Origin of the sequence: Actinophytocola algeriensis, assembly GCF_014203735.1 — a bacterium.
Taxonomy (GTDB): Bacteria; Actinomycetota; Actinomycetes; order Mycobacteriales; family Pseudonocardiaceae; genus Actinophytocola; species Actinophytocola algeriensis.
In genome coordinates this window covers 1-460,282 of the sequence record NZ_JACHJQ010000002.1, presented here as the reverse complement: position 1 = coordinate 460,282, position 460,282 = coordinate 1, and the positions used below count along the sequence as shown (strand labels likewise).

General features: G+C 71.5%; 405 protein-coding genes, 3 tRNA genes and 7 pseudogenes (1 of these 415 cut by a window edge). 205 read left to right on the top strand and 210 right to left on the bottom strand.

Translation table 11 applies throughout. The features are described from left to right. Positions 1 to 556, bottom strand: the 5' portion of a protein-coding gene (locus tag FHR82_RS08320; protein ID WP_184809697.1) for a GAF domain-containing protein. It extends 179 nt beyond the left edge of the window; the window shows 556 of its 735 coding nt (coding positions 1-556); it begins with the start codon at positions 554 to 556; its stop codon lies beyond the left edge, outside the window. Positions 557 to 654: 98 nt separating this feature from the next. On the opposite strand from FHR82_RS08320, the gene FHR82_RS08315 reads away from it, so the two are divergent. Beyond that, positions 655 to 1,014 (top strand): MerR family transcriptional regulator, encoded by a 360-nt coding sequence (locus FHR82_RS08315; protein ID WP_184809696.1) that lies wholly within the window; start codon positions 655 to 657, stop codon positions 1,012 to 1,014. Positions 1,015 to 1,041: 27 nt separating this feature from the next. Here the strand turns inward: FHR82_RS08315 and FHR82_RS08310 are convergent, their stop codons facing one another. The 6 genes from FHR82_RS08310 to FHR82_RS08285 all read right to left on the bottom strand — a co-directional run bounded on the left by FHR82_RS08310 (position 1,042) and on the right by FHR82_RS08285 (position 9,949). Beyond that, a complete protein-coding gene (locus tag FHR82_RS08310; protein ID WP_184809695.1) occupies positions 1,042 to 2,124 on the bottom strand; it encodes an endo-1,4-beta-xylanase in 1,083 nt (360 codons plus the stop codon). A gap of 152 nt (positions 2,125 to 2,276) precedes the next feature. Continuing rightward, complete coding sequence (locus tag FHR82_RS08305; RefSeq protein ID WP_184809694.1) at positions 2,277 to 5,135, bottom strand: carbohydrate-binding protein; 2,859 nt, start codon at positions 5,133 to 5,135, stop codon at positions 2,277 to 2,279. Positions 5,136 to 5,164: 29 nt separating this feature from the next. Continuing rightward, on the bottom strand, positions 5,165 to 6,025 hold the full coding sequence (locus FHR82_RS08300; RefSeq protein WP_184809693.1) for a carbohydrate ABC transporter permease: 861 nt from the start codon (positions 6,023 to 6,025) through the stop codon (positions 5,165 to 5,167). Then, positions 6,022 to 6,966: a carbohydrate ABC transporter permease gene (locus tag FHR82_RS08295; RefSeq protein WP_184809692.1), complete on the bottom strand. Its 945-nt coding sequence runs from the start codon at positions 6,964 to 6,966 to the stop codon at positions 6,022 to 6,024. Before FHR82_RS08295 ends, FHR82_RS08300 begins: the two co-directional genes overlap by 4 nt. Positions 6,967 to 6,970: 4 nt before the next feature. Beyond that, positions 6,971 to 8,320 (bottom strand): ABC transporter substrate-binding protein, encoded by a 1,350-nt coding sequence (locus FHR82_RS08290; protein ID WP_184809691.1) that lies wholly within the window; start codon positions 8,318 to 8,320, stop codon positions 6,971 to 6,973. Between the two features lie 21 nt (positions 8,321 to 8,341). Further along, positions 8,342 to 9,949, bottom strand: coding sequence for a glycoside hydrolase family 13 protein (locus FHR82_RS08285; RefSeq protein WP_311770962.1), 1,608 nt, complete (start codon positions 9,947 to 9,949; stop codon positions 8,342 to 8,344). 85 nt (positions 9,950 to 10,034) lie between these two features. Here FHR82_RS08285 and FHR82_RS08280 point away from each other — a divergent pair, with 85 nt between their 5' ends. Next, positions 10,035 to 11,042, top strand: a complete 1,008-nt coding sequence (locus FHR82_RS08280) for a LacI family DNA-binding transcriptional regulator (RefSeq protein WP_225943808.1) — start codon at positions 10,035 to 10,037, stop codon at positions 11,040 to 11,042. Here the strand turns inward: FHR82_RS08280 and FHR82_RS08275 are convergent. Further along, positions 10,993 to 12,081, bottom strand: a complete 1,089-nt coding sequence (locus tag FHR82_RS08275; RefSeq protein WP_184809690.1) for a VanZ family protein — start codon at positions 12,079 to 12,081, stop codon at positions 10,993 to 10,995. The two genes, FHR82_RS08280 and FHR82_RS08275, sit on opposite strands and share 50 nt — an antisense overlap. A gap of 53 nt (positions 12,082 to 12,134) precedes the next feature. On the opposite strand from FHR82_RS08275, the gene FHR82_RS08270 reads away from it, so the two are divergent. Beyond that, entirely contained in the window at positions 12,135 to 12,395 is a 261-nt protein-coding gene (locus tag FHR82_RS08270; protein ID WP_311770961.1) for an EF-hand domain-containing protein, read from the top strand. A 115-nt stretch (positions 12,396 to 12,510) separates the two neighbouring features. Here FHR82_RS08270 and FHR82_RS08265 read toward each other — a convergent pair whose 3' ends face one another. Then, positions 12,511 to 13,377 (bottom strand): alpha/beta fold hydrolase, encoded by an 867-nt coding sequence (locus FHR82_RS08265; RefSeq protein WP_184809688.1) that lies wholly within the window; start codon positions 13,375 to 13,377, stop codon positions 12,511 to 12,513. 67 nt (positions 13,378 to 13,444) lie between these two features. Here FHR82_RS08265 and FHR82_RS08260 point away from each other — a divergent pair, with 67 nt between their 5' ends. Then, complete coding sequence (locus FHR82_RS08260) at positions 13,445 to 16,420, top strand: ATP-binding protein (protein ID WP_311770960.1); 2,976 nt, start codon at positions 13,445 to 13,447, stop codon at positions 16,418 to 16,420. Here FHR82_RS08260 and FHR82_RS08255 read toward each other — a convergent pair. Beyond that, complete coding sequence (locus tag FHR82_RS08255) at positions 16,383 to 16,982, bottom strand: GDSL-type esterase/lipase family protein (RefSeq protein ID WP_225943809.1); 600 nt, start codon at positions 16,980 to 16,982, stop codon at positions 16,383 to 16,385. The genes FHR82_RS08260 and FHR82_RS08255 overlap by 38 nt on opposite strands. 121 nt (positions 16,983 to 17,103) lie before the next feature. On the opposite strand from FHR82_RS08255, the gene FHR82_RS08250 reads away from it, so the two are divergent. Next, complete coding sequence (locus FHR82_RS08250) at positions 17,104 to 19,503, top strand: alpha-L-fucosidase (RefSeq protein WP_184809686.1); 2,400 nt, start codon at positions 17,104 to 17,106, stop codon at positions 19,501 to 19,503. Between the two features lie 95 nt (positions 19,504 to 19,598). Here FHR82_RS08250 and FHR82_RS08245 read toward each other — a convergent pair whose 3' ends face one another. From FHR82_RS08245 to FHR82_RS08230, 4 genes are read right to left on the bottom strand one after another with little or no spacing between them, the layout of a single operon-like run. Beyond that, a complete protein-coding gene (locus FHR82_RS08245) occupies positions 19,599 to 22,334 on the bottom strand; it encodes an AbfB domain-containing protein (RefSeq protein ID WP_184809685.1) in 2,736 nt (911 codons plus the stop codon). 8 nt (positions 22,335 to 22,342) lie between these two features. Then, positions 22,343 to 24,232 carry a glycoside hydrolase family 76 protein gene (locus tag FHR82_RS08240; RefSeq protein ID WP_311770959.1) on the bottom strand — a complete coding sequence of 630 codons (1,890 nt, stop codon included), beginning with the start codon at positions 24,230 to 24,232 and terminating at the stop codon, positions 22,343 to 22,345. Further along, entirely contained in the window at positions 24,229 to 27,015 is a 2,787-nt protein-coding gene (locus tag FHR82_RS08235) for an RICIN domain-containing protein (RefSeq protein WP_184809683.1), read from the bottom strand. The genes FHR82_RS08240 and FHR82_RS08235 overlap by 4 nt, the downstream gene beginning before the upstream one ends. 42 nt (positions 27,016 to 27,057) lie before the next feature. Further along, on the bottom strand, positions 27,058 to 28,041 hold the full coding sequence (locus FHR82_RS08230; RefSeq protein WP_184809682.1) for a LacI family DNA-binding transcriptional regulator: 984 nt from the start codon (positions 28,039 to 28,041) through the stop codon (positions 27,058 to 27,060). Between the two features lie 103 nt (positions 28,042 to 28,144). On the opposite strand from FHR82_RS08230, the gene FHR82_RS08225 reads away from it, so the two are divergent. Continuing rightward, the gene (locus FHR82_RS08225; RefSeq protein WP_184809681.1) at positions 28,145 to 28,477 is read left to right on the top strand and encodes a DUF3140 domain-containing protein; all 333 of its coding nucleotides are present in this window, start codon (positions 28,145 to 28,147) and stop codon (positions 28,475 to 28,477) included. Between the two features lie 125 nt (positions 28,478 to 28,602). On the opposite strand, the gene FHR82_RS08220 is transcribed toward FHR82_RS08225, so the two are convergent. Continuing rightward, a complete protein-coding gene (locus FHR82_RS08220) occupies positions 28,603 to 29,496 on the bottom strand; it encodes a TIM barrel protein (protein WP_184809680.1) in 894 nt (297 codons plus the stop codon). A gap of 217 nt (positions 29,497 to 29,713) precedes the next feature. On the opposite strand from FHR82_RS08220, the gene FHR82_RS08215 reads away from it, so the two are divergent. Further along, a complete protein-coding gene (locus tag FHR82_RS08215; protein ID WP_184809679.1) occupies positions 29,714 to 31,534 on the top strand; it encodes a hypothetical protein in 1,821 nt (606 codons plus the stop codon). On the opposite strand, the gene FHR82_RS08210 is transcribed toward FHR82_RS08215, so the two are convergent. The 12 genes from FHR82_RS08210 to FHR82_RS08155 form a co-directional block, all read right to left on the bottom strand. Continuing rightward, positions 31,531 to 32,505, bottom strand: coding sequence for a hypothetical protein (locus FHR82_RS08210; RefSeq protein WP_184809678.1), 975 nt, complete (start codon positions 32,503 to 32,505; stop codon positions 31,531 to 31,533). The two genes, FHR82_RS08215 and FHR82_RS08210, sit on opposite strands and share 4 nt — an antisense overlap. A 2-nt stretch (positions 32,506 to 32,507) precedes the next feature. Then, on the bottom strand, positions 32,508 to 32,723 hold the full coding sequence (locus tag FHR82_RS08205) for a hypothetical protein (protein WP_184809677.1): 216 nt from the start codon (positions 32,721 to 32,723) through the stop codon (positions 32,508 to 32,510). A 95-nt stretch (positions 32,724 to 32,818) separates the two neighbouring features. Further along, entirely contained in the window at positions 32,819 to 33,601 is a 783-nt protein-coding gene (locus FHR82_RS08200) for an HpcH/HpaI aldolase/citrate lyase family protein (protein WP_184809676.1), read from the bottom strand. Further along, a complete protein-coding gene (locus FHR82_RS08195; RefSeq protein WP_184809675.1) occupies positions 33,598 to 34,773 on the bottom strand; it encodes a CaiB/BaiF CoA transferase family protein in 1,176 nt (391 codons plus the stop codon). Before FHR82_RS08195 ends, FHR82_RS08200 begins: the two co-directional genes overlap by 4 nt. Next, the gene (locus tag FHR82_RS08190) at positions 34,770 to 36,800 is read right to left on the bottom strand and encodes an SUMF1/EgtB/PvdO family nonheme iron enzyme (protein WP_311770958.1); all 2,031 of its coding nucleotides are present in this window, start codon (positions 36,798 to 36,800) and stop codon (positions 34,770 to 34,772) included. Before FHR82_RS08190 ends, FHR82_RS08195 begins: the two co-directional genes overlap by 4 nt. After that, positions 36,766 to 37,623 carry a ribokinase gene (locus FHR82_RS08185; protein WP_184809674.1) on the bottom strand — a complete coding sequence of 286 codons (858 nt, stop codon included), beginning with the start codon at positions 37,621 to 37,623 and terminating at the stop codon, positions 36,766 to 36,768. The genes FHR82_RS08190 and FHR82_RS08185 overlap by 35 nt, the downstream gene beginning before the upstream one ends. Next, complete coding sequence (locus tag FHR82_RS08180; protein WP_184810419.1) at positions 37,620 to 38,969, bottom strand: ADP-ribosylglycohydrolase family protein; 1,350 nt, start codon at positions 38,967 to 38,969, stop codon at positions 37,620 to 37,622. Before FHR82_RS08180 ends, FHR82_RS08185 begins: the two co-directional genes overlap by 4 nt. Further along, positions 38,969 to 40,111, bottom strand: coding sequence for an ADP-ribosylglycohydrolase family protein (locus FHR82_RS08175; protein ID WP_184809673.1), 1,143 nt, complete (start codon positions 40,109 to 40,111; stop codon positions 38,969 to 38,971). The genes FHR82_RS08180 and FHR82_RS08175 overlap by 1 nt, the downstream gene beginning before the upstream one ends. 73 nt (positions 40,112 to 40,184) lie before the next feature. Further along, complete coding sequence (locus FHR82_RS08170) at positions 40,185 to 41,480, bottom strand: ABC transporter substrate-binding protein (protein ID WP_184809672.1); 1,296 nt, start codon at positions 41,478 to 41,480, stop codon at positions 40,185 to 40,187. A 32-nt stretch (positions 41,481 to 41,512) separates the two neighbouring features. After that, positions 41,513 to 42,412, bottom strand: coding sequence for a carbohydrate ABC transporter permease (locus FHR82_RS08165; protein ID WP_184809671.1), 900 nt, complete (start codon positions 42,410 to 42,412; stop codon positions 41,513 to 41,515). Further along, on the bottom strand, positions 42,409 to 43,311 hold the full coding sequence (locus FHR82_RS08160) for a carbohydrate ABC transporter permease (RefSeq protein WP_184809670.1): 903 nt from the start codon (positions 43,309 to 43,311) through the stop codon (positions 42,409 to 42,411). The genes FHR82_RS08165 and FHR82_RS08160 overlap by 4 nt, the downstream gene beginning before the upstream one ends. Continuing rightward, entirely contained in the window at positions 43,308 to 44,303 is a 996-nt protein-coding gene (locus tag FHR82_RS08155; protein WP_184809669.1) for a LacI family DNA-binding transcriptional regulator, read from the bottom strand. Before FHR82_RS08155 ends, FHR82_RS08160 begins: the two co-directional genes overlap by 4 nt. A 152-nt stretch (positions 44,304 to 44,455) precedes the next feature. Between FHR82_RS08155 and FHR82_RS08150 the strand changes: the two genes are divergently transcribed. The 3 genes from FHR82_RS08150 to FHR82_RS08140 all read left to right on the top strand — a co-directional run bounded on the left by FHR82_RS08150 (position 44,456) and on the right by FHR82_RS08140 (position 47,921). Continuing rightward, positions 44,456 to 44,713, top strand: coding sequence for a ubiquitin carboxyl-terminal hydrolase 14 (locus FHR82_RS08150; protein WP_184809668.1), 258 nt, complete (start codon positions 44,456 to 44,458; stop codon positions 44,711 to 44,713). A gap of 12 nt (positions 44,714 to 44,725) precedes the next feature. Next, entirely contained in the window at positions 44,726 to 46,381 is a 1,656-nt protein-coding gene (locus tag FHR82_RS08145; protein WP_184809667.1) for an NAD(P)/FAD-dependent oxidoreductase, read from the top strand. A 103-nt stretch (positions 46,382 to 46,484) separates the two neighbouring features. Next, complete coding sequence (locus tag FHR82_RS08140) at positions 46,485 to 47,921, top strand: ATP-binding protein (RefSeq protein WP_184809666.1); 1,437 nt, start codon at positions 46,485 to 46,487, stop codon at positions 47,919 to 47,921. A 55-nt stretch (positions 47,922 to 47,976) separates the two neighbouring features. On the opposite strand, the gene FHR82_RS45785 is transcribed toward FHR82_RS08140, so the two are convergent. Together FHR82_RS45785 and FHR82_RS45780 are read right to left on the bottom strand one after the other, a co-directional pair. Further along, on the bottom strand, positions 47,977 to 48,276 hold the full coding sequence (locus FHR82_RS45785; protein ID WP_225944267.1) for a proprotein convertase P-domain-containing protein: 300 nt from the start codon (positions 48,274 to 48,276) through the stop codon (positions 47,977 to 47,979). Between the two features lie 66 nt (positions 48,277 to 48,342). Further along, positions 48,343 to 49,128 (bottom strand): annotated as a pseudogene (locus tag FHR82_RS45780) (S1 family peptidase); the annotation flags it as partial. 373 nt (positions 49,129 to 49,501) lie between these two features. On the opposite strand from FHR82_RS45780, the gene FHR82_RS08130 reads away from it, so the two are divergent. The 9 genes and pseudogenes from FHR82_RS08130 (at position 49,502) to FHR82_RS08090 (ending at position 62,565) form a co-directional block, all read left to right on the top strand. After that, complete coding sequence (locus tag FHR82_RS08130) at positions 49,502 to 51,043, top strand: ABC transporter substrate-binding protein (RefSeq protein ID WP_184809665.1); 1,542 nt, start codon at positions 49,502 to 49,504, stop codon at positions 51,041 to 51,043. Next, entirely contained in the window at positions 51,043 to 52,017 is a 975-nt protein-coding gene (locus FHR82_RS08125) for an ABC transporter permease (protein ID WP_184809664.1), read from the top strand. The genes FHR82_RS08130 and FHR82_RS08125 overlap by 1 nt, the downstream gene beginning before the upstream one ends. A gap of 1 nt (position 52,018) precedes the next feature. Continuing rightward, a complete protein-coding gene (locus FHR82_RS08120; protein ID WP_311770957.1) occupies positions 52,019 to 53,851 on the top strand; it encodes a dipeptide/oligopeptide/nickel ABC transporter permease/ATP-binding protein in 1,833 nt (610 codons plus the stop codon). After that, positions 53,848 to 54,555, top strand: a pseudogene (locus FHR82_RS08115) (ABC transporter ATP-binding protein); the annotation flags it as partial. The gene FHR82_RS08120 and the pseudogene FHR82_RS08115, both read left to right, overlap by 4 nt. A gap of 17 nt (positions 54,556 to 54,572) precedes the next feature. Next, positions 54,573 to 57,875, top strand: a complete 3,303-nt coding sequence (locus tag FHR82_RS08110; protein ID WP_184809662.1) for a serine hydrolase — start codon at positions 54,573 to 54,575, stop codon at positions 57,873 to 57,875. A 34-nt stretch (positions 57,876 to 57,909) separates the two neighbouring features. Then, positions 57,910 to 58,998: a M20 family metallopeptidase gene (locus FHR82_RS08105; RefSeq protein WP_184810416.1), complete on the top strand. Its 1,089-nt coding sequence runs from the start codon at positions 57,910 to 57,912 to the stop codon at positions 58,996 to 58,998. Beyond that, on the top strand, positions 58,995 to 59,852 hold the full coding sequence (locus tag FHR82_RS08100; protein WP_376706391.1) for a GNAT family N-acetyltransferase: 858 nt from the start codon (positions 58,995 to 58,997) through the stop codon (positions 59,850 to 59,852). The genes FHR82_RS08105 and FHR82_RS08100 overlap by 4 nt, the downstream gene beginning before the upstream one ends. Then, positions 59,849 to 60,961, top strand: coding sequence for an o-succinylbenzoate synthase (menC, locus tag FHR82_RS08095; RefSeq protein WP_184809661.1), 1,113 nt, complete (start codon positions 59,849 to 59,851; stop codon positions 60,959 to 60,961). The genes FHR82_RS08100 and menC overlap by 4 nt, the downstream gene beginning before the upstream one ends. A 17-nt stretch (positions 60,962 to 60,978) precedes the next feature. Next, positions 60,979 to 62,565, top strand: coding sequence for a PucR family transcriptional regulator (locus tag FHR82_RS08090; protein ID WP_184809660.1), 1,587 nt, complete (start codon positions 60,979 to 60,981; stop codon positions 62,563 to 62,565). 3 nt (positions 62,566 to 62,568) lie between these two features. On the opposite strand, the gene FHR82_RS08085 is transcribed toward FHR82_RS08090, so the two are convergent. The 3 genes from FHR82_RS08085 to FHR82_RS08075 all read right to left on the bottom strand — a co-directional run bounded on the left by FHR82_RS08085 (position 62,569) and on the right by FHR82_RS08075 (position 64,892). Next, positions 62,569 to 63,150: a D-alanyl-D-alanine carboxypeptidase family protein gene (locus FHR82_RS08085; protein WP_184809659.1), complete on the bottom strand. Its 582-nt coding sequence runs from the start codon at positions 63,148 to 63,150 to the stop codon at positions 62,569 to 62,571. A gap of 95 nt (positions 63,151 to 63,245) precedes the next feature. Further along, complete coding sequence (locus FHR82_RS08080; RefSeq protein ID WP_311770956.1) at positions 63,246 to 63,965, bottom strand: FadR/GntR family transcriptional regulator; 720 nt, start codon at positions 63,963 to 63,965, stop codon at positions 63,246 to 63,248. A gap of 21 nt (positions 63,966 to 63,986) precedes the next feature. Continuing rightward, positions 63,987 to 64,892, bottom strand: a complete 906-nt coding sequence (locus tag FHR82_RS08075; RefSeq protein ID WP_225943811.1) for a dihydrodipicolinate synthase family protein — start codon at positions 64,890 to 64,892, stop codon at positions 63,987 to 63,989. A 112-nt stretch (positions 64,893 to 65,004) separates the two neighbouring features. On the opposite strand from FHR82_RS08075, the gene FHR82_RS08070 reads away from it, so the two are divergent. Then, entirely contained in the window at positions 65,005 to 66,999 is a 1,995-nt protein-coding gene (locus tag FHR82_RS08070; protein WP_311770955.1) for a beta-galactosidase, read from the top strand. A 94-nt stretch (positions 67,000 to 67,093) separates the two neighbouring features. On the opposite strand, the gene FHR82_RS47270 is transcribed toward FHR82_RS08070, so the two are convergent. The 5 genes from FHR82_RS47270 to FHR82_RS08040 are packed head-to-tail and all read right to left on the bottom strand — an operon-like array spanning position 67,094 to position 75,545. Next, positions 67,094 to 70,039: an exo-alpha-sialidase gene (locus FHR82_RS47270; protein WP_311770954.1), complete on the bottom strand. Its 2,946-nt coding sequence runs from the start codon at positions 70,037 to 70,039 to the stop codon at positions 67,094 to 67,096. A gap of 10 nt (positions 70,040 to 70,049) precedes the next feature. Further along, a complete protein-coding gene (locus FHR82_RS08055; RefSeq protein ID WP_311770953.1) occupies positions 70,050 to 71,039 on the bottom strand; it encodes an oligopeptide/dipeptide ABC transporter ATP-binding protein in 990 nt (329 codons plus the stop codon). Next, positions 71,036 to 72,973: a dipeptide/oligopeptide/nickel ABC transporter permease/ATP-binding protein gene (locus FHR82_RS08050; RefSeq protein WP_184810410.1), complete on the bottom strand. Its 1,938-nt coding sequence runs from the start codon at positions 72,971 to 72,973 to the stop codon at positions 71,036 to 71,038. The genes FHR82_RS08055 and FHR82_RS08050 overlap by 4 nt, the downstream gene beginning before the upstream one ends. Then, positions 72,973 to 73,929: an ABC transporter permease gene (locus tag FHR82_RS08045; protein WP_311770952.1), complete on the bottom strand. Its 957-nt coding sequence runs from the start codon at positions 73,927 to 73,929 to the stop codon at positions 72,973 to 72,975. Before FHR82_RS08045 ends, FHR82_RS08050 begins: the two co-directional genes overlap by 1 nt. Then, positions 73,926 to 75,545 carry an ABC transporter substrate-binding protein gene (locus FHR82_RS08040; protein ID WP_311770951.1) on the bottom strand — a complete coding sequence of 540 codons (1,620 nt, stop codon included), beginning with the start codon at positions 75,543 to 75,545 and terminating at the stop codon, positions 73,926 to 73,928. Before FHR82_RS08040 ends, FHR82_RS08045 begins: the two co-directional genes overlap by 4 nt. A gap of 186 nt (positions 75,546 to 75,731) precedes the next feature. On the opposite strand from FHR82_RS08040, the gene FHR82_RS08035 reads away from it, so the two are divergent. Next, a complete protein-coding gene (locus tag FHR82_RS08035) occupies positions 75,732 to 76,481 on the top strand; it encodes a ZIP family metal transporter (RefSeq protein WP_184809655.1) in 750 nt (249 codons plus the stop codon). A gap of 178 nt (positions 76,482 to 76,659) precedes the next feature. Here FHR82_RS08035 and FHR82_RS08030 read toward each other — a convergent pair whose 3' ends face one another. The 4 genes from FHR82_RS08030 to FHR82_RS08015 form a co-directional block, all read right to left on the bottom strand. Beyond that, positions 76,660 to 77,886 carry a hypothetical protein gene (locus FHR82_RS08030; RefSeq protein ID WP_184809654.1) on the bottom strand — a complete coding sequence of 409 codons (1,227 nt, stop codon included), beginning with the start codon at positions 77,884 to 77,886 and terminating at the stop codon, positions 76,660 to 76,662. A gap of 2 nt (positions 77,887 to 77,888) precedes the next feature. Further along, positions 77,889 to 78,533, bottom strand: coding sequence for a DUF3558 domain-containing protein (locus tag FHR82_RS08025; protein WP_184809653.1), 645 nt, complete (start codon positions 78,531 to 78,533; stop codon positions 77,889 to 77,891). Between the two features lie 3 nt (positions 78,534 to 78,536). Then, on the bottom strand, positions 78,537 to 78,953 hold the full coding sequence (locus FHR82_RS08020; RefSeq protein WP_184809652.1) for a hypothetical protein: 417 nt from the start codon (positions 78,951 to 78,953) through the stop codon (positions 78,537 to 78,539). 67 nt (positions 78,954 to 79,020) lie between these two features. Then, the gene (locus FHR82_RS08015; protein WP_221463565.1) at positions 79,021 to 79,407 is read right to left on the bottom strand and encodes a tripartite tricarboxylate transporter permease; all 387 of its coding nucleotides are present in this window, start codon (positions 79,405 to 79,407) and stop codon (positions 79,021 to 79,023) included. On the opposite strand from FHR82_RS08015, the gene FHR82_RS08010 reads away from it, so the two are divergent. Further along, positions 79,363 to 79,761, top strand: a complete 399-nt coding sequence (locus FHR82_RS08010; RefSeq protein ID WP_184810409.1) for an FCD domain-containing protein — start codon at positions 79,363 to 79,365, stop codon at positions 79,759 to 79,761. The two genes, FHR82_RS08015 and FHR82_RS08010, sit on opposite strands and share 45 nt — an antisense overlap. Before the next feature lie 10 nt (positions 79,762 to 79,771). Here FHR82_RS08010 and FHR82_RS08005 read toward each other — a convergent pair whose 3' ends face one another. Further along, positions 79,772 to 80,050, bottom strand: a complete 279-nt coding sequence (locus FHR82_RS08005) for a hypothetical protein (protein ID WP_184809651.1) — start codon at positions 80,048 to 80,050, stop codon at positions 79,772 to 79,774. After that, the gene (locus FHR82_RS08000; protein ID WP_184809650.1) at positions 80,047 to 80,958 is read right to left on the bottom strand and encodes an SRA domain-containing endonuclease; all 912 of its coding nucleotides are present in this window, start codon (positions 80,956 to 80,958) and stop codon (positions 80,047 to 80,049) included. The genes FHR82_RS08005 and FHR82_RS08000 overlap by 4 nt, the downstream gene beginning before the upstream one ends. A gap of 147 nt (positions 80,959 to 81,105) precedes the next feature. On the opposite strand from FHR82_RS08000, the gene FHR82_RS07995 reads away from it, so the two are divergent. Both FHR82_RS07995 and FHR82_RS07990 read left to right on the top strand, forming a co-directional pair. After that, positions 81,106 to 83,319, top strand: a complete 2,214-nt coding sequence (locus FHR82_RS07995) for a DUF6351 family protein (RefSeq protein WP_184809649.1) — start codon at positions 81,106 to 81,108, stop codon at positions 83,317 to 83,319. Positions 83,320 to 83,354: 35 nt separating this feature from the next. Then, a complete protein-coding gene (locus tag FHR82_RS07990; RefSeq protein ID WP_184809648.1) occupies positions 83,355 to 83,741 on the top strand; it encodes a hypothetical protein in 387 nt (128 codons plus the stop codon). 967 nt (positions 83,742 to 84,708) lie between these two features. Here the strand turns inward: FHR82_RS07990 and FHR82_RS07985 are convergent. Then, entirely contained in the window at positions 84,709 to 85,434 is a 726-nt protein-coding gene (locus tag FHR82_RS07985) for an SDR family NAD(P)-dependent oxidoreductase (protein ID WP_184809647.1), read from the bottom strand. Then, positions 85,431 to 86,219 (bottom strand): alpha/beta fold hydrolase, encoded by a 789-nt coding sequence (locus FHR82_RS07980; protein WP_184809646.1) that lies wholly within the window; start codon positions 86,217 to 86,219, stop codon positions 85,431 to 85,433. The genes FHR82_RS07985 and FHR82_RS07980 overlap by 4 nt, the downstream gene beginning before the upstream one ends. 89 nt (positions 86,220 to 86,308) lie before the next feature. Between FHR82_RS07980 and FHR82_RS07975 the strand changes: the two genes are divergently transcribed. After that, a complete protein-coding gene (locus FHR82_RS07975) occupies positions 86,309 to 87,634 on the top strand; it encodes an aminotransferase-like domain-containing protein (RefSeq protein ID WP_311770950.1) in 1,326 nt (441 codons plus the stop codon). Here the strand turns inward: FHR82_RS07975 and FHR82_RS07970 are convergent. Next, positions 87,631 to 88,086, bottom strand: a complete 456-nt coding sequence (locus FHR82_RS07970; RefSeq protein ID WP_184809644.1) for a hypothetical protein — start codon at positions 88,084 to 88,086, stop codon at positions 87,631 to 87,633. The genes FHR82_RS07975 and FHR82_RS07970 overlap by 4 nt on opposite strands. A 155-nt stretch (positions 88,087 to 88,241) precedes the next feature. On the opposite strand from FHR82_RS07970, the gene FHR82_RS07965 reads away from it, so the two are divergent. The 5 genes from FHR82_RS07965 (at position 88,242) to FHR82_RS07945 (ending at position 94,624) form a co-directional block, all read left to right on the top strand. After that, entirely contained in the window at positions 88,242 to 90,560 is a 2,319-nt protein-coding gene (locus FHR82_RS07965; protein WP_221463564.1) for a WD40/YVTN/BNR-like repeat-containing protein, read from the top strand. Positions 90,561 to 90,631: 71 nt separating this feature from the next. Beyond that, positions 90,632 to 91,408, top strand: a complete 777-nt coding sequence (locus FHR82_RS07960; protein ID WP_221463563.1) for a carbohydrate ABC transporter permease — start codon at positions 90,632 to 90,634, stop codon at positions 91,406 to 91,408. Between the two features lie 137 nt (positions 91,409 to 91,545). Next, entirely contained in the window at positions 91,546 to 92,781 is a 1,236-nt protein-coding gene (locus tag FHR82_RS07955) for an ABC transporter substrate-binding protein (RefSeq protein WP_221463562.1), read from the top strand. Continuing rightward, positions 92,778 to 93,761 carry an ABC transporter ATP-binding protein gene (locus tag FHR82_RS07950; RefSeq protein WP_184809641.1) on the top strand — a complete coding sequence of 328 codons (984 nt, stop codon included), beginning with the start codon at positions 92,778 to 92,780 and terminating at the stop codon, positions 93,759 to 93,761. The genes FHR82_RS07955 and FHR82_RS07950 overlap by 4 nt, the downstream gene beginning before the upstream one ends. After that, a complete protein-coding gene (locus tag FHR82_RS07945; protein WP_221463561.1) occupies positions 93,758 to 94,624 on the top strand; it encodes a carbohydrate ABC transporter permease in 867 nt (288 codons plus the stop codon). The genes FHR82_RS07950 and FHR82_RS07945 overlap by 4 nt, the downstream gene beginning before the upstream one ends. A 4-nt stretch (positions 94,625 to 94,628) precedes the next feature. Here FHR82_RS07945 and FHR82_RS07940 read toward each other — a convergent pair whose 3' ends face one another. Next, on the bottom strand, positions 94,629 to 95,759 hold the full coding sequence (locus FHR82_RS07940) for an FUSC family protein (protein ID WP_184809639.1): 1,131 nt from the start codon (positions 95,757 to 95,759) through the stop codon (positions 94,629 to 94,631). 300 nt (positions 95,760 to 96,059) lie between these two features. Here FHR82_RS07940 and FHR82_RS07935 point away from each other — a divergent pair, with 300 nt between their 5' ends. Beyond that, positions 96,060 to 96,203 (top strand): hypothetical protein, encoded by a 144-nt coding sequence (locus FHR82_RS07935; RefSeq protein WP_184809638.1) that lies wholly within the window; start codon positions 96,060 to 96,062, stop codon positions 96,201 to 96,203. Here the strand turns inward: FHR82_RS07935 and FHR82_RS07930 are convergent. Together FHR82_RS07930 and FHR82_RS07925 are read right to left on the bottom strand one after the other, a co-directional pair. Further along, entirely contained in the window at positions 96,191 to 99,271 is a 3,081-nt protein-coding gene (locus FHR82_RS07930; RefSeq protein ID WP_184809637.1) for an amidohydrolase family protein, read from the bottom strand. The two genes, FHR82_RS07935 and FHR82_RS07930, sit on opposite strands and share 13 nt — an antisense overlap. Positions 99,272 to 99,594: 323 nt before the next feature. Continuing rightward, entirely contained in the window at positions 99,595 to 100,347 is a 753-nt protein-coding gene (locus tag FHR82_RS07925; protein WP_184809636.1) for a helix-turn-helix domain-containing protein, read from the bottom strand. Between the two features lie 11 nt (positions 100,348 to 100,358). Between FHR82_RS07925 and FHR82_RS07920 the strand changes: the two genes are divergently transcribed. Next, positions 100,359 to 101,381, top strand: coding sequence for a pyridoxamine 5'-phosphate oxidase family protein (locus FHR82_RS07920; RefSeq protein ID WP_184809635.1), 1,023 nt, complete (start codon positions 100,359 to 100,361; stop codon positions 101,379 to 101,381). 55 nt (positions 101,382 to 101,436) lie between these two features. Here FHR82_RS07920 and FHR82_RS07915 read toward each other — a convergent pair whose 3' ends face one another. Then, entirely contained in the window at positions 101,437 to 101,877 is a 441-nt protein-coding gene (locus tag FHR82_RS07915; protein WP_184809634.1) for a winged helix-turn-helix transcriptional regulator, read from the bottom strand. A 76-nt stretch (positions 101,878 to 101,953) separates the two neighbouring features. Here FHR82_RS07915 and FHR82_RS07910 point away from each other — a divergent pair, with 76 nt between their 5' ends. The 8 genes and pseudogenes from FHR82_RS07910 (at position 101,954) to FHR82_RS07880 (ending at position 111,834) form a co-directional block, all read left to right on the top strand. After that, positions 101,954 to 103,324 carry an MFS transporter gene (locus tag FHR82_RS07910; protein ID WP_225943814.1) on the top strand — a complete coding sequence of 457 codons (1,371 nt, stop codon included), beginning with the start codon at positions 101,954 to 101,956 and terminating at the stop codon, positions 103,322 to 103,324. A 73-nt stretch (positions 103,325 to 103,397) separates the two neighbouring features. After that, positions 103,398 to 104,240 carry an SAM-dependent methyltransferase gene (locus tag FHR82_RS07905; RefSeq protein WP_184809633.1) on the top strand — a complete coding sequence of 281 codons (843 nt, stop codon included), beginning with the start codon at positions 103,398 to 103,400 and terminating at the stop codon, positions 104,238 to 104,240. A gap of 93 nt (positions 104,241 to 104,333) precedes the next feature. Then, positions 104,334 to 105,023, top strand: a pseudogene (locus tag FHR82_RS45770) (transglycosylase domain-containing protein); the annotation flags it as partial. Between the two features lie 686 nt (positions 105,024 to 105,709). Continuing rightward, positions 105,710 to 106,384: a penicillin-binding transpeptidase domain-containing protein gene (locus FHR82_RS45765; protein ID WP_311770949.1), complete on the top strand. Its 675-nt coding sequence runs from the start codon at positions 105,710 to 105,712 to the stop codon at positions 106,382 to 106,384. Positions 106,385 to 106,631: 247 nt separating this feature from the next. Continuing rightward, positions 106,632 to 107,417 (top strand): IclR family transcriptional regulator, encoded by a 786-nt coding sequence (locus tag FHR82_RS07895; RefSeq protein WP_184809632.1) that lies wholly within the window; start codon positions 106,632 to 106,634, stop codon positions 107,415 to 107,417. Between the two features lie 27 nt (positions 107,418 to 107,444). Continuing rightward, positions 107,445 to 108,701: a BNR-4 repeat-containing protein gene (locus FHR82_RS07890; RefSeq protein WP_184809631.1), complete on the top strand. Its 1,257-nt coding sequence runs from the start codon at positions 107,445 to 107,447 to the stop codon at positions 108,699 to 108,701. A gap of 12 nt (positions 108,702 to 108,713) precedes the next feature. After that, complete coding sequence (locus FHR82_RS07885; RefSeq protein WP_184809630.1) at positions 108,714 to 109,865, top strand: glycoside hydrolase family 16 protein; 1,152 nt, start codon at positions 108,714 to 108,716, stop codon at positions 109,863 to 109,865. A gap of 67 nt (positions 109,866 to 109,932) precedes the next feature. Further along, a complete protein-coding gene (locus tag FHR82_RS07880) occupies positions 109,933 to 111,834 on the top strand; it encodes a sensor histidine kinase (protein WP_225944274.1) in 1,902 nt (633 codons plus the stop codon). On the opposite strand, the gene FHR82_RS07875 is transcribed toward FHR82_RS07880, so the two are convergent. The 3 genes from FHR82_RS07875 to FHR82_RS07865 all read right to left on the bottom strand — a co-directional run bounded on the left by FHR82_RS07875 (position 111,831) and on the right by FHR82_RS07865 (position 114,862). Beyond that, a complete protein-coding gene (locus FHR82_RS07875) occupies positions 111,831 to 112,547 on the bottom strand; it encodes an SDR family NAD(P)-dependent oxidoreductase (RefSeq protein WP_184809628.1) in 717 nt (238 codons plus the stop codon). The two genes, FHR82_RS07880 and FHR82_RS07875, sit on opposite strands and share 4 nt — an antisense overlap. Positions 112,548 to 112,797: 250 nt before the next feature. Beyond that, complete coding sequence (locus FHR82_RS07870) at positions 112,798 to 113,694, bottom strand: dihydrodipicolinate synthase family protein (protein WP_184809627.1); 897 nt, start codon at positions 113,692 to 113,694, stop codon at positions 112,798 to 112,800. Positions 113,695 to 113,707: 13 nt separating this feature from the next. Beyond that, positions 113,708 to 114,862 (bottom strand): mandelate racemase/muconate lactonizing enzyme family protein, encoded by a 1,155-nt coding sequence (locus FHR82_RS07865; RefSeq protein ID WP_184809626.1) that lies wholly within the window; start codon positions 114,860 to 114,862, stop codon positions 113,708 to 113,710. Positions 114,863 to 114,952: 90 nt separating this feature from the next. Here FHR82_RS07865 and FHR82_RS07860 point away from each other — a divergent pair, with 90 nt between their 5' ends. Genes FHR82_RS07860 through FHR82_RS07845 form a run of 4 tightly spaced genes read left to right on the top strand, consistent with a single transcriptional unit; the run spans position 114,953 to position 118,896 of the window. Next, entirely contained in the window at positions 114,953 to 115,744 is a 792-nt protein-coding gene (locus tag FHR82_RS07860; protein WP_184809625.1) for an IclR family transcriptional regulator, read from the top strand. Next, positions 115,741 to 116,664 (top strand): carbohydrate ABC transporter permease, encoded by a 924-nt coding sequence (locus tag FHR82_RS07855; protein WP_184809624.1) that lies wholly within the window; start codon positions 115,741 to 115,743, stop codon positions 116,662 to 116,664. Before FHR82_RS07860 ends, FHR82_RS07855 begins: the two co-directional genes overlap by 4 nt. Next, positions 116,661 to 117,566: a carbohydrate ABC transporter permease gene (locus FHR82_RS07850; RefSeq protein ID WP_184809623.1), complete on the top strand. Its 906-nt coding sequence runs from the start codon at positions 116,661 to 116,663 to the stop codon at positions 117,564 to 117,566. Before FHR82_RS07855 ends, FHR82_RS07850 begins: the two co-directional genes overlap by 4 nt. A 34-nt stretch (positions 117,567 to 117,600) precedes the next feature. Beyond that, a complete protein-coding gene (locus tag FHR82_RS07845; RefSeq protein ID WP_184809622.1) occupies positions 117,601 to 118,896 on the top strand; it encodes an extracellular solute-binding protein in 1,296 nt (431 codons plus the stop codon). Positions 118,897 to 119,290: 394 nt separating this feature from the next. Here FHR82_RS07845 and FHR82_RS07840 read toward each other — a convergent pair whose 3' ends face one another. Beyond that, positions 119,291 to 119,938 (bottom strand): hypothetical protein, encoded by a 648-nt coding sequence (locus FHR82_RS07840; RefSeq protein WP_184809621.1) that lies wholly within the window; start codon positions 119,936 to 119,938, stop codon positions 119,291 to 119,293. 44 nt (positions 119,939 to 119,982) lie between these two features. On the opposite strand from FHR82_RS07840, the gene FHR82_RS07835 reads away from it, so the two are divergent. Then, on the top strand, positions 119,983 to 120,690 hold the full coding sequence (locus FHR82_RS07835; protein WP_184809620.1) for a MerR family transcriptional regulator: 708 nt from the start codon (positions 119,983 to 119,985) through the stop codon (positions 120,688 to 120,690). Here FHR82_RS07835 and FHR82_RS07830 read toward each other — a convergent pair. The 3 genes from FHR82_RS07830 to FHR82_RS07820 form a co-directional block, all read right to left on the bottom strand. Then, positions 120,677 to 121,180: a DinB family protein gene (locus FHR82_RS07830; protein WP_184809619.1), complete on the bottom strand. Its 504-nt coding sequence runs from the start codon at positions 121,178 to 121,180 to the stop codon at positions 120,677 to 120,679. The two genes, FHR82_RS07835 and FHR82_RS07830, sit on opposite strands and share 14 nt — an antisense overlap. A 116-nt stretch (positions 121,181 to 121,296) precedes the next feature. Then, positions 121,297 to 124,620: a ThuA domain-containing protein gene (locus tag FHR82_RS07825; RefSeq protein ID WP_184809618.1), complete on the bottom strand. Its 3,324-nt coding sequence runs from the start codon at positions 124,618 to 124,620 to the stop codon at positions 121,297 to 121,299. A 25-nt stretch (positions 124,621 to 124,645) separates the two neighbouring features. Then, positions 124,646 to 125,764: a sugar phosphate isomerase/epimerase family protein gene (locus FHR82_RS07820; protein WP_184809617.1), complete on the bottom strand. Its 1,119-nt coding sequence runs from the start codon at positions 125,762 to 125,764 to the stop codon at positions 124,646 to 124,648. Positions 125,765 to 126,020: 256 nt separating this feature from the next. Between FHR82_RS07820 and FHR82_RS07815 the strand changes: the two genes are divergently transcribed. From FHR82_RS07815 to FHR82_RS07805, 3 genes and pseudogenes are all read left to right on the top strand, one after another. Continuing rightward, entirely contained in the window at positions 126,021 to 126,515 is a 495-nt protein-coding gene (locus tag FHR82_RS07815; RefSeq protein ID WP_184809616.1) for a nuclear transport factor 2 family protein, read from the top strand. A gap of 105 nt (positions 126,516 to 126,620) precedes the next feature. Beyond that, on the top strand, positions 126,621 to 126,773 hold the full coding sequence (locus tag FHR82_RS07810) for a hypothetical protein (protein ID WP_184809615.1): 153 nt from the start codon (positions 126,621 to 126,623) through the stop codon (positions 126,771 to 126,773). Between the two features lie 150 nt (positions 126,774 to 126,923). Further along, positions 126,924 to 129,880: pseudogene (locus FHR82_RS07805) on the top strand (3-keto-alpha-glucoside-1,2-lyase-like domain-containing protein). Positions 129,881 to 130,074: 194 nt separating this feature from the next. Here FHR82_RS07805 and FHR82_RS07800 read toward each other — a convergent pair. From FHR82_RS07800 to FHR82_RS07780, 5 genes are all read right to left on the bottom strand, one after another. Beyond that, on the bottom strand, positions 130,075 to 131,310 hold the full coding sequence (locus FHR82_RS07800; RefSeq protein WP_184809614.1) for a GNAT family N-acetyltransferase: 1,236 nt from the start codon (positions 131,308 to 131,310) through the stop codon (positions 130,075 to 130,077). Between the two features lie 51 nt (positions 131,311 to 131,361). After that, positions 131,362 to 132,576 (bottom strand): FAD-binding oxidoreductase, encoded by a 1,215-nt coding sequence (locus tag FHR82_RS07795; RefSeq protein WP_225944278.1) that lies wholly within the window; start codon positions 132,574 to 132,576, stop codon positions 131,362 to 131,364. A 153-nt stretch (positions 132,577 to 132,729) separates the two neighbouring features. Beyond that, positions 132,730 to 134,112, bottom strand: a complete 1,383-nt coding sequence (mqo, locus tag FHR82_RS07790; protein WP_184809613.1) for a malate dehydrogenase (quinone) — start codon at positions 134,110 to 134,112, stop codon at positions 132,730 to 132,732. Next, a complete protein-coding gene (locus FHR82_RS07785; protein ID WP_184809612.1) occupies positions 134,109 to 135,035 on the bottom strand; it encodes an AEC family transporter in 927 nt (308 codons plus the stop codon). The genes mqo and FHR82_RS07785 overlap by 4 nt, the downstream gene beginning before the upstream one ends. Positions 135,036 to 135,305: 270 nt before the next feature. Further along, the gene (locus FHR82_RS07780) at positions 135,306 to 136,448 is read right to left on the bottom strand and encodes an L-talarate/galactarate dehydratase (protein ID WP_221463557.1); all 1,143 of its coding nucleotides are present in this window, start codon (positions 136,446 to 136,448) and stop codon (positions 135,306 to 135,308) included. 187 nt (positions 136,449 to 136,635) lie between these two features. Here FHR82_RS07780 and FHR82_RS07775 point away from each other — a divergent pair, with 187 nt between their 5' ends. Genes FHR82_RS07775 through FHR82_RS07765 form a run of 3 tightly spaced genes read left to right on the top strand, consistent with a single transcriptional unit; the run spans position 136,636 to position 139,691 of the window. After that, a complete protein-coding gene (locus FHR82_RS07775) occupies positions 136,636 to 137,634 on the top strand; it encodes a tripartite tricarboxylate transporter substrate binding protein (protein WP_184809610.1) in 999 nt (332 codons plus the stop codon). Continuing rightward, entirely contained in the window at positions 137,631 to 138,173 is a 543-nt protein-coding gene (locus FHR82_RS07770; protein WP_221463556.1) for a tripartite tricarboxylate transporter TctB family protein, read from the top strand. Before FHR82_RS07775 ends, FHR82_RS07770 begins: the two co-directional genes overlap by 4 nt. Before the next feature lie 12 nt (positions 138,174 to 138,185). After that, positions 138,186 to 139,691 (top strand): tripartite tricarboxylate transporter permease, encoded by a 1,506-nt coding sequence (locus FHR82_RS07765; RefSeq protein ID WP_184809608.1) that lies wholly within the window; start codon positions 138,186 to 138,188, stop codon positions 139,689 to 139,691. Here the strand turns inward: FHR82_RS07765 and FHR82_RS07760 are convergent. Beyond that, positions 139,683 to 140,876 carry an NAD(P)/FAD-dependent oxidoreductase gene (locus FHR82_RS07760; protein WP_221463555.1) on the bottom strand — a complete coding sequence of 398 codons (1,194 nt, stop codon included), beginning with the start codon at positions 140,874 to 140,876 and terminating at the stop codon, positions 139,683 to 139,685. The genes FHR82_RS07765 and FHR82_RS07760 overlap by 9 nt on opposite strands. A 137-nt stretch (positions 140,877 to 141,013) precedes the next feature. On the opposite strand from FHR82_RS07760, the gene FHR82_RS07755 reads away from it, so the two are divergent. Beyond that, positions 141,014 to 142,813 carry an ABC transporter ATP-binding protein gene (locus FHR82_RS07755; protein WP_311770948.1) on the top strand — a complete coding sequence of 600 codons (1,800 nt, stop codon included), beginning with the start codon at positions 141,014 to 141,016 and terminating at the stop codon, positions 142,811 to 142,813. A gap of 65 nt (positions 142,814 to 142,878) precedes the next feature. Here FHR82_RS07755 and ligD read toward each other — a convergent pair whose 3' ends face one another. Next, entirely contained in the window at positions 142,879 to 143,889 is a 1,011-nt protein-coding gene (gene ligD / locus FHR82_RS07750) for a non-homologous end-joining DNA ligase (protein ID WP_184809607.1), read from the bottom strand. Then, positions 143,876 to 144,208, bottom strand: a complete 333-nt coding sequence (locus FHR82_RS07745) for an MmcQ/YjbR family DNA-binding protein (RefSeq protein WP_184810404.1) — start codon at positions 144,206 to 144,208, stop codon at positions 143,876 to 143,878. Before FHR82_RS07745 ends, ligD begins: the two co-directional genes overlap by 14 nt. 465 nt (positions 144,209 to 144,673) lie before the next feature. On the opposite strand from FHR82_RS07745, the gene msrA reads away from it, so the two are divergent. Beyond that, a complete protein-coding gene (gene msrA, locus FHR82_RS07740; protein WP_221463554.1) occupies positions 144,674 to 145,180 on the top strand; it encodes a peptide-methionine (S)-S-oxide reductase MsrA in 507 nt (168 codons plus the stop codon). Between the two features lie 35 nt (positions 145,181 to 145,215). Here msrA and FHR82_RS07735 read toward each other — a convergent pair whose 3' ends face one another. Continuing rightward, the gene (locus FHR82_RS07735; RefSeq protein ID WP_184809606.1) at positions 145,216 to 145,578 is read right to left on the bottom strand and encodes an Hsp15 family ribosome-associated heat shock protein; all 363 of its coding nucleotides are present in this window, start codon (positions 145,576 to 145,578) and stop codon (positions 145,216 to 145,218) included. Positions 145,579 to 145,589: 11 nt separating this feature from the next. Here FHR82_RS07735 and FHR82_RS07730 point away from each other — a divergent pair, with 11 nt between their 5' ends. From FHR82_RS07730 to FHR82_RS07710, 5 genes are all read left to right on the top strand, one after another. Further along, on the top strand, positions 145,590 to 146,843 hold the full coding sequence (locus FHR82_RS07730; protein ID WP_225943816.1) for a phytase: 1,254 nt from the start codon (positions 145,590 to 145,592) through the stop codon (positions 146,841 to 146,843). Positions 146,844 to 147,051: 208 nt separating this feature from the next. Beyond that, complete coding sequence (locus FHR82_RS07725) at positions 147,052 to 149,196, top strand: fibronectin type III domain-containing protein (RefSeq protein ID WP_184809605.1); 2,145 nt, start codon at positions 147,052 to 147,054, stop codon at positions 149,194 to 149,196. Further along, positions 149,193 to 150,173: an AAA family ATPase gene (locus FHR82_RS07720; protein ID WP_184809604.1), complete on the top strand. Its 981-nt coding sequence runs from the start codon at positions 149,193 to 149,195 to the stop codon at positions 150,171 to 150,173. The genes FHR82_RS07725 and FHR82_RS07720 overlap by 4 nt, the downstream gene beginning before the upstream one ends. Beyond that, complete coding sequence (locus tag FHR82_RS07715) at positions 150,170 to 151,294, top strand: DUF58 domain-containing protein (protein WP_184809603.1); 1,125 nt, start codon at positions 150,170 to 150,172, stop codon at positions 151,292 to 151,294. Before FHR82_RS07720 ends, FHR82_RS07715 begins: the two co-directional genes overlap by 4 nt. Next, on the top strand, positions 151,291 to 153,300 hold the full coding sequence (locus FHR82_RS07710) for a transglutaminase TgpA family protein (protein WP_184809602.1): 2,010 nt from the start codon (positions 151,291 to 151,293) through the stop codon (positions 153,298 to 153,300). Before FHR82_RS07715 ends, FHR82_RS07710 begins: the two co-directional genes overlap by 4 nt. A gap of 460 nt (positions 153,301 to 153,760) precedes the next feature. On the opposite strand, the gene FHR82_RS07705 is transcribed toward FHR82_RS07710, so the two are convergent. Further along, the gene (locus tag FHR82_RS07705) at positions 153,761 to 155,305 is read right to left on the bottom strand and encodes a serine/threonine-protein kinase (protein WP_184809601.1); all 1,545 of its coding nucleotides are present in this window, start codon (positions 155,303 to 155,305) and stop codon (positions 153,761 to 153,763) included. Positions 155,306 to 155,391: 86 nt separating this feature from the next. Here FHR82_RS07705 and FHR82_RS07700 point away from each other — a divergent pair, with 86 nt between their 5' ends. The 4 genes from FHR82_RS07700 to FHR82_RS07685 are packed head-to-tail and all read left to right on the top strand — an operon-like array spanning position 155,392 to position 159,115. Continuing rightward, complete coding sequence (locus tag FHR82_RS07700; RefSeq protein WP_184809600.1) at positions 155,392 to 156,849, top strand: DUF7782 domain-containing protein; 1,458 nt, start codon at positions 155,392 to 155,394, stop codon at positions 156,847 to 156,849. A gap of 27 nt (positions 156,850 to 156,876) precedes the next feature. Beyond that, on the top strand, positions 156,877 to 157,848 hold the full coding sequence (locus FHR82_RS07695) for a hypothetical protein (protein ID WP_184809599.1): 972 nt from the start codon (positions 156,877 to 156,879) through the stop codon (positions 157,846 to 157,848). Then, entirely contained in the window at positions 157,845 to 158,186 is a 342-nt protein-coding gene (locus tag FHR82_RS07690) for a PadR family transcriptional regulator (protein WP_184809598.1), read from the top strand. The genes FHR82_RS07695 and FHR82_RS07690 overlap by 4 nt, the downstream gene beginning before the upstream one ends. Then, positions 158,183 to 159,115, top strand: a complete 933-nt coding sequence (locus FHR82_RS07685) for a hypothetical protein (RefSeq protein ID WP_184809597.1) — start codon at positions 158,183 to 158,185, stop codon at positions 159,113 to 159,115. The genes FHR82_RS07690 and FHR82_RS07685 overlap by 4 nt, the downstream gene beginning before the upstream one ends. 140 nt (positions 159,116 to 159,255) lie before the next feature. On the opposite strand, the gene FHR82_RS07680 is transcribed toward FHR82_RS07685, so the two are convergent. Continuing rightward, on the bottom strand, positions 159,256 to 162,075 hold the full coding sequence (locus FHR82_RS07680; RefSeq protein ID WP_184809596.1) for an FAD-binding and (Fe-S)-binding domain-containing protein: 2,820 nt from the start codon (positions 162,073 to 162,075) through the stop codon (positions 159,256 to 159,258). After that, positions 162,072 to 163,163, bottom strand: a complete 1,092-nt coding sequence (locus FHR82_RS07675; protein ID WP_376706390.1) for a pyridoxal-phosphate-dependent aminotransferase family protein — start codon at positions 163,161 to 163,163, stop codon at positions 162,072 to 162,074. Before FHR82_RS07675 ends, FHR82_RS07680 begins: the two co-directional genes overlap by 4 nt. A gap of 166 nt (positions 163,164 to 163,329) precedes the next feature. On the opposite strand from FHR82_RS07675, the gene FHR82_RS07670 reads away from it, so the two are divergent. Continuing rightward, positions 163,330 to 164,667, top strand: coding sequence for an SLC13 family permease (locus FHR82_RS07670; protein ID WP_184809594.1), 1,338 nt, complete (start codon positions 163,330 to 163,332; stop codon positions 164,665 to 164,667). A 24-nt stretch (positions 164,668 to 164,691) separates the two neighbouring features. Next, complete coding sequence (locus tag FHR82_RS07665; RefSeq protein ID WP_221463553.1) at positions 164,692 to 165,459, top strand: IclR family transcriptional regulator; 768 nt, start codon at positions 164,692 to 164,694, stop codon at positions 165,457 to 165,459. A gap of 35 nt (positions 165,460 to 165,494) precedes the next feature. Here FHR82_RS07665 and FHR82_RS07660 read toward each other — a convergent pair whose 3' ends face one another. Both FHR82_RS07660 and FHR82_RS07655 read right to left on the bottom strand, forming a co-directional pair. Further along, positions 165,495 to 166,256, bottom strand: coding sequence for an enoyl-CoA hydratase/isomerase family protein (locus FHR82_RS07660; protein WP_184809593.1), 762 nt, complete (start codon positions 166,254 to 166,256; stop codon positions 165,495 to 165,497). Then, a complete protein-coding gene (locus FHR82_RS07655) occupies positions 166,253 to 167,443 on the bottom strand; it encodes a CaiB/BaiF CoA transferase family protein (RefSeq protein WP_184809592.1) in 1,191 nt (396 codons plus the stop codon). The genes FHR82_RS07660 and FHR82_RS07655 overlap by 4 nt, the downstream gene beginning before the upstream one ends. A gap of 185 nt (positions 167,444 to 167,628) precedes the next feature. On the opposite strand from FHR82_RS07655, the gene FHR82_RS07650 reads away from it, so the two are divergent. Genes FHR82_RS07650 through FHR82_RS07640 form a run of 3 tightly spaced genes read left to right on the top strand, consistent with a single transcriptional unit; the run spans position 167,629 to position 169,380 of the window. Then, on the top strand, positions 167,629 to 168,255 hold the full coding sequence (locus FHR82_RS07650; protein WP_184809591.1) for a hypothetical protein: 627 nt from the start codon (positions 167,629 to 167,631) through the stop codon (positions 168,253 to 168,255). Between the two features lie 13 nt (positions 168,256 to 168,268). Continuing rightward, positions 168,269 to 168,619, top strand: a complete 351-nt coding sequence (locus FHR82_RS07645; protein ID WP_184809590.1) for a hypothetical protein — start codon at positions 168,269 to 168,271, stop codon at positions 168,617 to 168,619. A gap of 26 nt (positions 168,620 to 168,645) precedes the next feature. Beyond that, positions 168,646 to 169,380: a hypothetical protein gene (locus FHR82_RS07640; RefSeq protein WP_184809589.1), complete on the top strand. Its 735-nt coding sequence runs from the start codon at positions 168,646 to 168,648 to the stop codon at positions 169,378 to 169,380. A gap of 105 nt (positions 169,381 to 169,485) precedes the next feature. Here FHR82_RS07640 and FHR82_RS07635 read toward each other — a convergent pair whose 3' ends face one another. Continuing rightward, complete coding sequence (locus FHR82_RS07635; RefSeq protein WP_311770946.1) at positions 169,486 to 170,370, bottom strand: LysR family transcriptional regulator; 885 nt, start codon at positions 170,368 to 170,370, stop codon at positions 169,486 to 169,488. 67 nt (positions 170,371 to 170,437) lie between these two features. On the opposite strand from FHR82_RS07635, the gene FHR82_RS07630 reads away from it, so the two are divergent. The 3 genes from FHR82_RS07630 (at position 170,438) to FHR82_RS07620 (ending at position 172,719) form a co-directional block, all read left to right on the top strand. After that, the gene (locus tag FHR82_RS07630) at positions 170,438 to 171,292 is read left to right on the top strand and encodes a TIGR03564 family F420-dependent LLM class oxidoreductase (RefSeq protein WP_184809588.1); all 855 of its coding nucleotides are present in this window, start codon (positions 170,438 to 170,440) and stop codon (positions 171,290 to 171,292) included. 231 nt (positions 171,293 to 171,523) lie between these two features. Beyond that, the gene (locus tag FHR82_RS07625; RefSeq protein ID WP_184809587.1) at positions 171,524 to 172,132 is read left to right on the top strand and encodes a ClpP family protease; all 609 of its coding nucleotides are present in this window, start codon (positions 171,524 to 171,526) and stop codon (positions 172,130 to 172,132) included. After that, positions 172,129 to 172,719: a ClpP family protease gene (locus tag FHR82_RS07620; protein ID WP_184809586.1), complete on the top strand. Its 591-nt coding sequence runs from the start codon at positions 172,129 to 172,131 to the stop codon at positions 172,717 to 172,719. Before FHR82_RS07625 ends, FHR82_RS07620 begins: the two co-directional genes overlap by 4 nt. Here the strand turns inward: FHR82_RS07620 and FHR82_RS07615 are convergent, their stop codons facing one another. Next, on the bottom strand, positions 172,720 to 173,040 hold the full coding sequence (locus FHR82_RS07615) for a helix-turn-helix domain-containing protein (protein WP_184809585.1): 321 nt from the start codon (positions 173,038 to 173,040) through the stop codon (positions 172,720 to 172,722). Between the two features lie 251 nt (positions 173,041 to 173,291). On the opposite strand from FHR82_RS07615, the gene FHR82_RS07610 reads away from it, so the two are divergent. After that, positions 173,292 to 173,597, top strand: coding sequence for a hypothetical protein (locus FHR82_RS07610; protein WP_184809584.1), 306 nt, complete (start codon positions 173,292 to 173,294; stop codon positions 173,595 to 173,597). 73 nt (positions 173,598 to 173,670) lie between these two features. Here the strand turns inward: FHR82_RS07610 and FHR82_RS07605 are convergent, their stop codons facing one another. Continuing rightward, a complete protein-coding gene (locus FHR82_RS07605) occupies positions 173,671 to 178,032 on the bottom strand; it encodes an nSTAND1 domain-containing NTPase (RefSeq protein ID WP_184809583.1) in 4,362 nt (1,453 codons plus the stop codon). A 212-nt stretch (positions 178,033 to 178,244) separates the two neighbouring features. Between FHR82_RS07605 and FHR82_RS07600 the strand changes: the two genes are divergently transcribed. The 5 genes from FHR82_RS07600 (at position 178,245) to FHR82_RS07580 (ending at position 183,968) form a co-directional block, all read left to right on the top strand. Then, positions 178,245 to 179,402, top strand: coding sequence for a serine/threonine-protein kinase (locus FHR82_RS07600; protein ID WP_184809582.1), 1,158 nt, complete (start codon positions 178,245 to 178,247; stop codon positions 179,400 to 179,402). Positions 179,403 to 179,442: 40 nt separating this feature from the next. Further along, positions 179,443 to 180,246: an FHA domain-containing protein gene (locus tag FHR82_RS07595; protein WP_184809581.1), complete on the top strand. Its 804-nt coding sequence runs from the start codon at positions 179,443 to 179,445 to the stop codon at positions 180,244 to 180,246. Beyond that, the gene (locus FHR82_RS07590; protein ID WP_184809580.1) at positions 180,246 to 181,361 is read left to right on the top strand and encodes a hypothetical protein; all 1,116 of its coding nucleotides are present in this window, start codon (positions 180,246 to 180,248) and stop codon (positions 181,359 to 181,361) included. The genes FHR82_RS07595 and FHR82_RS07590 overlap by 1 nt, the downstream gene beginning before the upstream one ends. Continuing rightward, positions 181,358 to 182,938 (top strand): VWA domain-containing protein, encoded by a 1,581-nt coding sequence (locus FHR82_RS07585; RefSeq protein ID WP_184809579.1) that lies wholly within the window; start codon positions 181,358 to 181,360, stop codon positions 182,936 to 182,938. Before FHR82_RS07590 ends, FHR82_RS07585 begins: the two co-directional genes overlap by 4 nt. A gap of 190 nt (positions 182,939 to 183,128) precedes the next feature. Next, entirely contained in the window at positions 183,129 to 183,968 is an 840-nt protein-coding gene (locus FHR82_RS07580; RefSeq protein ID WP_184809578.1) for an intermediate filament family protein, read from the top strand. Here FHR82_RS07580 and FHR82_RS47265 read toward each other — a convergent pair. Further along, positions 183,949 to 185,271 (bottom strand): protein kinase domain-containing protein, encoded by a 1,323-nt coding sequence (locus FHR82_RS47265; RefSeq protein WP_184809577.1) that lies wholly within the window; start codon positions 185,269 to 185,271, stop codon positions 183,949 to 183,951. The genes FHR82_RS07580 and FHR82_RS47265 overlap by 20 nt on opposite strands. Before the next feature lie 211 nt (positions 185,272 to 185,482). On the opposite strand from FHR82_RS47265, the gene FHR82_RS07570 reads away from it, so the two are divergent. Continuing rightward, positions 185,483 to 186,235, top strand: coding sequence for an SAM-dependent methyltransferase (locus FHR82_RS07570; RefSeq protein ID WP_184809576.1), 753 nt, complete (start codon positions 185,483 to 185,485; stop codon positions 186,233 to 186,235). Positions 186,236 to 186,285: 50 nt separating this feature from the next. Here FHR82_RS07570 and FHR82_RS07565 read toward each other — a convergent pair whose 3' ends face one another. Both FHR82_RS07565 and FHR82_RS07560 read right to left on the bottom strand, forming a co-directional pair. Next, positions 186,286 to 187,332 carry a Gfo/Idh/MocA family protein gene (locus FHR82_RS07565; RefSeq protein WP_184809575.1) on the bottom strand — a complete coding sequence of 349 codons (1,047 nt, stop codon included), beginning with the start codon at positions 187,330 to 187,332 and terminating at the stop codon, positions 186,286 to 186,288. Continuing rightward, positions 187,329 to 187,910, bottom strand: coding sequence for a TetR/AcrR family transcriptional regulator (locus FHR82_RS07560; RefSeq protein ID WP_184809574.1), 582 nt, complete (start codon positions 187,908 to 187,910; stop codon positions 187,329 to 187,331). Before FHR82_RS07560 ends, FHR82_RS07565 begins: the two co-directional genes overlap by 4 nt. A 77-nt stretch (positions 187,911 to 187,987) precedes the next feature. On the opposite strand from FHR82_RS07560, the gene FHR82_RS07555 reads away from it, so the two are divergent. Next, the gene (locus FHR82_RS07555) at positions 187,988 to 189,166 is read left to right on the top strand and encodes an FAD-dependent monooxygenase (RefSeq protein WP_184809573.1); all 1,179 of its coding nucleotides are present in this window, start codon (positions 187,988 to 187,990) and stop codon (positions 189,164 to 189,166) included. Positions 189,167 to 189,340: 174 nt separating this feature from the next. Here the strand turns inward: FHR82_RS07555 and FHR82_RS07550 are convergent, their stop codons facing one another. The 4 genes from FHR82_RS07550 to FHR82_RS45750 form a co-directional block, all read right to left on the bottom strand. Further along, complete coding sequence (locus tag FHR82_RS07550; protein ID WP_184809572.1) at positions 189,341 to 191,203, bottom strand: acyl-CoA dehydrogenase family protein; 1,863 nt, start codon at positions 191,201 to 191,203, stop codon at positions 189,341 to 189,343. A 37-nt stretch (positions 191,204 to 191,240) separates the two neighbouring features. Beyond that, entirely contained in the window at positions 191,241 to 191,825 is a 585-nt protein-coding gene (locus FHR82_RS07545; RefSeq protein WP_184809571.1) for an O-methyltransferase, read from the bottom strand. Between the two features lie 18 nt (positions 191,826 to 191,843). Next, positions 191,844 to 191,984, bottom strand: coding sequence for a hypothetical protein (locus FHR82_RS07540; RefSeq protein WP_184809570.1), 141 nt, complete (start codon positions 191,982 to 191,984; stop codon positions 191,844 to 191,846). Between the two features lie 129 nt (positions 191,985 to 192,113). Continuing rightward, positions 192,114 to 192,239, bottom strand: a complete 126-nt coding sequence (locus FHR82_RS45750) for a hypothetical protein (protein WP_260418003.1) — start codon at positions 192,237 to 192,239, stop codon at positions 192,114 to 192,116. 20 nt (positions 192,240 to 192,259) lie between these two features. Between FHR82_RS45750 and FHR82_RS07535 the strand changes: the two genes are divergently transcribed. Then, complete coding sequence (locus FHR82_RS07535) at positions 192,260 to 193,024, top strand: endo alpha-1,4 polygalactosaminidase (RefSeq protein WP_311770945.1); 765 nt, start codon at positions 192,260 to 192,262, stop codon at positions 193,022 to 193,024. Here the strand turns inward: FHR82_RS07535 and FHR82_RS07530 are convergent. Then, entirely contained in the window at positions 193,021 to 193,896 is an 876-nt protein-coding gene (locus FHR82_RS07530; protein ID WP_184809569.1) for a methyltransferase domain-containing protein, read from the bottom strand. The two genes, FHR82_RS07535 and FHR82_RS07530, sit on opposite strands and share 4 nt — an antisense overlap. 74 nt (positions 193,897 to 193,970) lie before the next feature. On the opposite strand from FHR82_RS07530, the gene FHR82_RS07525 reads away from it, so the two are divergent. Next, positions 193,971 to 194,879: an EamA family transporter gene (locus FHR82_RS07525; protein WP_184809568.1), complete on the top strand. Its 909-nt coding sequence runs from the start codon at positions 193,971 to 193,973 to the stop codon at positions 194,877 to 194,879. A 531-nt stretch (positions 194,880 to 195,410) separates the two neighbouring features. Next, entirely contained in the window at positions 195,411 to 196,490 is a 1,080-nt protein-coding gene (locus tag FHR82_RS07520; RefSeq protein ID WP_184809567.1) for a hypothetical protein, read from the top strand. A 3-nt stretch (positions 196,491 to 196,493) separates the two neighbouring features. Here the strand turns inward: FHR82_RS07520 and FHR82_RS07515 are convergent, their stop codons facing one another. Beyond that, positions 196,494 to 196,943, bottom strand: a complete 450-nt coding sequence (locus FHR82_RS07515; protein ID WP_184809566.1) for a GNAT family N-acetyltransferase — start codon at positions 196,941 to 196,943, stop codon at positions 196,494 to 196,496. 255 nt (positions 196,944 to 197,198) lie between these two features. Here FHR82_RS07515 and FHR82_RS47260 point away from each other — a divergent pair, with 255 nt between their 5' ends. After that, complete coding sequence (locus FHR82_RS47260; protein WP_184809565.1) at positions 197,199 to 198,275, top strand: GNAT family N-acetyltransferase; 1,077 nt, start codon at positions 197,199 to 197,201, stop codon at positions 198,273 to 198,275. After that, positions 198,275 to 199,351: pseudogene (locus tag FHR82_RS45740) on the top strand (MFS transporter); the annotation flags it as partial. The gene FHR82_RS47260 and the pseudogene FHR82_RS45740, both read left to right, overlap by 1 nt. A 25-nt stretch (positions 199,352 to 199,376) precedes the next feature. On the opposite strand, the gene FHR82_RS07505 reads toward FHR82_RS45740, so the two are convergent. From FHR82_RS07505 to FHR82_RS07465, 9 genes are all read right to left on the bottom strand, one after another. Then, positions 199,377 to 200,300 carry a DMT family transporter gene (locus FHR82_RS07505; protein WP_184809564.1) on the bottom strand — a complete coding sequence of 308 codons (924 nt, stop codon included), beginning with the start codon at positions 200,298 to 200,300 and terminating at the stop codon, positions 199,377 to 199,379. Between the two features lie 10 nt (positions 200,301 to 200,310). Then, positions 200,311 to 201,351 (bottom strand): M20/M25/M40 family metallo-hydrolase, encoded by a 1,041-nt coding sequence (locus tag FHR82_RS07500; protein ID WP_221463551.1) that lies wholly within the window; start codon positions 201,349 to 201,351, stop codon positions 200,311 to 200,313. Continuing rightward, complete coding sequence (locus tag FHR82_RS07495; RefSeq protein WP_184809563.1) at positions 201,335 to 202,243, bottom strand: [LysW]-aminoadipate kinase; 909 nt, start codon at positions 202,241 to 202,243, stop codon at positions 201,335 to 201,337. Before FHR82_RS07495 ends, FHR82_RS07500 begins: the two co-directional genes overlap by 17 nt. Then, the gene (gene argC, locus FHR82_RS07490) at positions 202,164 to 203,186 is read right to left on the bottom strand and encodes an N-acetyl-gamma-glutamyl-phosphate reductase (protein WP_184809562.1); all 1,023 of its coding nucleotides are present in this window, start codon (positions 203,184 to 203,186) and stop codon (positions 202,164 to 202,166) included. Before argC ends, FHR82_RS07495 begins: the two co-directional genes overlap by 80 nt. Positions 203,187 to 203,308: 122 nt before the next feature. After that, entirely contained in the window at positions 203,309 to 204,205 is an 897-nt protein-coding gene (gene lysX, locus FHR82_RS07485) for a lysine biosynthesis protein LysX (RefSeq protein WP_221463550.1), read from the bottom strand. 2 nt (positions 204,206 to 204,207) lie between these two features. After that, a complete protein-coding gene (locus FHR82_RS07480) occupies positions 204,208 to 204,387 on the bottom strand; it encodes a lysine biosynthesis protein LysW (RefSeq protein ID WP_184809561.1) in 180 nt (59 codons plus the stop codon). 15 nt (positions 204,388 to 204,402) lie between these two features. Continuing rightward, positions 204,403 to 205,374: a transketolase family protein gene (locus tag FHR82_RS07475; RefSeq protein ID WP_184809560.1), complete on the bottom strand. Its 972-nt coding sequence runs from the start codon at positions 205,372 to 205,374 to the stop codon at positions 204,403 to 204,405. Between the two features lie 40 nt (positions 205,375 to 205,414). Further along, a complete protein-coding gene (locus FHR82_RS07470) occupies positions 205,415 to 206,263 on the bottom strand; it encodes a transketolase (protein WP_184809559.1) in 849 nt (282 codons plus the stop codon). Next, positions 206,260 to 207,630 (bottom strand): DegT/DnrJ/EryC1/StrS family aminotransferase, encoded by a 1,371-nt coding sequence (locus FHR82_RS07465; RefSeq protein ID WP_184809558.1) that lies wholly within the window; start codon positions 207,628 to 207,630, stop codon positions 206,260 to 206,262. The genes FHR82_RS07470 and FHR82_RS07465 overlap by 4 nt, the downstream gene beginning before the upstream one ends. A 374-nt stretch (positions 207,631 to 208,004) precedes the next feature. Here FHR82_RS07465 and FHR82_RS07460 point away from each other — a divergent pair, with 374 nt between their 5' ends. Genes FHR82_RS07460 through FHR82_RS07450 form a run of 3 tightly spaced genes read left to right on the top strand, consistent with a single transcriptional unit; the run spans position 208,005 to position 211,397 of the window. Further along, positions 208,005 to 209,540 (top strand): tryptophan halogenase family protein, encoded by a 1,536-nt coding sequence (locus tag FHR82_RS07460; RefSeq protein WP_184809557.1) that lies wholly within the window; start codon positions 208,005 to 208,007, stop codon positions 209,538 to 209,540. 1 nt (position 209,541) lies between these two features. Next, complete coding sequence (locus tag FHR82_RS07455) at positions 209,542 to 210,054, top strand: flavin reductase family protein (protein WP_311770944.1); 513 nt, start codon at positions 209,542 to 209,544, stop codon at positions 210,052 to 210,054. Then, positions 210,051 to 211,397 (top strand): cation:proton antiporter, encoded by a 1,347-nt coding sequence (locus FHR82_RS07450; protein WP_184809556.1) that lies wholly within the window; start codon positions 210,051 to 210,053, stop codon positions 211,395 to 211,397. Before FHR82_RS07455 ends, FHR82_RS07450 begins: the two co-directional genes overlap by 4 nt. Here the strand turns inward: FHR82_RS07450 and FHR82_RS07445 are convergent. The 5 genes from FHR82_RS07445 to FHR82_RS07425 all read right to left on the bottom strand — a co-directional run bounded on the left by FHR82_RS07445 (position 211,370) and on the right by FHR82_RS07425 (position 216,487). Beyond that, complete coding sequence (locus FHR82_RS07445) at positions 211,370 to 212,497, bottom strand: S1 family peptidase (RefSeq protein WP_184809555.1); 1,128 nt, start codon at positions 212,495 to 212,497, stop codon at positions 211,370 to 211,372. The genes FHR82_RS07450 and FHR82_RS07445 overlap by 28 nt on opposite strands. Before the next feature lie 213 nt (positions 212,498 to 212,710). Continuing rightward, complete coding sequence (locus tag FHR82_RS07440; protein ID WP_184809554.1) at positions 212,711 to 213,655, bottom strand: iron-siderophore ABC transporter substrate-binding protein; 945 nt, start codon at positions 213,653 to 213,655, stop codon at positions 212,711 to 212,713. Continuing rightward, positions 213,652 to 214,473, bottom strand: a complete 822-nt coding sequence (locus FHR82_RS07435; protein ID WP_184809553.1) for an ABC transporter ATP-binding protein — start codon at positions 214,471 to 214,473, stop codon at positions 213,652 to 213,654. Before FHR82_RS07435 ends, FHR82_RS07440 begins: the two co-directional genes overlap by 4 nt. Further along, a complete protein-coding gene (locus tag FHR82_RS07430) occupies positions 214,470 to 215,489 on the bottom strand; it encodes a FecCD family ABC transporter permease (RefSeq protein WP_184809552.1) in 1,020 nt (339 codons plus the stop codon). The genes FHR82_RS07435 and FHR82_RS07430 overlap by 4 nt, the downstream gene beginning before the upstream one ends. Beyond that, positions 215,486 to 216,487 (bottom strand): FecCD family ABC transporter permease, encoded by a 1,002-nt coding sequence (locus FHR82_RS07425; protein ID WP_184809551.1) that lies wholly within the window; start codon positions 216,485 to 216,487, stop codon positions 215,486 to 215,488. Before FHR82_RS07425 ends, FHR82_RS07430 begins: the two co-directional genes overlap by 4 nt. 204 nt (positions 216,488 to 216,691) lie before the next feature. Between FHR82_RS07425 and FHR82_RS07420 the strand changes: the two genes are divergently transcribed. Then, positions 216,692 to 218,347: an NPCBM/NEW2 domain-containing protein gene (locus FHR82_RS07420; RefSeq protein WP_184809550.1), complete on the top strand. Its 1,656-nt coding sequence runs from the start codon at positions 216,692 to 216,694 to the stop codon at positions 218,345 to 218,347. Between the two features lie 30 nt (positions 218,348 to 218,377). On the opposite strand, the gene FHR82_RS07415 is transcribed toward FHR82_RS07420, so the two are convergent. The 4 genes from FHR82_RS07415 to FHR82_RS07400 form a co-directional block, all read right to left on the bottom strand. Continuing rightward, positions 218,378 to 219,961: a penicillin-binding transpeptidase domain-containing protein gene (locus FHR82_RS07415; RefSeq protein WP_311770943.1), complete on the bottom strand. Its 1,584-nt coding sequence runs from the start codon at positions 219,959 to 219,961 to the stop codon at positions 218,378 to 218,380. A 95-nt stretch (positions 219,962 to 220,056) separates the two neighbouring features. After that, the gene (locus FHR82_RS07410; protein ID WP_184809549.1) at positions 220,057 to 220,431 is read right to left on the bottom strand and encodes a hypothetical protein; all 375 of its coding nucleotides are present in this window, start codon (positions 220,429 to 220,431) and stop codon (positions 220,057 to 220,059) included. Positions 220,432 to 220,646: 215 nt separating this feature from the next. Beyond that, positions 220,647 to 220,883, bottom strand: a complete 237-nt coding sequence (locus tag FHR82_RS07405; RefSeq protein WP_184809548.1) for a hypothetical protein — start codon at positions 220,881 to 220,883, stop codon at positions 220,647 to 220,649. Continuing rightward, complete coding sequence (locus tag FHR82_RS07400) at positions 220,880 to 221,656, bottom strand: endonuclease I family protein (RefSeq protein WP_184809547.1); 777 nt, start codon at positions 221,654 to 221,656, stop codon at positions 220,880 to 220,882. Before FHR82_RS07400 ends, FHR82_RS07405 begins: the two co-directional genes overlap by 4 nt. 156 nt (positions 221,657 to 221,812) lie before the next feature. Here FHR82_RS07400 and FHR82_RS07395 point away from each other — a divergent pair, with 156 nt between their 5' ends. Next, positions 221,813 to 223,294: a S8 family peptidase gene (locus FHR82_RS07395; RefSeq protein ID WP_184809546.1), complete on the top strand. Its 1,482-nt coding sequence runs from the start codon at positions 221,813 to 221,815 to the stop codon at positions 223,292 to 223,294. On the opposite strand, the gene FHR82_RS07390 is transcribed toward FHR82_RS07395, so the two are convergent. Both FHR82_RS07390 and FHR82_RS07385 read right to left on the bottom strand, forming a co-directional pair. Then, the gene (locus FHR82_RS07390) at positions 223,291 to 224,130 is read right to left on the bottom strand and encodes an alpha/beta fold hydrolase (protein WP_184809545.1); all 840 of its coding nucleotides are present in this window, start codon (positions 224,128 to 224,130) and stop codon (positions 223,291 to 223,293) included. The two genes, FHR82_RS07395 and FHR82_RS07390, sit on opposite strands and share 4 nt — an antisense overlap. A 62-nt stretch (positions 224,131 to 224,192) precedes the next feature. Then, entirely contained in the window at positions 224,193 to 224,426 is a 234-nt protein-coding gene (locus tag FHR82_RS07385; protein ID WP_184809544.1) for a hypothetical protein, read from the bottom strand. Between the two features lie 130 nt (positions 224,427 to 224,556). Between FHR82_RS07385 and FHR82_RS07380 the strand changes: the two genes are divergently transcribed. Next, positions 224,557 to 225,612 carry an NAD-dependent epimerase/dehydratase family protein gene (locus FHR82_RS07380; protein ID WP_184809543.1) on the top strand — a complete coding sequence of 352 codons (1,056 nt, stop codon included), beginning with the start codon at positions 224,557 to 224,559 and terminating at the stop codon, positions 225,610 to 225,612. On the opposite strand, the gene FHR82_RS07375 is transcribed toward FHR82_RS07380, so the two are convergent. Continuing rightward, complete coding sequence (locus FHR82_RS07375) at positions 225,613 to 227,073, bottom strand: FAD-dependent oxidoreductase (protein WP_184809542.1); 1,461 nt, start codon at positions 227,071 to 227,073, stop codon at positions 225,613 to 225,615. Between the two features lie 4 nt (positions 227,074 to 227,077). Then, positions 227,078 to 227,956 carry an AurF N-oxygenase family protein gene (locus FHR82_RS07370; RefSeq protein ID WP_184809541.1) on the bottom strand — a complete coding sequence of 293 codons (879 nt, stop codon included), beginning with the start codon at positions 227,954 to 227,956 and terminating at the stop codon, positions 227,078 to 227,080. Positions 227,957 to 228,061: 105 nt separating this feature from the next. Here FHR82_RS07370 and FHR82_RS07365 point away from each other — a divergent pair, with 105 nt between their 5' ends. Then, positions 228,062 to 228,787 (top strand): VOC family protein, encoded by a 726-nt coding sequence (locus FHR82_RS07365; RefSeq protein ID WP_184809540.1) that lies wholly within the window; start codon positions 228,062 to 228,064, stop codon positions 228,785 to 228,787. A gap of 45 nt (positions 228,788 to 228,832) precedes the next feature. Here the strand turns inward: FHR82_RS07365 and FHR82_RS07360 are convergent, their stop codons facing one another. Beyond that, positions 228,833 to 229,495: an SDR family NAD(P)-dependent oxidoreductase gene (locus FHR82_RS07360; RefSeq protein ID WP_184809539.1), complete on the bottom strand. Its 663-nt coding sequence runs from the start codon at positions 229,493 to 229,495 to the stop codon at positions 228,833 to 228,835. Positions 229,496 to 229,569: 74 nt separating this feature from the next. Between FHR82_RS07360 and FHR82_RS07355 the strand changes: the two genes are divergently transcribed. From FHR82_RS07355 to FHR82_RS07260, 20 genes are all read left to right on the top strand, one after another. Continuing rightward, positions 229,570 to 230,352: an IclR family transcriptional regulator gene (locus FHR82_RS07355; protein WP_221463548.1), complete on the top strand. Its 783-nt coding sequence runs from the start codon at positions 229,570 to 229,572 to the stop codon at positions 230,350 to 230,352. Between the two features lie 366 nt (positions 230,353 to 230,718). Further along, positions 230,719 to 231,474, top strand: coding sequence for an ABC transporter permease (locus FHR82_RS07350; protein WP_311770942.1), 756 nt, complete (start codon positions 230,719 to 230,721; stop codon positions 231,472 to 231,474). A gap of 39 nt (positions 231,475 to 231,513) precedes the next feature. Beyond that, on the top strand, positions 231,514 to 232,563 hold the full coding sequence (locus tag FHR82_RS07345; RefSeq protein WP_184809537.1) for an ABC transporter substrate-binding protein: 1,050 nt from the start codon (positions 231,514 to 231,516) through the stop codon (positions 232,561 to 232,563). Then, complete coding sequence (locus FHR82_RS07340; protein WP_184809536.1) at positions 232,564 to 234,000, top strand: FAD-dependent oxidoreductase; 1,437 nt, start codon at positions 232,564 to 232,566, stop codon at positions 233,998 to 234,000. Further along, positions 234,000 to 234,770 (top strand): DUF4437 domain-containing protein, encoded by a 771-nt coding sequence (locus FHR82_RS07335; RefSeq protein ID WP_184809535.1) that lies wholly within the window; start codon positions 234,000 to 234,002, stop codon positions 234,768 to 234,770. The genes FHR82_RS07340 and FHR82_RS07335 overlap by 1 nt, the downstream gene beginning before the upstream one ends. Before the next feature lie 23 nt (positions 234,771 to 234,793). Next, positions 234,794 to 235,630 (top strand): ABC transporter ATP-binding protein, encoded by an 837-nt coding sequence (locus FHR82_RS07330; RefSeq protein WP_311770941.1) that lies wholly within the window; start codon positions 234,794 to 234,796, stop codon positions 235,628 to 235,630. Further along, positions 235,627 to 236,994, top strand: a complete 1,368-nt coding sequence (locus tag FHR82_RS07325) for an MmgE/PrpD family protein (protein ID WP_184809534.1) — start codon at positions 235,627 to 235,629, stop codon at positions 236,992 to 236,994. Before FHR82_RS07330 ends, FHR82_RS07325 begins: the two co-directional genes overlap by 4 nt. Positions 236,995 to 237,004: 10 nt before the next feature. Next, positions 237,005 to 237,580, top strand: coding sequence for an ureidoglycolate lyase (locus tag FHR82_RS07320; RefSeq protein WP_184809533.1), 576 nt, complete (start codon positions 237,005 to 237,007; stop codon positions 237,578 to 237,580). Further along, on the top strand, positions 237,580 to 239,928 hold the full coding sequence (locus FHR82_RS07315; protein ID WP_184809532.1) for a xanthine dehydrogenase family protein molybdopterin-binding subunit: 2,349 nt from the start codon (positions 237,580 to 237,582) through the stop codon (positions 239,926 to 239,928). The genes FHR82_RS07320 and FHR82_RS07315 overlap by 1 nt, the downstream gene beginning before the upstream one ends. Further along, entirely contained in the window at positions 239,925 to 240,701 is a 777-nt protein-coding gene (locus FHR82_RS07310; protein WP_184809531.1) for an FAD binding domain-containing protein, read from the top strand. Before FHR82_RS07315 ends, FHR82_RS07310 begins: the two co-directional genes overlap by 4 nt. After that, complete coding sequence (locus FHR82_RS07305) at positions 240,698 to 241,147, top strand: (2Fe-2S)-binding protein (RefSeq protein WP_184809530.1); 450 nt, start codon at positions 240,698 to 240,700, stop codon at positions 241,145 to 241,147. Before FHR82_RS07310 ends, FHR82_RS07305 begins: the two co-directional genes overlap by 4 nt. Continuing rightward, complete coding sequence (locus tag FHR82_RS07300) at positions 241,144 to 241,539, top strand: nuclear transport factor 2 family protein (RefSeq protein ID WP_184809529.1); 396 nt, start codon at positions 241,144 to 241,146, stop codon at positions 241,537 to 241,539. Before FHR82_RS07305 ends, FHR82_RS07300 begins: the two co-directional genes overlap by 4 nt. Continuing rightward, positions 241,536 to 243,470, top strand: a complete 1,935-nt coding sequence (locus tag FHR82_RS07295) for an oxidoreductase (protein ID WP_184809528.1) — start codon at positions 241,536 to 241,538, stop codon at positions 243,468 to 243,470. Before FHR82_RS07300 ends, FHR82_RS07295 begins: the two co-directional genes overlap by 4 nt. Before the next feature lie 17 nt (positions 243,471 to 243,487). Further along, the gene (locus FHR82_RS07290; RefSeq protein WP_184809527.1) at positions 243,488 to 243,841 is read left to right on the top strand and encodes a RedY/HapK family protein; all 354 of its coding nucleotides are present in this window, start codon (positions 243,488 to 243,490) and stop codon (positions 243,839 to 243,841) included. After that, positions 243,838 to 245,097 (top strand): MFS transporter, encoded by a 1,260-nt coding sequence (locus FHR82_RS07285; protein ID WP_184809526.1) that lies wholly within the window; start codon positions 243,838 to 243,840, stop codon positions 245,095 to 245,097. The genes FHR82_RS07290 and FHR82_RS07285 overlap by 4 nt, the downstream gene beginning before the upstream one ends. A 2-nt stretch (positions 245,098 to 245,099) precedes the next feature. Beyond that, positions 245,100 to 246,293, top strand: a complete 1,194-nt coding sequence (locus tag FHR82_RS07280; protein ID WP_184809525.1) for a CaiB/BaiF CoA transferase family protein — start codon at positions 245,100 to 245,102, stop codon at positions 246,291 to 246,293. Next, complete coding sequence (locus tag FHR82_RS07275) at positions 246,293 to 247,117, top strand: cyclase family protein (RefSeq protein WP_184809524.1); 825 nt, start codon at positions 246,293 to 246,295, stop codon at positions 247,115 to 247,117. The genes FHR82_RS07280 and FHR82_RS07275 overlap by 1 nt, the downstream gene beginning before the upstream one ends. Further along, a complete protein-coding gene (locus FHR82_RS47255) occupies positions 247,114 to 248,568 on the top strand; it encodes an MmgE/PrpD family protein (protein ID WP_311770940.1) in 1,455 nt (484 codons plus the stop codon). The genes FHR82_RS07275 and FHR82_RS47255 overlap by 4 nt, the downstream gene beginning before the upstream one ends. Further along, positions 248,561 to 250,030: a dihydroorotase gene (locus tag FHR82_RS07265; protein ID WP_184809523.1), complete on the top strand. Its 1,470-nt coding sequence runs from the start codon at positions 248,561 to 248,563 to the stop codon at positions 250,028 to 250,030. The genes FHR82_RS47255 and FHR82_RS07265 overlap by 8 nt, the downstream gene beginning before the upstream one ends. Beyond that, positions 250,027 to 250,836: an HpcH/HpaI aldolase/citrate lyase family protein gene (locus tag FHR82_RS07260; protein ID WP_184809522.1), complete on the top strand. Its 810-nt coding sequence runs from the start codon at positions 250,027 to 250,029 to the stop codon at positions 250,834 to 250,836. The genes FHR82_RS07265 and FHR82_RS07260 overlap by 4 nt, the downstream gene beginning before the upstream one ends. Here the strand turns inward: FHR82_RS07260 and FHR82_RS07255 are convergent. From FHR82_RS07255 to FHR82_RS07240, 4 genes are all read right to left on the bottom strand, one after another. Next, positions 250,813 to 252,750, bottom strand: coding sequence for a hypothetical protein (locus FHR82_RS07255; protein WP_184809521.1), 1,938 nt, complete (start codon positions 252,748 to 252,750; stop codon positions 250,813 to 250,815). The genes FHR82_RS07260 and FHR82_RS07255 overlap by 24 nt on opposite strands. Before the next feature lie 142 nt (positions 252,751 to 252,892). Then, complete coding sequence (locus FHR82_RS07250; protein ID WP_221463546.1) at positions 252,893 to 253,960, bottom strand: N-acetylmuramoyl-L-alanine amidase; 1,068 nt, start codon at positions 253,958 to 253,960, stop codon at positions 252,893 to 252,895. Further along, a complete protein-coding gene (locus tag FHR82_RS07245) occupies positions 253,957 to 254,508 on the bottom strand; it encodes a hypothetical protein (protein WP_184809520.1) in 552 nt (183 codons plus the stop codon). The genes FHR82_RS07250 and FHR82_RS07245 overlap by 4 nt, the downstream gene beginning before the upstream one ends. Positions 254,509 to 254,684: 176 nt before the next feature. Further along, complete coding sequence (locus tag FHR82_RS07240; protein ID WP_184809519.1) at positions 254,685 to 254,882, bottom strand: ferredoxin; 198 nt, start codon at positions 254,880 to 254,882, stop codon at positions 254,685 to 254,687. Positions 254,883 to 255,007: 125 nt separating this feature from the next. Here FHR82_RS07240 and FHR82_RS07235 point away from each other — a divergent pair, with 125 nt between their 5' ends. Then, a complete protein-coding gene (locus tag FHR82_RS07235) occupies positions 255,008 to 256,117 on the top strand; it encodes an NAD(P)/FAD-dependent oxidoreductase (protein ID WP_184809518.1) in 1,110 nt (369 codons plus the stop codon). Positions 256,118 to 256,198: 81 nt separating this feature from the next. Further along, complete coding sequence (locus FHR82_RS07230) at positions 256,199 to 257,161, top strand: ribose-phosphate diphosphokinase (RefSeq protein ID WP_184809517.1); 963 nt, start codon at positions 256,199 to 256,201, stop codon at positions 257,159 to 257,161. Here the strand turns inward: FHR82_RS07230 and FHR82_RS07225 are convergent. Continuing rightward, entirely contained in the window at positions 257,133 to 257,612 is a 480-nt protein-coding gene (locus FHR82_RS07225) for a hypothetical protein (protein WP_184809516.1), read from the bottom strand. The two genes, FHR82_RS07230 and FHR82_RS07225, sit on opposite strands and share 29 nt — an antisense overlap. 137 nt (positions 257,613 to 257,749) lie before the next feature. Here FHR82_RS07225 and FHR82_RS07220 point away from each other — a divergent pair, with 137 nt between their 5' ends. Together FHR82_RS07220 and FHR82_RS07215 are read left to right on the top strand one after the other, a co-directional pair. Continuing rightward, positions 257,750 to 257,917, top strand: a complete 168-nt coding sequence (locus FHR82_RS07220) for a hydrophobic protein (protein WP_184809515.1) — start codon at positions 257,750 to 257,752, stop codon at positions 257,915 to 257,917. Positions 257,918 to 258,034: 117 nt separating this feature from the next. Beyond that, on the top strand, positions 258,035 to 258,691 hold the full coding sequence (locus FHR82_RS07215) for an Rv3202a family protein (protein WP_184809514.1): 657 nt from the start codon (positions 258,035 to 258,037) through the stop codon (positions 258,689 to 258,691). On the opposite strand, the gene FHR82_RS07210 is transcribed toward FHR82_RS07215, so the two are convergent. From FHR82_RS07210 to FHR82_RS07195, 4 genes are all read right to left on the bottom strand, one after another. Then, positions 258,688 to 259,329: a DJ-1/PfpI family protein gene (locus tag FHR82_RS07210; RefSeq protein WP_311770939.1), complete on the bottom strand. Its 642-nt coding sequence runs from the start codon at positions 259,327 to 259,329 to the stop codon at positions 258,688 to 258,690. The genes FHR82_RS07215 and FHR82_RS07210 overlap by 4 nt on opposite strands. 262 nt (positions 259,330 to 259,591) lie before the next feature. Continuing rightward, positions 259,592 to 260,467, bottom strand: coding sequence for a hydroxyquinol 1,2-dioxygenase (locus FHR82_RS07205; protein WP_184809512.1), 876 nt, complete (start codon positions 260,465 to 260,467; stop codon positions 259,592 to 259,594). Then, positions 260,464 to 261,501, bottom strand: coding sequence for a maleylacetate reductase (locus tag FHR82_RS07200; protein ID WP_184809511.1), 1,038 nt, complete (start codon positions 261,499 to 261,501; stop codon positions 260,464 to 260,466). The genes FHR82_RS07205 and FHR82_RS07200 overlap by 4 nt, the downstream gene beginning before the upstream one ends. 52 nt (positions 261,502 to 261,553) lie before the next feature. After that, positions 261,554 to 262,054: a MarR family winged helix-turn-helix transcriptional regulator gene (locus tag FHR82_RS07195; protein ID WP_311770938.1), complete on the bottom strand. Its 501-nt coding sequence runs from the start codon at positions 262,052 to 262,054 to the stop codon at positions 261,554 to 261,556. 39 nt (positions 262,055 to 262,093) lie between these two features. On the opposite strand from FHR82_RS07195, the gene FHR82_RS07190 reads away from it, so the two are divergent. Beyond that, the gene (locus tag FHR82_RS07190; RefSeq protein ID WP_184809510.1) at positions 262,094 to 262,954 is read left to right on the top strand and encodes an EamA family transporter; all 861 of its coding nucleotides are present in this window, start codon (positions 262,094 to 262,096) and stop codon (positions 262,952 to 262,954) included. On the opposite strand, the gene FHR82_RS07185 is transcribed toward FHR82_RS07190, so the two are convergent. From FHR82_RS07185 to FHR82_RS07165, 5 genes are all read right to left on the bottom strand, one after another. Then, a complete protein-coding gene (locus FHR82_RS07185) occupies positions 262,939 to 263,451 on the bottom strand; it encodes a GNAT family N-acetyltransferase (RefSeq protein ID WP_184809509.1) in 513 nt (170 codons plus the stop codon). The genes FHR82_RS07190 and FHR82_RS07185 overlap by 16 nt on opposite strands. Positions 263,452 to 263,503: 52 nt before the next feature. Then, positions 263,504 to 264,505 (bottom strand): hemolysin family protein, encoded by a 1,002-nt coding sequence (locus tag FHR82_RS07180; RefSeq protein ID WP_221463545.1) that lies wholly within the window; start codon positions 264,503 to 264,505, stop codon positions 263,504 to 263,506. Between the two features lie 5 nt (positions 264,506 to 264,510). Next, positions 264,511 to 265,842, bottom strand: a complete 1,332-nt coding sequence (locus FHR82_RS07175; protein WP_184809507.1) for a hemolysin family protein — start codon at positions 265,840 to 265,842, stop codon at positions 264,511 to 264,513. Between the two features lie 138 nt (positions 265,843 to 265,980). Then, positions 265,981 to 266,571, bottom strand: coding sequence for an HAD family hydrolase (locus tag FHR82_RS07170; protein ID WP_184809506.1), 591 nt, complete (start codon positions 266,569 to 266,571; stop codon positions 265,981 to 265,983). Then, positions 266,568 to 267,143, bottom strand: coding sequence for a TetR/AcrR family transcriptional regulator (locus FHR82_RS07165; protein ID WP_184809505.1), 576 nt, complete (start codon positions 267,141 to 267,143; stop codon positions 266,568 to 266,570). Before FHR82_RS07165 ends, FHR82_RS07170 begins: the two co-directional genes overlap by 4 nt. On the opposite strand from FHR82_RS07165, the gene FHR82_RS07160 reads away from it, so the two are divergent. The 5 genes from FHR82_RS07160 to FHR82_RS07140 all read left to right on the top strand — a co-directional run bounded on the left by FHR82_RS07160 (position 267,082) and on the right by FHR82_RS07140 (position 272,112). Then, positions 267,082 to 267,657, top strand: a complete 576-nt coding sequence (locus FHR82_RS07160; protein WP_311770937.1) for a nuclear transport factor 2 family protein — start codon at positions 267,082 to 267,084, stop codon at positions 267,655 to 267,657. The genes FHR82_RS07165 and FHR82_RS07160 overlap by 62 nt on opposite strands. A 75-nt stretch (positions 267,658 to 267,732) precedes the next feature. After that, positions 267,733 to 268,113: a thioredoxin family protein gene (locus FHR82_RS07155; RefSeq protein ID WP_184809504.1), complete on the top strand. Its 381-nt coding sequence runs from the start codon at positions 267,733 to 267,735 to the stop codon at positions 268,111 to 268,113. Positions 268,114 to 268,229: 116 nt separating this feature from the next. Further along, positions 268,230 to 269,366: a hypothetical protein gene (locus FHR82_RS07150; protein ID WP_184809503.1), complete on the top strand. Its 1,137-nt coding sequence runs from the start codon at positions 268,230 to 268,232 to the stop codon at positions 269,364 to 269,366. A 176-nt stretch (positions 269,367 to 269,542) separates the two neighbouring features. After that, positions 269,543 to 270,202, top strand: a complete 660-nt coding sequence (locus tag FHR82_RS45725) for a class F sortase (protein WP_376706399.1) — start codon at positions 269,543 to 269,545, stop codon at positions 270,200 to 270,202. A gap of 116 nt (positions 270,203 to 270,318) precedes the next feature. Further along, positions 270,319 to 272,112, top strand: coding sequence for a pectate lyase-like domain-containing protein (locus FHR82_RS07140; RefSeq protein WP_221463543.1), 1,794 nt, complete (start codon positions 270,319 to 270,321; stop codon positions 272,110 to 272,112). A gap of 105 nt (positions 272,113 to 272,217) precedes the next feature. Here FHR82_RS07140 and FHR82_RS07135 read toward each other — a convergent pair whose 3' ends face one another. Next, a complete protein-coding gene (locus tag FHR82_RS07135) occupies positions 272,218 to 272,841 on the bottom strand; it encodes a TetR/AcrR family transcriptional regulator (protein ID WP_184810388.1) in 624 nt (207 codons plus the stop codon). 94 nt (positions 272,842 to 272,935) lie between these two features. Here FHR82_RS07135 and FHR82_RS07130 point away from each other — a divergent pair, with 94 nt between their 5' ends. The 4 genes from FHR82_RS07130 to FHR82_RS07115 are packed head-to-tail and all read left to right on the top strand — an operon-like array spanning position 272,936 to position 277,509. Then, positions 272,936 to 274,276, top strand: a complete 1,341-nt coding sequence (locus tag FHR82_RS07130; RefSeq protein WP_184809501.1) for a cytochrome P450 — start codon at positions 272,936 to 272,938, stop codon at positions 274,274 to 274,276. Further along, on the top strand, positions 274,276 to 275,211 hold the full coding sequence (locus FHR82_RS07125) for an alpha/beta fold hydrolase (RefSeq protein ID WP_184810387.1): 936 nt from the start codon (positions 274,276 to 274,278) through the stop codon (positions 275,209 to 275,211). Before FHR82_RS07130 ends, FHR82_RS07125 begins: the two co-directional genes overlap by 1 nt. Further along, on the top strand, positions 275,186 to 276,043 hold the full coding sequence (locus FHR82_RS07120) for an SDR family NAD(P)-dependent oxidoreductase (RefSeq protein ID WP_184809500.1): 858 nt from the start codon (positions 275,186 to 275,188) through the stop codon (positions 276,041 to 276,043). Before FHR82_RS07125 ends, FHR82_RS07120 begins: the two co-directional genes overlap by 26 nt. Next, complete coding sequence (locus FHR82_RS07115) at positions 276,040 to 277,509, top strand: flavin-containing monooxygenase (RefSeq protein WP_184809499.1); 1,470 nt, start codon at positions 276,040 to 276,042, stop codon at positions 277,507 to 277,509. Before FHR82_RS07120 ends, FHR82_RS07115 begins: the two co-directional genes overlap by 4 nt. A 94-nt stretch (positions 277,510 to 277,603) precedes the next feature. Here the strand turns inward: FHR82_RS07115 and FHR82_RS07110 are convergent, their stop codons facing one another. Further along, complete coding sequence (locus FHR82_RS07110) at positions 277,604 to 278,350, bottom strand: SDR family oxidoreductase (protein ID WP_184809498.1); 747 nt, start codon at positions 278,348 to 278,350, stop codon at positions 277,604 to 277,606. 58 nt (positions 278,351 to 278,408) lie between these two features. On the opposite strand from FHR82_RS07110, the gene FHR82_RS07105 reads away from it, so the two are divergent. Then, positions 278,409 to 278,897 (top strand): RrF2 family transcriptional regulator, encoded by a 489-nt coding sequence (locus FHR82_RS07105; RefSeq protein ID WP_184809497.1) that lies wholly within the window; start codon positions 278,409 to 278,411, stop codon positions 278,895 to 278,897. 156 nt (positions 278,898 to 279,053) lie between these two features. Here the strand turns inward: FHR82_RS07105 and FHR82_RS07100 are convergent, their stop codons facing one another. The 5 genes from FHR82_RS07100 to FHR82_RS07080 all read right to left on the bottom strand — a co-directional run bounded on the left by FHR82_RS07100 (position 279,054) and on the right by FHR82_RS07080 (position 283,737). After that, positions 279,054 to 280,424 (bottom strand): glycosyl hydrolase, encoded by a 1,371-nt coding sequence (locus FHR82_RS07100; protein ID WP_184809496.1) that lies wholly within the window; start codon positions 280,422 to 280,424, stop codon positions 279,054 to 279,056. 153 nt (positions 280,425 to 280,577) lie between these two features. Next, entirely contained in the window at positions 280,578 to 281,945 is a 1,368-nt protein-coding gene (gene pcaB, locus FHR82_RS07095) for a 3-carboxy-cis,cis-muconate cycloisomerase (protein WP_184809495.1), read from the bottom strand. A 76-nt stretch (positions 281,946 to 282,021) separates the two neighbouring features. Further along, positions 282,022 to 282,552 carry a GNAT family N-acetyltransferase gene (locus FHR82_RS07090; protein ID WP_184809494.1) on the bottom strand — a complete coding sequence of 177 codons (531 nt, stop codon included), beginning with the start codon at positions 282,550 to 282,552 and terminating at the stop codon, positions 282,022 to 282,024. Positions 282,553 to 282,673: 121 nt separating this feature from the next. Further along, the gene (locus FHR82_RS07085; RefSeq protein ID WP_184809493.1) at positions 282,674 to 283,132 is read right to left on the bottom strand and encodes a hypothetical protein; all 459 of its coding nucleotides are present in this window, start codon (positions 283,130 to 283,132) and stop codon (positions 282,674 to 282,676) included. 20 nt (positions 283,133 to 283,152) lie between these two features. Then, positions 283,153 to 283,737, bottom strand: a complete 585-nt coding sequence (locus tag FHR82_RS07080) for a TetR/AcrR family transcriptional regulator (protein WP_184809492.1) — start codon at positions 283,735 to 283,737, stop codon at positions 283,153 to 283,155. Positions 283,738 to 283,824: 87 nt separating this feature from the next. Between FHR82_RS07080 and FHR82_RS07075 the strand changes: the two genes are divergently transcribed. From FHR82_RS07075 to FHR82_RS07065, 3 genes are all read left to right on the top strand, one after another. Further along, a complete protein-coding gene (locus FHR82_RS07075) occupies positions 283,825 to 285,402 on the top strand; it encodes an MDR family MFS transporter (protein WP_184809491.1) in 1,578 nt (525 codons plus the stop codon). 10 nt (positions 285,403 to 285,412) lie between these two features. Then, positions 285,413 to 285,904, top strand: coding sequence for a universal stress protein (locus FHR82_RS07070; RefSeq protein WP_184809490.1), 492 nt, complete (start codon positions 285,413 to 285,415; stop codon positions 285,902 to 285,904). A gap of 82 nt (positions 285,905 to 285,986) precedes the next feature. Further along, positions 285,987 to 287,090 carry a glycoside hydrolase family 3 N-terminal domain-containing protein gene (locus tag FHR82_RS07065; RefSeq protein WP_184809489.1) on the top strand — a complete coding sequence of 368 codons (1,104 nt, stop codon included), beginning with the start codon at positions 285,987 to 285,989 and terminating at the stop codon, positions 287,088 to 287,090. 52 nt (positions 287,091 to 287,142) lie between these two features. On the opposite strand, the gene FHR82_RS07060 is transcribed toward FHR82_RS07065, so the two are convergent. Continuing rightward, complete coding sequence (locus FHR82_RS07060) at positions 287,143 to 289,332, bottom strand: MMPL family transporter (RefSeq protein ID WP_184809488.1); 2,190 nt, start codon at positions 289,330 to 289,332, stop codon at positions 287,143 to 287,145. A 167-nt stretch (positions 289,333 to 289,499) separates the two neighbouring features. Here FHR82_RS07060 and FHR82_RS07055 point away from each other — a divergent pair, with 167 nt between their 5' ends. Beyond that, positions 289,500 to 290,075, top strand: a complete 576-nt coding sequence (locus FHR82_RS07055; protein ID WP_184809487.1) for a TetR/AcrR family transcriptional regulator — start codon at positions 289,500 to 289,502, stop codon at positions 290,073 to 290,075. Between the two features lie 96 nt (positions 290,076 to 290,171). Here the strand turns inward: FHR82_RS07055 and FHR82_RS07050 are convergent, their stop codons facing one another. Both FHR82_RS07050 and FHR82_RS07045 read right to left on the bottom strand, forming a co-directional pair. Beyond that, positions 290,172 to 290,513, bottom strand: a complete 342-nt coding sequence (locus tag FHR82_RS07050; protein ID WP_184809486.1) for a DUF3618 domain-containing protein — start codon at positions 290,511 to 290,513, stop codon at positions 290,172 to 290,174. Beyond that, complete coding sequence (locus tag FHR82_RS07045; protein WP_184809485.1) at positions 290,510 to 290,923, bottom strand: phage holin family protein; 414 nt, start codon at positions 290,921 to 290,923, stop codon at positions 290,510 to 290,512. Before FHR82_RS07045 ends, FHR82_RS07050 begins: the two co-directional genes overlap by 4 nt. A gap of 88 nt (positions 290,924 to 291,011) precedes the next feature. Between FHR82_RS07045 and FHR82_RS07040 the strand changes: the two genes are divergently transcribed. Genes FHR82_RS07040 through FHR82_RS07030 form a run of 3 tightly spaced genes read left to right on the top strand, consistent with a single transcriptional unit; the run spans position 291,012 to position 292,863 of the window. Next, complete coding sequence (locus FHR82_RS07040; protein WP_184809484.1) at positions 291,012 to 291,602, top strand: flavodoxin family protein; 591 nt, start codon at positions 291,012 to 291,014, stop codon at positions 291,600 to 291,602. 14 nt (positions 291,603 to 291,616) lie between these two features. Next, the gene (locus FHR82_RS07035; RefSeq protein ID WP_311770935.1) at positions 291,617 to 291,886 is read left to right on the top strand and encodes a DUF4235 domain-containing protein; all 270 of its coding nucleotides are present in this window, start codon (positions 291,617 to 291,619) and stop codon (positions 291,884 to 291,886) included. Continuing rightward, positions 291,871 to 292,863 carry a DNA topoisomerase IB gene (locus tag FHR82_RS07030; RefSeq protein WP_184809483.1) on the top strand — a complete coding sequence of 331 codons (993 nt, stop codon included), beginning with the start codon at positions 291,871 to 291,873 and terminating at the stop codon, positions 292,861 to 292,863. The genes FHR82_RS07035 and FHR82_RS07030 overlap by 16 nt, the downstream gene beginning before the upstream one ends. A gap of 43 nt (positions 292,864 to 292,906) precedes the next feature. Here the strand turns inward: FHR82_RS07030 and FHR82_RS07025 are convergent, their stop codons facing one another. Genes FHR82_RS07025 through FHR82_RS07015 form a run of 3 tightly spaced genes read right to left on the bottom strand, consistent with a single transcriptional unit; the run spans position 292,907 to position 295,501 of the window. Then, positions 292,907 to 294,091, bottom strand: a complete 1,185-nt coding sequence (locus FHR82_RS07025) for a zinc-dependent alcohol dehydrogenase (RefSeq protein ID WP_184809482.1) — start codon at positions 294,089 to 294,091, stop codon at positions 292,907 to 292,909. A gap of 17 nt (positions 294,092 to 294,108) precedes the next feature. After that, entirely contained in the window at positions 294,109 to 294,963 is an 855-nt protein-coding gene (locus FHR82_RS07020; protein WP_184809481.1) for an SDR family oxidoreductase, read from the bottom strand. A 49-nt stretch (positions 294,964 to 295,012) separates the two neighbouring features. Beyond that, positions 295,013 to 295,501 (bottom strand): GNAT family N-acetyltransferase, encoded by a 489-nt coding sequence (locus FHR82_RS07015; RefSeq protein WP_184809480.1) that lies wholly within the window; start codon positions 295,499 to 295,501, stop codon positions 295,013 to 295,015. 33 nt (positions 295,502 to 295,534) lie between these two features. Between FHR82_RS07015 and FHR82_RS07010 the strand changes: the two genes are divergently transcribed. Continuing rightward, positions 295,535 to 296,638 carry a carboxylate-amine ligase gene (locus tag FHR82_RS07010; RefSeq protein WP_184809479.1) on the top strand — a complete coding sequence of 368 codons (1,104 nt, stop codon included), beginning with the start codon at positions 295,535 to 295,537 and terminating at the stop codon, positions 296,636 to 296,638. A gap of 290 nt (positions 296,639 to 296,928) precedes the next feature. Continuing rightward, positions 296,929 to 298,116, top strand: coding sequence for an NB-ARC domain-containing protein (locus tag FHR82_RS07005; RefSeq protein WP_184809478.1), 1,188 nt, complete (start codon positions 296,929 to 296,931; stop codon positions 298,114 to 298,116). On the opposite strand, the gene FHR82_RS07000 is transcribed toward FHR82_RS07005, so the two are convergent. After that, positions 298,113 to 298,475, bottom strand: coding sequence for a VOC family protein (locus FHR82_RS07000; protein ID WP_184809477.1), 363 nt, complete (start codon positions 298,473 to 298,475; stop codon positions 298,113 to 298,115). The genes FHR82_RS07005 and FHR82_RS07000 overlap by 4 nt on opposite strands. A gap of 43 nt (positions 298,476 to 298,518) precedes the next feature. Here FHR82_RS07000 and FHR82_RS06995 point away from each other — a divergent pair, with 43 nt between their 5' ends. Then, positions 298,519 to 299,346 (top strand): class I SAM-dependent methyltransferase, encoded by an 828-nt coding sequence (locus tag FHR82_RS06995; RefSeq protein ID WP_184809476.1) that lies wholly within the window; start codon positions 298,519 to 298,521, stop codon positions 299,344 to 299,346. Here FHR82_RS06995 and FHR82_RS06990 read toward each other — a convergent pair. The 3 genes from FHR82_RS06990 to FHR82_RS06980 all read right to left on the bottom strand — a co-directional run bounded on the left by FHR82_RS06990 (position 299,336) and on the right by FHR82_RS06980 (position 303,915). After that, entirely contained in the window at positions 299,336 to 300,280 is a 945-nt protein-coding gene (locus FHR82_RS06990; protein ID WP_184809475.1) for a helix-turn-helix domain-containing protein, read from the bottom strand. The two genes, FHR82_RS06995 and FHR82_RS06990, sit on opposite strands and share 11 nt — an antisense overlap. Positions 300,281 to 300,441: 161 nt before the next feature. Next, complete coding sequence (locus tag FHR82_RS06985; protein WP_184809474.1) at positions 300,442 to 302,670, bottom strand: DUF2339 domain-containing protein; 2,229 nt, start codon at positions 302,668 to 302,670, stop codon at positions 300,442 to 300,444. A 48-nt stretch (positions 302,671 to 302,718) separates the two neighbouring features. Continuing rightward, positions 302,719 to 303,915: an RNA polymerase sigma factor gene (locus FHR82_RS06980; RefSeq protein WP_184809473.1), complete on the bottom strand. Its 1,197-nt coding sequence runs from the start codon at positions 303,913 to 303,915 to the stop codon at positions 302,719 to 302,721. 95 nt (positions 303,916 to 304,010) lie between these two features. On the opposite strand from FHR82_RS06980, the gene FHR82_RS06975 reads away from it, so the two are divergent. Then, complete coding sequence (locus FHR82_RS06975; protein WP_184809472.1) at positions 304,011 to 304,376, top strand: VOC family protein; 366 nt, start codon at positions 304,011 to 304,013, stop codon at positions 304,374 to 304,376. On the opposite strand, the gene FHR82_RS06970 is transcribed toward FHR82_RS06975, so the two are convergent. Continuing rightward, positions 304,360 to 305,565 (bottom strand): MFS transporter, encoded by a 1,206-nt coding sequence (locus tag FHR82_RS06970; RefSeq protein WP_184809471.1) that lies wholly within the window; start codon positions 305,563 to 305,565, stop codon positions 304,360 to 304,362. The genes FHR82_RS06975 and FHR82_RS06970 overlap by 17 nt on opposite strands. Positions 305,566 to 305,650: 85 nt before the next feature. On the opposite strand from FHR82_RS06970, the gene FHR82_RS06965 reads away from it, so the two are divergent. Continuing rightward, entirely contained in the window at positions 305,651 to 305,980 is a 330-nt protein-coding gene (locus tag FHR82_RS06965) for a YciI family protein (RefSeq protein ID WP_184809470.1), read from the top strand. On the opposite strand, the gene FHR82_RS06960 is transcribed toward FHR82_RS06965, so the two are convergent. Both FHR82_RS06960 and FHR82_RS06955 read right to left on the bottom strand, forming a co-directional pair. Continuing rightward, the gene (locus FHR82_RS06960; RefSeq protein WP_184809469.1) at positions 305,953 to 306,324 is read right to left on the bottom strand and encodes a YciI family protein; all 372 of its coding nucleotides are present in this window, start codon (positions 306,322 to 306,324) and stop codon (positions 305,953 to 305,955) included. The genes FHR82_RS06965 and FHR82_RS06960 overlap by 28 nt on opposite strands. Continuing rightward, a complete protein-coding gene (locus tag FHR82_RS06955; protein WP_184809468.1) occupies positions 306,321 to 306,788 on the bottom strand; it encodes an NUDIX hydrolase in 468 nt (155 codons plus the stop codon). Before FHR82_RS06955 ends, FHR82_RS06960 begins: the two co-directional genes overlap by 4 nt. Before the next feature lie 211 nt (positions 306,789 to 306,999). On the opposite strand from FHR82_RS06955, the gene FHR82_RS06950 reads away from it, so the two are divergent. Beyond that, positions 307,000 to 307,569, top strand: coding sequence for a TIGR03086 family metal-binding protein (locus FHR82_RS06950; RefSeq protein WP_221463541.1), 570 nt, complete (start codon positions 307,000 to 307,002; stop codon positions 307,567 to 307,569). Between the two features lie 109 nt (positions 307,570 to 307,678). On the opposite strand, the gene soxR is transcribed toward FHR82_RS06950, so the two are convergent. Then, positions 307,679 to 308,134 (bottom strand): redox-sensitive transcriptional activator SoxR, encoded by a 456-nt coding sequence (soxR, locus tag FHR82_RS06945; protein ID WP_184809467.1) that lies wholly within the window; start codon positions 308,132 to 308,134, stop codon positions 307,679 to 307,681. A 54-nt stretch (positions 308,135 to 308,188) separates the two neighbouring features. Between soxR and FHR82_RS06940 the strand changes: the two genes are divergently transcribed. The 8 genes from FHR82_RS06940 to FHR82_RS06905 all read left to right on the top strand — a co-directional run bounded on the left by FHR82_RS06940 (position 308,189) and on the right by FHR82_RS06905 (position 315,836). Further along, positions 308,189 to 309,571 (top strand): MFS transporter, encoded by a 1,383-nt coding sequence (locus tag FHR82_RS06940; protein WP_184809466.1) that lies wholly within the window; start codon positions 308,189 to 308,191, stop codon positions 309,569 to 309,571. Positions 309,572 to 309,657: 86 nt separating this feature from the next. Beyond that, positions 309,658 to 310,071 (top strand): RidA family protein, encoded by a 414-nt coding sequence (locus FHR82_RS06935; protein WP_184809465.1) that lies wholly within the window; start codon positions 309,658 to 309,660, stop codon positions 310,069 to 310,071. 66 nt (positions 310,072 to 310,137) lie between these two features. Further along, a complete protein-coding gene (locus FHR82_RS06930; RefSeq protein ID WP_184809464.1) occupies positions 310,138 to 310,950 on the top strand; it encodes an IclR family transcriptional regulator in 813 nt (270 codons plus the stop codon). Between the two features lie 46 nt (positions 310,951 to 310,996). Continuing rightward, positions 310,997 to 312,271: a glucarate dehydratase family protein gene (locus FHR82_RS06925; protein ID WP_184809463.1), complete on the top strand. Its 1,275-nt coding sequence runs from the start codon at positions 310,997 to 310,999 to the stop codon at positions 312,269 to 312,271. Next, entirely contained in the window at positions 312,265 to 313,233 is a 969-nt protein-coding gene (locus FHR82_RS06920; RefSeq protein ID WP_221463539.1) for a 2-hydroxyacid dehydrogenase, read from the top strand. Before FHR82_RS06925 ends, FHR82_RS06920 begins: the two co-directional genes overlap by 7 nt. A gap of 82 nt (positions 313,234 to 313,315) precedes the next feature. After that, positions 313,316 to 313,612 (top strand): DUF6403 family protein, encoded by a 297-nt coding sequence (locus FHR82_RS06915; RefSeq protein ID WP_311770934.1) that lies wholly within the window; start codon positions 313,316 to 313,318, stop codon positions 313,610 to 313,612. Beyond that, positions 313,609 to 314,946 carry a hypothetical protein gene (locus FHR82_RS06910; RefSeq protein ID WP_184809461.1) on the top strand — a complete coding sequence of 446 codons (1,338 nt, stop codon included), beginning with the start codon at positions 313,609 to 313,611 and terminating at the stop codon, positions 314,944 to 314,946. The genes FHR82_RS06915 and FHR82_RS06910 overlap by 4 nt, the downstream gene beginning before the upstream one ends. Further along, positions 314,943 to 315,836, top strand: a complete 894-nt coding sequence (locus tag FHR82_RS06905) for a hypothetical protein (protein WP_184809460.1) — start codon at positions 314,943 to 314,945, stop codon at positions 315,834 to 315,836. The genes FHR82_RS06910 and FHR82_RS06905 overlap by 4 nt, the downstream gene beginning before the upstream one ends. A gap of 73 nt (positions 315,837 to 315,909) precedes the next feature. Here the strand turns inward: FHR82_RS06905 and FHR82_RS06900 are convergent, their stop codons facing one another. The 7 genes from FHR82_RS06900 to FHR82_RS06870 form a co-directional block, all read right to left on the bottom strand. Further along, positions 315,910 to 316,605 carry a sulfite exporter TauE/SafE family protein gene (locus tag FHR82_RS06900; RefSeq protein ID WP_221463538.1) on the bottom strand — a complete coding sequence of 232 codons (696 nt, stop codon included), beginning with the start codon at positions 316,603 to 316,605 and terminating at the stop codon, positions 315,910 to 315,912. 26 nt (positions 316,606 to 316,631) lie between these two features. After that, positions 316,632 to 317,591 carry an ABC transporter ATP-binding protein gene (locus tag FHR82_RS06895; protein WP_184809458.1) on the bottom strand — a complete coding sequence of 320 codons (960 nt, stop codon included), beginning with the start codon at positions 317,589 to 317,591 and terminating at the stop codon, positions 316,632 to 316,634. After that, complete coding sequence (locus FHR82_RS06890; protein ID WP_311770933.1) at positions 317,584 to 318,579, bottom strand: ABC transporter ATP-binding protein; 996 nt, start codon at positions 318,577 to 318,579, stop codon at positions 317,584 to 317,586. The genes FHR82_RS06895 and FHR82_RS06890 overlap by 8 nt, the downstream gene beginning before the upstream one ends. Beyond that, positions 318,576 to 319,523: an ABC transporter permease gene (locus FHR82_RS06885; RefSeq protein ID WP_184809457.1), complete on the bottom strand. Its 948-nt coding sequence runs from the start codon at positions 319,521 to 319,523 to the stop codon at positions 318,576 to 318,578. The genes FHR82_RS06890 and FHR82_RS06885 overlap by 4 nt, the downstream gene beginning before the upstream one ends. A 9-nt stretch (positions 319,524 to 319,532) precedes the next feature. Further along, the gene (locus tag FHR82_RS06880; RefSeq protein WP_184809456.1) at positions 319,533 to 320,462 is read right to left on the bottom strand and encodes an ABC transporter permease; all 930 of its coding nucleotides are present in this window, start codon (positions 320,460 to 320,462) and stop codon (positions 319,533 to 319,535) included. Continuing rightward, a complete protein-coding gene (locus FHR82_RS06875; RefSeq protein WP_184809455.1) occupies positions 320,459 to 322,021 on the bottom strand; it encodes an ABC transporter substrate-binding protein in 1,563 nt (520 codons plus the stop codon). The genes FHR82_RS06880 and FHR82_RS06875 overlap by 4 nt, the downstream gene beginning before the upstream one ends. 153 nt (positions 322,022 to 322,174) lie before the next feature. Then, positions 322,175 to 323,065: a LysR substrate-binding domain-containing protein gene (locus FHR82_RS06870; protein ID WP_184809454.1), complete on the bottom strand. Its 891-nt coding sequence runs from the start codon at positions 323,063 to 323,065 to the stop codon at positions 322,175 to 322,177. Positions 323,066 to 323,135: 70 nt separating this feature from the next. Here FHR82_RS06870 and kdgD point away from each other — a divergent pair, with 70 nt between their 5' ends. From kdgD to FHR82_RS06850, 4 genes are read left to right on the top strand one after another with little or no spacing between them, the layout of a single operon-like run. Next, positions 323,136 to 324,050: a 5-dehydro-4-deoxyglucarate dehydratase gene (gene kdgD, locus FHR82_RS06865; RefSeq protein ID WP_184809453.1), complete on the top strand. Its 915-nt coding sequence runs from the start codon at positions 323,136 to 323,138 to the stop codon at positions 324,048 to 324,050. Beyond that, positions 324,047 to 325,663 carry an aldehyde dehydrogenase (NADP(+)) gene (locus FHR82_RS06860; RefSeq protein WP_311770932.1) on the top strand — a complete coding sequence of 539 codons (1,617 nt, stop codon included), beginning with the start codon at positions 324,047 to 324,049 and terminating at the stop codon, positions 325,661 to 325,663. The genes kdgD and FHR82_RS06860 overlap by 4 nt, the downstream gene beginning before the upstream one ends. Further along, positions 325,660 to 326,982 carry an enolase C-terminal domain-like protein gene (locus FHR82_RS06855; RefSeq protein ID WP_311770931.1) on the top strand — a complete coding sequence of 441 codons (1,323 nt, stop codon included), beginning with the start codon at positions 325,660 to 325,662 and terminating at the stop codon, positions 326,980 to 326,982. The genes FHR82_RS06860 and FHR82_RS06855 overlap by 4 nt, the downstream gene beginning before the upstream one ends. Before the next feature lie 23 nt (positions 326,983 to 327,005). Beyond that, on the top strand, positions 327,006 to 327,908 hold the full coding sequence (locus tag FHR82_RS06850; RefSeq protein WP_184809452.1) for a 2-hydroxyacid dehydrogenase: 903 nt from the start codon (positions 327,006 to 327,008) through the stop codon (positions 327,906 to 327,908). Here the strand turns inward: FHR82_RS06850 and FHR82_RS06845 are convergent. Both FHR82_RS06845 and FHR82_RS06840 read right to left on the bottom strand, forming a co-directional pair. Then, positions 327,892 to 328,233 carry a DoxX family protein gene (locus FHR82_RS06845; protein WP_184809451.1) on the bottom strand — a complete coding sequence of 114 codons (342 nt, stop codon included), beginning with the start codon at positions 328,231 to 328,233 and terminating at the stop codon, positions 327,892 to 327,894. The genes FHR82_RS06850 and FHR82_RS06845 overlap by 17 nt on opposite strands. Further along, positions 328,230 to 328,781 (bottom strand): SDR family oxidoreductase, encoded by a 552-nt coding sequence (locus FHR82_RS06840; protein ID WP_225943817.1) that lies wholly within the window; start codon positions 328,779 to 328,781, stop codon positions 328,230 to 328,232. Before FHR82_RS06840 ends, FHR82_RS06845 begins: the two co-directional genes overlap by 4 nt. Before the next feature lie 91 nt (positions 328,782 to 328,872). On the opposite strand from FHR82_RS06840, the gene FHR82_RS06835 reads away from it, so the two are divergent. The 6 genes from FHR82_RS06835 (at position 328,873) to FHR82_RS06810 (ending at position 333,060) form a co-directional block, all read left to right on the top strand. Then, positions 328,873 to 329,211 carry a YciI family protein gene (locus FHR82_RS06835; protein ID WP_184809450.1) on the top strand — a complete coding sequence of 113 codons (339 nt, stop codon included), beginning with the start codon at positions 328,873 to 328,875 and terminating at the stop codon, positions 329,209 to 329,211. An 85-nt stretch (positions 329,212 to 329,296) separates the two neighbouring features. Beyond that, positions 329,297 to 329,629, top strand: coding sequence for a YnfA family protein (locus FHR82_RS06830; RefSeq protein WP_184809449.1), 333 nt, complete (start codon positions 329,297 to 329,299; stop codon positions 329,627 to 329,629). Continuing rightward, entirely contained in the window at positions 329,626 to 330,813 is a 1,188-nt protein-coding gene (locus FHR82_RS06825) for an RNA polymerase sigma factor (RefSeq protein WP_184809448.1), read from the top strand. The genes FHR82_RS06830 and FHR82_RS06825 overlap by 4 nt, the downstream gene beginning before the upstream one ends. A gap of 173 nt (positions 330,814 to 330,986) precedes the next feature. Further along, positions 330,987 to 331,922 (top strand): TIGR04222 domain-containing membrane protein, encoded by a 936-nt coding sequence (locus tag FHR82_RS06820; protein ID WP_184809447.1) that lies wholly within the window; start codon positions 330,987 to 330,989, stop codon positions 331,920 to 331,922. Further along, complete coding sequence (locus FHR82_RS06815; protein ID WP_225943818.1) at positions 331,901 to 332,734, top strand: MbnB/TglH/ChrH family RiPP precursor modification enzyme; 834 nt, start codon at positions 331,901 to 331,903, stop codon at positions 332,732 to 332,734. Before FHR82_RS06820 ends, FHR82_RS06815 begins: the two co-directional genes overlap by 22 nt. Continuing rightward, entirely contained in the window at positions 332,731 to 333,060 is a 330-nt protein-coding gene (locus FHR82_RS06810) for an SCO6045 C-terminal-like domain-containing protein (RefSeq protein WP_184809446.1), read from the top strand. Before FHR82_RS06815 ends, FHR82_RS06810 begins: the two co-directional genes overlap by 4 nt. Before the next feature lie 56 nt (positions 333,061 to 333,116). On the opposite strand, the gene FHR82_RS06805 is transcribed toward FHR82_RS06810, so the two are convergent. From FHR82_RS06805 to FHR82_RS06750, 12 genes are all read right to left on the bottom strand, one after another. Next, complete coding sequence (locus FHR82_RS06805; RefSeq protein ID WP_184809445.1) at positions 333,117 to 333,725, bottom strand: class I SAM-dependent methyltransferase; 609 nt, start codon at positions 333,723 to 333,725, stop codon at positions 333,117 to 333,119. Between the two features lie 59 nt (positions 333,726 to 333,784). Beyond that, complete coding sequence (locus tag FHR82_RS06800; protein ID WP_184809444.1) at positions 333,785 to 334,594, bottom strand: ATP-grasp domain-containing protein; 810 nt, start codon at positions 334,592 to 334,594, stop codon at positions 333,785 to 333,787. A 22-nt stretch (positions 334,595 to 334,616) separates the two neighbouring features. Then, positions 334,617 to 335,138 carry a DUF742 domain-containing protein gene (locus FHR82_RS06795; protein ID WP_184809443.1) on the bottom strand — a complete coding sequence of 174 codons (522 nt, stop codon included), beginning with the start codon at positions 335,136 to 335,138 and terminating at the stop codon, positions 334,617 to 334,619. Between the two features lie 21 nt (positions 335,139 to 335,159). Further along, positions 335,160 to 336,674, bottom strand: a complete 1,515-nt coding sequence (locus tag FHR82_RS06790; RefSeq protein WP_184809442.1) for an NCS2 family permease — start codon at positions 336,672 to 336,674, stop codon at positions 335,160 to 335,162. 178 nt (positions 336,675 to 336,852) lie between these two features. Continuing rightward, a complete protein-coding gene (locus tag FHR82_RS06785) occupies positions 336,853 to 337,890 on the bottom strand; it encodes a DUF2330 domain-containing protein (RefSeq protein ID WP_184809441.1) in 1,038 nt (345 codons plus the stop codon). Between the two features lie 70 nt (positions 337,891 to 337,960). Then, positions 337,961 to 338,269, bottom strand: coding sequence for a hypothetical protein (locus FHR82_RS06780; protein ID WP_184809440.1), 309 nt, complete (start codon positions 338,267 to 338,269; stop codon positions 337,961 to 337,963). A 50-nt stretch (positions 338,270 to 338,319) separates the two neighbouring features. Next, positions 338,320 to 339,504, bottom strand: a complete 1,185-nt coding sequence (locus tag FHR82_RS06775; RefSeq protein ID WP_311770930.1) for a cytochrome P450 — start codon at positions 339,502 to 339,504, stop codon at positions 338,320 to 338,322. Further along, entirely contained in the window at positions 339,501 to 340,319 is an 819-nt protein-coding gene (locus tag FHR82_RS06770; RefSeq protein WP_184809439.1) for an ABC transporter permease, read from the bottom strand. Before FHR82_RS06770 ends, FHR82_RS06775 begins: the two co-directional genes overlap by 4 nt. Continuing rightward, a complete protein-coding gene (locus FHR82_RS06765) occupies positions 340,316 to 341,287 on the bottom strand; it encodes an ATP-binding cassette domain-containing protein (RefSeq protein WP_184809438.1) in 972 nt (323 codons plus the stop codon). The genes FHR82_RS06770 and FHR82_RS06765 overlap by 4 nt, the downstream gene beginning before the upstream one ends. Before the next feature lie 17 nt (positions 341,288 to 341,304). After that, positions 341,305 to 342,150 carry a DUF4097 family beta strand repeat-containing protein gene (locus FHR82_RS06760; protein ID WP_184809437.1) on the bottom strand — a complete coding sequence of 282 codons (846 nt, stop codon included), beginning with the start codon at positions 342,148 to 342,150 and terminating at the stop codon, positions 341,305 to 341,307. Between the two features lie 54 nt (positions 342,151 to 342,204). Then, on the bottom strand, positions 342,205 to 342,759 hold the full coding sequence (locus tag FHR82_RS06755; RefSeq protein ID WP_221463534.1) for a toxin-antitoxin system HicB family antitoxin: 555 nt from the start codon (positions 342,757 to 342,759) through the stop codon (positions 342,205 to 342,207). Positions 342,760 to 342,871: 112 nt separating this feature from the next. After that, complete coding sequence (locus tag FHR82_RS06750; protein ID WP_311770929.1) at positions 342,872 to 343,600, bottom strand: GAF and ANTAR domain-containing protein; 729 nt, start codon at positions 343,598 to 343,600, stop codon at positions 342,872 to 342,874. 150 nt (positions 343,601 to 343,750) lie between these two features. On the opposite strand from FHR82_RS06750, the gene FHR82_RS06745 reads away from it, so the two are divergent. Further along, a complete protein-coding gene (locus FHR82_RS06745; RefSeq protein WP_184809435.1) occupies positions 343,751 to 344,800 on the top strand; it encodes a TIGR03617 family F420-dependent LLM class oxidoreductase in 1,050 nt (349 codons plus the stop codon). Positions 344,801 to 344,856: 56 nt separating this feature from the next. After that, entirely contained in the window at positions 344,857 to 346,089 is a 1,233-nt protein-coding gene (locus tag FHR82_RS06740) for a PP2C family protein-serine/threonine phosphatase (RefSeq protein WP_184809434.1), read from the top strand. Positions 346,090 to 346,098: 9 nt separating this feature from the next. On the opposite strand, the gene FHR82_RS06735 is transcribed toward FHR82_RS06740, so the two are convergent. Then, entirely contained in the window at positions 346,099 to 346,860 is a 762-nt protein-coding gene (locus FHR82_RS06735) for an ion transporter (protein WP_225943819.1), read from the bottom strand. Between the two features lie 148 nt (positions 346,861 to 347,008). On the opposite strand from FHR82_RS06735, the gene FHR82_RS45720 reads away from it, so the two are divergent. The 4 genes and pseudogenes from FHR82_RS45720 to FHR82_RS45715 all read left to right on the top strand — a co-directional run. After that, positions 347,009 to 347,530: an SRPBCC family protein gene (locus tag FHR82_RS45720; protein WP_311770928.1), complete on the top strand. Its 522-nt coding sequence runs from the start codon at positions 347,009 to 347,011 to the stop codon at positions 347,528 to 347,530. A gap of 328 nt (positions 347,531 to 347,858) precedes the next feature. Continuing rightward, on the top strand, positions 347,859 to 348,608 hold the full coding sequence (locus FHR82_RS06725; protein ID WP_184809432.1) for a PIG-L deacetylase family protein: 750 nt from the start codon (positions 347,859 to 347,861) through the stop codon (positions 348,606 to 348,608). Continuing rightward, complete coding sequence (locus FHR82_RS06720; protein ID WP_184809431.1) at positions 348,605 to 349,381, top strand: ATP-grasp domain-containing protein; 777 nt, start codon at positions 348,605 to 348,607, stop codon at positions 349,379 to 349,381. Before FHR82_RS06725 ends, FHR82_RS06720 begins: the two co-directional genes overlap by 4 nt. Next, a pseudogene (locus tag FHR82_RS45715) lies at positions 349,375 to 350,283 on the top strand (glycosyltransferase family 2 protein); the annotation flags it as partial. The gene FHR82_RS06720 and the pseudogene FHR82_RS45715, both read left to right, overlap by 7 nt. Before the next feature lie 125 nt (positions 350,284 to 350,408). On the opposite strand, the gene FHR82_RS06710 reads toward FHR82_RS45715, so the two are convergent. After that, positions 350,409 to 351,182, bottom strand: a complete 774-nt coding sequence (locus FHR82_RS06710) for a response regulator transcription factor (RefSeq protein ID WP_311770927.1) — start codon at positions 351,180 to 351,182, stop codon at positions 350,409 to 350,411. 131 nt (positions 351,183 to 351,313) lie between these two features. Here FHR82_RS06710 and FHR82_RS06705 point away from each other — a divergent pair, with 131 nt between their 5' ends. The 3 genes from FHR82_RS06705 to FHR82_RS45710 all read left to right on the top strand — a co-directional run bounded on the left by FHR82_RS06705 (position 351,314) and on the right by FHR82_RS45710 (position 363,724). Further along, positions 351,314 to 361,054 carry a CBM96 family carbohydrate-binding protein gene (locus FHR82_RS06705; protein WP_184809429.1) on the top strand — a complete coding sequence of 3,247 codons (9,741 nt, stop codon included), beginning with the start codon at positions 351,314 to 351,316 and terminating at the stop codon, positions 361,052 to 361,054. 12 nt (positions 361,055 to 361,066) lie between these two features. After that, positions 361,067 to 362,485, top strand: a complete 1,419-nt coding sequence (locus FHR82_RS06700; RefSeq protein WP_311770926.1) for a sensor histidine kinase — start codon at positions 361,067 to 361,069, stop codon at positions 362,483 to 362,485. Positions 362,486 to 362,686: 201 nt separating this feature from the next. Further along, positions 362,687 to 363,724: a M23 family metallopeptidase gene (locus FHR82_RS45710; protein ID WP_184809428.1), complete on the top strand. Its 1,038-nt coding sequence runs from the start codon at positions 362,687 to 362,689 to the stop codon at positions 363,722 to 363,724. A gap of 64 nt (positions 363,725 to 363,788) precedes the next feature. On the opposite strand, the gene FHR82_RS06690 is transcribed toward FHR82_RS45710, so the two are convergent. The 4 genes from FHR82_RS06690 to FHR82_RS06675 form a co-directional block, all read right to left on the bottom strand. Further along, entirely contained in the window at positions 363,789 to 365,723 is a 1,935-nt protein-coding gene (locus tag FHR82_RS06690; RefSeq protein WP_184809427.1) for a glycoside hydrolase family 18 chitinase, read from the bottom strand. Positions 365,724 to 365,853: 130 nt separating this feature from the next. Further along, positions 365,854 to 366,078: a hypothetical protein gene (locus FHR82_RS06685; RefSeq protein ID WP_184809426.1), complete on the bottom strand. Its 225-nt coding sequence runs from the start codon at positions 366,076 to 366,078 to the stop codon at positions 365,854 to 365,856. Positions 366,079 to 366,174: 96 nt separating this feature from the next. Continuing rightward, a complete protein-coding gene (locus FHR82_RS06680; protein WP_184809425.1) occupies positions 366,175 to 366,345 on the bottom strand; it encodes a hypothetical protein in 171 nt (56 codons plus the stop codon). 154 nt (positions 366,346 to 366,499) lie between these two features. Further along, complete coding sequence (locus FHR82_RS06675) at positions 366,500 to 366,868, bottom strand: hypothetical protein (protein ID WP_184809424.1); 369 nt, start codon at positions 366,866 to 366,868, stop codon at positions 366,500 to 366,502. A 110-nt stretch (positions 366,869 to 366,978) separates the two neighbouring features. Between FHR82_RS06675 and FHR82_RS06670 the strand changes: the two genes are divergently transcribed. After that, positions 366,979 to 367,587 carry a TetR/AcrR family transcriptional regulator gene (locus FHR82_RS06670; RefSeq protein WP_184809423.1) on the top strand — a complete coding sequence of 203 codons (609 nt, stop codon included), beginning with the start codon at positions 366,979 to 366,981 and terminating at the stop codon, positions 367,585 to 367,587. Then, entirely contained in the window at positions 367,584 to 368,771 is a 1,188-nt protein-coding gene (locus tag FHR82_RS06665; protein ID WP_184809422.1) for an NADH:flavin oxidoreductase, read from the top strand. The genes FHR82_RS06670 and FHR82_RS06665 overlap by 4 nt, the downstream gene beginning before the upstream one ends. Here FHR82_RS06665 and FHR82_RS06660 read toward each other — a convergent pair. After that, a complete protein-coding gene (locus FHR82_RS06660; protein WP_311770925.1) occupies positions 368,742 to 369,341 on the bottom strand; it encodes a copper resistance CopC family protein in 600 nt (199 codons plus the stop codon). The two genes, FHR82_RS06665 and FHR82_RS06660, sit on opposite strands and share 30 nt — an antisense overlap. 108 nt (positions 369,342 to 369,449) lie before the next feature. On the opposite strand from FHR82_RS06660, the gene FHR82_RS06655 reads away from it, so the two are divergent. The 7 genes from FHR82_RS06655 to FHR82_RS06625 all read left to right on the top strand — a co-directional run bounded on the left by FHR82_RS06655 (position 369,450) and on the right by FHR82_RS06625 (position 379,428). Further along, positions 369,450 to 370,841, top strand: coding sequence for a hypothetical protein (locus tag FHR82_RS06655; protein ID WP_184809420.1), 1,392 nt, complete (start codon positions 369,450 to 369,452; stop codon positions 370,839 to 370,841). Beyond that, a complete protein-coding gene (locus tag FHR82_RS06650) occupies positions 370,838 to 371,797 on the top strand; it encodes a hypothetical protein (RefSeq protein WP_184809419.1) in 960 nt (319 codons plus the stop codon). The genes FHR82_RS06655 and FHR82_RS06650 overlap by 4 nt, the downstream gene beginning before the upstream one ends. Before the next feature lie 125 nt (positions 371,798 to 371,922). After that, positions 371,923 to 372,435 carry a hypothetical protein gene (locus FHR82_RS06645; RefSeq protein ID WP_311770924.1) on the top strand — a complete coding sequence of 171 codons (513 nt, stop codon included), beginning with the start codon at positions 371,923 to 371,925 and terminating at the stop codon, positions 372,433 to 372,435. Beyond that, positions 372,435 to 373,817 carry a serine/threonine-protein kinase gene (locus FHR82_RS06640; protein ID WP_221463532.1) on the top strand — a complete coding sequence of 461 codons (1,383 nt, stop codon included), beginning with the start codon at positions 372,435 to 372,437 and terminating at the stop codon, positions 373,815 to 373,817. The genes FHR82_RS06645 and FHR82_RS06640 overlap by 1 nt, the downstream gene beginning before the upstream one ends. After that, positions 373,814 to 375,307 (top strand): VWA domain-containing protein, encoded by a 1,494-nt coding sequence (locus tag FHR82_RS06635; protein WP_184809417.1) that lies wholly within the window; start codon positions 373,814 to 373,816, stop codon positions 375,305 to 375,307. The genes FHR82_RS06640 and FHR82_RS06635 overlap by 4 nt, the downstream gene beginning before the upstream one ends. Before the next feature lie 22 nt (positions 375,308 to 375,329). Further along, on the top strand, positions 375,330 to 376,466 hold the full coding sequence (locus FHR82_RS06630) for an ATP-binding protein (protein WP_184809416.1): 1,137 nt from the start codon (positions 375,330 to 375,332) through the stop codon (positions 376,464 to 376,466). A 175-nt stretch (positions 376,467 to 376,641) separates the two neighbouring features. Beyond that, the gene (locus FHR82_RS06625; RefSeq protein WP_311770923.1) at positions 376,642 to 379,428 is read left to right on the top strand and encodes a DUF5682 family protein; all 2,787 of its coding nucleotides are present in this window, start codon (positions 376,642 to 376,644) and stop codon (positions 379,426 to 379,428) included. A gap of 310 nt (positions 379,429 to 379,738) precedes the next feature. Here FHR82_RS06625 and FHR82_RS06620 read toward each other — a convergent pair whose 3' ends face one another. The 4 genes from FHR82_RS06620 to FHR82_RS06605 form a co-directional block, all read right to left on the bottom strand. After that, positions 379,739 to 384,013: a S8 family serine peptidase gene (locus tag FHR82_RS06620; RefSeq protein ID WP_184809414.1), complete on the bottom strand. Its 4,275-nt coding sequence runs from the start codon at positions 384,011 to 384,013 to the stop codon at positions 379,739 to 379,741. Between the two features lie 108 nt (positions 384,014 to 384,121). Beyond that, positions 384,122 to 384,868 carry a TerC family protein gene (locus FHR82_RS06615; RefSeq protein ID WP_184809413.1) on the bottom strand — a complete coding sequence of 249 codons (747 nt, stop codon included), beginning with the start codon at positions 384,866 to 384,868 and terminating at the stop codon, positions 384,122 to 384,124. A 53-nt stretch (positions 384,869 to 384,921) separates the two neighbouring features. Next, positions 384,922 to 385,665 carry a class I SAM-dependent methyltransferase gene (locus tag FHR82_RS06610; RefSeq protein WP_184809412.1) on the bottom strand — a complete coding sequence of 248 codons (744 nt, stop codon included), beginning with the start codon at positions 385,663 to 385,665 and terminating at the stop codon, positions 384,922 to 384,924. Positions 385,666 to 386,177: 512 nt separating this feature from the next. Beyond that, positions 386,178 to 387,374 carry a serpin family protein gene (locus FHR82_RS06605; RefSeq protein ID WP_184809411.1) on the bottom strand — a complete coding sequence of 399 codons (1,197 nt, stop codon included), beginning with the start codon at positions 387,372 to 387,374 and terminating at the stop codon, positions 386,178 to 386,180. Positions 387,375 to 387,485: 111 nt separating this feature from the next. Between FHR82_RS06605 and FHR82_RS06600 the strand changes: the two genes are divergently transcribed. After that, positions 387,486 to 388,448: a TIGR03885 family FMN-dependent LLM class oxidoreductase gene (locus FHR82_RS06600; RefSeq protein ID WP_184809410.1), complete on the top strand. Its 963-nt coding sequence runs from the start codon at positions 387,486 to 387,488 to the stop codon at positions 388,446 to 388,448. Then, complete coding sequence (locus FHR82_RS06595; protein ID WP_184809409.1) at positions 388,445 to 390,055, top strand: alpha-amylase family protein; 1,611 nt, start codon at positions 388,445 to 388,447, stop codon at positions 390,053 to 390,055. Before FHR82_RS06600 ends, FHR82_RS06595 begins: the two co-directional genes overlap by 4 nt. Positions 390,056 to 390,205: 150 nt before the next feature. Here FHR82_RS06595 and FHR82_RS06590 read toward each other — a convergent pair whose 3' ends face one another. Together FHR82_RS06590 and FHR82_RS06585 are read right to left on the bottom strand one after the other, a co-directional pair. Then, positions 390,206 to 390,709, bottom strand: coding sequence for a DUF6292 family protein (locus FHR82_RS06590; RefSeq protein ID WP_311770922.1), 504 nt, complete (start codon positions 390,707 to 390,709; stop codon positions 390,206 to 390,208). Positions 390,710 to 390,798: 89 nt separating this feature from the next. Then, a complete protein-coding gene (locus FHR82_RS06585) occupies positions 390,799 to 392,460 on the bottom strand; it encodes a family 43 glycosylhydrolase (RefSeq protein WP_184809408.1) in 1,662 nt (553 codons plus the stop codon). 175 nt (positions 392,461 to 392,635) lie between these two features. Here FHR82_RS06585 and FHR82_RS06580 point away from each other — a divergent pair, with 175 nt between their 5' ends. Next, the gene (locus FHR82_RS06580) at positions 392,636 to 395,644 is read left to right on the top strand and encodes a 3-keto-alpha-glucoside-1,2-lyase-like domain-containing protein (protein WP_184809407.1); all 3,009 of its coding nucleotides are present in this window, start codon (positions 392,636 to 392,638) and stop codon (positions 395,642 to 395,644) included. Between the two features lie 52 nt (positions 395,645 to 395,696). Here the strand turns inward: FHR82_RS06580 and FHR82_RS06575 are convergent, their stop codons facing one another. The 3 genes from FHR82_RS06575 to FHR82_RS06565 are packed head-to-tail and all read right to left on the bottom strand — an operon-like array spanning position 395,697 to position 398,702. Continuing rightward, positions 395,697 to 396,182, bottom strand: a complete 486-nt coding sequence (locus tag FHR82_RS06575; RefSeq protein ID WP_184809406.1) for a MarR family winged helix-turn-helix transcriptional regulator — start codon at positions 396,180 to 396,182, stop codon at positions 395,697 to 395,699. Between the two features lie 28 nt (positions 396,183 to 396,210). Next, complete coding sequence (locus FHR82_RS06570; protein WP_184809405.1) at positions 396,211 to 398,235, bottom strand: xanthine dehydrogenase family protein molybdopterin-binding subunit; 2,025 nt, start codon at positions 398,233 to 398,235, stop codon at positions 396,211 to 396,213. After that, the gene (locus FHR82_RS06565) at positions 398,232 to 398,702 is read right to left on the bottom strand and encodes a (2Fe-2S)-binding protein (protein WP_184809404.1); all 471 of its coding nucleotides are present in this window, start codon (positions 398,700 to 398,702) and stop codon (positions 398,232 to 398,234) included. Before FHR82_RS06565 ends, FHR82_RS06570 begins: the two co-directional genes overlap by 4 nt. A gap of 57 nt (positions 398,703 to 398,759) precedes the next feature. On the opposite strand from FHR82_RS06565, the gene FHR82_RS06560 reads away from it, so the two are divergent. Then, positions 398,760 to 399,779 carry a hypothetical protein gene (locus tag FHR82_RS06560; protein ID WP_221463531.1) on the top strand — a complete coding sequence of 340 codons (1,020 nt, stop codon included), beginning with the start codon at positions 398,760 to 398,762 and terminating at the stop codon, positions 399,777 to 399,779. Here FHR82_RS06560 and FHR82_RS06555 read toward each other — a convergent pair. The 8 genes from FHR82_RS06555 to FHR82_RS06520 form a co-directional block, all read right to left on the bottom strand. Continuing rightward, positions 399,766 to 400,434, bottom strand: a complete 669-nt coding sequence (locus FHR82_RS06555; protein WP_311770921.1) for a pyridoxamine 5'-phosphate oxidase family protein — start codon at positions 400,432 to 400,434, stop codon at positions 399,766 to 399,768. The two genes, FHR82_RS06560 and FHR82_RS06555, sit on opposite strands and share 14 nt — an antisense overlap. Further along, positions 400,431 to 402,416 (bottom strand): FAD-dependent oxidoreductase, encoded by a 1,986-nt coding sequence (locus FHR82_RS06550; RefSeq protein WP_184809403.1) that lies wholly within the window; start codon positions 402,414 to 402,416, stop codon positions 400,431 to 400,433. Before FHR82_RS06550 ends, FHR82_RS06555 begins: the two co-directional genes overlap by 4 nt. After that, the gene (locus FHR82_RS06545) at positions 402,413 to 403,996 is read right to left on the bottom strand and encodes a methionine--tRNA ligase (RefSeq protein WP_184809402.1); all 1,584 of its coding nucleotides are present in this window, start codon (positions 403,994 to 403,996) and stop codon (positions 402,413 to 402,415) included. The genes FHR82_RS06550 and FHR82_RS06545 overlap by 4 nt, the downstream gene beginning before the upstream one ends. Continuing rightward, positions 403,993 to 404,367 (bottom strand): cupin domain-containing protein, encoded by a 375-nt coding sequence (locus tag FHR82_RS06540; RefSeq protein WP_184809401.1) that lies wholly within the window; start codon positions 404,365 to 404,367, stop codon positions 403,993 to 403,995. Before FHR82_RS06540 ends, FHR82_RS06545 begins: the two co-directional genes overlap by 4 nt. Then, complete coding sequence (locus FHR82_RS06535; protein ID WP_184809400.1) at positions 404,364 to 405,653, bottom strand: APC family permease; 1,290 nt, start codon at positions 405,651 to 405,653, stop codon at positions 404,364 to 404,366. The genes FHR82_RS06540 and FHR82_RS06535 overlap by 4 nt, the downstream gene beginning before the upstream one ends. 9 nt (positions 405,654 to 405,662) lie before the next feature. Beyond that, positions 405,663 to 406,949 (bottom strand): lysine N(6)-hydroxylase/L-ornithine N(5)-oxygenase family protein, encoded by a 1,287-nt coding sequence (locus tag FHR82_RS06530; RefSeq protein ID WP_184809399.1) that lies wholly within the window; start codon positions 406,947 to 406,949, stop codon positions 405,663 to 405,665. A gap of 292 nt (positions 406,950 to 407,241) precedes the next feature. Beyond that, entirely contained in the window at positions 407,242 to 408,027 is a 786-nt protein-coding gene (locus FHR82_RS06525; RefSeq protein WP_184809398.1) for an alpha/beta fold hydrolase, read from the bottom strand. A gap of 70 nt (positions 408,028 to 408,097) precedes the next feature. Then, positions 408,098 to 408,784, bottom strand: coding sequence for a S1 family peptidase (locus FHR82_RS06520; RefSeq protein WP_184809397.1), 687 nt, complete (start codon positions 408,782 to 408,784; stop codon positions 408,098 to 408,100). A 209-nt stretch (positions 408,785 to 408,993) separates the two neighbouring features. Here FHR82_RS06520 and FHR82_RS06515 point away from each other — a divergent pair, with 209 nt between their 5' ends. The 6 genes from FHR82_RS06515 (at position 408,994) to FHR82_RS06490 (ending at position 414,640) form a co-directional block, all read left to right on the top strand. Further along, entirely contained in the window at positions 408,994 to 410,151 is a 1,158-nt protein-coding gene (locus FHR82_RS06515; RefSeq protein WP_184809396.1) for a sensor histidine kinase, read from the top strand. Then, positions 410,144 to 411,253: a hypothetical protein gene (locus tag FHR82_RS06510; RefSeq protein ID WP_184809395.1), complete on the top strand. Its 1,110-nt coding sequence runs from the start codon at positions 410,144 to 410,146 to the stop codon at positions 411,251 to 411,253. The genes FHR82_RS06515 and FHR82_RS06510 overlap by 8 nt, the downstream gene beginning before the upstream one ends. Then, positions 411,238 to 411,885 carry a DNA-binding response regulator gene (locus FHR82_RS06505; protein ID WP_184809394.1) on the top strand — a complete coding sequence of 216 codons (648 nt, stop codon included), beginning with the start codon at positions 411,238 to 411,240 and terminating at the stop codon, positions 411,883 to 411,885. The genes FHR82_RS06510 and FHR82_RS06505 overlap by 16 nt, the downstream gene beginning before the upstream one ends. A gap of 122 nt (positions 411,886 to 412,007) precedes the next feature. Next, positions 412,008 to 412,604 (top strand): LppU/SCO3897 family protein, encoded by a 597-nt coding sequence (locus FHR82_RS06500; protein WP_184809393.1) that lies wholly within the window; start codon positions 412,008 to 412,010, stop codon positions 412,602 to 412,604. A 115-nt stretch (positions 412,605 to 412,719) separates the two neighbouring features. Beyond that, on the top strand, positions 412,720 to 413,928 hold the full coding sequence (locus tag FHR82_RS06495) for a cytochrome P450 (protein ID WP_184809392.1): 1,209 nt from the start codon (positions 412,720 to 412,722) through the stop codon (positions 413,926 to 413,928). Between the two features lie 31 nt (positions 413,929 to 413,959). Next, a complete protein-coding gene (locus tag FHR82_RS06490; protein ID WP_184809391.1) occupies positions 413,960 to 414,640 on the top strand; it encodes a DUF7822 domain-containing protein in 681 nt (226 codons plus the stop codon). Here FHR82_RS06490 and FHR82_RS06485 read toward each other — a convergent pair. Next, the gene (locus FHR82_RS06485) at positions 414,634 to 415,575 is read right to left on the bottom strand and encodes a GDSL-type esterase/lipase family protein (RefSeq protein WP_184809390.1); all 942 of its coding nucleotides are present in this window, start codon (positions 415,573 to 415,575) and stop codon (positions 414,634 to 414,636) included. The two genes, FHR82_RS06490 and FHR82_RS06485, sit on opposite strands and share 7 nt — an antisense overlap. Positions 415,576 to 415,650: 75 nt before the next feature. Here FHR82_RS06485 and FHR82_RS06480 point away from each other — a divergent pair, with 75 nt between their 5' ends. Continuing rightward, positions 415,651 to 416,592, top strand: a complete 942-nt coding sequence (locus FHR82_RS06480) for a serine hydrolase (RefSeq protein WP_184809389.1) — start codon at positions 415,651 to 415,653, stop codon at positions 416,590 to 416,592. Here FHR82_RS06480 and FHR82_RS06475 read toward each other — a convergent pair. From FHR82_RS06475 to FHR82_RS06460, 4 genes are all read right to left on the bottom strand, one after another. Then, the gene (locus FHR82_RS06475) at positions 416,585 to 417,391 is read right to left on the bottom strand and encodes a molybdopterin-binding protein (RefSeq protein WP_184809388.1); all 807 of its coding nucleotides are present in this window, start codon (positions 417,389 to 417,391) and stop codon (positions 416,585 to 416,587) included. The two genes, FHR82_RS06480 and FHR82_RS06475, sit on opposite strands and share 8 nt — an antisense overlap. A 93-nt stretch (positions 417,392 to 417,484) precedes the next feature. Beyond that, entirely contained in the window at positions 417,485 to 418,333 is an 849-nt protein-coding gene (locus tag FHR82_RS06470; protein ID WP_311770920.1) for a trypsin-like serine protease, read from the bottom strand. 130 nt (positions 418,334 to 418,463) lie between these two features. Beyond that, the gene (locus tag FHR82_RS06465) at positions 418,464 to 418,910 is read right to left on the bottom strand and encodes a hypothetical protein (RefSeq protein ID WP_184809386.1); all 447 of its coding nucleotides are present in this window, start codon (positions 418,908 to 418,910) and stop codon (positions 418,464 to 418,466) included. A gap of 70 nt (positions 418,911 to 418,980) precedes the next feature. Continuing rightward, positions 418,981 to 419,781, bottom strand: coding sequence for a hypothetical protein (locus FHR82_RS06460; protein ID WP_184809385.1), 801 nt, complete (start codon positions 419,779 to 419,781; stop codon positions 418,981 to 418,983). Between the two features lie 84 nt (positions 419,782 to 419,865). Between FHR82_RS06460 and FHR82_RS06455 the strand changes: the two genes are divergently transcribed. Both FHR82_RS06455 and FHR82_RS06450 read left to right on the top strand, forming a co-directional pair. Further along, positions 419,866 to 420,474 carry a CG0192-related protein gene (locus FHR82_RS06455; protein WP_184809384.1) on the top strand — a complete coding sequence of 203 codons (609 nt, stop codon included), beginning with the start codon at positions 419,866 to 419,868 and terminating at the stop codon, positions 420,472 to 420,474. Positions 420,475 to 420,580: 106 nt separating this feature from the next. Next, the gene (locus FHR82_RS06450) at positions 420,581 to 422,371 is read left to right on the top strand and encodes a flavin-containing monooxygenase (protein WP_184809383.1); all 1,791 of its coding nucleotides are present in this window, start codon (positions 420,581 to 420,583) and stop codon (positions 422,369 to 422,371) included. A gap of 57 nt (positions 422,372 to 422,428) precedes the next feature. Here the strand turns inward: FHR82_RS06450 and FHR82_RS06445 are convergent, their stop codons facing one another. Then, entirely contained in the window at positions 422,429 to 423,004 is a 576-nt protein-coding gene (locus tag FHR82_RS06445) for a class I SAM-dependent methyltransferase (RefSeq protein ID WP_184809382.1), read from the bottom strand. Between the two features lie 291 nt (positions 423,005 to 423,295). Here FHR82_RS06445 and FHR82_RS06440 point away from each other — a divergent pair. From FHR82_RS06440 to FHR82_RS06415, 6 genes are all read left to right on the top strand, one after another. Then, positions 423,296 to 423,368, top strand: a tRNA-Leu gene (locus tag FHR82_RS06440). A gap of 12 nt (positions 423,369 to 423,380) precedes the next feature. Beyond that, positions 423,381 to 423,463: transfer RNA gene (locus tag FHR82_RS06435), tRNA-Ser, on the top strand. A gap of 8 nt (positions 423,464 to 423,471) precedes the next feature. Continuing rightward, positions 423,472 to 423,561: transfer RNA gene (locus tag FHR82_RS06430), tRNA-Ser, on the top strand. A gap of 146 nt (positions 423,562 to 423,707) precedes the next feature. Then, positions 423,708 to 426,260, top strand: coding sequence for an alpha/beta hydrolase domain-containing protein (locus FHR82_RS06425; RefSeq protein ID WP_184809381.1), 2,553 nt, complete (start codon positions 423,708 to 423,710; stop codon positions 426,258 to 426,260). A 215-nt stretch (positions 426,261 to 426,475) separates the two neighbouring features. Then, positions 426,476 to 429,226 carry an ATP-binding protein gene (locus tag FHR82_RS06420; RefSeq protein ID WP_184809380.1) on the top strand — a complete coding sequence of 917 codons (2,751 nt, stop codon included), beginning with the start codon at positions 426,476 to 426,478 and terminating at the stop codon, positions 429,224 to 429,226. A 286-nt stretch (positions 429,227 to 429,512) separates the two neighbouring features. Continuing rightward, the gene (locus FHR82_RS06415) at positions 429,513 to 430,916 is read left to right on the top strand and encodes a dihydrolipoyl dehydrogenase family protein (RefSeq protein WP_184809379.1); all 1,404 of its coding nucleotides are present in this window, start codon (positions 429,513 to 429,515) and stop codon (positions 430,914 to 430,916) included. Positions 430,917 to 431,224: 308 nt separating this feature from the next. Here the strand turns inward: FHR82_RS06415 and mycP are convergent, their stop codons facing one another. The 5 genes and pseudogenes from mycP to FHR82_RS06390 form a co-directional block, all read right to left on the bottom strand. Further along, positions 431,225 to 432,622, bottom strand: a complete 1,398-nt coding sequence (mycP, locus tag FHR82_RS06410; protein WP_184809378.1) for a type VII secretion-associated serine protease mycosin — start codon at positions 432,620 to 432,622, stop codon at positions 431,225 to 431,227. Positions 432,623 to 432,692: 70 nt separating this feature from the next. After that, positions 432,693 to 434,405, bottom strand: coding sequence for an ABC transporter ATP-binding protein (locus tag FHR82_RS06405; RefSeq protein ID WP_184809377.1), 1,713 nt, complete (start codon positions 434,403 to 434,405; stop codon positions 432,693 to 432,695). Next, on the bottom strand, positions 434,402 to 436,120 hold the full coding sequence (locus tag FHR82_RS06400; RefSeq protein ID WP_184809376.1) for an ABC transporter ATP-binding protein: 1,719 nt from the start codon (positions 436,118 to 436,120) through the stop codon (positions 434,402 to 434,404). The genes FHR82_RS06405 and FHR82_RS06400 overlap by 4 nt, the downstream gene beginning before the upstream one ends. Then, positions 436,113 to 436,607: pseudogene (locus tag FHR82_RS06395) on the bottom strand (serine hydrolase); the annotation flags it as partial. The gene FHR82_RS06400 and the pseudogene FHR82_RS06395, both read right to left, overlap by 8 nt. Further along, complete coding sequence (locus tag FHR82_RS06390) at positions 436,606 to 437,502, bottom strand: alpha/beta hydrolase (protein WP_184809375.1); 897 nt, start codon at positions 437,500 to 437,502, stop codon at positions 436,606 to 436,608. The gene FHR82_RS06390 and the pseudogene FHR82_RS06395, both read right to left, overlap by 2 nt. Positions 437,503 to 437,596: 94 nt before the next feature. On the opposite strand from FHR82_RS06390, the gene FHR82_RS06385 reads away from it, so the two are divergent. Both FHR82_RS06385 and FHR82_RS06380 read left to right on the top strand, forming a co-directional pair. Next, entirely contained in the window at positions 437,597 to 438,631 is a 1,035-nt protein-coding gene (locus FHR82_RS06385) for a PucR family transcriptional regulator (protein ID WP_184809374.1), read from the top strand. Beyond that, the gene (locus FHR82_RS06380; protein WP_184809373.1) at positions 438,628 to 439,131 is read left to right on the top strand and encodes a hypothetical protein; all 504 of its coding nucleotides are present in this window, start codon (positions 438,628 to 438,630) and stop codon (positions 439,129 to 439,131) included. Before FHR82_RS06385 ends, FHR82_RS06380 begins: the two co-directional genes overlap by 4 nt. Before the next feature lie 282 nt (positions 439,132 to 439,413). Here FHR82_RS06380 and FHR82_RS06375 read toward each other — a convergent pair whose 3' ends face one another. Beyond that, positions 439,414 to 440,619, bottom strand: coding sequence for an amidohydrolase (locus tag FHR82_RS06375; protein WP_184809372.1), 1,206 nt, complete (start codon positions 440,617 to 440,619; stop codon positions 439,414 to 439,416). Between the two features lie 141 nt (positions 440,620 to 440,760). Here FHR82_RS06375 and FHR82_RS06370 point away from each other — a divergent pair, with 141 nt between their 5' ends. Continuing rightward, positions 440,761 to 441,663 carry an SDR family NAD(P)-dependent oxidoreductase gene (locus tag FHR82_RS06370; RefSeq protein WP_311770918.1) on the top strand — a complete coding sequence of 301 codons (903 nt, stop codon included), beginning with the start codon at positions 440,761 to 440,763 and terminating at the stop codon, positions 441,661 to 441,663. A 272-nt stretch (positions 441,664 to 441,935) separates the two neighbouring features. Here FHR82_RS06370 and FHR82_RS06365 read toward each other — a convergent pair whose 3' ends face one another. After that, complete coding sequence (locus tag FHR82_RS06365; protein WP_184809371.1) at positions 441,936 to 442,235, bottom strand: ubiquitin family protein; 300 nt, start codon at positions 442,233 to 442,235, stop codon at positions 441,936 to 441,938. Further along, on the bottom strand, positions 442,232 to 443,344 hold the full coding sequence (locus FHR82_RS06360; protein WP_184809370.1) for a WD40/YVTN/BNR-like repeat-containing protein: 1,113 nt from the start codon (positions 443,342 to 443,344) through the stop codon (positions 442,232 to 442,234). The genes FHR82_RS06365 and FHR82_RS06360 overlap by 4 nt, the downstream gene beginning before the upstream one ends. 196 nt (positions 443,345 to 443,540) lie before the next feature. Here FHR82_RS06360 and FHR82_RS06355 point away from each other — a divergent pair, with 196 nt between their 5' ends. Continuing rightward, entirely contained in the window at positions 443,541 to 443,756 is a 216-nt protein-coding gene (locus FHR82_RS06355) for a hypothetical protein (protein ID WP_184809369.1), read from the top strand. 46 nt (positions 443,757 to 443,802) lie between these two features. Here the strand turns inward: FHR82_RS06355 and FHR82_RS06350 are convergent, their stop codons facing one another. Together FHR82_RS06350 and FHR82_RS06345 are read right to left on the bottom strand one after the other, a co-directional pair. Beyond that, a complete protein-coding gene (locus FHR82_RS06350) occupies positions 443,803 to 446,199 on the bottom strand; it encodes a penicillin acylase family protein (RefSeq protein ID WP_184809368.1) in 2,397 nt (798 codons plus the stop codon). 62 nt (positions 446,200 to 446,261) lie between these two features. After that, positions 446,262 to 446,885, bottom strand: coding sequence for a class I SAM-dependent methyltransferase (locus FHR82_RS06345; protein ID WP_184809367.1), 624 nt, complete (start codon positions 446,883 to 446,885; stop codon positions 446,262 to 446,264). A 73-nt stretch (positions 446,886 to 446,958) separates the two neighbouring features. Here FHR82_RS06345 and FHR82_RS06340 point away from each other — a divergent pair, with 73 nt between their 5' ends. Then, entirely contained in the window at positions 446,959 to 447,474 is a 516-nt protein-coding gene (locus tag FHR82_RS06340; RefSeq protein ID WP_184809366.1) for an isochorismatase family protein, read from the top strand. Between the two features lie 39 nt (positions 447,475 to 447,513). Then, complete coding sequence (locus FHR82_RS06335; RefSeq protein WP_184809365.1) at positions 447,514 to 448,398, top strand: hypothetical protein; 885 nt, start codon at positions 447,514 to 447,516, stop codon at positions 448,396 to 448,398. A 2-nt stretch (positions 448,399 to 448,400) separates the two neighbouring features. Here FHR82_RS06335 and FHR82_RS06330 read toward each other — a convergent pair whose 3' ends face one another. Further along, positions 448,401 to 449,048, bottom strand: a complete 648-nt coding sequence (locus FHR82_RS06330) for a TVP38/TMEM64 family protein (protein WP_311770917.1) — start codon at positions 449,046 to 449,048, stop codon at positions 448,401 to 448,403. Positions 449,049 to 449,396: 348 nt separating this feature from the next. Then, positions 449,397 to 450,815, bottom strand: a complete 1,419-nt coding sequence (rox, locus tag FHR82_RS06325) for a rifampin monooxygenase (RefSeq protein WP_184810369.1) — start codon at positions 450,813 to 450,815, stop codon at positions 449,397 to 449,399. Between the two features lie 284 nt (positions 450,816 to 451,099). Here rox and FHR82_RS06320 point away from each other — a divergent pair, with 284 nt between their 5' ends. Continuing rightward, entirely contained in the window at positions 451,100 to 451,345 is a 246-nt protein-coding gene (locus tag FHR82_RS06320; protein WP_184809364.1) for a DUF8836 family protein, read from the top strand. Here FHR82_RS06320 and FHR82_RS06315 read toward each other — a convergent pair. Both FHR82_RS06315 and FHR82_RS06310 read right to left on the bottom strand, forming a co-directional pair. Continuing rightward, on the bottom strand, positions 451,342 to 451,896 hold the full coding sequence (locus tag FHR82_RS06315) for a DUF6882 domain-containing protein (RefSeq protein WP_184809363.1): 555 nt from the start codon (positions 451,894 to 451,896) through the stop codon (positions 451,342 to 451,344). The two genes, FHR82_RS06320 and FHR82_RS06315, sit on opposite strands and share 4 nt — an antisense overlap. A gap of 25 nt (positions 451,897 to 451,921) precedes the next feature. Then, complete coding sequence (locus FHR82_RS06310; protein ID WP_184809362.1) at positions 451,922 to 452,539, bottom strand: hypothetical protein; 618 nt, start codon at positions 452,537 to 452,539, stop codon at positions 451,922 to 451,924. A 108-nt stretch (positions 452,540 to 452,647) separates the two neighbouring features. Here FHR82_RS06310 and FHR82_RS06305 point away from each other — a divergent pair, with 108 nt between their 5' ends. The 4 genes from FHR82_RS06305 to FHR82_RS06290 are packed head-to-tail and all read left to right on the top strand — an operon-like array spanning position 452,648 to position 455,720. Beyond that, entirely contained in the window at positions 452,648 to 453,046 is a 399-nt protein-coding gene (locus tag FHR82_RS06305; protein ID WP_184809361.1) for a TOBE domain-containing protein, read from the top strand. After that, on the top strand, positions 453,047 to 453,844 hold the full coding sequence (gene modA, locus FHR82_RS06300) for a molybdate ABC transporter substrate-binding protein (protein ID WP_311770916.1): 798 nt from the start codon (positions 453,047 to 453,049) through the stop codon (positions 453,842 to 453,844). It abuts the gene before it with no gap. Beyond that, complete coding sequence (gene modB / locus FHR82_RS06295) at positions 453,841 to 454,662, top strand: molybdate ABC transporter permease subunit (RefSeq protein WP_184809360.1); 822 nt, start codon at positions 453,841 to 453,843, stop codon at positions 454,660 to 454,662. The genes modA and modB overlap by 4 nt, the downstream gene beginning before the upstream one ends. Continuing rightward, a complete protein-coding gene (locus FHR82_RS06290; RefSeq protein WP_184809359.1) occupies positions 454,659 to 455,720 on the top strand; it encodes an ABC transporter ATP-binding protein in 1,062 nt (353 codons plus the stop codon). Before modB ends, FHR82_RS06290 begins: the two co-directional genes overlap by 4 nt. A gap of 18 nt (positions 455,721 to 455,738) precedes the next feature. Here FHR82_RS06290 and FHR82_RS06285 read toward each other — a convergent pair whose 3' ends face one another. The 4 genes from FHR82_RS06285 to FHR82_RS06270 all read right to left on the bottom strand — a co-directional run bounded on the left by FHR82_RS06285 (position 455,739) and on the right by FHR82_RS06270 (position 458,722). Beyond that, a complete protein-coding gene (locus FHR82_RS06285; protein WP_184809358.1) occupies positions 455,739 to 456,248 on the bottom strand; it encodes a hypothetical protein in 510 nt (169 codons plus the stop codon). Between the two features lie 129 nt (positions 456,249 to 456,377). After that, the gene (locus tag FHR82_RS06280) at positions 456,378 to 457,331 is read right to left on the bottom strand and encodes a GNAT family N-acetyltransferase (protein ID WP_184809357.1); all 954 of its coding nucleotides are present in this window, start codon (positions 457,329 to 457,331) and stop codon (positions 456,378 to 456,380) included. Between the two features lie 260 nt (positions 457,332 to 457,591). Next, on the bottom strand, positions 457,592 to 457,882 hold the full coding sequence (locus FHR82_RS06275; RefSeq protein ID WP_184809356.1) for a cation:proton antiporter regulatory subunit: 291 nt from the start codon (positions 457,880 to 457,882) through the stop codon (positions 457,592 to 457,594). A gap of 357 nt (positions 457,883 to 458,239) precedes the next feature. Further along, a complete protein-coding gene (locus tag FHR82_RS06270; RefSeq protein WP_184809355.1) occupies positions 458,240 to 458,722 on the bottom strand; it encodes an SRPBCC family protein in 483 nt (160 codons plus the stop codon). 201 nt (positions 458,723 to 458,923) lie between these two features. On the opposite strand from FHR82_RS06270, the gene FHR82_RS06265 reads away from it, so the two are divergent. Next, the gene (locus tag FHR82_RS06265; RefSeq protein WP_184809354.1) at positions 458,924 to 459,850 is read left to right on the top strand and encodes a sulfite exporter TauE/SafE family protein; all 927 of its coding nucleotides are present in this window, start codon (positions 458,924 to 458,926) and stop codon (positions 459,848 to 459,850) included. The last annotated feature ends 432 nt before the right edge of the window (positions 459,851 to 460,282 follow it).

The following is a 460,282-nucleotide window of genomic DNA, read 5'->3' as shown; positions in this document are numbered from 1 at the left end:
CGCCCAGCACCGTGCCGTCGGTGGCGTGCAGCGGGTAGGAGGCCACGGCGCGGGTGCCGACGTCCATCATGGCTTCCAGGGTGGGGCGTCCGGTGAAGATCGGGCTGTGTGCGACGTCCTCGACCAGCGCCGGCCGTCCGGTGGACAGGGCCCTGCCGCAGGCCGACGGGGTGGTGGGCCCCACGTGGGCGAAGAAGCGCAGGAAGGCGGGGGTGAACCCGTGGTGGGCCGTGATGCGCAGGCTGTTGTCGTGCGGGTCGAGTAGCTGCAGGTCACAGGAGTCGGCGACGGTCAGGGCGGCGGCCACGACGGCCTGGGTGAGCGAGGTCGGGTCGGCGACGGTGAGGAACTCGCTGTCGAACAACACGGCGGCCGAGCTGCCGCCGCGGCGGCGTGCGCCGCGCAGAAGTGCCTGGCGGGTGGTGCGGATCTCGGTGTCGATGAGCAACTGCTGCTGCCCGGCGACCATCCGTTCGCGTTGTCGCACGGCCTCATGCCGCTTCATCGCGGCGTCCTGCCGGAGTGCGCGCAGTCGTACCAGGTCGGCGTCAGACACGACCACATGGTCGTCCTCGGCGCGCACCGGCGTCCAGCCCGCCCCGGCGACGTCCCGTAGAATCTGACATCCACGTCAGGTTCAGGGTAGGAGACGGGATGCGCATCGGGGAGCTGGCCGACCGCACCGGGGTGAGTGTGCGTTCGCTGCGGTACTACGAAGAGCAGGCGCTCCTGGTGCCGACCCGCACGTCCGGCGGCCACCGCGACTACCCCGAGATGGCGGTCGACCGGGTGATCCGCATCCAGGAGCTGTTCGCGGCGGGGCTGCACAGCAAGAAGATCGCCCAGATCCTGCCCTGCATGCGGGACGTGGACGGCGGTCCGTCCGAGCAGGCCGACGAGCAGCTGGTCGCCGAGCTGACCACCGAACGGGACCGCATCGACCGCATGATCGGTGACCTGGTTCGCTCCCGCGCCGTGCTGGCCGATGTGATCGACACGGCGGCGGGGGACTGAGAGGGCCTGCGGCGGGCGTCTCTGGAGCTACCGAGCCAGGGCCAGGATCGCCTGCAGTTCGCGGTAGGCGGGTTTCGCGGCGAAGTTCTCGTCCAGCAGGTTCGCCGCGCCTTCGCCCTCGAACCAACCAGGGACCCACGAGTACTTGTCCGTGAAGCCCCACACGGTGAACGAGTTGCACCTCCGCGCGAGCAGGCAGCCCTGCAGCAGCACGCTGTACCCCTGCGCCTGGGCCTGCAGCTTCACGTTGTCCGCCGGCATGATCATGCGGACGTCCACCTCGGTCACGGCGGTCTCCAGGCCCAGCTTCTCGAACCGGGCGAAGTTCGCCGCCACCTCCGACGCGCTGTGGAAGCCGTACTGCACGCCGTAGTGGCCCTGTGCGCCGAAGCCGTGGACCGGCACCCGTTGCGCCTTCAGCTCTTTCGCCAGCGCGAGGTACGCGTCGCTCTTCGGGCTGAGGCCCTCGACGTTGTAGTCGTTGAGGAACAGCTTCGCGCGCGGGTCGGCCTGGTGCGCCCAGCGGAACGCGTCCGCGATGTACCCCGGCCCCAGCTCGCGCAGCCAGATCGTGTCCCGCAGCTGACCGTTGTCGTCGATGACCTCGTTCGCCACGTCCCACTGGTAGATCCGGCCGCGGAAGTGGCTGACCTCGTCGATGATGTGCCTGCGCAGGATCGACCGCAGCTCGGTCGCGTCGATGTCGCCCGACTCGACGCCCTGCGTCAGCCACGCGGGCAGCTGGTTGTGCCACACCAGGGTGTGCCCGCGCACCTGCTGCCCGTTGCGCTTCGCCGCGGCCACCAGCTCGTCGGCGGCGGAGAAGTCGAGCTCACCGCGGACCGGCTCGACGACCTCCCACTTCATCGCGTTCTCGGCCGTGATCGAGTCGAACTCGGTGCCGACCCGGTCGCGGTAGGTCGCGTCCGAGGTGTACGCGGCGTGGTCGACGGCGGTGCCGATCAGGAGCTGCCTGCCTGCCAGCTCACGCAGTGGCCGGTCGGGGGAGAGGGACCCGGCCGCCGGAGCGGGTGAGCCGGCGGCCGGGAGAACGGAGTAGAGCGATGCCGCGGCGAGGAGGCCGGCCGCAGCGATACGGGACACCTTCATGGCGACGCTCCTCGACGACGGCGGCGAGTTCGAAAGTTTCGGCGAATTGTCGGTATCGCGAGAAGAAACGTTAAGGCGCGCCAACGAGTCCGTCAAGCAGGCAGGGAATTCTTGTTGCGGTGTCACCGAAACTTTCGAATTGGCGAGAGTGGTCAGAACCCGCTGTTCCCGGGCCCGCGGTTCACCGTGAAGCCCGGTGACACGGACAGCCCACCGGACGGCGCGCCGGACACCGCGGTGTACGAGAACGTCGCGTTGCCGGTCGCGTTGACCTCGATGCCGTACGTGCCGGTGCCTGTCACGGTGACGCGCTCGAACGTCGCGTTCTCGATGCGGCGCTGCCAGGTCATGAGGATGCCCGCGTACGTGCTGTCGCGGATCTCGACGTCCCGGACCGTCACCGGCGCGGTGATGTCGGCCGTGTCGGCGAACAGCCACAGCGCGCCGAGCTGGGAGTTCCAGTTCGGCTCCAGACCGCCGGTGCGGACCAGCGTGTTGCGTTGCACCAGCGTCTCCCCGGACAGCGGCACCGGGTTGAACCGGGTGCCGACCGCGATCCCGGCGGACGCGGTCAGGGTGTCGCTGATGACGTTGTCCTCGGCCCGGTTGGCGGTACCGCCGTAGATGCCGATCCCGTTGCCCAGCATGGGGATCTGCACCGTGTTGAACGTGAACGCGCCGCGGGTCACGGGTGACCCGTCGGACCACATGGCCAGTGCGTCGTCGCCGGTGTTGCGGACGGCGCTCTGCCGCACGCTCGTGTCGCGCACGTTGCCGTGGAAGTTCACGCCGTCGGCGAACGTGTTGCGGATCCGCAGGCCCAGCGCGAGCAGGCCGTCGGTGCCGTTGTCCGCCCACAGACCGACCTTGGTGTGCTCGATCCACACGTTCTGGATCAGCGAGCCGGTGCCGAAGTCACCCTCGAGCGCGGCGTGGAAGTTCGCGTCGTCGCGGTAGCGGACGTCACCGTCGATCATCAGGTCGGCGATGGTGACATCGCTGCCCGTCGCGAAGAACCCGCCCTTGCCGGACCGTCCCTTGAGGACCGAATACCACGGGCCCGCGCCGCGGACGGCCACGCCGTGGACGTCGACCCGGTCGGCCATCACGAACCGGCCCGCCGGGACCCACACGCCGGTGCCCGCCGACCGCGCCGCCGCGACCGCCGCGCGGATCGCGGCCGTGTCGTCGGTGTCGTCGTCGGGGGTCGCACCGTGCTGGGTGACGTTCACGTAGCCGGCCGGCATGGCGAGCGCCGCGCCGACGTTCTCGGTGTCGATGAGGTCGACGTCGATGTACGCGGCGGCCGGGGAGTCCTTCTGCAGCCGCAGTTTCGTGCCGGCGGGCAGCGCGTCGAGCCGGGTGCGTGCCTCGCCGAAGAACCGCTGCGCGCCGCCTTCGCCGGGGTTGTTGGTGTACGGGTAGGCGCCGTACACCCAGCTGTACACACTGGACAGCGTCAGGTCGCGGACCTTGGTGCCGCCCACGTACACGCCGATCGGTGCGGTGGTCCCCCCGCCGTCCGCGGAGTCCGGGATGGACGCACGGACCACGAGCGAGTTGGCAGGCTGGGTGAGGGTGAACTCGACGTAGCTGCCGGTGTTCTGCAGCCGCACCCCGCGGCGGCCGGACGCCTCGGCGGGCACGGTGCGGAACGTGCGGTCGGGGCCGAAGACACTGCCGTTGGTGGCGGCGTTCTCCGCCTCGTACTCGGTGTAGGGCACGGTCGCGCCGCGCGCGGCGAGCGCCTTCCCGCCCGACAGCGCGATGCGGTCGACGGACGCGGTGCCGCCGCGGCCCGGCGCCCGCGACAGGCCGATGCTGCCGAGTCCCGCGGGGAGCGTCACCGGAAGGGTGGCGTTGGCCCAGCCACTGCTCGCCGTGAGCGTGACCTGGCCGAGCCGCAACCCGTTGCCGGTGACCACGAACGCCTGGTTCTGCGTGGCGGTGTAGCGGATCGTGAGTGTCTGCCCCGTGCTCGCCGCGACACCGACGGGGATGACGAGCCGGGCTGTGTCGGAGGTGAACCCGGTGGCGTAGCCGGTGCCGGAGAACCCGGTCGTGCCGGTGGCGCGGGTCGTGCCACCCGCGAGGTGGCCGGTCTCGGCCTCGAAGCACGTGCCGCTGTCGCACGTCACGGGTGTGCTGCCGGTGACGGTGAGCCGGTCGAGGTTCACGTTGCCGGAGTCTGTTGTGTCGAACCGGTAGCCGACGCCGCTCGCACCGGACGGCAGGGTGACCGTACTGGTCGCGGTGCCCCAGGTGGCCCAGCCGCCGGTGGCGGGCAGCGCCACCTGCTGGAGGCGTTGTGCGCCGACGTAGAGCGACAGGGTCATGGTCGAGCCGGTGCCGTTGGCGTACCGCAGTGTGAGGGTCTGCGCGCCGGGCGCGGTGACGGTGAACGTGACGGCGGCGCGGCCTTTGTTGGTGTCGGTGAGGCCGCCGACGTAGCCGGTGCCGGAGTACCCGGCGTGTTCGGACTCGGCGACCGCCCCGCCCGCCAGTGCCGCGGTCTCGGCTTCGAACGTGCCGGGTTCGGCCGGCGTGCCGCCGGTCACGGTGAGCCGGTCGAGGTTGACGTTGCCGGAGTCGGCGGAGTCGAAGCGGTAGGCCACACCGGTGCTCCCCGTGGGAAGCGCGACGGTCGTGGAGGCCGTGCCCCACGACGTCCACGACCCGGTCGACGGCAGCGCCACCTGCTGGACCCGTTGTGTGCCGACGTAGAGCGACAGCGTCATGGTCGAGCCGGTGCCGTTGGCGTACCGCAGCGCGAGGGTCTGCGCGCCGGGCGCGGTGACGGTGAACGTGACGGCGGCGCGGCCCTTGTTGGTGTCGGTGAAGCCGCCGACGTAACCCGCTCCGGAGTACCCGGCGTGTTCGGACTCGGCGACCGCGCCGCCGGTCAGCGACGCCGACTCCGCCTCCAGGGTCAGCGGCGCGGCGGACGCGCCGGGTGGCACGACGCCGAGGAGGGCCACGGCGAGCGCGACCACGGACAGTGTGCGAAACATCGTTGTTCCACCTTCCGGTTTGCAGGGTTTCAGCCCTTCACCGCGCCGCTCAGCGCGTCCCCCTTCAGGAAGAGGCGCTGGAACACGAGGAACAGGGCCACCGGGATGACAGTCGAGATCGCCAGGGCGGCGAGGAACACGTCCAGTTCGACGTACTGCTGGAGCGCGGGCAGCCGCACGGACAGCGGCTGGAGGTCGGGGTCGGGCAGCACGAGCAGTGGCCAGAGGAAGTCCTTCCACGCGGCGACCACCGCGAACACCGACACCACCCCGAGTATCGGCCGGGACATCGGCAGCACCACCGACCAGAACAGCCGGTACGGCCCGGCACCGTCCACTCTGGCCGCTTCGAACACCTCGCGGGGCAGACCGTCGAAGAACCGTTGCACCAGCAGGATGTTGAACGCGTTCGCGCCCGCGGGCAGCCACACCGCCCAGAACGTGTTGACCATGCCGGCGTCCACCACGGTCAGGTACAGCGGCACCAGCAGCACGACCCCGGGCACGAACAGCGTTGCCAGCACCACACCCGTCAGCACCTTGCGGTACTTCGGCCGCAGCACCGACAGCGCGTACCCGGCGGTGGTCGCCACGAGCAGCTGCACCAGCCAGGCGCCCGCCGCGACGACGACCGTGTTCACGAAGTACTTGTCGATCTCCACCCGCGTCCACGCGGTCGCGAGGTTCGCGAAGTCGAACCCGCCCGGCCACAGGGACAGCGGCTCACGCAGCGTGTCCTGCGTCGGCGTCACGGCCGCCTTCGCGAGCCACAGCATCGGCCCGAGCCCGACGCAGAACAGCGCCACGAGCAACACACCGTGCACCACCCGGGCGGTGCGCCGCACCGACGGCCGCCGCCAGTCCGACGGAGCGAGAATCCCGCGGCTCATGAGGTGCCCCAGCCACGCGTCAGCCGGAAGTACACCGCCGAGAACACCGCGAGCACCGCCGCCAGCATCAGCGACAGCGCGGTCGCCGCGCCGTAGTCGCCGCCGAGGCTGTTGGCGAACGCGTAGTCGTAGATCAGCAGCAGGATCGTCGTCGTCGAGTTCGCCGGGCCTCCGCCGGTGAACAGGAACGGCTCCAGGAACACCTGTGCGGTCCCGATGATCTGCAGGATGAACGTGACCAGCAGGACACCGCGCAGGCGGGGGAGCGTCACGTGCCAGACCTTGCGCCACACGCCCGCGCCGTCGATCTCCGCGGCCTCGTACAGCTCCGGTGCGACGCCGGTCAGCGCGGCCAGGTAGATGATGATCGTGCCGCCCGCCGCGGCCCACGTCGCCTCGAGCACCAGCGCGGGCATCGCCAGGTCCGCGTCCTGCAGCCACGGCAGCGCGTCCACACCGACGTAGCCGAGCAACGTGTTGAACACGCCGGTCGGGCTCGCGTCGTAGAAGAACTTCCACAGCAGCACCGCCACCACCGGCGGCACGACCACCGGAAGGTACGCGAGCGCGCCGTACAGCCCTCGGAACCGCCGCACCTCGCTCATCAGCACGGCGGCCACGAGCGGGACCGGGTAGCCGAACAGCAGCGCGAGGAACGCGAACCACAGCGTGTTCTCCACGGCCGTCCACAGGAGAGGATCGGAGAGGACGGTGCGGAAGTTCTCCAGCCCCACGAAGGTCGCGTCGCTCACCAGGTTCGTCTGCTGGAACGACATCACCACGGCCTGCCCGATCGGCAGCCATGAGAACACGGTGAACACGACGAGCATCGGCAGCAGGAACACGAGCGAGGCGAGGCCGCCGCCCCGGATGCGCGGGCCGCGCCGCGGGCGTGCGCGCGGCACGTGGGCCGGAGCGGCGGGCCGGGTGTCGAGGATCATGGGGTCAGTTCCGGTCGAGCAGGGCCTGCGCGTCGGCCTGCGCCTGCTCGAGCAATGCGCCGATGTCGGCGCCCCGGTCGGTCAGCACCGACTGCACGACCGGGTCGAGCAGCCCGTAGACCTCCTGCGTGGACCGGGTCGGCTCGGTCAGCAGCGGCTGGTCGAACATGTTGTCCGTGTACGGCGTCATCTGCTCCAGCGGCACGTTCACGTACTCGGCCGTCCACCCGAGCATCTCGTCGTAGGTGGCCTTGTCGAACACCGGCAGCTGCGGCGCGCCGACCGGCGCGTCCGACTCGGCGAGGGTCTTCGCGTCGAGCACGGCCGCGTCCTGCACGGTCAGCTTCGCCATGTAGTAGAAGTCGATCCACTTCACCCCGGCCGCCTTGACCGCGTCGTCGGCGTTCGCGCTCACCACGGCCAGCGTGCCGCCGCCGAGCACACCGGCGTCCTCGTCGTCCGCGAGGGGCAGGACGGTCACGCCGTAGTCGGCGGGCTTGACCGCGTTCTGTGTGAGGAGCTGGCCGTAGTTGCCGCCACCGGACACGTACATGCCGATGCGGCCTGCCGCGAAGTCCTGGTTGATGGTGCCCCAGTCGTACAGGAAGTTCGCGCCCATGCTGTTGTCGGTCCACCGCATGTCGTGCAGGTCCTGCAGCACGGCCCGCATCTCCGGTGTGTCCAGGGTGGACTCGGCCCTGTCGCCGGAGATCTTCTCGGTGCGGCCGCCGTACGCGTAGTCCAGCGTGGTCAGTATCCACCCACCGGTGTTGTCCTTCGTCATCTGCGCGTACCCGGCCTGCCCGGTGCGCCGCGCGATCTGCCTGGCCGCCGACCGCACCTCGTCCCACGTGGACGGTGGGTCGTCCGGGTCGAGTCCGGCCTGGGTGAACAGCGTGCGGTTGTAGTGCAGCGCCTGACCGTACGCGGCGATCGGCACGGCCTGCGTCTTCCCGTCCGCCGCCTTCCCCGCGTCGGCGACGTTCGGGTTGAAGTCCTTGGCGTACGGCAGTTCCGCGACCAGGCCGGAGATGTCCGCGACCTGCTTGCGCTCGATCAGCCCGCGCCCGTCGGTGAACGGGACGGTGAACACGTCCGGCAGCGTGCCGCCCGCGAGCTGGGCGGTGAAAGTGGTCGCCTCCCAGTTGTACTCCTGCGGCCGCAGGTCGATGTCGGGGTGCGCCTTCTCGAACTGGGCGACGCGCTCGTTGTAGGCGTCGACCGCACCCTGTTCGAGGCCGGGGTCGATGGCGATCTTCACGACGGTCTTGCCGTCACCGGCGTCGTCGGAGCCGCAGGCGGTGAGGACGGTCGCGGCCGCCAGTGCGGCCGCGACGAGAATCGGGGACCTCATTGTCGCTCCCTTTGGGGATGGTCAGGAACGCAGCCAGGCTGCGGTGTCGGGTGGAAGGGCGCCGCCGGTCAGGTCACCGCTGGTGAGCAGCACCCCGGTGTGCGCAGGCAGGTCGGCCGGGGTGTCTCCGAGGTTGACGACGCACAGCACGTCACCCCGGCGGAACCCCAGCACGTCGTCCGATGTGGACAACCAGGCGAAGTCCGCGCCGCGCAGCCCCGGCTCCGCGCGGCGGATCGCGATCATGGTCCGGTACAGCGACAGCATGGACGCCGGGTCGCCGTCCTGCTCCTCGACGGAGTACCGGCCCCAGTCCTCGGGTTGTGGCAGCCACGGCTTCGGTCCGCCGAACCCGAACGACGGCCCGTCGGCCGTCCACGGCAGCGGCACGCGGCAGCCGTCGCGGCCGGGGTCGATGCCGTTCGACCGGAAGTGCATGGGGTCCTGCAGCACCTCGAGGGGCAGGTCCTCCACCTCCGGCAGCCCCAGCTCGTCGCCCTGGTAGACGTACAGCGAGCCGGGCAGCGCTCCGGTCAGCAACGCGGCCGCGCGCGCCCTTCTGGTGCCGAGCGCGAGGTCGGTGGGGATGCCGAACCGGCGCGCCTCGAACCCGAACGAGCTGTCCGCGCGGCCGTACCGGGTGGCGGCGCGGGTGACGTCGTGGTTGGACAGCACCCACGTCGCAGGCGCGCCGACCGGCCGGTGCGCGTCCAGTGTGGACACGATGGCGTCCCGCAGCTGCCCGGGGTCCCACGGCCGCATCATGAAGTCGAAGTTGAACGCGGTGTGCATCTCGTCGGGCCGCAGGTACCGGGCGAACCGCTCCGGGTCGGCGAGCCAGATCTCGCCGACCAGCACCCTCGGCTCGGCGTAGGAGTCGGCGACCGCGCGCCACGACCGGTAGATGTCGTGCAACTCGTCGCGGTCCAGGAACGGGTGCGTGCCCGGCGCGAACTCGCGGTCCGCGTCCGGGAACGCGGGGTCCTTGACCGGCATGGTCGCCGAGTCGATCCGCACCCCCGCGACACCGCGGTCGAACCAGAACCGCAGCACGTCGGTGTGTTCGCGGCGCACGTCCTGGTGGTTCCAGTTCAGGTCCGGCTGCTGCTGCGCGAACAGGTGCAGGTACCACTCGCCGGGCGTGCCGTCGGGGTTCGTGGTGCGGGTCCAGGTGCCGCCGGAGAAGCTCGACACCCAGTCCGTCGGCGGCTCGTCGCCGTTCGCGCCGCGGCCTGGGTGGAACCAGAACCGTTCCCGCTCCGGCGATCCCGGTCCGGCGGCGAGCGCGGCGCGGAACCACACGTGCCGGTCGGACACGTGGTTGGGCACGATGTCGACGATCGTGCGGATGCCGAGCGCGGCCGCGTCGGCGATCAGCAGCTCCGCCTCCTCGACGGTGCCGAACGCCGGGTCGATCGTGCGGTAGTCGGCCACGTCGTAGCCGCCGTCGGCCAGGGGCGAGGAGTACCAGGGGGTGAACCAGATGGCGTCCACGCCCAGGTCGCGCAGGTGCGGCAGCCGGGCGCGAACCCCGGCCAGGTCACCGGTCCCGTCGTCGTTCCCGTCGGCGAAGCTGCGCGGGTAGACCTGGTAGATCACCGCGTTCCGCCACCACTCGGCTGTGCTCACTGCGCTCCTCGTGCGAGTAGGTTTAGCGCTATACCTGCCGTACGGTAATGTTGACCGGGCGAAGCTGTCAACGGAGGGATGTCGGTTGGTTCGGGTCACGCTCAAGGACATCGCGAACGAGGCGGGCGTGAGCATGATGACCGTCTCGAACGTGATCAACGGCAACCGTGCGCGGGTGTCACCGGAGACGATCGAGCGGGTCAGGCGGATCGTCGCCGAGCGTGGTTACGTGCCGAGCGCGTCGGCCCGCAGCCTCGCCGCGCGGTCGTCGCGGCTGATCGGGCTGCTGGTGCCCGCCGCGGACGAGGACAGCCTCACGCTGAGCCCGCACACCGGCGCGATCCTCGGCCAGATCGAGCGAGCGCTGCGCAAACGCGGCTACCACCTGCTGCTGCGCGGCATCGCGCACCCGGACGAGGTGGGGGAGGCGTTGCAGTCGTGGAGCCTGGACGGCGCCGTGCTGCTGGGTTTCCTCGACGAGGAGGTCGACGCGCTCGACGTGACCGTGCCGGTGCTGGCGGTCGACAGCTACTCGCGGAACCGGCTCGCCACCGGGGTCCGTTCCGACGACTTCGAGGGCGGCCGCATCGCCGCCGCGCACCTGCTCGGCCTCGGCCACCGCGAGATCCTGTTCGCCGGTCCGTCCTTTTCGGACGTCGGGGTCGTGCACCAGCGCTTCGAAGGGTTCCGGCAGGCCTTCGCCGACCGTGGTCTGTCCTGGTCGGACAGTCTCATCGCGACGGTCAACACCACGCACGCGAGCGGCAGGGAGCTGGGTCTGCGGCTGCGCGCGGACTTCCCGTCGGCCACCGCGGTGTTCGCGACGGCCGACATCCTCGCGATCGGCGTCATGGCCGGGCTGGTGGAGACCGGGGTTCCGGTGCCGGGCGTGGTGTCGGTGGTCGGCTTCGACGACCTCGACCTCTCCGCGATAGTGACCCCGAAGCTGACCACGGTGGCACAGGACATCCCGACGAAGGCGGCGATGGCGGTCGACCTGCTGCTGGCCGCCGTCGAGAAGCGCGACCGCCCCGCCGAGCCGGTCACCCTGGACGTGCACCTGGTCGAACGGGAGTCGACAGCTCCTCGCTGACCGACCCGCGTGCGTCCACCACGTACAGGCCGGACACCAGTCCCGACAGCCCGCGGTGCGACCGGGGCCGCCACGCGAGGATGCCGCACGCCAGCAGCATCAGGCCGGACCACGAGCTCGCGTCACCGCCGAGTCCGGTGAGGGCGAAGTAGCCGAAGGTGCCGCCCGCGAGGGCGGGCAGGACGAGGAGCCCGGCCCGGCCGCCGTCGGCCCGCACCCGCTTCAACCGCACCGCGCGCTGACCGAGTGTCGCGCCGTTGGCCCCGAGCGCGGGCACCGCGAGCAGCAACACGGCGGGCAGCCACGGGTTGAGGATCCGGTTGTCGGTGCCGGCGATGAGCAGGGAGGCGACGGAGAACACCCCACCGAGCAACGTCACCGAGACGAGGTCGACGAGCATGCCGAGCCAGCGGCGGCCGGTGGTGACGGGCCGGGGTGCCTCGGCGGGGAGGTCGGTGCGGCCGTACATCCTGCGCAGCAGCGGGGCGAACATGAGGCCGACGGCCGTGCCGAGGGTGTTGGCGAGCAGGTCGTCCACATCGAACAGCCGGTACGGGCACGGGTAGAGGAACCAGTTGCCGGTCAGCTGGGTGCACTCGATCAGGAGGGACACGGCGAACCCGGCGGCGACCACCCGGAACGGGTTGATCCTCCGGTGCCGCAGGTAGGCCCCGAGCGGCACGAACAGGGCGATGTTGAACACGACCTGCTGCACGGCGGGGTTGGTGAGGACACCGCGCCAGCCGGGCGCGACCCGGTCCTTGGCGATGTCGGAGAGGAACCGCAGCGGGTTCAGCTGCGGGTGGGTGAAGGTGGGGTGGCGGGCGCACCAGGCGTCGTCGAGCTGCGGCACCGGGAACAGCGTGTAGGCGACGAGCGCGAGCCCGTAGACCAGGAAGGCGAACGCGAGGATCCCCGGCCCGAGCCCGACCTCGCCGCGCTTGCGGTAACTGCGGAACACGAACGGCACGAGCAGCAGCACCGCGAGGAACACACCGAGGGACACGGCCAGCACGGCAGGAAGCACCCGAGACGACACGCGATGGAAGCTAACCCTTTCCCCGGTGCCGATGTCGGCGCTCTCACCCCATCGTGTGCACTATTCTTGGCGCCCCCGACCCAGGAGGCCCCACCATGGCGACCGACGCCGAACTGACCGCCACGTTCACCGAGTTCGACGGCAACGACGACGGCCAGATCACCAGCGCCGAGTTCCGGGCCGCCATGACCGCCCGCGGCGAGGAGATCACCGACCAGGAGATCACGGAGATCTTCGCCGACGCGGACTCGGACAAGGACGGGACGATCTCCCTGCCCGAGTTCACGACCGCCTGGAACCGCGCGGGCAACTGACGAGAACCACCCACACGCGGCGGACACCACGAAGCCACCCGCGAAGCGAGCGGGCACAACACAACGCCCGGGCGCGAGCCCACACACCACCCCGAAAGACTGCCGAGCGAAGCACTCACACGAGCATCCCCCGGAGGTGCTTGATCACCTCCGCAGGAGCCTCCTCGGCCATGAAGTGGCCGCACGTCACCGTCACGTGGGTCAGGTCCGGAGCCCACGGCCGCCACACCGCCGTCGCGTCGTAACCGAGGGCCGCGCCCCAGTCCTGTTGCAGCACCGTCACCGGCATCCGCAGGACCGCGCCTGCCGCGCGGGAGGCCGCGTCGTCGGTCACGTCGACCGTGGCCGACGCCCGGTAGTCCGCCACGATCGACGGGATCGCCTCGCGGCTCGCGCGCAGGTACTCCGCGCGGACATCGGGCGGGACCGCGGACGGGTCGCGTGCCCACAGGTCGAGGAAGTACCCGAAGAACTCGTCCGGCGCGCCCGCGATCATCGTCTCCGGCAGGCCCGGCGGCTGCGCCATCAGGTACAGGTGGAACGCGACCGACGCCGACACGCCGTGCAGCACGTCCCACATGTCCAGCGTCGGCAGCACGTCGAGTGACGCGAGCCGGGTCACCGCGTCCGGGTGGTCCAGGCCTGCGCGGATGGCGACCAGCGCGCCCCGGTCGTGGCCCGCCAGCGCGAAACGGGGATGACCCAGCGCGCGTGCCACGGCCACCACGTCCGCCGCCATCGTTCGTTTCGAATACGCACCGCCCTCGTCGGCAGGCTTGTCGCTGGCGCCGTAGCCGCGCAGGTCGGGGCAGATGACCGTGTGATCGGTCGCGAGGTCGGCGGCCACGTGCCGCCACATCAGGTGGGTCTGCGGGAAGCCGTGCAGCAGCACGACCGGGTGACCCGTGCCTGCGACGGCCACGTTCAGTGAGACGCCGTCGGCGACGGGAACGCGCTGGTAGTCGAATCCTGGGAGTTGCATGCGGCGAGCATGCGAGCCGCGAATCAGCGGCCGGTCAGCAGCGGATCAGCGGGCTAGGCTGCGACCGGTGATCACGTTCCGGGTGCTCGGGCCGCTCACGGCCGAGGACGAGCGCGGCCCGGTGGACCTCAAAGGGCCCCGGCACCGCGCCGTGCTCGCGCGGCTGCTCGTCGCGCGTGGCCGGGTCGTGCCCGTGGACATGCTGGTCGCCGACCTGTGGGAGGACCCGCCCGACGGTGCGGTCGGCGCCGTGCAGACGTTCGTCGCCGCCCTGCGCAAGGCGCTCGAGCCCGGTCGGCCGCCACGGACACCCGCACGGCTGCTGATCACGTCCGGGCCCGGGTACGCGCTCCGCGCCGAGGACGTGGACGCCTGGCGGTTCGAGGACGCCGTGCACGGGTCGCCGGACGACATCGACGCCGCGCTGGCCCTGTGGCGCGGGCCCGCCTACGCCGACGTCGCCGACCAGCCGTGGGCCCGAGGGGAGATCGCCCGCCTCGACGAGCTGCGCCTGCTCGCCGTGGAGCGCCGCGCGGCCGTGCTGATCGACACCGGTCGCGCCGCGCAGGCCGTGCCGGAACTCGAAGCCCACGTCGACGCGCACCCGTGGCGGGAGGAGGCGTGGCGGCTGCTCGCCACCGGCCGCTACCGCACCGGCAGCCAGGGCGACGCGCTCGACACCCTGCGCCGCGCGCGCCTGCTGCTGGCCGACGAACTGGGCGTGGACCCCGGACCGGCGTTGCGACAGGCCGAAGCCGACATCCTCGCGCAGGCGCCGCCACCGGAGCCGGTCACGACCACGCTCGTCGGCCGGTCCGAGGAGCTGGCACGGCTCGCGGCCGCCACCGGTGAGCGGCTCGCGCTCGTCGCGGGCGAGGCGGGTGCTGGCAAGACCGCGCTCGCGGAGGCGTTCGCGGCCCACCTGTCGGCGCACGGGTGGACCGTCGCCTGGGGTACCAGCCCGGACGACGACGGGCTGCCCGCCGCGTGGCCGTGGACCACCGTCCTCGACGCACTTCCCGGTACCCCACCGGAACCCGACCCGGTTCGCGCCCGCTGGCACCGGGCCGTCGCCGCCCACCTCGGCGGGCACGCGCCGCTGCTGGTGGTCCTCGACGACCTCCACTGGGCGGACGAGGCAACCCTCGCGCTGCTGGCGTCGCTGGTCCTCGAACCCCCGCCACAACGAGTGCTGGTGCTCGCGACCTACCGGACGACCGACGTGCCGCCTCGGCTGCGGGACCTCCTCGGCCGCGTCGCCCGCGCCGAGCCCGTGCGCGTGTACCTCACCGGGCTGCCCGTGCCCGCGATCCCCGCACTGGTCCGCGCCACCACCGGCCGGGACGTCGACGCGGCCACCGCGGCCGCCATCCACCAGCGCAGCGGCGGCAACCCGTTCTTCGTCCGCGAGCTGGCACGGCTCCTCGACACCGGTGACCTGTCGGACGTGCCCGCCGGGGTGCGGGACGTGGTGCGCCACCGCGTCGCGACGCTCCCCGGCACGGTCCAGGACGTGCTGCGGCGGGCGTCGGTCCTCGGCATGGACGTCGAGCTGGAGCTGCTGCCCGGCGACGTGCTCGACGCCATCGAAACCGCCGCGCGGCGCGGTTTCCTCGTCGAGCAGGGGCCCGGCCGGTTCCGGTTCACGCACGGGCTCGTGCGGGACACGGTGTACGAGGACGTGTCGCGGTCGCGCCGGGCCCGCTGGCACGCGGCGGCAGCCGAGGCACTGGCGGAACGGCGACCCGGCGAGGTCGCCGCGCTCGCGCACCACTACCTGCTGGCGGGCAACGGATCCGCCGCCGCACGGTATGCGCGGGCCGCGGCCGAGGACGCGGAACGGCGGTTCGCCCCGCACCAGGCCGTGCGGTGGTGGCGGGTCGTGCGCGAGTTCGGGGAGCCCGACGACCACGTGACCGCCGGGCTCGCCCGCACCCTGGCCGTCACCGGCGCCCTGACCGAGGCCCGCGCGCTGCGGGCGGAGCTGCTCGGATCGGCACCCGCGCTGGTGGCGTTCGACGTGCCCGCGATCTGGACCGAACACGACGACCCCGCACTGGCGAAGGAGATCGCAGGCGCCGCGGCACGTGCGCTGGCCGACGACCCGCCGCCCGCGCTGCGCAGCCGCCTGCTCGCCACGATCGCCCTCGAACTGCGCAACACCGGCGACGAGCGGGCCCGTGCCGCGGCGCGGGAGGCGGAGGAGCTCGCGCGCGGGCTCGACGACCCCGCGGTGCTGGCGTTCGCGTTGAACGCCCGGTTCATGCAGTCGTTCGACCGGGCCGGGCTGGCGCCGCACCGGGCCGCGATCGGCGCCGAACTGGCCGCGCTGCCCGACCTGGTGCCGTTCGAGGTGCTCGGGCACCTGATCCTCGTGCAGTCTCGCGCGGCGCTGGCCGACCTGGCCGCCGCGGACCGGCACGCGGCGGCCGCCGACCGGCTCGGCGCGGAACACGGGATCCCGCTGATCGGCGTGTTCACCGACTGGTACCGGGCGCTGCGCCTGTCCATCACCGGGGCGCCGGCGGAAGCGGCGTACCGGGCGGCCGCGGCGCGCCTCGCGGGGACGGGCATGTCCGGTGTGGACAACGGCATCCTCGGCCTCGCCCTGCTGTGCGACCGGCTCCAGCGCGGCCTGCCGCCGGCGGACGGTGACATCGCGACGGACTTCGGTGCGCACGAACCGTGGTGCCGACCGCTGGTGGACGGGTCAAGGTCGCGCGGCGCGGACATCCCGCCCGCGCCACACGACCTGCTGTTCGAGGTGCGCACCTGCCTGCACGCGCTGACCGCCATCGCCGGGGGCGACCGGCCCACGATGGCGCGGTTGTACGAGGAGCTGCTGCCCGCGGCGGACGAACTGGCCGGGGCGGGCAGCGGACTGGTGACGCTGCGTCCGGTCGCGCACTACCTCGGCGACCTGGCCGCCGCACTGGGCCGCGACGCCGCACCGCACCACCGGCACGCGGAGGAGGTCGCGGCCCGCGCGGGCGCGGCGCACTGGCTCAGACGGGTTGGGCCGCGGCCAGGACGTACGGGGTGAGCTCCCGCGCGATGACCGCGTAGCCCTCCGCCGACGGGTGGAAGCGGTCGGCGGAGAACATGCGGTCGTCGGCCGCGAACCGGGAGAACACCTCCGGGCCCACGTGCGCGACGGTCGCGCCCGCGGTGGTCGCCGCGTCGGCCTGGGCGGTGGCGTACAGCCTGCTCGCCTGCGACACCATGTCGCGGAACGCCGGTGGCACGTGGCCGAGCACGCCCATGTCCGGTGCCGTCACGACGATCACGCGCGCACCCGCCGTCACGAGGCCCGCGACCGCGTCCTGCAGCAGCCGCGCGCCGACGGCCGGTGGCGTCAGGCGGGTCAGGTCGTTGGCGCCGATGACGAGCAACGCGAGGTCGGTGCCCGCCGCGACCGCCGCCCGCACCTGTGGCGCGAGGTCGGCCGAGCGGGCGCCGGGCACCGCGTGGACGCTGAGTTCGATGTCGTGCCCTGCCGCCCGCAGCGCACCGGTGAGGACGTGCCCGATGCTTTGTTCGACGCGGGTGCAGCCGACGCCCGCCGCGAGCGAGTCGCCGAGCACCCGGAACCGGAGAGTGGTCATCGACCAGATCAACGCAGATGAGCCCGTCAGTGCTCCCGTTACGGCAGTCATCTGATGTCTGATCGTCCAGATCGCGGACAGGGGATGTTCAACGGGATGATGATCTGCTTTGATCCGATGTATGACACGGAGGTCGTTGGTCGTCCTGCTAGCCCTGTTGTTCGCCGTCGCCACCGTGCAGCCGGTCGCCGCCGGTGACCGGCACGCGCCACGCGGGATCCCGGGTGCGGTCCCGCTCAGCGCGGACGCCGACCTGGCCGCGTGGCAGCGGCTGCAGTACGGCATGTTCATCCACTGGGGCATCTACTCCGAGCTGGGCGGGGTCTGGCAGGGACAGCCGGTGACCTCCGGGTACAGCGAGCAGATCCAGATGTGGGCGAACATCCCCGAGGCGGACTACCTCGACGTCGCGAGCCGGTTCGACCCCACCCGGTTCGACCCGGCGGCGATCTGCTCGCTCGCGAAGCAGGCCGGCATGCGGTACGTGGTGATCACCAGCAAGCACCACGACGGCTTCTCGATGTTCGACACCGCCACCACCGGCTACGACGTGGTCGACGCGACCGCGTACGGCAGGGACCCGCTGAAGCTGCTCGCGAACGAGTGCCGCAGGCAGGGCCTCGGCTTCGGGTTCTACTTCTCGCTCGTCGACTGGCACCAGGGCCACGAGTTCGACGGCGGCAACAACAACCCGATCCCGGCGTCGATGGAGCCGGTGATCGAGGCGCAGCTCCGCGAGCTGATGTCGAACTACGGGGAGATCTCCGAGGTGTGGTTCGACATGTCCACACCGACGGTCGCGCAAAGCACGAAGTTCGCGGGCATCGTGCGCGAACTGCAGCCGCACGCGGCGGTCAACAGCCGGATCTGGAACAACGTCGGCGACTTCCGGACGTTGGGGGACAACGAGATCCCGTCGGTGCCGCTGGACGGCACGTGGCAGACCCCGGCGTCGGTCTACCACGAGACCTGGGGGTACCGCAGCTGGCAGGAGCGTGACGACCTGCCGGGCAAGGTCCGCGACCTCGTGACCGGGCTGACGAGCGTGCGTGCCCGCGGCGGCAACTACCTGCTGAACATCGGCCCGCGCGGCGACGGCTCGGTGGTCGAGTTCGAGGCGGACGTGCTGCGCGGCATGGGTGACTGGCTGCGGCGGCACCCCGGTGCGGTGCTGGGCGCGCAGGCGACCCGGTTCGGTGGTCAGCCGTGGGGCGAGGTGACGGTCAACGGCCGCGACCTGTTCCTGCACGTGACCCACTGGCCGTCGGCGGGCGAACTGCGCCTGCCCGGCCTGGCGACGAAGGTCCGGGACGTCCGCGAGGACGGCGCGAACCGGCTGCGGTGGCACCGGTCCGGCGACGACCTCGTGGTGACCCTGCCCGCCACCCCGCACGACGAGGTGCTGCCGGTGGTGCGGGTGCGGCTCGGGGGTGAGCTGCGGATCATCCCGCCGAACACGGTGCCGGGCGGGCCGCTGGACTTCGAACAGGGCTACAGCTACGCCGACGATGGCGGCTACCCGAGCACCCACCGCACGACGGTCCGGCAGACGGCGTACGTGACCGGTCAGGGCGGCGCGTCGTACGTGGTGCTGCGCGGCTCCGCTGATCCCGCGACCCGCTACCGGGTGAGCGTGGGCGACCGCTCGAAGGTGGTGACGGGTGCCGAACTGGTGTCGACGGCGGTGGGCCCGTTCACGATGCCCGCACGGCAGGTGATCCCGGTGACGGTCACACTCGCGTCCCCGCCCCACCAGGGCGCGGACCTGTCAGCGGACCTCACCGCGGCGGTGGTGGCCCCGGCGAACACGGTGACGGGCTGGGTGGAAGCGCCCGCGCGACTGGAACTCGGTGAGCCTGCGGCGCTTCCGGTCCACGCGACGAACCTGACACCACGCCCGGTGAGCGGCCGGGTCGGAGACGTCCCGTTCACGAACCTGGCCCCGGGCGCCACATTCACGGCGACGGTGCCCTTCACCTTGCCGACCTCGCCGGGCACCCACTCACTGACCGCGCCGGTGCACTCGACGGCCCGCACGGTGAACCTCCGCACGGACATCGAGCTGGTCCTGCCGAACGTGGCGCGCGGCAAGCAGGCGACCCAGGTGAGCACGGCGTGGGGCGGTGTCCCGGAACGAGCGGTGGACGGCAACACCGCGGGCGACTACCTGCGCGACAACACGGCGTCACACACGGCGGAACCGTCGAACCAGGCGTGGTGGCAGGTCGACCTGGGGCAGGAGTACCGGTTGGCACAGCTTGAGATCTGGAACCGCGGCGACTGCTGCATGGACCGCCTGTCGAACTACTGGGTGCTGATCTCCGACGCACCACTGACGGCGAACTCCTTGCAGGAAGCACTGGCGACACCGGGTGTGACAGCACTGCACCAGACGACCACAGCAGGCCGCCCGACCGTCCTGGACCTGGACGCCGTCCAGGGCCGACACGTCCGCGTCCAACTGGAGTCGGCGACAGACCCGCTGTCGCTGACGGAGGTCGTGGTCCGCGCCCAGCCGTAAGGCTTCAGTGGAACCACGCAGGGCGGGCGGCGGGCGGTCGGTAGGGGTCCCACCGTCACGCCGGACAACCCGGCGTGACGGTGGGGATCACCGCCCTACGGTGTCCACGCGGTGCTGACCGACCACGTCACGTCCTGGTCGTACGACGTCGGGTTGTCGTAGGTGTGGGCGCCGCCGTTCGACGCGACCCACACCTCCTCCGTGTAGTGCCGCATGTTCGTGCCCAGCTCGTTCAGGGAGGCCAGGCGGACTCCGCCGGAACCGGGCTGCGCGCAGAACGTCGCGTCGCGGCGGTACAGGTCGGTGTTCTCGTTCGCGGACAGGCGGACCCGGAACGACTGGTGGCGCAGGTACGAACCCGGGAAGTTCCGCGACTCCAGCGAGTAGCACGACGGGTCCGCCAAGCCGCGGCGCACGACGAACGTCGCGTCCGACTTCGTCACCGCGTCGCTGGTCGCCGTCGCCACGTCCGTTCTGGCCACGCCGTCGCGGTGCCGCAGGTAGCGGTCCGTGAAGCCGGGCGTGGTCACCCGGAACGAGCGGGCCTGGTCGCGGGGCAGGTCGGCGCCGCTGCGCCACAGCGGGATGGTCGCCGCCCACGTGGTGTCCTGCGCGAACGACGTCGGGGTGTCCCACGGGTTCGGGCCGCCGGAACGTGCGAGGTACACCGCCTCGCCGTAGTGGCGGATGAAGGCGCCCGGGTTGTTGAACGACTCGAGCGCGGTCGCGCCCCAGCCGGACCGTGGGCAGAACGTCGCGTCGGCCGTGTAGCCCGACGTGCCGTCCGGTGCGTCGACGCGGATCCTGGACGCCGCGTTCCGCAGGTAGCGGCCCGGGAAGTTCCGCGACTCGAACGACACGCAGGTCGCGTTCGCCAGGCCCGGCCGGACCCAGTACGTCGCGTCCTGCTTGAGCGTGTCACTGCCGTTGTCCACATCGGTGCGCGCCAGGCTGTCCTGGTGGCGCAGGTACCGGTTCGTGTACCCCGGCGTCGTCACCCGCAGCGACGTCAGCTCGCCCTGGTTCACCGACGTGCCCGACGCCGCCGCCAGCACCCGCTGGTTCACGGCGAGCACCCGCGACGCCGTCATCTTCAGTATCCGCCGGTCGTACGTGTAGAACCCGTTGACCTCGTTCTCCACGTCGTACGGCTCCGTGTACACCGACCCCGACAGCCCCCGGGTCTGCACGAACCGCGCGACATCGGTCGTGATGTTCACATACCGGCTGGTCAGCGACGCCTCGTCCGGGAACAGGTCCCCGTACGCGAAACCGGCGCCCGGCTGCCACTCGTGCCCCACGACCCGGCGCCCGAGCCCGCCGTACTCACCCAGCACCGCGATCCGCGTCGCGTCCGGAGTCCTCGTCCCGCTGGACATCTGGTACGCGTGGTCGTCGATCACGTCCCCGTTCGTGGGGCTCGGGTCCGACACACAGCAGTTCGACCCCGAGTTGTGGTTGATCAGCCGCGTCGAGTCGATGCCGCGCACCAGGTTCACGATCCGGGCGTTGTCGTACTCGCCCCAGCCCTCGTTGAACGGCACCCACTGCACGATCGACGTGATGCCCTTGAGCTGGTTGACCATCCTGGTCAGCTCCGACTCGAAGTTGGCGTGCGCCGTGGCGTTCGTGTCGTTGACCGCGTCCAGCGACGGCATGTCCTGCCACACCATCAGCCCTAGCCGGTCCGCCCAGTAGAACCACCGCGCGGGCTCCACCTTGATGTGCTTGCGGACCATGTTGAACCCGAGCGCCTTCTGCCGTTCCAGGTCGAACCGCAGTGCCTCGTCGGTCGGTGCGGTGTAGATGCCGTCCGGCCAGTAGCCCTGGTCGAGCGTGCCGAGCTGGAACACGAACTTGCCGTTCAACAGCGGCCGCATCACCCCACCCACCACGGCCTTGCCGAGGGACCGCATGCCGAAGTACCCGGTCACCACGTCCGTGCCCATGGTCACGCGCAGGTCGTACAGGAACGGGTCGCTCGGCGACCACAGCCGCGCGTTCGGCACCGGGATCCGCAGGTGCCCGCCGACCGTGCCGGTCGCCGACCCGACGACCGTGCCGCCGGACAGCACCTCGGCCCGCACCTGCTGGCCCGCGCTGCCCTGCACCACCAGGTCGAGCACGCCGGCAGGCACGTCGGGGGTGGTGTCGAGGCGTGTGATGTGGTTGGCGGCCACGGGTTCCAGCCACACCGTCTGCCAGATGCCCGACGCCGCCGTGTACCAGATGCCGCTCGGGCTGCGGCGCTGTTTGCCGATCGGGAAGCGCTGGCCGTCGATCGGTGAGTGCGCGCCGACGATGATCTCGTTCGAACCGGCCCGCAGCGCGTTCGTGATGTCGAACGAGAACGCGTCATAACCGCCGGTGTGAGTGCCGACCTGGGTGCCGTTCACCCACACCCGTGTCTCCCACGTGACCGCGCCGAAGTTCAGCTTGACGCGGCGACCGTCCCACGTGGACGGCACGGTGAACGTGCGGCGGTAGAACATGTTGTCCTCGTGCCGCTGGATGCCCGACAGCGCCGACTCGATCGGGTACGGCACGAGCACGCCCTCCGGCAGCGTCTGTCCGACCGGCGGGGTGTTGATGTTCGACGCCCCCGCGAACTCCCAGACCCCGTTCAGGTTCTGCCATTCGCCACGCACCAGCTGCGGCCGCGGGTACTCCGGCAGCGCGTTCGTCGGCGACACCTGGCTCGTCCACGGCGTGGACAGCGGTGGCGTCTTGGGCACCCACACGGCGGCGTCCGCCGATGGCGCGACCGCAATGACCGTGGTGGCGGTGATCAGGAAACTCAGCGCGGCGCCGAGTAGATGTCTCAGTCTCATGGCTGCTCCTACTGGGTTGGCCGGTGGATGGTTCGGCCGGTTGTGTCGGTGGTCGCGGCCGCGCTGGAGATCGGGGGACCGGCGGCCGCCATCGGTCGTGGGCCGCGTTCCTGGGCCGGTGCCGCGGTGAGCGCGCCGAGCCCGCTCGCCTGGGTGCGCCAGTCGAGCTGGTTTCCGGTGCCACCCGCCCAGCGCTGACCGATCCGGTTGAGCGCGTCGCGGTCGGCCGACCAGATCGAGTCGGCCTGCCTGCGGGCGAAGTCGGCGTACACGGGTGCTCCCGTCACCCTCGTGAGGTCGGCGAGGTACCTGCTGAACACGCCCTTGAACTGCTTCTGGTTGTCGTCGCACGTGGACTGGCCGAGATCACACGATTCGGTGAGCACACCGTTGCGCGTCAGCCCGGTGAGCCCGGCGTCGGCGAGACGGCGGGCGGTGTCGAGCAGCGCGGTGTCGCCGGTGGCGCGCCACGCCTCGACCATGCCGCCGATCGCGAGGCCCTGGTTGTAGGTCCACACGGTCTGGCCGTTGTTGCGGCAGTCGCGGGTGAGCCCGTCGTTCACCAGGTTCGCGGAGTTGATCATCCCGCTGCCGAGGTACCAGGTCGCGGCCGTGCGCGTGCGCAGCAGCCACACCGAGTCCCCGGGCGTCCTGTTGTGGATCGACGCCGCCAGCCGCAGGTACAGGCCCGCGGTGACGGCGTTCTTGTAGGTGCGTTCCCGGTCCCACCACACCCCGCCGCCGCAGGTGCCGGTGTCCCAGTACTGGTGCACGTAGGCCGCGATCGTGGTGGCCATGCCGAGGTAGCGCTGCTCCCGCGTGCGGTCGTACGCGGCGATCCACGCGAGACCCCACCAGGCGCTGTCGTCGATCGCGCGGCTGACGAAGTCGCCCTCGATCGCGTCGCTGCTGCGCTCCCCGGCCGCGAACGTGCCCTTGTTCTGGTCGAACGTCCGCGCGATCACCCAGTCGTAGCCGCCGGTGGCCGCCATGCTGTCGATGACCGCGGTCAGCGTGGCGGCGGAGTTCCACCAGCTGCTCGGCCACCAGCCGTGGTACGGGTCGTAGGAGTACATGAGCGCGTCCGCCGCCGCCCCCGCTCTCGTGGGTGCGGGCCGGGCCCATGCCGTGCAGCTGCCGTTGGCACCGGTCACCGCCCGGCCGCAGGCGCGCACCGCCCCGCCGTACAGCCGTGCCCGCGGGTCACGCGTCGCGAACATGGTGGTGCGGGTGGCTGTGGTGCGGCCGAGCGACGACCCGTCCGGCCAGGTGGCGCCCTCGTCCCACGACCGGTCGAGCCAGACCTCGTCGCCCGGCGCCCCGGCCTCGATGGTGGCCCAGGCCATCGCGTTCTGGTCGACGTGCAGGCGGATCACTCGGCCGGACAACGATGTGGGTGGTACCGGCTGGACGTCACCGACGGCCTGACTCGCATCCGTGCGGTCGCAGCGGACGTCGCACACGGTCGGGTACACCCACTCGGTGCACGTGACCGCGTTCGCGTCACCGCACGCACGGATCAGCCCACGCCGATGGGTGCGCGGGTCGCCGACGTTGTACATCAACGTCCGGGTGCCGGTCCACGTCGCGGGTACGCTTGCCTTACCCAGCAAACCTTCCCAGGTGCGGCCGCCGTCCCATGACCGGTCGAGCCACACCGAGTCCCCAGTGAGGCCGTTGTCGATGCTTCCCCACGCCGTACCGTCCACATCGGACACATGCAGTACCAGTCTGCGCCCGTTGATGTTCCGCTCCGGCACGGGGAACGTCTCCTGCCCGGCCCGTGCCGGGTCGAGCGTGTCGCAGTGCAGGAAACACACGATCGCGACCGCCTGTGACTGGGGCGGAACGAGAAGCAGACCGCCGAGCAGTGCGGTGATGAGTACGAGTGCTCTCACAGCAACCGCCACACGTGGTCGGCGGTCCCGGTGTCACCGAACTGGACGACCTGCGCGGAGTCCGCGTGGGACATCACGTCGACCCCGAGCACCTTGCCGGAGTTGGCGTTCTGTATTCGCCACAGCCCTTCGGTGTCGGCACGCAGCCGCCACAGGTGGTCGCGGGTGCCGTTGTCGCTGAACTGCACGACGAACGCCGAGTCGGCCGTCGACATGCGGTCCACGCCGAGGACCTTGCCGGAGTGCGCGTTGCGGATCCGGAAGTAACCGTCGGCGTCGGGCAGGAACCGCCAGCGGTGGTCGGCCGTGCCCGTGTCGGCGAACTGCACCACCCGTGCGGAGTCCTGTGTGGACATTCCGTCGACCGCGAGCACCTTGGTGGAGTTCAGGTTCTGGATTCGCACGTCACCGTCGGGGATGATCCGCCACAGGTGGTCGGCGGTGCCGTTGTCGTCGAACTGCACGACGTGCGCGGAGTCGGCGGTGGACATGAGGTCGACGCCCAGCACCTTGCCCGAGTTGCGGTTGCGCAGGCGGAACCAGCCGTCGCCGTTGTCGACAAGGTCCCACACGTGGTCCGTCGTGCCGTTGTCGGCGAACTGCACCGCGTGCGCCGAGTTGGCGGTCGACATGCCGTCCACGCCGACGACCTTGCCGGAGTGCGTGCTGAGCACCTTGACCTGACCGTTGCCGAGGTCGACGAGCCGCCACAGGTGGTCGGCGGTGCCGTTGTCGGCGAACTGTGTGAGGTGCGCGGAGTCGGCCGTCGAGGAGCCGTCGATCGCGAGGACCTTGCCGCTGTTCTTGTTCTGGATGCGACATGGCGGGCCGGGTGTGCCCCAGGTGCGGGTGCCCCCGGTCCGCGGAAAGGTGGTGATGCGCAGGCGGGCTGAGCCCATCGGGATCAGCGTGACCCGCTCGACCGGTGCCGTGGTGGCGACCGGGCTGCCCTGGAGCGTGCCGATCACGTTCTGGCTGTCGGCGCGCCAGTCCGGGATCTTCTGCGCGTTGACGGTGATCCGGACCGGAGCGCCTGCCACGGTGAACGGGTCGGTGAGGTTGCCGCCCGTGGTCACCGCCGGGGCGGGATCTGTTGTCAGGCCGTAGTTCCACGCCGTCGAGGAGGTGACTTCCAGCTCCGGCCACGCCTCGGTGCCCGCGTACCGGCGCCACTGCTCGTCGAACCGCAGCGAGTACGTCAGCGGGCCGTGGTCCACCGACACCGCGCCGCCAGCCCACGTGCGGGTGCGGACGGTCATCGGCAGGGTGAGCACGACCGTGTCGCCGTTCTGCCACGTCCGGTCGACCGTGGTGAAGCCGCGCGTGGTGGTGACCGCCGTGCCGTTCACGGTGAGGCGCGGGGTCGGGCACCAGGCGGGGATCCGGAACGCGAACGGGAACGCGGCCGCGCGGTCCAGCGCGAGGCGGAACGTGACCGTGTCCGAGAACGGGTAGCCGGTGTCCTCGGTGATCGTCAGCCGCGCGCCCCCGACGGTCGTGGTCAGGGCACACGGTCCGTACAGCGCTGCCGCGAGCCCGCCGCCCGGTGTGCCCAGCCACATCTCCTCGACGAAGTACGGCCAGCCCTGGCCGTAGTTGTGCGGGCAGCAGCGGTAGTCGTGCACGGCCGGTTTGTAGGCCTGCATGGCGAAACCGTTCTGGAACTGGCGCCGCGTCTTCGCGAGGTTGTCAAGCCGGACCACGTTCGCGCTGGTCACGTAGTGGGTGACCCTGCCGAGCGGGTCGAGGCTCGCGGGCAGCGAGTTGAACGCGAGATCTTCGGTGCGGTCCGCCCACGCGGTGTCGCCGGTGAGCCGGAGCAGCAGCTCGTGGCTCGCCATGAACTCGACGATGCCGCAGGTCTCGAAGCCCTGGCGCGGGTCGCCGAACCCGGGCCGGGCGTTCTCGTCGCCGGCGAACCCGCCGCCGGGGAACTGGCCGTACGTGCGGAGGATCGTGTCGTAGTTGCGGTAGGCGGCGTCGCGGTGCGCGGCGTCGCCGGAGAGCTGCCAGTACTGGGCGGGTTCCCGGAAGCCCTGCGCGATGTTCACGTTGTGCAGGCTCGCGATCCCGCCGGTCCAGTTCGCCGACAGCCGGTGGATGCGGTGCACGAGGTCCAGCAGCGACGCGTCACCAGTCCGGTCGTGGAGCCACATGACCACGTCGATCGTGTCGCCCCACCGGGTGTTGCCCCAGCCGTCGACGAACACGCCGTCCGGTTGGCGGGCCGTGAACTGGAAGAACCGGGTGAGGAGGGCGTCGACGCGGGTGTCGCCGTGGTACTCGGCCCACGACCGGAGCGCGTGCAGCATCGGCATGTGCGGCCACAGGTCCGCGTGCCCGTTGAGGCTGTTCCGCAACCGCGACGGGCCGAAGAACCCGTCACTCGTCGCCGTCGCGAGGACGGCTTCGATCCAGCGTTCCGTGTCGGTGAGGACGCGGGCGTCGCCGGTGACGTAGCCGAGGTCGCCGTAGCCGCGCAGCCAGTACGGCAGTTCCTCCCAGCCGTCGCGGTCGGGGTGGACCCAGCCGGAGGTGTCGAACCGGAGGAAGTCGGAGATCTCCTGGTAGCGGCCGCAGAGGCCGGTCAGCTGACGGTCGAGTTGGGTGGCGAGCCAGCCGCGGGGGCGGACCGCGCCGGGTGGGAGCCGCAGGAACGCCGGTCTTCGCGGCGCGGGGGCCGCGGTGGTCTCGGTTGCCTCGGCGGAGGCATGACGGGGGAGCAGTGACACGCCCGCGGTGAGCGCACTGCCGATCAGCAACGTACGTCGTCGTACTCGCATGGTGGAGCTCCAGGGTGCAGGGGGGCCTGGTGCCGTATTCGGTTATGGGGTGGTGCTTTCCCTGACCTCCAAGGCGAACGGGATCGAGACGTCCTGGGGCGGGAAGTCCTCTTTGTCGATCGCGCGACGGTGGACGAGGTCGACGGCCGCCCTCGCGAGCGCCGCCTTGTCCGGGGCGATGGTGGTGAGCGAGGGAACGCTGTATGCGCTGTGCTCGGTGTTGTCGAATCCGGCGATCGCGATGTCGTCCGGGACGCGCAGGCCACGGTCGTGGGCGACGCGGACGGCACCGAGCGCGAGCATGTCGTTGAAGCAGAACACCGCGTCCGGGCGTTCCGGGCGGTCGAGCAGCTCGGTCATGGCCAGCGCGCCGTCGCTGTGGTGGTAGCGCAGCGCGGGCGCCACGATCTCGGTCAGCCCGGCCTCCGCGATGGCCTGCCGGTAGCCGGCGAGCCGCTGCGTCGCGGTGCCGCGGGTCGGGTGCTGGCCGATGACCGCGATCCGCGTGCGGCCGAGGTCGATGAGGTGGTGGACGGCAGTGCGGGCGGCGGTGACGTTGTCGATGCCGACGTGGTCGAGGGGGAGCGGCAGCGGGTGCTCGCCGAGCAGCACCACCGGCACGCCGGGGGTGGCGATGTCGTCGGGTACCACCGCTTGCGGGCTGACGATCGCGCCGTCGACCATGTGCGGCCCCAGATCCGTGATGACCTTGCGTTCACGGGCCCGGTCACCCTGGGTCTGCTCGATGAGCACGCTCCAGTCGTGCTCGGCGGCGGCCGCGATGATCCCGCCTGCCAGCTCACCGAAGTAGGGGATCGACAGCTCCGGGACGACGAGCGCGATGAACCCGGTGCGCCCGCGGCGCAGGTTGCGGGCACCGAGGTTGGGCCGGTAGCCGGTGGCGTTGAGCGCGTCCTCGACGCGGCGGCGGTTCTCCGGCTTCACGAACTCGTAGCCGTTGACCACGTTCGAGACCGTCTTGACCGACACCCCGGCGAGCACCGCGACGTCCTTCAAGGTGGCCATGACTAGCTTTTACAACGTTGTGCCAACGATGTAAAGACGTTTCGCGGCCGTTCACCCGGGTAGCCCCGCGAACTACGGACCCTTGACGGAGGAGGCGAGGCTCGTGGCGAACACGCCGGTAGACGAGGACCTGTGGGCCGAGTTCCACCGGGTCGTGAACATGACGTCCCGTGAACTGAGCGAATGGCTACGCGTTCGCTCGGCGGACACCGAGACCGAGGAGCTGCCCGACCAGGCGGGCTCCGAGACGGGGCAGCACGTGCTGGCCATCCTCGGCAAACGGAAGACCGACCTCAACGACGAGGACCTGCGCGTCATGCAGAGGGTCGTGGACCGGATCCACGCGGACCGCCGCGACGACCTGGAACCAACCGCGGGCGAGGCCCACTGGCGCCACCGCCTGATGACGATCGGCCACGACCCGCTGAAGGGTTAGGCCGGCGAACTCCACCGAACTCGTTCGCCGCCGCGAGTGCCGGGCGCCGTGGGGCACGGCTGTGCACGGAGCACGGGTCATGGTGCGACCGATCCTGCTCTGCCCCAACGACGCCCGGCCGCGGTTCAGTAGGCGCGCGGGATGCGGAGGCTCCGCAGGTAGTCATAGGAGACGTTCGCCGTGCGCACCGGGTCGGGCTGCTGGTCGCGTTCGATGACGAAGTCGTGGCTCCCCAGATCCCGCAGGTGCGAGAGGATGCTCACGAAGTCGACCGTGCCCTCGCCGAGGTCGGTCTCGATGCCCTCGGTCGGCGTGCCGTCCTTCAGGTGGAACAGCGGGAACCGGTCCTGGTGCCGGTCCACGTAGGCGATCGGGTCCGCGCCCGCGCGGAGGATCCAGTACAGGTCCATCTCGAACGTCACCAGCCGCGGGTCGGTCTCCGCGAGCCAGATGTCGAACAGCACCTCACCGGTGTTCTGGTCGGTCGCGAACTCGTTGTCGTGCAGGTGGGCGTACCAGCGCAGGCCGTAGCTCCGCGCGGTCTCGCCCCACTGGTTCATCTCCTCGGCCATGCGGCGGTAGCCGTCCGCTGTCTGCTGGCCGTCCATGTACGAGACTCCGACGTACTTCTGGCCGAGCGTCACCGCGCGCTCGAGCGTGACCTGCGCGAGGTCGCCGCGGAAGTCGTACGGGTTGTGGTGGCTGCCGATGACCTTCAGGCCGTTGTCGTCGACGATCTTGCGGAACTGCTCGGGTGTGCGGTTCCCGTAGTCGTAGGCGGGCTCGACCTCGGCGTATCCGGCGTCGGCGATCATCGCCAGGGTGCCTTCGGGGTCCCGGCGGAGCATGTCGCGCACCGAGTACAGCTGGAAGCCGATCTTGCCGGGTGGCACGGGGCGGCCGCGGGTTGCCGCGGCGGCGGTCCCGGGGAGCGCCAGAGCGCTCAGGCCGACCGCGGTCGCCGCTCCCGCACCCTGGAGGAACCTGCGTCGCGAGGACTTTCGTTCAGAACCAGCCATCTTTTGCACCTCATCGTCAAAAGTTCGGTGCGCCGACTGTAAGCCTTGCTAAGGACCTTTCACAAGGCCGCTGACCGCAGAATGATCATCTCTGACCGTCGCACCCTTTACGGTCCCGGGCGACGCTGGTAAGGGTGGAACCACACACCGTCCGTCCTGAATGTCCACTTAGGACGGACGCGTTGATTCTCGTGCGGCGGAAGGAAGTGATGGCCGGGTGAGTGACGGCAGGGAGTTGGTCCCGCTGCGCACGGGTTTCGACGTGGTGCTGCGCGGATACCGGCGCGGGCCGGTCCGCCAGTACGTGCGCGCGGTGGAGGAGGAGCTGCGGCTGCTCGCCGCGGACCGCGACGCCAACGCGGAACTGGCGCAGGCACTGGTGTCCGAGGTCGAGCAGTTGCGTGTCAGGAACGCGAAACTGGCGCGGCAGGTCGACGAGCTGTCCCGCACGCCGGTCGACGCGGCGGCGGTGCCCGCGCGGCTGCGGAAGATGGTCGAGCTGGCCAAGGAGGAGGCCGCCGAGGTCGTGGCGCGTTCGCGAGCCGCCGCCGAGAACACCTGGGCCACGGCGGAGGAGGCGGCCGGGCGACTGCGGGCCAGGTACGAGAGGGCGCTCGCGGACATGGACCGCACCCGTCGCGCCACGGAGGAGGAGCATCGCCAGCTGCTGCAGCAGGCGCAGGTCGACGCGGCGGTGATGACCACCGAGGCCGACCGGCGGCGCACCGAGCTGGACGACTTCGCGGCCCGGCGCAGGGAACGCGTGGAGGCCGACTTCGAGGTGGCCATGGCCCGCAGGCGCGCGGAGGCGATGCGGGAGATCGCCGAGCAGAAGGTCGCCGCCCAGGCCGAGGCCAACCGCCTGGTCCGGGAGGCGACGGCGGACGCGGAGCAGCGCGTGGCGACGTCCCGGGAGCGGGCGAGCCGCCTGATGCGCGAGGCGACGGAGGGTGCGGAAAACCGGACAGTGGCGGCGAAAGCGGAAGCAGCACGTCGCATCCGCGAGGCCACGGCGGCGGCCGCCGAGACCAGGTCGGCCGCGCGGGCGGAGTCGGAGCGGCTGGTGCGCGAGGCGACAGCTGAAGCCGAACGCCTGATCAGCGAGGCGACAGCGGAGGCAGAAGGACGGGTGGCGACCTCGCGGGAGCGGGCGAGCCGCCTGATGCGCGAGGCGACGGAGGGTGCGGAAAACCGGACAGTGGCGGCGAAAGCGGAAGCGGCACGCCGCATCCGCGAGGCGACGACGGAAGCCGAGCGCCTGATCAGCGAGGCGACAACCGACGCCGAGAGCCGCACGACGGCCGCCAAGGCGGAGGCCGCGCGCCTGGTCCGCGAGGCCACCGAGGATGCCGAGCACCGCACTGCCGTGGCGACAGCTGAGGCCGAGCGCCTGATCAGCGAGGCCACCGAGACCGCGGAGAACCGCACCACGGTCGCGAAAGCCGAGGCCGAGCGCTTGGTCCGCGAGGCCACCGAAGATGCCGAGCACCGCACCGCGGTGGCGACAGCCGAGACGGAACGCCTGGTCCGCGAAGCGACCGAGACGGCGGAGAACCGCACGGCCGTGGCGAAAGCCGAAGCGGAGAGGCTGGTCCGCGAGGCCACCGAGGAGGCCGAGAACCGCGTCAGCGCGTCCAAGGCCTACGCCGAACGGCTGGTCGGCGACGCGACCGAGGACGCGGCGCACCGGGTCGCCACGTCGCGGGAACGTGCCAGCCGCCTGATGCGGGACGCCACGCAGGGCGCCGAGCGTCGTTCCGCGGCGGCCAGGGCCGAGGCGAGCAGGCGGATCCGGGAGGCGACCGGCGAGGCCGAGCGGCTCGTGACCGCGGCCGAACAGGACGCCTGCCGGCGGATCGACGCCGCGAACCAGGAGGTGGCGCGGTTGCGCGACCTGCGGGTCCGCCTCGCGACGCAGCTGCGGAGCGCCCGCGAGGTGCTCGTCGGCGCGGCGCCGCTCCTGGCGCCCGCCGAGGCGGAGGCGCTCGAGGAGCCCGCCAGACCGACGCCGATCCCGCAGCAGCGTTCCGTCGGTTAGCGGCGGCGCTCGCAGGCGGCGGTGACGCGGAGCCGTAGCTCGCCGGACATGTGGTTCGTCAGGTCCGCCATCGTCTGCCACAGGTCGTGTTTCTCCACGGCCCGCAGCAACCGGTCGAGCACCTCCGGCGCGGACAGCGCGGGCAGCCGCAGCACGCGCCGCTGACCGTCCTCGTCCATCACGGCCACGCCCGACAGCAGGGCCGGGACCGCGTCGTCGTCGAGCGCGGTGTGCAGCAGCGCGGTCAGGGCTTCCGTGCCGGACTCGGCGGCGAAACCGGCCAGGCGGCCACGCAGCTCGTCGTCGGTCAGCCTGCCGAGCAGCGCGAGACCCGCCGACGCCAGCCCCGGTGCGCCGCTCAGCGCGTCGCGGACCACGCCGCGGAGCCGGGCCGGTGGCAGCAGCGCGACCGCACGGGTGAGCTGGGCGCCGGACTCGGCGTAGAAACCTATGCGCAGCAACGCTTCCGTCGACACCGTGGTGGCCACGTCGTGGATGACGCCCTCGCTCGCGGCGTCGAGCATCCTGCCGAGGGTGATGAACTCGCGGCGGCTGATCAGCTCCATCACCACCCCGAGCACCCGGTCCGGCCGGATCCGCTGGACGAGCGGCCCGGCGCGGCGCGGGTCGAGGTGCACGCACGCCTCGGCGAGGTACTCGACCGGCATCCGGTCGGCCAGCTCGGCCGCCCGGTCCGGGGTCATCTCCCCGGCGACCCGCGCGGCGAGCAGCGGTGGGAACGCACGCAACGCGATCCGCACGTTCACGGCCGTCGGCAACACCCGCGTGATCGCCGCGACCCGCTGGAACGCGCCCCGGTGCTCGTCGTACAGGGTGGCCACCACCCGCTCCCGCACCCGCCGGATGTCCTCGTGCGGCAACACCGCGGCGAACGCGACCCCGTCAGGCGTCGTGCCCAGCGCACGCGCCAGCTTCACCAGCTCGGCCCGCGTCGCGAGGTCGGTCCCCACGGTCACCACCCCAGCAGACGGCTGACCGTGCCCCGCACCATCGGCGGCATCTGCCGCAACGCCTCGTCGGACGCGGCGGCCAGCGCCCGCGCCTGCTGCTCCCGCGCGGCGGTGAGCACGTCGCTCAGCTCGTCGAGCGCCTCCTCCGACAAGCCCTCGACCGCACGCACGTCTGCCCCCAGCCAGTGCCTCAACACCACTCGCACGTCACTGCGCATGACAGGACTTTGTCACGCGGGACCCCGGTAAGAACATGCGGAGTGCAAGTTGTGGGCGGAGGGGATCGAAGCGCTGTCTTCCCCGTCCTGACGAGTCAGTCGCGCACCCGCGCCAGGATCGCCCTCGCCCGGCCCACCATGGCCGGGTCGACCATGTCGCCGTTCGCCAGGGTGGTCACGCCGCCATCGGCCGTCGCGGTCAGGACTTCTTCCGCCCACCGGCGTTCTTCGTGCGACGGCCGGAAGACCTCGGCGATGACCGGGAGCTGGGAGGGGTGGATGGCCACGCGGCCGTACCAGCCCAGGGCACGACCGCGTTCCGTGTCCGCGCGCAGGCCCGCCAGGTCCTTGATCGCCGGGTAGGCCGACAGCATCGGGGCGGGCAGGCCCGCCGACTTCGCCGCGTACAGCAGGCGGATCCTCGCGTGGTCGAGCACCGCGTCGTCGCGGGTGCCCAGTTCGCTCGCGAGGTCCGACTCGCCGAGGCCGAGCCGGGTCACCGCGGGGTGGGTGGCGATCCCGGACGCGTGTTCCACGCCGTACGCGCTCTCGAACAACGCGGTGACCGGGAGCCCCGGCAGTGCCGCCGCCACCTCGTCCACCTGTGATGAGGACTCGACCTTCGGCAGCCGCACCTCGAAACCCGTCAGGCCGCGCAGCGCGGCGAGGTCTTCCTCGGCGGCCACCCTGACCTGCAGCACGCAGTCCACACGCGCGGACGACAGCCACGCAGCCACCGCCGCGCGGGCCGTGGCCTTGTCGGCCGGGGGCACGGCGTCCTCCAGGTCGAGGATCACCAGGTCGGCGCCGGTCGCCACGGCCTTGTCGAAACGGTCTGGGCGGTTGCCGGGCACGTAGAGCCCCGTCAGCGGTGTCATACGACCCCCGCCTCCCGCAGGGCGGCCAGCTGTTCGCGGGTGACACCGACCTTCGCCAGCACCTCGTCGGTGTCCGCGCCGTGCCGCCTGCCCGCCCACCGGATCGCACCCGGGGTCTCCGACATCCGGAACAGCACGTTCTGCATCCGCACCGGACCCAGCTCGTCGTCGTCGACCGTCTGGACCGTGCCCAGAGCCTGGTACTGCGGGTCCGCGAGCACGCCGCGCACGTCGTACACCCGGGAGATCGCCGCCTGCGCCTTCTCGAACTCGGCGACCACCTCGTCGGTCGGCCGGGCCGCGATCCACGACGACACCGCGGCGTCCAGCTCGTCCGCGTGCTGGGCGCGCTGGTGGCCGCTCGCGAACCACGGCTCCTCGACCACGTCCGGCCGCCCGACCAGCCGCAGCACCCGTTCCGCGATGGACTGGGAGCTGGTCGACACCGCGACCCACTCGCCGTCCGCGGTCCGGTAGACGTTGCGCGGCGCGTTGTTCACCGACCGGTTGCCCGTCCTCGGCTGCACGTGACCGAGCTGGTCGTACGCGGTGATCTGCCCGCCGAGCAGCATGAGGATCGGCTCGATGATCGCCATGTCGATCACCTGGCCGACCTCGGTGCGCAGGGCCACCAGCACCGCGTACGCGGTCGCGAGCGCCGCGATGCCGTCGGCCAGGCCGAACGGCGGCAGCGTCGGCGGGCCGTCCGATTCACCGGTCAGCGCCGCGAACCCGCTCATCGCCTCGGCGAGGCTGCCGAACCCGGGACGCGCCGAGTACGGACCGAACTGGCCGAACGCCGTCACGCGTGCGATCACCAGCCGCGGGTTGGCCTCGTGCAGTTCGGCCGGGCCGACGCCCCACCGTTCGAGCGTGCCGGGGCGGAAGTTCTCGATCAGCACGTCCGCCTCGGCCGCGAGGGCCAGCAGCAGTCGTGCGCCCTCGGGCTTGCCAAGGTCGATGGTGACGGTCTTCTTGTTGCGGCCCAACGTCTTCCACCACAGGTTGACGCCGTCCTTCGCCGGGCCGTGGCCGCGGGCCGCGTCCGGCTTGCGCGGGTGCTCGACCTTGATCACGTCCGCGCCGAAGTCGCCGAGGAACGTCGCCGCGAGGGGGCCGGCGAACAGCGTCGACACGTCGAGGACGCGGATGCCGTCCAGGGGGCCGCTCACCGGATGTCCCACGCCACGCGGAAGCCGATGCTCGGCGACCGGTCCAGGCCCAGCCCCGGCAGCAGGAACTTCAGGCTGAACGACGGGTCGCGCGGGCCGCCGTCGACGTACCAGTCCGACCCGGTGCTCTCGTGGTCGCTGCCGCCCTTGAGCATCACGAACCGGGTCACGCCGTCCGTGTGCTCGCTCTCCGTCCAGTTCCAGACCAGGGGAGTGGCCCGCCGGAACCCCGGCGACCCGGCCGCGACCTGCCACTCGAACTCGGTCGGCAGCCGCCCGCCTGCCCACGCCGCGTAGGCGCGCGCGTCGGCGAGGTCGACCATCGTCGCCGGACCGTCACCGGTGCCGGGTGACCAGCGGTTCTCGCAGGCGGGCCGGTACCCGGTGGCGGCGGCGAACTCGGCGAACTCCTCGGCCGTCACCTCGAGCGCCGCCACCGCCACCTCGGCGAGCGTCACGGCCAGCAGCTCCCGGCGCGGGTCGTGCAGGCGCGGCGGCAGCGGCTTCCACTCCTCCACGTACGGCGCGCCCTGGTAGCTCCCCGTCTCGCGCCGCCGGTAGGTCATCGGCAGCGTGCGCGGGCCACCCTCGACGCGGACGGTCACCCCTCGAGGCCGTCCACTGGTCGCGGGTGGCCGCACGCGCGCCGCGGTGCGGGCCGGGAACGTCGTGTCGGCCGCGCCCGGGTCGGCCGCCGCGGCCGTGAGCAGGCCCGGCAGCCACGCCGGTTCCTGGCCCGCCAGCGCCAGCACGGCTGCCACCCCGCGCGCGGGCACCGTGACCGGCGGCGCGGACGTGCCGTGCCCGAGGCGCGCACCCGAGGTGAGGTCGAACCACGCGGTGCCGTCGGTGGTCGCGGTCAGCGCGTCGCCGGTGAAGTCGGTGTCGCCGCGGTTCACCAGCGTCCACAGCGTGAGGCCCGAAGGGTCGGCGAACCGGGATGCGTACACGCCGGCCGCGATCGCCTCGTCCGACGCGTCGGCCAGCGGGGTCCACTCGCCGTGCACGAACAGCGTCGTGAGCACCCGCTGCACGCGCAGCATCCGGCGCAGCGTCGCCTTGTCGCGCTCGTTCCAGCCCACCCAGACGCCGAACACGGTGTCCCACACGAGCATGCCGGTGCCGTTCATGAACGCCGACTGCAGCTCGTCGCTGTGGTCGCGGTTCCACCGCCGCGTCTGGTGGGTCATGTGGCGGCGTTCGAACCAGCGGGCGCGCTGCACGCCGGGCGCGGTGCTGTCGGCGAACCACTGCGCCCAGCTGAGCTGGTGGTCGACGATGCGGGCGTTCGGCAGCCGGGACTCGCCCTCGAGGACCTGCGGCGGGCGGTTGTCGAGCAGCGCGGACACCAGGCGGGAGTCGCCTTCCTTCATGGTGTCCAGGAACATCCCGTCGGTCCCCAGCTCGCTCGCCAGCAGCGCCAGCTCGGTCGCGTCGTCGTGCGGCGCGCGGCGGGTGCCGGTGTCCCACGGGTTGTAGTCGAGGAAGATCCTGATGCCGAGGGACTGGAACTCGGCGACGAGGTCACGCAGGCCGGGCACGTCGTGGTAGAAGTCGAACTGGTTGCGGTCGTCGATGCCGATGACCGGGTAGGCGTGCCACAGCACGACGCCGTCGAAACCGCCGTGGTCCCGCGTCTTCGCGAGGAACCCGGCCACGTCGAAGCGGCCGGCGGCGCGGTCGTACAGGCGCTCGTCCCACAGCCAGATCAGCGCGACGCTGTAGCAGGATCTGGTCCACGCGGTCGCGGCGCGGTCGTAGATCGCGCCGTCGTAGCGCAGGCGGGCGTGGGCCTCGGCGCGCCAGCGGGCCAGCGCGGCGCGCCAGGCCGGCCAGTCGGCGGGGTCGTCGGGCGCGGCGAAGACCTTGGCGATGTCGCCGACCTCGGGGTCGAGCGGCTCGTCGAGGGGGAGGGTCGCCGGCAGGTCGATCGGGCGCGGCACCAGCGGGTCGATCTGGTTCGTGCTCGCCTCGTCCGGGTCGGCGTGCCGGTCAGTCGTGCGGGTGGAAATCGTCGATCTCCTCACGGGTCGGGATGGCGGGCACGGCACCGGCGCGGCGCACCGACAGTGCGGCCGCGACGGACGCGAACCGGACGGCCTCGTCGAGCGGCCTGCGCTCGTCCAGTGCCGCGACGAGCGCGCCGCAGAAGGTGTCGCCCGCACCGGTGGTGTCGACGACGTCGACGGTGATGCCGGGCACCTCGGTCGTGGTGTCGCGGGTGCGGACCAGCGCGCCGTCGGCACCGAGCGTGACCACTACCGCGGGCACGACGGTCAGCAGGTGGTCGGCGCCGCCGAGCAGCGCGGCCTCGTGCTCGTTGACGACCAACAGGTCGACGTTGGCGAGCAGGTCCTCGGGGAGCCGCTGGGCGGGGGCCGCGTTGAGGACGACCCGGCCGCTCGCGATCTCCGCCGCCGCGGCCACGGTGGCGAGCGGGATCTCGAGCTGCATCAGCACGAGGTCCGCGCCCGCGATGGCGGACCGTTCCTCCGGTGCCAGGTCGGTGAGCGTCGCGTTGGCGCCCGCGTTGACCACGATCGCGTTCTCACCGGACGTGGAGACGGTGATGAGCGCGGTGCCGGTCGGCTCGTCGGAGGTGCGGACGAGCGTGCGCACCCCGGACTCGGTGAGGCTTTCCCGCAGCCGGGCGCCGTTGTCGTCGTCGCCGAACGCGCCGACGAACGTGGTGGCCGCACCCGCTCTGGCGGCGGCGGTGGCCTGGTTGTTGCCCTTGCCGCCCGAGTGCGTGGCGAAGCCGGTGGACAGGACGGTCTCACCCGGCGAGGGGATCCGTTCGACCTGGCTGACCAGGTCGACGTTGCCACTGCCCACGACGACGACGCTCATGATTTCCTCACGAGCGCCAGCGTACGACGGGCGAGCGTGTCGAACCCGATGCCGTCGAAGCCCGGCACGGTCGACGCGAGCCGGTTGCGCAGCGGCACGACCCACTCCGGCGGCAGTCCTTTCGCGCCGGTCAGCGCACCCGCGATCGACCCCGCGGTGGCGCCGGTCGAGTCGGTGTCCCAGCCGCCGGTGACCGCGGTCGTGATGGTGGTGGTGTAGTCGCCGTCGCCGCGGGCGAGCGCGTAGCCGAGCGTGGCCGCGTTGTTGAGCACGTGCACCCAGTGCAGGTCGCCGTAACGCGCGTAGACCTGGTCCAGGGCGTCCTCTGTGGACAGGTCGGCCAGCTCGGCGCCCATCCGGATCGCGGCGGCGAACCGGGACTCCGGTGGCACCACCGACAGGCCTGCCGCCAGGACTTCGGCCACCGACCCGGCGACCACCGCGGCCGAGCACGCCGCCGCCGCGAACATGGCGCCGTACACGCCGTTGCGGCCGTGCGTGAGGTGGGCGTCCGTCCACGCGAGACGTGCCGAGGTCACCGGGTCGCCCGGGTGGGTCCAGCCGTACACGTCGGTGCGGATCTGCGCGCCGATCCAGTCCCGGAACGGGTTGCCGACCCGGCCCGCGACCTCCGGCTCGTAGCCGTCGAGCAGGTTGCGGTACGCGATCCGCTCGGCCGTGAACACGCGGCCGCCCGGCAGGTTGGCGAGCCACGACTGCGCCACGTCGTCGGTGGTGAACCCGTCGCCGTGCCGTTCGAGGAGGTCCAGCGCGATGAGCGGGAAGTTGAGGTCGTCGTCCTCCGGCATCCCGTCGATGTTCTCGAGCAGGCTCGTGGGGCGGCTGCGCCGGTTCCACGGGTACCGGGACGCGAGCTCCCCGTCGAGGCCGACCTCCGTGAAGTACCGGGAGATCGGCCAGTTGCCGGTGGACTGGGCGATGGCGCGGATGCCCTCGCGGGGGATCTTCTCCACCGGCTTGCCGAGCAGGCACCCGGCCGCCCGGCCGAGCCACGCGCCGTGCACGCGGTCGGGCAGGTCCATGCCGGGCGACGCGACCGTCACCGGCCGGGCCAGGGCCAGGATCTCGTCCAGGCCGTCCGGTTCCGCGGCGCGCAGCGCGGCGGGCGCCTCTCGTTCGTCCACTTGCGACAACAGCTCGCGGGCGAGCCTGCGCAGTGCGGGGGGAGCGGGGTCCTTAGTGGCGCCGGAACCCGGCGCGTGCAGTGAGCCACCCGCCGTGGTCCACCAGTCCGCCAGGTCGTCGACGGCGATCCCGTCGGCCCTGGCCGCGGCCAGCGCGTGCGGCACCAGGTCTTCCGGCTGTGTCCACGTGAGACGGAGCATCACGCCGCTTCCCCGGCCGAGCCGAACAGCTTCGCCCGCTGCTCGAACCGGGCCTGGTCCTTGGCCCACACGTCCTTCGCGACCGCGGCCATCGTCGGGCCGGTCGCCGTGATGTCCATCCGGCTGGCCTCGCTGACCTCCGTCACCCACTCGTCCGGCACGACCGCGCGCCCGCCGAGCGCACCCGCGATCGAACCACCCATCACCGCGATCGAGTCCGAGTCGCGGCCGTAGTTCACCGCACCCAGCACGGTCTCCCGGTAGTTCCCGCCCGCGACGACGAGCATGCCCAGCGCCACCGGCAGCTCCTCGATCGACTTGGTGCGGCTGGGAATCCGCGCGTCCTTCGCGGGTGCCCGGTAGTGCGGGCCGACCGTGTCGAACGGCTCGACGGCCGCCCGGATCGCGGCGAGCGAGGTGCGCCAGTCCGACAGCGACGCGGCGGCCGACGTCACCGCCTCGATCGCGTCCCGGGTGCCGTCCTTCGCCAGCGACAGCGCGACCTCGACCACCGACGACACGGTCGCCTCCGGTCGCATCGCCTCCGCGACACAGGCCGCGTACACGCCGGCGGCCTCCCGGCCGTAGCTCGACTGGTGCGCGCCCGCCACGTCGATCGCCTCCGCGTACGCGCCGGTCGGCGAGCCCGCGTTGGCGATCCCGATCGGCGCGGCGTACATGGCGGCACCGCAGTTCACGATGTTGCCGACACCGGCCTCACGCGGGTCGATGTGCCCGTAGTGCAGGCGCGCCACCAGCCACTTCTCCGCGAGGAAGATCCGGTGGAGGAGGATCGTCTCCGTTTCCAGCTCGGGGATCCACCGCCGTTCCCCGATGAGCAGCGGCACGAGGTGGTCGGCGATCGCGTACGCGTCCAGGTGGTCGCGCACCGTGTCGTAGACCTCGACGAGCGCGGTGGTCATCAGGGTGTCGTCGGTGACGTGCCCGTCGCCCTTGTGGTACGGCGCGATCGGGCGGGCGTGCCGCCAGTCCGGGATGAACGGCGGCACGATCCCCTCGATGAAACCGTCGTACCGCTCGCGGATGGCGTCGGTCGTGTTGCCCTCCGCCGCACCGCCGAGCGCGTCGGCCACCGCGGCGCCCGCGAGGGCCCCCGTCGCCCTGTCCTCGAGCAAACCCATGACTCTCCCCTCCTTGCGTGTCCTGGAAGACGCTTCCGGGACGTGGAGTGCCCGGAAAGCGTCTTTCAGGGCATCAGCCCAGTGACTGCCAGCCGTCGGTCAGCTGCTTCTTCAGGTCGTCGACGCTGATCGAGTTCGCGAAGTACTGCTGCAGCGCGGGAGTCGCGTACTGGTCCTTCCACTGCGGGTAGTTCTTCGCCTTCTGGAACGGCGCGCCGGCCAGGTCGTCACCGGTCTTCAGGATCGGCTCCCACACCGGGGTGTCCTTCGTCTGCTCCGCCACCGCGTCACGGGCAGGCGCGGACGCCGGGATCAGCCAGTCGCCCTGCGCGAGCTTCGCCTGGTTCTCGGCGTTCATGAAGTAGTCGATGAACTTCGCGGCCTGCTCGGGTGCCTTGCTCTGCGCCGACACCGACATGGTCTGCGGGTTCGCCGCCTGCACCGGGCCCGCCGAGCCGGCGAGCGGCGGCAGGACCGTCCAGTTGAACCCGGGCTGGGCCGCCTCGGTGATCTGCTGGGCCAGGAAGTTGCCGCCGATGTACATGCCGTACTTGCCGGACAGGAAGCCGGGCAGCACGTCCGTGCCGGACTGGGTCAGCGTCACCGGGTCGAGCGACTTGTCCTGGTAGGCCATCGCGTGGATCTTCTCCGGCACCGCGACCTCACCGTCACCGACGTCGATGGTGGCCGAGCCGTCGTCCTTGGTGTCGAAGAACGTGCCGTCGAACCCGAGCGCGGTGTTCATGATCGCCGCGGTCGGCTGCTTGAGGCCCCAGCCCACCCCGAACTTGCCGCCGGTGGCGAGCTTCTTGGCCGCCGCCTGCAGGTCGTCCCAGCTGAGCTGGTCGCCGGTGGGCACCTCGATCCCGGCCGCCTTGAACGCGTCGACGTTCGCGAACGCCACATAGGTCTGCAGCAGTGTCGGCGCGGCGACGACCTTGCCGTCCGCGGTGGTCACGGTGTCCCACACGTCCTTGCTGACCGCGTCCTTGACGTCCTGGCTCAGGTACTGGCCGATGTCCGCGAGGTAGCCCTGCTCGGCGAAACCCATGATGTCGCTGGACTCGTCGTGGATGATGTCCGGCGCGGTGCCGCCCTGGAACTGGGTGACCAGCTGGTCGTGCACGTTGTCCCACGTGCCCTGCGTCAGCTTGATCTGGATGTCCGGGTTGTCCTTGTTCCAGGCGTCCACGATCTCCTTCGTCGCGGCCACCGTCGAGTCCTGGTAGGCCAGGCTCTGGAACGTGAGCGTGACCGGGCCCTCCGTGGAACCGCCCGAGTCGTCGGTGCTCTCGCCGCCGCCGAGGGCGCAGCCGGAGAGCAGCAAGGCAGCGGCGGCACCGATGCCGAGCAACGCCTTTGGCTTCATGGGGTTTCTCCTTCTTGCTTTCGACAGCGTCGTCAGCCTTTGACGGCGCCGCTCATCAGCCCCGAGGTGAGGCGGCGTTGGATGAACAGGAAGAACACGAGGCTCGGCACGGTCGCGAGCAGCGAGGCCGCCGCGAGCTGTCCGAGCTGGACCTGTCCCTCCGCGCCGACGAAGCGCGCGAGGGTCAGGGGCAGGGTCTGCAGTTCCGGGTCCTGGATGAGCACCAGGGCGAAGAAGAACTCGTTCCACGACGAGATGAACGTGAACAGGCTCGTCGCGACGAGGCCGGGCGCGAGCAGCGGCAGCACGATCGACCGCAGGACGCGGAGCTTGCCGGCGCCGTCGATCGCACCCGCCTCCTCGAGTTCCACGGGAATCGCGGCGACGTAGCCACGCAGCATCCACAGCGCGAACGGCATGCACCAGACCGTGTACACCAGCACCAGGCCGAGCGGGTTGTTCACGAGGCCGATCTGCTTGAGCACCAGGAAGACCGGGATCACGATCAGGATGAACGGGAAGACCTGGGAGAGCAGGATCCAGCCGGTCGCGAGGCCGCGCAGCTTCGTCTTGAAGCGGGCCAGTGCGTACGCGGCGGGCAGCGACAACAGCGTGACGATCACGGTCGTCAGCGCGGCCACGTAGAGGCTGTTCCCGGCCGCCTGCACCAGGTTCGCCTTCGTGACCGCGTCGGAGAAGTTGCTCCAGGTGAGGCTGTCCGGGATGAACGAGGCGTCACCGGACTGCAGCTGCCTCGGCGTCTTCAGCGAGGTCGACAGCAGGAACAGCAGCGGGAAACCCAGGAAGAGCACGTAGCCGAGCAGCGCGAGGTACTGCAGTGGCCGCGCGAACGTCCTCGTGCGACGGACGGGTGCCACCGAGGTGGTGCGGGTCTTCCTGTCCCGCTCCGGCGGGGCGAGTGTCTGCGTCATGACTCCCGGCTCCTTGCCTGGCCGCGCAGGTAGAAGAACAGGAACGCGGCGATGACGACGACCATCACGTTGCCGAGCGCGGCCGCGTACCCGAAGTTGCCGTAGCGGAACGCCTCGTTGTACGCGAACAACATGGGCAGCATCGTCTTGCCGCCCGGTCCACCCGCGGTGAGCACGAAGACCAGGGCGAACGAGTTGAAGTTCCAGATCAGGTCGAGCGAGGTGATCGCGGCGATCACCGGCCGCAGCGCGGGCAGCGTCACGTGCCAGAACCGCTGCCACGTGCTCGCGCCGTCGATCGCGGCGGCCTCGTGCAGGTCCCCGGACACGTTCTGCAGCCCGGCCAGCAGCGTGATCGTGGTCTGCGGCATCCCGGCCCACACCCCGACGACGATCACCGCGGGCAGCGCGGTCGAGAAGTCGCCGAGCCAGTTGATGTCACCCGGCAGGCCGAGGCTGCGCAGGGTTTCGTTGACCGGGCCGTACGTCGGGTTCAGCATGAGCCGCCACATGATCGCGATGACGACCGGCGGCATGGCCCACGGCACGAGCGCGAGCGTGCGGGCCAGCCAGCGCAACCGCAGGTCCGCGTTCAGCAGCAGCGCGAGGCCGAGCGAGGCGAGGAACTGGATGATCGTGACGCCGAACGCCCAGATCAGGCCGATCCGGAAGCTGGCCCAGAACAGCTCGTTGTGCAGGAGCTTCTCGTAGTTGTCGAGGCCGTTGAAGTTCGTGACCTGGTTCAGGCCGGCTTCGGCGTCGGTGAAGCCGAGCAGGATGCCCTGCACCAGCGGGTAGACGCTGATCAGGACGACCGGGACCAGCGCGGGGAGGACGAGCAGCCACGCGTCGCGCCCGTCACCGCGCTTGCGCCTGCGCCTGACCGTGGCGGCGGTCATGACGAGCCCCGCACGGTGAGCGTGGGTTCGATGACGACCTGGCGCAGTGGCGCCTCGGGGTTCTCCAGGCGGCGGAGCAGGAGTTTCGCCGCGGTGCGGGCACGTTTGGTCGCGCCGAGGTTCACGCTCGTGATGGCCGGGTTCGCGAGGTCGGCGATGTCGGTGTCGTCCATGCCGACGATCGCGATGTCGTCGGGGATCCGCAGGCCGCGCCGGGTGGCGACGTTGAGGGCGGCGATGGCGAGGAGGTCGTTGGCGCACACGATGGCGTCGGGGGTCTCCTTGTCGAGCAGGGCGGTCGCGGCCTTGAGCCCGGCCTGGTAGGTGAAGTCGCGAGCGCTGACCTGGGTGCCGTGGCCGATACCCAGGGCCGCCAGCGCGGTGACGTAGCCGTTGCGGCGAGCCGCGCCGGGGACGGTGTCGACCGGACCGTTGACGAACGCGATGCGCTCGCGGCCCTGCTCGGCCAGGTGGTTCACGGCGAGCGCCATGCCCGCGACCGAGTCGGCGCGGACGTTGTCCAGTTCGACGCCGGGCGGGACGGAACCGATGATCACGATGGGGAAGCGGCTCGCCTTCAGCTGCGCGCCCAGTTCCTCCGGTGCGCGCAGTGGGCTGAGGATCAGGCCGTCGGCGAAGCCCCTGTTCAGGCCGACCAGGAGGTCGATCTGGTCCTTGGGGTTCGCGCCGGTCGACGACAGCACGAGCCGGTACCCGGCCTTCGTCACCACGCGGGAGATCTCGTGCATCATTCCGACGTACACCGGGTTGCCGACGTCGGCGACCGCTAGCGCGATCTGCTCGGTCCTGCCGACCTTCAACGAGCGGGCGGTCGCGTCGGGTACGTAACCCAGCTCCGCGGCAGCGGCCCGCACCCGCTCGGTCACCCCTTGTGAGGCGGGCTGGCCGTTCAGCACGCGGGAGACGGACGCGATCGAGACCCCGGCCCGCTCGGCGACCAGCCAGAGCGTGGACTTCTTGGCCTCTGCCATGGGTTTCCCTCGCGTCATCGGAAGGTCTCATGTGGACTGTAAACGTTTACGAGAACGTTTACAGCGGGGACTGTACGTCCGGTTGGCGAGGGTTGGCAAGGCGGGTTCGTAACGTGCGCGTCACAAGTGGACAGGACGGGCATCATGGGGGCATGGCTGAATGCACGCACGTCACCGAGATCCGTGACGTGACCCCGTCCTCCACCGAGGGCTGCTCCGACTGCCTCGCCGAAGGCGGCCGCTGGGTGCACCTCCGCGAGTGCCTGGTCTGCGGGCGCGTCGGTTGCTGCGACTCCTCACCCGCGAAGCACGCGAGCGCGCACTACCGGGAGACCGGGCACCCGGTCATGCGGTCCTTCGAGCCCGGCGAGGACTGGCGCTGGTGCTTCGTCGACGAAGCGGCAGTGTGAGTGAATAACCCCGTGAACAAGCCGGTGTTGCTGACTGTCGACGACGATCCGGGTGTGTCGCGAGCCGTGGCCCGCGACCTGCGCCGGCGGTACGGCGAAGGGCACCGCGTCGTGCGCGCGTCCTCGGGCAAGGAGGCCCTCGACGCGCTCAAGGAGCTGAAGCTGCGCGGCGAGCAGGTGGCCGCCATGCTCGCCGACTACCGGATGCCCGAGATGAACGGCATCGAGTTCCTCGAACAGGCCATGGATCTGTTCCCGCGTGCCCGCCGCGCGCTGCTCACCGCCTACGCCGACACCGACGCGGCCATCCAGGCGATCAACCTCGTCGACGTCGACCACTACCTGCTCAAGCCGTGGGACCCGCCGGAGGAGAAGCTGTACCCGGTGGTCGACGCGCTGATCGAGACCTGGCGGGCCTCCGGCGAGGCCGCGGTCGAGGAGATCAAGATCGTGGGGCACCGCTGGTCGGCGCCCACGTTCGCCGCGCGGGACTTCCTCGCTCGCAACGCGGTGCCGTACCGGTACTACAGCATCGACGAGCCGGAAGGGCGCAGGCTGCTCGACGCGGCCGCCGCCGATCCGACCGAGATCCCCGTCGTGATCACCGCGGAAGGGCGGCCGCTGCTGGCCCCGTCCGACGCCGAGATCGCGGCGGCGGTCGGCCTCACCGTCGACCCCGCCACCGACTTCTACGACCTGATCGTCGTCGGCGGCGGGCCTGCCGGGCTGGGCTCCGCGGTGTACGGCGCGTCCGAGGGGCTCCGCACGGTGCTCGTCGAGCGGCAGGCCGCGGGCGGGCAGGCCGGGCAGAGCTCCCGCATCGAGAACTACCTCGGCTTCCCCGACGGCGTCTCCGGTACCCAGCTCACCGACCGGGCTCGCCGGCAGGCGGTGAAGTTCGGCGCGGAGATGCTGACCGCGCGGGACGTCGTCGCCCTCGAAGTGCAGGGCTCGGCTCGGGTGGTGCGGTTCGGGGACGGCAGCACCATCTCCGCCCACGCGGTGATCCTCGCGACCGGTGTGTCCTACCGGAGCCTCACCGCGCCCGGCTGCCACGAGCTGACGGGCCGCGGCGTGTTCTACGGGTCGGCCAACACCGAGGCACCGGAGTGCGCCGGGACGGACGTGTACATCGTCGGCGGCGCCAACTCGGCGGGCCAGGCGGCGGTGTTCTTCTCCCGGCACGCGCGCTCGGTCACGCTGGTGGTGCGGGGCGAGTCACTGCACACGTCCATGTCGCACTACCTGATCCAGCAACTGGAGGCCATCGAGAACGTGCACGTCCGCACGCGTACGACGGTCGGCCAGGCCTGCGGCGACGACCACCTCGAGTCGTTGCGGCTGGACCACGCCGACGGCACGACCGAGTTCGTCGACACCGGTCACCTGTTCATCTTCATCGGCGCGCGGCCGCAGACGGAGTGGCTCGACGGTGTCGTGCAGCGCGACGAACGCGGGTTCGTGTGGACCGGGCCGGACCTGCTGAACGACGGGCAGCGGCCGGCCGGGTGGACACTGGACAGGGACCCGTTCTACCTCGAGTCGAGCGTGCCGGGTGTGTTCGTGGCCGGGGACGTGCGCGCGCAGTCGGTGAAGCGGGTCGCGTCGGCCGTCGGGGAGGGCGCGATGGCGGTGACACTGGTACACCGGTACCTGGAGGAGCAGTGAGCGGAGCTTGCGGAGCGAACCGATGGCAGTGAGCGGAGCTTGCGGAGCGAACCGATGGCAGTGAGCGGAGCTTGCGGAGCGAACCGATGACCTTGACGACCACATGACCAGCATCGAACCAACCAGGCTCCGCGAGCTGTTCCTGTTCGCGGACCTCTCCGACGAGCAGCTCGCCTGGGTGGCGGCCAACAGCGATGTCGTCCCGTACCGCAAGGGTGAGGCGGTGTCGGTGGAGGGCGAGCCGGCCGAGTGCTTCTACGTGCTGCTGTCCGGGACGCTGTCCATGGTCCGGATGGTGCGCGGCGACGAGGTCGAGGTCACCCGCAGCGACCAGCCGGGCGTGTACTCGGGCGCCACCCAGTTCTACCTCGGTGACCAGGTGGACCAGAAGTACGGCGCGACGGTCCGCGCGGTCACCGACGCCGAGTTCCTCGCACTGCCCGCGACGGACTTCGCGGCGAAGTTCCGGCAGTGGTTCCCGATGGCCGTGCACCTGCTGCAGGGCATGTTCGTCGGCATCCGCAACGCCGACGAGCTGGTCGGGCAGCGTGAGCGCCTCCTCGCGCTCGGCAAGCTGACCGCCGGTCTCACCCACGAGCTGAACAACCCGGCGGCGGCCGCCGTGCGGGCGACCGAGACGCTGCGGGAGCGGTTCGCGGGCATGCGGCACAAGCTGGCCATGCTCGCCGACGGCCACTTCGACGGCATCCAGCTGCACCGGCTCACGAAGATCCAGGACAAGTTCGTCACCAGGATGGCGAGCGCGCCTGAGCTGTCGCCCATGCAGGTCGCCGACCTCGAGGACGAGCTGAGCGACTGGTTCGACGACCACGAGGTGTCCGGCGGCTGGGACCTGGCCCCGGTGTTCGTGGCGGCCGGGATCACCACGTCCGACCTGGACGAACTGTCCAATGTGGTCGATCCGGGGTTCCTGGCCCCTGCGCTGCGCTGGCTGTCGTACACGGTCGAGACCGAGAACCTGCTGATCGAGGTGAAGGAGAGCACGAAGCGGATCTCCGCGCTCGTCGGCGCCGCGAAGCAGTACTCGCAGCTCGACCGCACCCCGCACCAGGACATCGACCTGCACGAGGGCCTCGACGCGACGCTCGTCATGCTGACCGGCAAGGTCCCGGAAGGCGTGCGGATCGTGAAGGACTACGACAAGTCCCTCCCGCACGTGCCCGCGTACGCGGCGGAACTCAACCAGGTGTGGACCAACCTGATCGACAACGCGGTCGGCGCGATCACCGGCCACGGCGACGGCACCGGCACGGTCACGATCCGCACCACCCGCGACGGTGACAACGCTCTGGTGGAGGTCATCGACACCGGCCCTGGTGTGCCACCGGAACTGAAACGCCGCGTCTTCGAACCGTTCTTCACGACCAAGGGCGTCGGCCAGGGCACCGGCCTCGGCCTGGACGTCTCGTGGCGAGTGGTGGTGCACCGCCACGGCGGTGACCTGCGCGTGGTCTCCGAACCGGGCGACACCCACTTCCAGGTCCGCCTCCCGCTGCACGCCGGTCGATCGGCAGGCTGACACCAGAAAGGCGTGTCCGGTTCAACACCCCAAACACGCCTATCCTGGCATCGGATTACAGGGTGATCTTCCAGCCGTTGATGTAGCCGGTGTCGGCGCTGGCCGCGTCGCGGACGCGGAGGTTCCACGTGCCGTTGGCGGTCTCGCTCGACAGGTTCTTCGTGAACGTCTGGTTCACGTTGTCCGCGCTGCCGCCGGAGCGGTTCAGCAGGTTGTAGACCGAACCGTCCGGGGCGACCAGGTCGACGACCAGGTCACCGCGGTAGGTGTGGACGATGTTCACCTCGATGGCGGCGCTCGCCGAGGCGGCACCCGTCGCACCCGAGACCGCGATCGGGCTGTTGACGGTGCCCATGTCCGGGATGTTGTAGTTGTTCTGGTTCTCGAAGGTGCGGCCCGGCTGCGGGTTCGAGCCGCCCGGCAGACCGGCGGCAGCGGAGGCGATGGCCGCCGCGAACGTGCTCACCTGCGCGTACACACCAGGGTTCTCCGGACGGGCGCAGCCGTAGCCCCAGCTGACGATGCCGACCTGGATCCACGCGTTGTTGTTGTCGCGGCGGAACATCGGGCCACCGGAGTCGCCCTGGCAGGTGTCGACGCCGCCGGAGGACCAGTTGCCCGCGCAGATCTCCTCGTTCGGCACCAGCTCGCTGTACGCCTGCCGGCACTGGGTGTCGGAGATGAACGGCACCTGCGCCTTCAGCAGGTACCGCTGCTGGCCGCCGCCCTCGGTCGCCGCGCCCCAGCCGGCCACGGTGAACGTGCCGCTGTCGTAGGCGGTGGTGGTGGCGATCGGCAGCAGCGCCTGGTTGGTGATCGGCGAGTTCAGCTTGATCAGGGCCCAGTCACTGGCCGGGTTGTTGTAGTTGGGGGAGCGGTACACGTAGGTGGACGTGCGGGTGATGCGGTTCGGGTCCTGCAGGTCCACCGAACCGGCGGTGACGCCGATGCTGGTGGTGGGGCCCGTCGCGCCGACGCAGTGCGCGGCGGTCAGGACGACGTCGGTCTTGTACAGCGCGCCGCCGCAGCCCATCGACAGGCGCACCATGAACGGGAACTCGCCCTGGGCGGCGCGGGTCCCGCCGACCACCTGGGGCTGGACGTCGTCGTTGCCCGCGGGTGGCGCGGCCAGCGACTGACCGGCGGCCGCACCGAGGGCCGCGGCCACGCCCACGGTGAGCAAAGCGGCTCTCCGCAGGACAGACAGGGTTCTACTCACAGCATGGTTCCTTTCGACAGTCCGCGAGCAGGACGCGCACGGACAGCAGGGGTGTCGAGAAAGGCGAAGACACACGCCCGGCCACTGGGGGTGACCGAACCGATCTTCTGGGTAGATTCCACCTGGTGAGAGGCGCAGCCACAAGACTGCAAACCGGTCAACCCTCGTTCGTCCGAGTGGGACAGCGGCCCACCGCGCGAACGCCGACCCGGCCGGCAGCCCGTCCGGCGAGGACCACGCCCGCGCCCCCGCGTTGGTGGATCGGACGACTGGACCGCCCACGAGTGGTCGTCCCGCACAAAGACACGCGTGACCAGGGCGGGCAGGCTGCGCCTCCAAGGGGTCACCTCTTGGAGGCACGATGAAGAACATCCCGACGATCGTCACCGCCGGCCTGCTCGCCGTGTCCCTCGTCGCCTGTGGCGGTGGCGCCGGTGGCTCGTCCGGCGGGGGGAACCTCGTCGACGGCGGCACGTTCACGTTCGTGCTCGGCACCGACCCGGGCAACCTCGACCCGCACTTCACCTCCCTGTCGGCGACGATGCAGGTCGACCGCTTCCTGTACGACTCGCTGGTCAACGTCGACGCCAACGGGGACATGGTCGCCGGGCTCGCCGAGAAGTGGGAGGCGACCACCACCGAGGCGACCTTCACCCTCCGCAAGGACGTGACCTGCGCCGATGGCACCCCGCTGACCGCGACCCAGGTGGCCGAGAACATCAACTTCGTGGGGGACCCGAAGAACGCGTCCTCGCGGATCGGGGTGTTCGTCCCGGCCGGGGCGACGGCGACCGCCGACGACGACGCGGGCACGGTCACCGTCACGGCACCCGCGCCGGACGCGTTCCTCGACCGCAACGTCGGTGGCCTGCAGATCGTGTGCGCCAAGGGGATGGCCGACCGGTCGGTGCTGAAGCAGGGCGCGGACGGCACCGGCATGTTCACCGTCACCGAGGCCGTGGGCGGTGACCACTACACGCTGACCCGCCGCAAGGACTACGCGTGGGGTCCTGGTGAGTGGGACCCGAAGCAGCGGGGCCTGCCGGACACGGTCGTGATCAAGATCGTGGCGAACGAGACCACGACCGCGAACCTGCTGATCTCCGGCGGTGCCAACGCCGCCCAGTTCGTCGGTCCCGACCAGCGGCGCCTGACGTCGCAGCGGTTGTTCCAGCGCGACGTGCAGGCCGTCGTCGGCGAGCTGTGGTTCAACCAGAAGCCAGGGCTGCCCGGCGCCGACGAGAAGATCCGCAGGGCACTCGTGCAGGCCGCCGACCTCGACGAGCTGGCCCAGGTGATCACCAGCGGTACCGGCAAGCGCGCCACCGGGCTGGTGCCGCCGGGCTGGGGTCCGTGCGAGGGCGACATCGCGAGCAAGGCGCTGCCCGCGCACGACGCCGACGCCGCGAAGCAGGTGCTGGACGCCGCGCAGCCGAAGATCACGCTCGTCTACCCGACGACCATCGGCCCGACCATGCAGGCCGGGGCGGAGCTGCTGCAGAACATGTGGAGCGAGTTCGGTGTCGACGTCACGCTGAAGGGCGCGACCGATGCCGAGATCGGGCAGCTCATCGGCGGCCAGCTGCCGTGGGAGGCCGCGTTCGTCCCGCTCAACGTGACGCTGCCCAGCCAGACCGTGCCGTTCCTGTCGGGGCCGGTCGCGCCGGACGGCACGAACTTCTCGGGCATCGACAACGACGACTACACCGCGAAGGTCGCCGAGGCGTCGCAGATCGCGGGCGCCGACGGCTGCGACGCCTGGGCCGCCGCCGAGGAGGCGTTGTACGAGCGGGTCGACGTCGTGCCGTTCGCCAACGCCAACCGGCCGACGTACGGCAAGGGCGCCGAGTTCGAGCTGACGCAGGGCAGCGTCGACCCGTCGTCGATCCGCATGGTCGGCTGATGACAGCGGCTGTATCCGCCCCGGTCGACCACCCGTGGGGCCGGTTCGCGCTCCGCCGGTTCGGCAGGCTGCTCGTGTCGGTCTGGGTGCTCGTGACCGCCGCGTTCGGGATGATCCACCTGATCCCGGGTGACCCGGTGCGCGGCGCGCTCGGCCCGACCGCCAGCCAGGAACTGGTCGAGGCCCGGCGGGCGGCGCTCGGGCTGGACCAGCCGCTGTGGCAGCAGTACCTGGACTACCTGCGCGGCCTGTTCACCGGCGACCTCGGCGTCTCGATGAACTCCGGGATGCCGGTCGCGGACATCCTCGGCGACCGGCTGCCCGCGACCGTCGAGCTGGCGGTGCTGGCGTTCGCGCTGGCCGTGCTGGTGTCCGTGCCGCTGGGCCTGGCGTTCGCGGTGCTGACCCGAGGTGGGCGGCGCAGGCCGCTGGAGCTGGGGTTCACGTCGACGAGCGTGGTGCTGGCGGCGATCCCGGAGTTCCTGCTGGCCGTCGCCCTGGTGTGGATCTTCAGCGTGAACCTCGGGTGGGTGCCGGTCGCCGGGCGGGACGGGCCGTCGTCGTACGTGCTGCCGGTCGTGGCGCTCGCGCTCGCCCCGGCGGCGATCCTCGCGCGGATCGTGCGGGTGGAGACGCTGACCGTGCTGCGTGCCGACTACATCCGCACCGCGCGGGCGAAACGGCTGCCCAGCAGGACCGTGTACTTCCGCCACGCCTTGCCGAACGCGCTCACCGCGGCGATCACGCTCGGCGGGCTGCTGCTCGGTGCGCTCGTCGCGGGCACCGTGCTGGTGGAGAACGTGTTCGCGTGGCCGGGGCTCGGCAGCACGATCGTGTCGTCGATCCTCGCCAAGGACTACCCGGTGGTGCAGGGCGTCGTGCTGGTCTACGGCGTCGGCGTGCTGGTGGTGAACCTGGTGGTCGACGTGGCGCTCGCGCTGCTCGACCCGCGCTCGACGATCAGGGAGGGCTGACGTGGGCCGGGTGCTGCGCACACCGCTCGGAGCGGCCGCCGCGGGCACGGTGGCGGTCGTGCTGCTGCTCGCGGTGCTGGCGCCGGTGCTGTGGACCGACGCGGCGAACGCCGTCGACACCGGGCAGATCCAGCAGGGCGCGTCCGCCGACCACTGGGCGGGGACGGACAGCCTCGGGCGGGACATCTTCTTCCGCGTGCTGGTCGCGACCCGTCTCTCCGTGCAACTCGCGCTGCTGGCGACCGCACTGGGTGTCGCGGTCGGGTTGCTGCTCGGCACGGCGCCGCTGCTGCTCGGTGCGCGGGCCGGCCGGGTGATCACCGCGGCGGTGCACATCGCGGTCGCGTTCCCCGGTCTGCTGCTGGCGTTGTTCTTCGCGGTGATCTTCGGCGTCGGCACGACCGGTGGGCTCCTGGCCATCGGGTTCGCGCTCGCTCCGGGTTTCGCACGGCTGACGCACACGATGGTGGCCGGGGTCGCCGGGCTCGACTACGTGGCCGCGGCGCGGATCGCGGGCGTCGGGCGGCTGCGGGTCCTGTTCCGGCACGTGCTGCCCAACGTCGCGGAACCGCTGGTGGTGAACGCGACCGTGGCCGCGGGCAACGCGTTGCTGGCCTTCGCCGGGCTGTCGTTCCTCGGGCTCGGGGTGCAGCCGCCGGACTACGACTGGGGCCGCCTGCTCGGCGAGGGGCTCGGTGCGATCTACCTCCACCCGGAGGCCGCGCTCGCACCCGGTGTCGCCGTCGTGGTGGCGGGCCTGGCGTTCAACCTGTTCGGTGAGGCGATCGCGAAGGGTGTCGGGCTCGAACGACGCCTCGGGACGTCGACGTCCCGGTTCCGCCGCCGCCCACGGGTGGCGCCCGACCCGGACGACTCGGCGATGCTCGTCGTCGAGAACCTCAGCGTCGGGTTCCCCGGGACCACACCGGTGCGCGGAGTGAGTTTCTCCATGCGACGTGGTGATGCCGTCGGGATCGTGGGGGAGTCGGGCTCTGGCAAGAGCCTCACCGCGCTCGCCGTGTCGCGCCTGGTCGAGGAACCCGGGATCGTCGAGGCGGAGCGGCTGTCGTTCCTGGGCGCGGACCTGCGCGCCGGCGAGCACCGGCGGCTCCTCGGCACGTCGCTGGCCATGGTGTTCCAGGACCCGATGACCTCGTTCAACCCGACCATGCGGATCGGCAGACAGCTGAGTGAGGTCGCGCGCCACCACGAAGGCATGGACCGCCGCGCGGCGATGGCGCGGGCGGTGGACCGGCTCGCGGCCGTGCGCCTCTCCGACCCCGAGCGCCGCGCGCGGCAGTACCCGCACGAGTTCTCCGGCGGCATGCGGCAACGCGCCATGATCGGGATGGGGCTGATGGGCAAGCCCGCGCTGATCGTGGCGGACGAGCCGACCACCGCGCTGGACGTGACCGTGCAGCGCCAGGTGCTGGAGCTGCTCGCGTCGATCCGCGCGGCCGACGACGTCGCGATCCTGTTGATCAGCCACGACATCACGGTCGTGGAGCAGGTGTGCGACCGGGTGCTGGTCATGTACGCGGGCCGCATCGTGGAGGACCTGCCCGCGGCCGAGCTGCGCACGGGCGCGCGGCACCCGTACACGAAGGCGCTGCTGGCGGCCGTACCCGACATGACGACGGACCGGGAGCTGCCGCTGACGGTGATCCCCGGCAGACCCGCCGACCCGGCGAACCTGCCGCCGGGCTGCGCGTTCGCACCCCGCTGCCCGCTGGCGGACGCCCGGTGCGCGACGGAGGACCCGGAGCTGGTGGAGAACGCGGGCGCCAGGGTGGCGTGCTGGCACGCCGACGTGCCGGCGGAGGTGATCTCGTGAGAGAACTCAGGTTCGACGGGGTGTCCGTGCGGTTCGGGTCGCGGGGCCACCGGGTGACGGCGGTGGACGGTGTCGACCTCACGGTGCCCGCCGGGTCCGTGGTCGGGCTGGTCGGCGAGTCCGGCTCGGGCAAGTCCACGCTCGCCCGCGCCGCGGTCGGACTCGTGCCGCTGTCCGCCGGGCGGGTCACGCTCGACGGCGCACCCGTGCCCACGCGTGGCCGCCGACCGCTGCAGATGGTGTTCCAGGACCCGTACTCGTCGCTCAACCCGCGCATGACGATCGGCGCGACCATCGCCGAGGCCGTGCCGCGCGGCACCGACCGCAGGGCAGAAGTGGCGCGGCTGCTGGCACTCGTCGACCTGCCGGACCGGATGACCAGGTATCCCGCCGAGCTGTCCGGTGGGCAGCGGCAGCGCGTCGCGATCGCGCGTGCGCTCGCCGGGCGGCCAGAGGTGCTGATCGCCGACGAGATCACCTCGGCGCTCGACGTGTCCATCCAGGGCGCGGTGCTCAACCTCATCAGGGACCTGCAACGGACCCTCGACCTCACCATCCTCTTCATCTCGCACGACCTCGCCGTCGTCCGGTACGTCAGCGACACGATCGCCGTGATGTACCGGGGACGGATCGTCGAGCACGGGCCGGCCGACACCGTACTGGCCGATCCCCAGGACCCCTACACCCGCGAACTGCTCGCCTCCACCGAAGGGAGAAGCCGGTGACCTCGCACAGTCCGCGCCGCCAGCGCATCGAGGACCTGACCGCGTTCGCCGTACCGGAAGCGCCCGCGCTGTCCCCGGACGGCACGCGCACCGCCTACGTCCTGCGCACCGCGGACGCCGGGAAGGACACCAACCCGCGGGCCATCTGGCTCGCGGACACCTCCGGTGCCCGGCAGCTCACCAGGGGCGACGCGGACGACGCGCCCGCGTGGTCGCCGGACGGCCGGTCGCTCGCGTTCCTGCGTGCCACCGACGGTCCGGCACAGGTGTGGCGGCTGCCCGCCGACGGTGGTGAACCCGAGCGGCTCACGGACCTCCCGCTCGGTGCGGGCGCCCCGTACTGGAGCCCGGACGGCAGCAGGATCGCGTTCTCCGCACCCGTGGACACCGCCGAGGGGCCCAAGAACGCGCCGATCGTCACCGACCGGCTCGGCTACCAGGCCGACGGCGCCGGGTTCCTCCGCACGATCCGCAAGCACCTGCACGTCCTCGACCTCGAGACCGGCGAGACCCGCCAGGTCACCGAGGGCGACTGGCACGCGGGCGAACCGGCCTGGTCACCGGATTCCACCAGGCTCGCCTTCGGCGCGGCCACCGCACCCGACGCCGACCTGCGGGTCGCCGCGCCGCTGTACGTCCTCGACGTCACCGACCCGCGCGCCACACCGGAACTCGTGGCCCTGCCCGACGGCATCGCCGCCCGTGTCACCTGGGCCGGCGAGGAGACGTTGCTCGTGGTCGGCATGGTCGATTCGCCGGTCGGCCACGCCCGCCTGCTGAAGGTCCGAAACGGTGAGGTCACCGACCTCACCGCGTCCCTCGACCGCAACGTGATGGCGGGCGGGCCCGCGTACCCGGGCGCGGTGCCGCAGCTCGGCGGCGACGGCGTCCTGTTCTGCGTCCGCGACCGCGGCTGCACCCACCTGTACACGGTCCCGCTCGACGGCGGCACGCCCCGGCCCGTCGTCGCGGGCGCCGGCCGGATCGTCGGCGGCCTGTCCGTCGCGGGCGACACCGCCGCGATCCTGCTGACCACGCCCACCTCGTACGGCGAGATCGCCACCGTCGACCTGACGACCGGCGCCGAGACCGTCCGCACCACGCACACCGGCACCGAGGCCGAGCTGTACGTCCGCGAGGAACGCGAGTTCACGATCTCCGACGGCACCACCGTCCAGGGCTGGCTCCTCCGCGACCCCGCCACCACCGGAGCGGGCCCGCTGCTGCTCGACATCCACGGCGGCCCGCACAACGCGTGGCACGGCGGCGCCGACGACATCCACGTCTACCACCAGGAACTGGCCGCGCTCGGCTGGACCGTGCTGATGCTCAACCCCAGGGCGAGCGACGGCTACGGCGAGCAGTTCTTCACGGCCACGATCGGAGCGTGGGGCACCGTCGACGCCAAGGACTTCCTGGAGCCGCTCGACCAGCTCGTCGCCGAGGGCGTCGCCGACCCGAAGCGGCTCGCGGTCGCGGGCTACAGCTACGGCGGCTTCATGACCTGCTACCTCACCAGCCGCGACACCCGGTTCGCCGCCGCGGTCGCCGGCGGTGTCGTCGCCGACCTCGTCAGCATGGCCGGTACCTCCGACGCCGGGCACGACCTCGCCGCCTACGAGTTCGGGGTGCTGCCGCACGAGGACCGTGCCCGCTACGCGGAGATGTCGCCGATCTCGCGGGTCGAGGACGTCCGCACGCCCACGCTCGTCATCCACGGCGCCGCCGACGTGCGGTGCCCGGTCGGGCAGGCGGAGCAGTGGCACGCGGCGCTGCGCGAACAGGGCGTGCCGACCCGGCTCGTGCTCTACCCCGACGCCGCGCACCTGTTCATCCTCGACGGCCCGCCGTCGCACCGGATCGACTTCAACCGGCGCGTGCTGGAGTGGGTCGAGCAGTACGCGGGCGACGACAAGGGCCCGCGCAGGCCGAAGATCGACGCCGCGCACTGGCAGCGCAGGCTCACGACACTCGCCAGGAAGCACCACGTGCCGGGTGCCGCGCTCGGCATCCTGCGGCTCGGCCGCGAGGACGACGTCGTCGAGGCCGCGCACGGCGTCCTCAACGTCGACACCGGTGTCGAGACCACAGTGGACTCGGTGTTCCAGATCGGCTCGATCTCCAAGGTGTGGACCACGACCGTGGTCATGCAGCTCGTCGACGAGGGCCTGCTCGACCTCGACGCGCCGATCGTCGAGGTGCTGCCGGAGCTGAAGCTGTCCGACCACGCCGTGACCGAGAAGGTCACCATGCGGCACCTGCTCACGCACACGAGCGGCATCGACGGCGACGTGTTCACCGACACCGGCCGCGGTGACGACTGCCTCGAGAAGTACGTCGCGGAGCTGGCCGAGGTCGCGCAGAACCACCCGCTCGGCGCCACCTGGTCCTACTGCAACTCCGGGTTCAGCCTCGCGGGCAGGGTGATCGAGAAGCTGACCGGGAAGACGTGGGACACCGCCATGCGCGAGCGGTTGTTCACCCCGCTCGGCCTCACCCACACCGGCACGCTGCCGGAGGACGCACTGCTGCACCGCGCCGCCGTCGGGCACGTCGGCGACACCACCCCGGTGAAGGCGCCGGTGTGGGGGCTCGCGCGGTCCGCCGGACCAGCCGGGTTGATCAACGCGACGGTCCGCGACGTGCTGGCCTTCGCGCGCCTGCACCTGACCGGCGGCGTCGCCGCGGACGGCACCCGGCTGCTGAGCGAGGAGAGCGCGGCCGCGATGACCTCGCACCAGGCCGAGCTGCCCGACAAGCACACCCTCGGCGACTCGTGGGGTCTCGGGTGGATCCGCATGGGCTGGGACGGCAGGCGCGTGTTCGGCCACGACGGCAACACCATCGGCCAGTCCGCGTTCCTGCGCGTGTTCGCCGACGACGGGCTCGCGGTCACGCTGCTGGTCAACGGCGGCAACTCGCGCGACTTCTACGAGGACCTGTACCGCGAGATCTTCGCGGAGCTGGCCGACGTCGCGATGCCGAAGCCGCTCTCGCCGCCGGCCGAGCCGGTGACCACGGACCTCACGCCGCACCTCGGCCGGTACGAACGGGCGAGCGTGCTGATCGACGTGTTCACCGGGGACGACGGCCCTCGGATGCGGACCACCGCCACCGGGCCCATCGCCGAGCTGCTGCCGGAGAAGGAGCAGGAGTACGACCTGGTGCCGGTCGAGGAGAACCTGTACCTGGTGCGGGAACCGTCGATGGCCACGTGGATCCCGGTGACGTTCTACTCGCTGCCGACGGGGGAGCGGTACCTCCACTTCGGAGTGCGGGCCACCCCGAAGGTCGGCTGACGTGCTCGCCGACATCCTGGCGGACACCGAGGAGATGGTGCGCTGCGAGTCGCCGTCGTCCGACGCGGCGGCGCTCGCGCGCAGCGCGGACGTGGTGGCGCGGCTGGGCACGCGACGGCTCGGGGCCGAACCGGAACGCCTCGGCATCCACCTGCGCTGGCGGCTCGGTGCCGAGCCGTCGCGGGTGCTGCTGCTCGGCCACCACGACACGGTGTGGCCGCTGGGCTCGCTCGCCACCCATCCGTGCACGGTGGACGGGACGGTGGACGGCGGGGTGCTGCGCGGGCCGGGCTGCTTCGACATGAAAGCGGGGCTGGCACTGGCTTTCCACGTCGCGGCGGGCCGGTCCGGCGTCACCCTGCTGGTGACCGGGGACGAGGAGCTCGGCTCGCCCGGTTCCCGGGAGCTGATCGAGGAGGAGGCACGCGCGGCCGAGGTCGCGCTGGTGCTGGAGGCGTCCGCGCCCGGCGGTGCGCTCAAGACCGAACGCAAGGGCGTGTCCGTGTACGAGGTCGAGGTGACCGGCCGGGCCGCGCACGCGGGCCTCGAACCGGAACGCGGCCACAACGCGACGGTCGAGCTGGCGCACCAGGTGCTGGCGATCGCGGCACTCGCCGACGCGGAACGGGGCACGACCGTGACACCGACGTTGATGTCGGCGGGCACCGCGCGGAACACGGTGTCCGCCAAGGGATTCGTGGCCGTGGACGTCCGGGTGCGCACGGCGTCCGAACAGGACCGGGTCGACGTGGCCATGCGTGCGCTGCGGCCGGTCGTCCCCGGTACGCGGCTCGACGTGCGCGGCGGCCCGAACCGGCCGCCGCTCGCCGCGTCGGCGTCGGTGGGGCTGTTCACCCGCGCCGCGCGGATCGCGGCGGAGCTCGGGCAGCCACCACTGGCGGGTGTCGCGGTCGGCGGTGGCTCCGACGGCAACCTCACGGCCGGGGTGGGCACCCCGACACTCGACGGTCTCGGCGCGGTCGGCGGCGGCGCCCACGCCGACGACGAGCACGTGCTGGTCGGCGAACTGGTGCCGAGGGCCGCGCTGCTGTCGGCGCTGCTGGACGAACTCCTGGCCGCACCAACGAAAACCGCGCCCGCGGCTGGTTCGCCACGACCATGACGAACGCCGACGAGGTCACCAGCATGGACGCCGTGACCGATCTGACCACGGCGCCGCCCGGCATCGACGCGGCGGCCGCCGCGCGCGCCGCCAGGGTGACCGTCCGCGAGCTGACGACCATCGACGACTTCGCAGGCGTCTGCGCGTTGTTCCAGGAGATCTGGCAGCCCGACCCCGCCAGCCCGCTCGTCACCACGGAACTGCTGCGGGCGCTCACGAAGGCGGGCAACTACCTGTCGGGCGCGTTCGACGGCGACCGGCTCGTCGGCGCGTGTGTCGGGTTCTTCGGCGCGCCCGCCGACGGCACCATGCACAGCCACATCGCCGGGGTCTCCGCCTCGGCGGGCGGCCGGCACATCGGCTACGCGCTCAAGCTGCACCAGCGGGTGTGGGCGATGAACCGCGGGATCGGCGTGATCGCGTGGACGTTCGACCCGCTCGTGGCCCGCAACGCCTGGTTCAACCTCGGCAAGCTCGGCGCCACCGCCGCCGAGTACCTGCCCAACTTCTACGGCGGCATGCACGACGTGGTGAACGGCGGCGACGACACCGACCGGCTGCTCGTCCACTGGGACCTGCGCCATCCCACCGGGTTCGCGGGCATACCAGGTCACGCGGTGGTGGCGCTGGGCCGCGCCGCGGACGGCGCGCCGGCACCCGGTGTGACGGCGGGGGAGACGCTGCTGGTGGCCGTGCCGTCGGACATCACGGCCATGCGGGCCGCGGATCCCAGTCGTGCCAAGGAATGGCGGGTCGCGGTGCGGGACGTGCTCGGCGGGCTGCTCGCCGACGGGGCGCGGGTAGCCGGGTTCGACCGCGCCGGGTGGTACGTGGTCAGGTGGGAGGACCGATGAAACTCCAGGGTGTCGAGCTGCGCCGGATCCGGATGCCGCTCGTGGCGCCGTTCCGCACGTCGTTCGGTGTCGAGCACGAGCGCGACGTGCTGCTGCTGCGCGTGGTCACCGACGACGCCGAGGGCTGGGGCGAGTGCGTCGCGCTGTCCGACCCCCGGTACTCGTCGGAGTACGTGGCCGGGGCGCAGGACGTGTTGCGCCGCTACCTCATCCCGGCCCTCGCGACGGTCCCGCGCCTCGACGCACCCGCCGTCGCGCCCGCGCTCGCGCCGTTCCGCGGCCACCGGATGGCGAAGGCCGCGCTCGAGACGGCCGTGCTCGACGCCGAGCTGCGGGCGTCGGGCCGGCCGCTCGCCCGCGAGCTGGGCGCGGTCCACGACCGGGTGCCGTGCGGGGTGTCGGTCGGCATCATGGCCGACCTCGGTGAGCTGCTCGACGCCGTCGGCGGCTACCTCGACCAGGGCTACGTCCGGATCAAGCTCAAGATCCAGCCCGGCTGGGACGTCGAACCGGTGCGGGCCGTGCGGGAGCGGTTCGGCGACGACGTGCTGCTCCAGGTCGACGCCAACACCGCCTACACCCTCGCCGACGCCCGCCACCTGGCCCGGCTCGACCCGTTCGACCTCCTGCTGATCGAGCAGCCGCTCGACGAGGAGGACGTGCTCGGGCACGCGGCACTCGCGAAGCGGCTCACCACGCCCGTGTGCCTCGACGAGTCGATCACCTCGGCGAAGGCGGCGGCCGACGCGCTCACCCTGGGCGCCTGCTCGGTGGTCAACATCAAACCCGGCCGCGTCGGCGGGTACCTGGAGGCGCGGCGCATCCACGACCTCTGCGTCGCGCACGGCGTGCCCGTGTGGTGCGGCGGGATGCTCGAGACCGGGCTCGGCCGCGCCGCGAACGTGGCGCTCGCCGCGCTCCCGGGGTTCACGCTGCCCGGCGACACGTCGGCGTCCGACCGCTACTACCGCACCGACATCACCGACCCGTTCGTCCTCGACGACGGCCACCTGCCGGTGCCGGCAGGCCCCGGCCTCGGCGTGCTCCCACTGCCGGACCGGTTGTCCGAGGTCACGGCGTCGACCGAGTGGCTGCCGCGGTCAGGATGACCATAAGCTCGGCGTCGATGAACCTCAGGCCCCGCGCCAGCCTGCGCCGCGTCCTCGACGACCTGGGCTGGACGCTCCTGGAAGTCGTGCACGGCGACGTCGACCGCGTCGGCGAGCTGGGTGGCGTCGTCATCCACGACCCCGTCGACGAGCCCGCCCTGCCCCGGCACGCGCTCGTGCTGGGCGTCGGCCTCCGGGACCGCGACGAGATCGTCTCTCTGCTGGACGCACTCGGCAGGCACGATGCGGCCGGACTGGTGCTGCGGGCACCCGTGCCGGACCTCGCGGGAGTGCCTTCCGACGTGGCCGTGCTCGCGCTCACCCGAGGTGCGTCGTGGGCACAGCTCGCGGCGCTGCTGCGGTCGCTGCTGGCGGAGGGCGACGTCGGTGAGCGTGGCGGCGAGACCCTCGGCGGCATGCCGTCGGGCGACCTGTTCGCCCTGGCCAACGCGATCGCGGCGCTGCTGGACGCGCCGGTGACGATCGAGGACCGCAGCTCCCGGGTGCTCGCGTTCTCCGGCAGGCAGGACGAGGCGGACCAGTCGCGGGTCGAGACGGTGCTCGGTCGTCAGGTGCCGGAGCGGTACTCGCAGCTGCTGACCGAGCAGGGCGTGTTCCGCGAGCTGTACCGCAGCGAACGGCCGGTCTACATCGAACCGTTCCTCGAGGGACTGGTCGACCTGCCGAGAGTCGCGGTCGCCGTCCGCGCGGGCGACGAGGTCCTCGGCTCGATCTGGGCGGCCGTGCGCGGCCCGCTGGGAGAGGAGCGCACGCAGGCGCTGCTCGACGCGTCCCGGCTGGTGGCGCTGCACATGCTGCGGATCCGGGCGGGCGCGGACGTGGCCCGGCGGCTGAGGACCGACCTGCTCAGCACCGCGCTCGAAGGGGGAGCGGGCGCCCGCGAGGCGCTCGACCGGCTCGGGCTCGCCGAGCAGCCGGTGGTGGTGCTGGCACTCGCGATGGTCGACTCGTCCTCGGACGCCGGGCTGGTCGCCGAGCGGCAGCGGCTCTCCGACGCGCTCGCCATGCACCTGTCGGCGGTGCACCCGCGCTGTGCGGCCGCGCTGGTGGGCGACGTGACGTACGGCCTGGTCCCGGCGCGCGACCCGGACGCGGCGGTGCGCATCGCGGGGGACTTCCTCGACCGCGTCGGCGACCGCGGCCACGCGGTGGTCGGCATCGGCACCGTCGCACACGACACCGTGGGCCTCGCCGAGTCGCGGGCGAGCGCCGACCGGGCGCTGCGCGTGCTGCGGACCGGGGGCACGCGCCGGGTCGCGCGGCTGGAGGACGTGCACACCGAGGCGCTGGTGCTGGAGCTGCGCGACCTCGTGGCGGCTCGCGGTGACCAGCCGAGCGGCCCGGTCGCGCGCCTGTTCGCCTACGACGAGGAACACGGTACGAACCTGGTGGCCACGCTGCGGGCGTGGCTCGACGCGTTCGGGGACGTGATCGCCGCCGCGGCCGCGCTGTACGTGCACCCCAACACGTTCCGGTACCGGCTGCGCAGGCTCGCCGAGGTGGGCGGGCTCGACCTGACCGACCCGGAGGCCCGCTTCGCCGCGATGCTGCAGCTGCGGGTGGTCAGTCCCGCGCCGCGGTGACGGTCACGACGTGGCGTCCGGCAGCAGGCCGGGGCAGCCGTCCTCGGTGTACGCGGGGTCGTACTCGAAGTGCCAGTACTCGTTGTCGTACCGCCGGCACCAGCCGTAGGCCTGCCCGTTCGCCTCGACCCACTCGGCGGCCGCGTACGGCTGCACGTCCACCGCGAAACCCTTGACGTGGTTGGACTCCTCCGGAGGCAGGACGTAGTCCGCGGCCAGTTCCGGGGTGCCGAACTTCTCGACGGCCTCGTCGAACTCGGCCTGCTGTTGCGCGTTGCTGCGCTTGCCGTCGTTCACGCACACCGGCACCCCGTCGTCCTCGGCGGCGGCCCGCAGCTCGCCCCACGCGGACCGGACGTCCGCGCGCAGGCCGTCGGGTTCTTCGTCGACGTACCGCGCGTCGACGGGGCACTCCGGTCCGGTGTCCGGGCCAGGCACGTCCTCGAGCACCGGCTTCGCGGCGCCGGCGACCACGTCGACGGCGAGTGGCACCGCGACGATCGCGGCGGCGACCGACGCCAGCGCGACCAGCACGAGCGCGATGATCCGCCATCTCGGCGGTCCGTGCGAGGTCGTGTTCTGCACAGTCAGCTGTCCCTCCCCTGGAGCTCCCGGAGAGAAGACGCCTGTGCGGGGTGTCAGGTTGTCATGGCGGGCGGGTGGTCAGGGCGACACCCGCGTCATGGCGTGCGGATCTGTTCGATGCGGGCGTCGAGGTTGCGGAAGTGTTCCACCATCGCGTGCTCGGCCCGTGCCACGTCCCGCTTCCGGAGCGCGGTGACGATGGCCCGGTGGCGGCGCACGGTCTGCACCGGGTTCGGGTCGGTCACCCCGAGCCGGTGGTTGACGCGGTGGAACACGTCCCAGAACGCTCGCAGCAGCTGGGTGACGAGCGCGTTGTTGAGCGACCGGTACAGGATCTCGTGGAACTCGCGGTCCTCCTCGGCGAACGTGTCGCCCGCCTTGGCCCGGTCGTTCATCTTCCGCGTGACCTCGTCGAGCGCGGCCAGGTCCTCCTCGGGCACGGTCGCGGCGACGCGGCGGATCAGGGCGGCCTCCAGCGCCTCGCGCACCTCGAGGATCTCCTCCATCGACCGCAGGTCGCGGCCGATGTCGTGGAGGGCGCGGAAGGTCAGGCCGTCGGCGAGCGGGTCGAGCGACAGCCTGCCGACGTAGGTGCCGTAGCCGTGGCGGATCTCGACGATGTCGAGTGCCTGCAACGCCTTCAGCGCCTCGCGGATCGAGTTGCGGCTGACGCCGAGCGCCTCGACCAGCTCGGTCTCGGTCGGCAGCGGGTCGCCCGAGCTCAGGCCACGGGCGAGGATCAGCGTGGTGATCTCGTCGCGGATCGCCCTGCTCATCCTCGTGGCCAGCTTGGCCGGTGTGTGCTGCTCCGTCACGGGGACCTCCAACGTGCAACCTTAGAGCAGGCCGGCTTCTGCGAGGTGGCGCCGCACGGCCGCGCGTTCCGTGTCGTTCAACGGGATCATCGGCGCGCTGGTCGTGCCGCCGGTGATCACACCGCGCGCGACGAGCCCCTCTTTGAACGCACCCATGGCGGATGAATACCGGCCCATGCGACCGTCACCGACGTGGATGATCTCGAACAGCCTGCGCAGCCGCGCCTGCTCGGTCTTGGCCTCGGCCCAGTCGCCGCGTCGCGCCGCGTCGTACAGGCGCAGGTAGCCGTGCGGGTCGACGTTCCCGATGCCGGGCACGAGCCCGTGCGCGCCGATGAACAGCCCGAGGTCGGCGAGTGTCTCCGAACCGGAGAAACACACGAGGTCATCGGTGCTGTCCAGCACGGCCCGCAGGCCGTCGAGGTCGCCGCTGGAGTCCTTCAGCGCCGCGAACGTACCGTCCCCGGCCAGCTCCAGGACCACGTCGGCCGGCAGTTTGTGCCCCACCGACACCGGGATGTCGTAGGCCACCAGCGGGAGGTCGACCGCGGCGCGGATGGCGCGGAAGTGGCCCGGGAACTCGACCGGGTCGGTCGGCGCGTAGAACGGTGCGGTCGCGACGAGCGCGTCGGCGCCGGCCGCCTTGGCCGCCTTCGCGTGCTCGACGACGCGCGTGGTCGTCGTGTCGATGATCCCGGCGAGTACCGGCACCTGCCCGGCGGCGACCCCCGCGACCACGTCGAGCGCCCGGTACCGCGTCTCGTCGGTCAGGTAGGCGACCTCGCCGGTCGAGCCGGTCACGAACAACCCGTGCACACCCGCGTCGACGAGGAACGCGGCCAGGCGTTCCAGCGACGGCACGTCGAGTTCGCGTTCCGGGGTCAGTGGGGTGCACACGGGTGGCACCACGCCGTGGAGCTGAGTCAAAGCGTCTCCCTTGCGGACCGGAGGGGGCTCGGCATACGGTCCGAGCGACATCCTACGTCCTATGTCCTACGTCTTGATAGAAAACAGTCTGTCGAGATCAGAAAGGATCGTCGTGGAATCAGTCGTGCGGCACCGCCTCGGGCGTTTCGGGTTCGGTGCCGACTACAACCCCGAACAGTGGCCGGAGTCCGTGTGGGACGAGGACATGGCGCTCATGAAGGCCGCCGGTGTCTCGATGGTCTCCGTGGGCATCTTCGGCTGGGCGGCCACCGAGAGCGCGCCGGGCGAGTTCGACTTCTCGTGGCTGGACAAGGTCATGGACCTGTTGTCCGCCAACGGGATCGGTGCCTGCCTCGCCACCATGACCGCGTCCCCGCCGCCGTGGCTCGCGCACCGGCATCCGGAGACGCTGCCGAGACGTGCCGACGGGACGGTGCTGTGGCCGGGCGCCCGGCAGCACTACTGCCCGTCCAGCCCCGTCTACCGGGAGCACGCCGCACGGCTCGTCGAGGCGATCGCCGCCCGGTACGCAGGGCACCCCGCGCTCGCGATGTGGCACATCGGCAACGAGTACGGCTGCCACGTGCCGGAGTGCTTCTGCGACGTCTCCGCCGCGGCGTTCCGCGACTGGCTGGGGGAGCGGTACGGCGGGGCGGGCGACACCGTCGACGCGCTCAACGAGGCGTGGTCCACGACGTTCTGGTCGCAGCGCTACACCGACCTCGCGGAGGTGTGGCCGCCGCGCGCCGCGCCGACGTTCCTCAACCCCGCGCAGGTGCTGGACTACAAGCGGTTCTCCTCCCGCGCACTGCTCGAGTGCTACCTGATGGAGAAGGAGATCCTGCGCCGCCACACCCCGGACGTGCCGGTCACGACGAACTTCGTTGGCGCGTGGCACCGCGTCGACGTGACGGACTGGGCGCCGCACCTCGACATCGTGTCCTACGACTCCTACCCGGACCCGCACGACCGCGACACGGTCGTCCAGGCCGCGTTCACCTACGACCAGATGCGCGCCCTGCACGGGAAACCGTGGCTGCTGCTGGAGCAGGCGCCGAGCGCGGTGAACTGGCGCGAGCGCAACGCGCCCAAGGCGCCGGGCGAGATGCGGCTGTGGAGCTACCAGGCCGTCGCCCGCGGCGCGGACGCGGTGCTGTACTTCCAGTGGCGGCAGTCCCGCGGCGGCGCGGAGCGCTACCACTCGGCGATCGTGCCGCACGCGGGCCCCGAGAGCCGGGTGTTCCTGGAGACGTCCGAGCTGGGTGGCGAGCTGGCGCGCCTGGCGCCGGTGCTCGGGTCCCGGACGGACGCCGACGTCGCGCTGGTGACGGACTGGTCCAGCGGCTGGGCGCTGCAGGGCAAGGCGCTGCCGGCGTCGGACCTGGAGCTGGAGGAGGTCAACCTCGCGCACTACCGTCCACTGTGGAACGCCGGGGTGGCGGTGGACGTGGTGGCGCCGACCGCCGACCTGTCCGGCTACAAGCTCGTGGTCGTGCCGAACCTGTACGCGGTCGAGACCGAGGTCGCCGCGCGGCTCACCGAGTACGTGCGCGGCGGCGGACACCTGCTCATGTCGTTCTTCTCCGGCATCGTGGACGGCAGCGAACGCGTCCACCTCGGCGGTTACCCCGGTCCGTTCCGGGAGCTGCTCGGGCTGACCGTCGACGAGTTCTGGCCGCTGCGGGCCTGCGGCACGATCGCGCTCGGCTCCGGTGGCACCGGGACGCTCTGGTCGGAGTGGATCACCGCCCAGGGCGCGGAGGTGCTCGACACGTTCACCGGAAAGCTGGACGGCAAGCCCGCGATCACCCGCAACGAGTTCGGGGACGGGGTCGCCACCTACCTCGCGACCCGGCCCGACACCGCGACGCTCGCGTCGGTCGTGGCCCGCGTGCTCGGTGACGCCGGGGTGTCGCCCGTGCTGCCCGGCGCACCGGCCGGGGTCGAGGCGGTCCGGCGCGACCAGTGGCTGTTCCTGTTGAACCACAACGAGACCGAGGTGACCGTGCCGGTTCCGGCCGGCGCGACCAACACGCTCACCGGCGAGCCGCTCGCGGAGTCGGAGCGGCTCGCCGGCCGAGGGGTGCTGGTCGCGCACCTCGGCTAGGCCCGGTCCGGTGCCATGAAGCGGCCCTTCGGGACGGTGCACGTCTCGAAGGTGTCCTTCATGGCCTTCGGGCCGGTCAGCGGGTGCGTGCATCTCAGGCCAGGTCGCGCACCGGCAGCTGCCGGAACGTGATCGTCTCGTAGGAGCCGGACACGCCGGTCTCGTACAGCAGGCCGACGGTCGAGCCGCTCAGCTGGACCAGGTCGGAGTAGGCGGCGGGCGCGGGTGACACCACCAGCGTCTGCCGCCAGGTCCGGCCACCGTCCGAGCTGGCACGGATCGCGAGCGCCTTGCGGGCCGCCGCGTCGGACGGGCCGGAGAACAGCAGCAGGTCACGCCGCGTGGTCTGCAGCACGCTGCCCTGCACCTTCGGGATCGTCAGACCGGGCTGCAGCGCGTACGGCGCCGCCAGCGTCGCACCGCCGTCGGTGCTCCACGCGTCGACCCGGTTGCCCGCGTTGCCCTGGTTGCGGCTGTTGAAGTACAGCCGCCCGTCCGGCAGCTGCGCGACGGTCGTCTCGTTCGCCGCGATGCCGGTGTCGGTGCGCTCCTCGCTGAACCCGATCCGCCAGGTGCGGCCGCCGTCGTCGCTGATCAGGTCGTGACCGCCGTAGTACTTCGCCTCGGTGCCCACGTCCGGCGAACCGGCCGGGGGAGCGGCGGAATGGTTGGCGGGCACCACGAGCCGCCCGTTCCTCAGCTCGATCGCGTGGCCGGGGCCGGTGGCGTACCAGCGCCAGTGCGCCTTCTTCGCGACGTCGGTGATCTCGCGCTCCGGCGACCACGTGCGGCCGTCGTCGGTGCTCCGCTGCACCCACACCCGTCGGCTGTCTTCCGGGGACACCGTGCCGGACATGATCTCCTTCTCGGAGACCCGCCCGTTGCGGGTGGTCAGCAGCACGATCTCGCCGTCGCGCCGCACGATCGGCGCCGGGTTGCCCGCGGTCGCGTCACCGTTGTCCGACACCACGGTCATCGGTCCCCACGTGCAGCCGCCGTCGGTCGACCGCTTCTGCACCACCCGGATCGCGCCGGAGTCACCGGAGGACTCGACGCGGCCCTCCGCGAACGCGAGCACCGTGCCGTTCTTCGCCTCGACCACGGCCGGGATGCGGAACGTGTGGTAGCCCTCGGTGCCGGAGGTGAACGGCACGGACGTGCACGCCCCGTCGGTGCCCTTCAGCTTGTCGAGCGGCAACCGCAGCACCTGCCCGGCGGGGACGTCCGCGTTGGACGTGCGGATCGAGTCCAGCTCGGCCGCCGACAGGGCACGCCGGTACAGGCGCGGCTCGTCGAGCGTGCCGTCGAAGCGCTGCTGGTAGTCCTGCCGCTCACCGAGGTGGATCTGGAACGAGACCCGCTCGCTGAGCGAGCCGGCGACGGCGTTCGCGGACGCGGCCTCGGCGCCGTCGACGACCAGGCGCAGCTTGCCGTCCGCGCGCTGCAGGGCGACGTGGTGCCACTGGTTGTCGTTGTACGCCGACGTGGTGGCGATCTGCGTGGTGCCCTTCGGCGTGGTCATCAGCGCGACGAGGCGGTTGTTCGCGGGTTCGGCCCGCAGCCACAGCTGCGGTGCGGTCGAGCCCATGCCACCGAGCCACAGCAGTGCCTTCTGACCCTCGGTCGAGCCGTAGCGGAACCACGTGGTGAACGTGAGGTCGCCGTCGCCGGGCAGTTGCGCGCTGTCGTACGGGACCCGCAGGTAGTCGTCGGCACCGTCGAGGTCCATGCCGCCGCCGAACTTGCCGCCCGCGAGCGCGGGCCCGCCGACCGCGTACGCGTCGGCCCTGGACGGAGACGTGTCCGGTGTGGTCGGGCCGACCGGTTCGCGGCCGCCGAGGTGGTCCTCGGTGAAGCGGGCGAAGCGGATCTCGTCACGCGCGTCGACCGGGCCGCCCTCGTACAGCAGGCCGATCTCGGCGTTGCGCTCACGGGTCGAGCTGATCTGCACCATGTCCGAGTAGCCGGACCAGTCGGACGTGATCCGAGTGCCCTGCTCGGCGCTGTCCCAGCTGCGGCCGCCGTCCCACGACGAGCGGACCATCATCCAGCGCCGCCGGTCGGTGTCGGACGGCGACGAGAACAGTGTGCGGTCCGCGCCGGGGCGGTCGAGGTGCAGCACCGCGCCCTGCACCACCGGCGTCACCAGGTCGGGGATCGACGTCCACGGGGTGCTGAAGGTCTTCCCGCCGTCGCGGCTGATCGCGTACGACCGGTTGCCGATCGAGGTACCGCCCTGGTCGCGGGCACCCGCGTACACCGAGCCGTCGGCCAGTTCGGTGACCGTGATCTCCTGCGGCTTGTGGGTGAACGTGCCGCCGGGCGGGAACTCGGTGCGGCCCACCGCGCCGACGTGCCACGTGCGGCCGTGGTCGTCGCTGTACACGAGCGCGCCGTCGTTGGCGTGCGCCTGCGTGCCGTTGCTGACCTCACCGCTGATGCCGAACACGAGCCTGCCCGCGTGGCGGCCCTTGGTGAGCTGGATGCCGTGCACCGGGCCGGTCGCGAGCCACCAGTCCCACTCGGGCTTCTTCACCTGGTCGCTGATGTCGACCGGGCCGGACCAGGTGGCGCCGTCGTCGTCGCTGTACTGCAGGTGCGGGGTGCGCTCACACGGGGTGGCGCACGGACCGTCGTCGTCGCGGCCCGCGTTGTACGTGGTGAACAGGAAGATCCGGCCGGTGACCCGGTCGACGATCGGCACGGGGTTGCCGTGCGTGTCGCCACCGCCCTCGTTGACCAGCTGCAGCGGCGACCACGTGCGGCCGCCGTCGGTGCTGCGTTTGAGCACCATGTCGATGTCGCCGGTGTCACCGCAGTTGTCGACGCGGCCCTCGGCGAACGCGAGCAGCGTGTTCTTCCTGGACTTGACGACCGCCGGGATGCGGAAGCAGGCGTAGCCCTGCTCGTTCGCCGCCTTGAACAGCGTCTGCTGCTCGAAGGACGGCGCGGCCGCCTGCGCGGCCGGTTCGGCGGCCACGGACTGCGTCAGGCCGGCCGCGATGGCAACGGATAAGAGACCGGTCAGAAGTGCTTTCACAGCTCGTCCTCTATGACTCGGGGTGAATGCAGCGATAGGTGTGACCCGCACCGGCGGTGGCGAGCGGCGGCAGTTCTTCCGCGCACTCGTCGGTCGCCTTCCAACAGCGGGTACGGAAGTTGCAGCCACTCGGCGGGTTGGTCGCCGACGGCACCGGTCCACTCAGGACGATCGGTTCGACGGCGTGCCGGAGGCTGGGTGTGGCGGAGAAGAGCGCACGCATGTACGGGTGGTGCGTCGCGGCGGGCACGGCCGCGGCCGGTGCCTCCTCGACGATCCGCCCGAGGTACATGGTGATGATGCGGTCGCTCATCTTGCGGACCGTCTGGATGTCGTGCGACACGAACACCATCGCGAGACCGAGGCGCATCCGCAGGTCGATGAGCAGGTTGAGGATCTGCGCCCGCACGGACACGTCCAACGCCGACGTGGGTTCGTCGGCGACGAGCAGCTTCGGCCGCAACGCGAGCGCGCGGGCGATCGCGACCCGCTGCCGCTGGCCACCGGACAGCTGCCCCGGCACCGCGTCGGCGACGCTGTCGGGCAGACCCACCAGCGACATCAGCTCGTGCACCCGGTCGTTGCGTTCCTCGGGGGTGCCGTCCTGGTGCACGTCGAGCGGGTCGCGGATGACCCGCGCGACCGACAGGCGCCGGTTGAGCGCGGTCGTCGGGTCCTGGAACACCATGCCGACGTTCCGGCCGAAGTTCTGCGCCCGCTCGTCCGCGGTCATGTCCCACAGCGAGTCGCCCTCGTACCGGACGGTCCCCTGGGTCGGTTTCTGCAGGCCCACGATCACCTTGGCCAGCGTGGACTTGCCGCAGCCGGACTCGCCGACCACCCCGACGGTCTCACCCGCCTCGAGCGTGAGGTGCGCGTCGGTGAGCGCGTACACGTTGTCGTGCCCGAACAGCCGGCGCGCCCGGATCCGGTGCACGACGTGGACACCGTCCAGCTCGAGCAAGCACCCAGATATGGGCTGCTGCGTTCCCCCGCTCACGTGGACACCACCAGTTCTTCAGCCGGGAAGTGGCACGCGGTCAGGTGGACGCTCTCGCCGACCACCGGCGGCCGTTCCGTGCGGCACACCGCACGCGCGGCGGGACACCGGTCGGAGAACCGGCAGCCCGGCGCGAAGTCGGCGGGGGAGGGCACGACACCCTTGATCTGCGTCAGCCGCTCCGCGTTCTCCTCCAGCGACAGCACCGCCGACAGCAGACCGCGCGTGTAGTGGTGCCGCGGCGAGCCGACGACCTGCGCGATGGCCCCGGTCTCCGCGACCTGACCGCCGTACATGACGACCACGCGGTCGGCCACCTCGGACACCAGCGCCAGGTCGTGCGACACGAGGATCAACGCGAAACCCAGCTCCTCCTGGAGCCGCAGCAGGAGCTTCATGATCTGCGCCTGCACGGTCACGTCGAGCGCGGTGGTCGGCTCGTCGGCGACGATCAGCTTGGGATCGCGGGACAGCGCCATCGCGATCAGCACGCGCTGCCGCTGCCCGCCGGACAGCTCGTGCGGGTAGGACCGCAGCGTGCGCCCGGGGTCGAGGTTGACCAGTTCGAGCAGCTCGGCCGGGCTCCGGGTGCCGCCGCGGCGGGTGAACTGCTTGAGCTGGCCGCGGATCGTCATCGCCGGGTTCAGCGAGGACAGCGCGTCCTGGTAGATCATCGCGAGGTCGTGGCCGAGGTAGCGGCGCCGCCTGCGCGGGGTGAGCGCGAGCAGGTCGTGCCGCGCGAACCGGATCTGGCCCGTCACCCGCGCGGTGTCGGGCAGGAGGCCCATCACGGCCAGGGACGTGATGGTCTTGCCGCAGCCGGACTCGCCGATCAGCCCGAGCACCTCGCCGGACCGCACGGAGAACGACACGTCGTCCACCACGCGCGTCCCGTCGTGCCGGTCGGCGAAGGAGATCGACAGGTGTTCCACGTCGAGCACGGCGTCCCGGTCCCGCAGGTCACGGGCGTTCCCGGCGAGCCGCTCGCCCGCCTCCAGCAGACCGGCGATCGGCAGCACGGGCTCGGTCCGGTCCTCGGCAGGCGCCTCGGCGGCCTTCTTCGCGGCCCGGCCCGCCTTGGCGCGGCGCGCGGACGGCGTTGCCCACGCGTCGGAGATGCCTTCGGACAGGACGTTCAGCGCCAGCACGGTGACCAGGATCAGCAGACCGGGGAACAGGGTCGCCCACCAGCCGCCGGTCAGCACCAGCTCCTTGCCGTTCGCGAGGACCGCGCCCCACGACGGGTCCGGCGCCTGGATGCCCGCGCCGATGAACGACAGCGACGCCTCGAACACGATCGCGTCCGCCACCATCACCGTGCAGAACACCAGGATCGGCGCCGCGCAGTTCACGGCGATGTGCCGGGTGAGGATGAAGAACCGCTTGGCGCCGATGATCCGCTCGGCCGCCACGTAGTCCTCGCCGTACTGCGCCAGGACGTTCGCGCGCACCACCCGCGCCATCGACGGCATGTAGAGGAACGCGAGCGCGAGGATCAGCACGATTAGCCCGCGCCCGAACACTGCCACCAGCACCGCGGCGAGCGCGACGCCCGGGAACGCCATGACCACGTCGAGCACCCGCATGATGGCCTCGCCGACGCGCCGGCGTGATGTGGCGGCGAGCGCCCCGATCAGCGCACCCGCCACCAGCGCGATCGCGATCGCGCCGAGGCCGACGGCCAGCGACCAGCGGGCACCCCAGATGAGACGCGTGAAGATGTCGCGGCCGGACGAGTCGGTGCCGAGCCAGTGCTCACCGCTCGGCCCCTCCACCGCGCTGCCGGTGAGGTACGGGTCGTGCGTGGCGACCAGCGGCGCGAACACCGCCGCCAGCACCAGCAGCGCGAGGATCACCAGCGCGATCCACGACGTGACGCCGAGCCGCCGGAACGACGCGCCCTTGCTCAGGCGCTCGGCCAGTCCCCGGCGCATCACGAATGGCTCCGCAGGCGCGGGTTGGCGATCACGTAGAGGATGTCGACGATCAGGTTGACCAGCACGAAGCCGATCGCGATGGTGATCACGAAGCCCTGCACCTTCGAGGTGTCGCCGTCGTTGACGGCCTGGATCATGTTCTGGCCAAGGCCCGGCAGCGCGAACATCGTCTCGATGACGACCGCGCCGCCGAGCAGGTAGCCGACCCGCAGGCCCAGCACGGTCAGCGGCGTGACCAGCGCGTTCCGCAGGACGTTGCGGCCCACCACCACGACCGGCGGCAGGCCGCCACCCCGCGCGGTGCGCACGTAGTCCTTGTCGAGCTCCTCCACCATGGACGTGCGGATCACCCGCGTCAGCTGCGCGGCGACCGGCATGGCGAGCGCGATCGCGGGCAGCGTCATCGAGTTGAGCCAGCCGGAGAACGAGTCCTGCGGGCTGACGTACCCGCTGGAGGGGAACAGGCCCTGACCGACGGCCAGCCACTGCACGAGCAGCAGCGCGATCCAGAACGCGGGCGCCGCCACCCCGGCGAGCGACACGATCCGGATCAGCTGGTCGGGCCAGCGGTCGCGGAACACCGCCGACGTGATGCCGAGCAGCAGCGACACGACGATCGCGATGACCACGCCCATCAGCGTGAGCTGGAGGGTGAGCGGCAGCGCGGTCGTGATCGTGTCGCCGACGGACTGCTTGGTGATCACGCTGACGCCGAAGTCACCGTGCAGCAGGTTCCAGACGAACCGGCCATACTGGACCGGCCACGGGTCGAGCAGTCCGTTCTCCCTGCGGAACTGCTCGAGCTGCTCGTCGGTGGCGTTCGCGCCGTCGAAGGCCGCGAGGGCCGGGTCGACGGGGGAGAAGCGCATCACGATGAACACGAACAGCGTGACGCCCAACAGCAACGGCACGAGCGACAGGACGCGCCCGAGCAGCATCCGCAGGATGATCACGCTCCGGACCCCGGCTTCGCCTGGTTCAGGTTGATACCCGGGTAGCCCTGTGCGCGCACCCCCGACAGGGTCTTCGGATCCCACGCGGTGCCCAGCTGCGTGAACACCAGCGGGTACACGACGGCCTGGTCGGCCAGCATGTCCAGCACCTGCTTGGTCAGCTTGTCGCGCTCGTCCTCGTCGGTCTCCGACGCCGCCCCGTCGAGCAGTCCGATCAGCTTCTCCTGGTCGGGACCCGCCCACTTGGCGTACTTCGGCACGACACCCGCACCCGCGTAGTAGTAGCGGATCAGCAGGTCGGGGTCGTTGCCGAACTGCTCGGCGTTCTGCGTGGTGGCGACGACCTGGAAGTCGAAACCGCCGTCGAGCTTCGAGAACAGCGCCTTGGTGTCCGAGGTGTCCAAAGTGGTCGCGACACCGATGGCGTCCCAGCCCTCCTTGATCACGTTCACGCAGTCGGCGACGAGCGTGGTGTTCGTCGTGGACAGTGACACCGACAGGTTCGTGACACCCGCCTGCTGCAGCAACGCCTTCGCCTTGTCCGGGTCGTAGCCGAGGTCGTTCGCGGCCTCCTGCGACACCGGCAGCTTCGGGTTGATGAACGAGGTGCCCGCCGAGCCCTTGCCCTTGAGGCCGACCTCGATCATCTTGTCCCGGTCCACGGCGTGGTGCAGCGCCTGGCGCACCAGCTTGTTGTCGAACGGCGCGTGGGTGGTGTTGAACATCAGCCACAGGTTGTTGCCACCGTCGGCGAACTCGACCGTGCGGCCGTCCTTCGCGAGCTGGTCGGCGTTGGCCGGCGGGATGTTCTCGACGATCTGCGCGGCGGGCTTCGCACCGGAGATCTTCGCGACGCGCGGCGACGCCTCGACGATCGAGTTCCACAGCATGGACTTGTAGACCGCCGGGCGCGGGCCGTTGTAGTCCGCGAACTTCTCGAAGCGAGTGTGCGACAGCGGCGCCTGCTCGACCACCTTGTACGGGCCGGAGCCGACGACCGTGCCGGACACCGCGGCGTCCCAGCCGCCCTCGAACACGTGCTTCGGGCAGATCTTGACGGTCTGGAGTCGTTGCAGCGCATAGGGGAACGGCTGCGCCAGCACGAACTCGACGGTCTTGTCGTCGATCTTCTTCACTTCCGTGAGCCACGGCGTGAGGAAGGTGCGGACGAGCACGTTCTCCTTCGCGTCCAGCGCCCTCGCGTAGGTGAACACGACGTCGTCGGCCGTGACGGGCTTGCCGTCGTGCCACTTCGCGCCGTCGCGCAGCTCGAACTTCAGCGACGTGCCGGACACGTCGGCTGGGAGTTCCTTCGCCAGCCCCGCGTACGGCTCACGGGTGATCGGGTCACCCTCCACAAGCGACTCGTAGCTGTGCAGGATCGCCGCCATCGAGAAGGCGGACGCCGTCTGCAGCGGATCCCACGTCTGGTTGTTGCCGTAGCCGATCACCGCGGTGATCGACTCGGCCGTGTCACCGGTCGCGTTCGTGGAGGCTGGCCCACCACACGCGGCGAGGCTCGACGAAAACGCGGCCGCGACACCGGCCATGCCGGTGAAGCGCAACATGTCGCGCCGGCTGAAGGAGTGACCGGACCCGGGCGGAGTTCTGGACACCGCACCTCCTGAACGCACGTACGTCATCGGACGACATAGGACATGGGATGTCCTATGAATGGCAGAACCATAGGGCGAGGTCGCCGAGAGGTCAAGAGCCCACGTGTTATCCCCGCAACCCCGTTGCCCTCCAACGAGAAACCGCGGGACTCGCGAGGTCGCGGGGGCTGTGTGATGATCGTGGGCATGCCGGAGGTGCTGGTCGCGGGCGCGTGGGGACTGCTCGCGGGCGGTGCGCTGGTCGTCGGCGCGCTCGTCGGGTTCCTCGTGCGGGTGCCCAGGAAGGTGCTCGCCGGCGTGATGGCGTTCGGCAGCGGGGTCCTGCTGTCCGCGGTCTCGTTCGAGCTGATCGCGGAGGCGCACGAGCAGGGCGGTCTCTGGCCGACCGCGCTCGGTGCCGGGGTGGGCGCGGCCGTCTACACCGGCGCGAACGTGCTGCTGGCCCGGCGCGGGGCGCGGCACCGGAAGCGGTCCGGGGACCAGCAGCCGTCGGAGTCCGACCAGTCCGGCTCCGGCACGGCGATCGCACTGGGCGCGCTGCTCGACGGCATCCCGGAGTCGATGGTCATCGGCACCAGCCTGCTCGGCGGCGGTGCCGTGAGTGTCGTGACCGTGGTGGCGGTGTTCATCAGCAACGTGCCGGAGGGCCTGTCGAGCGCCGCGGGCATGCACAACGCGGGCCGGTCCCGCACGTACGTGTTCGGCCTGTGGACCGGCATCGCCGTGGTGAGCGCCCTGGCCGCGATGTTCGGCTACGCCGTGCTGGGCGGTGCCCCGCCGGAGCTGCTGGCGGGCATCACCGCCCTGGCCGGGGGCGCCATTCTCGCCATGATCACGGATACGATGATCCCGGAGGCCTTCGAGTACGCCCACCTGCTGATCGGCCTGATCACGGTGGCCGGTTTCCTGGCCGCGTTCGCCCTGTCCCACGCGTGAGCCCGCGCGGACTCCTGCCCGTGGCCCGAGGCATGCGCAACCGGCATCTCGTCGAGGAGCCCGCACCACCTCGAGCGTCCCCACCAGCCGGGCGCGGCGGTGGGGCTGTGCCTGTACCCGGACCGGTACCTACCGCTACGACGACGGGCCGGTCCCCGGGTGAGGGCGCGGTGGTGCGTCAGTCGTCCTCGTACTCGTCGTCGCCGATCACCTGGGGCGCGGTCAGGACGTCACTGCCGAACAGGCTTTCCCCGTCGGTCTCGATGAGGACCTTGCGCTGGTGCTCCTTGTCCTCGTCGCCCTTGCCCCTGCCTCCACCGAGCGGCGCTCCGCCCATGGCTCCCGGCGCCCCGCCACGCGCCGTGGCCGCAGCCGCGGCGGCCCGCCGCGCGGCCGCCTCCTCCGCGGCAACCGCTCCAGCGCCAGGACCGGGAAGAACTCCCTGCCGAGCACCAGGCCCGGCGTTGCCACCGGGTCCACCGCCGCCGTACCCGCCGCGCGCTCCGGGCCCACCGCCGTACCCGCTGCCGCCTCGTGCGCCGGGACCGCCACCTGGCGAACCAGTGGTGACACCGCCGACGGGAAGCGTCGGGACGAACCCGGGCTGCCCGGGTCCCGGCGTCGGCGGGGGAACCGGCGGGAAGGTGGTCGGGGGAAGTTGGCCTGGCGGGGGAGGCGTGAAGGTGCTGGGGCTGGTGTGCTGGGGCAGGGACGGATTCGGGGGCGGTCCACTGACGGTCGGTCCACTGACCGGCGCGCCACCAGGCCCACCGGGACCACCGTAGGGCCCGGACTCACTCCGGTTCCCGGGCTGCTCGCGCTCGGGAACCTCGATGTAGTCGCCGCCGGAACCGGTGGGCCGACCGTCACCGGAGACGACGCTGATGTTGCCGCCGGAGTGGTTGACGGTCGAGTACTCGGCGGGCATGTTCGTCTGGTTGTACTCGCTGGCGCCGTCGTAGCCGCGGTACACCTCCATGTTGTGGTGCGCGTCGGCCTGGTAGGCCGTGACCTCGGCGTCGTGGTCGGTGAACACCACCATCGGGTCGTTCATGTCCATCTCCGGAGGTGTCTCCGGCACGGGTGTGACGCTGTTGGCGGCCCGGTGGAACGACCCGCTCTGCCGGTCCAGCAGGTCCTCGGCGCGGCTCAACAGGACCGCACCGCGCAGCGCGGACTCGGCCAGCGGCTGGGCCGCCCCGAACGCGCCCTCGGCAGCTGCGCCCTGCCAACCGCTCCGGATCAGCTCGCCCTGCTTGCGGATCATCTGGGCACGGTCGGCCTCGAGATCCCATTCCGTGCGGGTGGCAGCTTGCCCGTCGTCGAGCGACCCGGTGCCGCGCCCGGTGGCGAAGTACTGGTAGATGTCATGTGCCGACATCGCGTGGTTGACCCATTTGCCCACGACTACGCCTCGGCTTTCATGGTCCGCAACGCCAACGCGGCGACGCGGGCCGCCATCTCGCACGGATCCTTCTGGCCAATATTGGCTCGCGAGAGCTGTGCGATCGACTCGAACACCAGGTCGTCAGCCACGCCGACAATCACATTGCAATTACCGACGTCGCGGCTGTCGGTGCCCGCTCTGCTGATTGCGGGATAACCTTCGATTTCTGGCAGTTCTTCGAAGAATTCCCATTTTCCGTCGTTGTGGGCTTGGTATTCGGAGCTGAGGCCATCCTGCTGGTCGTCAGCAAAAACAATTTGAGCGTAGCCGCGCGTGTCCGGGTTTTTCCACTCGCAACCAGTGCCCAGGGCGACATGTTCCATCGGTTCCCCGGTCGTCGGCAAGTTGAGAGATCGAGCCTGGTCTGCCGTGAGGGCCTGACAGGGATCCTGTTCGAAGCGGGTGGTGTCAAGAGGGTCATCAACCTTGGGGGCACCTGCGAACGGCAAGTCATTTTCGTTGCTTGAGCTGCCGAGAGTTGGGTTTGACTGTGCCGTCTCGGTGGTGGCAGGTCGTGGTTCGCCCTCGCTGGGGGTTGTGCACGCGGCAGCGACACATGCGAAACCTAGAATGCCCGCGACGAACAGTTGACGTCGGAGGAACATTTCTCACATCCCAGCCTGGGGGCCTGGTTGGCCGCCTGCGTTATTGATTACGGCAACATTGATGTGCTCGACGCCCAGGTAGTCGTCAAGCGCGTTCTGGAACAACTGGGCCTGTTGCAGGCAGTAGTCCCGGTTGTGCTTGAGGTAATTCGTGTAAGACTGGCCAGAACGATTGGCCGCGGTGACATGGAATGTGCTAGCCATGTCTTCGGCTGGAGACTTGATCTTTGACATCCGGTCGGCGTTGTACATTGACGTTTGGTAGCTGTCGGCCAAGTCCAGCCAGTTGTCCCTGATCTTGCTTATGTCGGCTTCCGTGTAGGCGAAGCTGCCGCCGGTTGCCGTGCCTTCTGTGGTGCCTGTGCCGAACATGCCGGACAGCTGAGAATGAATGCTGTCCTGATACGCCTGGCTGTCCATCCCTGTGTCCCCCCGTGCGACGCTCGGTAGTCGAGCATACGACAGCCGTGTTCGGCGCGCGGTGGGATCAGCGTGTTTCACTCCGGCGAGTGCGTACGTACGGCACCACCACGGACGCCACCAGCGCGATCACCACAGCGGTCCACAGCACGATGGTGATCGGGCCGGACACCAGGATCGACGGGTCGCCCTCGGACAGTGTCAGCGCGCGCCGCAGTTGTTCCTCGGCGAGTGGTCCGAGGATCAGCCCCACCACCGCGGGTGCCACCGGGATGCCGCCCTCGCGCATGAGCAGGCCGAGCAACCCGAGACCGCACAGGATCAGCAGGTCGGCGGTCGTGCCGCCGGCGGCGAACGTGCCGAGTGTCGCGAAGACCAGTACGCCGGCGTAGATGCCGTACGCGGGGATCTGCAGCAGCTTCGCCCACACCTTCGCGAGTGGCAACCGCCGCACCGCCGACCTGCTCCGCCTGGAAGGGGCCTCCTGTCCCGCGACCGAGCCCTGCCCGACCCCGACGACGCGACCCGCATCCGCACCAACCTGGAGTTCCACGCGGCGATCTGGCAGGCCACCCACAACCCCGTGCTGGTGGACCTGCTGGAGCGGCTTACCACCCACCTCGTCCACGCTCCGCACTCGACGCTGTCGGTCGGCGACCGCTGGCAGACCGCGTTGGCCGAACACGCCCGGATGCTGGAAGCGATCCGCACCCGCGACGAGCCCATGGCCCGCACCCTGGCGGGCGACCACATGAACACCGCCCGCGAGATCCGCCTGACCCTGCTACGCGAAGCGGCGACGCGCTAGATGTTGCGGGTTACCTCCCCGGATCGAACACTCGTCGGCCAGGAGTCAGCAACGAATGCCACACCGTTTCAACGCCGAAATCTGCAATGTTCGTCTGCCACGAGGTGGCAAGTCCGCGCTGCTGGAGGCCGATCAGGCAGTCGTGCACTGAACGTTCTTCCTCGTCGGAGGGCGGCTGTTCGTCGTTGTGGAAGATGTCCATCGCTATTTCCTCGGCGGACAGAGCGAAGTCGTCTTCTTCGAGACAATGTAGGACCTTGTACTGAAACGGATCGAGTTCAGCGGTCATGGTGCCGGTGTAGTGGACACTGCCGGTTCACGGCGAACGAAGACGTTCGTCTCGATCTCGAAAATACAGACGATGCCGACGCTGTTGAGCAACTGGACGAGATCGGGTCCCGGGTCAGTAGGCAGGAGCACCGCTCGTGCTCGGTGCGGGACGTACCGGCTGTAGTCGCAAAGCTGCCCAATGGCGAGCCGCACGTGGTTTCGTGAGGCAGACCCCTTGGCTTCGATTAATTCAGCTCTGCTCACGTCGAACAGGTCGGTGTAATAGGCACGCTTGCTATAGGGAAAGGAAATTTTGTTCCTGTTGGTGCTGATGTTCTCGGCAGCAAGAGACTTGGCGTAGCGTTCGACGAGGGCTGCCTCCCGTCGCTCCATCTCCGTGGGCTGCTGCGTTGGGTTGGAGGAGAAAGTCTCAGTTATGTTCTTCTCGATTGGCACATCAATAACGGTTGGAACTTCGGGTGATGTCTGTGCCATTGGTTGGCTAGTGTCAACGCGTACGAGGCGAAAAACGACGACCTTACGCAGATCATCTAGATTGTCAGGAGCCTCTTCGAAGCGGTACGGTGCTTCGTTCGAGAGTCGGAATTCGCCGAGATACCGCACCTTTGTCCGCGCCGCTTCCTCGAAGAGCCGCACGTGCTGACCTCGTTGTACGTGGTCGCGTAAGGCCATGTTGCCGCGTACGAAGACTTGATCGCCTTTCTGCCCTTCGCCTGTGTAGTAGAAGACTGCGTCGCCTTCCCATTGGTCGTAGTTGTAGCCGTAGTTCTTCCCCGAGTCCGACGTGAAGATCAGGATGTTGTCGGACTTGGCGCAAGACGCGATGCCGCCCTGTCTTGAGCCGCCGTACTCGTCGTGCACAGCTCGGCGAGCTAGCACCTCATTCACCGCAATGCCCCAGGTCACGGCTGTCACTCTATAGGGTGACCCCTGTTTGGGTGGCTAACTGAGCGTCGTGACTCGCGGCAACCGTTGACGGCGCGTTCCGGGCCTGCCTAACGTTGCTGGGCCACCCACACCTGGGAGAACGCAATGGGGCGTCGAATCACTGTCGTGGCGGCGGTTGTCGCCTGTCTTGCTGCTGGGACGGCTGTCGCTGACAGCACCCCTGACCGCCACGGCGGGCTGCGGCTCGAGACCTTGTCCGGGCCTGCGCGGTACGTCAGCGGCGGCGAGGCCCGCGTGCGGGTGGTGGTCCCGAAGTCCGTGCCGCTCGACGCCGCGACCGTCCGGGTCAACGGGACCGACGTCACCGACGACTTCGTGCCCGACGACCAGGCGCCGCACGCGCTCGAAGGGGTCGTCGACGACCTGCCGCTCGGCGCGAGCACCGTCACCGCCTCCACAAAGCGGGACCGGGCCAGCCTTCGCCTGGTCAACCACCCCGTCACCGGGCCGATGTTCTCCGGGCCGCAGCAGCCGGACTTCTTCTGCTCGACCCCCGCGCACCTCGCCGGGTTCGACCTCGCCGGGCCGTTCCTCGACGACGACTGCTCACTCGCCACGAAGGCCAGCCACTACTACCGGACCACCGGCGGCACGTGGCAGCCCTACGACCCCGCCGCGCCCCGGCCCTCGGACATGAGCACGACCCCGTCCGGCGTCGACTTCGTGATCCGCTGGGAACGTGGCACCATCAACCGGTTCGTCTACACGATCGCGGTGCTCGACCCCGGCGCGACCGGGCCCGGCACGTTGCCGCACTGGAACCGCAAGCTCATCTACTACTTCGGCGGTGGCGTCGGCGTCGGCCACTACCAGGGGTCGAACAACCAGAGCGAGTCCCGCTACGTCCACGGGCTGGGCGCCGGGTACGCGGTCGCCTGGTCCACCGGCACCAAGACCAGCACGCACTACAACCTCATCCTGGGCGGCGAGACCGCGATGATGGTCAAGTCGCGGTTCGTCACCGAGTACGGCGACCCGGTGTACACAGTCGGGCTCGGTGGTTCCGGCGGCGGCATCCAGCAGTACGTGTACGGCCAGAACCACCGCGGGTTGCTCGACGGCGCGATCCCGCAGTACTCCTACCCGGACATGGTCACCCAGACCATCCACGTCGGCGACTGTGAGCTGCTCGAACGCTGGATGGACCAGAAGGTCCTCGCCGACCCGACGTCGAAGTGGCGGCAGTGGACCAACCGTCCGCTGCTCGAAGGCCTCGCCGCCTCCGACACGGTGGCGAACCCGTACGCACAGTTCACGCCGTGGCTCGCCGCCCCGGGGTCGAGCGAGTGCATCAACGGGTGGCGCGGCCTGTCGCCGCTCGCCCTGAACCCCAAGTACGGCACCGCGCCCGGCATCACGCCGGAACAGCAGGCAGCCGTCGAGTGGACCCACTGGAACGACGTGGTCAACGTGTACGGCCGCGACCCGCTGACCGGCTACGCGCGGTCCACCTGGGACAACATCGGCGTCCAGTACGGGCTGAAAGCACTGGTGGACGGGAAGATCACGCCCGCCGAGTTCCTCGACCTGAACGCGGACGTCGGCGGCTGGAAGCAACCACAGGACGCGGTGCAGGAGGGCTGCCCGTTCGTCACGCAGGCCTGTCCGTCCGATGTGGACGTCTGGAGCCTGCGGAACGTCAACCCGCCGGACGCGAACGGGGTGCGGCCGCGCACCGAGGGCAACGTCGAGGCCATGCGTGCCGCCTACCGGTCCGGTCTCGTGTTCGACGGCGAGATCGACATCCCGGTCATCGACTGGCGGCACTACCTCGACGCCGAACTGGACATGCACAACGCGCGGCAGTCCTTCGCGTCCCGCCAGCGCATGCTCGACGCGAAGGGCAACGCGGCGAACCAGGTCGTGTGGTTCACCGACGCCCGCCCGGCGAGCGCGTTCGACCAGACCCCGATGGCGCTCGCCGTGATGGACGAGTGGCTGGGGAACCTGCGGGTCCACCCGTCGCGCGGGGTCGCGGGCAACAAGCCTGCCGAGGCCGTCGACAGCTGCTTCGCGACCGACGGCACGCTGCTGTACCGCGGCAGGGACGCGTGGCGCGGCATCCTCGACCGCGGCCCGGCCGGCCAGTGCACGCAACGGTTCCCGATCAACGGCACGTCCCGCACGGTCGCGGGCGGCCCGTTCGACGAGCAGCACTTCAAGTGCGCGCTGCAGCCGGTGGGCAAGGCCATCGACCGCGGCCTGTACGGGTCGTGGCGTCCCAACGCGGCGGAGAGGACCAGGCTGGCGCAGATCTTCCCGACCGGGGTCTGCGACTACCGCGGGCCGGACGTCGGCAGGCCGCTTTCACCGCGGTGAAAGCGGCCTGAAAGCGCGTCCGCCAGGATGCCGCGGTGGCATTTCTTCGGGTACTTCGTGTCTTCTTCGTCGTGGCCGGACTCGGCCTGGCCGCGTTGGGCCTGATCATGGGGGCTGTGTTCGGCGGGACCGGGACGACGGGCGGACACGTCGTCGCGAGGTGGTGGTGCGAGCCGGAGGGCGACCGCGTCGAATGCCAGACCAACGACGCCAACTACGCCGGACCGCGCGGCGTGATCGACGGCTTGACCTGGCTCGGCTACTCGATCGGTGGGGTCGCGCTCATCGGCGCCGCCGTCGCACTCGGCCAGTTCGACCGGCCTCGGCAGGCGACCGGGCCCGGTCCGCAGCAGCAGTACGCGGCGGCGTCCTCCGGCCCCGGCCAGCAGCCGCAGGGCGGGCGACCGCCAGGCAACTGGTGACCTGCTAGAGCTGTGTCCGCATACGTTGGCCGGGTCGGGTCACAGGCGCGTTGGCGGCATCGCTGATGCCGCGAAAGGCGCTTTCAGGGCATTGGGTGCCCTAACGCGCCTTTCGCAGCACCAGCCGTGCCGGTAACGCGCCTTTTCGCGGCAGAAACGTCGGGGAACGCGGCCGGAACAACAGCACGATCATCGCTGCTCCGAACTGGAGTGCCCCGCCACGCTTTTCAGGGCACTCAGCCTGGATCCACTGATCGTCGAGCCGTCTGTTCTTGCCTCGTGGCCGCGCCGGGCCTGGTCAGGCCCGCTGCGCGGGCAGCGGGCGCGCAGCGCCCGCACCCCATCCGCAGGAGGCCCAGAAAAGACGCTTTCGGGACAGCTGCGATGCCACGAAAGGACCCCTTCGTTGCGCTCACCGTGATGAAGGACCCCTTCGTAACGCCCGGTGTGATGAAGGGCCCCTTCGTTGTGCTCAACGTGATGAAGGGCCCCTTCATGACATCGGTCCGCGTCCTGAAAGTGCCTTTCACGGCATGGAGGCCAACCGAGCGCGGGGCGGAAGCCGGCCACAAGGGGCTCCCTGCCATCCCGTCGACCTGGCGAAGCCCGATCACACCGGATCAAGGGGGCACCAACAACCAAAACCGGCAGCAAACGCTGGAACCGCCCCCTTGAGCCAGTGTGATAGCCCGTAGGGAGGTCGACGGGATGGCAGGCAGACCCGCACCCAACGCAACCAAACAACCCCAAGCCATCCCAGAGACCTGCCCCTCTGGCGAGGAGCCCCCGGAGGGCACACCCATCCGCCGAAGACACCCCAACACCAACCAACAGCCGAAATCCATCGGTGGATCCAGGCTCAACGCCCCGAAAGCGTCCTTCAGGACAGCTCGGCAAACCTCAACACACCATTCCGCCGGCCCAGCCAACGCACCCACGGAGCCGGCAACGTCGGGTGGACACAGCACTAGCCGCGGTGCACCTGGAACGGTCCGGCTGACTGGGCGACCGGCATCAGCTCGATCGTGTTCACGTTGACGTGCGGCGGTTGTGCGGCGACCCAGTGCACGGTCCCGGCGATGTCGTCGGCCGTCAACGCCCGCATGCCGTCGTACACCGCGGCCGCCCGGTCGGTGTCGCCGCCGAACCGCACGAGGGAGAACTCGGTGCCCTCGCACATGCCCGGCTCGACGCACGTCACCCGCACGCCGGTGCCGTGCAGGTCGCTGCGCAGGTTCAGGCTGAACTGCCGCACGAACGCCTTCGTCGCGCCGTAGGTGTTGCCACCCGGGTAGGGGTAGGTGCCCGCCACCGAACCCAGGTTGATCACGTGACCTCGGCCGCGCGCCACCATGCCCGGCAGGACCGCGCGCGTGCAGTGCACGAGACCGCGGCAGTTGGTGTCGAGCATGTCGTCCCAGTCGGTGAGGTCGGCGCGTTGCGCGGGTTCGAGACCCTTCGCGAGACCCGCGTTGTTGACGAGCACGTCGATCGCGGGCAGCGCGCCGATCGTCTCCCGCACGGCGTCGGCGTCCCGCACGTCGAGCGCGACCGGCCGGATGCGCTCCCCGGCGGGAATGCGCTCGACGCGGCGCGCGGCGGCGATGACGGTCGTCCCGTCGGCCGCGAACCGGCGGGCGATCGCCGCGCCGAAGCCGCTGCTGGCGCCGGTCACCAACACGGTCGGGCTCATCGGACACGCCCCAGCAGGGCCTCGAGCGCCGCGTCGAAGTCGGCGGGGCGTTCCAGGTTCGGCAGGTGCGCGGCGCCGTCGACGACCACGAGTGTCGAGCCGGGGATGCGGTCGTGCAGGTACTCGGCGTCCGCGACCGGGGTGAACGCGTCGTCGCTGCCCACGACCACCAGCGTCGGGACCGCGATCGTCTCGAGCACGGGGGTGTAGTCAGGGCGTTCCGCCCGGCCGCGCAGGGCCGCCGCCGCGCCTTCCGGCGGTGCCGAGTGCATCATCCGCGCCACGTACTCGGCGGCCTCCGGGTTGCGGCGCGCCACCATCTTCCAGCGCACTTCCTCCGCGTACCCGGCCATGCCCTCCCGCACGAGGCGGTCCGCCATGTCGTGCCGCGCCGCGCGGCCGGCCAGGGTCTCGGCCTGCGCGAACGTGTCCGCGAGCAGCAGTCCGCGGATCCGGTCCGGGAACCGCCGCACGCACTCGAGCACGATCTGCCCGCCCATCGACAGCCCGCCGAGCACGAACTGCGCGACGCCGAGGTGGTCGGCCAGCGCGGCGATGTCCGCCGCGAACGTCGACAGCGGCGTCACCCCCGGCACGACGGTCGACTCGCCATAACCCCGCAGGTCGGCGGCGAGCACGCGCCAGCCGAGGGCGCGGGCGTGGTCGACCTGTGGTCGCCACATGGAGCGGTCGAAGGGGTGGCCGTGCACGAGGACGAGCACGTTCTCGCCGGTGCCCTCGTCGTCGTAGCCGATGGTGATGCCGTTGACGGCAGCGTGACTCATGTGTGTGTTCCTCCCTTGCCGTACCGAGGCTATTCGGTGCACTATGTCGGTGCAATGGAAACAATGCTCTCGGTGCAATGTGGGGAAGTGTGGACGACTACCGCCTGATCGCCGACCAGGTCGCCGACGACATCGCCGCGGGCCGGCTGCGTGCGGGGGAGCAGCTCCCGCCGCAGCGCAGGTTCGCGCGCCACCACGGCATCGCCGCGTCGACGGCCGCCCGCGTGTACGGCGAGCTGGTTCGCCGCGGCCTCGCGGTGGGGGAGGTGGGCCGGGGCACGTTCGTGCGCGCGGCGGCCCCCGGCCCGGAACCGGCACTGGCCGAACCGGCGACGGCACGGGTCGACCTGGAGCTGAACTTCCCGGTGCTGCCGGACCAGGCGGAGCTGCTGTCGGCGAGCCTGGCGCGGCTGCTGCGCCCGGACGTGCTGGCGGACACCCTGCGGCCGTCCACAGTGGATGGCACGCCGGTCGCGCGCGCGGCGGCCGCGAGGTTGCTGGCGCGCACCGGCTGGGCACCGGAGCCGGACCGGATCCTGTTCGCGGGCAACGGAAGGCAGGCCATCGCGGCCGCGATCGCCGCGCTGGTGCCGGTGGGCGGCAGGCTCGGTGTCGAGGCCATGACGTACCCGGTGGTGAAGGCGGTGGCCGCCAGGCTGGGCGTCACCCTGGTCCCGCTGGAGCTGGACGAGCACGGCCTGCTGCCGTCGGGGGTGCGGGAGGCGCAGGTCCGCGCGGTGTACCTCCAGCCGACACTGCACAACCCACTGGGCACCACGATGCCCTCGGAGCGGCGCGCCGAGCTGGCGGCGGTGCTGGCAGCACGTGACCTCCCGGCGATCGAGGACGGCATCTACACCTTCCTGCGCGACGAACTGCCCCCGCTGGCCGCGTACGCGCCGGACCACGTGACGCTGGTGGACAGCATGTCGAAGCGGATCGCCCCGGGCCTGAGCCTGGGCTACCTGGTCCCGCCCCCGGCGACCGCCGACGCGGTGGCGGGCGCGATCCGCTCGGGCGGCTGGGCGGCGACGGGGTTCGCGCTGGCCGCGGCCACCCAGTGCACGGCCGACGGCACGGCGGAGACCATCGCGACCGCGAAACGCGCCGACGCGGCGTCCCGCCAGCGCCTGGTGGCCGACCGGCTCGCGGGCTTCACCGTCCACGCCGACCCGGGCGCGTTCCACTGCTGGTGGGAGCTGCCGGACTCGTGGCGCGCGGAGATGTTCGTCGCCGCCGCGGCACGGCACGGCATCGCGGTCACCCCGGCGGCGGCGTTCGCGGTGGGCCGGAGCCGGGCGCCCAACGCGGTCCGCCTGGCGCTGTCCGCCCCGCCACCCGAGGTGCTCGCGTCCACGTTGGACACCCTGGCGAAGCTCGCAGGCAAGCGCCCGGAAGACACCACGGTGGATTAGCTGGGCTGGGCGGGGCCAGTCGTCGTGGGCACCATGCTCGGGTCGACGAGGACGAGGTCGATGGTCCACTGGCCTTCGCAGTCGCCGCGCCGGACGAGTGCCTGCCCCGCGGCGTACGTCCCCGCGGTGAAGAAGACCTCGGCCTCGAAGCCCTCGTTGTCCATCCCAGCAGGACGGTAGCCCGCGGCCGTCACCGCGTCCTGGATCAGCACCGTGACCTCGTCGAGTGGCTTCGCCGTGACGGCCTGGACGGTGATGTGGCCGTCCGTGCTCACGACGTGCGTGACCGTGCCGATCCGCTCGAACGACAGCCCCTCGGGCATGAGCTCGGTCTCGGCCGCGGGTGCGGCAGCCGGTTCCGGGCACGCCGCGGCGTCGCCCCCGCCCGAGCAACCCACCGTGACGAGCAGCGACGCCGCCACCACGGACAGTGCGAGCCCACGTCCGATCATGGCGCAACTCTAGGCAGGACTGGGAAACAGGGAAAACAGCGGCCGTTCGGAGGCAGACGAATCGGACTTCCGCAGTGTTACCGTGACCCGGGGCACGGCTCACCCGAACCGGGAGGAAACGCGTGGCAATGCGCAAAAAGAGACCTGTCCCCGTTGTGGCCGCGACACTCGTGGTCCTCCTGGGCGCCAGTGCCGCTTCCGGCACCGAACCGGAGCGCGACGCCGCGGCGACACCCGCGGGGCAGGCGACCGCCAACCCGTTGGGTGCCGAGGAGTGGATGTACCTCCAGCGCGCCAACCCGGACGGCTCCATCCCGGACGCCGCCGTCGCCGAGGCGATCGCGCAGTCCGACCAGATGGGCACGGCGGCCATGGGCTCGCCGAGCACCGACCAGGTGTGGGCCGAACTGGGCCCGAGCAACATCGGCGGCCGCATCCGCGACGTCGCCGCCGACCCGACGACCAGGAACGTCGTCTACATCGCCACCGGCACCGGTGGGCTCTGGCGCAGCGATGACGCCGGCGCCACGTTCGAGTCCGCTTGGGACGACCAGCTGCCCCAGTCGATGGGCGCGGTCGCGGTGGACTCGCGGGGCGTGGTCTGGGCAGGCACCGGCGAGCCCGACCACGGTGGCGGCTCCGCCTACTACGGCAGGGGCGTCTACAAGTCTTCCGATGATGGCGCGACGTGGACCAACATGGGTCTGGTCACCGGCGACACCATCGGCCAGGTCGTGATCGACCCGCGTGACGACGACCGGGTGTTCGTCGCCGTCATGGGCGCGCTGCACGACACCGAGCCGACCCGCGGCCTGTTCATGACCGAGAACGGCGGCGACACCTGGACCCGCGTCCTCGTCCCGGGCAGCACCGCCACCGGCGCGATCGACGTGACCATCAACAAGAACAACCCGGACATCATGCTCGCCACCACGTGGGACAAGATCCGGGACGAGAAGTCACGCATCTACGGCAAGAACTCGTACCTGTACCGCTCCACCGACGGCGGCCGCACGTGGGCGAACATCCACATGGCGCCGCTCCCGCAGAGCGTCGACATCGAGGGGCAGCCGGTCACGGCGACCTACGTCGGCCGCATGGGCGTCGACTTCAGCGACAGCGACCCCAACCGCGCCTACCTCATCTCCAGCACCGCGGGCGGCAACTTCAACGGGTTCTTCACGAGCACCGACGCGGGCGCCACCTGGACCCCGGTCGGCCCCACCAGCGGCGGCACCCTGCAGAGCATCAGCGGCGGGTTCGCCTGGTGGTTCGGCCGCGTGTACGTCGACCCGGTGGACCCGATGCACGTGTTCGCCGCGGGCGTCAGCCTCGCGGAGAGCCGCGACGGCGGCCTCACGTGGGTCACCTCGCAGACCCCGCACGCCGACCAGCACGGCCTCGAGTGGGACCCCTTCACGCCGGGCAAGGTGTACCTGGGCAACGACGGCGGCTTCTACTGGTCGAACCAGAACGGCGCCGCGCGGGGGCTGTGGGCCAAGACACCGCACCTCGCCGTGACGCAGTTCTACGCCATGGACGTGTCGGTCCAGGACGGTGCGCGGGTCAACGCGGGCTCCCAGGACAACGGCTCGCTGAAGTCGTGGGCGAATGACAACACGGTCAACGGCGACTGGTTCGGCTTCGTCGGCGGCGACGGGATGATGAACCGCATCGACCCGACGAACGACCGCAAGTACTACGGCTGCTCGCAGAACGGTGGCTGCCGCGGCTTCGTCGACGGCGCGGGCTTCTCGATGACGATCCCCGGTGCGCGCAAGAACTGGGTGGCGCCGCTCGAGTTCGCGGCCGACCCGCGGATCATGTTCGGTGGCAGCGAGTTCGTGAACCGGATCAACACCGATCCCGGTCAGCGCGTGTGGCAGCGGATCAGCCCGGACCTCACCGAGGGCACCGAGCCCCGCGCACCCGGTTTCGGGACCGTCACGGCGATCGGCACCAGCCCGGCCGACCCGGACCTGGTGTACGCGGGCACCGACAGCGGCCTGGTGTGGGTCAGCCGCAACGCGATGGCCGCGCCCGAGGAGGTGACCTGGGAGAAGCTGGAGAGCCCGGTCTTCCCCGGCCGCTGGGTCACCCGCATCACCGTCGATCCCGACAACGCGAAGGTGGCGTGGGCGACCTTCTCCGGCTGGCGTTCCGGTGACCCGTACCCGCACCTCGTCATGACCACCGACGGTGGCAGCACCTGGAAGGACATCGCGGGCAAGCGCATCCCGCAGGCGCCGATCAACGACGTCATCCGCCACCCGGAGAAGCGGAACTGGCTGTTCATCGCCACCGACGTCGGCGTCTTCCGCACCACCAACCTCGGGAAGACGTGGATCAAGGTGGGGGCGAACCTGCCGCTGGTGCCGGTCAACGACATCGACCTGCCCGACGGCAGCGACACGCTCTACGCCGCGACCTACGGGCGCAGCATCTGGACGACCTCGCTCGCCGACGCGGGCTGACGGGCGCTCCGCTGGCCCGGCACGACACCACCCGACCACCCCGACGGACCACCACCTGGTGGACCGTCGGGGTGATCGTGCTGTCCGCCGTCTTCCTCGCGCCGCTCGCGGTCATGGTGCTGGGTTCGCTGCAGCGCCCGCTGCAGCCGCCGCCCAACGGGCTCGACCTGTGGCCCGATCCGGTCGAGTGGACGAACTTCGCGACGGTGCCGCGGTTCATGCCGCTCGGCAGGCTGCTGCTGAACTCGCTGCTGCTCGTCGTCGTCGCGGTTCCGGTCACCGTGGTCGTGACGTCGATGGCCGGGCTCGCGATCGTCACCGCCCGCGGCGTGCTGCGCCGGTGGCTCCTCGGCGTGTCGGTGCTCATGCTGCTCGTGCCCGCCGCCGCGCTGTGGGTGCCGAGGGTCGTGCTGCTGCGCGGTGCCGGCCTCGCGGACACGCCGTTCACGGTCGCCCTGCTCGCGCTCGCCGGCACGACACCGTTCTACGTGCTGCTGTTCGCACTGGCCTACTCCCGCATACCCTCGGCACTGCTCGAGGCCGCCACGCTGGAGGGCCTGAGCCCGTTCGCCGTGTGGCGGCGGATCGCACTGCCGCTGGTCCGGCCGGCGGCGGTCGCGGTCGCGGCACTGTCCGGGCTGTACTACTGGTCCACGTTCATGGATCCGCTGACCCTCGTGTCGTCGCCGGGCAACTGGCCGGTGGCGCTGGGGTTGCGGAACCTCAGTGAGATGGAGGCCGCGCTGTACCCGATCTACCTCGCCGCCGCGGTGCTCGTGACAGCGCCCGCGCTGCTCGCGTTCGGCATCGCCCAACGGTCGTTCTTCTCCTCGGTGGAGCGATCATGAGACACACAGTGCCCGATGGTTCGCGTCGCTCCTCCACTAGCACGCTGTCTTCCCTCCTCGCGTGCTCGGCGCTCGTCCCTCGCGCCTGCGCGCGCTCGTCAGTCCGGACAGCGCACGCTCCGTCGCTCCTGCTCACATTGCTCGCGATCCCCGTGCTCCTCGTGCTGAGCGCCTGCTCCGACGGCGCAGGCGCGGATGAGGGGAGCCCGACCGCGCCGATCACCGTGCAGGTCGGGGCCGACCCGGAGGAGGCCGCCGTCTACCGCAGCCTCGTGTCCGCCTACGAGGAGGCCGGTGGCGGCGAGGTCGAACTCGTCCCGGTGAGCCGCGACGACCACCTCACCCGGCTCTCCACCGCGTTCGCGTCCGGCGACGCGCCGGACGTCTTCCTGATCAACTACCGCGAGTACGCGCCGTTCGTGCAGCGCGGCGCCGTGCGGCCGATCGGCCCGCTGCTCGCGGACGCGGGCGTCGACACGGCCGACTACTACGAGGAGCCGTTGCGGGCGTTCACCTACGACGGTGCGCTGCAGTGCATGCCGCAGAACATCTCCTCGCTCGTCGTCTACTGGAACCGCGCGCTGTTCACGCAGGCGGGCGTGCCGGCCCCGAAGGCGGACTGGTCGTGGGCCGACTTCGTGGCGACGGCCGGGGCCCTGACGCGGGACGGGGTGAAGGGGGTCGGCATCGACCCGTCGATCGTCCGCATGGCCCCGTTGGTCTGGAGCAACGGCGGCACCATCGTCGACGACGACGCGGCCCCGACCCGCACCACCCTCCACGAGCCCGGCGCTCGCGCCGCACTGCAGTCCGTTGTGGACCTCATCGGCAGCGGCGCGACCCCGGACAAGGAGCAGCTCGCCGCGCAGGGACTGCCCGAGCAGTTCATGACGGGGAAGGTCGCGATGTTCCTCAGCTCGCGGGTGGAAGTCCCGGCGTTGCGGGAGCAGCGCGGCCTGGACTTCGACGTCGCGGGCCTGCCGGTCATGGGTGAGCCGGTGTCGGTGCTGCACTCCGACGCCTACTGCGTGGCGAGTGGGTCGGAGAACGCCGCCGCCGCGGCGAAGTTCGTCGCCTACGCCGTCGGGCAGCAGGGGCAGACGCTCACCGCGCTCGGCGGTCGCACGGTGCCGTCGCTGCGTTCCGTGGCGACGTCGCCCGCGTTCCTCAGTCCGGCCCGCGCGCCCGCGTCGTCGCAGGTGTTCCTCGACGCCATCCCGCACCTGCGGCACACGCCGGTGACGCCGTCGTGGCCGGAGGTCGAGGACGTGATCGGCACCCAGCTGGAACGGGCCTTCGAGGACGGCGTGCCGCTCGACGAGGTCCTCGCGGAGATCCGGAAGCAGGCCGATCCGTTGCTGCAGAGCCGATGAGTGTTGTCGTCGAGGGCGCGCGGAAGGAGTTCCGGGCTCGTCGCGGGGCCCGGGTGATGGCCCTCGACGGGGTGGACCTCGAGGCGAAGCCCGGTGAGCTGCTCGTCATCGTCGGGCCGTCCGGGTCCGGGAAGTCGACGCTGCTGCGGGTGATCGCCGGACTGGAGCCGCTCGACGCAGGCCGTGTCCTGATCGACGACCGCGACGTCACCGGCGTGCCCGCCGGGCGGCGGGACGTGGCCCTCGTGTTCCAGGAGGCCGCGTTGTTCCCGCACCTGGGGGTCGCCGCGAACATCGGGATCGGGGAACGGGCCAGGGGAACGCGGCGGCGCGATGTCGAGTCCCGCGTCCGCGAGGTGGCGCGCGTGCTCGACATCGAGCCGCTCCTGACCCGGATGCCGACCGAGCTGAGCGGTGGGGAGCGGCAGCGGGTGGCGCTCGCGCGCGCCATGATCCGGTCGCCCCGGGTGTGCCTGCTCGACGAGCCGCTCGCGTCGGTCGACACCGAGCTGCGGCTGCGGATGCGCGGCGAGATCCGTGCGGTGCAACGGTCCCTCGGCGTGCCGATGGTGCACGTGACCCACGACCAGGTCGAGGCGATGGCGATGGGGGACCGGGTGGCGGTCATGGCGCAGGGCCGGGTGCTGCAGTGCGACATCCCGGCCGAGGTCTACGCCCGGCCAGCGACGACGGCCGTGGCGCGGACCTTCGGCCCGCTGCCGATGAACCTGCTGCCCGCCGTCGACGGGGTGGTCACCGGGGTGCGGCCGGAACGGGTGCGGGTGAACCGTTCCGGGGCGGGCCGCGCCGGAACGGTGGCGGCGGTCGAACCCGCCGGTGAGGAGTGCCTGGTCCGGGTGGACGACGTGCTCGCGCGAGTGCCGATGGCCGACGCCCCGCACCCGGGGGAACAGGTCGTGGTCACGTGGCGGCCCGAGGACGAGCACCACTTCGACGCCGAGACGGGTGCGCGCCGGTGAGGAGGTGGCCGCTCGCGGCGCCCTACCTCGCGGGGTCGGCGCTGCTGGTCCTCGTCCCGCTGGGGTTGGCGGCCGCGTTGGCGTTCACCGACTACTTCGGTTTCCGGGCCCCGGAGTTCACCGGCGCCGACAACCTCACGCGCCTGGCGGCGGACGGCACGTTCTGGGACGCCGTCGGCATCAGCGCGTTCGTCGCCGCGGTGGTCGTGCCGCTGCGGCTGCTGCTCGCGGTCGGCGCCGCACTGCTGCTGGCCCGGCGCCGCGGCGCGCGGACGGCGGTCGGCCGGGCCGCGGCGTACCTGCCGTCGGTCATCCCGGACGCGGCGTGGGCGCTGCTGTGGCTGTGGATCCTCAACCCGTTGTACGGCCCGTTGCCCGCACTGCTCGGCGTGCTCGGTGTCCCCGACCCGGGTTTCCTGACGACGCCGTGGGGAGCACGGCTCGGCCTGGTACTCGTCATGACGTTCCAGGTGGGCGAGGCGTTCGTCGTCGCCCTGGCCGCCCGGCTCGCGATCCCAGCCCGCCTCCACGAGGCGATCGAGGTCGAGGGCGGCTCCCCGTGGTTCGCGATGACGCGGGTGACGCTGCCGCTGATGGCGCCGATCGTCCTCGTCCTCGCGGTGCGGGACATGGTCGTCGTGGTCCAGAACGCGTTCGTGCCCACCCTGCTGGTGACCGACGGCGGCCCGGCCAACGCGACCCTCACCGCGCCCCTGCTGATCTACCGCCGCGCGTTCGAGTACGGCGAGCTGGGCTACGCGAGCACGTTGTCGGTGACGTTGCTCGTGCTCACCGGTATCGCGGCCGCCCTGCCGCTGTGGCTCGCCGCCCGCCTCGCCGCGCACCAGCGAGCCCGCACCTGACGGCTCACGCCCGGCGGCGTCGTCTCCTCATCATGCGGCGCACGGCTTGCCGCTGCCGGTCGGTCAGCGGGGGAGGGCGCCAGGTCTCCTCCGGTTGCCGGGCAGCGGCCTCGACCTCCACCCGCAGGCGGTCCACCGCGGCCATCAAGGCGCCGTGTTGTTGCCAGGCGGCCTCGTCGGCGTGCGGGTCGACCATCAGCAGCGTGCTCAGGCGGTTGCGCTTGCGTTCCAGGTCCGCGAGTGCCACCTCGCCTCCCTCGGTGGCCGTCGTGACCGCGGCCGCGGCGGCGCCCAGGAAGTCGGCGAGCGCGGTCCGGACCTCGGTGGGGTAGGCGTCGGCCTGCTCCTCCTCGGGCACGAAGTACGTGCGGTCCAGCAGGGCCCGGCACACCTCGCGCAGCGAGAGCTGGAACCGTTCGAGACCGGTCAGTGCGGTGCGCAGCCGGGGCTGTTCCCGTCTGGTCGAGGCGGCGCGTGGATTGAGCCGGGCGCCTGCCTCCGCGCGGCCGAGGACCCGGTCGGCGCGGGCCACGTCGGCGTTGAGGGTCCGCGCTTCGGTCAGCCAGTGGTCCGCGTCCTGGCGGGACCAGCTCGCGCGGAGCCCGCCGGCGAGGTCGCGGCTGAACCCGGCGATCCGCTCGGACAGCTCACGCACCGCGTCCCCGGCGGGCCGCAGGTACAACGGCGGCGCGATCGCGAGGTTGACGAGAATCCCCACGGCGGCACCGACGAGCGTCTCGTACACGCGGCTGTCGGCGACGTCCCGGTCCCCGCCGACGGCGAGCACGAGCATCGCGCTGATCGGCATCTCCAGCAGCTGCGGCCCCAGTCGCAACAACCGCCCCACGACCAGCGACACGGCCACGACGCCACCGAGACTCCACCAGCTCAGCCCGACCACCGCCGCCACGCCGACGGCCACCAGCACACCGGCGAGCACGCTCGCCACCCGCTGCAGGCTCTCGCGGACCGTGTCGTACATGGTCACCTGGATGACCAGCAGCGCGGTCAGCGGCGCGAGCACCGGTGCGTCGCTCGTACCGATCCAGTCGGCCACCACGAACGACAACACCGCCGCGAGGGTCGTCTTCGCCGTCCGCAGCCCGGGCACACGCCGGACCCGCACACGCACCACCGCCCGAGCCTACGACGGGGCCGCCCACCCCACCCACCGAGCGAAACCGGACCCGCGCGGGACATAACGGGCAGGCACCGGCCGTCGACCTTCCCCGCATGGCATTCCGCACGCGCCTGCCGTCGGCCCGTCGCTCCACGGTTGCGGTGCGCATGTCGCGCCGCGCGGGGTGATCGTCGGCGGTGGGTACCGCGCCGACGGTCCCGGGCGACTCGGCGTCTGGCTTTCCCACGATCAGCGGACTTCGGCATCCGGGCCGCACGGCCGGTGCCGGGCCGCCCGTCCATCGTGGACGGCGCGATGCGGACCGGGTTCAGCGAGGCGTGGCGGACCGAACGCGGGATCGCGTTGCACGGCAACGACGCCGCGCGTGAGGAGGCCGTCGAGGACCTTCTCGAGCGGCGCGACCGCGCCCTCGCCAAGCTCCCGGTTCAGCAGCAGTAGCGGTGTGCCCACTCCGGTTCGTGCCACCAGAACGTGTCGTCGTGGCGGTGGACGGCCGGAGGTGCGGTCGTCACCTGTGCGGGGACCGGTGCGGGCGTGGCGAACGGGGTCAGCAGCTCGTCCACCGTGTGCAGCTTGCCGCCCTTCATCACCATCCGCACGGCCGCCGCGGCGCGGATGTCCGTCAGCGGATCACCCGACACGAACGACAGGTCCGCCTGCGCGCCCCTGCGGATCTCGCCCAGGTCGCCTGCCTGGCCCAGCCACCGGGCCGGGTTGCGGGTAGCCGTGGTCAGGGCCTCGTACGGGGTGAAGCCGAACCTGACCTTCGCGCGCAGGTTGGCGTGCAGGGACACCGCCGGGTTGTCCAGTGGCGCGTCGGTGCCCGCGATCACGAAGCCGCCGCCGCGGTGGATGCGGAGGACCATGTCCACGTTCGCGGCCAGCAGCGCCAGGGTCGTCGCGTTCGCCGGCGTCTGGGCCGCGTCCGCCTTCGCCACGTACTGGGCGTACTCCCAGGACGGGAACAGCGTCCTGGTGCGGGGGTCCTCGACCAGCGCGCGGTCGTTGTCGTAGATGGCCGACGAGTTGAACAGGGTCGGGGTGATCGACATGCCGGACCGCACGAACAGCCGCACCGCGTCCTCGTACGCCCGGCCAAGCCGCGACACGGTGTGTGAGTAGCCGAGCCGGTTCGTCGCGCCCGTGTGTTCCATGCCGTCCATGCCGATGCGCTCGGCCGGGTACAGGTAGTGCGACGACAGCGGCATCCCCGCGCGGTGCGCCGCCGCGATCACCCGGCGCTGGGCGGACACCGGCAGGCGCACGTAGGTCTTCACCATGTCGTAGCCCAGCGCCCGCGCGCGCTCCAGCTCGAGCGCCAGCTGTGCCACCGACCGGGTCGGGCGCATGAAGTTGTAGTACACGCGCGACCCGTCGACGGCCTCGCCGGTGCCGAAGTAGCGCGGGCCCACCCGGTCTCCCGACTCCAGGGCCTCCCGGGTTTCCGTGTACTGGTAAGCGGGATCGCCAGGAGACCGGGTGGTCGTGATGCCGTACGACAGCCACAGCCTGCCCTGCCGGTCGCCCCACTGCCTGCCGCGCAGGTGCCAGTGCACGTGCGCGTCGATCAGGCCCGGCATCACCGTCAGCTCCGACGCGTCCACCGTAGGCGGTGCTGCCGGGCGGGAACCAGCTGGCAGCACCGCCTCGACCTTGCCGTCCGCCAGCACGATGTCGACCGACCGGCGCAGGCGCGGCGAGCTGCCGTCCCACAGCGCACCCGCGCGCACCACGTCGTGCCGCCGCACGCGCGCCGGGCGGTACCGCAGCGACAGCGGGATCTCCCGGACACCCCTGCCGGACACCCCGACCGACCGCAGCGCCCCGTTGTGCAGGTACAGCAACCGGTCCGGGCCCAGCCACGACAGCGAGTCCGTCACCTCGTGGGTCACCTGTCGCGCGGTGCCCGTGAAGCGGCCGCGCGCGTCGACCGGCACCACCCACGCGCACGACTCGACCACGAACGCCAGGTGCCGCCCGTCCGGCGACCACACCGGACCGTCGTCGCCGCGGGTCGCGATCGACGCGTGCGGCATCGGTTCGGTGTACGTGAGCGTGCCCGTGCCGAGGTCGACCGTCAGCACCTGGCTCGTGCCCTCGCGGAACCGCCGCGAGTACGGCTTCACCGCCGCCAGCGCGAGGGTCCGGCCGTCCGGTGACCACGTAGGCCTGCCCGGCATGAACAACGTCGGTGTCACCTGTGCCGCCGCGCCCGACGCCAGGTCCACCACCCACACCACGCCGTCCTGGTCGCAGTACGCGATCCGGCCGCCGTCGGGGGAGAACCGCGGCGCGGTCTGCGCGCCCGCGAGGCCGGTGACCCGCCGCTCCTCGCCGGTCGCGAGGTCACGCAGCCACAGGTCCGCGTCACCCGCACGGTCCGACGCGTACACGATCGAGCGACCGTCGGGTGCGAAGTCGGGGTCGGACGCGAAGTAACCGTCGGACACCAGCCGTTCCGGCACCGGGTCGCCGATCCTCAGCAGCCACAACGCGTTCAGCGCGCGGAACGCCACCTGCCGCCCGTCCGGTGACGCGACCGGCGAGGCGATGCCGAGCACCCGCTGCTCCCGCGTCGAGTCCAGGTCGCGGACCTTCCGGTGGTAGTCCGGCCGGGGGACGACCGGCACCGCCGCGGTGAACGCCACGACCGTCGTGACACCGTCGAGCGTGCGGCGCTTGAGGTGGCCGTCCGCGGTGTGCAGCAGCTCGGTCGGCGACAGCCACGACGGCGCGAACCCGAACACGTCCTCGCCCTGCTCGCTGACCACGCGGTCGCCGACGACCAGTTCGGCGGTCGCGCCCGCGATCCGGACGTAGGCGAGCGTGCCGCCGGGGGAGAACGACGGGCCGTACAGCGACGCCCCGGCCGGCGCGGTGACCACGCGGGACGTCGTGCCGGTGGCCAGGTCGAGCACGTCGATGGCCGTGCTGTCGACGGTGTACGCGAGGCGGCGCCCGTCCGGCGACCACGCGGGCATCGCCTCCTCCGCCGCGGTGTCGGTGCGTGCGGTGACCGCACCCGTCGCCACGTCGAGCGTGTACACGCCGTAGCTCCCGCCGAGGTCCGACGAGAACGCGATCGTGGCGCCGTCCGGCGAGAACTTCGGCTCGCGGTGGTCGTAGGGGCCGCTCGTCAGCCTGCGGAGACCGCCGCCGTCGGGCCGCACCGTGTACAGGTGGTAGTTGCCGTCGCGGTACGCCTGGAACACCAGCGTCCGCCCGTCCGGTGACCAGGCGGGCTGGGTCGCGTCGGTGTCGTCTCCGGTCAGCCGGGTGGCCGTGCCGCCGCCGACCGGCACCGTCCAGATCGCGGTCACCAGGTCGAACGCGACGTGTTCGCCGTCCGGCGACACCTGTGCGGAGATGTTGGTGCCCTGGCCGAGCCCGACCGCACCACCCTGTTCCGCCGCCGATGTCGCCGTCGCGGCGCTGCCGTGCAGGACCGTGGCGCCGGCGATCACACCGGCGCCACGGAGTACGTCCCTGCGCGTCACCTCGTGCATGTGCCCTCCCCGAAGAGCTGCTGCTGGTACGCAACCGGGATTCTTCACTGGTTGGCGATCAACTGCCAGGTCTGCGCGCCGGGAACGTGGTGCCGGTGTTGCGCGGCTGCGGGTAGCGGTTGCCGGACTCGAACTGGTGTCGAACGAGACGAACGTGGCGGCCGCGGCCGTGCTGACCACCGCCCCGGCCACTCGCCTTTCGGGTGTCCACACCGGACTGTTGCGCCGCGGTCTTCGGCGCCGCGGGCACCCGGCCCGCGCTCTCGCCGGTGATCGTGCGGCGGGGACGTGTCGACCGTGACCGAACCGCTCGCGGCGTTCTGTCATCCCGTCCGGTACACGCCGGGGTGGTGACCGGTGACGCGGTGGAAGGTCTCGGCGAAGGCGCCGGGTTTGCGGTAGCCAACCGCGCGGGCCGTGGCGCCGACCGAGGCACCGCCCGCGAGGTGGGTCAGCGCCGCCCGGATCCGGACGAGGGTCCGCCACCGCGCGAACGTCATGCCGGTCTCGGCCGCGAACAGGCGGGTGACGGTCCGGACGCCGGTGTTGGTGGCATGTGCCCACGCCGTGAGGTCCCGCTGGTCGGCCGGGTCGGCGAGGAGCGCGTCGGCGATGGCCCTGATCCGGTCGTCGGTCGGCAGTGGCACGTGGAACGTCGTGCTGGGCACGGGATCGAGCAGGCTGAGGAGCAGCGGGACGGCGAGCGGGTCCGGGTGCCGGTCGAGGTGTATGACCAGTTCCCGGATCAGCGGTGTGACCAGGAGGCCGGTCGGTTCCGGCCACGTGCGGGAGGGCTCGTCCCTGGCGACGATGACGGCGTAGCCGCGGCCGGGGCGGCGCACCTCGGTCGTGTGGGGGAGGCGGGCGGGGATCCAGAGCGCGTGGGTCGGCGGCACGAGCCAGTCGCGGGTGCCGGTGCGCACGGACACCGTTGCCGTGGCCGACCAGGCGATCAGGTGGTCGGGGTGCGTGTGCTGCCCGGTGGCGAGGCCGGGTTCGAGGTCCGTCTCGATCGAGATCAGCGGGTTGGCCGGTTCGCGGTCATCGTTGGCCACCTGCCGCGTTCTGGTCGGCATACGTTGACCCTATGCGCAAGGTGACGACGGTGGCGGCCGTCGAGGCGATGATCGGCACCCCGCCCGCGATGGTCCTGCGGAAGGCGACCGGCGCGTTCGACGACGGCTGCCGTGCCGTGCTGGCGCACGCGTCCGTCGCCGGGTTCGGGTTCCGCGACCGGGACGGCGTGCCGCACACCACGGTCGTCGGCGGGGCGCCGGGTTTCGCCACCGTGGCGACACCGACCCGGCTGTCGTTCGACCTGCCGAACCTCTCGCCACTGCCGTCCGGTGGTGCGTCGCTGGTGTTCTTCCTGCCGGGGATCGGCGAGTCGTTGCGCGTCAGCGGCTCGGCCGACGTTTCCGGTGCCCGCGTCACGCTCGACCTCCACGAGACGTGGGTGCACTGCGGGCGGTGCGTCCTGCGGTCCGGCCTGTGGCGCGCGGCGCACGGCTCGCGCGGTGAGTCCGGTGGGACGCTCACCGGGTTCCTGGCCGCGTCGCCGTTCGTCCTGGTGTCGTCGTGGGACGGCGACGGCCGTGGCACCACGAGTCCCCGGGGCGACCAGGCCGGGTTCGTGCGCGTCCTCGACGAGCACACCCTGGCGATCCCGGACCGCAGGGGCAACAAGCGCGCCGACACGTTTCGCAACCTCATGACGTGCGACGAGGTCTCGCTCGCGGCACTGGTCCCCGGCCGCGCCGACGTCCTCCACGTGGGCGGCACGGCGTACGTCAGCGACGACCCCGCGCTCCTGTCGACCATGGCCCTCAAGGGAAAGCCACCGCACGCGGCACTGGTCATCCACGTCGACCGGGCCGAGGTGCGAGCGAACGAGGCGGTGGCGACGTCGCGGATGTGGGACCGGTCCGCACACGTCGATCCCGCGCGGGCACCGGACCTGATGGCGGTCGGGGCGCGGCACCTCGCGGGCAACGAGGCGACCGCGTCCGTGACCCGGCTGGTGGCCAGGGGGCTCGCGGGAGCACCGGGACTGGCACGCCGCGCGATCGACGCGGGCTACCGGAAGGAACTGCGGGACGAGGGGTACTGATCGGCGCCGCCGGTTCCTTTGGCTGGGTCTGCGCGACCCGGACCACCGGCTGACGTCACTGCCCCAGCAGTTCGCGTTCCTTCGCGGTGCGTTCGTCGTAGGCGGCGCGGGCGGCGGCGATGGCCGTCTGGTGCTCCTCGGTCCACGTGACCAGCGCCTTGATCGTCTCGTGGAGCGTGCAGCCCATGTCGGTCAGCTCGTAGTCCACGCGGGGCGGCACCACCGGGTAGGCCTTGCGCTTGACCAGGCCGTCGCGCTCCAGCTGGCGCAGGGTCACCGTCAGCATGCGCTGGCTGATGCCCTCGACCTCCTTGCGCAGCTCGGAGAACCGCAGCGACCGACGCTCCAGCAGCGCGATCACGAGCAGCGACCACTTGTCCGCGATGCGGTCGAGGATCTGCCGCACCTCGCAGTCCGCGCGGGAGTGCCACTGCCAGACGTCGAAGTCCTCCGTTCCCTCGCAGTAACCAGGTTCTTGCGAAGTGCCTTCTTCCACAGTTCCCAATAGTGACCCAGGATGAGGTTCATAACAAGAGAGAACCGAGTTCTGTTTGGTAACCAAGGAGTGGTGAATGGAGAAGATGAGCGGCCGCGCACGGGCCGTCTTGTTCGTGCTGTGCGGCTCGATCTTCCTGGAGGGCGTCGACGTCTCCATGCTGGGCATGGCCCTGCCCGCGATCCGGGCCGACCTGGGCATGTCGACCGCCGCGCTGCAGTGGGTGGTGTCCGCCTACGTGCTGGGCTACGGCGGGTTCATGCTGCTGGGCGGGCGTGCCGCCGACCTGCTCGGCCGCCGCCGGATGTTCGTGTTCTGGCTCGCGGTGTTCCTCGCCTTCTCGGGGCTGGGCGGGTTCGCCACCGACGGCTGGGTGCTGATCCTCGCCCGGTTCGTCACCGGTTTCGCCGCCGCGTTCATGACGCCGGCTGGCCTGTCGTTGATCACCACGACCTTCCCGGAGGGACCGCAGCGCAACCAGGCGCTGCTCTGGTATGCGGGCACCGCGGCGGGCGGGTTCTCGCTCGGCCTCGTCGTCGGCGGCCTGCTCACCGCGCTCGGGTGGCGGTGGGTGTTCTTCGCACCCGTGTTGCTGGCGGCGCTCATCCTGGTCATGGCGATCCGGCTGGTGCCTGCCGACGTGCCGGTGGCCGGGCCGCGCCGGTTCGACGTCGCCGGTGCGCTCAGCCTGACCACCGGCATGGTGGTGCTCGTGTACACGGTGGTGCGCGTGCCGGAGGTGCCCGTGCGCGCCAGTGCGGTGACCGGGGCGCTGAGCGTGCTGCTGCTGGTCACGTTCGTGCTGGTCGAGCGGCGGTCGTCCGCTCCACTGGTGCGGCTGGGCATCCTGCGCCACACGGCGCTGGTCCGGGCCAACGTCGCCACCGTGCTGTTCGCAGGCGCGTTCGTCAGCTTCCAGTTCATCACCGTGCTGTACCTGCAGGAGGTGCGTGGCTGGTCGGCCATCGAGACCGGGCTGGCGCTGCTGGTGGTGGCGATCGACGCGGTACTCGCGCCCACGGTGACGCCGAAGCTCGTCGAGCGGTGGGGCAACCCGCCGGTGATCGTGGCGGGTGTGGCCGCCGCGGTGGTCGGCTACGCGTTGTTCCTGTCGATCCCGGCCGACGCGTCCTACTGGTCGGCGATGTTCCCGACGATGGTGTTGCTGGGGCTGGCTTTCACGCTGGTCTACGGCCCGCTGACGATCATCGCGACGGACGGTGTCGCCGACGCGGAACAGGGGCTCGCGAGCGGGCTGTGGAACACCTCGTTCCAGTTCGGCGCCGCGATCGGCCTCGCGGTGGCGACGTCGCTGTCGGTCGCCGCGCACGGCCTGCCCGGTCTCCACGACGCGTTCGTCGTGCCGGTGGCCGCGGCGGCGCTCGCGTTGGTGGTGACGGCGACCGGGTTGCGCAGGCGGCCCGCCGCGGTCCCGGCGCCGGTGTGATCTTGGAGGACCCGGCGGTCGTAAGCTGCCTGCTGGGTCCTCCCACCACCGCACACGGAACGGAGCAGGTTCCATGAGCCCCAAGCCGCCCACGAACGTCCGGGACGTCGACCTCGAGAAGCCCAACGCCGCTCGGATGTACGACTACTACCTCGGCGGGTCGCACAACTTCGAGTCCGACCGTGAGCTCGCCGCGCAGGTCGAGCAGGTGGCGCCGTTCGTCAAGGACATCGCGCGGATCAACCGCGCGTGGCTGCGGCGGGTGGTGGACCACCTGATGGCGCAGGGGATCCGCCAGTTCCTCGACCTCGGGTCCGGCATCCCGACCGCGGGCAACGTGCACGAGCAGGCGCAGCGGCAGGACCCGGCGACGCGGGTCGTGTACGTCGACTACGAGGCCGTCGCCGTGCACCACAGCTTCGAACTGCTGAAGGACAACGAGAACGCGACCGTGGTGTGGGCCGACGTCCGCAACCCGAGGACGGTGCTCGAGCACGAGGAGACGCGGCGGCTGATCGACTTCACCCAGCCGGTCGGCCTGCTGTGCGCCGGGCTGCTGCTGTTCATCGGCGACGAGTACGGCCCGGAGGGGCTGGTCGCCGCCTACCGGGACGCGTGCCCGGCGGGCAGCTACATCGCGATCTCGACGATGAGCCAGGACGAGGCCGACCCGGAGACCCGCGAGCGGCTCGCCGGCCTGCTGAAGCTGTACGAGATGGCCGACGAGCGGATCTACCCGCGCGACAAGGAGACCATCGCGTCCTGGTTCGCGGGCACGGACCTGGTCGACCCCGGTCTCGTGCTGTTGCACCAGTGGCGTCCGGACCGCGCGGCGGACGGCAGCCTCGCCTGGCCGCGGCACGAGGAGTCGCCTGCCCGGTTGCTGGGTTACGGCGCCGTCGGCCGCCGCGCCTGATACACCGGGTTCTTTCAGCCCTGTCACACGATTCCCTCAGGTTCGCGGACCACCATCTCCTTGTCGGGAGTTCGGGGAACGGGGGAGGGGCGGATGCGGCGGGGAGTGCTGCGGCTGGCCGGGGGGATCGTGCTGGCCGGAGTGCTCCTCGCCGCGTTGCTGTCGCCGGTGGTGCTCGGCGGCGGGTTCGTGGCGGGGAAGGTGGCCGCGTCGGCCGCGCAGATCTCACCCGCGTCGCTCGCCGGGCAGACCCCCCTGGTCACGACCGTGACCGACCGGAACGGCACCCTGATCGCGACGATCTTCGACCAGTACCGGCTGCCGCTGCCGGCCGAGCAGGTGCCGGACACGTTGAAGGCCGCCATCGTGTCCGTCGAGGACCGCCACTTCTACACCGAGCACGGCATCGACCCGGCCGCCGTGGTCCGCGCGCTGCTCAACGACGTCGGCGGCGGGCCCACCGAGGGTGGGTCGACCATCACCCAGCAGCTGGTCAAAAACTACCTGATCGACGTCGTCGACCGGAACGATCCCGCCGCGCAGCAGGCGGACCGTGCCGACACGATCACCAGGAAGCTCCGGGAGGCGCGCTCGGCCGTCGAGCTGGACCGTACGACCGCCAAGCCCGACATTCTCGCCTCCTACCTCAACGTCGTCGAGTTCACCGGCCGGGTGTACGGGGCCGCGGCCGCCGCCCAGGCCTACTTCGGGGTGCCCGTCCCGAACCTGAACCTGCAGCAGGCCGCGCTGCTTGCCGGGATGGTCAACAATCCCACGTTGTTCGATCCCTATGGTCATCCGGATGCCGCTCTGAAGCGGCGCGACCAGGTGCTCGACGCGATGGTCGCCACCGGCTCGATCGACGAGTCCACCGGGGCGGCGGCCAAGAAGACCCCGCTCGGGGTGTTGCCCGACGGGCCGGACGTGCCTTCGAGCACGTGTGCCGGTGCCGCACCCGATGCCGGGTTCCTGTGTCAGTACGCGCTGAGTTACCTGGCGGCTTCCGGGTTGTCGGCGGACCGGATCGCCACCGGCGGCTACACGATTCGCACCACTCTTGATCCTGTGGTCAGTGCTGCCGCCAAGGACGCGGTGGTGGCGAACGTGCCCACCGCGCAGGACGGGGTCGCGAACACCTTCGCCGTGATCACGCCGGGGTCGGACCGGCATGAGGTGCTCGCGATGGTCGCCAACCGGAACCTCGGCACCGACGCTCGTGCCGGTGAGACGTCGGGGAACATCGTGGCCGACGTCAGTGATCCGTTCGGTGCCGGTTCGGTGTTCAAGATCTTCACCGCTGCCGCCGCCCTGTCGTCCGGGGACGCCCGGCTGGACACGTTGCTGCCGAACCCGGCTTCGTCCTGTTTCGCGTTGTCCGGTGGGCGTTGCCACACCGTGCACAACGATGGGCACTACCCGGATCCGATCACGCTCGCCGACGGCTCGCCACCTCGCCGAACACCGCTTTCGTGGGGCTGGAGACGAAGGTCGGGCTGCCTGCCGTGCTGGACATGGCGAAACGGCTGGGGTTGCGGTCGACGCTCGCGTCCGATGACGCGGGCGGCGCTCCTTCCCCGTCGTCGGACGATCCGCAACGGAACCAGCCGCAGTCGGAGTACTTCCGGGACAAGCCGTCGTTCACGTTGGGCAACAGCCCGGTGAGCCCGCTCGAACTGGCGAACGTGTCGGCGACGCTGCTGAGCGGGGGGACGTGGTGCCCGCCGGATCCGGTGTTCTCGGTGACGGACCGGTTCGGGCACGCGGTGCCGGTGTCTTCGCAGGCGTGTTCGCAGGTCGTGCCAAGCGGTCTCGCCGACACGTTGATGACCGGACTGGCCAAGGACACGATCGACGGCACCTCCGCGGCGCCCGCGCGTGCCGCGGGGTGGTCCCGGCCGGGAATCGGAAAGACCGGGACGACGCAGACCAGCGAGTCGGTCGCGTTCGTCGGTGGCGTGGACGGTTACGCGGTGTCGTCGCTGGTGTTCGCGGACGGTGCCGAGCCGGGGGAGTTGTGCCCAGGGCCGCCGGTCCACCTGGGCGACTGTGGCCATGGTGCCTTCGGTGGCACCGTTGCCGCGCCTCCGTACTTCGCTGCCATGTCCTCGGTTCTCGGTGGTCCTGCCGAACAGCCGGTGCCCTGACCAGCACAAGGCCGCCCGATCATGCCAAGCCACCGAAGATGCCAACCCGCAAGGCCATCCCGGAGACCTGCTCCGGCGAGGAGCCCCCGGAGGCAAAGCCCGTCCGGCGAGGACAAACCACACCATGCAGAACGTCCGGCGAGGACAACCCAACCCAACCCGGCCTTGGCCCGTTTGGCGGTAGTTCGGCTCCAGAACTGACTCTATCTTCGGTTCATATTGCAACCTGACTTGCAGAATGGTGCTCATGGCTGCCGATACTGGGAACAACCAGTCCGTGGAGCGGGCCGCGTCGTTGTTGCGGGCTCTTGCCGATGCCGGGCATACGCGGGTGCGGGCCTCGGACCTTGCCTCGGCTGCCGGGCTTGGTCTGTCCACCGCGACCCGGTTGCTCGCCACGCTCGAGTCGCTCGCCTTCGTGGAGCGGGACCCCGTCAGCTCGCTCTACCGCCTCGGGCCGCTCGCCTTGCGGGTCGGGGGTGCGGCGGCGAACCAGCAACCAGTCCACCGTGAGGCCCGGCAGGTCGTCCAGAACCTCGCCGCCCGGCTCGGGCTCGGGGTGAACGTGGCCCGTCGGCACGGGGACCGGCTGGTCTACCTCGTCAACGCCGAGGGGGAGCTGGCACCGCGGTCGTTCACGCTCCTCGGCCAGACCAATCCGCTGCACGCGACCGGGCTTGGCAAGTGTCTGCTGCTGGGCTGCACGGTCGACGAGCGGCGCGACCTGCTCGGTGAGCTGACCGCGTTCACCGCCAGGACCGTCACCAGCCTTTCCGTCCTGGAAGCGGAGCTCGAGGACGTTCGCGCCCGCGGCTACGCCATGGAGGTCGAGGAGCTGGCGCTCGGACGTGCCTGCGTCGCCGCGCCTGTCCGGGACCGGGACGGGGCCGTGGTCGCCGCGATCTCCGTTTCCGGGTCGCTGTCCGCGCTCGACCTGGCCAACCGCCGGGACGAGCTGGCCCAGGTGGTGATCGAGACCGCCGACACCGTCAGCACCGCGCTCGGCTACACCGCCACCGCACTGATGAACTGAATCTCCGCGCCGGACAAAGGAGTCCTGATGAGGCGTGTCGTTCTCGCCTGCCTTGCGCTGCTGCTGGTCCTCCCGGCCACCGCCGCCGCCGCCGAGCAGGTGCCCTACCGCGTAGACGCCTCCAACCAAGCCGGGTGGTGGCGGCCGCTGGACGAGCTGAACGGCTCGGTGTACGTCGCCTACAACGCGTGGGGTGGGCCTGGCGCCACCAATGGCGGTGCCAGTGACACCCACACCGTCTACATCGGACGCAAGGCGGCCGACGGCACGTGGACCCGCGGCTGTCTCAAGGCTGCCGACGGGTCCTGTTCGGTGTATCCGGACGACATCGGGCACAAGCAACCCTCGATCGCGGTCGACGGGGACGGGTTCATCCACGCGTTCGTGTCCATGCACAGCAACAACTGGATCTACTACCGCTCCGCCGCCCCCGGCGACGTCACCTCGATGGTCAACCGGTCCGCCGACATGCCGGACCAAGGTGGTCAGTACACCTACCCGAACCTCACCCGGGTCGACGGCGGTGACGTCTACCTCGTGATTCGTGCCTATCCCGAGGGCCGGTTGTACCGGTGGGACAACTCGGCCGACACCTGGACGCGGGTCGCGGTGTTCGCCCGGTCGGCGGGTCATGTCGCCTACCCGGACGACGTCGCCGGGGACGGGGACGGCAACCTGCACATCTCGTGGGAGTGGGCGTACGGCGGCACGAACGCCTTGCGGCACCTCGGGTCCTACCTGCGGTACGACATCTCGTCCGGGCAGTTCCACAACGCCGCGGGTGCCGTGGTCACCGCACCCGCCAGTGTCACCAGCCCGGTCGTGTACCAGCCGCTCGAGGGCGCGGAGGACTCGACCGACCGCGACGACGCCACCAGGCCGCCCGGGGTGCAGAGTGCGAAGCTGGCGCTGTCCGGCGGGAAACCCGTTGTCGCCTACCGCTACCGGACCGTCCACGGTGGACGTTGGCAGGTCCGGGTCGCCGAGTGGACCGGTGCCGCGTGGCAGCGGAAGACGGTCTACTCGGGTGCCTACGACACCCACGCCGCGATCGACGTCACCGCGTGGGGCACCGGACTGCGGGTGTACTACGCGAAGAAGGCCACCGCCAGTGGTGACCAGGCGTTCGCCGCCCGCCCGTCCGGGAGTGCGTGGGCCGAGACGGCCCTGCTGCCGGGGGTGAACGTGCAGCGCCTCGCGGTGATCCGGCGCGGAGACACCGACCACCTGTACCTCACAGCGCCCACCGACCACCAGCTCCACGTCCGCACGTCCCCCTGGTAACCGGAGGTTCCCATGCGCAGGAGCGCCCTGCTCACCGCTCTCGCACTGACCGCGGCCGCGGTCACCGCCGTCCCCGCCGCCGCCGATCCGCCCTCGTCCGGGTACACGCTCGTCTTCAGCGACGAGTTCAACGGCAGTGCCGTGGACACGTCGCGGTGGAACTACCGCACCGACGTCAAGGCCGGCAGCGCCCAGCGGCCGGACAACGTTTCCGTCGGTGGCGGTCTGATGTCCATCGACCTGAAGGCGGAATCGCCGCCGTTGCAGGGGAAGGACTGGAGTGGCGGCGGGCTCGTCAGCAAGAAGGCGTTGCGGTACGGCTACTACGAGACCCGCGCGAAGATGCCCGTGGCCGGTGGCTGGCACACGTCGTTCTGGATGCAGGCGGGCAACGGCAGCACGACCTTCCCCGCCGAGCAGCGGACCGAGATCGACGTGCTCGAGCAGGACTCGGTCAACCAGCGGACCGTGCACCACGGTGTGATCACGTGGAAGGGCAGCGGCGTGCGCGGCCCGTACGCCCCCGGCATCACCTACGACTCCGGCCTCGACGTCAAACAGTGGCACACCTACGGAGCCGACTGGTCGGAGACCTCCGTCAAGTTCTACATCGACGGCCAGCTGCGCCACACCGTGTCCTACACGCCGGACCAGTGGACGCACGACTACCTCAACATCTGGCTGACCAGCATCGCCTACCCGCAGACGGCCAACGGCGAGGGCGTCGCGCAGTTCGACTACGTGCGGTACTGGCAGAAGGACTACTACCTCGACAACGAGGGCCCGGCGGCGTACGGGTACAGCGAGTCCGGCGGCTGGCACGACTCCACCGTCGACGGCTGGAACTACACGTCGCCGACCCGCTACGCCACCTGCCACACCGCGGGCAACACCGCGACGTGGCGGCCGAAGCTGGGTGGCGCGGGCAGCTTCCAGGTGTACGTGTGGAAGATCGCCCATTCCGGGAGCGACCCGAACGCGCGGTACGACGTCGGCCACAGTGCTGGCACGGCCACGAAGCGGGTCGACGGCACGGCCGGGGCGAGTGGCTGGGTGTCGCTGGGCACGTACTCGTTCGCGGCCGGGGAGAGCGGGTATGTCAAGCTCACGTCCAGTGGCGTCGGCTGCGCGCGGGCGGACGCGGCGAAGTTCGTGCGGGCCTGAGTGGGCAGGGGCTCCTGTTCGGGAGCCCCTCCCGCCGCGTCAACCGGTAGCCTTCCGTTTGGTGAGGATGGTCGGAACCGACGGATACGACACGCGCCGCCAGGTGCGTGGCGCACGTGCCGTCGTGCTCGGCTTCCTCGGCACGCTCCTCGTGGGCCGCGCCGTCGACGCGGTCGGCCACGGCGACTCCTGGTACGTGCTGTTCGTGGTGGCCCTGTTCGTCCTGCCCACCTGGTTCGCGAGCGGGGTCGCGCGCGAGCCGTGGTACCGGCTGCGCTGGTGGCTGCTCGGCGCGCAGGCCGTGCTGACCTACCTCCCGTTCGCGTTGTTCGGCAACGGGTGGGTCGGCGGGATCTCCGGGCTGCTGGCCGGGCTGGTGCTGCTCACGGTGCCCGCACCCGCGTCGTGGGTGGTGTTCGGCGCGCTCGCGGTGGTCGAGGAGGTCGTCTGGCTCGGGTTCGTCGGCCCGCCGTACACGCCCGCGGTGCACGCGGGGCTGTGGCTCCTGATCGCGTTCGCGGACAACGGGCTCGCCCTGTTCGGCCTGACGTGGCTCGCGGAGCTGGTGCGCCAGGTCGCGTCGACCCGCGACGAGCTGGCGGCCGCCGCCGTCACCCGGCAGCGGCTGGCGGTGGCCGAGCGGCTGCGGTCCATGATCGGGGAACGGGTCCGGACCGTCACCGACCGGGCGACCGCCGCACGGGAGGCGCTGCCCGACCGCCGCGACATAGCCCGCGCGGAGATCGAGGCCGCCGGGGTCACCGCCCGCGAGATGCTCGCCGAGGCGCGGGGGATCGCGGCGGAGTCGGACGAGCGGATCGGTGCCCGGCAGGAGACCGACGTGGTGCTCGCGCCGCGCCTGGCGACGGGCGTGCTGCTGGCGGTGTTGGTGCTGTTCGCCGCGCAGAACGCGGCCAACGTGGCGCTGCCGGGTGAGTCGGGCTACCCGGTGGGCACGCTCGTGCTCGCGGTGCTCACCGGCGGCGCCGTCACCGGGTTGCAGCTGCGGCACTCCGGCATCGGCCGCGAGGAACACCCGCCAGCGTGGCGGTGGACGTTCGCCGCGCAGGCGGTGCTCACCTACGTGCAGTACCCGTTGCTCGGCCCCGCCGGGCTGGCGTTTGCGGGGTTCCTCGCCGGGTCCGCGCTGCTGCTGTTCCCGGACCGGACGCGGTGGGTGTGGTTCGGCGCGATCGTCGCCAGCATGCCCGCGCTGATCCTGCTGGTGCCCGGCGGCTCGCCGCCAGAGGAGCTGCCGCGGTGGACCGGGTACGCCACCGCCACCGCGGTCGCGTTCGGGCTGTTGGTGTACGGGCTCGCGTGGCTCACCCGCCTGGCCGTGCGGATGGCGGCGCTGCGGGAAGAACTGGCGGAGCTGGCCGCGGTGCGGGAACGGCTCCGGCTGGCCCGCGACACCCACGACCTGCTCGGTCTCGGCCTGTCGGCGATGGCGCTGAAGACGGACCTGGTCATGGCGCTGATCGGCCGCGACGACGCACAGGCCCGGTGCGAGCTGGACGACCTGCTGTGGCTGTGCGCCAAGGCGGGCGACGACGCGCGACTGGTCGCGACGGAGGACCTGCGGCTGTCGTTCACGAGCGAGCTGGGCCTCGCGTTCGACATCCTGACGTCCTCGGGCATCGCGGTGCGGCTGCCCGAGCGCCTGCCGTCCGCCCCGAAGGACGTCGACGGGGTGCTGGCGATGGTCGTCCGCGAGGCGGTCACGAACATCCTGCGGCACAGCGCGGCACTGCACTGCACGATCACCCTCGTCGTCGTCGACGGCACGCTCCGGCTGCGCATCGGCAACGACGGCGTCCTCGAAGAGGCGCACGGGGGCGGCAGCGGCCTCGCGAACCTGCGCACCCGGGTCGGGGTGGCCGACGGCCGGTTCACGGCCCGCCGCGCCGGCCGTGAGTTCGAGGTGGTGGCGGAGCTGCCGTACCAGTCCGCCAAGGACGCGCTCTAGAGCCAGCGGGCTCGTAGGTCGGGGCGGAGCCAGGCGGCGGGGGACGCGATGGACAGGCCCCCGTCGACCGGCAGGACCGCCCCGGTGACGAACCCGGCGCCCGCGAGGAACACGACGGCGGCGGCGACCTCGTCGGGGCGGCCGACGCGACGCAGCGGGTACCCCTCGGCGACGGCGGGCAGGTGGGCGTTGCCGATCATGCCCGGGGCCACCGCGTTGACCCGCACGCCCGCCGGACCGTACTCGAGCGCGAGCTGGCGGACGAGGCCCTCGACGCCGGCCTTGGCCGCCGCGTAGCCGGGCAGACCGGGCGCGGCGAGCGTGGCGTTGACCGACGACACGGCGACGATCGAGCCGCCGGCCGGCAGCCGCCTCAGGGCGGCGCGGGCCACGAAGAACGCGGAGTCGAGGGTGGCCCCGACGGCGGCGCGCCACTGCTCGTCGGTGGTGTCGGCCGCGGCGGCGACGGGCTGGGCGGCGGCCGCGAGCACCACGACGTCCAGCCGGCCGAGCAGGTGGTGGGCCGATTCGACGGCGACCGTCGCGGCGGCCGGGTCGGCGCAGTCAGCGGCGATGGTCTCGGCGAACGCGGGGTCCTCGTGCCGCGCGAGCGACACCCCGACCACCCGGTCCCCGCGCACGGTGAACGCCCGCCCGATCGCGAGCCCGATGTCCGAGCTGCTGCCGACGACGAGGACGCCGAGCCCGGTCATCGCGCACCATCCAGCTGGGCGGGGCGGCCTCCGGCCCCCGGACTCCAGCGTAGGCCGGGGCACCGACAATCCGGCGCACGCCATCCACAACCCCGCCGCCGCGCGCTCGGGCGCGGCCCTCGGCCCCCCGAGATCCAGCGTAGTCGCGGGCACCGACAATCCCGGTGCCCGCGGACCGGTTGTCCACAGGGGCCCGGAATCGTCGGTGTCGTCTGGGAGGATGGAAACCGGGGGCCGGAGGCCAGGCCGCTCATCGGGCCACCCCTGGCGCCGGTGGCAGCTCCAGGTCCGCCAGTACCGTGTCCAGCTCCGCCAGCGTCGCACGCGACGGCGTTCCGGCGGGGGAGCGCACCGTCGCGTGCGCGATGATCCCCCGTCGCACCAGCACTTCCTTGTGGATCGACCACGCGATGCCCTGCTGCAGCCCGGCGAGGACCAGCGGCAGCAGGCGGGTGAACGCGGCACGCGCAGAAGGGCTGCGCCAGTCCGCCAGCACCGGCGCGAGCAGGTCGGGGAACTCGCACGCCGGCATCGTGCCGACGGCGCCGCCCGCGTACTCCGCCAGGCAGAACTGTGCGTTCTGGCCGCCCAGCACGGCGAACTCCGGGTCACCCACCGCATCAACCACCGCCGCGACCTTCGGGGCGGCCGGCGGCGACTCCACCTTCACCGACGTCACGCCAGGCAGCTTCGCCAGCTCGACGATCAGCGGCACCGGCATCGCGACACCGGTGGCGCCGGGCGCGTCCTGCACCATCACCTCGGGGCCCGCCGCCGCCACCGACGCGTAGAACTCCACCAGCTGCGCCCGCCCCGGCTTCACCATGAACGGGGGCAGCACCATCACCGCCGACACACCGTCGAACGCGGCCACCTGTTCCAGCGCGGTGACCGTCGACGTGGCGGCCACCCCCGCGACGACCGGCACCGCGCCGGCCACGACATCGGTCACCGACCGCAGGACCACGTCGCGTTCAGCCGCGGTCAGGGCGAAGTTCTCGCTCGCCATGCCGAACACCGCCACACCGTCCACTCCGGACGCGAGCTGGAACTCGGTGAGCCTGCGCAGGCTCGGCAGGTCGAGCGACCCGTCGGGCAGGAACGGCGTGGCGAGGATCGGGACGAGACCGTGCACGGTGTGCGGCACTGGGTGGGACTCCTTAACCGGCTAGCGCGGCCACCGCGTCGGCGTCGACCTCGACGCCGAGTCCGGGGCCCTGGGGGAGGGACATGGTGTGCGCGCCGACAGGCAGCGGCGCGCGGAGGATCCGGTTGCCGACCTCGTACGACGTCGGCTGGTACTCGAACGACGGCAGGTCCTCGACCGCCGCCGACACCGCGAGGCCAGCGGCGAGTGCGACGCCGAGACCCACGGAGTGGTGCGGTGCGACCGGCACGTGCCGCGCCGCGCACACCTCGTTGATGGCCATCGCCTCGGTGATGCCGGTGCGGGCCACGTCCGGCTGCGCGATCCGCAACGCCCGCCGCGTGACCCAGTCGTCGAACTCGTACCGGGTCCGCAGCGCCTCGCCCACCGCGACCGGCACGGCCGACCGGGCGACCAGCTCCGCGTGCCCGGCCACGTCCTCCGGCGCCAGCGGCGCCTCCAGGAACCACACGTCACGCGACGCGAGCCCGGCCGCCAGCCGCAACGCGTCGGTCACCGAGTACGCCCAGTGCGCGTCCACCGCGATCCGCAGCTCCGGTGCCGCCGCGCGCACCGCGTCCACTGTGGCCAGATCGGCCGTGACCCCGTTGCCGAGGTGGAGTTTCACCCGCCGCGCGCCACGCGCGGCCCACTCCTGTGCCAGCGCGGCGCGTTCGGCGTCGGTCGGCTTCGGCAGGCCCGACACGTACACCGGGATCTCCTCGCGGAAGGCGCCGCCGAGGAGGTCCGCCACGCGGCGGCCGGTGACGCGGCCCGCGAGGTCCCACAGCGCGATGTCCACCGCCGCGAGCGCGTCGGCCTGATGTCCCACGAGGTGACCGCGTTCGCGCATGAGGTCGCGCAGCCGCGACCACGCCGGGCGCGGGGCGACCGCCGACATCCCGCGCAGCACGGGGGCGAGCAGCAGGTCCACGATCGCCGCGGGCACCTCGGGGGCGACCGGCGCCAGGGCCTCACCCCAGCCGGTGGTGCCGTCCTCGGCGGTGACGCGGACCAGCAGCGTCTCGTAACGGTCCGAGTAGATGCTCCGCCAGGGTGGCCGGACCTGGTAGCCCGCCTCCGGGGAGGAACCGTCCGCGAGCGCGCCCAGGTACGCACTGTCAGCCCGCAGTTTCAGGATGTAGGTATCGACACCCACTATCTGCATCTCGATCCCAACATGTGCTTGACGATGGCCAACATGTGCGCAAGAGTCGCACATGTTGCGAGATGGTTTCAAGTAAAGGGAGCGCGCAGAGTGGCCGCCGAAGCAGGCACCAACCAGAGCGTCGAACGCGCCGCCACCGTGCTGGGCGCGTTCCTGGAGGGGCGCGCGGAGCTGCGGGTGTCCGACGTCGCCAAGCACTCCGGTCTCGGCCAGTCGACCGCGTCCCGCCTCCTGGCGACGCTGGAGCAGATCTCCTACGTCGAGCGGGACCCGGTGAGCGGGCTCTACCGGCTCGGGCCCGCGCTGATCACGCTCGCGGGTGTCGCGGTCAACCAGCACCCCGTGCACCGGGAGGCCCGGCAGCGCGCGCAGGACCTGGCGCACACGCTCGGTCTCGGCGCGAACGTGGCGGAACGCCGCGGCGACACCATGTTCTACCTGTGCAACTTCGAGGGACGGCTCGCGCCGAAGTCGTTCGTCCTCATGGGACAGCGCAACCCCTTGCACGCCACGGGAATCGGCAAGTGCCTGCTGCTGGGCGTGCCCGACCGCAAAGCGCTGCTCGGCGACGACCTGCACCGCTACACCCCGAACACCCCGGGTACGCACGACGAGCTGGACCGGATCGTCGAGCAGGTGCGCACGCAGGGCTACGCCACCGAGGTGGAGGAGCTGGCGCTGGGCAGGGCCTGCATCGCGGCGCCGATCCTGGACCGCGCGGGCAGCGTCGTCGCGGGCATCTCCATCTCCGGTCCGCTGTCCGCGATGGACCTGGAGCGCCGCGAGGAGGAGCTGGCCCGCCGCGTGATCGAGGTGGCGGACTCCATCAGCACCGGCCTCGGCTACCTCGGCCCGGTCCACGCCCCAGCGAGCCGGTCGTGACCACCGCGACGAGGCCCGCCCCGCCAAGGAAACAGGGCACGCCCGCGCAAGGGCTGTCCGGTGGCGCGTTCGCGATCCTGCTGGTACTGCCCGGCCTCGCGCTCCTCGTCGCGGTCGTCCTCTACCCGCTGATCTCCTCGCTGGTCACGGCGTTCTTCGAGCAGAGCCTCGTCGAACCTGGCCGCCGGTTCGTCGGGCTGGAGAACATCAGGGCGGTCCTCGACTCCGACTTCCTCCCGCTGCTGCGCCAGACACTCGTGTTCACGGTCGGCACCACGCTCGTGCCGTTCGTGATCGGGTTCGCGCTCGCGCTCGCGCTCAACACCCGCATCAGGGGCCGCGGGTTCCTGCGTGGCGCGTTCCTGCTGCCGTGGCTCGTGCCCGCCGTGGTCACCTCCTTCCTCTGGATGTGGATCTTCAACGCGAACTACGGCGTCGCCAACGGCGTGCTCGAGGCGCTGGGGATCGTCGACGAGCCGGAGGCGTGGCTCTCCAGCCCCGGCACCGCGATGGCGGCGGTGATCATCGCGAAGACGTGGGCCAGCTTCCCGTGGATGATGGTCATGCTGCTCGCCGGCCTGCAGACCGTGCCGCCCGAACTGCACGAGGCCGCCCAGGTCGACGGCGCGGGCACGATCCGCCGGTTCCGGTCGGTCACCGTGCCGCACCTGCGCGGGATCATCGGCCTGGTCCTGCTGCTGGAGCTGATCTGGAACTTCCAGCACTTCGACACGATCTACGTGATGACCGGCGGCGGCCCCGCCGGGACCACGGAGACGTTCGCCGTCGCCGTGTACGACACGTTCTACAAAGGACACGACCTCGGCAGGGCCGGTGCGATCGGTCTGCTGTGGATGGTGCTGCTGCTCGTGCTCGTCGTCGGCTACCTCCGCGTGGTGGACCGGGAGGAGAAGGCGTGACGACCACATTGGACACCCCGGTGCTCGCCGGGGAGGAGCGCGAGGCGCGACCGCGCCGCCGCTCACCGCTGGACCGCGAACGGCCCGCCGTGCGGGTCGCCGCCTGGGTGACGATCATCGTGTTCGGCGGGTTCGCGCTGCTGCCGGTGTACTGGATGCTGGCGACCGCGCTCACGCCGGACGGCAAGGTGTTCGCCTACCCGCCCGCGCTGTTCCCTGCCGACGTCACCTTCGAGCACTTCGCGTCGCTCGCCGGGAACTCGCAGCTGTTCGACTACCTCGTCAACAGCGCGATCGTCTCCGGCGTCACCGCCGTGCTGTCGGTGATCGTGTCGGCGTACATGGCGTACTCGTTCTCCAAGTACCGCTACCGCGGCCGCCGGTCGCTGATGTACCTCGTGCTGTCGTCGCAGATGTTCCCGCAGGCGCTGCTGCTCGTGACCCTGTACGCGGTGTTCGACGCGTACGACCTGCTCAACACGTACACGGCGCTGGTGCTGTCCTTCACGACGTTCACGCTGCCGCTGTGCGTGTGGATGCTGAAGGGCTTCTTCGACACCATCCCCGACTCGCTGATCGAGGCCGCCCGCATCGACGGCGCCTCCCAGCTGCGGATCATCCACTCGGTGATCGTGCCGCTGTCCGTGCCGGGTCTGGTGGCCGCCGGGCTGTTCGCGTTCGTCCGCGGCTGGAACGACTTCATCTTCGCACTCACCCTCGCGGGCCCGGACAAGCAGACGCTGCCACCCGGTCTCGCCAACACCTACCTCGGCGAGGCGCAGACGGCGTGGCCGGAGCTGATGGCGGCCTCCCTCGTCGTCTCACTGCCCGTCGTGATCGCGTTCATCGCCCTGCAGCGCTTCCTGGTCGGCGGCATCACCGCGGGCGCCGTGAAGGGCTGACCCCACACCTTTCTCTTCACCCCGGAGGTCACTGATGACTACCGCCTACAGCCGTCGCCGCATGCTCCAGTTCCTCGGCGCGGCCGGGCTCGGCGCGGCGGGGCTCGCCGCGTGCGCGCCGGCGCCGAAGGAGACCGAACCGCTCGCCGCCGACGACCCGAAGGCCAACGAGAAGACGTTCTCGTTCGCGTCGTGGACGTTGAACGAGGAGGCGGGCAAGCCGGTCGTGCAGGGTTTGCTCGACACGATCACCACGAAGGACGGCCTGACCGTCAACCCGGTGTCCTACCCGTACAACGAGTACCTCAACCAGCTGACGCTGCAGGTGCGCGGCGACAAGCTGGTCGGTGCCGCGCAGCTCGACATCGCGTGGCTCGGTGCGCTCGCGGCGCTGGGCAAGCTGCGCGACCTCGGCGACGCGGCCAAGGACGGCGGGTACACCAGCACCGCGCTCGAGTCCGGTCAGTACGAGGGCAAGCAGCTCGGCCTGCCGTGGACGACCGGTGCGATCGGCCTCGTGACCAACAAGGAGCTGCTGTCGCGCGCCGGGATCACCGAGTTCCCGGAGACGATCGAGGACTTCGAGGCCGCGCTGGTCGAGCTGAAGGGGCTCGGCGGCGGCGTGGTGCCCTACGCCGCGTCGACGAAGGTGGCGCAGCTCAAGGACATCCTGTTCTGGATGAAGACCTTCGGCTGCACCCTGCTCGACGGCGACAGGGTGACGATCGGCGACGACGCGTCGGTCGAGGCGGTCACCTGGTACAAGAAGCTGTACGACCAGAAGCTGATCGCCCCGGACGTGGACCGGTTCGACGCCCGTGCGCTGTTCGGCCAAGGCCGCGCCGCGATCTACGACGACGCGATCGTCGGCAAGGGCGCGGTCATCAAGGACTCGCCGGACAAGCAGCTCGCCGACAAGCTCGACCCGGTCGCCCGCCCGGTGCTGAAGTCCGGTGACGACCCGCAGGCGCAGCTGTGGGGGCACGTGATCGTGGTGGTCGAGGGGGAGGCCGCGAACACGGCCACGTCGTTCGCGCGGTGGCTGACCTCCGACCAGGCCGCCACCGACGAGTTCTTCGCGAAGCTGGCGCTGCCGCCGACCACCGAGAAGGGCCTGGCGTCCGACGCGGTGGCGAACGACCCGTTCACGAAGGCGTTCAGCGAGCGGATCACGAAGACCGCGTCGCAGAACCCGTTCTGGCGGTTCCCCGAGTACGCGCAGATGGAGACGGTGATCGCGGAGCAGGTGCAGGCCGTGCTGATCGGCAGCTCGTCACCCGCCGACGCGATGACGACAGCGGGCGAGCAGGTACAGGCGCTGGTCAAGTAGGCGAGGACGCGGAGCGGCACCCGCCTGCCGCTGATCGGTGTCACCGCTTGTTGGCGATCGTCGCCAGCTCCGTGGGGAAGTCGGGTTCGAGGACACCGTTGTACCTGAGCGCTCGTGCTATCCCCTTGCGGAATTCCTTGTGTCGCGGTCGAGGACGTTTACTTCTTGGCGCTCCATGAACCTTTAGTCCGCCCCGGAGCACCCGGTGCCGATCAACGCGACGATCGTCCACGCGAGGACTCTGCTCCATCGTCGCGGGCGGGCCCTTTCGCCCGGGCACGGGTCTGATCCAGCCGCCACGTGAACCGGAGGTGTTGCCCTACCAGCCGTACGGCCGGTGACGCGACATCACCGCACGCGGACCGGACAGCAGGCGGACCACCGTCGAATCCCGCTAACCGCGCACCTCGGATCGTGCGCGCAGGTCGCGCAGGGCCAGCACGCCGTACCAGACCATGACCGGCAGGTGGAGGGCGTAGCCGAGTTGCTCCTGTGCCGCCGAGGGGCCGTCGACCCCGGTGGTCCATGGCAGCACGACGGCGGCGAGACCGGACAGTGCCACGACCACCCCGGCGCGCCGCAGGCCTGCCGTCATGGGGAGCTGGAGCACGGCGGTCGCGGTCGCTGCCACCCAGAGCAGGCCTGCCAGGTTGACCGACCACTTGGCCGTGAGCAGGACCGCGCCGGCCACCGCGATCACCGTGGGATCGTCCGCGTCGGCGGCGAGCTGGGTCACCGCCAGGTTGCCCGCGTCGTGGAGCAGCCCGGCCAGACCGGCGCAGGCGAGCAGTCCCGCGGGCAGCAGCGCGCGGGCGGCCATGGTCAGCGCGCCCGCGGTGAGGGCCAGCCAGCCGGTCACGTCGAGTCCCAGCTCGACGAGGTGCAGTCCCGGCCGGGCAGCGACCGCGGCCAACGCGGCGGCCGGCTCGGCCGGATTCAGGGTCATTCCCGATGGCACGACGATGACAGCACCGGCGATCATGGCGGTCAGCGCGGTCAGCAGCAGCGCACCCGTGAACCGGGTGTCGTGGTGGGTGGACATGGCGCCGACCGTAGGAACCTGACGCAGGGAGAGGGTCAACCACGATGTGGCGCATCGGTCAGCTGGCCGGGATGGCCGGGGTTTCCGACCGCACCCTGCGCCACTACGACAAGATCGGGTTGCTCAGGCCTGCCGCTGTCGACCCGGCCACCGGTTACCGGTGGTACGGCGTGGCGGAGCTGACCAGGCTGGCACGCATCCGCGGACTCCAGCGCCTCGGCCTGCCGCTGCGCCGGATCGCCGACCTCGTGGACGCGCCCGATACGCAGGTGCGGCAGGCCCTCGCCGACACGGTGGTCCACCTCCGCCAGGACATCGCGGCCATGACCGCGGCCGTGGCCGCCGCCGAGGACCACCTCGCGACCGCGACCTCGATCCTGCCCCAGCAGACCAGGGCGGGTGCCCGCCGCCTGCGCGTCGACTACCTGCGGGTCGCCGACCCCGCGGAACTCGGCGCCCGGTGCTCGGCGGGGGCGACCCTGTTGACGTGGCTGGACGCGCCGCCCTCGGGTGACTTCGTCGCCGCACTGGCGACCGGGTACGGGGCCGAGAGCCTCACGTTGCCCGCACGCGACGTGGTGCGTGCGGTCGTCCCGCCCGCTGGCGACGTGGTCCGCGCGGGCCACGACCTGTTCGACTGGCTGCGGCGCCACGAACTCGCCATCACGGGACCGACCCTGGAGGAACGCCTCACCGACGGCGACGGCGTCAGCGCCACCGTGCTGGAGATCCCGGTGGCTAGGCGCCGGTGACGCCGTCGATGCCCTCGCGGAGGAAGTCGGCGTGGCCGTTGTGGCGGGCGTACTCGTGGATGAGGTGCAGCATCACCAGCCGGAGCGAGACGTCCGCCTCCCAGCGCGGGTTGTACGCGATGACGTCGAGCGACGCGGCCTCCCGCTCGATGCGGCGCGAATGCGCGACCTCCGTCTCCCACACGGCGAACGCCTCCGCCCGCGTGGAGTCCGACGCGGCGTACGCGACCTGGTAGTCACCCTCGGCCGACCACACCAGCGGCAGGTCCTCGCCGTTGATCACCCTGCGGAACCAGGTGCGCTCGACCTCGGCCATGTGCCGCACCAGCCCCAGCAGGGTCAAAGTGGACGGTGGCATGGACCGCTTCCGCAGGTCCTCATCGGACAGACCGTCGCACTTCATCGCCAGGGTGGCGCGGTGGAAGTCGAGGAACACGCGCAGGGTCTCGCGTTCGTCGCCGGTCAGCGGTGGTTCAGGACGTTCGATCACGTGTGGACATGGTAGTGCCCCGTCCACGCGGGGTGGGCACGGTTTTCGTACCCACCCCACGCGGACGGGGCACTGCGGGGGCCGGTGCGCGCACCGGCCCCCGCATCAACCCCTGGTCAGCCCGCCGGGGTGAACTCCACCCAGTTCAGGTTGACCAACCCTGTGGCGGGTCCGTTGGGGACGGAGCGGAACACGAGGTAGAGCGCGTGCCCACCCGCCGGTTGCGACACCGGCACGGTCTGGCTCGCCCACGCGTTGTTCCCGCTCGTCGCGGTCAGCGTCGCCGTCGTGACCAGCGGTCCGGTCGGCGAGTCGAGCCGCAGCTCCACCGCCGCCCTCGGCTGGCCTGCCGTCGCGGCCGAACCACCCGAGTACCGGAACGTCACCGCTGTCGCGTCGCCCAGGTTGATCGGGTCGAACGCGATCAGGTCACCGTTGTCGACGGAGCCGAGCTGCTGCCCACCACCGGTGTCGGAGGTGTTCGCGATCTCGACGCCCTGCCGCACCTGGGCGAACTCCGCCTGCTGGCGCGGTGTCTGGATGACCACCTGGCCGATCGTGGTCAGCGGTGGCTGGCCACCGCCGCCGAGGTCGGCGTACTCGGCGCTGATCCCGCCGTACAGGTAGCCACCGGCGTGGTCGGCACCGTCCGCGGGGGACGGCAGCACACCGGTGCAGCCGGTGGTCGAGCCCGCACCGTGGCCGTGGCTGTCGTGCCCGAGCACGAACGTCACGGTCACCCGCGAGCAGTCGATCGTGCCGTCCTCCGGGTCGGTGACCGTCACCTCGAACGGGACGTCGTCGCCCCAGTCGAAGAACGATCCCGCCACCGGCGACGTCACCGTGACCGTCGGTGCGGTATTGCCGACCGTGATGACGCGGGTCAGCACCGCGGTCTTGCCGCTCGAGTCCGTCACCGTCAGCTTCGCGGTGTAGGTCCCGTTGGCCGTGTACGTGTGGGACGTGACCGGGTCCGCGGAGTCCACGGTCCCATCGCCTGTGAAGTCCCACGCGTACGAGATGGACTCACCCGGGTCCGGGTCGTGGCTGCCCGTGCTGTCGAACGACACGGTCAGCGGTGCCTGGCCCGAGGTCGGCGTGGCGTTCAGGACCGCGACCGGCGACCGCGTGCCCTTCACGTACCGGATCACCGACAGCTGCGCGTCCGGGTTGGGGCGGAAGAACCCGTCGCCGTACTCCAGCACGTACAGGCTGCCGTCCGGTCCGAACTCCATCTCCATCGGGTTGTCGAACACGAACCCGGGCAGGAACTGCTCCACCCCGGTCAGGTTGCCCTTGCCGTCGGTCCGCATCATGAACAGCTTGTCCCGCGTGAACTCCCCGAACACCACCGAGTTCTGGTAGTACTCCGGGAACTTCGTCTCCGAAGTGGACGCACTGTCGTAGGAGTAGATCGGGCCGCCGTGCGGGCCGACACCACCGGTGCCGATGACCGGCCACTTGAAGTCGCACGCCGTCGGCGGGTTGTCCAGATAGGACCCGGCACACGGCGTCCGCGCCTCGTAGGTGTACCAGAACTGCGCCTGCTGCACCGCGGGCAGCACGCGCTTGCCCGTGTTGTGCCGCGAGTCGTTCACCGGTGCGCCGCAGTTGAACGCCGACCCCGGCGTACGGGTGTCGAAGTCGTAGTCGAAGTACGGCAGGCTCGGCGAGACGCACAGGGGCCAGCCCCAGTTGCCCGCCTTGTTCGTGCTGAACCAGCGGCCCGTGCCCTCCGGTCCCCGCGCGGGGTTGGAGGTGCGCGAGTCGGGGGAGTAGTCCGCGACGTACACCCGGCCGGACGGGTCGACGTCGAACCGGAACGGGTTGCGCAGGCCCATCAGGAAGATCTCCGGACGGGTCTTGTCGTCGTAGTCCTCCGCCTCGGGGAACAGGTTGCCCTTCGGGTTCGTGTACGTCCCGTTGGCCTTCACCTTGATCCGCAGCAGCTTGCCGCGCAGGTCGTTGGTGTTGGCCGACGAACGACGCGCGTCCAGCCCCGGTGCCGCGTTCGGACCGTCGTGGATCGGCGTGTAGCCGTCCGACCCGCCCGCGTTGGTGTCGTCACCGGTGATCAGGTACAGGTTGCCCTTGCCGTCGAACTTGACCTTGCCCGCGACGTGGCAGCAGATGCCGCGGTCGGCGGGCACGCGCAGGATCTGCTGCTCGGTGGCCAGGTCGAGGTGCGGTGTCGGCGACTCGACGAACTTGACGCGCGACAGCTGGTTGTAGCCCTTGAACTTGTCCCACACGGTCGGGTCCGTGCTCGACAGCGGCGCGTCACCCTCGTTGACACCTGGCGTCGACGGGTCGTCGACCGGCGTGTTCAGCTTGGGTGAGTAGTAGATGTAGACCCACTTGTTGGTCGCGAAGTCCGGGTCGATCGACAGGGTCTGCAGACCGTCCTCGTCGTGGCTGTAGACCGGGACGGTCGTGATGACCGGGCTGGCGCCGCTTTCCGGGTCGTAGAGCCGGATCTCGCCGCCGCGGGTGTTGTGCAGCACCCGCCCGTCCGGCAGGACGGCCAGCGACATCGGCTCGCCTGGCTCGTCGTTGAGCGTGACCTTCTCGTAGTTGCCGAGCACGGTCGCGCCACAGTCGCCCTCGACGACGCCCGCCGCCCACTCGATGCCGCCCAGCAGGTGCTTGCGCACGTTGTTGTCGCGGTAGGACTCGATCGAGTGGCCGAGGCCGGTGTACCAGCTCCGCCCGCCGACGTGGTCCTGGCACCAGGCGACCGGGTGGTCGAAGCCCATGGCACCGCCGGTGAACGACTTCTCGTCGGCCGTGGCGAGCACGTGCTGCTTGCCACGCACGTTGGCCGCGAAGTTGTACCACTCCTCGGTCAGCGTCAGCGTCCTGCTCACCGTCTCGGTCGACGGGTGCGCCCGGTCGGCAACGGCCACGTTGCCGCGGCCGGTGCTCGCCACGCCGGCCACCTTGGTGCCGACGAGGTTCTGGTAGAACGCCCAGTCCGGCTCGGTCTCGGCGGCCGCGTGCACGCCGACGTAACCGCCGCCTGCCCGGATGTAGCCCTCGAACGCGCTCTCCTGCGCGGAGTTCAGCACGTTGCCGGTGGTGTTGAGGAAGACGACCGCCCGGAACTTCGCCAGGTTCGCCGCGGTGAACGCCCCCGCGTCCTGCGTCGAGGTGACCTGGAAACCGTTGGCCTTGGCCAGCTGCTTGATGGTCGCGACGCCGTCCCTGATCGAGGGGCGGCGCTCGCCGTCGGTCTTCGTGAACACCAGGACCTTGTAGTTCTCCGGTGCCCTGGCTTCGGATCGGAGCGCGGCCGGGCCGTTCTCCGCGCCGGTCGAGGTGGGGACGTCCCCGGTCGCGGGCTCCGCCGCGACCGGGGTGGTGCCGGGCACGCTCAGTGCCGCGGCGGAGATGAAGCCGATCGCACCGGCGAGCCACCGGCGTCTTCGGGAAGCTGCCATGATTCCCTCCACGCGTTACTCGGGGTCAGCGCTTGTAGATCGTCAGCTCGGACATGTTGGTGTAGCTCACCGAGGCGAAGTCGATGGACTGTCCTGGGTTCGCGGCACCGCCCGGCGCGGAGTCCTGCTCCCAGTTGGCGTGGTGGAAGTCCTGCTCGCCGATGGTCTGGAAGAACTGCTGGAAGTTGATGTCGCCGGTGCCGAGCGGGACCATGTCGTACCCGTTGCCGACGGCCGGGTTCTTGTTGCCGTCCTTGGCGTGGAACAGCGGGAACCGGGTGGTGCGCGGCGCGACGGTCAGGATCGGGTCGAACAGGTCGGTCTGCTGGTTGCCACGGCGGTCGGTGTAGGTGTGGTGCTTGAACCGGGCGACGTAGGCCCAGAACACGTCCATCTCGAAGAACACGTAGCGCGGGTCGGTCTTCTCGAAGAAGTACTCGAGGCGGCGCGTGCCAGAGGAACGGGTCGGCTTGCCGTTCGCGTCGAGCGGGCCCGCGTCCAGCAGGAAGCCGTACGCGGCGTCGTGGTTGTGGGTGTACAGGCGCAGGCCCCGCTTGCGGGCCGCGCGGCCCAGGTCGTTCCAGGTGTCAGCGGCCGCGTCCCAGTCGGCCGTGTACACGCTGTTCGTCGGGTCGCTGCCGGTGCCGATGTTCTTCATGCCCAGCTCTTCGGCGATGTCCATCTGCTGCTCGAAGGTGGCCGGGTTGATCGACGTGTGCGTGCCGTTCGCGACGAGCCCGTTGTCGTCGAGGATCTTGCGGATCTCACGCGGCGTGATCTGGCGGCCGAGGATCGAGGTGTGCTGGTTGTAGCCGGCGAACTCGATCTCCTTGTAGCCGATCTCGGCGAGGCGGGCGAGGACGCGCTCGAAGCCGTACGGGATCCCGCTGTCGTCGGGGGCAGCGGAGATCCGGTCGCGGACGCTGTAGAGGATGATGCCCCGGTTGCGGCTGGGGATCAGCGGCTCGACGCGTAACCCTTTGCCGTGTCTGTTCTTGCGGCCGTTGTCGTCGGCGAGGGCGGGGGTGCCGGTCGCGAGGACCGGGAGTCCGGCCGCGCCCAGTACCGCGGCGGCGCCTGCCGACGCCTTGAACACGTCACGGCGGGTGAACCGGGACGTACGTCTGCCGTGCTGGTCGTTCATGGAGAGATGACCTTTCTGCGGACAGGGCTCAGCCATGGCGGAGGAGGGGAAGGGGCGCTGAGCCCGTGCGAAACTGACGTCCTGTGGAGGCCGGCCGTGAGCTGCTTGTGACAGCTGTGTGAAGACTTCGGCGTGAAGTATCGCACGCTTTCTGCGAATACGTGCATACTTTCGTTGATCAACAACAAAAGTGGCTGTCATGATCAAATGAGAACACGTTCTTGTGTTGCCCAGCGGTCCGGCGGAAGCTTGAGGCATGGACCTAGTCGCGCTCGAAGAGATCAAACGTCTCAAGCACCGCTACCTCCGCTGCGTGGACACCAAGGACTGGGACGGCCTCGCGGACACTCTGGCCGTCGACGCCACGGCGGACTACGGCACGCCCGTCTACGGCAGCCCGCTCCACTTCGACGGGCGGGACGCGCTGGTCGCGTTCCTCCGCGACAAGCTGGGCGAGGGCATGACCACCACGCATTTCGCCACGCAGCCGGAGATCGACATCGACGGCGCCGAGGCGGTCGGCAGGTGGGCGTTCCAGGACACGGTCATCGTCGAGGCCCACCGCCTGGTGATCACCGGCGCCGCGTACTACGAGGACCGCTACCGCCGTGCCGACGGCGGCCGCTGGCGCATCACCCACACCGGCTACGAGCGCATCTACGAGGCCATGTCGTCACTCGACGACCTGCCGAGCTTCCGCCTGACGGCGAACCGCTGGGCGGTGGAACAGGTTGCAAGCCGAGAAGGTTGACGGTTGAACATCTGTGGCGGCGGGTAGTCGATCAGCCACGTCCTGTGCCAGTTTCGCGGCTGTCCGGCGTGGTAGCCCGAGTTGGCGACCCACGAAGGAGCGACGATGCCGAACCCCGAGCTGGACGAGGTGGCCCGCAAGATCAAGGAAGCGAAGGAGCTGGCCCGCGAGGTGAAACAACCCGAGACGGAACGCGACGAGATGGTCCCGCCGGAGCCCGCGCACAAGGACAACGAGGGCGGCTTCACGCCGTCCTGAGCCCGGAGTTTGGCTACCCATCGGACTATTGCGTCCGTTTGACGTAACTTTGCATGTCTTCGACCGACTTTTGTTGACCGTCGACAAAAGTGGTCCTACGGTTCGTAACGCGGCTGTGACCCCCTGCATCCAGCCAACTCGGGAGAAGACATGCGCCGAATACTCGGTGGACTTTGTGCTGCCCTCACAAGTCTCGGAGTCCTGCCCGTCATAGCCGCCTCGGCGGCCGCCGTGCCGCCCCAGGAACCCGGTGTGACACTGCGGGTCTACGACCTGCAGACAGAGCTGACCAGGCTCTGCACGCTGAAAGCCGGGCAGACGCCCAACGTCGACAAGCTGATGCCCACGATCAACTGGAGTGGCAACGAGTTCGGGATCGGCGACTTCTTCCAGTCCGAGGTCACCGGCAACATCAACATCGCCACGGCGGGCACGCACGCCTTCCGGCTCACGAGCGACGACGGCTCCCGGCTGCGGATCGACGGCACGACCGTCGTCAACCACGACGGACTGCACTCGCCGACCCCCGCCGAGGGCTCGGTCAACCTCACCCCCGGCTACCACGCGCTGCGCATCGACCACTTCGACAACGCGGGCGGCCAGCAGGTCACCCTCGAATGGCGGCCGCCCGGCGCGTCGGCGTTCACGGTCGTGCCGAACAGCGTCCTGTCGACCGACGCCGGTGTCGTCCGGGTGACCGCGCCCGGCCGCAAGGAGTGCGAGGGCGGCGCCGACTCACCGGGCGACGGCATCCCGCTCACCGGCGTGCACCCCGGCTACACCCTGACCAACTTGCGCCCCAACGGCTTCGAGCCGCAGGTCAGCGCCATGGACTGGCTGCCGGACGGCCGGCTCGCCATCGCGACCTGGGGTGGCTCGGACAACGAGCTCGGCGAGGTCCACCTCCTGTCCGGCGTCACCGGCAACACCGACCCGTCACGCGTCACGACCCAACGCATCGCGTCCGGGCTCAAGGAGCCCATGGGCATCAAGTACGTCGACGGCAAGCTGTACGTGTCGGAGAAGGACGGCCTCACCGAGCTGAACGACACCAACGGTGACGGCGTCACCGACAACTACCGCACGGTCGCGACCTGGCCGTTCGGCGGGAACTTCCACGAGTTCGCGTTCGGCCTGCTGTACAAGGACGGCTTCTTCTACCTGAACCTGTCCGTCTCCATCAACTACGGCGGCGCCACCACCGACCCGCAGCCCGCACCCAACCGCGGCACGACCATCAAGGTGAACAAGGCGACCGGTGCGGTGTCCTATGTGGCCGGTGGGCTGCGCACCCCGCACGGCATCGGCTGGGGACCCGACGGCGACATCTTCGTCACCGACAACCAGGGTGGCTGGCTGCCGTCGTCGAAACTGCTGCACATCAAGCAGGACCGGTTCTTCAACCACTACATGAACCCGGACGGCCCCTTCGACTCGAGGCCCGTGACGCAGCCCGTGCTGTGGTTGCCGCAGAACGAGATCGCGAACTCCCCGGTCAACCCCGTCCAGCTCACCGCGGGCCCGTTCGCCGGGCAGATGGTGTTCGGGGACGTCACCTACGGCGGCCTGCAGCGCGCGTACCTCGAGAAGGTCAACGGTGAGTACCAGGGCGCCGTCTTCCGCATGACGCAAGGACTCGAGGCGGGCGTGAGCCGCATCAGCCTCGGACCCGACGGCGCCATCTACACCGGCGGCATCGGCGCGGGCGGCAACTGGGGCCAGCCGGGCAAGCTGTCCCACGGCCTGCAGAAGCTCACCCCGAACGGCACGAACGCCTTCGACATCCTCGCCATGCGCGCGATCGACGGCGGTTTCGAGCTGGAGTACACGCAACCGCTGTCCACCGCGACGGTGCAGGACCTGGCGGCGAAGTACCAGGTGCAGCAGTGGCGGTACGTGCCGACCGCGGACTACGGCGGCCCGAAGGTCGACCAGCAGACCCTGTCCGTCACCTCGGCGACCCCGTCCGCGGACCGCAGGAAGGTGACGCTGAAGCTCGCCGGCCTGCAGGCGGGTCGCGTCGTGCACGTCCGGTCGCCGCGGCCGTTCGCGCCGAGTCCGGTGCGACGCTGTGGAGCACCGAGGCCTGGTACACGCTCAACGCGCTCGTCGGCACGACCGGTCAGGCCAGGGACTACGAGGCCGAGACCGCGGGCCTGTCCGGCGGCGCGGGGGTCAACACCGACCACACCGGTTACTCGGGCACCGGGTTCGTCGACGGGTACTGGACCCAGGGCGCCACCACGTCGTTCACCGTGACCGCCGCGTCGGCGGGCACGCACAACCTCGGGCTGCGGTACTCCAACGGCCCGAACCCGTTCGCGGGCACCAAGACCGTGAGCCTGTACGTCAACGGCACCAAGGTGAAACAGGTGTCGCTGGCGAGCACGGGCAACTGGGACACGTGGGCGACGCACACCGAGGCGGTGCCGCTCAACGCGGGCAACAACACGGTGGTGTACAAGTACGACTCCGGTGACAGCGGCAACGTCAACCTCGACAAGCTGACGGTCACGTCGGGCAGCCGGGTCGTGCTGTTCGACGGCACGAACCTGAACGCGTGGGAGGCCCGCTCCGGCGGCGCGGCGACCTGGCCGGTGTCCGGCGGCTCGATGGAGTCGCTGGGTGGCGACATCCGCACCCGCCAGAAGTTCGGCGACTTCCGGCTGCACGTCGAGTGGTACGAGCCGGTGTACCCGCCCGAGGTGACCGGGCAGGCCCGCGGCAACAGCGGCGTGTTCCTGCAGGAACGGTACGAGGTGCAGGTGCTGGAGTCGTTCGGCAAGCCCGCGGCGATCAACGAGGCGGGCTCGGTCTACAACAAGCGCGCGCCGAGCACCAACGCCGCCACCGCGTCGGGCACGTGGCAGACCTACGACATCACGTTCCGCGCGGCCCGGTTCGACAGCGCGGGCAACAAGACCGCGAACGCGCGGGTCACGGTCGTGTGGAACGGCGTGACGGTCCACAACGACGTGGAGATCGACGGCGGCACCGGCGACAACCTCCCGGAGGACGCGTCACCGCAGTCGATCCGTCTGCAGGACCACGGCGACGCGGGTGCGAACCCACGCTTCCGCAACATCTGGATCGAGCCGCTGGCGTGAACCACCGGTGCGTGGAGTGATCAGGAATTCACACTTCGCATGACTGCCGGACCGGTGTAACGACACCGGGGGCCGGTGCGATGAGGTGAGTGACCCTGCGGTGCTGGCGGACCCCCGACCTGGCAGCACCGCAGGGTTTTCCTTTGCTCCGACCCGGGAGCCCGGAGCGGCCCGCGGTGGGCAGCACAAGGCCCTCACCGCGCGGGCAACGTCAGATGTGCGACGCCGGCCTCCACCCGGTCCAACTCCGCCCCAGCGCGCCGAAGCACCGCCGACATCGCCCCGTTCCCCTGCTCGGCCACGGCGACCACCGCCCGGCCACCAGGCACGGCCGCCAGCAACCGGCGCAACAGCATCGAGCCGATCCCGTGTCCTTGCCAAGCGTCCTCGACCAGCAACGCCATCTCCGAATCCGGCCCGTCGTGCATCAGGTTCCCCATCGCCACCACGTCTCCGCCCGGGTCGACGACCACCAGCGTCCGCCCGTGCCGCCGGTTCACCAACCGCGTGAGATCGGCGGCGGACGTGCGGGTGCCGCTGAGGTACCGCAGCCGCCGGGACCGCCGGGAACACCGGAAGTGCATCGCCAGCAAGGCGGGTACATCCGCCACCGACGCCTGCCGCACGGTCAGCTCCTCGCCCGACGCCAGCAACACCGCCGAATGCTGCGCCCGCAACCACCGCGCGAACTCGCCGTCCAGTTCGAGCAACGCACGCACCCGCGCGTACTCGGCCGGTGTGAACCCGGCGCCGGACCGCGACACCGTCAGCACCCCGCCCTCCGGATCAGCCAGCCGCATCGTCGTGCCCTCGGCACCGTCGGTCGGTGAGCCGGAAGGCTCCCACCGCAGCTCGCACTCACCGAGCAGCGTGCGGACAGATCGGGCGAGGTCGATCCCGTCGGTGACGTCCGTGGTGATCATCGAAAGGATGCGGGTCGGGATGTCGACCAGGTCGTGGGCGTCGGCCGCGGTGACAGTGACGTCCCGCCCGCCACCGTGCCGCACCGCCGCCGCGATCGCCTCCGCCGGTGCCCGGGACTCGACCAGGAACTCGTCGACCACGCCGTCCGTCACCGGGTGGACCTGCACGGACAGGATGTTCACCGCCCGGCTCGCGAGCCCCGCCGCGAGACCCGCGAGGCTGCCCGGGGTGTCCCGCACCGTCGCGCGCACTCGCCACATCGCCGCCGGTGGTATGTCCTCCTCCACGACCGAGGGGGGCGCCGGTGCCGGTGGCCGGGGGCGGTGCCGTATCCGGTGGTGCACCACAGCGCACACCATCAGCACCACCGCCAGCACGGCGAGGATGACCACACCGCTGGAGACGTGCGCGACCGAGTTGGCGAACAGGTCCGCCGCCGCGACCGCGAGGAAGAGGGCGGCGAGTTCGACGAGCTCACGGGTCCACGAGCTGGATCTGGCACTCATGCCTCCAGGCTCGCCGTGCCTCTTTGCCTCGGCGGGGCGTGGCCGTGACGGTTACGTGACGACCTTGCCGGGATTCATCAGCCCCGCCGGGTCGAGCAGCCGCTTGACCTGCCCCATCAGGTCCAGCTCGACAGTCGGCTTGTAGTCGCGGATCGTCTCGGTTTTGGACTGACCGAGGCCGTGCTCCGCGCTGATGCTGCCGCCGAAGCTCGCCGTCGCGTCGTACACGATCCGCGCCAGCTCGTCGGCTCGTGCGGCGAACGCGGCGTCGCCGGAGCCGGGCGGTTTGCTGAGGTTGTAGTGCAGGTTGCCGTCGCCGACGTGCCCGTAGGTGACGAGCCGGATGCCGGGCACGGCCTTCCTGAGTGCCGCGCCGGTGTGCTCGACGAACGCCGGGAGGTCGCTGATCGGCACGGTCACGTCGTGCTTGAGGCTCGGCCCCTCGTGGTTCTGCGCCTCGGAGATCCCTTCCCGCAACCCCCGCAGCGCGGCGGCCTGCGCGGGCCCGGCGGCGAGCACGGCGTCGGTCACGCCGGTCATCGCGGCGGCGAGGACGCTGTCGAGATCGGAGTCCGGGAGCGTGTCGGTGAGCTCGACGAGCGCGTACCACGGGTGTGGCTCGCGGAAGGGGTCGCGGTTCCCGTTGCGCAGCACGAACTCGACGGCCTGGCGCGACATCAGCTCGAACGTGGTGAGGCGGTCCCCGGCGAGGGCGCGGACCTGACCGATGAGGTCGACCGCCGCCCGCGGCGAGGGCAGCGCGACCCACGCGGTGGCGCGGGCGCGGATGCCGGGGAAGAGCGTGAGCACGGCGGCGGTGATCACGCCGAGCGTGCCTTCCGCGCCGATGAACAGGTGTTTCAGGTCGTAGCCGGTGTTGTCCTTGCGGAGTGCGCGGAGCCCGTCCCAGACGCGGCCGTCCGGCAGCACGATCTCGAGGCCGAGCGTGAGGTCGCGCATGGTGCCGTAACGCAGGACGGCCGTGCCACCGGCGTTGGTGGCGAGGTTGCCACCGATGGTGCAGCTGCCTTCCGCACCGAGGGACAGCGGGAACAGCAGGCCCGCGCCGCGCGCCGCGGCCTGGACGTCCGCGAGGACCACCCCGGCCTCGACGGTGATCGTGTGGTTGGCGGGGTCGAGGGCGCGGATGCGCCGCAGGCGGGTGAGCGACAGGACCACCTGCGTGCCGGAGTCGTCGGGCACGGCGCCGCCGCACAGGCCGGTGTTGCCACCCTGGGGACCACGGCGACACCGTCGTCGTGGCAGAGCTTGACGACCGCCGCGACCTCGTCCGTGGACGCGGGCCGGACGACCGCGGCGGCCCGGCCCCGGTAGGCGCCACGCCAGTCCGTGAGGTACCCGGCCATGAGGCCGGGCTCGGTGAGCAGGCCGGACTCGCCCACAACGGCTCGAAGCCGCTCAAGGAAGGTCATCGGATTTTCCTGTCAGCCCCAGGGTTTTCCTGGCTTCGGTCAGGTCGTCGTCGGCCAGGTCTCGCAGCCTCGGCCGCCATGCCGGGAAGCACCTCGCCAGGATGTCGATCATCGTCGCGGGGGCCGACGACGCGCCCGGCGACGAGCCGAGCAGGCCCGCCAGTGTGCCGTCCGCCGACACGACCGGTTCCGTGCCGAAGCCCGCGATCGTGCCCCGGCCGTTCGTCCTGCGCAGCACCTGCACCCGCTGGCCCGCCGTGATCAGCTCCCAGTCCTCGTCGCGGGCGGCCGGGACGAACGTGCGCAGTACGGCGAGCCTGCCCGGCATCGTCTGGGTCAGCTGCCGCACCAGGTACGCGACCAGTCCCCGGTTGTCCCGCGCCGCCGCCAGCAGTGCCGGGACGTTGTCGCGGTGCACAGAACGCAACAGGTCCGTTCGCCTGCCGTGGGCCAGGAACCTCGGTGAGAACGCGGCGAACGGGCCGAACAGCAGGTGCCCGGTCCCGTCGACGACCCGCGAGTCCAGGTGTGGCACCGAGATCGACGGCGCACCCGGCTCCGCGTGCCCGTACAGCTTCGCGTGGTGTGCCGCCACGAGGTCCGGCCGTGACGTGCGGAGGAACTGCCCGCTGATGGGGAACGCACCCAGCCCCCGCACCTCCGGCACACCCGCCGACCGCAGCAGCGGCAGCGTCGCCCCGCCCGCGCCGACGAACACGAACCGCGCCCGCGAAGCCGTGCCATCGGACAGGTGCACCTGCCAGTGGTCACCGGCCCGTCGCAGCGCCACCACCTCGGTTCCGTACCGCACATCCGCGTCCGCCAGCAGACCTCGGGTCAGGCGGCCGAAGTCGACGTCCGTGCCCTGCGGGGACCTCGTCACCGCGACCGTGTCCGTGCGGCCCGCCGACACCAGCGGCAACCACTCCGCGAGGCGCGCACGGTCCGCCGTGTACTCCAGGTCCGCGAACAACGGGTGGTCCCGCAGCGCCGCGTACCTCGCCCGCAGGTACGCGACCCCGTCGACGCCGCGGCCGAAACCCATGTGTGGCACCGGCCGGATGAAGTCCGGGGCCAGCCGCCCCTGGGACACCAGCCGCGCCCAGAACACCAGCGACGTCGCGAACTGCTCGCCGATCCGCACCGCGGCGGTCACGTCGATCGTGCCGTCCGCACGCCGCGGCGTGTAGTTGAACTCGCACAGCCCCGCGTGGCCGGTGCCCGCGTTGTGCCACGCGTGCGAGCTCTCCATACCCGCGCCCGGCAGGCGTTCCACCACCGTCACGTGCCATTCCGGCGCCAGCTCGCGGATGAGCGCGGCCAGCGTCGCGCTCATGATCCCGGCCCCGACCAGCACTACGTCCGTCATGACGCCCCCAGCAGCACGGCCACCCCGACCAGGACCGGCGCCGACAGCACGGTGGACAGCAGCACCACGTCCCGCGCCAGGCGGGTGCCCCGGTCGTAGGCGGTCGCGTACACGAACACGTTCTGCGCGGTGGGCAGTGCCGACGTGATCACCACCGCCAGCAGCGCCGTCCCCTCCACGCCCGCCACCCACCGCCCGAGGACGTACGCCAGCACGGGCTGCGCGACCGTCTTCAGCGCGACCGCGAGCCACACCCGGCTCGCGCCGTCGCCGGACGCGGGGCGGGGCGCGCCGTGCAGGCTCATGCCGTACGCCAGCAGCGCGGCGGGCACCGCGAGCGCGGCGAGCAGTTCGATCGGTTGCAGCACGAGGGAAGGCAGCCGCACACCCAGTGCCGCCACCAGCAGGCCCAGCGCGCAGCCGAGCACCACCGGCGTCCGCAGCGGCTGGGTCAGCAGCCGGACCCTGGACGGTGACTCCGCCCGCGAACCCGCCAGCACGGTCAGTCCGACGGGCGCCAGCACGAGCACCTGGAACAGCAGCACCGGCGCGACGTACGACGCGTCGCCGAGCACGTACACCGCGATGGGTACGCCCAGGTTGCCCGCGTTCACATATGAAGACGCGAGGCCGCCGGTGGCCAGCTCCGCGGGCCGTGCCCGCCACCGCCACCGCGCCACCACGGCGTACAGCAGCGCGCACAGCACGGCGCTGCCCGCGGTCGCCACGAGCGCGGGGGAGACCAGCACACCGGGGTCGGCACCGGCCAGCGTGAGCAGCAGCAAGGCGGGGGTGGCGACGAAGTACGAGAGGCGCGACAGCACCTCCGACGCGCCGTCACCGAGCACCCGCACCCGCCCGGCGACCCAGCCGACCGCGATGACGAGGACGAGCGCCCCGAAGCCGACGAGTACCGTGTTCACTGGGTCGCCGCACTCCTCCGCTGAGACACCATCTTCCCTCCTGCGCGCGGCGGCCCCTGGGCTCGTTCCTCGCGCAGGAACCGCCGTGCTCGTCAGTCCAGACGGCGCCCGCTCCGTCGTTCCGCTCCCGTGTTCAATGGGTCGCTGCACTCCTCCGCTGAGACACCGTCTTCCCTCCTGCGCGCGGCGGCCCCTGGGCTCGTTCCTCGCGCAGGAACCGCCGTGCTCGTCAGTCCAGACGGCGCCCGCTCCGTCGTTCCGCTCCCGCGTTCACGCCTTGACGGTCACCGAGTCGACCGTCCACTCGCGAGCCTGCGCGGACAGTGTGATGCCGAGCCCCGGCCTGCCGGACAGGTGCATCCGCCCGCCGCCGATCTCCAGGCGCTCGTTGAACAGCGGGTACAGCCAGTCGAAGTGCTCCACCCACGGCTCGGCCGGGTACGCGGCCGCCAGGTGGACGTGGATCTCCATCGCGAAGTGCGGCGCCAGGCCGACACCGGCGTGCTCGGCGAGCGTCGCGAGCTTCAGGAACTGGGTGATGCCACCGATGCGCGGCGCGTCCGGCTGCAGGATGTCGACCGCGCGGTGGCGGAGCAGCTCGTGGTGCTCGGCCACGCTGGTCAGCATCTCGCCGGTCGCGACCGCCGTCGTGAGCGAGCGGGCCAGTTCGGCGTGCCCTTCCGCGTCGTACGCGTCGAGCGGTTCCTCGATCCACACCAGGTCGAACTCCTCGAGGGCCTTGCTCACCCGCATGGCCGTCGGCCGGTCCCACTGCTGGTTCGCGTCCACCATCAGCGGCACGTCCGGGCCGATGTGCTCGCGGACCGCGGCGACGCGGCGCAGGTCCTCACGCCAGTCCGGCTGCCCGACCTTGATCTTGATGCCGCCGACGCCGGCCGCCAGCGTGCGCGTCGCGTTGTCCTTGACCTGCTCGATCGTCTCGTGCAGGAACCCGCCGGAGGTGTTGTAGCAGCGCACCGAGTCGCGGTGCGCGCCGAGCAGCTTCGCGAGCGGCAGGCCGGCGCGCCTGGCCTTGAGGTCCCACAGCGCCACGTCGATCGCCGCGATGGCCTGCGTGGCGGCACCGCTGCGACCCACCGACGCACCCGCCCACACGAGCTTGGTCCACAGCCTGCCGATGTCGCTCGGGTCCTCGCCGACCAGGTCCGGCGCGACCTCGCGAGCGTGGGCGAACTGGGCGGGGCCGCCGGCACGCTTCGAGTAGCTGAACCCGACGCCGTGGTGGCCCTCCTCCGTGGTGATCTCGGCGAACAGGAACGCGACCTCGGTCATCGGGCGCTGCCTGCCGGTCAGCACCTTCGCGTCGCTGATGCCGGTCGGCAGTGGCAGCGTCACCGACGAGAGCGTCACCGAGGAGATCCGGTCGAGAACGGCGGCAGGGACGGAGGTCATGAGAACCATGCAATAACGTCGCGCGATGCCTGTCCAAGGTTAGTTGCGCATTGCTCCATACCTGAACGGCATCGATGCGCGAAAGGTATCAAACCATGCTTCAAGGGTTTTGGACACGCATCGATACCGAAAATTACGCTCCCCGAATCCAAGGGCACGGCTGCCGGACTTCTCGAAGGAGAGAAACATGAAGACCAACGTCGCCAGGCTGGCGGTGGCAGGCGCCGGACTGGCCCTCGCGCTCACCGGCTGCGGCAGCAACCTCGGCGGCGGTTCGGGTGACGGGTCCGGCTTCCCGGGCGGCGACCCGGTGACCATCTACGTCGGCCAGGACCCGGGCGGCAGCACCGACCTCATCGCGCGTGCGCTCGCCGACACCGTGTCCGACGACCTCGGCGTCGCCGTCACCGTCGAGAACAAGCCAGGCGCGAACGGCGCGCTCGCCGCGAAGGAGCTGGCGGGCAAGGAGCCGAACGGCCACACGCTCATGGTCTACAACGGCAGCCTCGCGTACATCACGCCACTCGCCGTACCGGCGGACGAGGCGCTCGACATCGCCGACTACGAGATCGTCACCGGCATCTCCCAGGACGACTACGTGCTGGTCAGCGCTCCGTCGTCGGGCCTGAAGACGGTCGAGGACCTGAAGAAGGCCGGCAAGGCGATCAAGTACGGGACCACCGGGGTCGGCACCGGCAGCCAGCTGTCGCAGGCGCTGCTGTTCGCGCAGACCGGCATCGAGGCCACGGCGGTGCCGTTCGACGGCGGCTCCCCGACGCTGACCGCGGTGCTGGGCGGGCAGGTGGACGTGGGCGCGATCCAGCTCGGTGAGGCGGTCGAGCAGATCGAGGCCGGTGAGCTGACGCCGATCGTGACGTTCGCCGAGAAGCGCCCGTCGTACCTGCCCGACACCCCGACCGCGGTCGAGGAGGGCTACGACGTGCCGGTGCAGCAGTCCCGCGCCGTGTTCGCGCCGAAGGGCACCCCGAAGGAGGTCCTCGACACGCTGCGCGGCTCGTTCCAGAAGGCGTTCGGCACCGACGCGTACAAGAAGTTCAACGAGGACAACCAGTTGACGCCGAACGAGGTCGACGGCACCGAGCTGCGCGGCCAGTGGACCGACAGCCTCGACAACTACAAGTCGGTGGTGGAGGAGCACGGCATCGACCTGGGCGCCGGGCAGTGACCGACCGGGACACCCCGGAGGAGCGGGTGCCCGAGCACGGGCACCCGCTCGCCGACGCGGTCCACGACGTCGAGGCGCTCGAGCACGAGAACCGGCCGCCCGCGGCGGGCCCGCTCGGCAACGCCGTCACCGCGGTCGTCGTGATCGCCATCGGCGTCGCGGCCGTCCTCGGGTCGGTCGCGCTCGGGGCCGGGACCGCGCGGGAGCCGGGGCCGGGCACCTGGCCGCTGCTGGTGAGCGCGGTGCTCACCGTCCTCGGGGTGGTCCTGCTCGCTCTCGCACGCCAGGTGCACGACGCCGAGAAGTTCACCGGGACCACGTGGCTCGTGGTGGCGGCGCTCGCGTCGATGGTCGTGTTCGTCGCCGTCATCGAGGTCGCCGGGTTCGAGATCCCCGCCGCGCTGCTGTGCCTCGTGTGGCTGCGCTTCCTCGGCCGGGAGAGCTGGCGCACCTCGATCATCACCTCGCTCGGGGTGGTGGCCGGGTTCTACCTCGTCTTCGTGGCCGCGCTGGCCGTGCCGATCCCGCACCTGTTCTAGGAGCACCCGACAGTGGACCTCTCCCCGGTGATCGACGGCTTCGGTGTCGTCCTGGAACCGACGAACCTGCTGTACTGCCTCATCGGCGTGGTCATCGGCATGCTGATCGGCGTGCTGCCCGGCCTCGGCCCGGCGGCCACGATCGCGATCCTGCTGCCCGTGACGTTCGGCATCGAGCCGGTGACCGCGATCATCATGCTGGCGGGCATCTTCTACGGCGCCCAGTACGGCGGCACGATCACGTCCGTCCTCCTGCGACTGCCCGGTGAGGCGTCGTCGGTGGTCACCGTGTTCGACGGGCACGAGCTGGCGCGCCAGGGCAAGGCCGGTACCGCGCTGGGCATCGCCGCCATCGGCTCGTTCGTCGGCGGCACCGTGTCGATCATCGCGCTGTCACTGCTCGCGCCGCTGGTGGCCGGGTTCGCGCTGGACTTCGGGCCGCCCGAGTACACCGCGCTCGCACTGCTGGGCATCCTGCTCGTCTCGACGGTCAGCAGCGGGCACCGGATCAAGGCGCTCGTCGCCGCGTCCGTCGGCCTGCTGCTCGCGACGGTCGGCCGGGACGGGTTCACCTCGGCGGAGCGGTTCACGTTCGACAACCTGTCGCTGGCCGACGGCATCGACTTCGTGCCGATCGCGATGGGCCTGTTCGGGCTCGGCGAGATCCTCTACAACCTGGAGGAGCGGCACCGCGCGACGCAGGCACCCGCGAAGGTCGCGAACGCGTGGCCGTCGCGCAAGGACCTGCGGCAGTCGTCCGGCGCCATCGGCCGCGGCTCGCTGATCGGGTTCGTCCTCGGCATCCTGCCCGGCGGCGGCGCCGTGCTGTCCTCGCTCGCCGCCTACGCGCTGGAGAAGCGCCGCGCCAAGGACCCGTCGCGGTTCGGCAAGGGCGCGGTCGAGGGCGTCGCCGCGCCGGAGACCGCGAACAACGCGGCGGCCACGTCCTCGTTCATCCCGCTGCTGACGCTCGGCATCCCGGCCAACGCGACGATGGCGGTGATCTTCGGCGCGCTGCTCATCCAGGGCGTGAGCCCCGGCCCGCAGCTCGTGTCGCAGGAGCCGGAGCTGTTCTGGGGCGTCGTCAACTCCATGTACATCGGCAACATCCTGCTGCTGATCATGAGCATTCCGCTGGTGGGGCTGTTCGTGCGGATCCTGCGGGTGCGGGCCACGGTGCTGGCGCCGATCACCGTGCTGATCACGCTCATCGGCGTGTACACGGTCAACAACGACGTGTTCGACATCGTGCTGGTGATCGTGTTCGGCGCGATCGGCTACCTGATGAAGAAGCTCGGGTTCGACCCCGGCCCGCTGGTGCTGGCGTTCGTGCTCGGCTCACTGCTGGAGGACTCGCTGCGTCGGTCGCTGCTGATCTTCGACGGGGACGCGACCGGGTTCTTCACCCGGCCGATCTCGGGCACGCTGCTGGCCGCGTTCGTGCTCGTCGCGGTGCTGCCGCTGGTGCGGCGCGCGCTGCGCAGGCGCGAAGAGGAGCACGTCGACTCGTCAGCGTGACAGGAGCTGCTTGAGCGGCAGCGACTCGTCGCGCAGCTCGTCGGCCGTCACCGTGTGCGGTGCGAGCAGTGCGCGGCGGACGGCCAGCACGTCACCGGGCCGCCCGAGCGAGATCACGCCGTCGAGCCGGCCGTCGGTGAGGGAGAACGCCGAGAACACGCCCTCCTCGACGGAGCCGCGCAGCACCAGGTCGTCCAGGTCGCGGGCGTGGCCGACGGACTGGAGCTTGTGCTCGTAGTGGTCGGACCAGAACCAGTGCGGGTCGGTGTGCGGCTTCTGCTCGCCGGTGATGTTCGCGGCGACCGTCTGGCCCTGCCGCAGCGCGTTGTCGTGGTGCTCGACCCGGACCCGCCTGCCGTGGTGGAGCTGGGCGGCGACGTCGCCGAGCGCCCACACGCCGGGTGCGGAGGTGCGGCCGTACTCGTCGACGTGGATGCCGTTGCCGGTCTCGATCCCCGCGTGCCGCGCGAGGTCGTCGTTGGGCAGCGCGCCGACGCCGACGACCACGAGGTCCGCGTCCACGCGGTGCCCGAGGTTCGACTCGAGGACCAGCCGGCCGCCGGACGGAGTGCACGTCTCCACGTACTCGCCGGTCCGCACCTCGACACCGCGGGCCCGGTGGATGTCCAGCACGGCGGCGCCGATCTTCACGCCGAGCACGCGGGCGAGTGGCGTGGGTTCCGGTTCGAAGATCGTGACCTGCTTGCCGAGCCCGACCGAGGACGCCGCGACCTCGCAGCCGACGAACCCGGCGCCGAGCACGACGACCCGCTCGGCCGCGACGAGGTCGGCGCGCAGCGCACGGGCGTCGGCGGCGGTGCGCAGGTAGTGGATCCGCGCGCCATCGAAACCCGCCAGCCTGCGCGCCCGCATCCCGGTGGCCAGCACGAGCGTGTCATAGCGAAGGTCGTCACCGTCGGTGAGCCGGACCGTGCGCGTGGTGGTGTCGATCGAGGTGGCGCGCGTGCCCAGTCGCAGCCCGACGCCGTTGTCCCGGTACCACTCCGGTTTGCGGGCCGGGACGACGTCACCGCCCGCGAGCACGTCCTTCGACAGCGGCGGCCGCTCGTACGGCGCGTCCGGCTCGTCGGCCACGAGCACGATCTCGCCGTCGTACCCGCGTCTGCGCAGCGCGGCCGCGGTCGCCGCGGCCGCGACCCCGCCACCGACGAGCACACACCTCATGACACGTCTCCCATCTCCTGCCCGACAGCGTGACCGACAGCGCTGGACTCCCGCACGATATTCGGTCGCCGCGCGCCGGGGCGGTCGGGCAGCATGGTTCATCGGCGTGTTTCCGGGGGATCGTGGGAAGGGGCGCCGTGTCCAAGCGCAAAACCGCGGTGTTGCTCGCGCTGCGTCACTACCGGCGGGAACTGGGCCGCAACAAACGGCTCTCCGTTCCCGCGCTGTTGCTGCCCGCGCTGGGGAACACCTGCATCCTGTACGTGGCGCCGCTGGTCGTGGCCGACCTCGCGGGGAAGATCGCGTCCGGCGTGCCGGTGTCCGTCGGCACCGTCCTGCCGTCCGTATTCGCGTTCGCGGGTGCGCTGCTGCTCACCGAGGTGTTCTGGCGCGTCGGCATCCACTGTCTCAACAGGACTGACGGGCGGGGCATCGAGAACCTGTACGTGCTCGGCATGAACGAGCTCCTCGCGAAGGACGCCGCGTTCTTCCACGACAACTTCGCCGGTTCGCTCACCAAACGGGTGCTGAGCTTCGCGACGCGGTTCGAGGAGTTCGTCGACACGATGGCGTTCTCGGTCGTCGCGACGCTGGTGCCGCTCGGGTTCGCGTCGTTCGTGCTGTGGCGGTACGACCCGGTGCTCGTGTTCGTGCTGGTGCTGCTGATCGTGCTGACCGGGTGCGTGATCGCGCCGCTGGTGCGGCGCAGGCAGGCGCTGGTGGACAAGCGGGAGGCCGCGATCGCCCGCGTCGCCGGGCACGTGGCCGACAGCCTCACGAACATGGCGACCGTGCGTGCGTTCGCCGCCGAGGACCGGGAAGCGGCGGAGCACCGCAGCCGCGTCGCCGAGCAGCGCCGCCTCGCGATCCGGTCGTGGGACTACGCGAACCTGCGGATCGACACGGTCGTCGCGCCGCTGTCCGTGCTGACCAACGTGGCGGGGCTGGTGCTCGCGATCAGCCTCGGCGGCGGCCGGCTCGGGGTCGAGGCGCTGGTCGTCACCTTCGCGTACTTCACCAGTGCCACCCGCATCATGTTCGAGTTCAACCAGATCTACCGCAGGCTCGAGAGCTCACTGACGGAGGCCGCGCAGTTCACCGAGCTGCTGCTGGAACCGCCGACGGTGCTCGACCCGCCGTCCCCGGAACCGCTGCGCACCGGCCCGGCCGACATCCGGTTCTCCGACGTCCGGTTCGCCCACGCAGGCGCGCCGGTGCTGTTCGACGGGCTGGACCTGGAGGTGCCTTCCGGTGCGAAGGTCGGTCTGGTCGGCCGTTCGGGTGGCGGGAAGAGCACGCTGACGCAGTTGTTGCTGCGGATGATGGACATCCAGGGCGGCACCATCCGCATCGGTGGGCAGGACATCTCGCGGCTGCGGCAGGCCGACCTGCGGAGCCTGATCGCCTACGTGCCCCAGGAACCGGCGATGTTCCACCGGACCCTGCACGAGAACATCGCGTTCGCCCGGCCGTCCGCCACGGAGCAGGAGATCCTGTCCGCGGCACGCGCGGCGCACGTCACGGAGTTCGCGGAGACACTGCCCTCGGGGTTCGAGACCCTCGTCGGCGAGCGGGGCGTCAAGCTGTCGGGTGGCCAGCGCCAGCGCGTGGCCCTGGCCCGCGCCATCCTGCGGGACGCGCCGATCCTGCTGCTCGACGAGGCGACCAGTGCGCTGGACTCGGAGAGCGAGGTGCTGATCCAGCAGGCGTTGTGGCAGATCATGGAGGACCGGACCGCGCTGGTGGTCGCGCACCGGCTGAGCACGGTCGCCCGCATGGACCAGCTCATCGTCATGGACCGCGGCCGGATTCTCGAGCAGGGGAGCCATGAGGAGCTGTTGCGGGCGGAGGGTGTCTACGCCCGGCTGTGGCAGCACCAGTCCGGCGGCTTCCTGGACGCGGACGACGACGCGCCACTGTCGGCGAACCGGGTCTGATCGGGGTTCGGTGCCTCGGTGTGCTTGTCCTCGCCGGAGGGGGGTGGGGTGGGCTTGCGCCCGTGTCACTCCTCTTTGCGTGCGCGGCTCGGGGCGACGCGGGGTGGCTCGTTCGGCATCTTCGGGTATACCGGTGGCCAGGGGGCGTCCATCAATCCCGAGGCCATGTCGCGTTCCGACATGGCCAGCAGTGGCTCCAGCGACTGGGGGACCATCGCCGCCCACGGGTCGCCCTGTTCCGCCACCCTGGCCGGGACCGTCGCCATGGTGAGTGAGCGTGGCTCGATCGTCTCCAGTTCGTGCCACTCGAACGGGGTCGACACCTGTCCGTGCGGGTTGGCGCGTACCGACCACGCGCCGAACACCGTCTTGTGCGGGGCGTTCTGGTTGAAGTCGATGAACACGCGGGCGCCGCGTTCTTCCTTCCACCACGCGGCGGTCAGCAGGTCCGGCCGCAGCCGTTCCAGCTCACGCGCCATCGCGACCGCCGCCGCCCGCACCTGGTAGCCGTCCCAGCGGGGCTCCAGCCGGACGTACAGGTGCAGGCCTCGGTTGCCGGTGGTCTTCGGGAAACACGCGATGCCCAGCGAGCCGAGCAGCGTCCTGATCTCCGCCGCCGCCTCGCGGATCATCGGGAACGTGACGCCGGGGCTCGGGTCCAGGTCGATGCGCAGCTCGTCGGCGTGGTCGGGGTCGGCCGCGGTGCTGGGCCACACGTGGAACCCGAGGCAGCCCATGTTCACCGCCCACAGCACGTGCGCCAGGTCCACCGCGACGAGCGCGTCCGACACCGTGCCGTTCGGCGTCGACACCTTCGTGGTCGTCAGCCACGGGTCGGCCTTCGTCGGCGTCACCCGCTTCTGGAAGAACGACGAACCCGTCACCCCGTTCGGGAACCGCTGCAGCATCACCGGGCGCCCACCCATGGCCGCCATCAGCGGCTCCGCCACCGCCAGGTAGTACCGGGCCAGGTCCAGCTTCGTGTCACCGCGCTCCGGGAAGAACACCTTGCCCGGGCTGGTGATCCGCACCTCGTGGCCCGCGACATCGAGGACCTCGACGTCACCGCCTGCCACGGGACACCCGCTTCAGAGGGTTGGCCTCGACCAGGTCCTCCGGCGCCGACAGCCGCCACGCCTCGTAGACCAGCTCGGACAGCTCGTCGGCCTCGACGCCCTGCAGGTACACCACGACCCAGCCGAACCCGCCCGCGGTGAACTGCACCTCGAACACGTCCGGCCGCTCGGCTACGAGGGCCTCCTGTTCGGACAGCGTCTGCTTCAACCCGGTCGTCTTCGTGCGCGGCCAGTAGTAGCCGAACCGTTTGCCGCGCACGCTGAAGGACGTGTAGTCGCGCCCCTCGGCGCGCTCGACCTCCGCGAGCCGGTCGATCATCCGCAGGAACTGACTGTCTGGAACTGCCACGCGGCCATTCTGGCGCACCCCACCGACAGAATCCGCTACCCGGCGATCGCGAGCCCGATCCGCGCCAGCCGCGCCTCGGTGAGCGGCCGGGGTCGGGCGGCCCGCGTCGGTCTTGTACGTCCAGCCCTCCCGCGCCCCCGGCCGGGCCGGTATCAGGTGGTCCTCGGCCAGCCCGGGAACCTTCGCGTCCTGGGCCGTCTCCCGCACGGCCGCGTCGCCGTGTGTCGAGGAAAAGCCTGGTCAGGACTGTGTGCAGTCCCGCTCCGGCTCGGCCACATGTCTCCTCCCGTGCCCGGTGATCGGGTCCATGACCCGGCCGGGCGCCGCCGGGTTGCACGAGCGGCGAGAATGACTGTGAGGTGACCCACCTCCGGGTAAGGACGACCAGGTCGTCCGCGCTGAGAGGGGTAGGGCCAGAGAAAGGGAAGGTGACTGATGACGACCGAACGCGCCATTCTCGCCGGCGGTTGCTTCTGGGGCATGGAGGACCTGTTCCGGCAGCAGCCCGGGGTGGTCTCCACCCGCGTCGGCTACACCGGCGGCGAGGTCCTCAACCCGACCTACCGCGACCACCGGGGCCACGCCGAGGCCATCGAGGTGGTCTACGACCCGGCGGCGACGAACTACCGGGCGCTGCTGGAGTTCTTCTTCCAGATCCACGACCCGACCACCAAGAACCGCCAGGGCAACGACATCGGCGACAGCTACCGGTCCGCGATCTTCTACCTCGACGACGAGCAGAAGGGTGCGGCCGAGGCGACGATCGCGCAGGTCGACGCGTCCGGCAAGTGGCCTGCCAAGGTCGTCACCGAGGTGACCGCGGCGGACACCTTCTGGGACGCCGAGGAGGAGCACCAGGATTACCTGGTCAAGCACCCCGGCGGCTACACCTGCCACTACGTGCGCCCGGACTGGACGATCCCGGCCGACACACAGGCGTGAGTCACGGGGCTGTGGCGCTCACGGGCGCCACAGCCTCACTCGTTGTTGCGGAACTTGTCGAGCACCCGCCGGTCCCGTTTCGTCGGCCGGCCCGCGCCCCGGTCGCGCCGCGCGACCGGCATGAGCGCCTCCGGCGGCGGCTTGGGCGTGCGGTCGATGAAGCACATCGCCGCCTCGGGGGCCCCCACCCGCTTCTGGATCACCCTCGTGACCTCGACGACCTTCGTCAGGCCGTGGGCCCGCAGGCGCACCTCGTCCCCGGCTGACACGCTGGTCGCGGCCTTGGCCGGGCGGTCGTTGACCCGCACGTGCCCGCCGCGGCACGCGGCCGCCGCGTCCGAGCGGGTCTTGGTCATCCGGACCGCCCACAGCCAGCGGTCCACTCGGGTGGACTCCACAGTCGTACATCATGACCGACGAGGTTCACCGCTCGTACACCTCGGGTGACGAGACTGCTCACATGTCACGGTTCCCGATCCTCGGCGCCTGCGTACTGGCGGCGCTCCTGGCAGTCCCGTCCACCGCCGCGGCGAGCCCCGTCGACCGCCTCGACGCCCGGGCGGAGACCGCCCCGAACTACGACGACGAGGCGGGTGGCGACGCCGACGCCGACGACCCCGCCATCTGGGTGAACCCGGACCGGCCCGCCGAGAGCGTCGTGGTCGGCACCCTCAAGAACGGTGGCCTCACCGCCGTCGACCTGCGTGGCCGCGAGCTGCAGCACCTCGACACCGCGCCCGGTGGCCGCTTCAACAACGTCGACGTCGTCGGCCGGTACGCGATCGTCAGCGACCGCGGCCTCGACCGCCTCCGGGTGTACCGGATCGATCCCGGTGCCGGGCAGGTGCTCACCGAGGTGACCGTGCCGAACCCGCCGCTCGCGTTCAGCACCGACGAGGCCGAGGTGGCCGAGCAGCACACGGCGTACGGCCTCGCGACGTGGGCCGGCCCCGAGGGCGGTGCCCCGTGGGTGGTGGCGAGCAGGCGCAACGAGACACGGCTGGGCCTGTTCCGCCTCGCCGTCACCCCGGACGGCGTGACCTACCACCGGAAGGCCGTCCTCGACCTCCCGGCCGAGTTCGCCGTCGGTGGCGGCACGTGGACCCCGTGCCTCGAGCCGGGGGAGCGGCCGCAGGTCGAGGGCATGGTCGTGGACCGCACGGACGACGTGCTCTACGCGGCCCAGGAAGATGTCGGCATCTGGCGCATCCCGTTGTCCCGCAAGGGCTTCGGCAAACCGGTCCTGGTCGACCGGGTCCGCGAGTACGGCCGGCCCGCGGTGTACGACGAGGAGACGGAGGAGTGCACGCCGACCGCGCCGCCGCCCCCGGAGGCGGGCACCCACCTGAGCGCGGACGCGGAAGGCCTCACGATCGCGTACGGCCACCGCCGCACCCTGCTGGCCTCCAGCCAGGGCGACAGCACCTTCGCGAGGTACGACATCACCCGCGACGGACTCCGGTACAGGAGCGGTTTCGCGGTCGCCGACGGGCGGGTGGACAGCGTCGAGCACAGCGACGGCGCCGCCGTCAGCACCACACCGCTGGGCCGCGCCTACCCGAACGGCCTGCTCGTCCTCCACGACGGCGAGAACACCCCGGACGATGGCCGCACCAACACGAACTTCAAACTCCTCGACGCGGGGCCTGCCATCGGCCGTTGACCCGGATGGCGCCTACCGCGCCGCGCGGCGACATCCCCGCCAATCCCTGCGTGCGAGTGCTCCGAAGACGAAGCGGCACCGAGACATCGGTTCCGATGGTCCTTGACGGACCGACTCGGTAGCATCTCGCGCGCGCAGGTCGGGGAGACTTGGGGAAATGGCCGTGCTTCAGGGGATTGCCCGGCGTTTGTTCGGCACGCGAGGGCGCGTGCGTGACTCGGCCAGTTTCGGGGCCGCGTCGCTCGGGGTGCTGCTCATCGCCGGTGCCGTGCTCGGGACCGGGGTGGCGCGGACGGCGGTCGACGTCTCGGACGGGCTGACCTGGCTGCCGGACGACCCGAGGGGTGAGGTCGTCCAGGTGAACCCCGCCTCCGGGCGACCTGAGGTGCGGCTGCAGGTCAGCGGTGGTGACGCACAGCTGGAGATCACGCAGAAGGACGGCGTGCTCGTCGTGCTCGACCGGCGGAGCGGGCAGATCACCGTGATCGACCTCGCGACGTTGCTCGCCAGCGGGCGGCGGCAGGCGCCGCCGGGTGCCACCAGCAAGGTGCTCGTCTCCGAGGGCCGGGTGTACGTGGTCGACCGCGCCGCCGGCACGATCACCAACGCCGATCCCGTGACGCTCGTGGACGTCGGCAAGCCCTGGCGGGCCGGGCTTCCGCTCGCCGACGTGGTGGTCGACGACGAGGGCACCGTGTGGGCCGTCGACCACGACGGGCACCTCCACGCGCTCGAGTGGTCCGACGACGACCAGGCGTTCGACGAGAAGTCCGACGACGTCGTGCGTGGCGCGGGCCCGGCGACCGTCCTCGTCCCGCACAGCAGGGGTGTCACGCTGTTCGGGCTCGACGGCGGCGTGGTCCGCCAGGTCGGCACCGGGCAGGACGTGGCCGGGGCGACGTCGCGGCTGCCGAGGGAAGTGCTTGCCGCGCAAAGCAGTCCGGCCGGGCTCGTGCCTGCGTCCGTGCCGGGGCAGGGGATCGTGGTGCTGGTGGCGGGGGACCGGGTCGTGCGGGTCGACGTCGCCGCGCTCGGGTGTGCGCGGCCGGGGCGGCCGGTCGTGTTCCGCGACCGCGTCTACGTGCCGTGCCTCGGGGCGGGCAAGGTGCTCGTGCTGGACCGGTCCGGCAGCCGCGCCGCGCAGGACATCGCCACTCCCGGCGGAATGGACCCACAGCTGGTGTTCGACGACGGCCGCCTGTTCATCAGCGCGCCGGGCGCCGAGCGCGGCGTGATCGTCGACTCCGACGGGTCCACCAGGCCGGTCACCATCCGCAGCCCGGAGCTGCCCGTCGTCAACCCGGACCGGCCGCCGATGCCGGAGGTGCCCACCCCGCCGCGCCCGAGCCCGCGGCCGGAAGAGCCGACACGGCCCGGTGGCCGCGGGGACCAGCCGAGGCCACCCGGAGCGCCAGGACCCGGCACCACCACCGGACCGTCCCAGCCCGGCGGTGGGAACCGCGGTGCGCCCGGCGCGCCACCCGGGATCACCGCGATGCTCGGCAGCCGCTCCGACACCGAGCTGACCACCACCGTCAGCTGGGGCGTGCCCACCGAGAACGGCGGCCCCATCACCTCGTACACGGTCGTCGTGAGCGGCGACTTCACCGGCGGCAGCCAGACCACGCAGACCACGGAGACGAGCGCGCGGCTCACGGTCCCGTGCGCGGACAGCACGTTCTGCGACAACGGCAGGCTCGACATCACCGTCACCGCGACCAACCGGGCGGGGCGCGGCACCGCGGGCACCGGCTCCTGGAACGTGCCGCCGCGGCAGTCGCAGCCCACGACCCAGCCCCCGGCGCCGACCACCACGAACCCGACGCCCACGAACCCCACGACCACGAACCCGGCGCCGACCACCACGAACCCGCCCGCGCCGCCACCTCCGCCGGATCCGCCACCTCCGCCGTCCATGCCCGCCGCGGGCGCGGTGATCATCGGCACGGTCACGGCGCCGAACGGGCAGCAGGACTACACCCGTCTCGTCGCGCTGAGCCCGCCCGGCGACTGGGCGAGCCACAACGGGAGCTGCCAGCTCGTCAACACGACCCAGGGCTACTCGGTGGCGATCGCCTGCTCGGCGACCTCCGCCCAGATCGGGGTCGAGGAAGGCAGCAACCGGCTCGTGGTCCGGGCGCACGCGAGCGACGGCAGCCAGTCGGTGGACTCGGCGGCGAAGACGGTGCGGGGGCCGAGGGAACCCACGTGCGGCAAGTACGCCTGCTTCGGTACCGGCAAGATCGTCGAACTGTCGCCGGTGGCGAAGCCGATCGACTTCGGGCAGGCGGGTGCTGGGCTCGGCCTGCTGGTCATCGCGGTTTTCTTGTACACAAGGAGGAACGAGTCATGACCGCGGTCACCGGGCAGGGCGTCGGCGAGCACGAGATCACCGCGTTCCAGGTGCTGCACACCCAGGTGGGGGACGCGGTGGAGACCGCGGTCCGCGGCAAGCGCGACGTGATCGACCTCGTGCTGGTCGCGTTGTTCGCCGGCGGGCACGTGCTCCTCGAGGACGTGCCGGGCACCGGGAAGACCACGCTCGCCCGCGCGGTCGCCGGTGCGCTCGGCGGGCTGTCGCGGCGCGTGCAGTTCACCCCCGACCTGCTGCCGTCGGACGTCACCGGCACCTCGGTGTACGACCCGCGCACCGGCCAGGTCAGCTTCCGGCCGGGCCCGGTGTTCGCGAACGTCGTGCTGGCGGACGAGATCAACCGGGCCGCCGCGAAGACCCAGTCCGCGCTGCTGGAGGTGATGGAGGAGCGCACGGTCACCGTCGACGGCGTCGCCAACGCCGTGCCGGAGCCGTTCCTGGTGGTGGCCACGCAGAACCCCATCGACCTCGACGGCACCTACCGCCTGCCGGAGGCACAGCTCGACCGGTTCATGGTGCGCACGTCGATCGGCTACCCGGAACCCGCGCACGAGCTGGACGTGTTGCGGCCCGGCAGCACCGCGGGCCGGGTGGCGCAGGTGCCGACCGTGACCAGCCCGCAGGCCGTCACCGGCTACGGCAGGCTGCTCGCCGGGCTGCACGTGGCCGAGCCGATCCTGGGCTACATCGGCGAACTGGGCACCGCGACCCGTGCGGACCCCGCGCTGCGGCTCGGTGCCAGCACACGTGGGCTCCGGGCCATGGTGCGGTGCGCGCAGGTGTACGCGGCCGCACAGGGCAGGCATTTCGTGGTGCCGAGCGACATCCAGCGGCTCGCCGCGCCCGTGCTCGCGCACCGGTTGGTGCTCACCAGGGAGGCGCTGCTGGCAGGCACCACGACAGCGGACGTGCTGGCGGCGGCCGTGGAGCGCGTCCCGGTGCCGCGGCCGTCATGATCCGGCTGACGTGGCGTGGCACCGGGGCGCTCGTGCTCGGTGCCGTGCTGGCCGGGCTCGGCCTGTCGTGGCGGTACCCGGGGGTGGCGGGGCTCGGGCTCGCGCTGGTGGCGCTGGTCGCCGCCGGGGTCGCGAGCGTCGTGGTGCCCGTGCCGGTGCGGGCGGCGCGGGCCGTACGGCCGAGGACGGTGCACCGGCTCGGCACGTGCACCGGGACGCTCGAGCTGACCAGCACGGCGAGGCGGCTGCCGGTGCGGCTGGACGCGGTCGAGTCCGTCGGCGGCGAACCGGTGCCGGTGGCCGTGCCCCTGCTGGGAGCCGGGGTGAGCACGACGGTCGAGTACCCGATCCCGACCGTGCGCCGCGGGGTGCTGCCGGTCGGGCCACTCGAACTGCGCAGGCACGGGCTGGCCGGGCTCGCGGGCTCACGTGCCCTGCTGGGAGAGGCGGTCGAGGTCCGGGTGGTGCCGAGGGTGCTGCCGGTGCGCGGGCTGCCGTCCGGGGTGCGGCGCGGTCAGGTCGGCGCGGACGAACGGGTGGAGCGGGGCGGCACCGACCTGGTGGGGCTGCGGGAGTACGTGCCGGGCGACGACCTGCGCAGGCTGCACTGGGCGACCAGCGCGCGGACCGGCACGCTGATGGTGCGCGAGGACGCCGACCCGGCACGGCCGCACCTGGCCGTCCTGCTCGACGACCGGGTCGGCAGCCACCCGGACACCGACGGGTTCGAGGACGCCGTGGACGTGGCGGCGTCGCTGCTCAGCACCGCGGTCGGGGCCGGGCACCCGGCGCGGTTGCTCTCGGCGTCCGGGGCCATCGCTCTCGAGGTGGCCGGCGACACCGACCACGTGCTGGCCGCGTTGGCGGATGCCGGGCTGGTGGACGGCGGTGCTGCGTCGGTGCCGGTGCGGGAGCTCGACGTGGTGGCGGTGATCTCGGGTCCCGGGGCGGAGCAGGCGCCGCTGCTGCTGGCGGCGGGGCGGGCGTCGGCCGGGGTGGTGCTGGTCGTGGACGGGGCGGCGCAGGAGCCGACGACGACGGCGGCCGGGACGGTGCTCGTGCTGACCGGGCCCCGCGCGGAGGACGTGCTTTCCCTGTGGGACGCGGTGGTGGCGCGATGACCGTGCGCGTCGGGTGGTCGGCCGCGGTGCTCGTCGCCGGGGCGGTGCAGCTCGCCGCGGGATGGGCCGGGGCCCTCGCGGTCCTCGTGTTCGTCGCCGCGGTGGCGGTCACCTACGCCATCGTGCTCGGTGCGGGGGTGCTGCGGGTGCCTGCCGGGATCACCGTGCTCGTCGTGCTGACCGTCTCCGTCGTCGGGGCCCACTACGTCGCGCCGGCGGCCGGGCCGCTCGACGCCGTGCTCGACTCCGTGCCCCGGCTGCTCACCGCACCCCGGCCCGCGCCGGCCACACCGGAGCTGCTCGTGCCCGGTGTCCTGCTGGTCGTGGCGGTCGCCCTCGTGAGCGCCCTGACCGTGGCCGCTCGCGCGCTCGTCGTGCCCGCGGCCGGCGGGGCCGTCCTGTACGTCGCCGCCGCGCTCCTCACCGCGGGCCAGGCCGACCCGCACGGGTTCGGCGCGCTCGCGTTGCTCGCCGTGATCGCGGTCGGGTGGGTCGTGGTCGACCGGCCCGCCGCGCTCTCCGCCGCGCTCGTGGTCGGGCTGGCCGCTTTCGCCGTGGTGGCAACGCTTCTGCCTGCTCGCGCCCCGTTCGAACCCCGGACGCTCGTCACGCCGCCCGTGACCGACCTGCCGGTGGCGAGCCCGCTGCCGCAGCTCGCGTCCTGGGCCGCGCGCGGCGACACCGAACTGTTCCGCGTGCGTGGTCCCGCGACACCGACCCGGCTCGTCGCGCTCGCCGACTACACCGGCGCCACCTGGCGCGCGTCCTCGCTGTACAGCCCGCTCGGCACGGTCGCCCCACCGCGCCTGCCCGACGGGGCCCGGCGCACCGAGACCCAGGTCGAGGTGACCATCGGCGACCTCGCCGTGCCGTGGCTGCCGACGACCGGCAGACCGGCCACGACCAGCGTGAGCGCGGCCGTCGTCGACCCCGACTCCGGGTCGATGGTCCTGCCTTCCTGGCCGCGCAAGGGTTTCACCTACACCGTCAGTTCCACAGTGGACGCACCGGAGGACGCCGACCTGCTCGCGGCAGGCGTGCCCGACGCGGCCGCCGCACGCCGGTACCTCGCGCTGCCCGGCCTGCCGTACTCGCTCGCCGAGTACGCGCGGCGCACGGTCGCCGACGCCCGCACCCCGTTCGAGAAGGCGGTCGCGATCGAGGAGGTCGTGCGCGCGGGCCGGACCCCGGAGGCCGACGCGCCGGTCGGGTCGTCGTACGCGCGGCTGGAGACGTTCCTGTTCGGCGCACCGGGTTCGCCGGGTGCGGGGGAGGGCACGGCGGAGCAGTTCGCGTCCGCGTACGCGGTGCTGGCCCGCGCGGTCGGGTTGCCGACCCGGCTCGTGGTCGGCTTCCGGCCGGTGCCGCCCGGCGCGGGCGGGGTGGCGGTGGTGCGCGCGAGCGACGCGACCGCCTGGCCGGAGGTGTACTTCGCGGGCTGGGGCTGGGTGCCGTTCGACCCGGTGTCGGGCACGGACGACGGGCCCGGCTCCGCGTCGCGGCGTGCGGTGATCAACCGGCTGGCCACCCCGACCCCGACCCCGTCGACACCGGACACGACCGGGCCGCCGCTGCCGGCGCCGCCCACGCCGGAACCCGCCGCCGCGGCCGCGGGTTCCGCCGCCAGGCCGTGGTACCTGCTCGTGGCCGGGGTGCCGGTGCTCGTCGTCGCGGTCCTGGGGATGTTGCGGGCCGGGCGGCGGCTGCGACTGCGGCGGGCCGGGGCGACCGGTGCGTGGGCGTACGTGCTGGACTCGCTGTTGCTGGCGGGACGGTCACCCGCGCGGCACCGGCCGGCCCCGGAGATCGCGGCGGACCTGGCCATCCCGGGTGCGGTCGGGGTGGCGGCACTGGCCGACCGGGCCGCGTTCGCGCCTTCGCCTGTGCCGTCGGGAGGGACGGCTTGGCCGTTGGCGCGGCAGGTTCGGGCTGAGTTGCGGCGTCGGGTTCCCTGGTATCGCAGGGTGTTCTGGGCGGTGGATCCGCGGGTGTTGTGGCGTCGGTAGTGCTTGTGGCCACACGTTGGTCTGGTCGTTGTGCTCGCCGGACGTTCTGCATGGTGTGGTTTGTCCTCGCCGGACGGGCTTTGCCTCCGGCGGCTCCTCGCCGGAGGGGCAGGTCTCCGGGATGGCCTTGCGGGTTGGCATCTTCGGGAGTGGTGTGGGCTTGCGTCCGGCTTCTCTTCTCTCGTTTGTGAGTGTGCGCCCGCACCTCCATCCCGCCGATGGCCCGAAGGACCCCTTTGTAACGCTCGATGCGATGAAGGACCCCTTCGTTGCGCTCAACGTGATGAAGGCGTCCTTCGTAAGGGTCGGTGCGATGAAGGACCCCTTCGTGACATCGGGCACGTCCCGAAACACCTTCAGGGCACGAAAAGCCAACCGGGCGGGACGCGCGTCCGCCGAGGACATCCCCACAGCCACCCCACCACCAGCCAGCAGCCGAGAACAGGCGGTGGATGGAGCGTTAGCGGTTTGTGCAGAGTCGGTCCGATGCGCCTCGGTCGTCGGCAGGGTTGTCCAGGCCGATGGCCAGGACCACGAAGCAGTACCGCTCCGCCGCCGGGTCCAGGCTCTCTACCCGGTAGGTCGTGGCGCCGGCGGGTAGTTGGGTGATCGCCTGCCCCTGCTCGGCGGTGGCGTCCACGACGACGAACTCCGCGTTGCCGTCCGTTGGGTCGGTCCACGTGAGTGTCACGCTCTCGCCCTGGTCGTCGAGGGGTCGCAGGGTCGGCGCGAAGGCCGGGTTTCCACCGGTGGCAGGAGGAGTGGTGGTCGACGTCGTGGTGGTCGTCGACGTCGGCGAGGTGGTGGCCGGTGGCTGCGCGGTCTGCCCATCGGGTCCATTGAGGACGGTCGCGACCACACCGACGGCGATCCCGGCGAGGACGGCGGCCAATCCGAAGACCAGGCCCTTCCTGCTTTTCCGTTGCGGTGCGGGCTCTTCCGGGGGTGGCGGCGTGAACTTGGGCGGTGGCGGTGGTGGTTGCGGCGCGTCCGGCAGCCTAACGGTCAGTCCGGCCAGTGCGCTGCCCGGGCCCGCCTCCGTGAGGTCGCGTTCGGTCGGGTCCGGGATGTCCGGTGGGATCTCCGGCAGCGGTGCCGCCGGCCGAGGGCCGAAGTCGGCGATCGGCACCGACGGGGTCCAACCTCGGGTGTCGACCGCCGCCAGTGCCGTGCGCAGTGCCGCGGCGTCCGGGTAGCGGTCCTCGCGGCGTTTACCCAGGCACCGCATGAGGATCGCGGTCAGCTCCGGTGGGACGTCGGGACGTGACAGCGGTCTCGGGTCGGTCGACCGCACGCGTGCCAGGTACGACAGCACCGTGTCGTCGTCGGTGGCGAACGGTGGTGCGCCGTCGAGCAGCGTGTACAGCGTCGAGCCGAGCGACCACAGGTCGTCGGCGGGGGAGGGTTCCGCGCCGTCGAGCATCTGCGGTGCCGCGTGCCGGTAGCTCACCAGCTGCAGCGACGACGTGTTCGCGGCGTCGGCCATCCTGGCGATGCCGAAGTCGGCCAGCACGTACGAGGTCGGCAGCACGAGGATGTTCTGCGGCTTCACGTCGCGGTGCAGGAACCCCTGCGCGTGGGCGAAGGCCAGCGCGTCGGCGACCGCGGTGCCGGCCGCCACCACCTCGTCGACCCGCAGCGGGCCGCGTTCCCGCAGCCGGTCGTGGAGCGACCCGAGGTCGTGGTACTCCATCACGATGCACGGCCGCCCGTCCGGCGTCGTGCCCGTGTTGATCACCGTGACGATGTGCGGGTGCTGGCGGCCGAGCCGCACGGTGATCTCCAGCTCCCGCCGGAACCGCGCGAGCCGCGCCGGGTCCTCGACGGTCAGCACCTTGACCGCGACGAACCGGTCGAGGCCGTCCTGCCGCGCGCGATAAACGGTGCCCTCACCGCCCTCCGCGACGAGCCGGAAGTCGCTGTAGCCGGGCAGGCGCGGCCCGGGCAGCGTCGAGTCGCCGGTTTTCGGCGCCCAGGCACGGAGTTCGGCGTCCGGGTCGGTCACCGCACCAGTCTAGGGATCCCCAATGCCCTGAAAAGACGCTTTCGGCCCCGATCGCGGGCTCGGGCGGGGCGTGACAGCATCCGTTCGTGCTTCCTGACCTTTCCGCTGACCTGTGTTCCCGGTTGCGTGACGCCTTCCTGACCGCTGGTTACACCCCGGACGGTGTCGTCGGCGCGCTGGGTGGGCAGGCCCACGCCGCGCTCAGCCGTGGCGAGCCCGAACCCGCGCGGCGGGCCAGCCGTGACGCCGGGGACCTCGGCACCCTCATCCGCCTGTTCCTGCTCGGTGACGCAGAAGGGGAAAGCGCCATCCGGTCCGCGTTCGGGTCCGTGGACCTCGCCGACGCCGTCGCGAACGAGGTGCTGACCGCGGACGGGCGGGCCGGGCTGGACATCCGGCCGTACGGGGAGAGCTGGTGGGTGGTCGCCGATCTCGACGCCGACCACCGGGGCGGCACGGTGCCGGAGGACCACGTGCTGGGAGTCGGGCACGCGTCGATCAACCTCGCCCGCGCCACCGCGCGCCGTCCCGTCGGTACATTGCTCGACGTGGGCACCGGCTGCGGTGTCCAGGCACTGCACGCGAGCACCCACGCCGAGCGGATCACCGCGACCGACCTGTCGCCGAGGGCGCTCGCTGTCGCGCGGGGCACGTTCCGGCTCAACGAGCTGGACGTCGAGCTGGTCGAGGGGCCGTGGTTCGACCCGGTGGCAGGCAGGCGGTTCGACCAGATCGTGTGCAACCCGCCGTTCGTCGTCGGGCCCGCGCGCGTCGACTACACCTACCGCGACTCCGGGCTCGCCGGTGATGACGCCAGCGCGCTCGTCGTCCGCCGCCTGCCCGCGCTGCTCGCCGAGGGTGGGGTCGGGCAGCTGCTCGCGTCATGGTTGCACCGCGACGGCGAGGACTGGGCGGAGCGGGTCGCGTCGTGGCTGCCGCCGGGCGTCGACGCGTGGTTCGTGCAGCGGGACGTGGCCGATCCGGCCCTGTACGTCGGCACCTGGCTGCGGGACGCGGGCATCGACCCGCGTTCGCCGGAGGGGCGTGCGAAGGCGGGCGCCTGGCTGGACTGGTTCGCGGGCAACGACGTCGACGGCGTCGGTTTCGGGTACGTGACGCTGCGTCGTACGGACGCCGCCGACGTCGAGGTCGTGTGCGAGGACCTGCGGCACGCCTACGACGACCCGCTGGGACCCGAGGCGTCCCGGTGGCTGGACAACGTGGCGTGGCTGCGCGCCAACGACGACCGGCTCGCGCAGACCCGGTTCACCGTGCCGCCGACCGTGGTGCTGGAGGAGGTCTCGGCGCCGGACGACGAGGGCTGGGCGCCGCTCGTGCGCAGGCTCCACCGCACCGACGGTCCCGGCTGGCAGCACGAGGTCGATGAGCCAACAGCGAAGCTGCTCGCGGGCTGCCGGGGCGCGCTGCCGCTCGAGGACCTGCTGGCCCTGCTGGAGATCGTGTACGACGGCATCGACACCGACGCCGCACTTCCGATCGTCCGCGACCTCGTGCGGCACGGCATGCTGGCGCCCTTGCCATAGTCAATTGATCGGTATATAAAACTGATCATGCCAAACAGAGATCTCGCTGACCGGTACCGGCGGTTGCTGGCCTGGTACCCGAGGGACCACCGCGAGCGGCACGGCGAGGAGATGCTCGGCGTGCTGTTGGCCGGTGCGGAGGACCGGACCCGGCCCAGCCGCAAGGAGACCGCCGACCTGCTGCTGGGTGCGCTGCGGCTGCACCTGCGGCGGACGGTGGGCATGGACGGCGGGATCGACCACCGGGACGTGCTCGCGATCGTGAGCCTGCTCGGCCCGGTCGTGCTGCTGGCCGGTGCCGCCCCGATGGTGGACCGGGTGCTGTTCAAGCTGCGTGCGGGCATCGGGTTGTCACGGTGGGACCTCGTCGAGAACCCGGCCGGCCCGGCGTGGGCGATCTGGTGCGTGGTGGCGGTGTTGTGCGCGTTCCGGATGCGGCGCGCCGCCGCCGTCGGCGCGTGGCTCGGCACCGCGGGCTTCGTGGTCGCCGCGGTGTACGCGATGGGATGGTTCTGGGCGTCGGTGGTCTTCTACGCCGCCTGGCTGCTGTTGGGGGCCGTGGTCGCCGTCGCGCTGACCTGGTCGCCCGGCCCGGCCCGTGGCTGGGAACTGGTCGGTGGCAGGCGGTTCGCGGTGCTGGTCGCGGCGGTCGCGGTGAGCGCCGTGCTGGTCGTCACGTCGCTCGGGCAGTACGGCCTGCTGTTCTTCCCGTTGGAACTAGTGACGTTCGTCCAGGGGAACGGAGGACTGGCGCGGTGGTTCCTCGGGCTGGCCGCGCTGGTCGCCGGTGCCCTGGTGGCGGCGGGCGCGCGGACGCGGGAGGGTCGCCGCGCGGCGCTGGTGCTGTCGGTGCCCGCCCTGGTGAGCGTGCTCATGCTCATGGTGCCCATGTATTCGCGCCTCATGCTGCAGATGGCGGTCTGCTACGGCGTGCCGGTCGTGGTGCTCCTGGCTCTGGGCGGGCTGCCCCGCCGCGTTCGGACGGGCCGGCAGGCATGAGCGCGACCACACCGCTGCGGGAGCCGACCTTCCTGATCCTCACCGCGCTGGCTGCCAGACCTCAGCACGGCTACGGCATCCTGCGTGACGTCGAGGAGATCTCCCAAGGTCGCGTCTCGCTGCAGGCAGGGACCTTGTACGCCGCGCTGGACCGGCTCAGTTCGGACGGGTGGGTGGACGTCGACCGCGAGGAGGTCGTGGACGGCAGGCTCCGGCGCTACTACCGGCTGACCGAACCCGGTGCCGCCAGGCTGGCCGCCGAGGTGGAGAAGCTGTCCGCACACACCCGTGCGGCGCGGCAGCGTCTCCGCGCGCGGCTCACGGGAGGAACAGCGTGAACGAACGGCACTACCGGAAGCTCCTCGCGTGGTACCCGCGTGATCACCGCGAGCGGCATGAGGACGAGATGCTCGGCGTCCTCCTCGCAGGCTCGGGTCCCAGCGGCAAGGAAACCGTCGACCTGCTGCGGGGTGCGCTGCGTCTGCACCTGCGCCGGATGGTGGGCATGGACGGCGGGATCGACCACCGCGACGTGCTCGCGATCGTCAGTCTGCTCGGCCCCATCGTGATGCTGGCGGGTGCCGCCACCGTGCTGGACAGGCTCGTGGCCGGGAGCTCGGTCTGGCGGCTGTCCACGGCGATCCTCGAGTTCCCCGGCGCGCCGGTGTGGGCGATCTGGGGCGTGGTGGCGGTGCTGAGCCTGTTCCGGAAGCGGCGCGCCGCCGCGGTCGGCGCGTGGCTCGGCACGCCGGCGTTCCTGGCGGCCGCCGTGCTCGGGTACCCGCTGTTCTGGGACAGCGTGGTCGTCACCACGGGCTGGATGTTGCTCGGCGTGCTGGTCGCCGTCGCACTGACCTGGTCGCCCGGGCCCGCTCGCGGGTGGGAGCTGGTCGGTGGCAGGCGGATCGTCGTGCTCGTCGCGGCGGTCGGGACGAGTGTTGTGCTGGTCATGAAGTCGCTCGGCACGTACGGCGTGCTGTTCCACCCGATGGACATCACGACGGCGCAGCACGGGCCGGTCAGGATGACGCTCTGGGCTCTGGCCCTGGCGGTGCTCGCCACCGGTGTCGTGGTGGCCGGAGGTGCGCGCACCCGGGAAGGCAGACGGGCGGCACTGGTGCTTTCCGTGCCCGTCGTGGTGAGCCTGCTCATGCTCGTGCTGCCCAGCAACGCGAACCTCCTGGTCGCGACGGCGGTCTGTACGGCCGTGCCGTTGGTGGCGCTCCTGGGGTCCGGGAGCCTGCCGCGCCGGATCCGCCTCGGCTAGCCGACCGCGTGCGGGTGCGCGTCGATGGTCACCGCGCAGTCGCGTTTCACGTGTCGCACGGCGCAGGCCTGGCCGTCGACGTGAAACGGCTGCTGACCACCGTCACGTACGGCAAGCTGGTTCGGGGACCCACGCCGCGGCTACCGCCTGACCGCGGCCAGCACCAGCTCGACGGGGTGATGGGCGCGGCGGGCGGTGCCGTGGCCGATCTGCTGGCGGCACGAGACGCCGGTCGCCGCGATCACCGTGTCCTCCGGTTCCGCGCGGACGGCCGGGAAGAGCCGGTCCTCGCCGACGGCCATCGACGTCTCGTAGTGCTCGGCCTCGAAGCCGAACGAGCCCGCCATGCCGCAGCAGCCCGCGTCCACCTCCTCGACCACCGCGCCCGGGATGCGGCGCAGCAACGCGAGTGTCGCGGCCGTTCCGACGTCCGCCTTGAGGTGGCAGTGCCCGTGGTACAGGATCTTCCTGCCCGCAGGCCACGCGTCCGCCGACAGCTCCAGGTCGCCTGCGTCGATGGCCTCGGTGATCAGCTCCTCCACCTGCCGCACCCGGTCCGCCACCGCACGCGCCCCCGGATCGGACGGCAGCAGCGACAGCGTCTCGTCCCGCAGTGACAGCACGCACGACGGTTCACAGCCCACGATCGTCCCCTCGCCCGCCAGCCCGGCGACCAGCGCGCTCGCCTTCTTCCGCGCGTCGTCGAGGAGGCCCTTCGACAGGCTCGACCGGCCGCAGCACCCGTCGGACAGCCGCACGCGACAGCCCGCCAGCTCCAGCAGCTCGATGGCGGCGCGGCCGACCCCGGGTTCGGTGTAGGTGGTGAACGAGTCCGCGAGGAACGTCACCTCGCGCTTGCCTTCCGCGGCGGGCCGCTTGCGGAACCACCGCACGAGGTTCACGCGTTCGAACCTCGGCAGCGGTCGTTTCGCCGTGATGCCCAGCCGCTTCTCCATCAGGCCGCGCACGAGACCCGTCCGGTTCGACAGCGGCGCGGTCGCCGAGCCGAGCCGGTTCAGGAACCGGATGCCGCCGAACACCCGCGACCGCAGCGGTGTGCCGTGGGTGTCGTGGCGGTGGCGCAGGGCCTCGCTCTTCAGCTTCGCCATGTCCACGCCGAGCGGGCACTCGCTCTTGCACGCCTTGCACATCAGGCACAGGTCGAGCACCTCGTGCAGTCGGTCGTCGCCGAGCGCCGCCTTCGGGTCGGCCTGGGACAGCGCGTGCACGAGCGCGTTCGCGCGGCCGCGGGTGGAGTCCTCCTCGGCACGGGTCGCCATGTACGACGGGCACATCACGCCCGCGTCGGTCTTGCGGCACAGCCCGATGTTCATGCACCGGTCGGCCGCGCCGCGCATGCCGCCGACCACCTCGAAGTCCAGGTGCGTGCGGAACGGGACCGCCTGCGGCAGCGCCGGGTCGCGCAGGTGCTCTGTCATCGACGGCGCGTCGACGATCTTGCCCGGGTTCAGCACGTTCGCCGGGTCGAACAGGCCCTTCACGCGGCGCATCGCCTCGTACAGGTCGTCGCCGAACAGCTCGCGGTTGAACTCGCTGCGGGCCAGGCCGTCGCCGTGCTCGCTGGAGTTCACCCCGCCGTAGGAGCGGACGAGGTCCTTGATCTCCTCGGCGACCGACCGCATGGTCGCGACGCCGTCGGGGTCGGTGAGGTCGACGAACGGGCGGATGTGCAGGCAGCCCACCGAACAGTGGCCGTAGAACCCGGCCTTCAGCCCGTGCCGGTCGAGCACCTCGGCGAAGCGCGCCGTGTACTCGGGCAGGTGCTTCGGGTCGACGGCGGTGTCCTCGACGAACGCGAGCGGCCGCCGCGCGCCGACACTCGCCGCCATCAGCAGCCCGAGCCCGGACTTGCGGACCTTCAGCAGCGACGACTGCTGCGCCGGGGTGATCGCCTCCAGGGTGTGGTAGCCGTGGTTGTGCTTGCGCCACAACGAGGTCAGGTGTGCGAGGCGGCCGGTGAGCTCGTGCTCGTCGTCGCCGGTGAAGCTGACGAACAGCAGCGCCTCCGGGTCGCCTTCCAGGATGGTGCCGAGCGCGGCGTACTCGATCTTCTGGCGGGACAGGTCGAGGATCGTGCGGTCCATCAGCTCGACCGCGGCCGGGTCGCACGCGAGCGCGTCCTCGGTGGCGGCGATCGCGGCCTGTGTGGACGTGAAGTGCCCGACCGCGATGACGGTCCGCTTCGGTTTCGGCACGAGGCCGACGACCGCGCTCGTGACGACGACGAGCGTGCCCTCCGAGCCGACGACGAACTTCGCGAGGTCGAAGTCGGCGGCGAGCCGGTCGAGCCGGTAGCCGCCCGCGCGGCGCCAGAACCGCGGGTAGCCGGTGGCGATCGCGTGCTCGTGCTCGGTGAGGAGCTTCGGCAGTTCCCGGTGCAGCGCCCCGGCCAGCCCGTCGCCGGCCGTCGTGCCGGGCGCGAAGTGGGCGGTGGAGGCGTCGGACAGCACGACGTCCAGCTCGCGGACGTGGTCGATGGTCATGCCGTAGCGCACCGACCCGCTGCCCGCCGAATTGTTGCCGATCATCCCGCCGACCGTGGCGCGGTTGCTGGTGGAGGTGTCCGGCCCGAACATCAGCCCGTGCTTCGCCGCCGCCCGGTTCAGCTGGTCCTGCACCACCCCCGGCTGTACGTGGGCGACACCCGCCTCCGGGTCGAGCGAAAGGATGCGGCTCATGTGCCGGGACAGGTCGAGCACGATGCCCGGTCCGACGGTCTGCCCGGCGAGGCTCGTGCCCGCACCGCGCGCGGTGACCGGCACCGCGTGGTCGCGGGCGGCGGCGACCACGGCGGCCACGTCGTCGGCGTCGCGCGGGAACACCACCGCCTGCGGGGTGATCGAGTACATGCTGGCGTCGCGGGCGTAGAGCTGCCGGGTGTAGTCGTCGGCCATGACCTCGCCGCCGACGTCGCGCCGCAGCTGCCCGATGATGCTCATGCCGATTCCAGGACGTGCAGCGCGGCGGTGATCCCGGCCGGGTCGACGGACAGGCCCGCGATGGTCAGTCCCATCTGGACGCCGGAGAGCGTGCCCGCGAGGGACACGTCGTTGAAGTGGCCGAGGTGCCCGATGCGGAACACGCGGCCCGCGAGCCTGCCGAGCCCGGTGCCGAGCGACATGTTGAACCGGTCGAGGATCAGCGCGCGGATCTTGTCGGCGTCATGGCCGTCGGGCACGAGCACCGCGGTGAGCACGGGGGAGTGCTCGCGGTCGTCGAGGCACAGCACCTCGAGGCCCCAGCCCCGGACGGCCGCGCGGGTGGCCTTCGCGTGCCGCAGGTGCCGGGCGAACACGTTGTCCAGGCCCTCTTCGTTCAGGAGCGCGAGGCTTTCCTTCAGGCCGTACAACAGGTTCGTCGGCGGGGTGTAGGGGAAGTAGCCGCGTTCGTTCGCGGCGAGGATCGGCCGCCAGTCCCAGTAGGACTTCGCGAACCCGCCGCCCGCACGCAGCGCCTTCTCGCTCACCGCGTTGAAGCCCAGCCCGGGTGGCAGCAGCAAACCCTTCTGGGAACAGGAAACCGTGACGTCGACGCCCCACTCGTCGTGCCGGTAGTCGACCGAACCGAGCGAGGACACGGTGTCCACGAGCAGCAGCGCCGAGTGCTCCGCCTCGTCGATCGCGGCCCGGATCTCCGGGATGCGGCTCGTCACGCCGGTCGAGGTCTCGTTGTGCACCACGCACACGGCCTTGATCGACGGGTCCTGCCTCAGCTTCTCCGTGACGGCCGCGGGGTCGACGCCGTGCCGCCAGTCGCCCGGCACGAAGTCCACGTCCAGGCCGAGGTTGGTCGCCACCTCCCGCCACAGCGTCGCGAAGTGCCCGGTCTCGAACGCGAGGACGCGGTCACCCGGGCTGAGCGTGTTGACCAGCGCAGCCTCCCACGCACCCGTGCCCGACGACGGGTAGACCACCACCGGGCCGGTCGTGCCGAACACCGGTTTCAGTGCTGCGAGCACGTCGAGCGCGAGGGTCGCGAAATCGGGTCCCCGGTGGTCGATCGTGGGGGCGGAAATAGCGCGCAGCACTCGGTCCGGCACATTTGTCGGACCGGGAATTTGCAGGAAATGCCGTCCGGCCGGGTATGGCATCGCCAACTCCTGTCGGTTCTCGTGATCTATTGACTGTCCTTGTGAGTCACGCCATATTGGTCATGTCCCCGCCCGAGTCGACGTCGCCTCGTTGGGAGTCGAAATGTCGATGCAGATAATTTCGATCGTCGGACTTGTTCTCATTGTTCTGCTCGCCACCCTGCGTTCCGTGAACATGGGTGCCATTGCTTTTCTCGGTGCGTTCCTGCTCGGCACCCTCGTTTTCGACGTGAGCGAGGACGACCTGTTCGCCGGGTTCCCCGGTGACCTGTTCGTGGTGCTGGTCGGCGTGACGCTGCTGTTCGCCATCGCCAAGGGCAACGGCACGGTCGACTGGCTCGTCCACGTCGGCGTGCAGGCCGTGCGCGGCAGGATCGCGTTCATCCCGTGGGTGATGTTCGTGGTCACGAGCGTGCTCACGACTGTCGGCGCGGTCGTGCCGGGCGCGGTCGCGATCATGGCGCCCATCGGCCTGAGCTTCGCCGCCCGCCACCGCATCAACCCGATGCTGATGGGCCTGCTCATCATCAACGGCGCCAGCGCGGGCGGCTTCTCGCCGATCGCGGTGTTCGGCGTGATCACCAACGGGGTGGTCGAACGCAGCGGCCTGCCCGGCAACCCCGGTCTGCTGTGGGTCAGCTCGTTCCTGTTCAACGCATTGCTGAGCGTCGCGGTGTTCTTCATGTTCGGCGGCCGCGAGCTGCTGAGCCGCCGGGCCGACGGCGAGGAGCAGGCGAACGACACCGTCGACCAGGACACCGAGCCGGAGCCCACCTCCGGCGGCGCGCCCGCCGGCAGGACCACGGTGGCCACGAAGACCGAGCCCGACCAGGCCGTCGCCGGACTCAACGCGCAGCGGATCGTCACGCTGGCCGGTCTGCTGGTGCTCGTCGTCGGCGCGCTGGTCTTCGACATCGACGTGGGCCTGCTCGCGCTGTCCATCGCCACGGTCATCTGCGTCCTGTTCCCGGACGACTGCAAGGGGAGCGTCGGTGAGGTGGCGTGGCCGACCGTGCTGCTGATCTGCGGCGTCGTGACCTACGTCGGCATCATGCAGACGATCGGCACGATCGACATGCTCGGGGAGAGCGTCGCGGGCATCGGTGTGCCGCTGCTGGCCGCGTTCGTGATCTGCCTCATCGGCGGTGCGGTGTCGGCGTTCGCGTCCACCACCGGCATCCTCGGCGCACTGATCCCGCTCGCCGTGCCGTTCCTGCTCGGCGGTGAGATCGGCGCGGTCGGGATGATCATCGCGCTGGCGATCTCGTCGTCGGTCGTCGACTCGTCGCCGTTCTCCACCAGCGGCGCGCTGGTGGTCGCGAGCGGTGGCCCGGAGGTGCGGGACCGGGTGTTCCGAGGGCTGATGCGGTGGGGTCTGTCCATGATCGTCGTGGCGCCGGCACTCGCCTGGACGATCTTCGTGCTGCCGGGCTGGCTGTGAACCCGTCTTGCATAGACTGCCGGAATGAGTGAGGGGATGCGGACCGTGCTCGCGGCCTTCCGGGTGCTCGAGGAGGTCGCGTTCACGCAACCCGCCGGGGTGGGTGAGCTGGCGCGCAAGCTGCGGATGCCGAAGACGACGGTGCAGCGCGCGCTCCAGACACTGTGGACAGCGGGCTGGATCTGCCCCGACGGTACGGAGAAGACGCGCTGGGTGCTCACGACGCGGGCGCTCCACATCGGACAGCACGCCGTCGCGGACCTCTCCGTCCGCGACGCCGCGCTGCCGATCATGCGGGAGCTGCGCAAGGAGACGGGCGAGACCGCGCACCTGATGGTCCTCGAGGGCGAGCGGGCGGTGCTGATCGAGAAGGTGGAGACCGACCACCCCATCCGGGCGGTGATCACACTCGGCAGCGCCGTCCCCCTCCACGGCTCGTCGAACGGGAAGGCGATGCTCGCGCACCGCACCCAGGAGGAGGTCCGGACCCTCCTCGGCGAGAAACTCGTCCGCCACACCGACGCGACGATCGTCGAGTGGGACACCTTCTTCGCGGAGCTGACCGCGGTGCGTGAGCGTGGCTACGCGACCAACGTCGGGGAGTGGCGGACGGACATCTCGGCGGTCGCGTCGCCGATCTTCGACCACGAGGGCGTCGTGTCGGCCAGCCTGTCGATCTCCGCGCCGGGCAGCCGCATGCCTGCCGGGCTGCGGGAGCGCTACGGCGCGCTGATCACGGAGGCGGCGCAGCGGGTCAGCGCCACGCTCGGCTACCGGCGCCCACCGGCCTGATGCCCTGAAAGGCGCTTTCAGGGCATGCGGCGCGGTCACCGGCCTTGCCACTGTGGTGGCCGCTTGTCGAGGAACGCCGTCACGCCCTCGCGGAAGTCCTCGCTGCCGTAACACAGCGACACGAGGTCCTCGCCAGGTGGCAGGGCCTGGTCGCGCAGCCGCCGCAAGGCCACTTTGCTCGCCCGCATCGTGAGCGGGGCGTGCGACACCAGCCGCTCGCACAAGTCGGCCAGGTGGGCGTCCACGTCGTCGGCCAGCTCGGACGCCAGCCCGATCCGCACGGCCTCCGCTCCGTCGACGAACCCCGCCGTGTAGATGAGGTGCGTCGCCCTGGCCGCGCCGATGAGGTGTACGAGCCTGGCGTACGTCGGCATCGAGACGCAGTTGCCCAGTGTCCTCGCGATCGGCAGGCCGAACCGGGCGGACGGGGTGGCGACGCGCAGGTCGCACGCCGCCGCGATGCTGAGCCCGCCGCCGGTCGCGTAGCCCTCCACGACCGCGATCGTCGGCACCGTCACCTGTTCCAGCCGGGCCAGCACCGCCTCGATCTCGCGTTCGTACTCGAGGCCGTCCGACGCGGTGCGGAAGTCGCGGAAGTGGGCGATGTCCGTGCCGGACACGAAAGCCTTGCCGCCCGCGCCGCGCACCACCGCCACCCGCACGTCGCCGGAGGCGTCGACGCGGTCGCAGAAGTCGGCCAGGGCCCGGTACATCGCCATCGTCATGGCGTTGCGGGCTTCCGGGCGGTTCACCGTCGCGGTGGCGACCGGTCCGTCGACGGTGACCTCGATCGTCATGCCACGGCTCCTTCTTCCCGCAGCGCGGCGATCTCGTCGGCCGTGTAGCCGGCGCCGCGCAGGATCTCGGCGGTGTGCTCGCCAAGCGCCGGTGGCACGCGGCGGATCGTGCCCGCGGTCTCGCTGAGCTTGACCGGGATGCCGAGCGCGCGGACCGTGCCCTCCACCGGGTGGTCCATCTCCACGACCATCTCGCGCGCCAGCGTGTGCGGATCCGCGCACGACTGCGCGTAGTCCCGGATCGGACCGGCGGGCACCCCGGCGTCCAGCAGCCGCCGCACCCACTCCTCGGTGTCCGCTGTGGACAGTGAGTCCGCCAGTTCCGCCGCCAGCTCGGCGCGGTGGGCGACCCGGTCGCCGTTGGTGGCGAACCTCGGGTCGGCGAGCAGGTCCGGCCGGTCGAGCACGGCACACAGCCGCATCCAGAGCCGTTGGTTGTTGGCGCCGATCGTGAGGTGGCCGTCGCGGGTCGGGAACGCCTCGTACGGCGCGTTCACGCGGTGCGCGGACCCGAGCCGGGAAGGGGGTTCACCCGTGGCCCACAGCTCGGCGGTCTCCCACACGGACATGGCGAGCGCCGCGTCGTAGAGCGACGTGTCGATGGCCTGGCCCCGGCCGGTGACCATGCGGGACATCAGGGCCGAGAGGACGCCGACCGTGCACAGCAGCCCGGCGGACAGGTCGGCGACCGGCACCCCGGACTTCGTCGGCGGCCCGCCCGCGTCGCCGGTCACGCTCATGATCCCCGACATCGCCTGCGCGATCAGGTCGTAGCCGGGCCGGGCCGCGTACGGGCCGGTCTGCCCGAACCCGGAGATCGACGCGTACACGAGCCGTTCGTTGATCGCCCGCAGCGCCGGGTAGTCGATGCCGAGCCGGGCCGCGACGCCGGGCCGGAAGCTCTCCACCACCACGTCGGCGCCGCGGACCAGCCGGTGGAACGCGGCCAGCCCGCTCGCGCGGCGCAGGTCGATGGCGATGCTGCGCTTGTTCCGGTTGACGGCGAGGAACGCGGCGCTCTCCCCGTTCGGCAGGCGCTGCCCGGTGGCCTCCCGCGTGGCGTCGCCGCGACCGATCGGCTCGACCTTGATCACGTCCGCGCCGAGGTCGCCGAGGAGCTGGCAGCAGAAAGGCCCGGCCATCACCTGGGTGAGGTCGACGACCGTCAGGTTCGCCAGTGCCGTCATCGCCACCCCTGCCGAAGTGTGCCGTGTAGCGGAACGAACGTCGCACAGTGGAACACCGACCATACGATCACCGCCGGGAACGGGTCAAGGCGAGCGCCGCGATGTGCGCGCCCTGTGCCGTTTGACCAGGCGATCTCCTCGATCCGCTGTTAGCCTCCGGCCGTTGTCGATCACAAGGGAGACCCATGTCGGGGGACTCGTTCGTGCTCGCTGACCTGGACGTGCTGGGGGACGACGAAACCCTCCGCGAACAGGCGGACGCGGCGCTGGACGCGGCAGGCGGCGGTGAGCCGTCGGACACCTACCAGGCCGACGAGCCCACGCGGTCGGTCTCGGTGACGGTCGACTACCGCGGCCTGCTCGTGGACGTCCGGCTCGCCGAGCGGTGGGCCGACCGGCTCGACCCGGCCCGGTTCGCGGAGACGCTGTACGGCGTGTACACGGCCGCCATGCACAAGGCGCTGGTCATCGAGATGTCCGCCAGGGACGACGAGCGGACCGCGCGGCGCGCCGGACAGGCGCCGCCGCCCGAACTGTCCATCGAGGAACAGTTGGCGCGGGTCAACCTGACCCTCGCGGACAACGAGGCCCGGCTGCTCGCGGCGCGGCGGGCCGAGTCGCTGCCAGGAGGCGAGGACGCGGACGAGACCGAGTGGCGCAGCGAGCACGGTTACGTGACGTTGCACGTGCGTGGCGGCATGGCCACCGGCCTCACCGCGAACGCCGACGTCCTCGGCTACGCCAACGCCGGCGTGCTCCGCGGGGACGTGCTGGAGGTCTTCACCGACGCCGGCCTGGCCGTCGAGGGCTGAGAGGGGAGAGGCAATGCCCGGTTTCAAGGTCATCACGAAGGCCGTCCGCGACGAGGCACCCAAGTGGGACGGCCTCGCGCTGGACATGGAGGCGGTCGTCCGCGAGATCAGGGACGCGACGCTCGGCATGTCCGCGTTCTTCGTCGGCGACCCGGCGCTGCTGCCCATCCGCACGCTCGACGCGACGGCGCACGCCAAGGCCTACGAGGTCTACCGGTCCTTCATGGAGGGTGTGCTCGACAGCGCCGCCACGGAGTTCACGCAGATCGCCGACGCGGTCCAGAAGATCGCGGCGACCTACGAGGAAGCGGAGAACACCGGCGAGTACAACATGCGGGCGGTCTACGGGGAGATGGAGAAGTGACGCTCAAACCGCTCCCGGGAGGGGGCGTGGACTACGGGTTCGTCGAGCCGTTCGAGACCGGCATGCGGCAGATGGGCGAGGCCGTAGGCGGCGTCTGCGAGAACTTCAACGGGGTGGTGCGGTACATCTACGACCACCGGTTCCAGTTCGCCCCGGTGCTCCTCGTGCTCAAGAAACAACTGGACACGATGAAGAAGGGCATCGACCAGCTGGTCGGGCTCGTGAAGTACGCGGTCGAGCACCACGTGCCGGTGCTGTCGCTGATCGTCCAGAGCTTCCGCTGGATCACCCAGGTGCAGACGCCCGTGTCCGACATGTCGTCGAAGGTGTCGGAGCCCGCCAACCCGGACCTCGCCTACTGGGACGGTGCCGGTGCCGGCGAGTACCGGCGGCGGATGGGGGTGCAGAAGGACGCCGTCGTCGACGTGGCGTCCCGGGCGGCGTTCATCAGCGAGTGGCTGATGAAGATCGCGACGGCCAACGTGAAGTTCGTCGTGGAGCTCGCGAAGACCGCGGTCGACGTCCTCAGCAAGTTCCTGGTGGTCACCGTCAAGGGGGCGACCGTCGTCGGCATCGCGTTCGCGCTCGACAACCTCGCGGACGCCGTGGGCGAGGCCCTCGCCGAGGGCGTCAAGCTCCTCGTGGGGCTCGGTGAGGAGTTCATGGCGGTGGTCGCCAACATCCGGGACATCGTGGGCCAGGTCGGTGACCACAACAAGCTGCCGGGCGGGAAGTGGCCGCAGGCGGTGTACGAGCGCTAGTACGGACCCGTGCGCGGCCCCGGCCCGTCCTAAACGCGCCTTTCACGGCAACCCGGCAAACGTTGCGGCACCCGTGGGGTGCGCTGTGTTCGTCTCGCCGGGACCTCAGCGGAACGCGGCGACCGTGGTGTGCGTGCAGTGCTCCGGGAGGTCGTCGACCGGGGTGATCACGTTGCCGGTCACCGACAGCGGTGGGTCGAGGGGGATCGCGCGGACGCGGGTGGAGGCGGCGCCCGCCAGCTGGTCCGCGGGCAGGAGGGTCCAGCTCGCCGGGTCGGCGCCGACCTCGACGATCGTGGCCTCGACCGTGCCGGCCGGTCTGCCCAGCGGTGGGCGCACACCCATCTCCCGCAGTGCCGCGGTGATCGCGTCGTGCAGTGGTGGGTCGGTGCGGGGCGACGGCACACGCAGCACGTCACCGGCCAGTTCGTGCGGGGACACCGTGTCGCGGGTGGCGAGCGGGTGCCGCGTGGACACCACCGCGTGCAGCGGCTCCGACCACGCGGGCACCACCCGTACCCCGGGCGCCGTCACCGGGCCTCGGGCCAGCGCCAGGTCCAGTTCCCCCTGCCGCACCGCGGTGAGCCGGGCGGTCACGGGCAGGTCGACGAGGACCACGTCGAGCCGCGGGTTGTGTGCGCGCAACGCGTCGATGCCGCGTTCGAGCCTGCCGGTGAGGCCGGGCGCGGTGCCGATCCGCACGGTGCCGGGCAGCCGGTGCGCGACCGCGCGGACCTTCTCCGCCGCGGCGAGCGCGTCCCGGGCGGCGTCGAGCACCCGGCGGCCCGCCTCGGTGAGCCGGACCGTCCTCGGGGTCCGGTCCAGCAGCCGCACCCCCAGCTCCCGTTCGAGCCGCGCCACCTGCTGGCTCACCGCGGGCTGCACGATGCCGAGCCGCTCGGCCGCGCGCCCGAAGTGCAGCTCCTCGGCGACCGTCACGAAGTACCGCAGCGCACGCAGCTCCACCCCGCCGATGCTACGTGCGATCACGTTCGATGATCGCTGCGCGGGCCAGGTGGTGCTGGTTCGGCGCGCCCGTCCGCGCTGGACTGGCGGCATGCGGATCGGAACACACATCAACGCCGCCGGCCAGATCGGCGACGTGCTGAAGGACGCGGCGGACGCCAGAGGGCTCGACAGCGTCTGGACCAACCAGCTGCCCGGCGGGTGGGACCCGCTGACCGCGCTCGCCGGGATGGGCGACGGTCCCGCCGAGCTGGGCACCGCGGTCGTGCCGACCTACCCGCGCCACCCGGTGGCGCTCGCGACCGAAGCGGTCACCGTGCAGGCACTCACCGGCGGACGGCTCACCCTCGGCATCGGCCCGAGCCACGAGGCCGTGATCACCGGCTGGTTCGGTCTCCCGTACCCGGCGCCCGCGCGGCACACCCGCGAGTACCTGGAGGTCCTGCGCCCGCTCATGGCGGGCGAGCACGTGACCTACCGGGGCGAGTTCTTCACCGTCGACACCAAGCTGGAGGTGTCCGTGCCACCGCCGCCGGTGCTGGTGGGCGCGCTCGGACCCAAGATGCTGGCGGTGGCCAGGGACCACGCCGACGGCACGGTCGCGATCTGGGTCCGGCCGGAGAAGGTCGCCGACTACCTGGTGCCCAGGATGGGAGACGCACGGATCGCGGTGATGCCGATGGTGGTGGTCACCAACGACCCCGACGGGGCGCGGGACCAGGTCGCGGCGAGGTACGGCGCGGCGGCCGAGCTGCCGGCGTACCGCGCGATGCTCGACCGCGGCGGCCTCGCCGGCCCCGCGGAGGCGCTGGTGACCGGCGACGAGGAAACGGTGCTGCGCGAACTGCGCCGCTACCGCGAGGCGGGTGCCACCGATCTGATCGTCCACCCGGTCGGTACGCGGGAGGAGCGGGCCCGGACCCTCGACGTGGTGGTGCGGGTCTAATGCTGTGTCCACCAACGTTCACCCGGCCAACCAATGTGGACACAGCATTAGCCGCACGTACGCCCCGGAGACCTTGTGCGACGCGGCCACCTCACGCCGGAACCTGTCCTCCTCCGCCAGCGCCGCCCTGATCTGCTTGACCGCCGGGGAGTCTACGACGCTGCCGTGAGCGGATCTGCCCACAGCAGCGTCGGCGGCGGAACGTTCCCCGGTGGCGGCATTGTCGGGGACATGACGAACGACGACAGGCCGCCGATGTTCGACCACCGGTTGCGGGAACGGTTCCTGAGCCAGCGCGTGCTGGTGCTCGACGGCGTGCTCGACGACGACAACGGAACGGTCCTCGCGACGCAGATGCTGTCGCTCGCGAGTGAGGACCCCAAGAAGGACATCGCGCTGTGGATCCACTCGCCCGGCGGCTCGGTGCCGTCGATGCTGGCGATCCGCGACGTGATGCGGCTCGTGCCGTGTGACGTGGCGACGCTCGCGCTCGGGCTGGCGTGCAGCGCGGGGCAGTTCCTGCTGTCCGCGGGCACGCCGGGCAAGCGGTACGCCCTGCCGCACGCCAGGATCCTGATGCACCAGGGTTCCGCGGGCATCGGCGGCTCCGCGGTCGAGGTGGAGGTGCAGGCCGACGACCTGCGCCACACCCGCGACACGGTCCTCGCCCTCATCGCGGAGGACACCGGTCAGCCGGTCGACCGCATCTTCGCCGACTCGCTCCACGACCGCTGGTTCACCACCGCGCAGGCACTGGAGTACGGCTTCATCGACCACGTCGTCGGGAACCTGACGCAGGTCGTGCCGGTACGCACACACGAACTGGGGTTGTCAGCATGAGCACCTACACCATTCCGAACGTGATCACCCGCGTCCCGGGCGGCGAGCGGATCATGGACGTCTACTCGCACCTGCTGTCGTCACGGATCGTCTACCTCGGCACGCCCATCGACGCGGGCGTGGCCAACGCGCTGATCGCGCAGCTGCTGCACCTGGAGGCGGACAACCCGGAACAGCAGATCGACCTGTACATCAACTCCGAGGGCGGCGACCCTTCCGCCGCGCTCGCGCTGTACGACACCATGACCTACATCAAGGCGCCGGTGGCCACCACGTGTGTCGGCCAGGCGGTGTCGGCCGCGGCGGTGCTGCTGGCGGCGGGGGAGCCCGGGCGTCGTGCCGTGCTGCCACACACGCGGGTGGTCCTGCACCAGCCCGCCGCTCAGGGCCGCGGCACCATCCCCGACCTGATCCTGCAGGCCGACGAGGTGGTGCGGGTCCGCAACCAGCTGGAGGAGATCCTGTCCGCGCACACCGGTCGCAGCGTCACGGACCTGCGCCACGACACGGACCGGGACCGCGTGTTCGACGCCGTCGACGCGGTGGGGTACGGGTTGGCTGATCAGGTGCTCGACCAGCGGCCGTGATCAGGCCGCGAGGAGGACCGGACCGGCGGGCCGGGTGCGGGCTCGTCGTACGTCGCTCGCTATGCAGATGAGGAGGTCGGGCAGGTCGAGGCCCAGTGCGCCGGTCACCGCCGCGATCATCTCGCTGGACGGTTCCTTGCGACCGCGTTCGATCTCGGACAGGTACTGGGGCGAGATGCCCGCCTTCTCGGCTACGTCGACCAGGCGTTCGCCTTGTTCCTCGCGGGTGGTGCGCAGACGGGGACCCAGAACGTCCCGCCACAGTGGGTCGGGTTCCCGTTCCTGCTCGTGTTTGCGCGGGAAGCGCAGGATGTCCGCCATAGGACCATCCTGACATCCGTGGTGGCGAGTGGCGTGCTGGTTACGCTGCGGGCAGAACGGCCGCCGCGGTCGATCCTGGCTGTGGGCGGGCGACGCGGTGCTGCTCGCAAGTCTGGATCCCCACCTGTCGAGATGATCATTGTGGACAGTCCGTTCATGACAACTTGTTGACAGAATCGCTGGTTCAGCCGTAACAAGGCCGGAAACGGGCCGATCATCCTCACGTCCAACTCGGATGGGGGCGACGAAACGTGGTCGGAAGGCGAGAACCGGCGAGCATCAGCTACGAGCGGAAGCGGGGCTACGACCCGGTTCTGGAACCACTCAACGCACCGCGGCCGCCGGGTGCGAGCCCGTACATCGTGGTGTGCGGCATGGGTTCGAAGATCGTGTTCATCCGGTGGTACGGGCGCGGTGTGGAGGAGGTGCGGCACAGTTTCCGGCTCTGGTTGGGGGAAACCTGGCAGACGCTGGCCACCGACTTCACCGGTGTCGGCGTGCCGAACGGGATGGACTTCAAACCGGGCCGTGTCGACTGGTTCAACATCGCGCCATGACCTGGCGGTGGTCTATGGGGCTCGCGCCCTCCACGCGCGTGCCTTTGCGGCTCTGGCCTTGTCGCACCGCTCGTCAGCACTGCGGCACGTAGGGGACGTCCGCGGTGAACTGGTGCCACTCGTCCTCGTCGAGTGGGGTGAGGCGGGCGCACACGTCGGCCAGCGCCGCGTCCGGGTCGATGTCCCACGTCGCGATCAGGCCGCTGCCGCCCGTGCCGACCAGTGTGCCGTCCGCGAGGTACCGGATCCCTTGCATGTCACCGGGTTCGCGCAGTGCCGACTGCACGGTCTGGTCCGCGACGTCCCAGATCAGGGGGATGCCGTCCCAGCCCGCGGACGCCAGGCGGGTGCCGTCGGCGGAGAACGACAGCGTGACCGCGCGCTTGGTGTGCTCGGTCAGTGACGGGCCGGACTGCTCGTGGGTGTTCAGGTCCCACATGCGGACCGTGTTGTCCCACCCGGACGAGGCGAGCAGGTGCCCGTGCGGCTGGAACGCGATGCCCTGCACCGCGTCGATGTGCCCGGTCAGCGGTGCACCGTCCTGCTCGCCGGACTCGGTGTCGTACAACGTGATCACCCCGTCCAGCGTGCCGGCGGCGACTTGGTCGCCGCCGGGGCTGAACGCGATGCTCCACACCGTCTGGTCGTCGTCCTCGTGGCTCCACAGCTCGCGCCGGTCGCCATCCTCGCCGAGGCCGACCAGCTCCAGTGCGCCGCCCTCGCCGCCCGGCTCGTCCGTGCTCACCGCGAGTGTGTCGCCGTCGGGGGAGAAGGCTGCCGCGGTCACCTTCAGGCCGTCGAACCTCCGCACCTCGTCGCCGCCGACCGTCCACACCACGAGTCCTTCCGGGCACGGTACGGCGAGCCGTTCGCCGTCGCGGGAGAACGTGGGCGGACCGACCGGGCCGCGGGCGCACCTCAGCGGCGGGCCCGCGGCCTCGTGGGTCGCCACGTCCCACGTGGTCACCGTGGTCTCGTCGTCGGCGAACGCGACGAGGTCGCCGTCGGCGCTGATGTCGCTGAACGCGGTCCGCCCGGCCGCCGCGGGCAGCACGGGCTGCCACAGCATGATGTTCCCGTCGCCGCTCGCCACCGCCAGCACCCGGTCGTCCGGGCTGAACGCGACACCGAACGTGTCGTCCTCGCTGCCCTGCATGGGTTCGCCGATCTGCTGGCCCGTCCTGAGGTACCAGAGGCGCACCGTGCGGTCCGCGCTCGTCGACGCCAGCACCTGGCCGTCCATCCCGAACGCGAGGTCCTGGATCGTGTTGGTGTGGCCGGTGAGTGGGTCGCCGACCCGTTCCCCGGTCGCGATGTCCCAGCGGCCGATGGTGGTCCCGTTCCGGCACGAGACGACGTCGTGGTCCGGGTCGTACGCGACGAACAGGCACGGGCCCGCGGTGGGGATGGTGCGCACGAGCGCCTGCGTGACCACGTCCCACATCCGGATCGACGCGTCCGGGCTGCCGGTGACGATCTGCTCGCCGTCCTCGGTGAACTGGACGCTGGTCACGATGTCCTCGTGGCCCATGAGCGGGTCGCCGAGCTGCCGCCCGCTCGCCGCGTCGAACAGCTGTGGCGTGCCGTTGGTCGTCACGACCGCCCTGCCATCGGGGCTGAACCCGACCGCGACCACCGGCGCGCCGTGCCCGATCTTCCGCCGCACGTCGCCGGTCTCCGCGTCGAGCAGGTACAGGTTCTCGTCGGTGCTGCCGACCGCGAGCCGCCGCCCGTCCGGCGAGAACTCGACGGCGTTGACCGCCTGGTCGGTCCGGAACAGCACGCGGCCCTTCCGCGTGGCCAGGTCCCACACGCGGACCGTCCCGTCGACCCCGCCGCTGACGAGCGTCGTCCCGTGCGGGTCGAACGCCACCGACACCACGGCTCCCTCGTGCCCGGACAGCACGGTGTCGAGCCGCTGGTTCTGCGTCGCGAGCAACGCCTCCCGCGCCTGCCGCGTCGGCGCGCGGCGCCAGGCGGCCGCGGCGAGCAGCTGCGACTGCCTCGGCCAGGTGTCGGCCGCCTGCTCGGCGAGCGTGGCGAGCCGCCGGGACTCGGCCTCGCTCAGCCGGTCGTCGGCCACCCGCGTCTGGTAGTAGGCGACGAGACCCGCCGCGAGCGAGGCGACGAGGAGCACGGCCAGCGCGGCGATCACGGTCCGCAGCCTGCGGGTGCCGCGCCGCTGTTCCCGTTCGCTCGCGCGCAGGAACTCCTGCTGCGGCGGGGTGAGCGGGTGGTGGCCGGCCCACTCGACCGCCGCGGCGAGCCGGGTGCCCCGGTACAGGTCACCGCGGTCGCGGCCGCTCTCCGCCCAGTTCGTGGCCGACTCGTCGAGTCGCTGGCGCAGCAGCAGGTCCTGCCGTTCCGCGTCGACCCACGCCCGCAGCCGCGGCCACGCGGTGAGCAGCGCGTCGTGGGAGAGCCGCACCCCGTCGTCGTCGACGCTGACCAGGCGGGCGTCGACGAGACTCGCGACCGCGCGCTCGTCCAGCTCACCGCGCGCGGCGGTGCGGCGGGACAGGCCTGCGTCGGGCAGCACCCGCACCAGCCGCAGCAACGTCGCGCGCAGCACGTCCTGGTGGTGGGGGTGCAGCAGCCCGTACAGCTGGTCGGCGGTCACCGCGACGGCGCGGTCGACGCCGCCGGTCGCCTGGTAACCGCGCAGCGTCAGCACGTTGCCCCACCGGTTCTGCCACGTCGCGCGCAGCGCGTGCGCGAGCCGCGGCAGCGCGCCCTGCGCGAACCCGGAGCCGTCACGGGCACCGACGTCACTGATCAGCCGGTCGACGAGCCCGTCCTCCAGCACCAGCCCGGCGCGCGTCGCGGGCAGCGTGATCACCTGACGCAACGCGGCGGCGCCCAGCGGGCCGACGACGAACGGGCTGTCCAACCCCGGCCGCAACGGTTCCAGCGCGATGCAGTCCGGCACGTAGTCGGCGCGCACCGCGATCAGCACCAGCGCGGGCCACGCGCTGGCCAGGGCGGTCGCGAACGCCACCCGCTCCGGCCCGCTCGCCCCGTCGGTGAACAGCTGCTCGAACTGGTCGACGACGATCACCAGCCGTCCGCCTGCCCGCGCCGTCCGCTCGGCCGCGGCGCGGACCTGCTGCCCGAACAGCGCCGGGCCGTGGCGGATCGTGGCGGCGATGGTGCCGGGGTCGACCTGGATCACGCCCGCGAGCCGCGCGGCGAGCGTGTCGACGGGCCGGTCGCCCGGCGTGAGCACGACCCGAGGCCACCGGTCCGCGCCGGTCTCCGCCGCGGCCTTGTCCAGCGCGGGCAGCAGACCGGCGACCAGCAGGGACGACTTGCCGCTGCCCGACGCGCCGACCACGACCAGCGGTCCGCCGGTGCCGAGCTTCCCGGACAGGCGGACGAGCAGGTCGCTGGTCTCGGCGTCGCGGCCGTAGAACCAGGCGGCGTCGGCGGCGCCGAAGCTGCGCAGCCCGGGGTAGGGGCTGACGTCGGCCGCGTTGTCGGGCCGCGTCACCACGCCGCCCCGTTCGGCGGCCGCCGAGACGATCGCCCGCATGATCACCTGCTGGCCCGGCAGCGCGGGATCGCCCTGGGGGAGGGCGACGGCCGGGGTGGTGCGGTCTCCTTCGTGGAGCGTGGACCGGGCGAGCGCCGCCTGCGCGGCGGCCATCAGCTGTCCCGCGGTCGCGTGCCGGCGCCGGGGGTCCTTGTCCATGCCGGTGGCGACGACGAGGTCCAGCGCGGGCGGGACCGCTGGCTGGTGCGCCGACGGCGCGGCGGGCACGGTGTTGAGCTGCGCGGCGAGCTTCGCGGCCGGGTCGATCGCGGGGAACGGGACGTGCCCGGTGAGGCACTCGTAGAGGACGCAGGCGAGCGAGTACACGTCGGCGGCGCCGGTGACGTCGAGCCCGCGCAGCTGCTCCGGCGCGATGTAGTCCAGCGAGCCGACGTAGCCGCCGGTCACCGTCATCCTGGTGGCCTCGGGGTCCAGCGGCCGCGCGATGCCGAAGTCGGTGAGGTACGCCGTGTCGTCCGGCCCGACGAGGATGTTGGAGGGCTTCACGTCGCGGTGCACGACCCCGGCCGCGTGCGCGGTGTCCAGCGCCTGCGCGACCTGGGTGAGCAGCGCGAGGACGCGGGACGGGGCCATGGGCGCGCCCGCGAGCACCCGCTTGAGGTCCGCGCCGTCGACGAGCCGCATCGCCACGTAGAGCTGGGAGTCGCCGTGCTCGGTGTCCGTGCCGGTGTCGAGGATCTCGACGATGTGCGGGTCGTGCAGTCCCGCGGCGACCTTCGCCTCGCGCCGCAGCCGGTCGGCGTGCTCCCGCCCCGCCGCGGCGGGCAGGACCTTGATCGCGACGGCCTGGTCGCCGACGGTGTCGACCGCCCGGTAGACCTCACCCATCCCACCCCGGCCGAGCAACCCTTCGAGCCGGTATCGCCCACCGAGCAGCGTCACGGGCGGAACAGTACTTGCCGTGCCGTGGCGTCCGTGGGCGAACCGTCGGATTCGACCACCGCAGCACACCGGAACGTTCCGCCCGCCGGTGGGCGCGTGCATTTCACCGATGGTGAAGAATTGTCATCAAAATGCCCGGGCCGGTCCGCGCGCGTGGTCGCACACGTACGATTTCGGCGTCCCCAATGCCGGTGTTCGCGATGAGGTGATCGGTGACCGACGTGGTTGGTCCGTACGAGTTGGCCCAGCTGATCGGGCGTGGCGGAATGGGGGAGGTGTGGCTCGCCCACGACACCCGCAACGACCGCGAGGTCGCGATCAAACTGCTGGCCAAGCAGGCGCTGACCGACCCGGAGCTGCAGGAACGGTTCCGGCGGGAATGCAAGCTCGCCGGTCAGATCCGGCATTCGCACATCCTGCCGGTGTGGGACTTCTCGGTCGAGGGGCGGCCTTACATCGTGATGCCGTTCATCGAGGACGGCACCGACCTCGCGACAATTCTTAAAAATGGTCGAATAGAACCTGAACGGGCGGTGAACATTGTCCGGCAGGTGGCGTCGGCGTTGGACGCGGCGCACCGAAAGGGCCTGCGGCACCGCGACGTGAAACCGTCGAACATCATGGTCGAGCCGGACGGTGACGACGAGCAGGTCCTGTTGTTCGACTGGGGCATCGCGCACCCCGTCGACACCAGCGGTGCGCCGCCCGTGACCAGGCTCGACCAGCTCGTCGGCACCCCGGCCTACATCGCGCCGGAACGGCTCGGCGACCGCGTCACCCCGGACCACCGCGCGGACGTGTACTCCCTCGCCGTGGTGCTGTTCGAGTGCCTGGCGGGGGTCAAGCCGTTCGACGGTGAGGACATGGCGATCCTGACCGCCCAGGTGCTGCGCGACCCGCCGCCGCTGCCGGACCACCTGCCCGTCGCGTTGCGCGACGTGGTGGCGAAGGGGCTCGCGAAGGACCCGGAGAAGCGCTGGCAGTCCGCCGGGGAGATGGCGGCCGCGGCCCGTGCCGCGCTCGCACCGCCGTTCACGCCGCCGTCGGGCTCCGCGAGCGTCGTCGCCGCCCTGTGGCCCGCGCAGAATCCGGTGCGGTCCGCCGCTCCCGTGCCGGTGGCCACGCAGCCGGGTGGCGTCGTGCCCGCCAACGGGCCGCGGATCGCCACGGCCGGGCTTGGTGGCGCGGTCGTCGCACTCGGGCTCCTCGTCGGCGGGGTCGTCGACGCGAGCCTGTTCTGGCTGCTGCTGCCGCTCCTCGCCGCGGGTGGCGGTCTCGTCGGGTTCGGGCTGTGGGGGCCAAGGCGCGAGCCGGTGCGGCCGGGCGACCCGACGCTGGATCCGGGAGGGTTCCCGAAGCCGGGGCCGTAGCGTCGGGGACACGAAGACGTTGACACACAAGAAGGTCGGCATGACAGAAGGTATGTATCCACTGGGTCGTCTCACACCCAGCCTGGTGCGGGCCGAGCCGCTGTTCGCCGGTGCGGCGGCACCGGTCGGCACGCTGTTCGTCCTCGGGGACGCGGGCGGTTACGCGGCGGCCGCCGTGGCTGGGCGGTCGCTGGTCGTCGGGCGGAACGCGCCGGACGTGCACGTCGCGATCGGCGGCGAGGACGGCTACGTCAGCAGGGAACACGCGCTGCTGCGCTGCGTCCAGCACGGCACCGGCACGCGGTGGGTGGTGCGCAACGGCGGCAAGCTGCCGATCCGGATGCCGGACACGGCACCGCTCCTGCGTGCGCACGAGGCGCCGCTGCCCATCGGTTACACCCCGCTCTACATCCAGGGCTCGCAGCTGCACGTGGTGGAGGTGCTGGTCTCGGACGGGCACCGGCACCGGGGCGCGGTCCGGCCCGACACGAGCACCGGCAACCTGCGCCTGCCGCTCACCCGCCGCGAGTGGCTGGTGCTCGTCGCGATGTTCTCCGCCGTGCTCGACCGCGAGGACCAGGCGCTCCCGTTGTCCTGGAACGAGACCGGGAAGCTGCTCAACAAGGTGCCCGGCCAGTCCGGGTGGAACGACAGGAAAGCGGAGGCCGTCGTCGACGGGGTGCGGCACCGGCTGACCGCGGCGGGCATCGAACGGCTGACCCGCGAGACCGCGCCGGCCGAGGCGTTGAAGGCGAACCTGCAGCGGGTGCTGGTCGACACCGGCACGCTGCTGCCCGAGGACCTGCGCGTCCTCGACACCGGTATCGAAGACGTGGACGGGTGATGGCGAGTTCGCGTGCCGGCTGGACCGGTACCCGGATCGTGGCGCTGGCCGCCGGCGTCGTGTTGATCATCGTCGCGGCGGTCGTCGTGACCCGCCACGGTGGGAGTGCCGCGGACGGCTGCGTGTCCGCGGTCCCGGTCCGCGGCGTGATCGGGTCGGAGAAGGAACCGTTCTTCGACGACGACCGGGTCACCGCGCGGCTCGCGTGCCTCGGCTACGAGGTCGACGTCGACTCCCGCGGCTCCCGGGAGATGCTCGACAGCCTGTCGCAACCGGGCAACGGCTACGCGTTCGCGTTCCCGTCCAGCACCCCGACCGCCCAGAAGATCCAGCAGACACTGGAGATCGACGAGCGGCTGCCGCTGTTCTCCACCCCCATGGCGGTCGCGACGTTCCGCCCGATCGTCGCCGTGCTCACCCGCGCGGGCGTGATCCGCAAGGCGTCCGACGGCACCGACGTGCTCGACATCGCCGCGCTGCTGGACCTCGCGCGACGCGGTGTCACCTGGGACCGGCTGGAGGGCAACGTCGAGTACCCGGCACGCAAGACCGTGCTGCTGTCGACCACCGACCCGCAGGACTCCAACTCGGCGATCATGTACCTGTCGATCGCCTCGCAGGTCGCGAACGGCGGCGCGATCGTCACCACGTCCGAGCAGGCGCGGCAGGTGCTGCCCGACCTGTGCAGGTTGATCTTCGACCAGGGCGACAAGCCGGAGACCAGCCAGGTCCTGTTCGACAACTACGTCGTCGACGGCATGGGCCGCACGCCGCTGGCGCTGGTGTACGAGGCGCAGTACGACACGACCGCGCCACCGCCGCAGCTCGGCGCGGACAACGTGCTGGTCTACCCGAGGCCGACCGTCTACTCGCGGCACACGCTGATCCCGGTCACCGAGGAGGGCCGCGGGGTCGGCCAGGCGCTGCGTGACGACCCGGACCTGGTGCGCCTGGCCGAGGAGCACGGGTTCCGCCCGGAGAAGCCGAGCGGGCAGCCGGTGACGAAGCGGCCGCGTCCGGTGGACGTGGTCGAGTCGCCGTCGTTCGAGGTGCTGGAGACGATGCTGTCCGCGCTCGCGCCGACGGCACAGAACGCCGCGAGGTGCGCGCAGTGAGAAAGTTCCTGGTCGCCGTGCTGGCAGCCGTGTCGCTGGCGGGCTGCACCAGCGCACCGGAGTCCTCGTCCGGGCCCGCGGTGACGTTGCGGGTGCTCGCCGGGTCGGAGCTGCGGGACATGGCACCGCTGCTCGCCGAGGCGGCGGAGGAGACCGGTGTGACGGTCGAGATGACCTACCTCGGCACGCTCGAGGGCGCGGAGACCGTCGCGAGCGGCGCCGCCGACGGCCGGTACGACGCCGTGTGGTTCTCCTCCACCCGGTACCTGCAGACCATCCCGGAGGCGAAGAAGCGCCTCGCGAACACCACCCGGATCATGGGCTCACCCGTGGTGCTCGGCGTGCGCGAGCCTGCCGCGCGGCGGCTCGGCTGGGACGCGAAGGCACCCACCTGGTCGGAGATCGCGGCCGCGGCCGAGCGCGGCGAGTTCACCTACGGCATGACCGACCCGGCCGCGTCGAACACCGGTTTCTCCGCACTGGTGGCGGTCGCCGCCGCGCTCGACGGCTCGGGCCGCGCGCTCGACGCCGCCGCCGTCGACCGGATCGCACCCCGCCTCGCCGGGTTCTTCTCCGGGCAGCGGCTGACCGCCGGGTCGTCGGACTGGCTCTCCGGTTCGTTCGTGCGGCGCGCCACCGGGGAGGACCCGGGCGGCCCGCTCGACGGGCTGGTCAACTACGAGTCCACGCTGCGGTCCCTCAACCGCGACCGGCAGCTGCCGGAACCGCTGACGATCGTGTACCCGGCGGACGGTGTGATCAGCGCCGACTACCCGTTCACGCTGCTCGCGGGCGCGTCCGACGAGGTCCGCGACGGGTACGGCCGGCTCGTGGACCACCTGCGCGCGGAGTCGACGCAGAACGCGATCGTGGCGGAGACCGAACGCAGGGCGGTGGTGCCGAACGTCGGGCTGCCGGACGGCGCGCCGAGCGGGCTGGTGGAGCTGCCGTTCCCGGACACGCGCACGGCGATCGACGCGTTGCTGGTGGCGTACTTCGACCGGCTGCGCACCCCAGCGCGGACCGTGTACGTGCTCGACGTGTCGGGGTCGATGGCGGGGGAGCGGCTGGCCGCGCTGAAGACCGCGCTGACCGGCCTGACCGGCGTGGACACGACCCTGTCCGGGCGGTACTGCCGGTTCCGCAGCCGCGAGGAGGTGATCCTGCTGCCGTTCGCGAGCGTGGCGGGGGAGCCGACGACGTTCACGGTGTCGGCGGAGTCGCCGCAGTCGTCCCGCGACGCGATCCGCACGGCGATCGACGGGCTGCGCGCCGAGGGCGAGACGGCCGTGTACGACTCGCTCGTCAAGGCGTACGGCCTGTTCGCCGACGCGGGCGAGCGGTTCCCGAGCATCGTGCTGATGACCGACGGGGAGAGCAACGCGGGGCGCGCGCTCGGCGACTTCACGTCGTTCCTCGCGACCGCGCCGCACCCGGTGCGGGTGTTCCCGATCCTGTTCGGCGAGGCCGCGGAGCAGGAGATGCGCCAGGTGGCCTCGTCGACCGGCGGTGAGCTGTGGGACGCGCGGGACGGTGACCTGGGCCGGGCGTTCTGCCAGATCCGCGGCTACCAGTAGAGTCCGTTCTGTGGATCTTTGTGCTGAGGTCTGCGCCTGCTCGACAGTTGTCTCAGGGAAACGTGACGGTGCTCAGCCACCAACCGCCTGCGGTCCTCGGGTGTCGCTGGGTCGGGACCAACACTTTTAAGTGCGGGGAGGCGGGCCAGCCCCCTGGTCGATCATGGGGCCGGGTCGCTACCGTTGCTCCATGGCGGGACGGGTCTGGTCGTGGCTCCTCGATTTCGCACCGGTGCAGGAGGCGGTGCGTGGTCAGGTGCGAGCCGCTGTCGAACGCGTCATGGACGACACCGAGGAAGCCCAGTCCCGCCAGCGCAAACGCCACCGCGACGCACTCGGCCGCGGTGAGCGCGAGCTGACGGAGCTGCGGACCAAGGTCGCCGAACTGATGGCGGCCAACACCGACCTGCTGGGCAGCAACACGTCGCTGCGTGGCGAGGTCGCGGAGCTGACGGAGGCTGCGGAGCGGGAGGTCGCCGAACGCGAGGAGTTCGCGCACCGGCTCCTGCGCGAACAGGAGACCGCCGTCGAACGAGAGTGGCAGGGCGCGGTCACCGACGTGTTCTGCTGCCAGTCCTGCTGGGCGTTCTGGTTCCTGTCCACCTCGCCCGACCGGACCAGCTGCACGGTCCGTGGCCCGTTCGGCAGGCACGACGCCGCGTGCGGGGTGTGCTCGGAGCCGCTGGTGGCGTTGCCCGCCGCGAAGAGCGTGGTGCTGCGCAAGGGCGCGGAGGACCGGGTCAGCAGGCCGGTGCTCGACGACGAGCCGCACTCGGACATCGCGGTGGCGAACGCGGAGCTGGCGGCGGTGGCCGAGGGGCTGGGGCGGCTGCCGAAGGTCCCGAGCCGCACCGCCGCGTGGATCGCGACCGACCTCAGGGGGTTGCCGGACCTGCCCGCGAAGGTCCTCGGCGACATCGCGAGCCGCACCACGATGCCGGTGCCGATCGACGGGATCGTGGCGGGCCTCCGCGCGTTCGTCGAGGTCGGTGTGCCGAAGAAGTCCTCGGTCACGGCTCCTGGCAGCTGACCGGCGGCACCCGTGGGTCGTCCCCGGAGCCGTTGAAACCGAACTCCGTCGACCCGCCTGCCGGCACGGTGACGTTCCACGACTCGTTGGTGACGGTCACGTCGTCGCCGTCGCGGGCGAGCCTGCCCGCCCACAGGCCGCCGATGTCCTCCCCGTCCGGCAGGGTCCAGCGCACCTGCCAGCCGGTCAGCGTGCGCTCGCCGTCGTTGCGGACGACCACCCGCACCTGGTGGCCACCCGGCCACGAGTTGGTGATCTCGTACGCGGCGACACAACCCTCCGGCACGGTGGTGGTGGTCGTCGTCGGCGTGGTGGTGCTCCCGGCCGCACCGGGTGTGTCGTCGTCACCGAGCACCAGCCCCAGCGCGATCCCCGCGGCCACCAGCGCGACGGCCGTGACCCCGACGACCGCGTTCCGCCGCGACACCCGGCGCGGTGGTGAGGACGGCAGCAGCAGTGTCGGGTTGCGCGGTGGCGGGACGGGCACCGCCCCGCCCTGGGCGGCGGCCGCGAGCGCCTCGTGCGCGACCCGCATCGTCGGCCGTTCGGCGGGATCGCGGCGCAACAGCCACAGCAACAGGTCCGTGAGCGGCCCGGCCCTGCGCGGTGGCACCAGCGGATCGCGGGCCACCTTGTGCAGCAGGGCGATCGCGTTGTCCTCCAACCCGAACGGCGGCGTGCCCTCGATCGCCGCGTACAGGGTGGCGCCGAGGGAGTAGACGTCCGAGCGGGTGTCGGCCTCCGCGCCGCCCGCGATCTCCGGCGCCAGGTAGGCGGGGGTGCCCGCGAGGATCCCGGTCGCGGTCACCGCGGCGAGACCCGCGGCCCTGGACACCCCGAAGTCGGTGATCTTCGCGGTGCCGTCGGTCGTCAGCAACACGTTGTCCGGCTTGACGTCCCGGTGCACCACCCCGTTCGCGTGTGCCGCCGCGAGAGCCGCCGCGACCTGCGCGCCGATCGCCGCCACCTGCGCGGGCGGCAGGCCACCCCGCGTGGCCGTGACCTCGGCGAGGCTCGCGGACTTCAGGTACTCCATGACGAGGCACGGCCGCCCGCCGTAGGTGATGACGTCGTGCACCGCGATCGCGTTCGGATGCCGCAACCGGGCGGCGATCCGGCCTTCCCGCATGGCCCGCTTGGTGACGTCGCCGCCGCCCTCGTCCGTGCCTTCCGGCCGCAGCTCCTTGATCGCGACGTCCCGGTCGAGCCGCTCGTCCCGGGCCAGCCACACGATCCCCATCGCCCCACGCCCGACAAGCGAAACGACGCGGTAGCGCCCGGCGACCACCTCACCCGGTTCCACCGCGCCACGCTAGCGCGCCACGGGTTTCCGCGACACTGGTCAGTCCGGTGCCCGAACTCCCCCCGACCGTCCACCAGCGGGTAGCCGTCCTGGTTCGGATCGTCACATTCGGGACCTGAGTTTCGCATGACCGGGGTGGCGGCGGGAACCCTCCCACCCCCTGTCTCCGACTATGAGGCTGGGACCGCCTGCGCTGGGGAACGGGAGTGGCATGCATTGGTACGAGGACGAGGATCTGTGGATCGACTTCGCGTCGGTGATGTTTCCGGAGCTGACCGGGCACGCCACCGACGAGTCGGTCGCCGCGTCCCCGTTGTTGCAGGTCCGGCCCGGGATGCGGGTGCTGGACATCGCGTGCGGGCCCGCCGTCTACGTGGTGGCGCTCGCGCGGCGGGGGGCCGAGGTGACGGGGGTGGACCTGAGCCCCGCGATGCTCGCCAGAGCGCGGGCCGAGTGTGACCGCGCCGGGGTGACCGCGTGGTTCGTGCGGGCCGACATGCGAGAACACGTCGAGCCCGGTGCCTACGACCTGGTGTTGTCCACGCACACCTCGTTCGGCTACTTCACCGGGCCCGGGGACAACTTGACGGTGCTGCGCAACGCCCACGCGAGCCTCACCCCGGGCGGCACCCTGCTCGTCGACGTGCTCGGCAAGGAGGTCGTCGCCGGGCGGGTGGGCAGGCGCGGGGCGATCGACATCGCCGAGGACTCCGGCGGTGGCACGGTCTTCACGCGTGACACGATCCTCGACGACTGGACCCGCCTGCGCACCGACTGGACCCTCGTCCGCGGCTCGTCGGCCCGGCACGCGTCGATCGTCTGGTCGCTCTACAGCGCCGCCGAGCTGCGGTCGCTGTTCGAGATCGCAGGGTTCGTCGACGTCGAGTGCTTCGGCGGGTTCGACGGCTCGCCCTACGACAACCACTCGCGACGGCTCGTCGTGCGCGGGGTGCGGGGAGACTGACCTCTCACACGCGCGGCCGTGCGAGTGCTGGTGGTGCGCCCGGGGAGCGCTCAGTGCCAGGGCTCGGCCGCGACCCTGGCGACCGCGTCGTTGTCGGCCGCCTCCTCGACGGCGAGCGCGATGCGGTGGTCCTGGAGCCCGTCGGCGAGCGGGTAGGGCGGCGGGCCGTAGCCGGTGGCCCACGCGGCGGTGTCGGTGAGGAGGGTCGCGATCGCGATCTCCTCGTCGTTCCACCGCTGTCCCTGGTACGGGTTGCGGTAGAGCACGTCGGCACCGCACGTGATGTGGTCGGTGTCGAAGCCGTCGAGGTCCAGGTCGTACCCGGTCTGGCGGCGCACCAGCGGGGTGCGGACGATCGTGCGGTCGGCCGCGAGGCGGACCACGTCGTCGTCCCGCAGCTCACCGGTGGTGCCGCGAGCCAGCATCCGGCGGTTCACAACCTGGTTGTGCCACTGGTTGTCCGTGAAGTCGTAGACGCCGAACCCGCCGCCGGAGAACGTGATCGTCGCGATCGTGGTCGTCGCCTGCCGGACCTCGGCCGGATCGGCCCACCCGTCGCGGGACAGCGGATCGACCAGAGGCGCGGTCGTCCGCACGGCCCGCACCTCCGCGGGCCCGCACCCGACACCGAGCAGCGTCCTGATCAACGAGACGGCGTGGTACTGGTGCGTCGACGACACGTCGGCCCGCGTCGGTGTCCCGATGGCCCCCGACCGCACGAGCGCGAGCCGCGCCGCGTGGGCCGGCATCCGCGTGTACTGCTCGGCGACCTGCACCAGCCCGCTCGCGCCGACGGCCGTCCACAGTGCGCGCAGCCGGTCGAGGTCGGGCGCGGGTGGGGTCTCCGCGAGCACCCGCACACCCCGCTCGACCAGCGACACCACGAGCGACGGCGTCACCTCCCACGGCACCGCCGTGACCACGAAGTGCGGCCTGCTCACGGCGAGGCACTCGTCGAGCGACAGGTACACGGGCACCGGCAGCTCCTTGGGTGCCCGCGACACCACCCCGACGCAGTCGACCCCGTCCAGCGCGGCGGCCAGCCGCCAGAAGTACTCCGCCCGCCACCCGGAACCGACGATCGCGAACCTGGTCATGAGGTGAGCCTGCCGGACAGGGACAGCAGCGCGTCAGTCAGGTTCTCGGCCGTCGGGGCGTTCTCGGGGTCGAGGATCCACTGCACGAGCACCCCCGACATCAGTGCGAGCTGCAGTGAGCCGATGGAACGGACATCCTTCTCGTCCAGTTCGGACTCCGGCACCCCGACCAGGCCGGCCGCGAGACCGCTGCGGCCCTCGCGGAGCGCGGCGACCATCAGCTCGCGGACCTTCGGGTTGTGCTCGGCCTCGACCGCGGCCTCGACCGACGCGAGCCACAGCCGCCGGTGGGCGCCGTAGGACTCGATCGCCTTGCGCCAGAACGCCTCGTAGCGTTCCCGGGGGGTGGCGTCCGGGTCCAGGCTCGCCAGCACGGCGCCCGCCATCTCGCCGCCCCACTCGTCCATGGCCTGCACGAACGCCGCGGTGAGCAGTGCCTCCCGGGAGCCGAAGTGGTACCCGATGGCGGCGTGGTTGACGCCGGCGGCCGCGGCGATGTCGCGAACCGTGGTGCGTGCCCAGCCCTTCTCCTTCAGGCACTCCAGTGCCCCTGCGAGGAGGTCCTCCCGGTTTCCCATGCGCGTGAGCATAGCCAACCACCTGGTTTATCCACTTGGATTGACCAAGTGGATAAACCTGTCGTACCGTTCCCGGCATGACCAGATCGGTTCTCATCTCCGGCGCGGGCATCGCAGGCCCGTCGCTCGCGTCCTGGCTCGGCAGGCTCGGCGACCACGTCACGGTCGTCGAGCAGGCGGCGGGGCCCCGCACCAGCGGTTCGGCCGTCGACTTCCGCGGTGACCAGCTCGCCCTGCTCACGCGCATGGGTGTGCTGGAGAAGATCCGCGCCCGGCAGACCGGCATGGGCGACCAGGTGATCGTCGACGCGGCGGGGCGGCGGCGGTCGGCGTACCCGGCGGCGGTGTTCAGCGGCGAGGTGGAGATCGACCGCGCGGACCTCGCCGAGATCCTCCACGACCACAGCGCCCCGTACGCCGAGTACGTGTTCGGCGACCGCATCACCGGGCTGGCCCAGCACGCGGACGGCGTGGACGTGACGTTCGCCCGTGGCGCGGCCCGCCGGTACGACCTGGTGGTCGGCGCGGACGGCCTGCACTCCGGCGTGCGCACGCTGACCTTCGGCGACGGGTTCCGCCACCACCTCGGCTACTACGCGGCCGCGTTCGCGGTGCCGAACACGTTCGGCCTCGACCACTCCGGCGTGATCCACAACGCGCCGGGCCGATGCGTCGGCGTGGCGAGCGCCCGGGACACGAGCCAGGCCATCGTGACGCTGATGTTCGCCGCGCCGGAGGAGGCTTACGGGCGCGGGGACGTCGACGCGCAGAAGTCGTTGCTGGCGAAGCACTTCGCGGACGTCGGCTGGCGCACCCCCGAGCTGCTGGCGGCGCTGCGCGACGCGGAGGACCTGTACTTCGCGCCACTGAGCCAGATCCACCTCGACCGCTGGTCGTCGGGCCGGGTGGTCCTGCTCGGCGACGCCGCGTGGTGCGCGGGCCCGGGCGGCAACGGCACCGGCCACGCGATGCTCGGCGCGTACACCCTGGCGGGCGAGCTGGCGTCGGCGGACCACGAGACGGCGTTCGCCCGCTACGAGGAGATCATGCGCCCGCCGGTGGAGAAGTCCCAGAAGTTCGCCGCGGGCGCGGGGAAGTTCCTCGTGCCGCCGACGGAGGGCAGGATCCGCCGTCGCAACGCCACCTACCGCCTGCTGTCCTCCCGGCCCATGACCGGCGTGCTGAGCTGGCTGAGCAGCCGTACCGCGAAAACCGGCGAGCCGACCGACTACCCGCTGCCCGCCGTCACGGGATGAGTCCCGGGCGTGGCCCGGTGTCATGAAGGGGCCCTTCATCGCACCGGGCGTGACGAAGGGGTCCTTCATCACGGTGAGCGCAACGAAGGGGCCCTTCGTCACACCGGGTGTTACGAAGGGCCCCTTCATCGCTGCTGTCTCGACGGCGTCCTTCAGGACACGTGCACAGCCAAGCTATCCGAGCGAGGTCACCACATACTGCTCCGGAATGGCGAACGCATCCACCAACGTCCGAGCATGCGGCCGCAACTCCTTGCACAGAGCGCCAACCTCGGCCACCACCTTCTTGGCGACCGGCGGCGTCAACCGCCCGTGCTCCAGGAACCACCCACGATCAGCCTCGATGTTCGACAGCACATGGAGATCGCAAACCCGCTCCAGCAACGCCCTCGCGGACGAGTCCGCACACCGCTCGATCGCCGACACGAACGCTTCCAGCACAAGCCGGTCGATGTGCACCCGCCCGGCGAGCAACACGTGGTCCTGCGCGTCGTTGAAGACATCGAACGGGTCGCGGTCCGAAGAAGCCGCGGCCCGCAGCCGTCGCGCGAGACCGGCGAGTACGTGCTGTTCCCGGTCGGCGAACAGATCCCGCTGCCACTGCCGGTCGAACAGCGAGGGACTGCCGAGTTTCGGGGCGGGCCACCGTTCCAGCACGGCCCCCATCAACTGCTCGGCCACCAGCCGCGCCGTGGCGAGCGGGCTGAGGTCGGCGAAGTTGTCGCGGTAGTCGGTCAGCAGCCCCTTCGCCACCAGCTGCAGCAACACCGTGTTGTCACCCTCGAACGTGGTGAACACGTCCGTGTCCGCCTTCAGCCCTGGCAGCAGGTTCTCCGCGAGGTACCCGGCGCCACCGCACGCCTCCCGCACGGCCTGGATCGTGGCCGTCGCATGCCACGTCGCGACCGCCTTGATCCCCGCCGCACGTGACTCGAGCACGCGTTGCGCGCGTTCGTCCGGCGAGGACGACGTGTGCACCTCGTGCAGCATCGTGACCAGTTCTTCCTGCGCGAAGTGCAGGGCGTACGTCGTCGCGAGCGCGGGCAGCAGCTTGCGCTGGTGGGCCAGGTAGTCGAGCAGCACGATCTCCTCGTCACCGCCCGGCCGGGCGAACTGGCGCCGGGTCTCCGCGCGGCGGACCCCGATCGTCAGCGCCCGTTGCGTCGCACTGCCCGCGCTGCCCGCCACGCTGACCCGGCCACGCACCAGCGCACCGAGCATCGTGAAGAACCTGCGGCCGTCCGACTCGATCGGGCTCGAGTACGTCCCGTCCGGAGCGACGTCCGCGTACCGGTTCAGCAGCGCCTCCCTCGGCACCCGCACCCCGCTGAACCACAGCCGCCCGTTGTCGACGCCGTTCAGCCCGGCCTTCGGGCCGCAGTCCTCGATCCGCACCCCGGGCATCGGCCTGCCTGCCTCGTCGCGGATCGGCACCAGGAACGCGTGCACACCATAGGACCGGTCGCCGATGACCAGCTGCGCGAACACCACGGCCATCCGCCCGTCCCGGGCCGCGTTCCCGATGTAGTCCTTGCGGGCGTCGTCGTCCGGGGTGTCGAGCACGAACTCGCCGTCGCGGAACGTGGCCGTGGTGCGCAGGTGCTGGACGTCCGAGCCGTGCCCGGACTCCGTCATCGCGAAGCAGCCCGGCACGTCGAGCGACATGATGCCGGGCAGGTAGCGCTCGTGGTGGCGGCGCGTGCCGAGCATCTGCACCGCGCCGCCGAACAGTCCCCATTGGACACCGGCCTTGACCATCAGCGACAGGTCGCCGTAGCCGAGCAGCTGGAACGACACCACCGAGCCACCGACGTCGCCCGCACCGCCGTACTCGCGGTCGAACCCGAGCTTCGGGTGCCCGGCGGCGACCAGCTCGCGCAGCTGCTCGAACACCTGGGCGCGGTGCGTCTCGCGGTCGAGGTCGTAGGAGTCGGCGAGCTTCGTCGCGGTCATCCGGTCCCGCAGCCTGCCGCGCAGCTCGGCCCACCGTCCATCGAGGACGGCCGTGAGCGCGCCAGCGTCCACCTGTGAGGTCATGGCTCATCAATACCCCAGCACGGCACCGACCACACTTTCAACGCTTGAGCGCCACCAGCTCACCCTTGCCGACGGTGATCGTGGTGACGGTCAGCGCGGGGTCGGCGCGGAGCAGCTCCTCGACCGGCGCGATCTCGTCCGGGTGGGACAGCGCGTTGTCCGCCACCAGCACACCGCCGGCCCGCAGCACCCGTACCGGGTGCGGCCACCACGCCGGGTACTCGGTGCGCTCCGCGTCGAGGAACAGCAGGTCCACCGAGCCGTCGGGCAGCGCGGCCAGCGCCTCGCCGCCGTCCGCGACGCGGAAGTCGACCAGGTCGGTCAGCCCCGCCGCCGACGTGGTGCGGCGGGCGTCGTCCTGCGCGGCCGGGTCCGTGTCGTAGGTGGTCACGGTTCCGCCGGTGGTGCGGGCGGCGTCGGCGAGCCACAGCGTCGACACACCGCGCGAGGTGCCGATCTCCACGATCGAGCGGGCGCCGACGGACTGCGCGAGGAACCACAGGAAGCGGCCCGCGTCCGGTTCGAGGACCCGCCAGCGGTCGAGGCGGTTCGCCAGACCCGCGTCGTGCCGCTCGGCCTGCTCGGTCAGCCGTTCGATGACCGTCGTGACGACCTCGTCCATGCCTCCGATCGTGGCACGTCACCCGGCCAGCACGGTTATGGCGGCGGTCACGTACACGCAGCCGCCGAGCACGACGGCCACTCCGGCCACCCCCGGGATCACCGCGGACCACCGGCGGCTGTGGCGGCCGAACGTGTCCGCGCCCTTGACGGTCTGCACGGCGACGGCAGCAGCCCACCTGACACCGCGAGCGCCACCAGCCAGAACACCGCGCCGCGGTGAACAGCGCGCGGTCGGGGGTGGCCGTGTCGGCCGTCGGCACCGTCCGGTACGCCTCGTTCAGATCCGTCAGCGCGCCGAGCCGGATGTCCACTTCGGACACCGCCGTTCGACGAGACCGCCCAGCGCCTCCCGCACCTGTTCCGCGGACAACCCGGTGTCGGTCGCCAGCTCCACGAGATCCCAGCCGGACACTGGCCGGTAGGGTGACCCAGGTGGTCCGCGCACTGCTCGTCCTCGCGCTGCTCGCCGCCTGTGCCCCGGCGGAGGACCCGATCCCGCTGCCGCCGCCGCACGCCCCGTGGGACTACCAGATCGGGGGCGCCTACCCACCGACTGACGGTGTCGAGGTGGTGGTCCGCGACCACGGCGCCGAGCCGGTCCCCGGGCTCTACAACGTCTGCTACGTCAACGCGTTCCAGGCCCAGCCGGGTGCGGAGCAGGAGTGGGGTGACCTGCTGCTCCGCGACGCCGACGGCGAGATCGTGTACGACGAGGACTGGGGCGAGGCGCTGCTCGACACCAGCACCGGCCGCGACGACATCGCCGCCAGGGTGAACGCCTGGATCGACGAGTGCGCGGACAAGGGCTTCCAGGCCGTCGAACCGGACAACTACGACTCGTTCACCCGCGCCCCGGACGGCCTCCTGAGTGCCGAGGACAACCAGGCGCTGATCCGCCTGCTGTCCGCGCACGCCCACTCCCTCGGCCTGGCGATCGCGCAGAAGAACACCGCCGAGCTGGCCGAGCGGCGCACGGCGAACGGCCTCGACTTCGCGGTTGTCGAGGAGTGCGGCTACCACGACAGCGAATGCGGTACCTACACCGAGGCGTTCGGCGACCACGTCGTGGTCGTCGAGTACGCACAGGAGGGTAGGGACCGGGCCTGTGCCGGGTGGGGGGACGAGCTGAGCATCGTGCTCCGCGACGTCGACGTGTCCACCCCGGACGACGACGGGTACGTGTACGGAACCTGCTAGGCGTCGCCCTTGGCGGTCAGCAGGAACGCGGGCGAGGACCAGTAGTCGTACAGCGGCTCGATCATCACCTCGGTGTAGCCGCACGCGGTGAGCTGTGCCGCCCACGCCGTCGCGGGCTGCTCCCACGTGTTGCGGGTCGCGCCCGGGGTGAGCTGGCCGGTCAGCACCGGCATCAGGAACCCCTGCGCCACCAGGTCGCGGTCGGTGCCGTACTCGGCGAGGCCCTGCTCGTACGTGTCCGCCAGGAACGTCAGGTGTGCCGTGCTCCCCACGGGATGGTCCGGCACGTCGAACTCCGCGATCGCCAGGCGGGACACGTGCCCGCGCAACGCCGTCAGCACCCGCGAGCGCTCGTCGGGTGGCAGCGTGTGCAGCGCGAAGGTCGACTCGGCGAGGTCGAACCGGCCGGCCATGGCCGAGACGAACGACGCGGCGTCGGTGTTGTGCGCCGTGGCACCGGCGAGCCGGGCGACCGCGTCGTCGAGCAGCGCCCGCGACGGTTCCACCAGCGTCACCGCCACGTCCCGGCCCTCGGCCGCGGGCACGACCGCCCTGCCGTCGCCGCAGCCGATGTCGACCAGCGAGGCGACGTCGTGCCGGTCGTACTGCTCGGCGAGTGCCGAGGAGACCGCCTCGTACAGCCCGACGTTGCCACCGCCGCGGATGAATGCCGTGAACGCGGCGGGCTGGTCGTACACGTGCCCGTCGGCGGCGGTGTCGGTGGCGGCGGTGTCGTTGCCGGTGGCGGCCAGGTGGGTGCGCAGGGCGGCGTTCAGCAGCGGCCGCGTCACCCCGCCATCGAGTGCCGTCCGCGCGCCGGTCACGTCCCCGTTCGTCAGCGCACGCAGCGCCGCGACTTCATTCCCCGCCATGGGGAAACCCTACCGGGTCCCACGATCTGGAAAGCCCGGCGACGACTGTCGGTGGTCTCCCGGAGGATGCGGCCATGACCACGATGCATGTCGACCGGGTGGGGCCCGACCCGATCCCGCGCGACGGGTTGGTCGCGCTCGCCGGGCGGGCGATCGGGGCGGTGCCGCCGCCGGCGCAGGTGCTGGCCGGGATCCTCAGCGTGCAGGTCGGCGCGGCGCTCGCCAAGCAGCTGTTCGGCGCGGTCGGCAGCGCGGGGACCGTCGCGCTGCGGCTGTTCTTCGCCGCGGTGGTGCTGCTCGTGGTCTGGCGGCCGTCGTTCCGGCTCGGCAGGACCGCGTGGCAGGTGGTCATCGGGTACGGGCTGGTGCTCGGCGCCATGAACCTGTGCTTCTACCTGGCGATCGCGAAGATCCCGCTCGGCATCGCCGTCACCATCGAGTTCCTCGGACCGCTCGCCGTGGCGCTCGCCGGGTCCCGCCGCTGGCTCGACGGCCTGTGGGCGCTGCTCGCCGCGGGCGGGGTGGTGCTGCTGACCGAGGGCCGTGGCGACCTCCACCTGGCCGGCATCCTGTTCGCGCTGGGCGCGGCCGTCTGCTGGGCGAGCTACATCCTGCTCAGCGCGGCGCTCGGCAAGCGGACCGACGACGGCGGCGGTCTCGCGCTCGCCATGGCGCTCGCCGCGATCGTCGTCGCGCCGGTCGGCATCGTCGACAGCGGCACCGCGCTGCTCGAGCCGTGGGTGCTGATCGTCGGGCTCGGCGTCGCGTTGCTGTCGTCGGTCATCCCGTACTCGCTGGAACTCGAGGCGCTGCGCAAGATCCCGCCACGCGTGTTCGGGGTCCTGATGAGCCTGGAACCCGGGGTCGCCGCGCTCGTGGGACTCGTCGTGCTCGGCGAGATCCTCGGCCCGGTCCAGTGGGTGGCGGTGCTCCTCGTCGTCGCGGCCTCCGCGGGCGCGACCAGGACGGCGCGGGACACGTAGTACCTGGCGCGCGGGTTCGGCACCCGGCCCGCCGCGGTATGACGCCGGGCGGCACCTTTGTGCACGCTGCGTGTCAGTGCGCCCGATCCGGTGAAGAATGGTGGCCGGGACAGGCCCCTCCGCAACAAGTCACCCGCCCCGGCCGTTACCGACGAGCCTGGACCACCAGACACTCGCCCCGGTCCGGGAAGTAGACCGCACCGCCGACGCCCCGCACAGCCCACCGGACCACTCCGGACGGCCGCCACCTGCCCCGATGCCAACGACATCCACTGTGATCCGCAGGGCCACGGCCTGGTGGCGGTGTCGGCGCCCGAACGGTTCCGGATGTCCCGCCCGGACGTTCCCGGACGGGGTTGCCCGGCATTCACCCGGCCGACCAGCCCGGCCCGGTTCCGGTTGCGGGGGTCCGGTGGCTGCGATTGGGTCTGCGCAGCACGCCACCGCGTTCGGCTCCGTGACGGCCGCAACCCCAGAGCCCGCGGGCGGCGCTTCTCCTCAGCAGCCTGGACCAGCCCGGAAGGAAACGACGTGTCGCACCACCCGAACCCCCTCCCCGCGACCAGAGCCGAACTCGTCGGTCTGGACCAGCCGACGCAGGCGTACCTCCGCCAGCTGGCCCAGGTGGTCGACCAGCCCGCACCGCCGGAACTGATGGCGCGCCGCCGCCGCGCATTACACGCGATGGTCGAGTTCATGCTGCCCGACTCCCGGCCGATCCTCGGCGTCAAGCGCCCGGCCACCGAGGCGGAGTACATGGCACTGGTCAGGGCCATGGCCGCCAGGGCGGGCATGTCGTTCAACGCGATCGCGAAGGCGACGGAGGACACCGAGGGCGTCGACGGCGTGCCGAAGAGCACCGTGCACGACGTCCTGTCCAGGGACCGCCTCCCACGGCGCGAGGGTCAGCTGCGGGCGTTGCTCGCGGTGCTCATCACGGCGAACCACGGGAACGACGGCGACCTGGAGGCCCTGCTCGAGCTGCGGGCGCGGCTGCTGTCCGCACGCATCGACCGGACCGGGCCCGGCGGTGACGGCGAACCGGCCGGCCGACCCGGCGCGAACGGCGTCCGGACACCGTCCATGGGGTTCCAGGTCGACATCGTCGACTTCGGCAGGCGGCGGGAACACGCGCAGGAGGACCTCGAACGGCGGCTGCGCACACTGGTACGGGACGTCCTGGGCCGTACCGGGCTCGACTGCGCGGGGCTGACCTGCCTCGGTGACGGGGCGCGGGTCGTCCTGTCACCGCACACCGATCCCACCGACGCCCTCGCGGCGGTGCTGACCACCACGTCGAGCGCGCTGACCGACGACAACCACCGGTTCCGCGACCGCATGCGCCTGCGGATGGCGCTCGACTTCGGACTCGCGCGCCGCACCGAGCACGGGCTCGTCGGCAACCTCCTCATCGACCTGAGGCGGCTCATCGACAGCCCCGTGATCCGCGATGCGGTGACCGGCCACCCGCGCTGGGACCTCGTCGCCCTGGTCTCCAACCGGCTCCACGACCTCGTGAAGCCCGAGCAGCTGGTGTTCGAGTGCGTCAAGGTCGAGAGCAAGGAGTACTTCTCGTCCGGGTGGTTGTGGCTGCCCGGCGACGTCGGGTGACCGTCAACCCCGCTCGCCGGTGCCGTGGCGGCCGAACATCTCCATGTTGCGGCCCTTGCGTTCCATGTACGTGCCATCCGGTTCGGCGAACCCGAACGGCCGGTACAGGGCGTGGGCGTCGAGGGTGTGCAGCATCCACCGGAAGTACGGGCCCGGTCCCTCCTCGATCATGGCGTGCACGAGTGCCTTGCCGACGCCGTGCCCGCGCGCCTCCTCGACCACGAACACGTCGGCGAGGTAGGCCTGCGCCTCCCCGTCGGACACCGCACGTGCGTACCCGACCATCGCGCCGTCCTCGGCGCGGTAGGCGGCCACGACCCGCCACGCGCCCGCCAGCTGCCGTTCCACCTTCGCCCGGTCGCGGAACTGCCCCCAGTACGCCTTCGTGGACAGGAACTCCCACAGGACGTCCAGGTCGACCCGGTCCCGGTTGTCGTCGATCTCGTACTCCACGCCCTAGTCCGCCTCCCCGGATTTGACAGTGTTGGTCCCGACCCAGCGTCACCCTCGGACAACAGGCGGTTGGTGGCTGGGTGCCGTCACGTTCCCCTGAGGTATCTGCTGATCTGGCACAGACTTCCACAAAGATCCAAAAGGACACGCTCTAGATCGGCGGTGGGGGTGCGCTCAAGCGTGATACGGGATCGCGGTTACCGGCCGCCGATACGTTCGTGACCGTTGTCAGCTCGGCGCGAGCGGGGGTGCGGTGTGACGGTCACCGACACGGGACGGATCGATACGGCGTACGACTGGACGGTGTCCGACCGGGTGCCCGACGAGGTGGCGGCCAGTTGCCTGTACGACTCGGCGGCCTGGCTGCGCGGGTGGGAGCGGATCGGCATCGAGCAGCGCACCCGGCACGCGTACGTGCGCGCGGGCAGCGGTGCCGCCACTGACGTGCTGCCGCTGTACGAGACCACGATGTCCCCGTTCTGGCACGGCTACGAGCTGCAGTGCGAACTCTCCGGCCGGTTCGGCAACCCGATCGTCTTCGCGGGCTCGCCGTACTCGATGTACGGCAAGCGCGGCCCGATCGCCGCGCCGCTGGTCCAGGGCGCGTACGCGACCGCGATGGACTGGATCCACGGCGGCGCCGCCGACGTGCTCGTCGTGCCGAACGTGACGACCGAGGGCGTCGACAGCTGGCTGGCCGCGGCCGGCCCGCCCACCGGCACGGTCCACTTGGAACGGACGTACGCGATCGACGTCGACGGCACGTTCACCGACCACATGTACCGCATCGACAACAAGATCCGCCGCGACGTCGAGCGGCGGCTGCGGCGCGGCGAGGAGCGCGGCCTGCGGGTGCGGATGGTCGAAGGCGACGAGGCGCACGCGCTCGTGCCCGCCGCGTTCCCGCTGACCGTCGACACGAGCGACAAGAACTCCTGGCCCGCGCTGTTCGACGAGGCGGCGCTGCACGGCATGCTCGACATCCCGGGCGCACTGCTGTCGGCGGCGACGGTCGGCGACCGGCTGGTCGGCGTGTTCTTCGGGTTCCGCCGTGGCGACGAGGTCACGTTCATGTGCGGTGGCGTGGACTACAAGAGCCTCCGCGAGTACAGCACGTACATCGCGCTGATGTACCGGTCGACGCAGTGGGCGTACGAGAACGGCATGCGGCGCATCGAGTGGGGCCGCGACAACTACCGGTTCAAGGAACGGCACGGTCTCGCCCCCACCGAGCTGTGGGCGCTGGTGTACGCGCCGTCCGGGGGACCGGAACTGGCGTTGGCCCTGCGCGGCATGCACGCGGTGCTGCACGCCTACATCGAGGGCGCGTGATGGGCGCCGGCCGGCGCAGGGCGCTGCTGTTGCTGGTGGCGGTCATCAGCGTCAACGCGTCCTACACGGTGCTGATCCCGTTCGTGCCCGACCTCGAGGAGCGGGTCGGCGCGGGGCCGGGGACCATCGCGCTGGTGTTCGCGCTGTTCGCCGCGGCGAAGGCGCTGTTCCAGCCGCTCGGCGGCTGGTGGGTGGACCGGTGGCGCCCGCGCGCGGTGGCGTGCGTGGCACTCAACATCGCCGCGGCCGGCATCGTGCTGACGGCGTTCGCGGACGACGCGGTGACCCTGCTCGTCGGCCGGTTCGTGTGGGGCATCGGCGAAGGCCTCGTGACGCCGGCCCTCTACGCGGGGATGTCGGCGCTGTGCAAGCGGTACGACATCGCCGCGGGCCGCATGATGGGCAACTTCGGCTCCGCCGCGGTGGCGGGTTTCCTGCTGGGACCGCTGGTCGCGGGAGTGGCGGCGCCGTTCGGGTTGGCGGCGTTGTTCGTCGCGGGCGCGGTGCTGACGTCACTGACCGCCTTCGGGCTGCTGTACGCGATCCCGGACACGGTCGTGGAACCGGCCGCGCCCGCCGACGCCGGCGGCCGGAACCGGTGGTGGGCGTGGGTGCTGGTGCTGGGGGTGCTGGACCTGTTCACGCACCTCGTGTACACCTCGCTCGAGCCACTGCTGCCGCTGTACCTGAGCGGTGCGGCGGAAGGCTCGGCCCGCGGTGCGATCTCGGTGGTGTTCGTGGTGGGCCTCGCGACGTCGGCGGTCAGCATGTGGGCGCTGGGGCGCTACACCGAACGGTTCGGGCTGGTGCCGATGATCGGTACCGGGCTCGCCATCCTCGGCGTCGGCCTGGCGGCGATGGCGGTGAGCGCGTCGGTGGTCCCGGTCGCGGCGGCGTTCGTGGTGGTGATGGTCGGCTACGCGATCCTGTTCCTCACGGCCCGGCGGGGGATCGTGGAGCTGAAGTCCGCCGCCGACAGCCAGGGGACGGCGTTCGGGTTGTTCGGTCTCGTGTCGGATGTGGGCAACGTGCTGGGGCCGGTGGCGGGCGTGGTGCTGTACGAGCTGACCGGCCGGACGTCGTTCATCCTCCTTGGCGCGCTCAGCGGGTTGCTGGTGGTCGTGCTGGCTTCGCAGGCTCCTCGCTGGCGGCGCCACTTCCCGATCGCAGCTGCGACAGCAGCAGCCCCACCAGCACGATCAGGCCACCGAGCAGAGTCGTCAGCGTCAGAGGTTCGTCCAGCAGCGTGACGCCGCCCGCCACGCTCACCACCGGGTACAGGTTCAGCAGCAACCCCGCCCTCGGCCCCGGCACCCGCGACAGCCCGAAGTTCCACAGCAGCATCCCCACGAGGTTGGGGCCAAGGCCGTACAGGAACAGCACCAGCCACCCCGTCGCGTCCAGGGACGTCGACAACATCCCCGGCGCACAGATCACCAGCAGGGGCACGGTGCCGATCCACATCGTCACCGCGCTCACCCGCAGCGCGCCGTACCGCCGCACGAGCGGGCCCACCGCCACCGAGTACGCGCCCCACATGAACGCGCCGAGCAGCACCAGAGCCGCGCCGCCGAACATCGAGGCCGACACCGCGAGGCCGTTGCCCACGCTCAAGGTCACCACCCCGGCGAACGCCACCGCCAGGCCCCACGCCAGTGGCGCCGTCAGCCGGTGTTTCAGCACCACGACCGACAGCAGCGCGATCCACAGCGGCTCCGTCGACAGCAGGATCCCGGCGAACCCGGCGTGGACGTCGCGGATGCCGAGGGTCATCGGCACGTTGTAGCCGACCACGCCGACGATTCCGCACGCCGCGAGCAGCCACCACGACCGGCGGTGCCACTCCGCGGTCCCGAGCCGCAGCCAGGGCAGCACCGGCAGGTACGCCAGGGAACAGAGCGCGAACCGGATGCCGAGCACCCCGAGCGGGTCGGCGTTGAGCACGAGGTAGCGGGTCGCGACCGGTGCCAGGCCCCACAGGACGACCGCCACCAGGATGGCGGCGAACGCTACGCGGGACGGCACCGGGCCAACACTACCGCCGCAGTTCGCCCGCCAGGTGGTTCAGCGCGTCGCGCAGCACCTCGATGGCCGTGCGGTACTCGGTCAGGGAAATGTGCTCGTCGTCCGTGTGGTCCAGTGCCGAGTCGCCGGGCCCGTACACCGCCATCGGCACCTGCCAGCGCGGTTCGACGATGTTCAGGTCCGCCGTGCCGGTCTTCAGCTTGAGCGTCGGCCGGGCGCCCCTGGCGCGGATACCCGCGCACAGCGCGCGGACGGCGGCGCCGCGGTGGTCGACCCGCACCCCCGGCGTGCGGTCGTCGATCTTCAGCACGCCGTCGCGGGTGACCCCGGTCAGGTACTCCTCGAACGCGGGCAGGTCGAACCCGGGTGGGGTGCGCACCGAGATCACCAGCTGGGCGGACGTGATGTCACCGGACAGCTCGTTGAGTGTCGCGATAGGACGGTCGAACGCCTTCTCGCTCGTCGTGACCGACGTGCAGTACGCCACCACGTCCTGCCAGAACGCGACCGCCGCCTCGCTCGCCTTCTCCTCCGGGCTCGCGGTGTGCACCGACGGCCGGGACACGCTGTAGCGCAGCATGATCCGGCCCTTGTAACCGATGCCGACCCCGGCCCAGCCGTTCGGTTCGCCCACGAACCCGGCCGCCGGGCGGAAGCACTCGGCGAGGTGCGTGGCGCCGCGCCCGTACGTCTCCTCCTCGACCACCCCGGCCACGACGTACTGCACGCCCTCGACGTCCGCCGACGCCGCCGCGCAGATCATCGTCGCCAGTGGACCCTTCGCGTCGACGGTGCCGCGGCCGTACAGCAGGTCGCCGTCGCGGCGGGGCGCCGGGCCGCCCGGCACGGTGTCCATGTGCCCGGTCAGCAGGACCATCGGCGCGTCCCGGTCACCTCGGCGGCCGATCGCGTTCCCCGCCTCGTCGAGGTGCGTCTCGAACCCCCACTCCCGCATCTCCTCGACGAGGAACCGCGCGAGCGCGTCCTCGTTCCCGGAGACCGACGGGATGCCGGCCATCCGTGTCAGCAGGTCCTCAGCTCGCCTCGACACAGTGCTCCTTCACGAACCTGGTCCCGGCGCCCGCACACGCGGTCAGCACGGGGGAGTCCACCCGCCCGTCGGCGAGGACGACATGCCGGACGCCGTCGCGGCACGCCTGCGCCGCGGCACGCACCTTGACCTTCATCCGCCCGTCGGCCACCGCGAGGTGGTCGTCGAGCGCGTCGACCGGCACCTCGGGCACCAGGCTCGCCGGGTCGTGCCGGTCGGCCAGCAGGCCGGGCACGTCCGACAGCACGACCAGCCAGTCGGCCGACAGCGCCACCGCGAGCGCGGCGGCGAACCGGTCGGCGTCCACGTTCAGCGTCCCGCCGCCTGCGCCGAGCGCGGGCGGCGAGACCACCGGTGTGAACCCGCCGCCGAGCAACGTCACGAGGACCGCCGGGTCGACGGACGAGATCCGGCCTGCCAGGTCGTCCCGCACCACCACCTCGACACCGTCGACGGTGGCACGCGCGGGTTTGTTGCGCACCGCCGTGACCAGCCCACCGTCCACACCGGACAGCCCGACCGCGCGGACCCCCAGGCCGGTCAACGCCGCAACCAGGTCGGGCTTGACCCGGCCGAGGATGCCGAGCCGCAGCACGTCCAGCGCGGCCGCGTCGGTGTACCGGCTACGGCGGCCACCGCGCCCGGTGAGATAGCGGGGCGGGCGGCCCAGCTCGGCGCCGACCCGGTCGGCGGCCGCGCCGCCGCCGTGCACGACCACGACCTCGGCACCGCCGCCGACCAGCGTGTGGAGGTCGCCGCACGCCGAGGTGATGTCCGCGTCGAGTGAGCCACCGAGCTTGACGACGTACCGGTCAGACCGGGTGGAGCCCGATGAAGTCGAGCCCGCTGGTCTCGTCCCACCCGGCCGCGATGTTGAGGCACTGGACGGCATTCCCCGCACCCCCCTTGACGAGGTTGTCGATCGCGGCCACCACGACGAGGTGCTCGCCGCCCTCGTCGAGCGAGAGGCCGATGTCGCAGAAGTTCGTGCCGGACAACAGCTTCGGCTCCGGCATCCGGTGCAGCGCGGACCGCTCCCGCACCAGCCGCACGAACGGCTCGTGCCGGTAGGCGTCGCGGTAGACCGCCCAGACGTCCCGCTCGGTCGTGGGGTTCCGCAGCATGACGTGGCAGACGACCTGCACGCCGCGCACGGCCTCGACCGCGGTCACCGACATGTACACCGGCACCCCGCACGCCTGGATGATCTCCGCCATGTGCCGGTGGCCGTGCGGTTTCGCCATCCGCAGCACACCGCTGCGCTCGGGGTGGTGGCTGCCCTCGTCGGGCACCCGGCCCCCGCCGGACGAACCGGTGCGCGCGTCGACCAGCGTCGTGCCCGCGACCAGCCCGGCCGCGGCGAGCGGGTGCAGTGCGAGGATCGCCGCGTTCGCCATGCAGCCCGCGACCGCGATGTGCGTCGCGTCGCGCAGGTCGTCGCGGTGCAGCTCCGGGATGCCGGTGCGGAACCGCGCGAGCCACTCCTGGTCGGGCACGCCGCCGGGGTAGTAGCGCTCGCGCAGGTCGGTGCTGTGGATGCGGTGGTCGGCGGACAGGTCGACGATCCGGGGTGCGAGCGCGGACCACCGGTCGATCTCCTTCATCGCGGCGCCGTGCGGCACGGCGAGGAACACGACGTCGGTCTCGCCGACCTCGTCGTCCTGGGTGAAGGTGAGGTTGGTGCGGCCGCGCAGGTTCGGGTGCGCGGTTCGCAGTGGACGGCCCGCGTACCTGGTCGACGTGACGTACGCCAGCTCCACCTCGGGATGGCCCAGCAGGAGGCGCACCAGCTCACCGCCGATGTACCCGCTGCCCCCGACGACAGTCGCCCTCATCTCGCCGCCCCCTCGCAGGCTCCGTGGCGGCGCTGTGTTCGATGATTCGCTTCGCAAGCTCCGCTCATCTCGCCGCCCCCTCGCAAGCTCCGCTCATCTCGCTGCCCCCTCGCAAGCTCCGCTCATGCCGCTGCCTCCACCAGGTCGGTCGGGCTGTTGCGGTCGACGTGGTCGACGACCAGGTCGGCGATGTCCACCTCGGCCACCGCCGCGAGGCCGTGGAACTCCATGGTGTGGTTGACCTCCGTCACCAGCAGCTCGCCGCCGGCGCGTTCGAGCAGGTCCACGGCGAGGATGCCGCCACCCACCGCCGCCGCGGCACGCAGCGCGAGCGACCGCAGCTCGTCGGTCACCGCGCACACGGCGGTGGTCGCACCGCGCGCGGTGTTCGTGATCCAGTGGTCGGAGCGCCGGTAGACCGCGGCGACGACCTCGTCGCCGATGACGATCACGCGGAGGTCGCGGTCGGGCTTGTCGACGTACTCCTGGACGTAGTAGACGTTGTGGATCGGGGACCTGAGCGACTGCTTGTGCTCGATCAGGGTCTCGGCGGCGTCCCGGTCGTTCACCTTGGACAGCAGCCGCCCCCACGACCCGACCGCGGGCTTCAGCACCGCCGGGTAACCCACCCGCTCGATCGCCTCGATCGCCGCGTCCGGGGTCACCGCCAGCACCGTCTCGGGGTGCGGGAGACCCGCGCGCACGAGTGCCAGCGAGGTCAGGATCTTGTCGCCGCAGACGTCCACCACCCCGCTCGGGTTGAACACGCGGTGGCCGGTCGCCTCGAAGATCCGGGTGGCGTAGACGCTGCGGGTGTGCGACATGATCCGGTTCAGCACACCCCGGTAGCGCACGGCGCCGGGCGCGCCCAGCCGGTGGACCAGCGTCCGGTCGTCCACCTGGACGTACGGGAGCCCGCGCCGCTCGAGGGCGGCGAAGATCAGCCGCTCCTCGAGCCGCGTGCGGGTCGTCAGGACCGCGAGGGAACCTCGGTGGTTCGCTCCGCGAGCGCCGCTCACGCCTACTCCCCGAAGTCTTCCTCGATGTCGGGCGCCAGCGCGTACTCGACCGGGTCGACGCCGATGACCTCGAGCTCGGCCTGGCAGCCCGGGCACTCGACGATCGACGTCACCCGCACGTCGTCCGCTGACGGCACGGCTTCCGTGCAGTCGGGACAGGTGCTCACCGCGGCGGTTGTCATTGCCTTCTCCCTTTGTCAATCCCAGATGGACGTGCACAGTGGACTGATCGACAGTGCGGCGGCCACCACGTGTGCCGTGGACACCCCGGCCGCCGCGAGCTGCTCGGTGTGGGTGCCGGGGCGGGCGCAGAAGCTGTCCGCGATGCCGACCCTGCGCACCGGCACCGGACGGTGCTCGGCGAGCACCTCGGCGACCGCACCACCCACACCACCGAGCACCGAGTGGTCCTCGACGGTCACGATGCCCGCGGTCTGCTCCGCGGCCGCCACGAGCGCGGCCACGTCGAGCGGCTTGATCGTGTGCAGGTTCAGCACCCGCGCGCCGACGCCCCCCGCGGCGAGGTCGTCGGCCGCCTCCAGCGCGAACCGCACCGGCAGCGCACCGGCGGCGACGATCGTCACGTCGTCGCCCGCCCGCAGCTCCACGGCCTTCCCGATGGTGAGGTCGGTGCCGACGGCGTCATCGCCCGCGTACACGGGTTCGATGGGATTGCGGCCGAGGCGCAGGTACACCGGCCCTGGCAGGTAGGCCGCGGCGGTGACCAGGCGGACGGTCTCGTACGCGTCCGCCGGTGTCAGCACGGTCATGTTCGGCAGCGTCCGCATGGCCGCGAGGTCGGACTGCGCGTGGTGCGTCGGCCCGTAGTGCGCGGCGGAGAACCCGGCGTGCGTGGCGACGATCCGCACCGGCAGGCCGTGGTAGGCGATGTCGAGCTTCACCTGTTCCAGCGCACGCGCGGACGCGAACGCCGCCATCGTGTTGGCGAACGGCAGGATCCCGGTGCTCGCCAGCGCGGCCGCGATCGACATCAGGTTGGCTTCCGCGATGCCGACGTCGACGTACTGGTCGGGCAGTTCGGCCTGGAACTGCTTCTCCAGGCCGCCCATGTCCGAGTCCAGGCACCAGATCCGGGTGTCCGCGCGGGCGAGGTCGACCAGCGCCGCGCGGTAGGCGGCGCGGTCGGACTCCGGCAGGGCCGTGGTCACGCCGCCCCCTCGCCGGTCGCCGACCGCCGGCAAGCTCCGCTCATGCGGCCGCTCGCAACGCCGTGACGGCCCGCTCGTACGCCTCGGGGCCGAGCTTCGCGAAGTGGCTCTGCTTGCGGTGCTGCAGGTGCCGCACGCCGCGGCCCTTCACGGTGTCCGCGATGAGCACGGCCGGACCGCCCGCCGAGGGCGGGGTGCGCAGCGCGGGCACGAGCTGCGCGAAGTCATGACCGTCCACCTCGGACGTCTGCCAGCCGAACGCGCGCCACTTGTCGGCCAGCGGTTCGAGCCGCAGCCGGTCCTCCGTGGACCCGCTGATCTGCAGCCGGTTCCGGTCGACGATCGCGGTGAGGTTGTCCAGCTCGTGGTGGGCGGCGGCCATCGCGGCCTCCCACACCGAGCCTTCCTGCAGCTCGCCGTCGCCCATGAGCACGAACACCCGCTTGTCGCGGCCCGCGCGTTTGGCGGCCAGTGCGAGCCCGGCGCCGAGGGCGAGCCCGTGCCCGAGCGAGCCGGTGGCGAACTCGACACCAGGTACCGCGGGCGTGGGGTGCGCCATCAGCCTGCCGCCGGCGCGGCCGTAGGTGCCGAGCTCCTCGACGGGGAAGAACCCGCACTCGGCGAGCGTCGCGTACAGGGCGGCCGACGCGTGCCCCTTGCTGAGGATGAAGTGGTCGCGGTCCGGCCAGCCCGGCTCGTCCGGCCGCACCCGCAGCACCTCGCGGTACAGCGCGACGAGGATGTCCACAGCGGACAGTGAGCCGCCGACGTGTGTGCCGACCGCGCCCGCGCCCATCGCGAGGATGTGTTCCCGCACGGCGAGCGCGGTCCGGTGTAAGCCGACCAGGTCGCCGACCGGCGACGGCTCGGCGAGTGCCTCGACGCTCATGCCGCCTTCGCCTCCGTGTTCGCTTCGGGGAGCCGCGGCCCGTTCGGCACGGAGTGCCACGGTGGCTCGTACGGCATGGCCCGCGCGAACTTGCCGACACGGTCCAGGTTGTCCCAGACCCGCTCGAACGCGGTGGCGTACTCGGCGAGCGCCGGCCCGGCTTCCGGGTTGAGGTGCATCCGGCGCAGGCACAGCGAGTCCTCGATCACCTGGCAGGTCACCGGGTAGTCGGCGAGGTCGTAGCGCTGCGGGTTCGTGCCCGGCAGCGACCAGGGAAGCCCGTTGCCGTAGGCGTTCTGGTCCTGGAACACGGGCTGCCCTGGGAGCGGGATGATCTGGTAGTGCGTGAGCGGCACCCCTTCGGCGAGCAGCGCACGGCGCAGAGCGGCGCGGAACCGGCCGGGGGAGACCCCGTCGAGCCCGGCGGCCCGGGGGTCGAACCGGAAGCGCAGCATGTGCCACATGTGGGTGCGGTCGTCGGGCACGGTCGGCACGACGATGCCGGGCAGCTGCGCCAGCCGGTCGACGAAGACGGGCGTGTTGGCGTCCCGCTTGTGCTGGTAGTCCCAGAACCGCGCCAGTTGTGAGCGCGTGAACGCGGCCAGCACCGACGAGAGCTTGAGGTTGGAACCCCGGGTGGCGGACACGTACAGGCGTTCCTCAGTGGACAGATCCTCGCCGAGGATGCGCAGACTGCGGATCCGCTCGGCGACGTCCTCGCGGTCGGTGACGACCAGGCCGCCCTCGCCGCAGGTGGGGATGCTCTTCTCCACGTTGAGGCTGAAGACCGCCGCGTCACCGATCGAGCCACAGGTACGGCCGCGGTAGGTGCCGCCCTGGGCCTGGACGGCGTCCTCGACGACAAGCAGGTCGTACTTCTTCGCCAGCGCGAGGATCTCGTCCATCTCGGCGGGCAACCCGCCGAGGTGCACCGGCACGATCGCGCGGGTCCGGTTGGTGATCTTCTCCTCGATCCTGGTCACGTCGATGTTGAACGTGACGGGGTCGATGTCCACGAACACCGGTACCGCCAACGAGTACAGCGGTGCCATCGCCGTGGCGACATAGCTGAGCGCCGGAACGATCACCTCGTCCCCAGGGCCCAGTCCCAAAGCCGCGAGTGCCAGTTCGAGCGCGACAGTGCCACTGTTCACGGAGACGGCGTGGCGCGTGTCGCAGAACTCGGCCCATTCCCGCTCCAGACCGTGGATCTCGGCCTCGTTCTTCGCGCCCACGGTGAACTTCCGGCTGTCGAGCACCCGCCCGACCGCCTCCCGATCGGCGTCGGTCACCACCGGCCACTCGAGCCTGCGGTACGCAGCCCGCACCGCGGGCTTTCCGCCGAACATCGCCAGATCCGCCTTCATGACACTCCTCACCACGAGCCTCACGTCCAGTCAAAGGTAGGAATCCGGACTCTCATTGCGGTTTCCCTCCACTCGTGCGGGAGGGTTCCTGACGATCTCGGGATTCGAGCGTGGTGCGAGTGGTGGGTTGCCGGGCCGCGGATGGTCGATCCGGATTTGCCGGTGGCGCCGGCTCTCGTTCCGGATGTTCGGTGTGGACGTATACCGCGCCGCGTGAAAACGATCATTGTGCCCGCCGGAAGTGCTGGTCAGGATACGTGCGGTAATCCGATCGCTACGCGCCGTACGACAAACAGCCTATTTACACCCTGGATATCCTCGGAGCGTTGTTCAATGACTACACAGTGTGCACTTGATGGCGAGGAGAGCCCTGCATGATCCGATCCGTTGTGATCGTCGGCGGAGGTACGGCCGGGTGGATGACGGCCAGCTACCTCAAAGCCGCCTTCGCGGACCGAATCGACGTGACCTTGATCGAGTCGGTGCGGGTGTCCCGCATCGGGGTCGGCGAGGCGACGTTCAGCACCCTGCGACACTTCTTCGACTACCTCGGCCTCGACGAGCGGGAATGGCTTCCGCGCTGTGCTGGCGGGTACAAACTCGGTATCCGGTTCGAGAACTGGAGCACTCCGGGGTCGTACTTCTACCACCCGTTCGAACGGTTACGCACCGTGGACGGCTTCAGCCTCGCCGACTGGTGGCTCGCCGGGGACCGGGCAGAGCCGTTCGACCAGGCCTGCTACCTCACCCACGCGTTGTGCGAGGCCAAACGCGCGCCCCGCATGCTCGACGGCGGGCTGTTCGCCGCGGAACTGGACGGCTCGCTCGGGCGGTCCACGCTCGCCGAGCAGCGTTCGCAGTTCCCGTACGCGTACCACTTCGACGCCGACGAGGTCGCCCGTTACCTCTCCGAGTACGGCACGGCCCGCGGCGTGAAGCACGTCCGCGCCGACGTGGAAGCCGTCGCGCAGGACGAGAAGGGCTGGATCACCCACGTCCGCACCGCGGAGCACGGCGACCTCACCGGTGACCTGTTCATCGACTGCACCGGGTTCCGCGGCCTGCTGATCAACCAGGCCATGGGCGGGGAGTTCCAGTCCTTCGCCGACGTGCTGCCCAACAACCGGGCCGTCGCGTTGCGGGTGCCGCGCGAGGACGCGACCGAGATGAGCCCGTACACGACCGCCACCGCCATGAGCGCCGGGTGGATGTGGACGATCCCGCTGTTCCGCCGCAACGGCAACGGGTACGTGTACTCAGACGCGTTCGCCACCCCCGAGGAGGCCGAGCGGGAGCTGCGGGCGGCGATCGCGCCGGACCGGGACGACCTCGAGGCCAACCACATCCGGATGCGGATCGGGCGCAACAAGGAGACGTGGATCGGCAACTGCGTCGCGATCGGGTTGTCGGCGGCGTTCGTCGAACCGCTGGAGTCGACCGGGATCTTCTTCATCCAGAACGCGATCGAGCAGCTGGTCAAGCACTTCCCCGACGAGAACTGGGAGCCGCGGCTGCGGCAGGACTACAACAACCGCATGGCGCACATGGTCGACGGCGTCAAGGAGTTCCTGGTCCTGCACTACAAGTCCGCGCAGCGCGAGGACACCCCGTACTGGAAGGAAGCGAAGATCCGCACCATGCCGGACGCCCTGGCGGAGCGGATCGAGCTGGCCACGTCGCACCTGCTCGACGAACAGACCGTCTACCCGTACTTCCACGGGTTCGAGACGTACTCGTGGAACACGATGAACCTCGGGCTCGGCGTGGTGCCGCCAGGGGCGCGGCCCGCACTGCGGCACATGGATCCCGCCCGGGCACACGCGGAGTTCGCGCGTGTCAAGGAGGAGGGCCGCCGGCTCGTCGCCGCGCTCCCCAGCTGCTACGAGTACCTAGCCAGCATCAACGACTGACGTGCCGGACGGGTCGGCGCCGGACGAGTTCCGGTCGTTCATGAGCACGTTCTGCACGGGTGTCACCGTCATCACGGCGGTCGGTCGCGACGGCAGGCCGCACGGGTTGACATGCACGTCACTCACCAGCGTCACGGTCACCCCGCCGACGCTGATGGTGTGCCTCGACGTGCGCAGCGGCACCCTCGCCGCGGTCCGCGACAGCGGGCGGTTCGCGGTGAACCTGTTGCACGACGGCGGTCGCCGGGCGGCGGAGGTCTTCTCCTCCGCCGCACCGGACCGCTTCGAGCGAATTCCCTGGCAGTTCGGCAAAGCAGGCCAGTTGTGGTTGATGGAGGACGCGTTCGCGGTGGCGGAGTGCCGGGTCGCGGAGGCCGTCGCCGTGGGTGACCACGTGGCGGTCTTCGGCGAGGTGATCAACACCGAACAGCGCGCGGAAACCCCGCTGCTGTACGGGATGCGGCGGTTCGCGAGCTGGGCCGATCCCGGCGTGGCGACGGAGAAGGTGCCATGACGACACAGGCAGGCCGCCAGACGTGGCCTGGTGTGGTCGGCGGGCTCGTCGTGCTGGTCGGTGCCGGTCTGCTGTGGGGACCGGCGCTGTTCGACGGCCATCCCGGTGACCCGGTCGCCCGGTTCCTGTTCTCCGTCGCCGTGATCCTGTTGGTGTGCCACGTGTTCGGCGCGGTGCTCAAGCGGTTCGGGCAGCCGCCCGTGCTCGGGGAGGTGATCGGCGGGCTCGTGCTCGGCCCGTCCGTGCTCGGTCTGCTGTGGCCCGCCTCGCAGGGCTGGCTGTTCCCCGAACCGGTGCTCACCGCGCTGAACTACGCGGCACAGCTCGGTCTGATCGTGTTCATGTTCCTGCTCGGCTGTGAACTGCGCACCGACCGGCTCGGCAGCAGGCGGGTGGTCGGCGCGACCGTGCTCGGCGGCATGGGACTGCCGTTCGTCTCGGGCGCGGGGGTCGCGCTGGCGGCACCCGCGCTCGGCGGGGGCGGGACCGGGTTCGTGCTGTTCTTCGGGCTCGCGCTGTCGATCACCGCGTTGCCCGTGCTGGCACGGATCCTCGTCGACCTCGGCATCGCGGACACCCGGCTCGGGGTGACCGCGTTGTCGTCGGCGGCCGTGGGTGACGGGGTGGCGTGGTTCGCGCTGACCGTCATCCTCGCGGGCACCGGCCTGTCCGGCACCGGCAGCGTCGCGACGACCGCGGGGCTCGCCGCGGCGCTGGTGGTGGTGACCGTCCTGTGTGTCCGGCCCGCGCTGCGGGCGCTGGTGGACCGGGTCGCGTCGGCGCAGCTGCTGCTCGGCACGCTCGTCGTCGGCGCGATCGGGTACGCCGGGGTGACGCAGCTGATCGGGCTGCACCCGGTGATCGGGGCGTTCCTGTTCGGTGTGGCCGTGCCTCGGCACACGCCCGCGGTGACGCGGATCGGCGAGCAGCTGCAGGGGTTCGCGATCGCGATCCTGCTGCCGCTGTTCTTCGCGGGAGTCGGGCTGAGCACGTCGGTCGGCCTGCTCGGCGAGTCCGGGGGCAACTGGCTGCTGTTCGTGCTCGTGCTGGCGGTCGCGACGGTGACCAAGTTCGCGGGCGCGGGCGGTGCCGCGCGACTCGCCGGTCTCCCGGTACGGGACTCGCTCCGGCTCGGCACGCTGATGAACTGCCGGGGCGTGACCGAGCTCGTCGTGGCGACGATCGGGCTGCAGTACGGGTTCGTGAACGAGCTGGGCTTCACGATCCTCGTGCTGGTCGCGGTGATCACGACCGCGGCGACGGGACCGCTGATGAGAGCCGTCACCGCGCGCGGCGGTGACGGCTCTCCCGAGGATCAGGCGGTGACCAGCGAGAGGCCGTAGACGCCGAGGATCTCGTTGACGGGCTGGAACCAGGTCTGGCCTCCGGTGGAGCAGTTGCCCCAGCCGCCGGAGGTCACGCCCTGGGCCTGCTCACCGGTGATGAACGAGCCACCGGAGTCGCCGGGCTGGGCGCACACGCTGGTCTTCGTCATCTGGTGCACCGCGCCCTGCGCGTAGTTCACGGTCTCGTTCTTCGCGAGGACCGTGCCGCAGTGCCAGTGGGTCGTCGACCCGGACCGGCAGATCGACGAGCCGACCGGCGCCTCGGCGGAGCCGCGCACGAGCCGGTCCGCGACCGTGCCCCAGCCGAGCACGACCGGCGCGTTCCACCAGCCGCCGCCGGTGCGGATGAACGCGTAGTCGTTGCCGGGGAAGGACGAACCGGCGAACGTGCCCATCCACGAGCCGTCCCAGCCCACGACCGAGCTGTTCACGCCGCCGCAGTGGCCGGCGCTGACGAACCCGCCGTGCACGGAGAACCCGATCGAGCAGCGGGTGTTCCCGTTGATGTAGTACGGGTCGCCGCCGACCGTCCCGGCCGCGAACGTGGTGGGTGCCGCCGAGACCTCCTCGACGACCACCGGGCTCAGCCTGCGCGCGGCGGCGAGGAAGCCCTGGACGTCACCGCCCTTCTTCACGGTCACGACGAGCCCGCCGCTGCGCGGGTCGACCCGCCAGGCGGCCACGTCGGCAGGCGCCTTGAGCGTGTCGAGCCTGGCCTTGGCGGCGTCGAGCGCGGCGAGCGACTGTCCGACCTGGACGACGTCCGCGCCGGACGCGCGGACCGCGTCGTGCACCGCCCGGTCCGAAGTGGATACGGCGACGGTGAGCTTCCCGGTCTTCGCGTCGAACCAGGACCCGCCGAACGCGGCGCCCGCCGCCTTCTTCGCGACCGGGTCGACGGCCATGGCGGCCGACTCCTGGCGCAGGCGGGTCGTGACCTGGTCGGCGGTGAGCCCGAGGTCCCGCTGCATGGCGGCGACGAACCCGTCCTCCTGTGGCGCCGCCTGCGGGCTCGCGGTGGAGGTGGTCCCTCCGGCGAGGACGGTGCCCAGCACGAGGAGCGCGCCCGCGAGGGACGCGCACAGTTTTCTGTTCATGTGGTGTGCTCTCGTTTCTCAGCAGGGTCGAGAGAGGTGTGAGAGCGCTCTCATGGAACACGGTCGTATGTCAGGTGCCTCTTCGTCAAGGTCTAGACCACAACCGGATTTCGTTCACCCGTCGAACAACTGTGTCCACCACGTTCGCCGGGCCCTCGCGGATGCCCTGAAAGGCGCGCGTGGGCGGGGCGCGAGCCCCACACCACCCCGAGGCTAGACCGCGTCGGCGAACAGCGGGACCGTGTTCTCGATCGCGTACAGCGTGCCGAGGACCGAACCGCTGGAGAACGCGTTGATCATGTTCAGGTCCTCGAGGACCACCAGGTGCCCGGCCTTCGCGGACGGCAGCTGGTTGAGCACCCGGTCGGCCTTGATCGCCGACGCGTCCGAGCCGATCGGGAACACCACGGTCAGGTCCGCGTCGAGCAGTTCGACCTGCTCACGCGACAGGTCGATGTAGAACGACCCGGACGCCAGCTCCTGGATCCGCGGTTTGAGCGTGAACCCGATGCTCTCCATGAAGTCCGCACGCGCGTCGCCGCGTACGTACGCGCCGTACTTCTCGCTGAAGTAGGCCCCGACCGCGACCGACTTGCCCGCGAACTCCGGGTGCTGTTCCCGCACGTCGGCGAAGGAGTCCTCGACCTGCTTGACCAGCTTGTCGCCCTCGGCCTCCTTGCCGAGCGCGGTCGAGACCAGCTCCAGCTGCTGGCGCCAGGTCGTGCCGTAGGCCACCACGCCGGCGGGCGGCGCCACGGTCGGCGCGATCTTCGACAGCTCGTCGAACCTCTCCTTGCTGTTGTCCGACCGCGTGTCCAGGATGACGTCCGGCTTCAGCTCGAAGATCTGCTCGTAGTCCAGCTCCTGCGTGCCGAGCAGCACCGGCGGCTCGTCGTAGCGGCCCTCCGCCCACGGGCCGACACCCTCGCCGCCGAACGCGAGCCAGTCGCTCGCCGCGACCGGCCGCACCCCGAGCGCCAGTGCGGTCTCCGCGTCGGACCAGCCGAGCGCGACCACCCGCTTCGGGTCGGCGGGCACGGTCACGTCGCCGAACATGGTCTTGACGGTCGCGCCGCGTGGCTCCTCGGTCTCCTCGACCTGCCCGCACGCCGAGACGAGCAGGGCGGCGGCGAGGACGGTGGCGATCAGCTTTCTCAAGCGGAGTTCTCCATTCGGTGTCGGCTCTCCGGCACGACCATCGGGGTGCCGGAGAGTGGGTCGGGGATGATGCGGCTGCGCATGCCGAAGACGCGCTCGATGACGTCGGTGGTGACGACGTCGGCCGGGGCGCCCTCGGCGAGGATCGCGCCGTCGCGCATCGCGATGAGGTGGTCGGCGTAGCGGCAGGCCAGGTTCAGGTCGTGCAGTACCACGACGATCGTGGTGCCCGAGGTGACGTTGAGGTCGACGAGCAGGTCGAGCACCTCGACCTGGTGGGCCACGTCGAGGTAGGTGGTCGGCTCGTCGAGCAGCAGCAGGTCCGTGCGCTGCGCGAGCGCCATCGCGATCCACACCCGCTGCCGCTGCCCGCCGGACAGCTCGGCGACCGGGCGCGCGGCGAGCTCGATCGTGTCGGTGGCGGTGAGCGCCTCGTTGACCGCCGCGTCGTCCTGCGCTGTCCACCGGCGGAACCAGCCCTGGTGCGGGTAGCGGCCGCGGCCGACGAGGTCGGCGACCGTGATGCCCTCCGGCGCGGCCGGCGACTGCGGCAGGATGCCGAGCACCGTCGCGACCTCGCGGCCGGGGATGGTCGAGATGTCGCGGCCGTCCAGCTCGACCGTGCCGCCCACGGGGGCGAGCAGGCGCGCGAGTCCACGCAGGAGTGTGGACTTCCCGCAGGCGTTGGGCCCGACGATCATCGTCATCTTCCCGGGCGGGACCGCGACCGACAGGCCGTGGACGACCTCGCGCCGGTCGTAGGCCAGGCGCAGATCGGTCGCGGTCAGGGTGTGCTCAGCGAGGGTGTGCTCGGTCATCCGCCGTGCCCTCCACGGTTCATCCTGGCGAGCAGGAACAGCAGGTACGGGGCGCCGATGGCGCCGGTCAGCACACCGACGGGGACCTGGGGAAGGCCGGGTGCGTGCTGTGCGGCGAAGTCGGCGGCGGCGACGATCACCGCACCGGTCAGCGCCGAGGGCAGCAGTGCTGGCCCGCCGTCGCGTGCGAGCCGCCTGCCGATGGGTGCGGAGAGCAGTGCGACGAACGCGATCGGCCCGGCCGCGGCGGTCGCGGTGCCCGCGAGGGCGACCGCGCACACCAGCAGTGCCAGCCGGGTGCGCCGCACCTCGACGCCGAGGCCGCTCGCGGTGTCGTCGCCGAACGCGAGCAGGTCCAGCGCCCGCGCGGAGATCGCGGTGGCCGGCACGAGGATCGTGAGCGCGATGGCCAGCGGCACGAGCTCGTCGAGGCCGCTCTCGTTGAGGCTGCCGGTGAGCCACACGAGGGCGTCCTGCGCGCTGGTGACCTGGGAGCGGGTCATGAAGTAGCTGGTGACGCTGAGGAGGATCGCGGCGAGCCCGATCCCGACGAGCACGAGCCGGTAGCCGGTGACCCCGTCGCGCCAGGCCAGCACGTACATGAGGGCGGCGGTGAGGAGCGCGCCGAGCAGTGCGGCGAGCGCGACCGGCGGTCCCGCGGCGCCGAACACGACGATCGCGGTGACGGCCGAGGCACCCGCGCCCGCGCTGATGCCGATCACGTCCGGGCTTGCGAGGGGATTGCCGAGCAGGCTCTGCAGGACCGCGCCGGACAGCCCGAACGCGGCGCCGACGAGGAGTGCGGTCATGGCGCGGGGGAGGCGCCGCTCGAGGACGATGTAGTCGGTGGCGCGGCTGCCCTGACCGGCCAGTGTGGACAGGACGTCCGGCAGCGACACGACGGCCGTGCCGACGCTGAGCGCGAGCAGCAGCAGGGCGGCGGCGAGGACGGCGAGCACCAGGGTGGTGAGACGCGCTCTTCTGCGCACCCCGGCGACGACGGCGTGCGCGGTCACCGGCGCCGCACCAGTGCGATGAACACGGGCCCGCCGAGCACGGCCGTGACGATCCCGACCTGCACCTCACCTGGCCACGCGACGACCCGGCCGATGATGTCGGCGGCGAGCACGAGGATCGGTCCGAAGAGGAGCGCGCAGGGGAGGGCGAGCCGGTGGTCGGTGCCGGCGACCATGCGCGCGACCGGTGGCACCGCGAGCCCGACGAAACCGATCGGCCCGGCCGCGGCGGTCGCCGCCCCGCACAGCAGCACGACGGTGACCCCGGCGACCGCACGGGCGACGGCGGTGTTCTGCCCGAGCCCGGTGGCGACGTCGTCGCCGAGGACGAGGGTGTTGAGCAGCCGTCCCGACAGGAGCGCGAGCACGATGCCGATCACCAGGAAGGGCGTGACCTGTGCGAGGACGTCGGCGCCTCGGCCGGACAGCGAGCCGACCTGCCAGAGGCGGAACCGCTCGAACGTGTCGGTGTCGGTGAGCAGGACGGTCGTGGTGAGCGAGACGAACGCGGCGTTGGCGGCGGCTCCGGACAGCGCGATCTTGACCGGTGTGGCGCCTTCGCGGCCGAGTGCGCCAACGCCGTAGACGAGCACGGTGGCGACCAGTGCTCCCGCGAACGCGAACCAGACGTACCCGGTGAGGGAGGTGATCCCGAAGAACGTGATCCCGACGACGACGAGGAAGGACGCGCCCGCGTTGATCCCCAGCACCCCGGGCTCGGCGAGCGGGTTCCGCGCGACGGCCTGCATGACGGTGCCCGCGAGGCCCAGCGCGGCGCCGACGAGGACGGCGAGGACGGTCCGGGGAAGCCGCTCGTCGTGCACGAAGATGTGGTCGGTGCTGGTGGGGTCGAAGTGCAGGAGCGCGTCGAGGACGGTGGCGGCGGGGATCCCTTTGGACCCGATGAGGAGACTGGCCGCGACGAGCCCGAGCAGGACGAGGAGCGCGGCCGTGAGCGCGCCGGTCACCCGGACACGTGGCGCCCGCAGTGTGGTCACGACCCACCTCCTCTCCCTGAACTTAGGAGAGGCTAACAACACTTGATCGAGCCACTGAGCTGGCTCCCGGGCGCACTTCGCACACCGGGGGAGTGGTTCAACCAAATTCGCACGTTCTGTTGTCGAGTATTGACCGTACGTGTGCGGTCGTTCGACGATGATGGTGCCGAGGGCACTGGGGTACGCGAGGATCGGGGCTGCGCAATGACGCGTCGGGCCGGGTTGGGTGTGGTTGTCGTCCTGTTGCTGGCGACCGTGGTCGGGGCTTCCGCGGGGCCGACCGCGCCGAGGGCGGTGGCGGTGGAGAACGGGCTCGCGCGGACACCCGCCATGGGGTTCAACAACTGGAACGCCACCCACTGCCGTGCGGAGTTCAACGAGCAGATGGTGCGCGCGATCGCCGACATCTTCGTCGCACGGGGGCTCCGGGACGCCGGGTACCAGTACGTGAACCTCGACGACTGCTGGGCGCTGCCGCAACGCGACGCGGCAGGCAACCTCGTGCCGGATCCGGTGCGCTTCCCCAACGGCATCAAGGCCGTCGCCGACTACGTGCACGCCAAGGGCCTCAAGTTCGGCATCTACACGAGTGCGGGCACCAGGACCTGCAGTGACATCGGCTTTCCCGGTGCCATCAACCACGAACAGCAGGACGCGAACCTGTTCGCCTCCTGGGGTGTCGACTACCTCAAGTACGACAACTGCGGCGACCACCTCGGGCAGTCCGCGCAGGAGCGGTACACCAGGATGCGCGACGCGCTCCGCGCCACCGGCAGGCCGATCCTGTTCTCCATCTGCGAATGGGGCCAGAACGCACCGTGGGACTGGGCGCAGCCCGTCGGCAACAGCTGGCGCACCACCGGCGACATCTCCGACAACTGGGGCAGCATGCTCGGCATCTTCAAGGCCAACGTCGGTCTCGCGCACCACGCGCAGCGCGGCGCCTGGAACGACCCGGACATGCTCGAGGTCGGCAACGGCGGCATGACCGCCACCGAGTACCGCAGCCACTTCTCCTTGTGGGCCATGATGAACGCGCCCCTGCTGATCGGCTCGGACCTGCGCGGCGTCGACCAGGCGACGTTCGACATCCTCACCAACCGCGACGTGATCGCGCTGAACCAGGACGGGCTCGGCGTGCAGGGGGAGGAGATCTCGAACGCGAACGGCCTGCACGTGCTGACCAAGCCGCTCGACGACGGGGACGTCGCGGTCGCGCTGTTCAACGAGACCGGTGCCACCGCGACGATCGGCACGACCGCCGCCGCGGCCGGGCTCGGCAACGCGACGTCCTACCAGCTCAAGGACCTGTGGACGAAGGCGGTCACCACGAGCACGGGGACGATCAGCGCGTCGGTGCCCGCGCACGCGACCGTCGTGTACCGGGTCAGCCGTGCCGGCACGTTCGCGGCGCCGCCCGTCGGCACCACGCAGGTGTCCGCGCTGCCCGCGAGCCTGTCCGCCAGTGCGTGGGGCCCGGTGGAACGCGACCGCAGCAACGGCGAACGCGCCGCTGGTGACGGCCGCACGCTGACGATCGGCGGCACCACCTACGCCCGCGGCCTCGGCGTGCACGCCCGCAGCGAGGTGCGGTACTACCTCGGCGGCCGCTGCACGAGCTTCCAGGCCTGGGCAGGCGTCGACGACGAGACCGGCGCGGAAGGCAGCGTGACCCTCGAAGTGTGGGGCGGCGGCTCGATGCTCGCGACCACCGGCGTGGTCCGCGGCACCGACGCGCCGAAACGCGTCACCGCGAACGTCACCGGGCTGCGGTACGTCCACCTGGCAGCACTGCCCACAGTGGACGGACCGCGCTACGACCACGCCGACTGGGCCGACGCGACGATCACCTGTTCCTAGTGTTCTGAGCCGGACTTTCGACCCAGGACACTAGCCGAGGCCGGTCAGGAAGTTCCTCGTCACCGCGACCGCGGTCGACGAGGACTGGCCGTCCTGGACGAGGACGGCGAAGGCGAGGTCGTCGCGGTAGCCGGTGAACCAGCCGTGTGCGCTGCCGGAGGTCTCCGCGGTGCCGGTCTTCCCGTGCACCTGGCCCAGTCCCGCGAGTTCCGTCGCCGTCCCGGAGGTCACCACCGACCGCATCATCGTGCGCAGCGACCGGATCACCCCGGACGGCGGCGCCTCGTAGCCCGCCGTCACCTCGGTCGGCAGCGTCGCCCACAGGCGTGGTGTGACGGCCCGCCCCGCGGCCACGGTCGCGCTCATCACCGCCATGCCGAACGGGCTCACCTGCACCTGGCCCTGGCCGATGCTGTTCTCCACCTGCTGCACGCCGTTCACCGCGACCGGGACGCCGCCGATCTCCGTGTCGACGCCCGGGATCACGAAGTCGGCGCCGAGACCGAGCTGGTTCGCCGCGTTCGGGAGCGCGTCCAGTGGCAGGTCCGCCGCGGTCGTCGCGAAGCTCGTGTTGCACGACCGCGCGAACGCCGTCCGCAGCGGCACCTCGCCCAGGTCGAACGAGTCCGCGTTGCGCACGGTGCGCTGCCCGATGGTCGCGGAGCCGGGGCACGGCACGACCGTGTCCACATCGGCCGCGCCCGCCTCGATCAGCGCGGTCGCCGTGGCGATCTTGAACGTCGAGCCTGGCGCGAAGAGGCCGTGCAGCGCGACCGGACCGCTGTCCACCGAACCGTTCTGGGCCACCGCGAGGAGGTCACCCGTCGACGGCTGGATCGCCACCAGCATCGTCGGCAGGTCCTGGGCGTCCACCGCCGCCTGTGCCGCCTGATGCACCGGTCTGCTCACCGTCGACGTGAGTGCCGCCGCCTTGGCGCCGTGCACCACCTCGACGTCCTTGCCGGCCGCGTCGGTCAGCGCGACGTACCAGGCGCCTTTCGCCGCGACCTCTCCCATGCGTGGCAGCAGCACGGGCGCGGCAGGCGGTGCGGCCGCCGTCGTCCCGGTCGCGGTCCACGTCAGCAGCGGCGCGCCGTCGCGGTCGAGCACCGCGGGCTGTCCGGCCTGGTCGTGGACCGCCAGGCTGTGCCCGGCGGTGAGTTTCGGGTGCACCAGCGCGGGATCCCAGTGCACGCGCCACCCGTCGCCCTCGACGAGCCGCAGCGCGCTCTCGTAGGTCCACGTGTGGCCGGTGCCCAGCTCCCACGTCAGCGTGAACCGCTGGTTCGCGGTGTCGGTGAGCGTGTCCCTGCTCGCGGTCACGGACGTCGGGGCGAGCGACTTCAGCACCGCGGCCAGGTGGGTGTCGGCGGCGGCCGGGTCGTCGGTCAGCGCGGCGGCGGCGGTGGTCCGGCCCGAGGTGAAGGCGTCCAGGAACGCGCTGGTCACCTCGAGCGCGGACGGTGGCGGGTCCTCGGCCTCGGCGACCGGCGCGGCGTCGGTGCCGTCAGTGTTGTCCGTGTTGTCGGCGGGTAGCAGTTGCAGCACACCCAGCGCGGTGATCACGACGACCAGCACGGCACCGGCCACGAACACGATTTTCTGACGTGACACGAATCCCCCAGGAGTCGCCCCGACCCGTCACCGAGGGTACCGCGCGATGTCCGATTCCTGTCGGTGGTTCGTGCGGGACACGACGGCCTGACCGGTCACCGCCTGCCGCGGCGCAGCGCGGAGTGCACTCGGACCCGGCGTTCCCGCTGGTCGCTGCCGGAGCCGCCGCCGGCTTCGGGGTCGGGCAGGGACAGCAGCTCGTCGATCACCTCGTAGGCCGTGCCCCTGGTGTGCCACAGCACGGTCCGCGCCAGCATGATGTTCGGCTCGCTGTCGGGCAGCCGGGTCGCGGTGGCCTCGTCCTCGCCGTACAGCTCGAGGATGTCGATCACGCCGTGGTGGACGCGGACGCCGACGAGCGCGTCGATCGAGCCGTCGTCGGCGTGGTCGGTCGCGAACTCGTAGTCCAGCGCACGCATCGCCTCGAGCCGGACGCCGATGTCGTTCGGTGCGCCTGCCGGTCCGCCCATCGCAGTCTGCCCCCACGGAGAAACGGTCGCGGCGGGCGGGAGGCGGGGGCTCGGCCTTTCCCGTCGCTGTGAAAAGACACCGTACCGGATGTGCGAACTGTATACACCATGATGTGGTGCTTCTGTTGTGGAAAATTCTCCGGAAGTTTCGGTGCCCAAGAACCCGTTGACGGTGGTGCGACGCCGGGACTGGAATCCTTGACGGGTCAACGAATTCACGGGGTGTGATGGCCGCGGAGTTCCACCTGCTCGGTGCGGTCGAGGTGCTGCTCGACGGGCGGCCGGTCGACATTCTGTTGGCACTGCGGTGAGGTCCCGGCACCACCACGCGCGAAACCATGCCTCGGCGTGCTCGACGCGTCGGACGAGGACTGGGCGCCGGTGTTCCAGCCGCCGTGCGACTCGACCGGACAGGGCCAGGTCTTCGAGCTGGTGCCGAAGGCCTCACTCACCAGATCGCGTCGGCCCACTCCGGGTGGTCGACGAACGGGTTGCGGTTGTTCTGGTACTGGGAGTGGATCAGGTCGTTCCGTGCCTGTTCCGAGGCGTCCGGCGGGTCCTGCGTGTTCCACTCCAGCAGCACGGACAGCCTGCCCATGAACGGCGCCGAGTCGTTGCCGACCGAGTCGTTCGGCTCCAGGTCGGCGAAGCCGTCGTCGCCGTCGTAGCGGACGGCCATGTAGAGGATGCCGCGGGCGATGTCGCCCTTCACGGTGTCGCGGGGTTCGAACGAGTCCTCGTCGACGAGGCTGTCCGGCGCGCCGTCCACCGGCGAGCCGCCGTTGTCGAAGTCGAGGTTGCCGCGGATGGAGTTCACGCCCACCTCGGACGGGCGCAGGTGGTGCAGGTCGGTGCCGGGACCGGGGGACGTGCCGAAGTCGCCGTGGCTCTGCGCCCACGTGTGCTCGCGGTTCCACTGGTCGGCGTCGCCGCCGTTGGCGTTCTCCGGCATGGACGCACCGCTGTAGACCATGATCACGCCGGCCGCGTCGGCCGGGTCCTCGTCGGTGACCTTCAGCGCGTCCCACACCTCGTCGTAGGTCAGGTGCGTGCCGTTCCCGATGATCTCGTGCAGTGCCGCGTGCAGCTCCGCACCCGTCTTGCCCTCGGCCGCGTCGTAGTAGCCGGGCGGGATGTCCGCGGAAGCGCTGGGGACCAGGAAGACGGCGGCGCCGAGCGCGACGCCGACGGACGTGAGCAGGGCTGTCCGACGTAAGGCAGGCATGTGTTGCTCCAAGGGGGACCGGGGCACCTGTTGAAGAAACCCTGACATGCCGAGTGGTTGGTTTGACACCAACGAACGTCGGTGATCGTATTTGTGCGTCACCTGTTTGAGGGTCACTCGTTAGTGGAGTGACTGTTGCCGCAGGTTGGAGGGCTGATGATCCGTCGTACTTGGCGTGCGTCCGCACGCGTGCTGGGCGCGGCCGCCGCCGCGGTACTCCTCATTCCGTTGGGAGCACCCGCTTCCGCGGCGCCGCCCGTGCTCGCGCCGCTGTCGGCGTCACTCTCCGCGACGCTGGACGCCGCCGCGGCCGCGCTGCCGATGACGGTCCTCGTCCACGGCACCGACCTCGCGTCGGCGAAGGCCGCGGCCGGGCAGGCCGGGCTCACCGAGATCACGAGCTTCCGGCGGATCGGGGTCGTCGCCGCCGCGGGCACCGCGGCCCAGGTCCGGGCGGTCCGCGCGCTGCCGGGCGTGACCTACGTCGAGGCCAACGACCCGATCACGTTCTTCGCGAGTTCCGGCACCACGGCGACCCGCAGCCGTGTCGCGCAGCAGACGCTCGTCGGCGCGAACGGCGCGAAGCTCGACGGTACCGGCGTGTCCGTCGCGGTGATCGACAGCGGCATCGACCCGGCGCACCCCGCCTTCAAGGGCGCCGACGGCAAGACCCGCGTGGTCCGCAGCCTCAAGGGCGTGTGCCTCACCGAGGCGACCACGAACTGCCTGATCGACGTGCCCACGTCCGTCGACACCGACCTGCTCGCGGTCGGCGGGCACGGCACGCACGTCAACGGGATCGCCGCGGGTACCCCCTACACGCTGGGCAACGGCACCACCGTCGGCGGTTCCGCGCCGGGCGCGAAGATCGTCTCGCTGTCGGTCGGCGCGGCGCTGCTGATCGTCGGCGCCGACGCCGCGCTGAACTGGGTGCTCGAGAACCACGCCGCGCCGTGCGGCGCCGGGGTGCCCGCCTCGACCTGCCCGCCGATCAAGGTGATCAACAACTCGTACGGGCCGTCCGGCGGCGGCGAGTTCGACCCGAACTCGGCCACCGTGAAGATCCAGCGTCAGCTGGCCGCGGAGGGCGTGGTCACGGTGTGGGCCAACGGGAACGACGGCGGCGACGGGTCCGAGAACCTGTCCAACCCGGCGGGCACCGACCCGACGCCGGGCGTCCTGTCGGTCGCCTCGTACAACGATCTCGGCACCGGTACCCGGGACGGCGCCGTGTCCGAGTTCTCCTCGCGGGGCGCCGCCGCTGACCAGGCCACGTGGCCGGACATCTCCGCGCCTGGCGAGAACATCCTGTCCGCGTGCAGGCTGTACCTGCCGATCTGCGCGACCGGCCTGCAGCCGGTGAACGGGCCCGGTGCGCTGGACCTGGGCACCTACAACGTCATCAGCGGCACCTCGATGGCGGCACCGCAGATCACGGGCATCGTGGCGCAGCTGTTCCAGGCCGCGCCCGGCGCGAGCCCTGGGCAGATCGAGGACACGCTGAAGTCCACGGCGTACCGCTTCGCGGCCGGTGCGCCGTACCAGCAGGCCGGGCCGTACCTGTCGAGCTATGACAAGGGCACCGGTCTGGTGGACGTGGTCGCGGCCGCCACCGCGCTGGGCGCCGGTCCCGCCTAACGCAGGAACTCAGCCACGGTGGGCACGAACCAGGCCGGGTCGTCCAGCCACGGGAAGTGCCCACCGCGGGGCTGCACGACCAGTCGTGCGGACTGGAACAGCGTGACGAACTCGGCGGCGCACTTCGGCGGGAGCCCGACGTCGTACTCGCCGACGACCATCAGCACGGGTGCGGTCAGGCTGCTGAGCTCGGCGCGGGTGGCGTCGGGGTCGAGCGCGTTCGCCGAGTAGTACACCGCCGCCGCGTCCGCGTTGATCTGCTCGGCCTCACGGGCGGCGAACGCCTGCCGGCCCGCGTCCCAGACACCGTGCGAGAACGGGACGATCGCGGTCCAGTTCGCGCCGGAGAAGTCGCCGGTCCAGATCCGTTCGAACGCGGCGAAGGCGTCGGCGAACCAGCGTTCGCCACGGCGCAGCTCCGCGACCTCGCGGCGGGCCGCGTCGGTGATCTCGATGCCGACCGGTCTCGGGCTGGGGCTGACCAGCACAAGTCTTCGGACGCGGTCCGGGTGGCGGGTGGCGTACCGCAGCGCGAGCGTGCCGCCCGCGGAATGCCCGAGCAGGTCGATCCGATCGAGTCCGAGGTGGGTCCGAAGCACCTCGACGTCCTCGATCTGCCGGTCGCACCGGTACGTTTCCTGGTCGGCCGGAATCGCCGAGTCGCCGGTGCCGCGCAGGTCGAGGCGGATGACGTTGGTGTGGGCGGACAGGCCGCCAAGGTCCCCCAGATAGACCGATGCCTGCATGGGGCCGCCCGGCAGGCAGATCAGCGGGGCTCCCGAGCCTGCGCTGTGGCAGGCGAGCCGTGTGCCGTCATTGGCAGAGAAGGTGGCCACGGCGCAAGATCTTAGGGAAGGCCCGGTCGGCACGCCGTCCGACCGGGGCCTTGTGTCGCGGGTCAGGATGAGAGCCTCCTGCCGAGCATCGCCTTGCCCTGCTCGGCGCCCTTGCGGCTTTCGGCCTGGGCGCGGCGGAAGAACTCGGCCAGCTCGTCGTCGCCTTCGCGTTCCGCGTCCTGGATGTAGGTCTCCAGGCGGAGGGTGTTGCTCAGGCACGCCTCCACGAACCAGATGATGTTGTAGTCCTTGTCCTGCGTACCGGTCACGTTTCCGGTCTCTGCAGTGGTGGACATCGCTCCTCCTTCGAGACTCGTCGGTGGTCTCCTCGGGATGGCTACCCACTTTTCCGCCGGTGATGCTGCGTTTCGCCGTCGGTGCGCCGGGTAGCCACCCGGTCCGACGAGCTACAGACAAGGTGCCGTCATGAAAATCGTGGTGACGGGTGCCAGCGGCAACGTGGGCACCGCCGTGGTCCGGGCGCTGAGCGCGGACGAACGGGTCGAGACGATCACCGGAATCGCGCGCCGTGCGCCGGAATGGGACGTGCCGAAACTGCGGTGGGTCACCACCGACCTCGGTGCGGACGACCCGGACGCACTCGATGGGGTGATTTCCGGCGCGGACGCGGTGATCCACCTGGCGTGGCTGTTCCAGCCCGCGCGCGACCCGCTCGTCACCTGGCGCACCAACGTGCTCGGCAGCCTCCGGGTGTTCGAGTCCGTCGCCCGCAACGCGGTGCCCGCGCTGGTGCACGCGTCGTCGGTGGGTGCCTACTCGCCGGGCCCGAAGGACCGCCGGGTCGACGAGAGCTGGCCAGCGCACGGGTGGCCGGACGCGGCCTACACCAGGGAGAAGGCGTACCTGGAGCGGGCGCTGGACGCGTTCGAGGCCCGGCACCCCCAGGTGCGGGTGGTGCGGATGCGCCCGGCGTTCCTGTTCCAGCGCGCGTCCGCGAGCCAGCAGCGCAGGCTGTTCGCGGGGCCGCTGCTGCCGAACAAGCTGGTGCGGCCGGGGCTGATCCCGGTCGTGCCCGACCTGCCGGGCCTGCGGATGCAGGCACTGCACACCGACGACGCCGCGGAGGCGTATCGGCTCGCGGTCCTCGGCGACGCGCGGGGCGCGTTCAACCTCGCGGCGGACCCGGTGGTGGACGCCGGTCTGCTGGCCGAACTGCTGGGCGCACGGGTGGTGCGGCTGCCCACGTGGCCGGTCCGTGCCGCGGTGGTCGCGGCGTGGCGGCTGCACCTGTCGCCCGCCGCGCCCGGGCTGTTCGACGCGGTGCTGCACATGCCGTTGATGGACTCGACCCGCGCGCACAGCGAGCTGGGCTGGACGCCGCGGCACGACGCCGCCGACGTGCTGGCCGAGTTCCTGGCCGGGCTGCGCGACGGTGCGGGACTGCCGACACCGCCGCTGGCACCCGAGATCCCGGGGGGCCGGGTCGGCGAGCTGCGGACGGGCGTGGGCAGCAGGCCCTGATCAGCGCCGGAGGAACCGGCGCCCGCGCCCCCGGGTGGGGTTGAGCAGGCCCGCCGCCGCGTCCGCGAGCAGTGCGCCCACGGTCTCCTCGGCGCACGCCCTGTTCGCGCCGATGCCGCCGGACGGGCCGCGCTTCACCCAGCCCACCACGTACGTTCCCGGCCGCACCCGTCCGCCGGTGTTCGGGATCGTGCCGCTGTCGTCGTCGAACGGCAGCCCGGACAGCGGTGTGGCGCGGTGGCCGATCGCGCGGACGACCCGACCCGTGGTGATCTCCACGCCGTCGGTCAACCGCAGTCCCCGCACCTCGCCGTCGCCGATGACGGCCGCCGGGGTGGCGTGGAACCGGAGCACGATGCGCCGGCGTCCGTGCGGTGGCGCGGCGGACCAGTCGACGGTCTCCCGCCGCACGTCCCGCAGCAGCGCGGCCTTCCCGTCCTCCGCCGCGCCCGCCCGCGGGTCGTGCGCGTCGACGACCAGGTCCACGGCGTCCTGCCCGGTCAGCGCGAGCAGTTCCGGCCGCGTGTACGCCGCGTCCCCGGGCCCCCTGCGCCCGAGGAGCACGACCTCGCGGACCTTGCTCGACCGCAGCGCCGCGAGCGCGTGCGGCGCGATCGACGTGCCCGCCAGTGTGGCCGGGTCCGCGGTCAGGATCCGCGCCACGTCGAGCGCGACGTTCCCGTTGCCCACCACCACGACCCGCTCCGCGGACAGGTCCACCGCGTCCGCCAGCACGTCGGGGTGGCCGTTGTACCAGCCGACGACGGTCGTCGCGGCGATGCTGCCCGCGAGGTCCTCACCCGGGATGCCCATGTCGCGCGCGACCGCCGCCCCGACCGCGTAGATCACCGCGTCGTGCCGCCGCGCCAGCTCGTCGGCCGTGACATCCCGGCCGACCTCGACGCCCAGCCGGAGCCGCAGGCGCGGATGGCTGTGGAACCGGGCGAACACCTCGCCGATCCGTTTCGTGGCCGGGTGGTCGGGCGCGACGCCGAACCGGATGAGGCCGCCCGCGACCGGTAGCCGGTCGACGAGCGTCACGGAGGCGTTGGTGTGCGACAGGAGGTCCTGGACCGCGTACATCCCGGCGGGTCCGGTGCCGACCACCGCGACGTCCAGCGGTGCGAGGTCGCTCGGGATGAGGCGGTGGAACGAGGGCGGGCCCCACGCGTGGAAGTTCGGCGAGGCGTCCATGTCGGGCAGCGCCTTGCCTTCGTAGTACTCGGCATTGATGTCCACATAGGACTTCAAGGGCTCGGTCAGCGCGTCGACCGGGAAGATCGCGTCCACCGGGCACGCGTCCGCGCAGGCGCCGCAGTCGATGCAGGTGCGCGGGTCGACGTAGAGCATGTCGGTCGTGCCGAAGTCCGGCTCGTCCGGCGTGGGGTGGATGCAGTTGACCGGGCACACGGCGACGCACGACGCGTCGGTGCAACAGGTCTGCGTGATCGCGAACGCCATGACGTCAGATCAGGTTGGCGCGCTGGTAGAAGTGCATGGCGGACCGGGTGAGCAGACCGCAGGAGTCGAGGAACTCCATCAGGCCGGCGCAGCTGGAGCGCAGCATGGACTTGTGGTGCTCGTTGGCCTTCGCCTCCCGCAGCGCCCGCTTCTCGTCGAGGCCAGCGTTCGCGTACACCTTGTCGTTCCACATGCTGGTGACGATGTGGTACGCGGCGATCGACACCACCAGCGCGTTGACCTGCTTGCGCAGCCTGCCCGCGCCACGCAGCCGCTCCCTGGTCTCCTCGCGGGCGAACTTCATGTGCCGCGACTCCTCGACCACGTGGATGTTGTTGATGGTGCGGACGAAGGGCGCCACGCGTTCGTCGCGCATCCAGTCGCGCTGCATGACGTCGAGGACCTCCTCGGCGACGAGGATCGCCGCGTAGGCCGCCTCGCCGAACGCGATGGCCTTGAACGCGCGGCCGAGTTCGATGACGTGCCGCTTCGGCCGGTAGGCGGGTGCCCCCAGCTTCGCGGCGCCCCGCGCGAACATGATCGAGTGCCTGCACTCGTCGGCGATCTCGGTCAGCGCCCACTGGAACGCGGGGTCCGTGGGGTCCTTGGCGTAGAAGTCCCGCAGCACCATCTGCTGCAGGATCATCTCGAACCAGATCCCGGTGCTGGCGACGGACGCGGCCTCCTGGCGGGTGAGCGCCCGTTGCTGCTCGGGGGTCATCTCGGCCCAGTAGGCGGTGCCGTAGAGGGTGCTCCACTCCGGGCTGGCGCCGTGGTGGGCGGTGTCGAGCGGGGTCTCCCAGTCGACCTCGCGCACGGGGTCGTACGACAACGTCTCGGCCGAGTCCAGCAGCCGCTGTGCCACACTCTGGTGCGTAGTCATGTTACCTCCGTTTACTGTTACCAACAGTAACACGAACTTGCGGGCGCGCGCGACGGTCGCTGACGTCGAATGTCTCGTTGTCGGTGCCTGGAGGATGATGTCCGCATGGCTGTAACAGGACGTTTGGAGCTGGCGGCGTTCGACGCGCCGGACATCAAGAAGCTCGCGGAGTTCTACACCGCTCTCACCGGGTGGCAGGTCGTGCGCGACGTGGATGGCTGGATCACCATCCGCGCCGAGGACGGGCAGGAGATCGCGCTCCAGGAGGCGCCGGACCACGTGCCGCCGCGGTGGCCCGACCCGGCCGCGCCCCAGCAGATGCACCTGGACCTGTTCGTCGAGGACAACGAGGCCGCGGCGGTGCGGGCGGAGTCGCTTGGCGCCACCCGGCTCGCCACCGGGTCCGACGACGGCGCGCACTGGATCACGCTCGCCGATCCCGCCGGGCACCCTTTCGACCTCTGTCGCAAGAAGGGGATCGGGCCGGGGATCGTGCTGTTCGCGGTGAACATCGACGCGCCGGACGCCGCGGGGCTGGCCCGGTTCTACAGCGCGTTGATGGGCATGGAGGTCGTGTACGAGGGGTCGGAGGGGGCCATGATCTCCGGTGGCGGGAAGAGCGTGATGTTCCAGCAGGTCGCCGAGTTCACGCCGCCTCGGTGGCCGGACCCGGCCGCGCCGCAGCAGGCTCACCTGGACATCCAGGTCGAGGACCTGGACGCCGGGGAGGCCCGGGCCATCGAGCTGGGGGCCACTCGGCTGCCCAATCCGGAGGAGCGCTTCCGGGTGTTCGCCGATCCCGCGGGGCATCCGTTCTGCCTGACCACCTGAGGCGGCTTCTCGTCCCTCAGGCCGCCTCCTCGTGGGAGTGCGGGGTCAGCCCATCCACAGGCCGCCGTTCACGTCGATCACCGTGCCGGTGATCGACGCGGCGGCGGGGGAGCAGAGCCAGCCGACCGTGCCCGCTATCTCCGCCGGACTGGTGACGTGGCCCAGGGGCACCGACGCGATCAGGGCTGCCATCTCGTCGGTGGTCAGGCGGTCCAGCATCGGGGTGGTGACCGGGCCCGGGGCCAGGCAGTTGGCCCGCACGCCCCGGCCTGCCTGGTGCTTCGCCAGGTGGCGGGTCAGGCCGATGATGCCTGCCTTCGCCACCGCGTAGGCCGGGCCCGACAGCTCGTTGCCGCCGTGGCGGCCGTTGACCGAGCTGAACAGGACCACCGAACCACCAGCCCGCATCCTGGGCAGGGCCTGGCTCGTGACCACGGCCGCCGAGGTGAGGTTGTCGGTCAGCACGCGGTTCCACTCCGCGAGATCCAGGTCCTCGATGCCGCCCTTGCCCACGGAGCCCGCCGCGTGCACGACCACGTCCACCGACGGGACGTCCGCCAGCAGCGACGCGACCGAGGCCGGGTCCGCGGCGTCGTGGCCCAGGGAGCGGTCCAGCACCACGACCTCGTCGCCCCGGTCCCGGAACCAGTCGGCGCACGCCCGGCCGATGCCGCCCGCGCCGCCTGTCACCAGTGTTGTCGTAGCCATGGGCGCATTGTGACCGCTCGCGGGTACAGGCGGGTCGTGTCATGGCTCACGGTGATCACCTAGAATCCCGCACCATGACGGCGGACATCGAGGACGGTGAGACCAGCAGTGGGATCACCCGTGCTCTCAAGGTGATCTTCGCCGTCGCCGAGTCGGCCGAGCCCGATGTCGGGGTTTCCGAGCTCGCCCGCACCCTCGGGTACAGCAAGACCGTCGTGCACCGGGTGGTGCGGACGCTGGTCGCCAGCGGGTTCTTCCTCGTCGACGAGCGCACCCGTCGATACCGGCTCGGGCCCGGCGCCGTGAGTGTCGGCCTGGCCGCGCTCGCGCGCATGGAGGTGCCCAGCGTCGCGCAGCCGCACATGGAGCGGCTCGTCGCGGCCACCTCCGAGACCGCGACCCTGTCGGCCAGGTACGGGGACCAGCGGATGTACCTCACGCAGGTGCTGTCGCCCCAGGAAATCCGCATGGCCGTGCCGCTGGGGCAGCTGTTCCCCCTGCACGTCGGCGGGTCGTCCAAGGCCATCCTCGCCTCGCTCGCGCCCGACGAGCTGACCGGCTACCTCGACCGCGCGCTCACCGGCACCATGTCGGTCACCAGCCGCGAGGAGCTCGAGGACCAGCTGCGCCGCATCCGCCGTCGCGGGTACGCGGTCAGCCGCGGGGAACGGCAGGTCGACGCCGGGTCGGTCGCGGCCCCGGTGTTCGACGCGACCGGGCGTGTGTACGGAGCGTTGTCGATCTGTGGCCCGGTCGGGCGGATCAGCGACGACAAGATCGAGGAGTACGGCGCGCTCATCACCGAGGCCGCCGCCGCCGTCTCGGCCGGTCTGGGATACCGGCGCGCGGGCGCCTGATCTTTTACCCGCAAGGAATACGCGTTACCCCGGCGTTTCAGCCGCAGCTCACGAGTCCGGTGAGGACACTTCCGACGGTCTGATGAGGACTGTCCCGGTGACACTGCGCGTCCGCGTCCGTGCACACTGTCCGTAACGCTTGAGTTCATCCGGAATTTGACCGCGCGATGCCTTGACCGTCGTTCGAACGCCTGCCTAGCATACCGGCATCCGTTACGGCGTTCCGCTAAGCGTTACGCGCGGCCCGTCCAAAGGATCCGTGGAGGACACCGCATGGTCAGTGCGACGCAGGCCCCAGCTCGACCCGAGTCCCCGTCCGCCCCGCGCGCGCCGCGCAAGGAGAGCGGTCCCCGATGGTTGTTGTGGGTGACGACGCCACTGATCTTCGCGGCGATCATCGGGCTCTGGAAGCTGTACACGGTCGTCTCCGGCGTCAGCGAGCTGATCATGCCGCCACCCGAGCAGGTGTGGACGGCGCTGATCGAGCTGCTCGGCGACGAGATGATCTACGAGGCCACGTACATCACGTTCTACGAGACGATCGTCGGTTTCGGCATCGCCGTCGTCGTCGGGGTCGCGCTGGGCATCGCGCTCGGCAAGATGCGGTCATTGGAACGGGTGCTGTCGCCGTTCCTCGTGGCGACGCAGGTGGTGCCGAAGGTCGCGATCGTGCCGCTGCTGTTGCTGTGGTTCGGTTTCGGCCTCTCGTCCAAGATCTTCATGGCCGCGATCATCAGCTTCTTCGTGATGATGCAGAACACGATTCTCGGCATCCGCTCCATCGAGGCGGGCCACCGCGACCTCATGCGCGTCATCCAGGCGCCGTGGTGGAAGCGCGTGATCTCGCTCGACATCCCGTCCTCGCTGCCCGCCGTGCTCACCGGCATCGAGCTGGGCATCGTCTTCGCGATCACCGGCGCGATCGTCGGTGAGTACCTGGGTGGCGACGAGGGCCTCGGCGCGCTCGCCACGGTGATGCTCGCGGCGCTGCGCACCGACCAGCTGTTCGCCGTCGTGATCATCATGACCGTCCTCGGCTTCCTGCTCTACGCCGTGGTGGCGGGCATCCGCCGGTTCGCGATCCCCTGGCACGAGTCGTCGGGGCGTGCCACCAGCCTCTAGTCCCTTGTGGACCCAGCAGACCCAGGAGTGTCCGGCATCATGGATCGACGTTCTTTCCTGCGCAACAGCGGCCTTTTCGCGATCACCACCGCCGCGGGCAGCACCTTCGTGATGGCGTGCGCGCCGTCCACGGGCAACGACTCGGCGAACCAGGCCGCGGCAGGCCCGAACGCGAAGGACGCCACGTTCATCACCCCGTTCCAGCACATCATCAACTACGCCGACATCTACGTCGCGATCCAGGAGGGCTACTTCGCCGAGGAGGGCCTGAACGTCGACGTCGTCGGCGGCAGCGGCACGGCCAGCTCCGTGTCGCAGGTCTCGGCGAACCAGGGCCTGGTCGGCAAGGCCGCGGCGATCAACACCTGCCCGCTCATCGCCGACACCGGCGCCACGATCATCACGGTCGCGCAGGGCGACCAGAAGAGCCAGTACAGCGTCGCGTCCACACCGGACAACCCGCTGACGCACCCGGAACAGTGGCAGGGCAAGACGATCGGCGTCATCTCCAAGGGCGGGTCGACCGAACTGCTGCTCGACGCGATGTCCGTCGCGGTCGGGCTGGACCCGAACAAGGTCAAGAAGGTCGTCACGGGCGCCGACGTCGGCTCGTTGGAGTTCCTCAACCGCGGCGAGGTCGACGGCTTCATCACCTACATCGGCTCCGAGTCGGCGTTCAAGCAGCGCGAGATCGAGCTGAACTACCTCAACACCGACGAGTTCGCGAAGATGCCGGGCGACTCCTACTTCGTGAAGACCGCGGACGTGGAGAAGGAGGCCGAGGCGATCACCGGCTTCCTCCGCGCGTCCCGCAAGGGCTACCAGTTCGTGGAGAAGCCGGAGAACCTGGAGAAGGTGCTCTCCGCCGTCGGCGCGTTCAACAAGGTCGAGGTGCAGGACGAGGAGCTGGCGAAGCTCAAGGTCGACGCTCAGCCGGTGATCTGCAGGTCGGCGGCAGGCGAGTACCTCACCATCGACATGCCTGCGTGGGAGTCGGCGGTCGAGCTGATGCGCAAGTCCGGGATCATGAAGGACACGTCGCGTCCGATCGAGGACTTCGTCACCACCCAGTTCGTGGAGCAGATCTGAGTGGGTGACGACATCGACGCCGCGAAGGCCGACCTGCTGATCGTCGGCGCGGGCACCGCGGGACTGCCCGCGGCGATCGAGGCCGCCCGGCACGGGTTGCGGGTGACCGTCGTCGAGCAGGCCGACCAGGTCGGCGGCACGCTGTGGCGCTCGTGGGCGCAGCTGTCCGCGGGTGGCACCGCGCTGCAGCGCGAACGCGGCATCCACGACAGCCCCGACCTGCACTTCGACGACGTGATGCGGATCAGCAAGAACACCGCGGACCCGGAGCTGGTGCGGCTCGCGGTCGACCACGCGCCGGAGACCGTGGACTGGCTGATGTCCGCCGGGTTCGACATGGACCCGGCGGCGCCCGCGATCCTCTACTTCCACGAGCCGTACACGCTGCCCCGCACCTACTGGGGCACGCGCGGCGGGAACTCCGTGCTGGAGGTCCTGATCCCGCGGTTCGAGCGGGTGTGTGCCGAGGGCTCGGTGACGTTGCTGCTCAACACGACGGTTACCGCGCTGCGCGCCGACGGTCCGAACCGGGTGGCGGGCGTGACCGTGTTCGGGCCGGACGGGGTGCGTGCCGACCTCGACGCGGACCACGTGCTGCTGACCAGCGGCGGCTACTCGGGCAACGCTGAACTGTTCCCGCAGCTCACCGGCGGTGCGCCACTGGTGGGACCGGGCGCGCCGACGTCGACCGGCACCGGCCTGCTCGCCGCGCTCGACCTCGGCGCCACCACCCGCGGCGGCGACCTGTTCCTGCCCACCTACGGCGGTGTCCTGCTGCCCGACAGTCCGTCGAGGACAGTCCCGCTCGACGACTACCCGCAGCTCACGCCGCAGTCGCGGCTGCCGTGGGAGATCCACGTCAACGAGCGGGGGGAGCGGTTCGTCGCCGAGGACACCGACAGTGTCGACGTCCGGGAGAGGGCCTTGCTCGACCAGCCCGGCCTGCGGTTCTGGGTGGTCTACGACGACGCGGTGCGGCAGAAGGCACCCGCGCTGTTCCCGAGCTGGGCCGAGGAGGACCTGTCGGAGGCGTTCGCGACGCACCCGTCGTTCGCCACCGCCGACACGATCGAGGAACTGGGCGAGCTGGCCGGGGTGGACCCGGCGGGGCTCACCCGCTCGGTCGAGGAGTACAACGCCGCGGTCGCGTCCGGTGTGGACCAGCTGGGACGCGAGCACCTGCCGCTGCCCATCGAGCGCGCCCCGTACTACGCGGTCCGCAACCACGGGTCGACGTTGAAGAGCCCGGCGGGGCTGGTCGTCGACAAGGACCTGCGCGTCGTCGGCGGGTCGGGTCCCGTGGAGAACCTGTACGCGGCGGGGGAGGTGCTCGGCGGCAGCACGCTGTCGGGCAAGTCGTTCGTGAGCGGGATGAGCGTGACGCCCGCGTTGTCGTTCGGGCGGCTCATCGGCCGCCGTGCAGCTGGGAGTGCGTGATGTGGAACCGGTCCGATGTGGACTTCATCGACAGCGCGGACGTGCCGTGGGAACGGCCGGCCGAGGGTGAGTTCGGGTTCCTCGGCGGCGGCCGCAAGCGGGTGCTGAGCCGGGACCTCGGCGACGGCGCCGAGACGGCCGTGCAGCGGGTCGTCGACCCGCAGCGCGGGGTGCTCGCCGCCGAGCTGGACGCGTACGTGCTCGCCGGGGGCGGGGTGCTGAACGGCGAGACGATCGAGGTCAACGACTACGTGCACATCGCGGCGGGCGCCGAGCTGGACCTGGTGCCGGGTGTGCGCGGGCTGGTCCTGTACTGCGGGTTCTGGACGACCCCGGTGTTCGGACCCGGTGAGGGGGACCCGGGCGCCATCTCCGTCACCCACACCGAACGTCTCCAGTGGACACCGGCGACGTGGAGTGGTGAGGTCGAGCTGCGGCCCGGCGCCATGCTCAAGACACTGCGGAAGGACGACCGCGCCTACATCTACCTGGCCGCGATGATGCCGGGCTGGCGGTCGGAGTCCGAGGAGTCGCACCCGGTCTACGAGGAGTCCTACAAGATCTACGGCGACGTCCTCATGGGTGCCCGCGGCGTGATGCGGGAGGGCTCGTACTTCTTCCGCTCGCCGGGCATCTTCCACGGGCCGCTCTACTCCCGCGGCGGGACGATGTCGTTCATCCGGTCCGACGCGGCCACCACCACCGAGTACCGGGACCCCGCGCCGGGCGGCGCGTGGGACGAGCTGGCGAGGCAGGCGTATGTCGACTGAGCGAAGCTTGCGGAGCGAACATCGTGACTGACAGCACCATCCGGGAGAGTGCGATGAGCGAGAACGTGATCGCGGGCGACGCGATCTCCGTGCGTGGCGTCGGCAAGACCTACGCCGCGAGCGCCGGCCCCGTGCAGGCGCTGCTGCCCACCGACCTGGAGGTGCGGCCGGGCGAGTTCGTCGTGTTGCTCGGCCCGTCCGGGTGCGGCAAGACGACGCTCCTGCGGATGCTCGCCGGGCTCATCTCGCCCACCGAGGGCACTATCGAGATCGGCGGCAAGCCGCTGTTCACCGGCCGCGACGCGAAGCCGGCCCGGGACGCGCTCGGCTCGCTCGGGTTCGTGTTCCAGGCACCGAACCTGATGCCGTGGCGGAAGGTGTGGCGCAACATCGCGCTTCCGCTGGAGGCCAAGGGGATCGGCCGTGCCGAGCGGAAGCGGCGCGCGGAGGAGCTGGCCGGGCTCGTGGGCCTGGAGGACTTCCTCGACCACTACCCGAAGCAGCTCTCCGGCGGCATGCAGCAGCGCGTCGCGATCGCCCGTGCGCTCATCCACCGCCCGTCGATCCTGCTGATGGACGAGCCGTTCGGCGCGCTCGACGCGATGACCCGCGACTCGATGAACCTGCTGCTGCAGCGGCTGTGGCAGGAGACCGGCAAGACGATCGTGCTGGTCACCCACTCGATCTCCGAGGCCGTGTTCCTCGCCGACCGGGTCGTGCTGCTGTCCCAGCGGCCGGGCCGCGTGCAGGACATCGTCGAGGTCGACTTCGCACGGCCGCGTGACCTGTCGGTGGCAGCCGATGCGCGGTTCGGCGAGATGACCGGTCAACTGCGCAAGCAGCTCGGCGGGCACGCGTGACAGCCGTTCCCGGCACGAGGGCGATGGCCGCGTTCGCGGCCCGGCTGTCCTACGCGGACCTGCCGGACGCCGTGGTCGCGAAGGCGGGCGCGTTGCTCACCGACTTCGTCGGCGCCGCGGTCGGCGGGGCCCGCACCCCGGAGGTCGCGGTGATCACCGATCTCGTGCGGGCCCGTGGTGGGAGGCCCGCCGCCACCGTGATCGGCGCGGGGTTCTCCGCGCCCGCGCCGGACGCGGCCTACTGCAACGGTGCGGCCGCCGACGTGTTCGAGCACCAGGACGGCTACCGCTTCGGCGGCTTCCACCCGTCCCACACGCTGCCCGCGCTGCTCGCGGTCGCCGAGGAGACCGGCGCCGACCTGCGTGACCTGCTGACCGCCGCGGTCGTCGCCTACGAGGTGTCCGACCGGATCGGCCGCGCCGCCCACCCGAGGGCGACCCAGGCGGGCTGGTTCCCGTTCGCGGCGACGTTCGGCGCCGCCGCGGGATGCGCGAAGCTGCTGGGGCTCGGGGAGGACGGGATCGCCGACGCGATCGGCGCGGCCGCGTTCTTCGCACCGGCCGTCCTCATCGAGTCGATCTTCGCCGGACCGTCGGCGAAGCCCGCGTTCGCCGGTCAGCTCGCGCGGGCCGGGGTCGAGGGCGCGCAGCACGCCGCGGCCGGGCTGACCGGGTGGCGCGAGGTGGTCGAGCACCCCCGCGGCCTGGTCGCCGTGCTCGGCGGCGAACCGGTCACCGACACGACCGACGACCTCGGCGCCGAGTGGACGATCCTCGACGTGCACCAGAAGCGGTTCGCCGGCTGCAGGCACACGCACGGCGCCGCGCAGGCAGCCGTGGAGCTGGCGGTCGAGCACGACCTCGACCCGGCCGCGATCACCGACGTGGACGTGGAGATCTACGACATCGCGCTCCTGCTCGTCGACCGCCCGGTCGGGACCGATCCGTCCACAGTGGCCTGCACGTTGAGCCTGCCGTACGTGGTGGGCGCGGCCGTGGCCGACCGGGACGTGGGCGGTGCCCAGTACTCGCAGGACCGCCGGACCGACCCGGCCGTGCTCCGCGTCGCCGATCTGGTGCGGCTGCGGCCGGCCGCCGACCTGGAGGCGAAGTACCCCGAGTACACCGCCACCCGCGTCACCATCACCACCGCCGACGGCACGGAGCACACGCGGACCGTGGACGTCCCCGCCGGTGACAGCCGTGCCCCGCTCACCCGCGACCAGCTGCTCGCCAAGTTCGACGGCTACGTCGGCTCCGCGTTCGGCGAGCGCATCGCGAAGCAGACCGCGGACCTGCTGCTCGCCCCACCCGAGGCCACGCCCGTGCGTGCCGTGACCGTGCCGCTGGCCACCCGCCCGTGAGGAGAACCCGATGACCGACACCGAGATCGACGTGCACACCATCACTCCCGAGCCGGTCACGGCCGAGGCGTTCGCCCCGTTCGGCGAGGTCGTGTCGCTCGACGACACCCCGAAGCTGCCGATCGACCTGTACAACGGCCGGAACGCCATCCACGGCCCGGTCGTGCTGCAGGCCGACGAGCGGCCCGAGTTCATCCTGTTCCGGGTCGGCTACCGCGGCGGCGACATCCGGTACATGGAACGCCACCACGGCATGACGCAGACGTTCATCCCGCTGAACGGCGACCCGTTCGTCTCCGTCGTGGCACCGCCGGACGCACCACTCGTGGACGACTTCCCCGCGTTCTCAGCGATTCGCGCGTTCCTCGTGCCCGGCGACGTGATCCTCAACATCCACCGCGGCACCTGGCACGAACCGCCGTTCCCCACCAAGGACGGCCAGAAGTTCTTCATCACCAGCACACCCGGCGTCACCGGCGGCCTCCAGTCCGCTGTGGACGGCAACGGTGAGGTGCACAAGCTCGACGTGGACAAGCGCAACCCCGTGTACCGCACCGGGAAGCGCCTGCGGGTGGCGATGCCCTGATGGCGGCGCTGCCTGCCAGGGTCGGTATCGGTTCGTCCCCGCGCAAGCGGGACGGCGCCGCGTTGCTGACCGGCCGCGCGCTGTTCCTCGACGACCACCGTCCCGAGGGGCTCCTGCACGCGGTCGTGGTCCGGAGCGAGGTCGCGCACGGGCGGATCCGGGCCATCGACACGGCCGCCGCGGCGGCCGCGCCCGGGGTCGCGCTGGTCCTGACCGGCGCGGAGGCCGCGAAGCACGCGGGCCCGGTGCCGTACTTCATCGACCCCGCGGCGCGCGGCGGCAACCGGACCGACATCCGGTGCCTGCAGGTCGACAAGGTCGTCCACGTCGGGCAGCCGGTCGCGGCCGTGGTCGCCGCGTCCCGGCACGAGGCGCAGGCCGCCGCCGACCTGGTGCGGATCACCTACGACGTGCTGCCGCACGTGCTCGACGCGCGGGCCGCGATGGCGCAGGACGCGCCCCGGCTGTACGAGGACTGGCCGGGCAACGTCGTGGCGCACAACCGGTACGGCTCCGGCGACCCGGACGCCGCGCTCGCCGCCGCCGACGTGGTCGTCGAAGGCGAGCTGCGGATCGCCCGCACCACCACCGCGCCGATCGAGCCACGCGGCTACCTCGCGTCGTGGCAGGGCGACCGGCTCACCGTGCACGCGTCGTGCCAGAACCCGCACCAGCTGCGGTGGATGCTGTCCGTCAGCCTCGGCGTCGACGAGTCCCGCATCCGGATCGTGACCGCGAAGGTCGGCGGCTCGTTCGGGCTGAAGATGCAGGGCCACCCCGAGGAGACCCTCGTCGCGCTGCTGTCGCTGCTCGCGGACGCACCGGTGAAGTGGGTGGAGGACCGGCGCGAGACGCTCATGGCCGGTGCCCGCGAGCAGGTGCACCGGTTCCGGGTGGGCGCCACCTCGGACGGCCGGATCACCGGGCTGGTCAACGAGATCGTCGCCGACATCGGCGCGCTGACCGCGCAGGCGGGCTGGGCGATGCCGAACATGTCGGCCACCACGCAGCCGTCCGGGTACGCGGTCCAGGACGTGCGGGTCGAGCTGGACATCGTGTGCACGAACAAGCCGCCGTGCAACGCCGCGCGCGGGTTCGGCAAGGACGCCGCGCACTTCGTCATGGAGCGTGCGGTCGACCTGGTGGCCCGTGAGCTGGGCATGGACCCGGCGGAGGTGCGGCGGCGCAACTTCGTGCGGGAGTTCCCGTACCGCACGGCCACCGGCCTCAACATCGACAGCGGCGACTTCGACGGCCTGCTGGACAAGACGCTCGACGCGGTGGACTACGCCGGGATCCGGCGCGGGCAGGCGGAGTCGCGGGAGCGCGGCCGGTACCTCGGCGTCGGGCTCGGGTTCGAGCTGACGCCCGAGTCGTCGGACAGCCCCGGCACGTTCGTGTCCGGGTTCGACACCACGACGGTCCGGATGAGCGTGACCGGCATGGTCACCGTGCTCACCGGCGTCACCTCGCCCGGCGGCGGCAACGACACCGGCATCGCGCAGATCGTCGCCACCGAGCTCGGCGTGCCGATCGAGTGGGTCGAGCTGGTGCAGGGCGACACCGACCGCTGCCCCAACGGTTTCGGCAACTTCAGCGGCCGCAGCATGGTCGTCGGCGGCGGCTCGGCGACGCTCGCCGCGCGGGACGTGCGCGCCAAGCTCCTCGCGGTGGCTGCGCGGCTGTTCGAGACGTCCGAAGTGGACATCCGGGACGGCATCGCGTCCGGCGGCGGCAGGGAGCTGCCGGTGCCGGAAGTGGCGCGGGCACTCCTGACCCGCGCGTTCGCGATCGGCGACATCGAGCCGGTGCTGGAGTCCACCCGCGCCTACAAGCCGGGCAACATCAACCACGTGCCGGACGAGCTGGGCCGCATCCAGCCGTACCCGACGTACTCGTCGAGCCTGCACGCGGCCGTGGTCGAGGTCGACGCGGAGACCGGCAAGGTCACGCTCGCCGACTACGTGATGACCCACGACTGCGGCACCATGATCAACCCGGCGCTGGTCGAGGGCCAGGCGCGCGGCGCGGTCACGATGGGGCTGGGCAGCGCGCTGTCCGAGCAGCTGGTGTTCGCGGCCGACGGCAGCCTGGCGTCGAACCGGTTCAAGTCCTACCTGCTGCCGAGGGCCGGGGACATCCCGTTGCTGCGGATGATCCACCAGGTCACGCCGAGCCCCTTCGCCATGCACGGCAACAAGGGCGCCGGTGAGGCCGGGGTCGGCGGCGCGCAGGCGGCCGTGGCCAACGCGGTCGAGGACGCGCTGGCGCCGTTCGGTGTCACCGTCCGCGGGGTGCCGCTGTCGCCGCCGAACGTGCTGGCCCTGATCGACGAGGCACGCCCATGAGGTACACCAGACCCGCCGATGTGGACGGTGTGACCGCGGCGCTCGCGGACGGCGACGCGGTCGTGGTCGGCGGCGGCACCATGGTCGTGCCGGAGATGACGCACGGCCGGGTGCGGCCCTCGGCGGTCGTCGACCTGGCGAAGGCCGGTCTCGCGGGCATCGCCAGGGACGGCGACGGGTGGGTCATCGGTGCGATGACCACCTACACCGAGCTGGCACGCTCGAACGTGCCGTTGCTCGCGACCGCGGCCCGCGGCATCACCGGCGGCCCGCAGATCCGCAACCGGGGCACCGTGGGCGGGTCGGCGAGCTATGCGAACCCGTCGTCGGACGTGCCTGCCGTCCTGGTGGCGCTGGGTGCCCGGATGCGGCTCGCGCGGCGCGGGGGAGCGAGGGAGGTCCCGGCCGCCGAGTTCTTCGCCGGCGCGTTCCGGACCGCACGCGAACCCGACGAGGTGCTCACGGCGATCACCGTGCCCGACACCGCCGCGGCACCCGGGTACGTGAAGTTCAAGCTCGTCGAGGGCAGCTGGCCCATCGTCACCGCCGCCGCACTCGCGGGGCCCACGATCCGCGTCGTGCTGGGCGGCGCGGCGGCCGCGCCGGTGGTCGTGGAACTCGAGCGGGCGTCATGGCGCGCGCGGCTGCGGTCCGAAGTGGACCGGCTGCTCACCGAGCCGTGGGACGACGTGCTCGCCCCCGGCCACTACCGGGCCCGCATCGCACCCGTGATCGCGGCCCGTGCGGTGGCCGGCGCACTGGAGGAAGCATGAAGCTGACCGTCAACGGCGTGGAGCACGAGATCGACGTCGACCCCCGGACGTTGCTGGTGCACGCCATCCGCGAGCAGGTCGGTCTCACCGGCACCCACGTCGGCTGCCTCACGGGCGACTGCGGCGCGTGCACGGTCGTGGTCGACGGGCAGACCACCAAGTCGTGCTCGGTGCTCGCGCTGTCCGCCGAGGGGTCGGCCGTCGAGACCATCGAGTCGCTGGCCGACGGCGACGACCTGCACCCCGTGCAACAGGCGTTCTGGGACGAGTTCGGCTTCCAGTGCGGGTTCTGCCTGCCCGGCATGCTCCTCACGGCGAAGGAACTGGTCGAGTCCACCCCGGACCCCACCGACGACGACATCCTCCGCGCGATCGACGGAAACCTGTGCCGCTGCACCGGGTACAACACGATCGTCGCGGCCGTCCGGAAGGCGGCGCGGTCATGAGGTTCGTCGACGACTACCTCGCGGCGATGGAAGAAGGCCGCCGGGACGACGCCGCCCGCCACCTCGCGCCGGACGCCGAGCTGGTCTTCCCCGGCGGGAAGCGCTACCGGAACCTGGACGAGCTGGCGGCCGGGTCGGCGGGTCGCTACCGGTCGGTCGGCAAGCACCGCGACCGCTACGAGACGGCCGAGAACGGCACGCTGGTCTACTCGATCGGCAGGCTTCACGGCGAGAACAACCACGGCGTGCGGTTCGACCACGTGCGCTACGTCGACCGGTTCCGCCTGCGGGACGGGCTGATCGTCGAGCAGTGGGTGTGGAACGACCTCGCCGAGACCGGTGTCCTCGACGCCCGCACCACCGACGACCTGGAGCCGGAGTGGCGGCCATGACCGGCTACCCCCGGGTGTTCTCCCCGGTCGACATCGGTGGCGTCGCGCTGCGGAACCGGGTGTTCGTGTCCGCGCACACCACCAACTTCGGCGTCGATTTCCTGCCGACGGAACGACACGTCGCCTACCACCGGGAGCGGGCGCGCGGCGGCGCCGGACTGATCATCACCGAACCGCTGCGGGTCCACCCGACGAGCCTCGGTCGTGCCGGTGGTCTCGCCGCCGATCCGGCCGCGCTGCCGATGCTCACGAAGATCACCGAGGCCGTCCTCGGTGAAGGCGCCGCGGTCTTCAGCCAGATCACCCATGCCGGCAGGCACAGCGAGAACGTCTTCCGCCGCGCCGCCGCCTGGGGGCCGACCAGCCACCGCTGGGCCGCGGGCGGGCACGTCCCGCACGCCATGTCCCGCCGCGAGATGGTCCAGGTGCGCGACGCCTACGTGCGCGCGGCACACCTGGTTGCCGCGGCCGGGTTCCAGGGTGTCGAGATCCACTTCGGACACGGGCACCTGTTGCACCAGTTCATCTCCCCGGCGAGCAACGACCGCGCGGACGCGTACGGCGGCAGCGAGGAGAACCGGCTCCGCTACCCGCTCGAGGTCCTCGACGCCGTGCTGGACGCGGTGGGCCACGACCTGGTCGTCGGGGTCCGCATGTCGGCCGACGAGCTGGTCGCGGGCGGCCAGGACCTCGACGCGGGCAGGCGGATCGCGCACCTCCTCGACACCACCCGGCCCATCGGGTTCCTCAACGTCTCCCTCGCCTCCTACACCGTCCCGTCGATCGGGCACCACGTCGCCGACATGAGCGAGGGCCACACGCCCTACCTCGAGCAGACCCTCACCGTGGCCAAGGAGTGCACCCGTACGCCGGTGCTCGCCGCGTGCCGGTTCGCCGACCTCGCCGACGCCGAACGCGGCCTGGCCACCGGGTTGCTCGCCGCTGTCGCGATGACCCGTGCGCACATCGCCGATCCGTTCCTGCTCGCCAAGGCCGCGGCAGGCGAGGAACACCGGATCCGGCCGTGTGTGTCCTGCAACTTCTGCATCGGCGAGATCGCCGGGCACCGGCCGATGACCTGCATGATGAACCCGCGCACCGGGCGGGAGGCGGAGTGGCCGGAACAGCCGGGCACGTCGCCGGAACCCGGGCGGGTACTGGTCGTCGGCGGTGGCCCGGCGGGGATGGAGACCGCGCGCCTGGCCGCGGAACGCGGGCACTCCGTGCAGGTGTGGGAGATCGGGCCCGAGCCGGGCGGTCAACTGCGGATCGGTCGTCGCGGTGTGGGTCGCGGGGACCTCGACCGGCTTCGGGCCCACCTACAGCACCGCCTCGCCGAACTGGCGGTGCCGGTGCGGACGAGCACACCGGCCACCGTGGCGGACGTGCTCGCCGAGGGGCCGGACGCGGTCGTGCTCGCGACCGGCGCCCGCCACACGGCACGCGAGGTGCCCGGCTGGGGGCCCGCGCTCACCGCCGCGGACGTCCTGCGGGGGCGGTACGGCCGGACCGTCGTCGTGCTCGACGACGACGGTGGCTGGACCGCCGCGTCCGTCGCCGAGACCGCCGCCCGCGGCGGTGCCACCGTGCACCTGGTCACCGCGGCGGGCACCGCGCTGCCGGGTGTCACCGAGTACAGCCGGATGACCGCCGTGGAACGGCTGCGCGGCCTGGGTGTCCAGCTGTGGACCACCGCCGACGCCACGTTCACCCGTGACACCGCGACCATCACCAGCGCGCTCGTCGACGCCACCACGACCGTGCCGGACGTGACCGACGTGGTCGCGCTCGACCCGCCCGCCGCCCGCGACGACCTGGCGGCACCGCTCGCCGACGCCGGGCTCACCGTGCACGTCATCGGTGACGCGGTCGCCCCGAGAACCCTGCTGGAAGCGATGACCGAGGCGCACGTCCTCGGCCGCTCGCTGTAGAGGAGAGGATCGAAACCATGGCCCGCAAGCTCGTCCTGCTGACCTACAACATCAAGCCCGGCGTCCCGCTGGAGGAGTACGCCGAGTACACGCGGTCCGTCGACTACCCGATCTTCCGCCGCAACCCCGGCATCCAGAACTACGCCAACTACGTGGTGCGGCAGAACGCGCGCGGCGAGGAGTGGTTCCGCCACTTCGACCTCATGTTCGTCGACGACCTGGACGCCTTCCACGCGGGCGGCAAGCTCCACCACGGCGACCCCGCGGTGCTCGAGCACGCGGCGGGCTGGCGCGAGAAGTGGGGCCAGGACCCGGAGACCGGTTGGCGGACGGACGTGAACATCACCTATGCCGACGAGATCTGGGGTTGATCCCAGCCCGGCGCGCGGTCACGCTCGCCGTCCTGATCGGCGCGGGCTACATGTTCCCGCTCTACCTGGTCGGTGCGGTCGGCGTGGCGGTGCGGGCGGATCTCGGGCTCTCGGCCACCCAGCTCGGTGCGGTCGTCTCCGTGTTCTTCGGGGTCGGTGCGGTGCTGCTGCCGGTCGGCGGCCGGATCGTGGACCGCATCGGCCCGCGCACCGCCGCCCGCCTCGCCGTCGTGGGTGCGGCGTCCTGCCTGCTCGCGGTCGCGGTGTTCGGCGGGACCTACCCCGGGTTGCTGGCGGCCATGGCGGTCGGCGGGATCGGGTCGACGGTCGCGGCGCCGGTCGGCGGGATGCTCATCGCGCGGGTCGTGCGGGCCGGCCGGCGGCCGCTGGCGTTCGCGCTGGAACGGTCGTCCATCCCGGCGGCCACGCTGATCGCCGGACTGAGCGTGCCGACGCTGGCGGCGGTCGTGCACTGGCGGGTCGTGTTCGGGATCGGCAGTGCGCTCGTCGCGGCGGTGCTCCTGCTGCCGGTGCCCGGCATGTCCCGGGTGGACGGACCGAGGACGCAGGCGCCACTGCGGCCGGTCACGCCGCTGCTGCTCGTCACCGGGATGTTCTTCCTGGGGTCGGCGGCGGCGACCGCGCTGTCCACGTTCTTCGTCGGCCACGGGGTCGACGTCGGGATGTCCGCCGGCACCGCGGGGATCGCGCTCGCGGTCACGAGCGCGGCGACCATCGGAGTCCGGGTGGTGCTCGGCCTCCTCGGGGCCCGGGTGCCCGGCCGGGCCACGTCGGCGGCGCTGCTCCTGGCCGGTGCGGCCGGGTTCGTGCTGCTGGTCGTGCCGTCGGTGCCCGCGGCGTGGGCCGGTGCGCTCCTCGCGGGTGCCGCTGGCTGGGGCTGGACGGGGGTGCTCGGGCTCGCGGTCGTGCAGTCCCACCCGGACGCACCCGGCGCGTCGACGGCGCTCGTCCAGGCGGGTGGCTGTGCGGGCGGGATCGCGGGGCCGTTGCTGGTGGGTGCGCTCACCGAGCACCGGGGCTACGGCGCGGGATGGCTTGCCATGGCGGGGTTCGCGGCGGTCGCGGGTGTGGTCGCGGCCGTCAACGGCGGCATCTGGCGATGGGTCTCACAGAAAGCGCCGGTGGGAGAGGTTGACCCTCCCGCCGATGACGACTTAACCTCTGAGCGGACCGGCGTTACACATAGCGGAACGACGATGCCAGCAATGAGACACGATCACCAAGACAGGGGGTAACCATGGACGGACCGCTCACGGGCGTCCGGGTGCTGGACGTCTCGACGATCCTCGCCGGCCCGCTGTGCTGCCGGATCCTCGGCGACCACGGGGCGGACGTGGTCAAGATCGAGCACCCCGAGGCCGGTGACGGCATGCGCGGCCACGGCGAGGCCAAGGACGGGATCCCGTTGTGGTGGAAGGAGATCTCCCGCAACAAGCGCACCGTCGGCCTGAAGCTGTCCACTCCCGGGGGTGCGGACCTGCTGCTGCGCCTCGCGAAGACCGCCGACGTGCTCGTCGAGAACTTCCGCCCCGGCACCCTCGAGCGCTGGGGCGTCGGCCCGGAGCAGCTGCACGCGGTCAACCCGGCGCTGGTGATCGTGCGGATCACCGGCTTCGGCCAGACCGGCCCGTACGCGTCCCGCGCCGGGTTCGGCACGCTCGCCGAGGCCATGAGCGGCTTCGCGCACCTCACCGGCGAGGCAGGCGGTCCGCCGACGCTGCCCGCGTTCGGGCTCGCCGACAGCATCTGCGGCATCGCCGCGTCGTCGGCGGCGACCATGGCGCTGTACGCCCGTGAGCGCAACGGCGGCCGCGGCGAGGTGATCGACATGAACCTGCTCGAACCGATCATGGACGCGGTCGGGCCCGGCCCGACGGTCTACGACCAGCTGGGCGTCGTGGGGGAGCGGCACGGCAACCGGTCCACCAACAACGCCCCCCGCAACACCTACCGCACCAAGGACAACCGCTGGGTGGCCGTGTCGACGAGCGCGCAGCGGATCGCCGAGCGCGTACTGGAGCTGGTCGGCCACCCCGAGGTGATCGCCGAACCGTGGTTCGCCACCGGCCTCGGCCGCGCCGGGCACGCCGACCTGCTCGACGAGTACGTGGGCGGCTGGATCGCCGAGCGCACCGAGGCGGAGGTGACCGCCGCGTTCGAGGAGGCCGGGGCCGCGATCGCGCCGATCTACAGCGCGCGTGACCTCGTCGAGAACGAGCACGTGCGGTCGACCGGGATGCTGACCACCGCGCAGGACGAGGACTTCGGACCGCTGCTGATGCACAACGTGATGTGGCGGGCCGAGCGCGCGCCCGGCCGGATCCGGTTCACCGGCCGGCCGCTGGGCCACGACACCGACGACGTACTGGGGGAGCTGGGAGTGGACGCGGACGAGCTGGCGCGGCTGCGCGCGGAGAAGGTGGTGGCGTGATGACCACCCAGGCTCTGCTCACCGCCGTCGAGAACGGCCTCACGGTGCACGACCTCGGTCGCGAGCTGCGGGTCGGGATGCCGCAGTCGCCCAACCACCCGGCGTTCTGGCACGCGCTGCCGCGCCGCCACGGCGACATGGTCCGCGCCGACGGCGGGTCCGCGGCCAACGACATGATCACCATGGGCACGCACGTCGGCACCCACATCGACGCGTTCGCCCACGTCTCGCACAACGGCAGGCTCGTCGACGGCTCCGACGCGTTCGAGGCCGGGCGCGGCGGCAGGTTCGTCGAGCTGGGCGCGCACACGATCAAGCCCATGGTCCGCCGGGGCGTGCTGCTCGACGTGCCTGCCGCGCTCGGCATCCCGGTCGGGTGCGAGGCGGGTTACGAGATCACGCCTGCCGACCTGGAGGCCGCCGAGAAGCAGCAGGGCGCCGAGGTCCGCGCGGGTGACGTCGTGCTCGTGCGCAGCGGCTGGGGCCGGTTGTTCGACGACCCGGACCCTTCGGTGTACCAGGGGAAGTCGACCGGGGTGCCGGGGGTGGGCGAGGCGGGGGCGACCTGGCTCGCCGACAAGCGGGCACACGCCGTCGGCGCGGACACCATCGCGTTCGAGCGTCTTGCCCCCGGGGCGGGGCACGCGAGCCTGCCCGCGCACCGGGTGCTGCTCGTCGAACGCGGCGTCTACATCATCGAGGCCCTCAACCTGGAGGGCGTGGCGGCCGAGGGCGTGCACGAGTTCCTGTTCGTGTTGTCCCCGCTGCCACTGTTCGGCGCCACCGGCTCACCGGTCCGGCCCCTCGCGGTGGTGGGCGCGTGACCGCCGCGGAGATCACCGTGGACACCGCCACCCTCGCCGAACGGCTCGCGTCGTTCGCCGCGCGGACCTACGCGGACGGGCCACCGGCCGACGTCGTCACGAGCGTGCGGCACCGCGTGCTGGACGTGCTCGGGCTCTGCGTCGCCGCGCAGGGACTGCCGACCAGCCAGGCGATCGTCGCGCACGTCGCGGAGCAGGGCGGCCGGCAGCAGGCGAGCGCCGTGGGGCTCGCCGAGCCGGTCCCGGCCGCGAGCGCCGCGTTCGTCAACGGCGTGCTGGCGCATTCCCTCGACTACGACGACACGCACCTGCCGTCGGTGCTGCACCCGAGCGCCTGCGTCATCCCCGCGGCGCTCGCCGCGGCGGAAGCGGCGGGTGCGACCGGGCGGGACACGGTCGCGGCGATCGCCGTCGGGCTCGAGATCGCGGTCCGGCTCGGCATGGCGGGCTACGACCGGGACCTCGGCAACTCCGTCTACTTCGAACACGGCCAGCACGCCACGTCCATCTGCGGTGCGATGGGTGCGGCCGCCGCCGCGGCACTGCTGTCCGGACTCGGTGAGTCCGGTGTTCTTCACGCGCTCGGCGTCACCGCGTCGTTCGCGTCCGGGGTCATCGAGGCCAACCGCACCGGTGGCACCGTCAAGCGGCTGCACTGCGGGTGGGCCGCCCAGTCCGCGGTCACCGCGGCCGGGCTGGTGCGGCGCGGGTTCACCGGCCCGCCGACCGTCCTCGAGGGCCGGTTCGGCTTCTTCCAGGCGTTCCTGCGCGACCAGACCGACCTCGACCAGGTCGTGGGCGGGCTCGGTGCGGACTGGTCGGTGCCCGGCATCTTCTTCAAGCCCTACCCGGCCAATCACTTCACCCACACCGCCATCGACGCGGGCACACAGCTGCGTGCGGAGGGGGTGCCCGTCGACGACCTCACCGAGATCCAGCTGCGCGTGCCGACCGCCGTGATCCGCACGATCGGCCAGCCGATCGAGACCAAACGCGCGCCGGAGACCGGGTACCAGGCCCAGTTCAGCGGCCCCTACGCCGTGGTCACCGGACTGCTCGGCGGGTCGGGGCTGGGTGCCGGGCTCGCCGACTTCACCGACGCGCTCGCCGCCGACCCGCGGCGCCGCGCCCTGATGGCGAAGGTCAGCGTGGTGGGCGACGCGCGCTGCGACGCCATCTTCCCCAACCAGTTCCCCGCGATCGTCACCGTGCGCACGGCCGACGGTCGCGAATGGACGGCCGAGGTCCTCGCCAACCGCGGTGGACCCCAGCGGCCGCTGTCCGAGGCGGAGCTGGCCGCCAAGTTCACCGACAACGTCGCCCGCCGTCTCGCTCCCGCCACCGCGGCGACCGTCCGGGAGCTGGCGCTGACCCTCGACTCGGTCGCCGACCTCGGCGCCCTCCTGCACCCCCTCACCCGCCTCGAGTCACCTGGAGACGACCATGACTGAACCGCTCGACCTGCTCGTCACCAACGTCAGGGTGGTCCACCACGACCGCCCGGAGCCGGAGCGCGCCGACATCGGTGTCGTGGACGGGAAGATCGTGCGCGTGGCGCCCGGCATCGACCCGGCAGGCGCCAGGTCCGTCGTGGACGGTGGCGGCAAGCTCGCGTTCCCCGGTGTCGTGGACGCCCACCAGCACTGGGGCATCTACAACCCGCTGCCGGTCGACGCCGCGACCGAGAGCCGCGCGTGCGCGCAGGGCGGCGTGACGAGCGCGCTGAACTACATGCGCACCGGCCAGTACTACCTCAACAAGGGCGGCACGTACGCCGACGTGTTCCCCGAGGTGCTCTCGCTGTCCGAGGGCAAGGCCTATGTGGACTACGCCTACCACCTCGCGCCGATGATGCGCGAGCACATCGACGAGATCCCCGCGCTGGTCCGCGACCACGGTGTCACGTCGTTCAAGGTGTTTATGTTCTACGGCAGCCACGGCCTGCACGGCCGGTCCGCCGACCAGAACTCGTTCCTGATGATCCCCGAGGGTGAGCGGTACGACTACGCGCACTTCGAGTTCGTCATGCGCGGCATCCAGGCCGCCCGCGAGCAGTTCCCCGAGCTGGCCGACGAGATCTCGCTGTCGCTGCACTGCGAGACCGCGGAGATCATGACCGCGTACACCAGGCTCGTCGAGGAGGAGGGCACGCTCACCGGCCTCGCCGCCTACAGTGCGTCCCGCCCGCAGCACTCCGAGGGCCTGGCCGTGTCCATCGCGTCCTACCTGGCGCACGAGACGGGCCTGCCCACCATCAACCTGCTGCACCTGTCGTCGGCGAAGGCCATGGACGCGGCGCTGCGGATGGCGACCGCGTTCCCGCACATCCGGTTCCGCCGCGAGGTCACGATCGGGCACCTGCTCGCCGACATCGACACCGCGTCCGGTCTCGGCGCCAAGGTCAACCCGCCGATCCGCCCGCGCGAGGACGTCGAGGCGCTGTGGGGCCACCTCCTCGCGGGCGACGTCGACTGGGTCGTGTCCGACCACGCGTGCTGCCGCGACGAGCAGAAGTTCGGCGACCCGCGCGACAACGTGTTCCTCGCCAAGTCCGGCTTCGGCGGCACCGAGTACCTGCTGCCCGGCCTCGTCTCCGAGGGCACCAAGCGCGGCCTGCCGCTCGGTGAGATCGCGCGGCTGATCTCCTGGAACCCGGCGACCCGCTTCGGGCTGCGCACCAAGGGCGCGCTCGGCGTCGGCTTCGACGCGGACATCGCGCTGGTCGACCCGGGCGTCGACTGGACCGTCCGCGCGGCGGACTCCGAGTCCACACAGGAGTACACGCCGTTCGAGGGCTTCGCGATGACCGCCGCGGTCACCGACACGTTCCTCCGAGGGCACCGGGTGCTGGAGTCCGGCAAGGTCGTCGGCGAGCCGGTCGGCCGGTACCTCAAGCGGCCGACCGGCGCATGACGCCACGCAGCTACCTGTACGTCCCCGCCGACCAGCCGCGCCTGCTCGCCGGCGCGGCCGGTCGCGGCGCCGACGCGTTGATCGTCGACCTGGAGGACGCCGTCGCCGTGCCGCACAAGGGGTCGGCACGGACGGCGGCGGCCGGGTACCTCGACACCGGCACGGCGTGGGTGCGGATCAACGCCGACGCCGTGGCCGAGGACCTGGCCGCGGTCGCCGACCGTCCCGGCCTGGCCGGGCTGGTGGTCCCGAAGGCGGAGCCCGCGCTGCTGTCCGAAGTGGACCGGCTGCTAGAGTCGCGGGACGTGCCGGTGCTGGCACTACTCGAGACCGCGCGGGGCCTGCGGGACCTGCACGCGGTCGCGGGGTCGCCCCGTGTGGTCCGCCTCGGGCTGGGGGAGGCGGACCTCACGGGGGAGTTGCACCTGCGGCCCGGTCCGGACCGGGTGGAGCTGTGGCCGATCCGGTCGGCGGTCGTGGTCGCGTCCGCCGCGGCGGGTCTGCTGCCACCCGTTGGCCCGGTCCACACCGAGGTCCGGGACCTGTCCGCCTTGGAGCGCACCACGGAACTCCTGCTGCGTCAGGGTTTCCGGGCCCGTACCGCGATCACGCCGACACAGGTGGCCACGATCAACGCGGTCTTCACGCCGTCGCCCGAGGAGGTCGAGCGGGCCCGTGCGACCGTGGCGCTGCTGTCCGGCTCGACGGGTGTCGCCGTGGACGCCGACGGCCGGATGGTGGACGAGGCCGTGGTCCGGTCCGCCCGTGAGGTCCTCGCCCGGTCAGACCGTCTCCAGGAACAGTGACGGACCGGCATCGGTGCGCGAGGTGTCGACGCCGTTGCCGCTGAAGTCGGTGTCCTCGTTGCCCGCCCAGTCCGCGATCGGCTCGCCGTCCCGCGAGAGGTGCAGGTACCGCGCGCCGTCCCACCCGAACTGGTAGATCCTGCTCCGGTCGGCGTAGTACGGCGTCGGCTCGCCGCCCTCGGTGAGCTGCTTCGTCATCGTGTTGCGGAAGACGACGTTCTGCGGGCCGGTCGCGCCGGACCACTTCACCGCCTTCTGCCCGGCACCCCACCACAGCGGGTACCACGTCGACTCGTCTCCGGTGTCGCCGCCTTCGCCGCCGCAGTTCGCGGTGCAGTTGCCCGGCGCGTGCTCGAACGGCACGGTGACCGTGTTGTTCTCGATCAGGTTCCGCCGCTCCCACCCGCCGTGCAGGTTCACGTCGGCGTCGGTGTCGTTGCCCGTGAACACGTTGCCCGACGCGGACCACTGGAACGTGAAGTGCCGCAGGCCGCGCAGCGCGTTGCCGGCGTACACCGAGTCCCACACCCGCGACCCGCGCAGGTAACCGTTGCCGCCCTTGCCCTTGTTCCACGCACCGACGAACCGGTTGCCCTCGATCTGGAGGTTCTTCGCCTCCTCGGTGACCACCGGGTGCGAGCCGGTCATGTATGTCGTGACGCCGCGGACCCAGCCGTCGACGGCCCACTTGAACACGATGCCGTGCATCTCGTCGGCGGGGGAGAGGTTGCCGTACTCGTGCTCGGCCTCCTCGGGCTCGTGGCCGTCGACGACCTGCGTCAGGAACAGGTTCTCGATGCCCACCCCCAGCACCGGGTCGACGAGCGGCGCGGCCTTGGAGTCATAGGTCTTGCCGTCGATCTCCTCGGAGCCGTCGGCGACCGAGTCGACCGGCACGTCGAACTCGAGCGGCTTGTCGAGCGTGATGGTCTCGTTCTCCTCGTCCACCGCGGTGACCGCGAAGATCTGCTGTCGCATGTGGATGTTCTGCAGGTCGTGCTCGGTGGGCAGCGCGTGCTGCTCGTCGTAGAACCGCGTCGTGTTGGCGGCGCGGATGTTGACGTACCCGCCGACCGCGAACGCCTTGGGGCGCTTGGCGAGGTGGATCGTCGTGTCGCCGGTGCGGGCGGGTGCCGCGAGTTTCACGCCGGCCTTCCAGTGCACGTTCACCGTGCCCTCGAACAGGTCCCGGCGGTTGGCCGGCGCGGAGTCGTGGTCCTCCTGGTAGTCCTCGTGGACCGCGCGGGACTGGACGCGGAACAGGCCGCGCCCTGGCCACAGCCAGCCGCCTTTGCCGCTCTCGTGGGACATGCGGTCCTCGTCCCAGTCGCTGCCGTCACCGAGGGAGTCGTAGCGGGTGTTCTCGTCGGCGCGGAGGATCAGCCGGGTGCCGGTGCCCGGGTCGTCACCCGCGCCCCGCAGGACGAGGTGGTCGGCGTCGACGGAGATCTGGTGCGACACGTCCAACTCGCCGGCCGGCAGCGTGACGAGGGACAGCGAGTCGTAGTCCGCGCCGGGGGAGCACTCGGCCTTGACGTGGTCGATCGCCCGCTGGATGCCGTCCGTGTCGTCGGTCCGGTCGTCCGGGCGGACACCGTACTCCCCGGCCAGTTCCTCCGGGGTGAGCACACAGCCGTCGTCGTCGGTGATCTCGCCGTCGCCCGGAAGTGGCTTCCCTTCCCGGTAGCCGGCGTGCGACCAGTCCGGCAACCCCGGCAGCGGTGCGCGCCGGTTGCCCTCGCCCAGGTCGAGCCGGGGTGGGAGGGCCGGCAGGTCATCGGGCAGGTCGACCGGTCCGACGACCATCGGGCGCGGGCTCGCCTCCGTCTCGTCCTGACCCTGCCACCAGATGATCGCGCCACCCACGAGCGCCCCGACCACGACGATGACGACACCGATGACGACCTTGCGCACCCCAGTCATGGTTGCTCGGACGACGGGCCATCGGCCGGGGTTCCGCCCGGCGGGCTGTCCTGCCGGGCGGGCCGCCTCGCCGGTTCGCCAGGTCGGCGCTTCGGGACCTGTCGCCGCTCGAAGGGCGCCTTCAGGACCTTGGTCAGGCGGTCACCAGGCTCATGTAGTAGTCCCAGTCCCAGTTGGGACCCGGGTCGGTGTGGTCGTTGCCGGGAACCTCGCTGTGGCCGACGATCACGTCGCGGGTCTTGGCGAGGCCGTACGTGTCGCACAGCCACGTCGTGACCGCGGCCGACGACCGGTACATGGCGTCGGTGAACCATGCCGGGTCGTCGACGAAGCCCTCGTGTTCGATGCCCAGGGAGCTGGGGTTCGCCGAGCGGGCGTGCCACGCGGTGTCGGCGTCGGCGACCATCTGGGTCACCTCGCCGTCCGCCGACCGGAGCACGTAGTGGGCGCTGACCTGTGCGTCCGGGTTCTGGAACCAGCTGATCGTGCCCGCGTACGAACCTTGCGTCACGTGGACGACCGTCGAGATCGACGCTGTGCGGCCCGGCGCGTAGTTCGCGGTGCTCGCCGGGTTCCAGATCGCGCCCGGGTAGTCCGGCGCCGCCGTCGTGCTCGTCGTCGCGAGGGTGCCTCGTTCCGGGGTGACCGACCTCGGGGCCACGGTGATTCGTTCACCGGTTGGTGCGACCGCCGACACGCCGGATTCGAGCAGGTCGTACACGGCGTCCGCGTACAGGCGCTTGGTCTGCGGCACGAACGCGCCGCCGTAGGCCGCCACCACCGGGTACCAGGCGTCGAGCCTGTCGCGGTCGGCCGTGCCGAGGCCGTGCTCGTCGGCCAGTGCGCGCCGCGCCGCCGCGCCGCCGCGGATGTTCGTCGTCACGTCGTTCTTCAGTGCGTTCGTCGACGCGCCGGTGACGGACGCCGCCTGTTCCAGTGTGTGGCGCGACGGGTTGCTCACCAGGTGCATGAGGCCGTAACCGTTGTCCTGGCTGGGTTTTCCGCCGTGCATGTCCAGCCGGGACTCGGCGTGCCCCACCGCGACGACCAGGTCGCGCGGCACGTCGAACTCCTGCGCGGCCGCGGCGAACGCGGCCGTCGCGGCCAGCCGATCCGCGGTCGCGGGCAGGCTGAACAGCGCGGTGGCGACCGCGCCCGCGAGTGCCGCGGTGGCGAGCCGGCGGGTCGTGGCGTTCCTCACCGGACCTCCTCCGCCCGGACCTCGGCGAGCATCTCCAGTGCTTTGCCTTCCGACTGGTCGTAGCGCTCCGGGCAGCACGACCGCTGCACGCTCTGCGCGAGCAGGCCCGCGGTGTAGTCCGGGTAGAGCGGCTCGTTGTGGATCGCCTGGGTGAAGAACTGCGTCGCCGCGTAGGTGACGTCCATGATCTGCTCCGGTGTGCCCCAGCCCTGGCTGGGCCGCTGCTGGAAGACGCCGAGCGAGTCCTGGTCACCGCACGGGAGGTTGTTCATGTGCGACTCGACCCAGCCTGCCTCGAAACCGGCCAGCATCACCTTGTCCGACGCGCCCAAGCTGACGCCGACGTCGTGGACGGTGGTGGTGACCGCGATGTCGCGGTCGGACGGGATCGAGTCGCAGTCCGCCGGGGCGACCGACAACGGGACGTGGTCGCCGGGTGCGGCAGCCGGGCTGGCGGACGCGACGCCGCCCAACGCGGTCATGGCGAGCGTGCAGGCGAGAGTGACGCCCGTCCTGCGCAGCAAGGCGCGCGTGTTCGTGACTGTCATACGTGGTGCCCCCGAGTTCGTGACGTACCTGGCAGGGTCGAACACGGACAGTGTCCGAATTGTTGCCAAGCGACCACTACCGACGAATGTCGGTGTGAAATTCACAGAACTAGTTTGGACGCACCAGTACGACAGAGCCGCCCGGCCGCCTCGTCGGCGTGACCGGGCGGCGCTGCTCAGCCCTCTTCGATCGAGATGGCCTGGCTGGGGCAGAGATCGACGGCTTCCCGGACGTTCTCGAGGGTGTCGCCCTCGGCCGTCTCGGTCAGGAGCACGACAGTGCCGTCCTCGTCGCTCTGGTCGAACACGGACGGCTCGGTGAGCGCGCACTGTCCGGCGCCCACACAGCGCGCGGTGTCCGTGACGATTCGCATGACTCCGTACCTCCAGTAACTCCCGGGAACAACGCCGACCCTATTCGGTGTGACTCGACTCCCACTCTCCCGGTGTCACGAATCCTCCGCGATTTCTGTCCACCTGGAGACGAAAGGGGAACGAGATGACTACTCGGATCGTGGTTCTCGGCGCCGGCTACTCGGGTCAGATGGCGGCCCGGCTGGTCGCGCGGGCGAAAGACGTGTCGGTGACGCTGGTGAACGAGCGGGACCGGTTCGTCGAGCGGGTGCGGCTCCACCAGCTCGCCGCCGGGGAGGACCTGCGGGCACACCCGCTCGCCGAGCTGCTGGCCGGGACCGGGGTGCGGCTGGTGGTCGACCGGGCCACCGCCATCGACCCCGATGGCAAGTCGGTCGTACTGGCCGGTGGGGACCGGCTGCCGTACGACACGCTCGTGTACGCGCTCGGCAGCCGCATGGACCTCACCGCGGTGCCCGGGGTCGCGGAGCACGCGCACACGGTGGCCGTCGCGGAGGAGGCCGAGCGGCTCCGGGCCCGGTTGACCGACGGTGACGTGGTCACGGTCGTCGGCGGCGGACTCACCGGCATCGAGGCCGCCACCGAGCTCGCCGAGCAGCGCCCGGCACTGAAGGTGCGCCTGGTGGCGGACGGCGCGCTGGGCGGTGCGCTGTCGGAGAAGGGGCGCGGGCACCTGCGCCGCGTGTTCACCCGGCTGGGCATCGAGGTGCGGGACGAGGCGCGGGTCGCCGAGGTGCGCGCCGACGGCGTGGTGCTGGCCGGGGGCGAGCACGTGCGGTCGGACGTGGTCGTGTGGACGACCGGCTTCACCGTGCCGTCGCTCGCCGCCGACGCGGGGTTCGCGGTCGACGGCCACGGCAGGATGGTCGTCGACGAGACCCTCCGGTCGACGTCCCACCCGGACACCTACGGCGTCGGTGACGCGGCGGCCGTGCGCATGCCGGGCGGGCAGGAACTGCGCATGGCGTGCGCCACCGGGCTGCCCGCCGCGCAGCAGGCGGTCCGCGCGCTGCTGGCCCGCCGCGACGGCAAGGACCCGAAGCCGTTCCGGTTCCGCTACGTGAACCAGTGCATCAGCCTCGGCCGCCGCGACGCGCTCGTGCAGTTCGTCGACAGGTACGACCGGCCGAAGGAGTCCGTCCTCACCGGACGCCTCGCCGCGCGGTACAAGGAGACCATCGTCCGCAGTGCCTACCAGGCGCAGCGCCACCCCTCCATCCCGACGAGCCTCTGACGGGCGTCCGGGGCCCGGTCCGGGCGTGCCAGTAGGCTTGGCGCGCCTGACCAGGCCAGACGGATGAAGGGGAGCGGGCACTTGCGGGAGATCGCGGTCTTCGGAGGCAGTGCCCATCCCGAGCTGGCGGCGGAGATCTGCGACCACCTCGAGGTGCCGCTGCGGCCGGTGCGGGTGAAGCGGTTCGCCAACGACTGCCTCGAGGTGCAGCTGCAGGCGAACTGCCGCGAGCGCGACGTGTTCCTGATCCAGCCGCTCGTCACGCCGGTGCAGGAGAACCTCGTCGAGCTGCTGCTGATGCTGGACGCGGCCCGTGGCGCGTCGGCGGCCCGCACGACCGTCGTCCTGCCGCACTACGCGTACGCGCGATCGGACAAGAAGGACGCACCGCGCATCTCGATCGGCGGCAGGCTCGTGGCCGACCTGCTCGTCGCGGCCGGTGCGAGCCGGGTGCTCGCGATGACGCTGCACTCGCCGCAGGTGCACGGGTTCTTCAGCGTGCCGGTCGACCACCTGCACGCGCTGCGGGAACTCGCGACCTACTTCCGCCGCTACGACCTGTCGAACACCATCGTCGTCTCACCGGATCTGGGGAACGCCAAGGAAGCGTCGCACTTCGCGCGGTTGCTCGGCGTGCCGGTCGCCGCGGGCGCGAAGCAGCGGTTCACCGACGACCGCGTGGAGATCACGTCGATCATCGGTGACGTGGCCGGCCGGGACGTGATCGTGCTCGACGACGAGATCGCCAGGGGCAGCACGGTGGTCGAGCTGCTGTCGAAGCTGCGTGAGCACGGCGTGGCGTCGATCCGGGTCGCGTGCACCCATGGCCTGTTCGCGTCGGGAGCGCTCGGCCGCATCGGCGGTCAGGCAGACGTCACCGAGATCGTCTGCACCAACACGGTGCCGATCGCCGAGCGCTCCGACAAGTTGACGGTGCTGTCCGTGGCGCCCGCCCTGGCCGAGGCCATGCGGCGGATACACAACGGTGAGTCCGTCAGCGCGTTGTTCGACGCGCCTAGTGCGGGTACTGCTGCTGCCGGTTGACGACCGCGGTCGCGCTTTCCCCGGTGTAGGCGGGGCTTTCAGTGGGCTCCGGCACGTGCGTGCCCTGTGCGCGCAGCGCCGCCTCGTTCGCCTTGCGCCGTGCGTCCCGCTCGGCGCTGGTGTATTCCTCGTACTCCTCGCGGTCCCGGATCCGCCCCAGGGCGGACACCGCGATCCAGTGGGCGATCCCGAGCACGATCAGGATGATCCCCAGTCGCACCACGATTCCCTGCGCGTCGTAGTCGCCGACGTCGATCACCGAGATCAACGCGAGCACTCCCAGCGTGCCGAGGTGGAACAGCACCGACACGAGCTTCGTCAGTGACTCGGCGGGGGCGTTGGGCGTGGCCTGTTGCAGGAACCGACGGCCATTGCGGTAGATGATCTGTCCGTCGATCAGGACCAGCACGGTGCCGATGACGAGGAACGCCACATAGCTGCTGGTGTCCATGGCTTGCACCTCTCGTTCCGGTGTACGGAATGCGAGTACCCAGCGTCGCGGACCGGAAACCGGCTGAATGGCCCGTTTACCAGGCGATCGGCCGGGTAGCTCCAGAGGCGGGGCAACAACACGGAAAGGCGCGTTCCATGCTTCCACTGATTCTGGTGCTGTTATTGGTTCTCGTGCTGTTCGGGTTCGGGTTCGCGGTCAAGGCGCTGTGGATCGTCGCGGGCGTGTTGCTCGTTCTGTGGCTGCTGGGCTTCGTCCTCCGCCGTCCGGTCGGCGGGGGCACTGGACGCTGGTACCGCTGGTAGCGGTCCGGTGTACTGCCGTGGCGGCCGGGGTCCCCCGGCCGCCACCGGCATGTTTGGGCGCGGTTCCACCCGGGCATTCCCCGTCCGGCACCACGCCGAGCACCGAGGGAGAGATCGATGCGCAGCGAGGACCCAGAAGCGCAGGCCACCGCCCACCAGCTGGTGCACTGCGTACTTGACGCCGACCAGATCGGGCTGACCGAGACACTGGAGACGGTGGCCGCCCACCCGGCGGCCGACCTGCGCGGCTACGTGCGCGAGATCGTCGCCGAGCTGATCAACGTGGCGACGACGGCGGTGCGGGAGAGCGCGGGGCCGCTGCGGGACCGCGCCGCGTTCGCGATCGACCTGCGCGACGACGGGAACGACCAGGTCGGCATCGACGACCTGGAACCGCCGGTGCGCGCGACCATCCGGGCCATGCTCGCCGACCTGAACGACAGCCCGGAGGACGCGTCGTTCCAGCTGGACCTCGCCGTGCGCGGGGTCGGGGAGAGCACGGGGCTGGAGACGGGGCTCGACACTGTCCGCCGCGCGCTGACGATGACGATCGGACTGCTCCACTGGAGCGAGCAGACAGAGCCATTGGAGGCCGTCATGTACCCGGAGCCCACGGCGGACGAAGCCGACCTGCTGGAACAGCAACTCGCCGTCACCGACGACCAGGACACCGACGAGGACACCGCCGGCGTGGAGCCGGTCGGCGAGGCCAACCCCGCCGACGTGCAGGAACAGCACCGGGCGGTCCCCGACAACGACGACGAGTCCCGCTAACGCCACACGACGCCGCGGCGCTCGTGCTCGAGGACGCCCTCGACGCCGGTCGCCATGTCCGGCCCGAACTCCCGCTCCACCAACCACAACGCCTGGTCGATGCCGGAGGTGACTCCGCCCGCGGTGACCACCGTGCCCGCGTCGACGACACGGGCCTTCTTGATGATGCCGCCTTCCGACTCCAGGCGTTCCTTCGCGAGCGTGTGCGTGGTGCAGGGCCGGTCCCTGGTGAGCCCGGCCGCCGACATCAGCATCACGCCGACGCACACGCCGGCGATGATCCGCCTGCCGTCGTGCGCGTCCGCGATCGCCCTGGGCAGCACACCGCGCGCGATCTCGACGTGCGTACCCGGCGCCGCCGGATCCCGCCACCCACCACCGGGTACGACGACGAGGTCCGCGTCCTGCGCGCGCCACCGGTGCTCGACGACCATCTTCGCGCCGCGGTTCATGGTGATCACCCTCGGCTCGTCGACGGTCACGTACTTCACGTCGATCTTCGCGTCGAAGTACACCCGCGCGATGTCGAACACCTCGGCGGGCCCGATCGAGTCGACCTCCTCGACGCCGTCGTACATGAGGATCCGCACCCGTAAGGTGCCCGGCCTGCTGTGTGCGGCCGCCTGCGCGGCGGCCACGGTAGACGGTCCAACAAGCCCGGCCACCGCGACAGCGGTAGCGGCCCCCATCGTGGAACGAAGCAGATCGCGGCGGTTCATTTCCTTACCTCGCAGGGGATTTCGGCGACTGGACCGAATTCCACACTAACCAGCGAAGTGGTGACCACCGCTCGAACGTGGAAACCACACGGGTGATTGGTGAGGAATTCCCACGGAAGTCAGGAGCTTCAGGGGTTCAGCCGCCCATTTGGTGGTGCCGCTGGTGTTTCCCGCCGCACGGTCAGGCGAGTGGTGCCAGCACGATGTCGAACCGGACCCTCGACCACGTGCGGCCGCCGACGTCGCGGCCGTCCGGGGTCGGGGTGCCCGCCGCCTCCCGGGTGAAGTCCTTCACCAGTGACGGCGTGACGCCGAACACCGAGTCCCGGTCGAGGTACTCGTCGCCACGGACGAAGATGTGGGTCACCAGGGTTCGTCTGCCGTCCGCGCGGACCATGAAGTGCAGGTGGGCCGCCCGCATCGGGGAGCGGCCCGCCGCCGCCAGGAGGCTGCCGACCGGGCCGTCGTGGGGGATCGGGTACGGGGTCGGGGTCAGGGCCCAGAAGCGGTAGCCACCGGCGGCATCCGTGCGCAGGTGGCCTCGGGCCGCCACCCGGTCGTCGTCGTACTGGACGTCGTAGTAGCCGTCCTCGTCCGCCTCCCACACCTCGATCAGCGCGTCCGGCACCGGGTTGCCGTCGGTGTCGGTGACCGTGCCCGCCACCCAGCACGGCTCGCCCGGTCCGCCGCCCGCCAGGTCGCCGCCCAGCTCGATCTTCGGGGAGCCCGCCACGAAGAACGGCCCGAACACCGTGGCCTCGGTGGCGTTCGCGTGGGCCTCGTCGTTGATCGCGACCGTCTGCATCGAGGCGCCCAGTACGTCCGACAGCAGGATGAACTCCTGGCGCCGGTCGTCGGTGAGGTGACCCGTCTCGGTGAGGAACGTGATCGCCGACCGCCACTCGTCCTCGGTCAGCCGGACCTCGCGCAGGAACGCGTGCAGGTGCCTCGTGAGTGCCTGCAGCACGGTGCGCAGCCGGGGGTCGGCCGCGTCGTCGAACGACGCGACCACCTCGTTGGTCAGCCGTTGTTCGCGGTCGTCCTGTGCCCCGCTCATCGGCCCTCCCAGGCGGCGTGCAGTAGCGCGGTCATGTCCTCGGCCGTCACCGGCCGTGGGTTGCCCGGCGGGACCGCGGGCAGGATCGCCTCGACCGCCGACGGGAGGTCGGACTCGTCGAAACCGAGTTCCCGCAAGGCTTTCGGTGCCTCCAGCGAGTCCAGCAGGATCGGGAGAGAACCACCCAGCGCGTCGGTGATCCGGCGGTACACCGCCGGTGCCGCGGGGCCGTTGAACTCCAGCACGTGTGGCAGCACCACCGCGTGGGTCTGTGCGTGCGGGAGCCCGAACATCCCGCCCAGGACGTGGCAGATCTTGTGGTGCAGTCCGGCACCGGCGGACGCGAACGCCACCGCGGCCAGGTACGCCGCGTACAGCGTGTGCTCGCGGCCTTCGCGCCCGCCCGGGTCCGCGACGACCATCGGCAGGCCGGTCCGCAGCGCGCGGATGCCCTCGACGGCGAGTGCCTGGTCGACCGGGTCCGTGCGCGGTGCCCACATCGAGTCGACGCAGTGTGCGAGCGCGTTCACCCCGGACGCCACGCTCAGCGGTACCGGCAGCGACGTGGTCAGCTCGGCGTCGTAGACGATCGCCCTCGGCAGTACGCGCGGGTCGGTGCCGGTCGTCTTGCGTGCGTCCTCGGTCAGGCCCCACATGTCGGTGGCCTCCGACCCGGCGTACGTGGTCGGGACCGCCACCACCGGCAGCCCGCTGGTCAGCGCCACCGCCTTCGCGAGCCCGGTCGCCGACCCGCCGCCGATGCTGACGAGCGCGTCGGCGCCGTGGCCGGCGGCCGCCTGCCGGGCTCGGTCCGCGACCTCGACGGGCACGTGCATGGCGACGTCGTCGTGGAGCAGCGCGACCGGCAACCCCTCGGTGATCCGGTCGGCCGCCGCCTTCGCGGACGCGGTGGTGATCACCATGACCCGCGCCGCGCCGAGCAGTGCGACCTCCTCCGCCAGCGCGGTGGCCGCCTCGCCGGAGCCGAACCGCACCCGCTGGGGGCGGGTCTCGTGGACGAACCGGATGCTCATCGGCCCAGTATCGCCGTGCCGGTCGTGCACGCGACCACGACGGCCTCGTGGTTCAGTCGTGGGGCGTCTCGAACCGGGCCAGCCACGTGGTCAGCAGGGCTTCGAGCGCCGCCGCGTCCTCGGGGGCCAGCTCGTCGAGGAGCCTGCGCTCGTTGTGCATGTGCTCGGTGAACGCCGCGTCGATCAGCTCCCGGCCGGCGGCGGTCAGCGCGACGACCCGGCCGCGGCCGTCGGCGGTGCTGCGCCTGCGGGTGACCAGTCCGTCGCGTTCGAGCCGGTCGATCCGCTTGGTCATCGCACCGGTCGTGACCATCGTGAACTGGGCCAGCTCGCCGGGCGCCCGCTCGTACGGCGGCCCGGCGCGGCGCAGCGTCGCGAGCACGTCGAAGTCGCCCTCGCCGAGGCCGAACCGCCGGTACACCACCAGGAGCTGCTCGGTGAGGTGACCGGCGAGCCGGTGCAGGCGGCCGATCACGCCCTGCGGGCCGACGTCGAGGTCGGGGCGTTCGCGGGCCCATTCGGCCTGGATGCGGGCGACGTGGTCGGGCGGCACGGGGTCACTATACCTTCCCGGGAAGATATAGTGGCTTCCATGGAAGCTACTTTGCGGTGGGCGCTGGTCACCGCCATCGCGCCGGTCGCCTGGGGCTCCAACTACTACGTCACGCACGAGTTCCTGCCCGCGGACTCGCCGCTGTACGGCGGACTGCTGCGGGCGCTGCCCGCCGGGCTCGTGCTGCTCGCGGTCCGCGGGCGGCTGCCCCGCGGCGCGTGGTGGTGGCGCGCGCCGGTGCTCGGCACGCTGAACGTGGGCGCGTTCTTCGTGCTGATCTACGTGGCCGCGCAGCTGCTGCCGACGAGCGTCGCGGCGACGGTCATGGCGACCTCACCGGTCGTGATGATGCTGTTCGCGTGGCTGCTGCTGGCGTCCCCGCCGAGGTCCCGGCACCTCCTCGGCGCGGCGGTCGGCATCGCGGGTGTCGTGCTGATGTTGTTCACCGGCGCGGTCGCGGCCGACGCACGCGGCGTGCTGGCGTCGGTCGCGGCGATGGTCATGTCGTCGTGCGGGTACGTGCTGACGAAGAAGTGGGGCGACGGCGTCGACGTGCTGTCGCTGACGTCGTGGCAGCTCGTCGCGGGCGGGCTCGTGCTGCTGCCGGTCGCGGTGCTGGTGGAGGGCTCGCCGCCGGTGCTCGACGGTCCGGCGGTGCTGGGGTTCGGCTACGTGGCGGTGGTCGCCACCGCCCTCGCCTTCGCGGCGTGGTTCGCGGGACTGCGCCACCTCGACGCGGGCACGGTCGGTCTCGTCGGGCTGCTCAACCCGGTGACCGGCGTGCTGCTCGGCACCGCGGTCGCCGGGGAGGTGCTGAGCCTGCGGCAGGTGTGCGGGCTGCTGCTGGTACTGGTGGGCATCGCACTGGGCAGGCCGGTGCGGGCTCAGGCCAGGGTGTAGAGCCAGTCGAGGCCGTCCTGACCGTGTTCGTCGAGGTGTTCCGCGCGGGTCAGCCCGGCGCGGACCGCCACCCGCTGCGACGCGGTGTTCGCGGGCCGGACCCGCGCCACGACGGTCTCGCCGAGCGGGGCCGCCCACCGCACGACCTCGGTGGCCGCCTCGCTCGCGATGCCGTCGCCCCAGCAGGCCGGGTCGAAGCGGTAGAACAGGTTGAGGACGGGCTCGCCGTGCAGCGCCATGCGCTTGAGGCCGCAGAACCCGAGCACCGGGAGCGTGCCGCGCCTGCGGACGACCCAGTAGCCGAACCCGAAGCGCCGCCAGTGGTCCTGCCACCGGCCGACCAGCTCCTCGGCCTCGGCCGGTGTCGTCAGCGCGTCGGCCGGGTTGTGGGCACAGGCGCGCGGGTCGGAATGCACGGCGAGCACAGCTGCCGCGTCGCCGCTTTCCGGGCGCCGCAAGGACAACCGGGTGGTCACCAGTTCGTCGGGGGTGGTCATCGCAGCGTCGTGAGCGCGACCGGCGCCATCGCTTCACCCTCCTCGTCGGCGGTCAGGTGGTCGGCAGCAGGAGCTGGTCGAGCAGGTCCTGCAACGTGACCAGCCCGATCAGCTCCCCGTCCTCCTCGACCAGTGCGAGGTGGTTGCGGGACTCGCGCATGGTGCTGAGCGCCGCGTAGATCGGGGTGTCGGCGGTCAGGGTCCTGACCGGGCGCATGAGGTCCGCCGCGGTGGTGCTTTCCTGCCGGGTCACGGCATCCCGGACGTGGACCACGCCCAGCGGGCGCCCGTGTGCGCGCACGACGAGCCGGAGGTGTCCGGTCTCGTGCGCCACGCGGGCGATGTCGGCGGGGCCCGCGTCCGGGGAGACCTCGGCCAGCTCGGTGATCGGCCGCCGGATCGTCCTCAGTGGACGGACGTTGACCTCCAGTGCCGCCGCGAGGCGTTCGTGGCGGGCCGGGTCCAGCACACCCGCTCGCGCGGAGTGGTCGAGCAGCTGGCGCAGGTCGTCCGGGCCGCGGCCCTCGGACATCTCGTCCACCGCCTCCACCCCGAAGCGGTGCAGGCACCAGTTCGCGGCGCCGTTGAGAGCCACCAGGATCGGGCGGGTCAGCCACATGAACCCGCGCATGGGGATCGCGAGCAGTGTCGCCGACCGTTCCGGGTGCGCGATGGCCCACGACTTGGGCGCCATCTCGCCGACCACCAGGTGCACGAAGGTGACCACGATCAGCGAGAGCACGAACGCGAGCACGTCCGCCGTCACCTCGGGCAGGCCCCACCCGGTGATCAGCGGCGTCATCATGTGGTGCACGGCGGGTTTGGTGATCGCGCCGAGCGCCAGCGTGCACAGCGTGATGCCGAGTTGCGACCCGGCCAGCAGCAGCGACAGGTCACGGGCACTGGCGAGCGCGGCCCGTGCGGCGTAGCTCTTCTCCGCCGCCTCCTCGAGGCGGTGGCGCCGGGCGGCGACGAGCGCGAACTCGATCGCGACGAAGAACGCGCTCAGCGCGACGATCCCCGCCGAGACGGCCAGGGCGACCCAGGTGCTCATACCACTCATCGGCCTGCCTCCACGAGCGTGATCGACACCGTGTGCGGCACGCGGCGCGTGATCTGCTCGACGGTGACCGTGATCGTGGGCCGCGCGGTGCCCGCCGGTTTCGGCAGGGTGATCTCGACGGTGTCACCCGGGTCGGGAAGTCGTTGCAGCTCCGACATGACCAGACCGGCGAGCGTCTCGTAGTCGCCCTCCGGGAGGTCGTGGCCGATCAGGCGTTCCACCTCGTCGAGGTGGGTGGCCCCGGGCAGCGTCCAGGTCCCGTCGTGGAGGACGGGCGGGTGCGTGCCCTCGGTGTCGTGTTCGTCGGCGATCTCCCCGACCAGTTCCTCCGCGATGTCCTCGACCGTGATCACCCCGGCGAGGCCGCCGTACTCGTCGACCACGCACGCGAACTGGTCGTCCGTGTCCCGCAGCCGGGCGAGGACCGCGGGCAGTGGCAGTGACTCCGGCACCATGACCGCGGGCCGGGCCACGTCGCGGACCGGGGTGGCGCGGTCGGTGTGCGCGAGCAGGTCGCGCAGGCTCGCGATGCCGACCACGTCGTCCACGTCCGTACCGAGCACCGGGAGCCGCGAGTGGGACGCGGCCATCACCTCGATCGCCTCCGACACCGGCGCACCACCTCTGACCGTGGTGACCGACGGGCGGGGGATCATCGCGTGCTCCGCGGTCCGCTCGTGCAGGTCCAGCGTGCGGTCGAGCAGCGTGGACAGCTCAGCCGGCAGGTCGCCGCTGTCGCGGGAGGCGGCGACGATGTGCTCGAGGTCGCGTGCGGTCGCGGCGTGCTCGACGTCGTGCACCGGCTCGATCCGCACCGCCTTGAGCAGCAGGTTCGACGCGTGGTCGAACAGCCGGATGAGCCACCCGAACACCGAGAGGTACAGCGCGGTCGACCACGCGAGCCGCCGCGCCACCGGTTCTGGCCGGGCGATCGCGAGGTTCTTCGGGAACAGCTCGCCGAACACCATCTGCACGACGGTGGAGAACAACAGGGCGAACACCGTGCCCATGGCGACGCCGACCGCGGTCGGCACCCCGGCGCCCCCCAGCAGTTCGCCGATGCCCGCGCCGATCAGTGGCTCGGCGACGTAACCGACGAGCAGGCCGGTCACGGTGATGCCGAGCTGGGCGCCGGACAGCATGAAGGAGGTGCGACGGGTGATGCCCAGGGCGCGTTCCGCGCCCGCGTCACCCGTGGCGGCCTTGGCCTTGAGCCGCGCGCGGTCCACGGCCATGTAGCCGAACTCCTGCGCGACGAAGTAGCCGGTGAGGACAGTGAGGGCGAACACGACGGCCATGCCGGCGAGGATCGTGAGCACGGTGATCATCGCGGTGACTCACCGGCGGGCGGGCTCGTCATGGTGCGGCGTCCGGTGTGGACGCCGGTACTTCGGGACGGGTCCATGGTCCTCTCGTGCTCGTCGGCGCGGTCAACCGGAGAACGGTGACACGGGCACAGGAGTTCCTCAACTCGGAAATTTCTTCCGCACCAGCGGCCGGACGTCCACAACGGACAGCCCGGCGGCACTGGCGGCCGCGAGCCCGATCGCGGTGTCCTCGTAGGCCACGCAGCGGACGGGGTCGAGGCCGAGCAGCGCCGCGGCGCGCAGGTAGCAGTCGGGGGCGGGTTTGCCGCGGGCCACGTCGTCGCGGGTGACGATCGCGTCGAACACGCCTGCCAGCCCGATCGCGGCGACCACGGCCGCGGCGACGGGTCCGGTGCTGCCTGTCGCCAGTGCCAGCGGCACCCGCCCGTGCGCCCGCCGGAGGATGCCGACGACCGGAGCTATCGGCCGGACGTCACCCGCCATGGCGATGAGTTGCCGGTCGCACTCGGCGACGAGGTCGGCGTCGGTGATCGTGTCGTCCAGGTCGCCGTTCCCGCGCATGGTCCGGACGCGGTCCGCGAACGCCATCCCGTTCAACGCCATGGCGTCACCGGTGGGCGTGATGCCGAACGCCGCGATCGTCCCGTCGAGCGCGGCCCGGCCGATCACGGCGGTGTCGGCGAGTGTGCCGTCGAGGTCGAAGACCAGTCCGTCCGGATCGTGGGTCATCGCGGGGCGAGGCCGTCGAAGACGATGGCGAGCATGCGGGCGCGGACTTCCGCGTCGACGTGTGGTTGTGAGGCGGCGCGGGAGGTGGCGACCAGCAGGGCGTAGACCTCGGGCAGTTCGGCGTCGTCGCGGACGGCGCCCGCCTCCTGGGCGCGCCGCAGCAGGGCGCCGAAGGCGCGCCGCAGCCCGAGGGACGCCGTGGCGGCGTCGCCGTCCGTGTCGCCGGTGAGGTCGTGCAGTGCCTCGCCGATGGCGATCTTGGTCGCCGCGTCGGCGACCAGGTGGCTGAAGAAGTCGAAGAAGGCCGCGCCCGCGTCCGCGCTGCCGAGCAGCCCTTCCGCGTGCTCGCGCAGCCGGTCGAACCGCCGCACCAGAACCGCTTCGACCAGTGCCGCCTTGGTGGGGAAGTGGCGGAACACCGTGGCGATGCCGACCTCCGCCAGCCGCGCCACCTCCTCGGTCGACGCCGACCGGCCGCCCTTGCCGAAGACCTCCTCGGCGACGTCGAGGATGCGTCCGCGGTTGTGCCGCGCGTCGACGCGCTGGGGGCGCCCGCTCGCTGAGGTGCTCATCGCTCCGTTGACATCCGAAGTCATGACTCCATATATTCGGAGTCCGGACTTCGGATCCTACAGGAGGTCCCGGTGGGTAGCAGCCCGCGAGACGTCATCCTCGCACTCGTGCACGGTGTCGCCGACGGGCGCGCTGGGAGGAACTGCCCGGCCTGTACGCGGAACAGACCGACGTCGTGCACCGTTCGACCCGCTCCGCGGTCCCGCCCTGCGCAGCCGCGACGAGGTGCGCGCGCACTTCCGGCCGACCGGCGAGGGGCCGCGGCTGGACCGCACTGTCGAGGACATCACCGTCCACGAGACCACCGATCCCGAGGTGATCGTCGCCGAGTTCTCCTACCTGGGAACGGTCGTCGAGACGGGGGAGTCGTTCACGCAGCCCGCCATCTTCGTGCTCCACGTGCGCGACGGGGAGATCGTCCGCTCCCGCGACTACTTCGACCACGTCACCGGCGCCGCGATCCGCGGCAGGCTCGACGACCTGGTGGCGGCGGTCAACGCCCGCAGGCCCTGAACTCCGCCCCCGACCCGGCCGGTGGGAATGAACGGATGCCGCCGCGCGCTGCACTGACAACACGAAGGAGGAACTGTGGCGACGATCGAACTGACGAAGGACAACTTCGGCGAGGCCGTGAGCGGGCCGGGGACTTTGCTCGTGGACTTCTGGGCCGCCTGGTGCGGGCCGTGCCGCCAGTTCGCGCCGGTGTTCGAGGACGCCGCCGAGAACAACCCCGACCTCACGTTCGGCAAGGTCGACACCGAGGCCCAGGTCGAGCTGGCACAGGCGTTCGGCATCTCGTCGATCCCCACGCTGATGGTGGTCCGCGAGGGTGTCGTCGTGTACGCCCAGCCCGGTGCGTTGCCCGCGCCCGCGCTCGCCGACCTGATCGGCAAGGTGCGCGAACTCGACATGGACGAGGTGCGCGCGAAGGTCGCCGCGGCCGAAAAGGGCACCGAGGGCACCGCCTGACGCCCGTTTCCGTCGCTCTGCGTGATGCGAGCGGGCGGGCGTTGGTATGGCCAGGTGATCGCGGCCCCTCTGGTGGCGGATTGTCGGCGTAGGGGTCGGTCCAGAAAGCTTTCCACGTGCCTGTGCTCATCGGGAAGCAGCCATCGTCCGTCCGCCGGATCACCGTGGGGCTGGCGGTCGCCGCCGTGGTCGCAGGCGTTTCCCTCGCCGGCGCGCCGACCGCGGCCGCGGCGGTGCAGCGGGGGGTCGGCCACGAGACCACACCCGCTCAGCCGTACCAGGGCAACCCCGACCCGGCCGACTGGCTCGGGTCCTATGTGGTCGGTGGGAAACAGGTGTGGTGCGTGCAGTTCGCGCACCTCGCACCGGACAGCGACGAGCAGTACCAGCCCGGTGCGACGCTGAAGACCAAGTGGGGAACGGACCTCCCGCCCAACGTCGCGTCGGACATCTCGTACCTGTTGCTGCGCTACGCGGGCACCGACAGCGCGGACGAGGCGGCCGCGCTCGCGCACCTGCTGCACACCTGGACCGCGGGCCCGCAGAACCCGGCGCAGCTCGACCCGGCCAACGACTTCCGGCACATCGCCTACGACGCGCCGTTCCACCTGTCGAAGCTCCCCTCGGGCGCGCAGGCGGCGGTGCAGGCGCTGCAGGCCGACGCCGCCGTGAACCGCGGCCCGTGGACGGCCACGGTCGCCGCGCCAGACGGCGCGCAGACGATCGGCGTCGCCGCCGACTGGACGATCACGATCACCAACGCGGGTGGCACCCGCGTCCCGGACGTGCCGGTGACGATCGCGGCCGCCGACGCCACGTTCACCGACGCCGACGGCAAGCAGGTGTCGAGCGGGACGGTGACCACCACCGAGGATCCGCTCACCCTGTCGGTCACCCCGACCGGCGCGGCCCCCGGCATCGACATCACGCTGGCCGGCCCGGCCGAGGTGCCGGTGGTCCAGCAGGCGATCGAGGTCGACACGCAGCGCATCGTCAGCACCGGCGGTGAGAAGGAGCTGACCGCGTCGGCGGAGACCACCGCGAGCCCCCCGCCGACGACCACCACGACCACCCCGCAGCTGCCGAGCACCATCCCGGCCGGTGACACCCCGGGCGGGCCGGTCGCCAACGCGGCGGTCACCCAGCAGATGACGAGCGGCGGCTGGATCGCACTGATCGCGGTGATCATCGCGGCGACGCTGTTGACCGTCCACCTGGCCCGCCGCCGCGCAACGGGCGACCACCGGGGCTGACCGTGGCAGGGCATCGCGGCGACCACCCACCGGATCCCGCGTCACTGGACGCGGCGAGCCGTGCGGTCCTGCGTGCCGACCACCTCTGGCAGGGCACGCCTCCCGAGACGAAACCGGCCTGGGCCGACGAAGGTGCTGCCGCCTGGGACCACTGGACCCGGGAGAAGGCGCGCCCGGTGGCCATCCCGGTGGCCGTGGTCGCGGTGGTCGTCGCCGCCGTGGCGGCTGCTCTCACCACCGCGCCGGGGCCCGTCACCGGGACGCCCGTCGCCGTCGCCGCGGAACGGCCCGTGCGCAAGGTGTTCGTGCCGGCCGCGCCACCGGCCGCCATGCCGGCCGAGCCGTCGGCGAAGGCGCCGCCGCCGCCTCCCGCGCCGGAACCGCCCCCGCCACCACAAGCCCAGGCGCCCGGCACCGTCCGGCTCGCACGGGGTGGTACCGCCACGCTGGTCCGCAAGGAGGTCGTCGGCGGGGTGCTGCCGGTGCCCGACGGCGTCCGCGAGGCCACCTGGTGGGGTGCCCCGTTCGACGGCGCGCAGGGCGCCACCGTGCTCGCCGGTCACGTGAACTGGAAGGGCGCCACCGGCCCGTTCTCCGAGCTGTGGGAGGCCCGGCTCGGTGACCAGGTCACCGTCGTCGGCGCGGACGGTGCCACCTTCCGCTACCGGGTCCGCCAGCTGGTCACCGTCCACAAGGACGAGCTGCCCGGCCGCGCGCAGGAACTGTTCGGGCAGGACGGTGCGCACCGGCTCGTGCTCGTCACCTGCGGCGGCCGCTGGGTCGGCGGCCACGACGGTTACGAGGAGAACCGGGTCGTCGTCGCCGAACCGTTCTAGCGCTCGGGGCTTCCGCCGAGGCGCTTCATGGAGTACAACGTGAGAGCGCTTCCACGGCTAGCAGGAAGAAAAGTATGAACAGACAAAGATGTCAGGCAGTCACCCTTGTACTGGCGATGACCGCCATGCTCACCGGCACGGCGGGCGCGTCCCCTTCGGAAGGCGGGCACGGGCACGGACCGGGGGGCCTCGGCCCGAACGTCACGGTCTTCGACCCGAGCACGCCGGTCGAGCAGATCCAGGCGGTCCTCGACGCGACACACGCCGCGCAGGTCGACGCCGAGATGGGCACCGCCCGGCAGGCGTTCCTCTTCAAGCCGGGCACCTACGGCACCGCCGAGAAACCGCTGCAGATCAAGGTCGGGTACTACACCGAGATCGCGGGTCTGGGCGCGTCACCGACCGACGTCGTGATCAACGGCAAGGTCGAGGTCTACAACCGGTGCCTCGCCGACGGCGGCACGGGCAACTGCCTCGCGCTGGTCAACTTCTGGCGCACGCTGTCGAACCTGACCATCGACATCGACGCGGCCGGGCAGGACGGCTGCCGCGCGTCCGCGAACTTCTGGGCCGTGTCACAGGCCGTGTCGTTGCGGCGCATGAACATCACCGGCGGCGGCCTGTCGCTGATGGACTACTGCACCGCGGGCCCGCAGTACGCGTCCGGCGGCTTCATCGCCGACTCCCGCCTCCCCGCCACCACCAACGGCTCCCAGCAGCAGTGGCTCACCCGCGACAGCGAGGTCGAGAGCTGGTCCAACGCGGTGTGGAACCAGGTCTTCTCCGGGGTCGTCGGTGCCCCGGCGGACGACACGTTCCCGGCGCCGCCGTACACCACGCTCGACACCACGCCGCTGAGCAGGGAGAAGCCGTACCTGTACGTCGACTCGCGCGGCCGCTACCAGGTCCGCGTCCCGTCGGCGAAGCAGAACACGCGCGGCGTCTCGTGGGCGAACGGCATCACGCCGGGCCGCACCCTGCCGCTGACGGACTTCTTCGTCGCCACGCCCGCCGACTCCGAGCGCGAGATCAACTCCCAGCTCGCCCGGGGCAAGCACCTGCTGCTGACGCCGGGTGTGTACGACATCGACCGCACCATCGAGGTCAAGCGTCCCGACACGGTCGTCCTCGGGCTCGGTCACGCCACGCTCACCGCCGTCGGCGGGGTGGTCCCGATCGAGGTCGCCGACGTGCCGGGCGCGATCATCGCCGGGGTCACGATCGACGCCGGGCTGAAGGAGTCGCCGGCCCTGTTGCGGGTGGGCAAGAAGCACGGCCACGGCCACAGCACACCGCGCAACCCGGCCACGTTGTCCGACGTGTACTTCCGCGTCGGCGGCCCGCACGTCGGCAAGACCCACATCGCGCTGGAGGTCAACAGCGACAACGTGCTCATCGACCACGCGTGGGTCTGGCGCGGTGACCACGGCGTCGAGGGCTTCACCGACACCGAGCGGTGGCGGACCAACACCGGCCGGTACGGCGGCGTGATCAACGGCGACCACGTGACCGCGACCGGCCTGTTCGTCGAGCACTTCCAGCGGTACAACACCGTCTGGAACGGCGAGCACGGCACCACGGTCCTGTACCAGAACGAGCTGCCCTACGACCCGCCGACGCAGGCGGACTGGATGAACGGTGACGTCGAGGGCTACGCCGGGTACAAGGTCGGCGACCGGGTGCGCAACCACACCCTGTACGGCGGGGGCGTGTACGTGTTCAACCAGAACAACCCTGCCATCCACACGGAGAACGGTTTCGAGGTCCCGCGGCGGCCGGGCGTGCGGCTGCACCACATCATGACCGTGAACCTGAACGCGGGCACGATCGACCACGTGGTCAACGGCGTCGGAGAGGCGGCGGACACGACGAAGGTCGGCGTGCCGGTCTACGTCACCGAGTACCCGTAGCACCGTGCGCGCCACCAAGGGCGCCGTTCCGCGTGTACCGCTTCGCCACGGCGGGCCCGGCCTCCGCGCCGGGCCCGCCGTGCGCGGGTCCGATGGGGACGCGGACTAACTCTCCGCCGGTGGCGGGCCCAGCAGGGCGATCGACGCGCGGACGGCGACCTCGGTGAGGTCGCTGACCCGGCCGCCGTTCTCGACGGTCGTCGCGATCAGTTCCCGCAAACCGCCCAGGAGCATGAGTGCCAGCTGTTCCGACACCGGTTCGGTGCGGACCGCGTGCCACTGCTCGGTGTCGCACAGGGTCTGGATCATCGTGACGAACGCGGACATCACGTCCCGTTGCAGGTCGCGGGCCGCGGCGCCGAGGGACGGGACGTCGCGGATCCAGCTCAGCGTGATCGCGGGCTGGGACTCGGCGCACGCGATCCACGCCACGACCGCCTGCCGCACCTGCACCGCCCACCGTGCCCGCTGGTCCACCGCGGCCGAGATCCGGCGGATCATCTCGGTGTTGGCGTCGGTCAGCAGCGCGACGAAGCACGCTTCCTTGCTGTCGAAGTGCTCGTAGAACGTGCGGCGGGACGTGCGTGCCCCGCGCACGATGTCGGCGACCGTGGTGTTGCGGTAGCCGTCGGCCTCGATCGCCGCCGCGAGCCCGTCGAGCAGCCGCTGCCGGAACCCGCCTGGTTCGGCGTACGCGGCGGCCCCGGTCGGGCTCTGCTGGGTCGTCACCGGTGTCACGCTACTGCCTCCTTGGCTTGTGCTCGATGGTACGCGGGCGTACCGTCGGCTTGGTACGGTCGCGTACCACAGCGAGGGGACGACGATGACGCAGGCCTTGCCGCCCGGCCCGGCCAAACCACGCTTCGTGCAGGGCGCCTACGCGCTGGCGATGCCGATGCGCGGGCTGCCCAGGCTGCGGGCGCGCTACGGGAACGCGTTCACGGTCAACGTGCCGATCTTCGGCCGTGCCGTGGTGATCAGCGATCCCGCCGAGATCAAGCAGCTGTTCCAGACCGACACCGCGCTCGCGGACAACATCGAGCCGAACCTCGGGCGCGTGCTCGGGTCCCGGTCGCTGTTCGCGCTGCGCGGGGAGGAGCACAAGCGGCAGCGCAAGCTGCTCGTGCCGCCCTTCCACGGGCGCAGGCTGCTCGCCTACGAGCGGATCGTCGAGGACGAGACGGTCCGCGAGATGGCCTCGTGGCCGCTCGGCAGGCCGTTCCCGGTGCTCCCGTCCGCCATGCGGATCACCCTGAACGCGATCCTGCGCGCGGTCTTCGGCGCCGAGGGCAAGGAGTTCGACGAGCTGCGCGAGCTGCTGCCGAAGATGGTGACACTCGGGTCCCGGCTCGCCGCCGCGCCGATCCCGCGATTCGGCGGCAAGGTCGGCCCGTGGGCCCGGTTCTTCGCGATGCGCCGCGAGTACGACCTGGCCATCGACCGGCTCGTCGCGAAGACGCGGCGGACGGGTGACCTCGACCAGCGCGACGACGTGCTGGCGATGATGCTGCAGAGCCGCTACGACGACGGCACCGAGATGAGCGGGCAGGACATCGCCGACCAGCTGCTGACCCTGCTCGCCGCCGGGCACGAGACGACCGCGACGACGCTCGCGTGGGCGGTGGAGCGGCTGCGCCGCCACCCCGACGTGCTGGCCGGTCTGGTCGACGAGGTCGACGCGGGCGGGAAACGGCTGCGCGAAGCCACGATCATCGAGGTGCAGCGCACCCGGCCGGTGATCGACATGGTGGGCAGGACGGTCCGGGCCGAGTCCCTGGAACTCGGCCGCTGGCGGGTGCCGAAGGGGTACTCGATCCTCGTCAGCATCGGGCTGATCCACGACGACGACGCGGTCTTCCCGGACGCGGCGCGGTTCGACCCGGCACGGTTCACCGGCTCGCGGCCGGACCTGTACGAGTGGATCCCGTTCGGCGGCGGCACCCGGCGCTGCCTCGGCGCGGCGTTCGCGAACATGGAGATGAGCGTCGTGGTGCGCACGATGCTGCGAGACATGACGCTCGAACCGACGACGGAGCCCGCGGAGCGCTGGCACTCGCGAGGGATCGCCAACGCGCCGGGCAAAGGCGGGCTCGCGGTCGTGCACCGCAGGACCGCTCCGTCGCCGGAGTCCGAGGAAACCACGTCGACGGGAGCGCATACGTGATGGGGGAAGCCTGCGGAGCGAACCACCAGGACGAGCAGGTCGTCGCTGTCGGGCGAGGGATTTCCCTCGCCTACGAGGAGATCGGGGCCGAGGACGGGGAGCCGCTCCTGCTGGTCGCCGGGCTGGGGCAGCAGCTGCACAGCTGGCCGGACGCGTTCTGCGAGGTACTGGCCGAGCGCGGCTACCGCGTGGTGCGGTTCGACAACCGCGACGTCGGCCGGTCCACGCACGAGGACTTCCGGCCCGCGAAGTTCGCGTCGATGCTCGTTGGCCGGTTCCCCGTCGGGCAGTACGACCTCGTCGACCTGGCCGAGGACACGGTCGGGCTGCTCGACGCGCTCGGCATCGAGAGCACACACGTCGTCGGCGTGTCGATGGGCGGCATGATCGCGCAGACCGTCGCGGCACGGCACCCGGACCGCGTGCGGACCCTGACGTCGATCATGTCGACGACCGGCGCGCGCCGGATCGGGCGCCCGGCACTGTCGACGCTGCGCCTGATGGGTGCCGCGCCGCCGAAGACCCGCGAGGCGGCGATCCAGCGCGCGCTCATGATGTTCCGGCACATCGGCTCGCACGGGTTCCCCATGGACGAGGAGTGGGTGAGTGCGCGGGCAGGCCGCGGCTGGGACCGCGACCCGTCGTCCGCGGGGACCGGGCGGCAGCTCGGCGCGATCATGAAGTCCGGCGACCGCACCCCGTCGCTGCGGTCGGTGGCCGCGCCGACGCTCGTGATCCACGGCGACCGGGACCGGATGGTCCACCCGACCGGCGGCGCGGCCACGGTCCGAGCGATCACCGGCGCCCGGCTGGAGACCATCACCGGCATGGGCCACGACCTGCCGAAGGCCGCGTGGCCCAGGCTGCTCGACCTCATCGACGACCACGCACGCGTGACGAGGAGCGCCGATGCCCGCGACACCACAGCGTCCTAGGCTCACCGGCCGTCCCGTCATGATCACCGGCGCCGCGTCCGGCATCGGCCGCGCGCTCGCCGTCCGCCTCGCGCGGGCCGGGTCGCCGGTCGCGATCGCCGACAACGACGAGGCCGGGCTGAAGGACACCGCCGCGTCGCTGTCCGGGCGGGTGCTGACCCGCGTGCTCGACGTGCGGGACGCGGCCGACCAGCTGCGGTTCGCCGACGAGGTGCGGGACTGGCTGCCCGCGCCGCTCGCAGGCGTGTTCAACAACGCCGGGGTCGCGGTGACCTCGTCGGTCCTCGACGCCGACGTCGAGGACGACCAGTGGCTGCACGACATCAACTTCCACGGTGTCGTCAACGGCACGCGGGCGTTCCTGCCGATCCTCGTCGAGCAGGGCTCCGGTGCCATCGTGAACACGTCCAGCGTGTTCGGGCTCGCCGGGATGCCGTTCCAGAGCGCGTACTGCGCGGCGAAGTTCGCCGTCCGCGGCTTCACCGAGTCGCTGCGGCACGAGCTGCGCGGCACCGGCGTGCGCGCGGTCACCGTGCACCCGGGCGGGATCACCACGAACATCGCCCGCAACGCCCGGGTCCGCAGGGACCCCGAGGGGCGCGGCCGGACCAAGGAGCAGATGGCCGCGCAGTTCGAGGCGATCACCATGACCTCGCCCGACAAGGCGGCCGCGGTCATCCACTCCGGCGTGGAGAAGGGGAAGGCGCGGATCCTCGTCGGCCCCGACGCCTACGTGTTCGACGCGCTGACGCGGATCACGCCGACGCACTACTACTCGGTGCTCGCGCGCGTGCAGTCGCGGTTGCGGGCCAGGGCGGCGGAGAAGGCATGAGCACGCCTGACGTGGACGTGCTGATCGTCGGTGCCGGGCTGTCCGGCATCGGCGCCGCGCACCACCTGCGGACCGCGTTCCCCGGCCGGACCTACACGATCCTCGAGGCCCGCGACGCGATCGGCGGCACGTGGGACCTGTTCCGGTACCCGGGTGTCCGGTCCGACTCGGACATGCACACGCTGGGCTACCGGTTCAGGCCGTGGACGCAGCCGAAGGCCATCGCGGACGGTCCGTCGATCCTCGCGTACGTGCGGGACACCGCGGCGGACGCGGGCATCGACCGCCACGTCCGCTTCGGCCACCGCGTGGTGCGCGCCTCGTGGTCCACAGCGGACGCACAGTGGACGGTCGAGGCGCGGCACGACGGCTCGCCGGTGACCCTGACGGCTCGGTTCCTGTACGTGTGCAGCGGCTACTACGACTACGACGGCGGCCACACGCCGGACTTCCCCGGTGTGGAACGGTTCCGTGGCACGGTCGTGCACCCGCAGCGGTGGCCGGCGGACCTCGACCACGCCGGGAAGAACGTGGTCGTGGTCGGCAGCGGCGCGACCGCGGTGACGCTCGTGCCCGCGATGGCCGAGGACGCGGCGCACGTGACGATGCTGCAGCGGTCGCCGAGCTACATCATGACGCTGCCGTCGGAGGACCGGCTGGCGAACACGGCGAAGCGGGTGCTCGGCGTGCGGCGCGGCTATTTTCTCGCCCGCTGGAAGAACGTGCTGGTGGGGACGTTCATCTACCAGCTGTCGCGGCGCCGCCCCCGGGTGGTGCGGAACCTGATCCGCAAGCTGGCGATCAGGCAGCTGCCACCGGGGTACGACGTGGACACGCACTTCAAGCCGAGGTACCAGCCGTGGGACCAACGGCTGTGCCTGGTGCCGGACGGCGATCTGTTCGCGGCGATCCGCTCGGGCCGCGCGTCGGTGGTGACGGACCGGATCGCGGAGTTCACCGAGTCGGGCCTGCGGCTCGAGTCCGGGGCCACGGTGCCCGCGGACGTCGTCGTGACCGCGACCGGGTTGCGGCTGCTGGCGTTCGGCGGCATGGAGCTGATCGTCGACGGCCGCGCGGTCGAGCTGCCGAAGACCATGGCGTACAAGGGAATGATGCTGTCGGACGTGCCGAACTTCGCGTTCACCATCGGGTACACGAACGCGTCGTGGACGTTGAAGGCCGACCTCGTCAGCGAGTACGTGGTGCGGTTGCTGCGGCACATGGACGACGGCGGGTACGACGTGGCGGTGCCCGTCAACGACGACCCGGCGGTGACCGAACGCCCGCTGCTCGACTTCGACGCGGGCTATGTGCTGCGGTCCATCGACGAGTTCCCCAGGGCCGGGTCCCGGGCGCCGTGGCAGCTCGGCATGAGCTATGCGCACGACGTCGTGAACCTGCGCCACGGCAAGATGAACGACGGCGCGATGCGGTTCACGCGGCGTACCGTGCCCGCGGTGCGGTGAAGGGCCGGGCGCGCCCGGCGCGGTCCTGGCTCTGAAGACCACGCCGGGCGTGCGTGACGCGACCGGCCGGTGCTGACCTCGATGGGGTGATGCGTCAGCCGGCCTCCTTCGCGAGCCACTCGTCGAAGGTGGTGGGCGCGAGGCGCGCGTTCTCGCCGGGCAGCAGCACGTCGCCTGCCATCTGCGTCCCGAACACCCCGGACCAGGTCGGCACGAGCTTCACCGTGCGACCGCGTGCCTGGTGGGTGCGGCGGGCCATGTCGACGAGGTCCTGCGGCTCGGGCCCCGCGACGTCCGCGTACCGCCCGTGCGGTTCGCCGGCCGCCAGCTCCGCGAGCACGTCGGCGACGTCGTCGGGTGCGATCGGCTGCACGAGCAGGGGAGCGATGGAGGCGACGCCGTCCTGTTCGGTCCAGCTCGCGACCATCTCGGCGAAGTCGTGGAACTGCGTGGCCGGGACGATCGTCCACGGCACCGGGCCCTCGGCGATGAGGCGCTCCTGCTCGCGTTTCCCGGCGTAGTGCGCGTTGCCCTCGACGCCGTCGATGCCGACGATCGAGAGCAGGACGTGGTGCCGCACCCCCGCGCGTGCCTCCGCCGCGAGCAGGTTCGCGGTGGCCGTGCCGAGGTAGGTCACGGTGCCGTCCCGGTCACCGGCAGGCGCGTTCGTGGCGTCGACGACGGCCTCGACCCCGGCGAGCGCGTCGTCGAGGCCCGCGCCGGTGAGCAGGTCGACGCCGAGCGAACGGCTGATCCGCACGACCTCGTGCCCGCGTCCCTCGAGGACGGCGACGGTACGTGCCCCGATGTTCCCGGTCGCGCCCGCGACTGCGATCCGCATGGTTCCTCCTGTATTTCGGACTAAGTAGATCCGTAATATCTACGATAGTATCGCGGTCGTGAAGCTGCCGGTGAGCACGGAGTGGGTTCTGCACTGCGCCACGACGCTGGCGCAGCTGGAGCCGGGCGCCACCGCGTCGGCGGCCCAGCTGGCGGAGTACTACGACCTGCCCGCGCCCTACCTGGCGAAACAGCTGCAGGCGTTGGTCCGGGCCGGCGTGCTGGCGGCGGCGACGGGTCCGCGAGGCGGCTTCCGTCTCGCCCGCCCGGCCGCGGAGATCACACTGCTGGCGGTCGTCGAGGCGGTCGACGGCGGCACGAACCCCTACGAGTGCCGCGAGATCCGGCAGCGCGGCGCGGGTGCGCTGCCGCGGGAGGAGTGCCGGAACACGTGTGTCCTCGCGCGCAAGATGGTCGACGCCCACGAGGCGTGGCGCCGCTCCCTGGCCGAGGACACCCTGGCCGACATCATCGCGAGCCTGCCACCGGACGTCCCCGCCAGGACCCGCGCCCGCATGGCCACAACCTCGCGTGGCCCGCGCTCCTGACCCGCGAGGCGACGAACGGGTTGGATTCGCGCGACATGGCGCGCACCATGTCCGAGGTGCTCGGCCGTCCGGTCGGTCCAGCAGGCCCCCGACGCCGCGTTCCGGGCCACGCTCCTCGGCAACGTCTCGGCAGGCCCGGCAACCTTGGTGGACGTGCTAGCGGACCTCCATCTCCCACAGGGAGTAGCCGTACGGGGTGCCGCGTTGCCAGGCGTACATCTTGACGTAGCGGGCCGTGCGCGAGCCGAGCGTGATCACGTCGGTGCCGCCGTTGCCCGCGTAGTCGTTGTGGACGGTGGTCCACGTCGTCCCGTCGGTGGACACCTGGATCTGGTACATCGCCGCGTAGGCCGCCTCCCAGCGCAGCGTCACGCCGGTGACCGTGCGGTTCGCGCCGAGGTCGACGTACAGCCACTGCTGGTCGGCGTACGTGCTGCTCCAGCGCGTACCGGTGTCGCCGTCGACGGCGTTCGCCGCGTTCAGCGTCGTGCTTTCCTGGCTGGACGCGTACACCGGGCGGTTGCGGGCCAGGTTGTCGCCACCGCCACCGCCGAGGTCCAGCTCGCCGCGGTTGAGTACCCGGCCGTCCCAGTAGGTGCGTTGTACCGACGCGTTGTCGTTGTACGCGGGGTCGACCAGCCATTCGGCCCACGTCATGAACCACGCCCACCTCGGTTGTGCCGCGAGGACGTCCGGGGACGGCACCCGGCCCACCTCGGCCAGCGCGATGGGCTTGCCGCCCGCCACGTTCAGCATCGCGTCGTAGTCGCTCTGGCTCGGGGTCTGCTTGACCCACACGTCGAGGCTCGCGACGTCCACATAGGACGCACCGGGCCAGTAGCCGCCGATGCCGCCCATGTCGACGTCCTTGACGTTCCACACCCAGATCAGGTTCGACAACCCCTGTCCGGCGAGGTGTTCGTGGGTGAGCTGGTAGAGCTGCCTGGTCTGCGCGCCGCGCCCGCCCCACCACGACCAGCCCTCGTTCATCTCGTGCAGTGGCCGCCACAGCACCTCGACGCCCGCGTCACGCAGCCGCCGCAGGTGGGGGACCACCTCGTTGAGCCGGTTCTTCCACGCCTGGTTGAGCGACGAGCCGTCCCGCAGCAGTTCGCTCCACTGGCCGTCGTTCAGCGAGCCGAGGATGCCACCGGAGTCCCAGCCGCACGTGCTGCCGACGGTCGGCGGGCACACGTGCCACGTCAGCGCGACCAGCGAACCCGCCTGCCACTGCCGGATCGCCTCGTCGACCATCGTGCCGCGGTGGTTCACGTCGTCGGACGAGAACAGGAAGTCCCCGCCCCACAGTCCCGGCGTCTCCCCGGTGATGTCGCGGACCGTCCTGGTCCACTTGGCCGGGTCGGAGTTGGGTTCACGGTTGTGCTGACCGGAGATCGTGGACCGGCCGGAGATCTCGCCGAGCAACGCCATGACCTCGCTGCCCGGTGGCGCGGCGGCGGCGGGCGCGGCGAGGGGGATCAGGAGTGCGGCGGCGATGGGCGCGACGAAGCGCAGGATTCGAGACATGACAACGGTGTCCTTCCCGGACCGCGGGCAGGGGTGGCGGTCGTCCACCAGGGTGGTTCAACCAATCGGTCGTCGTCAAGCATCGACTGATCCGGTTAAGTATTTGGATAGGGGAGTATCGCCTGGTGGTTGCGCTGATGATCATAGTGTGACTTAACTGGTTAAGCGACGCGACAGCACACAGTCGATCAGCTCGTCCGCCGCGCCGAGGTAGTTCTCCGGCGCCAGCAGCTCCGGTAGCCGGTCACCCAGCGACGCCAGTTCCGGCGCGTTCCGCAGCAGGTCGTCGAACCGGCCCGCACCCGCGGCCGCCTGTCCGGCGATCCGGCCGAGCAGCGCCTTCGCGGTCGCCTTCCCGAGTACCGGTGCGAGCGCGACGTTCAGCCGTTCCGCCACGATCGTGCCGCCGCCCGACGACAGGTTCGCCGCCATCCGCTCCGGCACCACCCGCAGCCCGGACACCAGCTCGGCCGCCGTGTGCGCGGCGCCGCCCGCGAGCCGCAGCGCCTCCCGCAGCGGCTGCCACTCCGCCTGCCACCCGCCCGCCGACCGCTCGTCCTCCGACAGCATCGCCTGCCCCAGCATCTGCGCGTACCCGGGTGCCTGGCGCGCCGCCGACACGAGCAGCGTCGCCAGCACCGGGTTGCGCTTCTGCGGCATCGCCGAGGACAGCCCGCTCTTCTCACCGGCGGGCTCGACCACCTCGCCGACCTCGGTGCGCGTCGCGCCCAGCACGTCCACCGCGACCTTGCCCAGCGCACCGGTCACCGCGACCACGACCCACCCGAGGTCCACGATCGGCATGCGCTGCGTGTGCCACGGCGCCGCGGGCGCCCGCAACCCCAGCTCCGCCGCCACACCCTCGGTCAGCTTGGCGGCGTGGCCCTCGGCGGGCACCCCGGCGGCGCGCGCGTACTCGAGGTACGCGGCGAGCGTGCCCGCCGCGCCACCGAGCTGCACCGGCAAGGTGGGCAGGACCTGCCGCAGCCGGTCCCGCGCGTCGAGCACGAGCGTCAGCCAGCCGGCCGCCTTCAGCCCGAACGTGGTCGGCACGGCCTGCTGGGTGAGGGTGCGGCCGGCCATCGGCGTGTGCCGGTGCTCGTCGGCGAGACCGGCGAGCGCGTCGGCAACGCGGATCAGGTCGGCGTCGGTGGCACGCAGCGCGCGGGCGGCGAGCAGCATGGCCGCCGAGTCGAACACGTCCTGGCTGGTGCTGCCGCGGTGCACGTACTCGGCCGCCTCGGGGTCGGCCACCGCGGCCGTCAGCTCCCGCACCAGTTCCACCACCGGGTTCGCCGACCCGCGCGCCCGCACGGCCAGGTCCGCGACGTCGATGGCGGCGCGCGCGGCCGCCTCGATGGGCTCCACCGCCGAGGACGGGATCACGCCGAGGCGGGCCTGCGTGCGGGCCAGGGCGACCTCGAACTCGAGCATCGCGGAGACCCACGCCTCGTCGGCGAGGAGCGTGTCCATCCCGGTGCCCGGCCACACCGGGCTGAGCAGTCCTGTGTCCGCGTTCATCCGTCCACCTTCCCCAGTCGCACGACGGGACGCACGGCGAGGCACACCCACGCGATCGCGTCGACCGGTACGTGCGCTACCAGACGTCGCCGTCGCGCCAGTCGCACGTGATGGGGTGGCCGAGGTCGACCGGGGTCACCGGGAGGACGTAGACACCGCCGTCGTCGTCCGCGGTGCGCTCGGTGCCGTCGGGGGTGAGGGCCGACGTCGGGCCCTGCCAGCGCTGCCAGCCGCGGGCCTCGTAGAACGGGATGCCGAGCTCGCTGGAGCTGAGCGCGCCCAGGTCGTAGGCGGCGCGGATGACCCGTTCCACCGGTGCCATCACCGCGGCCCCGAGACCGAGGCGGCGGTGGCCCGCGTGGACCGCGACGCCCTCGACGTACCCCGTGCGCAGGGCGCGGCCCTGGTACAGGAACCGCCGCTGCACCACCGCGGCGTGCCCGACGAGCACGTCGCCGGACCACGCGAGGGCGTGCACGCCACCGATGGTGTGGTCCCAGTCCTCGTCGGAGTAGTCGCCGTCGAACGCGGCGACCAGCAGGTCCCGGACCGCCGCGAGGTCGGCGGCGGAGAGGTCGGCGGTGTGGGCCACGCGCACGTCAGTCATCAAGGCTTGCCCGCCTCCCCGCATGTCACAGTGTTGGTCGCGTCCCAGCGTATGGTGCGAAGTGCGCGTGGTTGGTGGCTCGCGCTGCGGTGTTCGAGTGGGAGGTCGGCGGGCAGCTCCACTACAGGGTCTCGCAGCGGTGGGCCAGTGCGGCGCGGGTGGCCGCCCACCGTTCGGACTCGGCGATCTCCTTGGTGGCGTGGAAGTCCATGGGGCGCAACGGGATGCCGAGCGTGTCGCGCTTGTAGTGGGCGATGTGGCAGGAGTACAGCGTGAAGCGGTCGTGTTCCTCGGTGTCGTGCACGCGCAGCTTCGTGTAGTGCGCGGCGATGCCGTCGGCGGCGATGAGGGTCGCCATGCCGGTGCGGGCCAGGTTCGCGCGCGCGTTCCTGCTGGCGACCGCGACGAGCAGCGCGTCGCGGGCGGGGGTGGCGAGCAGCTCCGCCGTGCACAGCAGCATCACGTGCGGGAAGCCCTCCTCGTCGAGGGTGACGAACGGGAAGGCCTGCTCGTCCCGGTCCGGCCGGGGCCAGGTCTCCAGCAGCAGGGCGAGTTCCGACGGCACACTGATCCGGTCCACACTGGAAACTGTAGCGAAGATCATCGCGGTTGGAAGCGGCCGAGCAGCCGGTCGACGAGGTCGGGGAGCGGCTGTCCGCCGGAGGACTCCAGCCACAGCACGCCACCGGTCCGCACGGCGGCGAGGAACGTCGCCGCCATGAGTCTCGCCAGCTCGTCGTCCAGGCCGTGCCCGCGGGTGATCAGGACCGCCGCGAGATCGCGTTCGAGGGCGAACTGGTCGCTGGCCTGCCGTGCGAGCAGCGACGGGTGCCGCCGCAGCAGCCGCAGCTGCGCCACCCACTCGGGGTCCGGGATCTGGCGGGCGCGGTACAGCTCCGACGCGGCCGCGCGCAGTGCCTGCCACGGCGGCTCCTCGGCAGGCCTGCCCTCGACCAGCGCCACCAGCGCCCTGGTCCGCTCGCGGTCCGCGTGCAGGACCGCGTCCTCCTTGTTCGCGAAGTAGTTGGAGAAGGTCCGGCGGGACACGCCGACCTCGTCCGCGATGTCCTCGACCGTCACCCCGTCGAGTCCGCGCTCCATCGCGAGGCGCAGCGCCGCTTCGTGCAGCGACAGCCGGGTCGCCGCCTTCTTGCGGGTGCGGAGCGTGGTCTCCAGGGCCTCCATGGCGCCAGCCTAGCGACGGAATAAACTTCCCATTGTGCAAGTTTGCACAGTGAGCAAGAATTAACCCACAGGCTTGAAGGGGGCGTCATGACGGCCGAGGCGACAGAGGCGGACACACGGGAGCAGATGGGGCACCGGCAGGTGCTCGAGTCGCTGTCCGGCCTGCTGCTCGCGCTGTTCGTGGCCATGATCAGCTCGACGGTCGTGTCGACCGCCCTGCCGCTGATCATCGGTTCGCTGAACGGCACTCAGACGCAGTACACCTGGGTGGTCACGGCCACCCTGCTCACGGCGACGGCCACGACCCCCATCTGGGGCAAGCTCGCTGACCTGTTCAACAAGAAGACGCTGGTCCAGGTCGCGATCGTGATCTTCGTGGCCGGGTCGATGATCAGCGGGTTCAGCCAGGACACCGGGCAGCTGATCGCCGCCCGCGCGTTCCAGGGCATCGGCATCGGCGGCCTGCAGGCACTGGTCCAGGTCGTGATCGCCGCGATCATCCCGCCGCGTGAGCGCGGCCGGTACAACGGCTACCTCGGCGCCGTCATGGCGGTCGCCACCGTCGGTGGCCCGCTGCTCGGCGGCCTGATCGTGGACGTCTCGTGGCTGGGCTGGCGCTGGTGCTTCTTCGTCGGCGTGCCGATCGCGGCGCTCGCGTTCGTCGTGCTGCAGCGCACGCTGAAGCTGGAGACCGTCCGCCGCGAGAACGTGCAGGTCGACTACCTCGGCGCGGGCCTGATCGCCGCGGGTGTGAGCATCCTGCTGATCTGGGTCTCGTTCGTCGGCAACGCGTTCGACTGGCTGTCGTGGCAGACCGGGGCCATGGCCGGGGCCGGGGTCGTGCTCCTCGCGCTCGCCGTCCTGGTGGAGACGAGGGTCCGCGAACCCGTCGTGCCGATCAAGATCGTCGTCCAGCGCACCCCGGCGCTCGCGATCATCGCGAGTCTCGCGGTCGGCATGGCCATGTTCGGCGGCGCGGTGTTCCTCGGCCAGTACTTCCAGGTCGGCCGCGGGTACTCGCCGACGGAGGCCGGTCTGCTGACCATCCCGATGATGGCCGGTGTCCTCGTGTCCTCGACGATCTCCGGGCGGATGATCAGCCGCTCCGGCGCGGTCAAGCCCTACATCGTGGCCGGTGCGATCATCCTGGTGGCCGGGTTCCTCGGCCTGGGCACCGTCGACCACGACTCGTCGCTGTGGATCGTCGGCATCGCGATGGCGGTGGTCGGCATCGGTGTCGGCATGACCATGCAGAACCTGGTGCTGGCCGTGCAGAACAGCGTCCCGTTGCGGGACCTGGGCGCGGCGAGCGCGTCGGTCACGTTCTTCCGGTCGCTCGGCGGCACCATCGGTGTCTCGGTGCTGGGCGCGGTGCTCGCGAACCGGGTCACGGCCGACCTGGCCACCGCACTGCACGTGCCGGAGGGGCAGGCGTCGACCGGCGGTGTCAGCGCGCTGAACCTGAAGGCGCTGCCGCCGGAGATCCAGACGGTCGTGCACACCGTGTACGGCGACGCGACGGCGCACATCTTCCTGATCTCGGCGGCGGTGGCCGTCATCGGCGTGATCGCGGCGCTGCTGCTGAAGCCCATCACGCTGCGCTCGACGATCGACCTGGAGAAGAAGGACGACGACACCGTGGTGTCGGACTCCGTCGTGGGATAGGTGAGTGACGATGAGCGGCAGCGCGGCCGAGCTCAACGCCTTCGAGTCCACTGTGGAACGGTTCGGCCCGCGCCGGGATCCCTCGGCGCGGGCCATCCTGGTGGGGGTCGACGGCTCCGACACCGCCATGCGGGCGGCGGCCTTCGCCTTCGGCATGGCGCGGCGTCAGGGTGGCCGCCTGATCGTCGCCTTCGTCGCGAGCCACTCGGCGCTGGCGGCACTGGGCCCGGCGGTGGCGGCGGCGGTCGAGCACGACGCGATCGTGAAGCTGTACGCCGAGCTGCGTGAGCAGATGCGGTCGGCGGCCGAGGAGCTGGCGGTGCCGGTCACCTTCCTGAAGACCTTCGGCGACCCGTACACCACGCTCCGCGACGCCGCGGACCGCTGCCAGGTCGACACGGTGGTGGTCGGCGCGTCGCAGAAGGCCGGCCACCGCTTCGCGGGCTCGGTCGCGACGAAGCTCATCCGGGCTGGTCACTGGCCGGTGCTGGTCGTTCCCTGACAACTGGCAATGTCGGAAACTTTCCACTTCTTGCCACATAGGGTTATCGTTGACCTACCCACTGTGCAGGGAGGTCGGGCTCATGCGGCGTCGGCGGTTGCTCGCGGTTCTCCTGGGTGTGGTCGTCGGCGCGAGCACGGTGGGTGGGCCCGCGCAGGCCTCCGGTGACCACCTCTCGCTGGCCTTCGCGCGGCAGGCCGCCGGGCAGCGGGTCATCTACTCCTATCCGGGCCTGACCCCGCCGGAGTCGCTCATCGCCCGCATTCGCGCCGGTGAGGCCGCCGGGGTGATCTTCTTCGGCGAGAACGTCTCCAGCCTCACGCAGATCCGCGGCGTGGTGCAGCAGCTGCGGGCCGCCGCGGCGCAGAGTCCCAACCCGAACGCACTGTTGCTGATGACAGACCAGGAGGGCGGCCTGATCCGCCGTCTGCCCGGCGCACCCGCCCTGTCCCACAAGGACGTCGGGCTCTCGGCCGACCCCGCCGCCGCGGCGACCGCCGCGGGGCGGGGCGCGGGGGAGAACCTCGCTGGTGTCGGCATGAACGTCAACCTCGCGCCCGTGCTCGACGTGTTCCACGCGCCCGGCGACCTGATGGACCAGTACGAGCGGTCGTTCAGCAGCACCGCGTCCGTCGTCGGGGACCTCGGCGCGGCGTACCTCACCGCGCAGCAGGCCGAGGGCGTCGCCGCGACCGTGAAGCACTTCCCCGGGCTGGGCAAGGCGAACGCGGGCGACAACACCGACAGCAAGCCGGTGACCCTGTCCGTGCCGCTGACGACGCTGCGGAACGTGGACGAGGCGCCGTACTCCGACGCGATCGCCGCGGGCGCCAAGCTCGTGATGCTCTCCTGGGCCGTCTACACCGCACTCGACCCGAACCGCCCCGCCGGGCTCTCGCCGACCGTCATCGGCCAGGAACTGCGGTCCCGCAACGGTTTCCCGGGGGTCACGATCACCGACGCGCTCGAGGCGGGTGCCCTGTCGGGCTACGGCTCGACCGGCAACCGCGCCGTGCTCGCCGCGCGGGCCGGCAACGACCTGATCCTCGCCTCGGCCAGGGACGTGAACCAGGGCGACCAAGCCGTAGACGCCCTGGCCGGCGCGCTGGCCGACGGCACGCTCGACAGCGGTGCCTTCGGTCAGGCGCTGGCCAGGGTCAACGCGTTGCGCGCGAGTCTCGCCTAGCATTCGTTCGCTGGGTCGCCGCGCGTGCCTTGCACGGCCACGCCCCTACGGGCTAGACCGAGACGGGGATCCGGTCGCGGCGCTCGTCGGAGTCGCCGCCGGACTCGTTGCCGTATTCCAGGAGCTTCGCGCCCTCGACGTCGACGTCCGGCAGGATCTTGTCCAGCCAGCGCGGCAGCCACCACGCCGCCTTGCCGAACATCGCCATCAGCGCGGGCACGATCGTCATGCGGACGACGAACGCGTCCACCGCGACGCCGACCGCGAGCGCGAAGCCGATCGACTGGATCAGCGAGTCCTCGGCGAACACGAAGCCGGCGAACACGCTCGTCATGATCAGCGCGGCCGCGACCACGACCCGGGCGCCGTGCGAGAACCCGGTCGCCACGGCCTCCCGTGCCTCCGTGCCGTGGACGTAGTCCTCACGCATCCGGGTCACCAGGAACACCTGGTAGTCCATCGCGAGTCCGAAGAGGACACCGATCAGCAGGATCGGCAGCATGCTCATGATCGGCCCGGTCGACTCGACGCCGAGCAGGTCGGTGAGCCAGCCCCACTGGAACACCGCGACCACCGCGCCGAACGTCGCCGCCACCGACACGAGGAACCCCAGCGTCGCCTTCAGCGGCACGATGATCGACCGGAACACCAGCATCAGCAACAGGAACGCGAGGCCGACGATCAGCGCCAGGTAGGGGAGCATCGCGTCCGCGAGCTTCTCCGACACGTCGATGTTCGCCGCCGTCTGGCCGGTCACCGCGATGTCCGCGCCCGTGCTGTCGTGCACCCGCGCACCGGCCGCGCGGATGTCGGCGACCAGGTCCTCGGTGGCCACGTCGCTCGGGCCGGTCTTCGGGATGACCTGCATGATCGTCGTGTCGCCCTTGGTCTGGGGCGGCATCGGCAGTGCGCCGAGGTCGGTGATCCGCTGCGCGGTCGCCGTGATCGCGCCCTGCGGGTCGTCCGCGCCCTGGGTGTCGACCACGACCATCAGCGGGCCGTTGGCGCCCGGGCCGAAGCCCTCGGTGACGAGGTCGTAGGCCGCGCGCTGCGTGCTCCCCGGCGCCGCGGTGGCGTCGTTGGGCAGGCCGAGCTGCATGTCCGCGGCCGGGATCGCGACCACGACCACCCCGGCCAGCGCCACCACCAGCGTCGCCACCCGGTGCCGGCCGACGAACCGGGCCCAGCGCTCGCCCATGCCGGTCCGGCCGGGCTTGGGGCCACCCCGCAGGCCACGCAGGCGGCCCTGGATCTTCTCGCCTGCGAACCCGAGCACGGCGGGCAGCAGGGTCACCGCGATGAGCACGGCGATCACCACGGTGAGCGCGGCCGCGACACCCATCTCGCCGAGGAACGGGATGCCCACGACGGTCAGGCCCGCGAGCGCGACGATGACCGTGAGGCCCGCGAAGACGACGGCGGAGCCCGCGGTGCCGACCGCCCGGCCCGCGGCCTGTTCGTGGTCGGCGCCGCCCGCGAGTTCGCCGCGGTAGCGGGAGACGATGAACAACGCGTAGTCGATGCCGACGGCGAGGCCGATCATCAGCGCGAGGATCGGGGTGTTGGCGTTCAGCTCGGTGAAGCCGGTGACGACCAGCAGGCCGCTCATGCCGACACCCACACCGATCAGCGCGGTCAGCAGCGGCAGCCCGGCCGCCAGCAGCGAACCGAAGGTGATCACGAGGACCACGGCCGCGACCGCGACGCCGAGGATCTCCGTCGCGCCGGTCTCCGGCGACCCCCTGGTCGCGTCGCCGCCGACCTCGGCCGCGAGGCTCGAGGAGTGCGCGGCCGCCATGAGCGCCTCACGGTCGCCCTCGGTCAGCTCGAAGGCCTGCTTGCTGTAGCTGACCTGCACGAGCGCGAGGTCACCCTCGCGGGAGAACGCCTTGGTCTGGAACGGGTCGGTGGCGCCGACGACCTCCGGCGCGCCGTTCAGGGCCGCGACGACCTTCTGCAGCTCGGCCTGGGCGGACGGCGAACCGGCGAAGTCCTCGCCCTCGGGGGCCTGCAGCACGACGCGTGCGGTGCCGCCGCCCACGTTCGCCTCGGGGAAGGCCTTCTTGAGGTGGTCGATGGCCTGCTGGGACTCGGTGCCCGGGATCGAGACCGCGTTGGACATCGTCCCGGAGAACCCGAGCGCGCCGATGCCGACGGCGATGAGCAGCGCCGCCCAGATGCCCGTGACCAGCCACCTGCGGCGGAAAGAAGCCCGCCCCAGTCGGTACAGGAATGTCGCCACCTTGGAACTCCCCATGTGCTTCGCGCCTGTGTGTAGGGTCGAAGCTAGCCGATCGACAAGTGCGATCCAAGCCGTTCGGCAAGTATGTGACTTGTCGAACAGCAAGTGCGCAACTTGCCGGATGGCAAGCTGAGGAGGTACCGTCGAACTCTCAGCGAGGAGGGGTGATGACGGCCACGAAGGGCGACACCCGCACCCGGTTGCTCGACACCGCGCTCGGGTTGTTCACCGTCCACGGCGTGGAGGGCACGTCGTTGCAGATGATCGCCGACGCGCTCGGCGTCACCAAGGCCGCGGTGTACTACCACTTCAAGACGAAAGACGAGATCACCGAGGCGGTCGCGGAGCCCGCGCTGCGCGAACTGTCCGCGATCCTCGACCACGCCGCGACGCTCAAGCGGCACAGCGCGCAGGTCGACTACGTGATCGACGGACTCGTGGACCTGATCGTCCGCAACCGGATGCTCGTCGCGGTGTTCTGCAGCGACCCCGGGATCGCGCGTGCGGTCGAGCGTTCGCTGCACGGCGAGGAGAACGTGATGACGCGGCTGCCCGCCATGCTGGTGCCACCGGACGCGGACGAGGGCGCCGTGGTCGCGGCGCACGTCGCGCTGGCCGGGGTCGCGCTCGCGGGCGGTTCCCCGGCGCTCATGGCGATGGACGACGAGCGACTGCGCCGCCACCTCGGTGACGCGGTGCGCCGCCTGCTCGGCAGGCCACGGCGCCGCGAGAACCTGTCGTAACGCCCGGCACCCCCGCAGCCGTCGTCGGGCACTGTCCTCATAGGACTGACGGGTAGCTGTGCGTACCGCGCGTCGCGTCCGCGGTGCGCACGCCGCTCAGCCGTGGCGGCGCTTCAGCAAGATCCGCAGCACCACCAACAGGGCCACCAGGCCCGCGATCGGGATGTAGGGCCTGCGGGTCGCGCCGTCGACGACCGGGCGCACCTTGGTCGCCACCGGGTCCGGGAGCTTGTCGACGAGCTCGTCGCCCTTCACCCGCAACTCTTCGGCCTTCTCGTGCGCCACTCGCTGCGCGCGGCCCTTCACGTCGGCCTTGTCGCCGAGCGCGCTGACCGTCTCCGCCAGCTCCTGGCGCGTCAGCTCCGCGTCCTGGCGCAGGTCGTCGTCGGTCGGTGCCTCGCCGGGCATCGTCATGCGGCCGTTGTCCTTGGTGCTCATTGCTTTCGTGCCTCCTTGACCGCGTGGATGTCTTCCTTCGCGTTGTCGATCGCGGGCGACGGCATCGGCGCGCTCTGCTTGAGCTGCTTGCGCGCCATGAGCACCGCGACCCCGGCGATCGCGAACAGCACGGCGGCGACGATGAGCGCGGCGGCCCACGCGGGCAGTGCCAGTGCGAGCAGGAGCACGCACGCGGCCACCAGCACCGCGCCGCCGTAGAACGCGAACAACCCGCCCGCGCCGGCGAACGCCGCACCGACACCCGCGTGCTTGGCCTTGCTCTTCATCTCACGCACGGCGAGCGTGACCTCGGTCCGCGCGAGCCTGCCCACCTGGTCGGTCAGGTCGCGCACCAGCTCGGCCGTGGACTTCTCGGTGTGGTCCGTCCGTACCTCTGGTATGGCAGCCATGTTCTCCTCCTCTTGCCGCCCGGTTACCCGACGTGCCCGAGCAGGAAACACACGGTTCGGCGCCGTCAGCGCGGGGTATCCGGGCGCCATGCGAGCACTGATACTGAACTGCACGCTCAAGAAGTCACCCGCGGACTCGAACACGCAGAAGCTGGCCGACGTGGTGGGTGCCGAACTGGGAAAGCACGGTGTCGAGGTCGAGAGCGTCCGCGTCGCCGACCTCCGCGTCGAGCCGGGCGTGGAGACCGACATGGGTGACGACTGGACGGCGGTCCACGAGAAACTGCTGGCGGCCGAGATCCTGGTGGTCGCGTCGCCGACGTGGCTCGGCAGGCCGTCGTCGGTGGCGCAGCGGGTGCTCGAGCGGATGGACGCGATGATCTCCGAGACCGGCGACGACGACCGGCCCGTCGCGTACGACCGCGTCGCGGGTGTCGTCGTCACCGGCAACGAGGACGGCGCGCACCACGTGATCAGCGAGATCACCGGCGCGCTGAACGACATCGGCTACACCATCCCCGGCCAGGCGTGGACGTACTGGAACATGGGCCCGGGACCAGGCCCCGACTACTCCGACACCGACCACGGCCACGAGTGGTCGGAGAAGACCGCGGCCACGATGGCGTCGAACCTGCTCGCGGTCGCTACCGCACTCGCCAAGCAGCCCATCCCAGCGTGACCGCAGGAGGAACAGTGAACGTCAACAAGATCATCTACAAGCCGATCGGCATGCTCATCGGTGTCCTCGGCGGTGTGCTGGCCACGACCGCGTTCAACAAGGTGTGGGGCGCGCTCGGGCCCGGCGACGAGGCACCCGACGCGACCGACAAGAAGGCGACCTGGAACCAGGTGCTGCTCGCGGCCACCATCCAGGGCGCGATCTTCGGCGTCGTGAAGGCGGCCATCGACCGTGCCGGCGCGACGGGCTACCGCAAGGTCACCGGTGAATGGCCGGACGACTGAGGCGCAGCGACCCCGCGAGACCGGGGCTGCGCAGGCAGCGGGCCGGGCGGGGCTGGCGCTACTTCGACGCCGACGGCACACCCCTGCGCGACCGGGACGAGGTGTCGCGCGTCAACGGTCTCGCCATCCCGCCCGCGTGGCAGGAGGTGTGGATCTGCCCTTTCCCGAACGGGCACCTCCAGGCCGTCGGCACTGACGCGGCCGGGCGGCGGCAGTACCTCTACCACGACCAGTGGCGCGAGGAACGCGACGAGGAGAAGCACGAACGCGTGCTGCGCCTCGCCGCGGTTCTGCCCCGGTTCCGCTCCACAGTGGACGACGACCTGTGCACCGGCGGCCTGACCGAGAAACGCGTGCTGGCCGGCGCTCTGCGCATGCTGGACCGCGGCGTCTTCCGCACCGGCGGCGACGAGTACGCGGAGGAGAGCAGGGGAGTGGCGACGCTGCTGCGCGGCGACGTCCACGTCCACGGCGGCGAGATCCACTTCTGCTACATCGCGAAGGGTGGCGCCGAACGCAAGCTGCGCATCCGTGACGACCGGCTGGCACGGCTGATCACCGCGCTGCGCAGGGGCCGGTCCGACGAGGACCGGCTCCTGCACCACCGCACCGGCGAGGTGCACGCCGAGGACATCAACCGCCGCTTCCAGGAGCTGACGAAGCCGGACTTCACGGCCAAGGACCTCCGCACCTGGCACGCGACGGTCCTGGCGGCGGTGCTGATCGCGGGCCACGAGCCGCCCACGTCGGAGACGGGCAGGCGCCGCACGGAGAAGGCGGTCATGCGGGAGGTCGCCGAGCAGCTGGGCAACACACCGGCGGTGGCTCGGCGGTCCTATGTAGACCCGAGGGTGCTGGCCGCGTGGGCGGACGGCAGGACGGTCGAGCGGGCGCTGCGCAAGGCCGACGGCGTCCCGATCGCGGAGGCCCGCCCGGCCATCGAACGCGCACTGGTCCGGATCCTCAAGCAGTACTGAGCCCGCCCCGGCTGCTCACCGGGGCGGGCTCCTGGTACGTCCGTCAGGGCTTCAGCAGCACCTTGATGGCGCCGTCCTGCTTCTGCTGGAAGATCTCGTAGCCGTGTGGCGCGTCGGCCAGCGGCAGGGTGTGCGTCGCCAGGTCTTCTGTGCCCAGCGGGTCGGCGTCGTCGATCACCAGCGGCATGATCTCGTCGATCCACCGGCGGACGTTGGCCTGGCCCATGCGCAGCTGGATCTGCTTGTCGAACAGTTCCATCATCGGCATCGGGTCGACCATGCCGCCGTACACGCCGGACAGCGAGATCGTGCCGCCGCGGCGGACCGTGTCGATCGACGCGAGCAGCGCGCCCATCCGGTCGATGCCCGCCTTCTCGGTCATCTTCGCCGCCATCTGCTTCGGCAGCAGCGTCGTCAGCTGCTGCGCCACCTTGCCGACCGGCGAGCCGTGCGCCTCCATGCCGACCGCGTCGATCACCGAGTCCGGCCCGCGCCCGGCGGTGAGGTCCCGCAGCGCGGCCGCGGTGTCGCCCGGCTCGTTCAGGTCCACCGTGAGCACGCCGTACTTCGCCGCCAGCGCGAGGCGTTCCGGCACCAGGTCGACGCCGATCACCTGGCCGGCGCCGAGGTGCCGCGCGATCCGGCACGACATCTGGCCGATCGGGCCGAGCCCGAACACGACGACGCTGCCGCCGTCGGGGATGCCCGCGTACTTCACCGCCTGCCACGCCGTCGGCACCACGTCCGACAGGTACACGAACCGCTCGTCCGGCGGCCCCTCCGGCACCTTGACCGGCCCGTAGTGCGCCTGCGGCACCCGCAGGTACTCGGCCTGCCCGCCCGGCACCTGCCCGTACAGCTTGGTGTACCCGAACAACGCGGCACCCTTGCCCTTGTCGCGGACCTGTGTGGTCTCGCACTGCGACTGCAGGCCCTGATCGCACATGAAGCAGTGTCCACACGACACGTTGAACGGCACGACGACCCGGTCGCCGGGCTTGATGTGCGTGACCTCGCGGCCGACCTCCTCGACGATGCCCATCGGCTCGTGGCCGAGGATGTCGCCGGGGTCGATGAACGACCCGAGCACCTCGTACAGGTGCAGGTCCGACCCGCAGAGGCCGCTCGTGGTCACCTTGATGATCGCGTCGGTCGGCTCGCGGATCTCCGGATCCGGCACGGTCTCCACCCGCACGTCCCGTTTCCCTTGCCAGGTAACGGCTTTCATGTCCGCTCCTTCACGTGTCAGCCCGGGTGGGTCTCGCCGCCGAGAGCGGCCAGGACCTCACCGGAGTAGTACGAGGACAGCTTCTCCGCGGCGAAGAACACGTACGAGGGGGCCAGCTCGTCCGGCTGCGCGACCCGCCCGTACGGGGTCTGCTCACCGAAGCTCTCGACCTTCTCCTCGGGCAGCGTGGCCGGGATCAGCGGTGTCCACACCGGACCCGGCGCGACGCAGTTGACCCGGATCCGCCGGTCCACCAGCGCCTGCGCCATCGCCATGGTCCACGCGTGCACGGCACCCTTGGTGGCCGAGTAGTCGATGAGCCCCTTGTTGCCGCGCATGCCGTTCACCGAACCGGTGTTGATGATGACGCTGCCGTCGCCGAGGTGCGGCAGCGCGGCCGCGGTGACCCGGAAGTAGCTGTGGATGTTCACGTCGAACGTCCGCTTCCACTGCTCGTCGGTGATGTCCTCCGGTGACTCGACCTGCTCCTGCGTCGCCACGTTGTTGACGAGGATGTCGAGCCCGCCCAGCGCGGACACCGCCTGCTCGACCACCTTCGCGCAGTGGCCGCGGTCGGCGAGGTCACCCGGGATCAGCTCACAGCGCCTGCCTTCGGCCTGCACGAGGTCGGCGGTGTGCTTCGCGTCGTCGTGCTCGGAGAGGTAGGCGATCGCGACGTCCGCGCCCTCCTTGGCGAACGCGACCGCGACGGCCCGGCCGATGCCGGAGTCGCCGCCGGTGATCAGCGCGCGCTTGCGCTTGAGCAGGTCACGGCCGACGTAGGAGGACATCGAGTCCTGCGGCTCCGGCGCCATGTCGCCCGTGGTCCCGGGCCGTGTTTGCTGTTGTGGTGGCTGGTTCTGCTCGGCCATCGGTGCTCCCCACGCTCGGTTGCGGTGGGGTTACCCGGGCGATGTGGGCTCAACCGTCGCGGCGCATGGCCACCCTCGGCCAGGAGTCGAGCCCGCGCGCCACCTCGTGGTCGCGGATCGCGCGGAGGCCGGGCGTGAGGTCGGTCACGACCACGAACCCGAGGCGGGCGTAGTACGGCGCGTTCCACGGCACGTCCGCGAACGTCGTCAGCGTGAGCCCGGCGAGCCCGCGTGCCGCCGCCCACGCGCCGACGTGGTCGACGAGCGCCCGGCCGATCCCGCGCCGCGAATGTCCTGGGTGGACGGAAACCTGCTCGATGTGCGCGTACCCGTCGACCTCGTCGGCGAGCACGTACGCGACGGGCGGATCGCCCCACACCCATGCCCGGCCGGCCCGCTGGTAGGCGGTCAGCTCGTCGATGGTGGGTGGCTCGTCCTCGGCGATCGCGGCCATGCCGACGTCCCGGAAGGGGGTGCCTGCCGCGCGTTCGATGTCGCGAAGAACGGGCAGGTCGGTCAGACTGGCCTCGCGGATCACGGGCAGGAGCGTAACGGTCGGCGGGAGGTCGGGATGGGATTTCCGTCGCCCGGGCTCACGGTGAGCGTCGGCGAGGAGCTGTTGCTGGCCGACCCGGCCACCGGCCACACGGTGCCCGCCGCATCAGAGGTCTGCCACGGCGCGCGTGTCCTGCGGCCGGCCGCCGAGGACGCGACGGTGCAGGCCCAGTGGTCGGACACGCAGGTGGAGGCGCACACCGGCGACTGTTCCGGCCTCGACGAGCTGGCAGCCAGGCTCACCCACACCCGCGCACTGCTCACCACCGCCGCCCGCGCGGCGGACGTGTGGCTGGTGCCGAGCGGGACGTCGGCACTGGGCGGCCCGATCGCCCCGCGTTCGCGGTTCGCGGCGGTGGCCGCCACCTATGCCGGTGTGGTCGCGGACCACCACGGTTGCGGCTGCCAGGTGCGGGTCGGGGTGCCGGACCCGGAGACCGCGGTGGCGGTCGTGAACCACCTGCGCCCGTGGCTGCCCACGTTGCTGGCACTGTCGGTGAACTCCCCGTTCACGGGCGGCGCGGACACCGGCCACGCGAGCTGGCGGGTGGTCCAGCGGTCGCGTCTGCCCGCGTCCGGGATGCCGCCGCACTTCGCGTCGGTGCGCGCGTACGAGGCACGCGTGTCCCGGCTGGCCGAACAGGGCGTACTGGTCGACGACGCGTCCCCGCTGTGGCTGGCCCGCCCGGCCCCGCGACTGTCCGGTGTGGAGCTACGCGTGGCGGACACCGGCATCGACGTGGAAGCCACCCTGTTACAGGCGGCCCTGACGGCAGCCCTGGTCCGGACGGCGCTGACGGACCTGGAATCCGGCCGGGAAGCCCCGGTGATCGGCGAACAGGTGGGCGCCGCGGCGCTGTGGTCCGCGGCCCGGCACGGCATGTCGGGCCCCGGTATCCACCCGGTGCTGGAACGCCAGGCCCCGGCGACGGTCCTCGTCACCGAGCTGCTGGCCGCGGTCCGCCCGGCACTGGAAGCCCTGGAAGCGACCCAGCTCGTCCGCGACGGCGTACGCCGGTTGCTGCGCGTCGGCACCGGCGCCGCCCGCCAACGCGCGGCAGGCGGCCCGTACGAGGCGGTCCGCGTGCTTGCGACAAACACCATCCCCGGCGCAGATTGACTGTCGAACGTCGGCAGCACATTTCCCTCTGCCGCGCGCACGGTTGGGCCACGACGAGCGAAATGCATTGAATAAATGGACAGGAGCAGGCCCGCCGATGCCGCGGCCCGGGTGATCTTCAGACCACGCTACTATCCGCGCCCACAGGTTCGGTCGTGGTTGGAGGCCAGATGACGTCGTCTGGAACAAGTCGTTCGGATGACAGGGATCGGACTCGCGGGGTGTTGCCACGGATATGGGGGGACGTGCCTCCGAGAAACCCGAACTTCGTTGGACGCGAGGATCTGCTCGTGCAGTTGCACCGGCGGCTGGCGGACGCGACGTCGCAACTGCCCGAGGTGCTGGTCGGAATGGGCGGTGTCGGTAAAACCCAAATCGCGGTCGAGTACGCCCACCGCTACGCGCATGAATACGATCTCGTCTGGTGGATTCCGGCGGGGAAATCGAATATCCGGGACAGGTTCGTGGCTTTGGCCGAGCGCCTGGATATCGCGGACGGCGACGACGAGGCCGCCGTGCCCGCCGTGGTGCGAGAACTGAGCGACGGGGCGCGGGGCGGGCGGTGGCTCCTGGTGTTCGACAACGCGGGCCACCCCGGTGGGACGCGGCGGTTCCTGCCCACCGGCGGCGGGCACGTGGTGGTGACGTCGTGGAGTGCCGAGTGGGAGTACGTCGCCAGGACCACGACCATCACCCGGGCCCCGGTGCCGGACCGGAGACACCGTGCCGACAGGAACCACCATGCCGACAGGAACCACCATGCCGACAGGAACCACCACACCGGCGGGAAACACCATGCCGACAAGGACCACCATCCCGACGGCACCTACGTGATCTGCGTGTTCGACCTCGAGAAGTTCGGGGCCGACAACCGCACACAGCAGAACCGCATGGCCATCCGGCGGGGCATGCACACGGTCGTCGAGACAGCGTTCACGCGGGCCAGGATCCCGTGGCAGGCTTCCTACCGCAGGGACACGGGCGACGGAATCCTCATCGCCGTCCCCGCGGCGGGCGCGAACAAGAGCGCCTTCGTCGGCGAGCTGCTGACCGCGCTCACCGAGCTGCTCGACGAGCACAACGAGACACACCCGGACGAGGTGATCAGGCTGCGACTGGCGTTGCACGTGGGCGAGATCGCGTTCGACAGTGTCGGTCCCGACGGCCCCGGCTTCATCCACGTCACGCGCCTGATCGAGGCGGCGCCGTTGAAGTCGGCGCTGGCGCAGTCCGCCAAACCGCTGGCGGTCATCACCTCGGCCTACGTGCACCACGAGGTGGTCAAACAGCACGACGAGCACGCGCCGGACGAGTACCGCCAGGTCACCGTCCAGGTCAAGGAGACAACGGGGTACGGCTGGATCCGCGTCCCCGGCGACCAGCTCCCGACCGGGCCGCGGCGGTCGGCGTTGCGGCGGGCCGGTCGGTACCTCCGTGCCGCCATCCGGGGGTCGTCCACCACGTCGTCCGGCGGCTAGCCGCGCTCCGGTGGCAGGACGCAGAACTCGTTGCCCTCCGGGTCCTGCAGGACGACCCACGGCACGGCCGGGTCGTCGGCGACCACCCTGCCGCCCAGTGCCACCAGCCGAGCCACTTCGTCGTACTGCGCCCCGGCGGCCCGCACGTCCAGGTGCACCCGGTTCTTCGCCCGCTTCGGCTCGGTCACCGGGTAGAACAACAACATGGGCACGCCGTCGGCCGACGCCTCCACGTACCGCGCGCCGTGGGCGTCGTGCCAGCGGTCGGTGATCTCGTAGTCGAGGACGGCGCACCAGAACGCCGCCAGGGTCTCCGTGTCGCGGCAGTCGAACACGGTCGCGATGATCCGGCTCGCCATACCTCCACGTTAACCGCTGGCCACGGGTTCTACCGTGATGACCATGAGTGCGATCGACGTCGGCAGCGTGGTGGCGGCCATGGCCACCGGGGTGACCGAACCCACCACCCAGCTCGTGCAGACGCGGTTCCGGGCCGAACTGGCGAACACGTGGGACCTGCGGCCCGGTGACCGGGTGCTGGAGGTGGGCTGCGGGCAGGGCGACATGACCGCCGTCCTCGCCGACGCGGTGGGGGAGCGCGGCCACGTGACGGCGGTCGACCTCGCGGGCCCGGACTACGGGGCGCCGGTCTCGCTCGGTGCGTCGGCCGCGTTCCTCGGCGGGACGCCGCTCGGCCCGCGGATCGACTTCCGGTTCGATTTCGACGTGCTCGCCGAGACCTTCCCCGACGACTCGTTCGACCACGTCGTCCTGTCGCAGTGCTCCTGGTACTTCGCCTCGCTGGACCAGCTGCGCGCCACGCTCGCCCGGGTGCGGCCGTGGGCGCGGCGGCTGTGCTTCGCCGAGTGGGACCTCGAACCGACCACCCACGGCCAGCTCGCACACCTGCTCGCCGTGCAGGTCCAGGGCATGATCGAGGCCACCGGCGAGCGCGGCGAGGGCAACGTCCGCACCCCGTTCTCGCGCGACGCGCTGCTGAGGATCCTCGCCGAGACCGGTTGGCACGCCGGCGAGCCGGCGGCCGTCGACACGACCGGTGTGCACGACGCCGCCTGGGAGATCGCCATCTGCCGCGAGATCGTCGGTGAGCGCCTGCACACCGTGCCCGAACCCGTGCGTGACCTGATCGCGAGCCATGTCGACGTGCTCGACTCGGTCGCGGGCCAGGTCGAGCCGCTGCCCGTGTACTCGGTGACCGCTACTCGGTGAGCAGGCCGTGCCGCTCGGCCAGCACCCCGGCGTGGAACCGGGTGCGCGCGCCCAGCTGGTCGAGCAGCTCCGCCACCCGCCGGGTCACCGTACGAGGGCTGACCCCCAGCTGACGGGCGATCGTCTCGTCCTTCGCGCCTGCCGCCAGCAGCGTCAGCAGCCCGAGGTCGGCAGGCTCGCCCGCCTCCTGGACCGGCACGAGCGGCGCGGCCTGCTCCCACAGCAGGTCGAACAGCACCACCAGCGCGTCCAGCAGCGCGCACTTCCGCACCACGAGCGCGCTCTCGACCATGTCCTCCAGCACGAGCGGCAGCAGCGCGACCTCCCGGTCCGCGATCGCGAGCTTCATCGGCAGCTTCGGGTGCACCCGCGACAGCTCACCGCTCTCGACCGCCCTGCGCGCGGCGGCCAGCGCCCCCGGCAGCTCGAGCGACTCCGGCGCGTACAGCCCGCGGACACCGACGTCCTCGTGCAGCCGGGTGGTCACCTCCTCCTCCGACGGCGTGGCCCGCGCGGCGTAGGGCGGCCGGTCGATCACCAGCAGCTCCCGCTCGCAGCCGCGCACGAGCTGGGTGAACCGGTCGGCGACCGCCCGCTGGCCGACGAGGATCTCCAGCAGCTCGTCCGGCTGGCGCGCCACGTTCATCTCCGCGGCCAGTGCCCGCGCGTTCGCCTGCACCGTGGTCAGCTCCCGCTGCCGCCGCGCCACCAGCAGGTCGATCGCGGTGTCCGGGCGGGCCGCGAGCAGCCGCACCGGCCTGCCCGGCAGCCGGGTCACCAGGCCCAGCTCCTCCAGCTCCGCCACCGCCTTGCGGATCATCCGCTCCGAGCGGTCCACCGACCGCGCCAGTTCCGCGGCGGTGCGACCGGGGTCGGTGAGCAGTGCGCGGTAGACGGACTCGGCGAACGCGGTGATCCCCAACGCTTCCAGCATGGCGATCATCGTGGCCAGTCCCGGCCATGGCGGCAATACGCCAGCGTTGAATCGTTCCGCTGATCGTCCGGATGGCGTCGGCATGGCCCATGCCCTGCCGAGACGTCTCCCTTCTCGTCTGACGCGGTGTTGCACGATCGCGCGCGGCCTCGGTCCGGCGGTCAGCGTGTCGGGTTCCTGGCCGCCACCAGCTTGGCGTACCGGGCACCCGCCGCGAGCAGCACCAGGCCGGCGACCAGGAACGCGGCCACGCGGGCCATGCCGTCCAAAGAGGACAGGTCGAAGAGGACCAGCTTGGCCAGCGCGGCCACCACCAGCGACAGGCCCGCGACCCGCGTCGGCACCGAGTCGATGCCGCGTAGCAGCAGGACCAGGGCACCGACCGTCCACGACACGGTGACCAACACGTGCCCCAGCAGGAACCCGTCGCGGTCCGGCGACACGAGCAGGCCGACGGCCAGCAGTGCCGCGGTGGACCCGTACAGCGCGATCAGTCCGGCGGGGATCCAGCCGTGCGGGGCGTGCTCCTCGGCGGAGAACACCCCGAGCCGGAAAGCCGCCCAGCACAACACGATCGCGGCCGCGGCGAGCACGACACCGGTCAGTCCCAGGGTGACGGCGTCACCCGTGCCGAGCAGCCATCGCGGCGGCCGGGCGACGACGTCGGGCCGGGCGGAGTACGACAGCGCGAGCACGAACCCGATGAACCCGAACAGGGCCGAGGGCACCAGCGCCGCGGCGAGCCGGATCCGCACCGCGAGGACCGCGACGATCGTCGCCTCGGCGAGGAACGCGATGGCACGGGCGTCGTCGTCGAAGGCGGTCGCCGTGGCCTGGAGGAACGCGAGCGCGCCGATGCCGCCCGCCGTCAGCGCGAAGGCGCGCGGGAGGGCCGTGCGCCGGCCCAGCACCCAGACCCCGACGAGGAGCGTGCCGACCACCGCGGGCAGGATCGCCGCGCCGAGCCGGGGGAGCAGCAGCGGGGCGAGCATGCCCGGCACCGGCCCGACGCAGAGCATGACGAGCGCGAAGTCGTCGCCGGGCCTGCGCAGCGCGGTGGCGGTCGCGAGGAGGATGACGATCCCGCTGGTCACGCCCGCCAGCACGGCGGTGGTGGTCGCGTCGCCGCCGAGCTGCTCCGCGATGCCGATGTTGATCACGCACGCGACGACCGGCGGCAGCCCCGCGGCCAGCAGGAGCCCGGCCCACCGCTTGGCCAGCTGGACGGGGGTCGTGCCGAGCAGGAGCACGAGCAGGAAGCTCAGCAGCAACGTGTCGAACCCGCCGGTGATGATCGGCGCCGAGACGGCACAGCACACGACGACGAACACGGCGAAGAGCTGCGATCCCCACAACCCCGCGACGGCGACCCCACCGGCGGTCACCGCGAGCCCGACGACCAGGCCGCCCCAGGCCGGGAGGAAGTGGTAGAGCGAGGCGGCGGCGACGACGTCGAGGTAGAGGACGGCGACCCCGGTCGCGGCGAGGGCGTACGCGCCGGTGCGGGCGGCCGGGCTGCGGTGCAGCACGGCACCGATCCCGGCGAGCACGAGCCCGAGCCCCGCGCCGAGGAGCACCCGGGGCAGCGGCCCGAGGTAACCGCGCTGGATGGCGAGGACGAGGAGGAGGACCACGCCGGCGAGGGTGACCACGCCGCCTATCCAGGCGAGGATGCGGCTGCCCGCACCGTCCTGGCTGAGACGCTCCCACAGGGTGGGGCCGGGCGGCGGCTGCGGCGGCCGGTACCAGTAGCCCTGCGGGGGAGGCGGACCTGCGTGACCGGCGCCGAACGGACCGGCGCCGTACGGGCCGGGAGCGGGCATGCCGGGACCGGCCGCGGCGGGGCCGTGGCCTCCTGGCCACGCCGCCGAGGGACCGGGCGCGGACGATCCGGGGGCAGGCGCGCCGTGCGGCGCCGTGCCGGGAGCTGACGGGCCCGCGGTCGGCGAGGCGGGCGCCGGACTGCCGGGTGCTGCGACGCCGGGTGCGGACCTGCCCGTGGCCGGCGAGCCGGGTGCCGAGGGGCCTGCGGTCGGGGTGGCCGACGGCGACGTGCGGGGCGCTGTGGCACCGGGTGCCGAGGAGGCCGCCGCTGGAGCCGCCGGACCCGCGGACGCGGAGCCGGGCGTGGCGGAGGCCGGGCCTGAGGTGCCGGGTTCCGGTGAGCCGGACGCCGGTGCCGGAGCGCTGGTGCCCTGGGGGCTGGGCGTCGCGGGGCCGGTCGTCGGAGTGTCGGGCACAGGAGAGCCGCTGGGTGTCGACGCGGTGCGGGCGCCCGGAGGAACTGCCTGCAGGGCGTGCAGTTCCGTGCCGATGTCGCCGAGACGGACGCCCAGTTCCTGCAGCGCGTCGGCTAATCGGGGGAGCGACTCCGAAATGTGGTCAACCATGCACCTCAGTACAGCAACGACCGCCCGTTCCCGGATCCGTACGACTACTCAGCCCGACGTCACGATGCGGTCACCGCGTTCCTGGAGGTACCGGCGTTCCGGGCCGCTCTCCGTCGCCGCGGCGGCCTTGTGGTACTGCTCCGCGGCCGCCTCGTGGTCGCCTGCCAGGTCCAGCAGGTGGGCGCGCACCGCCGTGACCCGGTGGTGGTCTGCCAGTGCCGGATCCCCTACCGCCACTTCCAGCTCTGCCAGACCCGCGGCCGGGCCGTGCACCATCGCGTGCGCCACCACCCTGTTCAGCGTGACCATCGGGCTCGGGGACACCGTGGTCAGCAGCTCGTACAGGCCCAGGATCTCCTGCCAGTCCGTCTCCGCCGCCTTCTCCGCGCTGTCGTGCACCGCCGCGATCGCTGCCTGCAGCTGGTACGGGCCGATCGGGGCCTTCTCCAGTGTCGACGTGATCAGCGCGTCGCCTTCGGCTATCCGGGCCGCGTCCCACCGGGTCCGGTCCTGCTCCGCCAGGGGGACCAGTGCGCCGTCGGGCGTGGTGCGGGCCGGGCGGCGGGCGTCGGTCAGGAGCATCAGGGCCAGCAGGCCTGCCACCTCGCCGTCGTCGGGCAGCTGGCCGTGCAGTTGGCGGGTCAGGCGTATTGCTTCCGTGGTCAGCTCGACCCGGTTCAGTGCGTCGCCTGACGTCGCCGTGTAACCCTCGTTGAAGATCAGGTACAGGACCTGCAGGACCGCGTCCACCGCCGTGGGTGGCTGGGCCAGGTCCGCGTCCTTGATGGTCTTCTTCGCCCTGCTGATGCGCTGGCCGATCGTGGCCTCCGGCACCAGGAACGCCCGCGCGATCTCCGCCGTGGTGAGGCCGCCGACCGCACGCAGTGTCAGCGCGATCTGCGACGCCTGCGTGAGCGACGGGTGGCAGCACAGGAAGAACAGCGCGAGCGTGTCGTCGACACCCGTCACCGGCTCCGGGTCGGGTGGGGTGAGCGCGGCGACGGTCTCCTCACGCCTGCGCCTGGCCGTCTCGTTGCGCCACAGCTCGGTCCTGCGGCGGCTCGCCACGGTGACCAGCCACCCGCGCGGGTTGTCCGGCAGACCATCCCGCGGCCAGTTCGTGACGGCCGCGATGAGCGCCTCCTGCACCGCGTCCTCGCAGGTGTCGAAGCCGCCGTACCGGCGCACGAGCGTGGCGAGGACCTGCGGGGCCAGCTCCCGAAGCAGTGGTTCGATCTCGGTCATCGCCGACATCCTCTCACCGGCGATGTCGAAATCCCCGATTCGGCATCTACCACCTGGTGACAGCGCCGACAGCGCCGATTGAGAGGAACAGGGACATGTTCGCCGAATCGAAGGCCTTCAGCGGGTTCTCCAGCGATGACATCCCCGCGACCAGGCGGTTCTACGAGGAGACGCTCGGCATCCTGGTGTCCGAGGAGCACGGCATGCTCACGCTGCACCTGGCTGGCGGCCGGGACACGCTCGTCTACCCGAAACCGAACCACGTGCCCGCCGAGTACACGACGCTCAACTTCCCCGTCGCCGACATCGAGGCCGCGGTCCGTGAGCTGGCCGGGAAGGGCGTCGTGTTCGACAAGGGCCCGGACATCGACGACCTGGGGATCCACCGCGGCCAGGGGCCGCTGATCGCCTGGTTCAAGGACCCGGCGGGCAACGTCCTGTCGGTCATCCAGGAGAGCTGACCAGCGCTGTCCTCGGCAGCCGCCGCTCCAGCACGAGCATGGCGGCGGCGCCGAGGAGCGCCAGCACGGCCAGCCCCGCGAACGGCAGCGGTGTGCCCATCGTGAACAGCACCGAGAAGAACCCGGGCGCGATGACCGTGGCGAACGCGAACGAGTACTGGAACACCGCGAGGTAGCGGCCGCGCAGGTCGGCGGGGGCGGCCTCGGACGCGAGCGTCATGGACACCGGTGCGTGCACCAGCTCCGCCACCGTGAAGCACAGCGTGACCACCACGAGGTACGGCACCAGCGCCGACAAGGGCAGCGCGGGTGCGAGTGCGCACGCCGCCGCCCACACCGCCCACAACACCCCGGCCAGCACCATCACGCGGGTGCGCAGCATCGGCCGCAGCACCCGGACCGCGGTGGTCTGCCCGAGCGCGAGCAGGATCGTGTTGGCCCCGAGCAGGGGCCCGACCAGCCACGCGGGCGCGGACAGCCCGTCCACCAGGTACACCGGCAGCGCCAGCCCGAAGAACATGGCGCACATCGCGAAGATCGTGTTCACGCCGATGAGCCCCAGGTAGGGCCGGTCGGCGAGCAGCACCCGGTAGCCACCCACCGCGCGTTCGGCAGGCCGCTCGTGGGCGACGCGCACCAGCAGGACCAGCAGCCCGGCGAGCAGGAACGTGACCGCGTTGCCGATCGCCATGAGCCGGAACACGGTCTCCGTCCCGATGGCCAGCAGCAGCCCGGACAGGAGCCCGCCCGCGCCGAGCCCGGCGGTCTGCGCCATGCCGACCAGCGCGAACCAGCGCTCCGGGCGCCTCCCGCCACCGGACTGCTCCGCGAGGTCGGCCACCAGCGCGAACACCGACGACCAGAACGCCCGCTGGCCCGCGGTGGCCACGACCGCCGTGAGCAGCAGCGCCACCGGACCGGTGACCGCGAGGTAGCCCGCGAACGCGGCGGCCTGGACGAAGTGGGCCGCGACGACCACCGGCTTCGGGCCGAACCGGTCGACGAGGTGGCCGACCAGCACCGGCACCGGCAGGCTCAGAGCGGCGGCGACACTGAGCAGCACACCGACCGTCGCCAGGTCGATCTTCGGGACCCGGGCGAAGTACAGCAGTGACAGGGGCACGAACATGCCCGTGCCCAGGGCGTCGACGGTCAGCGCCGTGAAGAACGGGACGGTGCGCGCGGACATCTTCTTCCCCCGGGGTCTCGCAGCGAACTGGAGTATTCCCGGAGGTCCCGGCGAGCCCGGCGCGGGGTGGTGCACTATCTATGGTGTGAGTCCCGAAGATCCGGAGCGGTTATACGTCGCGTTGGGCCACAACCGGGGTGACTTCCGGTGGGACGCCCCTGCCAACCGCGTACTGATCGGTGAACATCTGCTGTGGTGTCTTGACCAGCGGGAACGGGGCTGGGTGCTGCCCGGCAGAGTGCCCGCGGACAACCTGACCATCTTCGCCACGACGTCGCGCGCCGAACTGGAACGGGCGCTGGACCTCGACCCGCTCGTTGTCGCCGGGGTGCGCCGCTACGCGGTGTCCGGCTGTCACGCGGAGATGCAGGAGTGGACGCCGCAGCCTCAGGATTCCAACTGGCTCATGTCGTAGACCGGGCGCACCTCGACCGCACCGAACTGGGCGTCGGGGACCCGGGCGGCGATCGCGACCGCCTCGTCGACGCTGTCGACGTCGACGATGTAGAACCCGGCCAGGTGCTCCTTGACCTCGGCGAACGGCCCGTCCGACGTGATGGTCCGCCCGTCGCGGACCGACACCCGCTTGGCGGTGTCGACCGGCTGCAGGCCCTCGCTGCCCGCGAGCACGCCCTCGGCGGCGAGCGCGTCGTTGAGGGCGAGGTGCGAGTGGCCGAAGTTGGCCCGCTGCTCCTCGGACAGTTGCTCCCACGCGGCCCGCGACGCCGGGTTGCTGTGGATCAGGATCAGGTACTTCACGCGTTGCTCCCGAGATGTTCGACCAGGGCGTCCAGCACTGGCACCTGCCCCTTGACCAGCTTCTCCCGCGCGACCGCCACCGGGACCCACGCGGCGCGGTCGACCTCAGGGAACTCCTGCACCCGCCCGGACCCGCGCGGCCACTCCAGCTCGAACGTGTTGCTGCGGAACCCGGCGAGGTCGAAGTCGCCCTCGACGGCGAACGTGGTGACCGACTTGCCACCGGACTGCTTGACGGTGCCGAGTGCGACCGGCTCCCCACCGGGCGGCGGCGACCCCATCTCCTCGGCGAACTCCCGGCGCGCGGCCGCGAGCGGCTCCTCGTCGGTGTACTCGCCCTTGGGGATCGACCAGGCGCCCGCGTCCTTGCGGGCCCAGAACGGGCCGCCCATGTGCGCGATCAGCACCTCGAGCCCGTCACTGCCGTGGCGGAACAGGAGGAGCGCGGCGCTGGTCTTGGGCATGGCGGCAGCCTAGGCCCTGGCACCGACAAAACCAGTCCAGCGCGCCCGGCGGCGGAGACCGTCGCGGCAGGCTCGGGGAGCGGCCGGGCATCGCGGGTGTGCGCTGGGCCCGACGGGCACGGTGATCAAGCGCGCGCTGCGGACCCGGCATGCGGGTATGTTCGCCTGAGACGACGGTTCGCGGCTGCTTCGTGTGACGGAGGTTCATCGGGTGCTGGAACTGCACGGCCGCGCGATGCGGCACAGCGTGGTGGTCGTGTCCCAGATCCACGACGACCAGTGGACGCTGCCGACCCCGTGCGCGGGTTGGACGCTCCGCGACCTGCTGGGCCACATGACCACGGAGAACCACGGCTTCGCGGCCGCAGCCAGGGGCGACCGCCCTGCCTGGGAACCCCACACCTTCGGCGACGACCCACGTCGGGACTACGCGGAGTCCGCGGACGCGGTGGTGGCCGCCTTCGCGGCGGCGGCACCGGAGTTCTGGCTGCCGAACATCAGCTCCGCGGTCCGCTTCCCCGCCCGGCAGGCCATCGGGTTCCACCTGCTGGACTACGTGGTGCACTCGTGGGACGTGGCCGCGTCGCTGGGACGGACGGTCGCACTGGAGGACGACCTCGTGGCCGCCGCGCAGGAGGTCGCGGACCGCGACGTCCCCGACAACGAACGGCGCCACCGCCCCGACGCGGGCTTCCAGCCCCCGTTCAAACTGTCCGGGGACATGACTCCGCTGGCCCACCTGCTTGCCTTCCTGGGCCGCGACCCGGAGTGGCGCCCGTAGCAAGTGCTGTGTCACCAACGTTCGCAGGGCCCTTCGGTGATGTGCCGGGCTCAGCGCCCCGAAAGCGCCCACCTTTCGGAACACCACCAGGACGCCAACGCATCCGGACCTAGTCGAGGTTCACGCCGATGCGACGTGGGCCGGACCCCTGCTCGGCGAGTTCGTCCTCGGGGTTGAGAAGCCTGCACCGGTTGAGGGACAGGCAGCCGCAGCCGATGCAGCCTGTCAGTTCCTCCTGCAGCTGTTCGATTTCCCGCTTCTTCCGCTCCAGCTGCGCCTCCCAGCGCCGGGACACGCGCCGCCAGTCGCGGGCCAGCGGCCGCGTGTCCGCGGGCAGGGTGGCGAACACCTCCTGCACGTCCGCGAGCGCGATCCCCAGTCGTTTCGCCACCAGGATGAGCGAGATCCGCCGGAGCATGTGCCGCGAGTAGCGCCGCTGGTTGCCGCCGGTGCGCGTGGACGTGATGAGGCCGAGCTGCTCGTAGTAGTGCAGCGCGGAGGTGGCCACGCCGGTGCGGCGGGACACCTCCCCGATGGCCAGCAGGTCCTCCGGTTCCTTGGCCACCAACGCCTCCCGCCACTTGACCTCAAGTTCCCTTGAGATCTTACGGTCTCAGCCATGACAACCGTCGAGAGCGCCGGGACGTGGCGCGAGCTGCTCACCCCGGGGCAGTACCTGGGCACCGCGGCCGTGCTGGCCGGTGGCGTCGCGCTGCACGCCACGAACATCTTCCTGACCACCAGCCTGTTGCCCACCGCGATCGAGGACATCGGCGGCGAGCGGCTCTACGCCTGGAACATGACGGTCTTCACGATCATGTCGGTGATCTCGTCGATGCTCGTCAGCAGGCTGCTGGCGGCACGCGGCCCGGTCGGCGCGTACCTCGTCGGGCTGGCGCCGTTCGTCGTCGGCACGATCGTGTGCGCGGTGAGCCCGTCGATGGCGGTGCTGCTGGTCGGCCGTGCCGTGCAGGGCATCGGTGGTGGCATCCTCGCCGGGCTCGGCTACGCCGTCGTGCAGTCGGCGCTCCCGGAACGCCTGTGGGCCAAGGCGACCGCGCTGATCTCCGCGATGTGGGGCCTCGGCACGCTGGCGGGCCCGGCGATCGGCGGGGTGTTCGCCCAGCTCGGCGTGTGGCGGCTCGCGTTCGTCGTGCTCGCGGTGCTCGGCGTGCTGGTCGCCGTGGCCGCGCCCGCCGTCCTGCCCCGCGGCGAACGGGCGGCGAGCCGCGAGCCGGTGCCCGTTACCTCGCTGGTCCTGCTCACGCTGGCGACCGTGCTGATCAGCGTGGCCGCCCTGTTCGAGGACGTGACGCACACCCTGCTCACCTGCGCTGTCGCGGCGGTGCTCGTAGTCGGCTTCGTCTCGTGGGAACGCAGGACGACGGCGGGTGTGCTGCCCCGCACCACCTACCTGGCCGGGTCGCCGCTGAAGTGGATCTACCTGAGCATCGTCATCCTCACGACGGGCATGGCGTCGGAGGCGTTCACCCCGCTGTTCGGGCACCGGCTCGCGGGCGTGGTGCCGCTGGTCGCCGCGTTCCTCGGCGCCGCGGTGTCGCTGGGCTGGTCGGTCAGCACGATGTTCGCCGCCGGTGCCGCCGCGCCGCGCACCGTCCACCGCCTGCTGGTCGCCGGGCCCGCGCTCCTCGCGACCGGACTCGCCGTCACCGGGCTGTTCCAGTGGTACGGCGCCGGTCCGGTCACCGTCGTCGTGTGGTTCGCGGGGCTGATCCTCGCGGGTACCGGCATCGGGATCGCCTTCCCGCACCTGCTGGTCGCCGCGATGAGCAGCTCACCGGACAAGGCCGAGGCGGGCAAGGCGGCGGCGGGTGCCAACACGGTCGAGCTGATCGCGGTGTCGTTCAGCTCCGCGATCGGCGGTGTACTCGTCAACCTCGGCGCACCGGACATGGCGCACTCGGCGCGTTACCTGCTGTTCGGGTTCGCGGCCGTCGCACTCGCCGGCTGCCTCACCGCGAGGCGGATTCGGCTGGGATGATCCGCCGTGACAACGAGACGGAGGACATCGCGACCGGGGTGGCTGGGTGCGAAGGCAGTCGCCGTTCTCATGAGAGGGTCGGACCCATGAGTGATCCACAACATCCGTACAGCGACGCGGTCGTCGCGAACGGGCTGGTGTTCGTGTCGGGTTCCCTGCCACTGGACGCGGACGGAGCCGTCGTGCCCGGCGGCCGCGCCGCGATGGACGCGGCGATGGAACAGCTGAAACAGCGCATGGCGACCGTCGGCGTCGGGCTCGCGGACGTCGTGAAGCTGACCTACTTCGTCACCGACATGGCCCTGCGCGACCTCGCGAACGAACAGTTCATCGAGCTGTGGGCCGAGCCCCGGCCCGCCCGCACGGTGGTCGGCGTCGCGGAACTGCCGCGCGGTGTCGTGGTGGAGATCGACGCGGTCGCGAAGGTGTCCGATGATCGCTCCGCAAGCTCCGCGATTGTGTCCGATGATCGCTCCGCAAGCTCCGCGATTGTGCCGTGAGTCCGGTTCCGCCAGTCACCAAGTAGCGTGAACCTCCACGTTTCGAGGTTTCCGCTGGGAGGATCGATGGCTGCACCGGACGAGACCGGCGAGCGGGCCGGCGGCGTGCGGGAGGTCAAGTCCGCGGCACGCACGCTGGAGCTGCTTGAGCTGCTGGCCGCCCGCCGCAACCGGCCCGCCCGGCTGCGTGAGCTGAGCGAGGCGCTCGGCATGCCGCGCAGCAGCTGCTACGCGGTCCTCCGCACGCTGACCAAGTACGGCTGGGTCCGCACCGACGCGTCCGGCACGCTGTACGGGATCGGCATCCGCGCCCTGCTCGCGGGCACGACCTACCTCGACACCGACCCGTACGTGCGGATCGCGAAGTCGGCGCTGGACCGGCTTGGCGAGCAGCTCGACGAGACCTTCCACCTCGGCAGGCTGTCCGGGGTGGACGTGGTGTACCTGGTGACCCGCGAGTCCGGCCAGTACCTGCGCGCGCACAGCCGGGTCGGGCGGCGGCTGCCCGCGTACTCGACCGCGCTGGGCAAGGCGCTGCTCGCCGAGCTCGGTCCCGAGCTGGAGGAGCACCTTCCCGCCGAGCTGGCACCGTTGACCGCGCACACGATCACTGATCGTGCCGTGCTCGTCACGGATCTCGCCAAGGCCCGCTCGGAGGGGCACTCGGTGGACCGGGAGGAGAACACGGCCGGGGTCCAGTGCTTCGCCGTGCCGCTCCGGTACGCCGAGCCCGCCGGTGACGCCATCAGTTGTTCCGTACCGCTGGCCCGGCTCACCCCTGCCCGGGAGAACGACATCGTCACCGCGCTCAAGCGGGCCCGGGACCAGATCGAGCAGGAGGCCATGTCGGTCGAGCTGGGCCCGATGCCGTTCGGGTGATCTCATCTACACTTGTGACGACTGTCTACGGATGTAGACTTCTCGCGTGGCGCACTTGATTCAGGACGTTCGCATCACGCCGGTCGCGTTTCGGGATCCGCCCCTGCTCAACACGGTCGGGGTGCACGAGCCCTTCGCGCTGCGGGCCATCGTCGAGGTCGTGACCGACTCCGGCTTGTACGGGCTCGGCGAGAGCTACGGCGACGCCAAGCACCTCACCCGGCTGCGGACCGCCGCGGCCGAGCTGACCGGGGTCGACGTCTGGCACACGCAGGAGATCGCGCGGCGGGTCCGCGGCAGCCTCGCCCGTGGTCAGGACAGCGGGGCCGGTGGGCACGGCATGTCCGGCATGGTCACCGGCAGCAGCACCGCCGACCGCGTGCTCTCGCCGTTCGAGGTGGCCTGCCTCGACATCCAGGGCAAGGCGATCGGACGGCCCGTCAGCGACCTGCTCGGTGGTGCGGTCCGCGACCGCGTCGACTACAGCGCCTACCTCTTCTACAAGTGGGCAGGCCACCCCGGTGCCGAGCCGGACGAACACGGCGCGGCGCTCGACCCCGACGGGCTCGTCACCCAGGCCCGGCGGATGGTCGACGAGTACGGGTTCACCGCGATCAAGCTCAAGGGCGGCGTGTTCCCGCCCGATGAGGAGATCGCCGCGGTCCAGGCGCTGGCCAAGGAGTTCCCGGACCACCCGCTGCGGCTCGACCCGAACGGCGCGTGGAGTGTGGCCACGTCGATCACGGTCGCCGAGGAGCTCGACGGCGTCCTCGAGTACCTGGAGGACCCGACCACCGGCATCGCGGGCATGGCCCGCGTCGCCCGCGAGTCGCCGATGCCGCTCGCCACCAACATGGCCGTGGTCGCGTTCGAGCACCTGCGGCCCGCGGTGGAGGAGGACGCCGTGCAGGTGATCCTCTCCGACCACCACTTCTGGGGCGGCCTGCGCCGGTCGCAGTCGCTCGCGAACACGTGCGACACGTTCGGCCTGTCGCTGTCGATGCACTCCAACTCGCACCTGGGCATCAGCCTCGCCGCCATGACCCATCTCGCGGCGGCGACCCCGAACCTCACCTACGCGTGCGACACGCACTGGCCGTGGAAGGCCGCGGCGGACGACGTGATCGTCCCCGGCGCGCTGCGGTTCGAGGGCGGCGCCGTGCCCGTGCCGACCGGACCGGGACTGGGCGTCGAACTCGACCGCGACGCGCTCGCGCGGCTTCACGAGCAGTTCCTCGCGTGCGGCATCACCGAACGCGACGACACCGGTTACTACCGCCGCACCCACCCCGACTTCGACCCGACGGCGCCGCGGTGGTGAACGCGGGGCACGTCCTGGTCACCGACCCGCTCATCGCGGGCTACCTCGGCGAACCGGACTGGGAGGTGCTGGTCCGCCGCCCGGATGACGAGGTGGTCGCGCGGCTGCCGGACGTCGACGTGCTCGTCGCCTCGCGGGTCACCGCCGAGATGGCGTCGGCGGCGAAGAGCCTGCGCCTGCTGCACGTGCCGGGCGCGGGGGTCGACCGCGTTGCGCTGGACGCGCTCGCCCCCGGCGTGACCGTGTGCAACACCTTCCACCACGGGCGGTCGATCGCCGAGCACGTCGTGATGGTGTCGCTGATGCTGTCGCGGCGGGTGCTGCTGACCGACCGGATGCTGCGCCAGGGCGCGTGGGTGTCGGTCGCCGTCGACCCGGACGTGCGGATGGGCACCACCCTCGCCGGCCGCACCGTCGGCGTGGTCGGGCTGGGAGAGATCGGCCAGGAGGTCGTGCGCGGGCTGACCGCCCTCGGCATGCGCGCGCAGGCCGTCCGCCGCAACCCCGTGGCACCGGACGGGCTTCCCCTCGACCGCGTCGCCGGCCTGTCCGGACTGGACGAACTGCTGTCCACATCGGACATCGTGGTGCTGACCGTGCCGCTGACCGACGAGACCCGCGGCATGATCGACGCCCGCCGCCTCGCGCTGATGGGCCGCGACGCCGTGCTGGTGAACGTGGCCCGCGGCCCCCTCGTCGACGAGGACGCCCTGTTCGACGCGCTCGCCGCGGGACGGATCGGCGGCGCCGCGCTGGACGTGTGGTGGGGCCACCCCAAGGACGGGCCGGGCGTCAAGGGCTACACGCGGCCGTTCGAGGTGCTCGACAACGTGGTGATGACCCCGCACAACTCGGGCCACACCGACGAGACGTTCCGCGGCCGGGCCGGGGACATCACGGCGAACGTGACGCGCCTGTGGCGCGGGCAACCGCTCGTGAACGTGGTCCGCGCCGGGCGTTGACGTTCACCGCGACCGTCCAGACCGGATCGGACTCGCGAGGCGGGTCGCCGACCCCTGATCACCGTCAGGCACAATCGCGGGTGTGATCTGGGTGTGGGTGGTCGGCATCGTGCTGCTGGTGGTGGCCGGGTTCGCCGCCGCGTACCTGCCAAGGGCGCGAGCGCGGGCACTGCGGCAGCGCACCGCGTGGTCCGCCGCGCGGGCCGCCATCGCGAGCGCGGCCATCAGCCGTGACGCGGTGCCCGACGACGTGCCCGAGGCCGGGGACCTGTTCGCTCGTGCGGAACTCCTCGTCGCGAACGGTGGCGGGGTGGCCGCGGCCGAGGAGGCGGCGGACTGCGCAGAACGGGCCGACCGGTTGTGGCGGGAGGCCCGATGACACGCGTGGTCGCACAGCTGCACCGGTTGCGGTGGGCGTTCCTCGCCACCGCCGTGGTGCTGCTCGTCGTGTTCTTGTTGGCGCAGCGGCAGACCGTCGACGTCAGCTACGCCCAGTCACCGTCCGGAGAGGACAGCGTCACCGAGGGGTCGGCGGGGGAGCTGACCGACACCGACCTGCCGTCGGTCGCCGAGATGACCGCCATGCTCGACGAGGACCCGGTGGTGCGGCTGCCCGGCTCGATCGCCGACTGGGACGAGCAACTGGTCACCGAGGCCATCGGGGACGCCGACATCCGCGTCCTCGTCACCCCGCCGGGGCTCACCGAGAAGCAGCAGGACCAGCTCCGCGAGGTCGAGAACGCCACGATCCTGGTCGTCGGCACCGAGATCACCGGCACGATGTACGGCGTCAGTGCCGACGACGTCGCGGGCTGGCGCGCACAGTTCGCCACCGGTGACGTCACCAGCCTCCTGCTCACCCTCGTCGCCAGCGAGAAGGACGAGGACTCCCCGCCGGACATCGACCTGTTCCGCTGGCGCGCGCCGACCGCCGCCGAGCTGGCCCCCGTGGTCGCCGACCTGCGCGCCGACCGCCTGCACGTCGCGGACGGCGCCACCCTCGAGTCCATGCCGGACCGGGCCGCCACCGCGTTCCCCGACCAGGAGCCGCTGTTCGCGGTGTTCCCGCAGCAGCCGTTCGGCCTGCCGGTGCCGGAGTACGGTGCCGCGCTCGCCGAGGAGTTCCCGGACACGCCGATCGTCGTCATGTACGGCAACTGGGCGGAGTACCACGGACCCGACGCGGAGTCGTTCTCCGACGTCGTCGCCGCCGGTGTGTACAGCCGGTTCGGTGACCGGATCGCCGGTTACGCCTACCCGCAGGCCAACGTGCTCGGCGTGTACCTCGACCAGGTCACCGACGTCCGGTACGCCGGGCTGTTCGACCGGCCTCTGCCGTACCAGCCGTTCGACCCGCTGCGGGTGGCGCTCCCGGTGCTGCCGTGGCTGTTCGCGCTGTGCGTGCTCGTGTTCCTTGGCCTGTCGGTGCGGTCGGTGCTCGGTCCTGGCGGCGGCCCGCCGCGCCGCGCACCCGCGCGGCTCGCCGGTCTCACCACACTCGCCATCGAGATGTCGGGGCTGTCCCGCGACCCGGCGCTCGTCCGGGCGCTCTCGAAACTGGAGGCCGTACGCCGCGCACTGGCCGAGGATCTGTCGCAACGCCTCGTCCGGCGCCTGCTCGACGAGGCGGAGTCCGAACTGGACACCGCGGCACGGGAACTCGGCCGCGCCGACTACCGCCCGGCCAACTACCTCGCGGGCGGTATCGCATGAAGAAGCTCCTCGGCACCCCGTTCGGTCTGGCCCTGGTCGCGTTGCTCGTGCTCGCGGGCTGGGCGTCGTGGACGGCGGGGATCTTCGACGGTCCGATCGCGAAGGAGGTGCGGTCGTCGTCGGTGTACGTCGCGCCCGGCCTCGACATCGACACGGCGGCGGCCGAGAAGATCATCGGCAACCGCAGACTAGTCGTCGTGTTCCTCGAGCGCGGCGCGGACCTGTCGGAGGGCTGCGACGACACCAGCGGCGCCGCGGACGGCACCCTCGTGCTGCTGATCAGCCCGGGAGACGGGGAGTTCGAGCACTACGGGTGCGCGCACTTCCCAGGTGACGACGACGAGAACTTCGGCAAGGCGTTCGTCGCGGAGACCCGCATCGCCGCGGGAGCGGACCAGTTCACCGACCGGCCCCTCGAGGCGCTGAAGGTGATCGCGGTCAACTACGACAGCCTGGTGAAGGCCGGCATCGTGCCGGACGGGGCACGCACGATCAGCCCGTCGCTGCCGAGGTACCTGGTCGCGGTGGCGGCCCTCGCGGCTGTCATCGGCGGCGCGGTGACGATGTGGGTGGTCGGCCGCCGGGCGGGCCGACTCGCGGCCGGGCACCGCGCGGAACGGGACACCGCGTCCGACGCCCGGAGTTCCCTGAACGCGCAGGCGGCCGTGCTGGCCAAGCAGATCATCGACCTCGACCGCCGGTATCCGCGCGGGAGCACGACATTCCGCCGGAGTTACCAGCAGTTGGCTGCGGACTACGCCGAACTGGCCGCGGATCTCACTGACGGTGAGGTGGAGCCGGAGCTGCGGCCCAAGGTGGACGCGCTGTCCCGGCGGGCGCAGGAGCTTGCCGCTGACTCGCCGAAGTCTCGCCGTGGCAAGAAGCGCTAGTGCTTTGGCATCTTCGGTTCTTTGGCAGGCAGCCTTGGGTGTGGGGTGGGGCCACGCCCCCGCGGCCTGGCACTCAACTTCCCGGAAGCAGCTGCTGCACCAGCAGGATTGTGGCGCCCGCCAGTGCCAGGGCCATGGCGGCCAGCCGGGTTCGGCGTACGTCCAGTCGTTTGCCGATCGGGCGGGCGAGTAGTACGCCGACGGCCGCCGCCGGGGCCAGGAACAGTGCGTACCGGAGGTTGTGCAGGTCGACCGACCCGGAGATCGTCAGCGCGGCCAGGCTCAGGGCCGAGCCGACCAGGAAGAACGCGCCCATCGTGCTGCGCAGTCTCGGTCCGGCGAACTGGGCCCACACCATCGCCATCGGCGGGCCGCCGATCGACGTGGCGGTGCCCATCATCCCCGACATGGCGCCCGCTACGACGACTGCTTTGCGGGTGGGGCGGGGGCGGAAGCCCCACACGGTCGCGACCACACCGAAGACCACCATCGCGACCACCAGGTACGCCAACGGTTCCGCTGGCAGGAACACCACCAGCGCCGCACCGGCCAGTGTGCCCGGCACCCGGCCGACGAGTGCCCAGCCGGTGCCACGCAGGTCGAGGTGTGCGCCGTCCTGTACCAGCACCGCGGACGTGATTCCCACCGCCAGCACCAGGTTCACGACCGGCACGAGCGACGGTTCCACGATCGCCAGTACCGGGGCGGCGATCAGCCCGAGCCCGAACCCGATCGCCACCTGTAGCAGCGCACCGATGAGCACGACCACGCAAAGAAGAACGAACCCCCACACGCTCACAGCGGATGGTGGCACAGCCCGGTGTGGCGGCTGTCGCGTGCCACCACCGGGGGTGGCGTGGCGCACTCGTCGGTCGCCTTCCAGCAGCGGGTGCGGAACCGGCAGCCGGACGGCGGGTCCAGCGGGGACGGGATCTCGCCGCGCAGCAGGATCGGGTCGCCCCGGTCCGGGGTGAGGGTGGGCGCGGCCGACATCAGGGCCGCGGTGTACGGGTGCACCGGGCGGTCGAAGACCTCCTCCGTCGGGCCCTCCTCCACGACCTTGCCCAGGTACATCACGGAAACCCGGTCCGCGACGTGCCGGACCACCGACAGGTCGTGCGAGATGAAGAGGTACGACACCCCCAGCTCGCGCTGCAGTTCGGCCAGCAGGTTCAGCACCTGCGCCTGCACCGACAGGTCCAGCGCGGACACCGGCTCGTCGCACACGATCAGGTCCGGGTTCAGCGCCAGCGCCCTCGCGATGCCGATGCGCTGCCGCTGCCCGCCGGAGAACTCACCCGGATAGCGGTCGGCGTCGCCCGCCCGCAGGCCGACGAGTTCGAGCAGCTCGCGGACACGGGCGCGCCGGTCGGCCGGAGCCGCGTCGCGGTGGGTGCGCCACGGTTCGCCGATGATGTCCGCCGCCGTCATGCGTTCGTTGAGCGACGCGTACGGGTCCTGGAACACCATCTGCACACGCCGCCGCCACGCGAGCAACTCCTTGCCCCGCAAGGCGAACGGGTTCACGTCACCGAAGCGGACCGTGCCGTCGTCCGGACGCGCCAGCATGAGCAGCACCCGTGCGAGGGTGGACTTGCCGCAGCCCGACTCGCCGACGAGGCCGACGGTCTCGCCGCGGCCGATGCGGAGGTCGACCCCGTCGAGTGCGGTCAGGTGCTTGCGACCGACCCGGAACGTCTTGCGCAGCCCGGTCGCCTCGAGCACCGGCGGGGCGGTGACGTTGACCTCAAGCACGGCTCAGCTCCTCGGTGAAGTGGCAGGCGGTGGCGCGGCCGTCGCCGGACGGTTCGAGCCGGGGCCGCTCGTCGGCGCAGCGGGCGGTCGCCAGCGGACAGCGGGCCTGGAACACACAGCCCGACGGGATGGCCGACAGCTCGGGTGGGCTGCCCGGCACGGCAGGCAGCGCGGCGCCCTTCACGGCGTGCTCGGGGACAGAGTCCAGCAGCCCCTTGGTGTACGGGTGGCGCGGGTGGTCGAACACCTCGCGCACCGGCCCGGTCTCCACGACGTTGCCCGCATACATGACGGCGACGTCGTCCGCCTGCTCCGCGACCAGCGCGAGGTCGTGGGTGATCAGGACGACCGCCATGTCGCGTTCGGACTGGAGGTCGGAGAGCAGCCGCATGATCTGTGCCTGCACGGTGACGTCGAGCGCGGTGGTCGGCTCGTCTGCCAGCAGGACGTCCGGGCCGAGCGCGACGGCCATGGCGATCAGGAGCCGCTGCCGCATGCCGCCGGAGAACTGGTGCGGGTAGGCGCGGTAGCGGGCCTTGGGTTCGGGGATGCCGACGCGTGCCATCAGTTCGACGGCCTCGGCCTTCGCGGCGCGACGGGACAGTCCCTTGTGGATGCGGAACGGTTCGGCGAGCTGCCTGCCGACCGGCTGCACGGGGTTGAGCGCGGTGAGGGCGTCCTGGAACACGATCGACAGGACCGGCCCGGCGAGCTCGCGGCGGCCTGCGTGGTCGAGGGTGAGGACGTCGGTGCCGCCGATGTGCACGGCGCCGCCCGTCACCTCGGCGATCGGATCGAGGAGGCCGACGATCGACTGCGCGGTCAGTGACTTGCCGCAGCCGGACTCGCCGAGCAGCGCCAGCGTCCGTCCCTTGCGGACGGCGAAGGAGACGTCGTCCACGGCGCGCAGGACGCCGCCGGGCGTGTGGAGGTCGACCCGCAGGCCTTCGACCGACAGTGCGGTCGCCGACATCGATGGTTCGCTCACGCCGTCACCCCCGCCACCGCGCCACGACGCCGTTTGGCCGCGGTGAGCCGCCAGCGTTGCGCCGGGTCGCCCGCGAGACGGGCCCAGGCGGCGAGGATCGTGGCGGACACGGTGGTGAGGACGATCGCGACACCAGGCAGGACGGCGATCCACCACGCGGTCTGCAGGTACTGGCGGCCTTGCGCGACCATCAGGCCCCAGCTCACGTCCGGTGGCTGGATGCCGATGCCGAGGAAGGACAGCGACGACTCCGACAGCATCACGAAGCAGAAGTCCAGCGTGGCGACGGTCAGCAGGGTCGGCAGGACGATCGGCAGGAGGTGGCGGTAGATCGTCGGCCAGCTCTTCGTGCCGAACGTGCGGGCCGCGTCGACGAACAGCCGGGTCCGCAGCTCGGCCGACTCGGCACGCGCGGTCCGCAGGTAGATCGGGATGCGGGCGAACGCGAGGATGAGCACGATGTTGGCGGCCGACGGCGCGAACACGTACAGCACGACGACGGCGAGCAGCAGCGACGGGAACGACAGGATCACGTCGGCGACCCGCATGGCGAGGCTTTCGCGCCAGCCACCGTGGTAGCCGGCCCACATGCCGATCGCGGACCCGATCACCAGCGAGCACAACACCGCGGGCACCGCGACCGACAGGGTCGTGCCCGCGGCCTCGACGAGCCGGGCCAGGACGCTGCGCCCGAGCACGTCGGTGCCGAGCAACCCGAAGAACCCGTGGTCGAACGACGGCGGCTGGAGGGAGGCCCGCAGGTCCTGCCGCACGGCCCGGTCCCCGATCAGCCACGGCCCGAGGACCGCGGTGAGCACCACGAGCCCGAGCACGACGGCGGCGACGGCCGCGAACCTGTCCTTGCCGAGCAGCTGCCACCAGGTGTGGCGCCTGCGCTTGACGGCGGGCTCGGCCGCCGCCTCCTTCTTCACTGTTGCGGTCATCCGTGGCTCCTATGCCGCGACCGGTTGGCGGACGCGCGCGTCGATCAGCGCGTAGCAGATGTCGATCACGATGTTGAGTACGAAGATCGTCACGGCGGTCAGGAGGACCGCTGCCTGGAGCACGGCGAAGTCGCGCTGCAGGATCGAGTCGATCATGAGTTTACCGATGCCCGGCCAGCCGAAGATGGTCTCGACGACGACCGCGCCGTTGACGAGGCCGATCGTGAGGTCCCCCGCGACGGTCAGCGCGGGCATGGTCGCGTTGCGCAGCGCGTGCCCGAAGACGACACGTTTCTCGCTGGCGCCCTTGCTGCGCGCGACCTTCACGTACGGCGCGGACAGCGCACCGACCATCGCGCCGCGCACGACCTGCACGAGCACGCCGAACGGGCGGATCAGCAGGGTCGCGATCGGGAGGACCCACACCTCGGCGCCACCGTCCACACCGGACGTTGGCAGCAGGTCGAGGCTGACGCCGAACACCAGCACGCCCATGATCGCGAACCAGAAGTCCGGGATGCTGGCGGCGGTCATCGACAGGAAGCTCGCGACCCGGTCGGCGAGCGAGTTGGGGCGGTAGGCGGCGAGCGAACCGATGAGCACCGCGCCGACGATCGCGATGAGCATGGTGACCGCGGCGAGCTGCAGGGTGGCGGGGAACGCGGTCAGCACCATCTCGCCCGCGGGCTGGCCGGTGCGCAGCGACTCGCCGAAGTCGAGCCGCACGACCTGGCCGAGGTAGTCCCACAGCTGGGCGAGGATCGACTGGTCGAACCCGTGCGCGGCGGCGAACTCGGCGCGTTGCTCCTCGGTGGCGGACAGCGGCAGGTAGAGGTTGACCGGGTCGCCGGTGAGGCGGGCGAGGACGAACACGCCGAGCACGACGAACACCAGTGGGATGGCGCTGGAGACGATGCGCCTGCGAAGGAAGGTGATCATCGGGCGTCTCCGTCCGCCGGGCGGATCTCGGCGAGCCGCAGCTCGTCGCCGGTCGCGGGGTTGGGTTCGTAGTGGACGGACGGCGACATGCCCATCAGGCCCTGCATGTGGGCCAGGTAGGCGTACTGGGCGACCTCGGCGTTCTGGTGGGCGAAGATGTCGGCGAACGCCTGCTGCCGCGCGTCACCGGACAGCTGGTCGGCGTCGGTGATCATGTCGTCGAGCGCGTCGGTGCCGAAGTAGGACTGCGGGCCGTCCGACAGCAGGTACTGGCTGGTGGTGAACCCGGCGTCACCGGCCTGGTTGCCGTGCATGATCAGCAGTGCGACCGGGCCGACGTCCCGAGGGAACGGGCGCAGCTGGTAGACGAGGTGGGCCGCGGTGTCGGTCATGAGGATCTTGACGTTGAGGCCGATCTGCCCGAGCGAGTACTGGAGCACCTCGGCGGTCTCGGCGACGCGGGGGAACTGGCCGTTGCGGGCGACGAGCGTGATCTCCCGGTCGACCGGGGCGCCGTCGTCCTTGGCCTCCCGCACCAGCTGCCGCGCCCCGTCGAGGTCGGCGGGTGCGGGTTTCAGCGCGTCGTTGTAGCCGACGACACCGTCGGGGATGAGCTGCGCGGCGGGCTCGGCGTTGCCGTCGAACAACACGTCGACGACGGCCTGCCGGTCGATGGCGAGACCGATGGCCTTGCGGACGCGGATGTCGTCCAGCGGCGCCTGCGTGCCGTCGAGGCGCAGCGCGGTGGTCTCGTTGTTCGGGTAGGCGACCGAGTTCTCTGGTGTCGCGTCCTCGGGGTCGAGGCCGGTGGACATGTCCGCCTCGCCCTTGGCGATCATGGCCGCGCGGACGCTGGACTCCGACCGCCACACGTACCGCACCCTCGGGTACGCGGGGGCGTCACCCCAGTAGGTGTCGTTGCGCGTCAACGTGATCGACACGCCGGTCTGCCAGTCGGCGATGGCGTAGGGGCCGGTGCCGACGGGCTCGCGGACCTTCGCCCCGGTGTCGGTGGTGCGGGGCACCATCTCCACGAAGGACAGTCGCAGGGGGAGGATCGGGTCGGGCTTCTCCGTGGTGACGGTGAGTTTCGCCGGACTGTCGACGTGCAGGCCGAGTGGCGAGTCGTCGAAGACGTAACCGTCCACATTGCACATGAGGTCGGAGTTCACGGCCCGGTCGATGGTGAACGCGGCGTCCTCGGCGGTGAACGGCTGCCCGTCCTGGAACGTGACACCGCTTCGGATGTCGAAGGTCCAGGTGGTGGGCGAGGTCTGGCGCCAGCCGGTGGACAGCAGCGGCTCCAGGGCACCGGTCGCCGGGTCGCGCTCGATCAACGGCTCGGTGATGTTGGAGCGGACGACCATGCCGGTGCCGGTCAGCGAGGACTCGCACGGCTCCAGGGTCGGCGGTTCCTGTGCGAGCACGATGCGCAGGGTGTCGCCACCGGCGCCCGCGTCGCCCGCCTCGCTGTTGGCGACCGTGCAGGCGCTGGTGGCGAGGAGGACCGCGGCGGCCAGTACGAGCCCGCGGCGGTGTGGTGGTGCGGAAGACGGCATCGTCTCTCCGGATCATTGGCGAACAGGGTCACGGAGCCGAACCGCGGCGGCGTCGATCGTCCGCTCCGCAAGCTCCGCGAATGATTGTGTCTAGAGATGCGTGTTCGGTCTTCATCTGTAGACGGAGACCGTAAGCGTGCCCTCCGGAAGGCGTCAAGGGGCGGGCTCGGTGAGCCGCAGCAGTGACTCCAGTGCCGGGTTGTTGTGCGCCGAGCGCCAGACGCAGTGGGTCTCGACGATGTCCGGGCGCAGTCCGGCGATCTCCGTAAAGGCCAGGTTGGGCAGCCGCAGCCGGGCCGCCGACCTGGGCACGAGCCCCACGCCGACCCCCGCGTCGACGAGCGCGAGCAGGCTGTGGACCTGCCCGACCTGCTGCACGTAGCGCGGCTCGACACCAGCGCCGTGGAAACAGCTGATCACGAGTTCCTGCAGGTAGCGGGCGGTGACGGGGGCGTAGTTGACGACGTCGTGGCGGCCGATGTCCACCAGCGACGGCGGTCGGCCCAGCTCGGCGAGTGCGTGGCCGCGCGGGCAGGCGAGGATCAGGCTCTCGGTGTGCACGCGGCGGACCCGCAACACCTCCGACGCCGGGACGCCGCGGGCGAGGCCGACGTGGATGTCGCCCGCGAGCAGCGCGTCGACCTGGTCGCGGGACACCATCTCGGTGAGCGTGAGCTCGACCGACGGCAGGTGCTGGGCGATCGTGCGGATCCACGTGCCCAGCACGGTCAGCGCGGAGATCGCGGTGAAGCCGATCCGCAGCGTGCCCGCGGTGCCGCGGGCGGCGTTGCGTGCGGTGATCGGCGCGGCCGCCGCGAGCGAGAGCAGGCGCCTCGCCTCGGGCAGGAACGCCTCGCCTGCCGGTGTGAGCAGCACCGCGCGCGGCGTCCTGACCAGCAGTTCCACCTCGAGCGCGCGCTCGAGCTTCTGCACCTGGCGCGACAGCGGCGGCTGGGTGATGCGCAGGCGGGCGGCGGCGCGGCCGAAGTTGCCCTCCTCGGCCACGGCGACGAACCCACGAAGCTGCTCGAGCGTGAACGACATGCCAGAAAGGTATCGCAAGATGCGCTCTTGGACTTAGACAGGTATCGCATCGGGTCATACGCTAGGAAGCATGACCCTCAGTCCGGAAACCCTGCGCGACACACTCGGCACCGGGTTGCTGTCGTTCCCCGTCACGCACGCTACGCCCGCCCTCGCGTTCGACGAGGACGCGTACCGCGAGCACGTGGCGTGGCAGTCGTCCTACCCGGCGGCCGGCCTGTTCGCCGCGGGTGGCACCGGCGAGTTCTTCTCACTCACCCTGGACGAGGTGCCCCGCGTGGTCCGGGCCGCGGTCGCCGCCGCGGGCGACACCCCCGTGCTCGCGCCCGCCGGGTACGGCACCGCGCAGGCCGTCGAGATGGCTCGCGACGCCGAGGCCGCAGGCGCGTCCGGGCTGCTCCTGCTGCCGCCCTACCTCACCGAGGCGCCGCAGGAAGGGCTGTTCGAGCACGTCAAGGCGGTGTGCGCGGCGACGTCGCTCGGCGTGATCGTCTACCACCGCGCCAACGGCCAGCTCACCTACGACACCACCGCGCGCCTGGCCGACGCGTGCCCGAACCTGATCGGGTTCAAGGACGGTGTCGGCAACGTGGACCTGATGACGAAGGTCTACGCGCGGCTGGGGGAGCGGCTGCTGTCCATCGGCGGTCTGCCCACCGCGGAGACCTACGCGCTGCCGTACCTGGAGATGGGGGTCACCACCTACTCGTCGGCCATCTACAACTTCGCGCCGCAGTGGGCGCTGGACTTCTACGCGGCCGTGCGGGCCCGCGACGCGGCGGCCGTGTACCGCAAGCTGGACGAGTTCGTGCTGCCCTACATCGAGATTCGCGACCGGCGTGCCGGGTATGCCGTGTCGATCGTGAAGGCAGGCCTGCGAGCGGTCGGCCGCGACGCCGGCCCGGTGCGACCCCCCTTGTCCGACCTGACGGCCGACGAGTTCGATGAGCTGAAGACTCTCGTGGAGAAGGTGGAACTGTCGTGAGCGGAGTTTACGGAGCGAACCATCAGGGCAGTGCCGCGACACTGGCTCTGACCGGTTCGATGCTGATCGGCGCCGCCGACGTGCGGGGGAGCGCCGGTGAGGTCCGGGGCGTCAACCCGGCGACCGGCGAGCAGCTCGAACCCGCATACGGGCTCGGCGACCAGTCGGCCGTGGACCGCGCGGTTTCCCTTGCCTGGCAGGCGTTCCCGGTCTACCGGGCGACCTCGCTGGCGGCCCGCTCGGCGTTCCTGACCACGGTCGCCGACAACATCGACGCACTCGGCGACACCCTCGTCGCCCGCGTGGTCGCCGAGACCGGCATCCCCGACCCGCGCGTGCGGGGCGAGCTCGCCCGCACCACCAACCAGCTGCGGTTGTTCGCGTCCGTCGTGGCCGACGGCCGGTGGCTCGGCGCCCGCCTCGACACGCCCGACCCCGACCGCGCCCCGCTGCCCAAGCCCGACCTGCGCCAGCGGAAGATCCCGCTCGGCCCGGTCGCGGTGTTCTCGGCCTCCAACTTCCCGCTCGCGTTCTCGGTCGCCGGTGGCGACACCGCGTCCGCGCTCGCCGCGGGCGCGCCGGTGGTCGTGAAGGCCCACAGCGCGCACCCCGGTACGTCCGAGCTGGTCGGCCGCGCGATCCGGGCCGCGGTCGCCGAGCACGGGCTGCCCGAGGGCACGTTCTCGCTGCTGTTCGGCGACGGCCGCAACCTCGGTACCGCGCTGGTCAAGCACCCCAGGATCGCGGCCGTCGGGTTCACCGGCTCGCGGTCCGGCGGGCTCGCGCTCGTGGCCGCCGCCGCGTCCCGGCCCGTGCCGATCCCGGTGTACGCCGAGATGTCGTCGGTGAACCCGGTGATCCTGCTGCCCGGCGTGCTCGCCGAACAGGGCGCCGAACTGGGCACCGCGTTCGTCACCTCGCTGACCACGTCCGCTGGCCAGCTGTGCACCAACCCCGGTCTCGTGTTCGCGCTCGGCGACGCGGACGCGTTCGTCGCCGCCGCCGGCGCGGCCATCGGGGCCGCACCGGGTGCGGCCATGCTCAACGCGAACATCCAGCAGTCCTATGTGGAGGGCACGGACCGGCTGGCGGGCGCCGGCAACGTCACCGAGGTCGCCGCGGGCGGCGTCGACGCCACGATCGGTGCCTGCGGGCAGGCGCGGCTGTTCGCCACCGACGGCGACACGTTCCTCGCCAACCACGCGCTGCAGGAGGAGGTGTTCGGGGCCGCGTCGCTGGTCGTGCGGGTGGCCGACGTCGCGCAGCTGGAGCAGATCCTCGACACCCTCGAGGGGCAGCTGACCGCGACCGTGCACGCCGCGGCAGCCGACCAGGACACCGCGGCCGCGCTGCTGCCGCGCCTGGAGCTGATCGCGGGCCGCGTGCTGTTCGGCGGCTGGCCCACCGGCGTCGAGGTCGGGCACGCGGTCGTCCACGGTGGACCGTTCCCGGCCACGTCCACCCCCGCCACCACCTCCGTCGGCACGCTCGCCATCGAAAGGTGGCTGCGGCCGGTGGCCTACCAGAACGTCCCGGACGCCCTGCTCCCGGACGAGCTGCGTGCGGCCAACCCGCTCGGCGTGCCGCGGCTGCGGGACGGGGCCGCCGAGTGACACCGCCGGTCGTCAGCGGCTACCGGGTCGTCCCGGTCGCGGGCCGGGACAGCATGCTGCTCAACCTGAGCGGCGCGCACGGCCCGTACTTCACCAGGAACCTCCTGATCCTCACCGACTCCGACGGCAGGACCGGCGTCGGTGAGGTGCCCGGCGGCCCCGCGATCACCGACACGCTCACCGACGCCCGCGACCTCGTCGTCGGGGCACGCCTCGGTGACCACAACGCGGTCCTGGCCGCGGTGCTGGACCGGTTCGGGACGCGGGACTCGGGCGGGCGCGGGCCGCAGACGTTCGACCTGCGGGTCACCGTGCACGTCCGCACCGCCATCGAGGCCGCGCTGCTCGACCTGCTCGGCCAGTACCTCGAGGTGCCGGTGGCCGCGCTGCTGGGCGAGGGGCAGCAGCGCGACCGCGTGCGCGCCCTGGGCTACCTGTTCTTCGTCGGCGACCGCGCGAAGACCGACCTCGGGTACCGCGCCGAGGAGGGTGACGACTGGTTCGGTGTCCGGGACCGGGAGGCACTCGACCCGGCCGGGATCGTCGCGCAGGCCGAGGCCGCGCAGGCCCGCTACGGGTTCACCGACTTCAAGCTGAAGGGCGGCGTCCTGCCCGGCGCGGCGGAGGTCGAGGTGATGCGGGCGCTGGCCGCCCGTTTCCCCGACGCCGACCTGACGCTGGACCCGAACGGTGGCTGGCTGCTGGCCGACGCCGTCACGCACGGCCGCGCGTTGCGTGACGTGCTCGCCTACGCCGAGGACCCGTGCGGCGCCGAGGACGGCTACTCCGGGCGGGAGACCCTCGCCGAGTTCCGCCGCGTCACCGGCCTGCGCACCGCGACCAACATGGTGGCCACCGACTGGCGGCAGCTCGGCCACGCCGTGCGGCAGTCCGCTGTGGACATCCCGCTCGCCGACCCGCACTTCTGGACGATGCAGGGCTCGGTGCGGGTGGCGCAGCTGTGCGAGGCGTGGGGCCTGACGTGGGGTTCGCACTCGAACAACCACTTCGACGTGTCGCTCGCGATGTTCACCCACGTCGCGGCCGCCGCCCCCGGTGACATCACGGCCATCGACACGCACTGGATCTGGCAGGACGGGCAGCGGCTCACCACCGCGCCGATCCCGTTGAGAGACGGGCACCTGGCGGTGCCCGCCGCGCCGGGCCTCGGCGTGACGCTCGACCTGGAAGAGGTCGAGGCCGCGCACGAGCTGTACCACAAGGAGGCGCTCGGCGCCCGGGACGACGCCGTCGCCATGCGGTACCTCGTGCCGGGGTGGCGGTTCGACCCGAAACGACCCGCGTTGGAGACCACGTGACCACGGGAACGGAGCCAAGCGGCGTGACCCGTCCGGTATGGCAGGCATGTCCGCTGCTGCCCTCGCTGGAGGAGCGCCTGCGGACGAACCACAAGATCGTGGACGAGCCGTCCGACGACGTGGTCGCCGCGATCACCTCGTCCCGGTTCGGGGTGACCAACGAGCAGATCGACGCGCTGCCGTCGCTGCGCGCGATCGTCCACTTCGGAGTCGGCTACGAGACCACGGACGTGCCGTACGCGCGCTCCCGCGGCATCGTCGTCAGCAACACACCCGACGTGCTGACCGACTGCGTGGCCGACCTGGCGGTCGGCGGCATGATCGACGTGCTGCGCAGGCTCACCGCGGCGGACCGGTTCGTCCGCCGCGGCGACTGGCGGCGCGGGCAGTTCCCGTTGGCCACCAAGGTGACCGGCCGCCGCGTGGGCATCCTCGGACTGGGCCGCATCGGCCGCGCGATCGCGCACCGGCTGGCCGCGTTCGACGCGCGGCTGAGCTACCACTCCCGCCACCAGGTGCCTGGCCTGCCGTACACCTACCACGACTCCCCGGCAGCACTGGCCGAGGCGGTCGAGGTGCTGGTGGTGGCGACGTCGGGTGGCCCGGCGACCGCCGGTCTCGTCTCCTCGGACGTGCTGGCCGCGCTCGGCCCGGCGGGTTACCTCGTGAACATCGCGCGGGGCAGTGTCGTCGACGAGCCCGCGCTGGTGGCCGCGCTGACGACCGGCGGCATCGCCGGCGCCGCGCTGGACGTGTTCGCGGACGAGCCGAACGTGCCGGAACCGTTGCTGGGGCTGGACAACGTGGTGCTGCTGCCGCACATCGCGAGCGCCACCGTGGAGACCCGCGAGGCGATGGGCGACCTGGCGTTCCGGAACCTGCACCAGTTCCTCACCGACGGCACACTGCTCACACCGGTGCCGTAGCCACCACCGCCACCGCGAGGGCGAGGAAGCCGAGTGGCAGCCCGATCATGCGGTCACCCGCCCGCAGGTGCGTGCCGATCGCCAGGAGGAAGAACAGCACGAGGCCGGCCGCGGCCGCCACCGCGAGCCACGGCACGGCCAGCCCAGCGAGCAACCCGGCGACGGCGAGCGCCTTGGGCACGCCCAGCCAGGGCAGGATCCGCGTCGGCACCCCGACCCGTGTCATGCCGCCCCGGATCCGCTCCAGGCGGAGGAAGTCGGCGACCGCGGAAAAGGCGTTGGCCGCAATGGCGACCAACACGAGCCCGATGTGGACGACGGTCATCGGACGTACTCGGCGTGGTCGGCGACCCACTCGGCGAACGAGCGCGCCGGGCGGCCCAGCACATTCTCGACGTCCCCGCTCACGTGGGCGGGCCTGCCGTTCTCCCGTTCGTACCGTGCCATCAGCGCGGCGACGAACTCCGGGCGGTGACCGTGCTCGACCATGCCCGCCGCCGCGACCGCGCTCACCCACTCGAGACCGCTGCCGATCGCGGCCGCCTCGACCTCCGTGTCGCGGTCGCCGTTGGCACGGGACGGCTGCTCGTCGAGCGGGTCGTCGACGTTGACGGCCGACAGCACGACGACCCGCCGCACCCCCGCCGCCTTCGCGCGGACCAGCAGGTCCGCGGCGCCGAGTCCCACCGCGCGCGGGTGCAGGAACACCGCGGTGACACCGGTGACGTCGGGCTCGGCCACCGCGCCGGGCAGACGGGACGGGTCGCGGGTGACGGGACGCACCGCGTGGCCGTCCAGCTCCGCCAGCAGTGGGCGGCCGACAGTGCCGGTCGCGCCGGTGATCAGGTACACGAGGCCTCCATACGAGATCAAGAATGTATGGAAACCATAGTACATTGGGTGTCGATGTGCGGAGGGCGCGTTCGTGTGGGTGGTGACCGGCTGTCTGCGGAAGGATCAGGCCATGAAGCAGTACCTGCTGAGCATCTACCAGCCCGACGGCACCCCGGAGCCAGAAGCTCTCGAGCCCGTCATGCGGAACCTGGACGCGCTCAACAAGGAGATGCGGGCCGCGGGTGTGTGGGTGTTCGCGGCCGGGCTGCACCCGCCGGAGACCGCGACCGTCCTGCGCGCCACCGGCGAGGAGGTGCTCGTGACCGACGGGCCGTTCATCGAGGCCAAGGAGTTCCTCGGCGGGTTCACGGTCATCCGGGCCGAGGACCTCGACGCCGCGATGGAGTGGGGACGCAAGCTCGCGGCGGTGCTGTCGCCGTTGGCGATCGAGGTGCGTCCGTTCCAGTGAGCGGAGCTTGCGTAGCGACCATGTCAGTGAGCGGAGCTTGCGTAGCGACCATGTCAGTGAGCGGAGCTTGTGTGGTGAACCAGAGGTGACCGTTGCCAAGTCGCTCGTGTTGTTCGTGCTGGCGGCGCTCGCCGAGATCGGCGGTGCGTGGCTGGTCTGGCAGGGCTGGCGCGAGGACCGCGGACTGTGGTGGATCGCCGCCGGGGTCGTCGCGCTCGGCGCGTACGGGTTCGTCGCCACGTTCCAGCCGGACCCGCACTTCGGGCGGATCCTCGCCGCGTACGGCGGGGTGTTCGTCGCCGGGTCGCTCGCGTGGGGCGTCGTCGTCGACAAGTTCCAGCCCGATCGGTGGGACTACGTCGGCGCCGCACTGTGCCTGGCCGGGGTGGCCGTGATCATGTACGCGCCACGCCGGTGAACCTCGACGGCGTCTTCCGGCGCGAGTACGGGCGGGCGGTGTCCGTGCTCGTCCGGTCCCTTGGTGACATCGGGCTCGCGGAAGAGGTCGTGCAGGACGCGTTCGTCGAAGCGGTCCGCCGCTGGCCGGCGGACGGGGTGCCGCCGAGCCCGGCCGGCTGGCTCATCACGACCGCCCGCAACCGCGCGATCGACCGCCTGCGCCGCGAGGCCACCCGCGAGGAACGGCACCGGCAGGCCCTGGAACTGCTGGCAGCCGAGCGCGGAGACGAGGAAGGTGAGGAGGGCGTGGTGCGCGACGACCGGCTGCGCCTGATCTTCACCTGCTGCCACCCGTCGCTGGCCATGGGTGTGCGGGTGGCGCTGACCCTGCGGCTCCTTGGCGGTCTGACGACCGAGGAGGTCGCCCGCGCGTTCCTCGTGCCAGAACCGACCATGGCGCAGCGGCTGGTCCGCGCCAAGAACAAGATCCGCGACGCGGGCATCCCGTACCGCGTCCCGTACGAGGCCGACCTCCCCGCCCGCCTCGGCGGTGTGCTCGCGGTCCTCTACCTGATCTTCAACGAGGGGTACTCCACGGTCGACCGCCCCGAGCTGTCAGCGGAGGCGATCCGGCTCGGTCGCGTGCTGGCCGCGCTGATGCCCGACGAACCGGAGGTCACCGGCCTGCTCGCGCTCATGCTGCTCAGCGAGTCGCGCCGCCCCGCCCGGGTCACGGACGACGGAGAGCTGGTGCTGCTGCCCGACCAGGACCGCGGCCGCTGGGACCGCGGCATGGTCGAGGAGGGGCACGCACTGGTGCGGCAGTGCCTGCGCCGCGGCAGGCCGGGGCCCTACCAGATCCAGGCCGCGATCAACGCCGTGCACAGCGACGCCCCGACGACCGGGGAGACCGACTGGGCACAGGTCGTCGCGCTGTACGACCAGTTGATGGTCGTGGCCCCGACGCCGGTCGTGGCGCTGAACCGCGCGGTCGCCGTGGCCGAGCTGCGCGGTCCGGCGGAGGCACTCGACCTCGTCGACGCGCTGGCGCTCGACCGCTACCACCTCCACCACTCCGTGCGCGGCAACCTCCTGCGCCGCCTCGGCAGGCCCGACGAGGCCGCCGCCGCGTACGAGACCGCGTTGCGGATGGCCACCACCGACGCCGACCGCACCGTAGTCCGCAGGCTCCTCGACGGCTGAGAGCGCGCATCCCGCCAACCCGGCGCCGAGGACCCGCGCTTCGACCTCGTGCGCCAGCTGCACCGCACGGCGCTGCCGGACAGATGACAGGATGGTCACGGCCGCCCCGTAACCCGTTGCCCGCCGGCCCGCGTCGACGATGATCCATCGACGACCGTGGGGAGGGGTGGCGCATGCATCCGTGGGGACTTTCCGGGCCGGAGTTCCTCTGGCTCTACACCGCCGGGCTGGTGGCCGGGCTCGTCGTGGCGATCGGTGCGCGCATGAAGGTGCGCAGGCCGCGGCTCGCCGAGCCGCCCGGGCACCTCGACGTGACCGAGCTGGGTTTCCTCGGCGGGGGCCCGGTCAACGCGGTCCAGGTCGCCGTCGCGCGGCTGGCCGAGGCGGGGCTCGTCCGGGTGAACCGCAGCGGCCAGGTGTCGGCCACGTCCGGGGCCCTGTCGACCGGGCATCCACTGGACGACGCCGTGCTGGCGCAGGTCACGAAGCCGCGCATGGTGGCCGCGATCGTCCGGCGGGCGCCGGTGGAGAAGCAGGTCACGGCGATCGGCGAGTCGCTGGTCCGGCGCGGCCTGCTGGTCGCGCCCTCGGCCGCGATCCGGGCGCGGCGGCTCGGGCCGCTCCTGCTGTACGTGGTGTTCGTGGCAGGGATCGTGCGCTGGATCAACGGCGCCGGGAACTACCTGCCCGTCGGCTACCTCACGTTCCTGCTGGCCGCGACGCTCATCGCGGTGTTCTTCCTCGGGTCCAGGAACCTGACCAAACCCAAGGCCCGCACCGTGCACGGCGACCGGGTGGTGGCCGAGGTGCGGCGGCGGGGGAGTGGCGCGGGCCAGCTGGAGCGGGCCGCGGTGTCCGGTCCACGCGTGATCGAGGACAAGGACCTGTCGCACGCGCTCGCCCTGGCCGTCCCGGTCGCGCTCATCCCGGTCGCGTGGAGCTATGCCACCTCCGGCTCGTTCTCCACCCACGTGCCCGCGACCAGCTCTTCCGGCTCGTCCGGTGGTGGCGGCGGGCACTCGTGCGGGTCCTCGTCGTCGTCCTCGTGCGGCAGCGGCGGCTCGTCCTGCGGTGGTGGTGGCGGCGGATGCGGCGGCGGCTCGGGATGACCGGCGCGCCCCGCCTCGGTGTCGGCATCGGCTGGCGGCCCGAGATCGACCTGACCGTCGAAGCGCTGCCCGGCGTCGACTTCGTGGAGGTGCTGGCGGAGAACATCCATGCTGGACCGCTGCCCGAGTCGTTGACGGTGCTGCGGGCACGCGGTGTCCCGGTGGTCGCGCACGCGGTGTCGCTGTCCCTCGGCGGTGCGGAACCGGTCGACGCCGCCCGGGTCCAGCACCTGGCCGCGGTCGCGGCGGCGGTCGGCGCGCCGCTGGTCAGCGAGCACGTCGCGTTCACCCGCGCCGGCGGGCTCGACTCCGGGCACCTGCTCCCCGTGCCGCGCACCCGCGACGCGCTGAACGTCCTGGTGGACAACGTGCGGCGGGCCCAGGCCGACCTGCCGGTGCCCCTCGCGCTGGAGAACATCGCGGCGGTGTTCGACTGGCCGGACAACGAGCTGACCGAGGGCCAGTTCCTCGCCGAGCTGGTCGACCGCACCGGCTGCCTGCTGCTCGTCGACGTGGCCAACCTGTACGCCAACGCCGTCAACATCGGCACGGCCCCCGCGGTGTTCCTCGACGAACTGCCGCTGGAACGACTGGCCTACGTGCACGTCGCGGGCGGTGTCACCCACGACGGCGTCTACCACGACACGCACGCGCACGCGGTGCCGTCGGAGGTGCTGGCGGTGCTGGCCGAGCTGTGCGCCCGCGTCGACCCACCGGGCGTGCTGCTGGAACGCGACGACGACTACCCCGCCGACGCCGACCTCGCCGCCGAACTGGCCGCGATCCGCGCCGTGGCCGTGCGCGGGCGATGACCGCCAGGGACGTCCTCGCCGCGCGGCAGCTGGCCCTGGTCCGCGCGCTGCTTGCCGGCGGCCCGGTACCCGATGGCTTCGACGCCAACCGGGTCGGCGTCGAGGCGGCCGCACTCCGCTCGAAACGCCGCTCGATCGCGTCCCACCTGCGGCCCGACCTGGCCGACCTGCTCGAGGACCGGTTCGGCCCGCTGTTCGACACGTGGGCGCGCGACCACCCGAAGCCCGTCGAGCTGTCCTTCCGCGCCGACCTGGACCGCTTCGAGACGTGGCTGTACGACGAGGGCCACCTCGAACGCCCGCGCAGGCGCTGGTTCAGGCGTTGACCCGGCCACCCCACGTCCACTGTGGAATGGCCGGCCGCGCCAGGGGTACGCGGCGCTCAGCTCGCCGGGCGCAGGATCGCGACGAGGAAGTCCGCGTCCTCGGCGTAGGGCTGGAGGTCCCACGTGGACAGCAGCAGACCGGGCACGAGACCGGAAGCCTTGGCGTCGGCCAGGAACTCGTCGAACGGGTACCCGCGCCCCGCGCCGAACCCGATCACGGCCCGGCCGTCGTCGGCGAGGTGCGTGCGGAACCGGGTCAGCACCTCCCGGCGGGTGCCGGGCGCGAGGAACGTCATCACGTTGCCCGCGCAGACGAGCGCGTCGAACGGTTCGGTGACGCCGCTCGCGGGCAGGTCCAGCTCGGCCAGGTCACCGACCAGCCAGCGCGGCCCGGGGTGGTCCTGTTCGGCGGCCTCGATGAGCACCGGGTCGACGTCGACGCCGACGACCTCGTGGCCCGCCTCGGCCAGCGCACCACCAACGCGACCCGGCCCGCACCCCGCGTCGAGGATCCGTGCGCGGCGCGGCACCATCGCGTCCACCAGCCGCGCCTCACCGGCGAGATCGTCACCGGCACGTGCCATCGACCGGAACCGCTCGACGTACCACGAGGAGTGCCCGGGGTTGTCTGCGACCTTCTGCAGCCAGAGATTCTGTTCGACCATGACCGTGATTATGTAAGGACGGTGGACGTGACCGTCGTCCTGTACGGCTGCGCCGGTGATCAGCGCGCCATGCGCAGCAGCGACGCGGTGAGTGCCGCCACGAACGCGTCGCGGGTGGCGGGTGGCACCCGGTCCAGGGAGAGGAACGGGTTGAGGTCCTCCAGCTCCACCAGCAGCAGGTCCCCGTCCTCGGTGCGGCACGCGTCGACGCGCTGGATGCCGTGGTCGACGTCGTTCCAGTCGACGAACCGCTGCGCGAACGCGAGGTCGGCGGCGGTCGCCGCGTAGGGCACGAGGCCCCACCTGCTGCCGGGGTCCGGCGCGTGCAGGGCGTACTGGAAGTCGCGGTCGACGAAGTAGAACGAGACCTCGTAGCGGAAGCGGATCCGCGGCTGGACCAGCTGGTCGGTGACCGCGCCCAGCTCGGAACGGGACACGAACCGCAGCCCGACCGAGTCGGCCCCGAACTTCGGCTTCACCACGTACTCGTCCGCGGCGGGCAGCCTGCCGACGTCTTCGGCCCGGTCGACCGTCGGGATCACCGGGTACCCGGCCGAGGTGAGGTCCAGCAGGTACTGCTTGCCGGCCATGTCGGCCTTGCCGGTGAGCTGCGTGAACACCCGGGTGCCCGCGTCGAGCGCCTGCCGCCGGAACGCCGCGTACTGCTCGGCGTAGTGCAGCACCGGGCCGGTGTTGCGCACGAGCACGAGGTCGAACCCGCGCATCACGGCGGCCGCGTCCAGGGGGTGGCACATGGCGACGTCGAAGTCCGCCCGCAACCGGCCCGCGAGGTCGATGTCCTCGTCCCGGTACGTCCGCCCGGCGGCGGCATACCCGAGATCGGTGACGAGCAGCAGACGTGGTCTCACCCGCGCACTCTAACCAGTGGTTTCAGAGGCGGTGGAGGCCTTCCAGGACGCGGCGCATCAGGTCGACGGTCGGCGCGCCCGCCGTCTCCGGGCCCGACGTGGCGAGGAAGCCCGTCTCGATCAGGTCCGAGATGATGACGCGGGCCGCGCCGATCGGCAGCGACCGGTAGCCGGCCACCTCGGCGACCGACACCGGCCTGCGGCACAGTTCGGCGACCGCGTAGTGGTCCGGGGGCAGGTTGCCGGGCACGTCCGCGACGGTCAGGGACAGCAGGGTCTCCAGCTCGAGACCGGCGACCGACCTGGTTCGGCCGCCGGTGCGGGCGTAGGGGCGGACGATCTGACCGTCGAACTCGACGCCCTCCATCGAGTCGATGAAGTGGCGGACCGCGTCGTCGCGCGCGGACGGGATGCGTTCGACCGGGGCCGTGTCCTCCTCCGGCTCGACGGGCGGCGGCTCCGCCACCGGCTCCCCGGGCGAAGGTTCCGGTGTGTTGGCTGGTTCGTCGTCGGAGCGCGAACCGTACATCCCGAAGAGGTCCATGCCGTCCGCCTGTGCGGGTCGTCAGTCGATGCCCAGTGCCACGCGGATCGGGTGTGCTGCGAAGTACAGCGCGAACAGGGCGGCCACCCCCCACAGTAGCGGGTGCACCTCCCGTGCCCGGCCCTGGAAGGTCCGCAGGATCACGTACGTGATCATCCCGGCGCCGAGGCCGACCGCGATCGAGAACGAGAACGGCATCAGGACGGCCGTGAGGAGGCACGGGATGACGATGGCGACGTCGGAGAAGTCGATGCGGCGGATCTGCGCCATCATCGCCAGGCCGACGATCACCAGTGCCGGGGTCGCCGCCTCGAACGGCACGATCGACACCAGTGGCGCGATGAACATGGCCACCAGGAACAGGCCGCCGGTGATGATGTTCGCGAAGCCTGTTCGCGCGCCTTCCCCGATGCCGGCGGCCGACTCGATGTAGGTCGTGTTCGACGACGTGGACGCCGCGCCACCGCTCGCCGCCGCGAGGGAGTCGACCAGCAGGACGCGGCCGACGCCCGGCACCTGGCCGTCCTTGTCGAGCAGCTTCGCCTCGGCGGACAGGCCGACCACGGTGCCCATGGTGTCGAAGAAGTCCGACAGCATGAGGGTGAACACGATCATCAGCGCGGCGAGCACACCGACGCGGGCGAAGCCGCCGAACGGGTCGACGTCACCGATGAGCGACAGGTCCGGCACCGCCACGATGTCGGACGGCAGCGTGGGCACGTTCAGCTGCCAGCCGGTCGGCACCGGCTTGCCGTCCACCAGCGACGGGCCCGGCTTGAACAGTGCCTCCACGATGATGGCGAGGACCGTGCTCGTCGCCATGCCGATGATGATCGCGCCGCGCACCTTCCGCATCACGAGGACCGCGGTCAGGATCAGGCCGACCAGGAACACGACGATGGGCCAGCCGGCCAGCGTGCCGCCGACGCCCAGGTTCACCGGCACGGTGGTGCCCGCCTCGTCGGGGATGCGGCGGATGAACCCGGAGTCCACGAGCCCGATGAACGCGATGAACAACCCGATGCCGACGCTCATCGCCGTCTTGAGGTCCGACGGTATGGCGTGCAGTACCGCGATCCGGACCTTCGTGATCACGAGCAGCGTGATGACCACGCCCTCGATGAGCACCAGGCCCATCGCCTCCTGCCACGACATCTGCGACGCCACCGACACCGCGAGGAACGAGTTGAGGCCAAGACCGACCGCGATCGCGAACGGGTACCTGCCGACGATGCCCATGAGGATCGTCAGCAGCCCGGCCGCCAGCGAGGTGACACTGCCGACCATCGCGATGCTCTCCGGCACGCTGCCCGCGCCGCCGAGCAGGTTCCCGTCCGCGTCGGCGACCGTGCCGATGATCAACGGGTTGAGCACGACGATGTAGGACATCGCGAAGAACGTGGCGAAACCACCGCGGACCTCGCGGCCGAATGTCGATTCGCGCTCGGAAATACCGAAGTACTTGTCGATCGCGCCGGGGGCTCTGCGACCGGGGGACGTGTCGCTCGGAACCCGGGGAATGCGATCCGTGACCATGTTTCGGTTGTCCTTCTGGCAGGCGCGATGCGCGATCATGTGGCGGTGTGCCGCGCCCACGGTAACGACATGTCACCGCCGGTCAATAGGCCTTTCGGAGGTATCTGCACGCGGTGCGTCGCGACCTGTCCGGTGAAACGATTCACCGCGCGTTCCCATTCGCGCAGTCCACTGTAGACTAGGCGCGTCCGTCTACTCGGGACCGTCGACGCCGGAGTGCGACGATCGCGACGCCCACCACCGCGAGCAGCACGATGATGGCCAGTACCACCTCGCGCCACGACGATCTGACGTACTCGGTCACCACCACGACCGCGCGGTACGGCTCATCGGTGGTGGCGGTGGTGATCCGGACATCGCTCTCGATCAGGTCCGGTGCGAACTCACCGTCGTAGCGGGTGAGGAAACGCGGCCCTGGCAACATTTCCGAGAGTGTCGGGTGCTCGGGGCCCGGCTCGACCCGGCCCGCGAACGTCAGCTCCGGCGCGGCGCCCGCCGGGGCCGGGTTGCTGATGTCGACGCGGTGGTCGGCGAGGACGTACAGGCGCAGCGGCTGGACGTCCTCGGCGGTCGCGGACAGGCGCATCGGGTAGACCGGGGTGTCGGTCTCGAACGACACCCGCATCGGCGGCAGCCCCTCCTCGAGGTTCCCGGACGCGGGCGCCAGCCGCACCGCGACGACGAGCCAGCCTTCCGCGAGGTACGGGGTGAGCGCCCCGGACAGGTCCTGGGGCATCGTGAAACCGTTGTCCCCCAACCAGTCCGTCACCGCGGTGGCGTCGGTGCCCGCGAGCTGGGCGACGTCGAACGGGCCGACCTCGACGTGGTCGACGACGGTGGCGCCGCTCCCACCCGGCGCCGCACCCCCCGATCCGTCGCCGTCGACCTCGACCTCCCGCACCTCGATGTCCGGCTTGCTGATCTCGTCGAGCTCGGCGAACAGGTCCGCGTCGGCCACCTCGAACCGTGCCCTGGACGGCACCGGCATCAGGAACGCCGCCTCGTCCGCGGCGGACCGCGCCAGCACCGACAGCGTGATCGACTCCGTCCGCCCGGTCAGGTCGACCAGCGCGGTCTCCTGCTGCGCGGACAGCTTGTCGTTGGCGACGAACGCGCCACACGCACACGCACCGGACTCCGCCGGGCTGACCGTCACCAGCGTCGCGGCCAGCACCGCCACCACCGCGGCCCTGGCCGCACCACCACCGATCGACATGGCGGTCGGACGCGGCCCCCGCTCCCGGGGTTCCCGGCAGCGGCTCGGGGCGCGTGGAGTCCGCCGCCGATCAGGCGTGTTCGACGTGGGCGCGGACCAGGGTGCCGGTCTCGTCGGTCCACCCCTTGCTCGCCGCGTAGGCGACCATGCCCGCCAGGTCCCGCTCCCAGTCCGCGCCCACGTTCCCGGCGGCGTACCGGCGGATCGCGTCGACCGGCACGAACACGTGGCCGTCGGGCCGCAGCTCACCCAGTCCGGCGTCCCGCACCCGCGCCGCCAGCTCGTCGCCGTCGAGGCCGGGTGGGCTCACCACGTGGAACGCCGTCACGTTCGACGGGTCCACCAGTTCGGCCGAGTCATGCGTGATCCGGAAGTACACACCGCCATGGTGACGGCAGTGGTACCTCCGGATCAACCGGGAGCGTGCGGTCACCATGCGACCGGTAGCGCGTGCACGCCGTACAGGTTCGAGTCGGTGCGCAGTGGCACGTCCGCCGGGTCGGCGGCCAGGCGGAGGGTGGGGAACCGCTCGAACAACGCGGGGAACGCGACCCGCATCTCCACGCGCGCGAGCTGCTGGCCGAGGCACTGGTGGATGCCGTAGCCCAGCGCCACGTGCCCGGTCGAGCGGCGGGACAGGTCGAGCGTGTCCGGCTCCGGGTAGCGCGCCGGGTCGCGGTTCGCCGCCTGCAGGGAGATCGTGACCGACTCGCCCGCCCGCACCACCTCGCCGCCGAGCTCGACGTCGGCGAGCGCGGCGCGGACGCCGGTGTGCGCGATCGTCAGGTACCGCAACAGTTCCTCGACCGCCTGCTCCGGGGTGCACCACCCGGACCGCAGGTCGGCGAGCTGCTCGGGGTCGGTCAGCAGCGCGAACGTGCCGAGCGCCAGCATGTTCGAGGTGGTGTCCAGGCCCGCGCCCAGCAGGAAGCTGCCGAGCCCCGCCAGTTCCACGTCGTCGAGGTCGCTCGTCGTGAGGTCACTCAGCAGGTCGTCGGTCGGCGCCTTCCGCTTCGCGAGCACCAGGTCGTGGAGGTAGGAGTACAGCGCGTCCATCGCGGCACCCCGCGCGTCCATCGACGCGCTCGTCGAGGTCAGCAGCAGCGTCTGTTCCTGGAAGAACTCGTGGTCGGCGTAGGGCACGCCGAGCAGCTCGCAGATCATCAGCGCGGGCACCGGCTGCGTGAACGCGGGCACGAGATCGGTCGGCGGGCCCTGCCGCGCCATGTCGTCCAGCAGTTCCGCGCACACCTGACCGACCCGGTCGGTGAGCAGGCCCATCCTGCGGACCGTGAACTTCCCGGCGAGCAGCTGCCGGAACCGGGTGTGCTCCGGTGCGTCGATGCCGGTCATGTCGCCGGGCGACGCGGGCGGGAGCTCCGCCGGACCGCCGGGCACCGGCAGGTGCATCAGCTCGTAGCGTGCGCTGAACCGGCTGTCCGCGAGCACCGCGCGGACCGTCTCGTGGCTCGTCGCGAGCCAGCCGACGTGCCCGTCCGGGTAGACCATCCTGGCCAGCGGCCGCGTCTCCCGCAGCCTCGCCAGCTCGTGCGGCGGGTCGAACGGGCAACCCGCCTGCCGTGTGGTCGGCAGCCCCTCGATCGGCGCGTTCACCGGTCCCGCTCCTTCTGAAACAGCGACTTGGCCCAGAAGTAGCCGATCGCCGTGATCAGCACGCACCAGCCGACCGTGAGGAACCCGCTGTCGCCGATGCCGGTGCCGAGCAACAGCCCGCGGATGGTCTCGATGATCGGGGTGAACGGCTGGTACTCGGCGAACCAGCGCAGCCACGCCGGCATCGACTCGGCGGGCACGAACCCGCTGCCGACGAAGGGAAGCAGCGTGAAGACCATCGGTGTGTTGCTCGCCGTCTCCACGCTCTTCGCCTTCAGCCCGAGCGCCACCGCGAACCAGGTGAGGGCGAGGGTGACGAGCAGCAGCACGCCGACCAGCGCCAGCCACTCGCCCACGTCGGCGGTGGGGGAGAAGCCGATGAGCAGTGCGACGCCGAGCACCACGGCGAGCGCGAACGCCGTCTGGATGATCGTGCCGAGGACGTGCCCGGTCAGCATCGAGGCCCGGCTGATCGCCATGGTGCGGAAGCGGGCGATGATGCCCTCGGTCATGTCGGTGGCCACCGAGATGGCGGTGCCGAGGATGGCGCTGGTGATGGTGATCAGCAGGATCGCGGGCGTGACGTAGCCGACGTACTCCGCGCGGCCACCCGCGCCGCCGGGACCCAGCCCGTTGCCGAGGGTGCCGCCGAAGATGTAGACGAACAGCAGCAGGAGCAGGATCGGCTGGCCGACCAGCATGATCGTCAGTGACGGGTAGCGCTGCATGTGCCGCAGGTTGCGGCGCAGCATCGTCGTCGAGTCCCGCACCGCGTAGGACATGCTGGATGCCGCAGTGGTCGTCGCGGTGGTCATCGCACGAGCTCCTTGGTGGCGCCGGTCCGGTGACCGGTCAGGCTGAGGAAGACGTCGTCGAGGTCGGGGGTGTGCACGGTGAGGCTGTCGACCGCGACGGACTCTGCGTCCAGGCGGTCCAGCACCTCGCGCAGCGCGGTGACGGTGCCGTCGGTCGGCACGCGCAGCGCCAGGTTCTCGTCGTCGTTGTGTTCGTCCGAAGTGGACAGTCGCAGCGCGACTCCCGCGCGCTGCACGGAAACGGCGTCCGGGAACCGCAGCCGCAGGTGCCCGCCGGGCACGCGGCGCTTCAGCTCGTCCGGGGTGCCCTGCGCGACGAGCCGCCCCTCGTCGAGCACGGCGATCCGGTCGGCGAGCTGGTCGGCCTCCTCCAGGTACTGCGTGGTGAGGAAGATCGTCACGCCGCTCGCGACCAGGTCGCGGATGATGTCCCACATGGTGCGGCGGCTGCGTGGGTCCAGCCCCGTCGTCGGTTCGTCGAGGAAGATCACCTTGGGGTCGCCGACCAGCGTCATGGCCAGGTCGAGCTTGCGGCGCATGCCACCCGAGAAGGTGCTGGGCACCAACTTCGCGGCGTCGGTCAGGTCGAACCGCTCGAGCAGTTCGGCGGCCCGCCTGCGCCCCGCGCGACGCGGCAGGTGGTTCAGGTCCGCCATGAGGAACAGGTTCTCCTCGCCGGTGAGGAGGCTGTCGACGGCGGAGAACTGACCGGTGAGGCCGATCGCCGAACGGATGCCGTCCGGGTCGGTCGCGAGGTCGTGCCCCGCGACCGACGCGGTGCCCGCGTCCGGACCGATCAACGTGGACAGGATGTTGACGGTGGTGGTCTTGCCCGCGCCGTTGGGGCCGAGCAACGAGAAGACGGTGCCGGCCGGGACGTTCAGGTCGATGCCTGCCAGCACCACCTTGTCGCCGTAGGACTTGCGCAGTCCGGTCGCCGAGATGGCCGGGATGGCCGCGTTGGTCATGTCTGTTCCCCAGGGTGTCAGGAGCGGTGGATGGTGATGTCGCCGAAGGAGGTGCTGGCGCGCGCCTCGACCGTGTCGGTGGCGGTGCCGGGCGTGGTGGCCGCGTCCATCTCGTTGGTCACGCGGCCGAAACGGGTCTTCACGTCGAGCCAGGCAGCGCTGCCGTCGTGGATGCCGATCTCGATGTCGCCCATGGCGGTCTCGAGGGTGAGCGCGCCGCGGACGGCGTCGAGCACGCGGACCGAGCCGTTGGCGGTCTTGGCCTCGACCGCGTCCTCGGCCCGGTCGACGGTGATGTCGCCGTTGGCCGAGCGGACGCGCACCGGCCCGCCGGCCGAGCCGATCGTGGTGGCGCCGTTGGAGTTCTTGACCACGCCGGTGCCGGTGATCCCGTCGATGTGCAGCCGCCCGGAGCTGGTGCTGATCTCGGCGTTGCCGGTGACGTGGCCGACGGCGACGTTGCCGGTGGCGGTGTGCAGGTGCAGCTCGCCGGTCTCGTCGAGCTGGAGGTGCCCGGTGGCCGACTTGTAGCGGGTCTTGCCGAGCCTGCCGGTGGCGTGGAAGTCGCCGAGGCCGGTGCTGCCGAGCACCTCGGAGCCTTCCGGCAGCTCGACCAGCACGTCGATCGACCGCGTCTTCCTGCTGATGTCGAGTGGCGACATCCTCGGTCCCTTGACCGTCAGCGTGCCGTTCGAGAACTCGACACGGGTCTGTTCCGCGGCCTTGATGTCCGAGGCGTCGGTGGCGTCGGTCGGCCGGACCTCGACGGTGGTGTCGGTGCGGGCGCTCGCGACCACGCGGACGTTGCCGACGACCGGTTCGAGGTTCGCGACGATGGGCGCCGGCGTGTCGTAAGAAGGCATGGGTGTCCCCTCAGAGGTGGTGTGTCGGGTGTTTGTGCTGGTGGCGGGCTTGGGTCAGCTGACCCAGCCGGTGTAGTGCTGGGAGGCGCGGCGGGCGCCCGCCTGCCGCGCCTGCTCGGGCCGGGCAGGCTGGGTCAGCGCGGTGGTCGCGGCGCGGACGAGCCATGCGTTGACCGACCGCCCCTCCGCCGCCGCGGCCGCCTCGACGCGGGCCTTCAGCTGCTCGGACAGCCGGAGGTTGATCCGCACCATGGCGCTGTCCGTGCTGTCTGCGCTGTTCTCGTCGGGGACCGCCGGGACAGTGGGGTCCACGGGTTCGGGAGCCGGGGCGGCGTGGTCGGGTCCCGGGCCCGAGGAGGTCTCGACGGTGTGCGGGGTGACGGCGAACGCCGCGTCGCCTGCCCGGAGCCGGACCTCGACCGACCCGGGCGCGAGCTCCCGGGTGATCTCGTCCGCGGCGGCCGACAAGGCGTCCAGCAGCGTGAGGCGAATCGACGACGCCAGTGGTGCGGTCAGCCGCTCGGCGAGTGCGCGGGCGTCGTCCCCGCCCGCCTCGGCGGCGATGGCCAGCTCCCGGCGAACGTTGTCCACGAAGGGCGTCAAATCCATGATGCCATCATGGCACGCGAGTGGTGCCATGGCAAGTAATAACTGGTGCCAAGTGGTGCCACTCTGCTTTGAAACAGGCTTAATGCTCAGTCGACGATGGCACCAAACTGGCTCAGATAGTTGACGCGGTGGGATCGGTCGCGCTGTCGACCACCGTCGTCGCGATGTCCTGGAGGCGCTGGCTCGTGTTGCGCGCGTGGTTGCGCAGCACGGTGAACGCGTCGGCGACGGGGATGTGCAGCCGTTCGGCCAGCACCCCTTTCGCCTGCTCGATGAGCACCCGGCTGTCGAGCGCGGTCTGCAGCTGCTGGATCACGGTCTCGCTGTGGTGGATGGCCCGCTGCGCCAGGATGCCGGTGGTCGCCGTCCTCGCGAGGGCCTGTGCCAGCGCGAGCCGTTCCTCGTCGAGCGCGCCCGGCGCCGAGGTGAACAGGCTCAGCCCGCCGATCACCTCTCCGCGCAGCCGCATCGGCACCGCGTGCACCGCGCTGTACCCGGCGGCCACCGCCGCGGCGGCGAACCGCGGCCACGGTGCGTTGCGCAGGTCGGGGCAGTGCACGGCCGCGCCGGCCAGGGACGCGTCCCTGGCCGGGCCCTTGCGGTACCGCAGCTCGAGCGGTCGCACGAACCGGTCCGACGCGCCGGTCACGTCCGAGGCGCCGTTCCGGTCGACGAGCAGCACACCGGCAGCGGTCACGTCGAGCAGCTCAACGCATCGGGCGGCGACCATGTCCAGGAACTCCACGACGTCGAACTCGTCCGCGAGCGTGTCGGTGAGCGCGGCGAACGCGTCGGCGAGCGCGGTGAGCGCGCCCGGTGTGCGCTGGTCGAGTGCGGTCACGACACTGCCTCCTGTACTCGCTGTCGTAGTGGTTTCCAGGGTGAGGCGTTCCGGGGCGGGACGTCAGGGTCTTTCGGCACTGCTCGATGCGGAACCGGTCACACCGGGACCCACTACAGTCAGTGCGAGCTGTCCGGAGGGAGGGACGTCATGCTGGTGGACGGCAACATCGGCGGGGTGGTCGACGGGACAGCGGGCGGCGACCTCCAGGAGATCGAGGCCCAGGTGGCGCAGGCGCTGCGGATCGGTCTCGACGGGGTGTGGACCACCGAGACGAGCCGGGACCCGTTCCTCCCCCTGCTGCTCGCGGCGCGGCGGGCGCCGGAGCTGACCGTTGGCACGGCCGTCGCGGTCGCGTTCGCCCGCAACCCGATGACGCTCGCCGTCACCGCCAACGACCTGCACGCGATGAGCGGCGGGCGGTTCGTGCTCGGGCTCGGCTCCCAGGTGTCCGCTCACATCACGCGCCGGTTCAGCATGCCGTGGTCGGCGCCGGCCGCACGGATGCGGGAGTTCGTGCTCGCGCTGCGGGCGATCTGGGCGTCGTGGCAGACCGGTGACCGGCTGCACTTCACCGGTGAGTTCTACTCCCACACCCTGATGCCGCCGCTGTTCCGGCCCGGCCCCAACCCGCACGGCCCGCCGCCCGTGGTGCTCGCCGCGGTCGGCCCGAGGATGACCCGCGTCGCGGCCGAGGTCGCCGACGGTCTGCTGGTGCACAGCCTCACCTCGGAGCGCTACCTCCGCGAGGTCACGTTGCCGCCGCTCGCCGGGCGCGGACCGGGGTTCACCGTCTGCCACCCGGGGCTCGTCGCCACCGGGGCAGGCGAGCAGGAGTTCGTGACCGCGGTCGCCGAGGTGCGCAAGCAGGTCGCCTTCTACGCCGCGACCCCCGCCTACCGCGCGGTGCTGGACCTGCACGGCTGGGGCGACCTGCACACCGAGCTGCACCGGTTGTCGCGGCGCGGTGACTGGGGCACCATGACCGGTCTCGTCGACGACACCGTCCTCGGCACGTTCGCGGTCGTCGGCGAACCCGCGGCGGCGGGTGCCGAGATCGCTCGCCGGTACTCGGGCCTCGTCGACCGGTTCACCATGTACACGCCGTACCCGCTGGCCGAGCAGACCCGCGCGGCCGTGGTGTCGGCGGTGCGTGCCGGGGTGGGAGCGCAGGCGGGCGCTGGGTGTTTCACGGGATGATCAGGGCGTTATCTTTGGCGTGATGTGAGCGGGTGGAAACGGCTCGAGGTTGGCTGATGGACGATGACAGCACGGCTGACGACACAGCCGACACGGTGACCGACAGACGGCTCCGTGTGCTGGAGACCGTCACCGACAGCTCGCTGATGGAGTACGACCTCGACAAGTTGCTCGAAGTGCTCCTCGTGCGCGTGCACGACCTGTTCCACGTTGACACCGCCACCGTCCTGCTGGTCGACGCCAGCGGTGAGCGGCTGGTCGCCAGCGCGAGCGCCGGGCTGAACGAAGAGGTCTTCCAGGGCGTGCGGGTGCCGATCGGCAGCGGGTTCGCCGGCCGCGTGGCACGGCTGCGGCAGCCGGTGCAGATCGAACAGATCGACCCGTCGACCGTCGTCAACCCGATACTGTGGGAGCGGGGGCTGCGGGTCCTGCTGGGGGTGCCGATGCTGGCGCAGGGCGAGCTGGTCGGCGTGATGCACGTCGGCAGCATCGCGCCGCGCCGGTTCACCGACGAGGACATCGAACTGCTGCAGCTGGTCGCCGACCGCGTCGCGCTCGCGGCCTACCTGTACCGCTCGCGCGCCGAGCGAACCGCCGCGGCGGTGCTGGCCGACAGCCTCCTGCCCACCCGGCTGCCCACGACCGAGGGCTGGGAGCTGGCCGCCCGGTACGTGCCGGGCGCCGACGTCGGCGTCGGCGGTGACTGGTACGACGTGTTCCCGCTGCCCGGCGACCGCATCGGGATCGTCATCGGCGACGTGGTCGGCAACGGCCTGCCCGCCGCGATCGTGATGGGCAGGCTGCGCAGCGCGCTGCGCGCCTACGCGCTGGAGTTCGACGACCCGGCCGAGGTGCTGGGCAAGCTCGACCGCAAGGCCAGCCACTTCGAGCGCACCACGATGGCGACCGTCGGCTACGCGGTCGTCGACACGGCAGCCGCGCGGATGGACCTGTCGCTGGCCGGGCACCTGCCGCCGATCATCGCGGTACCGGGGGAGGCGGCCAGGTTCCTCGACGCGCCGGTCGGCCTGCCCGTCGGCTACGGCATGGCCGTGTCCGGCAGGCCCGGCGTCACCATCGACCTCCCGCCCGGCGCGCTCGTCACCTTCTACACCGACGGGCTGGTGGAGCGGCGCGGCGAGGACATCGACGAACGCCTGGAACAGCTCCGCGCCGCCGTGCACCCCGACGAGCCGGAGGCGGTCTGCGCCCGCGTCATGGCCGAGATGGTGGGTGGCCAGCCCGCGAACGACGACATCGCGCTCATCGTCGTCCACCACACCACCTGACCGGCGGGGTCACCCGCGCCGCTGCTCGTCCCGCTCCACCGCCGTGCGGATCTGGTCGAGGTTCTCGCGCAGGCTGTCGGAGATCATCTCGTCGGTGCGCGGGTCGGCCAGCATCTCCAGGACGACCCGGATCGACGTGTCGGTGATCGCGCCGACGATCTCGTCGTGGAACGGGAGGCGCGCGAGGCGCCCGGCCGCCGGGTCCGCCTTGATCTTGTCGAGCACCATCTGCCGCAGCTCTGCCTGGTTGTCCGACAGGGCGCGGCCGATGTTCTGCGCGTAGCGGCCGGTCTGCAGCACGGCGGCCACCTCGCTCAGGACGGCGACCGTGACCGGCTTCTTGATCACGTCGATCACCGTGCCGAGGAACCGGTTCACCAGGCGCTGGGTCACCGCGTCGCCGATGGTCCGGTCCACGGCGCGGCCGAGCCGGGCGATCAGCACGATCACCCGGACCAACCGGAACGCCCGCAGCGCCGGGTGGGAGACCGGGATCATGCCGAGCACCTCGAACCAGTTCCGGACGAGGAACCGCCACCCCCAGCCCGCCATGCGCCAGCGCCACACGAACTCGACGAGGAACACCGCGCAGATCCCGACGTCGACCTTGAACAGCAAGAGCTCGGTCTCCCGGGGCGGGTTGGCCACCCACACCCAGATGAGCAGGCCGACCGACACGACCGCGAGCAGCACCATGAACCAGTCGATCGCGCGCACGCGGTGGATCCGGCTGGGCACGTCCGCGAGCTGGCCGTGCATCTGTGCGTACATCGTGCCGGCACCTCCCGTCGGCGCCCATCCTGAACCACCGGGGCGTGGGCCGCACGGTCGCGCGCGACTGAGCCGGTCCTGGATCGTCCTTGACGCTCCTGCTCGGCGCTGGTGGGGTCGACGGAGGGGCACTACTGGGAGGTGCGGTGTGGCGATAACGAGCGTGACGAGCGCGACGAGCGTGCGGGACAAGCGGGCCTATACCGAACCGCTGGCGACCGGCGAGGTGTCGATCGACGCCACACCGGAGGCGGTCTACCAGCTCGTCAGCGATCCCGTGCGGATGGCCGGGTTCGCCGAGGAGTTCTACAAGGCCCGCTGGATCCGCGGCGCCACCGGACCCGCCGTCGGCAACTGGTTCGCGGGCACCAACCGCAACGGGTGGCGCCGCTGGGTGACCCACGCGGAGATCACCGAGGCAGAGCCGGGACGCCGGTTCGTCTACCGGGTGCGCACCCAGTTCCGCATGCCGATCTCCCGCTGGGAGTACGACATCACGCCCGATGGCGCCGGCTGCCGCCTTTCTGTGAAGAACTGGCTGCGGGCGCCCGTCTGGTTCGTGCCGATCGCGATCGTCATCACCGGCCAGCCGGACCGCCCTGGCACGAACCGCGCCAACATCGAGACCACGTTGCTGCGCGTCAAGGAACACCTCGAGTCGCGAGACTGATTCGAGAGCTGCGTCGGCCAACGTTTGCCGGGTCCTTCGGCCCCCGCCGATGCCGTGAAAGGCGCTTTCAGGACACCACCACAAAGGCGCGAAAGCGCGAAAGGTGCGCTCGGGTGCGCAAGCCCCACAGACCGACCTTTGCCAGAGAACCGAAGATGCCAACCGGGTAGCCATCCCGGAGACCTGCCTCTCCGGCCAGGAGACCTGGATTCGCGGTGTGTTGCCCTCGCCGGTCTTCGCAGTCAAGGCGCTCCCGAGATCTGGCGGATAAAGGTTTGCTCATCTGCCGCTCAGCGGTGGCTCATCTGGCGGCGTCACCTTTGCCGGTATGACGATCAGTGTCGTTGCCTTCGGTGTCGTTGCCTGTGTTGTCCTCGGTGTGGTGGTGGTCGTACTGGCGTTGCGGCCGTGGGTGTTGCCGCGGCGGGTCGTGCCGGTGCGGTCGAGACGGGTGCTGGCGATCGGGGCGCACCCCGATGACGTGGAGCTCGGGTGCGGTGGCGCGCTCGCGAAGTTCGTGGACGCCGGGCACGAGGTGCGTGCGCTCGTGCTGTCCAACGGTGAGCGGGGTGGTGCCGGCGCCACCCGGGTGTCCGAAGTGGACGCAGCCGGGCGGCGGATCGGGATCGCCGGGGTGACGGTGTTGTCCTTTCCGGACACCGACCTGCCCGCGCACGCCGATGCGCTCGTCGCCGCCATCGAGCGGGTGATGGAGCGGTTCAACCCCGACATCATCCTGACCCACTCCGGCAACGACCAGCACCAGGACCACCGGGCCGTGCACCTGGCGACGCTGCGCGCCGGCCGCCGGCACACCTCGATCCTCTGCTACGAGAGCCCGTCCGCGACCGCGGACTTCCGGCCCAGCGTGTTCGTCGACGTCCAGGACTACCTCGAGGTCAAGGTGCGGGCCGTCGCCGCGCACCGCGACCAGGCGGGCAAGCCGTACATGAGCGGCGAGCGGCTGCGCGGGCTCGCGGTCTTCCGCGGCGCGCAGGCGAAGGTGCGGCACGCGGAGGGGTACGAGCCGGTGCGCATGCTCGACGACTCGCTCGACCACAGCGCGGGGCAGCGGTGAGGGTGCTCGTCACCGGGGTCGGCGGACCCGCCGGTGACAGCGTGCTGCGCCAGCTGCGGCACCGGGGGATCGAGACCGTCGGTGCCGACCTCGTGCCATCCGGTCCGCAGGTCGAGCCCGTGCCGCCGGGGCATGCCCCCGGCTTTCCCGCCGCGCTCACCGAGCTCGCCCGGCGCCATCTCGTGGACCTCGCCATCCCCACCGTGTCCGAGGAGCTCGTGCCCCTCGCCGCGCTCGGCGACCCGCGGATCGTCGTCGGGCCCGCCGAGGCGGTGGCGATCGCCGACGACAAGTGGCTCACCTTCCTGCTGCTGCGCGAGGTCGGGGTGGCGGTGCCGTGGTCGTGTCTCGCAGGCGACCCCGTGCCGGGCGGCACGCCGCTGCTCAGCAAGCCCCGCGTCGGGCGGGGCGGGCGGGGCGTGGTGCTCCACGAGGACGACGTGCCCGCCCGCGACCGCGGCCGGATCGTGCAGGAGCTGTTGTCCGACGAGGAGTACGTGGTCAACCTGTACCTCACCGACGACCCTGGCCGGGACGTCGTCGACGTGTTGGAGAAGGACGTCCGATGCGTGCGCCCGGCACACGCACCCGACGTCGCCGCGCTCGCCTGGTCCGCGGCGGCCGCCATCGGGTTGCGCGGGCCGGTGGACGTCGACGTGCGGCGGGGGTCCGACGGGCGGCCGGCCGTGCTCGACGTCAACGCCCGCTTCGGTGCGCACAGCGCGCGGACGCCCGCGGTGCTCGACGCGTTGCTCGCGGAGCACCGGTGCTGACGCTGCTCGTCGTGCTCAGCGCGCCCGCGTTGGTGATCGGGCTCGTCGAGCTGGCCTACTACCCGCTCGCCCTGGTGTTCGCCGCACGCAGGCGGCCACCACCGCGGTGGGCCTCGGTGTCGATCGTGGTGCCCGCCTACAACGAGGAGCGCGTGCTCGCCAACTGCGTCGACTCGATCCTCGCCACCGGCTACCCGTGGCTGGAGGTGGTGCTCGTCGACGACGGGTCGACCGACCGCACCCTCGACGTGATGCGGCGCTACGCCCGGCTGCCGAACGTCATCGTGGTGTCGAAGACCAACGCGGGCAAGGGCGCCGCGCTCAACACCGGGCTGAGCCTCGTGACCGGTGACGTCGTGCTGTTCGTCGACGCCGACGGGATGTTCACCCGCGACACGATCGCCGAGCTGCTGCGCGGGTTCACCGACGACCGCGTCGGCGCGGTGTGCGGCAACGACGAACCGGTGAACCTCGACCGCCTCCAGACCAGGTTGCTGGCACTGCTCACCCACGGCACCGCGTTCGTGCGGCGCGCGCTCGCGGCGATCGGCTGCCTCACCATCGTGTCCGGCAACATCGGCGCGTTCCGCCGCGACGTGCTCGCCCGCGTCGGCGGGTTCGCCGAGGGGATGCTGGGGGAGGACCTCGAGCTGACGTGGCGGGTGCACCGGGCGGGCTACCGGGTCGCGTTCGTGCCGACCGCGAAGGTGTACGCCGAGGTGCCCTCGACCGTGCGGCAGCTGTGGCGGCAGCGGGTGCGGTGGACCCGCGGGCACGTGCAGACCCTGCGGATGCACCGGAACATGTTGTGGCGCGGGAAGGTCGGGTGGTACCTGCCGTTCAACGCGTTCGCGATGCTCGTCGCGCCGGTGCTGCAGCTCCTCGTGCTCGCGATCGCGGCGACCGGGGTCGCCGGGGTGCCGGACGGGGTGTGGGGCGCGGTGGCCGCGGTCGGCCTCGCCGGTGCGGTGGTGTGGGTGTGCTTCGGGGTGCTCCTCGACCGCGCGGGCCGGGACCTCCGGTTCCTCTACGTGCTGCCGGTGCTCCCGTTCTTCTCCGTGCTCATGGGGTTCGTGACCGTCGCGGCACTCGTGGCCGAGGCCCGGGGCGCGCCCAAGGACTGGAACAAGCTCGCCCGCTCGGGGGTCGTGAGCCGGTAGCCCGCGCCGCGCACGGTCTGGATGCGGCGGCTGCCGATCTTCGACCGCAGCGCGGCGACGTACACGTTCAGCACGTTGCTCGACTGGTCGAACAGCGGTCCCCACACCCGGGACACGAGGTACTCGCGCGTCAGCACCGCACCCGGCTGCTTGAGGAACACCGCGAGCAGCGCGAACTCCCGCGCGGTCAGCTCGACGTGCGTGTCGTCCACGGTCACCTTGCGGGACAACAGGTCCAGCCGCAGGTTGCCGACGGTGAGCACGCTCGACGCCGGGTCGTGCCCCCGGCGCAGCCGCGCCCGGATGCGGGCCAGCAGCACCTCGAACCGGAACGGCTTGAGGATGTAGTCGTCGGCGCCGCCGTCCAGGCAGGCCACCACGTCCCGCTCCGCGGACGCGTCGGCCATCACGATCACCGGCAACGTCCGCCGCCTGGCCCGCAGGTCGCGCAGCACCGTGAAGCCGTCCTCGCCGCGCAGGACCAGGTCCAGCAGTACCAGGTCGAACCCGCCACCGGACGCCAGCGCCAGCCCCGACGAGGCGTCGTGGGTCACCGTCGCGGTGTAGCCGGCCGACCGAAGGCCGCGCTCGACGAACCTGCTCACCGTCTGTTCGTCGTCCACCACCAGGATGCTGCTCACCGGTCCTGCCTTTCCCGCCGCCACTGGCCCCAATCGATATTCGGTTCTGGCAGGTCATCCGCGACGCGGATAAGGAAACCCTCATCTTCGGCTTAGCTCGCGGTGACCGGCGGCACCGAAGCTTGGGCACCATGACCGGGACTCTGTCCGGAACGTGGGCCGGGATGCCCCCACGGTGGCGACGGCGGCTGTTCGTGGCCGCGATCGCGTTGGTGCTGGCCGCACCGCTGCTCACCATGACCGAGGCACGTGCCTCGACGACCTTCACGGTGAGCACGACGGCCGACCAGCCCGACGCCAACATCGGCAACGGCGTCTGCGCCACCGCGGCGGGCCTGTGCTCGCTGCGCGCGGCGGTGCAGGAGGCCAACAGCAGCACGGCGGCGGACACGGTCCTCGTGCCCGCCGCGAACTACGCCATCACCATCCCGCCGTCCGGCGCGAACGGCGCGGAGAGCGGCGACCTCGACATCACCCGGCCGCTGACCGTCAACGGCACCGGCGCGACGGTCGACGCGAACGGGCTCGACCGGCTCGTGGAGCTGACCGAGACGGCCGGCGCGGTGACGCTCCGCGGTCTCACGCTGCGCGAGGGCGAGGACGCCGAGCAGGGCGGGGCCCTGCTGAACGGTTCGCTCGGCACGGTCCGGCTGGAGAACGCGAAGGTCCTCGACAGCACCGCGGGCGCGTTCGGCGGCGGCATCTCGAGCCTCCACGGCCGCCTCGACCTGGTCGGCGTGACCGTCTCCGGCAACGCGACCACCGGCGAGGGCGGCGGCATCTCCGTGCGGGCCGGCGCGCTGACCATCACCGGCACATCCGCGGCACCCTCGCTGATCAGCGACAACTCCGCCCGCGAGGGAGGCGGGGTCCACCACGCCGGCGAGCCGAGCGAGGTCGGGCTGCCGGGCAGCGTGGTGCTGACCGGTGCCACCGTGTCGGGCAACAGCGCCGAGCTCATGGGTGGTGGCCTGTCCGTCACCGGTGAGAACGCGCTCGCGCTCACCGACACCACGGTCGCGGAGAACAGCTCCGACGACGGCGCGGGCCTCGCGGTCACCGGGCAGGCGAGCCTCGCGATCACGCGTGGCGAGCTGACCGCCAACACCGGCACCGGCAACGGCGCGGGCGCCTACACGGCGACCGAGCGGAACACCAGGTTCACCAACACGTCGATCTCCGGCAACACCACCGGTGACCCGGTCGCGGGCGAGGGGAGCGGCGCGGGCCTGTACACCTCCGGCACCGGCTCGGTCACCATGACCGAGGGCGAGGTCACCGGCAACGAGGCCGTCGCGCACGGCGGCGGGTACGCGGTCGAGAACGGCGGCCCGGTCACCGTCGAGGGCACCGACTTCGACGGCAACACGGCCGGGCTCGGCGGCGGCGGTCTCGTCAACGAGGGCGGCACCGTGACGCTCGACGGTGTCACGTTCACCGCGAACGTCGCGTCCGGCGGCGACGGTGGCGCGATCGAGAGCGAGGGCAGCGGCGACTTCACACTCGTCGACGCCGCGGTCCACGGCAACACCGCGCAGAACGGCGGCGGGTTCGCGAACCTCGCCGACGGGACGAGCACGATCCTGTCGTCGACGTTCTGGGACAACCGGGCCCTCGTCGGCGGGGCGGTCGAGGAGGCGGGTCTCGGCGGCGGGGTCTACAGCCTCGGCGACTCCACCGCGAACTACGAGAACGTGACGATCACCGGCAACTTCGCACAGACCCGCGGCGGCGGCTTCTACGTCGACGCGGACGCACCCGTGCGCGTGGCCAGCTCCACCATCTCCGGGAACAGCTCGCCGATGGCGTCCGGTGTCGGCACCGAGGTGAGCGTGCCGCCGATCCCGCCGGAGCCCAGCCAGGGCGTGCTCCTGCGGAACACGATCGTGGCGGGCAACCTGCTGAGCCCCGAGTGCAACTTCGCCGTCGGCTCCGAGGGCGGCAACCTGGACAGTGGCGACTCGTGCTACTTCCGCGGTCCCCGGGACCGCACCGGGGTGGGCGCACCGCGCATCGACGCGGTGGCCGACAACGGTGGCGCCACGATGACGCAGGCACTGCAGGACGACAGCTTCGCGGTCGACGGCGGCGTGTCGCCGTGCCCGACGGCCGACCAGCGCGGGATCTCCCGGCCCCAGAACGGGACCTGCGACATGGGTGCCTACGAGCACACCGGTCCGTTCGGCCCGGCCGACACCATCCCGCCGGACACCTCGATCGGCGACCCGCCCGCCGCGGTGGGCGAGATGGCGACGTTCACGTTCGCGGGCACGGACAACCTCACGGTGGCGTCCGAGCTGCTGTACGAGTGCCGGATCATCAACTTCGACCCGGCCGACCCACCGGACCCGCCCGACCCGACCGAGCCACCGGACCCCGAGCTGGCGTTCCTCGGCTGCCCGAACCCGTACCAGGCCATGGACATCGAGCCCGGCCAGAACTGGCTCGAGGTGCGGGCGATCGACCGCAAGGGCAACGTGGACCCGACCCCGGCCGTGCACGAGTTCACCGCCGGGGTGGACACGACGCCACCGACGGTGACGTTCACGCTGACCCCGCCGAACCCGTCCAGCGGGCGGACCGCGGTGTTCGGGTTCGCCGCCACCGACGACCTCACCCCGGCCGTGCTGCTGGAGGTCGAGTGCCGTCTCGACTCGACCGACGAGCTGGCGTGGGTGGAGTGCGCGAGCCCGCACAGCGTCTCGGACCTCACGACCGGCACGCACACGTTCGAGGTGCGCGCGATCGACGAGGGCGACAACATCTCGCCGGTCGCCTCGTACACGTGGACGGTGTCGTCGCCGACGAACTGCACCGACGCCAACGTGATCCTGACCGCCAACACGGACTCGTATGTGGACGAGAGCCTCACGCAGGAGAACTTCGGCGCGGCCGAGGAGCTCGTGGTGCGGTCCTCGGCACCGGGCCAGGACGCCAGAACGCTCCTGAACTTCCCGGTCCCGGCCGACATCCCGGCCAACTGCGAGCTGGCCTCGGCGCGGCTGCGGCTCACCGGCGACGGTGACACGGGCCGGACACTGCAGGTGCTGCCGCTCACCGAACCCTGGCAGGAGAACCAGGTGACGTGGCAGAACCAGCCCGCGGTGGGCGCGTCGGTCGCGACCACCCAGTCCGGCGCGGGCCTTCGCCAGTGGGACGTGACGGCCGCGATCGCCGCGGGTGTCCCGTACGGCTTCCAGATCCGCGACGTGACCGAGGAGGACGAGACCGGCGCCGAGTCGTCGTTCGCGTCCCGGCACATGGAGCAGGACCCGACGCAGCCGGCCACCCTGCCGCAGCTGGTGCTGCGTTTCGACGGCCCGGGTGAGCCAGTCCCGCCGGCCCCGCCCGCGCCGGTGCCGACCGCGGTCACCTGCGGTCAGGTGATCACGACCAGCATCCGGCTCACGAACGACCTGACCGACTGCCCGGTCGACGGCCTGGTGATCGGCGCGCCGAACGTCACCGTCGACCTGGACGGGCACACCATCGACGGCCCCGGCTACTTCGAGGGCGAGCCCGGCTCGCCGATCGAGCTGCCGGAGATCGGTGGCCCGGCGGGGGTCCGCAACCCGGGCTTCAGCAACGTGCACATCACAGGCGGCACGGTGAAGAGCTTCATGTTCGGCGTGCACCTGATGGCGGGCAGCCGGTTCGGCTCGCTGGAGAACCTGGTGATCTCGCGGAACGCGACCGCCGGTGTCGAGCTGGTGAACGCGGACAACGGGCGCAACGGCAACGTCATCCGCGGCAACCAGTTCGTCGACAACGAGGCCGGGTTGACGCTCTACCAGGGCTCGGAGCACTCGCTGATCGAGAACAACCACTTCCAGGGCAACCTGGGCGTGGCGATCTGGGCGCAGGAGGCCAGCGGGCACCGGATCCTGACCAACACGGTCACCGGCATCACCGCCGACCCGGCGATCAACAGCGACGGCGGGTTCCTGCTGCTCGCCTCGCCGGACAACGAGATCCGCGGCAACACCATCGCCGACACCGGCGACGGCGGCCTGGTGATCGAGGAGGGCTCGCACCGCAACGTGGTGCGGGACAACACCTTCACGGCCACCGGCGACGGCGGTGTGGTCGCGCACGGCGCCGACTTCCTGGAGGTCGTGAACAACACCGCGCACCAGGTGTCCGACGCCGGCATCGGGATCGGTGACGCGCACGGCGGGCTCGTCGCGGGCAACGACGTCCGGTTCAACCCGGGCGGCGTCGAGCTGGACGGCGTGACCGACCTGGTCGTCGAGGACAACGACGCGAGCTACTCCGGTGGCGACGGCATCCACGTCCTCGGTGACTCGCTGGGCAACACCATCCGGGACAACACGGTCAACCAGGGCTCAGGGTCCGGCATCTCGATCGAGGTCGACGGGCTCGACATCCTGAACAACCCGGTCGGCAACCTGTTGTCCGGCAACACGACCCACGGCAACCAGGCCGACGGCATCTCCGTGACCGGCGAGGGCCACACCCTCACCGGCAACGCCGCCAACAACAACCTCGCGTGGGGCATCCAGGCCACCGGCACCGGGGTGGTCGGCACGGTCGACGGCGGCGGCAACACCGCGAACGGCAACGCCGAACCACCGCAGTGCGAGGGCGTGGTGTGCGCGTTCGGCACCCCGGTCGTCACCCCGGGCGCAGACCTGGTGCCGCCGGACACGCAGCTCCTGACCATGCCCGCGAACCCGTCCAGCAACATGGCGACCGCGCGGTTCACGTTCACCGGCACCGACAACATCGCACCCGCGACCGCGCTGCGGTACGAGTGCAGGCTCGACCCGCCACCGGACCCGGCGCCGCCCGCCGAGCCGGAGAACTGGGTCGAGTGCCACACCCCGGCCTCGTACCCGTTCCTCACCACGGGGTCGCACACCTTCCAGGTGCGGGCGGTCGACCCGTTCGACAACGCGGACCCGACCCCGGCCACGTTCACGTGGAACGTCGTCGCGGCGCCGCCGGGACCGGACTCGTCGCCGCCACGCACGACGATCTCGGCGGCGCCGACCGATCCGAGCAGTGAGACATCCGCGGTGTTCGCCTTCCGCGGCACGGACAACGCCACCCCGGGCCCGTACCTCGTGTACGAGTGCAGGCTCGACGGCGGACCGTTCACCACGTGCGCGTCCGGGGTGTCCTACCCGGTCGGGCTGGGCGCCCACACGTTCGAGGTGCGGGCCATCGACCTGGCGGGCAACGCCGACCCGTCGCCGGCGGTGCACACGTGGACGGTGATCCCGCCGCCGGTCGACGAGACCGCGCCGGACACGGTCATCGCGTCCGGACCGGACCCGAGAACGGTGTCGACGGAGGCCGAGTTCGTGTTCGCGGCCGACGAGACCGGCACGACGTTCCAGTGTTCGCTCGACAGTGGACCGTTCACCGCCTGCACCACACCGCACACGTACCCGGGCCTGTCCGTCGGGCCGCACACGTTCGCGGTCCGTGCGGTCGACGCGGCGGGCAACGCCGACGCGAGCCCCGCGCTGTACGCGTGGACCGTCGGCTCGGCGCCGGTCCCGATGACCGTCAACTGTGGACAGGTGATCACCCAGAGCGTCCGGGTCACCGAGGACCTCCTCGACTGCCCGGCCGACGGGTTGGTCATCGGCGCGAACGCGATCACGCTCGACCTCGGCGGCGTCACCATCGACGGCATCGGGCAGGGCACCGGCATCCGCAACGACGGGTTCGACTCGGTGACCATCACCAACGGGACGGTGCAGCAGTTCGACACCGGCGTCGCGCTCAACGCGGGCACCGCGCGCGGCATCGTGTCCGGTGTCACCGCACAGCTCAACCAGGAGGCGGGGGTGCTGCTGTCCGACGCGGACAACGGTTCGACCGGCTCCACCGTGCGGTCGAACATGGTGTCGGGCAACGCGTACGGCATCCGGCTCGCCGACGGCACGGCCGGTGCGATGGTCATCGACAACACCGTCGGGTCCACCGCGGAGAACGCGGTCGAGCTGCTGGGTGTTTCGGGTAACCGGTTGGAGCGCAACACGATCGCCACCACCAGCGGCATGGCGATCTTCCTGAACGGCGCTGGCAACAACGTCGTCACCGGCAACACGATTTCTGGCACCTCGAAGCAGGCGATCTCGTTGCAGGCCGGGTCTTCCGGTAACCGGGTCGAGGGCAACGCGCTGTCGGAGAGCGAGGTCGGCATCGAGGTGCTGGCGTCGAGCGGGAACCAGGTGCTCGGCAACGAGGCCAGCGGCATGAACGGTCCCGGTGTCGGGCTCGACAACGCGGACGGCAACCAGGTGCAGTCCAACGACCTGCGGGCCAACAAGGACGGCATCGAGACCTACATGTCGTCGGGCAACACCATCGAGGGCAACAACACGTCCGGCAACGACAGTGCGGGCATCGCCATCGGGGACGGGTCGTTCGACAACACGGTCTCCGCGAACGTGGTGTCGCAGAACAACTCCGAGGGCATCGCGGTCGAGGCCGACGCCTCAGCCGCGACCGGCAACCGGTTCCTGCAGAACACCGTCAACGTCAACGGCGGCGACGGCATGTCGGTCAACAAGGCCGGCCACACCGTCACCGCCAACGTCGCCAACAACAACGAAGGGTGGGGCATCTACGCCGAGATCGGCAACACCGACGGCGGCGGCAACCGCGCCACCGGCAACGTCGAGCTGGAGCAGTGCCACAACGTGGTCTGCGACGGCAGCCCGCCGATGGCACCCGAGGTCAACCCGCCCGATACGGCGCTGGTGAGCCAGCCGCCGAACCCGAGCGGCAGCACCACGGCCAGCTTCACCTTCACCGGCACCGACGACAACACCCCGCTGTACGAGCTGGACTTCCAGTGCAGCCTCGACGGCGCGCCGTTCGCCGACTGCGAGAACCCGCAGACCTACAGCGGTCTCGCGCCGGGCACGCACACCTTCCAGGTGCGTGCGGTGGACCTCGCCGGCAAGGAGGACCCGTCCCCGGCGACCCACACGTGGAACGTGGTGCTGCCGCCGGTCGGCATCCCGCCGGACACGTCGGTCACCTCGGGTCCGCCCGCCCAGACACCGCTCGAGGAGGCGGTGATCCAGTTCGGGTCGAACGAGCCGGACACCACGTTCCAGTGCTCGCTCGACGGGGCGCCGTTCACCGCGTGCACCTCGCCGGTCGTGCTGGAGGAGGTCCAGTTCGGCACGCACACCTTCCAGGTGCGGGCCGTGGACCCGGACGGCAACGTCGACCCGACGCCCGCGGTGTTCACCTGGACGCGGACCGGTCCGCCGGTCGTGACGGTCACGTCCGCACCGGACGAGATCACCACGAGCCGCCGCGCCGAGTTCACGTTCACCGCCAACGAGCCGGTCACCCGGTTCGAGTGCTCGCTCGACCTCGCGCCGTACGTGACGTGCACGTCGCCGGTCGAGTACACCGGTCTCGCGATCGGTGAGCACAGCCTGCGGGTGCGGGCCGTCGACCTCGACGGGCTGACGTCGGGGCCGGACGAGCTGGCCGAGTACGAGTGGACGGTCGAGCCCGGCATCGACACCGTGCCGCCGAACACCGCGTTCACCACGACACCGGCGTCGCCGAGCGCGGACTCGACGTTCTCCTTCACCGGCACGGACGACGTGACCGCACCGGACGGGCTGATCTTCGAGTGCCGCATCGACTCCAACGAGGAAGCGGACTTCGCCGAGTGCACCAGCCCGTGGCCGTACCCGAACCCGGACTTCCCGACGCCGCTGTCGGTGGGGTCGCACTTCGTGGACGTCCGCGCGGTCGACATGGAGGACAACATCGACCCGACTCCGGTCCGGCACACGTGGACGTTCACCGGTGACACGGTGGCACCGGCCACGACCGTGCTGACCGGTCCGCCCGCCCAGACCGCGGCGACCCTGGCGACGTTCACCTTCTCGGCGAACGACCCGTACGCGACGTTCGAGTGCGCTCTCGACGGCGCCGCGTTCGAGCCGTGCGAGTCGCCGCACGAGGAGTCGGTCGAACCGGGTGCGCACACCCTTCAGGTGCGGGCGACCGACCTCGCCGGGAACACGGGCGCGGCGGTGTCGCGGAGCTGGACGGTGGTCGACGCGCCGGTCGTGACGCTCACGGCCACCCCCGCGTCGTCCACGTCGGACCCGGCGGCGACGTTCTCGTTCACGTCGTCGGAACCCGCGTCGGTGTTCGCGTGCTCGGTCGACGGGGCGGCGTTCACCCCGTGCACCTCGCCGGTGTCGCTGACCGGGTTCGCCGTCGGCATGCACCACTTCGCGGTGCGCGCCACCGCACTCGGCGCTGTTGGTGAAACAGTGCAGTACCAGTGGACGGTCATCCCACCGCCGGACACGACACCGCCGCAGACCACGCTGGTGGCGGCGACGGCACAGGGCACGACCGCGTCGTTCTCGTTCCTGGCGAGCGAGACCGGTGCGACGTTCACCTGTTCGCTCGACGGGGCGCCGTTCGCGGCGTGCGCCTCGCCGGTCGAGCTGACCGGGCTGGCCGCGGGGAACCACGAGTTCCGCATCCTCGCGACCGACGCGGCGGGCAACGCCGACCCGACACCCGAGGTCCACACGTGGGCCGCCGGTGCCACGGAACCGCCGCCGACCTGCCCGACCGCACCGGTGACGCTCGGCTCCGGCCGGGACAGCTGGGTGCTGTCGAGCGCGGTGACCAGCAACCACGGCGCGGACTCGGTGCTCAAGGTGGCGAGCAAGCAGGGTGACAACGCCCGCGCGCTGGTCCGCTTCGAGCTGCCGTCCCTCCCGGAAGGGTGCGTGGTGACCGACGCGCAGCTGCGGTTGTACGCGGGCTCTTCGGCGAGCGGGCGGACGCTGCAGGCGCTGCGGGTGACCGCGCCGTGGACGGAGAACGGGGTCACGTGGTCGAACCAGCCCGCCACCGGCGGTGCCGCGGCGACCACGGCGTCGGGCTCCGGCTGGCGGCAGTGGTCGGTGGCCGCGCAGGTCAACGCCATGTACGCGAGCGGAAACCACGGGTTCCTGGTCCGGGACGCGGCCGAGAGCGGTGGTGGCGCCGAGCAGTCCATGCACGGCAGGGAGAAGGCGCCGGACAACCCGCCGCGGCTGGTGCTGACCATCGGTCCCGCGAGCGGTGGGGGCGGTGACACCGAACCACCACAGACGGTGATCGACACGGCTCCCACCGGGTCGACGACCGCGACCTCGGCGGCGTTCACGTTCTCGTCGTCCGAGCCGGGCAGCGCGTTCACCTGCTCGCTCGACGGGGCCGCGTTCACCCCGTGCACGTCCCCGGCGACGCGGACCGGGCTCGCGCTCGGTGCGCACGAGTTCCGGGTGGCCGCCACCGACGCGGCGGGCAACACCGACCCGACACCCGCGGTGCACACGTGGACCGTCACGGGTGGGTGCGCGGCCGGTGGCACGGTCACGGTCGGGGCGAACGCGGACTCGTGGGTGCTCCAGAGTTCCGCGTCGAGCAACTACGGGCAGGACAGCGTGGTGAAGCTCGACAGCAAGTCCGGCAACAACGCGCGGGTGCTCGTCCGGTTCGCGTTGCCGCAGGTCCCGGCGGGATGCACGGTCACAGCCGCGAAGCTGGAAATGTACGCTTCGTCCGACAAATCCGGACGGACGCTGCAGGCGCTCCAGGTCACCTCGGCCTGGACCGAGGGCAACGTGCGCTGGAACAACCAGCCGGGCACCGGGGGCCCGGCGGCGACCGTCGCGTCCGGGTCGGGGTGGCGCCAGTGGTCGGTGGCGCAGCAGGTGTCCGCGATGTACGCGGGCACGAACCACGGCTTCCTCATCAGGGACGCCGCGGAGAACGGCGGCGGTCACGAGCAGGGCTTCAACAGCCGGGAGAAGGGCTCTGACAACCCGCCGCGGCTGGTGGTGACATTCGGATGAGGTGACCTTTTGGTGACGGATGCCGTGCGGGCCCGCCGGGTCGTGCCCGCACGGGTCCGCATCATGGGCTGGATGCTGCTGCTCATGGCGATCGTCCTGGTCACGGTGACACTCGTGACCAGGACGTTCCTGATGCAGCGGATCGACGCGGACGTGACGTCGGCACTCGAGCAGGAGGCGGGCGAGCTGAGCCGCGTCGCGCGGGGCGGGGTGGACCGGGCGACGCAGCAGCCGTTCCGCGACGTCCGTGAGCTGCTGTTCAACCACCTCCAGCGCCAGCACCCGGACGACGACGAGGTGATCGTCGGCTGGGTGGCGCCCGGCGAGGTCCTCGCACAGGACCGCAGCGAGCCGTTCCGGCTCGCCACCAGGCCCGACGTGCTCGACCCGATCCTCGCGTCGGACGCGCCGAGCGGTGCGGCCGACACCGACGCCGGCGAGCTGCGGTGGATCAAGGTCGAGGTGACCGGGCCGGTGGGGGACCGGGGCGCGTTCGTCGTCGGCTACCTCGTGGACCGCGACCGGGCCGAGATCGACGACACCATCCAGACGCTCGTGGTGGTCAGTGCCGCGGGTCTCGTGGTCGCGGCGCTCGTCGCGTGGCTCGTCGCGGGCCGGATCCTCGCGCCGGTGCGGCTCGTGCGACGGGCCGCGGCGGAGATCACCGAACGCGACCTCACCCAGCGCATCCCGATCGCGGGCCGCGACGACATCGCCGCGCTCGCGTCGCAGTTCAACTCGATGCTGGACCGGCTGGAGCAGGCGTTCGGCACGCAGCGCCGGTTCGTCGACGACGCGAGCCACGAGCTGCGCACCCCGATCACGATCGTGCGCGGCCATCTGGAGCTGATGGGCGACGACCCCGCGGAGCGGGCCGCGGTGGTGCGGCTGTGCACCGACGAGCTGGACCGCATGGGCCGGATCGTGGCGGACCTGCTGATGCTCGCGAAGGCGGAACGCCCGGACTTCGTGCGGCCGGAGCCGGTCGAGGTGGCGGAACTGACCGGCGACCTGTACGCGAAGTGCCGTGCGCTGGGCGACCGCGACTGGCGCCTGGCGTCGATCGGCGAGTGCACGGCCCGGCTCGACCCGCAACGTGTCACACAAGCAGTCGTGCAGCTGGCGCAGAACGCGGTCCAGCACACGACGGCGGGCGACGAGATCCAGGTCGGCTCGTCCTGCCACGACGGCCAGGTGACGTTCTGGATCACCGACCACGGCGCCGGCGTGCCGGAGCCCGACCGCGAGACGATCTTCGGCCGCTTCGCCCGCGGCTCGACCGGCGGCGCGGCAGGTCATCGCGCCGGCGCGGGTCTGGGGCTCGCGATCGTGCACGCCATCGCCGAGGCCCACGGCGGCACCGTCCGGCTGACCTCGCCGGAGGGCGGGGGAGCGACGTTCTCCCTGGACCTGCCGGGCGCCGCGCCCTGAACTTGTCAACGGCCGGATGCATTACGTGTCGTCTCCGTTACCGGAATGTTGTGATTCATCTCAACATGCCTGGCTCCCCGCGGGAAGCTGCGGGCATAGTGGCGGCGCCCCCGCCCCCGGGTGCGCACGGTGTTCCCCCGCACCGCGCGGCCCTGTACCCCTGGAGTGCCTATGGGTCCGCGTCGAGTACTGACGCGAGCCATGTTCACGACGCTGGTCGCCCTGTTGACCGCCGCCACCGTGCTGACGGGTCCGTCCGCGGTGGCCGCGCAGCCCGAGTCCGTCGAGGAGCAGATCGCCGCGGCCGACGCCGAGCTCACGGCCGCGCAGAAGCAGCTGGCCGACAAGTTCCAGCAGTTCACGGCCGCGGAGACGAAGCTCAACCAGCTGAACGCGGCCGTGGCGAAGGCGCAGGACAAGGTGACGACGACCCGCGCGGAGGCCGACGCCGCCACCACACGTGAGCGTGACCAGCGGGTCGAGTTCGACAAGTTCGCCTCGGCGAGCTACCGCCACGGCAGCGACCCCTTCTCCGTGCGTGCCTACGTCGGTGCGCGCGACCCGTCGGACCTGCTGGACCGCGCGTCGATGATCACCATGCTCGCGGGCAAGAACAACGACGTCCTGTCCGCCACACAGGCGGCTGTCGCGGCCAAGTCCGAGGCCGACCGCGCGGCGCAGTCCGCGCTCACCGACGTGACGCGGCAGCGCGACGCCGCGAACACCGCGAAGGTGACCGCCGAGAAGGCGTACAACGGGGCGGTCGCCGCGCAGGACGCGGCCAAGGCCGAGGTCGAGCAGCTGGCGAACCGCAGGGCCGGGCTCGCGTCGCAGAGCAACGTGATCGACGCGACCGGTGGTGTCGCGCTGCCCGCGCAGGGCAGGCTGACCTCCACCTACGGCGCCCGCTGGGGCACCATCCACTACGGCATCGACATCGCCAACAGCATCGGCACGCCGATCTACTCCGCCATGGCGGGCGAGGTGATCGACTCCGGTCCGGCGAGCGGTTTCGGGCTGTGGGTGCGCGTCCAGCACGCCGGCGGTGTCGTCACGGTGTACGGCCACATCAACGAGTCACTGGTGAACGTCGGGCAGCAGGTCGCCGCGGGCGAGCAGATCGCGACGATCGGCAACCGCGGCCAGTCGACCGGCCCGCACCTGCACTTCGAGGTGCACCAGGACGGCAGCAAGATCGACCCGCTGCCGTGGCTGCGTTCCCGCGGCGTCAACATCTGACCCGAAGACGGAGACCGCCCCCGCACAGCCCACGGTGCGGGGGCGGTCTGTCATCTGTCCGGTCTCAGCCGATGCCCTGGTGCACGGCGGTCATCAGCTCACCGTTCGCCGTGTCGCCGTCCATCGACCAGATCATGGCGCCGCCCAGGCCGTTGGCGTTGATCCAGGCCGTCTTGCGGGCGATCTCCACCGGGTCGTCGTAGGTCCAGAACGTGCTGCCGTTGAACAGCCACGCGTGCCCGGACTGCGCGTCCCGGTGGAGGGTGTACCCGCTGCCGAGCAACGGTTTGATCAGCTTGTAGTCGTTGATCCCCGCCTCGTACCGGCCCGGCGCTGGACCGGACGCGGTCTGGTGCAGGCCGTTGTTCGCGCTGCCCACACCCGTCCAGCCGCGGCTGTAGAACGGGATGCCGAGCACGAGCTTGCCTGCCGGTGCGCCACCGTTCCGCCACGCGTTGACCGCGATCTCGATGCTGTACGGCTTGGGGCCGGGGTCACCGGCAGGCAGCCGGATCGCGGACTGGTTGTTGGTGACGGGCTCCCAGCCGCCGTGCAGGTCGTAGCCCTGCACCGTGCCGAAGTCGAGGTGGTCGAAGATCCGGTTCACCTCGAAGCCCGCGGTCACCTTGTCCGGGTCGGCGGGCAGGAACGCGGTCAGCTCGTAGTGCTTGCCGGTCGTGGTGCCGTACGCGTCGAGCTGGCGGCGCCACTCCGCCAGGAGCAGCGTGAAGTTCTGCTTGTCCTCGGGCCGGATCACGTTGCCGGTGTTGCCTTCGCTGCCCGGCCACTCCCAGTCGAGGTCGATGCCGTCGAACACGCCGGCCGCCGAACCAGGACCGCCCTGCGGCTCACCGCCGAGCTGCGGCAGGTTGCCCTTGATCCACATGTCGAGGCAGGACGACACGTGCGCCTGCCGGGACGCGGCGGTCTGCGCGGCGTTGGAGAAGTACTTCGACCAGGTCCACCCGCCGAGGGAGAGGTTGACCTTCAGGTGCGGGTACTTCGCCTTGAGCTGCTTGAGCTGGTTGAGGTTGCCCGCGAGGGGCTGGTTGTAGACGTCGGCCTGGCCGTTCACGGTCAGGTCCGCGGTGAGCCGGCGCTGGTAGTCGGCCCACGCGTCGCCCTGGCCGAGCTGGTTGACCTGGAAGCAGCGGCCGGAGGAGTCGATGTTGCCGAACGCGTAGTTGATGTGCGTCAGCTTCGCGGCGGAGCCGGACGTGTCGAGGTTCTTCACGTAGTAGGCGCGGTCGTAGACGCCCCACTGGGTGAAGTAGCCGACCTTGCGTTTCCCGCCGGGGCCGGGACCGCCCTGTTCGTCGGTGGTCGCGGAGACGGACGCGCTGAGCGCGGAGACGTTGCCTGCCGCGTCGCGTGCGCGCACGCGGAAGGTGTAGGCGGTGTCGGGCTGCAGGCCGCCGACGGTGAACGAGGTCGACGGGGTGGTGCCCGACGGGGTGGTCTGGCCGTTGACGAGGACCTCGTACGCGGTGACGCCGACGTTGTCGCTCGCCGCGCTCCAGCTCAGCGGGACCGAGGTGCTGGTGGGGTCGCCCGCGGTGAGGCCGCCGGGCACGGAAGGCGCCACCGTGTCGGGCTGGCCTGAGGAGCCGTCGCAGGGGCTGTCGTTCACCGTGCAGTTGAGCGGTGCGCCGGGACCTGCGCCGTTGAAGCCGAACGCGGTCGTGGCGCCCGCCGGCACGCTGCCGTTGTAGTGCCGGTTGACGAACCGGTAGTGGTCGCCGGTGCGGGTCATGTCCGCTTCCCACGCGGACCCGATGCTGGTGCCGGCAGGCAGGTCGAACTCCACGGTCCAGCCGGACAGTGCGCTCGTGCCCGCCTTGACCACGACCTGGCCGGTGAACCCGGTGCCCCAGTCGGAGACCTTGGCGAACGTGGCGGTGGGGTTGGTCGCGGCCTGCGCGGGGCCCGCGCTCAGGCCGGTCAACGCGACGGTGATGGCGAACAGCAGAGCGCCGAAACGCCTCGGTCTGGATGACATCGGACTCCTCCGGTCGGGTAGCAGGGGTGTGGTCGAAGCCCACCTGAACAATGTGGTCTAGACCACAGAAATAGCAAGGTCTAGACCACCGTTGTCACCCGAATGGAACGCGGGGGAGTGCCGGTGCCGGTCAGTCGGCCGGCAGGCAGTCGTCGCAGGGCGCGAGGCGGTACGCGGGCACGAGATGGGTGCCCGAGCCGGCCATCGCCACCCAGGCCGAGCCGGGGCGCAGGTCGGGGGCGCGCGCGACGACCTCACCGTGCTGGCCGTGGTACCGGCCGCCGGTCACGCACACGTGAAGACCGTCCGGAAGACCGGGCGCGCGCGGCACGAGGCCGCCGTCCGCTGCGAACATTCCCCAACCCCATTGCGACCCGACCAGAATTGTGTCGAGTATCAGTGCCCCGCGCCAGTCCGGACAAGAGGCGAAGGGCCCTGCCGCCGCACGGGGTCAGCCGCCGGACACCACCAGGTACGTGAAGCCCAGGATGGTGCCGGGGCCCATCAGGACACACAGCGCGTACACGCCGTACAGCGGCTTGTCCTTCACGACCATCGCGGCGAGCGCGCCGATCACGGCGGCGATCACGGAGAAGAACAGCACCAGCACGACAACAGACATGTCTCGATCCTCGGGAGGTCATGGCCGTGCCAGGGCAGCTGTCGGCGCCGCGGTCGCGGAAGGACGCGCGGTCGAGGCTGTGCCCGGCACGGTGGAAGTGGTTACGGGTCAACGGCGCGCGCCATGGGGCGCGCGGCGGGTGCGGGGACTCAGGTCACGCGCGCGGAGGTGCCCGGCTCGACCGCGACGTCGTGGTCGGGCCCGCCATCCCGGCGGCGCCGGACTCACGTGCGGACAGTCGTCCGCGTGAGCCGTGCTCGCCCGGGTTCTGCGGGCACACGGCCGACCAGGTGTCCGGCGGCGCCGTGGCGTGCGTGTGACGTGCCGCTCCCGAGAGCCGCAGCCAGTCGCGCAGCTCGTCCTGGATGGACGGCGCGGTCTTCACGGTGCCGGTGAGCACCGGCTGTCGCGGTGCCGGGTAGCCGTTGGCGGCGGCGGGCGCCACGGCGGCGCCCAGGCCGAGCACCGCCAGCAGCACGACGAGCAGGAGCCGGGACCGGCCCGTCCTCGCCCCTGTGCGCACCCGCTCGGCTCCCGTCCTCGGCAAAGTTCCGGCCAGCTTACGTGACCGTCGTTCAAGCACTGATTCAATCAGTGCTTGAATCGGTGCGGCCGGTGTGTTGTGCTGGGGTGGTGCCGAAAACACCGTCGACCACAGCGGAGGCCGGGACGGCCCGGGAGCGGTTGCTCGCGGCCGCGGAGCGGGCGCTGCTGGAGTCCGGCTACGAGCGGTTGTCGCTGCGGTCGGTGAACGTGGCGGCCGGGATGAACCCCGCCGCCGTGCACTACCACTTCGGCTCGAAGGACGCGCTGGTCGCGGCGCTGCTGGAGGACCGGCTCGGTCCGTTGTGGCAGGACGCGCTCGCCGACCTCTCCGCCCGCGCGGAAGACGGTGTGCCCCCGTCGGTTGCCGACCTGGTGGACGTGGTGATCACGCCGCTGGTCGAGCTCGCCGCCGACCCGCTCGGCAGGCTGCGGCTGCACCTGCTCGCCCGGTTCGTGCTGGGGCGGCGGCGAGGTCTGCCAGCGGCGTTCACCGCGCGGTGGTTCGGGCTCGAACCGTGGGCGCGGCTGCTGCGCGCGACGCGCCAGGACCTGACCGAACGGGAGGCGGCGCGCCGGTGGGCACTGGCGTTCGCGCTCGTGCTCCAGCACTTCGGTGACCCGCTCGCCGACGCGCCCGGCGAGCCGGCGCCACCCGGCACGCTGCGCACCTTCGTCATGGCGGGACTCGACGCGTGACCGCCGAGGTGTTCGCCCCGGCACGGCTCGGTCCGGTCACGCTGCCCAACCGGATCGTCAAGGCGGCCACGTTCGAAGGGCGGACCCCGCACGCCCTGGTCACTCCCGAGCTGATCGACTTCCACCGGCGGCACGCGGCCGGTGGCGTGGGGATGACGACCGTCGCGTACCTCGCCGTCAGCCCGGAGGGACGCACCCACCGGCGGCAGATCTGGCTGCGTCCCGAGGCCGTGCCCGGCCTGCGGCGGCTGACGGACGCCGTCCACGCCGAGGGCGCCGCGGTCGCCGCCCAGATCGGGCACGCGGGCCCGGTCGCGAACGCGGCGCCGAACCGGTCGCCGGCGATCGCGCCGGGGAAGGCGTTCTCCCCGTTGGGTTTCCGGATGACGAAGGCCGCGACCGAGGCGGACCTCGAGCGGATCGTCACCGCGCACGCGGACGCCGCCCGGCTCGCCGTCGAGTCCGGGTTCGACGCCGTCGAGGTCCACTGTGGACACAACTATCTGGTGAGCGCGTTCCTCAGCCCCCGGCTCAACGAGCGCGGCGACCGCCACGGCGGCAGCCTCGCGAACCGCGCCCGGCTCGCGCTCGACGTCACCCGCGCGGTGCGGGACGCGGTCGGCGACCGCGTGGCGATCACCGCCAAACTCAACATGAGCGACGGCGTGCGTGACGGACTGGGGCTCGAGGAGAGCCTGCTGGTCGCCGCGTGGCTCGAACGCGACGGCACCGTCGACGCGCTCGAGCTGACCGCGGGCAGCTCACTGCTGAACCCCATGTACCTGTTCACCGGCGACGCACCGGTCCGCGAGTTCGCCGCGGCGTTCCCACCGCCACTGCGGTGGGGCCTGCGGCTCGGCGGACGGGCCTTCCTCCGCCAGTACCCGTTCCGCGAGGCGTACCTCCTGCCGGAGGCCCGCCGGTTCCTCGCGGAGCTGCGGCTGCCGCTGATCCTGCTCGGCGGCATCACCCGCCGCGAGACCATGGCGGCCGCGGTGACCGAAGGGTTCGCGTTCGTGGCCATGGCCCGCGCTCTGCTGCGCGAACCGGACCTGCCACGCAGGCTCCGGTCCACACCGGACACCCGCTCGCTGTGCACCCATTGCAACAAGTGCCTGCCGACGATCTACCGCGGCACGCACTGCGTGCTGGACTCAGGCTTTCTTGTTCCGCACCAGCCGTAGCACCACGACGGCACCGACGGCGAGCACGACGACCGCGCCGAGCACCCACACCCACCCCGGCATCCCGCCGTCGTCCGTGGACCCGTCCGCGGCGGGTGCCACCGGCGTCGTGGGCGGCGCGGCCTCGATGGTGGGCGGCGCGGTCGTGGTGGTCGTCGTCGTGGTTGTCGTCGTGGTTGTCGTGGTGGGTGGTGGCGCCACGGCGGCGGTGAGTGTGAACGTGACGGCGCCCCGGACGGTGTCACCGTCCTTGGAGACCATCTCGTAGATCACGGAGTAGGTCCCGGCCGGCCCGCTCGCCCGCACCGGCGCGGTCACCACGGCCCCGTCCGCCACGGGGGCGCCGACGGTCCACGCCGCGCCACCGGGCCCGGTGACCGCCACCGGGGTGGCGCCGAGCGTGACGGGCTCGTTGAAGGTCAGCCGGACCTGCTGGGGTGGCGTCGCCAGGGCCGCGCCCTGCGCCGGGTCGCTGCCGATCAGCTCGGCGTGCGCGACCGCCGGTGTCGCGGTGGCCACGACCGCGAGGCCGCTGAGCAGGAACACCGCCACGAGTCGTCGAAGCGTCACGGGGACCATCCTGCACCACCGGCCCCTCGGACGGGAGAAAGATCACGTTCTGGGGCATATCGGCGGGAGGTGTCCCACCACCGCTGTCCGGTTTGGAATGCTGCGCGCGTGCGCGTGACCCTCGTCTTCCTGCTCGTGGTCCTCGGGATGGCCGCCGCGCCCGCGGCCGCACAGCCCGCCGGGCCCGTCGACCCGGAGCCGATCCTCGCCGCGCTGGCCGACGGGGAACAGGTCATCCGCGCGCCGGGGACCATCGCCCGGTTCGACGAGGCACGCGTGCGCGAGGAGCTGGGCGGGGCCGTCCGCCTCGTCCTGCTGCCCGAGGTGGACTACGACCTGTACCCGAGGAAGGGCGACGACAACCAGTACGGCGAGATCGTCACACGCCCGATCCAGGCTTGGGCGCTCGACCGGGAGGTGCCGGTCGTGGTCGTCACCGGCCTGGACGTCACGATGTACGCCGCGCTGTCGGTCCGCAAGCACCGGCTCCCGGCCGACTTCGACGAGCTGCGCACCACGACCGCGAACCAGGACATCACCGAGCGCCTGATCGTGTTCGCCCGGCTCGGGAGAGGGCTGCCGCCGGAGGCCGCCGAGGACGTCGAGATCACCCACCCGGCGCCCGTGCCCGCGGCACCGGACCGGGTCGCTGAGCTGGTCGCCGCGCTGCGGGAGCACCCGGTCTACAACGCGCCCGGCCGGACCGAGCTCATCGAGGACTGGGTCGTGGAGATCTCGCGGAGCGAGAACGACCTCGGCATCCGCGTCGCCGCGTTCCCGTTCCTCGAGCCGGGGCAGCCGGTGGTCGACTACGCCACCCCGCTCGGCTCGGCGTTCCCCGACGACGTGGTGCTGGTGCTGCACGGCCAGTGGCTCGACATCGTCGCCCCGGACCAGGACAAGGCGCTCGCCGCCCGGGCGTTCGCCTACGGGGACGCCGACCTTTCGCTGTTGTCCGGCGGCAGCGGCCACTCCCTGCTGCGGGACACCGTCAAACGGCTGGACCTGCTGCTCGCCGAGACCTCGTGGGGCTTCCCGCAGCCGCCGCCCCAGCCGAGGTCCGTGCCGTTCGACGTCCAGCGCGCGGTCTCCGCGCTCGCCCCGTGGGTGCTCGTCGGTTCGGCGGTCGTGATCGGTGGCGCCGGGGTGCTCCGCCACCGCCGGCGGGCGGCCGACGCGGAGCTGGAGCTGCGGACCGAGACGGCGTCGGCGATGGCGGTGATCGGCGACCTCGGTGCCCGGGTGCTGTCGGCCGAGGAGAGCGGCGACCCGGCCGATCCGACCGTGGTCGAGCGGCACGCCACCGCCCGGCTGCTCTACGACCAGGCGCACACCTCGGTGGCGATGGCGGAGGTCCGCCGGGTCGCGGAGGAAGGGCTCGCGCTGCTGACCGAGCCGGCTCCCGAGGATCGGGCGGAACCCAAGCCGCACAAGAAGAAACGGAAGAAGAAGCCGGGTGCGGAGTCCGCACCGAAAGCGGTCTGGAAGAAGGCCCGATGAGCGCCGGGGCGAAGAAGTGGCTGGGCCTCCCGCGCTGGCTGTACGCGGCCCTGGCGCTGGGCGCGGTGGTCGGCGTGCTCGTGTTCGTCGTGTCCGAGCCGCCCACCCCGGTGTCGGCCCAGGCGCGGAAGGTGGTCGAGGGCCTGCGCACCACGTCGGTGTACGAGGAGCCGGGCGGGCCGGGGATCGTCGACGCGCAGCGGTCCCGCCAGCTGATCGGTGACCGGGCGATCGTGCTGGTGCTGCTGGCCCGGCCGTTGCTGGACGACCCCACCTACCGGACCGACCCGCGGGCGGAGCGGTGCGCGGAGATCGCCGACCTGGTCGCCACGTCGGTGGTGATCCTGTACGCGTTCGACGACGACGACGAGTACGACGCCGAGTACTGCGTCGGCCCGGAGTTCGCCAACGACGACAACCCGGTCGACCCGGAGGACTACGTGACCGGCGTGGTCGGCGGCGTCAACCTCGGCACCCACTTCCGGGTCACCGACACCGACAAGTTCGCCGAGGTCGAGGAGTACGTCTACACCTTCGACCACTACACGATGCGGGACAGCCCGAACGGGGTGCCGCGCCGGGGCGTGGTCGTGCCCCCGCCGCCCACCCCGGACGCGCCGCAGGCGTGGCAGGTGGTCCTCGCGCTCGTCGGCATCCTCGCGGGCACGGTCGCGCTGTTCATGCTGCTGCGCGCGGCCGGCTGGCTCGCGGGCAGGCGGCGGACGCGGGCGGCCGCGACGCGGACCAGGGTGGCGGAGGTCGGCACGCGGCTCAACCGGCTCGCCGACACCGTCCTGCACCCGGAGGCGCCGCGCAACGCGCGCGCCGCCCGTCGCCAGGCGGACCTCGCCGAGCGGTACGTGCTGTTGCTGCGCGACGTCGAGGCGGCCGGGACCGATGCCGAGCTGACCGAGGTCGAACGGGCGCTGACGGAGCTGGAGGAGGCGGCCCGCTGAGGCCCTTCCGACGCTGTTGATCAGGTACTTCCCGGGATCGCCCGAAATTGTCGGTGGTCGCCGATAGGTTCTTCTCGTGCTCCACGCAGGGGCACGAAGTCCATGCGGCGCAAGGGAGATGGTGCGTGTCCGACGGTAGAGGGCCCGATTGGGAGAGGTCCAGCACGGCGCGGGTGTTGCCACCCGCTCGGCCGCGCAAGCTCGCGAAGGTTCCGTTCGTCGAGCTCGCCGACGGCCGCCTGCAGGGCGTGGTGTCGAGCGGCTCGGACATCGGGCGGGTCTATGTCTCCTCGGTCGAGGCGGGCAGCCACACGTTCGCCTGCAGCACCAACAACAACCGGCCCTGTGGCGGTGCGCGGGGCATGTTCTGCAACCACATCCTGGCCATGGTCAACGAGGCGGTGCTGCAGTACGGCGGTGAGCGGGTCGCCCGCTACCTGAAGGTGGAGCCCGACGAGCCGACCGGGCAGGCGATCGCGCGGGACATGATGAGCACGCGGCCATCCCAGGGCGACAGCGCCGCCGCCGCGACGGTCTTCAGCCAGTTCCTGCGCCACCTCGCCTATCTGGAGCTGCCGCCGACCACCGCGCCGCTGCCCGAGATGCAGTGGTTCCCGCCGACCAGGGCGGTGGTGTGATGCGGGCCGACCTGCTCGACGAGGCGATCCCGGGGCTCGACGAGGCCATGGCGGCGGTCGACGCCGGGGACCAGGCACTCGTCGCCGGGCTGCTGCGCCCGCAACCGGCCCAGGTCGCGGCCCTGACCGAACTCGCCGACGCGGTCGCGGCCACACCGCTGGCCGGCCGTGTCGCGGAAGCCGTGGAGAAGGTCGCGGCCGGCGCCGCGAGCGAGGACCACTTCGTCGCCATCGCCGCCGCCCGCACCGCGCTGCTCGGCTCCGTCCACGACGCGCTGACCGCCCGCGTCGAGGAGGCCACTGGCAGGTCCGGTGATGCCGGGATCGCCTCGGCTGCCAGGGAAGCGCGGTCGCCGAACGTCCTCGCCGCGGCCCGTTCCTGGCTGTCCGACCTGGCGCGTGCCGGGTGGCGGGGCATCGACCACGACCTCGTCTCCGGGGCCGGGCAGGTGATCTCCGCGATGCTCCCGGACCCGGCCCTGCGGCGGCTTGCCGCACTCCTCGACGGGTTCGCCGCCGAGCTGGCCGCGTCCTGTCCTGGTGCCGCGCTCGACCGCGTCCCCGCCCGCCGCTGGGGTGACCTGTGGTCGCGCGCGATGATGCTGACGCTGTCCGCCGGCGCGGTCCCGGCGGGAACGGCGACCGGCCGCGTCCTTCCGCTCGGCGTGGACCTGCACGAGCACGCGACCGCCGCGCAGGCGCAGGTGCACGCGGTGTTCGAGCCCTCGGACGGCGGCCCGCCACGGCTCGTGCGGGCCAGCGTGTCGGTGCCGAAGCCGGACACCGTGCTCGGCGCGGGGATCTGGCAGCTGCTTCGCCCGCACCTGTCGCTCCTCGCGGCCGTCGGCGACGGCCGCTCGATGGACCTCGACGGCATGCCGGTCACCGAGGAGGGTGACCTGGTCTGGGACGACGAGCACGCCCGTCCCGGCGCGGCCGCCGACGCGTTCGCCACGGCCCGCGTCGCGCTGGCCACCGCGACCGCACCGGTGCCCGCGCCACTGGACCGGCATCCGGCGCGCATCGCCGTGCCGGTCTTCCTGGAGGGCTACACCGTGGACAAGGACGGCGACGCGCTCACGTTCACGGTCGCGGGGCACCGGCTGCCGGTCGACACCGACCGCGTCCCCTCGGCGGGACCGCTCACCCCGGAGGCGGTCGCCGCGTCCGGTGCGTGCATTGGACTGCTCCGCTGGGACGACGGGACGTTCACCGTCCAGCCGCTCGCCGTCGAGACCACGATCAAGAAGAAGGCGGTCGCGGTCCACGCGGGAGCGTGGGCGGGTGGCACGACCGACAAGAACGGCGTCAAGGCGGAGAAGGCCGCCACCGACGCGGTGACCGTGCTGCGGGAGCGGGCGGGGAGGTTGCTGCGCAAGTGAGCACCCACGACAACCGCCGCCAGGTCCTGTACTGGCGGCTCCTCGCGCGGCTCTTCGACCACGAGGAGCAGGCGAGCCTGGAGTCGGCGAGCGTCGCCGTCGTCGACGACCTCGGCCTGCCGCCCGCGTTGCTGGACCCGCACGCGTCCGTCGACGCGATCGTCCAGCGCCACCCCGAGCTGGCCGCCGAGTTCGACGGCCTGATGGTGCCCGAGGCCAGCGCGCAGCGAGACGGCACTGCGCAGCGAGACGGCACTGCGGAGCGGGACGGCACTGTGGAGCGGGACGGCACTGTGGAGCGGGACGGCACTGTGGAGCGGGACGGCACTGTGGAGCGGGACGGCACCGCGGAGCGGGACGGCACTGCGGAGCGAGACGGGGCCGCCGAGGTGCGGCGCGCGGCACTGGTGTCGAAGGTGCTGCTGAACGTCTTCGCCACCGGGGCCGGCAACGTCACCGCGGGACAGCTGTCCCAGTGGCAGGCGGACGCTGGCTGGCTGGAGCGGGCACTCGGCTGCCGGCCGGGGGATCTGCGGGGCCGGTCCGGGCGGGGCACGAGCGGCGGCGCGCCGATGCCGGACCTCAGCACGCTGATGCCGGGCATCGGCCCGGAGCTGGCCGACCTCGAGGCCGACCTCGTCAACCGCATGCAGCTGCGTGAGGTGCTCGCCGATCCCACGCTGGCCGCGCAGCTCACCCCGAGCATGTCGCTGATCGAACAGTTGCTGCGGGACAAGAACAACCTGTCCGGGGTGGCGCTGGCCAACGCCAAGTCGCTGATCCGCCGGTTCGTCGACGAGGTCGCCGAGGTGCTGCGCACCCAGGTGGAGAAGGCGTCGGTCGGCGCGGTGGACCGGAGCGTGCCGCCCAAACGGGTCTACCGCAACCTCGACCTCGACCGCACGATCTGGAAGAACCTCGTCAACTGGAGTCCCGACGAGGAGCGGCTGTACGTCGACCGCCTGTACTACAAGCAGACCGCGCGCAAGACGACCCCGCAGCGGCTGATCGCGGTCGTCGACCAGTCCGGGTCCATGGTGGACTCGATGGTCAACTGCGCGATCCTCGCGTCGATCTTCGCCGGGCTGCCGAAGGTGGACGTGCACCTGATCGCCTACGACACCCAGGCCCTGGACCTCACGCCGTGGGTCCACGACCCGTTCGAGACGTTGCTGCGCACCAACCTCGGTGGCGGCAACGACGGCATGGTCGCGATGGGGCTGACACAGCCGAAGATCGCCGAGCCGCGCAACACCGTCGTCGTGTGGATCTCGGACTTCTACGAGACGCGGGTCGAGCAGCTGTTCGAGTCCATGGCGGCGATCCACCGCTCCGGCGCGAAGTTCATCCCCGTCGGCTCGGTCACCAGCGGTGGCCGCGGTGCCGTCAACCCGTGGTTCCGGGAGCGTTTCAAGGACCTCGGCACACCAGTGATCTCCGGCCACATCGGCAAGCTCGTGCACGAGCTCAAGACTTTCCTTACTTCCTGATCCCCAGAAAGGCCTGTCCTACATGTCCGACCTGTTGCGCGCCCCCGCCGAACTCAAGTACGCCGACGAGCTGGACTGGCTCGAGTCGGTCGACGACAACCCCAAGCCGTTCGCCTGGCGGCTGTCCCCGAAGATGGTCCGCCTGTTCGTCCTGGGCGCCGAGCGCGCCGACGGCCTGGACCGGGAGATCGCACAGAAGTGGTTCGGGGACCGGAGTTTCGTCGAGCGCGCCATCGTCACGCTCGCTTCGGACCGCGGTCTGCTGCTGATCGGTGACCCCGGCACCGGCAAGAGCTGGCTGGCCGAGCTGCTGTCCGCCGCGATCTCCCGCAACTCGACGCTCGTCGTGCAGGGCACGGCGGGCACCACCGAGGACCACATCAAGTACTCGTGGAACGTGTCCATGGTCATCGCGAAGGGACAGTCGCGGGAGTCGATGATCCCGTCGCCGATCATGACCGCGATGGAGCAGGGTTCCATCGGCCGCTTCGAGGAACTGACCCGCTCCACCAGCGACGTGCAGGACGCGCTGATCTCGATCCTGTCGGAGAAGTACATCTCCGTGCCGGAGCTGGGCGGTGACAGGAACAGCGACGGGAACAGCGACAACATCGTGTTCGCCAAGCCCGGGTTCTCGATCATCGCGACCGCCAACAGCCGCGACCGGGGCGTCAACGACCTGTCATCGGCGCTGAAGCGGCGCTTCAACTTCGTGCGGATCCCGGTGGTGACGAACAAGAAGAGCGAGGCGGAGATCGTCCGCTTCCGCACCGAGGAACTGCTGCGCCGCCACCAGATCGAGCTGGACGTGCCGCCGACGCTGCTCGACGTGCTGCTGCGCAGCTTCGCGGACCTGCGTGCCTCGGCGGCCGCGGCGGGCAGCGACGACGAGAAGCTGGAGTCCGCGCTGTCCACCGCCGAGCAGATCGGGGTGCTGGAGGACGCGATCCTGCACAGCAACTTCTTCGGACAGCAGGCGCTGACCGCCCGCACCCTCGCGTCGTCGCTCGTCGGGTCGCTGTCCCGGCGCGCGCCGGAGGACCTCGCGATCCTCAACAAGTACCTGCACGGCGTGGTCGAGCCGCGCAGCAAGGACGAGGGCGGCGACTGGCCGGAGTTCCTCGAGGGCGGCCGCGACACGATCGCCACCCTGTCGTGAGCGGAGCTCGCGGAGCGAACCGTCGACGCTCAGCACGGCACCGCACCCGCGGTTGGGCGTGCGAATGGGACTTTCGCACGGGTTCAGGGAGCTTTCGTACCGGTTCGGGGAGCAGGATGGGCGGTTCGTTCGTTGCCATATGGAGAGCGTCGGGCGGGGCAGGCGAGGTGTCGTCGTGAGTGAGTTCGAGGCACTGCGCACGCAGCTCTCCGAAGCCGCGGCCACGTTCGCCGACGGGCCCGGTGCGCTGGAAGGCATCCTGCTCGGCATCGTCGACGACGTCGACCGCGCCGTGGCCGAACCCCTGGAGATCTTCCCGGTCTGCCACCACTCGCCCGCGTCGGCCGTCGCGATGGCGCGGCGGCTGCGGGAGAAGCAGCCGAAGGTGATCTACCTGGAGCTGTGCGAGGACATGGCGCCGCTGCTGACGGAGCTGCGCAACTGCAGGCTCCCCGTGGCGGTGCAGGCGTTCGCCACCGACGTCGACGGCTTCCCCGCCGAGTGGGCGCCGCTGTCGGTGGTCGCGCCGATCACCGAGGCGTCGGCCGAGTACCAGGCGATCTCCTACGCGCTGGACACACCCGGCGTGGAGCTGGTCCTCGTGGACCGGTCCTCCGACCACGTCTTCCAGTGGGACAACCGGGGAACCGAGGCGCAGCAGACGGACCCGGACTCAGCCCCGCCCGATGAGGAGGCGGCACTGCACGGCGACGCGGTCGGCGTGGAGATCGGCGACCTGCGGCCGCGGTTCGCCGAGCTGGAGGAACACCTGCTGCACCACGGCAGGGTGCGGCACTGGTCGGAGTGGTGGCACCAGTACGTCGAGCTGCCGCTCGGCGACAGCGACCACGACACCTACCGGCAGGTGATGCTGTTGATCGGCAGCCTGTTCCGGCGTCTCGCGCCCGGTGACCCGCACCGGGTGCGGGTGGACGAGGACCGCGAGCGGTACATGTGGACACGCATGCGGGAGCACCTGGACGCGACCGGCACCGACGTCGCCGACTGCCTCTACGTGTGCGGCGCGTTCCACGCGTCGAGCCGGGTAGCGGAGTTCGGCGTCAACGGCACCGCGGGCACCGGCACGTTCGAGATCAGCCCGCGCACCGCGAGCAAGTGGCAGCACGGCCTGATCCCGTCCAGCCACGCGGCGATCGAGGCACAGTTCGGCCTGGCCGCCGGCTCGGTGTCGATCGCGGCGACGGAGTGGGCGAAGAACCTGAAGCGCACCAAGGTGCAGCCGTTCCGGCTCGCCGGGCAGGCCGGTGGCGCCAAGAAGAAGAAAGCCGCCGCGCTTCCCGCTCCCGCACCGGAGATCGCCCCGTCGGACCACCTGACGGGGTTCCTCCAGCGGCCGCCCGTGCTCGACCGCCTCGACGAGGCCGAGCTGCTGGGCTGGTCGGTGGAGGTCGTGCGCGCCGCGCGCCGCAACGGCTACCTCTCCTCGACCGCCGACGCCATCGCGGTGTTCGAGACGTCGATCCTGCTGGCGGGCATGCGGGACCGGGCCAAGCCCACCCCGTACGACTTCCAGGACGCGGCCGTCACGTGCATCGAGAAGGACACCGTGCCGGGCCGCCGGGACGTGCGCCGCATCGTCGAGATCATGATGGGCGGCGACCGGATCGGCCAGGTCGGCTACGACGCGCTGCCGCCGCTGGCCCGCGACGTGTACGACCGGCTCGCGCCGCTGGAGCTCAACCTCCAGCAGCGCGGCGTGCGGCGGGCACTGCTCGACATCGCGTCCAACCCGGACCTCGAGCCGTGTTCGGACCTGCTGTGGATGTTGCGGTACCTGATGCCGTACGGCGCGGCGCGGCCGATCATGGGGGAGCGGCGCCTCGGCGAACGCCCCATCCAGGAGTCGTGGGACCTCGCGATCGGCACGCACCAGCGTGCGCTCATCGAGCTGGGCTACGAGGGCGTCAGCATCGAACAGGTCCTCGAGCAACGCCTGCGGCGCGGCGCGTACGGCCCGAGGGCGACCGCGGCGAGCGTGCTGGCGGCCGTCGAGGACGCGACGCTGTACCTGCGCAGCCACCGCCTCGCCGGCGAGCTGGGCACCCGCGCGCTCGAGGTGCTGGCGACCGAGCGCAGTGCCGACGGCGCACCGGAGGTGCTGCGGCGGGTGCGGCGGCTGCTGGCGTTCTACCGGACCAGCGAACCGGTGCTGCCCGCGTGGATCGAGTCGTTCGTCAAGACCGGCTACGCGCACTACTGCACGCTGCTGCCGACGGCGTTCACCGACGAGGACGCGAGCGTCGACCAGGTGGCCGCGATGCTGGGCTTCCTGTTCAGCATGGAAGGGCTGGCGCTGTCGCTGGGCTGCGACCGCACCCAGCTGGAACTGGCGGTCGCGCAGTCGCACCCGGAGGACCCGGCGAAGGTGGCGTTGCTGTGGGCCGCGCAGGTGCAGCTCGGCACCCTGTCGCGGGCGGAGCTGCGGACGCGGTGCGACGAGCTGCTCGGCAACCCGCTGGTGCTGCCCGCCTACCCTCGGTACCTCAGCGGTTTCGTGCACGCGCTGGAACCCGCGCCGGGGCTGGCCGACTTCGTGGTGGAGGCGGTGTCGAACGCGTTCGCGCGCCTGCCGGACCCGGTGCTGCTGCCGTGGCTGCCGACCCTGATCACCACCCTGAAGGCCGGCGGCGCGGACCTGGCGCCGCTGCTGATCCGCGAGGCCGGGCGGATCTTCCCGAGCAGGCTGGCGGCGCTGGACGAGTGGGTGCCGCCGTGGCTGGCGGAGGAAGCGGTGCCGGTGGTGCGGCGTGCGCGGCAGAGCCGCGGTCTCCCGCTGCTGGCGGCCCACCCCGCGACGTGCGACGCGGTCGCGGACCTCCTGGGCTGCGACGGCACCTGGGAGACGGGCGACGGCGGGCCACCGGAAACGCCGGGCAGCGCTCTGCTCGGTCAGTACCCGGACACCGCGCTGGCACTGGAGGAACTGCTGACCTACCCCTGACCCGGGGCGACGCGGCGCAGTCCATGATCGGTCGCGGCCAGTACCCCCACGGCCGGGTGTGCGGCGAGCGCGTGCACCCGGCCGGTGGTGTGGTCGTGCCCGGTGACCGCGCCGGTTTCGGCTTCCAGCCACAGGATTCGGAGTCCAGGCCGACCGCCAGCCGGCGCCACCGCGCGTTTCCACCACGACCGGTCGATCGCGGTCTACACCGGGCTCGGCCTGCGCGACGCGGAACTGGTCAGGGCCGAGCTGGCGGCACTGGGCTGAGTCCGGTCCCGCGGCGACCGGCGCCGCGGGACCGGACCGTGCCCTACCGGACGCCTACCGGTTCGGCCACCAGCAGTTCGTCGGCGTTGGTGACGGAGACACCGGTGCCGGAGAACGTGTCGGTGACCGTGTACGTGCCTGCCGTGCGCAGCAGCAACGACATCCGCCAGGTCTGCTCGGACCCGGCGGCGACCGCCGCGTCGGCGACGACGGTGCCGGTGAGTGCGCCGCCGTCACGGGTGAGCGTCACCCGCTGCCACGTGCTCCCGACCCGCAGGCGCAGCACCACGTCCTTCGGTGCCAGTGTGTGGCCGGCGGCGATCCGCACCGTCCACGCCATCGGCCCGGAGTCGGCGGTGCCGCTGTTGACCGCGCGGACGTCGTACTGGGTGTGCGTACCCGGCACGAACGAGCCACGCGTGTCCGTCACGGCCACCTCGGCGACCGGCTCCGACCCGACCCGCAGCGACGCCTCGCCGGTGAGGTCACCGGAGTAGCCGCCGGTGTCCACGTCCAGCGCCAGCCGGTACGCCCCGTCCGGGGTGCCCGGCGCGAGCGTGAACGTGAACGGCCGCGCGTCCCAGTCGACCGCGCCCGCGCGCACCGGGGTGCCGTCGGGTGCGAACAACCGCAGGACCGGCTTGAGCTCGTTCGGCACCGCGGCCCGCACCAGGCCCTCGACGTCCTCGAGCGCCGCCCGTTCCGGCAGCGTCAGGAACGGCCGCACGTCCGAGGCCATGATCGTCGCGAACGGCACGCCGTGCGCGTCGGTCACCGACCAGTCCACGGTGGCCTGGCCGTCCGCGCCGGCGACGACGTCACCGACGGAGACCTGCGCGGGGCCGCCGAAGGAGAACGACACGTCGTACGGGTCGACCCAGTCGAGCCCGCCGACCACGGTGCTCGGCAGGAACCAGTCCTGCTCGAGGTGCGCCACCGAGTGCACGGTGACCGCCTCGTACCGGTCCAGCGTCGCCACCAGGGTGCCCGGTTCGTAGCGGTACCCGTGCGGCGCGGTGCCTTCCGGCCGCAGGAACACCGATCCGGTGTGCCGTGCGTCGGCGGCGTCCAGTGCGATGTTCGCGCGCACCGCGAAGTTCTCGCCGACCGACGCCCGTGCGCCGGACGCGAGCACCCGTGGTGCGAACGAGACCGTGTCGTCGTCGATCACGGTGATCTCGCGGTGCAGCAGGTAGGCGTCGCCGCCACCCTCGGGGGTCGGCCTGCGCACCACGACGGTGTACCGGCCGACCGGGTCCGGGATCTCGAACGACAGCCTGCCCGCCGCGTCGGTCGTCCCGAGCGGACGGACCGCGCCACCGGCGATCAGCTCGACCGTGGCCCCGCCGAGCCCGCCGACCGCGGCGGCCCCCGGTGCGTCCACTGTGGACGCGACGAGGTCGACGCGGGGTGCGCGCACCCGGAACGAGCCGGTCAGGTACTCGACCCGGACCGCGAACGTGCCGAGCCTGTCGGGGTCGACGGTCCACGTGACCGTCTTCGACTGCCCGGCCGACAGCTGCACCGGGGTGGTCGCCTCGACCGCGCCGCCGACCTCCAGCTCGGCGTTGTACGTGCCCGCGGTCTTGCCGACGTTCTTGACCTGCGCGGTCACCGTGACGTTCTCACTCGCCTTCACGACGCCGGGCGACACCCGCAGATCGGACAGCGCGTAGTACGCCTGGTTCGGATCCGGCGCGGGGGAGGCCCACGTGACCGAGTTCAGGAACAGGTCCGTCGCTTCGGGTGTCCAGTCCGCCGGGCCGCGGGTCGCCGACACGCCGTGCAGCGACAGCAGCACGTGCCGGTTGTTCGCCCGCTGGTCGACGCCGATGCCGCCGCCCAGCACACCGTCCGCGGTGCGGCCGAAGCCCGCGATGGTCTGCCTGCCCTCACCTTCGTAGCCGGTGAACCAGGCCGCCCACTTCGGGTTGGAGCTGACGTCGATCGGGATCCGGTCACCGACCGCGTAGCCCGCGAGCAGCGGGTGTTCCGCGGTGACCTCGTAGAACGACTCGGCGGAGCCGCTGCCGCCGGTGTTGGACCCGGTCGAGACCGGCTGTCCGGTGTGGCGGGACAGCTGCCGGATGCCGTTGCCGGTGGTGTAGGCGTGGTCGGTGAAGATCACGCCCGCGCCGCTGGCGTCGGTGGCGTCCAGGAAGGCCTCGAACCGCTGTTGGTTGTAGTTCGACAACGTGCCGTAGCCGAGCACCACCGTGGCGTGCCGCGCGGCCTGGTCGAGCTGGTCCCAGCCGTAGATCGCGGTGTCGATGCCACGCGGGGCGAACACGACGTCCCGGTACTCCGCGGCGCGGGTCGCGGAACTGTCCACGATGGCCACCGACCGCGGCGGCACGCCGAACGTGAAGTCCGCCGTGGTCGCCTGGCCCGCGGTGACCGTCACCTCGGTCTGGGCGGGTGCCCGGAACACCGGGTGCGTGGCCGCGACCCGGTAGGTGCCCGCCGGGATCCCGGCGATCGTGTAGCCGCCGTCGGTGCCGGTGGTAGCCGACAGGTCCGTCGGCACGCCGAGCACCTTCACCGTGGCACCGGGCAGCCCGGCGCCGGACGCGTCCAGCACCGCCTTGCCGGTGACCTGCCCGCTCGGGAGCGCGGTGAGCGCGACGTCCACCGTGGCGAAGGAGTCCGCCGCGACCGTGGTGTCCACTGTGGCGGAGTCGTAGCCGAACGCCTCGGTGGTGATGGTGTAGTCACCCGGCTCGAGCCGGGTGGTGAACCTGCCGTCCGCGCCGGTGGTCACCCTGCGGCCGCCCGGTTCGATCGTGGCGGTCGCGCCGGAGACGGGCGCGCCCGTCGCGGCGTCGGTGACCGTGCCCTCCACACCGGAGTCCAGCGCGACGAACCGCGCCGCCTCGTAGGCGTTGATCCGGCCCCGGCCGAACCGGGTGTCGGGCGGGGCGGTGGCGTACCGGTCGTCCCAGAACGCCGTGTCCGCGAGGACGTCCAGCACCTCGGTCACCGGCAGGTCACCGGCCGCCGACAGCATCAGCGCGACGGTGCCCGCGGTGTGCGGGGTGGCCATCGAGGTGCCGGACAGGGTCCGGTAGCCGCCGCCGGGCGAGGCCGAGTACACGTCGACGCCGGGTGCGGAGATGTCGGGCTTGACCCAGCTCTCCGGCCAGTCGGCGGGCGGGTCGGCCCACTGGTTCTTGCGGACGACACCGCCGCAGGAGAACGACGCGACGTTGTCGGAGCCGTCGGTGGCGCCGACGGCGACTGACTCGAACACGTTGCCGGGGCTGGCCGTGCCGATCGAGCCGCAGTTGTTGCCGATGGCGAAGGCGGGGAACGAGCCGAGCGCGCGGATCGCCCGCGTCGGCTGGATCATCTCCTGGTGGAAACCGTTGCCGCCCAGGGACATGCTCACGATGTCCGCGGGACGCCCGGCCGGTGCGCCGGTCGCGTCGGTCGGCGCGACGGCCCACTGCATGCCCGCGGCGACCTGGGCGAACGAGCCACCGCCGCCGGGGATCACGAGACCGTGCATCATCTCGGCGCCAGGTGCGACACCGATCGCGGTGCCGGAGGTCGCGCCGCCGTGGATGGTGCCTGCCACGTGGGTGCCGTGGTAGGCGGAGTCGTGCGGCGCGGAGGTGACGAGACCGCCGGACGCGTTGAACTCCATCCAGCCACCGGGGTGGTCGGGGTCGGCCGGGTTGTCGGTGACCATCTTGCCCGCGAGGTCGGGGTGCGTGATGTCCACGCCGGTGTCGAGGGTGGCGATGCGGACGCCGCTGCCGTCGACGCCGAGTTCCTGCCAGGCCCGGGCGGCCTCGATCTTCTGCAGGCCCCAGGTGAGTTCGGCGGCCGGGGTGACGTCCGCGGTGCTCGGGGCCGGTTCGGGAGCGGTGAGCTCGAAGTTCGGGATGAGGCGCGCGATGCCGGGAACGGCCGCGAGCGAGGTCAGCGTGTCGGTGTCGGCGGGGAACTCGACCAGCAGCATGTTGGTGAGCCAGAAGCGGTTCACCACGGTGGCGGTCTCACCGATGGCGGCGGTGACATCGGCCTGTGTCTCGGCGGCGTGGTCGCGCAGGGTCGTGAGGACCTCGTCGCGGTCGCCGGACAGCTCGGCGTTGGGGAGCATCACGAGCGCCTGTACGGGCTCGCCTGCTGACGCGGCCCGGACCTCGGCGACCAGTTCAGGTGCGACCTGGGCGGGCGTGCTCTCGGACGGTGGGTGGAACGGGCTGAGTGCGGCGAACAGGCCGACCGCGGTGGCGACGGCCAGCCACGGTCTCGCCTGGCCTCTCAGCCGGTCTCTGCGCCGGTCTCTCCGACGGAGGGGGAAGTGGGGCATGTACGCCTCCTCGAGTGCGAGATTTTCGCTACTACGAGAATGGTTGAAAATGACCCACGGTCAATGCGCCGCATGGGTACAGCCCCAGGGCCGAATGCCGCGTCCCGATCAGTCCTTTTTGACGTAGGTGGGGTGCAGGTGGACCGGTTCCTTGGCCCGCTTGGCCTTGGCGCGGAGGTTGAGGAACTCGACGAAGATCGAGAACGCGATGGGCCCGTAGACGTACCCCTTGGGAATGTGCTGGTCGAAGCCCTCTGCGATCAGGCTGCCGCCGATCAGCAGGAGGAACGACAGCGCGAGCATCTTCACCGTGGGGTGCCGGTTGACGAACTCGCTGATCGGCTTCGCCGAGACCAGCATGATCACCATCGCGACCACGACGGCGGCGATCATGATCGTGAGCTCCTCGACCATGCCGATCGCGGTGATCACCGAGTCCAGTGAGAACACGATGTCGAGCACGAGGATCTGCGCGATGACACCGGCGAACGAGGCGGCCTTGCGCTCGCTGCCGTGCTCGGCGCCCTCGAGTTGCTCGTGGATCTCGTAGGTCGCCTTGCCGAGCAGGAACAACCCGCCGAGCAGGAGGATCAGGTCGCGGCCGGAGATTTCCTGGCCGAACATCGAGAACAGCGGCGCGGTCAGCCCGATCACCCACGACAGCGACGCGAGCAGCGCCAGCCGCGTGATCAGCGCCAGCGACAGGCCGACGACCCGCGCGCGCTGCTGCTGGTGCTCTGGCAGCCGCCCGGCGAGGATCGAGATGAACACGATGTTGTCGATGCCGAGTACGACTTCGAGCAGCAGCAGCGTGCCGAAGGCGACCCACAGTTCCGGACTTGTCAGCCAATCCACGCGATCACCCTATATGACCCAATTGGGACAAAGTGGCCGGTTCGGTGAACTCGCTACGGGCGTGTGCCGCAGACCGCCCATGCGCGGGCGGTGAGCTGGATGTCGCGCTCGGGAACGCGGGCGCGGAGCAGGTCCCGGATCCGGTCCCGGACCTCTCGGGGCTGCGCGGCGAGGTAGGCGGGTGCCGCGCCCTGACCGCCGAGGAACGGTCGCCAGTAGTCATCGAAGTCGGTGAACGTGGTCGGGATCTCGATACCGTCGACGACCACGTCGGTCAGACCAGCCGCCCGCCAGAGCGCGGCGAGCGGCTCTGGCGCGCACAGCGGGAAGCGGGGGCCTTCGTCGGGTGCGTCCGGGTCGGCCTCCCGTGCCGCGTCCCAGAACAGGCGCATCATCGCCATGCCGTCGGCGTAGTCCCAGACGTAGGCGGCCACGGTCGCCCCTGGCACGGTGACCCGGGTCTGCTCGGCGAGCGCCAGGGCGGGGTCGGGCACGAAGTTCAGCGCCAGCCCGGAGACCACGACGTCGAACCGCCCGCCCGCGAACGGCAGGGCCCGCGCGTCGCCGACGACCACGTCCCGCAGTCCCGCGACGAACCCCCGGGACGGGTCGACACCGGTGACCGTCGCGCCCGCGGCCGCTGCGGCCGCGGTGAGCGCGCCGGTGCCGCAGCCGACGTCGAGCCACCGCGACCCGGCGGGCACACCGAGCCACGGCACGAACCGCTCGGCCACCCGCCTGCTCCACCGCCCGACGTAGGCCTCGTACTCGTCGCCGGCCGCCCACACGTCCCGCATGGGTTCAAACTAGTGCTGTTTACGTTGGCCGGGGTTGGTTCGTCTTCTGGTGGTCGTGGTCGGGGGTCTTTCTCCACGGTGTGGTTTGTCCTCACCGGACGTTCTGCCTGACGCGGGGTGTCCTCGCCGGACGGGCCTCCTCGCCGGAGGGGCAGGTCGACGGGATGGCAGGCAGCCTCGGGGGTGGTGTGGGCTCGCGCCCCCGGGCGCCTGCCCACCCTCGCGACGTCCTTTGTGCTGTGAAAGGCGCTTTCACGGCGTTGGCCATGCCGTGAAAGGCGCTTTCAGGGCACTCAACGCCCTCAACGCGCCTTTCACAGCACCGGCGATGCCCCGAACGCGCCTTTCACGGCAAACCAGCTCACCCGGCATGCCCGATCACCGTCGGCGCGGCATCACCGCCTCCCGCACCGGCGCCTCCGCCCGAAGCCGCTGGTACAGCGTGTACGGGTCCTCCGCCCTGGCACGGACGGCCTCTGGGCCGTCGGTGTCGCTGAGGTTTCAGACCGCGTTCAGGCGGTCGGGTCGGCGATCCGGCCGAGGAACAGGGGTGCTCCGGTCGCGGTGTCGGTGATGACGAACAGGAACGGGCGGTCGACGGTGACGGTGTGCACGACCGGCGCCGAGACGGCGTGCGCGTCGACGCCCGTGGCGGCCGCCGCCTCGGTGCCCTTCTCGTCGATCCGCACGAACGTCTTGTGCTGCACGGAGTCGATGCGGAGCTGGGCGTCGTCGGTGATGCCGCCGAAGTCGGCCGCGTCGGAGAACGCCAGCGGCATGCCCGCCGCCGTCAGCGTCTCGGTGAGGTCCATGGCCGACCGGGTCGTGAACCGGGGCAGGGCGAGTGCCACCGGCGCGGGCCGCACCTCGCCGAGGATGGCGTCGATGCCCTTGCCGCGCAACGCGTCGACCGTTCCGGGCACGATCACCGTGAACGCCATCCCGCCGCCCTTGTACGGCAGCGTCACCACCTGGTAGCCCGGCCCCTCCGCGTACCCGAGGTCCACCTCGTCCGCCGGGTCGTTGTGCATCATCGGCACCGTGACCGTCGTGCCGTCGGCGCGGGTGAAGGGCTGGTCCGTGGTCCCCTCGGCGGGGAACTCCCGAGCCCAGCCCGCTTTCAGGTACAGCGCGTTGGTCAGCACGAGCCTGCTGTCCTCGGTGATCGCGTTGTCCGGGAACAGGTCGGTGATCTTGCCCGCGGTCTGGTCGGCGACCGTCCGGTTGATCTCGCGGCGGGCCTCGCCGGGGTCGGCGCGGAAGTCCGCCGTGCGCATCGACGTGCCGAACCGGTCGCGCAGCGTGTCGCGGTAACCGGGCTTGAGCTCGAGTCCCTGTTGCGCCCACGCCGTGTTGGACACCTTCAGGTCCGTCTGGTCGAAGGCGGGCAGCTGAGCCCTGGCGCCGTCCGGCAGGTGCAGGACCTTCGCCATCTGTGCGGCGGTCTCACCCGCCGCGCCCGCGCCGATCATCTGCAGCGCGAGGGAGGCGCTCACCGGCGACACCACCAGGTTCGGCCGGTCCGCCAGGGTCGGCGCGGTGAGCAGGTCGAGCCCGAACGCGTCGATGGCCGACACCTGCGCGGCCGTGTCGGCGGGCACCGTCCTGGCGACCGGCACCGGCGGTGGTGGCGGCCCGGCGGCCTCCGGTTCCGCGCCGCACGCCGTGAGCAGGAGGACCAGTCCGAGTGCCGCCAGCCGTCTCGTCATGCCGGACAGACGGTACCGCTCACCGGTTCGGTTGCCCGGTGCCGAGGTTTGGTCCGGCCCGACGGGGGAATGCTCGGAACCGACCCCCGGTTGGCGAGCGAAGGACCCGTGATGCCCGTAGTTGGTTGGCACGCCTCGCACGAACAGATCTCCCCGAGCAGGTTGCTCGCGGACGCCCAGCACGCGCAGGACGTGGGGTTCGACGCCGTCTGGTCCTCTGACCACTTCTCGCCGTGGAGCGTGCGGCAGGGCGAGTCGGGGTTCGCGTTCTCCTGGCTCGGCGCGGCGATGGCGAAGACGACGGTCCCGTTCGGCGTCGTCAACGCGCCCGGCCAGCGCTACCACCCGGCGATCGTCGCGCAGGCCATGGCGACGCTCGCCGAGATGTTCCCCGGCAGGCTGTCCGTCGCGCTCGGCACGGGAGAGTTCTCCAACGAGCACATCACCGGCGAGCGGTGGCCGGACAAGGCGGCACGCAACACCCGTCTGCTGGAGTGCGTCGAGGTGATCCGCGCGCTGCTCGCGGGGGACGAGGTCACCCACCACGGCCAGGTGCACGTCGACCGGGCGCGCCTGTGGACGCTGCCGGACCGGCCACCGCGACTGCTCGCGACCGCGGTCAGCGCGGCCACCGCGGGCTGGGCGGGGGAGTGGGCGGAAGGCCTGATCACCATCTGGCAGCCGGAGGAGGCGTTGCGCAGGGTGATCGACGCGTTCCGGGAGAACGGCGGCGACGGCAAACCGCTGGCCCTGCAGGTGCACGTCAGCTGGGCGCCGGACGAGACCGAGGCGCTGCGGATCGCGCACGAACAGTGGCGCACCAACGTGTTCGAGGCACCGCTGTGCTGGGACATCGCCACCCCGGAGGAGTTCGACCTGGCCGCGAAGCACGTGCGGCCGGAGGACATGCACGGCGGCGTGCTGATCTCGAACGATCCCAAGCGGTTCGGCGAATGGCTCCACGACATCGCCGACCTCGGCTTCGACGAGATCTACCTGCACCACGTCGGGCAGGAACAGCGGGCCTTCCTTGACTGCTTCGGCGAGCACGTCCTCCCGGGGGTGCGCGCATGACCGGCAAGCGGACCGCCACCAGCGACCTGTGGTGGAAGAACGCCGTCATCTACTGCCTCGACGTGCAGACGTTCCTCGACACCGACGGCGACGGCTGCGGCGACCTCATCGGCCTCACCGAGCGCATCGACTACCTGGCGGGCCTCGGCGTCACGTGCCTGTGGCTGATGCCGTGCTTCCCGTCGCCGGAACGCGACGACGGGTACGACATCAGCGACTTCTACGCGGTGGACGAAAAACTCGGCAACCTGGGCGACTTCGCGGAGCTGGTGCGCACGGCCCACGACCGGGGCATCCGGGTGATCGTGGACCTGGTGGTCAACCACACCTCGCACCGGCACAAGTGGTTCCAGTCCGCCCGCAAGGGCCGCGACGCCGCGTTCCACGACTACTACGTCTGGGCGGACGAGAAGCCAGAGGACGAGGAGCAGCTCGTGTTCCCCGGTGAGGAGAAGTCGAACTGGGCGTGGGACGAGGACGCCGGGCGCTGGTACTTCCACCGCTTCTACGCCGAGCAGCCGGATCTCAACACGGCCAATCCGGCCGTGCGGGACGAGATCGCGAAGATCGGCGGGTTCTGGCTGGCGCTCGGGGTGACGGGGTACCGCGTCGACGCCGTGCCGTTCCTGCTGGAGGAGGTCAGCGGTCCGGAAGGAGAGCACAAGGACCCGCACTCACTGGTGCGGGAGCTGAGCGCGTACCTGACCCGCAGGCGGGGCGACGCGGTGTTGCTGGGGGAGGTCAACCTGCCCTATGACAAGGCGGTCGAGTTCTTCGGCACCGCGGGCGACGAGCTCAACATGATGTTCAACTTCCCCGTCAACCAGGCCATGTACCTGTCGCTGGCGCGGCAGGACACCGCACCGCTCGCCGCCGCCCTGTCATCGATGCCGGAGATTCCCACCGAGTGCCAGTGGGCGAACTTCGTGCGCAACCACGACGAGTTGACCCTCGACCAGCTGTCCGATGACGAGCGCGCGGAGGTGTTCGAGGCGTTCGGCCCGGAGGAGTCGATGCAGGTCTACGGCAGGGGACTGCGGCGGCGCCTGCCGTCGATGCTCTCGCACGACGAGGACCGGATCCGGTTGGTGTACTCGTTGATGTTCTCCTTGCCGGGGACGCCGACGCTCTTCTACGGCGAGGAGATCGGCATGTCGGAGAATCTCGACATCGAGGGCAGGCTGAGTGGCCGCTCGCCGATGCAGTGGTCGTCGGAACCGCATGCCGGGTTCTCTCCGGCTCCCGACGGGGCCCAGTTGTGCCGCCCCTTGCCGGCGGACCACTCGGCGAACGTGGCCGACCAGCGGCGGGACCCGCATTCGTTGCTGAACTGGATGGAACGCCTGATCCGGCAACGCAGGGAGTGCCCGGAGTTCGGATGGGGTGAACTGTCGGTGTTGCATGCCGAAGGCCCGCTGCTGGCACACCGCTGCGACTGGGACGGCACTTCCGTCCTGGCCGTGCACAACCTGGGCGACAAGAACGCCACCCTGACGTTGAAGGTGGACTGCGAGAAGCTGGTGGACCTGCTGGGCACCGACGACCGCGATCCCAACAAGAAGCTGACGCTGAAACCCTTCGAGTACCGCTGGTTCCGCGTCCACTGACCACAGCCGACGACCACGAGCCCGGTGTGGCGCACCCCCGCACAGCCTGCGGGGGTGCGGTCGTGGGTGGACCAGTGCGTGGCCGCCTCGCGGTGCATCGACGTGGACTGCGAACCACCTCGAGGAACACTGACCAGCGAACCCCGGACGTCAGGCGATGGCGAGGGTCTCGCCGTCGGAGCCGGGCGTGCGGGAGCCGACGGGCAGGGAGAGCGCGTCGCCGATGTAGGCGGACAGCCGGTGCCGCAACGTGTCGGCACCCGTGAGGACGGGACGTTCGCCGAGGACGGTGTCGTCCTCGCCGAGGAAGAGGTCCCGTGCCCACTCCGCCACGGTTTCCGGCGGTGGTAACAGATCCCGGCCCAGGGCGGCCACGACCGGCAGCTCCTCGCCGCTCTGGGTCTCGACCGCGGCCGACCAGCCGTGGTCTTCGTCCCACAGCAGGGCCACGTCGTGGTCGGGGAAGCGGCGCAGCCGTTCGTCGAGCGGGATGTAGGCGGACGCGGGCCCGTCGACCTGGACGTACGAGGATTCCCCGCGCAGTCCCAGCGCGCGGCAGACCGACCGGACGTAGCCGTGCAGTCCGAGCAGGACGGTGTCGTCGAAGTCGAAGTGCATCATGTCGCCGCCGTTCTCCGGTCCTGGTCTGGGCACCGCGCCGACTGCTTGACGCAGCGATCAGGTACCCGGAGCGGCCGGCCCGTAAACGCGTGACCCGGTGATCAGCGGGTGTGGCGCGCACCTCACCCGCTGATCACCGGGACCGTGACGGCCACCGGTGACCTGTGGTGCCCCCGGAGGTTGGCGACGTCCCGGTACGAACCGTCGGCGCGCTGGCGCTGGTAGGTGATCGTCAGCCGGGCCACGCCGGGGCGCGAGGTCGTGACCGTCACCTGGTTCCCCGTCACCGCCACGGTTCCCGCGTCCGCTGGCCACAACGTGGCACGCACCCGGTTCAGCGGGTTCGCCAGGTCGAACTCCGCGCCGGGGGCGCTCCGCACGTGCGCGGTCGTGGTGACCGGCTCGCCGGGCGAGGTCCGCAGCACGCGGTCGTCCGTGCTCGGCCTGAGCGGGCCGACCCCGGACGGCAGCGGCTCGTCCGATGTGGACGCGTGGATCGCCAGGCGCCCACGACCGATGTCCATGGCGGAGGTGTAGAGCGCCCGCGCCGAGGTGGTGGACGGGCGGCCGTGGTGCACGTAGTACAGCCCGGTGCCGTCCGGTGAGCCGATGACGCTCCCGTGGCCGGTCGAGTACAGGCTCTGCGCGGGGTCCTGCGACAGGACCGGGTTCGCGGGGTCCTTGCGCCACGGGCCCAGCGGGCTGCGCGACGTCGCGTAGCCGACGCCGTAGTACTCGTTCTCGAAGTTGTTCGCCGAGTAGGTCAGGTAGTAGAGCGGCTTGCCCTGCGCGTCGACGGTCCGCAGCGTCGTGGAGCCCTCGGCCCAGCGGCGGTCCTTCTTCGCGCCACCGCTGTTCGCGTAGTCGTCGACGTGCGCGTTCTCCCACTCCTGCTTGTCGGACCCGTAGTCGAGGATCGGGACGAAGCCGTCCTTGCGGGTGCCCGCGGGGTCGTCCGGCGCGAGGTTCGCGTCGCGGTAGGCGGGTGCGATCGCCGGCATGGTGCGGCCCGCCGGGTCGTGCCACCAGTCGCCGGTCAGCTCGACGGCGTAGATGTTGGACTCCTCGATGTACTTGCCGAGGTCGGCGTCCCACACCCAGTTCCGGTAGGCGTTGCGGGAGTAGTACAGGTAGATCCGGCCGTCGGCGTCGAAGAACACGTTGGGGTCGATGAACGGGAGGTAGGTGCCGAGCGGCGCCGTCTGCCCCTCCGCCAGCGTCGCGGGCGGCTTCTTCTGCGTGGCGTCCATGATCAGGTTGACGTCGTGGTACGCCGGGTCGTAGGGGAAGTAGTCGATCGGCGCCTCGGCGATGTCGCGGAACGGGCCTGCCGGGGAGCGCGACACCGCGACGCCGACCTTGCTCGCCTCCTCGAAGTCCGGGTACCGGAAGTGCTCGGCGACGCCGCGGTTCATCCGCCCGGCGTAGAAGAAGAAGTACAGCCCGGTCTCCGGGTTGTGGTAGGTCTCCGGCGCCCAGAACCAGTCGTGCGCCCAGTCGCCGTCCTGCCCGGCCCGCAGCGCGCCGCCGGGCAGGTGCTCCCACGTCGCGAGGTCGGGGGAGCGGTAGATCCCGAAGTGGTACCCGGGGTCGGCGCCCTCGGTGGAGTACGCGTAGTAGTACCCGCTCGCCTCGTCGAAGAGCACGAACGGATCGGCGCCGGGCGTCGAGGCGTCGTTGTGGTAGGTCGCGTCGGTCGTCCGGCCGGGGTGTGCGGCGGCCGGGACGGGGACGAACGCGAGCAGCAGGGCGGCTACGGAAACGAGCAGGGCGTTCCTTCGCATGTCCCCATCTTGCCGTTGACAGTCAAGTAGTTGCGCTCCGTAGTTCTTTCGTCAAGTTGAAACGAAAGAATGTTGAGAGTCTGCAAAAGAGGCTTCCACTTTTGCAGATTTGACGGAAAGATCCTCGATGGTCACACGACCGGGTCCGGCTCGGGTGGATCTTCAAGGAGGAAGAATGCTCTTACCATCGCGGCGTCGCCGCAAGAGAGGCCTGGCCGGTCTTCTCTGCGTCAGCGTCCTCGGGTCGCTCGCGGCGCTGACGGCGCCTGCCGCCGCGGCCCAGCCCGCGGAGCTACCGCCCCAGGAGCCCGGCGTCACGCTGCGCACGTACGACGTGCAGGTGCCGTTGAGCGAGATCTGCACCCTGAAGCCCGGCCAGACCCCCAACGTCGACAAGCTGATGCCGACGATCGACTGGACCACCGGCGCCGACTTCGGGTTCGAGAGCAACTTCGTCACCCACGCGCTGGGCAACATCGAGATCGCCGAGGCCGGCGACTACACGTTCCGCCTGACGAGCGACGACGGTTCGCGCCTGTACATCGACGACCAGCTCGTCGTCGACCACGACGGCCTCCACGGCGAGGAACCCAAGGACGGCTCGGTGTCGCTCACCGCGGGCCACCACTCGCTGCGCGTCGAGTACTTCGAGGCGGGCGGCGAGCAGGTGCTCCGGCTGGCCTGGCAGCCGCCGGGAGCCGCCGACTTCGCCGTCGTGCCCGGCTCCGTCCTGTCCACCGACGCCGACGTGGTGCGCGTGACCGCGCCAGGGCGCAAGGAGTGCGAGGGCTCGTACGACACCCCGGGGGACGGCCTTCCGCTGAACTCGGTGAACCCGAACTACACGCTGACCGACCTGCGCCCCGAGGGGTTCGAGCCGCAGGTGTCCGCGATGGACTGGACCCGCGACGGCAGGCTGGTCATCGCCACGTGGGGCGGCAGCCTCAACACCCTCGGCGAGGTCTACATCCTCGACGGCGTCACCGGGCAGACCGACCCGTCGAAGGTCACCTACAAGAAGGTCGCGAGCGGGCTCCGCGAGCCGATGGGGCTCAAGGTCGTCGACGGGATGATCTACGTCTCGCAGAAGCACGAGCTGACGGAGCTGCGCGACACCAACGGCGACGACGTCATCGACCAGCAGCGGACCGTCGCCACCTGGCCGTTCGGGGAGAACTTCCACGAGTTCGCGTTCGGCCTGCTGTACAAGGACGGCAACTTCTACCTGAACCTGTCGGTCGCGATCAACTACGGCGGCGCGACGACCGACCCGCAGCCGGCGAACAACCGCGGTACCAGCATCGTGGTGAACCGGAAGACCGGGAAGGTCACCTACGTGGCTGGTGGTCTGCGCACCCCGCACGGCATCGGCTGGGGGCCGCACAACGAGGTCTTCGTGACCGACAACCAGGGCGGCTGGCTGCCCGCGTCGAAGCTGGTGCACGTCAAGCAGAACCGCTTCTTCAACCACTACACCAACCCCGACGGCCCGTTCGACGCGAACCCGGTCACCAAGCCGGTGTTGTGGTTGCCGCAGAACGAGATCGCGAACTCGCCGAGCACGCCGGTGACGCTGAAGTCCGGCCCGTTCGCCGGCCAGCTGGTGATCGCGGACGTCACGTACGGCGGTCTCCAGCGCGCGTACCTCGAGAATGTCAACGGCGAGTACCAGGGTGCGGTGTTCCGGCACACGCAGGGCCTGGAGTCCGGCCTGACCGAGACCACGATCGGCCCCGACGGCGCGTTCTACGTCGCCGGGCTCGGCGCGGGCGGCAACTGGGGCCAGGAGGGCAAGCTGTCCTACGGTCTGCAGAAGCTGACCCCCAACGGCACCAACACGTTCGACATGAAGTCGATGAGCGCCACCCGGGACGGCTTCAAGATCACCTACACGCAGCCGCTGTCGGCCGACACGGTCGCGAAGATCGCCGAGGACGCCGGGGCGGCCTACCAGGTGCGGCAGTGGCGCTACGCGGCGACCGAGCAGTACGGCGGCCCGAAGGTCGACGAGGAGACGCTGACCGTCACGTCGGCACAGGTGTCACGCGACAAGAAGACCGTGACCGTGAAGGTGGCGGGCCTCAAGGGTGACCGGGTCGTGCACCTGCGCTCGCCGCGCCCGTTCGCCGCGGTGAGCGGTGAGGAGCTGTGGAGCACGGAGGCGTGGTACACGCTCAACGCGATTCCGGGACGCCATGAGAAGCAGGTGTTCTACGAGGCGGAGGAGGGTTACCGCGAGGGTGGTGCCGGGGTCAACATCGACCACCGCGGCTACTCCGGCATCGGCTTCACCGACCGTTTCGGCAACCTGGGCGCGTCCACGACGATGCATGTCACGGTCGATGACCAGGACGAGTACGAGGTCGGGTTGCGCTACTCCAACGGCCCGAACCCGTTCTCCGGCGACAAGTCCGTGAGCCTGTACGTCAACGGCAAGAAGGTGAGGCAGACCGTCCTGCCCACGACCGTCACGTGGGAGGACTGGGCCACCAAGACGGAAACGGTGTCGCTCCGCCGCGGCCTGAACACGGTCCAGTACAAGGTGGACGACGGCGACACCGGCCACGTCAACCTGGACCTGATCTCGGTCCGCGAACCGGGTGAGCGCATCAGGCTCTTCGACGGGAAGAACACCGACGAGTGGCGCCACACCGACGGCCGCCTGGCGAGCTGGCCGCTGGTCGGCGACGGTGCGATGCAGGTCAATGGCGGCGACCTGCGCACGAAGCAGGCGTTCGGTGACTTCCGGTTGCACGTGGAGTTCAAGGTGCCGCAGCTGCCGCCGGACGTGACCGGCCAGGACCGCGGCAACAGCGGGGTCTACCTGCAGGAGCGCTACGAACTGCAGATCCTCGACTCCTACGGCGACACCACCCTGGCCGACAACGAAGCGGGTGCCATCTACACGAAGAAGGCCCCGGACGTGAACGCGGCCAGGCCGCCGGAAACGTGGCAGAACTACGACATCTGGTTCCGCGCCGCCCGCTATGACGCGGCGGGGGCCAAGGTCGAGGACGCCAGGGTGACGGTGGTGTGGAACGGGAAGGTCGTGCACCGGGACTTCGCCATCCCGGGCGTGACGGGCGGCAGCATCGCCGAGGGCCCGTCCACGGGTGCGATCCGCCTGCAGGACCACGGAAACGCCGTGCAGTTCAGGAACATCTGGATCGAACCGCTCAAGTGACGGGGTGCGGGGCCCGGCGCAGGCCGGGCCCCGCTTCGTCAGGCGGGCGCGCTCATCGTGCTCCGTCCGGACTGTCCTGGTCGGCGGCCACCGCGATCAGGTTGATCAGCTGGCGGCGGAAGTGGTCGTAGTCCTCCACCGCGCCGAGCAGCTGTTCCGACTTCCGTTCCTCCAGGCGGGCCTCGGCCAGTGCGCCGGTGCCCGCCGGGGTGATCGCGACCAGGGTGCGCCTGCGGTCGCGGTCGTCCGGGGTGCGTTCGACGTGGCCGGTGCGGGCCAGGCGTTCGATGGTGCGGCTCATCGTCTGGTCGGTCACCCGGCACAGGTGCGCCAGCTGCCGCTGCGCGAGCGGGCCCGCGGCGAGGTGGTGCAGTGCGATGAGCCCCGCGTGGCTGAGGTCGCGCTCGGTGAGGAACCGGTCGAACCGGCCCTCGACGACCCGGGCGGCCACCGACAGCAGCCGCCCGGTCGGCCACGAGTCCACATCGGAGCGCACCTGGTCCGCGCTCCGGGCGACCTCGTGTTCGTCTCCCAACATGGGCTCATCGTCCCAGGTGGAGTACCGGTCAGCCGACCGGCGCCCCGTACGGCATGCCGGTGACCGGGTCGCCACCCTCCGCCAGCGCCGACGCGATGGCCGCCGCCGCGGGTGGGTAGGCCAGCTCGCCCAGCCCGCCGATCGGCGCCGTCGACGGCACGAGCCGCACGTCGATGTCGGGGCAGTCGCCGATGCGGGCCCACGGGTAGTCGCGGAACGACGACTGCACGACGGCCCCGTCGCGGACGGTGATCTGCGCACCCAGCACAGTGGACAGCGCGTCCAGCACCCCGCCTTCGACCTGCGCGACCACACCGGACGGGTGCACGGCCACCCCCACGTCGACCGCCGCGTGCACCCGGACCACCCGGCGCGTGCCGGGGTCCGCGTCGGCGATCACCGCGATCGCCGACCCGTAGTCGAGGTGGCACGCCACCCCGCGGGACGAGGAACCCGCACGGCCCGCCCGTTCGGCCGCCACGTCGAGCACCCGCCGCAGGCGCGAGTCCTCGGGGAGCAGCCGCCGCCGCACGTCCACCTGGTCGTGCCCGCCGCGCCGGGCCACCTCGCCGAGGAAGCACTCCTCCGCGTACCCGAACTGCCCGGCGTACACCGCGCGCCAGAACCCGGTCCGCAGGGGAGCGGGCCGCAGCGTGACCGACACGTCGCCGGGCACCGCGTACGGGAAGTGGTTGCCGGACAGGCGCACGATCGCCGGGTTGTCGAAGGCGGGGTTGACGGTCAACGGCCACGTCGCCACCTGGTGGGACCGGCCCACCGGGAGCCCGTCCGCGTCGAGCGTCGCGCTGAGCCGGTGCACCGACATCGGCCGGTACGAGTCGTGGCGGGTGTCGTCGTCGCGGGTCCACCGCACGGTCACCGGCCTGCCCGCCGCCCGCGCGCACGCCACGGCCTCCAGCACGGGATCGGTCTCGATGCGACGGCCGAACGCCCCGCCTGCGAGGGTCGCCGTCACCCGCACCGCGCTCTCCGGCAGGCCCAGCTGCCGGGCCACCTGCGTGCGCACCCGGCCGGGGTCCTGTGTGGGCGCCCACACCTCGGCACCGGTCGCGGTGACGTGCGCGGTCGCGTTCATCGGCTCCATCGGCGCGTGCGCCAGCAGTGGCAGCCGATACACGCGCCGGACGTCCGCGGCAGGCGCGGCGGGCAGCGCGGACTCCAGCCCGGCGAGCCACTCCCGGCTGTCCGCGGCCGGGGTGCCACCCGTCCAGCCGACCCGCAGCGCGTCCCGGCCACGCAGTGCCGCCGCCGTCGACGACGCGATGACCGCGACCCCGCCCTGGCCCGCGGCGGGCGGGTCGAGGCGCACCACCGCGACCACCCCGGGCACGGCCAGCGCGGCGGCGTCGGCCGCGGACGAGACGAGCGCGCCGAGCCACGGCGGCCGGGCCACCACCGCCACGAGGCTGCCGGACGGCGGGGCGTCGATGCCGTACCTGGCGCGGCCGGTGACGATGTCGCGTGCGTCGGCCCGGCCCGCCCGCGTGCGCCCGATGAGCCGCCAGCGCTCCGGTGGCGTCAGCGTGACCGGCACGGTCGCCGGGTCCAGCGCGGCGGCCTCGGACACGAGCACGCGGTACGGCAACGCCTTGCGGCGCGGGTGTTCGACGCGTCCGGCACGCGCCACGCACTCCTCGGGCGGCACTCCCCAGCGCGCCGCCGCCGCGGCGACCAGCAGGCACCGCGCCGTCGCCGCCGCGGTGCGCAGCGGCTCCGCGAGCTGCCGCGAGGACGACGAGTTCGCCACGGCCTGCGACCCGTACGTCGCGGTGTCGCCGGGCGCCTGTTCCAGCGCCACGTCGGCGACCTCGACGGCCAGCTCCTCGGCCACCAGCACGGCGGCCATCGTGCGCACGCCCTGACCGGCGTCGGGTTTGGGGACGGTGGCGACGACCCGGCCCCGCCGGTCGACGCGCACGAACACCGTCGGCGCCAGTGCGCCCGCCGCCGAGGTGGCGCCCGAGGTACCGGGCACGGACACCGACACGACCAGCACGCCCGCGGTGCCGAGGAACGCCCGTCGCGTGATCACCGCTCACCCCGTGCCAGCTCGGCGGCGCGCCGCACCGCGGCCCGGATCCGCGGGTAGGTGCCGCACCGGCACACGTTGTCCCGCAACGCCTCCTCGATCTGCGCGTCGTCCGGGTCGGGGTGCTCGGCGAGGAGGGCGACCGCCGACATGATCTGCCCCGGCTGGCAGTAGCCGCACTGCGCGACGTCCAGCTCCACCCAGGCCCGCTGCACGGCGTGGTCACCGCGCGGCGACAGCCCTTCGATCGTCGTGATCCGCGTGCGCTCGGACTCCTCGACCGTGCGCACGCACGGCCGCTCCGCCGCGCCGTCGACCAGCGACACGCACGCGCCGCAGGCGCCGACACCGCAGCCGTACTTCGTGCCGGTCAGCCCGAGCTCGTCCCGCAGCGCCCACAGCAACGGTGTGTCCCCGGGGACGTCCACCACCCGCTGTCTTCCGTTGACGTGCAACCGGTACCGGCCCATGACCGTCCCCTTCCGCCGTTTTGTTCAGCTTACTGACGGTTTGTCATAATGCTCAGCATGCTGAGCAAATTGTCGGTTCGCAGCGAGCGTGCGCTGGTGCTGGGCGTGGTCGCGGTGATGCTGCTGACCGGGGCCGTGTGGCTGCTCGGACAGCGGCTGCACGTCGTGCTCCTGCCGGACCAGGGCGCGGCCTGGTACTACTGGCAGCTCCCCGAGCCGACCGTGTGGACGCGGCTGTCGGCCTGGCTCGGCTACGCCGCGCACCAGGTCGTGTCGTGGGGCCTCATCCACTACGCGCAGACCCGCGTCCGCCGGTACACGCGCGGCCTCAAGCACGTGAACGTCCTGGCGCTGGCCGCGAACGCCGGCTTCATCGCGCTGCACGCGCTGCAGACGCACGTGTTCTACGACGGCCTCGCCCAGGACGTGTCGATCTTCAGCTCGCAGGGTTCGGTGGTGCTCCTGCTCGTCGTCGTCCTGCTGATGGAGAACCGCAGGCGCGGGCTGTTCGCGGGCCACCGGGCACCGATCCCCGCCACGGTCGGCGACATCGCCCGCCGCTACCACGGCTACCTGTTCAGCTGGGCGGTCATCTACACGTTCTGGTACCACCCGATGGAAGCCACCAGCGGCCACCTCATCGGCTTCTTCTACGTGTTCCTGCTGCTCCTGCAGAGCAGTCTGATGTTCACCACCGCCCACACGAACCGCTGGTGGACCGTCAGCCTCGAGCTGCTCGTCGCCGTGCACGGCACGCTCGTCGCGGTCATGAACTCGGGCCCGGGCGGGGCGTGGCCGATGTTCCTGTTCGGCTTCCTCACCGTCTTCGTGGTGACGCAGATGCACGGCCTCGGCCTGAGCGCCAGGACGCGGTGGGCGCTGTTCGGTGTGTTCGCCGCCGCGGTGGCGGTCGTCTACTCGTGGCGCGGCCTCGACCGGATCGACGAGGTCGTCCGCATCCCGCTGATCGAGTACCTGGTGCTCGCCGTCGTGGTGCTGCTGATCTGGCTCGGTGCCCTGGCGACCAGGAGGCCGCGCGGATCCACCCCGGCCCGCGAGCGGACTAGTCCTTCGTGACCATGGACCGGATGTGTTCCGGCACCGGCATTCCCGGGTCGGGCAGGGCGGGGTCGGGGACCGGTTCGCCGCGCACGGAGCGGACCGGCACGACCCCGGCCCAGCGGCCCTCTTCCGCGTCGGGGGAGTCGCCGTCGTCGGGTGGGCCGACGCGGACCTTCACCGACGCCTCCGCGAGCGACATGGCGAGCAGGGTGGTCGCCGCCAGCTCCTTGCGGGACGGCAGCCGCGCGTAGCCCCACTGTCCTTTCGCGACCTGCTCGCTCAGGCACCGCAGCCCGTCGAGCTTCTCGTCCGGGTCGGTGACCACCCGGGGCACGCCGAAGACCATGGCACTGCGGTAGTTGATGCCGTGCTCGAACACCGACCGCGCGAGGACGATCCCGTCGAGGTGGGACACGGTCACGCAGACCTCGGTGCCGGGCGAGTCCCGCAGGCTGGGGCTCGCGACCGAACCGTGGAAGTAGATGGTGTCCCCGGTGGCGCCGTAGATCGTCGGCACCACCATCGGGTGGCCGTCGAGGACCACGCCGAGGTGGCAGAGGAACCCCGCCGCCAGGATCTCGTCCAGCACCGCGCGGTCCGGTGTGCCGCGCTTGCGCATGCGGCCCAGCCGGGTGCGCCCGGTCGACGCGAGGTCGGGAAGAGCGGTCACGTCAACATCCCCCGGATCGTGGCCGCGACCCGTGCCGCGGTCGCGGGCGCGGCCTTCACGCCGCCGCCGGAGAATACCCCGGCCGCGACGACCGGCAGGTCGGCGCACACCGCGCCGTGCAGCGGGCCGCCGTCGCCGTACAGGTCGGCGCCGAACCGGCCGCCGAGGTAGTCCGCCGACGCGAGCCAGGGCCAGCGGGTGGCGGCACCGGAGCGGATGTAGTCCACCTGCTCGGTGGTGAGCGCGTCGCCGCCGCTGGCGGGTACGTCCCACTCGTCGACCGGGCGGCCGGTGAGGAACGAGTCACCGTCGAGGTTCGGGCGGCCCCACATCCCGGTGACCAGGTCGGAGACGGTCGGCAGGACCCGCCCGCCCCGGTCGAACCAGCCGTACCGGATGCGCTTGACCCTGGCCTGCGGCCCGATCGCCGCGCCGGCGCGGTCGCGGAGGTCGGGGATGCTCGACCCGGTGGCCACGACGACCGTCCTGGCGTCCACCGCGCCCCACCCGGTCTCGGCGACCACGCCTGCCGGGCCGGGCCGCACGCCGTGGACGCGGCCGTACCAGGCGAGCACACCGCGGCGCACCGCGTCGGCGCGGAACGCGTTGGCCGTGGCGATGGTGGTCGTGTAGCCGCCGCCCGGCTCCCACACCGCGGCCGCGACGTCGTCCACCGCGAAGTCCGGCCAGCGCCGCCTGATCTCCGCCGCGTCGATCAGGTGCGCCGCGACCCCGCCGTCCCGCAGGTGCGCCACCCCGCGTTCCGCCTCGGCGAGGTCGCCGGGACCCAGCAGCACCAGCGAACCCGTGCGGCGGAACCCGAACGGCCCGCTCTCCGGTCGCTGCCACAACAGGCGGAAGCTGCGGATCGTCAGCTCGCGCACCGCCTCGTCGGGTTCGTAGGCGCGGATGAGCCCACCGGAGTTGCGGGTGGCCGACGACGCGTCCGGGCCGAGCCCGATGAGCGCGACCCGGCGCCCCGGTTCGGCCAGGGCCGCCGCGGTGGCGCAGCCGACGATGCCGGTGCCGACGACGAGGGTGTCGAGCTCCGGTGTCCCGTTCGCCGGGGCACCGGCCAGCTCGTGCGCGCCGCGCAGGGCGTCGACGCCGACCAGCTCCCAGCCCCGCGCACCGGGTGCGGGCTCGCCGGTTTCGGTGAGGGGGACGCCGGAGTGGACGCACACGAGGTCCAGCAGGCCAGGGCCCGCCCGGTGGGGGTCGGCGATCAGCGCGCCGGTGAGCGCGGCGAACGCCTCCTCGACACATGCCACGGCACCGCCGGTCAGCCGCACGACGTGCGCGTCCGGGTCGTCGCCGAGCAACTCGGCGAACTCGGGTACCCCGCAGTCGTCCGGGAACAGCAGCCTGCCCGCGTAACCCGCGGCACGCAACGAGAGCCCGGTCTTGGCAGCGCCGTGGTGCGTGCCGCACACGACCACCGGCCCCGCGCAGTCCGCCGGGTCGGTGGTCGTGCTGACCGGCACCGCTCCTCCGGTCAGGCCCAGCAGTTCTGCCGACAGGTGGCTCCCGTTCGCGCTGCCGTCGTCGGTGACCCACAGCCGCGGCGCGCCCATCCGGTGCGCTTCCGCGGTCAGGGCGAGCAGCTGGCCGCGGTCCTCGGCGCACCAGCGCAGCGCGCCGCCCCGGCCGTCGGACAGCAGGCCCGTGCCGGTGGACAGCGGGAGCAGCAACGGGATCCCGGCCGCGCGGTAGATCGGCAGCGCCGCCGCCACGCCGAGGCTGTTGAAGTGCCCGATGACGGCCCGGTAGCCGCCGTCGGCCGCGATCCTGGCCGCCACCCGGCGCGCGACGTCGGCGTCGCCGACGTCGTCGACCGGCTCCCACACGAAGCCGGGGAGCCGGTAGCGCCGGATGGCGTGGAGCAACAGGTCGCCCCACGCCGACCGCGGCCCGCTGAACGGCCCCACCACGGCGATCCGGATGTCGGACCGCAACCCGATGGCGCCACCGGAAGGACTCATGCGCAGAACACCGGTCCGGTGACGGGGGCGAGCGGGGTGCCCGCCGCCGGGGCGACCGCCGAGGCCGCCGACACGGGCCTGCCGGCAGGCACCCCGAGCAGCGCGGCGAGCCGAGCGCTGCCGTCGGGCACCACCGGCGCCGCCCAGGCCGCGAGCGCCGACGCGACGGCGAGCTGCGCGACGAGCGCCGCGCGGTACGCGGGTGCCCCGTCCGGCCGGTCCTGTTCGTGGCCGTGCACGTGGCCGAAGTCGTCGCCGAGCGCCGCCACCTCGTCGAGCAACGCCACCGCCCGGCGGGTGTCGAACCCGGCGACGCCGTAGGCCTCACGCAGCTCGTCCGCGATCCGGGCGAGCCTGCCGTGCAGCAGGTCCCAGCCGGGGCCGGACGGGATCTCGATGGGCACGACCCCGCCGCACTCGGCCGCCACCTCGCCGGACAACCGCGAGAGCCACGCGTTCCAGCGGCCCAGCGCGGCACGGCTCGCGTCGAGGTCGGCCAGGCTGAAGCTGGTCTGCCTGCCGTTGGGACGGTCGGCGAGCACGTGGTAGCGCAACAGGTCCGCGCCGGTCTCGGCGAGCGCCTCGTGCGCCCAGATGGCGTGACGCCTGCTGGTGGAGAACTTCTGTCCGTCGAGCCGGTAGAACTCGTTGACCACGAACGCGGCCGGCAGCGGGATCGCCGGGTCGTACGCGGCGAACACGGCCGGGAACAGCACGGCGTGGAAGTAGCCGTTGTCGAACCCGAAGAACTGCACCGGACCGCTGTCGGGGGTGGCGCCGTCGGCGTCGTGCTCCAGCAGGTAGCCGGGCGCCATCTCGAGCCACACGTAGATCCGCTGGTCGGTGAAACCCCGCACCGGCACCGGCACGCCCCACTCGCCGGGGTGGCTGACCGCGATCTCCGGCAGGCCCTCGTCGAGCATGCGCTCGCACAGCACCCGCAGGTGCGGCGGCATGGTGACGTTGTCCCAGAACCAGATGAGCAGGTCCGCGAACGGTTCGAGCGGCAGGAAGAGCCGTTCGCAGTCCCGGAGCTCGGCCGGTTCGCCGCACAGCACGCAGTGCGGGTCGGTGAGGTCGCCGCACGTGTTGGGCCGCCCGCACGGCTCGCACGCGTTGCCGCCGGAACCCGCGCCGCAGTGCGGGCAGCCGCCGGAGACGTACGCCTCGTACAGCCACAGCTCGCAGCCGGTGCAGTAGGGGAGCGGCAGGGTGCGGGCCACCAGGTGACCGCCGTCGTGCAGGCGGGAGAAGAAGTCCTGCACGTACGCGGTGTAGCCGGTGTCCCGGCGCGGGTGCACCACCCGGTCGAAGTCCACCCCGGCCGCGGCCCAGGTATCCACGATGGACTGTCCATAGTGGTCGGCGACCTCGGTGCCCTTGCGGCCGCCGTCCTTGGCGCCGCGCACCGGCACGTAGGTCTGGTGGTCGTCGAGACCGGTCGTGTACCGGACCTCGACGCCGTCGGCGGCGAGGAACCGGCGCAGCACGTCACCGGCGATGTAGGGGCCCGCCATGTGCCCGACGTGCAGGTCGCCGTTGGGTGTCGGCGGGGTCGCGGTGATCCACGTCCGGCTCATGACTCCTCCGGTTCGTGCTGTGGTTCGTGCTGTGATTCGTGCAGAGGCCAGTACAGCGACACCCACACCAGCGGGGTGTCGCCCGGGTTGTGCACCACGTGCTCGTGGTTGCCGGGGAGCACGACCAGCTCACGCGGGCCGATGTCGGTGGTCTCCCCGGCGAGGTCGACCACGCCGGTGCCGGAGAGGACCAGCATCACCTCGTCCTGCGCGTGCAGGTCCGGGTCGGACTTCGCGCCCGCGTCGAGGAAGCACGCCATCACGCCCATCGGCGGCTCCGCGCCCTGCCCGGCCCAGGGGATCAGGCGCTGGCAGGCCATGCCGAACTCGGGTTCGGCCGCGGTCTCGTCGACCAGGAACTTCTGGATCATGATTTGTCTCCGATCGCCTGGTGGGGCACGGCTTCGTCCACCGCGGCCGACCGGCGCACGGCGACCAGCCACATGAGGACCACGAGCACCACGACCGCCGGCAGTGCCGAGGTGGTGCTCGGCAGGAAGCTGGCCACGAGCACGAGCGTCGCGATCGAGCTGACCCGCAGCGCGCGGGTCGGGCGGTCGCGCAACGCGGCCACCGCCACCGGCACGTACAGCACCAGGAACGTGGCGCTGGTGAACAACAGCATCGGGGTCTCGTCGAGACCGAACGCCGCCATCACCGCGACGACGGCCGTGTACCCGACGCCGAGGGTGAGCAACGCGCGGACGGGTGCGCCGCTGCCTTCCCGGGCGGTGGCGAGGGATTTCGGGAGCAGGCCGCGGCGGGAGGCCGACGCCAGCACCCGGGACGCGCCGAACACCCAGGCGTTGGTCGCGACGATCAGCACGGCCAGCGCCAGCAGGTCGGCCAGGATCATCGACACCCGGCCGAAGTCCTCACCCAGCAGCGCGGGCAGCACGATCGTCTCCTCGATGGCCGGCACCGTCAGGTAGGCCGCTGTGGTGACCAGGTAGACCAGGCCGACCACGGGCACGGCCACGGCGATGGCCGTGCGGAACGCCTTGCGCGGCTTGCGCACGTCGCCCGCCACCATCAGCACGTTCTCCCAGCCGAGGAACGCGAAGAACGCCACCACCGCGGCACCGCCCAGCGCGCTCCAGCCGTGCGGCGCGACCGGTGCCAGCCGCTGCGCCGACATCGACGGCACCGCGTAGGCGATCGCGGCGGCCAGGCAGGCGAGCAGCGCGTAGAACGCGATCCGCTGGATGCGGACCCCGGCCTTGACGCCCAGCAGGTTGAACGCCACCGACAGCAGCATGAAACCCGCGCCGAAGGGCAGTACCCAGCCCTCACCGACACCGAGCAGGTGCACCAGGTAGCGGCCCGACGTGACCCCCATGATCGGGTTGCCGATGACGTACACCGCCACCAGCGTCAGCAGCGCGGTGTCCCCGAAGCGGCGGCCGAGCGCGGTGCCGATCAGCGTGCACAGGCCGCCGGTGCCCGGCCGCAGTGTCGCCATGGCGGCGAACATGTGGGCCATGGCGAACGAGCCGACCGCGAGCACGCCCCACGCCAGCAGCGACGCCGGCCCGGCGAGCTGCGCGGTGATGCCGGGGATCACGAGGATGCCCGCGCCGATGAGGCTGGTCAGGTAGAGCACGATCAGGTCGCGGGTGCCCATCGAGGGCGCGGCCCGCACGGCGAGATCGGTCACGACGGCCTCCTACGCGGCGAGCAGGGTCGGGACGGCGGCGCGCCGGTGCAGCACCGAGGACAGGATCTCCCCGCCCCGGACGGCCACGTTGGACAGCAGCGAGGACGTGATCCCGTGCGAGTGCTCGGTCCCGCCCTGGAGGTACAGTCCACAGTGGACGGCGGCGTCGGTGCGCATGCGGTAGTCCCGCGCCACCACCGGCAGTCCCCGCTCGTCGCGCACGCAGTGCCGGTCCAGGTCGCCGAGCAGCGGGCGGATGTCGGCGGGCTCGTAGCCGGTCGCGAACACGACCGCGTCCGCGGTCAGCACCCTCGGCGTCCCGTCCAGCAGCGACCGCACCCGGACCGCCACGTGTCCCGCGGTCTCCGCGACGCCGGTGACCGCGGTGGCGCCCAGCATCCGCAGTCGCGGCCTGCCGGTCACCTTCTCCTGGTACTCCTTGCGGTACAGCTCCTCGATCAGCTCCAGGTCGACCACCGCGTAGTTGGTGTTGCGGTGGTAGTCCATGAGCCGGGCCTTGACGTCGTCCTCCGCGTGGAAGAACTCGCCGACGGCGCCGGGGTCGAAGATCCGGTTGGCGAACGGGCTGTCGTCGGCGGGGCTGTAGCCGTAGCGGGTGAACACCGAGCACACCTCCGCGTCCGGGAAGGTGCTGTGCAGGTAGTCGGTGCACTCCGCGGCGCTCTGACCCGCGCCGACCACGACCAGCCGCCGGGGGTCCGCGAGGTCCGGCGCGCGGTGCAGCAGCTCGCTGCTGTGCCAGACCCGCCCGGACCGCTCGACGCCGGCGGGCAGCACGGGGCTGAGCCCGACGCCGAACACCACGTTGCGGGCGCGGACGGTCCCGTCCCGGGTGTCGACCTCGAGGTGGTTCCCGGCCGACCGCACGGCGACGACCTCCTGGCCGTACCGCACGGCGTGCCGCATCTTCTCGGCCGCCCACGTCAGGTAGTCGTGGAACTCGACCCGGGTGGGGAACAGGGTCTTGTGGTTGATGAAGTCGACCAGCCTGCCCCTGTGGTGCAGGTAGGACACGAACCCGAAGGCGCTCGCGGGGTTGCGCATGGTGGCGAGGTCCTTGAGGAACGACACCTGCATGACCGTGCCGTCGATCAGCATCCCGCGGTGCCACCGGAACTCCGGCTGGCGCTCCAGGAAGACCGCGTCGACCCGGTCCGAGGACCGGGCCGCGGCGTTGTGCTCCTCCACCGCGATCGCCAGTGCGAGGTTGGCGGGCCCGAACCCGATCCCCACGACGTCATGGACCGGGTCCTGTCCGCGCTCACGTGTGGACAAGGCGACCACCTCCGACGACTCGGTCCCGACCGAAACGGCCAGGTCCAGCGGCCCCACATTTCCAGCGGGGACGCGGTGATCGCATCTCCCGGGTTGCGGGCGCACCGCGTCCCGGGAGGGGAGTCGATGGAGGAGTCGGTGATCGTGCGAGTGTGGGTCCAGTGCCCTGAGTCGGACGGGCGTCCTGCCGGACGTTCTTCGTCGACGGGTTTGTCCTGCCGGAGGGGCCTCCCCGCCTCCGGCAGGAGCCCCCGGAGGGAAACACCCGGCGCCACACGCCAACCCTGACGATTCAATCCCGGTGGCTCGTCGTCGTACCGGCCCGTTCGGCGAGGAAACCGGTCAGTGCGGCCAGGAAGTCCGGCTCGCGGACCGCGCCGAGGTGGTCGCCGGGTACGACGCGCAGGACCGCGCCCGGGATCGCGTCGGCGAGGACCTCCGGGCGGGTGGCCAGGTGGTCGTCGCGGCCCGCGAGGACCAGTACCGGGACCGTGATGGCCCGCAGCGGGATCGGGGCGGCGTGCAGTGCGGTGGCCTGTGCGGCGAGCGCGACCCGGTCCCCGCCGACCGCGTCGGCGAACGCGCGGAAGCCCGCCGCGGCCGGGGACATCGTCGCCGGGTCGTCGGCCAGCAGCGCCTCGGCCATGGCCGCCCTGCCGATCACGCGCGTGTCGACCCCGCCCAGTTCGACGACGGCCGACCCGACGCCCGCGGCGACCACGCCGCGGACCCGGCTGTCCCTGGTCGCGACGATCAGCGAGACGATCGCCCCCATCGAGTAGCCCACCAGGTCGTAGCCCGCGGGTTCGGCGAGCAGGTCGGCCAGCGCGATGACGTCGTCGGCCATCCGCGCCTCGCCGTAGTGCGCCGGGTCGTGCGGCTTCTCCGACTCGCCGTGCCCGCGCGCGTCGATCGCCACCACCCGCCTGCCCGCGGCGACGAGCGCGTCGACGATGCCGGGCAGCACCCAGTTGGTCCTGCTGTTCGCGATGAACCCGTGGTGCAGCACGACGAGGCGCCCGTCGCCCCAGCTCGTGTAGGACAACGTGATCCCGTCGCTGGCTTCGAAGGTCGGCATGTCCCGGCACACTAGCTGCCGGTGGCCTCCCGCGGATCGGTGATCACGCCGGTCCGGGGCGTGACCCGCGTCAGCCGGTGTACAGCGTCAGGCCGTAGGCCGCCAACGGTTCCGCGATCGGCTGGACCCACGTCGTGCCGCCGGACGTGCAGTTGCCGGACCCACCCGCGACCAGGCCGACCGCGCGGACCGTGGTGCCCGCGCCGGGATTGGTGACCACCGGCGCGCCCGACGCGCCCGGATCGAGGCACACGGCGATGCGGATCAGCCCGGACACGCAGCCCTGCGGGTAGCACACCGTCTGGTTGTGCGCCGTGACCGAACCGCACCGCCAGCCGCTGGCCGGGCTCGAGTAGCAGACCGACGAACCGACCGGCGGCGTGGTCGTGCCGGTGATCGTGACGTCGGCACCCGCGGCGTAGCGGTCCACCAGCGGGGTGGACAGCGCGTCGGCCGACGCGACGTGGATGAGGCCGAAGTCGTTGCCGGGGAACGACGAACCGGCGGCCGGGCCGATGTAGCCGCCGACGCCGTACCAGCTCCCACCTGCGCTGACGCAGTGGCCCGCGGTCAGGACATACCGCGTGGCGCCCGCGTGGACGTTGAACCCGAGCGTGCACCGGGCGCTGCCGCTGTGGATGAGCTGTCCGCCGATGAGGTACCAGGGCGCCGCCGGTGCCGCGGACACGGGCACGGTGATGCTGAACGCCAGGCAGACCGCCACCACGACGGCCCCCAGCCAGGACCTGTGTGTCATGTACGCACGGTAAGCAGATGTGCGCACCGCGGCCTATCGACCGTTCGTGGAAAACAGTTGCCTGTCGGGCACCCGTCCCGTTCGGGCACCGCAGCCGGGCGTCACTCCATGTGACCACCGTCTCGTGTCCGCACTGGACGGTGGCCGCCGCGTTGATCAGCGGTTTCCACCCGACCTGCCTTTGGTACTTTCTGCGGGTGCCCGGTTCCGTGACTGAGCGACCTGTGCGGTCGGTCGCCGACGGTCACGGTCGTCAGGCCGGGCCGTGTGAACGGCACCTCCTGGACGCGGTCGCGCGCTGCGCGCCACTGCTGCGTGCCGCGGTGATCGGTCTGTGCGGCGTGTTCGGGTTGACCGGGCATCCCCCGGCCGAACTGCCCCTGGCGATCACGATCCTCGTCGCGGCGACCGGCCTGGCGTGCGCGCAGAGCCGGTGGCACGCCGTCGCCCCGGTGGCGTTCATGACCGCGCACGCGGTGCTCTCCGTCGTGGTCGGGCTCAGCCAGGTCTTCTTCGGCGAGCAGCCGGTCGGCGGCTGGCTGTACGCCACGGTCTCGATCATGTCGGTGACCTGCTACGTCGACTGGCCGGAACGTCCGGTGGCCGGGCACGTGCTCGCGGCGGTCGCGATCGGCGCCCACAGCGCGGGGTACTTCCTCGCCGCCGGCTCCGTTTCCGCGGTGTCCGTCTGGTCGTTGCTGGTGCAGGCCATGCTGTCCTGGGCGGGGCTGCTGCTGGTGCGGCACGCGGCGCGGCTGTGCGACCGGCTGGTCCGGCGGGCCGAGCAGCGCCGGATCGCCGCCGCGGCGGCGCGGGCACAGCGCACCGCCGACCGCGCCTACCTCGCGATGCTGCACGACACCGCGAGCACCACCCTGCTCATGGTGTCCACCTGCACGACCGGCGACGGCGGCTGGCTGCGGGCCGCCGCCCGCCGCGACCTCGAGGTGCTGACCGCGCACAGGCCGGTCACCGGCCAGGACAGTGCTTCGGTCGACCTCGCGGACCTGCTCACGTCGCTCACCACGTACCCGGGGCTCACCGTCCGCGCCGACGTCGACGGCCCGCTCACCGTCCCGCCGAAGCAGGCGTACGCGATCTACCACGGCGTGCGGGAGGCGTTGAGCAACGTCCACCGGCACGCCGGCGACCCCAGCCCGGCGCTCACCGGCCACGACCGCGACGGGCGGGTGGTGGTCCGGCTGTCCGACCGCGGCCGGGGGTTCGACCCGGGTGCGGTGCCCGCGCACCGCCGAGGGCTGGCGGAGTCGATCCGCGCCAGGATGACCGCCGCGGGCGGTGCCGCCGAGGTGCGGTCCGCACCGGGTCGCGGTACGACGGTCGAGTGGACGTGGTCGCGTGACTGACCTCGCACCCGGCAGGCCGGCCTCCGTCATCGAGCGGCGGCTGGTGGCGATGACGACCGTCGTGCTGCTCGCCGTCGCGCTCACCGTCCAGGTCGGACTCAACGGGCACGTACTCGTTGTGCCGGAAGCGGGTTCGCGCACCGAGCTGATCGTGTACGGCGTCCTCGCGGTGCTCGGCGGGGTGTGCGCGGTCGCCCTGTTCGTGCGTGGTCGGATCCCCGGGCCACTGCGGTGGGCGGGCGTCGCGGTGCTGCTCTGCTGCTCGCTCGTGATGTCCGGGCTCCTGCCGCCGCACCCGATGCCCGTGCCGAACCACTGGTCGATCGGCCTGATCGGCTGGTACGGGCTCGTGCTGCTGTACGACCTCGCCATCGGCTGGGTGGTCGCGTTCCTCCTCGCGCACGTCGCCACGCTCGGCGTCTCGATGGCGGCGAACGGGGCGACGGCGGTCTACGTGGCGGACATGGGCGTCACCTTCGTGTCCGTGGCGGGTTTCCAGCTGGGGGTGGCGCTGTCCGCGCGGCTGCTGCGACGGATCGCCGACGACGCGTTCCGGACCTCGCGCGCGGCGGAGGAGCTGCGCGTCCGCGAGGAGGAGGCGGCTGCCGAGGCACGCAACCACGAGCGGCGCTACGCCGACCTGAGCACCACCACCATCCCGCTGCTCGCGGGTCTCGCCGACGGCGTGCTCGACCCCGGGGCGGAGGCCGTGCGCCGCCGGTGTGCCGTCGAGGCGGCCAGGATGCGCAGGCTGCTCATCGAAGGCGACGGCGTGGCCGACCCGCTGGTGCACGAGCTGGGTGCGATCATCGACGTCGCCGAGCGGCACGGCGCGTCGGTGCAGCTGTCCGTGAGCGGCACACCGGGGGAGCTGCCGGAGGACGTGCGGCGCGAGCTGCTCGCGCCGATCTCGGAGGCACTAGTGACGACGCGGTCACCCGCCCGGGTCACGGTGCTGCACGGGCCGGACCAGGTACGGGTGAGCGCCCGGTGCGCGGCACCGGAACTGCCCATCACCCAGCCAGGCATGGGCGGGGTGTCCCTCGTCGAGTTCGTGACCGACGGACAGGTGTGGTTGGAGACGGCATGGCGATCACGGTGACAGTGGTGGACGACCACCCGGCGATCCTCTCCGGTGTGCGGGTCTGGTACGGGGAGGCCGACCAGCCGATCCGGGTGGTCGCCGCGGGCACGACGGTCGACGTGGCGTGGACCTCGCCCGGTGACGAGGCCGACGTCGTCGTCCTCGACCTGAACGTCGGCGACGAGCGGGCGCCCTACCAGCGCGCGGTGCGCAGGCTCGTCGACGCGGGCCGCAAGGTCATCGTGTACACGATGCAGGACAGCGAGGAGGTCGCGTTGACGTGCCTCGACCTCGGGGTCAGCGCGTTCCTCACCAAGTCGGAAGGCCACGAGCACCTGGTGGCCGCGACGATCGCCGCCGCGGAGAACCGCCCGTACCTCCCGCCCACCCTCGCAGGGGCCATCGCCGGGGACCGCGGACCGGCGCATCCCCGGCTGTCGGACCGGGAGCGCGAGGTGCTCACGCAGTGGTTCCAGTGCGAGTCCAAGCAGCTCGTCGCTGACCGGATGAACATCACGCCGAGGACCGTCGGCACCTACCTGGACCGGGTACGGGTGAAGTACGCCAACGCGGGCCGCCCCGCACCGACGAAGGCGGCCCTGCTGGCGCGGGCGATCCAGGACGGCTTGGTCGGTCTGCACGACCTGTAGGGCTCACCGCCGAGTTTCGGTGCATGAGGGGTGTTCGCACGACACCACCGCGTGGCCGATCTTCCTAGCATGTGGCGCAGTCGTTGAACTCTGAGACCAAGCAGGATACGAGCCACATCGAAATGACAACCCCCACTGTGCCACCCGCGGGCAACGCCCACGTCACACCGCCTGCGCACGACCAGGACACCGATCCCTCGGCGAAGACGATGAAGATCATCATCTTCGGCGTGCTGATCGCGATCTTCGGTGGCGTCGCCGCCTTCATCGTCGTGAAGGTGCTCAACCCGCCCGCACCCGAGTACTCGGCGGGTGACTGCATCCAGGTCGTCGAGGGCGGCCGGTTCGACGCCGAGGTCGAGAAGGTCGACTGCGGCGAGCAGGCCGCGCTCTACGAGGTGGGCGTGTACCTGGACGACACGGACGGGCCGTGCCCGGCCGACTCCTACTCCGAGTACCAGCAGACCGGCGGGAAGCAGCAGGAGTACAAGCTCTGCCTCATGCTCAACGCCACCGAAGGCGACTGCCTGTCGGTCCCCATGATCTCCGCGGGCGAGGAGAAGAAGGTCGCCTGTGACAGCGACGAGGCCAACGTGAAGATCACCAGGGTGGTCGACGGCACGGCCGACGAGAACGCCTGCGGCGCCGAGGCCGCGGAGGACGCGAGGGTCTATCCGCAGCCGAAGCGGACCGTGTGCATAGGCCCGGTCGGGGCCTGAGTGCGTGGCCGGTGCGGGACTTCCCGCGCCGGCCACACCTTTCCGCGTGCACGCGAAAGCCCTTGTCCGGCCGCTGATCATCTGATCACCCGGTTTTCGGGAACACTGGTGGGTTATGGGGAACCAGTCCGCCACTTTGCCGTCCTACGACCTGCTCGGCGCGCCCGACCCGCTCGAGTACCTGCTGGAGATCAGCGCCGAGGCCCCGGTGAGCCGGCTACCGGCGCTCGGCGCGTACCTCGTCACCGGCTACGACCACGTCCTGGCCGCCATGAAGAACCCCGCGCTGCGGGCCGCGAACGCGACGCAGGGCTTCGAGCGGCTCAGCGCCGCCGACCAGGAAGCGTTGCGGCCGCTGCGGATGTCCATCGACATGTGGATGGGGCACACCACCGCCGAAGGCCACCACCGGTTCCAGCAACTGCTCAAGCGCTACTTCACCCCCGCGACCGTCAACGGGCTGCGGCCGAGGGTGCGGGAGCTGACCGGTGAGCTGCTCGACGCCGCGCACAGCACGGGCGGTGGCATGGATGTCGTTCGGGAGCTGGCGTATCCCTTGCCCGCCAACATCATCGCGGACATGTTCGGGATGCCGGCCGAAGACCGGGAGCGGTTGCGGGTGTGGTCGCGGCAGATCGGGGTCGTGTTCCGCAACGCGGGCGCCGCGCAGCTGGCCGTGAGCCAGGACAGCGTCCTCGAGATGCAGGACTACCTCCGGGGCATCCTCGCCGACCGCCGCACACACCCGCGGGACGACCTGATCAGCATGTTCGCCGCCGCCGAGCGGGACGGCGTGGTGACCGAGGACGAGATCGTCGCCAACTGCGTGCTGTTGTTGTTCGCCGGCCACGAGACCACCGCGAACCTCATCGCGGGTGGGCTGAACCTGTTGCTGGACAACCAGGACCAGCTCGCGCTGCTGCTGGACCGGCCGGAGCTGACCCGGTCGGCGATCGAGGAGATGCTGCGCCACGGCGGCCCGGTCATCACCGTCGTCCGCGAGGTGATCGACCCGACGACGATCGCGGGGCACGACATGGCGCCCGGCGGGCACCTCTTCCTCGCGGTGTACTCGGCCAACCACGACCCCGCGGTGTTCCCCGACCCGCTGCGCTTCGACATCACGCGCAAGAACAACCGGCACGTCGCGTTCGGCATGGGCGCGTACTACTGCCTGGGGGCCGCGCTGGCGCGGGTCGAGTCGGACGAGTGCTTCCGGCTCCTGCTGGCCAGGTACCCGGGAATCCGGCGCGCGGGTGAACCGGAGGTGACGCCGGTCCGTCCGGTCGGCCACCAGCTGACGGCACTGCCGGTGGCCTTCTGACCCCCGGCCGGCCGCACCGTAGGATCCGACCATGGCGAACCGCTCGTACCTCTACAGCCTCGACAACCGGCCGGAGTCCTATGAGGATCGGCCGGACACGATCTCCGGGCTGTCGGAATGGCCCTATGCCATCCCGTTCTCCTACCTGGTGCTCCTGTCCGGCGATCCCCGGTTGTGCGCGTCCCTGATCTCCGACGGGTTCGACGACGACCCGGCGGAGCGGAGGACCAAGCTGTACGCGATCAGCGGTGAGTTCGACGCGGGCTACGCCAGGCTGACGAAGTTCGCCGCCGCCGCGCGGGCCGCCAGTGACTCGGCCGACCTGCGCGCGGGGCTCGACGAGGCGGAGAAGTTCCTCGACGCGCACCGCGACCGGTACCTCCTGCTCGAGACCATCGAGCTCGACACCATGATCGAGAGTGACGAGGACGCGCTGCGGACGGCCATCGAGGGGCACCTCGATCGCTGCCGGGAGGCGGGCGCGGCCATCGACGCGCTGCCCGACGACGTCACGGAGGCCGGTGCGGTGCTGGCGAAGGCGGCGGCTCAGCAGTCCGGGGCACCTCTGGGCGCCTTCCACGGTCTCGTGCTCGGTGACGACTTCGACAACACGCGCGACGACAAGACGGACAACCCGGTCGGCCTCAGCTGGTGGACGGACGTCCTCTACTTCGCGCTGTGGAACCGGGAGGAGTTCGCGGCGAATCAGTAGTTCGCCGCGCTGAGGACGGCGGCGGCGATGGCCTCGTGCCCGGCCGGGGTGGGGTGGACGTCGGTGTGCTCGCAGAAGTACGTCAGCGCGCACACCTTCGCCACCGGCGCCGGAACCGGACCGTACGCGGGGTCCTCCGTCGTCTCCGTCAACGGTTCGTAGGCGCCGGTCGCCGCCGTGACGTCGGCGAACGTCGCGTCGACCTTCTCGTACTCGGCCTCGAGGACCGGGTTGAAGAAGTCGCGGAACAGCGGCACCGACTGGCGTGCCAGGTTCTGCCCGTCGGGGAACGCGGCGGACACCCACGCGCCGAGGAACACGTCGGGGTAGGTGAGGCCGACGATCGGGGCGTCCCCCGCCGCTTCCCGCAGCACGGGCAGGATGGCGGCCAGGTTCGCCTGGATCTCCGCCACGGCCTCGGAGGTGCAGGTCAGCACGTCCCGCGCGGTCGCGCACGGCGTGAGGTCGTTGCCGCCGATCACGACCGTCACCAGGCCGACCCGGCCCTCGTTCTCGCGCAGCGCCGCCACCGCGGCGTCGAGTTGCGTCCGGCCCCCGGGGTCGGGCGCGCCGGGCGCCCGGTTGAACTCCGCACAGCCCGGCTCGTCGCGCAGGCTCGCCGACGTCGCGCCGCTGCACCCGACGTTGACCAGCCGCATGCCGGTCCGCTCGGCGACGAGGTGGGCGAAGCCGTCACGGGTGGCGCCTGCTGGCGCGCCGTCGTCGGCGGGCCGGTAGCCGGTCGCGTACGAGTCGCCGACCGACACGTACACACCGTCGGCGGGAGCGGTCCTGCCTGTCGTGGCGGGCGCTGTCGGCACAGACGACGCGGACGGCGCTGTCGGAGCCGGAGGCGCGGCCTGTTCGCCGGTGCACGCGGTCAGGGCCACCAGCAGCGCGACGATCGGTGCGGACCGCAGGACTCGCGCCAACACAGGGCCCCTTTCATGCCGTTTCCCGAAATTTCACAGTACCGCCGGAAACAGACCGCTGTGGACTTAGAGTGAGGCATGTCCAGACCGAGAACCCGCTGGTTGCTCTGGACCGCACTGGTGGCGGTCGTGGTGACAGCGGGTGTGCTGGTCACGTGGTCGGTCACGACCTCCGCCGCGAAGCAGGGCTCGCGCCCTCCGCAGGCGACCGCCGAGGCCCGTACCCAGCCGCCGACGGTGGCGAGCCTGGTCGAGCCGACCGAACCCGCCGCCGCGCCGGTCCCCGTCGTGCCGCCGAAAGCGCTGGTCGCGGCGGCCGAGGGGGCGGCGACCGAGGGGATGACCCTCGGGGTGGCGGTGGTGGACGTGACCACCGGTGAGCTCGTGGCGGGCAGCGACGGGGAGCGGCAGTTCATGGCCGCGTCGCTGACCAAGCTGATCCTCGCGGTGGACGTGCTCGACCGGCACCGCGCCGAGGGCAGGCCCCTCGACGCCGAGGACCTCGACCTGGTCGGCCGCGCGCTGTCGAGCAGCGACGACAACGCCATGAACGCGCTGTGGGGCAGGCACGACGGGGCGGGCGGCATCGGCAGGGTCGCGGACCGGCTCGGCCTCACCGCGAGCCTCCCGTCCGGGGCGGCCGACATGTGGGGCGACGCGGAGGTGACCGCGGCCGACATGGCCGGGATCTACCGGTACGTCCTGCGGGACATGGCACCGCGGGACGCCGCCGTGATCGTCGGCGCGCTGTCGGCGGCGACCCCGGTCGCCACCGACGGGTTCGCGCAGGACTACGGGTTGCTGCACCAGGGCGCGTCGCCGAGGCACTACGCCAAACAGGCCTGGGTCGAGTACGCCCCGGCGGGATACCTGCTGCACAGCACGGGCGTCGCGTACGACGCGCGCACCGGGCACGCGTACGCGATCGCGCTGCTGTCGATCCAGCCCTACACCAGCGAACAGGAGGCCAGGGACCGGTTGTCCTCGGTCGCGGCGGCGGCGATGGCGGCCCTCACGTGACGGTGACCGGGTGGTCGACCACGGCACCGAACAGGTAGCCCTGCGTGTTGTAGGGCGCGACCGCGGGCTGGGTCGCGCCGGTGGTGTCCGTGGCGCGGGCCCGCGGCGGGTACGAGCCAGGGCCCGCCGGGCGCCACGGCACGGACCAGCGTTGCCAGCCACGGCCGTTGCCGTGTGGCGTCGCGCGCCGCCAGGCACGTCCGCCGTCGGCGCTGACCTCGACCTTGCGGATGCCGCCCGCGCCGGACCAGGAGCGGCCGTGCAGCTGGTGCACGCGCCCGGCGGCGAGCGTGCCCTGGCACGGCAACTCGAAGGCGCTCTTGGTGTTCTGCTCGCCGACCAGCTCGCCCTCGGCCGGGTAGTCCGGCCCGAAGAACCGGTAGAACCGCGTGTTCCACGGTGAGAAGAGCGGGGTGCCGGACACCTCGGTGCTGCCGAGCCACTTGATCGAGGAGGGGTTGTCCGCCGTGGGAGTGCCGCGCAGGCCGGTGCCGAACAGCCGCAGCCGCCAGGTGTCGGCGGACAACCGCGGTGTCCCGGTGTGGTTGCGCACGAAGAAGCGGTCGGCGGGCACCAGGTTCCCGATGTCCGCCAGGGCTTCCCACCGCGTCTCGGCGTTGGTGCCGTGGACGATGAACGTGTCCTCGGGCAACGGTTTCACGATCGGCCCGGTGTCCGCGACGGCCGTGCCGGGTGTCCACAGTGGAACGGACGCGGCCGTCAGCGCGGTCAGCGACAGGAAAGCCCGTCGGCCCAGCCGTACGCGGTCGTAGGTGGCTTCGTCGGTGAGGTCCGCCATTCCGTTGCCCCCTTCGCTGTCCCGGTACTGAGCATGCCGGTACCGGAACAGCTCGGGGGGCGCCTTCCCATGTCCTGGGAAGTGCTTGCTTTCCTACGGCAGGGCGACGAACGGCGCGAGGAACGAGCGCGCCGTCGGGGTGTCGGTCCGGTAGACGACGTTCGTGGCGTAGCAGGGCGCGTCACCGGTGATCGTGGTCGCCACGAGCACGAGCTTGCCGCCCAGCACGGCGAAGTTCGGGCCGCCGGAGTCGCCGTAGCAGGCGCCGCCGTTGCCCTGCGGTGCGGTCATCGCGAGCCGCAGCCAGGTCTTGTTCAGCGCGTTGAACGACTCCGGCGCCTTCATCCGCGCGCCGCCACCCGGATGCGTGTGACCGCCGGGACCCCGCTGCGCCTCCTGCGTGCCGTAGCCGGCGACGACGAACGCCGTGATGTCGAGCGTCCGCGGGCCGAGCCGGTCGAGCAGCCCCGCGGTGGGCAGCGTCGCCGGGGTGAACGTCCAGCGGGCGGCCATCGCGGCGGCGGGCACCTCGACCACCGCGATGTCGTGCGAGTCCGCCGAGTTGCCCGGGTAGCCCGCCTCGGTGTGCGCCACGCCCTCGACACCGACCGACCGTGCGACCGCCACCGGGTCGCCGGGGTGCTCCGCCGCACCCTTGTCGAGTCCGGCCTGCACGTCCTGGTCGAGCGAGACGTAGAACCGCACGTTCGCCGGCCACGTGAAGGGCGCGGTGCAGTGCGCGGCGGTCAGGAACGTGTTCGAGTCGATCATCGTGCCGGAGCACACCCAGTCGACCCGGTCCGGCGTGGCCGGGTTGTCGTCGTCGTCCCAGGTGGCCACGAGCGCACCGACCTCGGTCCGCTCCGGGGCGGGTGTCGCGTTGTAGGAGTTGATCGCGAGCGCGGGGCCGGCCCCGGCCACGACGAGTGCGACGGCCGCCACGGATGATCCGACAGCCGCTGTCAACCTTGTTCTCATGTAGGTCCTTCTCTCACCTGGCCCCCCAGGCGCCGCCGCTACATTCAACACCACCGGCGGGCGGTCGCGGGGCCGATGACCTCCCGCGGATCCCCTAGGCGTGCTCCCTGGTGTCCCTGCCGGACAGCAGGCGACCCGCGACGACGAACCCGGCGACGCCGAGGACGGCGAGCCCGAGCCCGCCGACCAGCCGCGGCGTCTCGACCTCCGAGCACGCCGCCGCGCCGCCCGGGCTGTCCGCCTCGTTGTCGCCCGAGGTGAACACCAGGCCGCAGTTCAGCCGGACGCTGGTGACCACCCCGTCCTCCCCGCCGCTGCCCGCGACCGGGTCCTCCTCGCCGAACAGGTCGGCGGGCAGGACCATCACCTGGTCGCTGGTGCCCCGGCCCCACGCGTACTTGACGTCGACGCCGTACGGTTCGCCACCGTCGTCGACGTAGTACAACGCGATCCGCGGCACCAGCAGGAGCCACAACGCGAAACCAAGCGCGACGACGGACGCGAGCCGCACCCACGGACGAGGACGTCGAAACGGGTTCATGGTGGGAAAGTAAGCCCGCGGTGTCGGGACCGGTCCCTGCTGGCCGGAAGACGCCACGACGGAAGCCGGGTCAGGCCAGGCGGATCCGGAAGATCGCGACGCGGGCGTCGTGGCCGTCGACGCGCATGTCGATCGACCTGGTGTTGAGGAGTTCCAGCCGAACCGTGCCGTCACCCGGCATCCAGTTGATCCGGTCGATGCCGGCGGTGAAGACCTGCTTCTCCGCGTCCCAGCCGGTGGCCTTCCGGTAGTCGGGGTTGTTGGTGTCCGCGGTCCAGATCACGAGGCGGCCCTGCCGGTGGTGGGCGAGCACCCGCTCCTTGTGGATGCTCTTGAGCAGGTCCCACTCGTCGCGCAGGTTCGGGTTCCGGGCACCGTTGTAGGCGTTCGCGATGTAGTGGGTGTTGATCATCGTGAACCGCAGGGCGGTGTGGCTCTCGTGCCGGACGGTGACCTCGGTGATCCAGCGTGGTGGCGTGACGCCCTCGATGCCGCCGTGCACGAAGGTGGCCTGCGAGTCCACTACCACCCACGGCCGCGGGATCGAGATCGGCACCCGGAACGCGGTGTCGTGTCGCAGGAACGCGTTCTGGTAGAGGCTCCCGAAGTGCTTGTCGATCATCGCGGGCTCGCCGGTGTCGCCCTCGTTGATCTCCTGCCAGCCCACCAGTGGACGTGTCGCGTCACCGTTGCGGACGTCGCGGATCGCATCCTCCCGGGCGGTGAGGTTGTCGCGGCCGATGTTGGCGGTGATGACGGGCAGCCGGAACCATTCCGAGGCCGCCGAGGCGGTGCCCGCGCCCGCCAGGGTGCCGAGCACGGCTCCACCACCGAGGACGAGGGCCTTGCGCCTGCTGAACTCGAAGGACACGTGTCTCCCTTTCTCCGACGATCCCCCCGGTGAGACAAATTCTGTCAGGGCGTCACAGCGGTGGTGGGCTTCTAGGATGTCCGCATGGCACTGATCCACCGCGCGACGCTGCGGCCGTCGAAGCTCGAACTGCTCACCGGCTGGCTGCCGGGCCGCCCCTGGTACGACGCGCCGGCCGGTGACCTGGAGCGCGTGGCCGGCTACCGGTTCGACGACCCGGCGGGCGCGGTCGGGATCGAGACGATGCTGGTCCGCGTCGGTGACGGGCAGGTCCACCAGGTGCCGCTCACGTACCGCGAAGCGCCGCTGGCCGGCGGGGACGCCTGGCTGCTCGGCACCACCGAGCATTCGGTGCTGGGCAAGCGGTGGATCTACGACGGGACCGGCGACCCGGTGTACGCCGCGGTGCTGGCGGCCGCCATCCTCGGCCACACCGGTCAGGCCGAGGAACTGGTGGAGGGGGTCGAGCGCCGCGCGCCGAGCATGGCCATCGCCAGCACCGCCCCCGGGGACGCGGTGGTACCGGCGGTCGGCGAGGTCGTGCGGACCGACGGCGACGACCCGGCGGTGATCGTGACCGACACCGTCACGCTGACCGTCGCCCGCCGCCTCGGCGCCGAACTCGGCGGCGCCGTCCTGACCGGCACCTGGCCGGGCCAGGAGACGCCGGTGGCACTGGCCTCGGCCCGGTAGTCCCCTGCCCGGCCGGGCCACACCGGCCGGCGACAGCCGCATTCGGTTGGTACGTCAGGATGAGACCGGTTCCCTGCCCGCCGGGTGACTGCCATAGTGCGAGGTTGTGCACCTCTCGAGCGACCTGGATTTCGATCCCGACGTCCTGCGCGAGAAGTACCGCGCCGAGCGGGACCGCCGCATCCGGCCTGACGGGCTCGGGCAGTACCGCCCCGCGGACGGCCGGTTCGGATACTTCGCCTACGACCCGTACACCGAACGGCGCGCCAGGGAGCCGCTGGACGACCACGTCGAGGTGGTGGTCGTGGGCGGCGGGTTCGGCGGCCTGGTCGCCGCCGCCCGGCTGCGGATGACCGGGGTCGAGGACATCCGGGTGATCGAGCGCGGCGGCGACTTCGGCGGCACCTGGTACTGGAACCGCTACCCGGGCATCCACTGCGACATCGAGTCCTATGTGTACCTCCCGCTGCTGGACGAGGTCGGCTACGTCCCCGCGTGGAAGTACGCGCCGGGCGAGGAGATCCGGCGGCACGCGCGGGCGATCGCGCGGACGTTCGACCTCTACCGGGACGTCTGCTTCCAGACCGTGGTCACGGAGCTGCGCTGGTCGGACGACGCCGCCGAATGGGTCGTGCGCACCGATCGCGGTGACCGGATCCGCGCCCGGTACGTGGTCATCTCCGGTGGCACGCTCGACCGGCCGAAACTGCCCGGCATCCCCGGTGTCGACACCTTCGCCGGCCACACCTTCCACACCAGCCGCTGGGACTACGCCTACACCGGCGGCGACGCCGACGGCGGGCTCACCGGCCTGGCGGACAAGCGGGTCGCGCTCGTCGGCACCGGCGCCAGCGGGATCCAGGTGGCGCCCCACCTGGGCCGCGACGCCGCGCACCTGTACGTCTTCCAGCGCACACCCTCCACAGTGGACTTCCGGGGCAACCGGCCGACGGACCGGGAGTGGGCCGCGTCGCTCGCCCCTGGCTGGGCGCGCAGGCGGCGGGAGAACTTCCTCACCGTCGTGCACGGCGGGGTCGCCGACGAGGACCTGGTCGCCGACGCGTGGACCGGCAGCGCCCGGCTCTTCCAGAAGCTCATCCCCACCGACAACTACGCGGGCCTGGCACCCGAGGAGCGGGAGCGGGACGAGGAGATCGCCGACTTCCGGAAGATGAACGCGCTCCGGGCCCGTGTCGACGCGGTCGTCGAGGACCCGGCGACCGCGGAGCTGCTGAAACCGTGGTACCGCTACCTGTGCAAGCGGCCCACGTTCTCCGACCACTACCTGCAGACCTTCAACCGCCCCAACGTCACGCTCGTCGACACCGCGGACCACGGCGGGATCGAACGCGTCACCGAGCACGCGGTCGTCGTGGGGGAGCGGGAGTACCCGGTCGACTGCATCATCTTCGCCACCGGGTTCCAGGTCGGCCTCTCCGACGTGTTCACCGGCAGGCTGCCCGTGTACGGGCGGGGTGGGGCCGGGCTGCTCGAATCGTGGTCGACCGGCCCCCGCACGCTGCACGGCTGCTACAGCAACGGGTTTCCGAACCTCTTCCAGCTCGGCCCGCTGCACAACGCCCCGTCCGTGAACTTCACGCACGTTCTCGACGAGCAGGCCGGCCACGTCGCCGAGGCGCGCAGGCGCGGTGTCACCGTGGTCGAACCGACCGCCGAGGCCGAACGGGCCTGGGTCAGGACGATCGACGAGAAGGCCGTCGACCGCTTCGCGTTCCAGTCCGAGTGCACGCCCGGCTACTACAACAACGAAGGCATGCCGTTGCCCATCAACATCCAGTTCGGTGCCGGGCCGGTCGCGTACCACGAACTGCTCCGCCACTGGCGCGCGTCCGGCGGCATGGACGACGTGATGGCCCCGGGAACGAGCGTGGAATGAGTGCCCTCGCCGGGTCCGACGGCGGCGCGTTCGGGCCGGACGGAGCGGTGCTGAGACTCAGCTGACCAGCAGGTAGCGCTCGTCGTCGACGGTTCGTCCCCACAGCGCGGGGTCCGTCAACGGCGTGACGATCGCGTCCTGGCGGTGGCGGCGGACCAGGGCCTCGCACTCCGCGGCCGGCAGTCCGGCGCCGGTGCACCAGTGTCCTTCGACGAGCACCAGCCTGCCGCCGGGGGCGAGCAGGGCGGTCCAGCGGGCGAGGGCGCCGTCGGGGTCGGGCAGGGCCCACAGGACGTGCCGGGCCAGCACCACGTCACAGCTCGCCGCCGGGTACGGCGGGGCCGACGCGTCACCTTGCCGGAACTCGGCGGGCAGACCCTCGGCTTTCCGGGTGGCGATCGCGAGCATCGCGGCCGACTGGTCCAGGCCCCGCACGTGGTGTCCTCCGGCGGCCAGCAGCACGGACAACGAGCCTGTGCCACAGCCGAGGTCTGCCACCCGTGCCGGAGCTGCCGGCATCAGCGGGAGCAGCAGCCGGGCCCACGCGGCGCGGACGGCTGGGTCGCGCAGCCCGTGGTCGGGCTCCTCGTCGAAGGTGGCCGCGTAGGCGTCCCATTCGGTATCTTCGGTCATGGCGCCGATTATGCCCGACATCTATGTCCGTAATCCGTTGACAGGGCAGCGGTTGACAGGTGAATATATGACCCGTACGAGGAATTCCGGAGGAGGTGTCCATGGTGGGCAGGTGGAGTCGAGAGCTTCTCTCGCGCTCGTCCCGTGGCAGCCGGCTTCTGGGCTCGTCACTGCTTCTGAGCTGCGGAGGCTCCCCACCATGACGTGAACACTCGTCATATCGAGGGAGCCGCCCATCGGATTGCCGATTCGGGCGGCTTTCTTTTTCGCGTGCTCGGAAATGTATTTCACGCCCTTGTAGCCCAACGGAAGAGGCACCGGACTCAGAATCCGGTCAGTCCAGGTTCGAATCCTGGTAAGGGCACGCGGCGCAGGAGGGCTGGCCGAGTGGCAAGGCACCGGATTGCTGATCCGAGGTCCGGGGTGACCCGGCGCGCGTTCGATCCGCGCGGTACCGCGTCCGCACGGGAGGATTGGCCGAGCCAGGTAAGGCAGCCGTCTCGAAAACGGTGGTCGGCGTGAAGAGCGTCGCGCAGGTTCGAATCCCGCATCCTCCGCACCGAGCGTCGTGCACCGGCCCGGCGTCTCGGCCTGCCGGTATGTGCGGATCGTCGAACCCGTGTTGGTTGCCCGGCCTCTGGCACGGACGGTGGTGGGCCCGTTACGTTCGCGGTGCCCTTCCCCCACCGCCGCGGGAGCTGCCATGTCGATCGCCACGTGGGGTCGTGCCGGGTTGGTCGCCGTCGTACTCGGCCTCCTCGTCCCGACCACCCTGCCCGCGTCCGCCGAACCCGCCGAACCAGCGGCGGGAGTCGTCGGGCCGCTGCCCGGCACCGTGCCGGGTGACCGCCTGGCAGAACGGATCGAGGACACCTACCCGTTCTTCTCCACCCCCGTCGACCTGGCCGCCAGGGGCTACGTGGAAGAGGAGTTCCACCTCTCCGGCCGCGCGGACGGCTGGGCAACCGACGGGACACCGGTCGCCACCGACGTGGCGTACACGACGCGGGTCGTGGTCCGGCGACCCGTCCGCGCCGGCGACTTCAGCGGTACCGCGCTCGTCGAGTGGCAGAACGTCACGGCCGGGTACGACCTCGACGCGCTGTGGAACGCGGAGGCGACCATCCGGGCCGGGCACGCGTGGGTCGGGGTGTCGGCGCAGCGCGTCGGCGTCGACCAGCTCCGCGCGTGGAGCCCGGCCCGCTACGGCGGTCTCGACGTGACCGGTGGCGGCCGGTACGTGACCGACGAGCTGTCCTACGACATCTTCACGCAGGCGGGCCGCGCCGTGGAGAACGGTGCCGTCATGGGCAGGCTGCGGCCAAGGACGGTGCTGGCGATCGGTGCCTCCCAGTCCGCGGGCCGGATGACCGTGCTGTACGACCGGGTGCTGCCGCAGATGCGGCCGGTCTTCGACGGGTACGCCTTCGTGGTCGGCACCGCTCCCACGCGGGTGGGCAAGGAACCCGTCTTCCAGCTGCTGTCCGAGACCGACGTGCGCTCCGCGCAGCGCCCGGCGGACACCGACCGGTTCCGCCGCTGGGAGGTCGCGGGCACGGCGCACTCGGGCCACGAGGGGCAGGTCTACCGAGCGCCGATCTCGGAACGCGACCTCGGCGGGGCGCCCCAGTACACCTGCGACCGGCCGCCGTTCAGCCGCGTACCCATGCACCACGTCACCGCGGCCGCGTACGAGCACCTGCGGACATGGGTCGAGCGGGGGACACCGCCGCCGACCGCCCCGCCGCTCGCGTTCGAGGCCGACGGCGTCACCAAGACGCGGGACGACCTCGGCCTGGCCGTGGGCGGGATCCGCCTGTCACAGGTGGTGGCACCGACCGCGCTGAACACCGGCGACAACAGCGGCGAGTCGTTCTGCCGCCTGTTCGGCACCCACGTGCCGTTCGACGGCCCGACGCTGGCACGCCTGTACCCGAACCACGGCGCCTACGTCAGCCGGGTCATCGCCGCCGACGCGAAGGCCGTCCGCGCCGGGTACCTGCTGCCCGCGGACGCGAAGCGGAACCACGACGAGCCCCCGCCGGTGATCTTCGTGCACGGGCAGCAGGGCTCGGCGCACCAGTGGCAGTCGAACGCGAAACGGTTCTCCGCCAACGGGTACGCCGACGGCCTGCTGTACGCCTACGAGTACGACACCAGCGTCGCGACCAACGACCAGGCCGTCGCGGGCCTGGACGCGTTCATCGCCGACGTCAGGACCAGGACCGGTGCGTCCACAGTGGACATCGTCGCACACTCCCGCGGCACCACGGTGATGCACGCCTACCTGGCCACCCCGGCGCGTGCGGCGCTGGTGCGCAGGTACGTCAACGTCGACGGCCGCTCCAGCGCCACCCTGCCCGGCGGTGTGCCGACGCTCGCGCTGTGGGGCAGCCTGCAGCCCGGCGGCAGCATCGGCGGCGCGACGAACGTGCGCCTGCCGCACCTGGGGCACACCGAGACGGCCACGTCGGCCGAGAGTTTCACCCACGTGCACCAGTTCCTGCGCGACCGGCCACCGATCACGACGGAGGTGACCCCGCAACCACCGGGCCACGTCGCGATCGCGGGCCGTGCCGTGTTGTTCCCGCAGAACAGTGGCGTCGCGGGCCGCCTGCAGGTGTGGGAGGTCGACGACCGCACGGGTGCGCGCCGCGACCGCGCCCACGACGTCAACACCCGCGCGGACGGCTCGTTCGGGCCGCTGAAGGTCAACGGCCGCAAGCACTACGAGATCGTGCTGCTGCGGGAAGGCCAGCAGACGTACCACTTCTACTTCGAGCCGTTCGAACGCTCCGACCACTTCCTGCGCCTGCAGGTCTCCGGACCGGGCGGCATCGCCGACTACGTGGACAAGTGCCCCACCCATACGGCCCTGACCGTCCTGCGCGGCCGCGAGTGGTGGTCGGACCAGCCCGACAACGACCGCCTGGAACTGGACGGCGTGAACGTCCTCGACCCGGCCGTCGCACCCCGGGCCCGCCAGGTCCTGGCGACGTTCGCCTTCGACGACGGCTGCGACCGCACCTCCACACTGGGCAGCGCGCTGCCCCCGTTCAACGCGCTGCCGTTCCTGACCGCCGTCGACTCCTACCTGCCGACCCAGCCACCCACGTCGATCCGGGTGACGGAGGTAGCCCGCGGCAGCGGCGGCACGACCCGCACGGTCGCGGTGCCCAACTGGCCCTCGGACGAGCACTCGGTAACCGTGCAGTTCAAGGACTACCTGGACCGCAAGTTCGGCGACGGTCACTAGTGGCTCGAACGCGTCGCTTCGCGGGTCACCAAGGGGTGTGGAAGACGCGGGGGCGCGAGCCCACACCTACCTCCGAGACCATGAAACCCGTGATGCGACCGCCCTTTCCTCCGATTGACCCAGACTTTGCGGCCGGATGCACCGCCACCGCACCCGTTCGGCGCCCGTAAACTGGGCCGCGGCGGGGAGTCCTAGGACTTCCGGGGGCGATTGTGGTGGGGGACAAGGAAACGTCGAGAGTTCTGCCGCTGGTGGGCAGGCAGGACTGTGTCGAGATCCTCGCCGGTGTGGTGCACCGGGTGCGGCAGGGCCGGTTCGCGGTCGTGGAGGTGTCGGGGGAGCCCGGCATCGGCAAGAGCAGGGTGCTGGCGGAGGCCGTCAGGCTGGCGCGGGACGCCGGGCTGGTGGTGCACGTCGGCCGCGCGACCCAGTTCGAGCGCGAAGTTCCGCTGGCGACCTTCCGGGACTCGTTCCGGCAGGTGCGGATCGGCGGGAGTGACGTCGACCGGTTCGGTGTCTACTCGGCGGTGCGCAGGCACCTCGAGTGTGTGGCCGGCGGTGCCGCGCTGGTGCTCGACGACCTGCAGTGGGCGGACCAGGCGTCGGTGGAGCTCGTGGAGTTCCTGATCCGGCACCCACCGGAGGCGCCGGTGCTCGTGGTCGTCGCGTTCCGCGGTTCGCGGCCTCCGGTGCGCGTCGTGGACGCGATCACCAGGGCCGGGGAGGGCGCCACGCGCCTGCACCTCGACCCGCTGACCGCGGCGGACGTCCGGGAGCTGCTGCCCTCGGTCGGCGCTGACCGTCGCGACCTGCTGATGCGGGCCTGCCGAGGCAACCCCCTGTACCTGCAGGCACTGATCCGGCTCACCGACGCGCGCCTCGCCGACCTGGTCCGGGAGAGCGACGGCGACGAGCCCGTGTCGGTCGACGAGTTCACGCGGCGCATCCTGCGCACCATCATCGTCGACGTCGCCGCGCTGGACGAGCAGGTGCAGCGGGTCGCGTACGCGGCGGCGGTCGTCGGCGACCACGCGGCGATCGGCCTGGTGGCGCACGTCGCGGACCTGCCGGAGTCCACTGTGGTCAAAGCGCTGGACCAGCTGTGCTGGGCCGGGCTGGGGGACATGGACGGCGCCTGGTTCTGCTACCCGCACCCGCTGATCCGGGCGGCCGCGCACGAACTGGCCGGCCCGGCGTGGCGGTCGCAGGCACACGCCCGCGCCGCGCGGTACCTGCGGGAGCACGACGGCCCGCTGCACCTCGTCGCGCACCACGTGGCGCGGTCGGCCCAGTACGGCGACGACCTCGCCGCGTCGACGCTGGTGCAGGCGGGGCGGTCGGTGGTGTGCCAGGCGCCGGGCACCGCGGTCCGCTGGCTCGGCACCGCGCTGCGCGTGCTGTCGACGACCGGTCCGATGCGGGAGCAGCGGCCGATGGTCATGCTGCAGTACGCGCGGGCGCTTGGCCTGTCCGGCGATCTCAGCCGCAGCTGGGAGGTGCTGCAGGAACTGCTGTGCGACGGCAGCCCGGTCCGCGCGGAGGCGGCCGCGTTCGGCATGGTGATCGCCCGCTTCCTCGGCGACCTGGACACCGCGTCGGCGCTGGTCCACGCCGAACTGCCGCGGGCACAACAGGATCCGGCCGCGGAGGGCAAGCTGCGGGTCCAGCTCGCGGCGCTCGCCGCGTTGGGCGAGCAGGCCGCCGAGGCGATGGACCACGCGCGCCGGGCCGTCGACCTGCTGGGCGGGCGGCGGCCCGCGCTGGCGTCGGCGGCGCGGTCACTGGAGGCGTGGGGGGCGGTGTACGCCGGGCACATCGCGCGGGCGCGAACCGCCGCCCGGGACGCGGCGCGCCTGCTGAACACCGTCAGCGACGTCACGCTGCGCCCGCACGTCGAGCTGCTGGGCCCGTTGGCGTGGGCGGAGATGCGGCTCGGCGACCTCACCGCCGCCACCGAGCACCTCGAGCGGGCGCACGCGGTGGTCGAGCAGGCGCGGCACAGCAGCGCGCTGCCGTACCTGATGGTCGTGCACGCCGCGCTGGAGACCAGGCTGGGGCGCGTGGACTCCGCGTTGCGGCTGGCCGAGCAGGCCGGGCTGCTGGCCGATCAGATGGGCAGCCTGGAGATGCGCGCCATGGCGGACGCGGTGCGGATCCGGCCGCTGCTGTGGACCTCGGGCCCGGCCGCCGCCCTCGCCGCGGCGGACGTGCTGGCCAGTGGCGCTCGCCCCCGGTCGCGAACCTGGTGGCGGATCGGGCAGCTCAACCTGGCCATCGCCCACACCGTCGCCGCGGACGTGCGGCCGGGCCTGACGTTCCTGACCGACCCGGACGTGGCGTGGCCTGCCGACCCGACGACGGAGGTGATCCGCCAGGTGGCGATCGCCAAGGCCCTGGCGAGGACGGACGCGGTAGCGGAGGCCTGGCGAGCCGCGGCGACGGCCGAAGCCGTGGCGGCGGCCGCCTGCCTCGACTACGAACGCGGGCTTTCCTGGTACGCCAAGGCGTTCGTGGCGGCACGCGCTGGCAGCCTCGACCAGGCGACCACCCTGGCCACGCAGGCCGCGACGGTGTTCGCCGCGACGAAGGCACCGGTGGAGGAAGCGCAAGCCCACCACCTGGCGGGCGTGACCCATGCCCGCCGAGGCGACCACGGCCGCGCCGAGGAGTCGTTCACCCGCGCCACCACCGGCCACCTGGCGTGCGGCGCCCACTGGCTGGCGTCCACAGTGGACCTGGACCGGCAGCGGTACGCGCGGGCGACCGGCGAGACGCCGGCGGGGGTCCTGACCCGCCGGGAACGCGAGATAGCCGACCTGGTGGTAACCGGCCTGTCGAACCAGGAGATCGCGACCCGCCTGTTCCTGAGCCGCCGGACCGTCGAGTCCCACCTGTCCCACATCTTCCCGAAGCTGAACGTCCGCACCCGGTCGGCACTCGTGCACCGCCTCGGCAAGCCCGCGTAGCCCCGGCTGCTCTGTTCGGGTGAAAGGGAGTCCGCCTTTCGTTATGGCGGCGCGCCGTGCGGCGACCTAACTTCGTGCAAGCTCCCACTGATCGTGTTCGGTCTCGTCGTGTTGCTGCTCAACGAGATCCACCGCCGGAGCGCCTACCTGATCCCGATCACCGCCGACCTCCGCATCGACGTGCGCGCGGGGTGATCGCGACACGCGGGCCCTGCCGGCTCGCACGTCCGGCCTCGTGCGGGTTCAATCGACGGCGACCACGCTCGCGGCGATCAGGAGTGCACACATGGACAGGGCCGAGTACGACGTGATCGTCCTGGGGGCCGGGGCGGTCGGGGAGAACGTGGCCGATCGCGCCGTGCAGGGCGGGCTGTCCGCCGTGCTCGTGGAGAGCGAGCTGGTCGGCGGCGAGTGCTCGTACTGGGCGTGCATGCCGTCCAAGGCCCTGCTGCGCCCCGGGCACGTGCTCCGGGCCGCGCGCCAGGTCCAGGGCGCAGCGCAGGCGGCCACCGGTGATCTCGACGTCGCCGCGGTGCTGAAACGCCGGGACTCCTTCACCAGCGACTGGTCCGACGACGGGCAGGTCGGCTGGGTCGAGAGCGCGGGCATCGGGCTCGTCCGAGGGCACGGGCGGATCACCGGCGAGAAGGAGGTCACCGTCGGGGAGACCGTGTTGACCGCGCGGCACGCGGTGGTCGTCGCCACCGGTAGTGACGCGCTCGTGCCCGACATCCCCGGCCTGCGGGACGCGCGGCCGTGGACCAGCAGGGAGGCGACGAGCGCGAAGGCGGCGCCCGCGAGCCTCGCCATCATCGGCGGGGGAGTGGTCGCCACCGAGATGGCCACCGCCTACGCGTCGTTCGGCACCGCCGTCACGCTGGTCTCCCGCAGCGCGCTGCTCGGCGGCATGGAGCCGTTCGCGGGGGAGGCGGTCGCGAAGGCACTGCGGGAGCTGGGCGCCACCGTGCTGCTGGACACGTCGCCGACGTCGGTGCGCCGCGACGGGGACGACGTCGTGATCGAGACCTCCGCTGGCACGACGGTCACCGCCGCCGAGGTGCTCGTCGCCACCGGCAGGACGCCGCGCACCGGTGACATCGGCCTCGACACCGTCGGGCTGGCATCGGGCCGCTGGCTCGAGGTCGACGACACGATGCGCGTCCCCGGCGTCGACTGGCTCTACGCGGTCGGCGACGTGAACCACCGCGCGCTCCTCACCCACCAGGGCAAGTACCAGGCGCGCGCGGCGGGCGACGTGATCGCGGCCCGCGCGCAGGGCAGGCCGGTCGCCGACGGCGCGTGGGGCACGCACGTCGCGACCGCCGACCACGAGGCCGTGCCGCAGGTGACGTTCACCGACCCCGAGGTCGCGTCGGTCGGGCTGACGGCCGCCGCGGCCGAGGCCAAGGGCTACGAGATCCGGGTCGTCGACTACGAGATCGGCAACGTGGCGGGCGCGAGCGTCCACGCCGACGGGTACGCGGGCACCGCGCGCATGGTGGTCGACGAGAAGCGCCGCGTGGTGCTCGGGGTGACGTTCGTGGGCCAGGACGTGAGCGAACTGCTGCAGGCCGCGACGGTCGCGGTCGTCGGCGAGGTCCCCATCGACCGGCTGTGGCACGCGGTACCCGCCTACCCGACGATCAACGAGATCTGGCTGCGGCTGCTCGAGACGTACGGTCGCCCGTAGCAGAGCCGGGACGCGTCAGCGACGTGGTGCCCAGACCGCGACCTCGGCGATGGCGTCGAGCACCGCGTCGTCGACGTGACCGTGGACGGGCTCGGTCTCGGCGCAGACCCATGCGCCGCGGGTGTCGCCGCGACGAGCGGCGTTGCGCGCGTCCGCCTTCTTGGCACCCAGGTCCCGCGCCAGAGGGGAGGACCGCCGCCCGAACAGCTCATCTTCTCCGAATCTTTTAACAGTTATTAGCTATAGAGATGTCCAATATTTTTCTCAGAACACCGGTGGGTCACCAAACCCGGCACGGAAGAAGCGAGTCAGCCCGAGCGGCGGTTGCGGCGCACGGTGTGCACCACGAACAGGGTCAGCAACAACAGGCCCCCACCACCAGCCGTGCCGATGATCGCGACCTGGGCCGGACCCCAGTCGCGTTCGTACGGTGGGGGCATCTCGAACGGCACCGCCACGGCCTCGTCCGGTGGGAGGTTCGATTCGGCGGGGATGAAGGCGGTCAGCGCGGCGATCGGGTCGATCATGCCGTGGCCGACGACGTTGTCGCGGCCGTCGGTCGCGGCCGGGTGGGCGGCCGTCGCTGTGATGCGGTGCATGACCTGGCGTGCGTCGAGGTCCTCGAAGCGGTCGCGGACCAGGGCGGCGAGGCCCGCGACGTACGGGGCGGCGAAGCTCGTGCCCTGGATCGGCGCTTCCTTGCGGTCCTTGTCGAACGTCCGGTTCACGAGTTGGTTCGGGTTGGCCGGGTCGAGTGACACGATGTCGGTGCCCGGCGCGGCGACGGACACCCACGGGCCCTGGATGGAGAACTCGGCCGGCTCGCCCGACTCGGTCATGGCGGCGACCGACAGCACGTGGTCGGTGAACCAGGGTGGGAACACGATCTGGGTGGGTTTGCGCGGGTCGGGGCCGTTCTGCGTGGTGCAGTTGCCCTCGCCGACGTTGCCTGCCGACGCGACCACGACGATGTCCCGTTCCTCCACGGCGTACCGGAGCGCCGCCTGCAGCTGACGTTCCTCGTCGCGGATGGGGCCGAGGCTCACGGGGCGGCAGTTGTTCACCGACATGTTGATCACGGTGACGCCGTCGGTCGTGGCGGCGCGGATGATCGCCTTGGTGAGGGTCGTCAGGCTGCCTGCGGGCTGGGGCTCGTTCGTGTCGGGGTTGGTGAACGAGAAGTTGGAGCTGGTCTGCCGGATGCTGACGATCCGCGCGGCCGGCGCGATGCCCTGGAACCCGATCGCCTCGTCTGGCGGGTCGGCGGCGATGATGCCCGCGACCGCCGTGCCGTGGCCGTCGCAGTCGTCGAGGCCGTCGCCGCCGCGGGCCACGTAGTCGCCGCCCGCTTCGAGGCGGCCGCCGAAGTAGGTGTGGTCGGACACGCCGGTGTCGATCACCGCGACCTTCTGGTCCACACCGGTCGCGAACGTCGCGAGTTCGCGGAACCGCAGCCGGTCCTGCCCCCACGGTTTGTGCTCGATCGCCTTCACGGCAGGCAGGGAGCTGATGCAGGGGGTTTCCTGCACGTAGTCCCGGTCGGGCTGCCCGTCGTCGCCCGGCACCTCGAACCCGTCGGGCAGCGGCGGCGGGACCGCCATCTCCTCTTCCTCGGGCGGCGGCTGCGCCCCGGCCACGCCGGGCACGAACGCCGACGCGGCGATGGCACATGCGAACACCGCGACCCAGCGACCGGCCGAAACCACGCGTGCTCCCCCCAGGAGTCATCGACGAGCGGCCAACTATACGGGGCGCGGCCCCCCGGCTGTCCGTCGTTCAGTCAGCGGCCGGGGTCATGGACAGGTGCCAGTAGTCGGCGTAGCGGCCGCCGTGGCGCAGCAGCTCCTCGTGGGTGCCCTGTTCCGTCACGCGGCCGTTGTCGAGGAAGACGATGTGGTCGGCGCGCCGGACCGTGCGCAGCCGGTGGGCCACCATCACCACCGTGCGGCCCGCCATCAGGCGTTCGATGCCCGCGTGGACCGCCGCCTCGTTCACCGGGTCCAGCGCGGAGGTGACCTCGTCGAGCAGCACGACGGGAGCGTCTTTCAGCAGGGCGCGCGCGATCGAGACGCGCTGGCGTTCACCGCCCGACAGCAGCGCGCCGCCTTCGCCGACGTGTGCGGCCCAGCCACCGGGGAGTCGGTCGATCACCTCGTCCAGCCGGGCCGCGGTCACCGCGGCCCGGACTTCGGCGTCGGTGGCGCCGGCGCGGCCGAGGCGGACGTTCTCCTCGATCGTGCCGTCGAAGAGGTGGACGGCCTGGAACACGAAGGCGATGCGGGACATCAGCACCTCGCTGGCCACGGCGCGGACGTCCACGCCGCCGACCCGCACGGCGCCCGCGTCGACGTCGTAGAACCGGGCCAGCAGTTGCAGGAGCGTGCTCTTGCCGGCACCGGACGGGCCGACGACGGCGAGCCGCCGTCCTTCGGGGACCGACACCGACACGTCGTCGATGACCGTGTGGTCGCCGTGCCGGAAGACAACCGAGTCGAACTCCAGGTCGTGGCGGTCCGGTTCGACCGGGTCCGGCGGCTCCGGCAGTGGCGGGGTGTGCAGCACCGCGTCGAGCCGGACCAGTTCGGCGCGGGCGCCGCGGAGTTTGCCGCTGATGTCCGACAGCGACAGCAACGGGTCGGCGCTGCGGGCGGCCAGCACCAGGATGGTCAGTACCTCGGGGACGCCGATGTGCCCACCGAGTGCGAGGTAGGCGCCCAGGACCAGCAGGACGGTGAACACGGCCTGCACCGCGAGCGCCAGTGCCACCACGCCGGGCAGTGCCGACAGGACGGTGCGGCGGGACGCGCGCTGGAGTTCGGTGAGCGAGTCGTCGAGCAGCCGGAACCGTTCGGTCGTCCGGCCACCGGCCCGCAGCACCGGCTGGGCCTGGAGGTACTCGATGACGCGCCCGGCGGCCTCGTGCCTGCGTTCCGCGCGTTCCGCGTCGTGGACGGCCATCGCGCGGCCCGTCCACACCTGAATCGCCGCGACGACCGGTGCGGCGGCGAGCGCGGCCAGCCCGAGCTGCCAGTTGAAGGCGAGCATGACGGCGACGATCGTCAGGGGAGTGACGCAGGCGGAGATGAACGGGGCGAGCAGGTGCGCGATCACGCCCATCGCCTGCAGGACGCCGTTGCTGGCCAGGACGGACAGCTGCCCGACGCGGTCGGCGCTGTACCAGCCGATGGGCAGGCGGGCGAGGTGGTCGCCGAGCCGGTGGTACATGGCGCGCAGCAGGGTGGTCCCGGCGCGGAAGCCGGACAGGTCGCTGACGTAGCGCAGCACGGCGTAGATGGCGACCGCGGCGCCGAAGCCGGCGAGCGGGAGCCAGACGTCGCCGGGTTCGCTCCCGAACAGCGCCCGCAGCACGGGAACCAGCAGTGCGTAGGACAGGCCTTCGGCGATCGCGGTCGTCGTCATCAGGGCCACGGTGCGGCGCACCGGCGGGGCGTGCTCGGGCCCCAGCACCTTGAGCAGCAGGCGGATCACCGGACCTCCTCTTCTCTTGTCTGCCAGAACGCGGCGAACTTTCCTTGCTGTGCCAGCAGTTCCGTCGGTGTGCCGCGTTCGGCGACCGTGCCGTTCTCGAGCAGTACGACGGTGTCGGCGTCGGCGACGGTCTCGAGGCGGTGGGCGATGACGAGGATCGTCCGGTCGCCGTCGAGCGTCGCGAGGGCCTGGCGCACGGCGTGTTCTGTTTGTGGGTCGGCGAAGGCGGTGGCCTCGTCGAGGACGAGGACGGGGGTGTCGGCGAGCAGGGCGCGGGCGATCGCGATCCGCTGCGCCTCACCCCCGGAGAGCCCGGTGTCCTCGCCGATCACGGTGTCGTAGCCGCGGGGCAGTTCGAGGATCCGGTCGTGGATGTTCGCGAGCCGGGCGGCGCGCACGACGTCGTCGTGGCCGGCGTGCGGGACCGCCAGCGCGATGTTGTCGGCGACGGACGCGCGCAGCAGGCGGACGTCCTGGAACACGAACGAGACCAGCCGGTAGAGCGCCTGGCTGCCGAGGTCGCGCAGGTCGACGCCGCCGAGGACGACCGAGCCGTGTGCGGGGTCGAAGAACCGCGGCAACAGCTGGACCAGGGTGGACTTCCCGCTGCCCGACGGGCCGACGACGGCGGTGACCGTTCCCGGTTCGAGGACGAGGTCGATGCCGCGCAGCACCTCGTGCCCGGTGACGTAGCCGAACCGGACGTCACGCAGTTCCACGCGGTGGCCCTGGGGTGCGACGGGGTGCGCGGGTTCGGGCAGCGGTCGCACGGTGAGCACGTCGCGGATCCGGCCGACCGCGCGCCGGGCGGTCTGGGTGTCGTCGAAGCCGTGGCCCAGTGCCGCGACCGGTGCGGTCAGGCCGAGCCCGAGGAGCAGGAAGGGCAGCAGGTCGGCGGGTGCCATGCCGCCGTTGGTGATCAGCGCCGCACCGCCGGTCAGCACGGCGAGCAGCACGAAGGGTGGTGACAGGGCCACCTGCATGCCAGCGCCGAGCGGCGCGAGGCCGCGCACCATCCGGAAGAAGCTGGTGGTGAAGTCCGCCACCGCCGCGAGGAAGCGGCGGCTCGCCCGCTCACTCCCGCCGAACGCCTTGACCACCGCGATGCCGTGCACGAACTCCACGACGGAGTCCGCGATCCGCCCCATGGCGGCGTCGAACTCCTTCTGCTCGCGCAGCCGGGCTGGCGTCATCATCAGCGGGACCAGCGCCACGGCCAGCGCCACCGGGATGAGGGTGATCAGCGTGAGCCGCCAGTCGACGGTGAACAGGTAGACCAGCGACACCAGCGGGACGACGAACGCGGCGACGAGCTCGCCGGGGGTGTGGGCGATGAACGGGTGTACGGCGCTCACGTCCTCGCCCGCGACCTTCGCCAGCTCACCGGTGCGGCGGCGGGAGAACCAGCCGATCGGTGCCCGCCCCAGCGCCTCGGCCAGCCGCCTGCGGAACGACAGCTGCACCCGGTCGTCGAGGAGGTGCCCGATCCCGGAGGACGCGGCCGTGCACACGAGCCGGACGAACAGGCCCGCCGCGCCCGCGGTCACGACGAACCAGACGTGGCCGTGGTCGACCGGGCCGGACGCGAGCAGTGCCCGGCCCAGCTCGACCACGGCGAGGAGCGGCGCCAACCCCGCGACGGCGCCGATCACCTGCAGGACGACGACGGTGGTGAAGCTCCTCAGGTGCGGGCGCAGGAGCGCGGTGTCAGACATCGCCGCTCATCGCCTGCTGGTACAGCGCGGTGAGCGCGTCGTCGATGGGGCTCGGCCTGGCCCACCGGATGAGGTTCACGGCGACCGTCATCCGCCGGGTGCCGTGGACCATGGACGTCGTGCCGGCGCCCCAGATCGTGCCGTCGTTGCCCCAGCGGACGCCGAGTCCCGGGAGGTGGAACGGGTGCAGCCCGAGGCCGTAGTCGATCCGTTGCCCGTTCTGGGCGATGACCGGGACGGTGCGCCGCATCTGCTCCAGTGTCGACTCGTCGACGATCTCGCCGTCGAACAGCATGCCGAAGAACCGGTTGAGGTCCGCGGTGGTCGACACGAGCGAAGCGGTGGGCCCGACCCAGGACATGTCGTACACGCTGTAGTCGCCTGGTGGGTCGATCAGGCCGAACAGCGCCTCGTACATCCTCGGGTGCGGGCCCTCGCGGTGGACGGCGTCCAGTGCGGCTTGCAGTGTCCCGGTCATCGCCGTGTCACCCGGCCGCGCCGCGGCGCAGGGCGGCGGCGAGTTCGGAGATCTGCCGGTGGGAGATCTCGGCGGACAGGATGGCCTGCGACCCGTGGAAGGTGCCCGCCCACTGGTGCAGTTCGACCGACACCCCGGCCTGCAGCAGGCGCACCGCGTAGGCGATGTCCTCGTCGCGGTTGGGGCAGAGCTCGGCGCTGCCGACGTAGGCGGGTGGCAGCCCGGACAGGTCGCGGGCCCGTGCCGGGGCCGCGTACTCCGACGCGGGCGCGCCGCCCAGGTAGTGGGTCCACGCCGAGGTGACCTTGTCGCGGGTCATCCAGGGCGTGTCGGTGAAGGTCCGCGCCGACCACGTCTCCTGCCGGTCGTCCAGGCCGGGCTGGTTCAGCAGCTGGAAACAGATCCTCGGCCCCTTCTCGTCGCGTGCCCGCAGCGCGATCCCGGCCGCGATGCCGCCGCCCGCGCTGTGCCCGCCGACCGCGATCCGGTCCGGGGCGATGCCCAGTTCGGCCGCGTGCTCCGCCGCCCAGGTCAGGACCGCGTAGGCGTCGTCGAAGGCGGCAGGGAACGGGTTCTCGGGGGCCAGGCGGTAGCCGACCGAGATCACGACCACGCCCGAGAAGTCGGCGAGTCGCGCGGCCCACGGGTGCTCGGTGTCCAGGTTGCCCATGACGAAGCCGCCGCCGTGCAGCCAGATGACGGCACCCGGCGCGTCGTGCGGGCGGTAGATCCGCACCGGCACGTCCACCTCGCCCGGCACCGTGCGGTCCTCGACCGTCATGCCCGAGGTGTCCGGGGCGGGCACCGCGACGGCCAGCTCGGCGAACTTCTCGCGGGAGGTGACCGGGTCGACCAGGTCGGCCTTGGGGAACAGCGGGATGAACGCTTCGAGTTCGGGATCCATGACGACCATCCTCGCGTCGGCCGCGGCCGAGGTCGTCCGACATCCGTCGCGCATCGGGCCGGGTTCGCGCACCGGTCGTCGCTATCCTGCGGGTATGGAGGCACTGGCCGAGCGGTTGTCGCAGCTGGACTCGCACATCGAGGGCGCGCTCCGGGTCGTGATGTTCTACGACACGCTCATGCGCAGGCGCGTGGATCTGCCGGTGCTCGTCCGCGCGTCGGCGGGCCTGGCCGAGTGCGTCGCGGGGATCCGGTTGCACGGCACGGGCCGGGTGATCCGCTTCGCGCCGGACGGCAGGGAAGCGGCCGAGCCGGCGGCGGCCGCGTCCACCACGGCCCCGATCACCCTCGACGACGAGGAGATCGGCACGGTCTGGCTCGAACGTGCCCGCGACGCCGGTCCCCTCGACGAGGTGGTGCTGGACCGCCTCGCGATCGCGGCCGCGGCGGTCGTCGAACGCTACGGCCCGGCCCGCACCACCATGGCCGACCCGGCGCTCGTCGAGCTGGTGATCAGCGGTGACAGCGACGAGGCAGCGCGGAACCGGGCGCTGCGCCTGCTGGGTTTCGCGGCCGACCTGCCGATCCGCGTCGCCGCCGTCCGCTCGGCTGTTCCGCTCGACCAGGTCGGCGGCCTGATCTGCCCGGGCCGCCCGGTGAAGGCCGCGCCGCTCGCCGAGGTGGGCGTCATCCTCGCCACCACCATGGACACGGCCCGGTTCCCCGACGGCGTGTGCGCGGGCGTCGGCGCCGCGACGCGCCCCGACCGGTCCTGGCAGGAGGCCCGGACCGCGCTGCGCTTCACCACCACCCGGGAGCCGGTCGTCCACTACGACCGGCTGGGTGCGCTGGCGCTGCTCGCGCGGGTACCGGAGGAGGCCGTCCGCGACAACGCCGACGTGGCCGCGATCGGCAGGCTGGCGGGCAACCCGGACGACCTGGCCACCCTGGACGCCTACTGCGCGACCGGTTCCCTGCGCCGCGCCGCCGACCTCCTGCACCTGCACCACACCAGCGTCGCCCGCCGCCTCGACCTGATCGGCCAGGGCCTCGGCATCGAGCTCACCGTCCCCACCGGCCTGACCAGGGCCCGGCTCGCGCTCACCGCGTGGCGGCTGCTGGACGCGTGAGTCAGCCGGCCACGGTTTCGCACGGAAAGGAAACCCATGGCGTTCGTCCGGCGATGTACGGCGACATGACAGAACCACCGGACCGGTTCGCCCTGTTGCGAGAACGGCACGCGGAACTCCTGCGCGCCATGAAGGAGAGCGGCTTCGACCTCGACCCGCCCCCGCTGCGGAACCGAAACGGATTCTTCAACTCCCTGCTGCACGGCGAACGCGAAGAACTCGAACGGACGCGCCTGCGATGGCAGGAATACAAGCGCGCCAAGAAGCTGGCCGACGACATCGACGCCCAGTTCGGCGCCGCCATCCGGCAGGAGGTGGTTCGCGAGCCCGGCTATCGGGCGCTGGAAGTCAAGGTCGCGCAGGAGAAGCGTGCCAAGCGTGCGTGCAAACGCCTGATCGAGTCGATTCGTGCCGCACAGCGGCAGGTCGGCCAGGCACACCAGCGGACGCCGGACGCGGCCACCCGTTCCGTGGTGAGACGGGACATGGCGAACGTGTAGAGGCGGCTCGACAACGTGCAACGGTGCGCCCAGGAGCTGAGGCAGAACCTGTCGGACGGAGGCTCGTTCCAGCCCGGCGAACTGGCCAGTCTCCAGCTCGGCGTTTCCCGGGGCGACAGCCACGAGAAGAGGCGCACGCACTACTCGGATCTCGGAGTCTTGCTCAGCTCCCTCAAGAGAACCGCGGATGCTCTTCTCACCGAGACCTCGCGGCGGAAGAAGGACGCCGAGGCACGACAGCGCCAATACGTGCGGGACGGGCAGATCCGGTACAACCGGCCGTCAGGTGGCCAGGGGTAGCCAGGCTTTGGCGGCCGCGGTCAACGCGGCTGTGCCCAGGTCGAGGGTCGGGTCGATGACCGGGGCGAACAGCGGGGAGTGGTTGGCGGGCAACGCCGCGACCCGCGCGCGGATGTCGTCGATCGAGGTCGCGCCATCGAACTCGGCCGGATCGGCGCCGCCAAGGAGCCAGTAGACCAGTGGGGCACCCGACTCGGTGGCGAGGACGCCCACGTCCTCGCTGCCCGTGACCGGGCCGGGGTCCACGACGATCGGCACCGCGGCGGCAAGGGCCTGGCGGGTGCGTTCGGCTGCTTCCGGGTCGTTCACCGCGGCCGGAAATCCCGTCTCCGCGGTGATCTCCGGGGGTTTCGGGGCGCCTGCCGCGGTTGCCTCGGCGTGCACGATGCGATCCACTGCCGCGAGGGTGCGTTCGCGGACCTTCGGGTCGTAGGTGCGGATGCTGAGCAGCAACTCGGCGTCGTCCGGGATGATGTTCGCGACCGTGCCCGCGTGGATCGCGCCCACCGTGACCACGACCGTGTCCGTGGCGGCGATCTCGCGGGACGCGATGGTCTGCAGCCGCGTGACGACCTGGGCGGCCATCACCACCGGGTCCACCGCGGCCTCCGGGCGCGACCCGTGGCCGCCGCGGCCGTGCAGGGTGATCCGGAGCGAGTCGGCCGCCGCGAACGCCGGGCCCGCGCGCAGACCCAGCACACCGGCGGGGATCGGGGCCACGTGCTGACCCAGCACCACATCGGGCCTGCCGAAGCGCTCGAACAGGCCGTCCGCCACCATCGCCGTCGCGCCGCCGCCGATCTCCTCCGCGGGCTGGCACACCGCCAGCACCGTGCCCGACCACGCCGTGCGGTCCGCCGACAGCGCCCGCGCCGCCCCGATCAGGCACGTCACGTGCACGTCGTGCCCGCATGCGTGCGCCACCGGCGTGTCGTCCACGACGACCGTGCTCGCGTAGGGCAGGCCCGTCTTCTCCTTGACCGGCAACGCGTCCATGTCCGCCCGCAGCAGCGCCGTCGGCCCGTCGCCGTTGCGCAGCACGCCGACCACACCAGTGCCCCCGACCCCCTCGGTCACCTCGAACCCCGCGGCCCGCAGCTCCCGCGCCGCGACGCCGGCGGTGCGCGTCTCCGCGAACCCGAGCTCGGGGTGCTGGTGCAGGTCGCGGTACAGGTCGGCCAAGTCCATGGCGACCACTATCGAGATCCGCGCGGAGATCGGCAACACGGTCACCGCTCGAGCAGCGCGGCGACGTCCGCTGTTCTTGACCGCGGGCCGATCGCACACCATGCTGTCAGCATCTACGTAGACGTTGATGAAGGGCTGGTCGTGCGTCTCCTCGAAGACCGGGCGGTGATCGTGACGGGGGCTGGGCGTGGGCTCGGCCGGGCCTACGCGCTGGACCTGGCCGCGGCCGGGGCGTCAGTGGTCGTCAACGACGTCGACGCGACCGAGGCGCGAGCGGTCGTCGACGAGGTCGGTGCCGCGGGTGGGAGCGCGGTCGCCAGCGGGCACGACGTCAGCGACCCCGACGCCGTCGACGCGCTCGTCGCCACCTGCGTCACCGCCTTCGGCAGGCTCGACGGGCTGGTCAACAACGCGGGCATCTACCACGAGGCGCGGCCGTGGGACGAGCGGCCGGACACCATGCACCGGGCGGTGCTGGTCAACGTGCTCGGCGCGCTGCAGTGTCAGGCCGCGGCCAGTGCCGTCATGCGGGACGGCGGCGGCGGAGCGATCGTCAACGCCTCGTCCGGTGGCATGTTCGGGTTCCCGAGCGTCTCGACCTACGCCGCGACCAAAGGGGCGCTCGCCGCACTCACCTACAGTTCGGCCCTCGACCTGGAAGCAGCGGGCATCCGGGTCAACGCGATCTCCCCGATGGCGCTGACCCGCATGACCGAGAACGCGCTCGGCCGCGACCTCGCGCCGTCCACACAGGACGCGCCGCCGCTCGCCGGGATCGACGGCAAGCTGCCGGAAGCGGTGGCGCCGCTCGTCACGTTCCTGCTCAGCGATCTGGCCGACGGCATCACCGGTCAGTTCCTCCGCTTCGACGGACATCGGGTGTCCGTGGTGACGACCGACCCGTTCGCCGATCATCCGCACGCCAGTGCTGACCGCTGGACGCCGCAAGCCATGGCGGCCGCGTTTCTCGGGCCGCTCGGTCCGCATCTGCAGCCTTACGGTGTTGAGCGGCGCCTGCCGCCGCGGCTGCGCGTTCGTCCGTAGACGAGCCGTCGGATCTGCCTGGCCTTCGCGTTGGGCACGGGGTGCGTTGTCCTCGCCGGACGGGTGTCCTTGCCGGACGGGCTTTGCCTCCGGCGGCTCCTCGCCGGAGGGGCAGGTCTCTGGGATGGCAGGCAGTCTTTTGGGGGTGGTGTGGGCTCGCGCCCTTCCCGCCTTCCCGCCTTCCCGCCGTCTCTCCGTCTCTCCGTCTCTCCGTCTCTCCGTCTCTCCGTCTCTCCCTCCCCTTCTCTCCCCGGGGCAGTGGTTGCGCGTTGTCAGCCTCCCGCCATGGACCCCACCACCAGGAAGGGTTCCGAGCCGTCCGCCACGGGTTTGGGTAGTGGTTTGCCCGGTGGGTCGTGGGACAGGTCCTCCTCGCATGCGAAGTAGCGGACGTAGGCGCGGCGGCGGCCCGTGGTCGCGTCGCGGATGGTGCCTCGCAGTACGGGATAGCGGGCCTCCAAGGCTGCTAGCACCGCGTCCGTCGTCACCTCCTCGGCGAGGTCGAGGCGCACCTCGCCCTCGACACCCGCGAGCTTGCGCAGGTGTGTGGGCAGCTTGACGCGGACACTCACAAGGTCTGCACCTCCACCGACAGCACCGAAGGCAGGTGGCTCACGATCGGCGACCACGTGTCGCCGCCGTCGGGGGAGCAGTAGACCTGGCCGCCGGTGGTGCCGAAGTAGATGCCGCAGTCGTCCAGCGAATCCACGGCCATGGCGTCTCGCAGCACGTTCAGGTAGCAGTTCTCCTGCGGCAGCCCCGCCGTCAGCGGTTCCCACTCGTCGCCGCCGGACCGGGACCGGTACACGCGCAGGCGGCCCTCCGGCGGGTAGTGCTCGGAGTCGCTGGTGATCGGGACGACGTAGATCGTGTCCGGCTCGTGGGCGTGCACCGCGATCGGGAACCCGAAGTCGGTCGGCAGGTTGCCGCTGATCTCCCGCCAGTTGTCCCCGGCGTCGTCGGACCGCATGACGTCCCAGTGCTTCTGCATGAACAGCGTGTCCGGCCGCGACGGGTGCATGGCGAGCCGGTGCACGCAGTGGCCCACCTCCGCGTCCGGGTCGGGGATGCCGTCGGACACCAGGCCGCGGTTGATCGCGGTCCACGACTTGCCGCTGTCCTCGGTGCGGAACGCCCCGGCCGCCGAGATCGCGATGAACAGCCGCTGCGCGTCGTCCGGGTGCTGCATGATCGTGTGGAGGCACAACCCGCCCGCGCCAGGGCCCCATGACGGGCCGGTGCCGTGCTCGCGAAGGCCGGGCAGCTCGTGCCAGCTCGCGCCGCCGTCGGCGGTGCGGAACAACCCGGCGTCCTCGATGCCCGCGTACACCACGTCGGCGTCGAACAACGACGGCTCGAGGTGCCACACGCGTTTGAACACCCACGGCACCTGCGTGCCGTCGTAGTACTGGTGCGTACCGGGATCACCGTCGTAGGCGAACTCCTTGCCGACCGGCTCCCACGACTTCCCGCCGTCGTCCGAACGCTGGATGAGCTGACCGAACCACGCCGTGGACGGCGCCGCGTACAACCGGTCAGGGGTCACGGGCGAGGCCGCGACGTGGTAGACCTCCCAGCCGCCGAAGTGCGGCCCGGACACCTCCCAGTCCGTGCGGGCACCGTCCGAGGTCAGCACGAAAGCACCCTTGCGGGTGCCGACGAGCACGCGAACGCCGGTCATCACTTACCTCCCAGATGTCACGTCACCGTTGACACGGGCGAGTGTGGCACTGGGCACCGACAAAACCGAGCCGTCGACGCGGAGAGACACGATCGGGGGACTCTCGGTGGCCGGACTGGCGCCGACATTGGTGTGAATCACTTGGCGCGGACTGATCGTCTCCCGGGTTGGCAACCGCGGACAGAAGGAGCGACCGATGAGACAGGCCTCGGCCGCGGAGTCGTGCCAGGGACTGGACACCGCGCTGCGGAACAACCTCACCTTCATCGCGCGGCAGCGGGCGGCGCCCGACGCCCAGTCCGCGGCCCGCATCGAGAACCGCCATGCCGTGGTGGACCTCGCCGCCTTCGAACAGGTCCGCGAACCGGGCAGGTTCCTGATCCGCCGCGCCGTCGTCGAACGCGTCGGCTGATGCGCGGACCGGCGGCACGCCCTGCAGGCGCACCGCCGGTCAGGTGTCAGCGCAACCGCACCACCTTCAGCGCGGGGGACGACAGGATGTCGCCCTCGCAGAAGCGGGAGCGGACCCACTTCCCGGCCGAGAACAGCTTCGTCTGGTCGGCGAAGTGCGGCGACTTCGGGTTGCTCGACTGGGAGTAGGTGAGCAGCGTCGTCGCGTCCGGGCAGCGGCCGCCGGTGAACGACACGGTCTGGATGTGGCTCGAACCGTGCACCACCTCGACGTCGCCGGCGGCCGGGTCCCACGCCGGGATGATCATGTTGAGCACCCCGTGTGCGTTGTGGCCGCCGTGGATGGGGATCCGTTCGCCGTTGCGGACGACGTAGTGGTTCTCGCCGAGCGGGGCGTCCGGGGCGATGCCCGCCGCCCGCAGCTCGGCGATCGCGTCGCCGAGTGCCACCGCCACGGCCGGGTTCGCCGTGTCGAGGGTGTTCGGGGTCGCGACCGGGTCGGCCGGGTCGAACGGGACCCGCCACAGGTCCGGTGCTTCCAGGGCGTCCGCGGCCCGCAGCCAGAACTGTTCGAACAGCAGCGCGCCACGGCTGCCCGTCCGCATCGTCCTGTCCCATTCGGACAGCGCGGTGCAGGCGTCGCCGACGGGGACCGTGCCGCCGCCGGACGTCGGTGCCTGGCCGCCGGGCAGCGCGGCGCACAGCTCGGCCACCGCGCTCGCCTCCCGCTCACCGACGAAGCTGCGGTCGGCGAACAACAGGTCCTGCATGGACCGCCGCGTGAACGACCCCAGCCGCTCCTCGACCGCCGTGATGCCCATGCGGGTCCGAGGGGCGCGCTCGGTGCCGATGTCGCCGATGATCCGCGGGTAACCGGTGATCGGCTGGTGCGGGTTGGCCAGCCAGGCGCTGTCGTTGGAGTTCGCCACGTAGTCGCTCCGCGTGAGCACCGGCATCCTGCTGGGCCCGAAGGTGCCCGGCACGAGCGCGTCCCGGTCGCGGCCCCACGCGCAGTCACCGCGCGCACCGTCGAGCACCGAGATGCCGGACCTCGGGAAGATCGCCTTGCCGAGCGTGGTGTTGCAGCGCGCGGCCAGCTCGTCGGTCACGTGCGGGACCACCTGGATGTCGGCGAACAGCGCGCGACCGGACTGGTCGGTGGCGATCGTGTTGACCCACGGCACACCCTGCGTGCGCGACAGCACGTGCACGACGTCCTTGGTGCTGCGGGTGCGTGCCAGGTCGAACCACGTGTTGAGGCCACGCATGTTGCCCTGGTTGGCGTCGCGGATCGTGTAGGCGGTGGCCGTCGTCCAGTCCAGGGGCAGCCCGAACACCGGCGACAGCACGGGTCCGTACCGCGTCGAGTACAGCGTGCGCTCCACGGTCCCGGTCGACCCGTCCTCCTGGCGCACCTCGACGCGCACCCGCCTGCTCGTCATGCGTTCCGCCTTGCCGTCGACCAGGTAGGTCGTCGGGTCGCCCGGCGCGAGGCGCACCTCGTACAGGCCGAACGTGGTGGGGGTGGCGACGGTGTGGCTCCACGCCACGTCCTTGTTGAAGCCGATCTGGATCATCGGGATGCCCAGCAGGCTGCCGCCGCTCACGTCGAGCTTGCCGGGCACGGTCAGCTGCGACTGCCAGAACCGGCGGCCGCCGTGCCACGGGTAGTGCGGGTTGCCGAGCAGCAGCCCGCGCCCGTTCGCGGTGCCGTCCTTGCCGACCGCGATCGCGTTGCTGCCCATGTCGGCGCGGTCGCCGAGCGCGGCACGCACCCGCTCGGCCGCGTCCGGCGGCACCGGCGCGGGCGTGCTCGGCGCGGTGGGCGGTGCCGCCGCGGCGATGCTGTCGATTACCTGGCCCTGGCCCGCGATCGTGGACAGCGCGTGGAAGTGCCGGTACACCTGCGACTCGCGGATCGGGCGCACCCACGCGGCGCCGCGGCACGCCGGATCCGAGATGCGGGACACCCCGGTGTCCCGCAGCCAGCGGTTGTACCCGGCGACGTACCCGCGGACGAGCTCCCGGACCTCCTCGCGCGGACCGTCCTGCGCGGCGACCGCGCGCTCCACCACCCGGGAGTCGTTGACCTGCTGGAAGTACAGGTCGCTCGCCAGGCTGTCGCGCGCCGCCCCGAACGCGGTGTTCGCCGGCGCGTCCGGGCCGAGGTACTTCGCGCGCTGGGCGTCGACGGTCAGGTACGTGTCCGCGAGCACGCAGACGTTGTCCTGCGCGGCGGCGAACCCGTAGCCGTAGCCCAGCCCGGCGAAGTCCTTGGCCTTGATGTGCGGGATGCCGTACTCCGTGTACCGGATGTCGGCGGCGAGCCCGCGCCCCTCTCGTAGCTCGGTGCCAGCCGGCGCACCGGCGGCCATTCCGGAAACCATGGTCAGAACCGTCGCGGCCGCTGTGAGCACCGCGACGGTGTGAATGCCCCTTCGCATGGCCACTTTCCTACCCCACGAGGCAGGGCGGCGAATCAGGGAAGACCCTGACACCGGTGTCCTCACACGGGTTTGCGGGCCACCAGCCGTTCGATGATGCCGAGCTTGAAACGGTCGCCGCGCTCGATGTCGAGGCCGCGGGCGGCGACGAGACGGGCCGGGCGGCGCCGGAAGTGCTCGCCGGCCAACGGGACCGACACCACGTCCATGACGCGCTGGACGACACGGGCGAACACGTTGGCGCTCTCGACGTGGTCGACGAGGATGAGCGCACCGCCCGGCCGCAGCACCCGGACCATCTCGTCGATCGCCTTCTCGTGGTCGGGGATCGCGCACAACCCGAGGGTGCACACCACGGTGTCGAACGAGGCGTCGGCGAACGGGAGGGCGTGCGCGTCGGCCTGCCGGAGCGTGACCGGGTGGCCGAGGTCGGCGGCGCGGCGGCGGGCACCGGCCAGCATGCCGTCGCTGAGGTCGACGCCGGTGACCCGCGCGCCGTCCGGGTAGTGGGGGAGGTTGAGCCCGGTGCCGACGGCCACCTCGAGCACGTCGCCCTCGGCCTGCTCACACGCCCAGCGCCGCGACTCGCCGAGGAACCGGCGGTCCATCGCGGCCATCGTCCTGTCGTAACCGGCGGACTGCTTGTCCCAGTAGCGGTGCCAGCGGTCGGTTCGGTCTCGGGCCATGCCGCAGTGGACCACACGGGGGTGGCGCCCGCATCGGGGTGATTCCCTGAGCGGCCGGCCCTAGGGTCGGGGGATGGCCGACACCGCACTGCTCATCATCGACCTGCAGCCCGCGCTGCTGACCGGTGCCCACGACCTCGACGCGTGCCTGTCCCGGGTCGCGGACCTCGCCGACCGCGCCAGGGCAGCCGGGGTGCCGGTCGTCTACCTGCGGCAGCGGCTCGGCGCGCCCGCCGACGTGCACCCCGCGGTGGCGCCCCGGCCAGGCGATGTGGTGCTGGACAAGGACAGCGCGGACGGGTTCCTCGGTTCCGGGCTCGGCGAGGTGCTGGCCGAGATGGGCGTGCGCCGCCTGGCCGTCACCGGCTACGCCACGGAGTACTGCGTCGACTCCACCAGCCGCAGCGCGCTGTCCCACGGCTACGACCTGGTGCTGGTGGCCGACGGCCACTCCACACCGGACCGTCCGGACGGTGTCGTGCCGACCGCCGCGCAGATCATCGACCACCACAACACGACGTTCGGCGTCATCCAGTACGCCGGGCGTTCGATCGCGGTGACCCCGGCCGCCGAGGTCGGCTTCGGCTGACCGCTGGCGCGGGGCGGGTGATCGCGGTACAACCGGTGTATGGCCGTGCGCGCCGAGCGACCGGACCCCCACACAGCGGTGATGCGTGAGCTGCTGGTGCGCTACCTCGACGCCTGGACACCGGCCGTGCTGCGGTCCCACCGCCGCGCCACCTACGTCGAGACGGTCCCCGACGACTTCGCCACGTCCGCGCTGCGCGTGTTCGGCGAGTTCGCCGACCGGCTCACCGGCCACCAGCTCGACGTCGTGATCCTGGGGTCGCTCACCACCGCCCTGACGGAGCTGGGCGCGGCGCCTGGACTGTCACTGCGGTCGGTCGCGGACCCGGCAGACCTGACGGTGACCGGCCCCGTGCTGGCGCACCTCGATGTCGGTGCCGGCGCGCTCGACGAGCCCACCGCGTGGCGCCTGGTCGCGTCGCTCGGGCCGGGCAAGGCACGGGAGGTGCTGCTCGCCCTGCCACCGGCCGCGGCCGACGAGGTGACCGAGTACCGGACCCGGCTGCGTGCTGCGGGCCTGCCGTACGCGGTCACGGTGGAACTGGCCGACGACGACCGCCGGGTGCGGCTCCTGCTGTTCGCGACGAGCAGCGACAAGCACCTGGCGACGTTCAAGAACGAGCTGTGGGCCGCGGACGAGTTCGCAGGCATCCGCTACCGCGATCCGCGCGACGCGGAGCACTCGCTGGTCGACATCTCGCTCACCCCGCAGCTGCTGCCGCTGCGCCGCGCGCTGCTCGACGAGCTGGCCAGGCGGGGCACCTGCACGGTCGCGGACCTGCAACACCACACCCTGCACGAGACGATCTACCGCCCGGCCGACACCGTCGGCGTCCTGACCTCCGCCGCGTCCTCGGGCGCCATCACCCGCGAGCCGGCGAAAGGCCGCCTGTCCCCGCGCACGGTCGTGTCCCGCAGGCCGTGACGTCACTCCGCCAGTGCGGGCTCGAGCCGGTGCCTGCGGATCGCGAACCACAGACCGGCCGCGCCCGCCAGCGCACACACCGCGTACACGGCCAGCAAAGCGGGCGGCGTGGTGCCGGTCAGCGTGTCGCCGAGGGCCACTGCCGCGGCCGTGCCAGGGACGCTGCCCGCGATGGTGCCCGCCAGGTACGGGCGCGGCCGCACCGACGACAGGCCGCACGCGTAGTTGGTCGGCAGGAACGGGATCGCGGGGATCAGCCGCAGTGACGCGACCGCCAGCCAGCCGCCGCCGGTGAGCCGCCGGTCCACCGCCTGGACGGGTGTCCTCGTCAGGTGCCGGGCCACCAGCCGCCTGCCCAGCGACCGGGCCAGCGCGAAGCTCAGCAGTGCGCTGACGGCCGTCGCGGTCAGCGCGACCGCCACGCCCACCACCGGACCCAGCAGCAGGCCCGAGGCGAGGGAGAACACCGTGCGCGGGATCGGGACGAGCGTGGCCACCACGTAGGCCAGGAACATCAGCGCCCACGCCGCCGCCCCCGCGCCCGCCGCCCACGTCCGCAGCTGGGCCGGATCCGGCACGGGCAGCACGAAAGCCGCGACCACCAAAGCCGCGACCAGGCCAACGGCCAGGAGAACACCCACTCGCGGCACAGCACCGAGTCTAGTGCTGTGTCCACTTGCGTTGGCTGGGGTGGGTTCGTGGTCGTTCTCGCCGGACGTTCTGCCCGACGGGGTTGTTGTTCTCGCCGGATGGGTGTCCTCGCCGGGTGGGTTTTGCCTCCGGCGGCTCCTCGCCGGAGGGGCAGGTCTCTGGGATGGCAGGCAGCCTCGGGTGTGGTGTGGGGCTCGCACCCCCTTCGCGCCTGCGCGCCTTCACGGTGTCCGTTGTGCTGTGAAAGGCGCTTTCGCGGCGTTGGTCATGTTGTGAAAGGCGCGTTCAGGGCGCTCAACGCCCTCAACGCGCCATTGACAACACCGGCGATGTCCTGAACGCGCCTTTCACGGCAAACCGAACCAGCGGGAGAGGTGGTCGTCCAGGTCCTGCTGGTGCTCGCCGATCCAGGCGACGTGGCCGTCGGGGCGGAGCAGGACGGCCGGAACATCCAGTGCCGCGGTGGGATCCGCGATGAGGTCGACTCGATCGGACCAGCCCTCCACGGTCAGGCGTTCGGTGCGGTCGAGTACCAGGCCGCGGCCCCGGTGTAGCCGGTCGTAGAGGTGGCCCTGTTTCAGGCCGATGTCGCGCAGGCGGCGGCCGAGCAGGTCGGGGCCGGCACCGAAGTCGTAGCGGATGCCGATCGCGGTGATCTTCTCGATCAGGTGCCGGTTCACCTCGTCGAAGTCCATCAGTTCGGTGAGCAGCCTGCGCACGGCCTGCGGGCCCGGTTCGGTGGACAGCAGTTCCGTCTGGGCGCGGGTGTTGTCCAGCACGTCCTCGGCGACCGGATGACGTTCGGCCTGGTAGGTGTCCAGCAGTGGTTCCGGCGCCCAGCCGCGGACCTGTGCGGCCAGTTTCCAGCCGAGGTTGAACGCGTCCTGAACGCCCAGGTTGAGGCCCTGTCCGCCGATGGGTGGATGGATGTGCGCCGCATCGCCGGCCAGCAGCACCCGCCCGACCCGGTACCGTTCGGCCAGCCGGGTGGCATCGCCGAAGCGGGACAACCAGCGCGGGGAGTGCACCCCGAAATCGGTTCCGGTGATGACGCGCAGCTGTTGTCTGAAATCCTCGATGGTGGGCGGTTCCGCGCGGTCGCTGACACCCGCGGCGGGAACCAGGACGCTGTAGACCTCTTCGCCGAAGGGCCGGAGCCAGAACCGCTGATGGGTCTCGCGGACCTCGGCGACCTTGGCGGCGATCTCCTCCCTCGGCACACCCACTTCCATCTCGCCCATCAGCGTCTCGGTCCGTGCCGGCTCGCCGGGGAAGCCGACGCCGAGCAGTTTGCGCACCGTGCTGCGTGCGCCGTCACAGCCGACGAGATAGCGTGAACGCAGCTGTTCGCCGTCGGCCAGCTCGACGGTCACCCCATCGTCGTCCTGCTCGAAACCGGCCACCGCGCAGCCACGCCGGACCTGTGCACCCAGCCGGACCGCGTGTTCTTCGAGGAGGCGGACGATGACCGGCTGCGGGATGCCCAGCAGATAGGTGTGCGCGGAATCCAGGCCCTCGGGCACGGGTTTGTCGATGGCGGCGAAGAATCCGCCCGCCGGACGTTTTCTTCCGTGTTCGAGAATGCGATCCAGCAGTCCGCGCATTGCCATCAGCTCGATACTGCGAATGTGCAGACCGACGATGCGGACGAACGACACGGGCTCGGTTTCCTTCTCCAGAACGAGAACCCGCACATCGTGTAGCCGCAGTTCGGCGGCCAGCAGCGCTCCGGTCGGCCCGCACCCGGCAATGATCACATCGAACATGAACCACCCATTTCGCCCAATTCCGCCCCGGTCCTGGCGTCGGCCGCCGATTGTGCGGCACCCCGGGTCCTGCCGCAAGCGATATACGTTGGCACGGGAGGGACGTTTGCCCGGTGGATTTCGAGGGGCGTTCAGCGAAACCGCGAATGTGGCCCGCGGCGGCGTCTGCTCGGCAGCACAGATCCACGCCAACCGCCTGGCCTGGGCGACACCGTGACCTGACTGCGAACCACGAGTTCGGCTGAGACGTTGATATCGAACACGAGTGCGATACAATCGAGGGTATGAAGGGTGACCGGGTCGAGATTGTGGTCGATGCGGGCGACACGACCCGCATCTACGAGGTCGTGGCGACCCGCGCCGGGCGGCGGGTGGAGATCAGCACCGGCCGCGGGGTGGTCGAGGTCGTGGAGGTCACCCGGACCGGTGTCCCGGTCCGCACCGCGCGGTTCATGGCCGGCCGGGTCCTCGCACTGGTCGAACACCCGGCGGCCCCCGTCTCGGGTGCTGCGGATCCCGTTGCGGGCTAAGGAGTTTCGTCGGTGCCATCGGCCACGCTGATGGCGAACGTCGACGTCGAGCCGTCCGCGGCGGTCAGGGTCACCGGCCCGAACGTGATCACGGGGAACGACGCGCTCCCGGTGCCGCGGTAGAAGCCCGTCGCGCGGGTGATCCGCACGGCGAGCGCGGCGAGACTGGCGGCGGTCTCGTCGTCTGCGGTGGCCTTCGGCTGGGCGAGCACGTCGACGCCGTGTTCGACGCCCCAGTCGCGGACGACGGCGGAGTCGCGGCTCATGTCCGGCAGGATGGTCTTGTTGGCCCACGCCCACAGCCAGCTCGCCGCGGTGGGGTTGTAGCTGCCGAGGATCTGCGCGGGCGCGGTCGCGACCTTGTCCGGGAACGTCCACGAGATGGTGCCCGTGCACTGGTCGAGACCCCACCGGTCGGCCGAGCCGAGCCCCCACGACCGGTGCGCCTCGGCCAGCTGCTCGATCATGCCCTCACCCTGGAAGAGCAGGCCCGCCAGCACATCCCGGTCGGCGTCCGCGTCGTTCGCCTTGTCCCGCCCGAAGAATCCCATGCGGCGGAGTCTCCCAGACGACCACTCACCGATGTCCGGAACGCGCGGATCGCAGGCCGAGCGCGGACCTGACCCAGGCGGCCCGGTCGACGCGCAGCGGGTGGTCGATGGGCGTGACGGCCAGCGCCGCGCGGCCGAGTGCGATGGCCTCGTCGAGATCGGCGGGCTGCCCGGTGTGCTGGAACCGTCGCAACAGCGCCGTTCCCAGGTCGTGCGCGCTGTCGGCGGAATCGGCCCGCTGCTCCAGCTTCTCCTGCCGGAACAACGAGATCGCGCGTTCGAGGTGGTCGAGCCTGCCGCTCTGCTCGTACTCGCGCAACAGCGCGAGGCCGCGGTCGTGCGGGCCAGGGAGCCCGAAGAGCTCCCGCACCTCCGGCGGCACCAGCCGGGGGTCGACCTCGTGCAGTTTCGTGTACAGGACCGTCGCCATCCGCAGGTCCGTGTCCGCGTGCTCGCGTGGCAGCGCCTCGTAGCGGCACAGGTGCAGCGCGGCCACGCGTGAGAGGCTGCCCGCGTCCGGCTCGCCCGCGCCCACCAGTTCCGTGACGAGCGCGAGCGCGTGCTCGTCGAGGACGCCGGAGGAGTCCCCGTTCAGGTGGCGGGAGACGCGGGCGTCGAGCTCCGCGAGGAGCCGCTCCTTCATGGCTGGACAGCGTAAGGCCCAGTATGGCCCACGAACAGATGTGCCGGATCCGCAGCAGCCGCCGAGTCGTTGCTTGCCCTCCGCGTATGCGTGGTTAGACTCCACGGCATGCCGAAGTTGCGGATCAGCGAGGCGGCGAGTCTGCTGGGCGTCAGCGACGACACCGTCCGCCGGTGGATCGAACTCGGACGGCTGCCGGTCGTGCAGGGGGACAACAACCGCAAGGCCATCGAGGGGCACGAGCTCGCCGCGTTCCTGCTGCGGCAGGTCGACACCCCCGACACGGGTGTCACCGTCGCCAGGTCCGCTCGCAACCAGATGAAGGGGATCGTCACGCGGGTGGTCAAGGACGGGGTGATGGCCCAGGTCGAGATGCAGGCCGGGACGTTCCGGATCGTCTCGCTGATGAGCCGGGAAGCGGCCGACGAGCTCGGCCTCGAGGTGGGCAGCGTGGCCGTCGCCTCGATCAAGTCCACCCACGTCGTGGTCGAGATCCCGGAGGGGTGAGTGATCCGCTTCCCGCGCGTCGCGGGCCTGCTCGCGGCCGCTGCCCTCGCACTGGCCGGGTGCGGGTCCGGTGACACGTCCTCCGACGCCGGGAGCGCGGGTACCGCTGGGTCGCCGACGATCTCCGGGGACATCACCGTGTTCGCCGCCGCGTCGCTGACGGAATCGTTCACGCGGCTCGGCGCGGACTTCGAGGCCGCGCACCCCGGGGTCGAGGTCACGTTCAACTTCGCGGGCAGCTCCGCGCTGGCCCAGCAGATCAACGAGGGCGCGCCGGCCGACGTGTTCGCCTCGGCCGCGCCGAAGAACATGGACCAGGTCACCGACGAGGGTTCGGTCACCGCGAGCCCGGTCACCTTCGTCACGAACACGCTGGAGATCGCCGTCCCCGATGGCAACCCGGCGAAGATCACCGGTCTCGCGGACTTCGCCAAGGCAGACCTGAAGATCGCGCTGTGCGCCGAGCAGGTGCCCTGCGGTGCCGCGTCGGCGATGGTGTTCGAGGCGGCCGGGATCACCGCCGCGCCCGACACCCTCGAGCAGGACGTGAAGGCCGTGCTGTCCAAGGTGTCGCTGGGCGAGGTCGACGCCGCGCTGGTGTACAAGACCGACGTGCTGGCCGCCGGTGACAACGTCGAGGGCATCGAGTTCCCCGAGGCCGGCGAGGCCGTCAACCCCTACCCGATCGCCGTGTGCGCCAACGCGCCCAACCCGGACGACGCCCAGGCATTCGTCGACCACGTCCTGTCCGCCAAGGGCACGGCCGTGCTCACCGAGGCCGGCTTCGGGGCCCCGTGACCACCCGCTCCGCAGGCAGGCGCAGAGCCCGTCGACGCGGGCGGCTCCCGCTCGTCCTGGCCGTGCCCGCGCTGATCGGACTGGCGTTCCTGGTCGTCCCGCTCGCCGGGCTGCTGGTGCGCGCGCCGTGGTCCACCCTCGCCGACCAGCTGTTCAGCGAAGAGGTCGGCCAGGCGCTGCTGTTGTCGGTGGTCTGCGCCAGCCTCGCCACGCTCGTCTGCCTCGTCCTCGGCGTACCGCTCGCGTGGCTCCTGGCCCGCGGTGACCTGCCCGGCCGGGGTGTGCTGCGTGCGCTGGTGACCGTGCCGCTCGTGCTGCCACCCGTGGTCGGCGGTGTGGCGCTGCTGCTGGTGCTGGGCCGGCGGGGGATCATCGGCCAGCACCTCGACGCCTGGTTCGGCATCTCGCTGCCGTTCACCACCGCCGGTGTCGTCATCGCCGAGGCGTTCGTGGCGATGCCGTTCCTCGTGATCGCCGTCGAGGGCGCCCTGCGTGGTGCCGACCCGCGTTACGAGGAGGCCGCCGCCACGCTCGGCGCGTCCCGCTGGCTGACCTTCCGCCGCGTCACGCTGCCCGCCATCGCGCCCGGCGTGGTGGCGGGCACGGTGCTGTGCTGGGCCCGCGCGCTCGGCGAGTTCGGCGCCACCATCACGTTCGCGGGCAACTTCCCCGGCAAGACCACCACCATGCCGCTCGCGGTCTACCTGGCGCTGGAGACCGACCCAGGCGCCGCCATCGTCCTGTCCATCGTCCTGCTGCTCCTGTCCGTCACCGTCCTGGTCTCCTTGCGGGACAGGTGGATCTCGAGCCCGGCATGACCTTGTACGCGGATCTCGTGGTGGCCCGCGACACCGGCTTCCGGCTCGCCGCCCACCTCACCATCGAGCCCGGCCAGGTGGTCGCACTGCTCGGGCCCAACGGCGCGGGCAAGACCACCGCCCTGCGCGCGCTCGCCGGTCTGGTGCCCTTGACCGACGGCACCGTGCGGCTCGACGACGACAGCTGGGACGCGCCACCCGGTGTGTTCGTCCCGACCGAACACCGGCCGGTCGGCGTCGTCTTCCAGGACTACCTGCTGTTCAACCACATGACCGCGCTCGACAACGTCGCGTTCGGACTCCGCGCCCGCGGCACCGACCGCGCCACGGCCCGGACGGCGGCACGGCAGTGGCTGGACAAGGTCGGTCTCGGCGACCACGCCCTCACCAAGCCCCGCGCACTGTCCGGCGGGCAGGCCCAGCGCGTCGCACTCGCGCGGGCGCTCGCCACCGACCCGCGCCTGCTGCTGCTCGACGAGCCGCTCGCCGCGCTCGACGCCAGCACCCGCGTGCACATCCGCGCCGAGCTGGGCCGCCACCTCGCCGACTACCCCGGCCACACGCTGCTGGTCACCCACGACCCGCTCGACGCGATGGTCCTCGCCGACCACCTGGTGATCATCGAGCACGGCGAGATCGTCCAGCAGGGCCCGCCGGCGCAGGTCGCCCGGCAGCCCCGCACGGACTACGTCGCCCAGCTCGTCGGCCTCAACCTGTACCGGGGCACCGCCCGGGACAACGTCGTCACGCTCGACGACGCGTCCGGCGGCGGCGAGCTGACCGTGGCCGAACCCGCCACCGGCCAGGTCCACGTGGCGTTCCCGCCGACCGCGGTCAGCCTGCACCCGCGGCCGCCGGCAGGCGGTCCCCGCAACAGCTGGCCGGTCACGGTCGTCCACGTCGAACAGCACGCACACACGGTCCGGGTCCGCCTCGACGGCATGCCGCCGGTCCTCGCGGACGTCACCCCCGCCACCGTCGCCGAGCTCCACCTCAGTCCCGGCACCCCGTTGTGGGCGGGGGTGAAGGCCACCGAGACCACCACGTACCCCAGCTGACGCCCCCGCCTCGCCGGGTCAGGAGACCTGAGTGCCGGCCAGCACTGGAACCGTCGACGCGTCCTTCGGGCGGCAACCCACGGCGCCCGGCGCGTGGAAGGTGATGTGGCCCGGCTTGTACGTCACCGTGCCCGCGGTGTCGAACGTGAGCTGCGTGCTCCCGGTCACCCACCACAGTTCGCCCTCGTCGAAGGGCGGGTTCGTCATCGGGCCCATCCCGTGCGAGCTGGTCACGGCACCGCCGAGGACGAGCGAGTGGTAGACGCGGTAGTCACCGGCGTCCGCGTCGACCGCCAGCGGCACGTGGCTCTGGATTTTCACGGTCACGGTCACCGGCACGCCGCGCGTGGCAGTGGCCGGGGCGGTGATCGTGATGTCGAAGGTTTTCGGGCCCCCGACCATCATGCCCGCGCAGTCGTAGTGGACGGCCATCGTGGCCGCGGCGGCGGGTGCGGGGGCCACCACCATGCTCGCGGCGGCCACGACGGTGGTAAGGCCGACAGTGATTCTTCTGGCCAACCCTTTCACGGCACTCCTCACAGACATGAGCGTGCTGGGTAGAACGTCGTTGCCCACACACAAGCAAACCCCAGTGTGATCAAATATGTACTGAGGGGTACCGCCCGACAACTCCCGCCATGCTCCCGCTGACGGCTGTCAGTGCCACGTCATGTTGATCGACCGTTCGAAGTTGACGTATCCGGCGCGCAGGAAGGCGTTCGCCATCGGGATGTTGCCGAGATCCGTGGCGGCCCGGATGCGCGGGACGTCCTGGGCGTGCAGGACACGGGTGCCCTCGCCGAGGATGTCGTCGATGTAGCCGTTGCCGCGGTGGCGGGGGAGCACGGCGAGGTACCCGATGATGGGGTTGTAGTCGTTGCGGGCCGGGGTGACGAACCCGACCGGGTCGCCATCCGGCAGTGTCGCGACGCGCCACCATTCGCGCGGGGTGCGGTAGTGCGCGAGCTCGTCCTCGAAGTGGCGGACCGCCGCGTCGCGGGCGGACATGCGGGTGAGGTCATCCCTGCTGTGCGCGTCGAGCGTCCCGTCGAGGACGGCCGTCATCAGGGAGAGGATCTCCTCGGTGTCGCGGACCGGCCGGAACACGAGGCGTCCCGTCGGATCGGGCACCGGGGCGCCGGGCCGCCACCCGAACCGCAGCCGCTCGACGAACAGCGTGGCACCAGTGCGTTCGACGACCCGCATCCGGTCCTCGACGCCACGCCGGGTGGTCGGGTCGTCCCGCCAGTCGGACGGGATCATCCGGATGTACTCGGGTGGCGTGGCACCGTCGGGGACCACCTGGGCCAGCGCGGTCCGCAGCAGGTTCTCGCCGACGTCCACCCGGCCGTCGGCGGTGTCGGCGGTGTCGGCGGTGTCGTCGATGTCGAGGATGTCCAGCAGGAACGGTGCGTCGTCCCCGCTCTGCGCCCACCAGGCGGCCCTGGCGAGCAGCCGGTCGCCGAGGAGGGCGACCCACATCCATTCGGGCTTGCGCCGCCCGGCGTCGAGGTCGTCGGCCAACTCGTCGTTGATGCCGTAGGGGATGCGGTTGAAGAGATCGAGCTCGTCGCGCCCGGCGATCGGGCGCACGGTCAGGTTCTGTTCCACGGTAAGGCACGCTCCGGTTGACGGCGCCTGTCCCGCTCCGGGGTCAGACGCGGTGCGCGCCCCGGGAGGTGACAAGCGCGGTGATCATGGCAGTCATGGCTTATCCCTCCTCTCCGTGTCGTGGCCCCGTCGACGGGGCCCGCAAGGTCTATCGGATCGCCGTCCGCCGCGCCAACTCCTTTTCGCGACTACCCGTTCGGCCTCGACAACGAGTTCCCGGCACGCCGACGACGTGACGTGCCCGATGCCGGACCGAACACTCACGTTTCCCGAGGTGTCCGCCGCCACTGGCCCTCGGTGGCTCCGGCGATCTTGCGCTCGAGCTCCGCCAGCCGGTCGGCTGTCGGCTTGCTGTGCAGGAGATCCGCGAGCAGGTCGGCCTCGTCCTGCGCCAGCGCGATCGTCTGTGCCGGCGCGTCGGGGTCCTCCGCACCGAACACGAACAGGCTGCGCCTCTCAGTCTCGACCAGAACGCCGAGCCGTTGGCCGCCGCGCGTGGTCAGGTGGTGCACTGCGCCGGCGCCGTGCACGGTCGCGCGGGTGATGTCCATGTCGCGGTACCTCCTGCCCGGACGGTGGGCGGATCCTCCGATCGCCTCACTGGCACCGACATTGTCGGTCGACCAGGCACTCGACGGCTATCGGGTCCGCCACCCATTTCCGCTCGGTGCGCCATGTAGTCGGCGCGGTTCCACTGCGGGCAGGTGGTGGATGACGGGACGCCGGTTCAGTCCTGTGTGGAGCGTCAGCCGGGTGAGCGTCACGTAGATCTGCCCCGGCGTTCATCGGTCCTTGGCCAGCATGGCCAGCACGACGTCCTGCACCCCCCCGGTCACCTCCGCGTCGACCGGGTATCTATGGCGGTGCCGAATCCGGGACTGTCCGGTGCTCGTCCGTCGTGGGCCCGCCTACGGCTGCGAACTCGGGTCCGGCGGCGCGAAGAAGTCGCGGACGGCGTCGATCTGAGCCGCCATCATGCCCAGCACCGCCTCGACCACCTCTGGCTGTGTGTCGTCGGCGACCTGGACGTCGCGCGTCCACTCCAGGAAGGAGCGGTGGGGATCGTTGGTCACTTCTCGCACGTGGTACGTGGCGACGTAGTCCACGACGCAGAGCACCGGCGCGACGGACCGGTAGGTGACCGACCGCTGGACCTCGTCGCGCCCGGCGACCTGCTGCTGGAAGAGGTCACGATCGGGCCCGACCGTGAAGTTGTACCTGGAGGGCACCCGGTCGAGCGAGCCGCCCTCGACCCACTCCGCGGACCCCAGTCCGCCACTGAAGATGATCTTCACCATCTTCAGCACGTCGCGGAGCTCGGCCCAGACGGCGTCCGGGCCCGCGTCGAGCACCGTCGAGTGGTGCACCTTGTACCTCTGCTTGGAAGCCACCTGATCTCCTTGCCCGAAAGAGAAGCCGTCATTGCAGGCTAGGTATCGCGGTCGACGTTCCGGAAGATCCCATCGTGCGCACTTCCCCGCGGGCGTCAAGGCTCGGTTTCCGGCTGTCCCGGGATCTGGAGCTGGTTGGCCGCTGACGGCCCGGTTCCGGATGATTTCAGGGGATTCGAACCGACGGAACGGACGGGCGCGATGCGACAACTGGTCCTGCTGGCCCTGGTGGGCCTGGGAGCCCAACTCGTCGACGGCAGCCTGGGCATGGCCTACGGCGTGACGTCCACGACCCTGCTGCTGGCGATCGGCGCCAACCCCGCGGCCGCGTCCGCGACGGTGCACCTGGCCGAGATCGGCACCACCCTCGTCTCCGGGATTTCCCACTGGCGCTTCGGCAACGTCGACTGGAAGGTCGTCGCGAAGATCGGCATTCCCGGCGCGGTCGGCGCTTTCGCCGGTGCCACGTTCCTGTCGAGCCTCTCCACCGAGACCGCGGCGCCCGTGATGTCGTTGCTGCTGCTCGCACTCGGGGTCTACATCCTGGTCCGGTTCACCACGTTCGGGCTGCCCCGGCACAACCTCGGCAAGCCGCTGCGCAAGCGGTTCCTCGCCCCGCTCGGCCTGGTCGCGGGTTTCGTGGACTCCACCGGTGGTGGCGGCTGGGGTCCGGTCGGCACGCCCGCCATCCTCGCCAGCGGCCGCCTGGAGCCCCGCAAGACCATCGGTTCCATCGACACCAGCGAGTTCCTCGTCGCCGTCGCCGCGAGCCTCGGGTTCCTCTTCGGTATCGGCTCGGCGGGCATCGACTTCGGCTGGGTCCTCGCACTCCTGATCGGCGGGGTGATCGCCGCGCCGATCGCGGCCTGGCTGGTGCGGCACGTCCCGCCCCGCGTGCTCGGCTCCGCGGTCGGTGGCCTCATCATCCTCACCAACGCGCGCACCCTGCTGCGCAGCGACTGGATCGACGCGGGCGACGGCGTGCGGTGGGCCGTCTACGCGGTGATCTACGCGGTGTGGGCGGCCGCGCTCGGGTACTCGATCCGCCAGTACCGCGCCAACCGCGACGAAGAGCGGCGGATCATCGCGGAGGCGGAGAAGGGCGAGAGCGAGGCGGCCGCCACCTGAGCACGCGGGCAGGCGGCGGGGGTCGGTTCCGTCACTTCTTGGTTGGTAGATGCTCTACAGTGGACGTCCATTGTGGAGCGCGTCGACTTACCGTTGGTCGGTGTGGGTTCGTCTTCTGGTGGTCGTTGTCGGAGGTTCTTCCTGTGGGGTGCTTTGTCCTCGCCGGATGGGCGTCCTCGCTGGGTGGTTTGCCTCCGGCGGCTCCTCGCCGGAGGGGCAGGTCTCTGGGATGGCAGGCAGCCTCGGGGGTGGTGTGGGGCTTGCGCCCCCCGGCGCCCCGGCGTCTTCCGCACCTTCGCGACGTCCCGTAGTGCTGTGAAAGGCGCTTTCACGGCACCGGCGATGTCCTGAACGCGCCTAATCAGTGGTGGGAGTGGGTTATCCGGCACACTCCTGGTGGTAGCCGGCCGGTGGGTGAGCACTTTTCGCGCT

Bases quoted from the DNA above. Each gene is read 5' to 3' on its own strand.
- FHR82_RS08315 (WP_184809696.1), top strand. From the start codon at position 655: ATGCGCATCGGGGAGCTGGCCGACCGCACCGGGGTGAGTGTGCGTTCG.
- FHR82_RS08310 (WP_184809695.1), bottom strand. From the start codon at position 2,124: ATGAAGGTGTCCCGTATCGCTGCGGCCGGCCTCCTCGCCGCGGCATCG.
- FHR82_RS08305 (WP_184809694.1), bottom strand. From the start codon at position 5,135: ATGTTTCGCACACTGTCCGTGGTCGCGCTCGCCGTGGCCCTCCTCGGC.
- FHR82_RS08300 (WP_184809693.1), bottom strand. From the start codon at position 6,025: ATGAGCCGCGGGATTCTCGCTCCGTCGGACTGGCGGCGGCCGTCGGTG.
- FHR82_RS08295 (WP_184809692.1), bottom strand. From the start codon at position 6,966: ATGATCCTCGACACCCGGCCCGCCGCTCCGGCCCACGTGCCGCGCGCA.
- FHR82_RS08290 (WP_184809691.1), bottom strand. From the start codon at position 8,320: ATGAGGTCCCCGATTCTCGTCGCGGCCGCACTGGCGGCCGCGACCGTC.
- FHR82_RS08265 (WP_184809688.1), bottom strand. From the start codon at position 13,377: ATGCAACTCCCAGGATTCGACTACCAGCGCGTTCCCGTCGCCGACGGC.
- FHR82_RS08255 (WP_225943809.1), bottom strand. From the start codon at position 16,982: ATGACCACTCTCCGGTTCCGGGTGCTCGGCGACTCGCTCGCGGCGGGC.
- FHR82_RS08250 (WP_184809686.1), top strand. From the start codon at position 17,104: ATGACACGGAGGTCGTTGGTCGTCCTGCTAGCCCTGTTGTTCGCCGTC.
- FHR82_RS08245 (WP_184809685.1), bottom strand. From the start codon at position 22,334: ATGAGACTGAGACATCTACTCGGCGCCGCGCTGAGTTTCCTGATCACC.
- FHR82_RS08235 (WP_184809683.1), bottom strand. From the start codon at position 27,015: ATGCGAGTACGACGACGTACGTTGCTGATCGGCAGTGCGCTCACCGCG.
- FHR82_RS08230 (WP_184809682.1), bottom strand. From the start codon at position 28,041: ATGGCCACCTTGAAGGACGTCGCGGTGCTCGCCGGGGTGTCGGTCAAG.
- FHR82_RS08220 (WP_184809680.1), bottom strand. From the start codon at position 29,496: ATGGCTGGTTCTGAACGAAAGTCCTCGCGACGCAGGTTCCTCCAGGGT.
- FHR82_RS08205 (WP_184809677.1), bottom strand. From the start codon at position 32,723: ATGCGCAGTGACGTGCGAGTGGTGTTGAGGCACTGGCTGGGGGCAGAC.
- FHR82_RS08200 (WP_184809676.1), bottom strand. From the start codon at position 33,601: ATGACACCGCTGACGGGGCTCTACGTGCCCGGCAACCGCCCAGACCGT.
- FHR82_RS08185 (WP_184809674.1), bottom strand. From the start codon at position 37,623: ATGAGCGTCGTCGTCGTGGGCAGTGGCAACGTCGACCTGGTCAGCCAG.
- FHR82_RS08180 (WP_184810419.1), bottom strand. From the start codon at position 38,969: ATGCTCCGTCTCACGTGGACACAGCCGGAAGACCTGGTGCCGCACGCG.
- FHR82_RS08175 (WP_184809673.1), bottom strand. From the start codon at position 40,111: ATGGGTTTGCTCGAGGACAGGGCGACGGGGGCCCTCGCGGGCGCCGCG.
- FHR82_RS08170 (WP_184809672.1), bottom strand. From the start codon at position 41,480: ATGAAGCCAAAGGCGTTGCTCGGCATCGGTGCCGCCGCTGCCTTGCTG.
- FHR82_RS08165 (WP_184809671.1), bottom strand. From the start codon at position 42,412: ATGACGCAGACACTCGCCCCGCCGGAGCGGGACAGGAAGACCCGCACC.
- FHR82_RS08160 (WP_184809670.1), bottom strand. From the start codon at position 43,311: ATGACCGCCGCCACGGTCAGGCGCAGGCGCAAGCGCGGTGACGGGCGC.
- FHR82_RS08155 (WP_184809669.1), bottom strand. From the start codon at position 44,303: ATGGCAGAGGCCAAGAAGTCCACGCTCTGGCTGGTCGCCGAGCGGGCC.
- FHR82_RS08150 (WP_184809668.1), top strand. From the start codon at position 44,456: ATGGCTGAATGCACGCACGTCACCGAGATCCGTGACGTGACCCCGTCC.
- FHR82_RS08140 (WP_184809666.1), top strand. From the start codon at position 46,485: ATGACCAGCATCGAACCAACCAGGCTCCGCGAGCTGTTCCTGTTCGCG.
- FHR82_RS45785 (WP_225944267.1), bottom strand. From the start codon at position 48,276: ATGGGCACCGTCAACAGCCCGATCGCGGTCTCGGGTGCGACGGGTGCC.
- FHR82_RS08130 (WP_184809665.1), top strand. From the start codon at position 49,502: ATGAAGAACATCCCGACGATCGTCACCGCCGGCCTGCTCGCCGTGTCC.
- FHR82_RS08125 (WP_184809664.1), top strand. From the start codon at position 51,043: ATGACAGCGGCTGTATCCGCCCCGGTCGACCACCCGTGGGGCCGGTTC.
- FHR82_RS08105 (WP_184810416.1), top strand. From the start codon at position 57,910: ATGGTGCGCTGCGAGTCGCCGTCGTCCGACGCGGCGGCGCTCGCGCGC.
- FHR82_RS08100 (WP_376706391.1), top strand. From the start codon at position 58,995: ATGACGAACGCCGACGAGGTCACCAGCATGGACGCCGTGACCGATCTG.
- menC (WP_184809661.1), top strand. From the start codon at position 59,849: ATGAAACTCCAGGGTGTCGAGCTGCGCCGGATCCGGATGCCGCTCGTG.
- FHR82_RS08090 (WP_184809660.1), top strand. From the start codon at position 60,979: ATGAACCTCAGGCCCCGCGCCAGCCTGCGCCGCGTCCTCGACGACCTG.
- FHR82_RS08050 (WP_184810410.1), bottom strand. From the start codon at position 72,973: ATGCGCCGGGGACTGGCCGAGCGCCTGAGCAAGGGCGCGTCGTTCCGG.
- FHR82_RS08035 (WP_184809655.1), top strand. From the start codon at position 75,732: ATGCCGGAGGTGCTGGTCGCGGGCGCGTGGGGACTGCTCGCGGGCGGT.
- FHR82_RS08025 (WP_184809653.1), bottom strand. From the start codon at position 78,533: ATGTTCCTCCGACGTCAACTGTTCGTCGCGGGCATTCTAGGTTTCGCA.
- FHR82_RS08020 (WP_184809652.1), bottom strand. From the start codon at position 78,953: ATGGACAGCCAGGCGTATCAGGACAGCATTCATTCTCAGCTGTCCGGC.
- FHR82_RS08005 (WP_184809651.1), bottom strand. From the start codon at position 80,050: ATGACCGCTGAACTCGATCCGTTTCAGTACAAGGTCCTACATTGTCTC.
- FHR82_RS07985 (WP_184809647.1), bottom strand. From the start codon at position 85,434: ATGAGCCCGACCGTGTTGGTGACCGGCGCCAGCAGCGGCTTCGGCGCG.
- FHR82_RS07980 (WP_184809646.1), bottom strand. From the start codon at position 86,219: ATGAGTCACGCTGCCGTCAACGGCATCACCATCGGCTACGACGACGAG.
- FHR82_RS07970 (WP_184809644.1), bottom strand. From the start codon at position 88,086: ATGATCGGACGTGGGCTCGCACTGTCCGTGGTGGCGGCGTCGCTGCTC.
- FHR82_RS07950 (WP_184809641.1), top strand. From the start codon at position 92,778: ATGAGTGTTGTCGTCGAGGGCGCGCGGAAGGAGTTCCGGGCTCGTCGC.
- FHR82_RS07935 (WP_184809638.1), top strand. From the start codon at position 96,060: ATGCGGACCGGGTTCAGCGAGGCGTGGCGGACCGAACGCGGGATCGCG.
- FHR82_RS07930 (WP_184809637.1), bottom strand. From the start codon at position 99,271: ATGCACGAGGTGACGCGCAGGGACGTACTCCGTGGCGCCGGTGTGATC.
- FHR82_RS07925 (WP_184809636.1), bottom strand. From the start codon at position 100,347: ATGCCGACCAGAACGCGGCAGGTGGCCAACGATGACCGCGAACCGGCC.
- FHR82_RS07920 (WP_184809635.1), top strand. From the start codon at position 100,359: ATGCGCAAGGTGACGACGGTGGCGGCCGTCGAGGCGATGATCGGCACC.
- FHR82_RS07910 (WP_225943814.1), top strand. From the start codon at position 101,954: ATGGAGAAGATGAGCGGCCGCGCACGGGCCGTCTTGTTCGTGCTGTGC.
- FHR82_RS07905 (WP_184809633.1), top strand. From the start codon at position 103,398: ATGAGCCCCAAGCCGCCCACGAACGTCCGGGACGTCGACCTCGAGAAG.
- FHR82_RS07895 (WP_184809632.1), top strand. From the start codon at position 106,632: ATGGCTGCCGATACTGGGAACAACCAGTCCGTGGAGCGGGCCGCGTCG.
- FHR82_RS07890 (WP_184809631.1), top strand. From the start codon at position 107,445: ATGAGGCGTGTCGTTCTCGCCTGCCTTGCGCTGCTGCTGGTCCTCCCG.
- FHR82_RS07885 (WP_184809630.1), top strand. From the start codon at position 108,714: ATGCGCAGGAGCGCCCTGCTCACCGCTCTCGCACTGACCGCGGCCGCG.
- FHR82_RS07880 (WP_225944274.1), top strand. From the start codon at position 109,933: ATGGTCGGAACCGACGGATACGACACGCGCCGCCAGGTGCGTGGCGCA.
- FHR82_RS07875 (WP_184809628.1), bottom strand. From the start codon at position 112,547: ATGACCGGGCTCGGCGTCCTCGTCGTCGGCAGCAGCTCGGACATCGGG.
- FHR82_RS07865 (WP_184809626.1), bottom strand. From the start codon at position 114,862: ATGCAGATAGTGGGTGTCGATACCTACATCCTGAAACTGCGGGCTGAC.
- FHR82_RS07845 (WP_184809622.1), top strand. From the start codon at position 117,601: ATGACTACCGCCTACAGCCGTCGCCGCATGCTCCAGTTCCTCGGCGCG.
- FHR82_RS07840 (WP_184809621.1), bottom strand. From the start codon at position 119,938: ATGTCCACCCACCACGACACCCGGTTCACGGGTGCGCTGCTGCTGACC.
- FHR82_RS07835 (WP_184809620.1), top strand. From the start codon at position 119,983: ATGTGGCGCATCGGTCAGCTGGCCGGGATGGCCGGGGTTTCCGACCGC.
- FHR82_RS07825 (WP_184809618.1), bottom strand. From the start codon at position 124,620: ATGGCAGCTTCCCGAAGACGCCGGTGGCTCGCCGGTGCGATCGGCTTC.
- FHR82_RS07820 (WP_184809617.1), bottom strand. From the start codon at position 125,764: ATGAACGACCAGCACGGCAGACGTACGTCCCGGTTCACCCGCCGTGAC.
- FHR82_RS07815 (WP_184809616.1), top strand. From the start codon at position 126,021: ATGGACCTAGTCGCGCTCGAAGAGATCAAACGTCTCAAGCACCGCTAC.
- FHR82_RS07810 (WP_184809615.1), top strand. From the start codon at position 126,621: ATGCCGAACCCCGAGCTGGACGAGGTGGCCCGCAAGATCAAGGAAGCG.
- FHR82_RS07800 (WP_184809614.1), bottom strand. From the start codon at position 131,310: ATGAGTGCCAGATCCAGCTCGTGGACCCGTGAGCTCGTCGAACTCGCC.
- mqo (WP_184809613.1), bottom strand. From the start codon at position 134,112: ATGACGGACGTAGTGCTGGTCGGGGCCGGGATCATGAGCGCGACGCTG.
- FHR82_RS07780 (WP_221463557.1), bottom strand. From the start codon at position 136,448: ATGACCTCCGTCCCTGCCGCCGTTCTCGACCGGATCTCCTCGGTGACG.
- FHR82_RS07775 (WP_184809610.1), top strand. From the start codon at position 136,636: ATGAAGACCAACGTCGCCAGGCTGGCGGTGGCAGGCGCCGGACTGGCC.
- FHR82_RS07760 (WP_221463555.1), bottom strand. From the start codon at position 140,876: ATGAGGTGTGTGCTCGTCGGTGGCGGGGTCGCGGCCGCGGCGACCGCG.
- FHR82_RS07745 (WP_184810404.1), bottom strand. From the start codon at position 144,208: ATGATCGACCGGCTCGCGGAGGTCGAGCGCGCCGAGGGGCGCGACTAC.
- msrA (WP_221463554.1), top strand. From the start codon at position 144,674: ATGACGACCGAACGCGCCATTCTCGCCGGCGGTTGCTTCTGGGGCATG.
- FHR82_RS07730 (WP_225943816.1), top strand. From the start codon at position 145,590: ATGACCGACGAGGTTCACCGCTCGTACACCTCGGGTGACGAGACTGCT.
- FHR82_RS07720 (WP_184809604.1), top strand. From the start codon at position 149,193: ATGACCGCGGTCACCGGGCAGGGCGTCGGCGAGCACGAGATCACCGCG.
- FHR82_RS07715 (WP_184809603.1), top strand. From the start codon at position 150,170: ATGATCCGGCTGACGTGGCGTGGCACCGGGGCGCTCGTGCTCGGTGCC.
- FHR82_RS07710 (WP_184809602.1), top strand. From the start codon at position 151,291: ATGACCGTGCGCGTCGGGTGGTCGGCCGCGGTGCTCGTCGCCGGGGCG.
- FHR82_RS07695 (WP_184809599.1), top strand. From the start codon at position 156,877: ATGCCAAACAGAGATCTCGCTGACCGGTACCGGCGGTTGCTGGCCTGG.
- FHR82_RS07690 (WP_184809598.1), top strand. From the start codon at position 157,845: ATGAGCGCGACCACACCGCTGCGGGAGCCGACCTTCCTGATCCTCACC.
- FHR82_RS07680 (WP_184809596.1), bottom strand. From the start codon at position 162,075: ATGAGCATCATCGGGCAGCTGCGGCGCGACGTCGGCGGCGAGGTCATG.
- FHR82_RS07670 (WP_184809594.1), top strand. From the start codon at position 163,330: ATGTCGATGCAGATAATTTCGATCGTCGGACTTGTTCTCATTGTTCTG.
- FHR82_RS07665 (WP_221463553.1), top strand. From the start codon at position 164,692: ATGAGTGAGGGGATGCGGACCGTGCTCGCGGCCTTCCGGGTGCTCGAG.
- FHR82_RS07660 (WP_184809593.1), bottom strand. From the start codon at position 166,256: ATGACGATCGAGGTCACCGTCGACGGACCGGTCGCCACCGCGACGGTG.
- FHR82_RS07655 (WP_184809592.1), bottom strand. From the start codon at position 167,443: ATGACGGCACTGGCGAACCTGACGGTCGTCGACCTCACCCAGGTGATG.
- FHR82_RS07650 (WP_184809591.1), top strand. From the start codon at position 167,629: ATGTCGGGGGACTCGTTCGTGCTCGCTGACCTGGACGTGCTGGGGGAC.
- FHR82_RS07645 (WP_184809590.1), top strand. From the start codon at position 168,269: ATGCCCGGTTTCAAGGTCATCACGAAGGCCGTCCGCGACGAGGCACCC.
- FHR82_RS07630 (WP_184809588.1), top strand. From the start codon at position 170,438: ATGCGGATCGGAACACACATCAACGCCGCCGGCCAGATCGGCGACGTG.
- FHR82_RS07625 (WP_184809587.1), top strand. From the start codon at position 171,524: ATGACGAACGACGACAGGCCGCCGATGTTCGACCACCGGTTGCGGGAA.
- FHR82_RS07620 (WP_184809586.1), top strand. From the start codon at position 172,129: ATGAGCACCTACACCATTCCGAACGTGATCACCCGCGTCCCGGGCGGC.
- FHR82_RS07615 (WP_184809585.1), bottom strand. From the start codon at position 173,040: ATGGCGGACATCCTGCGCTTCCCGCGCAAACACGAGCAGGAACGGGAA.
- FHR82_RS07595 (WP_184809581.1), top strand. From the start codon at position 179,443: ATGACAGAAGGTATGTATCCACTGGGTCGTCTCACACCCAGCCTGGTG.
- FHR82_RS07590 (WP_184809580.1), top strand. From the start codon at position 180,246: ATGGCGAGTTCGCGTGCCGGCTGGACCGGTACCCGGATCGTGGCGCTG.
- FHR82_RS07580 (WP_184809578.1), top strand. From the start codon at position 183,129: ATGGCGGGACGGGTCTGGTCGTGGCTCCTCGATTTCGCACCGGTGCAG.
- FHR82_RS07570 (WP_184809576.1), top strand. From the start codon at position 185,483: ATGCATTGGTACGAGGACGAGGATCTGTGGATCGACTTCGCGTCGGTG.
- FHR82_RS07565 (WP_184809575.1), bottom strand. From the start codon at position 187,332: ATGACCAGGTTCGCGATCGTCGGTTCCGGGTGGCGGGCGGAGTACTTC.
- FHR82_RS07560 (WP_184809574.1), bottom strand. From the start codon at position 187,910: ATGGGAAACCGGGAGGACCTCCTCGCAGGGGCACTGGAGTGCCTGAAG.
- FHR82_RS07555 (WP_184809573.1), top strand. From the start codon at position 187,988: ATGACCAGATCGGTTCTCATCTCCGGCGCGGGCATCGCAGGCCCGTCG.
- FHR82_RS07550 (WP_184809572.1), bottom strand. From the start codon at position 191,203: ATGACCTCACAGGTGGACGCTGGCGCGCTCACGGCCGTCCTCGATGGA.
- FHR82_RS07545 (WP_184809571.1), bottom strand. From the start codon at position 191,825: ATGGACGAGGTCGTCACGACGGTCATCGAACGGCTGACCGAGCAGGCC.
- FHR82_RS07530 (WP_184809569.1), bottom strand. From the start codon at position 193,896: ATGGCGGGGAATGAAGTCGCGGCGCTGCGTGCGCTGACGAACGGGGAC.
- FHR82_RS07525 (WP_184809568.1), top strand. From the start codon at position 193,971: ATGACCACGATGCATGTCGACCGGGTGGGGCCCGACCCGATCCCGCGC.
- FHR82_RS07495 (WP_184809563.1), bottom strand. From the start codon at position 202,243: ATGCCGTCCAGTGCCTCAACATCGCGGCCGGGTGGGACGAGACCAGCG.
- argC (WP_184809562.1), bottom strand. From the start codon at position 203,186: ATGAGGGCGACTGTCGTCGGGGGCAGCGGGTACATCGGCGGTGAGCTG.
- FHR82_RS07480 (WP_184809561.1), bottom strand. From the start codon at position 204,387: ATGACAACCGCCGCGGTGAGCACCTGTCCCGACTGCACGGAAGCCGTG.
- FHR82_RS07470 (WP_184809559.1), bottom strand. From the start codon at position 206,263: ATGAGCGTCGAGGCACTCGCCGAGCCGTCGCCGGTCGGCGACCTGGTC.
- FHR82_RS07465 (WP_184809558.1), bottom strand. From the start codon at position 207,630: ATGAAGGCGGATCTGGCGATGTTCGGCGGAAAGCCCGCGGTGCGGGCT.
- FHR82_RS07460 (WP_184809557.1), top strand. From the start codon at position 208,005: ATGATCCGATCCGTTGTGATCGTCGGCGGAGGTACGGCCGGGTGGATG.
- FHR82_RS07450 (WP_184809556.1), top strand. From the start codon at position 210,051: ATGACGACACAGGCAGGCCGCCAGACGTGGCCTGGTGTGGTCGGCGGG.
- FHR82_RS07445 (WP_184809555.1), bottom strand. From the start codon at position 212,497: ATGAACAGAAAACTGTGCGCGTCCCTCGCGGGCGCGCTCCTCGTGCTG.
- FHR82_RS07435 (WP_184809553.1), bottom strand. From the start codon at position 214,473: ATGACCGAGCACACCCTCGCTGAGCACACCCTGACCGCGACCGATCTG.
- FHR82_RS07420 (WP_184809550.1), top strand. From the start codon at position 216,692: ATGACGCGTCGGGCCGGGTTGGGTGTGGTTGTCGTCCTGTTGCTGGCG.
- FHR82_RS07410 (WP_184809549.1), bottom strand. From the start codon at position 220,431: ATGGGCGGACCGGCAGGCGCACCGAACGACATCGGCGTCCGGCTCGAG.
- FHR82_RS07400 (WP_184809547.1), bottom strand. From the start codon at position 221,656: ATGCCTGCCTTACGTCGGACAGCCCTGCTCACGTCCGTCGGCGTCGCG.
- FHR82_RS07395 (WP_184809546.1), top strand. From the start codon at position 221,813: ATGATCCGTCGTACTTGGCGTGCGTCCGCACGCGTGCTGGGCGCGGCC.
- FHR82_RS07385 (WP_184809544.1), bottom strand. From the start codon at position 224,426: ATGTCCACCACTGCAGAGACCGGAAACGTGACCGGTACGCAGGACAAG.
- FHR82_RS07380 (WP_184809543.1), top strand. From the start codon at position 224,557: ATGAAAATCGTGGTGACGGGTGCCAGCGGCAACGTGGGCACCGCCGTG.
- FHR82_RS07375 (WP_184809542.1), bottom strand. From the start codon at position 227,073: ATGGCGTTCGCGATCACGCAGACCTGTTGCACCGACGCGTCGTGCGTC.
- FHR82_RS07370 (WP_184809541.1), bottom strand. From the start codon at position 227,956: ATGACTACGCACCAGAGTGTGGCACAGCGGCTGCTGGACTCGGCCGAG.
- FHR82_RS07365 (WP_184809540.1), top strand. From the start codon at position 228,062: ATGGCTGTAACAGGACGTTTGGAGCTGGCGGCGTTCGACGCGCCGGAC.
- FHR82_RS07360 (WP_184809539.1), bottom strand. From the start codon at position 229,495: ATGGCTACGACAACACTGGTGACAGGCGGCGCGGGCGGCATCGGCCGG.
- FHR82_RS07355 (WP_221463548.1), top strand. From the start codon at position 229,570: ATGACGGCGGACATCGAGGACGGTGAGACCAGCAGTGGGATCACCCGT.
- FHR82_RS07345 (WP_184809537.1), top strand. From the start codon at position 231,514: ATGGATCGACGTTCTTTCCTGCGCAACAGCGGCCTTTTCGCGATCACC.
- FHR82_RS07335 (WP_184809535.1), top strand. From the start codon at position 234,000: ATGTGGAACCGGTCCGATGTGGACTTCATCGACAGCGCGGACGTGCCG.
- FHR82_RS07320 (WP_184809533.1), top strand. From the start codon at position 237,005: ATGACCGACACCGAGATCGACGTGCACACCATCACTCCCGAGCCGGTC.
- FHR82_RS07315 (WP_184809532.1), top strand. From the start codon at position 237,580: ATGGCGGCGCTGCCTGCCAGGGTCGGTATCGGTTCGTCCCCGCGCAAG.
- FHR82_RS07310 (WP_184809531.1), top strand. From the start codon at position 239,925: ATGAGGTACACCAGACCCGCCGATGTGGACGGTGTGACCGCGGCGCTC.
- FHR82_RS07305 (WP_184809530.1), top strand. From the start codon at position 240,698: ATGAAGCTGACCGTCAACGGCGTGGAGCACGAGATCGACGTCGACCCC.
- FHR82_RS07300 (WP_184809529.1), top strand. From the start codon at position 241,144: ATGAGGTTCGTCGACGACTACCTCGCGGCGATGGAAGAAGGCCGCCGG.
- FHR82_RS07295 (WP_184809528.1), top strand. From the start codon at position 241,536: ATGACCGGCTACCCCCGGGTGTTCTCCCCGGTCGACATCGGTGGCGTC.
- FHR82_RS07290 (WP_184809527.1), top strand. From the start codon at position 243,488: ATGGCCCGCAAGCTCGTCCTGCTGACCTACAACATCAAGCCCGGCGTC.
- FHR82_RS07280 (WP_184809525.1), top strand. From the start codon at position 245,100: ATGGACGGACCGCTCACGGGCGTCCGGGTGCTGGACGTCTCGACGATC.
- FHR82_RS07275 (WP_184809524.1), top strand. From the start codon at position 246,293: ATGACCACCCAGGCTCTGCTCACCGCCGTCGAGAACGGCCTCACGGTG.
- FHR82_RS07265 (WP_184809523.1), top strand. From the start codon at position 248,561: ATGACTGAACCGCTCGACCTGCTCGTCACCAACGTCAGGGTGGTCCAC.
- FHR82_RS07260 (WP_184809522.1), top strand. From the start codon at position 250,027: ATGACGCCACGCAGCTACCTGTACGTCCCCGCCGACCAGCCGCGCCTG.
- FHR82_RS07245 (WP_184809520.1), bottom strand. From the start codon at position 254,508: ATGACAGTCACGAACACGCGCGCCTTGCTGCGCAGGACGGGCGTCACT.
- FHR82_RS07240 (WP_184809519.1), bottom strand. From the start codon at position 254,882: ATGCGAATCGTCACGGACACCGCGCGCTGTGTGGGCGCCGGACAGTGC.
- FHR82_RS07235 (WP_184809518.1), top strand. From the start codon at position 255,008: ATGACTACTCGGATCGTGGTTCTCGGCGCCGGCTACTCGGGTCAGATG.
- FHR82_RS07225 (WP_184809516.1), bottom strand. From the start codon at position 257,612: ATGGACACCAGCAGCTATGTGGCGTTCCTCGTCATCGGCACCGTGCTG.
- FHR82_RS07220 (WP_184809515.1), top strand. From the start codon at position 257,750: ATGCTTCCACTGATTCTGGTGCTGTTATTGGTTCTCGTGCTGTTCGGG.
- FHR82_RS07215 (WP_184809514.1), top strand. From the start codon at position 258,035: ATGCGCAGCGAGGACCCAGAAGCGCAGGCCACCGCCCACCAGCTGGTG.
- FHR82_RS07205 (WP_184809512.1), bottom strand. From the start codon at position 260,467: ATGAGCGGGGCACAGGACGACCGCGAACAACGGCTGACCAACGAGGTG.
- FHR82_RS07200 (WP_184809511.1), bottom strand. From the start codon at position 261,501: ATGAGCATCCGGTTCGTCCACGAGACCCGCCCCCAGCGGGTGCGGTTC.
- FHR82_RS07190 (WP_184809510.1), top strand. From the start codon at position 262,094: ATGGAAGCTACTTTGCGGTGGGCGCTGGTCACCGCCATCGCGCCGGTC.
- FHR82_RS07185 (WP_184809509.1), bottom strand. From the start codon at position 263,451: ATGACCACCCCCGACGAACTGGTGACCACCCGGTTGTCCTTGCGGCGC.
- FHR82_RS07180 (WP_221463545.1), bottom strand. From the start codon at position 264,505: ATGAGCACCTGGGTCGCCCTGGCCGTCTCGGCGGGGATCGTCGCGCTG.
- FHR82_RS07175 (WP_184809507.1), bottom strand. From the start codon at position 265,842: ATGATCACCGTGCTCACGATCCTCGCCGGCATGGCCGTCGTGTTCGCC.
- FHR82_RS07170 (WP_184809506.1), bottom strand. From the start codon at position 266,571: ATGACCCACGATCCGGACGGACTGGTCTTCGACCTCGACGGCACACTC.
- FHR82_RS07160 (WP_311770937.1), top strand. From the start codon at position 267,082: ATGCGTCCGCGGTTGTGCCGCGCGTCGACGCGCTGGGGGCGCCCGCTC.
- FHR82_RS07165 (WP_184809505.1), bottom strand. From the start codon at position 267,143: ATGAGCACCTCAGCGAGCGGGCGCCCCCAGCGCGTCGACGCGCGGCAC.
- FHR82_RS07140 (WP_221463543.1), top strand. From the start codon at position 270,319: ATGACCGCCATGCTCACCGGCACGGCGGGCGCGTCCCCTTCGGAAGGC.
- FHR82_RS07130 (WP_184809501.1), top strand. From the start codon at position 272,936: ATGACGCAGGCCTTGCCGCCCGGCCCGGCCAAACCACGCTTCGTGCAG.
- FHR82_RS07125 (WP_184810387.1), top strand. From the start codon at position 274,276: ATGGGGGAAGCCTGCGGAGCGAACCACCAGGACGAGCAGGTCGTCGCT.
- FHR82_RS07120 (WP_184809500.1), top strand. From the start codon at position 275,186: ATGCCCGCGACACCACAGCGTCCTAGGCTCACCGGCCGTCCCGTCATG.
- FHR82_RS07115 (WP_184809499.1), top strand. From the start codon at position 276,040: ATGAGCACGCCTGACGTGGACGTGCTGATCGTCGGTGCCGGGCTGTCC.
- FHR82_RS07110 (WP_184809498.1), bottom strand. From the start codon at position 278,350: ATGCGGATCGCAGTCGCGGGCGCGACCGGGAACATCGGGGCACGTACC.
- FHR82_RS07100 (WP_184809496.1), bottom strand. From the start codon at position 280,424: ATGTCTCGAATCCTGCGCTTCGTCGCGCCCATCGCCGCCGCACTCCTG.
- pcaB (WP_184809495.1), bottom strand. From the start codon at position 281,945: ATGAACGCGGACACAGGACTGCTCAGCCCGGTGTGGCCGGGCACCGGG.
- FHR82_RS07090 (WP_184809494.1), bottom strand. From the start codon at position 282,552: ATGACTGACGTGCGCGTGGCCCACACCGCCGACCTCTCCGCCGCCGAC.
- FHR82_RS07080 (WP_184809492.1), bottom strand. From the start codon at position 283,737: ATGGAGGCCCTGGAGACCACGCTCCGCACCCGCAAGAAGGCGGCGACC.
- FHR82_RS07075 (WP_184809491.1), top strand. From the start codon at position 283,825: ATGACGGCCGAGGCGACAGAGGCGGACACACGGGAGCAGATGGGGCAC.
- FHR82_RS07070 (WP_184809490.1), top strand. From the start codon at position 285,413: ATGAGCGGCAGCGCGGCCGAGCTCAACGCCTTCGAGTCCACTGTGGAA.
- FHR82_RS07065 (WP_184809489.1), top strand. From the start codon at position 285,987: ATGCGGCGTCGGCGGTTGCTCGCGGTTCTCCTGGGTGTGGTCGTCGGC.
- FHR82_RS07055 (WP_184809487.1), top strand. From the start codon at position 289,500: ATGACGGCCACGAAGGGCGACACCCGCACCCGGTTGCTCGACACCGCG.
- FHR82_RS07050 (WP_184809486.1), bottom strand. From the start codon at position 290,513: ATGAGCACCAAGGACAACGGCCGCATGACGATGCCCGGCGAGGCACCG.
- FHR82_RS07045 (WP_184809485.1), bottom strand. From the start codon at position 290,923: ATGGCTGCCATACCAGAGGTACGGACGGACCACACCGAGAAGTCCACG.
- FHR82_RS07040 (WP_184809484.1), top strand. From the start codon at position 291,012: ATGCGAGCACTGATACTGAACTGCACGCTCAAGAAGTCACCCGCGGAC.
- FHR82_RS07030 (WP_184809483.1), top strand. From the start codon at position 291,871: ATGGCCGGACGACTGAGGCGCAGCGACCCCGCGAGACCGGGGCTGCGC.
- FHR82_RS07025 (WP_184809482.1), bottom strand. From the start codon at position 294,091: ATGAAAGCCGTTACCTGGCAAGGGAAACGGGACGTGCGGGTGGAGACC.
- FHR82_RS07020 (WP_184809481.1), bottom strand. From the start codon at position 294,963: ATGGCCGAGCAGAACCAGCCACCACAACAGCAAACACGGCCCGGGACC.
- FHR82_RS07010 (WP_184809479.1), top strand. From the start codon at position 295,535: ATGGGATTTCCGTCGCCCGGGCTCACGGTGAGCGTCGGCGAGGAGCTG.
- FHR82_RS07000 (WP_184809477.1), bottom strand. From the start codon at position 298,475: ATGGCGAGCCGGATCATCGCGACCGTGTTCGACTGCCGCGACACGGAG.
- FHR82_RS06995 (WP_184809476.1), top strand. From the start codon at position 298,519: ATGAGTGCGATCGACGTCGGCAGCGTGGTGGCGGCCATGGCCACCGGG.
- FHR82_RS06990 (WP_184809475.1), bottom strand. From the start codon at position 300,280: ATGCTGGAAGCGTTGGGGATCACCGCGTTCGCCGAGTCCGTCTACCGC.
- FHR82_RS06985 (WP_184809474.1), bottom strand. From the start codon at position 302,670: ATGGTTGACCACATTTCGGAGTCGCTCCCCCGATTAGCCGACGCGCTG.
- FHR82_RS06980 (WP_184809473.1), bottom strand. From the start codon at position 303,915: ATGACCGAGATCGAACCACTGCTTCGGGAGCTGGCCCCGCAGGTCCTC.
- FHR82_RS06975 (WP_184809472.1), top strand. From the start codon at position 304,011: ATGTTCGCCGAATCGAAGGCCTTCAGCGGGTTCTCCAGCGATGACATC.
- FHR82_RS06970 (WP_184809471.1), bottom strand. From the start codon at position 305,565: ATGTCCGCGCGCACCGTCCCGTTCTTCACGGCGCTGACCGTCGACGCC.
- FHR82_RS06955 (WP_184809468.1), bottom strand. From the start codon at position 306,788: ATGCCCAAGACCAGCGCCGCGCTCCTCCTGTTCCGCCACGGCAGTGAC.
- FHR82_RS06940 (WP_184809466.1), top strand. From the start codon at position 308,189: ATGACAACCGTCGAGAGCGCCGGGACGTGGCGCGAGCTGCTCACCCCG.
- FHR82_RS06935 (WP_184809465.1), top strand. From the start codon at position 309,658: ATGAGTGATCCACAACATCCGTACAGCGACGCGGTCGTCGCGAACGGG.
- FHR82_RS06930 (WP_184809464.1), top strand. From the start codon at position 310,138: ATGGCTGCACCGGACGAGACCGGCGAGCGGGCCGGCGGCGTGCGGGAG.
- FHR82_RS06910 (WP_184809461.1), top strand. From the start codon at position 313,609: ATGACACGCGTGGTCGCACAGCTGCACCGGTTGCGGTGGGCGTTCCTC.
- FHR82_RS06905 (WP_184809460.1), top strand. From the start codon at position 314,943: ATGAAGAAGCTCCTCGGCACCCCGTTCGGTCTGGCCCTGGTCGCGTTG.
- FHR82_RS06885 (WP_184809457.1), bottom strand. From the start codon at position 319,523: ATGACCGCAACAGTGAAGAAGGAGGCGGCGGCCGAGCCCGCCGTCAAG.
- FHR82_RS06880 (WP_184809456.1), bottom strand. From the start codon at position 320,462: ATGATCACCTTCCTTCGCAGGCGCATCGTCTCCAGCGCCATCCCACTG.
- FHR82_RS06875 (WP_184809455.1), bottom strand. From the start codon at position 322,021: ATGCCGTCTTCCGCACCACCACACCGCCGCGGGCTCGTACTGGCCGCC.
- FHR82_RS06870 (WP_184809454.1), bottom strand. From the start codon at position 323,065: ATGTCGTTCACGCTCGAGCAGCTTCGTGGGTTCGTCGCCGTGGCCGAG.
- kdgD (WP_184809453.1), top strand. From the start codon at position 323,136: ATGACCCTCAGTCCGGAAACCCTGCGCGACACACTCGGCACCGGGTTG.
- FHR82_RS06845 (WP_184809451.1), bottom strand. From the start codon at position 328,233: ATGACCGTCGTCCACATCGGGCTCGTGTTGGTCGCCATTGCGGCCAAC.
- FHR82_RS06835 (WP_184809450.1), top strand. From the start codon at position 328,873: ATGAAGCAGTACCTGCTGAGCATCTACCAGCCCGACGGCACCCCGGAG.
- FHR82_RS06820 (WP_184809447.1), top strand. From the start codon at position 330,987: ATGCATCCGTGGGGACTTTCCGGGCCGGAGTTCCTCTGGCTCTACACC.
- FHR82_RS06815 (WP_225943818.1), top strand. From the start codon at position 331,901: ATGCGGCGGCGGCTCGGGATGACCGGCGCGCCCCGCCTCGGTGTCGGC.
- FHR82_RS06810 (WP_184809446.1), top strand. From the start codon at position 332,731: ATGACCGCCAGGGACGTCCTCGCCGCGCGGCAGCTGGCCCTGGTCCGC.
- FHR82_RS06805 (WP_184809445.1), bottom strand. From the start codon at position 333,725: ATGGTCGAACAGAATCTCTGGCTGCAGAAGGTCGCAGACAACCCCGGG.
- FHR82_RS06795 (WP_184809443.1), bottom strand. From the start codon at position 335,138: ATGGACCTCTTCGGGATGTACGGTTCGCGCTCCGACGACGAACCAGCC.
- FHR82_RS06790 (WP_184809442.1), bottom strand. From the start codon at position 336,674: ATGGTCACGGATCGCATTCCCCGGGTTCCGAGCGACACGTCCCCCGGT.
- FHR82_RS06785 (WP_184809441.1), bottom strand. From the start codon at position 337,890: ATGTCGATCGGTGGTGGTGCGGCCAGGGCCGCGGTGGTGGCGGTGCTG.
- FHR82_RS06770 (WP_184809439.1), bottom strand. From the start codon at position 340,319: ATGACCACCGCGACGACCACTGCGGCATCCAGCATGTCCTACGCGGTG.
- FHR82_RS06765 (WP_184809438.1), bottom strand. From the start codon at position 341,287: ATGACCAACGCGGCCATCCCGGCCATCTCGGCGACCGGACTGCGCAAG.
- FHR82_RS06760 (WP_184809437.1), bottom strand. From the start codon at position 342,150: ATGCCTTCTTACGACACGCCGGCGCCCATCGTCGCGAACCTCGAACCG.
- FHR82_RS06755 (WP_221463534.1), bottom strand. From the start codon at position 342,759: ATGGATTTGACGCCCTTCGTGGACAACGTTCGCCGGGAGCTGGCCATC.
- FHR82_RS06745 (WP_184809435.1), top strand. From the start codon at position 343,751: ATGCTGGTGGACGGCAACATCGGCGGGGTGGTCGACGGGACAGCGGGC.
- FHR82_RS06740 (WP_184809434.1), top strand. From the start codon at position 344,857: ATGGACGATGACAGCACGGCTGACGACACAGCCGACACGGTGACCGAC.
- FHR82_RS06735 (WP_225943819.1), bottom strand. From the start codon at position 346,860: ATGTACGCACAGATGCACGGCCAGCTCGCGGACGTGCCCAGCCGGATC.
- FHR82_RS06725 (WP_184809432.1), top strand. From the start codon at position 347,859: ATGACGATCAGTGTCGTTGCCTTCGGTGTCGTTGCCTGTGTTGTCCTC.
- FHR82_RS06705 (WP_184809429.1), top strand. From the start codon at position 351,314: ATGACCGGGACTCTGTCCGGAACGTGGGCCGGGATGCCCCCACGGTGG.
- FHR82_RS45710 (WP_184809428.1), top strand. From the start codon at position 362,687: ATGTTCACGACGCTGGTCGCCCTGTTGACCGCCGCCACCGTGCTGACG.
- FHR82_RS06690 (WP_184809427.1), bottom strand. From the start codon at position 365,723: ATGTCATCCAGACCGAGGCGTTTCGGCGCTCTGCTGTTCGCCATCACC.
- FHR82_RS06685 (WP_184809426.1), bottom strand. From the start codon at position 366,078: ATGTTCGCAGCGGACGGCGGCCTCGTGCCGCGCGCGCCCGGTCTTCCG.
- FHR82_RS06680 (WP_184809425.1), bottom strand. From the start codon at position 366,345: ATGTCTGTTGTCGTGCTGGTGCTGTTCTTCTCCGTGATCGCCGCCGTG.
- FHR82_RS06650 (WP_184809419.1), top strand. From the start codon at position 370,838: ATGAGCGCCGGGGCGAAGAAGTGGCTGGGCCTCCCGCGCTGGCTGTAC.
- FHR82_RS06640 (WP_221463532.1), top strand. From the start codon at position 372,435: ATGCGGGCCGACCTGCTCGACGAGGCGATCCCGGGGCTCGACGAGGCC.
- FHR82_RS06630 (WP_184809416.1), top strand. From the start codon at position 375,330: ATGTCCGACCTGTTGCGCGCCCCCGCCGAACTCAAGTACGCCGACGAG.
- FHR82_RS06620 (WP_184809414.1), bottom strand. From the start codon at position 384,013: ATGCCCCACTTCCCCCTCCGTCGGAGAGACCGGCGCAGAGACCGGCTG.
- FHR82_RS06610 (WP_184809412.1), bottom strand. From the start codon at position 385,665: ATGCGGGACGTGTGGGCGGCCGGCGACGAGTACGAGGCCTACGTCGGG.
- FHR82_RS06605 (WP_184809411.1), bottom strand. From the start codon at position 387,374: ATGACGAGACGGCTGGCGGCACTCGGACTGGTCCTCCTGCTCACGGCG.
- FHR82_RS06600 (WP_184809410.1), top strand. From the start codon at position 387,486: ATGCCCGTAGTTGGTTGGCACGCCTCGCACGAACAGATCTCCCCGAGC.
- FHR82_RS06595 (WP_184809409.1), top strand. From the start codon at position 388,445: ATGACCGGCAAGCGGACCGCCACCAGCGACCTGTGGTGGAAGAACGCC.
- FHR82_RS06585 (WP_184809408.1), bottom strand. From the start codon at position 392,460: ATGCGAAGGAACGCCCTGCTCGTTTCCGTAGCCGCCCTGCTGCTCGCG.
- FHR82_RS06580 (WP_184809407.1), top strand. From the start codon at position 392,636: ATGCTCTTACCATCGCGGCGTCGCCGCAAGAGAGGCCTGGCCGGTCTT.
- FHR82_RS06575 (WP_184809406.1), bottom strand. From the start codon at position 396,182: ATGTTGGGAGACGAACACGAGGTCGCCCGGAGCGCGGACCAGGTGCGC.
- FHR82_RS06565 (WP_184809404.1), bottom strand. From the start codon at position 398,702: ATGGGCCGGTACCGGTTGCACGTCAACGGAAGACAGCGGGTGGTGGAC.
- FHR82_RS06560 (WP_221463531.1), top strand. From the start codon at position 398,760: ATGCTGAGCAAATTGTCGGTTCGCAGCGAGCGTGCGCTGGTGCTGGGC.
- FHR82_RS06550 (WP_184809403.1), bottom strand. From the start codon at position 402,416: ATGAGTCCTTCCGGTGGCGCCATCGGGTTGCGGTCCGACATCCGGATC.
- FHR82_RS06545 (WP_184809402.1), bottom strand. From the start codon at position 403,996: ATGAGCCGGACGTGGATCACCGCGACCCCGCCGACACCCAACGGCGAC.
- FHR82_RS06540 (WP_184809401.1), bottom strand. From the start codon at position 404,367: ATGATCCAGAAGTTCCTGGTCGACGAGACCGCGGCCGAACCCGAGTTC.
- FHR82_RS06525 (WP_184809398.1), bottom strand. From the start codon at position 408,027: ATGCCGACCTTCGAAGCCAGCGACGGGATCACGTTGTCCTACACGAGC.
- FHR82_RS06520 (WP_184809397.1), bottom strand. From the start codon at position 408,784: ATGACACACAGGTCCTGGCTGGGGGCCGTCGTGGTGGCGGTCTGCCTG.
- FHR82_RS06505 (WP_184809394.1), top strand. From the start codon at position 411,238: ATGGCGATCACGGTGACAGTGGTGGACGACCACCCGGCGATCCTCTCC.
- FHR82_RS06500 (WP_184809393.1), top strand. From the start codon at position 412,008: ATGACAACCCCCACTGTGCCACCCGCGGGCAACGCCCACGTCACACCG.
- FHR82_RS06495 (WP_184809392.1), top strand. From the start codon at position 412,720: ATGGGGAACCAGTCCGCCACTTTGCCGTCCTACGACCTGCTCGGCGCG.
- FHR82_RS06490 (WP_184809391.1), top strand. From the start codon at position 413,960: ATGGCGAACCGCTCGTACCTCTACAGCCTCGACAACCGGCCGGAGTCC.
- FHR82_RS06480 (WP_184809389.1), top strand. From the start codon at position 415,651: ATGTCCAGACCGAGAACCCGCTGGTTGCTCTGGACCGCACTGGTGGCG.
- FHR82_RS06475 (WP_184809388.1), bottom strand. From the start codon at position 417,391: ATGGCGGACCTCACCGACGAAGCCACCTACGACCGCGTACGGCTGGGC.
- FHR82_RS06465 (WP_184809386.1), bottom strand. From the start codon at position 418,910: ATGAACCCGTTTCGACGTCCTCGTCCGTGGGTGCGGCTCGCGTCCGTC.
- FHR82_RS06455 (WP_184809384.1), top strand. From the start codon at position 419,866: ATGGCACTGATCCACCGCGCGACGCTGCGGCCGTCGAAGCTCGAACTG.
- FHR82_RS06445 (WP_184809382.1), bottom strand. From the start codon at position 423,004: ATGACCGAAGATACCGAATGGGACGCCTACGCGGCCACCTTCGACGAG.
- FHR82_RS06425 (WP_184809381.1), top strand. From the start codon at position 423,708: ATGTCGATCGCCACGTGGGGTCGTGCCGGGTTGGTCGCCGTCGTACTC.
- FHR82_RS06415 (WP_184809379.1), top strand. From the start codon at position 429,513: ATGGACAGGGCCGAGTACGACGTGATCGTCCTGGGGGCCGGGGCGGTC.
- FHR82_RS06400 (WP_184809376.1), bottom strand. From the start codon at position 436,120: ATGTCTGACACCGCGCTCCTGCGCCCGCACCTGAGGAGCTTCACCACC.
- FHR82_RS06390 (WP_184809375.1), bottom strand. From the start codon at position 437,502: ATGGATCCCGAACTCGAAGCGTTCATCCCGCTGTTCCCCAAGGCCGAC.
- FHR82_RS06385 (WP_184809374.1), top strand. From the start codon at position 437,597: ATGGAGGCACTGGCCGAGCGGTTGTCGCAGCTGGACTCGCACATCGAG.
- FHR82_RS06375 (WP_184809372.1), bottom strand. From the start codon at position 440,619: ATGGACTTGGCCGACCTGTACCGCGACCTGCACCAGCACCCCGAGCTC.
- FHR82_RS06360 (WP_184809370.1), bottom strand. From the start codon at position 443,344: ATGACCGGCGTTCGCGTGCTCGTCGGCACCCGCAAGGGTGCTTTCGTG.
- FHR82_RS06355 (WP_184809369.1), top strand. From the start codon at position 443,541: ATGAGACAGGCCTCGGCCGCGGAGTCGTGCCAGGGACTGGACACCGCG.
- FHR82_RS06350 (WP_184809368.1), bottom strand. From the start codon at position 446,199: ATGCGAAGGGGCATTCACACCGTCGCGGTGCTCACAGCGGCCGCGACG.
- FHR82_RS06345 (WP_184809367.1), bottom strand. From the start codon at position 446,885: ATGGCCCGAGACCGAACCGACCGCTGGCACCGCTACTGGGACAAGCAG.
- FHR82_RS06340 (WP_184809366.1), top strand. From the start codon at position 446,959: ATGGCCGACACCGCACTGCTCATCATCGACCTGCAGCCCGCGCTGCTG.
- FHR82_RS06335 (WP_184809365.1), top strand. From the start codon at position 447,514: ATGGCCGTGCGCGCCGAGCGACCGGACCCCCACACAGCGGTGATGCGT.
- rox (WP_184810369.1), bottom strand. From the start codon at position 450,815: ATGTTCGATGTGATCATTGCCGGGTGCGGGCCGACCGGAGCGCTGCTG.
- FHR82_RS06320 (WP_184809364.1), top strand. From the start codon at position 451,100: ATGAAGGGTGACCGGGTCGAGATTGTGGTCGATGCGGGCGACACGACC.
- FHR82_RS06315 (WP_184809363.1), bottom strand. From the start codon at position 451,896: ATGGGATTCTTCGGGCGGGACAAGGCGAACGACGCGGACGCCGACCGG.
- FHR82_RS06310 (WP_184809362.1), bottom strand. From the start codon at position 452,539: ATGAAGGAGCGGCTCCTCGCGGAGCTCGACGCCCGCGTCTCCCGCCAC.
- FHR82_RS06305 (WP_184809361.1), top strand. From the start codon at position 452,648: ATGCCGAAGTTGCGGATCAGCGAGGCGGCGAGTCTGCTGGGCGTCAGC.
- FHR82_RS06290 (WP_184809359.1), top strand. From the start codon at position 454,659: ATGACCTTGTACGCGGATCTCGTGGTGGCCCGCGACACCGGCTTCCGG.
- FHR82_RS06275 (WP_184809356.1), bottom strand. From the start codon at position 457,882: ATGGACATCACCCGCGCGACCGTGCACGGCGCCGGCGCAGTGCACCAC.
- FHR82_RS06265 (WP_184809354.1), top strand. From the start codon at position 458,924: ATGCGACAACTGGTCCTGCTGGCCCTGGTGGGCCTGGGAGCCCAACTC.